The sequence below is a fragment of the Kribbella sp. DT2 genome, assembly GCF_049844575.1.
In the GTDB taxonomy this organism is placed as follows: domain Bacteria; phylum Actinomycetota; class Actinomycetes; order Propionibacteriales; family Kribbellaceae; genus Kribbella.
Genome location: NZ_JBNCLH010000004.1, coordinates 1 through 339,888 on the forward strand (window position 1 = coordinate 1; position 339,888 = coordinate 339,888).

Annotated in this window: 345 protein-coding genes, 1 tRNA gene and 4 pseudogenes; 181 read left to right on the plus strand and 169 right to left on the minus strand. The window is 68.5% G+C overall.

The features are described from left to right. Positions 1–83: 83 nt before the first annotated feature. Entirely contained in the window at positions 84–1,334 is a 1,251-nt protein-coding gene (locus tag ACLQ2O_RS17840; RefSeq protein ID WP_425832651.1) for an IS110 family transposase, read from the minus strand. A gap of 499 nt (positions 1,335–1,833) precedes the next feature. Here ACLQ2O_RS17840 and ACLQ2O_RS17845 point away from each other — a divergent pair, with 499 nt between their 5' ends. The 11 genes from ACLQ2O_RS17845 (at position 1,834) to ACLQ2O_RS17895 (ending at position 17,436) form a co-directional block, all read left to right on the plus strand. Continuing rightward, positions 1,834–2,556 carry a hypothetical protein gene (locus ACLQ2O_RS17845; RefSeq protein ID WP_425832653.1) on the plus strand — a complete coding sequence of 241 codons (723 nt, stop codon included), beginning with the start codon at positions 1,834–1,836 and terminating at the stop codon, positions 2,554–2,556. A gap of 392 nt (positions 2,557–2,948) precedes the next feature. Then, positions 2,949–3,194, plus strand: coding sequence for a hypothetical protein (locus tag ACLQ2O_RS17850; RefSeq protein WP_425832655.1), 246 nt, complete (start codon positions 2,949–2,951; stop codon positions 3,192–3,194). A 414-nt stretch (positions 3,195–3,608) separates the two neighbouring features. Then, a complete protein-coding gene (locus ACLQ2O_RS17855; RefSeq protein ID WP_425832657.1) occupies positions 3,609–6,635 on the plus strand; it encodes a DEAD/DEAH box helicase in 3,027 nt (1,008 codons plus the stop codon). Positions 6,636–6,847: 212 nt separating this feature from the next. Beyond that, a complete protein-coding gene (locus ACLQ2O_RS17860) occupies positions 6,848–7,498 on the plus strand; it encodes a hypothetical protein (RefSeq protein WP_425832659.1) in 651 nt (216 codons plus the stop codon). A 65-nt stretch (positions 7,499–7,563) separates the two neighbouring features. Next, positions 7,564–9,480 carry a hypothetical protein gene (locus ACLQ2O_RS17865; protein ID WP_425832661.1) on the plus strand — a complete coding sequence of 639 codons (1,917 nt, stop codon included), beginning with the start codon at positions 7,564–7,566 and terminating at the stop codon, positions 9,478–9,480. A 68-nt stretch (positions 9,481–9,548) separates the two neighbouring features. After that, entirely contained in the window at positions 9,549–11,549 is a 2,001-nt protein-coding gene (locus ACLQ2O_RS17870) for a hypothetical protein (protein WP_425832663.1), read from the plus strand. Between the two features lie 806 nt (positions 11,550–12,355). Further along, complete coding sequence (locus ACLQ2O_RS17875) at positions 12,356–13,810, plus strand: DNA-binding domain-containing protein (protein WP_425832665.1); 1,455 nt, start codon at positions 12,356–12,358, stop codon at positions 13,808–13,810. After that, positions 13,777–13,950, plus strand: a complete 174-nt coding sequence (locus ACLQ2O_RS17880) for a hypothetical protein (protein ID WP_425832667.1) — start codon at positions 13,777–13,779, stop codon at positions 13,948–13,950. The genes ACLQ2O_RS17875 and ACLQ2O_RS17880 overlap by 34 nt, the downstream gene beginning before the upstream one ends. Further along, positions 13,944–14,867 (plus strand): TniB family NTP-binding protein, encoded by a 924-nt coding sequence (locus tag ACLQ2O_RS17885; protein ID WP_425832669.1) that lies wholly within the window; start codon positions 13,944–13,946, stop codon positions 14,865–14,867. Before ACLQ2O_RS17880 ends, ACLQ2O_RS17885 begins: the two co-directional genes overlap by 7 nt. Positions 14,868–14,887: 20 nt before the next feature. Further along, positions 14,888–16,096, plus strand: coding sequence for a TniQ family protein (locus ACLQ2O_RS17890; RefSeq protein ID WP_425832671.1), 1,209 nt, complete (start codon positions 14,888–14,890; stop codon positions 16,094–16,096). 137 nt (positions 16,097–16,233) lie between these two features. Then, entirely contained in the window at positions 16,234–17,436 is a 1,203-nt protein-coding gene (locus ACLQ2O_RS17895) for a recombinase family protein (protein ID WP_425832673.1), read from the plus strand. A gap of 374 nt (positions 17,437–17,810) precedes the next feature. Here ACLQ2O_RS17895 and ACLQ2O_RS17900 read toward each other — a convergent pair whose 3' ends face one another. Beyond that, positions 17,811–19,856 (minus strand): hypothetical protein, encoded by a 2,046-nt coding sequence (locus ACLQ2O_RS17900; RefSeq protein WP_425832675.1) that lies wholly within the window; start codon positions 19,854–19,856, stop codon positions 17,811–17,813. A gap of 37 nt (positions 19,857–19,893) precedes the next feature. Here ACLQ2O_RS17900 and ACLQ2O_RS17905 point away from each other — a divergent pair, with 37 nt between their 5' ends. The 3 genes from ACLQ2O_RS17905 to ACLQ2O_RS17915 are packed head-to-tail and all read left to right on the plus strand — an operon-like array spanning position 19,894 to position 21,411. Beyond that, positions 19,894–20,511, plus strand: a complete 618-nt coding sequence (locus ACLQ2O_RS17905; RefSeq protein ID WP_425832677.1) for a Chromate resistance protein ChrB — start codon at positions 19,894–19,896, stop codon at positions 20,509–20,511. 19 nt (positions 20,512–20,530) lie between these two features. Next, a complete protein-coding gene (locus ACLQ2O_RS17910) occupies positions 20,531–20,962 on the plus strand; it encodes a YkvA family protein (RefSeq protein WP_425832679.1) in 432 nt (143 codons plus the stop codon). After that, entirely contained in the window at positions 20,959–21,411 is a 453-nt protein-coding gene (locus tag ACLQ2O_RS17915; protein ID WP_425832681.1) for a response regulator, read from the plus strand. Before ACLQ2O_RS17910 ends, ACLQ2O_RS17915 begins: the two co-directional genes overlap by 4 nt. A gap of 1,023 nt (positions 21,412–22,434) precedes the next feature. Here the strand turns inward: ACLQ2O_RS17915 and ACLQ2O_RS17920 are convergent. Both ACLQ2O_RS17920 and ACLQ2O_RS17925 read right to left on the minus strand, forming a co-directional pair. After that, the gene (locus tag ACLQ2O_RS17920) at positions 22,435–22,866 is read right to left on the minus strand and encodes a chromate resistance protein ChrB domain-containing protein (RefSeq protein WP_425832683.1); all 432 of its coding nucleotides are present in this window, start codon (positions 22,864–22,866) and stop codon (positions 22,435–22,437) included. Beyond that, the gene (locus tag ACLQ2O_RS17925) at positions 22,863–23,360 is read right to left on the minus strand and encodes a Chromate resistance protein ChrB (RefSeq protein ID WP_425832685.1); all 498 of its coding nucleotides are present in this window, start codon (positions 23,358–23,360) and stop codon (positions 22,863–22,865) included. Before ACLQ2O_RS17925 ends, ACLQ2O_RS17920 begins: the two co-directional genes overlap by 4 nt. Positions 23,361–23,440: 80 nt before the next feature. Between ACLQ2O_RS17925 and chrA the strand changes: the two genes are divergently transcribed. Further along, on the plus strand, positions 23,441–24,817 hold the full coding sequence (gene chrA, locus ACLQ2O_RS17930) for a chromate efflux transporter (protein WP_425832687.1): 1,377 nt from the start codon (positions 23,441–23,443) through the stop codon (positions 24,815–24,817). A gap of 3 nt (positions 24,818–24,820) precedes the next feature. On the opposite strand, the gene ACLQ2O_RS17935 is transcribed toward chrA, so the two are convergent. Both ACLQ2O_RS17935 and ACLQ2O_RS17940 read right to left on the minus strand, forming a co-directional pair. Continuing rightward, positions 24,821–25,849, minus strand: coding sequence for a cytochrome c oxidase assembly protein (locus ACLQ2O_RS17935; RefSeq protein WP_425832689.1), 1,029 nt, complete (start codon positions 25,847–25,849; stop codon positions 24,821–24,823). A gap of 13 nt (positions 25,850–25,862) precedes the next feature. After that, on the minus strand, positions 25,863–26,681 hold the full coding sequence (locus ACLQ2O_RS17940) for an ArsR/SmtB family transcription factor (protein ID WP_425832691.1): 819 nt from the start codon (positions 26,679–26,681) through the stop codon (positions 25,863–25,865). Between ACLQ2O_RS17940 and ACLQ2O_RS17945 the strand changes: the two genes are divergently transcribed. From ACLQ2O_RS17945 to ACLQ2O_RS17970, 6 genes are all read left to right on the plus strand, one after another. Next, the gene (locus ACLQ2O_RS17945) at positions 26,667–27,497 is read left to right on the plus strand and encodes a cation diffusion facilitator family transporter (protein ID WP_425832693.1); all 831 of its coding nucleotides are present in this window, start codon (positions 26,667–26,669) and stop codon (positions 27,495–27,497) included. The two genes, ACLQ2O_RS17940 and ACLQ2O_RS17945, sit on opposite strands and share 15 nt — an antisense overlap. 28 nt (positions 27,498–27,525) lie before the next feature. Continuing rightward, a complete protein-coding gene (locus ACLQ2O_RS17950) occupies positions 27,526–27,891 on the plus strand; it encodes a BlaI/MecI/CopY family transcriptional regulator (protein ID WP_425832695.1) in 366 nt (121 codons plus the stop codon). Next, positions 27,888–28,847, plus strand: coding sequence for a M56 family metallopeptidase (locus tag ACLQ2O_RS17955; RefSeq protein WP_425832697.1), 960 nt, complete (start codon positions 27,888–27,890; stop codon positions 28,845–28,847). Before ACLQ2O_RS17950 ends, ACLQ2O_RS17955 begins: the two co-directional genes overlap by 4 nt. 70 nt (positions 28,848–28,917) lie before the next feature. After that, on the plus strand, positions 28,918–30,405 hold the full coding sequence (locus tag ACLQ2O_RS17960; RefSeq protein WP_425832699.1) for a GNAT family N-acetyltransferase: 1,488 nt from the start codon (positions 28,918–28,920) through the stop codon (positions 30,403–30,405). Positions 30,406–30,430: 25 nt separating this feature from the next. Then, the gene (locus tag ACLQ2O_RS17965; RefSeq protein ID WP_425832701.1) at positions 30,431–30,922 is read left to right on the plus strand and encodes a cupredoxin domain-containing protein; all 492 of its coding nucleotides are present in this window, start codon (positions 30,431–30,433) and stop codon (positions 30,920–30,922) included. Next, on the plus strand, positions 30,919–32,271 hold the full coding sequence (locus ACLQ2O_RS17970; protein ID WP_425832703.1) for a hypothetical protein: 1,353 nt from the start codon (positions 30,919–30,921) through the stop codon (positions 32,269–32,271). The genes ACLQ2O_RS17965 and ACLQ2O_RS17970 overlap by 4 nt, the downstream gene beginning before the upstream one ends. Before the next feature lie 389 nt (positions 32,272–32,660). Here ACLQ2O_RS17970 and ACLQ2O_RS17975 read toward each other — a convergent pair whose 3' ends face one another. Both ACLQ2O_RS17975 and ACLQ2O_RS17980 read right to left on the minus strand, forming a co-directional pair. Next, positions 32,661–32,924: a metal-sensitive transcriptional regulator gene (locus tag ACLQ2O_RS17975; RefSeq protein ID WP_425832705.1), complete on the minus strand. Its 264-nt coding sequence runs from the start codon at positions 32,922–32,924 to the stop codon at positions 32,661–32,663. Next, positions 32,924–33,439: a DUF302 domain-containing protein gene (locus ACLQ2O_RS17980; RefSeq protein ID WP_425832707.1), complete on the minus strand. Its 516-nt coding sequence runs from the start codon at positions 33,437–33,439 to the stop codon at positions 32,924–32,926. Before ACLQ2O_RS17980 ends, ACLQ2O_RS17975 begins: the two co-directional genes overlap by 1 nt. Before the next feature lie 339 nt (positions 33,440–33,778). Here ACLQ2O_RS17980 and ACLQ2O_RS17985 point away from each other — a divergent pair. From ACLQ2O_RS17985 to ACLQ2O_RS18000, 4 genes and pseudogenes are all read left to right on the plus strand, one after another. Beyond that, positions 33,779–34,090 (plus strand): annotated as a pseudogene (locus ACLQ2O_RS17985) (MBL fold metallo-hydrolase); the annotation flags it as partial. A gap of 820 nt (positions 34,091–34,910) precedes the next feature. Then, a complete protein-coding gene (locus ACLQ2O_RS17990) occupies positions 34,911–35,165 on the plus strand; it encodes a rhodanese-like domain-containing protein (protein WP_425833997.1) in 255 nt (84 codons plus the stop codon). Beyond that, positions 35,162–35,404: a hypothetical protein gene (locus tag ACLQ2O_RS17995; RefSeq protein WP_425833999.1), complete on the plus strand. Its 243-nt coding sequence runs from the start codon at positions 35,162–35,164 to the stop codon at positions 35,402–35,404. Before ACLQ2O_RS17990 ends, ACLQ2O_RS17995 begins: the two co-directional genes overlap by 4 nt. 83 nt (positions 35,405–35,487) lie before the next feature. Beyond that, a complete protein-coding gene (locus tag ACLQ2O_RS18000; protein WP_425832709.1) occupies positions 35,488–35,661 on the plus strand; it encodes a hypothetical protein in 174 nt (57 codons plus the stop codon). A gap of 138 nt (positions 35,662–35,799) precedes the next feature. Here the strand turns inward: ACLQ2O_RS18000 and ACLQ2O_RS18005 are convergent, their stop codons facing one another. The 13 genes from ACLQ2O_RS18005 to ACLQ2O_RS18065 form a co-directional block, all read right to left on the minus strand. Next, complete coding sequence (locus ACLQ2O_RS18005; RefSeq protein WP_425832711.1) at positions 35,800–36,291, minus strand: DUF2231 domain-containing protein; 492 nt, start codon at positions 36,289–36,291, stop codon at positions 35,800–35,802. Between the two features lie 99 nt (positions 36,292–36,390). Then, positions 36,391–36,837: an FMN-binding protein gene (locus ACLQ2O_RS18010; RefSeq protein WP_425832713.1), complete on the minus strand. Its 447-nt coding sequence runs from the start codon at positions 36,835–36,837 to the stop codon at positions 36,391–36,393. A 527-nt stretch (positions 36,838–37,364) separates the two neighbouring features. After that, positions 37,365–38,528: a ferredoxin reductase family protein gene (locus tag ACLQ2O_RS18015; protein ID WP_425832715.1), complete on the minus strand. Its 1,164-nt coding sequence runs from the start codon at positions 38,526–38,528 to the stop codon at positions 37,365–37,367. A gap of 302 nt (positions 38,529–38,830) precedes the next feature. Continuing rightward, the gene (locus tag ACLQ2O_RS18020; RefSeq protein ID WP_425832717.1) at positions 38,831–40,063 is read right to left on the minus strand and encodes a sensor histidine kinase; all 1,233 of its coding nucleotides are present in this window, start codon (positions 40,061–40,063) and stop codon (positions 38,831–38,833) included. Then, entirely contained in the window at positions 40,060–40,725 is a 666-nt protein-coding gene (locus ACLQ2O_RS18025) for a response regulator transcription factor (RefSeq protein WP_425832719.1), read from the minus strand. The genes ACLQ2O_RS18020 and ACLQ2O_RS18025 overlap by 4 nt, the downstream gene beginning before the upstream one ends. Beyond that, complete coding sequence (locus tag ACLQ2O_RS18030; RefSeq protein WP_425832721.1) at positions 40,722–41,546, minus strand: FAD:protein FMN transferase; 825 nt, start codon at positions 41,544–41,546, stop codon at positions 40,722–40,724. The genes ACLQ2O_RS18025 and ACLQ2O_RS18030 overlap by 4 nt, the downstream gene beginning before the upstream one ends. Further along, entirely contained in the window at positions 41,507–42,415 is a 909-nt protein-coding gene (locus ACLQ2O_RS18035) for a decaprenyl-phosphate phosphoribosyltransferase (protein WP_425832723.1), read from the minus strand. The genes ACLQ2O_RS18030 and ACLQ2O_RS18035 overlap by 40 nt, the downstream gene beginning before the upstream one ends. Beyond that, on the minus strand, positions 42,412–43,545 hold the full coding sequence (locus ACLQ2O_RS18040) for a phosphodiester glycosidase family protein (protein WP_425832725.1): 1,134 nt from the start codon (positions 43,543–43,545) through the stop codon (positions 42,412–42,414). The genes ACLQ2O_RS18035 and ACLQ2O_RS18040 overlap by 4 nt, the downstream gene beginning before the upstream one ends. A 45-nt stretch (positions 43,546–43,590) precedes the next feature. Next, a complete protein-coding gene (locus ACLQ2O_RS18045; RefSeq protein ID WP_425832727.1) occupies positions 43,591–44,301 on the minus strand; it encodes an SDR family NAD(P)-dependent oxidoreductase in 711 nt (236 codons plus the stop codon). Next, positions 44,298–45,659, minus strand: a complete 1,362-nt coding sequence (locus ACLQ2O_RS18050) for an FAD-binding protein (RefSeq protein ID WP_425832729.1) — start codon at positions 45,657–45,659, stop codon at positions 44,298–44,300. The genes ACLQ2O_RS18045 and ACLQ2O_RS18050 overlap by 4 nt, the downstream gene beginning before the upstream one ends. Beyond that, on the minus strand, positions 45,656–46,255 hold the full coding sequence (locus ACLQ2O_RS18055) for a DedA family protein (RefSeq protein WP_425832731.1): 600 nt from the start codon (positions 46,253–46,255) through the stop codon (positions 45,656–45,658). The genes ACLQ2O_RS18050 and ACLQ2O_RS18055 overlap by 4 nt, the downstream gene beginning before the upstream one ends. Beyond that, complete coding sequence (locus tag ACLQ2O_RS18060; RefSeq protein ID WP_425832733.1) at positions 46,252–47,373, minus strand: glycosyltransferase family 4 protein; 1,122 nt, start codon at positions 47,371–47,373, stop codon at positions 46,252–46,254. The genes ACLQ2O_RS18055 and ACLQ2O_RS18060 overlap by 4 nt, the downstream gene beginning before the upstream one ends. Beyond that, complete coding sequence (locus ACLQ2O_RS18065; protein ID WP_425832735.1) at positions 47,370–48,374, minus strand: lysylphosphatidylglycerol synthase transmembrane domain-containing protein; 1,005 nt, start codon at positions 48,372–48,374, stop codon at positions 47,370–47,372. The genes ACLQ2O_RS18060 and ACLQ2O_RS18065 overlap by 4 nt, the downstream gene beginning before the upstream one ends. Before the next feature lie 81 nt (positions 48,375–48,455). Here ACLQ2O_RS18065 and ACLQ2O_RS18070 point away from each other — a divergent pair, with 81 nt between their 5' ends. The 3 genes from ACLQ2O_RS18070 (at position 48,456) to ACLQ2O_RS18080 (ending at position 50,707) form a co-directional block, all read left to right on the plus strand. Further along, a complete protein-coding gene (locus ACLQ2O_RS18070; protein WP_425832737.1) occupies positions 48,456–49,265 on the plus strand; it encodes a PIG-L deacetylase family protein in 810 nt (269 codons plus the stop codon). Positions 49,266–49,332: 67 nt separating this feature from the next. Further along, entirely contained in the window at positions 49,333–50,010 is a 678-nt protein-coding gene (locus tag ACLQ2O_RS18075; protein ID WP_425832740.1) for a response regulator transcription factor, read from the plus strand. 4 nt (positions 50,011–50,014) lie between these two features. Next, complete coding sequence (locus ACLQ2O_RS18080) at positions 50,015–50,707, plus strand: phosphatase PAP2 family protein (RefSeq protein ID WP_425832742.1); 693 nt, start codon at positions 50,015–50,017, stop codon at positions 50,705–50,707. Here the strand turns inward: ACLQ2O_RS18080 and ACLQ2O_RS18085 are convergent. After that, positions 50,658–52,070, minus strand: a complete 1,413-nt coding sequence (locus tag ACLQ2O_RS18085; protein ID WP_425832744.1) for an ATP-binding protein — start codon at positions 52,068–52,070, stop codon at positions 50,658–50,660. The two genes, ACLQ2O_RS18080 and ACLQ2O_RS18085, sit on opposite strands and share 50 nt — an antisense overlap. A gap of 210 nt (positions 52,071–52,280) precedes the next feature. Here ACLQ2O_RS18085 and ACLQ2O_RS18090 point away from each other — a divergent pair, with 210 nt between their 5' ends. From ACLQ2O_RS18090 to ACLQ2O_RS18100, 3 genes are read left to right on the plus strand one after another with little or no spacing between them, the layout of a single operon-like run. Further along, complete coding sequence (locus ACLQ2O_RS18090) at positions 52,281–52,934, plus strand: response regulator transcription factor (RefSeq protein WP_425832746.1); 654 nt, start codon at positions 52,281–52,283, stop codon at positions 52,932–52,934. After that, entirely contained in the window at positions 52,925–54,181 is a 1,257-nt protein-coding gene (locus tag ACLQ2O_RS18095; RefSeq protein ID WP_425832748.1) for a sensor histidine kinase, read from the plus strand. Before ACLQ2O_RS18090 ends, ACLQ2O_RS18095 begins: the two co-directional genes overlap by 10 nt. Positions 54,182–54,230: 49 nt before the next feature. After that, positions 54,231–55,484: a hypothetical protein gene (locus tag ACLQ2O_RS18100; RefSeq protein WP_425832750.1), complete on the plus strand. Its 1,254-nt coding sequence runs from the start codon at positions 54,231–54,233 to the stop codon at positions 55,482–55,484. Between the two features lie 39 nt (positions 55,485–55,523). Here ACLQ2O_RS18100 and ACLQ2O_RS18105 read toward each other — a convergent pair whose 3' ends face one another. From ACLQ2O_RS18105 to ACLQ2O_RS18130, 6 genes are all read right to left on the minus strand, one after another. Continuing rightward, positions 55,524–56,351, minus strand: coding sequence for an undecaprenyl-diphosphate phosphatase (locus ACLQ2O_RS18105; protein WP_425832752.1), 828 nt, complete (start codon positions 56,349–56,351; stop codon positions 55,524–55,526). A gap of 88 nt (positions 56,352–56,439) precedes the next feature. Further along, a complete protein-coding gene (locus tag ACLQ2O_RS18110; RefSeq protein ID WP_425832754.1) occupies positions 56,440–57,168 on the minus strand; it encodes a response regulator transcription factor in 729 nt (242 codons plus the stop codon). Positions 57,169–57,212: 44 nt separating this feature from the next. After that, positions 57,213–59,873: an ABC transporter permease gene (locus ACLQ2O_RS18115; RefSeq protein WP_425832756.1), complete on the minus strand. Its 2,661-nt coding sequence runs from the start codon at positions 59,871–59,873 to the stop codon at positions 57,213–57,215. After that, positions 59,870–60,541 (minus strand): ABC transporter ATP-binding protein, encoded by a 672-nt coding sequence (locus tag ACLQ2O_RS18120; RefSeq protein WP_425832758.1) that lies wholly within the window; start codon positions 60,539–60,541, stop codon positions 59,870–59,872. Before ACLQ2O_RS18120 ends, ACLQ2O_RS18115 begins: the two co-directional genes overlap by 4 nt. After that, a complete protein-coding gene (locus ACLQ2O_RS18125) occupies positions 60,538–61,212 on the minus strand; it encodes an ABC transporter ATP-binding protein (protein ID WP_425832760.1) in 675 nt (224 codons plus the stop codon). Before ACLQ2O_RS18125 ends, ACLQ2O_RS18120 begins: the two co-directional genes overlap by 4 nt. Further along, positions 61,203–61,862 carry a hypothetical protein gene (locus ACLQ2O_RS18130; RefSeq protein WP_425832762.1) on the minus strand — a complete coding sequence of 220 codons (660 nt, stop codon included), beginning with the start codon at positions 61,860–61,862 and terminating at the stop codon, positions 61,203–61,205. The genes ACLQ2O_RS18125 and ACLQ2O_RS18130 overlap by 10 nt, the downstream gene beginning before the upstream one ends. 132 nt (positions 61,863–61,994) lie before the next feature. On the opposite strand from ACLQ2O_RS18130, the gene ACLQ2O_RS18135 reads away from it, so the two are divergent. From ACLQ2O_RS18135 to ACLQ2O_RS18150, 4 genes and pseudogenes are all read left to right on the plus strand, one after another. Next, positions 61,995–63,293, plus strand: a complete 1,299-nt coding sequence (locus tag ACLQ2O_RS18135) for a sensor histidine kinase (protein WP_425832764.1) — start codon at positions 61,995–61,997, stop codon at positions 63,291–63,293. A gap of 249 nt (positions 63,294–63,542) precedes the next feature. After that, a complete protein-coding gene (locus ACLQ2O_RS18140; RefSeq protein WP_425832766.1) occupies positions 63,543–64,481 on the plus strand; it encodes a hypothetical protein in 939 nt (312 codons plus the stop codon). A 228-nt stretch (positions 64,482–64,709) separates the two neighbouring features. Beyond that, positions 64,710–65,039, plus strand: a pseudogene (locus ACLQ2O_RS18145) (GAF domain-containing protein); the annotation flags it as partial. 136 nt (positions 65,040–65,175) lie between these two features. Next, positions 65,176–65,301 carry an ANTAR domain-containing protein gene (locus tag ACLQ2O_RS18150; RefSeq protein WP_425832768.1) on the plus strand — a complete coding sequence of 42 codons (126 nt, stop codon included), beginning with the start codon at positions 65,176–65,178 and terminating at the stop codon, positions 65,299–65,301. 261 nt (positions 65,302–65,562) lie between these two features. On the opposite strand, the gene ACLQ2O_RS18155 is transcribed toward ACLQ2O_RS18150, so the two are convergent. Next, the gene (locus tag ACLQ2O_RS18155) at positions 65,563–65,850 is read right to left on the minus strand and encodes an ArsR/SmtB family transcription factor (protein ID WP_425832770.1); all 288 of its coding nucleotides are present in this window, start codon (positions 65,848–65,850) and stop codon (positions 65,563–65,565) included. 280 nt (positions 65,851–66,130) lie between these two features. On the opposite strand from ACLQ2O_RS18155, the gene ACLQ2O_RS18160 reads away from it, so the two are divergent. Further along, entirely contained in the window at positions 66,131–67,537 is a 1,407-nt protein-coding gene (locus ACLQ2O_RS18160; protein WP_425832772.1) for a restriction endonuclease, read from the plus strand. A gap of 15 nt (positions 67,538–67,552) precedes the next feature. On the opposite strand, the gene ACLQ2O_RS18165 is transcribed toward ACLQ2O_RS18160, so the two are convergent. Together ACLQ2O_RS18165 and ACLQ2O_RS18170 are read right to left on the minus strand one after the other, a co-directional pair. After that, entirely contained in the window at positions 67,553–68,008 is a 456-nt protein-coding gene (locus tag ACLQ2O_RS18165) for a PPC domain-containing DNA-binding protein (RefSeq protein WP_425832774.1), read from the minus strand. Positions 68,009–68,010: 2 nt separating this feature from the next. Beyond that, the gene (locus tag ACLQ2O_RS18170) at positions 68,011–69,465 is read right to left on the minus strand and encodes a hypothetical protein (RefSeq protein ID WP_425832776.1); all 1,455 of its coding nucleotides are present in this window, start codon (positions 69,463–69,465) and stop codon (positions 68,011–68,013) included. A 163-nt stretch (positions 69,466–69,628) separates the two neighbouring features. Between ACLQ2O_RS18170 and ACLQ2O_RS18175 the strand changes: the two genes are divergently transcribed. Together ACLQ2O_RS18175 and ACLQ2O_RS18180 are read left to right on the plus strand one after the other, a co-directional pair. After that, positions 69,629–70,372 carry an XRE family transcriptional regulator gene (locus ACLQ2O_RS18175; RefSeq protein WP_425832778.1) on the plus strand — a complete coding sequence of 248 codons (744 nt, stop codon included), beginning with the start codon at positions 69,629–69,631 and terminating at the stop codon, positions 70,370–70,372. A 65-nt stretch (positions 70,373–70,437) separates the two neighbouring features. Beyond that, positions 70,438–70,848 (plus strand): NUDIX hydrolase, encoded by a 411-nt coding sequence (locus ACLQ2O_RS18180; RefSeq protein WP_425832780.1) that lies wholly within the window; start codon positions 70,438–70,440, stop codon positions 70,846–70,848. Here the strand turns inward: ACLQ2O_RS18180 and ACLQ2O_RS18185 are convergent. Continuing rightward, on the minus strand, positions 70,825–71,394 hold the full coding sequence (locus ACLQ2O_RS18185) for an HD domain-containing protein (protein WP_425832782.1): 570 nt from the start codon (positions 71,392–71,394) through the stop codon (positions 70,825–70,827). The two genes, ACLQ2O_RS18180 and ACLQ2O_RS18185, sit on opposite strands and share 24 nt — an antisense overlap. A gap of 83 nt (positions 71,395–71,477) precedes the next feature. Beyond that, positions 71,478–72,218: a helix-turn-helix domain-containing protein gene (locus tag ACLQ2O_RS18190; protein ID WP_425832784.1), complete on the minus strand. Its 741-nt coding sequence runs from the start codon at positions 72,216–72,218 to the stop codon at positions 71,478–71,480. A gap of 159 nt (positions 72,219–72,377) precedes the next feature. On the opposite strand from ACLQ2O_RS18190, the gene ACLQ2O_RS18195 reads away from it, so the two are divergent. The 3 genes from ACLQ2O_RS18195 (at position 72,378) to ACLQ2O_RS18205 (ending at position 74,372) form a co-directional block, all read left to right on the plus strand. Beyond that, positions 72,378–72,581: a hypothetical protein gene (locus tag ACLQ2O_RS18195; RefSeq protein ID WP_425832786.1), complete on the plus strand. Its 204-nt coding sequence runs from the start codon at positions 72,378–72,380 to the stop codon at positions 72,579–72,581. 359 nt (positions 72,582–72,940) lie between these two features. Continuing rightward, entirely contained in the window at positions 72,941–73,759 is an 819-nt protein-coding gene (locus ACLQ2O_RS18200) for a class I SAM-dependent methyltransferase (RefSeq protein ID WP_425832788.1), read from the plus strand. 85 nt (positions 73,760–73,844) lie between these two features. Further along, complete coding sequence (locus tag ACLQ2O_RS18205) at positions 73,845–74,372, plus strand: hypothetical protein (protein WP_425832790.1); 528 nt, start codon at positions 73,845–73,847, stop codon at positions 74,370–74,372. Here the strand turns inward: ACLQ2O_RS18205 and ACLQ2O_RS18210 are convergent, their stop codons facing one another. The 4 genes from ACLQ2O_RS18210 to ACLQ2O_RS18225 all read right to left on the minus strand — a co-directional run bounded on the left by ACLQ2O_RS18210 (position 74,373) and on the right by ACLQ2O_RS18225 (position 77,657). Then, entirely contained in the window at positions 74,373–74,582 is a 210-nt protein-coding gene (locus ACLQ2O_RS18210) for a helix-turn-helix transcriptional regulator (RefSeq protein WP_425832792.1), read from the minus strand. A 366-nt stretch (positions 74,583–74,948) separates the two neighbouring features. Continuing rightward, positions 74,949–75,959, minus strand: a complete 1,011-nt coding sequence (locus ACLQ2O_RS18215; protein ID WP_425832794.1) for an ImmA/IrrE family metallo-endopeptidase — start codon at positions 75,957–75,959, stop codon at positions 74,949–74,951. Then, positions 75,956–77,191: a hypothetical protein gene (locus ACLQ2O_RS18220; protein ID WP_425832796.1), complete on the minus strand. Its 1,236-nt coding sequence runs from the start codon at positions 77,189–77,191 to the stop codon at positions 75,956–75,958. Before ACLQ2O_RS18220 ends, ACLQ2O_RS18215 begins: the two co-directional genes overlap by 4 nt. A 115-nt stretch (positions 77,192–77,306) precedes the next feature. Further along, entirely contained in the window at positions 77,307–77,657 is a 351-nt protein-coding gene (locus tag ACLQ2O_RS18225) for a hypothetical protein (protein ID WP_425832798.1), read from the minus strand. Between the two features lie 733 nt (positions 77,658–78,390). Between ACLQ2O_RS18225 and mobF the strand changes: the two genes are divergently transcribed. Next, positions 78,391–82,020: a MobF family relaxase gene (mobF, locus tag ACLQ2O_RS18230; protein ID WP_425832800.1), complete on the plus strand. Its 3,630-nt coding sequence runs from the start codon at positions 78,391–78,393 to the stop codon at positions 82,018–82,020. On the opposite strand, the gene ACLQ2O_RS18235 is transcribed toward mobF, so the two are convergent. The 19 genes and pseudogenes from ACLQ2O_RS18235 to ACLQ2O_RS18325 form a co-directional block, all read right to left on the minus strand. Next, positions 81,926–82,885 carry a CPBP family intramembrane glutamic endopeptidase gene (locus ACLQ2O_RS18235; RefSeq protein WP_425832802.1) on the minus strand — a complete coding sequence of 320 codons (960 nt, stop codon included), beginning with the start codon at positions 82,883–82,885 and terminating at the stop codon, positions 81,926–81,928. The genes mobF and ACLQ2O_RS18235 overlap by 95 nt on opposite strands. After that, positions 82,882–84,444: a cytochrome c oxidase assembly protein gene (locus ACLQ2O_RS18240; RefSeq protein WP_425832804.1), complete on the minus strand. Its 1,563-nt coding sequence runs from the start codon at positions 84,442–84,444 to the stop codon at positions 82,882–82,884. The genes ACLQ2O_RS18235 and ACLQ2O_RS18240 overlap by 4 nt, the downstream gene beginning before the upstream one ends. Positions 84,445–84,885: 441 nt before the next feature. Continuing rightward, a complete protein-coding gene (locus ACLQ2O_RS18245; RefSeq protein WP_425832806.1) occupies positions 84,886–85,167 on the minus strand; it encodes a hypothetical protein in 282 nt (93 codons plus the stop codon). Positions 85,168–85,229: 62 nt separating this feature from the next. Further along, a pseudogene (locus ACLQ2O_RS18250) lies at positions 85,230–85,523 on the minus strand (copper resistance CopC family protein); the annotation flags it as partial. A gap of 6 nt (positions 85,524–85,529) precedes the next feature. Next, on the minus strand, positions 85,530–85,937 hold the full coding sequence (locus tag ACLQ2O_RS18255) for a hypothetical protein (protein WP_425832808.1): 408 nt from the start codon (positions 85,935–85,937) through the stop codon (positions 85,530–85,532). A 42-nt stretch (positions 85,938–85,979) separates the two neighbouring features. Next, positions 85,980–86,699, minus strand: a complete 720-nt coding sequence (locus ACLQ2O_RS18260) for a DUF3105 domain-containing protein (protein ID WP_425832810.1) — start codon at positions 86,697–86,699, stop codon at positions 85,980–85,982. An 81-nt stretch (positions 86,700–86,780) separates the two neighbouring features. Beyond that, the gene (locus ACLQ2O_RS18265) at positions 86,781–86,996 is read right to left on the minus strand and encodes a hypothetical protein (protein ID WP_425832812.1); all 216 of its coding nucleotides are present in this window, start codon (positions 86,994–86,996) and stop codon (positions 86,781–86,783) included. A gap of 127 nt (positions 86,997–87,123) precedes the next feature. Continuing rightward, positions 87,124–87,585 (minus strand): hypothetical protein, encoded by a 462-nt coding sequence (locus ACLQ2O_RS18270; protein WP_425832814.1) that lies wholly within the window; start codon positions 87,583–87,585, stop codon positions 87,124–87,126. Between the two features lie 112 nt (positions 87,586–87,697). Beyond that, positions 87,698–87,937, minus strand: coding sequence for an HXXEE domain-containing protein (locus ACLQ2O_RS18275; RefSeq protein ID WP_425832816.1), 240 nt, complete (start codon positions 87,935–87,937; stop codon positions 87,698–87,700). Continuing rightward, the gene (locus tag ACLQ2O_RS18280; RefSeq protein ID WP_425834021.1) at positions 87,864–88,202 is read right to left on the minus strand and encodes a hypothetical protein; all 339 of its coding nucleotides are present in this window, start codon (positions 88,200–88,202) and stop codon (positions 87,864–87,866) included. Before ACLQ2O_RS18280 ends, ACLQ2O_RS18275 begins: the two co-directional genes overlap by 74 nt. A 25-nt stretch (positions 88,203–88,227) precedes the next feature. Further along, positions 88,228–89,148, minus strand: a complete 921-nt coding sequence (locus ACLQ2O_RS18285) for a cation diffusion facilitator family transporter (RefSeq protein ID WP_425832818.1) — start codon at positions 89,146–89,148, stop codon at positions 88,228–88,230. 133 nt (positions 89,149–89,281) lie between these two features. Then, the gene (locus ACLQ2O_RS18290; RefSeq protein WP_425834001.1) at positions 89,282–90,055 is read right to left on the minus strand and encodes a cytochrome c biogenesis CcdA family protein; all 774 of its coding nucleotides are present in this window, start codon (positions 90,053–90,055) and stop codon (positions 89,282–89,284) included. Between the two features lie 17 nt (positions 90,056–90,072). Continuing rightward, positions 90,073–90,684 (minus strand): TlpA family protein disulfide reductase, encoded by a 612-nt coding sequence (locus ACLQ2O_RS18295; RefSeq protein ID WP_425832820.1) that lies wholly within the window; start codon positions 90,682–90,684, stop codon positions 90,073–90,075. Positions 90,685–90,764: 80 nt separating this feature from the next. Then, positions 90,765–91,433 (minus strand): vitamin K epoxide reductase family protein, encoded by a 669-nt coding sequence (locus ACLQ2O_RS18300; protein ID WP_425832822.1) that lies wholly within the window; start codon positions 91,431–91,433, stop codon positions 90,765–90,767. After that, the gene (locus ACLQ2O_RS18305; protein WP_425832824.1) at positions 91,417–92,097 is read right to left on the minus strand and encodes a DsbA family protein; all 681 of its coding nucleotides are present in this window, start codon (positions 92,095–92,097) and stop codon (positions 91,417–91,419) included. The genes ACLQ2O_RS18300 and ACLQ2O_RS18305 overlap by 17 nt, the downstream gene beginning before the upstream one ends. Before the next feature lie 50 nt (positions 92,098–92,147). Continuing rightward, positions 92,148–93,488, minus strand: coding sequence for a hypothetical protein (locus ACLQ2O_RS18310; RefSeq protein WP_425832826.1), 1,341 nt, complete (start codon positions 93,486–93,488; stop codon positions 92,148–92,150). After that, entirely contained in the window at positions 93,485–93,739 is a 255-nt protein-coding gene (locus tag ACLQ2O_RS18315) for a hypothetical protein (protein ID WP_425832828.1), read from the minus strand. The genes ACLQ2O_RS18310 and ACLQ2O_RS18315 overlap by 4 nt, the downstream gene beginning before the upstream one ends. Positions 93,740–94,075: 336 nt before the next feature. Further along, the gene (locus tag ACLQ2O_RS18320) at positions 94,076–94,738 is read right to left on the minus strand and encodes a DUF305 domain-containing protein (RefSeq protein WP_425832830.1); all 663 of its coding nucleotides are present in this window, start codon (positions 94,736–94,738) and stop codon (positions 94,076–94,078) included. 84 nt (positions 94,739–94,822) lie between these two features. After that, positions 94,823–95,248 carry a hypothetical protein gene (locus ACLQ2O_RS18325; protein ID WP_425832832.1) on the minus strand — a complete coding sequence of 142 codons (426 nt, stop codon included), beginning with the start codon at positions 95,246–95,248 and terminating at the stop codon, positions 94,823–94,825. Between the two features lie 110 nt (positions 95,249–95,358). Here ACLQ2O_RS18325 and ACLQ2O_RS18330 point away from each other — a divergent pair, with 110 nt between their 5' ends. From ACLQ2O_RS18330 to ACLQ2O_RS18350, 5 genes are all read left to right on the plus strand, one after another. Beyond that, complete coding sequence (locus tag ACLQ2O_RS18330; protein WP_425832834.1) at positions 95,359–95,742, plus strand: ArsR/SmtB family transcription factor; 384 nt, start codon at positions 95,359–95,361, stop codon at positions 95,740–95,742. Further along, positions 95,739–96,476, plus strand: a complete 738-nt coding sequence (locus tag ACLQ2O_RS18335) for a cation diffusion facilitator family transporter (RefSeq protein ID WP_425832836.1) — start codon at positions 95,739–95,741, stop codon at positions 96,474–96,476. The genes ACLQ2O_RS18330 and ACLQ2O_RS18335 overlap by 4 nt, the downstream gene beginning before the upstream one ends. Positions 96,477–96,495: 19 nt before the next feature. After that, positions 96,496–97,095, plus strand: coding sequence for a methyltransferase family protein (locus ACLQ2O_RS18340; RefSeq protein ID WP_425832838.1), 600 nt, complete (start codon positions 96,496–96,498; stop codon positions 97,093–97,095). Between the two features lie 93 nt (positions 97,096–97,188). Continuing rightward, complete coding sequence (locus ACLQ2O_RS18345) at positions 97,189–97,551, plus strand: hypothetical protein (protein ID WP_425832840.1); 363 nt, start codon at positions 97,189–97,191, stop codon at positions 97,549–97,551. Between the two features lies 1 nt (position 97,552). Next, entirely contained in the window at positions 97,553–98,047 is a 495-nt protein-coding gene (locus ACLQ2O_RS18350) for a MerR family transcriptional regulator (RefSeq protein WP_425832842.1), read from the plus strand. Between the two features lie 269 nt (positions 98,048–98,316). Here the strand turns inward: ACLQ2O_RS18350 and ACLQ2O_RS18355 are convergent, their stop codons facing one another. Both ACLQ2O_RS18355 and ACLQ2O_RS18360 read right to left on the minus strand, forming a co-directional pair. Continuing rightward, positions 98,317–98,616 carry a hypothetical protein gene (locus tag ACLQ2O_RS18355; protein ID WP_425832844.1) on the minus strand — a complete coding sequence of 100 codons (300 nt, stop codon included), beginning with the start codon at positions 98,614–98,616 and terminating at the stop codon, positions 98,317–98,319. A gap of 135 nt (positions 98,617–98,751) precedes the next feature. Beyond that, positions 98,752–101,019, minus strand: coding sequence for a penicillin-binding protein (locus ACLQ2O_RS18360; RefSeq protein ID WP_425832846.1), 2,268 nt, complete (start codon positions 101,017–101,019; stop codon positions 98,752–98,754). A 580-nt stretch (positions 101,020–101,599) separates the two neighbouring features. Between ACLQ2O_RS18360 and ACLQ2O_RS18365 the strand changes: the two genes are divergently transcribed. Both ACLQ2O_RS18365 and ACLQ2O_RS18370 read left to right on the plus strand, forming a co-directional pair. Beyond that, positions 101,600–102,757, plus strand: coding sequence for a PLP-dependent cysteine synthase family protein (locus ACLQ2O_RS18365; protein ID WP_425832848.1), 1,158 nt, complete (start codon positions 101,600–101,602; stop codon positions 102,755–102,757). Continuing rightward, positions 102,754–104,019, plus strand: coding sequence for an MFS transporter (locus ACLQ2O_RS18370; protein ID WP_425832850.1), 1,266 nt, complete (start codon positions 102,754–102,756; stop codon positions 104,017–104,019). The genes ACLQ2O_RS18365 and ACLQ2O_RS18370 overlap by 4 nt, the downstream gene beginning before the upstream one ends. Before the next feature lie 45 nt (positions 104,020–104,064). Here ACLQ2O_RS18370 and ACLQ2O_RS18375 read toward each other — a convergent pair whose 3' ends face one another. From ACLQ2O_RS18375 to ACLQ2O_RS18385, 3 genes are all read right to left on the minus strand, one after another. After that, a complete protein-coding gene (locus ACLQ2O_RS18375) occupies positions 104,065–104,721 on the minus strand; it encodes a DUF305 domain-containing protein (RefSeq protein ID WP_425832852.1) in 657 nt (218 codons plus the stop codon). Positions 104,722–104,799: 78 nt separating this feature from the next. Beyond that, the gene (locus tag ACLQ2O_RS18380; protein WP_425832854.1) at positions 104,800–105,270 is read right to left on the minus strand and encodes a DUF6153 family protein; all 471 of its coding nucleotides are present in this window, start codon (positions 105,268–105,270) and stop codon (positions 104,800–104,802) included. Positions 105,271–105,322: 52 nt separating this feature from the next. Continuing rightward, positions 105,323–106,150 carry a WD40/YVTN/BNR-like repeat-containing protein gene (locus ACLQ2O_RS18385; protein WP_425832856.1) on the minus strand — a complete coding sequence of 276 codons (828 nt, stop codon included), beginning with the start codon at positions 106,148–106,150 and terminating at the stop codon, positions 105,323–105,325. Between the two features lie 279 nt (positions 106,151–106,429). Between ACLQ2O_RS18385 and ACLQ2O_RS18390 the strand changes: the two genes are divergently transcribed. Further along, positions 106,430–107,074 carry a TlpA family protein disulfide reductase gene (locus tag ACLQ2O_RS18390; RefSeq protein WP_425832858.1) on the plus strand — a complete coding sequence of 215 codons (645 nt, stop codon included), beginning with the start codon at positions 106,430–106,432 and terminating at the stop codon, positions 107,072–107,074. A gap of 207 nt (positions 107,075–107,281) precedes the next feature. Here the strand turns inward: ACLQ2O_RS18390 and ACLQ2O_RS18395 are convergent, their stop codons facing one another. Beyond that, a complete protein-coding gene (locus tag ACLQ2O_RS18395; RefSeq protein WP_425832860.1) occupies positions 107,282–108,061 on the minus strand; it encodes a M23 family metallopeptidase in 780 nt (259 codons plus the stop codon). A 555-nt stretch (positions 108,062–108,616) separates the two neighbouring features. Between ACLQ2O_RS18395 and ACLQ2O_RS18400 the strand changes: the two genes are divergently transcribed. The 7 genes from ACLQ2O_RS18400 (at position 108,617) to ACLQ2O_RS18430 (ending at position 117,380) form a co-directional block, all read left to right on the plus strand. Continuing rightward, on the plus strand, positions 108,617–109,000 hold the full coding sequence (locus tag ACLQ2O_RS18400; protein WP_425832862.1) for a BlaI/MecI/CopY family transcriptional regulator: 384 nt from the start codon (positions 108,617–108,619) through the stop codon (positions 108,998–109,000). Beyond that, complete coding sequence (locus ACLQ2O_RS18405; protein WP_425832864.1) at positions 108,997–109,947, plus strand: M56 family metallopeptidase; 951 nt, start codon at positions 108,997–108,999, stop codon at positions 109,945–109,947. The genes ACLQ2O_RS18400 and ACLQ2O_RS18405 overlap by 4 nt, the downstream gene beginning before the upstream one ends. Before the next feature lie 681 nt (positions 109,948–110,628). After that, positions 110,629–111,822 carry a lipid II:glycine glycyltransferase FemX gene (locus ACLQ2O_RS18410; RefSeq protein WP_425832866.1) on the plus strand — a complete coding sequence of 398 codons (1,194 nt, stop codon included), beginning with the start codon at positions 110,629–110,631 and terminating at the stop codon, positions 111,820–111,822. Positions 111,823–111,892: 70 nt separating this feature from the next. Next, positions 111,893–113,512, plus strand: a complete 1,620-nt coding sequence (lnt, locus tag ACLQ2O_RS18415) for an apolipoprotein N-acyltransferase (protein WP_425832868.1) — start codon at positions 111,893–111,895, stop codon at positions 113,510–113,512. Then, complete coding sequence (locus ACLQ2O_RS18420; protein ID WP_425832870.1) at positions 113,509–115,038, plus strand: multicopper oxidase family protein; 1,530 nt, start codon at positions 113,509–113,511, stop codon at positions 115,036–115,038. The genes lnt and ACLQ2O_RS18420 overlap by 4 nt, the downstream gene beginning before the upstream one ends. A gap of 51 nt (positions 115,039–115,089) precedes the next feature. Further along, on the plus strand, positions 115,090–116,151 hold the full coding sequence (locus ACLQ2O_RS18425) for an NlpC/P60 family protein (protein ID WP_425832872.1): 1,062 nt from the start codon (positions 115,090–115,092) through the stop codon (positions 116,149–116,151). A 140-nt stretch (positions 116,152–116,291) separates the two neighbouring features. Then, entirely contained in the window at positions 116,292–117,380 is a 1,089-nt protein-coding gene (locus ACLQ2O_RS18430; RefSeq protein ID WP_425832874.1) for a HoxN/HupN/NixA family nickel/cobalt transporter, read from the plus strand. A 136-nt stretch (positions 117,381–117,516) separates the two neighbouring features. Here ACLQ2O_RS18430 and ACLQ2O_RS18435 read toward each other — a convergent pair whose 3' ends face one another. The 3 genes from ACLQ2O_RS18435 to ACLQ2O_RS18445 all read right to left on the minus strand — a co-directional run bounded on the left by ACLQ2O_RS18435 (position 117,517) and on the right by ACLQ2O_RS18445 (position 120,781). After that, the gene (locus ACLQ2O_RS18435) at positions 117,517–117,789 is read right to left on the minus strand and encodes a heavy-metal-associated domain-containing protein (RefSeq protein WP_425832876.1); all 273 of its coding nucleotides are present in this window, start codon (positions 117,787–117,789) and stop codon (positions 117,517–117,519) included. Positions 117,790–117,820: 31 nt separating this feature from the next. Next, positions 117,821–119,872 carry a heavy metal translocating P-type ATPase gene (locus ACLQ2O_RS18440; protein WP_425832878.1) on the minus strand — a complete coding sequence of 684 codons (2,052 nt, stop codon included), beginning with the start codon at positions 119,870–119,872 and terminating at the stop codon, positions 117,821–117,823. 339 nt (positions 119,873–120,211) lie between these two features. Further along, on the minus strand, positions 120,212–120,781 hold the full coding sequence (locus ACLQ2O_RS18445; protein ID WP_425832880.1) for a TetR/AcrR family transcriptional regulator: 570 nt from the start codon (positions 120,779–120,781) through the stop codon (positions 120,212–120,214). A gap of 160 nt (positions 120,782–120,941) precedes the next feature. Here ACLQ2O_RS18445 and ACLQ2O_RS18450 point away from each other — a divergent pair, with 160 nt between their 5' ends. Continuing rightward, the gene (locus ACLQ2O_RS18450) at positions 120,942–121,103 is read left to right on the plus strand and encodes a hypothetical protein (protein WP_425832882.1); all 162 of its coding nucleotides are present in this window, start codon (positions 120,942–120,944) and stop codon (positions 121,101–121,103) included. A 2-nt stretch (positions 121,104–121,105) separates the two neighbouring features. Beyond that, the gene (locus ACLQ2O_RS18455; RefSeq protein WP_425834003.1) at positions 121,106–121,627 is read left to right on the plus strand and encodes a DUF2269 domain-containing protein; all 522 of its coding nucleotides are present in this window, start codon (positions 121,106–121,108) and stop codon (positions 121,625–121,627) included. Here the strand turns inward: ACLQ2O_RS18455 and ACLQ2O_RS18460 are convergent. The 4 genes from ACLQ2O_RS18460 to ACLQ2O_RS18475 all read right to left on the minus strand — a co-directional run bounded on the left by ACLQ2O_RS18460 (position 121,620) and on the right by ACLQ2O_RS18475 (position 124,939). Further along, entirely contained in the window at positions 121,620–122,225 is a 606-nt protein-coding gene (locus tag ACLQ2O_RS18460; RefSeq protein ID WP_425832884.1) for a DUF305 domain-containing protein, read from the minus strand. The two genes, ACLQ2O_RS18455 and ACLQ2O_RS18460, sit on opposite strands and share 8 nt — an antisense overlap. Positions 122,226–122,992: 767 nt before the next feature. Further along, positions 122,993–123,148 (minus strand): hypothetical protein, encoded by a 156-nt coding sequence (locus ACLQ2O_RS18465; protein ID WP_425832886.1) that lies wholly within the window; start codon positions 123,146–123,148, stop codon positions 122,993–122,995. A 410-nt stretch (positions 123,149–123,558) separates the two neighbouring features. Further along, positions 123,559–124,656, minus strand: coding sequence for an MFS transporter (locus tag ACLQ2O_RS18470; RefSeq protein ID WP_425832888.1), 1,098 nt, complete (start codon positions 124,654–124,656; stop codon positions 123,559–123,561). Continuing rightward, a complete protein-coding gene (locus ACLQ2O_RS18475) occupies positions 124,553–124,939 on the minus strand; it encodes an MFS transporter (RefSeq protein ID WP_425832890.1) in 387 nt (128 codons plus the stop codon). The genes ACLQ2O_RS18470 and ACLQ2O_RS18475 overlap by 104 nt, the downstream gene beginning before the upstream one ends. 125 nt (positions 124,940–125,064) lie before the next feature. On the opposite strand from ACLQ2O_RS18475, the gene ACLQ2O_RS18480 reads away from it, so the two are divergent. Further along, a complete protein-coding gene (locus tag ACLQ2O_RS18480; protein ID WP_425832892.1) occupies positions 125,065–125,694 on the plus strand; it encodes a TetR/AcrR family transcriptional regulator in 630 nt (209 codons plus the stop codon). A gap of 178 nt (positions 125,695–125,872) precedes the next feature. Continuing rightward, entirely contained in the window at positions 125,873–126,388 is a 516-nt protein-coding gene (locus ACLQ2O_RS18485; protein ID WP_425832894.1) for a hypothetical protein, read from the plus strand. A gap of 156 nt (positions 126,389–126,544) precedes the next feature. Here the strand turns inward: ACLQ2O_RS18485 and ACLQ2O_RS18490 are convergent, their stop codons facing one another. Then, positions 126,545–127,132 carry a TetR family transcriptional regulator gene (locus ACLQ2O_RS18490; RefSeq protein ID WP_425832896.1) on the minus strand — a complete coding sequence of 196 codons (588 nt, stop codon included), beginning with the start codon at positions 127,130–127,132 and terminating at the stop codon, positions 126,545–126,547. A gap of 54 nt (positions 127,133–127,186) precedes the next feature. On the opposite strand from ACLQ2O_RS18490, the gene ACLQ2O_RS18495 reads away from it, so the two are divergent. Both ACLQ2O_RS18495 and ACLQ2O_RS18500 read left to right on the plus strand, forming a co-directional pair. Continuing rightward, positions 127,187–128,635, plus strand: a complete 1,449-nt coding sequence (locus tag ACLQ2O_RS18495) for an MFS transporter (RefSeq protein WP_425832898.1) — start codon at positions 127,187–127,189, stop codon at positions 128,633–128,635. Positions 128,636–128,949: 314 nt separating this feature from the next. Further along, positions 128,950–129,816 carry a hypothetical protein gene (locus tag ACLQ2O_RS18500; protein WP_425832900.1) on the plus strand — a complete coding sequence of 289 codons (867 nt, stop codon included), beginning with the start codon at positions 128,950–128,952 and terminating at the stop codon, positions 129,814–129,816. Positions 129,817–130,098: 282 nt separating this feature from the next. Here ACLQ2O_RS18500 and ACLQ2O_RS18505 read toward each other — a convergent pair whose 3' ends face one another. Next, the gene (locus ACLQ2O_RS18505; RefSeq protein WP_425832902.1) at positions 130,099–130,416 is read right to left on the minus strand and encodes a cupin domain-containing protein; all 318 of its coding nucleotides are present in this window, start codon (positions 130,414–130,416) and stop codon (positions 130,099–130,101) included. A gap of 372 nt (positions 130,417–130,788) precedes the next feature. Here ACLQ2O_RS18505 and ACLQ2O_RS18510 point away from each other — a divergent pair, with 372 nt between their 5' ends. Genes ACLQ2O_RS18510 through ACLQ2O_RS18520 form a run of 3 tightly spaced genes read left to right on the plus strand, consistent with a single transcriptional unit; the run spans position 130,789 to position 132,632 of the window. Beyond that, positions 130,789–131,973 carry a tyrosine-type recombinase/integrase gene (locus ACLQ2O_RS18510; RefSeq protein ID WP_425832904.1) on the plus strand — a complete coding sequence of 395 codons (1,185 nt, stop codon included), beginning with the start codon at positions 130,789–130,791 and terminating at the stop codon, positions 131,971–131,973. Further along, entirely contained in the window at positions 131,970–132,197 is a 228-nt protein-coding gene (locus ACLQ2O_RS18515; RefSeq protein WP_425832906.1) for a hypothetical protein, read from the plus strand. Before ACLQ2O_RS18510 ends, ACLQ2O_RS18515 begins: the two co-directional genes overlap by 4 nt. A 48-nt stretch (positions 132,198–132,245) precedes the next feature. Then, complete coding sequence (locus tag ACLQ2O_RS18520) at positions 132,246–132,632, plus strand: hypothetical protein (RefSeq protein WP_425832908.1); 387 nt, start codon at positions 132,246–132,248, stop codon at positions 132,630–132,632. Positions 132,633–132,775: 143 nt separating this feature from the next. Here ACLQ2O_RS18520 and ACLQ2O_RS18525 read toward each other — a convergent pair whose 3' ends face one another. Next, positions 132,776–133,135 carry an ArsR/SmtB family transcription factor gene (locus tag ACLQ2O_RS18525; protein ID WP_425832910.1) on the minus strand — a complete coding sequence of 120 codons (360 nt, stop codon included), beginning with the start codon at positions 133,133–133,135 and terminating at the stop codon, positions 132,776–132,778. 65 nt (positions 133,136–133,200) lie between these two features. Here ACLQ2O_RS18525 and ACLQ2O_RS18530 point away from each other — a divergent pair, with 65 nt between their 5' ends. Then, complete coding sequence (locus ACLQ2O_RS18530; protein ID WP_425832912.1) at positions 133,201–135,216, plus strand: heavy metal translocating P-type ATPase; 2,016 nt, start codon at positions 133,201–133,203, stop codon at positions 135,214–135,216. 162 nt (positions 135,217–135,378) lie between these two features. Then, positions 135,379–135,792 (plus strand): GNAT family N-acetyltransferase, encoded by a 414-nt coding sequence (locus ACLQ2O_RS18535; protein WP_425834005.1) that lies wholly within the window; start codon positions 135,379–135,381, stop codon positions 135,790–135,792. A gap of 245 nt (positions 135,793–136,037) precedes the next feature. Here the strand turns inward: ACLQ2O_RS18535 and ACLQ2O_RS18540 are convergent, their stop codons facing one another. Beyond that, complete coding sequence (locus tag ACLQ2O_RS18540) at positions 136,038–136,625, minus strand: TetR/AcrR family transcriptional regulator (protein ID WP_425832914.1); 588 nt, start codon at positions 136,623–136,625, stop codon at positions 136,038–136,040. Positions 136,626–136,692: 67 nt separating this feature from the next. On the opposite strand from ACLQ2O_RS18540, the gene ACLQ2O_RS18545 reads away from it, so the two are divergent. From ACLQ2O_RS18545 to ACLQ2O_RS18590, 10 genes are all read left to right on the plus strand, one after another. Continuing rightward, positions 136,693–137,340 (plus strand): class I SAM-dependent methyltransferase, encoded by a 648-nt coding sequence (locus ACLQ2O_RS18545; RefSeq protein ID WP_425832916.1) that lies wholly within the window; start codon positions 136,693–136,695, stop codon positions 137,338–137,340. Next, positions 137,337–138,278, plus strand: coding sequence for an ABC transporter ATP-binding protein (locus tag ACLQ2O_RS18550; RefSeq protein WP_425832918.1), 942 nt, complete (start codon positions 137,337–137,339; stop codon positions 138,276–138,278). The genes ACLQ2O_RS18545 and ACLQ2O_RS18550 overlap by 4 nt, the downstream gene beginning before the upstream one ends. Next, positions 138,278–139,042, plus strand: coding sequence for a hypothetical protein (locus ACLQ2O_RS18555; RefSeq protein ID WP_425832920.1), 765 nt, complete (start codon positions 138,278–138,280; stop codon positions 139,040–139,042). Before ACLQ2O_RS18550 ends, ACLQ2O_RS18555 begins: the two co-directional genes overlap by 1 nt. Before the next feature lie 227 nt (positions 139,043–139,269). Beyond that, complete coding sequence (locus ACLQ2O_RS18560; protein WP_425832922.1) at positions 139,270–139,707, plus strand: SRPBCC family protein; 438 nt, start codon at positions 139,270–139,272, stop codon at positions 139,705–139,707. Positions 139,708–139,815: 108 nt separating this feature from the next. After that, complete coding sequence (locus ACLQ2O_RS18565) at positions 139,816–140,214, plus strand: VOC family protein (RefSeq protein WP_425832924.1); 399 nt, start codon at positions 139,816–139,818, stop codon at positions 140,212–140,214. 35 nt (positions 140,215–140,249) lie between these two features. Next, positions 140,250–140,594 (plus strand): YciI family protein, encoded by a 345-nt coding sequence (locus ACLQ2O_RS18570; protein ID WP_425832926.1) that lies wholly within the window; start codon positions 140,250–140,252, stop codon positions 140,592–140,594. Continuing rightward, a complete protein-coding gene (locus tag ACLQ2O_RS18575) occupies positions 140,591–141,802 on the plus strand; it encodes an RNA polymerase sigma factor (protein WP_425832928.1) in 1,212 nt (403 codons plus the stop codon). Before ACLQ2O_RS18570 ends, ACLQ2O_RS18575 begins: the two co-directional genes overlap by 4 nt. Before the next feature lie 481 nt (positions 141,803–142,283). Then, positions 142,284–142,691, plus strand: a complete 408-nt coding sequence (locus ACLQ2O_RS18580; RefSeq protein WP_425832930.1) for a MerR family transcriptional regulator — start codon at positions 142,284–142,286, stop codon at positions 142,689–142,691. After that, positions 142,688–143,074, plus strand: coding sequence for a hypothetical protein (locus ACLQ2O_RS18585; RefSeq protein WP_425832932.1), 387 nt, complete (start codon positions 142,688–142,690; stop codon positions 143,072–143,074). Before ACLQ2O_RS18580 ends, ACLQ2O_RS18585 begins: the two co-directional genes overlap by 4 nt. Next, positions 143,071–143,640, plus strand: a complete 570-nt coding sequence (locus ACLQ2O_RS18590; RefSeq protein WP_425832934.1) for an alkylmercury lyase family protein — start codon at positions 143,071–143,073, stop codon at positions 143,638–143,640. The genes ACLQ2O_RS18585 and ACLQ2O_RS18590 overlap by 4 nt, the downstream gene beginning before the upstream one ends. Before the next feature lie 753 nt (positions 143,641–144,393). Here ACLQ2O_RS18590 and ACLQ2O_RS18595 read toward each other — a convergent pair. Next, a complete protein-coding gene (locus ACLQ2O_RS18595) occupies positions 144,394–145,008 on the minus strand; it encodes a TetR/AcrR family transcriptional regulator (protein WP_425832936.1) in 615 nt (204 codons plus the stop codon). 85 nt (positions 145,009–145,093) lie between these two features. On the opposite strand from ACLQ2O_RS18595, the gene ACLQ2O_RS18600 reads away from it, so the two are divergent. After that, positions 145,094–146,506: an MFS transporter gene (locus ACLQ2O_RS18600; RefSeq protein WP_425832938.1), complete on the plus strand. Its 1,413-nt coding sequence runs from the start codon at positions 145,094–145,096 to the stop codon at positions 146,504–146,506. Between the two features lie 159 nt (positions 146,507–146,665). Here ACLQ2O_RS18600 and ACLQ2O_RS18605 read toward each other — a convergent pair whose 3' ends face one another. After that, positions 146,666–146,968: a metal-sensitive transcriptional regulator gene (locus ACLQ2O_RS18605; protein WP_425832940.1), complete on the minus strand. Its 303-nt coding sequence runs from the start codon at positions 146,966–146,968 to the stop codon at positions 146,666–146,668. 172 nt (positions 146,969–147,140) lie between these two features. Here ACLQ2O_RS18605 and ACLQ2O_RS18610 point away from each other — a divergent pair, with 172 nt between their 5' ends. From ACLQ2O_RS18610 to ACLQ2O_RS18620, 3 genes are read left to right on the plus strand one after another with little or no spacing between them, the layout of a single operon-like run. Beyond that, positions 147,141–148,601, plus strand: a complete 1,461-nt coding sequence (locus ACLQ2O_RS18610) for an MFS transporter (RefSeq protein WP_425832942.1) — start codon at positions 147,141–147,143, stop codon at positions 148,599–148,601. 29 nt (positions 148,602–148,630) lie between these two features. Then, entirely contained in the window at positions 148,631–149,044 is a 414-nt protein-coding gene (locus ACLQ2O_RS18615) for a DUF6632 domain-containing protein (RefSeq protein WP_425832944.1), read from the plus strand. A gap of 10 nt (positions 149,045–149,054) precedes the next feature. Further along, a complete protein-coding gene (locus ACLQ2O_RS18620) occupies positions 149,055–149,270 on the plus strand; it encodes a hypothetical protein (RefSeq protein WP_425832946.1) in 216 nt (71 codons plus the stop codon). Between the two features lie 414 nt (positions 149,271–149,684). Here ACLQ2O_RS18620 and ACLQ2O_RS18625 read toward each other — a convergent pair whose 3' ends face one another. Continuing rightward, positions 149,685–150,512, minus strand: a complete 828-nt coding sequence (locus ACLQ2O_RS18625) for a cytochrome c biogenesis CcdA family protein (protein ID WP_425832948.1) — start codon at positions 150,510–150,512, stop codon at positions 149,685–149,687. Next, positions 150,509–151,183: a TlpA family protein disulfide reductase gene (locus ACLQ2O_RS18630; RefSeq protein ID WP_425832950.1), complete on the minus strand. Its 675-nt coding sequence runs from the start codon at positions 151,181–151,183 to the stop codon at positions 150,509–150,511. Before ACLQ2O_RS18630 ends, ACLQ2O_RS18625 begins: the two co-directional genes overlap by 4 nt. A 376-nt stretch (positions 151,184–151,559) precedes the next feature. Between ACLQ2O_RS18630 and ACLQ2O_RS18635 the strand changes: the two genes are divergently transcribed. Beyond that, complete coding sequence (locus ACLQ2O_RS18635) at positions 151,560–153,473, plus strand: CopD family protein (RefSeq protein WP_425832952.1); 1,914 nt, start codon at positions 151,560–151,562, stop codon at positions 153,471–153,473. 711 nt (positions 153,474–154,184) lie between these two features. On the opposite strand, the gene ACLQ2O_RS18640 is transcribed toward ACLQ2O_RS18635, so the two are convergent. The 12 genes from ACLQ2O_RS18640 to ACLQ2O_RS18695 all read right to left on the minus strand — a co-directional run bounded on the left by ACLQ2O_RS18640 (position 154,185) and on the right by ACLQ2O_RS18695 (position 165,955). After that, positions 154,185–155,939 (minus strand): type IV secretory system conjugative DNA transfer family protein, encoded by a 1,755-nt coding sequence (locus ACLQ2O_RS18640; protein ID WP_425832954.1) that lies wholly within the window; start codon positions 155,937–155,939, stop codon positions 154,185–154,187. A 7-nt stretch (positions 155,940–155,946) separates the two neighbouring features. Further along, positions 155,947–157,200, minus strand: a complete 1,254-nt coding sequence (locus ACLQ2O_RS18645) for an ATP-binding protein (protein ID WP_425832956.1) — start codon at positions 157,198–157,200, stop codon at positions 155,947–155,949. Between the two features lie 188 nt (positions 157,201–157,388). After that, positions 157,389–158,822: an SCO6880 family protein gene (locus ACLQ2O_RS18650; protein WP_425832958.1), complete on the minus strand. Its 1,434-nt coding sequence runs from the start codon at positions 158,820–158,822 to the stop codon at positions 157,389–157,391. Then, positions 158,819–160,057 carry a type IV secretion system protein gene (locus ACLQ2O_RS18655; RefSeq protein WP_425832960.1) on the minus strand — a complete coding sequence of 413 codons (1,239 nt, stop codon included), beginning with the start codon at positions 160,055–160,057 and terminating at the stop codon, positions 158,819–158,821. Before ACLQ2O_RS18655 ends, ACLQ2O_RS18650 begins: the two co-directional genes overlap by 4 nt. A gap of 52 nt (positions 160,058–160,109) precedes the next feature. Continuing rightward, complete coding sequence (locus tag ACLQ2O_RS18660) at positions 160,110–160,433, minus strand: DUF6112 family protein (RefSeq protein WP_425832962.1); 324 nt, start codon at positions 160,431–160,433, stop codon at positions 160,110–160,112. Between the two features lie 20 nt (positions 160,434–160,453). Next, the gene (locus ACLQ2O_RS18665; protein WP_425832964.1) at positions 160,454–161,398 is read right to left on the minus strand and encodes a hypothetical protein; all 945 of its coding nucleotides are present in this window, start codon (positions 161,396–161,398) and stop codon (positions 160,454–160,456) included. Beyond that, positions 161,395–161,991, minus strand: a complete 597-nt coding sequence (locus ACLQ2O_RS18670) for a hypothetical protein (RefSeq protein ID WP_425832966.1) — start codon at positions 161,989–161,991, stop codon at positions 161,395–161,397. The genes ACLQ2O_RS18665 and ACLQ2O_RS18670 overlap by 4 nt, the downstream gene beginning before the upstream one ends. 199 nt (positions 161,992–162,190) lie before the next feature. Next, entirely contained in the window at positions 162,191–162,937 is a 747-nt protein-coding gene (locus tag ACLQ2O_RS18675; RefSeq protein ID WP_425832968.1) for a hypothetical protein, read from the minus strand. A gap of 105 nt (positions 162,938–163,042) precedes the next feature. Beyond that, complete coding sequence (locus tag ACLQ2O_RS18680) at positions 163,043–164,080, minus strand: toprim domain-containing protein (protein ID WP_425832970.1); 1,038 nt, start codon at positions 164,078–164,080, stop codon at positions 163,043–163,045. Positions 164,081–164,298: 218 nt separating this feature from the next. After that, positions 164,299–164,544 carry a DUF2180 family protein gene (locus ACLQ2O_RS18685; protein WP_425832972.1) on the minus strand — a complete coding sequence of 82 codons (246 nt, stop codon included), beginning with the start codon at positions 164,542–164,544 and terminating at the stop codon, positions 164,299–164,301. Next, positions 164,544–165,650, minus strand: a complete 1,107-nt coding sequence (gene arsB / locus ACLQ2O_RS18690) for an ACR3 family arsenite efflux transporter (RefSeq protein WP_425834007.1) — start codon at positions 165,648–165,650, stop codon at positions 164,544–164,546. The genes ACLQ2O_RS18685 and arsB overlap by 1 nt, the downstream gene beginning before the upstream one ends. Next, entirely contained in the window at positions 165,644–165,955 is a 312-nt protein-coding gene (locus ACLQ2O_RS18695) for an ArsR/SmtB family transcription factor (protein ID WP_425832974.1), read from the minus strand. Before ACLQ2O_RS18695 ends, arsB begins: the two co-directional genes overlap by 7 nt. Before the next feature lie 30 nt (positions 165,956–165,985). Here ACLQ2O_RS18695 and ACLQ2O_RS18700 point away from each other — a divergent pair, with 30 nt between their 5' ends. The 5 genes from ACLQ2O_RS18700 to ACLQ2O_RS18720 are packed head-to-tail and all read left to right on the plus strand — an operon-like array spanning position 165,986 to position 169,606. Then, positions 165,986–166,756, plus strand: a complete 771-nt coding sequence (locus ACLQ2O_RS18700) for an ArsR family transcriptional regulator (protein WP_425832976.1) — start codon at positions 165,986–165,988, stop codon at positions 166,754–166,756. After that, positions 166,753–167,424: an arsenate reductase ArsC gene (locus ACLQ2O_RS18705; RefSeq protein WP_425832978.1), complete on the plus strand. Its 672-nt coding sequence runs from the start codon at positions 166,753–166,755 to the stop codon at positions 167,422–167,424. Before ACLQ2O_RS18700 ends, ACLQ2O_RS18705 begins: the two co-directional genes overlap by 4 nt. After that, positions 167,421–168,170 (plus strand): aquaporin, encoded by a 750-nt coding sequence (locus tag ACLQ2O_RS18710; RefSeq protein WP_425832980.1) that lies wholly within the window; start codon positions 167,421–167,423, stop codon positions 168,168–168,170. The genes ACLQ2O_RS18705 and ACLQ2O_RS18710 overlap by 4 nt, the downstream gene beginning before the upstream one ends. After that, entirely contained in the window at positions 168,167–168,568 is a 402-nt protein-coding gene (locus ACLQ2O_RS18715; protein ID WP_425832981.1) for an arsenate reductase ArsC, read from the plus strand. Before ACLQ2O_RS18710 ends, ACLQ2O_RS18715 begins: the two co-directional genes overlap by 4 nt. A gap of 54 nt (positions 168,569–168,622) precedes the next feature. Beyond that, entirely contained in the window at positions 168,623–169,606 is a 984-nt protein-coding gene (locus ACLQ2O_RS18720) for a metalloregulator ArsR/SmtB family transcription factor (RefSeq protein WP_425832983.1), read from the plus strand. Here ACLQ2O_RS18720 and ACLQ2O_RS18725 read toward each other — a convergent pair whose 3' ends face one another. Beyond that, positions 169,607–170,665, minus strand: coding sequence for an ArsO family NAD(P)H-dependent flavin-containing monooxygenase (locus tag ACLQ2O_RS18725; protein WP_425832985.1), 1,059 nt, complete (start codon positions 170,663–170,665; stop codon positions 169,607–169,609). A gap of 19 nt (positions 170,666–170,684) precedes the next feature. Continuing rightward, positions 170,685–171,044 carry an ArsR/SmtB family transcription factor gene (locus ACLQ2O_RS18730; protein ID WP_425832986.1) on the minus strand — a complete coding sequence of 120 codons (360 nt, stop codon included), beginning with the start codon at positions 171,042–171,044 and terminating at the stop codon, positions 170,685–170,687. A gap of 92 nt (positions 171,045–171,136) precedes the next feature. Between ACLQ2O_RS18730 and ACLQ2O_RS18735 the strand changes: the two genes are divergently transcribed. Further along, positions 171,137–172,543, plus strand: a complete 1,407-nt coding sequence (locus ACLQ2O_RS18735; protein ID WP_425832988.1) for an FAD-dependent oxidoreductase — start codon at positions 171,137–171,139, stop codon at positions 172,541–172,543. A gap of 68 nt (positions 172,544–172,611) precedes the next feature. Continuing rightward, complete coding sequence (locus ACLQ2O_RS18740; protein WP_425832990.1) at positions 172,612–173,784, plus strand: MFS transporter; 1,173 nt, start codon at positions 172,612–172,614, stop codon at positions 173,782–173,784. On the opposite strand, the gene phoU (ACLQ2O_RS18745) is transcribed toward ACLQ2O_RS18740, so the two are convergent. The 7 genes from phoU (ACLQ2O_RS18745) to ACLQ2O_RS18775 all read right to left on the minus strand — a co-directional run bounded on the left by phoU (ACLQ2O_RS18745) (position 173,756) and on the right by ACLQ2O_RS18775 (position 180,495). After that, positions 173,756–174,406, minus strand: a complete 651-nt coding sequence (gene phoU, locus ACLQ2O_RS18745; protein WP_425832991.1) for a phosphate signaling complex protein PhoU — start codon at positions 174,404–174,406, stop codon at positions 173,756–173,758. The two genes, ACLQ2O_RS18740 and phoU (ACLQ2O_RS18745), sit on opposite strands and share 29 nt — an antisense overlap. Before the next feature lie 24 nt (positions 174,407–174,430). Then, positions 174,431–175,786, minus strand: a complete 1,356-nt coding sequence (locus ACLQ2O_RS18750; RefSeq protein ID WP_425832993.1) for an FAD-dependent oxidoreductase — start codon at positions 175,784–175,786, stop codon at positions 174,431–174,433. An 81-nt stretch (positions 175,787–175,867) separates the two neighbouring features. Continuing rightward, positions 175,868–176,686, minus strand: coding sequence for a winged helix-turn-helix transcriptional regulator (locus ACLQ2O_RS18755; protein ID WP_425832995.1), 819 nt, complete (start codon positions 176,684–176,686; stop codon positions 175,868–175,870). Positions 176,687–176,703: 17 nt separating this feature from the next. Beyond that, a complete protein-coding gene (pstB, locus tag ACLQ2O_RS18760) occupies positions 176,704–177,603 on the minus strand; it encodes a phosphate ABC transporter ATP-binding protein PstB (RefSeq protein ID WP_425832997.1) in 900 nt (299 codons plus the stop codon). 26 nt (positions 177,604–177,629) lie between these two features. Further along, positions 177,630–178,526: a phosphate ABC transporter permease PstA gene (pstA, locus tag ACLQ2O_RS18765; RefSeq protein ID WP_425832999.1), complete on the minus strand. Its 897-nt coding sequence runs from the start codon at positions 178,524–178,526 to the stop codon at positions 177,630–177,632. After that, positions 178,526–179,518, minus strand: a complete 993-nt coding sequence (gene pstC / locus ACLQ2O_RS18770; protein ID WP_425833001.1) for a phosphate ABC transporter permease subunit PstC — start codon at positions 179,516–179,518, stop codon at positions 178,526–178,528. The genes pstA and pstC overlap by 1 nt, the downstream gene beginning before the upstream one ends. Positions 179,519–179,520: 2 nt before the next feature. Beyond that, positions 179,521–180,495 (minus strand): PstS family phosphate ABC transporter substrate-binding protein, encoded by a 975-nt coding sequence (locus ACLQ2O_RS18775; protein ID WP_425833003.1) that lies wholly within the window; start codon positions 180,493–180,495, stop codon positions 179,521–179,523. Between the two features lie 356 nt (positions 180,496–180,851). On the opposite strand from ACLQ2O_RS18775, the pseudogene ACLQ2O_RS18780 reads away from it, so the two are divergent. The 3 genes and pseudogenes from ACLQ2O_RS18780 to ACLQ2O_RS18790 form a co-directional block, all read left to right on the plus strand. Beyond that, a pseudogene (locus ACLQ2O_RS18780) lies at positions 180,852–182,450 on the plus strand (PhoX family protein); the annotation flags it as partial. Positions 182,451–182,563: 113 nt separating this feature from the next. After that, entirely contained in the window at positions 182,564–182,878 is a 315-nt protein-coding gene (locus tag ACLQ2O_RS18785) for an alkaline phosphatase PhoX (protein WP_425833005.1), read from the plus strand. Between the two features lie 111 nt (positions 182,879–182,989). Continuing rightward, positions 182,990–183,352, plus strand: a complete 363-nt coding sequence (locus ACLQ2O_RS18790) for an ArsR/SmtB family transcription factor (protein WP_425833007.1) — start codon at positions 182,990–182,992, stop codon at positions 183,350–183,352. On the opposite strand, the gene ACLQ2O_RS18795 is transcribed toward ACLQ2O_RS18790, so the two are convergent. Next, positions 183,336–184,385: a flavin-containing monooxygenase gene (locus ACLQ2O_RS18795; RefSeq protein ID WP_425833009.1), complete on the minus strand. Its 1,050-nt coding sequence runs from the start codon at positions 184,383–184,385 to the stop codon at positions 183,336–183,338. The two genes, ACLQ2O_RS18790 and ACLQ2O_RS18795, sit on opposite strands and share 17 nt — an antisense overlap. A gap of 62 nt (positions 184,386–184,447) precedes the next feature. On the opposite strand from ACLQ2O_RS18795, the gene ACLQ2O_RS18800 reads away from it, so the two are divergent. The 12 genes from ACLQ2O_RS18800 to ACLQ2O_RS18855 all read left to right on the plus strand — a co-directional run bounded on the left by ACLQ2O_RS18800 (position 184,448) and on the right by ACLQ2O_RS18855 (position 190,987). Then, positions 184,448–184,777 (plus strand): ArsR/SmtB family transcription factor, encoded by a 330-nt coding sequence (locus ACLQ2O_RS18800; RefSeq protein ID WP_425833011.1) that lies wholly within the window; start codon positions 184,448–184,450, stop codon positions 184,775–184,777. Between the two features lie 232 nt (positions 184,778–185,009). Beyond that, complete coding sequence (locus ACLQ2O_RS18805; protein ID WP_425833013.1) at positions 185,010–185,381, plus strand: hypothetical protein; 372 nt, start codon at positions 185,010–185,012, stop codon at positions 185,379–185,381. Position 185,382: 1 nt separating this feature from the next. Then, a complete protein-coding gene (locus ACLQ2O_RS18810; protein ID WP_425833015.1) occupies positions 185,383–185,877 on the plus strand; it encodes a MerR family transcriptional regulator in 495 nt (164 codons plus the stop codon). Then, positions 185,864–186,202, plus strand: coding sequence for a hypothetical protein (locus ACLQ2O_RS18815; RefSeq protein ID WP_425833017.1), 339 nt, complete (start codon positions 185,864–185,866; stop codon positions 186,200–186,202). The genes ACLQ2O_RS18810 and ACLQ2O_RS18815 overlap by 14 nt, the downstream gene beginning before the upstream one ends. A 3-nt stretch (positions 186,203–186,205) precedes the next feature. After that, entirely contained in the window at positions 186,206–186,544 is a 339-nt protein-coding gene (locus tag ACLQ2O_RS18820) for a YnfA family protein (protein ID WP_425833019.1), read from the plus strand. Next, positions 186,541–186,951: an ester cyclase gene (locus ACLQ2O_RS18825; protein WP_425833021.1), complete on the plus strand. Its 411-nt coding sequence runs from the start codon at positions 186,541–186,543 to the stop codon at positions 186,949–186,951. The genes ACLQ2O_RS18820 and ACLQ2O_RS18825 overlap by 4 nt, the downstream gene beginning before the upstream one ends. Before the next feature lie 142 nt (positions 186,952–187,093). Further along, positions 187,094–187,501, plus strand: coding sequence for a MerR family transcriptional regulator (locus ACLQ2O_RS18830; RefSeq protein ID WP_425833023.1), 408 nt, complete (start codon positions 187,094–187,096; stop codon positions 187,499–187,501). After that, on the plus strand, positions 187,498–188,448 hold the full coding sequence (locus ACLQ2O_RS18835) for an alkylmercury lyase family protein (protein WP_425833025.1): 951 nt from the start codon (positions 187,498–187,500) through the stop codon (positions 188,446–188,448). The genes ACLQ2O_RS18830 and ACLQ2O_RS18835 overlap by 4 nt, the downstream gene beginning before the upstream one ends. Positions 188,449–188,865: 417 nt before the next feature. Continuing rightward, complete coding sequence (locus tag ACLQ2O_RS18840) at positions 188,866–189,213, plus strand: ArsR/SmtB family transcription factor (RefSeq protein WP_425833027.1); 348 nt, start codon at positions 188,866–188,868, stop codon at positions 189,211–189,213. 69 nt (positions 189,214–189,282) lie between these two features. Next, positions 189,283–189,639 (plus strand): rhodanese-like domain-containing protein, encoded by a 357-nt coding sequence (locus tag ACLQ2O_RS18845; protein ID WP_425833029.1) that lies wholly within the window; start codon positions 189,283–189,285, stop codon positions 189,637–189,639. Next, positions 189,630–189,977 (plus strand): ArsR/SmtB family transcription factor, encoded by a 348-nt coding sequence (locus tag ACLQ2O_RS18850; RefSeq protein ID WP_425833031.1) that lies wholly within the window; start codon positions 189,630–189,632, stop codon positions 189,975–189,977. The genes ACLQ2O_RS18845 and ACLQ2O_RS18850 overlap by 10 nt, the downstream gene beginning before the upstream one ends. Further along, positions 189,974–190,987, plus strand: coding sequence for a permease (locus ACLQ2O_RS18855; RefSeq protein WP_425833033.1), 1,014 nt, complete (start codon positions 189,974–189,976; stop codon positions 190,985–190,987). The genes ACLQ2O_RS18850 and ACLQ2O_RS18855 overlap by 4 nt, the downstream gene beginning before the upstream one ends. 24 nt (positions 190,988–191,011) lie before the next feature. On the opposite strand, the gene ACLQ2O_RS18860 is transcribed toward ACLQ2O_RS18855, so the two are convergent. Both ACLQ2O_RS18860 and ACLQ2O_RS18865 read right to left on the minus strand, forming a co-directional pair. Further along, positions 191,012–191,779, minus strand: coding sequence for an ABC transporter permease (locus ACLQ2O_RS18860; RefSeq protein WP_425833035.1), 768 nt, complete (start codon positions 191,777–191,779; stop codon positions 191,012–191,014). A 77-nt stretch (positions 191,780–191,856) separates the two neighbouring features. After that, positions 191,857–192,834, minus strand: a complete 978-nt coding sequence (locus ACLQ2O_RS18865; RefSeq protein WP_425833037.1) for an ATP-binding cassette domain-containing protein — start codon at positions 192,832–192,834, stop codon at positions 191,857–191,859. A 58-nt stretch (positions 192,835–192,892) separates the two neighbouring features. On the opposite strand from ACLQ2O_RS18865, the gene ACLQ2O_RS18870 reads away from it, so the two are divergent. Both ACLQ2O_RS18870 and ACLQ2O_RS18875 read left to right on the plus strand, forming a co-directional pair. Beyond that, positions 192,893–193,237, plus strand: a complete 345-nt coding sequence (locus ACLQ2O_RS18870) for a PadR family transcriptional regulator (RefSeq protein WP_425833039.1) — start codon at positions 192,893–192,895, stop codon at positions 193,235–193,237. Continuing rightward, on the plus strand, positions 193,219–193,788 hold the full coding sequence (locus ACLQ2O_RS18875) for a permease prefix domain 1-containing protein (RefSeq protein WP_425833041.1): 570 nt from the start codon (positions 193,219–193,221) through the stop codon (positions 193,786–193,788). The genes ACLQ2O_RS18870 and ACLQ2O_RS18875 overlap by 19 nt, the downstream gene beginning before the upstream one ends. A gap of 399 nt (positions 193,789–194,187) precedes the next feature. Here ACLQ2O_RS18875 and ACLQ2O_RS18880 read toward each other — a convergent pair whose 3' ends face one another. Then, on the minus strand, positions 194,188–195,720 hold the full coding sequence (locus ACLQ2O_RS18880; RefSeq protein WP_425833043.1) for a hypothetical protein: 1,533 nt from the start codon (positions 195,718–195,720) through the stop codon (positions 194,188–194,190). Positions 195,721–195,952: 232 nt separating this feature from the next. On the opposite strand from ACLQ2O_RS18880, the gene ACLQ2O_RS18885 reads away from it, so the two are divergent. Then, positions 195,953–197,413, plus strand: coding sequence for a helix-turn-helix domain-containing protein (locus tag ACLQ2O_RS18885; protein ID WP_425833045.1), 1,461 nt, complete (start codon positions 195,953–195,955; stop codon positions 197,411–197,413). Between the two features lie 96 nt (positions 197,414–197,509). On the opposite strand, the gene ACLQ2O_RS18890 is transcribed toward ACLQ2O_RS18885, so the two are convergent. The 3 genes from ACLQ2O_RS18890 to ACLQ2O_RS18900 form a co-directional block, all read right to left on the minus strand. Next, positions 197,510–197,582, minus strand: a tRNA-Thr gene (locus ACLQ2O_RS18890). 27 nt (positions 197,583–197,609) lie between these two features. After that, positions 197,610–198,755, minus strand: a complete 1,146-nt coding sequence (locus ACLQ2O_RS18895; protein WP_425833047.1) for an MFS transporter — start codon at positions 198,753–198,755, stop codon at positions 197,610–197,612. 71 nt (positions 198,756–198,826) lie between these two features. Then, positions 198,827–200,125: a hypothetical protein gene (locus ACLQ2O_RS18900; RefSeq protein WP_425833049.1), complete on the minus strand. Its 1,299-nt coding sequence runs from the start codon at positions 200,123–200,125 to the stop codon at positions 198,827–198,829. Between the two features lie 77 nt (positions 200,126–200,202). On the opposite strand from ACLQ2O_RS18900, the gene ACLQ2O_RS18905 reads away from it, so the two are divergent. Together ACLQ2O_RS18905 and ACLQ2O_RS18910 are read left to right on the plus strand one after the other, a co-directional pair. Then, the gene (locus ACLQ2O_RS18905) at positions 200,203–200,916 is read left to right on the plus strand and encodes a class I SAM-dependent methyltransferase (protein WP_425833051.1); all 714 of its coding nucleotides are present in this window, start codon (positions 200,203–200,205) and stop codon (positions 200,914–200,916) included. A gap of 179 nt (positions 200,917–201,095) precedes the next feature. Then, on the plus strand, positions 201,096–202,520 hold the full coding sequence (locus ACLQ2O_RS18910; RefSeq protein ID WP_425833052.1) for a glycosyl hydrolase family 18 protein: 1,425 nt from the start codon (positions 201,096–201,098) through the stop codon (positions 202,518–202,520). On the opposite strand, the gene ACLQ2O_RS18915 is transcribed toward ACLQ2O_RS18910, so the two are convergent. From ACLQ2O_RS18915 to ACLQ2O_RS18930, 4 genes are read right to left on the minus strand one after another with little or no spacing between them, the layout of a single operon-like run. Continuing rightward, entirely contained in the window at positions 202,521–203,030 is a 510-nt protein-coding gene (locus ACLQ2O_RS18915; protein WP_425833054.1) for a GNAT family N-acetyltransferase, read from the minus strand. A 49-nt stretch (positions 203,031–203,079) separates the two neighbouring features. Then, positions 203,080–205,419, minus strand: coding sequence for a BTAD domain-containing putative transcriptional regulator (locus ACLQ2O_RS18920; RefSeq protein WP_425833056.1), 2,340 nt, complete (start codon positions 205,417–205,419; stop codon positions 203,080–203,082). A 3-nt stretch (positions 205,420–205,422) separates the two neighbouring features. Next, the gene (locus ACLQ2O_RS18925; protein WP_425833058.1) at positions 205,423–206,079 is read right to left on the minus strand and encodes a TetR/AcrR family transcriptional regulator; all 657 of its coding nucleotides are present in this window, start codon (positions 206,077–206,079) and stop codon (positions 205,423–205,425) included. Between the two features lie 43 nt (positions 206,080–206,122). Continuing rightward, on the minus strand, positions 206,123–207,052 hold the full coding sequence (locus ACLQ2O_RS18930; protein ID WP_425833060.1) for a patatin-like phospholipase family protein: 930 nt from the start codon (positions 207,050–207,052) through the stop codon (positions 206,123–206,125). 58 nt (positions 207,053–207,110) lie between these two features. Between ACLQ2O_RS18930 and ACLQ2O_RS18935 the strand changes: the two genes are divergently transcribed. The 5 genes from ACLQ2O_RS18935 to ACLQ2O_RS18955 all read left to right on the plus strand — a co-directional run bounded on the left by ACLQ2O_RS18935 (position 207,111) and on the right by ACLQ2O_RS18955 (position 210,811). Further along, positions 207,111–207,434: a YciI family protein gene (locus tag ACLQ2O_RS18935; protein WP_425833062.1), complete on the plus strand. Its 324-nt coding sequence runs from the start codon at positions 207,111–207,113 to the stop codon at positions 207,432–207,434. Between the two features lie 63 nt (positions 207,435–207,497). Then, the gene (locus ACLQ2O_RS18940) at positions 207,498–208,253 is read left to right on the plus strand and encodes an AfsR/SARP family transcriptional regulator (RefSeq protein WP_425833064.1); all 756 of its coding nucleotides are present in this window, start codon (positions 207,498–207,500) and stop codon (positions 208,251–208,253) included. 114 nt (positions 208,254–208,367) lie between these two features. Further along, positions 208,368–209,501, plus strand: a complete 1,134-nt coding sequence (locus ACLQ2O_RS18945; RefSeq protein WP_425833066.1) for a sensor histidine kinase — start codon at positions 208,368–208,370, stop codon at positions 209,499–209,501. After that, positions 209,498–210,148: a response regulator gene (locus ACLQ2O_RS18950; RefSeq protein ID WP_425833068.1), complete on the plus strand. Its 651-nt coding sequence runs from the start codon at positions 209,498–209,500 to the stop codon at positions 210,146–210,148. The genes ACLQ2O_RS18945 and ACLQ2O_RS18950 overlap by 4 nt, the downstream gene beginning before the upstream one ends. Positions 210,149–210,214: 66 nt before the next feature. Continuing rightward, positions 210,215–210,811: a hypothetical protein gene (locus ACLQ2O_RS18955; RefSeq protein ID WP_425833070.1), complete on the plus strand. Its 597-nt coding sequence runs from the start codon at positions 210,215–210,217 to the stop codon at positions 210,809–210,811. 24 nt (positions 210,812–210,835) lie between these two features. Here the strand turns inward: ACLQ2O_RS18955 and ACLQ2O_RS18960 are convergent, their stop codons facing one another. Then, positions 210,836–211,762 (minus strand): alpha/beta fold hydrolase, encoded by a 927-nt coding sequence (locus ACLQ2O_RS18960; RefSeq protein ID WP_425833072.1) that lies wholly within the window; start codon positions 211,760–211,762, stop codon positions 210,836–210,838. 85 nt (positions 211,763–211,847) lie between these two features. On the opposite strand from ACLQ2O_RS18960, the gene ACLQ2O_RS18965 reads away from it, so the two are divergent. Next, the gene (locus ACLQ2O_RS18965) at positions 211,848–212,555 is read left to right on the plus strand and encodes a TetR/AcrR family transcriptional regulator (RefSeq protein ID WP_425833074.1); all 708 of its coding nucleotides are present in this window, start codon (positions 211,848–211,850) and stop codon (positions 212,553–212,555) included. A gap of 17 nt (positions 212,556–212,572) precedes the next feature. On the opposite strand, the gene ACLQ2O_RS18970 is transcribed toward ACLQ2O_RS18965, so the two are convergent. The 3 genes from ACLQ2O_RS18970 to ACLQ2O_RS18980 form a co-directional block, all read right to left on the minus strand. After that, a complete protein-coding gene (locus ACLQ2O_RS18970) occupies positions 212,573–213,601 on the minus strand; it encodes a CapA family protein (protein ID WP_425833076.1) in 1,029 nt (342 codons plus the stop codon). After that, positions 213,598–214,659 (minus strand): acyltransferase family protein, encoded by a 1,062-nt coding sequence (locus ACLQ2O_RS18975; protein ID WP_425833078.1) that lies wholly within the window; start codon positions 214,657–214,659, stop codon positions 213,598–213,600. The genes ACLQ2O_RS18970 and ACLQ2O_RS18975 overlap by 4 nt, the downstream gene beginning before the upstream one ends. A gap of 114 nt (positions 214,660–214,773) precedes the next feature. Next, positions 214,774–216,078 carry a hypothetical protein gene (locus tag ACLQ2O_RS18980; RefSeq protein WP_425833080.1) on the minus strand — a complete coding sequence of 435 codons (1,305 nt, stop codon included), beginning with the start codon at positions 216,076–216,078 and terminating at the stop codon, positions 214,774–214,776. A gap of 217 nt (positions 216,079–216,295) precedes the next feature. Here ACLQ2O_RS18980 and ACLQ2O_RS18985 point away from each other — a divergent pair, with 217 nt between their 5' ends. The 5 genes from ACLQ2O_RS18985 (at position 216,296) to ACLQ2O_RS19005 (ending at position 219,283) form a co-directional block, all read left to right on the plus strand. After that, positions 216,296–217,105, plus strand: a complete 810-nt coding sequence (locus tag ACLQ2O_RS18985; RefSeq protein WP_425833082.1) for an NPP1 family protein — start codon at positions 216,296–216,298, stop codon at positions 217,103–217,105. Between the two features lie 60 nt (positions 217,106–217,165). Then, entirely contained in the window at positions 217,166–217,654 is a 489-nt protein-coding gene (locus ACLQ2O_RS18990) for an MSMEG_6728 family protein (RefSeq protein ID WP_425833084.1), read from the plus strand. A 49-nt stretch (positions 217,655–217,703) separates the two neighbouring features. Continuing rightward, positions 217,704–218,225 carry a PadR family transcriptional regulator gene (locus ACLQ2O_RS18995; RefSeq protein ID WP_425833086.1) on the plus strand — a complete coding sequence of 174 codons (522 nt, stop codon included), beginning with the start codon at positions 217,704–217,706 and terminating at the stop codon, positions 218,223–218,225. Continuing rightward, positions 218,222–218,971, plus strand: a complete 750-nt coding sequence (locus tag ACLQ2O_RS19000) for an alpha/beta fold hydrolase (RefSeq protein WP_425833088.1) — start codon at positions 218,222–218,224, stop codon at positions 218,969–218,971. Before ACLQ2O_RS18995 ends, ACLQ2O_RS19000 begins: the two co-directional genes overlap by 4 nt. Positions 218,972–219,145: 174 nt before the next feature. Next, positions 219,146–219,283, plus strand: a complete 138-nt coding sequence (locus ACLQ2O_RS19005) for a hypothetical protein (RefSeq protein ID WP_425833090.1) — start codon at positions 219,146–219,148, stop codon at positions 219,281–219,283. A gap of 342 nt (positions 219,284–219,625) precedes the next feature. Here ACLQ2O_RS19005 and ACLQ2O_RS19010 read toward each other — a convergent pair whose 3' ends face one another. Further along, positions 219,626–220,015 carry an SRPBCC family protein gene (locus ACLQ2O_RS19010; RefSeq protein ID WP_425833092.1) on the minus strand — a complete coding sequence of 130 codons (390 nt, stop codon included), beginning with the start codon at positions 220,013–220,015 and terminating at the stop codon, positions 219,626–219,628. Between the two features lie 51 nt (positions 220,016–220,066). On the opposite strand from ACLQ2O_RS19010, the gene ACLQ2O_RS19015 reads away from it, so the two are divergent. Then, positions 220,067–220,480: a MarR family winged helix-turn-helix transcriptional regulator gene (locus ACLQ2O_RS19015; RefSeq protein WP_425833094.1), complete on the plus strand. Its 414-nt coding sequence runs from the start codon at positions 220,067–220,069 to the stop codon at positions 220,478–220,480. A gap of 106 nt (positions 220,481–220,586) precedes the next feature. On the opposite strand, the gene ACLQ2O_RS19020 is transcribed toward ACLQ2O_RS19015, so the two are convergent. Next, positions 220,587–221,126: a GNAT family N-acetyltransferase gene (locus ACLQ2O_RS19020; RefSeq protein ID WP_425833096.1), complete on the minus strand. Its 540-nt coding sequence runs from the start codon at positions 221,124–221,126 to the stop codon at positions 220,587–220,589. Positions 221,127–221,187: 61 nt separating this feature from the next. On the opposite strand from ACLQ2O_RS19020, the gene ACLQ2O_RS19025 reads away from it, so the two are divergent. Next, positions 221,188–222,123: a MerR family transcriptional regulator gene (locus tag ACLQ2O_RS19025; protein ID WP_425833098.1), complete on the plus strand. Its 936-nt coding sequence runs from the start codon at positions 221,188–221,190 to the stop codon at positions 222,121–222,123. 5 nt (positions 222,124–222,128) lie between these two features. Here ACLQ2O_RS19025 and ACLQ2O_RS19030 read toward each other — a convergent pair whose 3' ends face one another. Continuing rightward, positions 222,129–222,545 (minus strand): nitroreductase/quinone reductase family protein, encoded by a 417-nt coding sequence (locus ACLQ2O_RS19030; RefSeq protein ID WP_425833100.1) that lies wholly within the window; start codon positions 222,543–222,545, stop codon positions 222,129–222,131. 100 nt (positions 222,546–222,645) lie between these two features. Beyond that, the gene (locus ACLQ2O_RS19035) at positions 222,646–223,026 is read right to left on the minus strand and encodes a MerR family transcriptional regulator (protein WP_425833102.1); all 381 of its coding nucleotides are present in this window, start codon (positions 223,024–223,026) and stop codon (positions 222,646–222,648) included. A gap of 57 nt (positions 223,027–223,083) precedes the next feature. Here ACLQ2O_RS19035 and ACLQ2O_RS19040 point away from each other — a divergent pair, with 57 nt between their 5' ends. The 3 genes from ACLQ2O_RS19040 to ACLQ2O_RS19050 all read left to right on the plus strand — a co-directional run bounded on the left by ACLQ2O_RS19040 (position 223,084) and on the right by ACLQ2O_RS19050 (position 224,982). Continuing rightward, positions 223,084–223,980 carry an NmrA family NAD(P)-binding protein gene (locus ACLQ2O_RS19040; RefSeq protein WP_425833104.1) on the plus strand — a complete coding sequence of 299 codons (897 nt, stop codon included), beginning with the start codon at positions 223,084–223,086 and terminating at the stop codon, positions 223,978–223,980. A gap of 91 nt (positions 223,981–224,071) precedes the next feature. Continuing rightward, on the plus strand, positions 224,072–224,551 hold the full coding sequence (locus ACLQ2O_RS19045; RefSeq protein WP_425833106.1) for a CinA family protein: 480 nt from the start codon (positions 224,072–224,074) through the stop codon (positions 224,549–224,551). A gap of 44 nt (positions 224,552–224,595) precedes the next feature. Beyond that, positions 224,596–224,982, plus strand: a complete 387-nt coding sequence (locus ACLQ2O_RS19050) for a VOC family protein (protein ID WP_425833108.1) — start codon at positions 224,596–224,598, stop codon at positions 224,980–224,982. Positions 224,983–225,001: 19 nt separating this feature from the next. Here ACLQ2O_RS19050 and ACLQ2O_RS19055 read toward each other — a convergent pair whose 3' ends face one another. Next, on the minus strand, positions 225,002–225,940 hold the full coding sequence (locus ACLQ2O_RS19055; protein ID WP_425833110.1) for a GlxA family transcriptional regulator: 939 nt from the start codon (positions 225,938–225,940) through the stop codon (positions 225,002–225,004). A 71-nt stretch (positions 225,941–226,011) separates the two neighbouring features. Between ACLQ2O_RS19055 and ACLQ2O_RS19060 the strand changes: the two genes are divergently transcribed. From ACLQ2O_RS19060 to ACLQ2O_RS19070, 3 genes are all read left to right on the plus strand, one after another. Next, positions 226,012–227,043, plus strand: coding sequence for a saccharopine dehydrogenase family protein (locus ACLQ2O_RS19060; protein WP_425833112.1), 1,032 nt, complete (start codon positions 226,012–226,014; stop codon positions 227,041–227,043). Positions 227,044–227,102: 59 nt separating this feature from the next. Further along, on the plus strand, positions 227,103–232,589 hold the full coding sequence (locus tag ACLQ2O_RS19065; RefSeq protein ID WP_425833114.1) for a carboxyl transferase domain-containing protein: 5,487 nt from the start codon (positions 227,103–227,105) through the stop codon (positions 232,587–232,589). 69 nt (positions 232,590–232,658) lie between these two features. After that, a complete protein-coding gene (locus tag ACLQ2O_RS19070; protein ID WP_425833116.1) occupies positions 232,659–233,228 on the plus strand; it encodes a dihydrofolate reductase family protein in 570 nt (189 codons plus the stop codon). Here the strand turns inward: ACLQ2O_RS19070 and ACLQ2O_RS19075 are convergent. Then, entirely contained in the window at positions 233,213–234,103 is an 891-nt protein-coding gene (locus ACLQ2O_RS19075; protein WP_425833118.1) for an EamA family transporter, read from the minus strand. The two genes, ACLQ2O_RS19070 and ACLQ2O_RS19075, sit on opposite strands and share 16 nt — an antisense overlap. A 68-nt stretch (positions 234,104–234,171) precedes the next feature. Between ACLQ2O_RS19075 and ACLQ2O_RS19080 the strand changes: the two genes are divergently transcribed. Next, positions 234,172–235,029, plus strand: a complete 858-nt coding sequence (locus tag ACLQ2O_RS19080; protein ID WP_425833120.1) for a LysR family transcriptional regulator — start codon at positions 234,172–234,174, stop codon at positions 235,027–235,029. Here the strand turns inward: ACLQ2O_RS19080 and ACLQ2O_RS19085 are convergent. The 6 genes from ACLQ2O_RS19085 to ACLQ2O_RS19110 all read right to left on the minus strand — a co-directional run bounded on the left by ACLQ2O_RS19085 (position 235,022) and on the right by ACLQ2O_RS19110 (position 242,672). Beyond that, positions 235,022–235,546, minus strand: coding sequence for a type 1 glutamine amidotransferase domain-containing protein (locus ACLQ2O_RS19085; protein ID WP_425833122.1), 525 nt, complete (start codon positions 235,544–235,546; stop codon positions 235,022–235,024). The two genes, ACLQ2O_RS19080 and ACLQ2O_RS19085, sit on opposite strands and share 8 nt — an antisense overlap. A 183-nt stretch (positions 235,547–235,729) precedes the next feature. Beyond that, the gene (locus tag ACLQ2O_RS19090) at positions 235,730–236,260 is read right to left on the minus strand and encodes a gamma carbonic anhydrase family protein (RefSeq protein WP_425833124.1); all 531 of its coding nucleotides are present in this window, start codon (positions 236,258–236,260) and stop codon (positions 235,730–235,732) included. A 10-nt stretch (positions 236,261–236,270) separates the two neighbouring features. Beyond that, a complete protein-coding gene (locus tag ACLQ2O_RS19095) occupies positions 236,271–237,494 on the minus strand; it encodes an MFS transporter (protein ID WP_425833126.1) in 1,224 nt (407 codons plus the stop codon). After that, a complete protein-coding gene (locus ACLQ2O_RS19100) occupies positions 237,491–238,840 on the minus strand; it encodes a GH1 family beta-glucosidase (protein WP_425833128.1) in 1,350 nt (449 codons plus the stop codon). Before ACLQ2O_RS19100 ends, ACLQ2O_RS19095 begins: the two co-directional genes overlap by 4 nt. Next, positions 238,830–239,456, minus strand: coding sequence for a YbjQ family protein (locus ACLQ2O_RS19105; protein WP_425833130.1), 627 nt, complete (start codon positions 239,454–239,456; stop codon positions 238,830–238,832). Before ACLQ2O_RS19105 ends, ACLQ2O_RS19100 begins: the two co-directional genes overlap by 11 nt. A gap of 27 nt (positions 239,457–239,483) precedes the next feature. Next, positions 239,484–242,672, minus strand: a complete 3,189-nt coding sequence (locus ACLQ2O_RS19110; protein WP_425833132.1) for a penicillin acylase family protein — start codon at positions 242,670–242,672, stop codon at positions 239,484–239,486. 147 nt (positions 242,673–242,819) lie between these two features. Between ACLQ2O_RS19110 and ACLQ2O_RS19115 the strand changes: the two genes are divergently transcribed. Together ACLQ2O_RS19115 and ACLQ2O_RS19120 are read left to right on the plus strand one after the other, a co-directional pair. Continuing rightward, a complete protein-coding gene (locus ACLQ2O_RS19115) occupies positions 242,820–243,410 on the plus strand; it encodes a TetR/AcrR family transcriptional regulator (RefSeq protein WP_425833134.1) in 591 nt (196 codons plus the stop codon). A 209-nt stretch (positions 243,411–243,619) separates the two neighbouring features. Next, positions 243,620–244,711 (plus strand): aminotransferase class V-fold PLP-dependent enzyme, encoded by a 1,092-nt coding sequence (locus ACLQ2O_RS19120; RefSeq protein WP_425833136.1) that lies wholly within the window; start codon positions 243,620–243,622, stop codon positions 244,709–244,711. A gap of 69 nt (positions 244,712–244,780) precedes the next feature. On the opposite strand, the gene ACLQ2O_RS19125 is transcribed toward ACLQ2O_RS19120, so the two are convergent. Then, a complete protein-coding gene (locus ACLQ2O_RS19125; protein WP_425833138.1) occupies positions 244,781–246,901 on the minus strand; it encodes a DEAD/DEAH box helicase in 2,121 nt (706 codons plus the stop codon). A 465-nt stretch (positions 246,902–247,366) separates the two neighbouring features. Here ACLQ2O_RS19125 and soxR point away from each other — a divergent pair, with 465 nt between their 5' ends. After that, positions 247,367–247,840 (plus strand): redox-sensitive transcriptional activator SoxR, encoded by a 474-nt coding sequence (soxR, locus tag ACLQ2O_RS19130; protein ID WP_425833140.1) that lies wholly within the window; start codon positions 247,367–247,369, stop codon positions 247,838–247,840. A gap of 200 nt (positions 247,841–248,040) precedes the next feature. Continuing rightward, entirely contained in the window at positions 248,041–248,682 is a 642-nt protein-coding gene (snpA, locus tag ACLQ2O_RS19135; protein ID WP_425833142.1) for a snapalysin, read from the plus strand. Positions 248,683–248,835: 153 nt separating this feature from the next. Here snpA and infA read toward each other — a convergent pair whose 3' ends face one another. The 3 genes from infA to ACLQ2O_RS19150 all read right to left on the minus strand — a co-directional run bounded on the left by infA (position 248,836) and on the right by ACLQ2O_RS19150 (position 251,071). After that, on the minus strand, positions 248,836–249,060 hold the full coding sequence (infA, locus tag ACLQ2O_RS19140) for a translation initiation factor IF-1 (RefSeq protein ID WP_425833144.1): 225 nt from the start codon (positions 249,058–249,060) through the stop codon (positions 248,836–248,838). Then, the gene (locus ACLQ2O_RS19145) at positions 249,057–249,845 is read right to left on the minus strand and encodes a GNAT family N-acetyltransferase (protein WP_425833146.1); all 789 of its coding nucleotides are present in this window, start codon (positions 249,843–249,845) and stop codon (positions 249,057–249,059) included. Before ACLQ2O_RS19145 ends, infA begins: the two co-directional genes overlap by 4 nt. Positions 249,846–250,048: 203 nt before the next feature. Further along, positions 250,049–251,071 carry a LacI family DNA-binding transcriptional regulator gene (locus ACLQ2O_RS19150; protein WP_425833148.1) on the minus strand — a complete coding sequence of 341 codons (1,023 nt, stop codon included), beginning with the start codon at positions 251,069–251,071 and terminating at the stop codon, positions 250,049–250,051. A 225-nt stretch (positions 251,072–251,296) separates the two neighbouring features. On the opposite strand from ACLQ2O_RS19150, the gene ACLQ2O_RS19155 reads away from it, so the two are divergent. Further along, on the plus strand, positions 251,297–252,376 hold the full coding sequence (locus tag ACLQ2O_RS19155; RefSeq protein WP_425833150.1) for an ABC transporter ATP-binding protein: 1,080 nt from the start codon (positions 251,297–251,299) through the stop codon (positions 252,374–252,376). Between the two features lie 71 nt (positions 252,377–252,447). On the opposite strand, the gene ACLQ2O_RS19160 is transcribed toward ACLQ2O_RS19155, so the two are convergent. Both ACLQ2O_RS19160 and ACLQ2O_RS19165 read right to left on the minus strand, forming a co-directional pair. After that, positions 252,448–253,437 carry an ABC transporter permease subunit gene (locus ACLQ2O_RS19160; protein ID WP_425833152.1) on the minus strand — a complete coding sequence of 330 codons (990 nt, stop codon included), beginning with the start codon at positions 253,435–253,437 and terminating at the stop codon, positions 252,448–252,450. Next, positions 253,434–254,387 (minus strand): ABC transporter ATP-binding protein, encoded by a 954-nt coding sequence (locus tag ACLQ2O_RS19165; protein ID WP_425833154.1) that lies wholly within the window; start codon positions 254,385–254,387, stop codon positions 253,434–253,436. Before ACLQ2O_RS19165 ends, ACLQ2O_RS19160 begins: the two co-directional genes overlap by 4 nt. Positions 254,388–254,604: 217 nt before the next feature. Between ACLQ2O_RS19165 and ACLQ2O_RS19170 the strand changes: the two genes are divergently transcribed. The 7 genes from ACLQ2O_RS19170 to ACLQ2O_RS19200 all read left to right on the plus strand — a co-directional run bounded on the left by ACLQ2O_RS19170 (position 254,605) and on the right by ACLQ2O_RS19200 (position 260,650). After that, positions 254,605–254,922, plus strand: coding sequence for a metal-sensitive transcriptional regulator (locus ACLQ2O_RS19170; protein ID WP_425833156.1), 318 nt, complete (start codon positions 254,605–254,607; stop codon positions 254,920–254,922). A gap of 37 nt (positions 254,923–254,959) precedes the next feature. Then, a complete protein-coding gene (locus ACLQ2O_RS19175; protein WP_425833158.1) occupies positions 254,960–255,184 on the plus strand; it encodes a heavy-metal-associated domain-containing protein in 225 nt (74 codons plus the stop codon). Then, positions 255,181–256,176 (plus strand): hypothetical protein, encoded by a 996-nt coding sequence (locus tag ACLQ2O_RS19180; RefSeq protein WP_425833159.1) that lies wholly within the window; start codon positions 255,181–255,183, stop codon positions 256,174–256,176. The genes ACLQ2O_RS19175 and ACLQ2O_RS19180 overlap by 4 nt, the downstream gene beginning before the upstream one ends. Before the next feature lie 12 nt (positions 256,177–256,188). Further along, positions 256,189–258,426, plus strand: a complete 2,238-nt coding sequence (locus ACLQ2O_RS19185; protein WP_425833160.1) for a heavy metal translocating P-type ATPase — start codon at positions 256,189–256,191, stop codon at positions 258,424–258,426. A gap of 1 nt (position 258,427) precedes the next feature. Next, the gene (locus ACLQ2O_RS19190) at positions 258,428–258,904 is read left to right on the plus strand and encodes a DUF4396 domain-containing protein (protein WP_425833162.1); all 477 of its coding nucleotides are present in this window, start codon (positions 258,428–258,430) and stop codon (positions 258,902–258,904) included. Positions 258,905–258,993: 89 nt separating this feature from the next. After that, complete coding sequence (locus ACLQ2O_RS19195; protein ID WP_425833164.1) at positions 258,994–259,347, plus strand: helix-turn-helix transcriptional regulator; 354 nt, start codon at positions 258,994–258,996, stop codon at positions 259,345–259,347. After that, complete coding sequence (locus ACLQ2O_RS19200; protein ID WP_425833166.1) at positions 259,340–260,650, plus strand: type II toxin-antitoxin system HipA family toxin; 1,311 nt, start codon at positions 259,340–259,342, stop codon at positions 260,648–260,650. The genes ACLQ2O_RS19195 and ACLQ2O_RS19200 overlap by 8 nt, the downstream gene beginning before the upstream one ends. 65 nt (positions 260,651–260,715) lie before the next feature. Here the strand turns inward: ACLQ2O_RS19200 and ACLQ2O_RS19205 are convergent, their stop codons facing one another. The 5 genes from ACLQ2O_RS19205 to ACLQ2O_RS19225 all read right to left on the minus strand — a co-directional run bounded on the left by ACLQ2O_RS19205 (position 260,716) and on the right by ACLQ2O_RS19225 (position 266,722). Continuing rightward, positions 260,716–262,260 carry a glycoside hydrolase family 13 protein gene (locus ACLQ2O_RS19205; protein ID WP_425833168.1) on the minus strand — a complete coding sequence of 515 codons (1,545 nt, stop codon included), beginning with the start codon at positions 262,258–262,260 and terminating at the stop codon, positions 260,716–260,718. A gap of 26 nt (positions 262,261–262,286) precedes the next feature. Then, positions 262,287–263,252, minus strand: a complete 966-nt coding sequence (locus tag ACLQ2O_RS19210) for a carbohydrate ABC transporter permease (RefSeq protein WP_425833170.1) — start codon at positions 263,250–263,252, stop codon at positions 262,287–262,289. Next, positions 263,249–264,175: a carbohydrate ABC transporter permease gene (locus tag ACLQ2O_RS19215; protein WP_425833172.1), complete on the minus strand. Its 927-nt coding sequence runs from the start codon at positions 264,173–264,175 to the stop codon at positions 263,249–263,251. The genes ACLQ2O_RS19210 and ACLQ2O_RS19215 overlap by 4 nt, the downstream gene beginning before the upstream one ends. Beyond that, positions 264,175–265,554, minus strand: a complete 1,380-nt coding sequence (locus ACLQ2O_RS19220; protein ID WP_425833174.1) for an ABC transporter substrate-binding protein — start codon at positions 265,552–265,554, stop codon at positions 264,175–264,177. The genes ACLQ2O_RS19215 and ACLQ2O_RS19220 overlap by 1 nt, the downstream gene beginning before the upstream one ends. Before the next feature lie 160 nt (positions 265,555–265,714). Beyond that, positions 265,715–266,722 (minus strand): LacI family DNA-binding transcriptional regulator, encoded by a 1,008-nt coding sequence (locus ACLQ2O_RS19225; protein ID WP_425833176.1) that lies wholly within the window; start codon positions 266,720–266,722, stop codon positions 265,715–265,717. A gap of 126 nt (positions 266,723–266,848) precedes the next feature. Between ACLQ2O_RS19225 and ACLQ2O_RS19230 the strand changes: the two genes are divergently transcribed. From ACLQ2O_RS19230 to ACLQ2O_RS19250, 5 genes are all read left to right on the plus strand, one after another. Beyond that, positions 266,849–268,072, plus strand: coding sequence for a DUF4032 domain-containing protein (locus tag ACLQ2O_RS19230; RefSeq protein WP_425833178.1), 1,224 nt, complete (start codon positions 266,849–266,851; stop codon positions 268,070–268,072). A gap of 56 nt (positions 268,073–268,128) precedes the next feature. After that, positions 268,129–268,626, plus strand: a complete 498-nt coding sequence (locus tag ACLQ2O_RS19235; protein WP_425833180.1) for a SigE family RNA polymerase sigma factor — start codon at positions 268,129–268,131, stop codon at positions 268,624–268,626. Beyond that, on the plus strand, positions 268,623–269,723 hold the full coding sequence (locus ACLQ2O_RS19240) for a hypothetical protein (protein WP_425833182.1): 1,101 nt from the start codon (positions 268,623–268,625) through the stop codon (positions 269,721–269,723). The genes ACLQ2O_RS19235 and ACLQ2O_RS19240 overlap by 4 nt, the downstream gene beginning before the upstream one ends. Continuing rightward, complete coding sequence (locus ACLQ2O_RS19245; protein WP_425833183.1) at positions 269,720–270,784, plus strand: hypothetical protein; 1,065 nt, start codon at positions 269,720–269,722, stop codon at positions 270,782–270,784. The genes ACLQ2O_RS19240 and ACLQ2O_RS19245 overlap by 4 nt, the downstream gene beginning before the upstream one ends. A gap of 125 nt (positions 270,785–270,909) precedes the next feature. Then, positions 270,910–271,881 carry a helix-turn-helix domain-containing protein gene (locus ACLQ2O_RS19250; protein ID WP_425833185.1) on the plus strand — a complete coding sequence of 324 codons (972 nt, stop codon included), beginning with the start codon at positions 270,910–270,912 and terminating at the stop codon, positions 271,879–271,881. 56 nt (positions 271,882–271,937) lie between these two features. Here the strand turns inward: ACLQ2O_RS19250 and ACLQ2O_RS19255 are convergent, their stop codons facing one another. From ACLQ2O_RS19255 to ACLQ2O_RS19285, 7 genes are all read right to left on the minus strand, one after another. Then, positions 271,938–272,210: a hypothetical protein gene (locus ACLQ2O_RS19255; RefSeq protein WP_425833187.1), complete on the minus strand. Its 273-nt coding sequence runs from the start codon at positions 272,208–272,210 to the stop codon at positions 271,938–271,940. A 149-nt stretch (positions 272,211–272,359) separates the two neighbouring features. Further along, a complete protein-coding gene (locus tag ACLQ2O_RS19260; protein ID WP_425833189.1) occupies positions 272,360–275,455 on the minus strand; it encodes a BTAD domain-containing putative transcriptional regulator in 3,096 nt (1,031 codons plus the stop codon). A 156-nt stretch (positions 275,456–275,611) separates the two neighbouring features. Further along, positions 275,612–275,881, minus strand: a complete 270-nt coding sequence (locus tag ACLQ2O_RS19265; protein WP_425833191.1) for a hypothetical protein — start codon at positions 275,879–275,881, stop codon at positions 275,612–275,614. Positions 275,882–276,052: 171 nt separating this feature from the next. After that, a complete protein-coding gene (locus tag ACLQ2O_RS19270; protein ID WP_425833193.1) occupies positions 276,053–276,454 on the minus strand; it encodes a type II toxin-antitoxin system VapC family toxin in 402 nt (133 codons plus the stop codon). Continuing rightward, entirely contained in the window at positions 276,454–276,726 is a 273-nt protein-coding gene (locus tag ACLQ2O_RS19275) for a type II toxin-antitoxin system Phd/YefM family antitoxin (RefSeq protein ID WP_425833195.1), read from the minus strand. Before ACLQ2O_RS19275 ends, ACLQ2O_RS19270 begins: the two co-directional genes overlap by 1 nt. Before the next feature lie 103 nt (positions 276,727–276,829). Further along, a complete protein-coding gene (locus ACLQ2O_RS19280) occupies positions 276,830–277,597 on the minus strand; it encodes an SDR family NAD(P)-dependent oxidoreductase (RefSeq protein ID WP_425833197.1) in 768 nt (255 codons plus the stop codon). Further along, positions 277,594–278,745, minus strand: coding sequence for an acyl-CoA dehydrogenase family protein (locus ACLQ2O_RS19285; RefSeq protein ID WP_425833199.1), 1,152 nt, complete (start codon positions 278,743–278,745; stop codon positions 277,594–277,596). Before ACLQ2O_RS19285 ends, ACLQ2O_RS19280 begins: the two co-directional genes overlap by 4 nt. Positions 278,746–278,831: 86 nt before the next feature. Here ACLQ2O_RS19285 and ACLQ2O_RS19290 point away from each other — a divergent pair, with 86 nt between their 5' ends. The 5 genes from ACLQ2O_RS19290 (at position 278,832) to ACLQ2O_RS19310 (ending at position 284,433) form a co-directional block, all read left to right on the plus strand. Beyond that, positions 278,832–279,416: a TetR/AcrR family transcriptional regulator gene (locus tag ACLQ2O_RS19290; protein WP_184802780.1), complete on the plus strand. Its 585-nt coding sequence runs from the start codon at positions 278,832–278,834 to the stop codon at positions 279,414–279,416. Positions 279,417–279,446: 30 nt separating this feature from the next. After that, positions 279,447–281,081: an alkaline phosphatase D family protein gene (locus tag ACLQ2O_RS19295; RefSeq protein WP_425833202.1), complete on the plus strand. Its 1,635-nt coding sequence runs from the start codon at positions 279,447–279,449 to the stop codon at positions 281,079–281,081. A gap of 152 nt (positions 281,082–281,233) precedes the next feature. After that, positions 281,234–282,109: a S1 family peptidase gene (locus ACLQ2O_RS19300; protein WP_425833204.1), complete on the plus strand. Its 876-nt coding sequence runs from the start codon at positions 281,234–281,236 to the stop codon at positions 282,107–282,109. 222 nt (positions 282,110–282,331) lie between these two features. Further along, the gene (locus ACLQ2O_RS19305; RefSeq protein ID WP_425833206.1) at positions 282,332–283,213 is read left to right on the plus strand and encodes a S1 family peptidase; all 882 of its coding nucleotides are present in this window, start codon (positions 282,332–282,334) and stop codon (positions 283,211–283,213) included. Positions 283,214–283,485: 272 nt separating this feature from the next. Further along, on the plus strand, positions 283,486–284,433 hold the full coding sequence (locus ACLQ2O_RS19310; protein WP_425833208.1) for a type IV toxin-antitoxin system AbiEi family antitoxin domain-containing protein: 948 nt from the start codon (positions 283,486–283,488) through the stop codon (positions 284,431–284,433). Positions 284,434–284,593: 160 nt separating this feature from the next. On the opposite strand, the gene rlmB is transcribed toward ACLQ2O_RS19310, so the two are convergent. Both rlmB and cysS read right to left on the minus strand, forming a co-directional pair. After that, entirely contained in the window at positions 284,594–285,556 is a 963-nt protein-coding gene (rlmB, locus tag ACLQ2O_RS19315; protein ID WP_425833210.1) for a 23S rRNA (guanosine(2251)-2'-O)-methyltransferase RlmB, read from the minus strand. 2 nt (positions 285,557–285,558) lie between these two features. Beyond that, entirely contained in the window at positions 285,559–286,992 is a 1,434-nt protein-coding gene (gene cysS, locus ACLQ2O_RS19320; protein WP_425833212.1) for a cysteine--tRNA ligase, read from the minus strand. Between the two features lie 82 nt (positions 286,993–287,074). Between cysS and ACLQ2O_RS19325 the strand changes: the two genes are divergently transcribed. Continuing rightward, positions 287,075–287,632, plus strand: a complete 558-nt coding sequence (locus ACLQ2O_RS19325; protein ID WP_425833214.1) for a GNAT family N-acetyltransferase — start codon at positions 287,075–287,077, stop codon at positions 287,630–287,632. Between the two features lie 57 nt (positions 287,633–287,689). Further along, the gene (locus ACLQ2O_RS19330) at positions 287,690–288,982 is read left to right on the plus strand and encodes a peptidase C39 family protein (RefSeq protein ID WP_425833216.1); all 1,293 of its coding nucleotides are present in this window, start codon (positions 287,690–287,692) and stop codon (positions 288,980–288,982) included. Positions 288,983–289,012: 30 nt separating this feature from the next. Here the strand turns inward: ACLQ2O_RS19330 and ACLQ2O_RS19335 are convergent, their stop codons facing one another. Further along, entirely contained in the window at positions 289,013–290,692 is a 1,680-nt protein-coding gene (locus ACLQ2O_RS19335; protein WP_425833218.1) for a DUF2207 family protein, read from the minus strand. Between the two features lie 230 nt (positions 290,693–290,922). Here ACLQ2O_RS19335 and ACLQ2O_RS19340 point away from each other — a divergent pair, with 230 nt between their 5' ends. Continuing rightward, positions 290,923–292,251, plus strand: a complete 1,329-nt coding sequence (locus ACLQ2O_RS19340; RefSeq protein ID WP_425833219.1) for a neutral zinc metallopeptidase — start codon at positions 290,923–290,925, stop codon at positions 292,249–292,251. Positions 292,252–292,371: 120 nt separating this feature from the next. After that, the gene (locus tag ACLQ2O_RS19345; RefSeq protein WP_425833221.1) at positions 292,372–293,505 is read left to right on the plus strand and encodes a neutral zinc metallopeptidase; all 1,134 of its coding nucleotides are present in this window, start codon (positions 292,372–292,374) and stop codon (positions 293,503–293,505) included. A gap of 402 nt (positions 293,506–293,907) precedes the next feature. On the opposite strand, the gene ACLQ2O_RS19350 is transcribed toward ACLQ2O_RS19345, so the two are convergent. Next, positions 293,908–294,156, minus strand: coding sequence for a hypothetical protein (locus ACLQ2O_RS19350; protein WP_425833223.1), 249 nt, complete (start codon positions 294,154–294,156; stop codon positions 293,908–293,910). 801 nt (positions 294,157–294,957) lie between these two features. Here ACLQ2O_RS19350 and ACLQ2O_RS19355 point away from each other — a divergent pair. Further along, positions 294,958–295,887, plus strand: coding sequence for a neutral zinc metallopeptidase (locus tag ACLQ2O_RS19355; RefSeq protein WP_425833225.1), 930 nt, complete (start codon positions 294,958–294,960; stop codon positions 295,885–295,887). 57 nt (positions 295,888–295,944) lie between these two features. Here ACLQ2O_RS19355 and ACLQ2O_RS19360 read toward each other — a convergent pair whose 3' ends face one another. Next, entirely contained in the window at positions 295,945–297,630 is a 1,686-nt protein-coding gene (locus ACLQ2O_RS19360; protein ID WP_425833227.1) for a DUF2207 domain-containing protein, read from the minus strand. An 81-nt stretch (positions 297,631–297,711) separates the two neighbouring features. Here ACLQ2O_RS19360 and ACLQ2O_RS19365 point away from each other — a divergent pair, with 81 nt between their 5' ends. The 5 genes from ACLQ2O_RS19365 to ACLQ2O_RS19385 all read left to right on the plus strand — a co-directional run bounded on the left by ACLQ2O_RS19365 (position 297,712) and on the right by ACLQ2O_RS19385 (position 306,905). Beyond that, entirely contained in the window at positions 297,712–298,914 is a 1,203-nt protein-coding gene (locus ACLQ2O_RS19365) for a neutral zinc metallopeptidase (protein WP_425833229.1), read from the plus strand. 6 nt (positions 298,915–298,920) lie between these two features. After that, positions 298,921–300,771 carry a protein kinase domain-containing protein gene (locus ACLQ2O_RS19370; protein WP_425833231.1) on the plus strand — a complete coding sequence of 617 codons (1,851 nt, stop codon included), beginning with the start codon at positions 298,921–298,923 and terminating at the stop codon, positions 300,769–300,771. 1 nt (position 300,772) lies between these two features. Next, the gene (locus ACLQ2O_RS19375; RefSeq protein WP_425833233.1) at positions 300,773–301,546 is read left to right on the plus strand and encodes an FHA domain-containing protein; all 774 of its coding nucleotides are present in this window, start codon (positions 300,773–300,775) and stop codon (positions 301,544–301,546) included. An 89-nt stretch (positions 301,547–301,635) separates the two neighbouring features. Continuing rightward, on the plus strand, positions 301,636–305,547 hold the full coding sequence (locus ACLQ2O_RS19380) for a Pls/PosA family non-ribosomal peptide synthetase (RefSeq protein WP_425833235.1): 3,912 nt from the start codon (positions 301,636–301,638) through the stop codon (positions 305,545–305,547). After that, positions 305,547–306,905, plus strand: a complete 1,359-nt coding sequence (locus ACLQ2O_RS19385; RefSeq protein WP_425834009.1) for a M1 family metallopeptidase — start codon at positions 305,547–305,549, stop codon at positions 306,903–306,905. Before ACLQ2O_RS19380 ends, ACLQ2O_RS19385 begins: the two co-directional genes overlap by 1 nt. Positions 306,906–306,943: 38 nt before the next feature. Here ACLQ2O_RS19385 and ACLQ2O_RS19390 read toward each other — a convergent pair whose 3' ends face one another. After that, positions 306,944–307,804, minus strand: coding sequence for a LysR family transcriptional regulator (locus ACLQ2O_RS19390; RefSeq protein WP_425833237.1), 861 nt, complete (start codon positions 307,802–307,804; stop codon positions 306,944–306,946). A gap of 89 nt (positions 307,805–307,893) precedes the next feature. On the opposite strand from ACLQ2O_RS19390, the gene ACLQ2O_RS19395 reads away from it, so the two are divergent. Further along, a complete protein-coding gene (locus tag ACLQ2O_RS19395; protein ID WP_425833239.1) occupies positions 307,894–308,157 on the plus strand; it encodes a nitrilase-related carbon-nitrogen hydrolase in 264 nt (87 codons plus the stop codon). Between the two features lie 29 nt (positions 308,158–308,186). Further along, positions 308,187–308,696 carry a nitrilase-related carbon-nitrogen hydrolase gene (locus tag ACLQ2O_RS19400; RefSeq protein ID WP_425833241.1) on the plus strand — a complete coding sequence of 170 codons (510 nt, stop codon included), beginning with the start codon at positions 308,187–308,189 and terminating at the stop codon, positions 308,694–308,696. 104 nt (positions 308,697–308,800) lie between these two features. On the opposite strand, the gene ispF is transcribed toward ACLQ2O_RS19400, so the two are convergent. Genes ispF through ACLQ2O_RS19415 form a run of 3 tightly spaced genes read right to left on the minus strand, consistent with a single transcriptional unit; the run spans position 308,801 to position 310,509 of the window. Continuing rightward, complete coding sequence (gene ispF, locus ACLQ2O_RS19405) at positions 308,801–309,271, minus strand: 2-C-methyl-D-erythritol 2,4-cyclodiphosphate synthase (protein ID WP_425833243.1); 471 nt, start codon at positions 309,269–309,271, stop codon at positions 308,801–308,803. Next, positions 309,268–309,963, minus strand: a complete 696-nt coding sequence (ispD, locus tag ACLQ2O_RS19410; RefSeq protein WP_425833245.1) for a 2-C-methyl-D-erythritol 4-phosphate cytidylyltransferase — start codon at positions 309,961–309,963, stop codon at positions 309,268–309,270. Before ispD ends, ispF begins: the two co-directional genes overlap by 4 nt. Positions 309,964–310,023: 60 nt before the next feature. Next, positions 310,024–310,509, minus strand: coding sequence for a CarD family transcriptional regulator (locus ACLQ2O_RS19415; protein WP_112244668.1), 486 nt, complete (start codon positions 310,507–310,509; stop codon positions 310,024–310,026). A 251-nt stretch (positions 310,510–310,760) separates the two neighbouring features. Here ACLQ2O_RS19415 and ACLQ2O_RS19420 point away from each other — a divergent pair, with 251 nt between their 5' ends. Beyond that, positions 310,761–311,324, plus strand: a complete 564-nt coding sequence (locus ACLQ2O_RS19420) for a hypothetical protein (RefSeq protein ID WP_425833247.1) — start codon at positions 310,761–310,763, stop codon at positions 311,322–311,324. Positions 311,325–311,728: 404 nt separating this feature from the next. Here ACLQ2O_RS19420 and ACLQ2O_RS19425 read toward each other — a convergent pair whose 3' ends face one another. From ACLQ2O_RS19425 to ACLQ2O_RS19435, 3 genes are all read right to left on the minus strand, one after another. After that, complete coding sequence (locus tag ACLQ2O_RS19425) at positions 311,729–312,748, minus strand: iron-siderophore ABC transporter substrate-binding protein (protein WP_425833249.1); 1,020 nt, start codon at positions 312,746–312,748, stop codon at positions 311,729–311,731. Between the two features lie 72 nt (positions 312,749–312,820). Next, the gene (locus ACLQ2O_RS19430; RefSeq protein ID WP_077017430.1) at positions 312,821–313,498 is read right to left on the minus strand and encodes a response regulator transcription factor; all 678 of its coding nucleotides are present in this window, start codon (positions 313,496–313,498) and stop codon (positions 312,821–312,823) included. Then, positions 313,495–314,715 carry a sensor histidine kinase gene (locus ACLQ2O_RS19435; RefSeq protein ID WP_425833252.1) on the minus strand — a complete coding sequence of 407 codons (1,221 nt, stop codon included), beginning with the start codon at positions 314,713–314,715 and terminating at the stop codon, positions 313,495–313,497. The genes ACLQ2O_RS19430 and ACLQ2O_RS19435 overlap by 4 nt, the downstream gene beginning before the upstream one ends. A 205-nt stretch (positions 314,716–314,920) precedes the next feature. Here ACLQ2O_RS19435 and phoU (ACLQ2O_RS19440) point away from each other — a divergent pair, with 205 nt between their 5' ends. The 3 genes from phoU (ACLQ2O_RS19440) to ACLQ2O_RS19450 all read left to right on the plus strand — a co-directional run bounded on the left by phoU (ACLQ2O_RS19440) (position 314,921) and on the right by ACLQ2O_RS19450 (position 317,299). Further along, positions 314,921–315,631 carry a phosphate signaling complex protein PhoU gene (phoU, locus tag ACLQ2O_RS19440; protein WP_425833254.1) on the plus strand — a complete coding sequence of 237 codons (711 nt, stop codon included), beginning with the start codon at positions 314,921–314,923 and terminating at the stop codon, positions 315,629–315,631. A 227-nt stretch (positions 315,632–315,858) separates the two neighbouring features. After that, entirely contained in the window at positions 315,859–316,257 is a 399-nt protein-coding gene (locus ACLQ2O_RS19445; RefSeq protein ID WP_425833256.1) for an excisionase family DNA-binding protein, read from the plus strand. 157 nt (positions 316,258–316,414) lie between these two features. Continuing rightward, on the plus strand, positions 316,415–317,299 hold the full coding sequence (locus ACLQ2O_RS19450) for a DUF3039 domain-containing protein (RefSeq protein ID WP_425833258.1): 885 nt from the start codon (positions 316,415–316,417) through the stop codon (positions 317,297–317,299). Positions 317,300–317,519: 220 nt separating this feature from the next. On the opposite strand, the gene ACLQ2O_RS19455 is transcribed toward ACLQ2O_RS19450, so the two are convergent. Further along, on the minus strand, positions 317,520–318,035 hold the full coding sequence (locus tag ACLQ2O_RS19455) for a hypothetical protein (RefSeq protein ID WP_425833260.1): 516 nt from the start codon (positions 318,033–318,035) through the stop codon (positions 317,520–317,522). Positions 318,036–318,168: 133 nt separating this feature from the next. Between ACLQ2O_RS19455 and ACLQ2O_RS19460 the strand changes: the two genes are divergently transcribed. From ACLQ2O_RS19460 to ACLQ2O_RS19475, 4 genes are all read left to right on the plus strand, one after another. Next, positions 318,169–318,339 carry a hypothetical protein gene (locus tag ACLQ2O_RS19460; protein ID WP_425833262.1) on the plus strand — a complete coding sequence of 57 codons (171 nt, stop codon included), beginning with the start codon at positions 318,169–318,171 and terminating at the stop codon, positions 318,337–318,339. A gap of 63 nt (positions 318,340–318,402) precedes the next feature. Beyond that, complete coding sequence (locus ACLQ2O_RS19465) at positions 318,403–319,533, plus strand: serine hydrolase domain-containing protein (RefSeq protein ID WP_425833264.1); 1,131 nt, start codon at positions 318,403–318,405, stop codon at positions 319,531–319,533. Then, on the plus strand, positions 319,533–319,820 hold the full coding sequence (locus tag ACLQ2O_RS19470; RefSeq protein WP_425834011.1) for a hypothetical protein: 288 nt from the start codon (positions 319,533–319,535) through the stop codon (positions 319,818–319,820). Before ACLQ2O_RS19465 ends, ACLQ2O_RS19470 begins: the two co-directional genes overlap by 1 nt. Positions 319,821–319,831: 11 nt before the next feature. Then, positions 319,832–320,695 carry an SDR family oxidoreductase gene (locus ACLQ2O_RS19475; protein WP_425833266.1) on the plus strand — a complete coding sequence of 288 codons (864 nt, stop codon included), beginning with the start codon at positions 319,832–319,834 and terminating at the stop codon, positions 320,693–320,695. A gap of 288 nt (positions 320,696–320,983) precedes the next feature. Here ACLQ2O_RS19475 and ACLQ2O_RS19480 read toward each other — a convergent pair whose 3' ends face one another. The 3 genes from ACLQ2O_RS19480 to mshA are packed head-to-tail and all read right to left on the minus strand — an operon-like array spanning position 320,984 to position 323,518. Beyond that, positions 320,984–321,730 carry a phosphoglyceromutase gene (locus ACLQ2O_RS19480; protein WP_425833268.1) on the minus strand — a complete coding sequence of 249 codons (747 nt, stop codon included), beginning with the start codon at positions 321,728–321,730 and terminating at the stop codon, positions 320,984–320,986. 10 nt (positions 321,731–321,740) lie between these two features. Next, entirely contained in the window at positions 321,741–322,229 is a 489-nt protein-coding gene (locus ACLQ2O_RS19485) for a YbjN domain-containing protein (RefSeq protein ID WP_425833270.1), read from the minus strand. Then, positions 322,226–323,518: a D-inositol-3-phosphate glycosyltransferase gene (gene mshA, locus ACLQ2O_RS19490; RefSeq protein ID WP_425833272.1), complete on the minus strand. Its 1,293-nt coding sequence runs from the start codon at positions 323,516–323,518 to the stop codon at positions 322,226–322,228. The genes ACLQ2O_RS19485 and mshA overlap by 4 nt, the downstream gene beginning before the upstream one ends. A 76-nt stretch (positions 323,519–323,594) precedes the next feature. Between mshA and ACLQ2O_RS19495 the strand changes: the two genes are divergently transcribed. Beyond that, positions 323,595–324,341 carry an SDR family NAD(P)-dependent oxidoreductase gene (locus ACLQ2O_RS19495; RefSeq protein ID WP_425833274.1) on the plus strand — a complete coding sequence of 249 codons (747 nt, stop codon included), beginning with the start codon at positions 323,595–323,597 and terminating at the stop codon, positions 324,339–324,341. Positions 324,342–324,438: 97 nt separating this feature from the next. On the opposite strand, the gene ACLQ2O_RS19500 is transcribed toward ACLQ2O_RS19495, so the two are convergent. Beyond that, a complete protein-coding gene (locus ACLQ2O_RS19500) occupies positions 324,439–325,077 on the minus strand; it encodes a TetR/AcrR family transcriptional regulator (protein WP_425833276.1) in 639 nt (212 codons plus the stop codon). A gap of 368 nt (positions 325,078–325,445) precedes the next feature. Here ACLQ2O_RS19500 and typA point away from each other — a divergent pair, with 368 nt between their 5' ends. Then, entirely contained in the window at positions 325,446–327,308 is a 1,863-nt protein-coding gene (gene typA, locus ACLQ2O_RS19505; protein ID WP_425833278.1) for a translational GTPase TypA, read from the plus strand. A 137-nt stretch (positions 327,309–327,445) separates the two neighbouring features. Then, the gene (locus ACLQ2O_RS19510) at positions 327,446–328,033 is read left to right on the plus strand and encodes a L,D-transpeptidase (protein WP_425833280.1); all 588 of its coding nucleotides are present in this window, start codon (positions 327,446–327,448) and stop codon (positions 328,031–328,033) included. 31 nt (positions 328,034–328,064) lie between these two features. On the opposite strand, the gene ACLQ2O_RS19515 is transcribed toward ACLQ2O_RS19510, so the two are convergent. Continuing rightward, a complete protein-coding gene (locus ACLQ2O_RS19515; RefSeq protein ID WP_425833282.1) occupies positions 328,065–328,568 on the minus strand; it encodes an O-acetyl-ADP-ribose deacetylase in 504 nt (167 codons plus the stop codon). Positions 328,569–328,727: 159 nt separating this feature from the next. Between ACLQ2O_RS19515 and ACLQ2O_RS19520 the strand changes: the two genes are divergently transcribed. Further along, the gene (locus tag ACLQ2O_RS19520) at positions 328,728–329,564 is read left to right on the plus strand and encodes a L,D-transpeptidase family protein (RefSeq protein ID WP_425833284.1); all 837 of its coding nucleotides are present in this window, start codon (positions 328,728–328,730) and stop codon (positions 329,562–329,564) included. Between the two features lie 111 nt (positions 329,565–329,675). On the opposite strand, the gene ACLQ2O_RS19525 is transcribed toward ACLQ2O_RS19520, so the two are convergent. The 5 genes from ACLQ2O_RS19525 to ACLQ2O_RS19545 form a co-directional block, all read right to left on the minus strand. After that, positions 329,676–330,032: a DUF2516 family protein gene (locus ACLQ2O_RS19525; protein WP_425833286.1), complete on the minus strand. Its 357-nt coding sequence runs from the start codon at positions 330,030–330,032 to the stop codon at positions 329,676–329,678. A gap of 91 nt (positions 330,033–330,123) precedes the next feature. After that, a complete protein-coding gene (locus ACLQ2O_RS19530) occupies positions 330,124–330,645 on the minus strand; it encodes a hypothetical protein (protein ID WP_425833288.1) in 522 nt (173 codons plus the stop codon). A gap of 26 nt (positions 330,646–330,671) precedes the next feature. Continuing rightward, complete coding sequence (locus ACLQ2O_RS19535) at positions 330,672–331,154, minus strand: helix-turn-helix domain-containing protein (RefSeq protein WP_425833290.1); 483 nt, start codon at positions 331,152–331,154, stop codon at positions 330,672–330,674. An 81-nt stretch (positions 331,155–331,235) separates the two neighbouring features. Continuing rightward, complete coding sequence (locus tag ACLQ2O_RS19540) at positions 331,236–332,237, minus strand: asparaginase (RefSeq protein WP_425833292.1); 1,002 nt, start codon at positions 332,235–332,237, stop codon at positions 331,236–331,238. A gap of 58 nt (positions 332,238–332,295) precedes the next feature. Beyond that, positions 332,296–333,300 (minus strand): YgfZ/GcvT domain-containing protein, encoded by a 1,005-nt coding sequence (locus ACLQ2O_RS19545; RefSeq protein ID WP_425833294.1) that lies wholly within the window; start codon positions 333,298–333,300, stop codon positions 332,296–332,298. Between the two features lie 106 nt (positions 333,301–333,406). Here ACLQ2O_RS19545 and ACLQ2O_RS19550 point away from each other — a divergent pair, with 106 nt between their 5' ends. Then, positions 333,407–334,234, plus strand: coding sequence for an LLM class flavin-dependent oxidoreductase (locus tag ACLQ2O_RS19550; protein WP_425833296.1), 828 nt, complete (start codon positions 333,407–333,409; stop codon positions 334,232–334,234). Between the two features lie 60 nt (positions 334,235–334,294). Here the strand turns inward: ACLQ2O_RS19550 and ACLQ2O_RS19555 are convergent, their stop codons facing one another. Beyond that, positions 334,295–335,671: a cation:dicarboxylate symporter family transporter gene (locus tag ACLQ2O_RS19555; protein ID WP_425833298.1), complete on the minus strand. Its 1,377-nt coding sequence runs from the start codon at positions 335,669–335,671 to the stop codon at positions 334,295–334,297. Positions 335,672–335,864: 193 nt separating this feature from the next. Between ACLQ2O_RS19555 and ACLQ2O_RS19560 the strand changes: the two genes are divergently transcribed. Together ACLQ2O_RS19560 and ACLQ2O_RS19565 are read left to right on the plus strand one after the other, a co-directional pair. Further along, positions 335,865–337,121 carry a sensor histidine kinase gene (locus ACLQ2O_RS19560; RefSeq protein WP_425833300.1) on the plus strand — a complete coding sequence of 419 codons (1,257 nt, stop codon included), beginning with the start codon at positions 335,865–335,867 and terminating at the stop codon, positions 337,119–337,121. Between the two features lie 19 nt (positions 337,122–337,140). Further along, positions 337,141–337,794 carry a response regulator gene (locus ACLQ2O_RS19565; protein WP_425833303.1) on the plus strand — a complete coding sequence of 218 codons (654 nt, stop codon included), beginning with the start codon at positions 337,141–337,143 and terminating at the stop codon, positions 337,792–337,794. Here the strand turns inward: ACLQ2O_RS19565 and ACLQ2O_RS19570 are convergent. Further along, the gene (locus ACLQ2O_RS19570) at positions 337,791–338,285 is read right to left on the minus strand and encodes an FABP family protein (RefSeq protein ID WP_425833305.1); all 495 of its coding nucleotides are present in this window, start codon (positions 338,283–338,285) and stop codon (positions 337,791–337,793) included. The two genes, ACLQ2O_RS19565 and ACLQ2O_RS19570, sit on opposite strands and share 4 nt — an antisense overlap. A 173-nt stretch (positions 338,286–338,458) precedes the next feature. Here ACLQ2O_RS19570 and ACLQ2O_RS19575 point away from each other — a divergent pair, with 173 nt between their 5' ends. Continuing rightward, positions 338,459–338,821, plus strand: coding sequence for a DsrE family protein (locus ACLQ2O_RS19575; RefSeq protein WP_425833307.1), 363 nt, complete (start codon positions 338,459–338,461; stop codon positions 338,819–338,821). Positions 338,822–339,071: 250 nt separating this feature from the next. On the opposite strand, the gene ACLQ2O_RS19580 is transcribed toward ACLQ2O_RS19575, so the two are convergent. Next, complete coding sequence (locus ACLQ2O_RS19580; RefSeq protein WP_425833309.1) at positions 339,072–339,299, minus strand: hypothetical protein; 228 nt, start codon at positions 339,297–339,299, stop codon at positions 339,072–339,074. Between the two features lie 147 nt (positions 339,300–339,446). Between ACLQ2O_RS19580 and ACLQ2O_RS19585 the strand changes: the two genes are divergently transcribed. Beyond that, positions 339,447–339,888, plus strand: a 442-nt coding sequence (locus tag ACLQ2O_RS19585; protein WP_425833311.1) for a hypothetical protein, incomplete at its 3' end; no start/stop codon positions are given.

The following is a 339,888-nucleotide window of genomic DNA, read 5'->3' on the forward strand; positions in this document are numbered from 1 at the left end:
GACGCGGCAACATCTTCCCTCTCCAGACAACCCAATCTTAGTTGGGTCACTGTCCGGAAAGTTCGTGGCTCCTCAGTGGGAGGTCAAGCTGCGAGGGTTTCGGGTGTTTGTGTGGGTGGGGTGGGCCAGGCGTTGGTGGGGTTGTAGGGCTGGTTTGTTTGGAGGCAGTGGTGGAGTTGCCCGAGCATGCGGTTGAACAGGTGGCGTAGGGCGGCGTTGTGACGGTCTCCGTGGTTGCGTCGTCGTCGGTAGAGGGTGTTGGCCGGTTCGTTGTGGGCGATGCTGGCGAAGGCCCAGATGAATCCGGTGGCGGCGAGTCGGTTGTTCTTGATCCGGCGGTGGGAAACGACCAGTGATCGGCCGGAGGCCCGAGTGACGGGTGCTGATCCGGCGTAGGCCTTGACCGCACGGGCGTCGGCGAAGCGGGTGCGGTCGTCGCCGAGCTCGGCCAGGATCTTGGCGCCGGTGTGGTCGCCGAGGCCGGGGAAGCTGGTGATGATCGCGTAGTCGGGGTGCTGGCTGAAGGCGTCGGTGAGGGCAAGACCGAGTTCGTCGACGTTGCGGCATTCGGTGTCCAGAGCGGCCAGCAGGGCGAGTGCCTGGCGGCCCATGGCCTGTTCGACCAGGTCGGGCTGGCGCAAGTGGGGTGTGCGGAGTGCTGCGTGGAGCTGGTCGGTGGTGGCAGTGATACCGCGTTGCCGGCCGCCGCGGCGCAACGCGGCAGCGATGCGGGTCCGGGACAACTTGGCGCCGATGGCGGGGGTGGGTGCGATCGCCAGCAGGGCGCGGGCATCGCTGGTGGCCAGTGGGCTCACACCGCGACGCCCGGCGAAGGCATTGAGGAAGGCGGGGTAGTACTCCCGCAGCAGCGAGCGCAGCTCGTTGGTGCGTGATCCTCGCCGCCAGATCGCGTCTTGGTGCGCGCGGGCCAGAACGGTGATCGAGCGTGCCAGGTCGCTGTCGCCGGGCAACTGTCGGTGCAGGTGGGCGTCGGTGCGCAAGATGTTGGCCAGTGCCATCGCGTCGGCGTGGTCGGACTTGGAGCGGGCGACCGAGATCCGTTCGCGGTAGCGGGCCACCGCCATCGGGTTGATCGCATAGACAGGACGGCCGGTGGCCAGCAGGGCTGCGACCAGCAGCCCGCGAGGGGTCTCGATCGCGACCGGGACCGGGCACTCGGGGCTGTCACCGGCGGCGGCGAGCATCTCGGTCAGCGCGGCGAACCCTGCTACCGATTCCTCGATGCGCTGCTTGGCGATCAGCGCGCCGGTCTGGTCGACCAACGCGATGTCGTGGTGGCCTTCGGCCCAGTCGATCCCGCAAAACACTACCAACTCAGTTACCTTCCGTTCCAGCCGGTCGATGGTCCTGGTGCGGACCCTTGGCGAGAACGCGCGGCGCCCTAATGACGAGACTCTGTGGTCTACCCTCCGATGAGCCGTTCGCGATCCCAGCAACCCCCACGGGCGCCGGTCTCAGCAGCAGAGCTCCAAGGCTCACCAACGACAAGACGTCCACCGTGCAGGCGGGCTCGAACCACCACCAACCCTCCACTCCACGATGTCCGCGGACCCGACACGACACGCCGGGCCCCCGGACACCGCTCGACCTGGGCGTGCGCGGTCTTGTTGAAGAGCTCAAGGCTCCTCTGCAAACTCAGGCATCACCCAGGCCTTCCAGCGACCAAGCGGGCCACTCGGATGTCATTAGCTGCAACTCGATGATCCCAGGTCAAACAGACACTTGACGCATCAGCAACCAGCCGATATATGCTCCGCTGGCCATCGGCACTGGGGGGAATTCAGTGCCATCTGCCACTGGGAAGAAACCATCATGAAGCTTCGTCGTACCGTCATGTCCGCTGCCGTCGCGCTCAGCGTCGCCGCCCTCCTCCCGCTCAGCGCCTCGGCCGTCCGGCCCGGCCCGACGCCGCCGGCTGGGCTTTCGAAGGCCACCTCCGCGGCCGCGGCCGGTGCGTGCAACCTGTCGGTTCCGACCCGGGTCGCGATCAGCCGCCCGTACATGGAACTGCCCACCAAGATCAGCGGTGAGTGCACCGTCAACGGCAGCTTCTCGCTGTGGACGCTGACCCACCCGAGCAAGGGCGAGGTCACCCAGGTCGGCTTCGAGGAAGGTGCCACCACCTACCCGTGGGACATCTACGCCACCGACCCGATCGGCAACCAGACCTTCGTCCCCGACGGCGCGGTCGACCCGGCCGACCAGCCGCTGACCCAGAACGCCCCGGCCACCACGGTGAAGCTCGCCGCCGGCGCCTGGATCTCCTCGACCCGCACCGCCGACGTGGTCACCCTCAAGGGCACCTCACTGCTGTACTCAGTGAGCAAGAACGTGTTCTTCAAGCGCTCGGCCAGCGGCGTGTTCCAGTACCGCGACCGCGGCACCACCACCTGGAAGAACCTTAAGGCCGTCACCACCAACAGCGCCGGCGAAGCCACCATGGCCTACCGCTACAGCCCGGTCCGCGACTACCGCTTCGCGCTGTACTCCACCTCCATCAGCTGGGACCTCGCCAGCGCCACCACCACCCGCTGAGCCAATCGCTCCTGGCGCCGAACTGCCGGCGCCAGGAGCGATCCCAGCCCACCCACAGGGATCGCGGGAGACCGTGCCGACATGCGTACCTACCTACTGACCGCCAGCCCCTGGCTGGTCGGCCCGACCGGCGGCCTGATCTTCGGTGCCGCGTTCGCCGGAGTCACTCAACACACCGCACCTGGACCAGTCCAATGGCAGGCAGCGGCGATCGCCGGTGTCGTCGCCGGCGTGTTGTTCGGCGGCGTGTTGTTCGGCGGCGCGCTGGCATACCACTGCGTGCGGCAGCAGCGCGATCTGCGCAACGCAGCCGGTGACCTGCCACAGGCACAGCAGTTGGAGGCGTTCGGGGCGTCAGCAGCGGACCGATCCCTACGGACCCACGTATCCGCGTGGCAGCGGCGGAGATCGCTCGACGCAAAGTCGACGACCTACACCAGATGCGCGTCTTCTCGGCGATCCTCGTGGCGCTGCTGATCCTCGGCGTCGGCATGAACGTGGCCGACGGCAACTACATCCTCGCGGCCCTGCTGACTGCTGGCGCGCTGGTCAACGGCATACAACTGTACCAACTCCGACGGATGCGCCGACAACTCCAGCGATTGTCCGCCGAGGACCCCACCGATCGCACGAACTGACGCAATATCGATCTCGGTCGCCCGAACAGCACAAAACTCACCTTTCTCGGGCCAGAGCTTGTAGCGTTGGACGATGGACCTCATCACTGCACATGACCTGCACATATGCGGGTTGAGGCATGTGATCAGCAGTCGGGAATCGCTGCTGTTCTTCGTTGGATGATGTGAGCGCAACAGACTCGCGAGGGGGCTCCGCTGTACGGATGCAAACCGAGCCCTTTCATTAGCCGGGAGCGGTTGCGGTGTCCAAGAGGTTCACGCGCGTGAGCCACATCGGAGCTTCCAGTAGCTCCCAGCTGGTTGTCCGGCAGCGCGTAGTACAGCATTCTGTGACAGAACGTGTTCACCGACCAGTACAGCGTGCGGTCTGATCACGGTCGGCAAGGTGCCGGGATCAGCAACCAGGAGCGATGCTTGAGTTACTACCGCGACCCGCACGGATTCGTATTTTTTGGCGGTTCGCCGGGCCCGGCGTGGCGACCGGCGCAGCGAGGGGCGATCGGTCGGCTGATCGGCCACTGGTCGATCCCCCGCCAACCCCCCGCCCTGGTCTCGCTACCGACCGGGACAGGCAAGACGGCAGTGGCTGTCGCCGCTCCTTACCTCATCGCGCCGCAAAGGGTGCTCGTCGTCGTGCCGAGTCGCGAACTGCGAAAGCAGACAGTCGACGCCTACCGGCAGCAGACGGTTCTTCGCCAGATCGGTGCCCTGCAAGGCGACCACGACCCCACCGTGATCGAGGTGACCGGACTCGTGGACGACTGGGCAACGATCGCCGCAGCCGATGTCGCTGTCGCGCTGCCGAACTCAATCAGTCCGTCGTACTACGCCGAGTCCACCAAGCCGCCGCGCGACTTTTTCGACCTCGTGATCATCGACGAGGCCCACCACGCGCCGGCACGGACCTGGCGGGCGATTCTCGACCACTTCCACGAGGCCGCCGCGCTACTCCTCACCGCGACACCGCGGCGACGTGACCGCCAGCAGCTGCCCGGCGTGGACGCCTATCACTATCCCGTCCGACTCGCTTTGGACAACGGGTTTTACAAGCCAGTGCACTCAGTCGTCCTCGACCTGCCGCCGGCGCCCACTCAGGAAGTGGTGGATCGCCTGATCGCGACGGAGACGGTACGGATCGCCGGGACGCCCGAGCACGACACGAGCTCCGTCCTCGTGCGAGCCCGCACGCGAGAACGTGCGGAGGTACTGGCGGAGCTGTACGCCAACCTCGGCCTGGAAGTCGCAACCCTGCACGGTGGGATGTCCAGCGGGAAACGGGACGCGGTGCTCGCCCAGGTCCGTTCCGGGCAACGCCGAGCGGTGGCCGTGGTGAACATGCTCGGTGAAGGCTTCGACCTTCCCCGGCTTCGCATCGCCGCCTATCACGACAAGCACAGGTCGTTGACCGCCACGACACAGTTCTTGGGGCGACTCGCACGAACCGACCCCGACCATCCACAAGCGTCCATCGTCGTAGCGGCCCGAGATGTCGATGTGCATCCTCAGCTCCTGGGAGCGGTCCGGGAGCTGTACGCCGAGGACGCCGACTGGGCGCAGATCCTGCCGGGCCTGATCGACGACGAGATCGCGGAGCAGCGCGCGGACACCGAGTACACGCAGGGCTTCACCGCGCCACCACCTTCGCTGGCGCTGGATGCCGTCACGCCCAGCTGCAGCGTGGTGATCTTCGAGGTCGATACAGCGAGCGGATTCGAGCCGGACTTCGCCGCCGGCGATGTACCGGACGAGTTGCAGGAAGGTCATCGGCTGTGCGGCCAGACGATCCTGTACTCCAGCATCGACCCCACTGGTTCGACGATCCTCGTGGTCACGTCGGCCGTCCAGCGACCGCGCTGGCACGCCTCAAATCCCGGGCTCGACGCGCCGACGTACGCGCTGCACCTCCTGACGTGGCGGCCCGCTCCGAGAATCGACGAGCCTCACCTGCTGATGGCCAACTGCGGGGACCGTACCGTCATGAACCGCATGCTGGACGTTCTTGGCGCCACGCCGCACGTACGTCCCACCGATCCCCGCCGGCTCCAGGAGGCGTTCGATGCTCTCGACCGGGTCTCGGTGTCCTCGGTCGGTGTTCGCAACACCTACCGCGGCAGCGTCGGGGTCCCGACGTACACGATGTTCGCGGGCAGCAGCGTCGACCGAGGCCTCCGCGACGCGGACACGGACCGGCGCGCGCTGGGGCACGCGATCGCCCAGATCGGCAGCGGACACGGCTCGTACTCGGCAGGGGTTTCGACCGGTAAGGGCAAGTACTGGGAATCGCGGCAACTGTCGCTGCGGAACTACGACGTGTTCACCACCGAGTTCGCGTCCCGGTACTGGTTGCCGACTGTCGCCGCGGCCGGTCGCCTGCTGCCCAACGTCACCCGAGGCGAGCGCCTCACCAGCTTCCCCGACGACGACGTCGCCGTGATCGAACACAACCCGGCCGTCCGCGGCATGGGCTGGACCACCACACAGGGCGGACCGGTCGAACAACTCGAGCTGTGCCTGGACCCGGACCAGACCCGGTCCGGGACCACGCTGCCCATCGTCGCAGTCGATCCGATCGACCCGGAGACGCCGGTGTGGGAGGGTTTTCAGGACATCCACGGCGACTTCCACTGTTCGGGCGTCGCACTTGAGGTTCAGCTGGGCTACGCGGCACCTGTTGCCTTCGAGGACCTCCTGTCGGTTCGTCCGCCGAGCCTCTACTTCCTGGGCGGACGGACCGTGATGGGCACGGTGCAGTACGAGTCACCTCAACGGCGAACCACATTGCCACCGATTACCTACCGCTCCGATGCCTGGGACGGCGTGGACTTCACCAGCGAGACCAAGGTCAAAGCTGCGGAGAAGAAGAAGGGCATCTCCATCCATGCCAGACTCGAGGACTATCTGAAAGCCGAACCGCGACGGGCCCGCCACCGCTGGATCCTCTGCAACGACGGGCCACGGGAGATCGCCGACTACATCGTCATCGAGATGGACCCCGGCCGACGGGTGACCGTCTCCCTGTGGCACGCCAAGTCCACCGGCAGCCAGAACTCCGGGGTGAGGGTGAACGACCTGCAAACCGTCACCCAGCAAGCGGTCAAGAGCCGCGGCTACATCACTGACCCGGGGTTCTGGCGACTCCTCGGCGCACGCCTCACCGGCCGCGACACCCCCGCCATCACTTTTGTCGAAGGAAGCGAGCGCCTCCTTCTCCTGCTGTGCGGCGAGAACCCCGACCACCCCGACTGGGGCATCGCGCGCCGCCCGCCGGTGGTCACCGGTAGAATCGCGGTCGCTCAGCCCGGTCTGTCCATGAACGCGCTGCGCGCAGATTTGTCCAGCATGGAGCCGTCGATCGCCGCCCAGCAGGTCAGGGAGTTCCTCACGGTCCTCCACGACGCCGTCTCATCGGTCGCCGAGATCGAACTCCTCACCTGCGAATAGCAGACGCGTTTGGCCGCGGGAGCTGCAAGCTCACCCGGTTGCCGATACGGTGAGCAGCCGTAACACTGTGTGAGAGCCGAAGGCTGAGGGCAGCGCGACGCGCTTGGATCGGGGCGGGGGAACGAGCCTCGATCTGTGCGGCGCCATGCGGAGCGACAGCTCACTGCCTGTGTCGAATGGGGAGGAACTGGATGCCGAGTTCTACTACTCGGATGCAGGATGCGGTTCGCATCTTGATGCTGATCGACAGGGCAGCCGATCCAGTCGATGAGCTCGATATCGCCGATGACCCAGCTTTGCAAACCGCGGTCGGCGTGGTGCGGACCCAGGTCCGCCTGCAGAAGCTGGACTTCTGGGTTCGGAACCCCGACTACCTGGCGAACGAACTGCTGAACGACTACGAGAGCGGTGACCATGATCCTGCGCTGCTGGGACTGGCGACCGACATCCTGGACAGCGAAGAGCCTGAGCTCCGGCGTTACCCGATGCTTCGCTACCTCTTCGGTGCCTACGAGGATCTTGAGGACGCCCTGTCGGTCCTGCGTCACGCGGACCTCGTCGTTCGCCGGAAGAAGGGCCGTCCCGGCCACGTCGTGCAGACGAACTACTTTCTGCTCCAGGCCGGCCGCGACATGGTCGAGAAGATTCGCGCCGACTTCCCGGACCTGATGTGGTACTCAGCGAGGTCGGCTCTGGTGGTCGAGCTGGCGGCCGGCCAGGGCGCGACGCAGCTGAAAGACCGTCAGTACATCGTCGAGGAGTACTTGACCACGCCGAACGGAGTCCGCATCCCCAGCATCGCTGATCGTGCTCGGCAACGGCTGGCCGAGATCCGCGGCAAGATCGAGGAGCAGCAGGTATGAGTGTCCCGAGTCCTGATGAGCTGAAGGCCGCGATCGCCAAGCGCGCTGGAGTCGCTGTCGAGACGGTGGAGAACGTCCTGGTCGGGCACGGGGTGTCACTAGTACCGGTGCCGCCCGCCAAACGTTCGCTGCATCTTCGCCGTCTTTCCATCAGAGGTAGCCGGGTGAACACCCGGTGGGACGGGCCGTTCGAGAAGACTTTCGAGTTCGACGACGGCGTCACCGCTCTGATCACCAACGAGAACCTTCGCGGCAAGTCGACTGTGCTGGAACTGATCACCTGGGCACTCCGGGGAAGCCCCCGGCGCCTCCGTGACGACGTCAAACCGTGGTTCGAGCGCATTCAGCTCGAGTACTCGCTCAACGAGGTGCCCATGGCCGTGGTCCTGACGAAGGCCGATGCAGGCTTCGTCGTGGACGTTCTGCGAGCCGAGACCGAGGAGATGCTTCACGCCTATCTCGTCAATGGAGCAGCAGGCTCCGTCCACGTTGTCGCGTCAGGCCTGTCGGAGAACGACTTCAAGGCACAACAGGACCAGACGATGCTGACGCTGCTCGGACTGGAGCCATTGACGAACTTCCAGAAGGACAGCGGTAGCGACCAGGGAAGGCCGCGCGAGAACACGTGGCCGGCGTACTTCGGTGGTCTCTACCTGCCACCGGCTGGCTCGGAGATCCTTTTTGGCGACACGGTGTTCGCCGCGTTGCCGGCCAGGATCTTGCAGATGTTCTGCAACGTGCCGCTGATGAGCGCCCAGATCAGGCTGTCCACGTTGACCAAGCAGGTCAGGCAGGACGAGTCCAACCAGGCGCGGCGGATCGCCGAGGACTTGGCCGTCCGCGCCGGCGAGCGCGGCCAGCTCGAGGCCGAGCTCGCGGACGTCGAACGGAAACTTGCCGCGCTGCCATCATCGTCCGGAAGGTCCTACCGGACCGTCGTGACTGAACTGCGACAGGCCGAGCAAGACCTCGACGCCGCAATCGCTGCGCACCGGAGCGCCAAACGCACCTTCGACGACGCGAAGCTGGCCCGCCAGTCCGAAGAACGACGTTTCAACGACGACAACGAGACCGCGCTTGCTGCGCTGCTCTTCCAGGGGCTGACGCCGAAGCACTGCCCACGCTGCGAACAAGCGATCCAGGCGCAGCGCACCGTTCTCGAGCAGAGCGAGCACCACTGCGCTGTCTGCACACAGGAGATCGACGTCGTCTCCGACGACGAGGACGACGTTCGGGGAGAGGCGGAAGAGAACGTCGACGGTCTGGAAGCTCTAAGACGGGCCGAGGAAGTGGCGCAGGAAACGGTGAAGTCCTTCGCCGAGGATGAGATGCGCTTCTCCTCCCGGGTGGCAGCGCTGACCAGTGAGTTGAGTACTTCGAGCCGCTCGGACGAGTTCACCACCGGGTTGGGCCTCCAGCTTGAGCAGGCTCGGCTGACCGGGCGCTTGGAGAGTCTGCCAAGGGGTACAGGTTCCTTGCGGCCTTCGGACACGCTGGCTGTGCTGGACGCGGCAACCCACGTCCTGAACGCCGCGACCGGCGCGGCGGCGCGCGAACTGTTCGCCGACCTGAACGCCGAGATCGTAGCGCTGGGCAACAAGTTCGGCATCGACAACCTGGAGAAGGTCGAGCTCAACAGGCAAGGGGGGATGAAGGTGACGACGGCCGGTGTCGCCTCCTCGTTCAAGGACGTCACTGGAGGCGAACGTCTTCGACTGCGAGTAGCGGTCGTCGTGGCCTTACTGCGTGTCGGTCATCGTGCTGGCACCGGGAGCCACCCGGGGATGCTCCTACTCGACTCGCCCGGCTCGGACGAGTTGACCGTCGAGGACGAAGCGACCCTGCTGCGTGAGCTGGATTCGCTGAGGTCCGAACTTCCAGGCTTCCAAGTGGTGATCGCCTCGGCCGAGCCGGCCGCGGTGGTCGGCGTCCTCCCTGACGAGAACATCTACTCGAGCCTGGACGGAGGACCCCTGTGGTGATGGACTTATCCGCAGTAGGTCGGTCCTGTCGCCGTCCGGGCTGGTCCGACCTGTGAGAAAGTTGGAGGATGGCGCGTCTCGTTGAGGTGTTGACCGAGTTGGCGGTCCCGGAGCCGTCGAACCTGGAACACCTCGAGTCCTTCGGAGACGACCTGTACCAGCGGGTGGATTCGAGCGACTTGGACAACGAGAGCCTGGTCGCGGACGCAGCGAGGCAGTTCGCGCCAGAGTTCGCCGCGTTGGCCGAGGCAGCGGCCCGGGCCGACGATCCACGCTCCGAACGACTCCTCGCCGCGGCGGCGCTGGCGCTGCCCGACCTTCGTCGGCTTGTCTTCCTCGAGACCGCCGACGTCATCCTGAGTTGTCCGCGCCTGATCGGACGCTTCGCGCGGCAACTGGCCGGTTCACTGGCTGAACGAATCGAGAAGGATCGCATCGACGACGGCCTGCAGGCGTACGGATGTCTGGAGGTGCTGACCCGCTTGGGTTTGACGCAACCAACTGCTCGTCTTCGCGCTCTCGACCTTCTGCTGTCGGTCAAGTCCGATGATGCGATCGACTTCATCGAGCGACTGCCTCGGCTTGTTGGGGTGGCCTTGGACCGGTGGTGCGAAGCCGACCTGGTGGGCGTTCTGGAATGGTTGACTGAGCTGGAGGAGTCCAAGGCTGACGCGGCGTTCGAACTCGCCCTGGTGAGGCTGCGGACCGCACTCGAAGGCGATTCGATCGATGCGGTGATAGCCGGCTTGGTGGACGCCCGTGACCGCCTGATCGCCGTGGAGTCCATGGAAGAAGCACGCGACGACGCGACCACCTACCGCTGCGCGCTCGACGTCGTGGTGGCGTTCGCCGGTTCGGTCTCGGGTACGGCGCCAGACGTGTCCGACGCGGTCGAGGCATTGTCAGCTGCGGTGTCGAGGCGGATGGCGTTCTCGACTCGGCCGGCGATGGGGAGCTGGGCTGCGCCACGCGTCCAGGCCGAGGGCGAGTGGTACGCGCTGGCGGGCACGCTCAGGCAGGCAGTAAAACCTCTCGGCCATGCGTCCTGGCTGCATCCAGTCGGAACGCTGGAACTTGTCTTGGCTGCTTATCAGGCTTCTCGATCCGTCACCGTGATCTCGGCCGAGGGATTGCGGATCGTGCTGGAGCCGACGGTCGAAGCCGCCTTCGTTCGCCGCGAGGGGCTACTGGCTCATCTGACGGACGCGCTGAACAGTGACGAACTCGATGACGGCGATCGGACCGCCGGCCGCGCCTTGCTGGCGGCGGTGGCGTCCACGAAAAGCTCGGACGGCGGCGATGCCTGGGGAAAAGTCTGGACGGCGGTTCCTGCTCTCGCCGCCGAGCTCGACCTCGACGCCACCACAGCAGCTGAGCTCGCGGCGGCGATCGAAGTGTCGCCGGCCGCGATCGCCCGACTGAACCAGGAAGCCGACCTGCGAGCCCGTTCGAGAGCTCGCGGCAGCGACCCGACGGTCGACGATATCTTGGTACAGGTACTGGACGGCCTGGAGAACTGCGAGGACTTCACAGGGGACGTTCGCGAGGAATTCGTCGAAGTCCTGACTGAGATTGTGCGCTTCACCGCCGACCGGGCAGACATCGGTCGAAGTAGCGGGGGCGATGGCGTCGCGTACCTGTTTCCCCCTCAGGACGGAAAGGCTTTCACCGAGGACCAGCTTCAACGTGATGTGACCTCCTGGTTGAGGAGTTCTCGGCTCCGCCGGTTCACGCGGATGGAGGAACGGGACGTCGCAGCAGGTCGGGCTGACATCACTGTCACGCGGGAGCACCGCATCGTGATCGAGGTGAAGCGTGAGTTGAGGGACTCGTCACGTGAGGCTCTGAAGGCCGCCTACGGCGGCCAGGCGGCTGGGTACAGCGTGTCAGGGGCCCGGATCTCGATCGCCATGGTCCTGGATCTGACCGACCACCGGTACGGCATTCCGTCGGCGAAGGAATCTGTCTGGGTCGACGAGGTCGCGGTAGCGGGCGCTGCGCCGCGGCACGTGGTGACGGTGGTTGTCAGAGGCAACCGCCCCACGCCGCGCCAACTCAAGACCCGGTAGTCACAAACCGCCGGCGGCACTGGGCACGTCGGCCCTTGTTCTGTTCATCGGCCGGTAGCTCACGCGTTGAGGGGATGAGAGTTGACCGCCAACGGGACGGTCGGCGTTGCCATGGAGGGGCCGGGTGCTGAAGGCGAACTGCTCCCCGGAAGTTGGAATGGGTTTCTCAGTTCTGATTTCGGGGAGCAGTTTCGTGCGCTGTTGCCTGGTCGTGAGCCCACGAGGTCTCCCTGGTCTCCAGCCGGTACGGCAGGGTGGTGTCGGGTTGATGCCGTTGTTCGGAGCGAGGTTGTCTAACTCTCTGTGTGGGTGCGGACGGATCCACTTCACGACGTCACGGGATTCAAATTCCGCCGGAGCCCTGTCGAGTCGACCGTGACAGGCGGCAGAGCCTGTGATGGTCTGTTGGAAACTGTCTCAGGGCCTGTTATTGGGCGTACAACGATCGGGATCGACCAATCTGCCCGCGTATGGTCGGGCGAACCCGCCACCGCGCACACCTGCCACTATCTGCCAACGATTATTGCCTGCTGGGCTACGGTCAGATCTTGTCGGCAAACGATCGTTTCCCGAACGCCAGCAAGAGAGTGAATTGGCTTGTCGATTTCCGGAGTCGTCTGCACAGATTCACCGCTCCGAAGTGGCCGGTTTGCAGGCGAGTGCGAGTCATCGCGGTGTACCGAAGTCGCCTGCACTAGCGTCACCAGCTCGGTAGTTGCTTCGGGCATGGAGACGGCGCATTGGGCGAGGACGAGGTATCTGAACGCGGTGTACTGACAGCGCCGGATGAGCTGTGGGAGACCGCTGTGCGGCAGGCCGCGGTGATCAGCCGCCTGGCCGCGCTCGACATGGCCGGGGTGACCGCCGTGGACGCTGCGGCTGACGAGCTCGGGTTGTCACGGCGGCAGGTGTACGTGCTGCTGGGCCGGTGGCGTACCGGCGGCGGTGTGGTGTCGGACCTATTGCCCGGCCGGTCCAATGGCGGTCGCGGCGGGAGCCGGCTGCCCGACGACGTCGAGGCGATCGTCCGGCAGGTTCTGCAGGCTCGCTACCTGACCCGGCAGCGCCGATCGGTGGCGGCGGTCTGCCGGGAGATCACCAGGCTGTGCAGGGTTCGCGGTCTGCAGGTCCCGTCGCGCGGCACGGTGCTGCGGCGGGTCGCGCAGCTGGATCCGCTGAAGGCCACGCAGGCACGGGAGGGCCGCGACGCGGCTCGGTCGAAGCAGTCGGCCGGCGGAGTCGGGCCGGAGCTCACGCAGCTGCTGCAGCAGGTGCAGATGGATCACACGCCGGTCGACGTGATCGTGGTCGACGAGCGGCACCGGCTGCCGATCGGCCGCCCGTACGTCACCGTGGCGATCGACGTGGTGAGCCGCTGCATCGTCGGCCTGGTGGTGACGCTCGAAGCGCCTTCAGCGACGTCGGTCGGGCTGTGCCTGGCACGTATGGCGACCAGCAAGCAGGCCTGGCTGGAGCAGCTGGGCGTCGACGCGGTGTGGCCGATGAGCGGGAAGCCGCACGAGCTGTACGTGGACAATGCAGCGGAGTTCAAGAGCGAGGCGCTGCGCCGGGGCTGCGAGCAGCACGGCATCGCGCTGTCGTACCGGCCGCCGGGTCTGCCGCACTTCGGCGGGATCGTAGAGCGGGTGATCGGCACGATGATGCGCCTGGTCCACGACGAGCTGCCCGGTACGACGTTCTCGAACACCGGTGAGCGTGGCGCCTACGACTCCGACGGCCGCGCGGTCATGACGATGACCGAGCTGAACGCGTGGCTGGTGCTGGCGGTGGCCTGCTACCACGGCCAGATCCACGACGGCCTGAGCCGGACGCCGGCGGCGGTCTGGGCAGAGCTTGCCGAGCGGGACGGTACGCCGGGCACGGTGTCGAACGAGACCGCGTTCTTGATCGACTTCCTGCCGGTGATCCGCCGTACCGTCACGCGCAGCGGATTCCAGGTCGACCACGTGCAGTACTACTGCGACGCGCTCAAACCGTGGATCGCGCAGCGCGCTCAGCTGGCAAGTTCGTGCTGCGCCGGGATCCGCGCGACATCTCCCGGATCTGGGCGCTCGATCCGGACGGTACGACGTACCTGCCGGTGCCGTACCGGGTCCTGTCGAGGCCACCGATCAGCATCTGGGAGCAACAGGCCGCGATCGCCCGGCTGCGCGAGCAGGGCCGCGCCGACGTGGACGAGCAGGCCCTGTTCACGATGGTCGCGCAGATGCGCAGCATCACTGACACCGCGGCCGCCGTGACCCGCAAGGCGCGCCGGGACCGCGAACGGCGTACTGCGGTTCCCGCCGCCGACTCGATCGCTGGTCGGCCTGCCCCGCCGGCCTCGGCGACTGTCGAGGCGAGCTTTGCCCGGCCGTTCGAGGTGATCGAACAGTGGTGACGACCGAGGCCCCGGACGGCGTCGCCGGGCTGGGCCTGAGCCACCTGCACGAGTCGGTGCGGCCGATCGCCGAACTGTCGGCAGCTGAGCGCCTGGGTTACGTCCGGGCGGACCGGTGGATCGGGTACCCGGCCGCGAACGAGGCGCTGCAGCGGCTGGAGACGCTGCTGGCGTGGCCGGCCAAGCAGCGGATGCCGAACCTGCTGCTGGTCGGCCCGACGAACAACGGCAAGTCGATGATCATCGAGAAGTTCCGCCGTACCCACCCAGTGATCTCGCACGACGACCGCGAAGAGATCCCGGTGCTGGTGGTCCAGATGCCGTCCGAACCGTCGATCGGCCGGTTCTACGCCGCCGTACTGGCCACGGTCGGCGCACCACGGCGCAACTACCGGATCGCCGAAGTCGAACAGGTCGTCGTCGGGCTGCTGCGCGCCACCGGCGTGCGGATGCTGATCATCGACGAGCTGCACAACGTTCTCGGTGGCCGTAGTGATCGACGCCGCGAGTTCCTGAACCTGCTGCGGTTCCTGGGCAACGAGCTGCGGATCCCGCTGGTCGGTGTCGGCACCCGTGATGCGTACCTGGCGATCCGGACCGACGACCAGCTGGAGAACCGGTTCGCGCCGTTGACGTTGTCCAGGTGGGAGCCGACCGGTGAGGCGTGCTCGCTAATGGCCAGCTTCGCCGCGTCGTTCCCGCTGCGCCGGCCGTCGCCGATCGCCACCGCGGAGATGACGTCGTACCTGTTGACTCGCTGCGAGGGCACGATCGGTGAGCTCGCCACGCTGCTCACCGAAGCCGCCACCGTGGCGATCACCACCGGTGCCGAGTCGATCAACTCCCACACCCTGCAGCAGGCGGCGTACGCCGGACCGACCGAACGGCGCCGCCTGTTCGAGCGCGAGCTCACATGACCAGCCCAGCAGCAGAAACGGTGCCGGCACGGTGGCCACTGCATCCGCCGCCGGGCGAGCTGGAGTCGTTGTCGTCGTGGCTGGACCGGATCGCGGTGCTCTACAAGCTGACGACCGAGCAACTGATCGGACCACGGAACCTGGCCGTCGCTCAGCCGTACCCGGCCTACCAGCTCGACGTCGACCCGCCACCAGCAGTACTGGCCGCGCTGGCTGAACGCACCGGCGTACCGGTCGAGCGGCTGCAGGCAATGACGCTGGCCGGGTGGGTACCGTGCCTGAGCGACGAGCTGCCGCCCCTGAACGCCCGCCGCGTGCTGCAGGTGTTCTACAACTACGTGCGCGCCAACCCGGTGCTGTTCCCGCTCGACGAATCCCGCATCTATGACCCCGAAGGACACTCGCGCCGGTGGGCTGGACCGTGGCAGCCGCCGAAGCCGCTCAACCGTGCCTGCCCGGTCTGCCTGACCGAACCCGGCCGGGGCCGCGACCTGATGTGGCGGCTGCCGCTGCTGCTCGGTTGCGGTGTCCACGGCTGCTACCTCGAGGACCTGTACGAGGCGACCTTCCACACCCTCCTGCACGAAGGCCGGCCGATGCCGCCACGACAGATCCCCGAACCACTGGCCACGCTCGAGCAGTACACCTACAGCGCCCTGACCACAGGGGCCGTGGACCTGCCTGGCCGAGCGGTGCCAGCCGCACTGTGGTTCCGCCTCCTGCGGTCCTTGCTCGACGAGGTCAGCCTCGCGATCAGCTCGCGCCATGCCCGGCCGCGAGCCACCCTGCAAAAGATCTGGGAGACCGCCGGTCTGCTGCCTCGTGGCGGCCTGAACGTCTGGACGCCGTACGAGGTGCTGGAACCCGAGCAGCAGCACGCCATGATGTCCGCGGCCGCGACAGCTCTCGACCTAGCCGCCCGCGGCGAGATCCTCGCCGAAGGCCAGCTCGGATCCGCGATCCAGCCGCCGGCACCCCGCCACGTCTACAGCGGCGACCGGCCCGCCCCGCATCGCGGCACCTGGCACGAACTGCTCGCCGAAGCAGAGCAACTGCTCCTGCAAGCCCGCACCGATCCGGACGTGGCCCGCGACGTGCTGCTGATGATGACCAACACCTGCCGAACCCTGGACGAGTTCGAGCAGCGCCGCGGCCACCTGTTCGGTGCCGGCATCCCAGCCGCTCTTCTCCCCGGTGCGGCCGAACTCAACCGCACCGACCTCGTCTAAAAGCCGGTCCGTCTCAGGATCTCGGAAGTGAGGTTTCGAGAATGGCTCGTGAGACACCCGATCCAGACGAAACAAACTCGCGAAACGCCGTCCCTGTCTCACCGCTGCAACAGTGTCAGTATCGATACGGTTGGGACATGACAGCGACGGTCGTCACCGGGATCGAGTGGGGCTACGCCCGCGTCTCGACCAAGAAGCAGGACCTTCACCGCCAGATCCACGCCCTCACCATCTACGGCATCCCCGCCGACCCTGCCAGTGGGGATGGGCAGCGGCTGTACGTCGACAAGCTCACCGGCAAGCACTTCAACCGGCAAGGCTGGCTCGAACTCCGGCCCCGGCTCCGCGCCGGCGACATCCTCACCCTGCCCGAACTGGATCGACTGGGCCGGACCCAGACCGAGATGCTGCACCTGTTCAACGAGCTCACCACGATGGGCGTGTACGTGAACGTGATCGGCGGGCCGATCCCGTTCGACACCCGCAACCCCGGCCCGGCCACCGAAATGGCCAAGGCGTTGCTGCTGTTCCTCGGCCAGGTCGAGCTGATCTACAAGCAGGAGCGGGTCGCGTCGGCGCGCGAGTCCGGCAAGACCGCGCACCGTCCGCGCAAGCTCACCGCCCGGCTCGAGGAAGACCTGGCCGGCGAGTTCATAACCAGTACGCCGGTCGACGAGCTCGTGGCGAAGTACGGCGTCTCGCGCGCCACCGTCTACCGGATCGCCCGCGAACATCAGGTCAAGAACAACGCGCGCCGCGCGATCACCCCAGCCGGCCGGGGCAAGTCGCTGACGCCCGGCCAGATCGGTACCGCGCACCGGCTGAAAGCCGACGGCCTGTCGATCCGAGCGATCGCCGAAGCGGTCGGGTCCAGCCGCGCCACCGTGCACCGGGCACTCACCATCGGCCACACCGCAGCGGTGGCAGCGGATTTGGCCGTCGTCATCGCATCCCAGGGTCAGGCCAACCAACACCGTCTCAGTTGCCCAGGCTGCGGCAGCGTGCCCAACGGGAAGGTCGCAGCCGCGCGGCTGCGCGAAGAACTCCAGACCGAGTGGTGGTCGACCACCGACACCGACCCGGCCAAGATCGTGGTGACGCGGCACTGCGGCCGGTGCCAGCCGCACACTGTGTACGCCATGGCGTGCCTGGCCTGCGGCGACGGACCGCTCCTGACCGGCCCGCTGGCCGACGTCGCCCGCGACACCGACCCGCAGCGATTGCCCGCAGTCGTCGCGGACCAGTTGACCGCCGCCGGGTGGCAGTGGACGACGACGTCGTACGGCTCCGGCTGGCTGTGCTGCCAGATCCCGAGCCAAGGGCACTCCACCCGCGGCTAGACCGTCGATGGCATGCCCGCTTTCCCATGACCGATGTTACGGACGTAACGGGCACGGTGCGGTACGGTGCGGACACAGGGGGTCGGTCTTGGCTTCTGCGTCAGCTTGGGAGGTGCGGATCATGGCGAGCGACCTCGACGTCATCCTTGAAGTCATCTTCGGGTTTTTCGCCGTGATCACGTTGCTGCTTGTTGTGATGGCCCGCCTGGAGCCGACGTCAGGCTCGGGCTCCTCGAGGAATCGTGGCCGGCGGTCGTGGTTGCCGTGGCGACGTCGGCGCGCTGCAGCCGAGTTGCCGTCCGAGGCAAGCGAGACTCCGGACGGACCTGGATAGCTGAGGGGTCCGGTGTCGTTGGCGGCACTGACTATCGCGTTCAGGCTGGTGGTTCGGTGTGCCGGTGTTGTGCCGGGCCGGCGGGGTGCTGGTTGGCGATGAGGTGTGCGGCCAGCAGTGGCAGGGCGAAGCCGGTCATGATCGCTGCGAGGGCGACGCCTGCGTCGTTGACCAGCATGCCGATGATTCCGCAGCTGGTCATCGCCAGCAGCGTCGGCCGAGCCATCGGCACGTCGTGGACGAACTCCCGGTAGGTCGCTGCCGGCACCTTCTGGGGGAACAGGCAGGCGAGCATCGCGGCCAGTACGCCGGTCAGCATTGCCCACCCTGCCGGGGTGTCGAAGAAGCCGGCCGACATCTGTAGCTTGCGGACGAACACGTCGCTGACCTGGCCATTGAGCAGCCTGGCGATGAAGGTACCGAAGTGGCTGCGCCGTTCCGGCGGCTGCAGGTAGTCGACGAACGCGAACCCCGCCACGGCGACGAACCCCGTCCCGCAGATGACGGTGACCGGCCGCCAGGAGATGGCGCCGCGCCAGGTATGCCAGGCCAGCAGCAGGACGGCTGGGGTGAGTGCGATGATGCCGCCGAAGTCGGTGCCCCAGCCGGGCACGCCGTCGACGGCGATGGCGGCCGCGCCGATGGCCAGGACGGCGCCGGCCGCGGCAGCCCGGCTGTAGTCCAGGAGGCGTTGCGCGGCCCAGCCCGCGGTGGCTAGGGCACCGACGGCCAAGGTGGCGAAGGTGGAGTTGCCGAACCCGTAGAACCGGCCGCCGGTCACCGGGCCGTCGGCGAACATGCTGCCGAGCTGCAGCGGTGTCCCCAAGACCCCGTCCACAAGCAGCAGCAGGTACGCCGCGAGCGCGACGCCCAGGTAGGCGTGTTTCTTCAGGACTGCCGATGCCAGCGCGGCAACCGCTGCGCTGATCCCCACCACGACGAGGTAGAGCGACAGTGCCGGTGACGGCCATCGCCACCAGGTGGTTGCCGTTGACAAGTTCACCGCGATGAAGAACCCGCCCTGGCTGAGCAAGGCGAAGGCGGCGGTCCGCCGGGACCGGCGGCTGCGGGTGACCAGGAACCAGCCGAGCGCGGCCAGTTGCGCCACCAGCAGGGTCATCGCCACCCAGGCGAGCACTGGGCGCGGATGCTCGAAACGCTCGTTCGTAGCCAGCCGGTCCGCGATGACTGTGGAGGCATCGGTGTGCGGCTCACCGGTGGTGGCGACCGGGTCGCCGTCTATCGGTAGGGCGGTCTCCGGTGCTCCGCGCAGCAGGGTCGCGGTCACGTCGGTGAGCTGGATCAGTCCGGGCCTGCGGGTGGATCCACTGGTCAGCCAGCGTGCCTGGTTGTCGGGTGGTAGCTGCAAGGCGACCTGCGGTTCGCGGTGGGCGCCGGCGGTCTCTTCGCTGACGCCGACGAGCAGGACCCGCCTGTGCTGCGCTCGGGCCTGGGCGGCGAGGTCCGCGACCTGCCTGGCGGCTTGAGCCCGTCCGTCGCTTGATGACGGCATCGGCCCGGCGTCGATGATCGCGGCCGGACAGTGGCTGAGCGCTGCTGGATCGAAGACCGGCGCCCAGTTGGCGACTGTGCCGTCTTGTCCGGCGACAGCCAGCGCCGCGCCAGGCCCGAAGCCGCAGATCCCGGCGCCGCTGCTGCCGATCCGGCCGAGGGCGGCGCCGGTGTGGTGCTGGGCCTGCCGGTCGACGTAGCTCTGCCAGTTCTGGATCCGGCCGCCGGTCACGGCAGGCAGGTCGCCACAGCCTGGGCCGGGTGGACTGCCCCAGGCGCGGGTGCCGGCGTTGATGGTCAGCCAGCCGTCGACCGGGCAGGTGCGGTCGCCGGCTGTTCTCACCGTGATCGATCCGACGTCGGCCTGGTTGACCAGCGCGGTCAGCTCAGGTGACGCCTGCACGTCAGACCACCGCAACCCCGCCACACCGATGACCACCACGTTGGCCGCCTGTTGCGGCACGACCGGCCCAGACGCCGCCGAGACGGCCGCTGTCGCTGCGAGCCACACCGCGGCGGCGACGCCGAACCTGATCAGCAACCGCCCTCGCCGGGCGACCAGCGCAGGCACCATGGCCACGACCGTAGCAGGCGACTGTTACGGTCGTAACATGACAACTGGAGATGCGGAGTCTGTGCGGTGGCTGCTGGTGTCGATCACGACCGGCGCGGACGCGTCCCTGCGGGTCCATGTCTGGCGCCAGCTCCGCAAGCTCGGCGCGGTCTACCTGCAGAACTCGGTGTGCCTGCTGCCCGAGACCGGCCTCGTGCCGCAGACAGTCCAGCGGCTGGCCGCGCGGGTCCGTGACAGCGGCGGCAAGGCGAGGGTCCTGCACACCGTGTTCGTCGACCCCGCCGAACAGGACGGCGTGATCGCCGAGCAGCGCGCCGACCGCGATGTCGAGTACGGCGAGGTCGTCGAACGGACCCCGGCGTTCCTGGCCGAGATCGAACAGGAAACCGCCCGTGGCCGCGCCACCTACGCCGAGGTCGAGGAATCCGAGGCCGACCTCGAGCGGTTCGACAAATGGCTGGCCTCGATCCGCGCCCGCGACTACTTCGAAGCACCCGGCGGCCAGGCCGCCCGCGAGGCGGTCCAAGCCTGCCATCATGCCTTCGCCGCGTTCGAAGCCGCCGCGCTCGCGGCCGACACCGGCACCGACACCGGCACCGGATCCCCGCCGGACGCCGAGACGGCGCCGCAGCTGCGGGTCGTCGACAACTCCTGACAGGCGGACAAACCCAGCCATGTGGAAAGACGTGTTGATCGGGCTCGCGGCCGCGGTGGTGGTGTCGTGGCTGGCGTTGGTGGTCGCGCTGCTGCTCGTCCGGCCCAAGGGCAACCTGCTGCGTGAAGCGCTGCGGATCCTGCCCGACCTGATCCGGCTCCTGAAAAACCTCGCCACCGATTCCTCTCAACCGCGAGGCGTGCGGATCCGGCTCGGCCTGCTAATGGCCTACCTGGCGTTCCCGATCGACCTGATCCCCGACTTCATCCCCATCCTCGGCTACGCCGACGACGCCATCATCGTGACCGCCGTCTTGCGCAGCGTCGTACGCCGCGTCGGCCTCGAAGCGGTCCGGGCCCACTGGCCAGGCACCGACGACGGCTTCAACGCCCTGTGCAAGGCCACCGGCCTGACCCCACACCCCACCGACCCCGCACCACCGGCGACATGACCCGCAACGACAGCCACCCAGGCCCCCGCCCTGTTCAACCACAGCAGGCCGGCCGTCAGCCGGCGATTCGCCTGCTGATCGTCGACGACCACGACGGGCTGCGCGAAGCCGTCCGGATCGCCTTGGACGACGTCCCCGGCATCGAGGTCGTCGGCGTCGCGAACGACGGACTCCAGGCAATAGAGACCGCGGCCACGACCAAACCCGACGTGATCTTGATGGACCTCGAGATGCCCCGCCTGGACGGCGTCGAAGCGACCCACCGAATACTGGCCCAGCAACCGCAGATCCGTGTGATCGCCTGGACCACCATGGCCGGCGGCCACCCGGCACAGACAGCGCTCACCGCCGGGGCCGTCGCAGTGATCTACAAGGACATCGACCTCGACGCCCTCGTCGCCGCAATCAGGTCAGCCACTACCCGCAGCCGCTGGACTCCGCCAGATTGAACACACCACAGCGCCCGCTTCTAGACCTCGCGCGCTACTGACCGGCCAGCCCCGAAACTTTCGATCGTTCGACGCATCTGCCCTGAACGGGAGCGTTGCAGACGACTCCGAACATCTGTGCAGCCGACTTCGAACATCGACATGGCTGAGAGTTGCCAAACCGTGCACGGTGTTCGGAAACCATTAGATTCGAACGGGTTTCCTGAACGCAAGGGGTCGATTGGTGGCACTCGTGGGATTGCTTCGCGTCAGCACCAAGGCGCATGAGACCGCTCGCCAGCACGATGCACTCGACTCGATCTGTATCAAGGTCCCTGAGTAGAAGGTCTCGGCAAACTCCGGACCGAAACTGCCCGGGCCTGACCGAAACACTCGGGTCACTCCGCGCCGACGACCAGCTCGCCGTCGCCAGACTCGGCTACAACCTGCTCGAAGGGCTGTCGTGCTCAACGAGTTGTTCCAGCGAGGCATCGCTGTCAAGTTCCTTGCCTGTCAAGGTTCTTGAGGGCATCTTCCTTCCTCGTGGCCTCGAGGAAGCCAAGAAACTGGGGCTCCTAAAGGCCTTCCCCCGCCGGCCGAGTGGGCCATCATCAGGGCCTCGACCGCGAACGAGGCGAGGCCGCCTCAAGGATTGGGCGAGATCGTCGGCAAGCCTGCCCGTCAGCAGACGGCAGGCCTGACTCTGACCCGATAGCCGATCGTCGGCGCACGAAGAAGAAGCATCGAAGCAGGAAGTAGTCCGCGCAGGCGTTCTGCGTGCTGTGGTTTCTCGTCAGTCGGGCGCTCCCCGGGGGTACACGCGCGCCTGATCGATGAGACCCCTACCTACTCACCGAAGAGGCCCAGGGGCGGAGCCGTGGAGGTCGTTCGTCGCGTCAGCTCTGCGCGACGCGGACCGCGTCATACTCCGTGCTGTTGGCCCACCACACCCCATCGGCATCAGTCTTCGATCACCGCCCCGTACGGACCAACCCAGGATGCCAGCACCAAGGCGGAGCCGGTAGACGGAACAAGGTCGCGCGGTCAGGCTGGTTCGCGGCCCAATTGCGTGCGGCGGTGGTGGTACTCGTAGAGGCCGTCGAACAAGGGTTTGGTGACCGCGAGCGTCTGCTCGTCGTCGCCGATCATGGACAGGCCGCGGAGAGCTACGTCGAAGCCGGCAGCCTCTGGCGCGTCGTACCGGTCGTCGTCGAGGTCTGCCTCGTGGACGATGCCGGCGATGGTCCACAGGACCGGGTCGGTGAGGTCGTAGCGACGCAGGAACGTTTCGAAGCTGCAGTCGCCGCCGTGGTGGCCGAGGTCCGATCCGCGCATGTCGAACGTGGTCGCGTCAGCGGGAACCTCGTCCGGATCGGTGACGAAGACGAACTCGGCGTCGGGGTCGACCTCGCGTCGGATCAGCCAGGCGCAGGCGGCGCGGTCGATGTGGATCCGGGCGCGGGTGGCCCACTTCATGCGGTCTCCTCGGTCTCGGTCTCTGACGGTTGAAGCGCCTCGACAGCCGCTTGCGCTGCATCACGCTCGGCGGGAGGGAAGTAGTCGCGGCGCTGGATCCTGCGCAGTTCGTTGCGGAGGCGGCGCAACGCGCGGATACGGCCCGGTGAGCCGGGCGGGTGTTCTCGGGCTTGAGCCTCGGCATCGTCGGACAGCCGGCGGTACTCCGCAGCACGGGCTGCAGCCATGTCCTGGGCGACGTCGCGCTCCTGGCTCAGGGAGGCCGGGTGCGCGACCCACAGGCTCGCGGAGCCGCCGGCTTCGACCACTTCCTCCGCGATCCAGTCCAGGTGTTCCCGGGTTCGGGCATCGGAGGGAAGCGCGATCAGGCCGTCACCCAACTGGGCGACGCCCAGGCGCTTCAGCTTGCGCCAGATGCCGATCCGCGGTGTCGAGGGCTCACGCGGCAAGCGGTACGACAGCAACACCCACTCACCCGTTGCCCGCTGGTCCACACCTCGGACGATACTCCAAACTTCAGTGCAACCACGGTTACATTCTAGACATGCCGCCGGGTTCAGGAGGAGAGCCGCCGATGAGTGAGACAGCCGTGACGCGAGACGTCGTGCCACTGCGGACCGCGGTGAAGGCCTGGTTCCTGATCTCGCTGCAGACCTTCGGAGGCCCGGCCGGCCAGATCGCTGTCATGCAACGGACGCTGGTCGACGAGAAGCGGTGGATTAGTCAGCGCCGGTTCCTGCATGCCCTGAACTACTGCATGCTGCTGCCTGGGCCGGAGGCCCAGCAGTTGGCGATCTACGTCGGGTGGTTGCTGAACGGCACCCGTGGCGGGCTGATCGCAGGCGGTCTGTTCGTGCTGCCCGGCATGCTCGCCCTGTTGCTGCTGTCGGTGATCTACGTGGCGTTCGGCGACACGACCGTGGTGTCTGCGGTCTTCGCGGGGCTCGGTCCTGCGGTGGTCGTGATCGTCGTACAGGCTGTGCTGCGGGTCGGGAAGAAGGCGCTCGGCCATCGCGCGCTGGTCCTCCTGGCCGTCGCGGCGTTCGTCGCGCTCGCGGTGTTCGCACTCCCCTTCCCCGTCGTCGTGCTCGCCGCCGGAGTGATTGGCTGGCTCCTCGGACGATTCGCGCCGAACGTCATCCATGGCAAGCCAGGAGGCGAGGCAGCCGACGACGGACCGCCGCCGCTGATCGCCGACGGCGCACTGCACCACGAGCGGCCAAGTCTTCGACGTACCGTCGTTGTACTGACGGTCGGCCTGGTCGCGTGGGCGCTTCCCGTGGTGGCGGCGATGATCGCGACCGGTGCCGGCAGCATCTTCGTGACCCAGGGACTGTTCTTCTCCGGCACCGCGGTGGTCACCTTCGGCGGCGCGTACGCGGTCCTGGCCTTCGTGGCTCAGCGCGCGGTCGAGGTGTACGGATGGCTGTCGGCGTCGGACATGGTCCGGGGCCTGGCACTGGCCGAATCGACGCCGGGACCGTTGATCATGGTGGTCCAGTTCGTCGCGTTCCTCGGTGCCTACTCCCACCCACCGGCCGGCATCGACCCGTGGGTCGCCGGGATCATCGCGTCCCTGCTCACGACCTGGGTGACCTTCGTGCCGTGCTTCCTGTTCATCCTGCTCGGCGCACCATCGGTCGAACGGCTGCGGGACAACAAGTCGCTGTCGGTCGCACTGACCGGCGTCACCTCTGCCGTGGTCGGCGTGATCGCCAATCTCGGGCTGTACTTCGCACTGCACACCCTGTTCGGCACCGTGTCCGTGAAGGATTTCGGCCCGATCCATCTGAACCTGCCACAACTCGGCACCTTCGCCCCGGCGGCCGGCGCCCTGACCCTGCTCTGCGCCGTACTCGTCTTCAAACTGAAGTGGCCGGTACTCCGGGTCCTGGGGATCAGCGCGGCGCTCGGAGCGGCGGCTGCACTGGCCGGCCTCCCGATCAGCTGACGGTCAGGCGGTCCCTCGCGCACTGTCGGCCGACTGGTTGAGGCGTTGCAGCTTGGCGTTGTACGCCGCGAGGGCGGCGTCGCCGTCGCGAGCGGCCTGGCGGTCGAAGCGGCGGGCGGCGCGAGCGTCTGTGCGGACCCACTGGATGAACACGACGACGGTCACGAGCACGATCGGGGTCTCGCCGAATCCCCAGGCGATCCCGCCGCCGGTGGCTTGGTCGGCGAGTGGGTCGAGGCCGAGCGCGGTGGTCGACGCGGCGAACGTTGCGCTGAGCGGGTAGGCGGTCTGCATCACGATCACGCCGAAGAAGGCGTGGAAGGGAACTGCGACCAGGAGTTCGATCAGGCGCAGGCCCGGGGACGAGCGGCGCGGCCAGGGGTCGATGGCCAGGATGGGACCGAAAAACAGCAGGCCGACCGCCAGGAAGTGGATGAGCATCAGCTGATGGCCGACGTGCGTGCGCATCGCGAGATCGAGCAGGTCGGTGAAATACAAGGCGTAGAGGCTGACCACGAAGGCCGTCACAGTGAAGCCGGGATGCGAGATCACCCGGGCGAAGCGGGAGTGCAAGGCTGTCAGGAGGAAGCGACGCGGTGCGCCGTACCGGCTGCCGGCAGGTAGCGTCCGGAGGGCGAGGGTGATTGGGGCCCCGAGCAACAAAAAGATCGGTGTGAGCATCGACAGCACCATGTGCTGGGCCATGTGGACGCTGAACAAGGTCATCCCGTACGACGCGAGGCCGGTCGAGGTGACCAGCACCAAGGTGCCCAGACCCAACAACCACGCGATGGTACGGCCGACCGGCCACGCGACACCTCGCCTGTGCAGCACCAGCACGGCGTACAGGTAGATCGACGCCAGGACGACGATCGCCATCAGCCAGCCGGCGCTTGGATGCCAGGCCGACAAGCTGTCCCAGTTGACGCCGCGATCGGCCGCCGGCGGCATGGCCATGCCGCCGTGACCGCTGTGGCCTTCGTGGCCCTGCGGTGCCTGGATCGGCGGTGTGGGATCTGCCAGTGAGAACAAAGCATTGTCCTGCTCAGTCGTGGGGTGGTTCACCGGTCACGGTGTGGTCGGCATGGAACAGGCCTTCGGCGATCACCCGGCGAAGGTGCACACCGCGAATCGAGTACAGCGAACGGCGGCCGTCCTTACGGACGTCGACAGTACCGGCGAGGCGAAGCCGGGCGAGGTGCTGCGACATGGCCGGCTGAGCCACGCCGATCATCTCGGCCAGCGTGGTCACGTCCAGCTCGGCGCCGTCCGCCAGCGCCCAGAGCAGACGCAGGCGCGTCGGGTCGGCGAGCAGGCGGAACGTCTCGACCGCGACCTGAACCTGGTCGTCGGTCGGCTCCTGACCCTCGTCCGACTTCATATGTGCATCCATGCGCAGACGAGCATACGTCGTGCTAGCGTTGAGCTGTCCTCCGACCCACGGCACCGCGATCTCCCAAGGTCTCCCATGACGCAGCACCTCCCTCCTGAAAACCCGGCCGGCGACGAGCACGGCCACCCTGATCCTCACATCTCCGCCCCGAAAACCGGGCACGGGCACGGCCATGGTCACGCTGATGAGCAGCCCACCTTCGCTGGCCATGGTCACGGACACGGGCACGCCGATCAGCAGCCCAACACCGCGGGCCACGGCCACGGCCACGGCCATGAACACGGGCACGATCACGCGACCGGGTTCAAAGGCTGGCTCCTGTCGATCTTCCGCCCGCACAGCCATGACGCGGCCGACTCGATCGACAACGCGCTGGAGGCCAGCGCCGAAGGTATCCGCGCCCTCAAGATCAGCCTGATCGGCCTCGGCGCGACCGCGATCCTCCAGCTCGTCATCGTGATCATCACCCACTCCACCGCCCTGCTCGCCGATACCATCCACAACTTCTCCGACGCACTCACCGCCGTACCGCTGTGGATCGCGTTCGTCCTCGGCCGCCGCGCCGCCAGCCGCCGCTACACGTACGGCTTCGGCCGCGCCGAAGACCTGGCCGGGGTGTTCATCGTCGCGATGATCGCCCTGTCCGCCGTCGTGGCCGGCTACGAGTCGATCCGCCGCCTGATCGACCCGCAGCCGATCAACAACGTCGGCGTCGTCCTGGCCGCCGGCCTGATCGGCTTCGCCGGCAACGAACTCGTCGCGGTCTACCGGATCCGCGTCGGCCGCAAGATCGGCTCCGCGGCACTGGTCGCCGACGGCCTGCACGCCCGCACCGACGGCTTCACCTCGCTAGCCGTGGTCCTGGCCGCGATCGGCGTGATGCTCGGCTTCCCCCTGGCCGACCCGATCATCGGCCTGCTCATCACCGCGGCGATCCTCGTCGTCCTGAAAGGCGCAGCGACCGACATCTACCGCCGCCTAATGGACGCGGTCGAGCCCGAACTCGTCGACGCCGCCGAGACCAGCCTGCGCGCCGTACCGGGAGTCCTGGACATCGAGAGCCTGCGCCTGCGCTGGACCGGCCACCGCCTGCGCGCCGAAACCGGCGTCGTCGTCGACTCCACACTCGACGTGGTGGCCGCCCACAACATCGCCGTCCAGGCCCACCACGCCCTGCTGCACGGCGTACCGATGCTGATCGACGCCACCGTCCACGTCAGCCCCAACACCACCGACGCGCACCACCTGCTGGCCCACCACCAGCACGAATCGGCGAACGCTCAGTAGGGTTGGAGGACCCGTTCGAGGAGGATCGATGCGTGCGTTCGGCGACCTGGAGGCCGCGATCATGCAGGTCGTGTGGAGTCAAGACGCGCCAGTGACCGTGCGCACCATCACCGACGCCCTGAACACGGACCGGCAGCTGGCCTACACGACAGTCATCACGGTCACCGAGCGGCTCCGCACGAAGGGCTGGCTGCGGCGGACCCGGGTCGGCCGCTCGTTCGAGTACGCCGCCGAGCGCTCCGCCGACGCCTACACCGCACAGTTGATGGACGACGCCCTCGCCGCCTCCGCCGACCGCTCGACAGCGCTGATGCGTTTCGCCGGCACCCTCGACCACGACGAGGTCGCGGCATTGCGCGCCGCACTCGACAACAGGCCGACCGAGCCGTCATGACCACCTACTTCGCGGCACTGCTGCTCGGCTACGCGGTCACCACCGGCGTGGTCGCCGATCGCCTGCTTGCCCGAGCAGCCTGGACCGCGCGGCATCCGGCTGCGGCACTCTGGGTGTGGCACGCCTGCGCCGGCGGCTTCCTGCTCGCCATAGCGGCAGCATCCGTCGTGGCTGCCCACGATCTGTGGGAGCGGGCGATCGTCTGGATCTTCCACGCCGACAAACCGCAGGTCCATCTGGCGTACGCCGGAAAGAACGAGGTCGGCCCCTGGTGGAACGTCACCTTGGTCGTGGTTCTGGCTGTCTACGTCGGACTGGCCGCAATCGCCGCCAGACAGGCGTACCGAAATCACCTCACGCGATCCAAGCACCGGCGCATCGCCGACCTGCTGACGACACAAAGCCGGTACGACGATGTCCAGGTGCTCCAGACCGCGACCCCTGCGGCGTACTGCCTGCCCGGCCGTCGCCGCACGGCGCGCATCATCATCACCATCGGTGCCGTCGACATGCTCACGGCGACAGAGCTCGAGGCGACCATCGAGCACGAACGAGCGCACCTGCACTTCGGGCATCACCGGATGATCTTGTGGGCCGACGCCGTGACCGCCCTGCTGAGGCCCACCGGCGTACTGAAGAACTACGCCGACCAGGTCCGGCGCCTGAGCGAGATGGCGGCCGACGACCGAGCGGCCGTTCGCTGCGGTCCACGACTGGTCGCGTCCGCCCTGCTCGCGATGTGCACCATCGACCCGTCGCCATCCACGGGCTCAGGTCAGCTAGCGATGTCCGGCTCGCGACCGGCCGAACGAATCCGCCGTCTGCTGCACACGACACCGGCCGAACTCGAGCGGACCTCGTCGATCCTCGTCATCGGTACGACGCTCGCGATCTCCCAGATTCCGCTGGCCCTGCTGCTCGTACCCGCCTTCAGCCTCGCCGGCACCGCGCACTGACATCCCGCCGTCGCAGCTCCAGGCCCGCGCGATTTCGCGTTGTTTCTACATCGTGTAGTAGATTCGGTGCATGGCTGATGCCCTCACCTCTGGTGGCACCTCGTCCGGGGAAGGGAACGGTCCTGTACGGATCCGCGGCATGCGCGCCGCGGAGGCCGGGGTCGCTGCGGACTGGCACCGCGACGAATTCCCGAACGGGTTCTACGTCCGGCTCGGCCCCCGCTTCCTGACCGCGTACTACCGCGGCTTCGTGAGGTCGCCGCACGCCACCGCGCTCGTCGCGGTCTCCGCCGAGGACCAGGTCATCGGCTACCTGGCCGGTACGACGAACGACGGGAAACACAACCGGTGGATGCTGTCGCACTACGGACTGGTCGTCGTGGCAGTTGGGCTTGCGTGCCTGCTACGCCGACCCGGCCTGTGGACGGAGTTCCTGCGCTCTCGCGCGCTGTGGTACCTGCGCCGTGCCCTGCGCGTCGCAGTCCGTCCGGCAGGTGGGAGGTCCGGTGAGCTGACCTACCTGGTCTGCTCACCGGACTTCCGAGGACAAGGCGTCGGAAGCCGACTGGTCAGGATCTTCGACCAGTACGCCGGCGCTGCGGGCACCGAACGCCTCACCCTCGTCACCGCGGCCGACGACCAGCGGGTGCGGTCGTTCTACCGGTCACTGGGCTGGCGACTCACCGGCACTCGCTGGACGAAGGAAGGCCGCGAACTCGCCGCCTTCGAGTCGCAGCCCTCCTCGACCGGCCTCCCCACACCGCACCGCAGTCGCCGCGCGACGATCCGCAGATCCTTGGTGGCCTCGACCGCCATCGCCGCCTTCGCCTCGGCTTGCGCGGTCCAGACCGAGGTGGGCCACGCGCCTTCGGAATCACCAGAAGGCATCTCGACGACCACCCCGCCCAGCACCCCGACAGTCAAACCGACGACGCCCGCTCCCGAGCCGCCATCACGCCCGGCAGCCGATGCACGTATCGTCGCCGTTCCCGCTCGGCAGTGGGCGAAGATCGTCGCAACCGGCACCTGGCGGCCCGGCTGCCCGGTTACCAGAACCCAGCTGCGCCGGGTCGAGATCAACCACTACGACTTCGCGGGCAAAGTACGGCGCGGAGTGCTGGTCGTCCACGCCGACACGGCGGCCAGCACGGCACGGATCTTCACCCGGCTGTTCGACGCGAAGTTCCCGATCCGCCAGATGCGGCCGGTCGAGGAGTACAGCGGCGACAACACCCGCAGCATGGCGGCGAACAACACCGCGGCCTACAACTGCCGGCGTCCGACTCAGATCAACGCGCCAGTGAAGGCCTCTCCGCACGCCAACGGCCGCGCGATCGACGTCAACCCCGACCGCAACCCCTGGATCGACCTGCGCTGCAAGTGCTGGCAGCCGACCGCGACGTACAGCAAGAAGCGCACCGGGCCGGGTGTTGTTACCAAGGGCAGCCTGCCGTGGCGCCTGTTCACCGAAGAGGGCTGGATCTGGCAAAACATCGACATCCCCGACTACATGCACTTCGATACCGGCTACCCCTCACGCCCGCTCAGCAAGCGCTGATCCACCCTTCTGAAAGGCCCCCTCAGTGCCCCTCACCTATGCCCGGCTTCCGTTCCGCGTCGCCGCGACCGCGCTCGTAGTGGTCGTCCTCAACGGCTGCGGTGGATCCGCCGACACCGGTGGCGGCGACGCCACGACGCCGTTCGCACCGGCCACGACCCCGGCGGCTCCGTCGACGGCCACGCCCGGCGAGACGGAGGCGACACCGACCCCGGCGCCGTCTCGGCCCGAAACGGTGGCCACCACCCCGGCCGCCGACGTGACCCTGGACATCACCGTTGCCAAAGGCAAGGTCAGCCCCAGCGGCAAGAACGTCGCCGTAAAAGCCGGCCAAACGGTCAGGGTGACCGCGACCTCGGACGTCGCCGACACCATCCACGTGCACGGGTACGACAAGGAACTCACGATGCAACCCGGCAAGGAGACCTCGCTGACCTTCGTTGCTGACAACAAGGGAAGTTTCGAGATCGAGACCCACGAGTCGGGCAAGCTGGTCGCGAAGCTGAACGTGTCGTGAGCATCGCGCAACTGCTGCCGCTGCACGGACTCGGCAGCCGGCAGGACCTCCCGATCCCGCTCACGTACGCCCTGATCGGGGCCGCCGTGGCGATCACCGCCTCCTTCGTCGTCCTCGCGGTCGCCTGGCAATCTCCCAAGTACCGGGGCAACGCCTCCGGCCGGGCACTCCCGCCCGCCGTGACCCGGACCATCGACTCCGGATGGTTCCGATGGACCGTCCGCCTGATCGGCCTGCTCTTCGCCGCCTACGTCGCGATGGCACTGGTCTTCGGCGTCGACCGGCTGACCAACCCGGTCTTCGGAGTCGTCTACGTCCTGGTCTGGGTCGGACTGGTCCCGATCTCGCTGGTGTTCGGCCCCGTCTGGCGGACCCTCAGCCCGCTCCGGACTCTGCACCTGCTCTTCTGCCGCGCGTTTCGCCTCAAACCGTCCGACGGTCTCCTGAAGCTCCCCGCCGGGCTCGGTGTCTGGCCGGCAGCGGTCGGCCTCTTCGCGTTCGTCTGGCTCGAACTGGTAGCTCCCGAGCGCGCGACGCTGCCCGTCCTCCAGGCCTGGTTCGCCTTGTACTTCGCGATCCTGGTCATCGGAGCGCTGCTGTTCGGCGACCGGTGGTTCAGCGCCGCCGACCCGTTCGAGGCCTACGCGATGCTGATGGCCCGGCTGTCTCCCTTCGGTCGCCGTACCGACGGCTCGATCGTCGCCCGCCGCCCGCCGCCCGCCGCCCGCCGCCCGTTGGAGAATCTCGACGGTCTGGCACCGCGCCCAGGTCTCGTCGCCCTGGTCTCGGCACTTCTCGGATCCACGGCGTACGACGGGTTCTCCAACTCCAGCGCGTGGATCGGCTGGGCGCAGAACACCGACTACTCCCCCACGCTGCTCGGCACGCTCGCCCTGCTCGGCTTCGTCCTCTTCGTCTTCATCACCTACAGCGCCGCCACCCAGCTCGCAGGACGCCTCTCCGACAGCAGCCGCAGCCAACTCCCGACGCTGTTCGCCCACTCCGTCGTCCCTATCGCCCTCGGCTACGTCCTGGCCCACTACGCGACCTTGCTGATCCTCGAAGGCCAACGGACCCTGATCCTGCTCAGCGATCCGCTCAGCCGCGGCTGGAACGTCTTCGGTACCCGCGAGCTCGGCGTCAATTCGAGCCTCGCCAACCACACCACCGCCATCTCCATCGGCCTGGTCATCTCCGTCGTCGGCGGCCACATCCTCGGTGTCGTCTCCGCCCACGACCGCGCCGTCGCGCTCTTCCCGCGCGGCCGCGCACTCGCCGGCCAGATCCCGCTCCTGATCGTCATGGTCGCCTACACCGTCGGCGGCCTCGCCCTGCTCTTCTCCACCTGATCGAAGCAAGGCCCTGACCACGCGGAGTCGCCGCACAATCGAGCACCGCAAGGGAACTTTGCACCCGGCCACCGCGCGGATCACCTGGCGTAACGGCATCGTCAACGTCGCCCATGCCGGACCGTTCGGCACCGCGACCGGTGGTCACGCGCGAAGGACGCTGACGCTGTGGAAGAGTGGCCGACAACGACACCCGCTCATCTGCTCGTCGGCATGCACTCGACCAGTACCAGCACCGCATCGTGGTCAGCGCGCGACCAGCGGTTCGCCGGTTTGGGTTGAAACTCAATGAAGATTGAAGGCAACGACCGGGCGTATGCGGGGGTGGCGGCCCGGTGCCATCTGCAGTTCAGGTCGTGCGTCCGGGACTCCGGCTCGGCCTGCGGCGTTCATGCGAGGGAGAGGAACAGTTTCTCCATCTTCTTCACGTCCACGCTGTCGATGGTGTCGCCGGCCGCTAGGCACTGCTGCAGGCCTGTTGCGACGATTGCGAAGCCGGCCCGGTCCAGCGCACGGGATACTGCGGCGAGTTGAGTGATGACATCTTCGCAGTCGCGGCCCTCCTCGAGCATCCGCAGCACTCCGTCGAGCTGCCCACGGGCGCGCTTGATGCGGTTGATCGCTGAAGTCATCTCGGTTGGATCGAGCTCCATCAGTTTTCTCCTTCAGTCGAGTCCAGCGCCGCCAATGCGGCGGTGAGCCGCTGCTTGGCGTCGGCGGCGACGGTGCGCAGGGCGTCGTTGTCGGCCAGTCCCATCATCGCGTCGGGGTCGAACGCCTCCACGATCGTGGTGGCGTCGTCGAGGGCTCGGACCACGACGTTGCAGGGCAGCACCGCGGCGATGGACGGTTCCGCGGTCAGCGCCTCGTAGGCCAGAGCGGGCCGGCAGGCACCGAGGATCACTTGCGGGGCCACGTCGACGTCGAGCTTGTTCTTGAATGTCGCCTTGAGATCGACCTCGGTCAGGATCCCGAACCCTTGCTCGTGGAGTGCGGCGCGGACGGCCTCTACGACGTCGTCGTACGGCTGGGCCAGGGTCTTGGCAATTGTGTAGCTGTTCATCGAAGTGCTCCACTTCTTCTCGGCACCGGCAGCCTTTGACGTCGAGACCGCGAACATGGTGGTCTGCTCCAGAGCGCCGGCCAGGTGCCCCAAGTGGGGTCCCACCCACACCATCCGACTATACCCCCCGTGGTATTTCACCAGCGAGAAGCCCGGCGAAATAAACGACTGATGAGGCAGCGCGGTGGGGCCGTGCCCTCAGTTGAAGAATACCCCCGGGGGTGTGTACGTTGGCTCGTGGCGAATACCCCACCCCGTATCCGGGTACCGCGAGAATGGAGGAATACCAGCGATGAGCGACCTGCTGCTCGCTGCCGGGTTCGACGCGTACTCCGTGGCCGGTGGCACCGCTGCTTGGGTGCGATCGGGACGATCCGTCGAGACCGGCGCTCCCCGCCCCAGCTGACCCGCCCACGCGAACGACACACGACAGGAGTGACTCTGATGAGCGCCGATCTGACGATCGTCCCGATCGAGACGCCCTCGCTCGGCGACCGCAGCTACGTCGTCCACGACGGCGAGGTGGCCTTCGTCGTCGACCCGCAGCGCGACATCGATCGCGTACTGAAAATCCTCGAGGAGCACGGGGTCCGGCTGACCGATGTTTTCGAGACTCACATCCACAACGACTACGTCACCGGCGGCCTCGCCCTGGCCCAGCACACTGGCGCCGCGTACCACGTCAACGCCGAGGACGAGGTTTCCTTCGAGCGCACCCCGATTCGCGACGGCGACACCATCGAGGTCGGCGGACGAATGCGCATCACGGCGCTGTCGACCCCGGGCCACACCTTCAGCCACCTCTCCTACGCCCTGACGGACGCGCGCGCCGCCGGTGGCGTCGACAACTCGGTCGGAGTGTTCTCCGGCGGTTCGCTGCTGTACGGCGCCACCGGACGCCCCGACCTGCTCGGCGACGAGCACACCGACGCGCTGGTCCGTCACCAGCACGCCTCGGCCCACAAGCTGGCCGCGTTGCTGCCGGACCAGACCGAGGTCTTCCCCACCCATGGCTTCGGCTCCTTCTGCGCCGCGACCCAGTCCGATGCAACCGAGTCCACGATCGGGCAGGAGAAGCAGTCCAACCCCGCACTCACCCAGGACGAGGAGACCTACGTCCGCGAACTGCTCGACGGACTCGGCGCCTACCCGGCGTACTACGCCCAGATGAGCCCCGCGAACGCGGCCGGGCCGTCCGAACCCGACCTCACCCCGCCGTCGGAGGCCGATGCCGGCGAGCTGCGCCGACGCATCGAGGCCGGCGAGTGGGTCGTCGACCTGCGCAACCGGACCGCGTTCGCGACCGGCCACGCCAAGGGCACACTGAACTTCGAACTCGACGGCGCGTTCGCCACCTACGTGGGGGCTGATCACCTGGGGAACCCCGCTCACCCTCCTCGGCGAGACCGCCGAGGACATCGCCGCGGCCCAGCGCGAACTCGTCCGGATCGGCATCGACCGACCCGCTGCCCGAGCCACCGGAGGCCCGGAGAACTGGACCGACGAAGAGCTTGCGTCGTTCCCGACAGGATCCTTCGCCGATCTCGAGCAGGTCCGACGGCATCGCCCGGTGGTCGTGGTCGACGTCCGCCGTGCCGACGAGCACGACTCGGCCCGGATCAAGGGCGCGGTCAACATCCCCATCCACGAACTGCCCCGGCGCGTCGCCGACGTCCCCGAGGGCGAACTGTGGGTGCACTGCGCGAGCGGCTACCGCGCCGGCGTCGCCGCCTCGATCCTCGATGCCGCCGGACGTCAGGTCGTCGCGATCGACGACAGCTTCGACAACGCCGAGAAAGTCGGGCTGCACCTCGTGGGCCCCGAGGCGTGACCCTGGTCCTCGCGATCCTCGCCGGCGCGCTCATCGGGCTCAGCCTGGGCGCGCTCGGCGGCGGCGGCTCAGTCCTCGCCGTCCCGGTCCTGGTCTACCTGCTAGACCAAGACGCGGGACAGGCGACCACCGGCTCCCTGGTCGTCGTCGGTATCACCAAGCTCTCCGCCGCTTTCACCGTCTTGGTACTTGTTGTCACCGTCTACACCACCACCCAGGCGTTCGCCACGCTCACCTGAAGCTTCAACCCCGCAGTCATGGTCGCGGTCTTCTTCGCCTTCGCCCACAACTGATCCACCACCAAACCACAAGGAGAACCACCATGTGCCGACCAACCACCTGCAAAACCTGCGGCAAGACCACCTGGGCCGGCTGCGGCCAACACATCACCCAGGTCAAGGCCACCGTCCCCGCCGACCAGTGGTGTCCCGGCCACCCCAAGGCCGAACGCACCGGTAGCAACAGCTTCCTCAGCAGGCTCTTCGGCCGCCGCTGACCACCACCCCCGACGCGCTGGATCGCTTCGCCACCTCGTGTTCAGCTACCCCCTCCTGTTCAACTGACCATCGCACGAACGACCCCAGGGCTCCGGTCCTCAGAACCTGGCAGTGACCACCGCACTGTCGGCTTCGGGTCAGCGCGCGGCAACGCGGTCAGTCCAGCTGGCTTTGGCGCCCGAGTCTCCGATCCTGACGATGTCGTAGACGGCCGCGCCGGATGCGACAAGGGCGATCACCGCAATGGTGGCGGTCACGGCGGTCGAGGACGGTGCCAGGTAGGTGCGCCTGCCGGCTGCTGGGCTCGTACCCTCGCGCTGACGCCACCAGATGATGGCAGCCAGGACGGCGACAGCGATGGCGGCGTAGATCGCGGTGTCGCCGAGTTGTGCGTGACGGCGGATGAGAGCGTCGGGTGCCAGTTGGTGCTCTAGCCACTCCCCCGCGCTGGTTGTGATCGGCACCAGCACGACAACCAGTAGAGCCAGGATCACGTTCGGGCCGGCCAGGCGCCGTCGTCCGGCCGGCCAGATCGCGGTGAGTGCGAGCAGTGCTGCGGACAGCGGGAGGAGTACGACGACGGCGTGCACCAGGAGGACGTGGGCCGGGAGGCCGTTGACTGTCTGCATTGGGTTCCTTCGAGCTCTCCGCCGACGGCGGCGATCGCCGGGCGCTGATGCGGTCACGATGGCAGCTGATTCTTGGGAGTTCCTTAGTGCTCGTCGTGTCTAGCGCGGCGGCTGGTAGTGCGCTGCGTCCAGCGCTGACTGCAGCGACTGCCGGTATCCGTCGGAGGTGAAGGTCGCGCCGGAGACGGTGTCGATCTGGGCGCTTTGAGCGGTGATCGCCTCCTGCTCCAACGTTGGCAGCGCGAACGAACTGATCTCGCGGTCTCGGCTTTCCGATGACGGTGAGGCGATCGTCGTCACCGCCACGATGCGATGGGACCGGACTTTGACTTGCACGTCGCCGTAGCGGGTGTGGGCGGCGACGCCGTTGACGGTCACGGTGTTCTGGGCTGGTGCGGCGCTGACGATCCCGGCAGGTGCCGCTGGAGGTGGCGGGCCGCTGAGCCGGTTGGTGCTCGTCGGGTAGACGAAGAGCAGGCCGAGCAGAGTCCCGGTGGCTCCGACGGCCAGGGCGTTGCGGCGCCGGCGCGTGGAGTGGCTGCTCATCGTGGCCCCGCGCGGTGCGCTGCATCCAGCGCCGACTGCAGCGACTGCCGGTACCCGGCGGAGGTGAAGCTGCCCCTGACACGGTGTCGATGTTTGCGCTCTGGGCGGCGAGCGCTTCTTGGTTCAGGAGCGGGATCGCGTAGCTGTTGATGTCTTGGGTGTGTCCGCTGCCGGTCGGCTGGGTCGGCGTGCGGACGAGTGTGATCCGGTCACCTTGCAGCGCGACCTGGACCTGGATCGGCCCGTAGGCGGTATCGACCAGGTCGCCTGTGACGGTGACGGTCGCAGGTGTGGGGCGGGCTGTGCCGTGTGGTCTGCGGCCGGGCGGGGCTCCTCGCGTGCTGGGTCTGTTGGTCGTGGGCGCAGCTGGTCGAGCGGGTTCGGGGCTGGGTGGGCTGATCCGCGCCGAGGGTGCCGCGCCCGCGGGCGGGGCGGGCAGGTCGCCGGCACGCAGCCCGGCGCCGACGACGACAAGGGTGGCCGCGGACATGATCAGTGTGGTTCGGCGTCTCACGAGTGCTCTCCTGTCACCACGAGAACCGCTCCTGGTGGAGCTGCCTGGACGGAAGGCCAGCTGCGAGGGCCGCTGCGCAGGCGGCGTCCATCCAGCGGTCAGGGCCGCACACGTAGACGTCGTACTCGCTGATGGCCGGGATGAGGTGCAGCAGCGCTTCCTCGTCCGCCCATGCCTCGGCGTTGTCGGGGAGCCACGAGTCCCGGCTGCGGATCCTCGGCCCGAGCAGGTAGTGCATGGTGATGCCGCGTCTCCGTGCGAGCTGGTCCAGCTCGTCGCGGAAGACGAGGTCGTTCAGGTCACGGGCGCGGTAGACCAGAACGGCGTCGCCGGGACGGTAGTCGAGTTCCTCGAGCAGCGCGCGCAGTGGAGTGATGCCGATGCCGCAGGCAAGCATCGCTACCTTGCCGGTGACTCGAACCGCGTCCGTGAGCCGGCCGTACGGGCCTTCGATGGCCACCCTCGTGCCGGGTTTCACCCCGGCCAGGCGCGCGCTTCCGTCGCCGACGGCCTTGGCTGTCACTCGCAGCCGGTCCGGTGCTGGTGAGGCCGACAGCGAGTACGGGTTGCCGCGTGACCAGCCCGGGCCGTCCAGGAAGCGGAAGACGAAGTACTGCCCGGCGCGGGCCGGGAGCCGGTGCAGGCGACGGCCGCCCAGCACAACGGTGACCACGCCAGGGCCTTCCCGGATCACTTCCGTGACGGTGAGGGCGTGCCGCAGCGTGCGCCAGATCGGCAGGCCGACGCGATAGACCAGCACTGCAGTGAGTGCGATCGCGTAGGCCGACCACCAGTAGGCCCTCGCTGCCGGTGACGTGGTGAAGTCGGCGCCGGTCCAGATCTCGTGAGGCACCGACAGACCGACCCCGACGTAGGCGTACAGGTGGAGCAGGTGCCACGACTCGTAGCGCAGAGCCCGGCGGGCTGCGCGGATCGAGGTCACGACCACAGCGGCCAGCGCGAGGACTGCCGCGACTGCGAGCAGCATCCCGCCGTACGAAGTGACGACCGTCCAGGTCTCGCCCACGAGGCTGCTGTGGTCCCTCAATGAGTAGCCGATGAGGATCAGCGCGACGTGGGCCATCAGCAGGTTGAACGAGCAGAAGCCGACCAGCCGATGCCGTCGGGCCAGTTCGTCTTGGCCGTAGCTGCGCTCGATCATCGGTACTCGCGCCATCAAGAAACACCTGCACGAGCAACAGATCAGCTGCCAGCAAGCCGGACAGGCGCCCCAGGGAGGTCAGCACATCGGCTGGTCCGGCTGCCAGCAACTGGACGCCCCGGCCGGACAGCCAGAGGACGACCACCACCAAACCGGTGCTCCAGCACGCCACCCCGACCGCGTCGCGCCACCAGGCCGGCGTACGACGAAGCCGCCGGCGGACGTGCGATTTCGTCAGCACGCTCACCGCCGGTGCCACCGGGATCGGCCCAGCGTGTGGCTGTCGGATGTCATGCTCGGACAATGCCCGCCGATTCTTAGCGCTTCCTTGGACCGGCCCCGGCAAGTGCTGGGAGGATGAGCTCGAAGGTCGCGCCCACGTCGCTGGGAGCAAGCCGGAGCTGACCGCCGTGCCGGTTCGCGACGTCATGGGTGAGTGCGAGCCCGAGCCCGTAGTGCGCCCGGCCGGCGCGATGACCACCCGACTCGAACCGGCGCAGCACCCGCTCGGCGTCGTCGGGACTGATCCCGGGGCCGGTGTCGCTCACCGCGACAACCACATGCCGCCGGTCCCGCCGTACCGCGATCTGCACCACGCCGTCTCGCGGGGTGTGGTCGATCGCGTTGTCGACAAGGGCAACTACCGCGCGCCGGATGGCGCTGACCGAGCCGCGGACCAGAAAGTCGGCTCCGTCGGTACGCCAGGACAAACTCACCCCGGCCTGATCGGCGTGAGCAGCGGCACTGTCCACCACCGCCGCGGCCAGCGGTGCCACATCGACTGGTTCGTGGGCGTCGTCGGCGCGAGGGTCGGCCGTCACTAGCAGGTCGTCGACCACTTCACCGAGCCGTTTGGTGTCTTGGACAACGCCGCGTGCGTCCTGCAGGATCTCCTGGCTCGATCCACTACGCCGCAGCGCGCGGTCCAGCACCTGCGCGCGCGTACTCAGCAACGTCAGTGGGGTGCGCAGCTCATGGCCGGCGTCGGCGACGAACGCGCGTTGCAGCGCCAACGCCTGAGCCAACGGACGGACCGCGCGGCGTCCGAGCCACACCCCCAGCAAACCGGCCACGATCAGTCCCAGCACGGACGCGAGACCCATCGCCTGAAGCATGCGAGCACGCTCGGCATGGGCCGTTGCCAAGTCGGTGACCGCCTGGACGGTCTTGTCCTGGCGGATCCCGGTGGCGATTCGGTACTCCCCGCCGTTGTTCTCCAGGCTGGTCAGCCTGACTTGCGGCGTGGCAGCACGCCGCAGTTCGGCCAGCTCGGGAAGCACAGCAGCAGGGATGCCGGGCGAGGACGCTGTACCACTCGGTCCCGCCATCACCAGCCAAGTGCTCGGCGGCGGATCACCGACGTCGTCTGCCGTCGCGACCGTGGCGCGCAGCAGATCGTCCACCGCTCCTGCCTGCCCGCGGACCACCACGATCGTGACCAGCGCGATCAGGAGCAGCATCGCCAGGGCCACCAATGCCGCCGCGTGAGCGGCGAAGCCGCGGGCCGCCCGGCGAACGAGGACATCGTCGCCTGTCGGCTGCTTGCTCATGGCGACCCCAGCCGGTATCCGAGCCCACGCACGGTCCGGATCACTGCGCTGCCGAGCTTGCGGCGGCAGTAGTGGACGTAGGTGTCCACCACCGTCTCCGATTCCGCATGCCCGAACACCCGATCCAGCAGCTCGGCGCGACTGAACACGACACCAGGCCGGCCAGCCAGCAGCGCAAGCAGCGAAGCTTCGCGCTCGGACAACTCGACCACACCACCGCCGGTACGCCGTACGGCCCGGCTGGTGAGGTCCAGATACCCACCCGGCACGGGAAGTTCTCGGGCCTCGTCGGAATGACGCCGCAGCAACGCGCGAATCCGCGCCAGCAGCTCGGTGAGCTCGAACGGCTTGGCCAGATAGTCCTCAGCACCGGCGTCCAGGCCGTCGACCCGATCCGCGGTGCTGCCGCGAGCAGACAGCACCAGGATCGGTGTACCGACTCCACGGTCGCGCAACCGCTCGATCAGGTCCAAACCCTCGATCGCGGGCAGGCCGCGGTCAACGATCATCACCTCGAACGCGCGGGTCAACGCGAGATGGAGCCCGCTGTGGCCGTCACCGGCGCGCGTAACGGCGTACCCCTCGTCGCTCAGCACCCGGTCGAGCAGGCCGGCCAAGTCGGGATCATCCTCCACGAGCAACAGGCGCCGATCACCGGTCATCGAGACCCCTCCGAACCATCGGCGTTCCAGCCGGGGCTCGCCCGGAGGGTGCCATCGGCAAGTATCCCCAGCCCCTCGTAACCGGGAACCGCAGACAGGACCACCGGCCACGCGTCGCCTGCCACGAACGCCGCGGTCGCAAGGACATCGGCGGTCTCCAAGGAGGGTCCACTCACCGACACCGATAGCCAACCGGTCAGCACCGGGTCGCCAGTTCGGGGGTCGTACAGGTGAGCACCCCTGGCCGCAGTTCCACTCGTAGCGACCGCACCACCAGTCCGGGCAACCGTCGCAACCACCCGGCCAGGATCGCGAGGGTCCTGGATTCCGACAGTGAAGGGCCGGCCGCTCGGGCACAACACGACGACGTCGCCTCCGGCGTTCAGGCACCAGTCCAGATCGGCCACGCCGCTCAACCGCTGGCTGGCGAGCTCGACACCCCATCCCTTCACCAGCCCCAAAGGATCCCAGCCGCCACCCGGGGGAATGGCGTCGAACAACCCGCCGGTCAGCTCCCGGGCGCGATCGCAACGCGTGGCCACCTCCCGCACGACCGGGTCGACCTCGCTCCACGCCAACTCCCCTCGCACCAGCCTGGTGACCGCGCTATCGGTTTTGTACGGCGAGAAGACCCGGTCGACCTCGACGAGTTCAGCGAAGACCTCCTGCACCACCGCCTCGGCCGGCGCCGACCACGCCCGATCGCCGCGAGCCAGCACGCTGACCGGCAAACCCATGATCTGCTCAACCCAGCTGCGCCTTTCAGGCAACTGTCCTCCGTTCACGCCGCGTACAAACCGGCGCCCACCAACACCATCCATGAAGCGCCGGCCACTATGAGCACTCGGTCGCGGAACAGCTCGTGTTCGGGGAGTTCGCCTCGGCCGGTGGAGATGAGGAACGCGTAGCGGAGAAGGGCTGTCAGGAAGGGGAGGAACGAGACGGCCAGTAGTTGGCGGATGACGTCGTGACCGAGGTACTGAAAGGCCCAGAGGCCGTACGAGAGGGTCGTGCCCAGGAGGGCGACCGTGGTGAGCTGATCCAGCCACGCGGTGGAGTAGGCGGCCAGGACTGGGCGGCTGCGGGCGTTGGGGGCGGTGGAGCCGCGTTCGGCGCGGCGTTTGCCGGCGACCAGGAAGAGGGCTCCGAAGAGGGAGACGAGCAGAAACCAGTTGGAAACCGGCACGCCGGTAGCGGTGGCGCCGGCGGCGGCTCGGAGCACGAAGCCCAGCGCGACCAGGACCACGTCGACCACAGCGACGTGCTTGAGGCCTTGGACGTAGGCGAGTTGCGCGACCAGGTAAGTCAGGCCCAGGAGGAGCGTCGGCACGCCAAGGGCAGCGGCGGTCGCGAGACCGGCCGCGGCGGCAAAGGCGGACCACACCAGGGCTACGGGCGGAGTGATCGCACCGGCGGCGACCGGACGGTGTTGCTTGCGGGGGTGGCGACGGTCATCGGAGGCGTCGCGGACGTCGTTCAACGCGTAGATCGCGATCGACAGCAGGATGAACGCTACCGCCGCGACCGCCGCGCGCAGGACAATGCTCGGGTGATCGATTACCCCCGCAGCAGAAGGCGCCGCGAAGAGCATCACCGCCTTGTGCCACTGCTGCGGCCGGCTCAGCCGGATCAGCGCGCGGCCGCGCCCGACCCGAACAGCAACGGCCGGTGGAGCCTGGAGGTCCGTCATCGCGTCACCACGTAGAAGAAGTCCCGCTGGTCGTCGACCAGGTAGCGATCAGTGGGCGACGTCATCGACGGGAGCAACTGCTTGCTCACCAACGACCCACCGGCGCCGGGCTGCTGAATCGTGAAACTGACCATCGCGGCATGAATGTCGAGCTCCATCCCCTGCTGGATCCCTGTCTGCTGCATCGCCGAAGCCAGACTGGCGAGTGTCAGCCCCTGACCGGCGACGTAAATCAAGTCGCCCTTGGCATCCGTCCCAAGCCCGGACCGCCAGGTGTACTGGAACTGGCTCCGCACACTCCCCCACCGGCCTTGCGCGTTCTGCGTCAGCCCGTCGACCAGCCGGCCGCCGGTGACCACCATGTCGAGGTTCTGCCGTACGGCGACCACGTCCGGCGTCATCGAGACGTTCCGGTTCCACTCCCCGATGCGCGCGGTGCCGTTGCGGTAGACGACCACCGATGCCCGCCCGTCGACCAGCGGTACGGCGGGCGAATCCGTGGTCCACCAGCCACCGTGCGAGTCGGCCATCTTGAAGCCCGCGTTGAAGGCCGCGACCAGATTCGAGCGAGCGTCCGAGGGGATCGAGTAGCCGTTCTTCGACGCCATCCCAACCACCGGTTCACGGGTACCCGGCATCAATCGCAGCGCATCGGTCGCCTGCGGCAGCAGCGCCGCGGCGGCGGTCACCGGCAGGTGCGCGGGATCAGGACGGAACCACGTCGTCCAGACCAAGGTCCGTCCCCCGGCATCGGTCCGCGCCGACGACCAAGCACCCTCATGCGGCAACGCACCCACGCCGCGAAGCGTCCGCACCCGAGGCAGCCCGACGGACTGACCGGCGATCGGCGTCGGCTGCTGCACCGTCGGCATGTCGTGCGGCGAACCACTGGCCGGCGGCGCCTGTCTGGAGTACTTCCAGGTCTCGACAGCGTCGATCACGCCACCGCCGCCGTGGTCCCGGACCCATTCGACCGTTCGTACGGCGAAGCTGGCGCTGCCTGGATAGAGCAGCGCGCGAGCGTAGGAAATCGCCGGCGCGACCAGCAGCAGGCAGATCACCAGCGCGATCACCTGACGCCGCCGACGGCGTCGCATCTTCTTCGCGGGCAAGGGAAGTGATTGCTTCATACCCTCAGTAGAACGACTCGGCGCTGAGAGAATCCGGAGAGCGTCTCACCGCAGCGCGGGCGGTACCAACCGGGCCGGAAGCAGCCGCAGCACCCACACCACAACCGCCATCGTGGGAGGCGCCCAGACCACCACACGCCGCCCACGCAACGCGCGAGCCACCCTCCGACCGACCTGCTCCGGCGTCGTCGCCAACGGCGGTCGGGGTAGATCCGCTGTCATTCGCGTCCGCACGAATCCCGGTCGCACCACCAGCACCCGCACACCGTCCCGGGCGGCCTGTGGAGCGAGCAGCACGGCGGTCGAGTCCGCGAGTTGCTTGCCCAGCGAGTACGCCGCGATCGCGCTCCGCGGACGAGCCGCCGCAGCCGACGAGATCAAGACGAGCTGCGCCGTCCCCGACAGCCGTCGTACGAGCGCACGCAGCAAGAGCGACACCGCCAGGCCGTTCACGATCAGTCCGTCGGTGAACGACCTCTCCTGCATGGTGCCCACAGCAACGACCGCCAGATCCACCGGGAACTCCGCAGACAGGTGCGTCAGCAACCCGTCGATCTCCTCGGCATGCAGCGTCGCGTCGTACTGGGCCGTGGTGACGTAGTACCCGACGTCGCGGAGCGCTTCGGCGTTCTTCCAGAGCTCCTCGCTCGGCCGCCCGGCCAGTACGACACGACGCGGCGGCGGCCCGAGCAGCTCCTTCAGCACCGCGAAGCCGATCTCCGACGACCCACCGACCAGCAATGCCGTACCGCTCATGACAGCAACTCCAGCCGCTGCGCCAACGCCGACGTGAGCCGCCCGTCGGGATCGAGCCGGCGCTGCGTCCGGCGCCAGGTCTCCAGCCGCGGATACATCGCCGGAATCAGCGCAGGATCGGTCACCACGTCCTTCGCCAGGTAGACCCGTCCGCCCGCTCCCGCGACCAGGTCCCCGACCGAACGCAACATCGTGCCGTCCCCCAACCGACGAGCCGGCAGATCCACGGCCATCGTCCATCCAGGGATCGGGAACGACAGCGGACCTGCGGTCCCGTAGCCCAGGTTCTTCACCGTCGTCAGAGCCGGCGTCGTCCGCCGCTCGACCAGCAGCCTCAGGACCTGCCCGAGCACGTCGGACGCCTCGACCGGTACGGCGAACTGATACTGCACCAGCCCGGCCCGCCCGAACGCCGCCGGCCACGACCCGGCCCGATCCAAGGGACACAATGCCGTTGTCAGCGGCAACAACTGCCGCTCCTTGGCCGGGGACAGCTTCCAGCGGGCCGACGATGCTGCAGCGATCGCCGGCCGGACCATCACCCCCGGTCCCGGCAGCGACCGGATCGACCGCCGTACCGAACCACCTCGCTGCTCAGGAAAGGGCGGCACCGCCCGCGGCAGATCGCGGTACCGGGCCGGCCTGCACTCGTCCACCACCCCACGCCCCGCCTGATGTGCATCCAACCAGGCCACGACATGCAGCTCCGGATCGAGCTCCTGCTCGGCCGCCAGCTCTCGCAGTACGCCGAGCGTCTCCTTCAACGACCCGGTCCTCCGCCGGCGCCGGGAAGCCCAACCAGTGTCGACCTGCTGCAACTGGATCGCGGCCTGCAGGATCACCCCGGTCAGCCCCATCCCGCCGATCGTCCCCCAGAACCCATCCGAGTCCTGTCCCGCCGACAACCGGTGAATACTCCCGTCCGACCGCAGCAGCGACATCCACAGCACGTGCTGACCGAACGACCCAGCCCCGGGATGATTCTTGCCGTGCACATCGCTCGCGATCGCCCCACCCACCGTGATGTGCGCGGTCCCGGGCAGTACCGGCAGCACCCAACCGAGCGGCAGCGTCTGGGCCAGTACGGCGTTCAGCGTCGCGCCCGCCTCGACGACGAGGATCCCCTTCCCCTGATCGAACGAGAGGATGCGGTTGTGCGCGGTCATGTCGAGCACGGTCCCGTGCTCCGGCAGAGCGGCGTCTCCGTAACTCTTCCCCGCTCCACGGACCGTCAGCCGAGACGTCGCCTGCACGAGCCCGACCAGGTCGTTGTCCGACGAAGGTCGCCGTACGACGGCCTTCCGGTGCGCTGTGCGTCCCCAACCCGAGAGCGCGACCAGGCCCTCGTCAGGATTCATGCGGCACGCCGTTGCCGAAGGATCTCCAGCCCGACCGGGATCAGGGAAACGACGACGATGACCGCGATGATCGGCAGCAGGTACTGATCGATTCCCGGAATCTGCGAGCCGAGCAGGTGCCCGGCTAATACGAGCGCGATCGTCCAGACCAGCCCGCCGGCCACCTGCCACCGGGTGAACAGCCCCGCGTCGACGCGCAGTGCGCCTGCGAGCGGGTTCATCACCGTCCGAACGCCAGGGATGAAGCGCGCCAGCACGACGGCCCGGCCGACGCCGTACGACTGCAGGTGATGACGCGCACGCTCGGCGGCTAACGCCAGCCGTGGTCGGTCGGCTCTGTTCACCAGGGACGGTCCCAACCGGCGGCCGATCAGGTACCCCACCTGTGCGCCCGCCAAAGCGCCGACCGCGGCGAAGACCAGGGTCAGCGGCAACGACAACCGGATCCCCGTTGTCGTCAGCAGCCCGGCGGTGAACAGCAGCGAGTCACCCGGCAGGAAGAACCCGATCAGCAGACCGGTCTCGGCGAACATCACCAGCAGCACCGCCCACGGTCCCAGCTGGGACAACAGGCTGTGCGGGTCGAGCAGATTCATCGGTCCAACTCCACGATCGTCGGGACTTCCATCAACTGTGACGCTAGGAACTCGTCGCTGAGAGCAGGCTGAGTGAGCCGCCGGTACGTCTGGACGTGCTCGTCCAGTACGGCGGTCCAGGTCATCCGCGGGTCGGTCGAGCTGTTGTGTTCCTGAATCGCGCGCAGCCGAGCCTGATCGCTCAGCAGCTCGGCGGTGACCGTCGCCATCGCGCGATCGTCCGCGACGAGAAACCCCTCAAGCCCCGGCCGGACGAACTCGCCGACTCCGCCGGAGGCCATCGCGACGACAGCAAGTCCGGCACACCGCGCCTCCAGCGCGGCCACCCCGAACGACTCGAGCCGCGCCGGCGCCAGGTAGACGTCAGCGGTCGCGTAGAGCTGCTGGATCTCGTACCGGGTCAGCCGGCCGGGGAGTTCTACCCACTCCATCCCGCCGCGGCGCGCGGCCCGCGTCACGGCCGTTGCCTGCGGGCCGGTTCCGACAACGACAGCTCGGACCGGTACGTCGACCGGAACCTGCTGACGGATGTCGCGGAGGATCCGGAGCAACGCCATCGGCCGTTTGCGATGGGCGAAACGCAGGGTGCTGACAACCGTCAGCGGATGCTCACGACGTACAGGCCGTCGCCAGGGCTCGGGATCGATACCATTGTGCAGAATCTGGATCGTCCGGCGCGGCAGCGCACAACGTAGCTCGTCTGCCACTACCTCGCTGACCGCGGTCCACTGGACCGTTCCGAACCCGTGGTCCAGGCGGGCAAGCATCCACGGGACGACCAGTCCGCCCGAAGCAGGAAGCGAGTGCATCGTGATCACCGCCGGTACGCCGTACCGAGAGGACAGGCGGGTCGCGCGCCAGGCCAGTGGCGAGAACAGCGACGAATGGGCATGCACGACATCGAAGTCCCGCAGTCGCCGGGCGAGTTCGTCGGTTGCCGCCGGCAACCCTGCGAGCCGGACCACCGGTACGTCACCGCCGGCCGCCGGAGTGTCGGTCAGAGTGAACACCGTGACCGCGTGCCCCGCCGCCTTCAGCCCGACCGCGAGATCGTGCACGTGCATCTCGATCCCACCCAGGCGCGGTAGGTAGACGTCGCTGACGAGTCCGATCCTCATGCCGCCACCGCCCGCCGACGATCGTGCACCATCCACAGTGCGAGGGTGACTCCACCGACCGGGATCTCCAGCAGGTAGGTGAAGCCGCGGTACAGCAGCATCCCGGCAGCGATCGCGGCCGGATCCCCGCCGAGCGCAACCAGCGCCGCCGTCGTACCGACCTCGACGACCCCGGCGCCACCGGGCGTGACCGGGATCAAGGTCAACAGACGCTCGACGGCCAGACCGGTGATCAGCACCGGAAGGCTCAGCGACGTACCGAGGACGGAGTAGCACAACCAGAGCAGCCCGAGCTGCAGCACCAAATACGCCGCCATCCCCAGCGTCATCGGTCGCCAGCCACCGCGGACGATCCGCAGAATCGACTCCCGCAGGCGAGGTATCGATTCGGTCGGCTTCGCCTTCAGACGGACCAGCCGGGCCAAGCGCTCCAGCGCCCGCCCGCTGCGCTCGGCAGCGCCTGGGCTCGCCAGGAACCACACCACGGCGCCGAGCGCTGCCAGAACGGGAACCGTCAGGAGCGTGGTCTGCCCCAGCGGTAGCGCGGAAGCGGTGTGGGCCAATGGCACCAAGGCCAGCGCCAGCGCGACGACCCCGAGTTTGGCGAGGACATTGAGCAGCGTCGTCACCGCGATGAAGCCCGCGAAAGCGCCGGAGGTGAAACCCCAGCGCCGAGCCATCGCGAAGTTGAGCCCGGTCCCTGCGGCGCCCCCGAACGGGAGCACGTTCGCGACCGCACTCCCGGTCAGACTGAGCGTCAGCCCGCGGCGTTTCGTCAAGCCCGGCAGCGAAGCCGCGAGCACGAACGAGTGCGCCCAGAGCCCCGCGATCCAGACCACCGTGAGCGCGATCAGCCCAGGGAACGACACCCTGCCGAGGATCGTACCAACCGTCGACCACGACGTGCCGACCGCTCGCGGCAGCAGCGCGAGCAAAGCGACGATCGCCACACCGGTCAGCACGGAGGCGACCACGCGTCGGGACCTGCCAGCTGTCTTCATACGGCTCATCGTGGAAAAGAGCCGCTGAGAAGCCCCTGAGAGCAACTCGAACGCCGGCCACTCAGGTGCGATGCTCGCCGTATGGCGTTCACCCTGGTGTCGTTCCACGCCCACCCCGACGACGAGGCCCTGCTGATGGGCGGCACCCTCGCCCGTCTCGCGGCAGAGGGCCACCGCGTCGTACTGGCCGTGGCAACCGACGGCGAAGCCGGCGCGGCCTCAGCCTCCTACCGCGCGGCCCTGGCAGACCACCGCCGGGCCGAGCTCGACCGCTCCGCCGAAGCCCTCGGCTGCGCCCGAGTCGTCCGCTTCTCCCTCCCGGACTCAGGCTGGAGCCGCACCGAGCGGCCCTCGCCCAGCGCCTTCAGCCAACTACCAGTCGCCGACGCCGCCGCCCCACTGATCAACCTCCTCCGCGAGGAACAGGCCGACGCCCTCACGATCTACGACCCAGCCGGCGGCTACGGCCACCCCGACCATCGCCAGATCCACACCGCAGGCCTGTACGCCGCCCGCCAGGCCGGCACCCGCCTGGTGCTGGAGGCAACCATCGACCGAGCCCTGATCCGCCGCCTGATCCGCCTCGTCGAGGCAGTCCCCGGCGTCCTCCCTGACGTCCGCGCCGAGGACTACGACAACGCCTACTCCCCCACCGCAGCCATCACCCACCGACTCGACGTCCGCCAGTACGCCGACGCCAAACGCCGCTCCTTCGAAGCCCACGCCAGCCAAGCCACCTCCGACGAGGGCGCGCGCACCCTCGCTCTGCTCCTGAAACTCCCACCCTGGCTCTTCCGCCGCGCCCTCGGCCGAGAATGGTTCGTGGAACGCGGCCGCGTCCCCGGCCTACCGCTGGACGACCTCTTCGCGACCCTTCGTCACCCTCGCTGACAGTCCCGACTCCCCGTCAGGAGCGCACTCAGCGGATTCTCAGCGGTCGGCGGCCAGACTGTTGGGTATGCGGGTACTGATGGTGGAGGACGAGGTTCGGCTGGCCGAGACGGTTCGGCGGGGGCTGACCGACGCCGGGTTCGTGGTCGAGCTGGTGCACAACGGCGAGGACGCCGTGTGGGCCGCTACCGAGCACAGCTACGACGTGATCGTGCTCGACATCATGTTGCCGAAGCTGAACGGGTACAAGGTGCTCGAGCAGCTGCGCGAGCGTGGGGTCTGGACACCGGTGCTGATGCTGACCGCCAAGGACGGCGAGTACGACCAGACCGACGCGTTCGATCTCGGGGCCGACGACTATCTGACCAAGCCGTTCAGCTTTCTCGTGCTGGTGGCTCGGTTGCGGGCACTCATCCGGCGTGGTGGGCCGGAGCGGCCCGTGGTGCTGGTGGCCGGCGACCTGACGCTTGATCCGGCTCGGCGCCGGGTCGAGCGCGGCGGGCAGGAGATCGTGCTGACCCCGCGCGAGTACGGCTTGCTCGAGTTCCTGATGCGGCACCGCGGCGACACCGTCAGCAAGATGGAGATCCTCGAGAGCGTCTGGGACCCGGCCTTCGATGGCGATCCGAACGTCGTCGAGGTCTACATCCGCTACCTGCGACTCAAACTCGACGCCCCGTTCGGCCGGCACGCGATCGAGACCGTGCGCGGGATGGGGTACCGGCTCGACAGCGAAGGCGGATGAGCTCATGGCGCCAACCGACCTGCTCTCGCGCCCCACGATCAGCCGGTACGCCGTACCGGTGGCAGGCGCGCTGGTCGCTTTCGCCGGCACGCTGAGCGCGATCGCCCTCGGCGACAGCGCGACGGAGGCCGACGGCCTCGCCGCGTTCGATCCGGAGCTCACCGCCGACGCCATCGCCTCGCGAACCGCTCCCCTGACCGCGATCGCCCGCGCCCTCACTTTCACCGGGAGCACTCCGGTCCTGGTTGTTCTCACGCTGCTGGCAGCGGCTCTACTGCTTCGCACGACCCGCTCATGGCGAGCGCCTGGCCTCCTGCTCCTGGCCATGGCGGGCTCCTCCGCGCTCAGTTCCGGCCTAAAGCTCGTTGTCGGTCGTCACCGTCCCAGTGCCGCCGACGTGATTGGCACCCCCGCCTCGACCTTCGCCTTTCCGTCCGGTCACACCCTCAACTCGACAGTCTTCTTCTGCCTGCTGGCCGGCCTGGTCTGGCTCGGTCTTCGATCGACGTCAGCGAAGCTCACAGTCGCCGCGGCGGCTGTGCTCCTGAGCGTCGGGATCGGGCTGAGCCGGATCTACCTCGGTTACCACTGGGCGACCGACGTCCTCGCCGGCTGGACGATCGCAGTCACCTGGCTGGCGATCGTGGTCAGCGTTGCTCACTGGTTGCGCTGGTTGCCGAGGACAACGGCAGCCTGACCACGAAGCTTGCGCCACCCAGCGCCGAATCGGCTACCTCCACCGTTCCGCCATGACCTCTGACCACCTCGCGCACGATCGACAGCCCGAGTCCCGAACCACCGCTGCTCCGGTCGCGACTGGCGTCGAGCCGGACAAACCGCTCGAACACCCGCTCCCGCTCGGCCTCGGGGACCCCGTCCCCGTCATCCTCGACCTGCACCGTCGCCGTACCGTCGACCTCCGCCAGCGTGATCCGCACCTTGCCACGCGCGGCCTGAGCGGCGTTGTCGGCCAGGTTGCGGATCACCTGGCTCAGCTTCGCGGCGTCGCCGGAGACCCGTACGGGCGGTACGACGCCCTCGACCTCGACGCCGCCCGCAGAGCGCAACCGCCGCAACTCACTGCCGACAAGGTCATCCAGATCCACGTCGGAGCGATTCAACCTAAGACCGCTGTCATCCGCCTTGGCGAGCAGCAAAAGATCCTCGACCAGGCGCCGTATCCGCTCGGTCTCGGCCTCCATCACCGCGTGCAGCTCCGGCGCCGCACGACCAGTATTGTCAGCGGCAACCACCTCCAGCGCCGCCATCAGGCTGGCAATCGGCGACCGCAACTCGTGACTCGCGTCCGCCACGAACCGTCGCTGGGTCTCCTGGCCCGACTGCAGCCGGTCCAGCATCTGGTTCATCGTGACCGCAAGCCGCGCGATCTCGTCCCCCGTCGCCGGCACGGGCACCCGCTCGTCCAACTGACCCACCCCGATCCCGTGAACCCGCGCCCGGATCTGCTCGACCGGCCGAAGCGCCCGTCCGACCAGCACCCAGGTAGCCGCTCCCACCAGCACGATCAGCAGCGGGAACCCGACCAGCAGGTACACCGCCACCGTCTTGACCGTCTCCCGCTGCGTCTCCACCGAGGAGGCAACGATCACCGTGTACCGGGTTGCGCCGAAGTCGGTGCCCCGGGCAATGATCATGTACGGGTCGTCGTCGTCCAGCAACGGCATCCGGCCGACATCGTCCCTCTGCGACTGCCCCACCGGCGGCCGGAGATCCGTCAGCGGCGGACCGTTCGCCTGCAACGACGAACTGGCCACCACCTTGCCGGATCCGTCGACGACCTGGATCAACTGGCTCGGCCGGGTGTTCTCCACCAACTCCCGCGCCAGCCCGATCTCCCCTTCCTCCTGCACCTGGCTCGCGATGTCGAACGCCCGCGATCCCGCCTGGTCGGCCACGCTCGTGATCAGCGCCCGCTGCAGCAGGAGAAGCAGTACGGCCGCACCAACGGCCAGGGCGACGGCGACAACTCCCATCGCCGCCGCAGTCGACCGTCCACGAACGCCGGAACGCCGCAGCCCCTCGATCACCCGACCAGCCACCAAGCCTCCCTCGCTCCAACATAACTGCAGAGGCCCGCGTTCGACCGCCTACTCGGTCCCGACGGGCGATCGGTCCGGTCATGCGCTGACCATAGGTCCGTCCTCCTGAGTCAACGCTGAGGACCCGCTGCTTCGGCCCGGGTGCTGAAACAGCCTCGAGACAGATGGGTCTCAGCGGATCCTCAGGTTGGGGCGATTACGTTGCTCGGCATGGTCAGGGTTGCTGTTTGCGAGGACGACCCCGCATTGCGACAGGTGCTGCGTCGGATTCTCGAAGGCGACGGACACTCGGTCGTGGCCACGGCGACAGCGACGGCGCTGCTGTCGCGGCTCGACCTGAGACCTCAGGTCGTGATCCTCGACATCGGTCTGCCGGACGCTGACGGGCGGGACGTGTGTCTGGCGCTGCGTGCCCGGGGCGTCGATGCCCCGGTCCTGATGCTCTCCGCGCTCGGCGGGATGCACCACAAGGTCAGCGGCTTCGAGGCCGGTGCGGACGACTACCTGGCCAAACCGTTCGACGTTCCGGAGCTGCTGGTGCGGATCCGGGCACTGCTGCGCCGCACTACGATCGACGCCGCCGTCGACACAGTGGTGCTCGACCCGGCCAGCCACGAGATCCGGTGCGGTGCCGACGGCGCCGCCCTTACCCCCACTGAGTTCCGCCTGCTCGGGCGGCTCATCTCAGTCCCCGGCGAGGTCGTTCGACGCCACGCACTGGTCGCCGCCGGCTGGCCGCACGGCGCCTACGTCAGCGAAAACACGCTGGACTCCTACTTGCGGCGCATTCGGGTCAAGCTCGACCACTTAGGCATCGCCGACCGCGTCGCGACCGTCCGCGGAGTCGGCTACCGATGGGACTGAGCGGACTGCGCGGGCGGATCGTCTCGCTCGCGGTCCTCACCGCAACTCTTGCCGTTGCCGTCCTCGTCGTCCTCGGTCACGTCCTCGCAGCCCGTGCCACCGACACTGACGCCCGAACACTGGCCCGTACCAGGGCCGACGCCGTCGCGGCGACCGTCGAGGTGCGCGGCGGACAGGTCCGAATCGTCGAGGGCGCGGGCGACGCCTTCGATGCGGTCGCCTGGGTCTATTCCAACGGCCGCCTGATCGATGGAGTTCGGCACCCAGTCCTCGCCGGCACGGTCGACCGACTCGGCGCATCCGAGCGGAACGAGTTCGCGACGACCACCGGGAACCTCCTGTACGCCCAGCCTCTGTCGGTCCGGGGGAACCGGCTGACAGTGGTCGTCGAGGTAGACCTCGCGCCGTACGAGGCCGCCGAGCAGCACGGCCTGACGATGTCCCTGATCCTCGCTGCGCTGGCCGTCGTGCTCTCGGGTGCTGTCGCCTACCTCGGCGTGAGCCGGGCTCTTCGACTGGTGCGGCGAATGTCCGCGCTGGCCGACGAGTGGAGCGATCACGACCCCGGCCGCCGCTTCAGGCTGGGCCCGCCGCGCGACGAGCTGGGCGAACTGGCCCAGACCTTCGACCGGCTCCTCGACCGGGTGTCCGACACCCTCGCCGACGAGCGGCGACTGACCGATGAGATCGCCCACGAGCTGCGTACGCCGATCTCGGTGCTTCGCGGCGAGGCGCAACTGGCCCAGCTTGGCAAGGCCGCGGTCGATCCTCAGCTCGTTCTCACCGAGACTGACCGACTCGGCACGGCGGTGAGCGCGATACTCGACGCCGCCCGGTTGCGTCACCGTCGGCATTCGGCCTGCCAGCTCGGTCCGGCGTTGCGGCAGGCCACCAGAGGCCGCGGGATCGACGTCGCGGCAGCGGAAGACCTCCGGGTAGGCGTCCCGGCCGAGATCGTCGTGGCACTGCTCACGCCGCTGCTCGACAACGCCGCCCGGCACGCGCGAACGACCGTCTCGCTCCAGGTCGAAGGGCTCGCGGGCGACGTCCTGATTCACGTTCTCGACGACGGACCGGGATTCGGCCCACAGGACCTCGATCGGGTCTTCGAGCCCGGGCACACCGGCACGGATGGCCACGGATTGGGCCTGGCCGTCGTCCGCCGGATCGCGAACGCGACCGGAGCCGGCGTCCGAGCCGTTGCCGAAGGCATCGGGCACGTCGAGGTCAGCCTGCCGCGGGCCTGACCTGGGCGTAGTCAGGTTGCGTGCAGGTTCGCTGCGCGAGTGTGGCGGCATGACTACAGAATCTGCATCGCGGACCGGGACGTCCCGGGCCTTTCTCAACAAAGTGCCCGAGGTCACCGCCTGGTTCTGGCTGATCAAGATCCTCTGCACGACGGTGGGTGAGAGTTTCGCCGACTGGATCAACCTTCAGCTCGGCGTCGGGCTGGTCGCCACCGCCGTGATCTTCACCGTCGTCTTCGCGCTGGTCCTCACCTGGCAGCTGACCAGGTCCCGGTACGAGCCTGCGGCGTACTGGCTGACGGTCGTGGTCGTCAGTGTGACCGGCACCCTCTACACCGACATCCTCACCGACCAGGCCGGCGTACCGCTGTGGATCAGCACGTCCGTGTTCGGCGTCGCCCTCGCGGTCGTGTTCGGTATCTGGTGGCGCCGGGAACGCACCCTGTCGATCCACAGCATCGTCACGCTGCCACGGGAGGCCTTCTACTGGCTGGCGGTTCTGGTCACGTTCGCGCTCGGTACGGCGGCCGGTGACTGGACTCTCGAGCTGACCGGCTGGAGCCCCGGCGTTTCCGTGCTGCTCCCACTGGCGCTAATCGCGATCATCACCGCCTGCTGGCGGGCCGGCGCCAATCCCGTGCTGGCCTTCTGGCTCGCCTACATTCTCACGCGCCCGCTCGGCGCCAATCTCGGCGACTGGCTCGCGGCCCCGCAGGTGCCGGACCAGGGCCTGGGTCTGGGCACCCTGGTCACCAGCATCATCTTCCTGGCCGCCATTCTCGCAACTGTCGTCTACCTCACCCTGACCAAGACCGATGTCATCGAGGATCACCGCGGCCTCGACCGCACTGCCAGGTACCACCGCCCGGGCCGTGAATGGCCGCTGGTCGGCGTGATGGCGGCCTCCGCCGTCGCGGCCGGCGTACTGCTGAGCTGGGCGTCGGCACAACCGCACGCGAACGTGGCAGCCGAGAAGGAAGGCCCGAATCCCGGCGCCAACGTCAAGCTGAGCCCGGCCGAGGCGGTCGCGCACTTTCCCGCGACGGACGTGGCCCGCTACCGAACCCTTGTCCGCGCCATGCAGGCGGATCTCACCAAGAACGACCAGGGCGCGCTCAACGGCGCGGTCGATGACTACGAGAAGGCCTGGGACGACGACCAGTCCAAGCTCGAGCCGCTCGATGAGAAGGCCTGGTCGTTCATCGACAACCAGAACGACGCGCTGTTCACCTCGGTCCGGGACTCCAAGGACCCGGAGACCGAGAAGCAGGCGGTCGACGCACTGCTGAAAACGCTGGGCTGAGCACAGCAGGTCACCGTGTTCTCCGGGTGCTGCTCGGGATCAGGTCGCGGTGATCGCGCCGACCGCCAGCAAGACGACCAGCACGGTCCCGAGCAGCACCCGGTACACGGCGAACACCTCGATCGAGTGCTTGGCAACGAACCGCAGGAGCCACGCCACCGATGCGTACGCGACCACGAAGCTCACCACCGTCCCGACGACCAGCGGGGCGACGCCGATACTTCCGTGCAGGGCGTCCTTCAACTCGTAAAGGCCGGCACCGACCAGGGCCGGGATGCCGAGCAGAAACGCGATCCGCGTGGCCGCGACGCGGTCCAGGCCACGAAGAAGCCCGGCCGAGATGGTCGCACCCGAGCGCGAGACTCCAGGAATCAGCGCCAGACACTGCACCAGGCCCATCACGACCGCGTCCGCCATCGTGATCCGGGTCAGCGGACGAGCCTTCGTACTGATCCGCTCGGCCAGGACCATGACGGCCGACCACGCGATCAACGCACCCGCCACCCACCACAGGCTGCGCAACGGCCCGGAGATCATGCCCTTGGCAACGAACCCGACGATCCCGATCGGCAACGAACCGACGACGACGTACCAGCCCATCCGGAAGTCGAACTCGGTTCGCCGTTCGCGGTGCGCGAGCCCGCTGAACCACCCGCCCAGGATCCGCCGGATATCACCGCGGAAGAACAGCACGACGGCCGCGATCGCCCCGATCTGGATGACAGCCGTGTACCCGGTCACCGACGGGTCGTCGATCCGCAGCCCGAGCAGCTTCGCCGCGATGGCCAGATGGCCCGTGCTCGACACGGGCAGGAACTCCGTCAGGCCCTCGACTGTGCCCAGAACGATCGAGTCCCAGATGTTCATGCCTCACCGCTTCTCTTCGTGCTGACAGTACGACGTGAAGGAAGCTACTGAGAGCTCGCTGAGCAGCGGCTGAGAGAGATCGGCCGGATCACCGGTCGCGGTCGGGCGGCGGATCGAGCCGGTATCCGTGGCCGCGCAGGGTCGACAGAACGGGTATGCACGCAGTCCCGCTCCGCTCGGCCGCCAGTTGCAGCCGTCGGCGGAGCGCGGCCATCGTGACGTCCAGCGTTTTGGTCGATCCGAACCAGTTCTCGTCCCACACCTGGGCCATCAGATCCTCCCGGGACACCGCCGAGCCGGCGTTCAGGACCAGGGCCTCCAGCAGTTCGTACTCCTTGGGCCGCAACAGCACCTCGGTGCCCGCGAGGCTGCAGCGACGAGCCGCGGGGTCCACCGTCAGGTCGGCGACCGTGACCGGGAGCCCTGGTCCCGACGGCGCCCTACGGCGCAGGTGAGCCCGCAGCCTGGCGAGCAGCACGGTCAGGCTGAACGGCTTGACCAGATAGTCGTCCGCGCCGGCGTCCAGGCCGGAAACGATGTCGATCTCGTCCCCGCGGGCAGTCAGCATGATCAGCAGTACGTCGGGGAGGTCCGAGCGCAGCCGGCGGGCGAGGTCGACGCCGTCCACGTCGGGCAGGCCGAGGTCCAGGAGGACGACCTCGGCCTGCTCGCGGCGCGCTCCGGCCAGACCGGAGTACCCGGTGCGGAACCAGGCCGACCGGTAGCCGTTGCCCCGCAGGGCCCGGTCGAGCAACCGCCCGATCGTCTCGTCGTCCTCGATGACAACGGCCGCGGCCGGGTCCGTCCTGGATCTCACGAGGCGAAGCTAGCCCGCCGATCCTGAGTGGACGCTGAGCCTCGTCAGAGCTCGCGCAGCTCCTCGACGGGCGGCCTGCTCGAACCACGTGCGCTGGTCAACGCACCGCCGAGGATCGCGAGCACGGCGACTCCCACCGTCACAGCCAGATAGGTCCAAGGCACGGCGATCACCGACGGAGGCGGGTCGAAGACGCCGGTCAGGACCTTCACGAGCATCCTGGTCAACGCCCAAGCGATCAGCGCTCCCCCCGCGAGTCCGCCGATCGTTACGACGATCGCCTCACTCATCACCAGCCCGCGCAGCTGCCTGCGCCCGGCACCGAGTACGGCGGCGATCGCGAACGCGCGCCGGCGCTCCGCCAGACCGAGGGCCAGCACGAGACCACCGGCACCGGCCGCGATCAGCACCGCGAAAGCCAGCTCGAACTTCGTCAGTCCTGCCAGGTCGACCGACGTCAGGCTCGAGCCGATCTGCGACCTGCTCTGGGTCAGGTCGGTGATCTTGGCCGACGCCCCCAGCTGCTGCCGCAGCGAGGCCGCAACGCCTTGCTGCCCCTTCCCGCCGGTGTCCACGAGGAACGCACCGACCGCATTGCTTCCGGTCGCTTTGGCGACATAGTCCCCGTTCGCCACGAAGAAGCTGTCGTGCGGAGCGGTCGGGAACTCCTTGACGATTCCCGCGTAGTGGAACGGCACCTCCCGGAACGCTCTCGTCCGACTGTCCTGCAGCCGCAAGCGCAACAGGTCGCCGGGGGTGAGCTGGAAGTCCTTCACCGTCTCGTCGCTGACCAGGATCGAGTCCGGCTGCCGGGCGAGCGTGTCCATCAGTTGGCGGGCAGTTCCACCGACGAAGTACGCGTCCTGCAACGCAGTTGCGGCCGCGATGGACGCCGGCCGTACGCCGTACAGGTCCTGCAGATCCGAGCCGACGTACGCGAACCTGTGCTGGACCGGCTCGACCTTGCGGACGCCGGGTGTCGCGGCGAGTCGGTCCGCTCCGTCGGGTCCGACAATCACGCCGGGCGACTCGGTGACGGTGACGTCCGCGCCGTTGGTCAGCAGCGCGTCGACCTCGGCCTGCTGCTTGTACGTCGCGTTGAAGGTCGCCGTGGAGACCGCGAACGAGACGGCGAGCCCAAGCAGCACCACCGACCTGATCAGCGGGCGGCGTTGCCGCGACATGCTCGCCGCAGTGGTCGTCGCGAGTGTGCCGGTCAACGGGCGAACCAGCCTGACCAGTGGCCGCCGCCCGCGGCTCAGGGCGACCGAGGTGACGCGCCACAACAGCATGGCGCCTCCGATCCAGAGCAGCGCCGGACCGAAGAAGGCCCAGTAGGACACCGAGATGGTGGGAACACCCTCAGGCGCCAGCACGAGCGAGTAGTTGTTGTTGCTCGAGGCCCGGAACACCAGCAGGGAGACCGCCAGCAGGACGAAGTCCAGACCGAGCCGCATCCACAGCGGGGACCGGACCCGTCCGACGTACTGCCTCGTCTCAGTGATCGTCGCTGTGCGCAGGTCGCGGACCGCGGGGACGAGGACCGTCGCGGTAGCGATGACAAGGCCGGCGACGAAAGCGACGGCGAACCACAGCCAGGTCGCCCGGCCGCTGGATCCGAACGAAGCCGTCCCGAACGCCGCGCGACCCACGGCTGCGGCGATCAGCAGTCCGAGAACTCCACCACCGATCCCGACGAGGCCGGCTTCTGTGGACGCCAAGCGCGTGACCTGACGTCCCGTCAGTCCGCGCACCCTCAGCAGAGCCTGCTCCCGCCTGCGTCGATCGCTCGCCGAACCGGCGAGCGCAGCCGTCAGCAGCGCCGCCAGCACCGCGCCGGGAACGCCGAGGAACAGGAACAGGATCTGCGCGTACGACGCATCGCTGCGCGCCGCGTCCAGCGCCGCGCCGAGGTTGTTGCCGACCAGTCCGGCACCGGCGAGTGCGGCCTCCAGGTTGTGAGCCGCACCGACCACCGCCGTGTAGGCACCGGCAGGGTCGGCGGGCAGCGCGGCGGTCCGCCGTACGTGAATCTGAGTGGTGACGGCTGCGGGATCGCTCGCCGAGACCGGACCGTAGAGACTGTCGAAAAGCTGCCTGGGGAGCAGGAGAACGTTGTCCGGTGGCGCTGACGGCTGCGACTGCGGAGGAGCACCGACCTTCTGGAACAACGAGTCGGCTTGCGGCAGGTCCACGATACCGGCCACCTTCACCACGGCCGGCCGCGACCCCGGACGACCGACCGAGATCGAGTCACCCGGAGCAGCGTGCAGGTTCGCCGCCGTCTGTTGCGCGAGCAGGACACCGTCCGAGGCACCGGACAGCGTACGAATCTCACCTGGGAACGACGAGCGGTAGCCGGTCGGCAGACCGAGCACGACGCCCGGTCCGCTGGTTTGGGTCGATCCCCCGGCGGCGGCCTCGAACCCGGTCGCACGCCCGAAGCCGACCACCTCGGCAGCGCCGACACCCGGCGCCGAACGCGTCTGGTCGAGAACAGCCGCAGAGTCGCCGCCTGCCTGAACCTCGATCTGCCAGTCGATCGCAACCGACGCCGCTGCGCGGGTCGTCATCGTCGCCCGGGACGCAGTCAGGAACGCTCCCAGTGCGGCGATCAGCGCGACCGAGGCAGACACTCCGACTGCCGTGGCCAGCAGTCGGCCTCCGCGATGGCGAAGCAGACCGCGCACCCAGAGCGCGATCATGCCGCACCACCCGGCACCGGGACGAGCAACCGGCCATCGCGCATCTGCCATTGCTCGGCGAGCCGATCGGCGACGACAGGGTCGTGGGTACTCACGACCAGCGCCGCGCCCAGTTCGTCCGCCGCGTGAATCAAGACGTCGATGACCCGACTCCCGTTCACCTCGTCCAGCTGCCCCGTCGGTTCGTCGGCGAGCAGCAACCGTGGCCTCAGAGTCAGTGCCCTGGCCACGGCGACTCGCTGTGCCTGGCCGCCGGAGAGCGTCTCGGGCAGCTGGTTCACCAATCCTGGAACACCGACGGCTGTGAGTGCCACCAGCGCTCGCTCGGTCGCGTCGGCTTCGTCGGTTCCGGTGAGGACCGCGGCCATCGCCGTGTTCTCCAGTACGTCGAGCGCCGGTAGGAGGCTCGGCCCTTGGAAGACCACCGCGATGTCCCGCCGTCGGTCTGCCGGAGTCTGGCCGAGTTCGGGCCAGGTCACCGCGCCGCTCGTCGGCGTCTCGAGCCCAGCCAGCAGGTGCAGCAACGTCGACTTGCCGGAGCCCGACGTACCGGTGATCGCGATTCGGGCACCGGCCGCGACCTCGCAGTTGCAGCCGTGGACGGCGACGACCGCGTGACTTCCCTGCCCGAAGGTCCTCGCGACCTCGGAGCACCGCGCCACACTCATGCCACAATCCTTCCGTCGTGCATCCGGATCACTCGGTCGGCGATCCGCGTCACCGCCGGACTGTGGGTGACCAGCAAGACCCCCTGGCCGAAGACCGTCCTGGCGCGGAGAAGCTCCAGGACGATCTGCTCGGTCGCACCGTCCAGCTCCCCGGTCGGCTCGTCTGCGAGGAGTACGTCGGGATCGTTGCTCAGAGCCACTGCCAGGCCGGCCCGAGCCAGCTCGCCGCCGGACAGTTCCGAGGCCGTCGCGCGAGCCCGGTGCAACAGACCGACGTGCTCCAGCAACTCGTCGGGAGCCTGCGCGGCCCGACGGCGAGCCGCGGCCTGAGCCAGCCGGATGTTGTCGCGCAGGCTCAGGTGCGCCAGCAGATTGCCGGACTGGAGGAGGATGCCGAGCCGCCTGCTGCGGATCCGCGCCCGGCGGCGCTCGGTTCGATGGCTGATCTGCTCGCCGCCGACCGTGACCACCCCGCCGGCCGGTTCGTCGAGACCGGCCAGACAGCTGAGCAGAGTCGACTTCCCCGACCCCGAAGGGCCGGCGATTGCGACGGTCTCGCCCCGGCTGATTTCGAGGCTCACCCCGCGCAGCGCGAGGGTCTCCTCGTCGCCCGCGCGGAAGAAGCGGTAGAGATCCCTGCACCACAGCGCGTTCTCGGCGGTCACTGCCACCTCACCGAGTCCGAGACGATCTTCCAGGGGTCAACGTTGTCGGCGTTGGTCGGACCCGAGAGCGTCAGCAGGATCTGCCGGCCGTCCTGGTGGAAGAGGTACAGCTCGAACGCGTCCCGTACGACCTTGCCGGTCACGGGGTCGGGGCTGGAGTCGCCCTGGTAGGTGACGAGTACAACCGGCCCCGCCGCTCGGGAGATGTCGCTGACCTTCCCCATCGCGAACTTCGGGACCTGCCGCTGCAACTGCGGCACCAGACGGTTGCCGATGGTCTGTGAGGTCAGGGGCGCCGAGGTGGTCTCGGCCAGGACCTGGATGCGGTTCAGTTTGTCGCTGAACGACGTCGTTGCCCCCGCCGTACTGCGGGCCCAGCCCTCGGGCACTTTCACCGAGAAGCCACCAGCGGGTGGCTGGAATGTCACGAACGCCTGGTTGTCCGGGATGTCGCCGGGTGGGTTCGACTCGGTGGCCGCGGGACTGGGTTGCTGCTCGGTGCTCGGTGGTGAGGTCGGTGACGTGGCAGGCGTACCGCTGGGGGCTGTGGCGGAGCTCGACCGGGACGAGCTCGTCGACGAACCACCACCTCCGCACGCCGCGGCGGTCAGCGCCACTACGACGAGGGGCACGGCCCATAGGCGCCGAGGTTTCATGGTCACTCTCCTGGGTCGTGGGTCTGGATGTCCACGACGCTAGGAAGGCGTCGGTTAGCGACGTGCCCGGTGCTGGTTAGAGGACGGCAAAAGTTTCTACCGGTCGCCGCGATCCCGGGTGATGATGGGCGCATGAGACGGCGCGTCGGCAAGGTCGCCCTGACGGCCGTGGTCGTCTCTCTGGTCCTGCTGGCAGTGCCGTTCGCTGTCGGGATCCGGATCGCCTTCTTCAGCGAGGAATCGACCGAGCTGGAACGCGCGGCGCTGGCCGCAGCGGTCCAGGTCGGACCCGACGTCACCGCGGGCGACCCGGTCGAACTGCCCGCTGCCCTGACCGACCTGAGGATCGCGGTGTACGACGGGTCCTCCGTGCTTCGCGCGGGAGCAGGACCGGCGGGGATGGACCGGATCACCAGGTCGGCCCTGACCGGCAAGGTGGTCCAAGGCCGGGACGGCGGCGAGCTCGTGGTCGCCGTTCCGGTCGTCAGCGCCGAGCAGATCATCGGCGTGGTCCGTGCGGCCTCGCCGGTGACGGCCGTCTGGACACGCGTCCTGCTGGCCTGGCTCGCGGTCGCCGGTTTGGCGGTGGTCGCTTTGCTCGTCGGCCTCGCGGTCGCGATCCGCCAGTCTCGACGACTGAGCGAACCGCTCGAATCGCTGGCCGCCGTCGCGGGATCGGTCAGCGGCGGCGACCTGACTGCCCGCGCTCGCACTAGCGGCATCGCCGAGATCGACGCCGCCGTCTCCGCCCAGAACGCCATGGTCACCCGGCTGACCGCCGTACTGGAGCACGAGCGGCACTTCGGCGCGGACGCCTCGCACCAGCTGCGCAATCCGCTGGCCGGCCTCCGCCTCGCTCTGGAGACGGCGCTCGACGACGACACGGCCGACCCCCGCGAGTCGTTGCGAGAAGCACTGAAACGGGCGGACGAGCTGCAACTCACGGTGGAACAAGTGCTCGCGCTGGCCCGGCTGACTCCTCAGCCGGCTTCGGTCGAGCAGTACGGAACAATCGAGGAACTCACCGACGCTGCGCGTGCCCGATGGCACGGCCTCTTGGCCGCCGACGGGCGGCGGATCGACGTGCAGATCGCGGAGACCGTGGCCCGCTTCGCGGTTCCACTCAACGCCGCGCAACAGGTCGTCGACGTCCTCGTGGACAACGCCAGGGCTCACGGTCGCGGCACGATCAGAATCACCGCCCGCGACGCGCTGGGTGCGATGGCGATCGAGGTCGCCGACGAAGGACGCATCACGAGTGGTGAGACCGAGCTGTTCCGCCGGGGTGTCAGTGGACGAGCAGGCACAGGAATCGGTCTGGGCCTGGCTCGGGACCTCGCCGAGTCACACGACGGCCGGCTCAGCCTCGTCGCGACCGACCCAACCACCTTCGGCCTCCTCCTACCGGACCGGCGTCGTACCGTGGTATGACTCTCAGCTGCTCCACAGGTGGAGGTCACTACAGTCCCCAGCATGGCCACGATCGCTGTCCGCGGGGATAACCATCCATTGTCGCGAACTCTGCTCACCCCGGGCAGGGCGAGTGGCTGGACCCGCCGACTGATGGTCGTTGGATTCGCCCTGGCGACAACAATCACTCTGGCGAGCTGTGCCCTAGGACCAAAGAAGCATCCGGAGTCCGGTCAGAATGAAGCGACTCCGCAGGCCTCCGCCTGCACGGTGTCCGCGCTGCTGGTGCCGTCGTGCGGCGTCTGGTTCGGTGCCGCGGCGAACCCGCTGGCCGGCGAGACGTGGGACGAGGCCCTGCCGGCCTTCGAGAGCGTGCTCGGCCGGACAGTGGACATCGCGCACTACTACAACGCGAGCCCGAAGCTGTTCCCGACCGCCGACATGATCGGCCGGGCCCGCGAACCCGGGAAGAAGCGGTTGCTGCTGCTGAACTGGAAGCCCGAGATGGGCCGCACTTGGGCGCAGGTGGCCGCGGGCGACCCGGAGGTGGACGCCGCGGTCGACGCCCAGGCCGACTACCTGCGGACGACGTTCCCGGAGAAGTTCTTCCTGACCATCCACCACGAGCCCGAGGAAGAGGTCAGGCCGGCCGCCGGATCCGGCTTCACCGCCAAGGACTACGCCGCGATGTACCGCCGGATCGCCCTGCGGCTGAAGGCGAAAGGCGCCACCAACGCGATTCTGGTGATGACGTACCGCGGTACGCCGTACTGGGGTGTGCAGCCGTGGTTCGAGCAGTTGTACCCGGGCGACGACGTGGTCGACTGGATCGCCGAGGACCCGTACCTGTTCGGCAAGGACCCCGAGTTCTCCGGCGGGATGGCACAGGCCGTGAACCGCACCCAGAAGGCGTACCCGAAGTGGCCCGGCTTCTACACCTGGGCGACCACCAAGCACCCCGGCAAGCCGATCATGCTGGCCGAGTGGGGCGTGAGTGACAACCTCGGTGAGGTGAAGCGCAGGGCGGTGTTCTCGACGATGCCCGGCCAGCTCGCGGCGTTCCCGCAGGTGAAGGCGCTGGTCTACTGGAACGAGACGGACTTCGACGACATCGGCGCCACCCAGCTGAAGCCGGGCGACCCCGCGGTCGACGCGCTCAAGACGGCGCTCAAGTCCCCTCGGCTCAAGCCGCCCGCCGTACCGAAATGACCTCCGAGAAGAGATCGCAGGCAGTGCTGGCCGCGAGAGTCCGCGTTCTCGGTCGGTCCGAGGCATGATGTAGGGGTTGAAACTCTCAGATAGTGGTGGGGGCTCTTGATCTTGCCAGGGAGCTTCGTGACGTCTTCTGATGCTGATGCGCCGCTGGACGCTGACGCCTTCGCTCGGTTGGCCCTTGAGTTGCACGATGCTGCGGGCTTCGATGACACCGTCGAAGCGGTGGTTCAGTTCGCGTTGCAGGCCGAGAGCTGCACCTATGCCGGCGTCGCGCTCGCAGTGACCGGCGGCTGGGCCGAGATCGGTGCCGTCACCGATCCGGTCGTCGAAGCGATCTACACCGTGCAGATCGACGCCGGTGAGGGACCGATGCTGACAGCACTCGCCTCCGGGACAACCGTCTACATTGCCGACGTCACCAAGGAGTCCCGCTGGCCGCACTGGCACAGTGAAGTCACCGCGGCGAAGATCCGCAGCGTGCTGCACGTACCGATGAAGGCCGGCGACCAGATCATCGGAGTGTTGTCGCTCTACACCCTCCACCCGGACGCGTTCACTGCTGACGACGAGGCGATCGCCCATATCCTGGCCCGGCACGCCTCGGTCGTGGTCGCGACCGCGACAGGAAGAAACACTGGCCCGGGCAGTGGACGCCCGCAAGCTCGTCGGGCAGGCGATGGGGATCTTGATGGAACGCTTCGACCTCACCGGCGATCAGGCGTTCGCTGTTCTTCGGCGGTACTCCCAAGACACCAACACCAAGCTGCGTGACGTCGCCCAGCACCTCATCGACACCCGCAAACTCCCTTCTTGACGCCGGGCCGCGCAACAATCGGGCTGCCCGATCGATAGTGTCATTGAGAGTCGCCGTTGGCGTTGACGGCGAATCCGCGGGCATCAACCCGCGAGGACGACCCAGTTGCTCGAGCAGCGGGGAGGTCCAGGTTCCGGCGTTCAGAAACCAGTACCGGAGCCGCCCGGCCGACCAAACCGCGTAGGCCCCCGGCAACTGCTTCGGCTCAGCAACGATCTCAGTGCTGCTTCAGGCAAGCTTCCGGCCCATCTCGTGAGCGTGTCAGGCTGGTTGCGTCGCCGTGCTGCTGCCGGCTTCGGGCAGGTCGCGGTCGAGGTGGTCGGCGTGGAACAGCGCCTGGTCCAGCAGGCCCTTCACGTGATCGTCGGCAGCCGAGTAGTACACGAACGTGCCTTCCCGGCGGCCCTTCACGAGACCGGCAAGGCGCAGCTTGGCCAGGTGCTGACTCACCGCGGCCGGGGCGGCGCCTGCGAGCTCGGCCAGGCACGCCACCGACGACTCACCCTGCAGCAGCGCCCACAGCACCTTGATCCGGGTCGGGTCGGCCATCAGCCGGAACGACATCCTCGAGACAGCTGCCGCCGCTGATGAGGTCACCAACTGGCATTGCCGGGTGTGCAACTCCGACAACGTCGCACGTGGCGATCGGTGCGCCACCGAAGGCTGCTATAAGCCGGTGCCAAGACCGGCCGGTCAAGCCGACCAAATTCTGCATCGCCCTCGCCGACGAGAAGAAGTGATCGCATCATCTCGATCGGGCGAACCCACCAGTGGCCCACCCGCGACTCGTCGTGCTGCCCGCAGCGCCCTGCTGCGGGAGGATGGCGCAATGAACGAGGACGCCCTTCAGACCCGCTTGCGCGAGGTCGAGCAACTCGGCAACACCGTGAAGCGCGGCCATGAGCTCGAGCGGCTGATCGGCGACATCTTCCGCACTCTGCACTTCGACGTCAGGTTGAACCCGGGGACTGCACGGCCTCGTCAGACAGACGTGCTGGCCAGCAAGCCCGGCGAGGTCTACCTGATCGAGTGTAAATGGCGCGCAGACAAGGCGAACATCGACGACATCGACACGCTGCGGTCGCGACTTCGACGCACCGACGGCGCTGTCGTCGGCATCCTCGTCAGCTACAACGGCTTCAGCGGTTCAGTCCTCTTCGACGTCGAGCATCATCGGGAGCAACCGATTCTGCTGATCTCAGGCGACGAGCTACGGAGCGTGGTGTCGCAGATCAAGGCACTTCCTGACCTCCTCTGGCGCAAGCGCGAGGCACTCCTCGCCGACGGACGGGTGATCCTGGACGAGCCGCCCAGGCGAAGACAACGACCACGACACCGAGTTGTCTCGCTGCCGAGCTCTTCCCTGTCCGTGACTACCCCGACGGGCAGCGACTGCCGGCAGATCTTCGAGTGCGCCGGGTCGTTCGGCAGGACTCTGTTCGCTCACGAGTTGGAAAACCTCGATTGGTCGCATTCCTCCGGCTTCGGCGTCGCGCTCGACGTCCGGCCGGAGATCCGTGACGAGCACGGCGTTCTTGACCTCCTGGACAAGTTGGCGAACCTCGGCTGGGTCACTCGGGATGCCACCTGGTCGATCCATCAGATGACTCGCACGTGGCACGGTATGGGAGCGGCCGAGTTCGCCGCGGAGCTGCCAGCCTGGCGAGAGCGAGCGAAGACTCCGGATGCTCACCACAGCGAAGAGATCTGCTATTTCGATCGTTGCGACGGCGGCTTCTACAGCTTCACGGTCGTCCTGTCCGCACATCCCATCCGGCAGGCACTTGCGCCAAGCTTCTCCTTCCAGCTCCAGGGAATTCCCTTGGACAACGGCCCACTCCTGCAACTTTGCCGCTCAGCCGGGATCCATGACGGTGTCTACTTTCGGCCCCGCACCGAGCCCGCGTTGATCAGCTATCGCGACCGCGCATCTCTGGTCAGCGACGTCAAGCCCGTACGGTTCCTGACCACACCTGCCGAAGCGGATGAACCGTTCGACTGGTGGGTCGTCGGGGTGGTGATTGAGAATCCCTTCTACCGAGCAGAAGGCGAGTTCGGAGACGAATTCCTACCTGAGATGCACGCACATGTCCGGGAAAACGAGTACCTGCTGTGCGCCTTGCGGCACTACCACCCACTCGATGGCCGGAAACTGTCCTATGACCTGGTACGCATGGAAGGTACGTCCACGTCTGATGTCTCCATCTATCGCCCAGTCGTCGACTGGACCGAGTAAGGAGACTGAGCGATCTCAGAATGAGAGCTGCGGCACGCCGTACAGGTCGGCTAGACGGACTCGGGACATCGTCGGGCCAGCCACCTCGACCACGTACATCTCGGTCAGAAACTGAACTTCGGCGCTCAGTAGATGGCTCGTGTGCGCCGTAGCCGACTGATGCTTGAGACCAACCGAGACGTGTATGTGAGGCACAACGGCGTCGGCTTCCGCGTCGTACGCGAGGGTCCCACCGCCGATCGCCTCCACGCTTTCCAGATAGACTGACGACCACACCGGCGCCTCAGGGTCCGTCACTCGCTCACAGGTACCAACCAGTTCGATCCGGCGCAGGCCGGCGATGAACATCGGAATGAAGCCCTGACGGACGCCGTGGTCCTCGCAAAAGGCGGCGAGTGAGGTGAAGAAGTCCTCGCCGTGGTCGAAGCGGACGGCGAAAATACGGCCCATGGTCAGTTCAGCGGCATGCAAAGTCATACTCCTTGGGTGCGGTCGAGGCTGGCGACGTAGCTGAGGGCGAGGTCGAGGCCCATAGTGGAGAGCAGTCTGCTGCGGGGCTGAGCGATGCCGCTGGCGCCGACGGCCGCCAGTTCGGTGCAGCGTTTGCGAAACCAGCGCCACGGGATGTCCAGATAGCCGGCCAGCGCCTCCAGGCGGCGGGCCGGCGTCGGTTGGTCGATGATCGAGCGGCTGGTGGCTGCCTCGGCGATCTCGCGGTACACCGCTCGGCGTGACGGCGGGGCGCTCGCGTCGACGTACCAGAGACCGGGAGCGCGAAGCCAGTTCGCGACGATGGCTTCGCCGCCGAGGACGAAGCCTTCGACCTGGCCATGGTCAGGATCGGTGGTGATGTCGACGGTGATCTGGAACGCCTCCATCAGAGCGACAGCGAGGAGCATGAGGAGGCGCTCGTAGCGCGGGGACTTGGCCACCTCGTGTTCGGGAACGCAGAACGCGCGTCGATGACGCTTCAGCACCTTCGAGGTCGCGCTCAGGTACTGGATCTTGTGAGTCCAGATCAACCATGAGGACGCTTCCTCGCCTCGTTGCTCCCGGCTCCAGAACAGAGGCGTCGAGGTCAGTCGATTGAGGTTGCGCAGAATGTGGTCCGCGCAGAATCTGGAGCCCAACCATCGTGCCGAGAGCTCATGGAGGTCCGGCACAGCTCCGAAGGTGAGGCTGGACGACGGGAGTTCGTCGTACGGGCTCAACTGGGTGCGGTAGTGCTCGAGCGAGTAGTCATCTGCGAGCAGCGCCGCGTCGGTGTTCGTGATCATCCAGAGAATCGCGACCGTGAGGTCGTCGAGGAGGTAGGCCGAGGAGAGTTCGCGTGTTTGGTCGGGGCCAAGCGGCTGCCGGGCGAACTGACGACCGTCGGCAACGTGGTACCACTCCTCCCCCGCGGCGTCCGTCACCGCGATCACGGCAGACCGCCTGTCCGGCCGGACCGTCGCCTCGTCATCGAGCGATCGCACCGCGAGGCGATCGCTTCCCGTCGGTTCGGCCGACCAGTAGAACGCGTCGAGGTCAAGGCCCGAAAACAATCGCCCGCCCGGCACCTCGAGCCGACCGACCTCGCCCTGGCCGAGCGAACCCTTCCCGTTCAGGCCGGCGAGGTCCAGCAAAGCTGTGGTGTCAGGCGCAACCACCACGGCCGGTGCAGGTTCGGCCGCCGTACGACGATTTTCGAACCCCAATGCTGCGGCGTCAGGAGCATCGAGCACTCGGCACAGCGCATCGCGGGCATGCTTCCCCGGCCAGCTGTACCAGCCGCGCTCCCAGTCGGAGATCGACTTGGCGGTGATGGCGCCGACCGAACCCGTGGCCCGCAGGATCTCTTCGTTGACGAGTTCGGCGAGTCGAGCCTGGGAGAGCGTGCCGCGCGCCTGCTTCAGCAGGAGGTTCGGCTGACGCTCTTCCCTGGTCATGACGCGCGAGCAGCCCATGGTCTTTTGCCTTGGCCGGAGGCTGGTCGTCGATTCATGACGACAGACTGCTACGGAAAGTGAGGACGCCACTACTACCCGCCTGGACGCCTCGAGGACGTCTTGCCTAGGATGAAAACGTCCCAAGATGTCTTAGGTTAGGTATATGGCCAACGAACGACTTCGCACCGCGCTCTTGGAGAAGAGCATGTCGCCCGCCGAACTGGCCTCCGCCGTCGAAGTCGACACCAAGACCGTAGAACGTTGGGTCAACGGCCGCAATCCGCACCGTCGCCACCGCTACCAGGTGTCGGCCCTGCTCGGCCTGGACGAGGGCTACCTGTGGCCGGACGCCTTACCGCGCGAGCAGGTGACGAAGGCCTCCGCCAGCGAGATCCTGGCCGTGTACCCGCACCGCAGCGAGGTACCGCGAGACGTCTGGCGACGGCACTTCGAGACTGCCGAGCAGGAGATCGGCGTCCTGGTGTACGCCGGTCTGTTCCTGGCCGAGGACCGTGGCCTGCAGACGATCATCCGCAAGAAGGCGTCCGCGGGCGTCCGCGTCCGATTCCTGATCGGAGACCCGGAAGACACGCACGTCGCGGACCGCGGCGAGCAGGAGCGAGTCGGCGATGCCATGGCTGCCAAGGTTCGCAACGCGCTGATCCTGTACTCACCTCTACGCGAGACTGCAGGTGTCGAGTTCAGGATGCACCGCACGGTTCTCTACAACTCGATCTACCGTTCGGACGAGGGTGTTCTCGTCAACACCCATGCGTACGGCTTCCCCGCACCGCACGCACCGGTATGGCACTTCCGCAAGGTCGCCGGCGGCGAACTCGCGGCCATCTATCTCGAGAGCTTCGAGAACGTCTGGGAGACGGCCGTTCCACTACCACCGGAGGACTGATGGCTCGCAGGATCGACTACTACGACGACCCGGCCGCACCACCCGCCAACAGCATGGTGCCCTCGGTGAACGTGGTGATCGAGAACGACGCCAGCGAGGTGCTCGTGATCCAAAGGTCCGACAACGGCAACTGGGCAGTCCCCGGCGGCGCGATCGATCTCGGAGAGTCGATGACCGACGCCGCAATCAGGGAGACCCGCGAAGAGACCGGGATCGATTGTGAGATCACCGGGCTGATCGGCATCTATACCGATCCGAAGCACATCATCCTGTACACCAGCAACGGTGAGGCACGGCAGGAGTTCTCGATCCTGCTGAAGGGCCGTGCCACCGGCGGTACCCCGACACCCAGCAATGAGAGCACTCGGGTGGAGTGGACGAGCTTCGACAGCCTCAAACAGCTCCAGATGGACCGATCGATGCGTATCCGCATCGATCACTACCTGGAGAAGTCAGAGACCCCGCACCTCACCTGAGCGGTCGACAGCCAAGCATCGGCGAACATTGTGAGCCGCCTCCCGCAGGATCGGCGCCGACCGGGTGATCGACCGGTGTACCACGTGTTCGGGTGGGTAGCGCGTCAGGATCTCGGCCAGGCGGTGTTCGACGTCGACCGTCGCACCGTCAACCCCCGCAGTGAGATCGCAGTAGATCAAGGCGTTGAGCAGCTGCGGCGCAGGTCGAGCGAACTCCTCCAACTCCAACCGAAGGCCTCGTTCCTCAGCCTCGATCGCGGCAGCGGTGTGATGTGCGACCAGCTGACACAGGACGTCGTCCGCCCCGACCTCGTCTCGGAGGTACCTGGCGCCATCGAGAGGATGGAACCCCGAACGCACCAGGCTCGGTGCGTAGCCGATGTCGTGCAACCAAGCGGCGACCTCGATCAGGTTGGTGTCGTCTCCAAGCATCGCGGCCAGAGTCCGCGCCCGGCCGGCAACCCCCTGGACATGCGCCCAGCGCCGCGGCAACACCTCAGCAAGGAGTCCCTCTGCGAGCGTTCTCGCCCACGTCGTTCCAGTCATGACCGCGACCTTACGAGTGTTCGCCGCGACGAAGAAGGGTCTATCAGGACGTCTCAGGGACGTCTTGACCACGACAGGCGTCCCTAGACGCTGAGCCCGTCGACCGGCTCGGCCGAACTCCAGATCTCGGCGAAGCTCTCCAGGTAGAACGCGAACATCTCGCCACCGTCATGTCGCCGGAGATCGAAGACCGGCGCCCGGGCGGCAGGGACGCCGAAAACGTGCTGGTTGATCAGGAGCTGATCGTCGGCCCGGAACATCGAGTTGTAGAGGATGGTGTCGTGCAATCGCAGGCTCACGCTCGCGTGGCGGAGCAGCGGCCGGTAGAGCACCAACGCGTTCCGGATCTTCGCGGCCATCGCATCGCCGATCTTCTCGGCTCTTCCCCGCTGGGCGACCTGCTCACCATCGGGGTTGCCTAAGGCAAGGTTTATGTCGACTCCGGCCTCAGCCTTCGCCTCCAGCAGCCGGATCATTCGCCTGTCCTCAGCGAGGAACAATGCGCTGTAGGCGAGGACGCCGATCTCCTCGTCCGCCGCTTCGAACAGCTCCAACCAACTCTCCCTCCCGACGGCGTTCCGCTGCGGGTAGATCGCTGCCATCTCGGCCGACCGTCCCCGCCCTCCCGGCAGCGCCATGAGCTCAGGCCACAGGTCCGGCTCATCGAACCCAAACAGTTGCGCCAGCAGTTGGCGATGCCGTGGATGCGGAAGTCGTCCGTTCATCCATCGTCGGACCGTTTTGGGATCGACATCGAGACGCGCGGCGATGTCGACCTCACCAAGCCCGGCCGCATACATCGCCCGTCGCAGAGCGTCGTTCACCCGATCTCCCCGTTCCCACTAAAACGTCCCTATTCGTCCTTTCGACTGTAACATGAAACGTCCCAAGACGTCCCAACTCAGAGTATCGGCGTCCTTACTGCGGCGAGCAGTCTTTGGATACGCCGTCGACCAGTCGGCGAGGGAGTTTGGGAGTGCAGAGTGAACGACGTCAGGCCGTCCAGCGACACCGATCAGAAGATGCGCGTCCGTGTGTGGTTCGGCGATCACCCGATCGCGGACCACGTCGCCGTAGCGCCCGCCGCCGAGCGCTACGCGGCGGCAATGAGCCGCCGCTTCGCCGGCCTGCGGGTGACCTGCGTTCCGGTTCCGGACGGTCCGTCTCCTGTAGGCGCCTCGCGTTGACCAGCCTTCGTCACCGGATCAGCCGGATGCTGTCGACCTGGTTCGCCAGGATGAACGCCCGCTTCCGGCAGTGGATGGACGAAGACTGAGCCGTCGAAGGCCCAAGAACCGGCGGGGCCGGCCCCTCCAACAGGCGACCTCCTCAACGCCTGAACCGGCCCCGCCACCAGTCCGGATCTCGCAGTCGCTGGGTGGTCTCCCCTGTTCACCTCACGAATGCGAGATCCGCCAGACCGGCGGGCGAACGTGTTGACCAGACCGCGCGTTCGTCCGCCGTTCCAATTTCGTACGCCGCACCTCACAGAGGCGAGACCACATCCCCGCGGCCGTGAACGGGTCGCTCGGACCGAAGGATTCCTATGACGTCCATCGAGAACATGAGCCAGCTCGAGGAGTACTACACCTACCGGTACAACGAGGCGGAGCGCTTCGACGCCAACCTCAAAGGACAGCTCGAACGACAGCGCATGCGCGAGTTCTTGGCACGCTATCTGCCGTCGCCGCCCGCGGCGATCGCTGACATCGGTGGCGGTCCCGGAGCCCACGCGGCGTGGTTGCAGGCTGAGGGGTACGACGTACGCCTGCTCGATCCGCTCGAACGTCACGTCGCCGAGGCACGGGATGCTGGAGTGAACGCGGTTCGGGGCGAGTCTCGACATCTGCCCTGGGACGACAACAGCTTCGACGCCGTTCTGATGGGCGGGCCGATGTACCACTTGAGAACGCAGTTCAGTCGAGGTGAAGCTCTCCGCGAGGCGGCCCGCGTCCTTCTCCCTGGCGGATTCATCTTCGTCACCGCGATCAATCGGGCCGCGAACCTCGTCGGCTCGGCGCTGGCCAACACGTTCCAGGAACGCCGGGCGGTCGTCCGCCAGATCCTTGCCGAAGGGTACAGCCCGGACAACGACCGTCTCGTGATGACGACCTACCACAGCGTCTCGCAGCTACGGAGCGAACTGTCGCAGGTCGCGACGAACATCGACATCCACGGACTCACAGGGCCTGGAGGCTGGCTCGCCGTCCTCATCGACGCACACTTCCAGGACCAGGTCCTGCCGCCGAGTCTCGCCGCACCTGACCCCCTTCAGACTGCGCTGGAGTCCAGCCGGGTTGCCGACCAGTACCCCGAGCTCGTCCACACCAGCTCGCTCCTACTCGCAGTAGGCCGCTGTGGCTAGCCTCTTCCGGTCAGCGGAGCAACAGGCCCTCCGCGTCCGTCGTGAGGCCACTCGGTTCGCGGCACACGGGTGGCCTGTAGCGCGGTTGGCGGTGCGCCGGGACGGCCGCTGCATCTGCCCTCTTCGTGACTGCGCCGAGCCCCACATCACGCTCCGACCGCCCGTACTGATCAGCCACGGCAGGGATGCCGACCGGCATTGGGGTACCGCTGGATGGGCGATCGCTCTCGTCACGCAGCCGTTCGACGTTCTCCGCCTTCCTGCGTCGTACGGCGCCCACCTGCACCAGGTCCTCGGCAGCGACTGCCCGACGGCCATCGCCCGCTCCACCAAAATGTGGCAGTTCTTCTTGAAACCCGGCAGCGTCTCGCACGATGACGCCAGCGCTGCCGGCGGCGAAGTCATCGGCGGATCGTCCGCGTGGATCGCGGCGCCTGGTACGGAAGGCGAGGACGCCGACCGGTATCGCTGGCTCGTACCGCCGAACCTGACCAACTGGCAGGTGAACGGTGAGGCCGACGCGATCCGATCAGTCCTCGCGACCACCGACTGGAGCGCCGCGAACGCGCCGTACCGCCATCTACCAGCAATCATCGCCAGGGCGCTGCGTTGATCACTGCGGATCCCTCTGTTCCACCGGGGCCTTCTGCTGTTCCTTCCAGGCGATGACATCGGCAGGGTCGTACCGAAGATGCCGGCCCATCCGGCTCGCCGGCGGCCCGTAGTTGTTCTGCCGCCATCCATAGAGCGTCCATTTGGGGATCCCCAAGTACGCCGAGACCCGGTCAATGCTCCACAGCGGTTCATGCTTCGGATCGCTCATCCTCTCCTCCCTTCGCAGTCCCCTCCGTGCCACGCCGAACAGGTCGGCGTGACACGTTTCTCTTCTCAGCAAGCGGCTCCCGTACGTCGTTCTTCAGCAGTCGACGCAGATCGCGCAGAGACAAACCGAGGATCTCTGCAGCCGCATCGACGGAACCGCATACCTTGGAGAGCTCGCTGGCCTCCCGTACGGAAGCTGCCTCGGCCTCCAACACCTTCTCGTCGTGACGCAGGATGGCGAGCTCTCGTGAGTGGTTCGCCCGCTCAAGTGCAGCCCGCGCCCGAACCGCACGCCCAGTCGCCGCCTCGATACGTGCCTGACGCTGCCGCGCTCTCTGCAGCGCCGCGACTCTCTCGCTCCCGCCCACTACCAGACCGGCCCATCCGGAGCCGGCGGGAGGGGTTCAGGAACAAGGCTGAGGTGTCTTGTCGGGGTCATTCGATCTTCAGGGGCCGTACGCGGAGAGGTCAGATCGATCAACTCGCGAGCCAGCCGAAGGACTCGCTCTCCCGTCCTCTGCACGACCCGCTCTGATTCCTCGCTGTCGACCGACGCAGCCCAACCGGCGACGTACGGGAAGGTCCACCCATCGGCCTCCAGACCGTGATGCGTCAACAGGACGAAGACAACCGACTCTGCCTCGACCTCCCGCATCCCCCGGCACATCACACTGCCGGATGCGGCGACGGCATCGGGTTCGTGAAGGAGCATGTGAGCGACCTGGTGCGCGAGGCTCGTCACCGCCCTCTCCTCGTACAGTGAATCGGATACGACGATTCGGCGCCGCTCGGAGTCGGTATAGGCATCCACACCTTGGCGTTCAATCGGCTCCACCAAGAGTTCGTATCCTTCGCCCTCGACGCAGGTTGCCAGGCCTTCCCAGAGCCTCGCAGACGGGCGACCGACCACTGGCCCTGCACTCGGCTTCGGCAGCGGTTCGCCGTCCGTCTGCGACACGTCAAATACATGGGCGACCCGGAAGCCAACGAGTCGACGTCCGGGCCGGACCTTGGGCGTCTCCGAGTCGGCGGCAAGGTCGTGGTCGACGCGGCGGGTAACCGTCCCCGCAGCGTTGACCGATTTGGTCGCGCGGGAGAAGACCTGCGCGAAGATCCGCATGGCGTTCTCGTCCCCCACCACGCGACGGCCGAGATACCTCCACGCCGCCCTCTCACCCAGCAGCGTGGCGCCTGGCCTCTGCGCCGCAATCAGTACGGCATTCCTGAAGCTGTACTCGTGAAAGGCCGCCGCCGTCCTCAGCCAGCGTTTCCAGTCATCCGCCGTACGGAGCTTACGAATCTCCTCTCCCAGCATGTCGTGCAACACTCCCAGCGCCGATGTTGAGCGCTCCTTGTCTCCTGAGTCTCCAACGTTCATGGCAGCTCAACGGCCGGACCGGTGTCGGGTTGATCGGGGCGCGAAGCAACAGCTCGGCGCTTCCTACTCCGATCCGGGCTGCCAGGCCTGGTCGGAGGCTCGAGTCGTGTCGGCCTGCGTTCGTCGTCCGTGTCCGCGAGCTGCCGGCACGCGAGCGCCGCTTCGCCGAGCAACTCCGTCACAGATGCAAGGGACGTCGTCAGCTCAGGCACGAAGTCGATTCTCTCGGCCCGCACCCAAGTCCGCTGTCGCTTTCCTATCGGTGCGGCCGTGAGCTGCAGGTACGCCGGATCCAGCCGGACTGCGTGAAGGCGGGGGATGAACAGCCGTCCTGCCATGACGAGGTCGAACACAGCCCGCCGCTGCATCAGCGCAACCTGATGTGATGAGTGGACGAGCTCGTCGACGGCCTCAAGCAGTGCACCTGCCGTCCACCGATCGGGGATCAACTCCTCAGCCGGCCGGAGTGCGCCTCCAGGGCCTCCGATCGCACGCCGTACGGCATCGTGCAGCTCGCCGAACGCCACGTCTCCCGGAAGCGTCGTGACTCCCCCCAGGTCCGAGACGTTGCGACTCCAAGCGGCGGCAGTACGAATCGAGCTCGCATCACTCCGACGCAACGCCGTGTTCGCTGTCCTCAGCCGCAAGATCGTCGCGTCACCGAACCCGAGTCTCTCTGCGGAGGAACCCACGGCCCTGACGAGATAACGACCATGACCAGCCGCAGTGCGAATCTGCGCAGTGACCGACCGAAGATCCCTGGTCAGAAGACTCCGCGCCGGCACTTCGTCGTTGAGACGCTCCCAGTGCGCGGCTGTGTAGGCGATCTGTTCCCAGATCTTGGTACCGGTGGCCGGCATGCCCGCCGTCAATCCGCCCAGCGCGCCGAGTACGTTCCCGTTCCGCTGCGCGACGATAGGTTCCAGCTCCCGCCGCGCGAATCGCAACTGTCTGGCCAGAGAGCGCTGCTCGACGGTACGACGACGTTTGCTGACCGAAGTCATCGCATCCAGCGCCGAGTCTGCCGCGATCGATGCGATGTTCGCCACCACCGCACGGGCTGCAACGAGCGCATCCCGATCGTCGAGCACTGCCGCCGTGACAGCGTCCTGACCCGCCAGCAGATCTGATGCAGCGCCCAGTGCCTGCGCAACAGCCATCAGCGCCGGGTCACCGTGCGATGGTGGCTTCCCGGCATCGGGAATGCTGAGCTCGAACCTGAGCCAGGTCATCTGCCGGCGAGTCGCAGCCAGTACGGCTGCCCACCCCGCCGTAGCTTGCACTGGATCTGTGCTCACTCTGCCCTCGGAGTCCTCCGCCCTGCGCCGCGCTACTGTCAGCAGATCTTCATACCTCGCGCGCATCCGCGACCATCCGGACGTCCTTCGCTGCGGACCTCAACGCGTCGGCCAGAGCCAACCGCCAGCTCAAGCCCTCGAACGACACGTCGAACTGCTCGACCAAGCCGGCCGCCTGGTCGAGCAGGCCGGCCGGATCTTCAGCCAACTCACCGGCGTACGGCTCGTACGGCGTCACACCCAGCAGCTCGCAGACGCGATAGCGACTGAAGGCTGTCATCGCCCACGATCCGTTGGGCGCCGCAGTCTCCAGTGCCTCGACGCTCGCCTCAGCTCGAGTCACGAGTTCGACGACCTGCGAACGCTCCTGGTCGTCGTTGCCCGACATCGTTCTGTTCAAGGTGCTCTCCTCTTCGTCACCAACAGGATTGGCCGGTTCATGGGGACCGCGGGCGCCGGTTCAGAAATCTGTGGATAACTCGCCGATGAACCCATCGCCGCGTGAGGTGCGGACCGCTCGGTGGTCCGCACCCCACGCGGCTCCAGAACCGAATTCCCTTGCTCAACGGTTGTCGATGACGCCGGCTGCACAGTCGGCATCGACCGAGCCGAGCAGCCGAGTGTCGAGGCCGTCAGGTCGAGGAGATGATGACAACCCGCCCGGCGGGAGGAGGTTCACCGACACACTTCTTGCATTCAAGGCGTTTCAGCTGCCGAAACGGCAGGCCGGCGGTCCGCTCCCGGGCCGTTGAACCCGACATGCGCGACCGCACCCCCACCCCAGCCGGCCCCAGTACCCAGTTGCCGGCCTCCTGCGCTGACTGCGGCGGCCCCTTGACCCGGCGCAGATCCGATCACCGCTTCTGCTCAGATCCGTGTCGACTCCGCGCGTGGCGTCGGCGGAAATCCATCGAGTCCCTCGGCGAGCAGCGGGCTGATTCTCTTCAGCGCGACCTCAGCGATCTCCGTCAGGCACTCGGTTCCATTGAGCCCGACAATCCCTCCTCGGCCATCGCGGATCAAGCTTCTTTGCTCAGGGCAATCGACTCGATCGCAACCCAAGTCGACCGCCTGCAACGGCAGAGATTGCTCCTCCAGCAAGAGCTGCGCAACCGACCTTCTCGGCCGTCAGTGTGCTGAGCATTCACCGCTTGAGTGCCGGCGATGGCTACAAGTACCTCATCAAGCACATCGCCTCTGCGGACGTCGACCGTCGGATGGCGACACCTCTGACGGCGTACTACATGGCCGATGGCTATCCCGCCGGCCGGTGGGCTGGACGCGGACTTCCTGGTCTCGGCCAAGGAGAGATCAAGGTCGGCGACGAAGTCACGGAGGAGCAGATGGCTGCACTGTTCGGACGTGCGGAGGACCCGGTCGACGGCAAGCAACTGGGCCGGCCGTTCCGGGTCTATCGCTCTTTGGAGGAGCGGATCGAGGCGCGCATCGCCGATCTCCCAGCAGACCTCTCCGAGGAAGACCGGGCGGCCGCAATCGCCGAAGTACGACGTACTGAAGGTCGCGTGCGAGCGCGACAGGCCGTGGCCGGTTTCGACCTGACCTTCTCCCCCGTCAAGTCCGTCTCGGCGCTGTGGGCAACAGCCGACGTCGGAGTGAAGGAGCAGGTCGCCGCAGCCCACTACGACGCCGTCAACGACGTCCTCGACCTGATCCAAGACCAAGCCATCTTCACCCGCACCGGCGACGGCGGCATCGCCCAAATCGACACGAGAGGCGCCATCGCAACCGCCTTCGACCACTGGGACACCCGAAGCGGCGACCCCCAACTCCACACCCACCTCGTCATCGCCAACCGAGTCCAGAGCAAAGACGGGCAGTGGAAAACGCTCGACGGCCGCGTCCTGTTCAGATCCGCGGTCGCGATGTCGGAGATCCACAACGTCCTGCTCGCCGACGGCCTGACCCGCCGCCTCGGCGTTGACTGGGATCTTCGAGACCGCGGCGAGCAGCGCAATCCGGCGTTCGAGATCACCGGCGTACCGGACGAACTTCTGCGCGAGTTCTCGTCGAGGACCGAACAGATCGAATCGAACCTCGAGCTCCTGCTCTCCCGACGCCCGAGCACTCCTTCACGAGAGGAGATGTACGCACTCAGGCAACAGGCGACCCTGATGAATCGCCCACCCAAGCACCTGGCCAAACCTCTCGCCGACCTCATGGTCGACTGGAGACAGCGCGCGGATCTCACCCTCGGCACCAACGCCAGAACAGCCCTCGCCGACTGCCTCAACGACGTCCCAGACCGACTCCTCACGCACGCAGACCTCAGCCCACAAACGCTGGACGCCTACGGCGCCACCGTCGTTCTCGCCCTCCAAGCCAAGCGCGCCACCTGGACCCGCTGGAACATCCTGGCCGAGGCCGCACGACAAACCTGCCTCCTGCGCCTCGCCACGACCAAAGACCGCGTTGCCGCGCTGGAATCCATCGCCACCAGAGCCGAGCACCACTCCATCAGCCTCACCCCCGGCGATCTGGTCGACCTGCCCGGCGAACGCCTCGAAGGCGAGAGCGTCTACCGGATCCACAACGGCGCGATTTTTACCTCGCCCGTCGTCCTTGGCGCCGAACGCCTACTGCTCGACCTGACCCAAGACCGCACAGGCCCGACAGCCACAACCAAGCTCGAGGACGCGAGCGGAATGACCACCGATCGACGCGACGCGCTCACCCGGCTCCTCGACAGCGGCCAACGCCTTGAAGCCCTCGTCGGCCCTGCGGGCACCGGCAAGACCAGCCTTCTAGCGAAACTCCACAACGCCTGGGAAACGACGCACGGCCCGTCCTCGGTCATAGGCATCGCACCGTCGAGCGCCGCCGCGGACGTCCTGTCCGGCAGCCTCGGCATTCCTACCGACAACCTCGCCAAGTGGATCCACGAAGCCGTCGGCCTCGGCGCCGAGCAACGAAATCAGCGCATCATGAACCTCGAACGCGCGGCCAGGATCGCCGAGCAACTTCGACGCAGACGCCGACAGCAAAAGATCTTGACGAGCCTCGCCGCGCTCCGCGCCGAAGCCGACCGCTGGCGATTCCACCCCAACCAACTTGTCATCGTCGACGAGGCCTCCATGGCCGGCACGATGGAATTGGCCACGCTCGCCCGCGAAACCTCCAAGGCCGGCGCCAAGCTTCTCCTGGTCGGCGACGACGCCCAACTCGGCGCCGTCGACACCGCAGGCGCCTTCCGCCTCGTCGCCAAGGAGAGCGAGGCCGCAAGTCTCCAGGAAGTCTGGCGCTTCACCGATGGGTGGGAACGCGACGCCAGCCTCTCCCTCCGCGCAGGCGACCTCAGCGTCATCGACACCTACGAAGACCACGAACGCCTCACCGCCGGCACCCCGGACGAATGCGAAATCAACGCCTACTCCGCCTGGCTCATCGATACCCGCAGGAACCTCACTAGCCTTCTGATCGCCGCCGACAACGCCACAGTGCACCGTCTCAACGCCCGCGCGCGCCTGGACCGCATCACGACCGGCGAAGTCGAGCCCGATGGCGTACCGCTCCACGACGGCAACGAGGCCGGCGTCGGCGACCGCATCGTCACCCGGCTCAACAACCGCCATTTGTCGTACGGCAACAACACCTTCGTCCGCAACGGCAGCACCTGGACCGTCGTACGCCGCTGGGAAGACGGCTCCCTAACGGTCGAAGACGACGTGAGCCAAACCATCACCCTGCCCGCCGGCTACGTCGCGAGCGCAGTCGAACTCGCCTACGCCACCACCGTCCACCGAGCCCAAGGCATCACCGTTGACACAGCCCACCTCGTCGTCACCGAACGCGTGACCCGCCCACTCCTGTACGTCGGCATGACCCGCGGCCGCGCAGCGAACCGCGCCTATGTCGCCACTCACGAACCGGCAGGCGACATGCACGAACCGCAGACCGCCGAGAGCATGTACGAGGTACTGGCCACCGTCCTCGAACAAGACGGCATCGAAAAATCCGCCCACGAAACCATGCAAGCGGAACTCGACAACGCCACCAACCTCAGCCAACTCGTCCCCATCCACGAACACCTCTGCCAGATCGCCGCGGGCCAGCGCTACCGGGCCACCATCGACACCTCTGCTCTCGACGCCAGCGCCCGCGCGGAACTCCGAGGTTCCTCCGCCTACGGCCCCCTCCTCGCCGCCCTCCGCCGAGCCGAAGCCGCCGGCCTCGACCCGAAGACGACCTTCCACCAGGCCGTGACTCAGGCCGGTCTCGACAACGCCCGCGACCTCGCCGCTGTCCTCCATGCCCGAGTCGAGCGGCTGGTGAGCCGAACCGATCGGCGCCGACGGCAGCCGCAGCATCTCGTCGCCGGACTGGTTCGTCCAACCGCGGCCATCACCGACCCGGCGTTCACCGCGCCACTCCGCGAACTCGAGACCCTCATCTCCCAACGCGCAGACTGGCTGGCCGAGCAGGCAGAGCAGAGGGCCGCGCCCTGGTACCGAGCCCTGAGAGCTGAGCAGCCTGAGCGAACCCCTGAGGAGTTCCGTACGCTCATCCGCGAGGTCGCCGCCTACCGCGAGCGTTACGGCGTACGTGCCACTGATCCTCTCGGTGCCGTACCGGCCGCTCGAGAACTCGAGCAATCACTCATCAGGTCCCGACTAGCCGGCAAGCTCCGGGACGCCATTGGCGGTGCGGCGGTCAGCGCCGCCTCAACCGGAGTTGGTCAGCCACTCCCCGCCACTCGAGCCCACGACGAGTGCCCTGCACCGGCAGATCACCTGGGCCAGGCGTGAGGTTGGCGAGATCTTCGCGGCGGCAGATCCACACCACTGCGATGGCGAAGACGCCGAACTTGACGATGTCGGCTGCGACGAGCGACCACGCCGCGCTGGTCACGCCGAGGCTTCCGCCGACGGTGTCGGTCAGCGCCGCGAGGACGAACGTGCCCACATTGTTCACCGCGTGGACGGCGATCGGTGCTTCCAGCCCGCCGGTACGCACCGCGAGGTAGCCCGCGGCGAGACCGAAGGCGAAACGATCCAGGAAAAGCTGCGGACTGTCCCACGGCCACACTCCGTGCGCCATGGCGAACAACGTGCTCGTGAGCAGGATCGCGAACCAAGGGTTGCGCACGAGAGCTCCGGCGGCCTGGAGCAGGTACCCACGGAAGAAGTATTCCTCGCCCGCAGCCTGGAGGGTCGACGTGAGGAGAACCACCGCGATGACCGCGATCGCGTCGGCTGCCGGGCCGGCCGCATCCGCACCAGCCACGCCGATCCCGGCAAGATAGGCGACCGACAACAGCACCAGCTCGACGCCCAGGGCGACCATGAAGAACCACGCCAGCGGTCGCCACCTCAGCCCGCCGGCGACGGAGGACAGGAGCCCTCGAGCCTGGTGGTTCAATCGTCTGGCGACCAAGATGCTCAGCGGTATCAGGCTGATCAAGGTCAGGTTCGTCGCCAGCAGACCGAACCAGCTGACGGTGCCTGCGGGATCTTCGCGAACTGCGTTCTGGCCGGACCAAATGACGATTCCAGCCAGCATCCACCCTGTCAGGATCGTGGCCGCGCCGAGCACGGGCAGCCACCCAGGTCCGCGTGATCCTCGCAGCAGTTGGTGGTAAGGGAGCCGGTTGGCGCCTTGCAGGTCGATCAACTCAGCTTCTCCCGTGTCTCCGCATCGGCGGACTCGCGTCGGCCGAGGCGACCGAGATAGTCGTTGTAGTCGGACAGACTCTTGTCGCCGTCGCGATCCGCCCGGCGGTCGAAACGTCTCGCTTCGCGCTGGTCGGATCTCACCCACCCGATCACCATGCCTATGGCCATCAGCGCCAAGGGATAGTCCCCGAGCGCCCAGCCCAGCGACGCGCCGACGTACTGGTCGCGCTCCAGCGAGTCGCCCCACGGTCTGCCCAGGGAGCCGTACCAGTCGCCGGCCAGCACGACACCGCTGCTCATCAAGGAGATCGAGAAGAAGGCGTGGAACCCGAAGGTGACCATCAGGAGCAACACCCTCAGCGGGTACGCCGGCCGCGCGGCTCCTGGATCGGAACCGCAGATGACCGAGGCGAACAGATAGCCCGACAGCAGGAAGTGCAGCAGCATGAGTTGGTGACCGGTGTGGGTCCGCAGCGAGAGCTCGAAGAGCGGCGTGTAGTAGAAGGCGACCAAGCCGACAACGAACAGGCCTGCCGCGACCAACGGATGCCCGAGCACGGCCAGTGGTCTGGACTTCACCGTCACCAGCAACCACTCTCGCCAGCCACGCGAACCGTCACGCCGCGGTCGAGCAGTTCGCAACGCCAGCGTCACCGGAGCGCCGAGAACCAGCAGTGTCGGAACTGCCGTCGCGATCGTCATGTGCTGGACCATGTGCATGCTGAACAACACGTCGCCGTACACCCCGGGCGCGCCGCTGGTTGCCCAGATCAGAAGTACTGTTCCGGCCAGCCAGGCAATCAATCGCCCGGTCGGCCAGCGATCGCCACGTCGCCGGAGGCGTACGACGCCCCACAGGTAGCAGGCCGCGCCGATGATCGCGAGTGGCGTCCACAGTGTGTCGACACGCCATTGGGTGAACCACTCGGCTCCTCCCAGCTTGGGCGGCATCGCGTAGCCGAGGAGCGATTCGGCTGTCGTCAGCCGCCGCTCCTCGCCGGGAGGCGGCGTTCGGCCCAAGGCGACTCCGATACCGATCGCGGCGGTCATCACCACCAGTTCGCAGAGCACCAGCCAACGGATCTCCCGCGCTCGATCCACGACGGCTGACTGGATCCGCCGGATCCTCCGTCGCTGGTACCACCCGGCAAAGCCGAGCAGACTCAGCGCAGCCACTTTGATCACCAACAACATTCCGTACGTGCTGAGCAGCGCAGACGGCGTCCCGAGCCGGAGCACGGCAGCCAAGGTTCCCGAGAGCGCGACGAGAACGAAACCGACTGTTGCGAGCGTCGAGAATCGGGCGACGACGGCAGCCGCGGATCCGCCCAATCGATGGCGGACCAGGAACAACCCCGCCAGGCCACCGGTCCACGCGCTGATGCCGATCAGGTGCACGGCTTGCGCGTTCACGGCCATGTCGTGGTTCACCGCACCGGCAGCGTGACCGGTGAGGGCGAGCGGCCACGGGGACATCACCGACACCACGGCGAGCAGACCCACGGTCGTCAGGCGGCGCGCGACCATCGCGCCGGCGCAGACAATTGCGCCCAGCAACAGATTGGCCAGCAGCGCGCCCGAGATCGAAGTCCATCACGAACGAGCCGAGCGCAGCTCCCCACGAGGAGACCGGAACAGAGGTGCCGGCCAGGTCGGCGTACGTGAGCAGCATCGCGGCAAACCCGCTCAACACCCAGACGACGCCGCACGCCGCAGCGACTTTCAGAAGCCACAGCTGGGCCGGGCCAACGCGTGCCGTGGCTGCCTTCGACTCGGCCGGCATCGCACACGCCACCAACACCAGGATCCCGATCGTCAAGGCGGATCCCAGATCGCGCACAGCCCGAGCCATCGGGAGCCCCCAGCGGGCCGGCTCCCACTGCTGACCCCCGAGGGCGGTGACCTGGATCTGCGGGTCGGTTGTCCACGCCAGGACCGCGACAGCCACCAAGGGCGCGATCACCAGGAGGGCAGGAACGGCGGCCCGGCGGGCCCAGGTCACCGGTCTTCCCGTCGCCGCCTGACCAGTGCAACCACACCGATCAGTAGCCCCAGCACCAAGGGCGAGACCAGCAGTGCGGTGCCCATGGCCGAGACCTCGGCAGTGTCTTCGTCATCGGCCGCAGGCCCGGCTGCTTCGCTCTCCGGGACCGATGCCGCACTCGGCGGGATCGTCGCCGACGGCGTCCGGGACGCCGACGGAACAGGCCGGGACGGCGGAGGTGTGACGATCGTGAAGTCGATCTTTCCGCTGATTGGATGGCCGTCCGCGGAGACCACCCGATAGGCGACAGATGCGGCTGTTCGGCTGCTGCCACGGACGGCGATGTCGGCGTTGCAGCCGAAACCACGCTGCCGGAGACAGTGGCCGCCAGCTCCTGCGGATTGCCTTGGTCCACCGTCAGCACCACCGTCGCCAAGCGAGCCGAGATCGCCTGGTTGAACTCCAACCTCACCTGGGGTGGAAGCCCTTGGACCGCCGCACCTTGCGCTGGATTCGACGAGATCAGTTCGGTATGAGCCGCCGCGGGGACCGGGACGGCGACTATGGCCAGGACAGCACCGACCGCACAGGCGAGGGACCGCAGCCATCCGTTGTACCGATGGGCAGATTTCATGACGACCTTCCGGGACATCGCGTGTCAGTGCCTGCCGGACACGACGAGCCGCGCGACGAGTTGCTTGTTCTGATGGGTTTCGATGTCGAACGCCCCCACCACGTCGGCGGTGAAGACCAACTGGGCCGGACTGCCCGGCGTGACGTCGACGCTCTGGTCGTAGCCGTGCACGTGAACGGAATCCCGGGCGTCACTGACCACATCGATTCGGACGACCTGTCCGGTGGACGCGTAGACCGGCAGGGCGACTGGCTCGACGACGCCGCCGGCGATCCGCACGGTGACCGCAACATCGGCATCCCTGCCTGCGATCACCGCTCTGCTCGGGGAGGCCTGGGTCGGTGTGGTGTCAGCGATTTCCGCGCCGCGACAGGCGGTGAGTGCCAGCAGCATTCCGCCTGCCACGGCAACCACCAGTTTTGTCTGGTCCATGGGAACGTCGAGGTCCTTCTGAGCGAGGTCGGTGAGCGGCGATCAGCCGGCGTTGGGTTCTGGTGAGTTGGTAGCCGGGTAGCGATCGGTGAACTCCTTCACCGCTGCACCGCTGACGTCGCCACAGAACTGCCGGTATCCCTTCTGCGCGGCCGGTTCGCCGCCACCCCAGTGCGACAGCGCGAAGTTCTTCCCGGCCGGCCACGCCGGCCCGCCATCAGCCGCGCGGTACGGCGCGGCGATGAACTTCGCGCTCAGATCCTCCGAGTTGTAGGTCTTGGCGATCCGCTCGACAGTGTCGAGCTTGGCCTGGTCGCCCGCGACGGATTCGGAGTACCACAAGATGGTGTAGCCGTGTTCGAGGTTGTGCACGAGATTGCCCATCGTGGGCCGGTCGTCGGCCGTGTAGAACTTCCGCGCGAACGGCGCCGGGACCTGGTAGTGCGAACCGGACGACGGCGGGGACACAGCGAAGGTCAGCGGTGCGCCGTCCGGCTGGTGATCGAGGTTTCCGGTCGTCTTGTCCTCGATGACCGGATCACACGACGCCGCCTGCGCCGAACTGCCGATCTCCGCGACCGGGGTGCTCTTGGCGCGGCTGTCCTGAACGAGCCGGACCGCCGGATAGGCGATGATCGCCAGTCCGACGACCACCGAGGCAACGACGACCGCAATCGTCCGTCGACGGTCGGCCTGGACCTGACTGCGCTGCAACTGCTCGACGAGTTGCCGACGGTCACGGCTGCTCTTGGACTTGCTCATCACGGTGGACCTTTCGAAATCTGGGTGCACCCCAGCGAGCCGCCTCCTGTCACCAGGCCCGCGACTCGCTGGGGTGAGGCGTCAGCTGAGGTTTGCGGCGGCGTACCCGGCAGCGGTCAGTGCCGCCACCACCTCCGCCACGGTGGTGTAGGCCATGTCGAGCTCGACGACAGCGCGGCCCTCGGTGCCGGTTCGGCTGCTGAGCACGCCAGGGATCTCGCGGAGTGCGGCATCGACACGGGAGGCGAGCTCTTCGTGGTGGTGACTGATCTTCAGGATGTGAACGCTGATGGCCACAGCCATCACCGCACAGCAGTAGTGGGTTGCACGGCACTCTCCAGCACTCAGGCAGGAAGTCGGGATCGTCAGGTCTCGACCGTCGCCGGCACGAACAACGTGCCGGTGCAACGGGAGACGGAAGCCCTTATATGCGTGCGATGCCGAACAGGCCCGGCGCTGGTCGAACGCGCGAACCGGGTGATGAGGCAACCAGATCGGGAGCCGGCGGCGTCTCCGAACTCGGCAGGATCCACAGCCGCCGTACGAGCGCGATCGTGGCGGTGAGTGTGATGGCGATCAGGACGGAGACGCACACGACGAGCAGTCCGTCGCCGTGGTTCTCTTCATCGGCGGCGCTCAGGAACACCAGTTTGTGGTGCTGAACGTCAGGGGCTGCCGCCTTGTCTGCCACGGATCCGGCCGCCGTGGCCGGCGAATCGCCGGCCACGGTTGTCCCGGAGTGGGACTGGCTGGGAGCGGCCGGCGCCAACGAGGCCAGCGAGGCCTCCGCGCAATGTGGCCCCAGCACAACTACCGCGGCCGTGACGAGCGCACCGATCAGCCGCGCGAGAGATGCTCGCGTGGAGACCGGATGGACGCTGATCACAGTGCACAGCGTACGGCGTCGCGATGATCCCGCAAGTCATCCCGGCCACGATATTCCGGTCGAGGTGACCTGTCGGATGTCCGAGGATCGTGCCCGCAGCGCCTCGAAGTGGTCACAGGAGCAGGAAACCGATCGCCAGCCCGGCGATCATCGTCCCGATCGTCATCGCGGCCAGAACCTCTCGGCCCGTCGCCCGGTGCTCGCGCCGAAGCCAGGTGAAGTACAGGCCGGTGGCCGGAATCGCGATCACGGCGGCGGTCACCGCTCCGGGAGAGTAATCACGGAGCACGAACCAGCTCCCCAGGTGGAAGAGCGCGTTGACGAAGAACTGCCACTGGAAGGCGCTGGCCATGACGACCCAGCCGCCATTTCGGCCCCCGCCGGACTGCTTGCACCGAGCAGCCAAGGACCAGCAGCATCAGCGGAATGTGGTAGGCCGCGAAGGTGTCGGTCGTCTCCGGCCCGAAGTGCCGGGTCGCCCACGCGGCGAAGCCCTGCATCTCTTCCAGCGTGTGCAGCACGTACACGGCGAACGGAAGGACGAAGATCAACGCCGCCAGATCCGGCGGCCAGACCGCGAGCGGGCCGTCGTCAAGAGACGCTCGTGGCAGCGACATCGGTTCTCCTCCGGCTCCGGCGGTGTCAGGTGTGGGTCGGGTGCTCGTGGTCGGTGTGCCCGACGGGTTCGAGCTGGAAGGTGGAGTGCTCGACATCGAAGTGACCTGCCAGGCAGGTCTGCAGTTTGTCGAGCAGCTGGGGCGCGTGCCCGTCCTCGAAACAGTCGGGATCGACGACCACGTGCGCGGTGAGGACCGGCAGTCCGGAGGTCACGGTGTAGACGTGCAGGTCGTGCACGTCGTGCACGTGATCCAGTTCGACGATGTGTGCGCGGACGTCGTCGAGGTCGATATCCGTCGGCGCAGCTTCCAGCAGCACGTTCACCGCCTCGCGCAGGAGCTTCAAGGCTCGCGGCAGGATGACCAGACCGATCAGCAGCGACACGATGGCGTCGGCCCGGGTGAAACCGGTGGTTGCGATCACCAGGGCGGCGACCAGGACACCTACCGAGGTGGCCGAGTCGGTGGCCACCTCGAGGAAGGCACCACGCATGTTCAGGCTGGCGGTCCGCGCGCGGTAGAGCAGCGCCACCCCGATCAAATTGCCGACGAGACCGATCGCGCCGAAGACAGCCATGCCGCCGGGCTCAAGGTCGGGTGCGTCGATGAGCCGCCGCACGCCTTGGATCAGGATGTAGACGCCCATTCCGGTGAGGATCAGGCCGTTGACCGCGGCGGCGAGGATTTCGGCCCGCGCCCAGCCGAACGTACGCTGTCCGACCGCGGGCCGGGCAGCGAGCAACGTCGCACCGAGCGCCATCGCGACCCCGCCCGAGTCGGCCAGGACATGCCCGGCGTCCGCCAGCAGCGCGAGGCTCCCGGTGATCACCGCTCCGGTGATCTGAACCGCGGCGATCACCAACGAGATGACCAGCGTCCACGCCAGGATGCCGCGGTGCTGCCCCGTCGCCGTGACGGACGCGTGGTCGTGGCCGTGCCCGCTCATCGGTTGCCGCCGCACTGGGGAGTCACAGCCGCGCACCCAACATATGAATATCTCTTCACATGTGCAGCTTAGAGTGTGCGCGTATCGAATGTCGAGAGTGTCCGGCGCTCGGCCGTGTCCGCGCCGTCGACGGTCACAGCGGGGGCTGCCAGTTCGCGACAAGGACCTGCAGCTTCGAGATCAGGTGCCCCCAGGCCCCGCTCACCTGCAGAACGCCGACCGCGACCAGCATCAGTCCGCCAATTCTCATGACGGCCCCGGCATGGCGGCGTGCGATTCCGTAGAGGGCGAAGACGCGTTGGATTCCGAACGCTGCCAGCACGAACGGGATCCCGAGGCCAAGGCTGTAGGCGAACGACAGTACGGCGCCACGCCCGGCCCCGCCGGTCGTGGTCGACAGGGTCAGAACAGCGGCCAGGGTCGGACCGATGCAGGGGGTCCAGCCGACCCCGAACAGCACGCCGAGCAACGGGGCGCCTGCGAGGCCGACCTTCGGGCGGTACCCGATGCGCAGGCTGCGACCGGCGAACGGGATCCGCTGCAGCAGACCGGCAAACATGAGTCCCAAAACGATGGTCACGGCGCCCAGAACGCGGGTGACCGTGTCCTGGTGAACCAGCAAGGCAGTTCCGGCAGCGCCGAAGGCAGCGCCGTAACTGGTGAACACCGCGGCGAAGCCGAGAACGAACAGCACCGTTCCCACCACGGTACGACGACGAGCCGGATCCGGCTTCGTCTTCGTGTCAGCTTCGGGCCCGCGCCCAATGGTGTGGTGCGTCTCGGCTCCCGCACTCCCGGTGACGTAGGCGAGATAGCCCGGCAGCAGCGGCAGGCAGCATGGGCTGAGGAACGACACCAGACCCGCCGCCGCGGCGATCGGCAGCGCAATGAGCAGCGGACCGAACATCACCAGTTCACCGGGGTTCACCGGCCCTCGCTTCCGGGGCCGCCGGACGACGTACCACCTTCGGACTGGAGATCCTCGATCACGCCGGTCAGGGTGGCGTAGCTGATGCGACCGATCACCCGAGCCGCGATCCGGCCGGAGCGATCGATCACCACAGTGCTCGGTACGGCGCTGAACGGCACGATCCCGTTGAATCCGAGCAGCACCCTGCCGCCCTCATCGATGATGCTGGGGTTCGGCATCTTGAAGGCCTGAACGAAGGCACGGGCTGCGGCCGGGTTGTCCCTGGTGTCGATCCCGACGAAACGCACGCCTTGTGCGCGCGTCTCGTTGGCCACCCGAACCAGCTCCGGTGTCTCCGCACGGCACGGGTTGCACCATGAGCCCCAGACGTTCAGGACCACGATCCGGCCGAGCAGATCAGAGACGGCCAACTGGTCCCCGGTCAGAGTCTCGCCCCGAACGACCGGCACTGGCACGCGCTCGCCCACCGGGTAGAGCGTCAGGCCGGTCGAGCTCGCATCTGCGGTCTGCCCTTGGCGAGTTGGCGTCGTGCTGCCGAAGATGCCTTCGTGCCGAACTTCGATCACCACGACGGCAGCCGTCAGGACTGCTGTCGCGATGATCATCAACCGGCGCCTGCTGAAGCGCCTGGTGGGCTTTGCCCGATCGGTTCCTTCGTCGTCGGATCCAGGCGATGCGGTCTGGGTCATGGCAGGGTTCTCCAGTAGTACCAGAATTGCTCCCCGATGAGGGCGAGGATCATGACCGCCCAACTCGTGAGCACGACGGAGTGGTAACGGGTCGCGCGATCGACGACTCGCCGCAGCATCGGCGCGAGTCGCCACTCGGCACTGCTGACGTTGTGCAGTGTGACGTACCAGAAGGTCGGGATCGTCACGGCCCAGACCACCATGCAGTACGGGCACAGGGCACCGATCCGGTACAGACTTTGGAACATCAGCCAGTGCACGAAGACGACGCCGAAAATGACGCCGGCCTGCAGGCCGGCCCAGAACCACCGACGGAAAGTGGCCCCGGCCAGCAACGCCGCGCCGATCACCGCGACCATCGCGAAACCGGCTATGCCGATCTGAGGATTGGGAAAGCCGAACGCCTCGGCCTGCGGCTTGGTCATCACTGAACCGCACGACAGCACCGGGTTGATGCTGCAGGACGGGACGTAGCCCGGGTCCCGCAGGATGGCGATCTTCTCGACGGTGAGGACGACGGCGGCGATCAGGCCGATGACGCCGCCGACCAGCAGCAGCCAGGGCAGTAGCCTCGGGAACGGTCCAGCCGCCGCCGAGACGGCGACCGGAGTGCTGGCGACCTGCTTGTCGCGGAGCGCCGCGCCAGAGCTACTTGAGTGCGGCATCGATGCTCGCCTTGAGGTCGTCGGCCGACTCGGGCTGCAGTTGCTTGCCGTTCAGGAAGAACGTGGGCGTACCGGCGACGCCCAGCGCCTCCCCGTCCGCGACGTCCTTCTTGACGCGCGCCAGAGTGGCGGGGTCGGCGTAAGCCTTGTCGTAGGCGGCGAGATCCAGACCGAGGTCCTTGGCGAACCCCCGGAACCGGTCGTCGGCCGGAACCCGCTGCTCGCCCCACTCCGTCTGCGTCTCGTACATCTTCTGGTACATCTGCTCGAACTTGCCCTGCTTCGACGCGGCCTCGACCGCCCGCGCGGCCCGCTCCGCGTTGAAGTGCGACGGGATCGGGAAGTACCGAACGACGAACGTCACCTTCCCGGCGTAGTCCTTGCGCAACTGCTCCACCGCGGGGAACGCGGCCCGGCACGACTCACACTCGAAGTCCAAGAACTCCACGAACGTGACTTTGTTGTCAGGGGCAACATCGAGCTTGTGGCTGTCCGGCCGCACCAGACGTTCGTGCCTGTCCACATCGGTCGTCGCAGCCGTGTCCTGAACCGGAGGCGCCGCCTCGTCGGACCGGGTCGCGCTGACCGCCAGCAGGACCCCGGCGACCACCGCGAAGGCCGCGGCGATCCCGATGGAGATCCGGGCGTTGGCACTGAGATTCATCGACCTACCTCGCATTGACTTGGTTGGATGCTCGGCCGGAGGCCGGGCGTTCAGGCGGAGAACAACAGCAGCAGGCCGCCGACGGTGTAGGCGACCATCACCACCAGCAGCGGAAGCTGGCCGGCCAGCGCGTGCCGACGCGGGAAGAGTGCGACCGCGCGGTCATGGGCCGACACGACTCCCAGGAGATGCCCGATCACCACGGCGCCGACCTGAACGGTGGCGATCGCCGTCGAATGATTGGCGATCCCGGTGTTGACGCCGAGCAGGCCGGTACCGAACACGTTCCAGCCGTTGCTGAGCGGATCGCTCAACAAGATCAAAGTGCGCTGCCCTTCCAGCACCAGCAGGGTGAAGTAGTGCGCGATCACGTAGCCGAGCACGATCGGCACCACCGAGTGGGCGAACAACCCCGGCAGCGCCGCCCGGGTGCTGTCCGACATCCGCCCGGCCAGCAGCGTCGCCCCGGCATAGGTGATCAGCACGAACAGAACGAACCCCGCCAGCGCGATCGTGCCGAGCAGAGTCGGCGAGTACGTCGACTCCTGGACCCAGGCGACCCAGAAGGTGGAGTTAGAGAATCCGTCGTACGCCGTCGATCCGAGCAAAGCGGCGACCAGCCCCACCAGGCCAGGCCGCGGCACAAGGCTGTCGAGGTTCTCCAGCGGCCGCCGTACAACGATCGCGCCGTCCGGACGACGACCCCACGGGGACAGCTTGGCCATCAAGGTGGCGTAGGCCTCGAACGGATCCGCAGCGGCGAACCACCGGTTCCCGAACAGCACCGCACCGAACATGACGAACACGAAGTACAGCGTCAGCCACGACTGCACCACCAGAAGGGTCGCGCGGTCCGGCGCGACCAGTTCCAGCCAGGCGAACGCGAAGACCCCGGCCGCGGCCGGCCACACTCCGACCCGCGGTGACAGCTGCAGCAATCCCTCCCGCGGGTCGTGCCGCAGCACCTTGCAGGCCAGCAGATGAATCGTGCGCAACGGGTTCAGGGTTCGCCACACCGGCCCCAGCAGCAGCGACACCGGCACCAGACCGACCCATACCAAGATGTACACGAACCCGAAGACCGGATTGGTCAGTCGGTCGACACCAGCCAGGAGGGCCATCCCGGCGTACGCGAACACTGCCAGCCCCAACACCCGGACGGCCCACCGCAGCCAAGTCGAGTCCAGCGTCGCCGTGACAGCAGCCGGCAGCGCCTTACCGGCCGCGGCACCTCGGTATTTCGGCGAGCGCCACGCCACGGCCAGAATGACGAAGGACAATGCGATCGCGATCGCCGCGCCGGTGACCGCGAGTTCGAACGGCACCGGCAGGTCCTGCCGACCGCCGATGCCGTGCATCGGCACGGCCAGCCCGGTTCTGACGGCGCTCACGACACCTGCAGTTTGAACACGAGCTTGCCGCTCTCATGGGTCTCGACCTCGAAGATCCCCTTGGTGTCGGTCACGAACTCGACCGAGGCCGCCTTGCCGGGCTTCAGCTCGAGCGTCTTGTCGTAACCGTGCACGTGCAGCGATTCCGCGACGTCGCTGACACCGTTGATCCGCACCCGCTGACCGCGACCGGCCTTCACCACCGCGTGGCCACCGGTTGAGATCTTGCCGGCGGCAATCGAAACGTCCACAGTGACGTCCGCGCTGTTCGAAGGCGCCGCGGTGGGCTTGGCGGTCGGAGTAGGCGAAGCAATTGGACTGGAGACCGAAGGGGACGTCGGAGTGGGGCTAGGCGTCGCGGAGGCCGTGCTCTGCGGTGACGTCCCGCTTCCGGCCGGAGTGTCCTCGCCGCCGCAGGCGCTCAGGGCAACTAGACCCACGATGGCAAGGACGGCAACGGCACTTCTGGATGAACGCATGATGAGTTCCTTTGTGGAGAATCGGACACGGCAGGGATCGCGAGCGCCACCCTCTGGTAGCGGCTCGTCATGGCCCTGCGGCAATACAGGTTGTTCGGACCGGTCGGGTCAGGGACCGGTGATCTTGGCCAGAGCCTGTTGCAGTGCAGCGAGATCGCGCCGGTACGTGTCGCTGACCGAAGCAGCCATGGCCTTGACCGACGGGTTCAAGCCGGCGGCCCGCTCGTCACCGATGACCGCAAGAACACCGCGGTGATGAGCGATCGCCAGCGAAAGCCACTGACGGTCGAAGAGACTCGGGCTCACCTCGCCGAGATTGGCCAGTTGCGACTCACGGATCATCCCGGGCCTGTCGTGGGGGTCGCCCTCGTCCCACTGCTCACGCTCAGGCACAGGCTGTCCCCACCCGCGCAACCAGCTCGCGAGCACCGTCGACGTCTCCCCCCGCTCGCCCACAGCCGCGGCGTGCTGACTCAGTGCGGCACTGGTCGAGCGATGGGCCGTGAGGTCAGCCATCACCGCCTCCTGCTGCTGGTACTTCAGCAAAACAGAGACGAACGCGATGTCGACTGCGCTGTGCTGCCCAGGTGGCGCACTCGGCGAGACGCCATCCGCCGAACTCGGCGAACCGGCAGAACTCGTCGGCGCGGCACTGACGACCGTGTCCGGAGCAGCCGTCTTGTCGCTGCAGCTGGTCAGCAGCAGAACGACGACAACCGCTACGGCGTGGGTGGCTGTGAACAGCTTCCCACGGCCGGCAACGTGGGCCATGACAAAGCGCCTCTCGAGGCGTCGATCGGCGGGATCCGCCGGACGGCAGAACCCAGTGCTCAGAGCTGTGGCCTCAGGCGTCTATCACGTACGAAGGACACACAGCTTCGTCAGCTGAGGCGCGGCAGGGCAGATCCGCAGCCGCGTCGGTGACAGTCCCGTCGTACCGAGACGGCGCACGTCGTCCCCGATGCGCTGCCTGCGCAAGGTCAACCCGGCCAGCAGCAGCAACGATCCTGCGAGGAACGCCACACAGGGCAGCACGTGATGACCGCCCGCCGCGCCAGGCAGCACCGACGGTGCCGTCACCGCAATCTTCTCAAGCCCCTCGGCTACCGCATGAGCAGCCGCTGACGATGCGACGTTCTGCGGCACCGAGACCGACGTGATCTCCGCAACGGAAACGTTGACGGGGCTCAGACTGTGCATCGCGAACACGCCGAGGAACGCTCCCAGGATCATCAGGAAGCGGCCAGCTCTCGAAGGGCTGAAGCGCCGAGGCGTGTTCATCACCGATCAGGGTAGCGGGCCCGCGCCACCAAGTAGACCTCCGGCACGGTGAGCAGGCCCGCACGGCATCCAATGTTCCATCTCGAGCAAATTCGCGCTAACATCGCCGAATGGCGATGACAACACCACCACCAGAACTCACACTGGATGCCGCAGTCGACGAGGCAGCCGCACTCTCGGCCGCCGCCTGCCTGTTCCACGGCTTCAGCGACGGGTCACGGCTCGCGATCGTGCGCCACCTGGCTCTGGGCGAGCACCGAGTCGTGGACTTGACCGAGCATCTCGAACTGGCGCAGTCGACGGTGTCGAAACACCTCGCCTGCCTCAGAGACTGCGGTCTGGTGACATCCCGGCCGCAAGGCCGGGCGTCGATCTTCAGCCTGACCCACCCAGCCGCGACGCTGGATCTGCTCGCGGCGGCAGAGCGGCTCCTCGGGCTGACCGGTGACGCCGTCGCTCTCTGCCCCGTCTACGGGCTGGAGGCCAAGTCATGACCGACCACCAGATCCAGCCGCTGCAGATCGGCTCCGCGCCGCCGAGCACCTGGACCACCGACCCCGAGCAGCGACGCAAGCTGAGCCGCAGGGCGCAACTCCTGGCCGCAGCGTCGGTGACGTACAACGTGGTCGAGGCGATCATCGCGATCACGGCCGGGTTGGTCGCCGGATCGGTGGCCCTGGTCGGATTCGGCCTCGACTCGGTGGTCGAGGTCTCGAGTGGCCTCATCATCTTGTGGCAGTTCCGCCACCGGATGCCCGAGACCCGGGAGCGCCAAGCGTTGCGGCTGCTCGCCTTCTCGTTCTTCGGGTTGGCCGCCTACGTCACCTTTGAGTCGGTGCGCTCCCTGATCGGCGGCAGCGACCCTGACACCTCACCGGTGGGCATCGCCCTTGCCTCAGCGTCTCTGGTGATCATGCCGTTCCTGTCGTGGGCTCAGCGCCGAACCGGGAAGGCGCTCGGCTCCAACGCGGTCGTTGCCGACAGCACCCAGACCTTGCTGTGCACCTATTTGTCCGCAGTACTGCTGATCGGCCTGATCCTCAACGCAACGCTCGGCTGGGGATGGGCCGACCCGATCGCCGGCCTGATCATCGCTGCGGTCGCACTCCGCGAAGGAGTTGAGGCCTGGCAGGGCAAGGGATGCTGCGCGCCTAGCAACAGCGCCCTCGCGACAGGGCAAAAGCAGTGCAGTTGCTCCGGGACGTGCTCGGACGGTTGCTGCGACTGACAGTTCGAAGGATTCACTGATGGCACTCATCGCGCTACTCCTGTACGTCGTGTGGTTCACCCTGGCGTTCGGGATCCGCACGCACCTCCACCGACGCCGCAACGGAGACAGCGGCTTCCGTGGCTTGAGCGGACGCCCCGGAACCGCACCTTGGTTCGCCGGGCTTCTGTTCGGAATTGCCCTGCTCACTGGGCTCTTGTCTCCGGTCTCGGCGCTGGCTGGCCTCAATCCCTTGCCCGGCTTGAACCAACCAGCGCTGCAGACAACAGGGCTCATCGTCACCGTCCTCGGAGTCATCGCGACCGTCGCAGCGCAAGCCGCGATGGGCACGACCTGGCGGGTCGGTGTCGATCCGGCAGAGCGCACTGGGCTCGTCACTTCCGGAGCCTTCCAGCTCGCCCGCAACCCCGTTTTCACCGCCATGACACTTACCGCAGCGGGGCTGGCGATGATGGTCCCGAATGTCGTCGCCATTGCCGGCCTGATCGCGCTCATCGTCGCCATCCAGCTGCAGGTGCGAATCGTCGAGGAGCCTTACCTGCGGCAAATCCACGGCGCTGACTACCTCGAGTACGTCGCCGCTGTCGGCCGATTCCTCCCCGGCATTGGGCGATCGTGACCAATCCGCACGGGCCTTCTGCTCATGTCACTGACCGGCAAATGTGAAATTGGGGTTGCATCCGGTACTGGGGTACAGGTTTACCGTCGAGGTATGAGCACCTCAGACACCGACACTTCCTCGGCCGGCCTGGGCTGGGCTCCGGCGTCCTGCACACTGCCGACCGTCGAGCAGCCGATCCGGGCCGCCGAGTTCGACGACCTCTTCACCACCGCCGTGCGCGCCGCGGAGCGTATCGACGCCACCACACTGCGCCTGGACCTCACCACGGACGCCGAAGCGCGTGCGCGCGACCTAGCATCCCGGGAGAGCAACTGCTGTTCGTTCTTCGGGTTCGACTTCGCTCCCGCCGGCGACGTCGTGGAAATGACGGTGACCGTACGGGCCGCGCACATCGCCGTACTGGACGCGTTCGCCGCCCGTGCCACCGGGCACCTCACACCGGTGACGGGCTGACATGACGTCCCTCGGCAACGGTCTGCGATCGGGACAAGTTGCTGATGCAGCCGGGGTGAACCTGCAGACCTTGCGCTACTACGAGCGCCGGGGGCTACTTGCCGAGCCAGCTCGCAGCCCAGGTGGTCATCGCCTCTACCCAGCAGAAGCCGTGACCGTGCTGCGAGTCATCAAGGCCGCGCAGCGGCTCGGATTCACCCTCGATGAAATCTCCGACCTGCTGGACGCCGGCCAACATCACCACGGTCAGAAACCCGACGAAGGTCTACAGACTCGTGCACGGGACAAACTCGTCGACGTCGAGGCCAAGATCGCTGATCTCACCGTGATCGCGGCGTCGCTTCGGACCGCTCTCGACGCCGGATGCGACGACCTGATCGTCTGCGCGCACAGTCCCAGTTGCCCACTGCCCTTCGCCGACCTGGCCCCCGAGGCGCCCACCGGCACCCACTTGAAACTTGCCGACGAACCGGAGCCGCGCCGTGACTGCTGCTGACACCAATCAAGCACCGAAGACCCGCCGGCCATGGCAGATGGTCGGTGCCGCAGCAGCTGCGGTCGGTGCCTGCGCGGTGTGCTGCGCCGGGCCGATCCTGGCCGCACTCGGAGGCTTGTCGATCGCGTCACTGGCCGGCGCGGGGTGGATGCCAGTCCTGGCCGGCGTCGCTGTCACAGCGATGGCGGCAATGGCCCTGGTGCTACGCAGACGACGCAACGCCACCTGCGCGGCCCCGGCCGGGCCGATCGACCTCGACACAGTCCCGGTCAGGGCAGGTGCCGGCCGATCCGTCGCAGCAGCCACCCAAGAACCGGCAGATCGTGCCAGCCCCGACCGATCACAAACTCACGTACACCCCTCAGAGCGGCCTGCACGCGTGCCCCGCGCGATGGCCGCAGCTCGTCCTCGCGCTCGGCCGCGCGGCGCTGCAGATACTTCGCACACCCCACGCAGACCCCGACCTCCGGGTGAGCCCCCAGCCGCACCAGTTCACGTTCCTCGAACTCGCCACCGCAGCACCAACACATCGGCGCCACTGGCTGAACCGTCTCCTCCGCAGCGGTCATACCGCCATCACACCCCAACCCGCCTCCAGCAACACCGCCGCCCGTAGCACTGGTGGGCCGAAGATACGTAACGACGCAGGGCTCAGGCCCGCGCAGGATGACCGCGAACGCTCCTAACGCCAGCCTTGGTAGTACTCAGTTGCCCGCCGAGAGGTATACCGTCACTCGGCCTTGTTGTGGCGTGCCCTCGCCGGCGCGCGGCTCGGTGTAGGCAACCGTCCCCTCGGCCTCCTCCGAGTCCTTCCGATCAGGCGAAACCGTGACCTCGAAACCGGCACGTTGAAGAGTGTTGGTTGCCTCCTGCTCGCTCATCCCGTTGACCGTCGGTACGCCGGCCGTCGCGTCTGCGACCACACGTCCGGTCGGCGCGACAAACCTGGCGAGCGGCCGACCCTTGAGAGCGTTTCTCATCGCCGTCTGCCACACCGGTCCGGCGGTGCCAGAGCCGGAAGGATCAGCGATGTCCCGGCCGTCGAGCGTGTGGCCGTACATCAGGTTCGTGTAAGGCACGTTCGCATCGGCGATCACCGCAGCCGCGGCCAAATTCGGCGCGTATCCCGCGTACCAGACGGCCCGGTTGTCCTGGATGGTTCCGGTCTTCCCGGCCAGGTCCCAGTTGCCGAAATTGAGCCTCGCGCCCGTGCCGCCCGGTTCCATCACGGCGCTCAGGACCCGGTTGACGCCGTCCGCGACTTCGGGCGCCAGAACCTGTTTGCACTCGGGTCCAGGCGTCTTCATCGGCTTGCGGCCGGCGTCCAGCACAGCGGTGATGAACACCGGCTTGCAGTACTTCCCGCGCGCGGCGAAGGTGGCGTAGGCGTTCGAGAGCATGAGCGGGGTCACCAGCCCGGCGCTCCCGAGCGTGAACGACACCACTTGCTCCAGGGGCTGCAGGGTCTGGGCGTCGTACATCCCGAGGTCCGCGGCGATCGTGGCCGGCGCGCAGAGGCCGGTCCGTTGGGACAGCTGGAGGAAGTACGTGTTGGTCGACGCCTTCGCTGCCTCCATCATCGTCAGATTGCCGCTTCTGGTGGAGTTCTGAGGCCGGTAGTTCGGATCGCGGGTGGTTCCTTTGCACGTGCTGAACCTGGTGCCGCTGAGGTCGATCTGTTGTGGAGAGTTGATCCGGTAGTCCAGCGGATATCCCTTCTGGATGGCCGCGGCGATCGTGAAGGCCTTCATCGTCGAACCGTTCTGGAACCCGCCGTAGCCACCGGCGTAGGACTTCTCGACGTTGTAGTTGTACGCCGTGCGGTTTCTGCCGTTGCCGTACGGCTTGCTCTGGGCCATCGCTTTCACCACGCCGGTTCCCGGCTCCACGATCGTGATCGCCGCGACCGCGGTGTCCGTTGGCTTGCTGTGCTGGTTCATCGACGCCTGGGCAGCTGCCTGCGTCTTCGGGTCCAAGGACGTCCGTACGGTGATGCCGGCGGTCTTGATGAACTGCTCGCGAGCCTTCGCGTCCTGGCCGAACGAGGGGTTGTCCAGCAGCTTGGACACCACGTACTCACAGTAGAATGGGTAGCGCGAGTTGGCGCACCCGTTCGGCACCGGCTGGATCTTCTTTCGATCCACGACTGGTGTCCTGATGGCGGCGGACGCCTGCCGGGCTGTGATGATGTTCAGCTCCTGCATTCTGCGGATGACAACATCTCGGCGGTCCTTGGCGCGGCTCATGCTGTTGGTGGGGTCATAGCCAGTTGGGTTCTTGACCAGACCGGCCAACAGAGCGGCCTGCGGGAGCGTCAGGTTCTTGGCTGTGGTGGAGAAGTAGTGCTGAGCTGCTGCCTGTACGCCGTACGCGCCGTCTCCGAAGTTGGCGAGGTTCAGGTACTTCTCGAGGATTTCGTCCTTCGTGAACTGCTGCTCGACCGCGATCGCGTATCGCAGTTCGGCAAGCTTTCGCTGGTAAGTCTCAGCCGTGGCTGCCCGGCGCTCATCTGCAGTCTTTGCCTTCTCGACCAGCGTCATCTTCACGAATTGCTGAGTGATGCTGGATCCGCCCTGCTGGACGGAGCCTTCACTTTGGTTGCGCAGCAACGCTCGCAGCGTGCCCTTGGCATCCAGAGCTCCGTGCTCGTAGAAACGAGAGTCCTCGATTGCGATGATGGCTCGGCGCATGATCGGGCTGATCTGGGCGAGCCGCACGGGCTGGCGGTTCTGTTCGAAGAGATTCGCGATCAGGCTGCCGTCGGCTGCCAGGATTTTGCTTCGGACCGCAAGCGGCTCACCTTCCAGTTCCTGCGGAAGAGTCCTGACCGTCTCTGCAGCCTGACGTGTTCCGATCTCGCCGAGACCCACCAGCGGGATCACCAGCCCGGCAGCGAGCGCGCCGGAGAGCACGCTGATTCCGCCGAACATCACCGCCGCCCGAATCCGGTCGCCCGCTTCTCGTCCGCGCATGTGTTCGAGCATACCGAATCAACTATCTTGCTTAGTAGTTCGTTCCAGCTGGGCGCGGGCTGAGACGCAGCTGTAACAGCCGCTCCCTTTGGTCACAGAGCGCACCTTGTACGCTTCAATGCGTGATCAGGGACGCCTTGGATTCGCGCCGGTGGGCACTGCTCGTGCTGGCCACGCTGATCGGCCTGATCTCCTTCAGCGCGCCCGTGTGTGTCGCGGACACTCGAGGCGACAGCTCCGGCTCGAGACACCAAAGCCTCGACCACGAGCATCACCACAGCGCTCCGGGATCTCACTGCGATCCCGATTACTTAGGCAACGATCCGGCACGGGCCCAGGTCGGCGACAGTCAACCGGTGGCTCCTCCCGCCCTCCTTTCCGGATCCTGGACTGCCTCAACTCCGACATACTCCACACTCACCACCACGTACATCAGGGCCGCGCTGACTGCGCCTCCATGGATGCTCGGCGTCCTACGCATATAGCTCGTCTCTTCCGGCGCTCTCGCCGGCCATGACCCATGTCAGTGGTTGCCCCGACGCGCGAGACGCGGGGGCGTTCGAACAAGGGACAGCACCACATGAACAGCGACACGATGACAGTTTCGCGCGCCCGAAATCAGCACCTTCCCGAGCCGGTGATCTCCAACGGCGTTGCCTGGAACACACCTGCCGGCATCGTCGGCAACACACCGACACTCTGGATCGGCGACGTACTCCACGACCAAGGGGACGGTCGCGGCTACTGGGCCAAGCTCGAGGGCCACAATCCTGGCGGCATCAAGGACCGCGCCGCACTGCACATGATCCGGTGCGCCCGCGGGCGTGGCGACCTCGCGCCCGGCGCACGCATCGTCGAGTCCAGCAGCGGCACCCTCGGGCTCGGACTGGCGCTCGGCGGCATCATCTTCGGCCATCCGGTCACCGTCGTCACGGATCCCGGGATGGAACCGTTGATGGTCCACATGCTGCGAGCCCACGGCGCGCAGGTGGACATGGTCGACGCGCCCATGGCTGTCGGCGGTTGGCAGCAGGCGCGCCGAAACCGCGTCGCGCAGATCTTGGCCGCCGATCCAACGGCGTGGTGCCCGGACCAGTACAACAACCCCGACAACATCGACGCGTACGCCGGTCTGGCAGCCGAGATGCTCGCTCAGGTCGGCCGGATCGATGTGCTGGTGGCAAGCGTCGGCACCGGAGGCCACTCGGCCGGTGTGTCACGCGTGCTTCGGCGACACTGCCCTGAGCTCGAGGTGATCGGGGTCGACTCGATCCGGTCGACGATCTTCGGCCAGCCCGCCGGCCCACGACTCATGCGAGGGCTCGGAAGCAGCATCCACCCTCGCAACGTCGACTACCGCACCTTCAAGGAGGTGCATTGGGTGGCTCCAGGTGAAGCTGCTTGGGCGAGTCGGCGGCTGGCCGCGACCGTCGGCGCCAGCGGCGGTTGGAGCGTGGGAGCGGTCGCGCTGGTCGCGGACTGGGCGGCGAGAACCCGGCCGGTCGGTACCCGCATCGCCGCAGTGTTTCCCGACGGTCCCCATCGATACTGGGACACAGTTTTCAGCGACGAGTACCGCGACCGGCACGCCCTCAGTGGCGTCGTTCCAGACAAGCAGCCGGAATGCATAGCGCACCCGGCGGACGCCGTTCCAGACCGTTGGACCCGCTGCGAGACGGTCATCGACCCACACGCGACGACTGGGAGCCTCCCCTCCACAGCACGGGGTCTGCTGTGAAGCGCCTTGCCGTGCAGTACCGGTCAATGCCACCCGTCACACAGTTACTGCTTCTCAACCAACTCACGATCAACCTCGGCTTCTACATGCTGATGCCCTACCTGGCGCAGCACCTCGCCGGCACGCTGGGGCTTGCGGCCTGGCTGGTCGGCCTGGTGCTTGGCGTGCGAAACCTCTCGCAGCAGGGCATGTTCGCAGTCGGGGGCGCGTTGGCGGATCGTTTCGGGTACAAGCCGCTGATCGTGGCCGGCTGCGTGCTGCGAACGGCAGGCTTCGGCCTGCTGGCACTGGCGGACTCCCTGCCGGGGCTCATCATCGCTTTAGCCGCCACCGGCCTCGCCGGGGCGCTGTTCAACCCCGCTGTGCGCGCCTACCTGGCCGTCGACGCCGGACCGAAGCGAGTCGAAGCGTTTGCCTTGTTCAACGTCTTCTACCAGACCGGAATCCTCGCCGGACCCTTGGTGGGACTGGCACTGACGGGCATCAACTTCCGCCTCACCTGCGCGGTGGCAGCCGCCGTCTTCGCCATCCTGGCGGTGATCCAGATCCGCGCCCTGCCACCGCAGCGATCGATCGACAAGGACCCTCGCGAGTCGCTCATGGCGCAGTGGCGAAGCGTGGTGGCGAACCGCCCGTTCCTGCTCTTCGCGTCGGCGATGGTTTGCTCGTACGTTCTCTCGTTCCAGGTCTACCTGGCCTTGCCGCTGGAAGTTCGCCGTCTCCCCGGCGACGGCGCAGATGAGACGTTCGTGGTCGCCGCGTTGTTCGCGGTGTCAGGCCTGGTCACAGTGCTCGGTCAAACGCGGGTCACCGCATGGTGCCGCGCTCACCTGCAGTCCGGCCAGGTTCTGGTTCTCGGTACCGCCACGATGGGATGTGCATTCGTGCCGCTGGCTCTGGCTGCAGTTGTGCCTCAACCGACGAGAAACCCTGGCCAGTGGCTGATCATCGTCCTGCCGCCCCTGACGGCTGCCGCCATGCTGGCCGTCGGGACCATGATCGCGTTTCCGTTCGAGATGGACACCATCGTCGAACTGTCCGAGGGACGGCTGGTTGCCACGCACTACGGGATCTACAACACGATCTGCGGCTTCGGAATCACGGCCGGCAATCTGCTCACCGGAGCAGCGCTGGACGCCGCCCGATCAGCACCAGTGCTGCCGTGGCTAGTGCTGATCGCACTGGGACTGCTCAGCGCGGGGATGCTCAGCGTGCTGCAAAGGAAGGGGCGCCTCAGCCGCACAAACGCAACCGTCAGTTGAACGGTGAGGCTGGGCAGGCAGCAACTTCCTGCCCAGCCTCGACCGTTAGCGGCCGGTCAGCGTGCCCAGCAACTTCTGCATGGTCGCGATCTCACGATTCTGATCCGTCTCGATCTTCTTCGCGAGCGCCACCGCAGCCTCGGCCTTGCCGGTGGTCTGCTCGGTCTTCGCCATCGCCACCGCGCCTTGGTGGTGCTTGACCATCATCTGCAGCCACATCTGGTCGAACGCCGAGCCAGTGGCCTTCTCGAGCTCGGCCATTTCCTCCATCGTCATCATTCCGGGCATGCCCGCGGACATGTCGTGTCCGGCCATCGGGGTCGGAACCGGCTGGCCCCAGCTCGTCAGCCAGCCCGACATGGTCTGGATCTCGGGGTCCTGGGCCTGCTTGATGGCGGTGGCCAACTGCTTGACCTCGGCGTTGCTCGCGTTCTTCAGCGCCAGGTCCGCCATCTCGACCGCCTGACGGTGGTGCGGAATCATGTCTTTCGCGAACTTCACGTCCGCGTCGTTGTGGTCGTCCACGGGCGCTGTGTTCTGCGTCGTACTCGGTGAGGCGGCCGTCGAGGACGGTGCACCGTGATCCATCCCGGGCATCGACCCGGAGTCGGAGTCGTCACCGCAGCCGGCGAGAACCAGCGCGCCGGCGGCGATCATCGATGCAGCCATGACGGTGGTGCGGGACGTACGAAACTGCTTCATGAAGAGACCTCTCGTCACATCGAAGGATTTGTCTGCGGAAAGGCGTACGGCACAGCCGCACGGCCGAGGTCGATCGGCTTAGGTCCGCAGTACACAGAGCTTCGACGGTGAGGGATGTGTCCAAGGCGGAGGCCGCCCCACCGCACGCGGTCGCCGTGTAGTGGATCGAGGCGTGACCGGGCACCAGATTCGGCGTCGCCGCAGAGCGGTCGCCAGTGCGAGCAGCAAGAGGGTGACGGTCAGTACCGCGACACAGACATCAGCCATCAGGTGTCCCGCGGTCGACGTGGTGAGCAGGCCGTCCAGGGCTGAGCCAGATCGTGGCGTCGCCTTCACTGCGCCGGCATCCACGGTCATGGCGACTTCCGGGTCATGGAGTTCCGGGCCGGCGATGTCGGCAGCGGCCATCTGTCCCACCGTTCCCATGTCCGGCATCACCGGATGATGGCCGCTGGTCAAGCCGTGCATGGCGAGGACACCGGCGATCACGCCCACCACCGCGAGGGCGCGACCCAGTCCGGTACGGAAAACCGCCGACCAGCCGTTCATCAACTCCACGATAACTGTTGGTCACCAGCCGCCCGTGACACCAGCCGGATCCTCAGATGCGCGTCCAGGGCGCCGTCAACCCGTCGGCAACGTAGACCTCTGCGCGGGCGCCGTCGAGAACTGCCAGCAGGAGGTTTCCCTTGCCGTCGAACGCAACCGCTGAGGCCGGACCTTCCGTGTCGAGCTTCGCCCAGGTGACGCCGCCGTCGCGGCTGACCATCAAGCCGTCCATGCCGACGGCCGCGATCTGCCGAAGGTCTTTCGGGTTCCAAGCCACCGACATCGTCCCTTCGGGCCCGCCGAGCGCGGTCCAGGTGCGGCCCCCGTCCTTGCTCTGCGCGACACCGGCACGCATGTCCGGAGCGAGCAGGTGCTCGGGGTCACCCGGATCGACAGCGATGGTCCCCATGAACGACGCTGCCGTGTCGCTCACCCGAACAAAGGTGTTTCCGCTGTCGTCGGAGCGGAACAGACCCGACTGAGGCGAGGCGGCGTACACCGTGTTCTTCGCTGCGCCGAGGGCGTGCACATCGGTCACCGGCAAGTTGGTGTCCGCCGCTTCGAAGGACCGACCTTCGTCGGTCGAGAGGTACAGACCTTCGTGACCACCAACGAGGATCCGTCCTGGCACGGCGGCCCAGCCCATCGCATCCTTACCACCCAGCGTGGGAATCGCCTGCCAGCTCCTGTAGACGTCACTGAACCCAGCACCGTCGTGTCCACTGACGAATCGGCGGCTCCCTAATGTGACCACGGCGTGCAGATCCCCGCCGACAGCAATGCTCGCAGACGCGTTGACCGCAACGGGCTCTTCTTTCTGGTCAGTGCCACGCAGAGCAACGGCCGCGATCACGCCCAGGCATACGACGGCGACCCCCACGAAGGCCACACTCCACGACCGGGTCAGTCCCCGCCGCCCGACCTCCCGCGGGGAACGACTCCCCGATGGTGGTGTTCCGGTCATCGTTCTGAGGATCCCTTCGCTACGCCGCCCCGTTACCCCGGGCCTGGTTGCTTCCACGCCCACCGTACCAACTACCGTGGATAGTAGATCGAGTCAGGTGACACTTCGCACGGAGGCACCAGTGCATCAGTGGATCTGTGATCCAGCAATCATCAAGCCGACCCCCTCATCGAACCGAGCCGTCGGAGACGACCGATGATGACTCAGCCGACCAGGTTTCGGCTGGTCGTCGCGGTTTCTGCCTTCGTCGTCATCGCGGGCATTCTCCTCATGGGATGGCGCACGGGTCTGTCGAACAGCATCGACGCGGTCGTACGAGGTGATGATCCGAGCGCCGAGAAGGTCGTCACGGGCCTCAAGACGTACCCGATCGCAGACCGGCCGTCGGCACCTCGTTTGAGCGGCACGACACTGGACGGCGACCAACTGACCCTGAGCGCCCTGACCGGCCACGTCGTAGTCATCAATGTCTGGGGCTCGTGGTGCACCCCGTGCAGGGCGGAAGCGCCCGACCTCGCGCGCGTCGCGCGGGAAACGGCCGATCGTGGCGTTCATTTCGTGGGTATCGACACTCGTGACAACCCGGCGTCGGCACGGGCCTTCGCCCGGACATTCAAGGTCGGATACCCCAGTTTGGTCGACAGCGACGGGCAGCTGATGCTCGGATTCAGCGGACTGATCCCCATGCGCGCCGTGCCCAGCACCGTCGTGGTCGACCCCACCGGACACATCGCCTCGCTGGTGGTCGGCAAGGTCACCTACGCCACCTTGAACGGCATGGTGGACGACTTGCTCGCTGCCGCCACTCCCCCGTCCTCCAGCGGGCCGAGGAGCGGTTGACGATGATCGCCACCACTGCGGGAGACCTCGTCACCCACGGCCCACTGGTTGTCGCTGGGCCGTGGGCACGGCTCTCCTGACCCAACCAACAGGCACTGACCCGGATCTTGGATGTCTTCACCATCGGCCTGGGACTGATGTTCGCCGGCGCGTGCAAGCTGCAGGTTCTGATCGCCGGTTGGCGAACGCCGCTGTAGAGCGCGGCCGTCAGGGATCGAGGTCGTGGTTCCGTAGCCAGGGAATGGGGTTGACCGGCTCGCCGCCGCCCGGCCGGATCTCCAGGTGCAGGTGGGGACCGGTCGAGTTTCCGGTCGACCCAACCGCACCGATCCGGTCACCGGCGTTCACGGCGTCGCCGACCGATACCTCGATCTCCGACATGTGGTTGTACCAACTCTCGGTCCCGTCATTGTGACGGATCTTCACCTGCTTGCCGTAGGCCCCTGCCCAGCCGGCGGCGATGACAGTACCTTTCATCACGGCTCCGATACGCGTTCCCGGCGCAGCGGCGAAATCCGTGCCGGTGTGGTTGCGTGCCCACCGGCTGCCGCCTTGCCCGAACGTCGCGGTGATGCGATAGCCAGCTACCGGGAGGACCGCCTTGCGGGCCGCCGCACGCGCTTCTGCCTCTGCCCGATCGGCAGCCCGCTTGGCGGCCGACAAGGCCGCCGCCCGGCGTTGAGTCTGGAGCCGGTACCCGTCAAGCTTGGCGGCACGTGCTGCCGCGAGTCGAGACGCCGCCTGCTGCTTCGGTTCCCCCGCCTTGGGGTCCACCGCTGCGCCCAGCCGTACCCTCGCCAGATCCCGGGACTCTCGCTCCCGGCGGGCGATCCGGGCGGTAGCAAGCGTGGAGAAATCACCTCCCCTTGCGGATACGGTTGACGTCGCGGCATCAACGGCCGCTGTCGCCTTTCCCTGCTCGCCGAGCGCACTGTGGCCAAGGCTGATGACCCCGGCCGCAGCAGCCAAAGCCGCCGTGATTCCCACAACCTGACCTTGACCGACCGCCGACCGCCGGACGACCACACGATGCCGCGCTCCCGCCCGGACACGTCGACCCCGGGACTGCCGAGTCGCCCGGCGCCTGGCTACCTGCTTCGCCACTTGGCCGCCCTTCCGGCGAAGGAGGTCTCAGTCATCGAGGTGCACAAAGATTTGGCAGCCGGTCTGATCAGCGTGCGGGGCCCCAACACTGTGGGCTTCGACACATCCTCCCGCCGTCGTTCCCCGGTGAAGAATGTTCGACGAGTCCCACCAGCCCGCTTTGATGCCGATTCCAAGGCCCAGCAAGCCCACCACGAGCACGATACGTACAGCTCGCACAACTGCCCTGCGTCGAGGGGTGTCCATCAGGTTTCCGCCCCGCAACGGATCGCCACAGCGTTGCAGGCGTCTGCTGGGCGGCTCGGGCCCTGCCTCATCCCGGGACCTCCAGGGTGTCGGGTGCAAAACAGCGACTACTATGCACCATAGTTGTTGTTCGCGACAGTCGAAGTCCGCTCCGCGGGTGATGTCACCCTCAGACCTGGAGGACAATGCGGTATGCGTGGATTCGGTGATCTCGAGGCCGTCATCATGGAACACCTGTGGGCGCGACCCGACCACGCCAGCGTCCGCGACGTGCTGGAGGCGCTGCAACCCACCCGCCCCCTCGCTTACACGACGGTACTGACCGTCATGGACAACCTCCACAGCAAGGGTTTCCTGGCCAGGGAACGTATCGGCCGGGCCCACCAGTACTGGCCGACGAGAAGTCGCACCGACTACGCCGCGGAGCTGATGGGCGAAGCGCTCGCCGACAGCGGTAACCCCACCGCGGCGCTTCTGCGGTTCGTGGAGAGCATGCCTCCCGAGGAGGCATCCCGCCTGAGGGGAGCGCTTCAGGACTTGGGAGCCGAGGCAACCGATGCCGGGCCGGCACGATGATTGTCGCGTTCACACTGTTCGGCTACGCCGTGCTGGCAGCGACTGGCGGTGCTGCGCTCCTGCGCCGCGCGACCTGGCCGCTCTATGCCCCGCGGCTCGCCATTGCCGCTTGGCTGGCCACCGGGCTCTCGGTCCTGCTGGCAGTCTTCGCCGGGGCTCTGTCCTTGGCGGTTCGCCTTCATTTCGTCGGGTCGACACTCGCCGAGTTGCTGCAGATTTGCATCACAAACCTCCGTTCGGCCTATGCCACGCCCGGTGGAGCCGTCCTGACCTCGCTCGGCCTCGCGATTGCACTGTTCGTCTCCGCCCGGGCCGCGTGGGGCATCGGGTGGGCCCTGCACTCGTCGTACCGCCACCGGCGACGCCATGGAGCCTTGATCGACCTCCTCGGCAGACGGCATCCTGATCGCGACCTCGTGGTCATCGACCACCCGGGCGCCGCGGCCTTCTGCTTGCCCGGGCGTCCCCGCAGAGTGGTGGTCACCAGTTCCGCGCTCGCCCTGCTCACTGCGGACGAACTGTCGGCGGTCCTGGCGCACGAGCGCGCCCACCTGCACGGTCGTCACCACTTGATCGTCGCCATCGCCAAAGGCCTACGCCGCTCCTTCCCCGGGTTGCCCATCTTCGTCTGGGGAGACGATGAGATCAGCCGTCTGGTCGAGATGGCCGCGGACGACAGCGCTTGCAGGAATTCGTCCCCCCGGTCGGTCGCCAACGCCCTCATGCTGCTGGCCGGCGGGCGGCCCCCGGCGGCGACCTTGGCACTCGGCGGCCACAGCACCGAACTTCGGCTGCGCCGGCTGATGGATCGACGCAGCGCACCGCTGCGAAGCTTGACCAGCGTCGGCCTGGTCGGCGGCATCGCGATCATCCTGGCGGCGCCGGCGATTCTTGCGCTGATTCCGGCGATGGTGGCCGCAGGCATGGAGTACTGCGGGCTGACCTGACTTCGGCCGTTCGCCGGGACCCTCTCTATCTACTATGCTGCTTAGTAGTTGGGTATGGCCGCGAATCGGGGGAGGTCAACGGCGTGAAAGCGAAGTCGACTGTCCTGCTGCCTGTCCTGCTGGCCGTGATGGTCGCGATCGGCCTTCACACGTCCACTTCGCACCCGTCTGCGCCGACCTCAACCGCGGCCGGGCCATTCACAGCCGATCCTCACCGCTGCCTGACCACCTCACCGGCGATCTACCATCCGAACAGCAGCGGGTCCTTGCTGCTCCGGGTGGTTTCTGTTGCGCCGGTTTCCGTGGCGAGCACGGACATCGAAGCCGCCGGCCATGAGGGTCTGGCATCGTGCATGGCGGCGTTGCTGATCGTCATGGCAGGCGTGGCGACCAGCTTGATGCTCCGAGGGCTACCGTCTCGGCTCTTCGTCTTCCCACCCGCGCCTTGTCGAGGCGCATTCAGCGCACGAAGGATTCCAGCGCTTCTCACAGCGGATCCAGTCAGGCTGTCGAAGCTACGGGTTTAAGTCGTACTCCTCGTTACTGAGCAGGAGCTCCACCGAGCACTGGCCTGGCGCCGGTCCCCGACGCCCGCCTCGCTTCGTCAATCCCACTGCGCACACCTGCTGCTCACCGACGCCTGACTCCAGTCGCGTCGGCGACGCTTCACGAGGAGTATCGATGACTTTCCCCGTCCCTCATCTGTTTCGAAATCGAGCTCAATCCCCCATCGAGTCACACCATCGCCTGGAGCTGCTTCGGCTGGCTCCGGCCGAGCATCTGAACTATGTCGCAACGTTGCCGTCGGCCAGCTTTCTGCAGTGCCCGTCGTGGGCCGAAGTGAAGACTGATTGGCACTCGGAGCACGTTGGATGGTTCGACAAGGCGGGCACCCTGGTCGGTGCCGCCCTGGTCCTCTACCGGGCCGTACCGCACACCGACCACTGCTTCGCCTACATCCCCGAGGGTCCGCTGATCGACTGGACCGACAACCGCCTGGATCGTTGGCTCACCCCTCTCCTCGATCACCTCAAGCGGCGGCGACGCGCCTTCACGGTGACCATGGGGCCACCTGTCCCAGTTCACAGCTGGCACAGCCGGACGCTCAAGGAAGCCGTTGCTGCGGGGACGGCGAAGCGCCTTCACGACGTACCGGCAGACGACACGGACAAACGTGGAGTTGCCGTGCGGGAGCGACTGCGAGCATTGGGATGGTTCCAGGCCCACAACGGTCGGCGTGGCGGCGGCGACGCACAGCCGCGACTGGTCTTCGAACTGCCGCTCGCCGGGCGAAGTCTTGACGAGGTGTGGGCAGGCTTCAGCCAACGCTGGCGGCGGGACGTGAACAAGGCACGCAAAGCGGGCGTAGAGACGCTCGTCGGAGGTCCCGACGACTTGCCGACCTTCTACCGGCTCCTCGAGACCACGCAGCAACGCGACGGCTTCGACCTCGGACGCTCCCTCACCTACTACGAGCAGCAGTACCGCGCACTGACCAGCGAGCACCCCGATCGGATGCGCCTGTACCTGGCCCGGCACGACGGCGAGGTCCTGGCAGCACACACCTTGAACCGGGTCGGCCGGCGCGCTTGGTACCAACTGGGCGCCTCGGCGAGCCATCGGCGAGACGTGCGCCCCAGCCATGCGATTCAGTGGCAGATGATCCAAGACGCGCACACAGCGGGCTGCACGGTCTACGACATGCGGGGTTTCAACGACACTCTCGACCGCGATGACCCGGCCTTCGGTCTCCTGCACTGGAAGTTGGGCACTGGCGGTCAGGCCGTCGAGTACGTCGGCGAGTGGAGTTTTGTCCTGAACAAGCCGCTCAACCAGGCATTCAAGGCCTATCTGCGCCTGCGGCGCAGCTCATGACGGGCCCGGGCCGAAGGGCACCATCAGATCAACTACTATGCGCCTTAGTAGCTGACGGGAAGGATTCGTGATGCTCTGGCGTGCGCGCTGCTCCACTGCGGACGGGCGGGGTCCGGCGGTCGGGAACATCCCGGCGGCCGGGCTTGCCGTGATCGCCGGGTTACTGCTGGACGTTGCGTTCCCTGGCGTCGGCTGGTGGCCGCTCGCTCCACTCGCGATGGCAGGCCTCCTCCTCACGTTCCGGGGACGCGGCGTGCGGGCCAACACGATCCTTGGCTTCCTCTTCGGCCTGGCCTTCTTCGTACCTCACGTGTCCTGGTCCGGCATCTTCGTCGGGCCGGTGCCGTGGCTGGCACTCGCAACGCTGCAGGCGCTCTACCTCGCTGGATTCGGCGCACTGGCAACGATCGCGAGGCGCTGCAGCAGCCAGGCCACCGTTCGCGCAGTTGTCGTCGCGTCTGTATGGGTGGCCGTAGAGGCCCTGCGCTCGCGTACGCCGTTCGGAGGGTTCCCGTGGGGTCGTCTGGCGTTCTCCCAAGCCGACGCACCGACCGCTGGATTGGCAGCGATGGGCGGGATCCCGTTGATCTCCTTCGCGGTCGCGCTAGCCGGCGCGCTCCTCGCAGAAGCTGCCCAGGTCTCCCGGGCGGCACAGTACGACGCTCGCCGGGGCGTCGTCAGGCCCGCCTTTCTGGCCACCTTGTCAATCGCCGTCCTCACCGTCGGGCTACTAGTTCCAACACCCACAGACGGCGACCGCTCGGTGACAGTGGCCGCCGTCCAGGGCAACGTCCCCACCGCCGGACTGGACTTCAACGCCGAACGCAGAGCCGTTCTGAACAACCACGTGCGAGAGACTCAACAACTCGCCGCCGAGGTCGCCGATGAAAGGCAGGCGCGCCCGGATGTCGTGCTGTGGCCGGAGAACGCCAGCGACATCGACCCGCTTCGGGACCCGGACGCCGCGGACTCGATCTCGTCGGCAGCGCGAGCGGTCGGCGTACCGATTCTGGTCGGAACCGTGCTCCGTGAACCGGCGGAAAACCTCAGCAACGTCTCGCTGGTCTGGGATCCCGTCAGTGGACCGGGGCAGCGCTACGTCAAGCACCGTCCCGTGCCGTTCGGTGAGTACGTCCCCTACCGGGCCTTCTTTCGTCAGCTCAGCAAGCAGGTAGATCTCATCCGCGCCGACTTCGTCGCGGGCGAGGGGCCGAACGTTCTTTCGCTCGGCCCCGTCAAGGCCGGTACGGCGATCTGTTTCGAGGTCGCCTTCGACGATCTGCTGCGCGACGCGGTCATCGGCGGCGCCGATCTCCTGGTCGTGCAAACCAACAACGCGACCTTCGGCCGAAGCGACGAAAGTACTCAGCAACTCGCGATGTCGCGTCTGCGCGCTATCGAACACGGCCGTGCCGTTGCCCACATCTCCACCGTCGGCATCAGCGCCCTGATCCGGCCCGACGGTTCAGTGGCGCAAGGCTCGGGCCACTTCACGCAGGAGACGTTGGCGGCCCCCTTGCCGCTCCGAAGTCAGCAAACCCTTGCAACCCGAGTCGGTCAGTGGCCGGAGTTCATCGTGGTGATCGCCGCGCTGTGCGGCATCGCACTGGGGCTCCGACGCAAGCACCGACGGCCGGCCGGCGCGAAGAGCACGGCCAGCCGCGAACCCGCGAGCGGAGTCACCCTTTGAGTGCGTCGACCGAGGTTTCCGAGCATCGCTTCAGTCGTCGGCAACTCCTCGCCGCCGGCGCCGTCGGTCTCATCGCCGCGGGTGGAGGTTTTGCCGGCGTACAACTGGTCGGCGGCTCTGAGCCCGTCGGACCCCACAACGCCTCTGTAGCGTCGATGGAGGCGTCCCGGCGCAGATCCGGCAGAACCGTACGACGAACTCTGCGGGCGGGGGTCAGCACGGTCGAGCTCGGTGGAGAAACGGTACAGACCTGGGCCTTCGACGACGCAGTGCCCGGACCGGTCATGCGTGCATCTGTCGGCGACGAGCTGCGGATCCGCCTGGCCAACGGTCTTCCTGATCCTACGACTGTCCACTGGCACGGTGTTGCCCTCCGCAACGACATGGACGGCGTACCCGGCCTGACCATGGACCCTGTACCTCCGGGCGGCTCCTTCGACTATTCCTTCCTGGTGCCGGACCCCGGAACGTATTGGTTCCACCCCCATGTCGGAGTCCAACTGGACACCGGTCTGTACGGCGCCCTGATCGTCGACGATCCGAACGACGTCGCCGACTACGACCGTGATGTCGTCCTCTTCCTCGACGATTGGACGGATGGACTCGGCCGCACCCCGACGACACAACTGGAGTTGCTGCGCCGTGACGGTATGCCCATGGACGGCATGGACATGAGCAGCGACGCGTTCATGCCGTCAGCGACCCAGCCACTGGGCGGTGACACAGGTGACGTGCGGTATCCCGCCCACCTGATCAACGGACGCCTCCCCAAGGCCCCAGCCACGATCGCGTGCAACCCGCGCGATCGGGTGCGGTTGCGCATCATCAACGCCGCCGCCGACACGGCGTACCGGTTCGCCATCGGCGAACATCGCCTGACAGTGACGCACGCCGACGGATTCGCAGTCGCTCCGGTAGAGGTCGACACCCTCATCATCGGCATGGGCGAGCGGTACGACGTGGTGATCACCGCGGCCGACGGCGCCTTCCCCGTTGTCGCCGTCGCCGAGGGCAAAGCCCACCCAGAGACAGATCCGCCCGCTCTGGCCGTCTTGCGTAGCGGGTCGGGATCTCCGCCGCGACCGGGCGTCCGGCCGTCACAGCTCAACGCGAGGATGCTGAGCTACGCAGATCTTCGCCCTGCGGTCGGAACGGGACTTGAGTCGGCGACGCCCGACACCGAGCACGACGTACGGCTGCAGATGGCCCACGGCGGCCGTGGATGGTTCATCAACGGAAAGCCCTACGGACGGCATGCGCCACTCGAAGTTCGGGCCGGTGATCGCGTTCGGCTCCACCTGCGGAACGAATCGATGATGTTCCATCCCGTGCACGTTCACGGCCACACCTTTGCTCTTGTCGGCCCGCAAGGTCCTGGAGTGCGCAAGGACACGATCAACGTCCTCCCCATGCAGCAGCTCTCCGTCGACCTGCAGGCTGACAATCCCGGTCAGTGGCTGGTCCATTGTCACAACGCCTACCACAGTGAGCTCGGCATGATGACCGATCTGTCCTACGTGTCCTGACCTCATGTCGTTGCCCAAGTTCCCGCCCACCGCAGTAGAAAGGATCATCTGGTGTCTTCCCGATCGAGGGGCCTCGCCGCAGCCGCGCTGGTGACCACGACTCTCTTCGGTCTCGTCCCCGGCTCAGCGATCGCCGAACCGCGGCCGACCCTCGCTCAGGCCCGGGCCAAGGTCGCCGAACTGCAGCATCAGGCGGAGGAGGCCGGCGAGGCCGCCAACGACCTGACCGGTCGGATGCGCGCAGCACAGCAGCGGGCAGCATCGATCAACGTTGCCGTAGTCACTCAGCAGAAGCACGTCGACCAGATCGGTCGGCAGATTGGCGCCCAGGCTGTCGCGGACTTCCAGCGATCGACCATGACGACGGCCGGAAAGCTCCTGCTGTCGGAGGACCCTGAGGCTTTCATCCAGCAGGCATCGACCGCTCAGGCCTTCGCCGCGCAGCAAAGCGCCGTGCTGCGGCGGTACCAAGGCGCTCAAGGCAAGCTCACAGATCTCCGAGCGGGACATGCTGTCGAACTTCAGCAACTGTCGGCAGCGACCGCTGAACAGAACAAGCTGAAGGCACAGATCACGGCGAAGCTGGCCGAGGCGGAGACCGTGCTGTCCAAGCTGACCACCGCAGAGCGCGCTCGGCTCGCGGCCGAGGACGCCGCCGAGGTGCGGGAGGAGCAGGAAGAGGCGCGCCGGGAGCAACAGCGAACCAGCCGCGAGACGGACCGCCCCGGCGCGGATGAGCCGGACGTCGACGTGCCGGCGTCAGGCAAAGCCGGAATCGCCGTCGCGTTCGCGCTCGCCCAGATCGGCGATCCGTATCTGTGGGCGGCAGCCGGTCCGGATTCCTTCGATTGCTCGGGCCTGACGATGGCTGCTTGGGGCAAGGCCGGAGTTGCCCTGTCCCACTCCTCGAAGGCACAGTTCACCGAGGGTCGCCGAGTGGAGCGCAGCGCACTACGCCCCGGCGACCTGTTGTTCTACTACACGCCGATCTCGCACGTCAGCATGTACATCGGCAACGGGAAGGCGATTCACGCCAGCCGGCCCGGGAAGCCGGTCAAGATCGATCCCGCCTTCGGCCAGATGCCGTTCGTCGGCGCCGTACGACCGGGCTGAGCCGCAACCGAGTTCTTGCGACCGTGTTGCATCTAGCGCGCCGAGAGATCTACGCTGAACCGCTCTGATTCCAGAGCGCCGCGCTCATCATCGGCGAAAGGACCAGATGGCAAGCGCCTCACGGACGGCGCCGACATCAAGTGGCCGGCTATCGCTGGGGCCGCAGGAACGGCGATCCCTCGTCAGCATGGCCACAGTCATCATTTGCCCTGCACGCCGTGGGCTGGGGCGTCCTGGGATGGATCGTCGCTCCGCACGAATACCAGGTCGGGACCGGGCAGGTTTTCGGACTCGGGCTGGGCCTGACGGCATACACGCTTGGTATGCGGCACGCGTTCGACGCGGATCACATCGCCGCCATCGACAACACGACACGGAAGCTGATCACCGGTCCGACCCGTCCGGTGGCGGTCGGCTTCTGGTTCTCCCTCGGTCACTCGTCCGTCGTTTTCGCCCTCGTGGTGCTGCTCAGCGCGGGAGTCAAGGCACTCGCGGGGCAGATCAGCGACGATTCGTCTGCCTTGCATCAGGCAACGGGTTTGGTCGGCGTCTCGGTGTCCGGCACATTCCTGATGCTGATCGGGGTCATCAACCTGGTCGTTCTGGTCGGCATCGCACGGGTCTTCCGCCGGATGCGGCACGGGGACTTCGACGAGGCCGAACTGGAACACCAGTTGAACCACCGGGGCTTTCTGAACCGAATCCTTCGCGGCGCGACCAGAGCCGTCACCAAACCGTGGCACATGTACCCGGTCGGCCTGTTGTTCGGGCTCGGCTTCGACACGGCCCCCGAGGTCGGCCTTCTGGTCCTCGCCGGCGGAGCGGCAGCGTTCAGCCTTCCCTGGTACGCCGTACTGACGCTGCCGATCCTCTTCGCGGCCGGCATGAGTCTCCTCGACACCATCGACGGCTGCTTCATGAACTTCGCCTACGGCTGGGCCTTTTCCCGCCCCGTGCGCAAGGTGTTCTACAACCTGACAGTCACCGCGCTGTCGGTCGCGGTCGCGTTGCTCATCGGTGGGATCGAGCTCATCTCGGTGCTGACCGAGCAACTCGGCATCACCGCAGGGCCGCTCGCTGCGATCGCGAAGATCGACCTGAACAACGCCGGCTACGCCATCGTCGCCTTGTTCGTGGGCACGTGGCTCCTGGCACTGGCGATTTGGAAGTACGGCCGGATCGAGGAACGTTGGACGAGGCAGAGCCGCTCCGAGGCCGGGGTGGACTGAGCTGCGGTCAGCCGATCGAAGCCGGCAGGCTGTTCATCTGGGCGATCGCCGGGTCTGGCCGTCCGCGTGAACTGCGGTGGCGAACTGGCGGGCCGCGGTGCCGAAACCTCAAAGGTTCAGCACCGCGGCCAGAGGATCAGGCCGGGGCCAGCTCGTAGCCGGCCTCGTCGACGGCAGCCTGGACAGCCTCACGATCCAGCGGCGCGCTGCTGCGGACCGTCACCATGCCGGTGGTCACGTCGACCTCGACACCGGCTACGCCCTCGATCCGCCCGACCTGCTCGCTCACCGAGCTCGCGCAGTGGCCGCAGGTCATGCCCGTGACGCTGTACGTCGCAACGACCGGCTGGCTCTCGATCTGAACGTCGGCGGTCTTGTCCTCGGTACCGCAACTGCAGTTGGTGCACATGGTTCGTCCCTTCTGGGTTGTGTGTACGGACTCAGCTGCCTGGCGTCAGGTCGAGCCTGCGCAGGAGCTGGGCATTGAGGGCGACGACGATCGTGGAGACCGACATCAGCACTGCACCGAGAGCAGGGCTCAGGGTGATCCCGGCCCATGCCAGCGCCCCCGCGGCCAGGGGGATGGCGACCACGTTGTAGCCGGCCGCCCAGGCCAGATTCTGGATCATCTTGCGGTACGACGCTTTCGACAGCCGGATCACACCGGTGACCCCGCGAGGGTCGGACGAGGCCAGCACGACCCCGGCAGACTCGATCGCGACGTCGGTGCCGGCGCCGATCGCGATTCCAACGTCGGCCCGCGCCAGGGCGGGGGCGTCGTTGACGCCGTCACCCACCATCGCGACCTTGAGACCGCGCGCCTGCAGCTCACTGACCGCCTTGTCCTTGTCCGACGGCAGCACCTCGGCGAAGACCTCGTCGACACCGTCGCGGAATCCGAGGTCGGCGGCGACCGCGCGGGCCACCGGCTCGGCGTCCCCGGTGATCATCACGATCTTGGCCACTCCAACGGCACGCAACTGCTCGATGGCCTCTCGGGCCTCAGGCCGTACCTCGTCCTCGAGCGCGATGGCCCCGACCACCTCTGCCGTGCCACCGAGCCTCAGCAGGTAGAGCACGGCCGCTCCTCGCCCTGACCACTCACCCGCCTGGCGTTCCACAACGTCCGGAACATCTGCCTGGAGCTCCCGCAACAGGGCCGGGCCGCCGACTGCGTAATCGGTGCCTTCGACAACTGCCTGAACCCCGCGGCCGGTGAGCGACTTGAACCCGGTCGCCCTCCCCCGGCCACCCCGCTGGTCGGCCGCGGTAACGATGGCCCGGGCCAGCGGGTGCTCACTGTCCGCTTCGACAGCGCCCGCGATTCGCAGTACATGCTCCTCGTCAACGTCAACACCACGGACGCCGGTCACAACGTGCTCGCCCTTGGTCAGAGTGCCAGTCTTGTCGAACAGCACCGCCTGGACGGTGCGCATCCGCTCCAGCGCCAGCCGGTCCTTGACCAGGATGCCCGCCTTCGCCGCGACCGCGGTGGACAATGCGATCACCAGCGGGATAGCCAGCCCGAGGGCGTGGGGGCAGGCGATCACCAGGACGGTCACGGTCCGCACGACCGATTCGTTGAGCGTGCCGAAAGCCCACCACAAGACGAACGTGATCAGTGCCGCCCCGGTCGCGATGTAGAACAACATCGCCGCAAACCGGTCCGCGAGCACCTGAGCACGCCCACTCGACTGCTGAGCTTCGGAGACCAACCTCTGAATCCCAGCCAGAGCTGTATCTTCACCGACCGCATCCACGCGTACTCGGATCGCAGAGTCGGTGGCGACTGTGCCGGCGACCACGCGGTCCCCGCTGGTTCTGGCGACTGGACGCGACTCGCCGGTGATCATCGACTCGTCGAGCTCCGCGCTGCCGTCGACGATCTCACCGTCGGCCGGGACCCGCGCGCCGGAGCGGACCAGGACCACGTCGCCCACCCGCAACTCACTGATCGACACCGATTCAATGTCGTCGCCGACCACGCGATCCGCCTCGTCAGGCAGCAAGGCCGCCAACGCAGCCAACGCACCCTGCGCCTGGCCAATCGCCTTCATCTCCTGCCAGTGACCCAGCAGCATGATCGTGACCAGCGCGGCCAGTTCCCACCAGAAGTCGAGGTCGAACGCGCCCAGACTGGTCGCCAGCGACGCAACGTACGCGACCGTGATCGCCATCGAGATCAGCAGCATCATCCCCGGCGCCCGATCGCGGGCTTCACGTACGCCGCCGACCAGGAACGGCCAACCGCCGTACAAGAACACGAAGGTGCCCAGCACCGGGCCGACCCAGCTCATGCCGGGGAAGTCCAGGGAGTAACCGAACCAGTCCATCACCATGTGGCTGGTGATAACGATCGGCAGTGTCAGCAGCAGGCTCAGCCAGAACTTGCGCCGGAACATCTCCGGGTCGTGCCCGGCGTGCTTGTCGTGCCCGCCATGTCCACCGTGTCCCTCATGGGCGTCATGTCCACCGTGCGGGTTCTCGCCCACCGCCACATGCGATTCCTGCACTTCCGCCGCCTGGTCGGCGTGGGCCCCGTGCCCGTGATGGGAACCGTGCTGCTGGTCCGTCGACGGTCTTCCGCTCGCCCTGTCCATGACAGTGAGTCCTTTCGTGATTCTCCCTGGCCGACAACCTTCGACCGAGGCTGTCCTTCATGCTCAGCACCATACCCTAGGGGGGTATTCCTGAGAAGCCGAATCTCCGAGGAATCGCGTCAGAAGGTCAGCGTGGACGAGAGAGCACAAAGGGCGCCATCGAGGGTTGTGCACGCCCAACAACTCAGGCGCTAGTCGAAGATGCCGCGGATGGCGCCGTCTCGGCGAGATCTACTTGAGACCAGCCAGCGTGACCGCGACCAGGCGGTCGACCGCATCTTCCGAGGGAAGCTCACCGGCCGCCTCAAGTGCCCGGAGGCAGTAGGTGGCCAACTCCTCGGCCGGCACGTCTCGGCGCACTTGACCTACCTCACCGGCCTCGGCAAGAACCTCCCGGAACAAGTCAGCCAGCTGCCGCCGGCTGTCCGCGACGTGCTGCTCGCGGTGCAGCAACGCGTCAAGGTCAACGCTTCCGTGTCGGCCGCGGCGATGGCAGATCCCCGCATACAGCCGTAGCAACGCCACCAGGCGTTCGCCGGCCTGGGCGTGATGCCGACGAACCTCAGCCAACTGCTGTAAGTGCTCAGCAACATGGCGGTGGTGGTGTGCGACCAAGATCGCTTCGACGTCATGGAAGTACTTGTAGAGCGTTGCGCGACCGACCCCCGCCCGTTCGGCTACCTGCGACATCGTCACGGAGAGCACTCCATGCTCGGCGGCAAGAGCCCAGGCCGCATCAAGGATCGCCGCGTGCACCGCCCGGCGATGCGCGTCGATCGTGTCGCTCCACAGCTTGGGCACTCTCGAAGAGTACGCGATGACCCCTGTACGACACTATGTCGGTTTGCGTACAGTCTGTCTCGCAAAACGAATCTTCGTGGAGGTCCCGTTGTCCGACAAGACCCGCACGCCAGGACCTGGCCCCGATGGGCTCAATCCGCCGCCCGGGGTTCCCCGCTGGGTGAAGTGGACAGCGATCGCGATCGGAGTGCTGGTCGCGGTGTTCCTGATCCTCCAACTCGCCGGCATCGGGGGTCAGCACGGCCCTGGGCGTCATGGATCGATGTCGAGCTCGCCGGAAACCGTCGCCGGCTCGTCGACGACCGGAGGGGGCCGGCTGTGACCATGCGTCCCGGCGTACGAAAGGCCGTGCTTGTCGTGCACGTGGTCACGTCCGTCGGATGGCTCGGCGCGGTCGCCGCCTACCTCGCGGTGGATCTCACCGCGGTGATCAGCCGCGACGTCGAGACAGCCCGGGCGGCTTTCATCGTCATGCAGGTCATAGTCCGGCGGGTGATCGTGCCCCTGGCGCTGGCCTCGGTGATCATCGGCGTTGTGAACGCACTCGGTACGTCATGGGGCCTGTTTCGTCACTATTGGGTCCTGCTGAAGCTGCTTCTGACGATCTTCGCCACCACTGTTCTGCTCATCGAGAGTCAAACGGTCAACGCGTTGGCCACAGCCGCAGGCTCGAGCGGCGACCCGAGAGGGCTGCCCGGGACGCTGCTCCATTCAATCGGCGGCCTGGTGATACTCGCGTTCATCACGGTCGTCTCCGTGCACAAGCCGCGTGGCCTGACCCGGTACGGCTGGCGACAGCTGCAACGCCGTCGGGAGACACTTGGCCACCAGCATCGGATCAGTTGACAGGCAGCTGACCAAGCCATCTCTGCATAGTCGCGATTTCGGCGTTCTGGCGGGTGAGGATCTTCTTGGCCAAGCCCACCATTGCCGGATTCTTGCCCGCCGCCTGCTGGATCTTGGCCATGGCGACCGCTCCCCTGTGATGCCGGATCATCATCTGCGTCCACATCCGGTCGAACAACTCGCCGTCAGCGTCGCCGAGGTCGGACAGTTCTTCCTCAGTCATCATGCCTGGCACTGCGTCGGACACCGAGTGATCACTGTGCGAGGGACTCGGAATCGGCTCGCCCCAAGCGACCAGCAGCGCCGACATCTGCCGAACTTCCACAGCGTTCACGCCTTTGAGACTCGTTCCTAATCTCTTCACGGCCGCCGTCTTCGCGAAATACTCCGACATGCCGGCCATCTGTACCGCTTGCTGGTGATGCAGAATCAGTTGCGAGGCGAAGATGACGTCTGCTTTGTTGTGTTCGCCCACGGGCGCAGTTTTCGAGACCGATGCGGACGGCTTGTTGCCTTGAGACGCGCTGGGCGTCGAGTTCGAATCGGCATTGCCGCCGCATCCGGTCAGGGCCGAGAGGCCGGTAATGACAAGGGCCACCGCAGTCGCGGCAGCGGGTTTGACGTGCTTGATGATTCAGTCCTTGTCGAGTCGTGGTGCGAAGCGCGAAGAGACCATCAGGCGACGGCGGACGCGGCAATCCGCGCCGCCGTCGTTCCTTCCGGATCAGGTCCGCAGCACACGCAGTTTCGACAAGGACGGGGCAAGCCAGGGCGGCGACCGCCCGCTCACCACGCGCGGCTCAGCAGGCTCCGACGACCGCCACGGTCGATAGGTCAACAATCCGCACACGGCCGGCGTCAGACCGAGAAGCACGATCGCGCTGCTCAGCACTGCGATACATCCACCAGCAAGTCCGTGCGTGTGGCCAGGCGATTCCGAAGCCGACGCGACTGGATACCGCTCCGGGCCATCGGTTCGCAGGTCGACCGCGGTCGCTGCGGAGTGACTTCCACAACACGCGCGATCAGCGACAGCGACCGTTGCCACCGCTCGCGGCGCGGGACTCAGGTGCAACGCGGCGACAGCCGAGTCGTGGTTCCCCGTCAGTCCGTGCATGGCAAACACGACCCCGGCCACACCAACGGCGACCAGGCACCGAGGGATCCTGACCCGCCACCGTCTGCCGAACTGAAGGTTCATGGTGCGCACACCATAACCATTCGCCGACCTCGCCGCTCCTCGACGGAGGACACCTCAATCGCCCAACTTCGTCGGCTGCGGTCAATCGGCCGTCGTCGACTCGGCGGCAGGGTCCGCCGAATCGCGATCGAAGTGGTCGCCTGGCATGGCCCAATCCGTGAGTGCTACCGATCCATCCAGCCGAAAGGCCACAGACTGCCGAAAATCACCGCAGCACCCAGGGCCAGGTACAAGAAGTTGTGCCCGCCCGGAAGCATTCGAGGCGCGCCGAACTCCATCGCAAGGTTCAATGCGATGGTCATCAGGCCGGCGAACACCATGAGCGTCCCCAGCGCCTTGTGCCAACCAGGACGTGGCCCGCTTCTCCTTGGTCGAGGCGCCCTGCCACGGGTCGTGGTCTCATTCATCGCCATCCCCATCCATGTCGAACGCGACGCAACAGGCGGAACCACCCGTCCAAACACGCGCGGCATCCCCATCTACTATGCACCATAGTTGATGCGATGGCACCTGTCGGGCGCTCGATCGATCAGCCGTTTCGCGCCGACGGCGGAATCTGCCCCTCTTGGCCGGCGGTCAGCTCAAGGGGACACCATGGGCATATCCCACCGGCGCACCCAAGCCCTGGAACTGGTAGGCGATCCGCGCCCCCGCGCGCTCGTAGTACCTGTCCGAGTTCATGATTTCCTTCGCCCGTTGACCATCGGTTGGTGCACCTTTCGGTAGCGGTCTAGTGGATCGGAACACCTGCGTGATTCGCCGGCTTGCCCGCCGGTACGACGAATGCCGCCAATGCAGCTGAGGCGGCTGCCGTGATCGCCGTGAAAGTGAAGGCTCTGCTGAATCCACTTCCGTCACTGCCCGCGATGCTGGCGGCTGCGATGCTGGACACGACGGCGACGCCGATGGCGGCGCCGAACTCGTGGAACGTGCTGAGCAAGCCCGATGCGAGACCTGCTTCCTCGTGAGTGACCTGGGCCAGCGCGGTGGTCGACGAGGCGACGAAGGCGGCGCCGATGCCCGCAGCCGCAACACTCATGCCGACGACGACCGCCACCGGACCGTTCGCCAGCGCCGGCAGTCCGGTTCCTGCTGCAGCGACGGCAAGTCCAACCAGTGCGATCCTTCGAGCACCTTGGTGCCCGATGGCACGCCCAGCGGACTGCGCACCGACGATCGTCGCCACGGCGACCGGCAGGAACAGCAGACCGGTTCGCAGTGCGCCATACCCGCGGTAGTGCTGAAGGTAGAAGGAGCCGAGGAAGAAGACGGCGATCATCAACGCGGTCGCGACCAGGATCATGAAGGTGCCTGAGGCAACCGGCCGACGGGCGAGGATCCGCAGGTCCATCAGCGGCGAACGCACGACGCGCTGAACAACAGCGAAGGCGGCATACAGGACGACGGCGCCGGCGAGGGTACTGAGCGTGGCAACGGAGACCCATCCCCAGTCGCCGGCGTTGATCAGCGCGTAGATCGCCGCACCCGTTCCGGCTGTGACGAGCACGGCGCCGGGTACGTCGAGGCGGCCACGGTCGGCGACCGGCAACTCGGCGGGCAGCATCCGGCTCAGCGCGATCAGGACGACGACACCGATCGGCAAGTTGATGTAGAACACCCATTGCCAACCCGCCCAGGCGGTCAGTACGCCGCCGAGCAGCACGCCGATCGCCGAGCCGCCACCGCCCAGCGCGGACCAGATGCCCAGCGCCTTGTTGCGCTCCTCACCGACGAAGGTCTTCGTCACCACGGACAGGGCGGCCGGGGATAACATGGCCGCACCAATCCCCTGAGCAATCCGGCCTCCGATCAGCAGTTTCGGAACCATTGGCCAGGCCGGTCACCAACGAGGCAGCAGTGAACACCACCAAGCCTGCGAGAACCATCCGTCGGGCACCGAACAGATCCGCCGCCCGGCCACCCAGCAGCATCAACCCGCCAAACATCAGCGTGTAGGCGCTGACCACCCAGGTGAGGACGTCTCGCGCCAATCCCAGATCCTCACCGATGTGCGGCAGGGCGATCGCCACCACGGTCACATCGAGGATCAGCATGAACTGCGCGGCGCCAAGCAGCCCCAGCATCCTCCAGCGCCGCGGGTCAACGGCCATGGCCCGATACCCAACTTCCGCCTGTCCTGACACTCGGCCACTTCCCCCAGCTAAGTCGTACAACGTTGTTTGGGTTACATCGGGTACAGTAACCCGTACAGTCGTGTTCGACAAGTGGAGGTCGCGTGCCAGTCTCCGACCCAAAGGCACCGGGCAAGCGGGCGGACGCCCAACGGAGCATCGCGTCGATCCTGGATGCGGCCATCCAGTCCTTGAGCGAGAACCCGGAGACCAGCGCCAGCGAGATCGCAAAGGTGGCCGGGGTCGGCCGGGTCACTTTGTACAGTCACTTCCCCTCGCGAGCAGACCTTGTCGACGCGGCCTTCACCCGTGCTGTCGATGAGGGTCACGCTGCCCTGGAAGACATCGACCTGGAAGGCGACCCCCGAGAGGCCCTGGCACGGCTGGTGGAATCGAGCTGGCATCTGGTGAACCGATCACGTTCACTGCTCGTCGCTGCCCAGAACGCGTTGCCCGCCGGCCGGATCCGAGAGCTGCATGCCGGCCCCTCAGAGCGAGTACAGAAGCTCTTGGAGCGCGGCCGACGCGAGCACGTGTTCCGTATCGATCTACCCGTCACCTGGCTGGTGAGCATCACCCACAGCGTGATGCACAGCGCCGCGGACGAGATCAACGCAGGGCGCCTTGATGCGGACAGAGCCAGCGGCTACATCACCGCCACTCTGCTGGCAGCCTTCACTCCCCCGGGAACAATCACCCCGACTCCGGGCCGACGTCCGTCCACGACCGCCTGAACGAGTAGCGTGCAGAACGACGCTGCGAACTCGCTTCGCTCGGCCAAGCGGCCGCCCGCACCCTGTGGTACCTGCGAGTCGAGGACTCGGCGGCGAAGCCACAGGTGGAGCAGGCGTTTCCGAATCAGGCCATCGCTCTGGACCGCGTCTTCCCTGTCGGGAAATACCGTGTCATGGCGTGGACACCTACGGCAACAACGGGTGGGCAGGCCTGGCGTCCATCAACCTGTCCGGCAGCGGACACATCAGCACCGGAAGCGTCAAGCTCAACGACACCTACGAGTCGGGCGCCCCGACCGCTGAGCGGCAGGGCGTGATGTGCCAGGAGGTCGGCCACACCTACGGCCTCGACCACCAGGACACCAACTTCAACAACCCGAACCTCGGCACCATGCCCGCGGTAGCACTCGTTGCGGTGGCCGCGGCTGCCGTGCCCGCACAAGCGAACCACTCCTGGGGTGGCCGCGCCGTCACGGTACCGCTGATCTCGAGCGTGACGTCAGGCCGGTCGTCGAACCTGACCGTCGCGAAAAACGACTGGAACTCCAGCCCGTACATCGAGAGCAGCATCATCGCCGGCAGCACGACGACCAGCACCCGCAGCTCCTGCTCGATGCCGGCCGGACAGATCCGCGTCTGCAACTACCGGGATCGCGACGGTCAATGTCCGACCACGGGGGAAACGGGCCACTGAGGCAGGTTTGCGGCGCCCAGATCACCATTACCGCGCGAGGGCAACTGAAGGCTGCGGCGTCGATCGGTGCCGACGGCAACTGCACCATCAAAGTCGGTGGCTGACAGCCACGGCGCGAGGAGCTGCGGACGAAGAGTGGCAGCTCAGCCGACGTAGCTAGCCCTCCGCCTTAAGCCTGACAATCGCCTCAAGAGCAGGCCGCAGGACCCGTGCCACGTCGTCGCGATCGGCCTTCGCCAAGATGGGGTCGTGCAGCAGGTACCGAGCGATGGTCACGCCGAGGGTGCACGCGTTGAGTACGGCGGCGCGGAGTTCGCCGTCGTCGCCGCCGATCGTTGCAGCCACCGCTGCCTGGGTCGGAGTCGTGACCTGATCGCGTAACGCCGCACCAGCGGCGGGGTGCGTGAGGCAACTACGCAGGAGGGCCTCGACTCCCGGGCGACGTCCTGGATCTTCGAAGTCGGCGAACAAGTGCGTCGCGGCAGCCTCCGCAAGGTCGTCGGCCGTTGCGCCAACCAGCCTTAGCAGATCCACACCCGACGAGGCAGCCTCGGCGAACAGGCGCTCCTTGCTGCCGAACATCTGCATCACCAATGCAGCATCGATGCCTGCCTCGGTCGCGACTCCCCGGATGCTGGTCCGCTCGTACCCCGACTCGCCGAACTGACGGCGCGCGGCCGCCAGGATCGACTCTTCCGTACGACGACGCCGCTCTGCGCGCGACACTTGTTCTTGCTCGACCACAGCGTCACTCTACACGCGTTGACCGAACCATCTATTTCACTCTACGCTCGTTGAGTGAACAACTCAGAGATCGGGACCCAGTCTTCGAGCGCGTCCACGCCGAGCCGGATCGGCGCACGCGCCGCACTGGCGCTGGGCGTCTTGGCGGGTGGCCAGTTGCTGATCGTGGTCGACGCCACGATCGTGAACGTCGCCCTGGGCCCCATCCGTGACGGTCTGGCGTTCAGCGCCACCCAACTGCAGTGGGTCATTACTGCCTACACCTTGGCGTTCGGCGGACTGCTGCTCATAGGAGGCCGGGCGGCGGATCGCTTCGGCCACCGTCGAACGTTTCTCTTGGGAGCCGCTGCCTTCGGGTTGGCGTCGCTGGCCGGCGGGGGTGCCACGAACCAGTTGGTCCTCGTGGCCGCGAGGGCTGTTCAGGGAGCGGGCGCGGCAATGATGGCGCCGGCGGCATTGGCCCTGGTGATGCAGTTGTTCCCGCCCGGCCGTACTCGGACGATGGCCTTCGGGATATGGGCCGGCGTGACCGCCGGGGGTACTGCGCTCGGCTCGGTGCTCGGCGGAGTACTCACAGAGGCAATCTCGTGGCGATGGGTGCTGTGGATCAACGTTCCTGCGATTGCCGTTGTGGTAGCGCTGGGTCTGCTCCTGCTACCACGAAGCAGCGCCACTCCTAAGGCGCCGATCGACCTCAGCGGCGCCATCACAGCCACCGGCGGATTGACCCTGCTGGTCTACGGACTGACGAGAACTGCTGAGCATGGATTGTCGGGCGAAACCCTGCTGACGCTGGGCGCCGCGGTCGCGCTGCTGCTCAGCTTCACGGTCCTGCAGGCAACCCGCGTCACTCCGTTGCTACCAGCAAGCATCCTGCGCAACCAGACAGTGGTCGCCGCCAACATCGTCGGACTGGTTCTAGGGGTGGCGATCTACGCCCTCTTCTACTTCGTCAGCCTGTTCCTGTCCACCGTGCAAGGCAAGGACCCCGTCTACGTCGGACTGGCCTTCGTGCCGATGACGGCTGCCATCGCCGTCGCGGCACGAGTTACCGGAGCGTTGACTGGTCGCGTCAGCGCCAGTCACCTGTCAGCGATCGGCGCTGTCCTGGTGGCACTCGGCCTGGGCCTGCTCTCCCGCATCGATCCCGGCTCCGGCTACGCCGGCACACTGCTTCCCGGCCTCATCATCGCGGGCATCGGACTGGGCATAACGTTCGCCCCTCTCACCGCCGCCGCGATGTCCAGCGCCGCTCCCGCTGACTCAGGCATCGCCTCCGCGGTCTTCAACGCGGCCCAGCAGATCGGAGGAGCTCTCGGTCTCGCGACACTCACCACCATCAGCACAGCGATCACCGCCAGGAGCGACACTCCCCGATCCGCCCAGGCCACCACAGAGGGCTGGAGCAGGGCGCTCCTCGTCGCTACCGCGTTGACCTGCCTCGCTGCAGTACTGGCAGCAACGCTGATCAAGCCGTCCGATCGATCGACAGGCGAGCGCTGACGTGCTGAGCGCCTACCGCAACGCTCTGGCCAGCCCCGGCGTTACCCGCGTCGTAGCCGCCGTCTTGTTGTGCTACTTACTCGCCGGAATGGTGAACCTCGCCCTACTCATCAGCGCCACCCGTCACACCGGCAGCTACACCGTCGCCGGTGCCGTCGTTGGCGCCTACTCCGTCGCCGTCGCGGTCACTGCCCCACTGTGGGGCCGAGTCGTCGACCGCCGCGGACCACAGCGGACCCCTGGCCGCGACCTCCGCAGCACAAACAACTGCATTCGCCGGCTACGTCGCCGCCCTGCTGACCGACGGTTCTGCAGTGGCGCTCATAGCGTTGGCGGCAACCGCCGGGACTTGCTCCCCACCATCATCAGCGATCGCCAAAAAGGTCTTCGCAGCCCACGACGACCCGACCAGCCGCCGTGTTCTCTTCGCAATCTCCGGACTTTTCACCGAGATGGTCTTCGTCGCCGGACCGTTGCTCGTTGGCGGCATCGTCGCCGTCACCGAGCCAACGGCCGCTGTCGGCGTCACGGCCGCTGTCTCCTTGGCCGGAGCCTGGTGGCTACGCGCAGCCCCAGCTGTCCGCTCGATCGACACCAACCCCGGCGCCACTCCGCCACCCGGGCAGCAAGCTCGTCTGGACAGCCAACAATTCCACATCTTGATAGTTGTCGTACTTGGCGCACTCGCCATCGGCGCACTACAAGTCAGCGTCGTAGCCCACGCCGCTCAGCTGAACCACAATCCAGGCCCACTCGTAGCAGCCATGGCCTGTGGCGGAGTAGCAGCCAGCTTCGTGTACGGCGGCCTACCTCTGCCCGGATCAGTACCCGCACAACTCGCTGCAGCGCTGGCCCTGTACGGGATCTTCATCCTCACCATAGGCACCGGCCCAGCCGTCCTGGTCACTGTCCTGCTACTACTCCTCGCCGGCGCAGCCACCGGACCGGCAGACGCCATTGAGGCACTTCTCATCGCCAATCACACCCCGCGCCACGCGCATTCCCAGGCGTTTGCCGCACTGACCACAGCCAACTGGATCGGGTTCGCCGCCGGAAGCGCACTCGCCGGCGCAACTCTGGACCGCGGACCTCTCTGGACCGGAACCAGCATTGCCGTCGCAGCAGCTCTCACAGCTGCGTTGTCACTAGTGGTTCCACGCTGGAAGCACCGATTGTTGTAAGTCCTCCACCGCTCACCCCGCTGTCGACCGCTCGTGTCCGTAGATCAACGTCGGTCAACGGTGACCTCCCATCCCGCGCTTCGGCTACGCGCGGTCTCGACCGCCGATCAGAACCAGCCACCACATCGATGCGCTCTTCGAGCTCAACCTCTACAGCCAGCCCGGGTGGGCGGGATGTTGTGGGATCCTGCGCGGGGCCAAGACCGAACGCATGAACGCTCATCGCAGCCCGAGGTCGCCCGGAAAGCGTCGCTGAACCGCGACGATTGTAACGAACGTCGGTCAAGACTGCGGCGCGCGACGGTCTCGCCGAGCTTCCAACTCCTCCGGGCTGACCACGGTCAACATCGGCTGCCCCGGCGCGCAGAACATCGTCACCACGAACGCCGACTCCTCGTCAGCGAGGTGGTTGCCGTCCTGGTAATGGATCTGGTCCCCACCTCCCTCCCAAAACGCCTCACCAGCCCGAACTACCCGCGCCGGCTCGCCTTCGAGCTCGAAATTGATGGCGCCCTTGATCACGTACCCGTACGCCGGCCCAGAGTGCCGATGAGGCGGCGCCCCAGGGCTGTTCGGCGGCGACGTGACCAAAACAGTCATCACCTCCGCCCCCTCCGGCGCAGGTGGCGCCCCGGGGACGGTGGCGACCACGTCAATCTTCGGCGGCGGTCCACTCTTGTCGGGGTTCTCGAGGCGGTGTGCGTGAGCTCGGTCTGTGCTCATCAGGCTTCCCTCCGGTGAAAGTGGCCAGCTGGATCCGGCCCTGCACCAGGTAGACAGGACAGCGCCGCGCGGTGTGACAACGCTTTGACGGGCTTAACCAGCACCGCCTCCTCGCCCTCGCTGATCCCAGTTCGCACCCCCGATGTTGATCGAACTGGTCTGCGGATTCACAGGTTCGGCCCGGCTAGTTGACTGAACTCTTCAGCGCGCCGGTTGGCGCTTCGGTGGTGGTGCGGAGAGGGTGTGCCGGTGGCAGTCGTGGAACCGGGACGTGTGGTCGAGTTCGAGTGCGGTCTGCGGTGGCGGGTGACTTTCCCGGATGCCGAGCACCTGGCGGCCTCCGGCTTCCTGCGGGATCTCGCGGCGTCGGACTGCTCACCAGGGACGCTGCGCAGCTACGCCTACGACTTGCTGCGGTGGTTCCGGTTCCTGCATCAGCGTTGGACGCCTTGGGAGGGCGCCGAGCGCAGTGATGTGCGGGAGTTCGTCGAGTGGTTGCGCGAGGCACCTGTTCCGCAGCGGTTGAACCGGCGGCCGGACGGGCCGGTGCCGGGATCGGGACCAGTGAACCCGATCACGGGGCGGGCTGTGCCGGGGGTGAGGTACGCGGCGCGCACGATCAACCATCAGCTGAGCGTGCTGTTCGGGTTCTACGAGTGGGCGTGCGTGGCTGACCTTGGGCCGCTGATCAACCCGGTGCCGGCGCAGCGGTCGCGCTCAGGTGGTCGGGTCGAGGCGCACCACAACTCGATGGAAAACTTCGTCGTCCATCGCCGGGCGACGTATCGGCAGAAGGTGCCGCGGCCGTCGTGGCGGGCGATCCCCGACGAGGCGGCCGACGCGCTGTTCGGTGCGCTGCGCAGTCACCGTGACCGGGCGCTGGTGTCGTTCTGGCTGTCTAGCGGCGCGAGAGCGGCTGAGCTGCTCGGGCTGTGCCACGGCACCGACCTGAACGCGGGCGCGAACACGATTACGGTGGTCAGCAAAGGGTCGCGGTGGCGGGAGACGATCCGGGCGAGCGTGGACTCGTTCGTGTGGGTGGCGCTGTACATGCAGGAGGATCGCCCGCCGGCGGTGTCGGGCGGGCCGGTGTGGTGGACCCGGCAGGGCACACCACGGCCGGTGACCTACCACGCCGCCAGGGCAGTGCTGCAGCGCGCGAACGTCGCGCTCGGTACGAACTGGACGCTGCACGACCTGCGCCACACCGCCGCTTCGCGGTTCCTGGCCGATCCGGTCTTCACGCTGTTCGACGTGCAGGCGATCCTTAGGCACGCGAGCGTGTCGACCACCCAGATCTACACCCAGCCCCGGCTGGAGGACCTGGTCGGCAAGGTGCTGGAGCACTACTCCCGGCCGCGCCCAGCGGGGCCGAGTATCGAGCCTTCGTACGACACGGCCGCAGTCCGCGAGCTGCTGGGGCTGCCGGCGTGAGCGACAGTCCACGGGCCAACGCAGTGGTTGACATTTCGCCGGCGCGGCGCCAGGCCGCCCGGACGCGCGCGTCGTCGGCGCCGCCGATCCAGCTGTTGTCGCCTCCACCTGTGGTTGGCGATGCTCAGTTCACGATCGACGGGCGGGTGCTGAAGCAACGCGGCTACGACCGCGGTTTGGAGGCGCCGATTCTGCTGCCGGACGCGCCGGGGCGGCGAGTGTAGGAGCTGGGGCTGGCTCAGGCGGTCGAGCACACCTTGGATTCGTCCGGAGTGTTCCCCAACCGCAAGAACCTGTCGCTGGGGGTTCGGCGGCTGCTGGGCTGGCTGGATCGGTTCGACGGCATGTCGTGGGAGGAGCGGTGGCTGGCCAGTGGTGCCGACCGCGCTCCGCGGTCGTGGCGGGAGGCGGTCGAGGCGTCCACGCCGGTGAGTTCGCTGAAGCCTGCGGTGAACGCGTTGATGGTGGCCAGGGTGCTGCGGCCGTCGTACGGCTGGCAGCTCGCCGCTGGAGCTTCGGGCAAAAGACATGATCCGCTGGAACGCCCAAACTACGAGAGAAGGCAGCAACACCGAACTCCACCCGAAACGACATCGGCTAACGATCTGCTCTTGACAGGTTCAGTAAAGGAAGCCGTCCCACTTCAGCTCGAATGTTGAGCCGCGCGGCATGGCGTTGGGCCCGGGAGTTGTTCTTCGGCCCGGGCCAGTTCCAGCGCTACCGGCCCGAGGAGATCGGCGCCCAGCTCGGCCACGGTCTCAGTGTTGCTCTAGGCAAGCTTTCGGTCCATCACGCGAGCGTGTCAGGCCGATTGCGCCGAGCTACTACCTTCCTCCGGAAGGTTGCGGTCGAGGTGGTCGGCGTGGAACAGCGCCTGGTCCAGCAGACCTTTCACGTGATCGTCGGCGGCCGAGTAGTACACGAACGTGCCCTCCCGGCGGCCCTTCACCAGACCGGCCAAGCGCAGCTTGGCCAGGTGCTGACTCACAGCGGCCGGGGCGGCGCCGGCCAGCTCGGCCAGGCACGCCACCGACGACTCGCCCTGCAGGAGTGCCCACAGGACCTTGATCCGGGTCGGGTCGGCCAGCAGCCGGAGCGACTCCGCAGCCAGGTGGACCTGCTCTTCGTTCGGCATCTCGAAGTTCTCGATCGACGAGTGCATCCACTCACCCTATCAACCATCCGCCTACTTGCGTATATGCATGTCTGCGCAGATAGCATGTATGGGTGACCACAGACACCGAAGCCGCAGCGGTCTGCGGCGAGACGCCGCTTCCAGCTCCAACGATGCCGCCGGGGCACGGGTGGTGGCGCAGCGCCTGGACGCTGCCGGAGGTCCGCTGGGCGACCGCTGCGACGGTGCTGTTCCTGGCCGGGCTGGTCGTCGACCTGGCCGGCGGACCGACTTGGGTCTACTGGTCGCTGTTATTGGCCTGCTACGCCGCGGGCGGCTGGGAGCCGGGCTGGGCCGGGCTGCAGGAGCTGCGGAACAAGCGCCTGGACGTCGACCTGCTGATGGTCGCGGCCGCGATCGGCGCCGCGTCGATCGGGCAGGTGCTGGACGGTGGTCTGCTGATCGTCATCTTCGCGACCTCCGGCGCGCTGGAGGCGGTCGCGACCAAACGCACCGAGGACTCCGTGCGCGGATTGCTCGACCTCGCACCCGACACCGCCACCCGCATCGCGACCGCCGATGGTGCCGGGGCGCTCGAGGAGACCGTCCGGGTCGCGGACCTGGCCATCGGTGACGTCGTCCTGGTGCGGCCGGGCGAGCGGATCGGCGCCGACGGGAGCGTGCTCGACGGCGCCAGCGAGGTCGACCAGGCCACCATCACCGGCGAACCGCTCCCGGTCGACAAGGCCAGCGGCGACGAGGTGTTCGCCGGCACCCTCAACGGCACCGGCGCGCTGCGGATTCGCATCGACCGCCCGGCCGCAGAGTCCGTGGTCGCCCGGATCGCCGGACTGGTCGACGAAGCCGCCCGGACCAAGGCCAGGACGCAGCTGTTCATCGAAAAGATCGAGCAGCGGTACTCGATCGGCATGGTCGCAGCGACCGTCGCCCTGTTCGTGATCCCGCTGCTGTTCGGGCAACCGGTCACGCCTACGCTGCTGCGGGCGATGACGTTCATGATCGTCGCCTCACCCTGCGCCGTCGTGCTCGCGACCATGCCGCCGCTGCTCGCGGCGATCGCCAACGCCGGCCGCCACGGCGTCTTGGTGAAGTCGGCGGTCGCGATGGAACAACTCGGCGCCACCACCCAGGTCGCGATCGACAAGACCGGCACCCTCACCCGCGGCACACCGCACCTGGCCGAGATCCGGCTCCTCGACGACGTCGCGTTCACCCGCGACGAACTCCTGGTGCTCGCAGCCTCGGCCGAGCACCCCAGCGAGCACCCGCTCGCCGCCGCAGTCGTGTCGGCCGCCCGGACCGCCGGGCTCCCCTTGGCGCCGGTCGAGGAATTCACCGCGACCGCAGGCCTCGGAGTCACGGCCACGATCGACGGCCGGCAGGTGCAGATCGGTGCTCCCGCGACGCTCCTGGCCGGATCCGCCGGCCGCGATCAGGCTGCCCGCTCGGCGATCGCGGAACTCCAGCAAGCCGGAGCGACCGCAGTGGTCGTCCTGGTCGATGGTGACCTGGCCGCTGTTCTTGGAATCGTCGACCAACTGCGCCCCGAAGCCACAGCAGCGGTCCAGCAGCTGGCGCAGCTCACCGGGAAGGCGCCAGTGCTGCTCACCGGAGACAACGCCTCCACCGCCGGCCAGGTCGCCGCAGCCGTCGGCATCACCAGCGTCCGCGCCGATCTGCTGCCGGACGGCAAGGTCGCCGAGGTCCGCGAACTCCAGACCGCCGGCGAACGCGTCACCGTCGTCGGTGACGGCATCAACGATGCCCCCGCGCTCGCCGCCGCGCATGCCGGGATCGCCATGGGCGGCGCCGGATCCGACCTGACCCTGCAGACCGCCGACGCCGTCGTCGTCCGCGACGACCTCACCACCATCCCCGCCGTGATCGCGCTGTCGCGAAGGGCCCGCCGGGTCGTGACCGCGAACCTGATCATCGCCGCCGGCTTCATCACCGCCCTGGTGACCTGGGACCTCGTCGGGCACCTGCCCCTACCGCTCGGCGTCGCCGGTCACGAAGGCTCCACCGTCATCGTCGGACTCAACGGGCTACGGCTCCTCCGCAACACCGCCTGGCACCGCGCCACCAACCAGGACGGACCACGCCCATGACGTCGCCGTCATCGGCCGGGCGCCGGTTGAACGACCACATCGAGCTGGCCGGGCACGGTCTGCACCTCCGGGAATGGACCGACGACGACCTGCCGGTGATGGTCGACCTGTTCGCTCGAGCCGCAGCTGGACCGCTGGACACCGCTGCGCCACCCGTTCGACCTGGACGCTGCCCGGACCTACCTCGCAGCAGCGCGCAGCCGCCGCAGCGAGAACCGCAGCATCCAACTCGCCATCACCACCGACGGCCAAACCCCCTGCGGCGAGATCTTGCTCTTCCCCACCGGGCCTAACGGCCGCGACCCCAACGGGCCGCACGCGGAACTGGCCTACGCGATCGGCGCCGCCTACCGCCGCCAAGGCGTAGCTACCCGCGCCGTCCGGCTCATCACCGAGTACGCCTACCAGCACCTCGGCATGGAACAGGTCATCCTGCGAATCCACCCCGACAACGTCGCAAGTGCCGCCGTCGCTCGCGCAACCGGCTTCCACCTCACCAACCCCATCCCCGTGATGGACCCCGACGCCGAACCACTACGGACCTGGCGCCACCACCAAGCCACTCCGCTTGACTAGTTCAGTGAAGGTAGCCGTCCCACTTCAACTCATAGCGGGATCCGCCTGGCATTCCGTGCTCGCCAGGCAGCTGCTCGACGGCCTTGGCGAGTTCGAGCTGGGACCGGTCCTGCGAGTTCGGGCGACAAGTTGCCCACAGCCACAGTGTGCCCCTGGCGGCTTGGCTTGGTCCCGCTCGGATGGATGACAGCACGGCAACAGCCTTGGTCGCAGTCACAGGGCGCCAAGGATTCCACCACGGCCGGTCAGCCCGCTTCGCCGGTGGAGGCGATGGCAGAGACGGCGCTGGCGATGATGCTGCTGATGGTGTCCGGCGCGGTTTTGGGTGATGGGCAGCCGGCGTCGAGCCAGGCGATGACGGCCTCGACGGCGATCGTCGGGATCAGGTCGGCGGCCCACCGCAGCCGCGCCTGGTCGTGGATGACTTGTTCGAGGTAGGGGTGCGCGGTGGCCTTCATCGCGGCGCGGAGCTCGTTGGCGTGCCGGCGAAACTCCGGTTCCTGGCCGGACTGGCGGAAGAACAGCCGGAACCCGTCGGGGTTGTCCTGCGCTGCGGCGACCAGCCCTTGCAGGCTGTTGGCGGTGGCGTGGTCGGGGTGGCCGGTGGCGGTGCGGAGCTGGTCGCTGACGTCGGCGAGGACGGCCTCGTACAGCTGGGTCTTGGACTCGAAGTGCCGGTAGATGAGGACCCGGCTGACGCCTGCTTCGGCGGCGACGTCGTCGAGGTTGGTGGCCGCGTAGCCGCCGCGGGCGAAGGCGCGTGCCGCGGCCTTGATCAGTGCGCGGCGGCGTTCGGGCCGCTTCAGCAGCTTGCCCTCGGGTGCTTTGGTCACCAGCTCGTCTCCCCAACTGTTTACAGGCGTGTTGACACTTGCTTGTTAACACCTCATCGTAGTCGCCATGAGCAGACAGAGGTCGCATCCGGTGTTCGCGCGGGTCTATGCCCGGCTGCGGCCGGCGATGGATCGTCAAGGCGCCGCCGAACACCGCGCCAGACTTCTGGACGGGGCCGCGGGACTGATCGTCGAGGTCGGAGCGGGTGAGGGAGCCAACTTCGCGCACTACCCGCCGGCGGTGACCGAGGTCGTGGCGGTCGAGCCGGACCCGTATCTGCACGCCCGGGCCGCGCGCCGTGCCGCCGACGGCACGCTTCAGATCGAGGTGGTCGAGGGCGCCGCGGAGCGTCTGCCGATTGAGGACGGTACGGCGGACGTGGTGGTGATGTGTCTGGTGCTGTGCTCGGTCACCAACCAGGCCGCCGCTTTGGCGGAGGCGTTCCGGGTGCTGCGGCCCGGGGGTGAGTTGCGGTTCTACGAGCACGTCGCTGCAGCGCCGGACCGGCGGTTGGCCCGTGTGCAGCGCGTCGCCGACGCGACCGTTTGGCCGTGGCTGATGGGTGGCTGCCATGTCGGCCGCGACACCGCTGCGGCGATCACGGCCGCCGGGTTCGCGGTCGAGGAGCTCGACAGGTTCGACTTCCCGCCGGGACAGCCGTCCCCGGCCGCACCGCACATGCTCGGCCGGGCGGTCCGGGAGCCGACGGCATGACTGCGGCGGGGATCGAGGTGCGCGGGTTGTCAAAAACGTTCGGTACCGTGCGGGCCGTCGACGACCTGACGTTCTGCGTCGCGGCGGGCGCGGTAACCGGATTCCTTGGGCCGAACGGCGCAGGCAAGACGACCACGCTGCGGATGCTGCTCGGCCTGATCCGCCCCGATCGGGGCAGCGCCACCGTCGCCGGAGCCAGCTATCGCGACATCCCTGCACCCCCGACGGTGGTCGGCGCGGCGCTGGACGCGTCCGGGTTCCATCCTGCGCGCACGGGTCGCGCGCACCTTCGGGTGTACTGCGCGGTCAGCGGCCTCGCGCCGCAACGAGCCGACGAGGTTCTTGAACTCGTCGGGCTGGCCTCGGCCGGTGGACGGCGCATCGGCGGCTACTCGCTGGGGATGCGGCAGCGGCTCGCACTGGCCGTGGCAATGCTCGGTGACCCGCGGGTTCTGGTGCTCGACGAACCGGCCAACGGGCTGGACCCCGAAGGCATTGTCTGGATGCGGCGGTTGCTGCGCGACCTCGCCGCCCAAGGCAGGACCGTGCTGGTGTCCAGCCATTTCCTGACCGAGATGCAGCAACTGGTCGACCGCGTCGTGATCATCGACAAGGGCCGCCTTCGCTTCCAGGGACCGGTCACCGAACTGACCGGGTCGCAGGCCACGGTGGTCGAAGTGCGCACCAGCCAGAGCGAACAACTGCACGCCGCGCTGGCCGCACACGACGGCGTCGACGTTGAGTCCGACGGCACAGACCGGCTGCTGATCAGCGGCTCGGACGCGGCCACCGTGGGGCACACCGCGTTCGCTGCCGGCATCGAACTGCACTGGCTTTCCGAACAGACCGGCGACCTGGAACACCTGTTCTTCGCGTTGACCTCAGGCGCCGGCGCTCACGGACACCGCACGAGCAACGCTTCGGAGGTAGGGGTCTGATGGCGCACCTCATTCGTGGCGAATTCGCCAAGCTGCTGTCCACCCGCCTGTGGCTGTGGTTGCTGCTGGCCACCATGGCGCTGACGGCGCTGTTCGCGAGCCTGAACATCGCGTTCAACGACGACCCCGATACCCTCGCCCCGCCGCTGACCACCGCGGCCGGGCAGCGGCTGCTGTTCGGTACCGCGGCCGGTGGCGCGCAGACCCTCGTCGCCGTCCTCGCCGCGATCGGCATTACGAGTGAATACCGCCACCGCACCGCGACCACGACCTTTCTCACCAAGCCCCACCGGGCGCAGGTCGTGGCGGCCAAACTCATCACCTATGCGTCGACCGGCGCAGGCTACGGGCTCGCGTGCGTCGCCGTGGTGACCGCGATCGCCTGGCCCTGGCTCAGCGCCCGCGGGATCGATCCGACACTGACCGGCAACGGGATCCCGACCACCGTGGCCGGTGTCGTCGCCGCGGTCACGGCGTTCGCCGTTCTCGGAGTGGGTCTCGGCGCGTTGCTGCGCGACCAGGTCGCCGCGGTGGTGGGCCTGCTGGTCTATCTGTTCGTCGCCGAACCGATCGTCACCCGCATCACCGCGCTCCAGGACTGGACGGTGTACCTGCCCGGCCCGTCAGCAAGTGCGCTCACCCAGATCACGCTCACCGATCAGGAATTCCTGCAACCCTGGAAAGGCGGCCTGGCCCTGGCGGCGTACGGCCTGGTCGTCGTCGCGGCCGGCCTGTGGCGCACCACCCGCCTCGATCTCACCTGACCCGACGACCGGCACACTCGGCTGCCGAAGTCCGCCTGATCCCGTCCTCGGCGGCGTCGAGTCGCTGATCACCACCACCCACGTCCGTACTTCGCGCAAGTGCGCCCGCGGTCGGCCATGATCCCGACTCCGGGGCCAGCCCGGGTCTAGCCTTGTCGAAATCGCGCGCGTCCCGTTCGTCATGTCATTGAGGGCCTTCGCGGTGGGGGCCCACGGAAGGAGTGGTGATGTCAGCGATCGTGACCCAGGTAGAGGTCGAGGCACCGCAAGAGCGGGTCTTTGACTACGTGACCGACCCCGAGCACTTCCCGGAGTGGCAAGACAACGTCGTCGGCGGCCACCTGTCAGGCCAGACCGCCATCGGGTCGGTCTGCAGCACCACCCGCCGCATCGGCGGCAGGGAGCGCGAGGTGACCTCGGAGGTCACCAAGTACAGCCCGCCGTCCAGCTGGGCCGTCCACGGCACCGACGGCCCCATCCGGGCCCTGGTCGATGTCAGCGTCGAACCCGTCACCGGCACCCGGACCCGGGTCACCATCAGCCTCGAATTCGAAGGCCACGGCATCGGGAAGATCCTCGTACCAGTCATGGTCAAGCCGCAGTCCCGCAAAGAGATGCAGCGCAACATGACCCGGCTAAAAGCACGCCTGGAGGACCCCGCCTAGGGCTCCGGCTCTGGCCCCGGCCCCGGAACCGCGCGCACAGCTGTCGTATCCGGGGTCGCGCCGATCGTCTCCCGTATGACCCCACCACCACGAACCGGGAGACGACCCATGCAACCGACCTTCAACGTGCTCGACATCGCCGTCACCGACCTCGGCGCCGCGATCGACTTCTACCGGCGGCTCGGCCTGGAGTTCGTCCGGGATCAGTACATGCCCGACGACCACGCGGGCTGCGACCTGCCCAACGGCCTGCACCTGATGCTCGACACCGACGACCTGCGCACCAAGACCACCGCGGGCTGGACCGCGCCGGCCAGCGGGCGGACGTTCCTGGCCTTCCAACTCGCCGCCCCGGCCGACGTCGACACCTTGTACGCCGAACTCACCGCCGACGGCGTCACCGGACTGCAGGAACCGTTCGACGCACCCTGGGCAATGCGCTACGCCACGGTCGCCGACCCGGCCGGGAACGGTATCGACCTCTACGCCAACCTCCCGGCCGGCTGACCCCGGACCCGCCACACTGAGCCCAGGAGGCGCGCATGAAGTACGTGCTGATGTTCGTCGACACCGAGGACTACGCCAAAGAGGTCGAGGCGATGACCCCGGCCGAGCTGGAGCAGGTCTACGACCGGGTGAACCAGTGGTTCGTCGACCACGCCCCGAAGATCCGCAGCAGCACCAGCAAACTGCAGGGTGCTGCCACCGCGACGACCGTGCGGCTCGACGGAGCGGAGCCGGTGACCACCGACGGTCCCTTCATGGAGGGCAAAGAGGTCATCTCCGGCTTCACCGAGATCGAGGTCGCCGACCTCGACGAGGCGCTGCGGATGGTCAAGACCTGGCCGGCCTGCCCGATCGTCGAGATCCGCCCCGTGGAGTCATGACCACCAGTCCCGCCGCTGACGAGCTGGCCCGCGTGGTCCGCGACCACGCCGGCCAGCTCGCCGCATCCTTGGTCTCGCTACTCGGTGACTTCTCCGCCGCCGAGGACCTGGTCCAAGACGCCGTCGAGACCGCGCTGCGCCGGTGGCCGGTCGAGGGGATCCCCGACCGCCCCGACGGCTGGCTGTTCACCGTCGCCCGGCGCCGCGGCCTCGACGTACTGCGCCGCCAGGAGAACTACCGCTCCAAACTCGCCCAGCTGCAGTGGCCCGTCCAGCCCGCTCCGGACGACCGGCTCCGGCTCATCTTCACCTGCTGCCACCCCGCCCTGGCCCGCGAAGCCCAGATCGCGCTCACCTTGCGAGTGGTGTGCGGACTGACCACCGCCCAGATCGCCGCCGCGTTCCTCGTGCCAGAGGCCACCTTGGCGCAGCGCATCACCCGCGCGAAACGCAAGATCGCCCAAGCCGGCATCCCCTACCGCATCCCACGCGACGACGAACTCCCTGACCGCCTCAGCGAAGTCCTCACCGTCATCTACCTGCTCTTCAACGAGGGCTACCTGTCCAGCAGTAGCGACCGCGCCCACTCCCGCGACCTCGTCGACGACGCCGAGTGGCTCACCGCTCTGCTGGCCGGCCTGCTACCGGCAGAACCTGAGATCACCGGCCTCCTCGTGCTGATCCGGCTGCATCGCAGCCGCGCCGCCGCCAGGTTCACCGGCGGCGGTGAACTCGTCCTTCTCCAGCACCAGGAGCGCAGCCTCTGGAACGACGCCGCGATCGGCTCCGCGACCGCGCTTCTCACCCGAACCGCCCGGCGCCACCGCTCACCAGGCCCGTACCAGCTGCAGGCCGCTATCGCCGCCTGCCACTGCGAAGCCGCGAGCTGGGACGACACCGACTGGGAACAGATCCTCGTTCTCTACGACATGCTGCTCCACCTGCAGCCGACCCCCGTCGCTCGCCTGCACCGCACCGTAGCCGTCCAGTACGTCGAGGGCGCCGAAGCGGCTCTCATTGAGCTCCACGGCCTGCACAGCGAGCTCGACAACTACCCGCTCTACCACGCGACCCACGCCGAACTGCTCCGAGCAGTCGGTAACTCCGAAGCGGCCACCGAGGCCGATCGGCGCGCACTCGAGATCACGACCAACCCCGCACAGGCCGAGGTCCTGAAGGCACGCCTCGCCACCGCTGACCAGACTTGATGAGTTCAGTCAAGGAAGCCGTCCCACTTCACTCGAACCGTGCACCGCCTGGCATACCGGGGGAGCCCGGGCAGCTCGCTTTCGGCCTGGGCCAGCTCAGTCCGACCGGCCCGGGCAGATCGGGCGCCAACTTGCCCACACCGCCAGTGTTGCCTTAGGCAAGAGTTGTGCGCCACGCCGAGCCCTGCACGGAACCGACGAACTGGCAGCCCTGTTGCACCGAGGCCACCCGTCGACCAGGCCCAACACAGCCTCACCACACGTTCGAAAACCTCATCTCAGACGCGTGGGGCCACGTCGTTGGTCAGATGGCCGTGGGCTGCACTGCCGCACCCGGCTGGCGTTTGCGGCGGCTCGCGATCGCTCAAGCGGTTGAGCGTCCTGCAGTTCGCAGACGTAACGACGGCTCGGTTCTGCCTCGACTACCTCTCGAAACGTCGGCCTTGACTCTGTAGTTGGGTCCAGGGTTGACGATAGGGACATGCGAACCAGTGAGCTGGCAGACCAGGCCGGAGTGAACACCGAGACGCTGCGCTACTACGAACGCCGTGGACTGCTGTCCCAGCCGCCGCGCACGCCGGGCGGCTACCGCGACTACCCACCCAACACGGTCGAGCTGCTGCGGTTCATCAAACGCGCCCAGGAACTCGGCTTCACCCTTGACGAGGTCGAGGAACTTTTGCACCTCGACAACGGCGGCCCGGATGCCTGCGACGCGGCGAGGGTGCTGGCCGAGCACCGCCGCGCTGACCTGGAGGCGCGGATCCGCGACCTGCAACGCATGCATGACTCGCTGGCTGACCTGGTCGCGACCTGCGACCTGCCCCGCGCCAACCGCAGTTGCGCACTACTCGAAGCGATCGACCACCGCCCGGAGGCGACCCGATGAACCTCGAAGTCCTGCACGTCTTCGACTGCCCCAACCTGGCGCCGATGCTGCAACGCCTGGCCGAGGTCACCGACCTGCCGGTCACTACCCGGCTGATCGAGACCGACGCCGACGCCGCCCAGTACGGCATGGCCGGCTCACCGACCCTGCTGATCGACGGCACCGACCCATTCGCCGCCGACGGCGACTGCGGGTGCGGGGTGTCGTGCCGGCTCTACCGCGACGAAACCGGCCAGGTCGCGCCCGCCCCATCGGTCGACCAGTTGCGCGCCGCGATCACAGCAGCCGACTCCCCCGGCACCACCGCGCCCCGAGATGTTCTGAGCGCGTGGCGGACTCGGGCTGTCTCGCTGGTTGCGGTCGAAAGGCCGTACACCAGATGATCCTGCGCGGCTTCGCGGCCCATGGTGCTCCGCCCAGCGGCGCCGATCTGGACCAGGCGGTGGCTGGCAGCAGCCGGAACACGGCCGAAGTACTGAGCGCGCTGCACGAAGCCGATGCGATCCGGCTCACAGCCGAAGGCCAGATCGCGGTCGCCTATCCGTTCTCGTTCACGTCGACCCGGCACCGTGTCCACATCGCCGAGCCCAACGGCGGCGAGGTCAGCGTCTACGCGATGTGCGCGATCGACGCTCACGGCATCGCACCCATGCTCGGCCGAGACACCCAGATCGAGTCCGTCGACATCACCACCAGCCAACCCGTCACGGTCACCAACACGAACCGGCGCACGACCTGGCAGCCCGCGGACACGGTCGTGTTGATCGGCGCGGACGCAGGCGGCGGCCCGTCGGCCGACTGCTGCTGCGACTACCTCAACTTCTTCACCGACCACGCCGCGGCGCAGGCCTGGGCCGACAGCCACCCTCGCGTCCCCGGACAGATCCTCAACCAGGCCGACGCCGAAGACCTCGCCGCCCGCCTGTTCCAGCCGCTCCTCGTGTACTGACGCGGCCAGTCAGGGCAGGTACCGGTCGAGCCGACGTAGGAGCCGCCGCACGACCGGCAGCTCATGCCAACCCCGGGCGACCACCCAATCACGCACACTTCGCACCACGGCCCGCAGCCGCGCTGCCCGTGACGGCCGCAGCTCGTCCTCGCGCTCGACCGCGCGGCGCTGCAGAAACTTGGCACACCCCACACAGACCCCGACCTCAGGGTGAGCCCCGAGCCGCACCAGGTCACGGTCATCGAACTCGCCACCGCAGCACCAACACACCGGCGCCGACGGCTGGAACGTCTCCTCCGCAACGGTCATACCGCCATCATCAGCCCGACCGCACCGAGAACGCACGAACCCGGCACCCGCCCCAGTCGCTGAGGTAAAGACACGGTCCCGGGCCAGCCCTACTGTGGAGCCACCCCCCACAGTGCAGATGTCCGTCCCCTGCGGACTCTGCATCAACGGGTGCCCTGGACGCATCGCGACTGGGGCACCCACCTCGGAGCGCTTCGAATTGACGAGTTCAGGGAAGGGTGGCCGTCCCTCTTCAACTCGTAGCGGCATCCACCCGGCAATGCGCGCTCACCAGGCAACTGTTCGACCGCGTGGGCCAGTGTCAGCCCGACGGGGCCGAGCACGTCGCTCGACAACGACACCATGCCGCCAGTCTCGCCATGCCCGGCACTCAGGCGCAGCCGGGCGCGCGGTTCGGTTCATGCTCGACTAGATTTCAACCCGGCCAGCGACGACTTGGCGCAGTTACGAGGTCTGCTGCGCGGGAGGAGGCTGGTCCGGCGGTGTGAAGGCGGCCAGCACGGTGGCGGTGATGTATTCGGCGGCCTTGTCGGGGGTCAGGCGGTTGGCGGTGATCTCGTCGGCGGCGCTGTGCATGATGCTGTGCAGCACCCCGACGAGCCAGGTGGTTGGCAGGTCGGTGCGGAACACGCCTTCGTCGCGGCCGCGCTCGACCAGGCGCTCCATGCGTTGGGCCGGTCCGGCGTGCAGGTCGCGGATCTTGCCGGGTGGCAGGACGTCCTGGGCGGCGATAAGCAGCGAGCGTGACTGGTTCACCAGCTGCCAGCTGGACTCGACGAGGCGGGTCAGAGCGTCGCGCGGGTCGCCGGACAGATCCACGGCATCCAACCCGGCGTGACCGTCGTCGATCGCACGCGTCAGCGCCGCTTCGACAAGATCGGCGCGGTTGGGGAAATGGCCGTAGACGGTGACGCGCCCGACGCCAGCGGCTTTGGCGATCTCGCTGACGCTGACTTCGGGATTGCGGCTCAAGGATCGAATCGCGGCATCGAGGATCGCCTCGATGCTGCGCTGCGCATCGGCGCGTTTCGCCGGAGCCTTCTCGCGGGTCTCAGTCACGCGACCTCCACTTGTCGAACACTGGTGTACGAGTTACTGTAGCGCAATTAACTCATACACTGCTGTTCGAATTGGAGGTGCCGTCGTGGCTGATCAGACCGTCGGCGAAACCGGAACCGTGGCTGCGGACCCGAAGCGGTGGCGCCTGCTGACGCTGCTGGGCGTCGCGCAGTTCATGCTGATTCTCGACGTGACCGTGGTCGCGATCGCGCTGCCGCACATCGGCACCGATCTCGGCCTGGCCCGCGACACCCTGACCTGGGTCGTCAGCGCCTACACCCTGATGTTCGGCGGACTGATGCTGCTCGGCGGCCGGGCGGCCGACCTGCTGGGTGCCCGCCGGGTCGTACTCGCCGGCCTGATCGTCTTCACCGTCGCTTCCTTGGTCACCGGCCTGGCCGACAACGCCACGACGGTGATCGGCGGCCGCGTTGCCCAAGGCATCGGCGCGGCGATGCTGTCACCTGCCGCGCTGTCGGTGGTGACCAAGACGTTCCACGGCGACGAACGCAACAAAGCGCTCGGCATCTGGTCAGCTCTCGGCGGCGGCGGTTCGGCGATCGGCGTCCTGCTCGGCGGCCTGCTGACCGCGGGGCCGGGATGGCAGTGGGTGTTCTACATCAACGTGCCGATCGGCGTTGTGGTGTTCGTCTTGCTGAGCCGGACTCTGTCGCGTGATCTGCCGACCGGGCCGCGGGCTCGCCTGGACGTGCCTGGCGCGCTGCTGGTCACCGCAGGCACCGGCACGGCGATCTACGCGCTGATCAACGCCGGCGACTGGGGCTGGCTCAGCGGGAAGACGCTTGGGCTGCTGGCCGCTGCGGTGGTGCTGTATGCGGTGTTCACTGCGGTGCAGCGGGTCGTGAAGTCGCCACTGATGGATCTGACGATCCTCGCCCGCCGGCCGGTGGCCGCGGGAACGTTCCTGATCCTGGTGGCGACCGCGTTGATGATCGCGGTGTTCTTCCTCGGCTCCTTCTACCTGCAGCACCACCAGGGCTACGGCCCGCTGCGCACCGGCCTGCTGTTCTTGCCAGTGGCCGTGGCCACGATCCTCGGGGCGCAGCTGGCCGGCCGCTCGATCGGCAGCGCGGGCGCGCGCAAGGTCGCAGTGATCGGCTTGCTGATCGCCGCCGCCGGGACAGCGATCGCGGCGATCTGGTCAGGTCCGGTCATGGTGGTCATCGGTATCAGCGTCGGCGCAGCCGGGATCGGGGCGGCCTTCGTCGCCTCCTCGGCCACCGCACTGGCGACGATTGCGCACCACGAGGCCGGTACGGCGTCCGGCTTGCTGAGCACCTTCCACGAGTTCGGGGCGGCGCTCGGCGTCGCGGTGGTCTCCAGCATCGCGGCGGCGAGCATCGCCGGAACCACAGGCGCAGGATTCACCGGCGGTTTCACCTTCGCCGCCATCACCGCGGCCGTCGCCGCACTGCTCGCACTGCTGGTCGTTCCCACGCTCAAGCCGTCGGCCGAGGCTGCGACTCACACCCACTGACCCGGCCCGACGGGCCAGTCGTCATCAAGACGAGGGCCGGACCACGAGCAACGCTCGCGGTCCGGCCCTTCTAGTGCTGAGACCGATCATGTGCATCAAGACGCCGGCGCCCGGCTCATCGCCCGGGGAGAGAACTCTCTTCCCGCTGCGGTATCGGTCTCAGGAACGCACCAGCCGCGCGATCGCCTCGGAGGCTTCCTTCAGCTTGCGGTCGGCCTCGGGGCCGCCGGCGGCCGCGGCGTCGAGCACGCAGTGCGCCAGGTGGTCGTCGAGCAGTCCGAGCGCGACCGACTCCAGCGCCTTCGTCATCGCCGAGATCTGGGTGAGGATGTCGATGCAGTACTTCTCGTCCTCGACCATCCCCTGCAGACCGCGAGCCTGGCCCTCGATCCGCTTCAGCCGACGCAGATAGGCCTCTTTGTCCTCGATGTACCCGTGCTGTGCCTGCAGAGCCACGCCCACCACTTCCTTGTCTGATCTCGCCGCGAACACTACCGGCCAATCACCCACCAGATCCTGCCAACCCTTGCAAATTCATAGGATACCCCCCTAGGGTATCGCACTGTCTCCCCCAATCAACCCAGGGGAACTTCGCGGGGTGGTTCGATACCCCATACCGGTAGGGAGTAATGAGATGAGTGATGTTGGAGCACCGGCGTCATCGCGGCGCTGGTGGGCGCTCGGCCTGATCGCCGCCGCGCAGTTCATGGTCATCATGGACACCTCGATCATCGGCGTCGCGCTGCCGAAGATGCAGACCGACCTGGGCTTCAGCCCGGGCGATCTGTCGTGGGTGTTCAACGCCTACGTCGTCGCGTTCGGCGGTCTGCTGCTGCTCGGCGGCCGACTGTCTGACCTGCTCGGCGCCCGCCGGGTCTTCGCGGCCGGCTGGGCGGTCCTGCTGGCCGGGTCGCTGGTGGCAGGATTCGCAGGCGGTGTCGCGGTCGAGCTCACCGGCCGGGCGGTCCAGGGCGTCGGCGCGGCACTGATCGCCCCGGCCGCGCTGACGCTGCTGATGATGCTGTTCGGCGGCAACCCGAAAGAGCTGACCAAGGCGATCGCGCTGTACGGCGCGGCCGCGCCCGCCGGTGGCACGGCCGGGGTGTTCCTCGGTGGAGTGATCACCGAATACGCGTCGTGGCCGTGGGTGTTCTTCCTCAACGTCCCGATCGCCCTGGTCGCGCTGATCGCGACCCCGGCGCTGATGCCGCAGGCACCGGCACGGCGCGGCTCGATCGACTTCGTCGGTGCGCTGACGGTCACCCTCGGACTCGGTGCCGGGGTGTACGCGATCGTGCGCGCACCCGAGGCTGGCTGGACCGACGCCTCGACGCTGCTGGTAGGCGCGGCGGCCGTGGCGCTGCTGGTGCTGTTCGTCGCCGTACAGGCGAAGCGGCGTGAACCGTTGATGCGGCTGAGGATCTTCACCGCGCCGAACCTGGCAGCGGCCAACGTGGCACAACTGCTGCTGGGCGCGGCGTGGGTGCCGATGTGGTTCTTCCTGAACCTGTACCTGCAACAGGTCCTGGGCTTGAGCGCGTTCCCCAGCGGCTCGGCGCTCCTGCCGATGACGACGTTCATCATGCTCGGCATGATCGTGGTCGCACCGAAGGCGATCGCCGCGATCGGCCCGAAGAAGACCCTCGTCACCGGCATGACCATCCTCACCGCCGGCCTGGCCGGGCTGTCGCTGATCCGCTCCGACGGGTCGTTCTGGGCCGACGTCCTGCCCGCCTCGCTGATCGCGGCCGCCGGGATGTCGCTGGCCTTCATCCCCAGCCTCGGCATCGCGCTGTCCTCGGCACGTCCCGAGGAAGGCGGACTGGCCTCAGGCATCGTCAACACCAGCTACCAGATCGGCTCCGCGCTCGGCCTGGCCGCAATGACCGCGGTCGCAGCGGCCAACGGCGCCGACAAGCTCGGCGACCTGACCGCACTCACCGACGGGTACTCCGCAGCCTTCATCGGCGCGGCCGTCATCGCCGCCGTCGGCGCCATCCTCGCCGCAATCTCCCTGCGCACCGCGCCCGCAGCGGGTCCGGCTGCCGGTGAGGCGACGAACTCAAGTTCCACCGACGCCCCGGCCAGCCGGTGAACTCCGGCATCATTTCCCCAGGGCCGCGCGTGCGCGGTCCTGGGGAACGGCGGTTGCGGATCACGCTCAAGGTCGTCGGGATCAGCTTCATCGCCGGGGTGTATCCGCTCATTCATCTGTGGCCGGCCGGATTCCGGTGGCAGCCAGAACAGTCGGAGTACGAGCAGATGATCGCCGTGATCTACGCCGTCCTCGGCATCTTCCTGCTCCGCGCCTCCCGTGACCCGCTCAACCACCTGTCGCTGGTCTGGTTCACCGTCTGGTCAAGCCTGGGACACGCCGCGGTCATGGCCGCAGCAGCGATCAGCGACGGGCACGAGTGGATCCACCTCACCGGCGACGTCCCCGCGCTGCTGGTCGCGGCCGCGGCACTCGCGGCGTTCGCACCGCGTCAACTGATCGCACCGTCCGGCCCCGGACAGTCCGGTACGGCGACTGGCTAGGCTGGAGTCGATGAACAGCCAGCACACCCGCACACGACGAGGGTCCGCCAGGGCCCTGGTCGCCGTGGTGCTGATGGCAGACGTATTCACCATGCACGGCCCGACCGGCAACCACGACACCGCCCCGGCCGTGACTCGTCAAATGCCGTCTACGTCAGCTGCTCAGCCCGTCACGACGCAGCCCACGCGCCAGGCAACCGAGCACCTCCGGCTGCTCATTCGTTGAGCACGGCGCAGACGAAGCGTCCTCAGTATCGTCGTGGAAAACGATCATCTTCGAGCAACTGGCCAGGCCAGACCGTCACTTTCGGCGGTGTAGGGGCGGCGATGAACTTGCCCTTCGGGCCGTTGGAGTGCGGGTACCTCACACTGCGACCCCGATGACAGAGGCGATACCGGGTAGCCGATCGGCGTGCCGTCAGGTTTGGGATCGGAACCTCCGCCCGCTTGTCCTCGATCACCTCACCACGCGATGCCTGTCCGGCGGCAAGTCCGAGATCGGTGACCGCGGTGTTGCAGTGACGTGAGTCATACCAGCCGGATCGCCGGACAGGCGATGACGCCTAGCGCATGCCGTCGTCACAACCCCCGCACCGCGGCAACACCCTCACCAAGATTCATTGGCGGTCGGTGCGTTGGCTCAGAGCGGCGTTTGCCAGTTCGCGACGATGCCTTGCAGGTGGTAGATCAACAACGCCCAGGCGCCGGTCACCTGCAGGACGCCGACCACAACAAGCAGCAGTCCGCCAACCCGCATCACGGCGCGGGCGTGCCGCCGGGCAAGTTCGAACACCCTGAAGACGCGCTGCGCCCCGAGTGCTGCCAGCAAGAATGGGATCCCCAGGCCGAGGCTGTAGGCGAATGACAAAGCCGCACCGCGGGTGGCGCCGCCCGTACTGGTGGACAAGGCGAGTACGGCGGCCAGGGTCGGTCCGATGCACGGTGTCCAGCCGACACCGAACATCACCCCCAGCAGCGGCGCACCTGCCACGCCGATCTTCGGGCGGTACCCGGCTCGCCAGGCCCGGCCGGCCAGCGGGATTCGGCTCAGGAGTCCTGCGAACATCAGGCCAAGGCCGATGGTGAGGACGCCGAGGACACGGGTGACCAGGACCTGGTGCTCGAGCAGTGCTGTTCCGGCCGCGCCGAACGCGACGCCATAGCTGGTGAAGACCGCCGCGAAGCCGAGCACGAACAGGCAGGTTCCGATCATCGTGCGGCTCGGGGCCGGGCGAGGGCGGGCGACCGTCGGAGTTGGTGTGGTCGAAGTCGATGTGTTCGCCCGCCAGCCGGCATCCTGGGCGTCGGCGCCGGCGGCACCGGTGACGTAGGCGAGGTAACCGGGTACCAACGGCAGGCAGCACGGGCTGAGGAATGACACCAGCCCGGCGGCGGCCGCTACCGGGAGCGCGATCAGCAGCGGACCGTACGTCACAAGTTCGCCGGGACTGGCAGCTGCGGCGATCATGAGGTGCCTTTCTTTGCGACAGATGCAGTGGAAGCGGGATCGGGCGTCTCGGCGAGCACGTCGTCGACCAGACCGCGCAGTGTGGCGTAGTTGACGATGCCGACAACCCTGGCGGCGATCTTCCCGGCCGGGTCGACGATGACCGTGCTCGGCACCGCACTCACCGGGATCACCCCGTGGAAGTCGAGAATCAGTTGCCCTCCGTCGTCGATGAGGCTGGGATAGGGCACCTTGAAGGCACGAACGAACGCCCGGGCCGCGGCCGGATTGTCCCGTGTGTCGATGCCGACGAACCGCACGCCTCGGCGGGCCGTTTCGCGAGCGACCTGGGCCAGGTCCGGAGCTTCCTTGCGGCAGGGCTGACACCACGAGCCCCACACGTTGACCACTGCCACCTGGTCGCGCAGATCGCGCAACGCCAACTGCTCGCCGTCCAGCGTCTGTCCGCGCACGTCCGGTGCCTCCGAACGCGCCCCGGCTGCATAGCGCGTCAGTCCGGTGGCGGCGGCCTCAGTCGCTGGTTTCTGTGCCGCGCGACTCACCGGCGGCGCGCTCCAAAAGTCGTTGTGCCAGGCAAGAGCGGACCCGGCTGTTGCGGCCGCGATCAGCGCCATCACCGCGACAGGCTTGGTACGGCGCCTGCGCGACGCGTCGTGCTTTTGCGCAATCATGTGAGGGTGGTGGGAGCGGTTCGGGGCACGACCTTCTACCTCCGGCGTCGGGCGACCAGTTGTCCCTGGAGGGACTCGTCTACTATCTACGTTAGTTGATACCCGATGGTTCCCGGGCCGAGGGACAGGTGAGGAGTGGGGTGCGCGGATTCGGCGACTTTGCAGCCGCGATCATGAACCGCCTGTGGACGCGGGCGGTGGTCAGCGGGCGGGTGCTGACTCGGGTACAGCGGCTGCTCGACCCACCAGCGCCACTGTCAATGGCCGGCCTAGCCAGAGGGTCCGCCGCCGTGTCAGTGATCGCTCTGCCGCCCGTGCTGGTCGCGATTCCAGCCGCATTGGCGGCCGCGCTGGCGGCTCGTCCACTGATCTTCGGATGACCCCACGCGCACTCCTTGCGCGGCTCACGCTCATCGCCGCCGCAGTGCTCGCCTCGCTGCTGGCCAGCGCAGCACCCGCCGCCGCACATCCGACCCTGCTCAGCACGACCCCACAAGCCGGGTACTCGGCCGCATCTGCGCCCACACTCATCACGATGGTCTTCGACGAGCCGGTCACCGTCGATTCGCGCGGGGTCCGGCTGATAGACGATGCCCAGCACGCGATCCGCACCTCCGAAGTGACCCGCGAACAGGGCGGCCGGCGGCTCGCCATCCGAGTACTCGATCACCTCGATCCTGGCCGCTACATCGCGCGCTGGCAGGTGACCGCCCAAGACGGCGATGTCGTCGAGTCCGGCTTCGACTTCGCCGTGGCCACCAGCTCCGCCGGTCTCCAAGGACAAGAACAGGCCGGAACCGGCAGCCTTCCCCCGACCGTCGCCCTGCGCTGGTTGCTGTTCCTCGCCCTGGCAGGCGTCATCGGTGGCCTCGTCGGCGGGCTACTCGCACGCCTGGCTGGACCCAAAGCCCTCAGACCACGATCGTTCGTGCGACCAGCCGCCCTACTCGGCCTACTGTCCGCGGCCGGGCTACTCGCCCATCTTCTGGTAACCGCCGGACCCGGCCGCGCCGCAACTCTGCTCGGCGTGGAAGTCATCGGCTTCGCTGCGGCAGCTGCCGTCGCGGGTCGAGGCCGCTGGTGGCTGGCAATGACACCGGCATTGGCTGTCGTCGGCGCTGAGAGCTTCCGCAACCATCTCGGTAGCCGACAAGGGGTCGTGGGAGTTTTGATCATCGCCGTCCACCTGACGGCGGTCACTACCTGGATCGGAGCGCTGGTCCACCTCGTGCGAGTCGCCTACACCAACCGGGCCCGGGTCGTACGGATCCGTCCCGTGTTCGCCGCCTACGCCCGGCTGGCCCTCGCCCTGTTCGTCACCGCCGCAACAACCGGAACCATCGGCGCACTCCTTCTGGTCCCGAACCTCAATACCCTTACCACCACTGGATACGGGCAGATACTCCTCGTGAAACTCGCTCTCGTCGGGATCGTCGCCGGGCTCGCCTGGGCAGCACGCCGCCGCCTGACGCGATCTGCCACAGAGCCGACGCCGGCACCCGTCGCACGAGTGGCGCGGATCGAAGCCATCGCGCTGGTCACCGTGCTCGCCGTCACCGCAGCCCTCGTCTCCGTGCCGACTCCTGCCCCCGCCACCCAAGACCTTGGCTTCCCGCCACCGGTCACCGGACCCGTGATCCGGCTCGGCGCACTCGCCGGCCAAATCGCAGTCGGCATCGCCGCCAGCCAAAACCAGCTCGAGATCCGGCTGCGGACACCGGACGATCGGGTCCAGACCGGCGAGGCGGCACCCGCCGATTTCCAGCTCAGCGCCCGCCTCAGCGCTCCCGCGACGACACCCATCACCGTGGCACTACAACCGTGCGGGCCCGGCTGCTTCGTCGGCCCGGCGCAATGGCACAACACCACCCAGCACCTCTACCTCAACGTCAACGCGGCTGGCTGGCACGGCGGCGCTACCTCCATTCCGATCACCTGGCCCCCACGGCTCAGCCAGGGTTTGCTGTCACGTGTCGTGACCGCGATGCGAACCCAGCAGTCGATCCGCATCGCCGAGACCGTGACCAGCGACACCTCACTGAACGCGCCGCCGACCCGCTCGGTCACCACCGACGGAGCCGGGTTTCTCGAAAGCGAGCCCTACGGCAGCGGCCCCAAGCTCGGCGTCACTGTGCTACCCGCCACCGCCGACCGCACAGCGCTGGCCTTCGGGCTCCCAGCGGAGGGGATCCACGTACAACTCGAGGTCGATGCGTCGTACCGGATCACCCACGAAACACTCACTGCTCCTAAACACCTGATCAACCGCACCTTTACATACCCGCGGTAGAAGCACGCCGACATTCGATCCTGCCCGGCACCGTCGATTGTCCGACTCTGCCCGGACCAGTTGCAGTCCAACCGGTCCAAGGGGGCCAGTCGCCAGCTTGGCCACCTCCTGAATGTTGCCTTAGGCAATAGTATCGCGCCACACCCGGCGAGACCCGGAGACACGGGCCGTTCCTTCCAACGGACGTGGACGATTAAACTGGTCGATGTCATCGGTGGACGCGATCACGCTGCTCAGCTTCATCCGACGCGACCGTCCGCCTGGCCAGTGCGCTGCTCGCCCGGCGCGCCGGTGTGCCGATCTTCGCGGTAGCTCGCTCGCCTTCGCTACGTGCCACCGACTACTCGGCCGGACGGTCCGACCTGTGGGCTGTTCGAGAGCAACCTGAGCGCGAGTTCCACTCGCGGAGGCGGCGTGCCGCAGCGTCTAGTTCGCGATGGAAGGCCACCGGCTCGGAGGGCGCGGAGTCGTCCTGGTAGCAGCCCTCCCAGAATGATCGGAGGGCGGACAGTTCCTCGACTAGAGGTCCGTGGAGCGCCCAGCACGCCGGGACCACCTTGTAGTCCAGACAGTAGCGGGCGTTGAGCCATGTGACCCACTTTCCCAGGCGCTCAAGTTCGAGGCGTTCCGTTGAGTCGTCCAGCTCTCGCCAGTTCACTACCTGTGGCTCGTCGTTCAGTCCGAAGTACGCGGAAGGGTCCTCACCGAGGCTCATCGGTTCGGTTGCCCAGCGTCGGCGATACTTCTGTGGATGGATGGAGCATCGGCGCGACTGGTCCAAGAACGCAGCGCGAGAAGGATCGGTGGGGCAGTTCGGGCGAGGAGCACGCCGGTGCCGAAGGGAAGTGTCCGGAGGGCGTCGGGCGGCAGGATCGGCATTCGGCGGGTGCTGGTGGACCAGGTGCGGCCGCCGTCGGGGGCGCGGCTCCAGTTGCGGAGTTCTTCGTCTCGGTCGCCGCAGACGGCGGAGAGGTCTTGCAGGTCTCGGGGTTGGGCCGAGCCGCCGAGGATGAGACGCAAGGTGGCGGCGTCCCACATGGCTGCGGCGGCTTGTTCGCCCCAGCGTTCGCGGGCTTGGGCCAGGGATTGGATGACGACGAGGGTGGAGATGCCGTTGCCGCCGCCGTCGGCCATGAGGGATGGCAGGGAGGGGACGGCGCAGAGGTTGGCGATTTCGTCGAGGACCAGCGCGAGCGGGGGTTCCATGCGGCCTCCTTCTTGGTGGGCGGCGATTTGGCGTGCGGTTTCGGTGATGTCTTCGAGGAGGGCGGCGATGAAGGCGGAGGTGGCGCTGGCGCCGGCTCCTGTGCCGAGGAGGTAGATGGTGCCTTTGTCGGCGAGGAAGGTTTTGGGGTCGAGGCCTTCGCCGGGTGGTGGGTCGAACGCTCGGCGTACGGCGGGGTCGGCGAGGGCTGACAGCGCGGAGCGGACGCCGGCCCAGATGGCGTCGCGGGTGCGGCCGTCCATGCGGACGATGCCATCGAGGGTGTCGCCCCAGCCTTCGGCCGCGTCGCCTGAGTGGTTGAGGATGGTGACGGCTTCGATGGCGGAGGCGGGTTCGAGGCCCCACCGGTAGAGGCGGTCGATGCCGGTGTCGTCGATGGCGGCGGCGTGGAGGAGGCCTCGGAGGGCCATCTCGGTTTGGCCGTGCCAGAACGCGCCGTCGGACACGCCGCCCTTGGCGAAGCCGGCGCCGGCCGCGAGGCCGGATGCGCGGACGATGGCGGTCGTTGGGTTCTCGCAGCCGCGGACGGGAGACCAGCGGATGCCCTCGGCCTTGCTGAGGCCTTGCGGATCGAAGACCGCGACCGGGCCGGCAACTCTGCGCGGGCCGAGAGTTGCAACGAGGTTGTCGGGCCGGGTGGAGGTGGTGACGACCGCGCCGGGGGCGTCGAGGATGGCGTTGATGACGATGTGCAGGCCCTTTCCGGACCGGGGCGGGCCGACGAGGATCTCGGAGTCTTCGACCGACGACCAGCATCCCCGGCCGCGCGAGTAACCGCGAAGAACCCCGACGTCTTCAGGCCTTGGGCTCTTCAGGGACGGTCTGGCCGAGCGGCCACGGCGTAGTACCTGGCGACGGCCGACGGCGTGCTCGATGTCGGCGCGGGTGGCCAAGCCGGGGCGGGACGTGAGGTGACCAGTTCTCCCGCGTGTGCTTGCTCGACGGTGTTGCCAGAGCCGCGACGCAGCGGCGCCGACGGCGACGGGGATGGCGATGAACAGCGCCACGAGCGTCCAGTACAGCATCGGCCCGAAGTGCTCACCCTGGCGGTCGAAGGCTTGGGCTGGGTGCGCTGGGTCGACCAGGACCCGAAGGCTCGAGGGCAGCGGCGTGCTGATCCACTCTCCGGTCGTGATCAGGCTGCTCAGCCCGCCTGCCGTCCTGAGCATCAGTGCGCTGGCGGCGACGGCTATGAGAGCGATGATCGCGAGGTCGGTGTTGTTTCCGTTCTTGTTGAGCATCCGCGACCTACATCCGGGCGTCGGTGTCGAAGAGTTCGACTTCGCGTGCGTGCCGTACGAGCTGTACGACGAACGAGCGATCGGGCAGGCGCCACAGGGCGCGGCCTTTGGGGAGCTTGGCGATGGTCGCGATCTCGACGTCGGTGAGGCCGAGCAGCGTCGCTGTCCGGGCGAGCTGGTCGGGTTCTTGGCGAAGCATGATCCGGGTCGAGCAATCAGCGAGGAGACCTTCGGCCAGGGCGCGCGCCTCTGATCCGAGGTCGCCGACGGCGGCGAGGTCGGACAGCCGGTGGATGATGAGGACGTTGGATACTCCCCAGGCGCGGGACAGTTTCCATTGCTCCTGCATCCGGCGCAGCAGCGCCGGGTCGCGCATGACGCGCCAGCCTTCGTCGTACACGATGAAGCGTTGTCCTCCTGAGGGGTCGGCGACGGCCGCTTCCATCCACGACGATGCGCAGGCCAGGGCCAGGCGCAGGGCGTGGTCGTTGCCGCCGGAGCCGATGCGGGACGAGTCGAGGCTGACCATCGGCAGCGTGGCGTCGAACTCGGTGGTCGATGGGCCGTCGAACATGCCGGACAGGTCACCGTGGACGAGCCGCCGGATGGCGTGGGCGACTTCGCGGCCGTCTTCGAGCACCGCGCTGGTCTGGAGGCCGACTCTGCGTGCGTGGTCGTCGTCGGGCGCGAACAGCGCCGTGACGACATCGGGGATGGTCGGTGCGGGACGGTCGGCGGAGCCGGTTTCGAGGGCGAGGTCGAGTGCGGTGTGCTCGACAGCGGTCATCGGGCGGCCGAGTGTGGATTCGGCGAGGGTGCCGAGGAGGGCGCGGCGACGGGACCAGACGATCTTGTGCCATTCGTCGGGCAGTACGGCGGTCGGCCGGGTGCCTGCGTCGAGGGGGTTGAGGCGGGTCGGTAGGCCGGGGCCGAGCTGGATGGCGACTCCGCCGACTGCTTCGGCGACGGCGGTCCACTCGCCCTTCGGGTCGCACGGGACGTAGGCGCGGTGGCCGAGGGCGATCGAGCGTGTGATGAAGGCCTTGGCGGTCGAGGACTTGCCGCTGCCGATGACGCCGGCCAGGAGCAGGTTCGGGTTGGTGATGACCTTTGCCTGGTAGAGGACCCAGGGGTCGTAGACGAAGGATCCACCGCTGAAGATGTCGGATCCGATGTAGGTGCCGTCGGCACCGAGTCCTCCTTCGGCGAGGAGGGGGTAGGCGACGCGCAGGATCCGTGTGGTGGCTCGGTGAGAATCCACGAGCAGCGGAAGGGCGTGCCGGGCGTCGTACGGAGCTCTCGCCGGTTCGACGAATGCCTCGAAGGTTCCGCGCTCGCGGACCGTGCTGGTAGGTGAGTCCGCTCGGAGGAGCTCGGTGGACTTCCGGCTTGCGCGTCGAGCGGCTCTGTCCAGGCCGCTCGGCTCGTATGAAGCGACGTCTCTTCTGTTCATCGCAGCCCCGTTCCGAACGGCAGGGTGGTCGCGAGAAACCCGTCGAGCTGCTGGCCGACCAGGCGTCGCAGGTCGATCAGCGCTCGGGCAGCGGCGATCTCCATTTCGGTGCAGGCTTCGTCGAGCTTCTCTTCGTCATCCGCAGAGATGGCAAGAAGGCCGATCCAGCGGACATCTCCGTGCCCCGCGGCGAGGTCCTTCTCGCGCTGAGCTACATCGGCGTCGAGCTGGCGATCCTCCTCGGTCTCCAGTTGGCCGATCTTGCGTCGGGTGGCCCGCTCGGTGACGCGGTCGACCTGGTGCCGGCGGGCGTCGCGCAGCGCCTTCCCGACCGGGATCGGCTGAAGGACAAGGGAGAACGTCCGACGTACGCCGGGCTTCAGAAGGAGTGGCCCGAGGAAGGCCGGTGTCGCTTTCACCCGCGGCCACTCGGTCACGATGTAGACCCGGTGAACGGACGAGTCCGTCCGCAGCTGATCCCACCCGGCATCGATCGCCAATGGACCGGCGCCCGAAGGGTCCAGCGCCTCGAGGCTGGGGATCGTACGAGTCGCCGAAGGGTCGAACGCGACGCGCAAGCTCATCGCCAGCTCCGGGGCGTTCAGCCAGCATCCGGCGACTCCTGCCGCGGCGAGGCCCATCTCGAAGCCACGGGCCTCGGCTTCCAGCACCGTCATCGCCCCGGCGACTCCCCCGCCGTGCTTGCGGACCTCCTTCGACACTGCGTCCAGATTCAGCGTGAACGCGAACAGCGTCTCGTGCCGGGCGGGCGCGGGAGCCGCGTGCTTGAGGAGATCGCGGTAGATCGCTCCAGCGGGCTTGCTCGGGTCGAGCCCTCGTTGCTGCGCCCACTTGTTTAGCCCATCGCCGGGGTCCGGAAGGGTGCGTTCGAGGATCTGGGCGCGGACGATCCGGCTGCTCTGACACAGGCCGGCGATCAGCTGCCCGTACGCCGTGACGCGACGGTCCTGCTCGTCGCTGTTCTGTAGCAGGTGCGCCGGCCCGTCGATGCGAGCGACCGCGGTGAGTCGCCGGCGGCGAGGGTCGTGGATGGCGGCGATGGTGGCGGTTGTGTCGAGGATCTTCAGGGCGCTCTCGGTGCCGGGCAGGTGCAGCGATCCGTGCGCCCGTGGACGAGTGAACGATGCCCGGTACGACTGCTGCTTCCTCGCGATTCGGAGGACGTGCAGCGCGCGGAGCAGGATCCAGCGGTAGGCCGGAAGGTCCTCGATGCGGGCCAAGGCCGCGACGGCGCAACTGGTCGATAGCGCGATGCCGGCCATCCGCGCCGCTGGGCTGGAGTCGGCGAGGAGGGACAGCACGAGCAGGAGGATCGCGAGCGCCAGCAGTGCGACCTGGATCGGTCGCAGTCCGAGCAGCACGGTGTTGCGTTCAGGTCTGGGGAAGCGGGTGGCCATCGTGGTCGTCATCCGCGGTCCTCTCCGATGTCGGTGGTCGATTCGTTGCCTGGGGCACTCGCAGCGGGGTTGTCCGCGGCTGGCGCGTCGACGGAGACTTCGCTTGTGGCGACGGCGATGGCCGTCGAGCCCTCCCCGCTGTCAGCGGCTGGTGCTGTCGGTGCCGGTGCGAGTGGTGCGTCGCCGCCGGAGACTGGCTCGTCAGGGCTGCTTGAGCCGTCTGAGGACGAGCCGCCAGAATCGCCAGATTTCGTGGCGTCGGCTTCTGCCCGGTCGATGATCGCGTCGTCGGTGTCGATGCCGTCGGTGCCGTTGCCGACGACGGGCGAGTCCTCTTTGTCGAGCGACGTACCGAAGTGCTCTGCGCCCCAGCGCTGAGCCTTATCGACACTGTCGCGCGCCGCCGCGGCACCGACAGAACCCTGCTGGATCGCGCGTGCGGCGCTGTGTCCTTGGTCGCCGGCCCAGTGGATGAACGAGAACGTCGCGGCGGGTGCGAAGGCAGCCATCGCGACCAGGAGAACGCCCGCGAGGAATGTGCTCAGGTTGGCCGGGTTGTTGCCCTGATCCGCAGCGCCGGTGGCCGATAGACCGAGCGCGAACACGACCGCCATCGCGATCTTCGAGAACAGCAGCGCTCCGACAACTTCGATCCAGCGGCGCAGCCAGTGCCGGGTCGCCGACCAGGTCCAGCTCGCCAACGCGATCGGCGCGAACACAACGAAGGCGACGAGCGCCACTTCTCGAAAGAGGAGCACGAAATAGAGGGCGAACAGGGCGACGAGTGCGAGGAGGACGGCTAGCAGGAGGAAGCCGCCGAGAGATGCCGTGGTCAGCAGCGTGCTGATGTCGGTGAGCCGCTTCATCCCGTCCGCGGTTGCACGGTTGCCCAAGATGGCCAGCGATATCTCGTCGGCGATCGCTCCGCAGGAGCTGATCACCGCGACGGCGAGCGGCACGCCCGCAGTACCGATCACCGCTCCGACCAGGGCGCGTCCGAGCCTGCGTGGTTCGCGGTGAACGACAGCCGATATGCATTGCAAGACGAACAGGGCAACCAGGAGCGGCAGCGAGATCGTGACGATGAGGGCGAGGTTGGTCTGCCACCACTCCTGGTCGAATCGTGGCGTGGTGCCCGTGCTGAAGGTCTGGAAGACCGTGGCCGCAAGGTCACCCAGGCCACTCGCGGTCCACTTGAGGAACGACTCCCAGACCGAGTTCGCAGCCGAGTTGCCGACGTCGGACACGACACAGCTGACCGGGTTGATGAGGCAGTCGGACCAGCTCATCGCTGCCACCTCAGCTGATGCTGATGCCGCTGGCCCAGCGGACGATCGTGTTGGCAGAGCCGATGAGGATCGCGCAGCCGGCGGCGACCAGGCAGCCCGTCTTTCCGTTGCCTGCGTAGTGCGAATTGCCCTTGAAACTGCCCAGCGCCCAAGCGGCAGCCGAGATGACGAAACCGACCACACAGATCACCAGACCGAAGGTGACCAGGGCGCCGGCCATCTGCTTCAGCGCGGACAACCCCGGCAGGCCGTTGGAGTTCGGAGTGACGCCAGGGTCCTGGGTGGCGACCGTGATGAGCAGTTTGTCGCGAACGGGCGCGAGGAATGTGGACATCGTCTAGCCCTTCTCGTTGGTCATGCTGAGGTGCTCTGGTAGATCGGCGGCGCCCAGCCGAGGTAGGTCGCGTTCCAGTCCGTCTCGATCGCGGTCAGGTCGACGAGGTAGACGCCGCCCTCGCCCGGGAACTGGTCACGAATGTCGTTGGAGACGACGCGGCCGTCGCCGACGTACACCGCGACGTGGCCGTAGAGTCCGCCGGTGTCCCAGAAGACAAGGGCGCCGATCGGCAGCTGCCTGTCGAAGTGGGCGTTGCCGGACGCAACCATCTGCGACCACTGCTCAGCAGCAGAGGCGTACCCGGCGCGCGGTCGCCCCCAGATGTTCGCCGCCAGCCGGGCGCAGAGCTGGTAGTAGCCGCGCTGACCCACCAACTCCAACGCCCGGGTGATGGCGGCCCGGGCGCCTGGCAGTTCGCCGCCGCCTTTAACTGGGGTTGTTGGCCCGCACGGCGAATCGGTCGATGATCCGGCGAGTTGCTGGGCTCGGGCGTAGTTGGCCTTGTAGTTGGAGCCGTCGCTGAACGCCGACCGCTGGACCTCTTGGGCCGCCAGCCACGGGAGCGTCTCCAGCCACCCGGGAACGTTGAGCAAGGCGGTGTAGAACAGGACCGAAGCTCCTTCGGGATCCATCCGTACGGCGAGTGGTCCCCAGCCGTTGCGCTGCTGGAACAGCCCGCGCGAGTCCGGGCCGGCCGTGTCGCCATGGCCCAGGTTTCGCAGCGACGACTCGGTCAGAGCGGTCATCACCGCGATGACCTTGCCTTCCGGGCTGACGCGCAGCTGATCACCGGTCGCCAACACGACGGCGAGATTCGACTGCTGCTCAGCGTCAAGGCTGACGTCGCCCGCGGCCTGAACAGCCACGCAGGCACTCGTCCCGCCCCTGGCCGCCGCGATCGGCGGGACCAGCGCGACCCCGAGCACGAGGCACATGCCGGCCACAGCTGCCTTGCCGATCACAGCGGACCGTCGGCGGTCGCGGACCAGAATCGGCACTGCGGCGTGCAGACGACGGCCACAGTCACTGACCGCGGCGTGATCCGCGGCTCGCCGTCGATCACGTTGGTCTGCTGGCCCCGTACGACGAAGCCGTGCCAGCCCTCGGGAGTGCCAGGTCTCTTCCCGAGGCGGACCAGCTCCGGCGGCGTCTCCGCCGACACATCGCTCACGGACGCTTTCGCGTCGTGCAGGTCCAGCTGCTCCCACTGCCCGAAGTCCGGCAGCATGCTGCCGGCCACCCTCGGGCCGCCCTCGTCCATCGGGTCGGCGAACATTTTCGCCGCGTTCTGCCAGTCGAAGTAGCCGTGCACCGTGGTGTCGTAGGTCCAGATCGCTGTCGCGTACGCCGAGGCGTACACCTTCGGATCGGTGGTCTCCGGGCGCTGCCACGCGTCCAGCCACGGCTTACCCGCGTCGCCGCTCTGAGTCGCCGTGACTTGCGGCTGCTCTTTCGATGGCCGCTGCCACCGGGCGACGGTCACGGCGATCAGCGTGAGGAGCACCAGGCCGGCGGCTGCCAGGGCAACCAGCTTGGATCGCAGAATTCCTGCCATGTCAGCTTCCACCTCCAGGTCGGCGCGTCAGGCGCCTCTGGATCGAGGCCTCGAGCGGCGCCGGGATGATCCAGACAGCGCGCAGGATGCGCAGGTACAGGCGGGCTTGCCAGCGGTAGTAGCGGACAAGCCAGTGGGTACGTCGGGGACTGTTCGTCGTCATGCCGGACTCAACGGCTGGGCTTCCGGCGGTTTGCACCTACGCCGTCCTGGCCAGGCCAGGGCTCGACGATTCGGTAGGCGGCAGGGCCGCAGAGGGGCGACAGGTCCCCCTCCTGCCTCCGCTGAAGGTGGCGTCCATGCCGGCAGCCGCGGCCAGCCACCGTCGCACCAGCGAGTCGCTGAACACCTCAGCGCGGCGCTGGCCAGTCGCCAGCCGGGCTACCGCCGACCGGTTGGCCGCACCTCCGCGTACCAGCCAGGCGATGCCCTCGGCCTGACTTGTTGCGATGCCGGCGCTCACCAGACGGCCTCGGATGGCCGAGCGTTCGAGCCGGGGGCCTTCGGTGGCGATGATCAGCATCCGCCGGGCGGTCCGCTCGGGCAGACCCATCCGGGTCAGTTCGGCAGCGACCGCTTCGAGCAACGGGCCGAGCTCCGTCATGACTTGGGCATCCGCCCGATCGGGCAGCACCTGCATCAGGGGATGACGCTGGCGCCGAAGAGCCTCAGCACGTACGGAGTCAGCCAGCCGCCACCGCACAGTGTTGGCCAAGTAGCCCCACGACGCTGTCACCTCTGGCCGCGCGGCCAGGATCTTGCACCGCTCCCACGCGATGACCCGAGCACGCTGCGCCGCTTCCTCTGACCCCAGGGCCGCCCTGGCCCGACTCGGGAGGAAGGCGATAATTCGTTCCTCGATGCCTCGGGCCAGTCCTTCCGAGATCTCGGGCGCCCACTTCGATGCCGCCGCACCGGCGAGCAGCTCCTGCAATTCGATCGTCATTGCTTGCTCCCCACATTCACCGTTTGTGACCTGTGGGAAAAATCTGGTGCTTGAAGCAACGACTCAGAACCCGGATTCAGAGGTCCAGGAGTCCTGAACCGGCACTCACATCTGGATCACAGTGGCCGGCGGATCAGGCTCCGAACGCAGCGGTTCGAGACGCCGCACCTGACGCCTCGACCCAGTCTTGCCATGAGCCGCGAGAACCTCCCTCGAAACCGTCTGCGGATCGAGGTTCAGCACCCGGGACAACCGCCGCACCTCGTCCGCGATCAGGCTGACCGGAAGCCGCGGCACCAGGCCGGCCACCGCACGAAGCGCGCCGACCCGGCCGCTCACGTGGTCAAGGACCCGGTCCCAGCGACCGAGCTCCAGCTCGATCACCAGACTCACGAGTGGCCGCGTGTTCTCGAGCTGAGCCCGAAGCCGCCTCTGCCCGTCTTCGGAGCTGTAGATCTCCGACGGGTCTTCACCATCCGGCAGGTCCGCGACCAGGACGTTCCGGAAGCTCCGGCTCAGCAGATCCAAATGCCGTACCGCGGCCAGCCGGCCACCACTGTCTCCGTCCAGGGCGACAATGACGGAGTCGGTTCCCGCGTAGCACTGAATGATCCGGATTTGCGCCTCGCTGAGCGCGAGGCCGCACAGTCCGATACCCGCCCATCGAGAACTAGCGCCGCTTGCAGAACTCACAGCCAGGGCATTGAACGGGGCCTCGACCAGGACCGGAACAGCACCGTTCTCCAGCAGCCGCCGCTGCTGCGCGACACCGAACAACGCCTCCGCCTTGCGGTAGATCGCGGTGGTGGGCGAGTTCAGATGCTTCGCAATCCCACCACGTCCACGGCTCGCGAACCCCACCAGCCGCAGATCGATGTCGTGCACCGGAAACACGATCCGGTCCCGAAACCGATCGATCAGGTACCCCTTGCGCGTGGCAACGACCAACCCAGCCGCCACCATCGTCTGCTCGTCGAACCCCCTGCTCCGCAGGTAGTCGACCAGATGAGCCCACGCGTCCGGCGCGTACCCCACCGCCCATCGCGACCCCGGCTCCCGCACATGATCAAGCCGGCGCGACTGCAGATGACTCCGCGCCCACCCGTTGGGTCGCAACTTCAGCTCCGTTCGGAAGAACTCCATGGCCGCAACCTGCGCCTGGACCAATCGCTCGTGTGCAACCTCCACAGATCGCGCCTTCCCGTAGTCCGGCACGCCCTCGAACCGGAGCCCGACGTACTTCGTCGGGTCCAGCCTTGGGAAGCAACGGACCTCACGGAACCGCGATCACCACATCCAGGAGTACCGGGATTCGGCGTCATGCGGGGACAGCGGAACGCTCAGCGACGGAAGGTGGGAAGTCAGCGCCCTGCGGGGACGGCCTGAGGGCAGCAGGTGGAGAACGCCTGTCGTGCCAGCGCACACACCGGGCACAGGAGGCGACGGGCCGGCGGAGTGACGGTGATTTGCTGGGCGATCGGCCGGGTGCACGTCAGGCTCTCGGAGATCGCCACCGTGTGGTCCGCACACACGGCAGCGCCGCAATGGCTGCAGATGGCGCTGGCGGGGCTCACTTGCTGCGTGGCCTGACACTCGTGGCACTCCATCAACCCTCCCGGGATGTCAGGGTGACCTGCCGATCACCGCGGAACGAGCGACGGAGGGCCAGCGAGACGTAGACCAAGCCCACGAGCACCGGTACCTCGATGAGCGGACCCACGACCCCCGACAGCGCTTGGCCGGACGTCACACCGAACGTCGCGATGGCGACAGCGATAGCCAGTTCGAAGTTGTTGCCCGCGGCAGTGAACGCGAGGGTGGCGGTGCGGTCGTAGGCGAGGCCGGCCGCCTTGCCGATGGCGAAGCTGCCGAACCACATCACCGCGAAGTACACGAGCAACGGCAGGGCGATCCGGGCGACGTCCAGTGGCTGCGAGGTGATCGTCCTGCCCTGCAGCGCAAAGAGGATCACAATCGTGAACAGCAGGCCGTAGAGGGCCCAGGGGCCGATCCGCGGCAGGAACTTCTGCTCGTAACCGGTGCGGCCGAGCCGCGCCTCGCCGACCCGGCGGGTCAGGTAGCCGCCGGCCAGCGGGATGCCGAGAAACACGACGACATTGAGGGCGATGTGCCAGACCGGAACGTCCAGGCCCTGGCCGTCGCCGAGGCCGAGCCACTGCGGCAGCAGATCGAGATAGAACCACCCGAGCAGGCCGAAGGCCACCACCTGGAACACCGAGTTGAGGGCCACCAGGACAGCAGCGGCTTCGCGGTCACCGCACGCGAGGTCGTTCCAGATGATGACCATGGCGATGCACCGCGCCAGACCGACGATGATCAGACCGGTGCGGTACTCGGGCAGATCGGCAAGGAAGATCCAGGCCAGAGCGAACATGACGGCCGGACCGAGGACCCAGTTGATCACCAGCGACAGGATCATCAGTCGCCTGTCGGCCGTGACGGCGTCGAGCTTGTCGTAGCGGACCTTGGCCAGCACCGGGTACATCATCAGCAACAACCCGAGGGCGATCGGTAAAGAGATCCCACCGACCTCTAGCTTCGCGAGAGCGTCGTTCAGCCCGCCGACGACGCGGCCCAACGTCAAGCCGACGGCCATCGCCGCCAAGATCCACACAGCCAGAAAGCGATCGAGCGTCGACAGTTTCACAACGACCTTCGCGTCCGCTGTGTTGAGGGTCTGCGTCACTAGCACGCTCTCTTTCGATCGTCGGCGATGGTCTTCCGGGCGGTCTCGGCCAGGCCGCCGAACAGCGATGCGAGGCTGTCGAGCACCTCGGGGCGCAGCTTGTAATAGGTGAAGCGGCCGCACGGTTCGGTCTCCACCACTCCGGCCTCGCGGAGCAGCCGCAGGTGATTGGACAGGTTGGTCTGCCGCGCACCCGTCTCGGCCATCAGGTGCGTCGTGCAGAGCGTCTCCTGCGCGAGCAGGCCGACGATCCGAAGTCGCAGCGGATCGGCCAGTACCCGAATCAGATCAGCTTCGGCTGATATCAGCATGCACTGATGCTTACATGTCAGTACTCACTGATGCAACTTCCGGCCCACCGAGTCCTCAGATTGACAGCGATTGATAGCTCAGTGACTATTGAGGCAATGAACATTGAGGAGAAGTCCAGGATCAGGCGGGCGCGGGTCCATGCCGCCCTCGGGGATCCCGCACGGCTGGCCGTCGTCGACACGTTGATGGTGGGAGACGCCGCCCCCAGCGAACTGGGCGCGCTTCTCGAGATGCCGACCAATCTCGTCGCCCACCACCTGAAAGTCCTGGAAGAAGCCGACCTGGTGGTACGCACGCGATCCGAGGGAGATCACCGACGCACCTACGTTCGGCTGGTCCCCGAGACCCTGGCGATCGTCACGAGCCCTTCGCTGACCGAGGTGCCACGCGTGGTGTTCGTGTGCACGCACAACTCGGCGCGGTCACAGTTGGCGGCGGCGATCTGGGCCCGGCGCAGCCACGTACCGGTGGCATCCGCCGGCACCCGGCCCGCGGAGCGTGTGCATCCGCGGGCGCTGAAGGTTGCTCGACGCCACGGTCTGGAGACCGACACCTGGAGGACCGCTCAGGTGGATGACGTCGTGAGCAGCGACGACCTGGTCATTGCCGTGTGCGACATCGCGTACGAGGACCTGCCGACCGAGGCGCGGCCACGAGTGCACTGGTCGGTGCCCGATCCCGCACCGACCGACACCGACGCGGCCTTCGAGGCCGCCTACAGCGAGCTCGCCGGCCGGATCGATCGGCTGGCGCCACTGGTTTCGTCCACCGAGGCGAAACGTCCGAGGAGCAGATCATGACCGAAGTCGCCGGGTACAAACGCGAAGACCTCTCCATCGACCAGCACCTTGCCTTGCGTACGGCGGCCTCCCGGCTGGGGGAACAGTTCGCCGGGATCTACGGACCGGAGACGATCGAGCGATTCCTGCACTCCAGCTACGACCAGTTCGCGACCGGCAGTACCGTCCCGAACTTCCTTCCCCTGCTGGCCGAACGGTTCGCCCGCCAGCGGCTGACCGCACTGGCCCGAGTGGAAGGCCACCACGACGACGGCCGTCCGGTGGTGCTGTTCCTCTGCGTCCACAACGCCGGCCGGTCACAGATGGCACTCGGGTTCTTCGAGCACCTGGTCGGAGACCGCGCGATCGCCTGGTCGGGCGGCTCGGAGCCAGGCATCGAGGTGAACGACGCCGCCGTCGCATCGATGGCCGAGCGCGGGATCGACATCTCCACCGAGTACCCGAAGCCGTGGACCGACGAAGTGGTGCGCGCCGCGGACGTCGTCATCAGCATGGGATGCGGTGATGCCTGCCCGATCTTCCCCGGCAAACGCTACGAGGACTGGGTACTCGACGACCCGGCCGGGCTCGACGTGGCCGCGATCCGGCCGATCCGCGACGAGATCGAACGCCGGGTCCGCCAACTGCTCGACGAGATCAACGTCCCAGCGGTGGCGGGTCGCGAGTGAACGCCATCCCCTTGTGGCGACGGGCCGTCGCCGAAGGCGTCGGGACCGGACTGCTGGTGGCCGTCGTGGTCGGGTCGGGCATCGCCGCCGCCAAGTTGTCGCCGAACGACGTGGGACTGCAGTTGCTGGAGAACGCCTTCGCCACCGCGCTCGGCCTCGCCGTCCTCATCCTGATGATCGGACCGGTCTCAGGCGCCCACTTCAACCCGGTCGTCTCGGCGGTCGACTGGTGGATCGGACGACGCAGCGGCGCCGGCCTCACACCACGCGACCTGGCCGCCTACATCCCCGCGCAGATCATCGGCGCGGCTTTCGGCGCCGTACTGGCGAATCTCATGTACGACGCAGCAGCCGTGTCCTGGTCGACGACAGATCGCAGCGCGCCCCACCTCTGGCTCGGCGAGGTCGTCGCCACAGCTGGCCTGATCGTGTTGATCTTCGCCCTCGCGGCATCTGGGCGAGCCGCGATCGCACCGGCAGCTGTCGGCGCGTACATCGGTTCGGCGTACTGGTTCACCTCCTCGACCTCGTTCGCCAACCCGGCCGTCTCGATCGGCCGCGCCTTCAGCGACACCTTCGCCGGAATCGCACCGGGATCGCTTCCAGGCTTCGTGATCGCCCAGGTGATCGGAGCTGCCGCCGGCGTCGCACTTCTCAGACTGCTCTACCCCACGGCCGGACGCGCGGCCGACGATGTTGTCACACCCCACACCGAAAACCCTGCGAGTACTGGAGTATCCCCGTGAGCAAGCCAAGCGTTCTGTTCGTCTGCGTCCACAACGCCGGCCGGTCCCAGATGGCCGCCGGATGGTTGCGGCACCTCGCCGGCGACACCGTCGAGGTGCGGTCGGCCGGGTCCGAACCGCGCGACCAGATCAACCCGATCGCGGTCGAGGCGATGCAGGAGGTCGGCATCGACATCACCGGCGCGGTCCCCCAGCGCCTCGAGACCGAGACCGTGCGCGAGAGCGACGTCATCGTCACCATGGGCTGCGGCGACGCCTGCCCGATCTTCCCGGGCAAGCGGTACGAGGACTGGGAACTCACCGATCCCGCCGGACAGCCGATCGAGGTCGTCCGCCAGGTGCGCGACGAGATCCGCACCCGGATCGAGAAGCTCGTCGGCGAACTGCAGGCCGCATGACGCCGTCCACCCCGGCACATTGACCACTACATAGACGGCTGTGAATATAAAGCCATGTCGAATCCGTCTCTGCGGCCATCGGTGATGATGCCGTTGTCGCGGGAGGACGCAGAGCGGCGTGCGGCCCAGCTCGGCGTCGTCGCGGATCCGACCCGGCTGCGGCTGATGAGTCTCGTCCTGACCCACCCGGCCGGCGAGGCGAGCGTTGGCCAGCTCGCCGCGGAGTTCACCCAGTCACCGACCGCCATCAGTCAGCAGCTGCGGTTGCTGTGTGAAGCGGACCTGCTGACACGGGAGCGACGGCAGTCGTCGAGCTACTACCGGCCGACCCATCACGCAGTGGAGCAGTTGGCGACCTTGCTCGGGGTGGAGCCACCCGAGCAAGGTCCGGCCCGCGAGTCGACGGTCGACCTGAGCGCGGCTGTCGTCGATCGACAGCTCGAACGCATCTCGGACCAGCTGGCGACCCGCTTCACCGGCGTCTTCTCACCAGCGACGGTACGGCGGTACGTCGGCGAGAGTTACACCATGCTGGCGGACCGATCCCGCGTTCGGAGGTTCCTGCCGTCCCTGACCGCGAGCTTCGCCGCCGAGCGGCTGGCCGCATTGGCGAAGGCTCAGGGCAAAGCCCGTGGCTCGGTCCCCGAGGTGCTGTTCGTCTGCGTTCGCAACGCCGGACGGTCGCAGATGGCGGCCGGCTTCCTGAACCAGCTGGCCGGCGACCGCGTTCTGGTCAGATCGGCCGGATCGTTGCCTGTGGCACTCGTCGACGCCAACGTCGTCACGGCGATGGACGAGGTCGGCGTGCATCTGGGCGGCGCGTACCCGAAACCGCTGTCCGACGAGATCGTCCGCGCGGCCGACGTCGTCGTGACGATGGGCTGCGGCGACGCTTGTCCGGTCTACCCGGGCAAGCGTTACCTCGACTGGCCGGTCGAGGATCCTGAGAATCGGCCGCTTCCCGTCGTACGGCGGATCCGCGACGAGATCGACCAGCAGGTGAGAGACCTCGCGGCCGAGCTGCTTACGCCTGCGTGATCAGAGATCGGCGACCAGGTCGCGGGCCGTGCGGCCCGCTCCGATGAGCGTGGCCGAGGCCGGTCCCGTCCAGTCGCCGTAGCCGATCAGGTGCAGGCGAGGCTCCTTGATCGCATGAGTTCCGTCCGTGGGGATCGTGCCGTCCGCCCCTCGCAGGCCGAGTGGTGCGAGGTGACCGAGCGCCGGCCGGAAGCCGGTGCACCAGATGATCACGTCGTACGGCGACTCGGTGCCGTCGCGCCATCGAACACCGTGCTCGACCAGCCGAGCGAACGATTCACGAGCCTGCAGTACGCCGCGATCACGGGCCTTGCGAACGCTCTCGACCATCACGATGTCGCCGAGCCCGGAGACTCCACCGGTGTCCGGTTCGCCGAGCTGCCGCGCGCGATGCCTGCTGGTCGCGATCTCGAACAACGCCCGGCCGTCGACGTCGTCGGGGAGGAACTGCGGCGGGCGCAGCGTCACCCAGGTCGTGTCCGCGACCGCCGAGACCTCGGCGAGAATCTGCGCGGCCGAATTACCGCCGCCGACGATCAGAACGCGCTGACCGGCGAAGGCGGAGGCGTCGCGGTACGACGCGGTGTGCAACTGCAGCCCGGCGAACGATCCGGGGTATGTCGGGACGAACGGCCTCGACCACGTGCCGGTCGCCGAGACCACCCGCTCGACCAGCCAGTCACCGGCGGCGCTGCGGACCGCGAGGCGCTCCCCCTCGCGACTCACGGAGTCGACCGCGGCGGAGCGACGTACATCCAGCTCGTAACGCTTCTCGTACTGCGTCAGGTAGTCGACGACGTGTGCCGCCAGCGGGTAGCCGGAGTCGCCGGTCCACGGCGGCATCATCCAGCCGGGCAGGGACGAGTACTGCGTGGGAGAGAACGTCCGCAAGGTCGGCCACATCGACGCCCAAGCGCCGCCGGGCTGCTCGGCTGCGTCGAGGATGACGAAGTCCTCGCCGGGAACCAGCCCGGAGCGACGCAGGTAGAAGCCGGTGGCCAGTCCCGCCTGACCGCCACCGATCACGACAACACGGATCTCGCGTGGAGGCGGCGTCACGTCAGTTCAGCGCCGAGCATCAGCCCGCGGCGGGTTCCGGAACCGACAGCAACGTCGACATCCAGGTCAGGCGCTCGGGCAGCACCCAGTAGTACACCCAGGTGCCGCGGCGCTCGCAGTCGACCAGTCCGGCTTCGCGCAACACCTTCAGGTGATGGGAGATCGTCGGGCCCGAAACATCGAACAGCGGGGTGACGTCACAGACACAGACCTCCCCGGGAGCCGACGCGATGATCGACATCAGCCGCAGCCGGATCGGGTCGGAGAGCGCCTTGAACACCGACGCGCCCTCGACCGCGGCGGCACTGTCGAGGGCCGCGTCCATGATCGGGACGCAGCACCCGCCGACGGGATCGAGCGAGAGCTGCTGTTTTGACATGTGTCTATCTTGACTTATGTCTAATCAAGAGGCAAGGTGGGGCTCGTTGATTAGATGATCATCAACTCAGGACAGTCTTTGGAGACAGACCCATGAGCGTTTCATCGAAGGACCTGCCCGTTGTCGTCATCGGCGCCGGGCCGGTAGGGCTGGCAGCCGCCGCCCAGCTGGCGGAGCGTGGCCTGCAGTTCGTCGTACTGGAGTCCGGCCCGAGCGTGGCCGCGGCGATCGACGAGTGGCGGCACGTGAAGCTCTTCAGCCCCTGGCGCTACGACATCGACGGCGCCGCCCGCCGCCTGCTCGAGCAGACCTCCTGGATCGAGCCGAACCTGGACGACCTGCCGACCGGCGGCGACCTCATCGACGCCTACCTGGCGCCCCTGGCGAAGACCCCGGAGCTGGCCGACCGGATCCAGTACGGCGCGCAGGTGACCGCCGTGACCCGAGTCGGCTTCGACCGCATCCGTACGGCGGGCCGCGAGGAAGCTCCCTTCCTGGTCCGCCTGGCCGACGGCGAGGAGCTGCTCGCTGCCGCGGTGATCGACGCCGCCGGCACCTGGCGCAGGCCGAACGTCCTCGGCGGCTCGGGAATCCCCGCCCGCGGCGAGGCCGAACTGGCCGACGCCATCTCGACAGCATTGCCGGATGTCTTCGGCCGTGACCGCGAGCGCTTCGCAGGCCGCCGTACGGCGGTCGTCGGAGCGGGCCACTCGGCCTCCACCACACTGCTCGAACTCGGCGAACTGGCCGACAACGAGCCGGGCACCGAGGTGCTCTGGGTGGTCCGAGGCGAGGACCAGGCCCGGACGTACGGCGGCGGCGACGCCGACGAGCTTCCCGCCCGCGGCGCCCTAGGCGCGCGGCTGAAGAAGCTCGTCCAGTCAGGCCGGGTCGAACTGGTGAGCAGCTTCCGGATCGAGTCGATCTCCCGCACGGCAGACGGCCGCGCCGAGCTGGCAGCGGGCGACCAACGGGTCGTCGTCGACACGATCGTGAACTCCACCGGTTTCCGCCCCGACCACGAAATGGTCGGCGAGCTGCGGCTCGACCTGGACCCGATTCTGGGCTCGACCCGGGACCTGGCTCCGCTGATCGACCCCAACCAGCACTCGTGTGGCACGGTCCCGCCCCACGGTGTCGACGAGCTCAAGCACCCGGAGCCGGGCTACTACGCCGTCGGCGCGAAGTCGTACGGCCGGGCACCGACCTTCCTGCTGGCGACCGGCTACGAGCAGGCTCGCTCGGTGGTCGCCGCACTGGCAGGCGACTGGGAGGCAGCTCGCGACGTACAGCTGAATCTCCCCGAGACCGGCGTCTGCTCGTCGAACCTCGCCTTCGGCGGCTCGGACGACGAGGCCGCCGGCGGTTGCTGCGGACCGGCCCCGGAAGCGATCACGATCAGCGCCCCAGCCGGACGCGGACTGGCCACCGGCATCAGCGGTGGCCTGCTGACCGTCGTCGAGGCCAAGCCCACCACGCAGTCGGGCTGCTGCGGCTGATGCCCTCCGGTCCAGGTCTGGCGGTCGGACAGACGTCGGAAACCGACGCCAGACCTGGACCAAAGCGCTTGATCAGCGCACTCGCCGCGACGCAGACCGTCGGGTACGGCGTTCTCTACTACGCCTTCAGCGTCATCCTCGGCCCGATGAGCCGCGACCTGGGCATCTCGAACACCACGGCGGCCGGCGCCTTGACCGTCGCCGTGCTCGTCTCCGGTCTGCTTTCGATCCCGGTAGGCCGCTGGCTCGACGCCCGCGGCGGTCATGCACTGATGACCGTCGGTTCGGTGCTCGGCGCAACGGCAGTGCTGTGCTGGTCGCAGGTCCAGACCGCAGGCCAGCTGTACGCCGCGTTCGTCGCCATCGGCATCGCATCGGCCATGGTCCTGTACGAGCCCGCCTTCGCCGTGATCGTCGCTGTGACCAGTCCCGCACGACGGGCCAAGGCCTTGCTCGCCGTGACCTTGGTCGCCGGATTCGCCAGCTCGATCTTCATCCCGCTCACCGGGCAACTGGTCGCCCGACTCGAGTGGCGTTCAGCCCTGGTCGTCCTGGCGGTTCTTCTCGCAGCAGTCACAGTGCCGTTGCACGGCCTGTCCCTGCGCCGAACCCAGCCGGCCACCGATCGAGCACCGCATCACACACGACCATCGCCCGGCCGGGCTTTCCGCGATCCCACCTTCTGGCTGCTCGCGGCAACGTTCGTCCTCCACGGGGCCGCCCTGGCCGTCATTGCGGTCCATCTCGTGCTGTACTTGATCAGCCTCGGCCATCCGGCCACGGTGGCCGCAACCCTGGCGGGTCTACTCGGACTCCTGTCGGTCACCGGCCGGGTCGTCACCACGCTGTCGACCCGATGGTTGCCGATGGCCACCATCGCCGGAGTGATCTTCGTCCTCCAGGGAGCCGCACTGTCGATGCTTCCGGTGGTCGGGCGGCAGCTGGCGGGAGCCATCGGCTGTCTGGTCCTGTTCGGCCTCGGCTTCGGTGTGGCATCGATCGCGACACCAGCCATCCTGCTCGACCGGTACGGCGCCGGCGGGTACGGCACGATCGCCGGCACGCTGGCCGCGCCCGTCCTCGTGGCCAGAGCTTCGGCTCCGCTCGGTGGCGCACTCGTGGCAGCAGCGGCCGGCTACCGGCTACTCGTCGTCGTGGTGGCGGGGGCCTGCGTCGTGGCAGGTCTTCTGCTTCTCCTGGTGGCGCGGTTGCCTACTGCGAGGCAGGCATCTCACCCGTGACGAGGAAGATGATGCGCTGCGCCATCGAGACCGCGTGGTCGGCGATGCGCTCGTAGTACCGGCCGAGAAGAGCCAGGTCAACGGCGACCTCCACGCCGTACGGCCAGGTGGCGTCCATCATCTGCCGGAACTGGTTGCTGCGCAGCGTGTCCATCTCGTCGTCGGTCGACTCGATCCGCTGCGCGACCGAGACATCGCGGGTCTTAATGACCTCGCCCGCCTGGTCGACCATCCGCCCGGCGACCCGGCCCATGTTCTCGATCAGACCGTGCAACTCGACTGGAATCGCCCCAGCGGGATAGCGCAATCGGGCGATCTTGGCGATGTGGGCGGCGAGGTCGCCCATGCGCTCCAGGTCGGCAACCATCCGAAGGGCAGCAACCAGCATCCGCAGCTCCACAGCGACCGGCGCTTGCAGGGCCATCAGGTCGAAGATCTTCTCCTCGACGACCTCGCCGGCGGTGTCGAGCTGGCCGTCGGCGGCGATCACCTCCTCGGCTGTGCCGAGATCAGCGGTGAGCAGCGCACTGGTCGAGCGCCGTACGGCGGTCGAGACGGCGCCGGTCATGCGTTCGAGCTCGGCCAGGACCTCGTCGAGCTGCTGGTGGTACTGGTCGCGCATGTCTGCCTCCGTGGATGGTGCCGGCTACCGCGCCGCTAGCCAGTTCTGCGCGGCAACCTGGATGGCGTCCCAGGGGCTTCCCAGGGGCGGGGTGTAGGCGAGGTCGAGATCGAGAAGCTGTTCGACGCTGAGCCCGTGCTGCAGCGCGACGGCGTAGGTGTCGACCCGCTTGGCGATCTCGGCTCCGTGCGTGCCGACGAGCTGCGCGCCGAGCAAGCGGCCGGTCTCCCGGTCGCCTGTCAGCCGGATCTGGATCGGCGTCGCTCCGGGGTAGTAACGCTTGTGGTCGTCGGCGGTGGTCTGAACGGTGAAAGGCACGAATCCGGCCGCCGCTGCTTCCTGATCACGCAGACCGGTGGCCGCAACGACCCGCTCGAAGACCCTAACGACCTGGGTGCCGACGATCCCGGCGAACTCCTTGGAACCACCGGCAGCGTTCTCACCGGCGATCCGCCCTTGTTTGTGCGCAGTGGTGCCGAGCGGGACGTAGGTGGGTTCGGTGAGCAGAGCATGATGCGTGTGGACGCAGTCCCCCGCGGCCCACACATCGGGAAGGTTCGTCCGCATCTGCCGGTCGACGACAATCGCTCCTCGATCGTCCAGCTGTACGCCGGACGCCACGGCCAGCTCGGTGGCGGGCTTGACCCCGCTGACGACGAGGACGGCGTCGGCGCTGCGTTCGCCGTCCGCGGCAACGACGGTCAACCCGTTGTCCTCGCGTCGCAACTCCGTCACGGTCGTGCCGCACCGGACCTCGACCCCGTGGGCTTCGAGCTCGGCAGTGATCTCGGCAGCAAGCTGCTGGTCGAGCGTGCGGGGCAGGACGTTGTCGAGGCGCTCCAGGACAGCGACGGCGACGCCGCGGTTGGTGAGCGCTTCGGCCATCTCGATCCCGATGTAGCCCGCGCCGATGATCACGACCCGTCGTACGCCGCGGCTCTCGAGATCGGCGTCGAGGCGTCGCGCCTCACCCATGGTGTGGAGCAGGTGGACACCGTCGGCCGGACCGAGAGAGTCCAGGCCGGCGATCGGCGGGCGCAGCGGATCGGCGCCCGTACCGATGACCAGCCGATCGAAGGTCAGCTCGACCGGGCCGTCGGGCGTGGTCGCGGTGACGCTCTTGGCGGTCGGGTCGACAGCGGTGACCGTGTGGTTGATCCGCACCTCGATACCGCTCGCTGCGATGTCCGCCGCCGTACGGTGGGCCAGATCGCGCCAGTCGGGCACCTCGCCGGACAGGTGGTAAGGGATCCCGCAGATCGAGAAGTTCGGGTACTCGTCGGCGAGCAGCATCGTCACAGTGCTGTCCGGTGCGTACTCGCGAGCCCGCAACGCCGCGCTGATCCCCGCGTCGGAACCTCCCACGATCAGAATCCGCATCTGTTCCCAGCTCCCATCGCCGTCCAGTGAGTTTGCCTCAGGCAATCAAAGCAGGGAGGCGCAGAGCTTCCGTGCCGGTCATCATTGGGCGAACTCCTGACCGACATCAGGTGCCACGCCACCGTGGCGTGGAACGGGCGGAACCTTGAACTGGTAGCCGATCCCGCGGACCACCTTGATCCACTCCGGCCCATGATCGTCACCGCTCAACCTCTTCCGCAAGCGCATCACGTGGACGTTGAGCGTGTTGCTGCGGACCGTGGCCTGTTGTCCCCAGACCGCGTCGAGCACCTCCTGCCGGGTCACCAGGGCACCCGGGCGTTCAGCGAAGAACCTCAGCAGGAGGAACTCCATCGGCGGCAACTCGACCTGCCGGCCGTCGAGCCACATCTGCGGAACCGCGCCGTCGACCCGAAGCCTGCCCAGATCGACGGCCAAGGGCCGCAGGTCGACCTGATTCGGCACCGGCGCGAGGGAGCTGATCAGCGCGAACAACTCCCGGATCCGGTACGGCCGGGGAATGACGGCACTGGCGCCGGCGTCGCTGGCGCGGCTGGTGAACTCGTTGCCGCCCAGATCCGAGCCAACGATGATCGGCTGCAGCGGATCGTCGGTGCGGACGATGGTGAGGAACTCGATCGGGTCCAGATGCCCCGCGCACGGGCCGAGCAGGATCACGTCGGGGCACAACCTGCCGACGTGGAGAAGCGCCTCCGCGGCGTCGCTGCAGACATGGACGTCCAGTGGCTGGGTGGCCGCTGCGGTCAGCAGTTCGTTCACCGCGTCGCCGTGGTCGACGACCAGCACCGAGACCCTGAAATGCAGGTTCCGGTGCGCCGGATGACCAGACCGGCGGCGGGCCCGGATCGGCCGGGTTTGTGGCTCGTGGGCATCCGTCATCGGGGCCGTCACCGCGATCACCCGAACCGGCCGGTGATGTAGGCCTCGGTGCGTTGGTCGGCCGGATTGCCGAAGATCTTGCTGGTATTGTCGAACTCGACCAGGCGACCGGTGCGCTGCCCGTGCTCGTCGGCAGCCGCAGTGAAGAACGCCGTGCGATGAGAGACGCGGGCGGCCTGCTGCATGTTGTGGGTGACGATGATGATCGTGTAGGTCTTGGCCAGCTCGACCATCAGGTCCTCGATCTTCGCGGTCGCGATCGGGTCCAACGCCGAACACGGCTCGTCCATCAAGATCACCTCGGGACTGGTCGCGATCGTCCGCGCGATGCACAGCCGCTGCTGCTGGCCGCCGGACAGCCCGTACGCACTCTGCTTCAGCTTGTCCTTCACCTCGTCCCACAAGGCCGCACCGTGCAAAGCCTTCTCGACCACCTCGTCCATGTTCTTGGTCTTCATCCCGGTGACCCGCGGACCGTAGGCGACGTTGTCGTAGATCGACTTCGGGAACGGGTTGGGCTTCTGGAACACCATGCCGATCCGGCGGCGGACCTCGATGACGTCGACGCCCGGGCCGTACATGTCGACACCGTGGAACCGCACATCGCCCATCACGTGGGCACCGGGAACCAGGTCGTTCATCCGGTTCAGGCAGCGCAGCACGGTCGACTTGCCGCAACCCGAAGGCCCGATCAGGGCCGTGATTTCCTTGCTGCCGAAGACCATGTCGACACCCGACACCGCGAGGAACTTCTCGTAGTACACCTCGAGGTCGTGCAGCTCGATCACACCGTCGGGTTCGGCCGACGGTGATCGGTGGTTGGCGCGGTCGCCGAGTTCGACGCGGATCTCGTGCGGTGCGCCGACCGCGCCGACCGTCTCGGGAACGGTCGCGAGGTCTGGTTCGACGTTCGTCATGGAGTGGTCTCCTGGGGTGGTCATGGTCACCAGCGGCGCTGGTAGCGGTTGCGGAGCCAGATCGCGACGGCGTTCATGGCCAGCAGGACGACGATCAGCAGCAGGATGGCGGCGTACGCGAGATCACGGAACGCGTCGCGGTCCTGCGGGACGAGGTTGTAGATCTGTACCGGCAACGTCGTGTACCTCGACAGAACGCCGTCCGGGTTGAAGGTGACGAACGTGGTCGCGCCGACCAGGATCAGCGGCGCCGCCTCACCGATCGCCCGCGACATGGCCAGAATCGACCCGGTCGCGATCCCTGGGACGGCCGACGGCAGCACCTGACGCCAGGTGGTCTGCCACTGGGTCGCGCCGAGCGCGAGCGACCCGTCCCGGATCTCCCGCGGTACGGACCGCAACGCCTCTCTGGTCGTGATGATGATGACCGGAAGGATCAGCAGCGCGAGCGCCACACCGCCGGCCATCACAACGGCGCCGATCGACAGCGGACCGCGAACGACGAATCCGAGGGTGAGGATGCCGTAGATGACCGCGGGGACGGCGGCGAGGTTCTGGATGTTGAGCTCGATCGCACGGTTCCACCACTTGGCGGGGTTGGCGTACTCCTCCAGGTAGACCGCGGCGGCGATCCCGAGCGGCAGGGCGATCACCGCCGTGATCCCACCGACCCACAAGGTGCCCAGCAAGGCGGACTGCACACCCGCTGTCTCCGGACGGATCTTCGACGGCTGATGAGTCACCAGGTTCGTGTCGAAGCGGGCCAGGCCCTTCTGGACGATCACCGCGAGAACGAAGAACAAGAAGACACAGATCAGCGCCAGGCACAGCCACAGCAACGCGGCGAAGACGGCCGAGGTGATGCCGTCCCGGTTCCGCGCGCGCGTCAACATGTTTGCCCTGGGCAAGGTTGTGGTGGTCATCAGTAAACCTGCCTGTACTTGCGCACCAAACGGATGCTGGCCAGGTTGATCAGCAGTGTGATCGCGAACAGCAGCGCGCCGACGGCGAACAGCGAGTAGTAGACCGGCGAGCCCTGGGGTGCGTCACCGCTGGCGATCTGGGCGATGAATCCGGTCATGGTCTGGGCACCTTCGCGGGGATCGAACGTGAGCTGGGCCCGGCTGCCGGCCGCGATCGTGACGATCATCGTCTCGCCGACCGCGCGCGAGATGCCGAGCACGATCGCGGCGACGATGCCGGACAGTGCGGCCGGGAAGACGACCCGCAGGGTGGTCTTCATCCGGTTGGCGCCGAGTGCGTACGAGCCCTGCCGCAGCGCCAGCGGCACCGCGGACATCGCGTCCTCCCCCAGCGAGGCGATGGTCGGGACGATCATGAACCCCATCACGATGCCTGGCGACAGCATGTTGTGGATCGTGTCGAATCGCACCACGTGAGCGAAGATCGGCGTGAAGATCGTCAGTGCCAGAAAGCCGTACACGACGGTCGGTACACCGGCCAGCACTTCGAGGATCGGCTTGAGCACCTTGCGGACCCGCTCGGACGCGTACTCGCTGAGATAGATCGCGGCCCCGAGCCCCAGCGGCACCGCGACAGCCAGCGCGATCACGGTGACGATCGCGGTGGCCACGACCAGCGGCAGCACGCCCCAGGCCTTGTCGGTCCAGCTGAACTTGTTGCCGAACCCCGCGGTCCACTCGGTGCCGAAGAGGAAGTCCACGATCCCGACGTGGGTGAAGAACGTGACCGTCGGCGCGAGCAGTGACACCACGATGCCGACCGTCACACCGACCGATAACCAGGCCGCCGCGACCAGCAGAACCTTGATCACTCGCTCGCCGTGCCGGGGATGCTGCTGTCCCAGGTCGATGCTGGGGCCGCGCCACGCGCCGGGGTGCCCCCTCCTCGCGGAGGAGGCACCCGTCGACGGAACCGCCGTCGTGTCCGGCATCGTCACTGAGCCTTCAGCTTGTCCAGCTCGGTCTTCGCCGTCGTCTTCTGGGCGTCGGTCAGGGGCACGAACTTGGCCGCCTCGACGATCTCCTGGTTCTTCTCCAGGTAGAACTCGACGAAGGACAGCACCTGCTTCTTGGCCAGGCCCTTGTCGGAGGGGTAGATGAACAGCGGACGCGCCAGCGGCGTGTAGCTGCCGTCCTGCGCGGTTGCGACCGAGGGCTCGACGCATCCCTTGCCGCCGTCGATCTTGACCGCCTTCAGTTTGTCCGCGTTCTCCTCGAAGTAGGAGAAGCCGAAGTACCCGAGCGCGCCCTTGGCACCGGAGACACCCTGGACGGTGACGTTGTCGTCCTCGGTCGGGTTGTAGTCGGTGCGGCTCTTGCCTTCCTCACCGTTGATCTCACCGGTGAAGTAGTCGAAGGTGCCGGAGTCCGACCCCGCGCCGTACAACGGGAGCGCGTCGTTCGGGAACTTCGGGTCGACCTGGTTCCAGGTCTTCACCTTCGACCCCGGCTCCCAGATCTTCTTCAGCTGGGCCACGGTGAGGCAGTCGACCCAGTCGTTGTCCTTGTTGACGACGACGGTCAGCGCGTCGTTGGCGACCTGGATCTCGGAGAACTTCACGCCGTTCTTGTCGCACAGCGCCTTCTCCTCGTCCTTGATCGGGCGGGACGCGTTCGAGATGTCGGTCTCGCCGGCGCAGAACTTCTTGAAGCCGCCGCCGGTACCGGAGGTGCCGACCGCGACGTCGACGCCCTTTTGCTCTTCCTTGAAGAGTTCGCCCGCGGCCGCGGTCAGCGGCTCGACCGTGCTGGAGCCATCGACGACCACCTGGCCCGACAGCGCTTCCCCGCCGTCTCCGCCGCTGCCGGCCGGAGTCTCGTTGTTGTTCCCACCGCACGCCGACAGGGCGAGCAGGGCCGCCGCCGTGACGGCGACGTATCGCAAGTGCTTGACCGGGCGGATGACCACCGGGCACCCCTCCTGAGTTAGGTCCCGTGTCCGGGACACCGCGAGCTGCCACGCAGTACGCGCAACAACTAGATCGAAGAAGTTCGATGTAAACGGCAGGTGAACGGGCGGTGATCTCCGGACTCTATATAGACGAATCTCGATGTATGGTCACTCTGACGGTGACCGATCGACCTCGATGAGTGGCCGTTCACCTGATGGCCACGGACTGGCCACCGACGACTACATAGATGAACGGCTATCCAGTTGTTAGCGTCACCGCGACTACTTCGAATCTCAGGAGGGGACGCATGACGCTCGCAGACGAGCCACGCCGGCTGCTGCCGCTGGCCGACGGCCACGCAGGCCGCAGCTCGATGACCTGTCTCTACCGGTGCGGGAACGCGTGCGCGCACCCGGCGCCGAACTCGTCCGGCAACGAGTACTTCGCCGACGGCGTCAAGGCGGAGGTCTCGCGGCGAGGCATCTTCAAGGCGGGCGCCGTCGGCGCGCTCGTGATCGGCGCCGGCGCCGCCGGCGCCGTACCTGCGGCCGCAGCGCCGACCGGCAGCTCGGCCGCGTCGGCGGGAGGTGGTCAATCGGGTGCCGGACTCACGTTCAAGGCGATTCCGCCGAACACCCTCGACACCGTGATCGTGCCCAACGGGTACGACGAGAAGGTCCTGATCCGCTGGGGCGACCCGATCCTGCCGGGCGCTCCGGCCTTCGACATCGACAAGCAGAGCCCGACGGCCCAGGCAGGTCAGTTCGGGTACAACAACGACTTCCTGGTCATCGTGCCCCTCGACCGTCGCTTCACTCAGGGGCTACTGGTGGTGAACCACGAGTACACCAACGAGGAACTGATGTTCCGCGGCTACGCCGGCGGCGCGACGGCCACCGTGCAGCAGATGCGGATCGCCCTCGCCGCGCACGGCATGAGCGTGGTCGAGGTCGAACGGGTCGAGCGCACCGGCGAGTGGCGCGTGGTCAGCCAAGGACGGCGCCGCTACAACCGGCGACTGACCGCCTCGACGCCGATGAAGTTCACCGGCCCGGCAGCCGGATCGCCGCTGCTGCGGACCACCGCCGATCCTCGCGGCGTACGAGTGCTCGGATCGCTGAACAACTGCTCCGGTGGGCTGACGCCGTGGGGCACGGTCCTGTCCGGCGAGGAGAACTTCAACCAGTACTTCGTCGGCGCCGACGGTGCACCGGCGGACGCCAAGCCCGCACTCGCGCGGTACGGCATCGACGTCAGCAAGCGCTACCCGTCCGGCAGCCGCTACTGGGACAAGGCCGACAGCCGCTTCGACGTGACGAAGAACCCGCACGAGCCCAACCGGTTCGGCTGGATCATGGAGGTCGACCCGTACGACCCGAATTCGACTCCTCGCAAGCACACCGCTCTCGGCCGTTTCAAGCACGAGGGTGCTGCTGTCGTGGTGGCGAAGACCGGCTACGTCGTCGCGTACATGGGTGACGACGAGCGCTTCGACTACATCTACAAGTTCGTCTCCGACCGCAAGCTCCGCACCGGAGACTCCAAGGCCGATCGCGAGAGCAACAGCCGTCTGCTGGAGTCGGGCAGCCTGTACGTCGCGAAGCTCGGCTTCACCAGCGCCGCCGAGATCGACGGCTCGGGCAAGCTGCCCAGCGACGGCGCGTTCAACGGCACCGGGTCATGGATCGCGCTCACCCGCGGCGGCAAGTCACTCGTGCCCGGCATGGCGATCGACGAGGTGCTGGTGCACACCCGGCTCGCGGCGGACAAGGTCGGCGCGACCAAGATGGACCGGCCCGAGGACATCGAGGTCAGCAAGCTGACCGGCAAGGTGTACGTCGCCCTGACGAACAACAGCAACCGCGGCGCCGCTGGTCAGGCGGTCGCGGACGAAGCCAACCCGCGCAATAGCAACAAGCACGGGCAGGTCTTCGAGCTCGTCGAAGCCGGCGGCAACCACGCGAGCGAGACGTTCACCTGGTCGCTACCGATCGTCTGCGGCGACCCCGCCGACCCGGCGACATACTTCGCGGGCTACGACAAGACGAAGGTCTCGCCGATCTCGACTTCGATGCCCACGGCAACTTGTGGATCTCCACCGACGGCAACGCGCTGGTCGACCACGCCGGCACCAACTTCCACGACGGCCTGTTCGCCGTGGCGGTCGAAGGGCCGGACCGGGGGAAGGCGAAGCAGTTCCTGTCGGTTCCCCGCGGCGCGGAGCAGGCATCTGCGTACGTCGTACCGGACAACAAGTCGGTCGTGGTGTCGATCCAGCACCCCGGTGAGATCACCGGCGCCTCGGTCGACAACCCGGCCAGCACCTGGCCCGACGGCCACTTCGCGCGGCCCGCGGTGATCGTCACCTGGCGGCCTGACGGCAGCGAGATCGGCGCCTGAACGCAGCCGGCCGCCCCGGTTCGCTGGGGCGGCTGGCTTCTTCATGTCTTCCAGGTGAACATACTCGCGACCGATAGGTTCTCTGCGGTGGCAGCGATCTACACTGATCGGGTGAGTACACGTCGAGGCGCCGCGCGGGTCACCGCGCCGAGCGGTACTCACCAGGTCACCGGCGTCGCGATCGGACGCGACGAGGCCGAGCGGCTGGCCGTCGTACTGAAGGCCCTGTCAGACCCGACCCGCCTGCAACTCCTGGCAATGATCGAAGCGAGCCCGGACGGCGAAGCGTGCGTGAACGACCTGACCGAGCCGCTCGAACTCAGTCAGCCGACAATCAGCCACCACCTCAAGATCCTTGTGACCGCCGGAATCCTGGCGCGCGACAAGCGGGGTCTGTGGTCCTGGTACTCGATCGTGCCGGATCAGCTGCAGACGCTTCGCGCACTGCTCCCTGGGCCTACCTTTCTGCGCTAGCGAGCGCCCGGGCGACGTAACGGGCGTCGCGTGACACTCCACGCAGCGTGTTCGACGAGAACGAGCGCTGGAACTCGAGCCCGAGGTACGCCAGGCCCGGGTGCGTGAGCGACAGACCGCGTTTATGCCTTGGCATGCCGGTGTCGTCGAGTGCGCCGAGACCCTCCAGGTACGGGAGGTTCGGCCGATAGCCGGTGGCCAGGACCACAGCGTCGACGTGTTCATGGCTGCCGTCTGCCCACACCACCTGGTCGCCGTCGAACCGCGCGAACATCGGGCGCTGGTCGAGCCGACCCGACTTGAGCGCGGCACCGTAGATGCCCGTATCGAAGACCGGCGTCCCGCTGATGAGCTTGCTCAGGACTGATGGGGGCAGGAGGTCCAGGCGCAGAGCGTGCAGCCAGTAGTGCATGTCGCGGCCACCGCGGATCTGCGGCACGAACTGCACCGGTCGCCGTACGGCCAGGGTCACCTTGGCCAACGCGGCCAGCTCGTAGCCGACCTGGATCGCGGAGTTGCCCGCGCCGACCACCACGACCCGCTGACCGGCGTACTGCTGAGGATCGCGGTACTGCGCCACATGGAGAATCTGGCCGGTGAAGTCGCCGGGGATCTGCGGCACGTACGGCCGGCTGAATGACCCGCTGGCGCAGATGACACCGGCCGCCTGGAGTTCCTCGCCGCCGGCTGTCCGTACGACGAAGCCGCGGCCGGAGGTCTCTACCGCCTCCGCGCGAGTGTTGAGGTGGACCTCGGCGTCGAGTCCCGCGGCGAGCTTGTCGAGGTAGGAGACAACCTCGTCCCGCGTGGGGTAGCGGTCCTGCTCGCCAGGGAACGGCGCACCGGGGAAGCCGCTGTACCGAGCTGGGGAGAAGAGCGTCAGGCTGTCGTAGTAGTCCGGCCAGGATCCAACGGTCCGATCGCCGGCCTCCAGCAGCACCGGACGCATTCCAGCATCGCGGACAGCGAACGCCCCGGCGAGCCCGGACTGCCCTCCGCCAATGATCACCACAGGGTCAGATGGAGAAGTCATGAACCAAACGTATCCTAATATCCCGATATGACGAAACGTCGATATTGGCTACGCTGGACATCATGGCGAAGAAGGCTGACAGCGTGACCTGCGCTCCCGCAGAACCGGCGGAGCTCCAGTCCGCCACTCACGACTTCCTGAAGGCCCTGTCCAACCCGACCCGCCAGCGCATCATGCTCCTCTTCGCCCGCGGCGCCGAACTGTCCGTCAACGAGGTCGCCGAGCAAGCCGCCATCGGCCAGTCCACCGCCTCTCAACAGCTCGACCTCCTGCGCCGCGGAGGCATTGTCACCTCCCGCCGCGAGGGCAAGGCAGTCCTCTACCGAGCCGACAAGGCCGGCGCCGCCGCAGCCCTGTCCGACCTCCAGGCATACCTCCAGAACTGCTGCTGACCTCCACCGCAACTTCAGTCGATGATCGGCCCCGGCGTCCGGATCGAAGAGATGATCAGCAACGTCGAGACGCGCCTAGTCGAAGCCAGAGGCCGCGCGTAGCTCAGGGCAGACGAGCATGGCGGCGCCGCAGCCCTCGCCGACTACAGACCTGCGTGCAGAACTGCCGCTGAACCAACAGGGTGAGATCGGGGTTGCATCCGGTACTGGGGTACAGGTTTACCGTCGAGGTATGTGCACCTCAGACACCAGCACTTCCTCGACCGGGCTCGACTGGGTTCCGGCTTCCTGTACCCTGCCGACCGTCGAGCAGCCGATCCGGGTCGCCGAGTTCGACAACCTGTTCCGCACCTCCGTTCGCGGCGCCGAGCGTCTCGGCCCCACCACGCTGCGGCTCGACGTCGCCGCGGACGCCGAGGCCCATGCGCGCGATCTGGCCGGTCGGGAGAGCAGCTGCTGCTCGTTCTTCGGCTTCGACTTCGGTCCCGCCGGCGACGTGGTGGAAATGACGGTGACCGTCCCGGCCACGCACGTCGCGGTGCTGGACGCGTTCGCCACCCGCGCCACAGCGGCGTCCGGGCACGGCGCACCGGCAGCGGGCTGACATGACCACTGTCGACGGAGGCCTGCGGTCGGGCCAGGTCGCTGACGCGGCCGGGGTGAACCTGCAAACCTTGCGCTACTACGAACGCCGAGGGCTCCTGGCCGAACCTGATCGCAGCCCCGGCGGTCATCGCCTCTACCCGCCGGAAGCGGTGACCGTGCTGCGGGTGATCAAGGCCGCGCAGCGGCTCGGGTTCACCCTGGAAGAGATCTCCGACCTGCTCGAGGCCGGCCGTCACCACCACGGCCACAAACCCGACGAAGGGCTGCAAGCGCGGGCCCGGGACAAGCTCGTCGACGTCGAGGCCAAGATCGCTGACCTGACCGTGATCGCCGCGTCACTTCGGACCGCGCTCGACGCCGGCTGCGATGACCTGATCGCCTGCGCGCACAGCCCCAGCTGCCCGCTGCCCTTCGCCGACCTGGCCGCCGAGGCTCCCACCGGCACCCACCTGAAACTTGCCGACGAACCGGAGCCGCGCCGTGACTGCTGCTGACCCCACTCAAGCACCGAAGACCCGCCGGCCATGGCAGGCGGCCGGTGCCGCGGCAGCAGTGGTCGGCGCCTGCGCGGTGTGCTGTGCCGGACCGGTCCTGGCCGTGCTCGGCGGCTTGTCGATCGCTTCACTGGCCGGTGCGTTGTGGATGCCGGCGCTGGCAGTCATCGCTGTCGCAGCGCTGGTGGTGATGGCGCTGGTGCTGCGCAGACGACGCAACACCACCTGCTCGGCCCCGGCCGGGCCGATCGACCTCGGCATGCCTCCGACGCCGTCGCGGGCCGGGGCAAGCGGCGCGGAGGACAAGCCGGTGGATACGTTCTGACCCATGACGATCGCCAAATCCATCGCGCTGTTCGTTGTGGCCGCCATCGCCGAGATCGGCGGCGCCTGGCTGATCTGGCAAGGCTGGCGCGAACACCGTGGCCTGTGGTGGATCGCCGGAGGAATCCTTGCCCTCGGCGCCTACGGCTTCGTCGCGACCTTCCAGCCCGACCCCAACTTCGGCCGCATCCTCGCCGCCTACGGCGGCATCTTCGTCGCCGGCTCCCTCGCCTGGGGAATGCTCGTCGACGGATTCCGCCCCGACCGATGGGACGTCCTCGGCGCAGCGGTCTGCCTGATCGGCGTCGCCGTCATCATGTACGCCCCACGGAACCCAGCATGACCAGCCGAGCCGAGCTCGCGGCAAACAAGGCCGTCGTGCAGCGCCTGGTCGACGACGTTCTCAACGGCGGCGACCTCGACCTCATCGACGACCTGTACACCCCCGACCAGGCGCCGGCCGCTCGTGAGTGGATCGCGCCGTTCCGGTCGTCGTTCCCTGACGTCCACATGGACACGATCGAACTCATCGCCGAAGGCGACATCGTCATCGGCCGCTTCACGTGCACCGCCACCCACACCGGCACCTGGCTCGGCCACCCACCCACCGGCCGCCGCTTCGTGGCCGTCGACGAAGTCAACCGCTACAGACTCCGCGCCGGCCAGATCGCCGAAACCTGGAGTCTCGAGGACAACCTCGACCGCCTCACCCAGCTCGGACTGGGCCCCACCTCAACTCCTGCGGACTGAAATCCCAGCTGCCGCAGACTTCACTCGTTCAGTGCAGCTGGCTGTCCCAGCCCGACCCTCGCGCGAGCGCAACCGGGGCCGAGTAGGTCGAGAACAGCGACCCTTGACTCTGTAGTCGGGTCCAGGGTTGACGATGGTGGGTATGCGAACCAGTGAGCTGGCCGGCCAGGCCGGGGTGAACACCGAGACGCTGCGCTACTACGAACGCCGTGGACTGCTCTCGCAGCCACCGCGCACGCCGGGCGGCTACCGCGACTACCCACCCAGCACGGTCGAGCTGCTGCGGTTCATCAAACGCGCCCAGGAGCTCGGCTTCACCCTTGACGAGGTCGCGGAACTGCTGCACCTCGACAACGGTGGCCCGGACGCCTGCGACGCCGCAAGGGCCCTGGCCGAGGACCGCCGAGCCGATCTGGAGGCCCGGATCCGCGACCTGCAACGGATCCACGACTCGCTGGCCGAACTGGTCGCGACCTGCGACCTTCCCCGCGCCGACCGCAGCTGCGCGCTGCTGGAAGCCATCGACCACCACTCGGAGGCGACCCGATGAACCTCGAAATCCTGCACGTCCCCGACTGCCCGAACCTGGCGCCGATGCTGCAACGCCTCGCCGAAGTCACCGACCTGCCGGTCACCACCCGGCTGATCGAGACCGACGCCGACGCCGCCCGGTACGGCATGGCCGGCTCACCGACCCTGCTGATCGACGGCACCGACCCCTTCGCTGCCGACAACGGCGGCTGCGGGTGCGGGGTGTCATGCCGGCTCTACCGCGACGAGACCGGCCGGATCGTGCCCGCCCCATCGATCGACCAACTGCGCGCAGCGATCACAACCGCCGACTCCCGCACCGCGCCGGGGGAGGTTCTGAGCGCCTGGCGGACTCGCGCCGTCCCGCTGGACCCTGTCGAGAAGGCCGTGCACCAGGCGATCCTGCGGGCCTTCGTAGCCGCTGGCGTTGCGCCCAGCGGCCCGGACCTGGACGAGGTGGTGGCCGGCAGCGGCCGGATCACGGCCGACGTGCTGAGCGCGCTGCACGACGCCGACGCGATCCGGCTCAACGCCGACGGGCAGGTCGCGGTCGCCTACCCGTTCTCGGCCGACCCGACCCGGCACCGTGTCCACATCGCCGACCCTGACGGCGGCGGGGTCGACGTGTACGCGATGTGCGCGATCGACGCTCTCGGCATCGCACCCATGCTCGGCCGAGACACCCGGATCGAGTCCGTCGACGTCACCACCGGGCAACCCATCACCGTGACCACCAGGAACGGGCGAACCACCTGGCGGCCGGAGCAGGCGGTCGTGTTCATCGGCGCCGACGCCGGCGGTGGCCCGTCAGCCGACTGCTGCTGCGACTACCTCAACCTCTTCCCCGACTACGCCGCGGCGAAGGCCTGGACCGCCAACCACCCCAGCGTCGCCGGACAGATCCTCAACCAGGCCGACGCCGAAGACCTCGCCACCCGCCTGTTCCAGCCACTGCTCGCATCCTGACCCGGTCAGGGCAGATGCCGGTCGAGCCGGCGCAACAACCGCCCCACGACCGGCAACTCGTGCCAACGCCGTGCGATCACCCAGCCACGCACACCTCGCACCACAGCCCGCGCACACGCGCCCCGCGACGGCCGCAGCTCGTCCTCGCGCTCGGCCGCGCGGCGCTGCAAATACTTCGCGCACCCCACACAGACCCCGACCTCCGGGTGAGCCCCCAGCCGCACCAAGTCACGATCCTCGAACTCGCCCCGCAGCACCAACACACCGGCGCCGACGGCTGGAACGTCTCTTCCGCAACGGTCATACCGCCATCATCCGCGCATCCACCTCAATGCGACACCGAACGCCGACCCCTGGCCGGACTACCACCGGTCGCTAGCACTTCACTATTACACCGACTCGTGTAATAGTGGATTTATGAGTGATCAAGTGGTGTCGACGGATCGGCGGCCGGCTTTGGCCGATCGCCCGTTGATCGGGTCGATGGACGCGTCGCGGCTGGAGGGCCTGTTCAAGGTGCTGGCCAACGACACCCGGCTGCGGCTGCTGCACGCGTTGGTGCGCGATGGAGAGGTGTCGGTGAACCAGCTGGCCGAGGCGGTGGAGCTGAAGCCGCAGGCGGTGTCCAACCAGCTGCAGCGCCTGGTCGACAAGGGCATCTTGGCGTCCCGCCGCGACGGCAACCGGATCTGGTACCGCATCGACGACCAGTGCGTGGTGGGCCTGATCGATCTGGCGTGGTGCCTGACCGACTCCAACGCCTAACCAGCCCCAGCCCAAGCACCAGGGATCACCCGCTCTTCAACCACACCAGCGACATCGGAGGGTTCCGTCATGCCTGTTCCAGAAATTCAGCGCGCCCAGGTGGCCGATTTGATCGCCGGCGGCGACGCCGTCGTGGTTGAGGCGCTGCCCGAAGAGGTCTACGCGCAGGGGCATCTGCCCGGGGCGGTGAACATCCGGCCCCGGCGCGTTGTCGAGCTGGCCAAGACGCTGCTGCCCGACCTGGACCGCCGCGTCATCGTGTACTGCGGCAGTGCGGACTGCGACGCGTCTCTGCGGGTCGCCCAGCGGTTGACCGAGCTCGGTTACCGCGACGTTCACCGCTACACCGGCGGAAAACAAGACTGGCTCGATGCCGGCCTGCCGATCGAGACGGCCGATCACCGATCGCTCGACCAATGCAGCTGATCACCAGCGCACCCGCCCTGGACGCAGGATCGATCGGCGAGGTCGACGCGGCTGTGGCGGCGGCCTCGTTCAGGGCGCTGGGTGATCCGGTGCGGCTACGGCTCTTGTCGACGATCGCGTCCTGCGGAACCGACCCGTTGTGCGTGTGCGAACTGGCCGGCGGATTCAGCGTCACCGGACCCACGATCAGCCACCACCTGAAGGTCCTTCGCCAGCGCGGACTGATTCACAGCGACCGGCACGGCAACCGGATCAACTACCGCGCCGACCTGCCGGCACTGAACCGCCTCGGCTCACTCCTCACGACAGACGAACGGCACGAGAGCGGACCATCGTGATCGAGTCCGTGCTGCACCTACTCGGACGGGTCGTCGGCGACGTGTGGACGACCTTCGGCAACGTGTGGCCGTTCCTGGCCGCGAGCATCGTGATCGCCTCGGTCCTGGTGGTCTACGTCGGCACCGGCCGGCTGGCGACCTGGCTACGCAAAAGCACCTCGATCGCCGTTGTCGGCGCCGTCGCGCTGGCGACACTCACACCGTTTTGCTCGTGTGGCACCACCGCGGTCGTGCTCGGCGCGATGGCCTCGCACGTTCCGTGGGCACCGGTGGTCGCGTTCATGGTGTCCTCGCCGCTGACCAGCCCCGAAGAGCTCGTGCTGTCGACGGCTCTTTTCGGAGCGTCGTTCGCGCTGACCTTCTTCGGTGCCGCGATCGTTCTCGGCATCGTCGCCGGCGTCATCACCTTCCTCGTCGAGCGCACCGGCTGGCTGGCCGGCCAAGCGCGGATGAGCAGCACGCGCAGAGACACTGCCTGCGCCAGCAACTGCGAGACCCCGGCACCGAAGGCTGACCCCGAGGCGTCCGAGGCCCCGTCGGGTCTGGATGCACCGGTGGCGACGCTCGCGAATCCAGTACGCCGTACGCCCGCGGTCGCCCGCTACAAGCTCGACCTGCTGGCACGGGAAGTTCTCGTCACGGGCCGGCGCCTCGCCTTGTTCTTCTTCGGTTTCGCGACCTTGGGCTATCTCCTGCTCGAAGCCGTCCCCACCCGATGGCTCACCGACTACCTCGGCGGAGACTCCATCCTTGCGGTGCCCTTGGCGGCGCTGATCGGCATCCCGGTCTATCTCAACACCGACGGATCGCTCCCGCTGGTGGCGACCCTGATGGACGGCGGCATGGGCGCCGGCCCGGCGCTGGCGTTCCTGATCACCGGTGCCGGCACCAGCGTCGGCGCGATCAGCGGCATGCTGCTCATTGCTCGCCGCCGCGTCGTCGCCCTGGTCGTCGGACTCCTGTACCTCGGTGCCGTCACGCTCGGCTGGCTTGCTCCCCTGTGGCTGTGAAGCGGCCACGATTTCCCCTGCAGGTCAGCCGGCGGTGGCGCGGCGGTAACGCAGTACTGCAACGGGAATCGCGACAAGGAGCAGCCCGATGATCCATGCGAGCGCCTGCCACACGCGCTCGGCCGTCGGGCCGCCAAGCACCAGGGCGCGCAATGCGTCGACCGTCACGGTGACCGGGTTGACCTCCGCGAACGCCTGCAGCCAGCCCGGCATCGTGGCAACCGGGACGAACGTGGAACTGGTGAACACCAACACGATCACCGGCATCAGCCCAGCCAACCCGGCCGTCTCCGCGTCGTGAACGAGCAAGCCCACCAGTGCGTTGATCCACGACAAGACAACCCCGATCAACATCGCCAAACCGATCGCGCCCGCTGCCGCCAAGGCACCGGCGTGGAACCGGAAACCGATCGCGTAACCGACACCGGTCATCAGCAGCAATACGAACAGGTTCCGCACCGCGTCGGCCACGGTCCGCCCGGCCAGCACCGCGGACCGGGTCATCGGCAGCGCACGGAACCGGTCAATCATGCCGGTGGCCAGATCATCCGCGATCGCCACCCCGGTCTGGGAAGCACCGAACGCGATCGCCAGCACGAAGATCCCCGGCAACAGGAAATCGACGTAGTGCTCGATCCCTGGCGGACGGATCGCCCCACCGAACACGTAGGTGAACAGCAACACGAACAGCACCGGCTGCACCGTGGCGAACACGATCAACGTCGGCACCCGCACCAGCCGCCGCAAGTTCCGGCCCGTGATCACCAAGACATCGCCCGCCAGCCACCGCACACCCCGCGGCCTGGCATCGTCTGGCGCAGCTGCATGATCGACCGATCGCGAGACAGACACCGCTCGCCCGGGAGTCATCACCGACTCCCGGTCTCGGCGAGGTCCGGTCCAGCAGTGGCCGACTGACCGGTCAAGGCCAGGAAGACATCGTCCAGCGACGGCCGGCGCAGCGCCACATCGGTCACCCGCAACCCGGCCGCCGACAACCGAGCCATCGCATCACCGAGCAGGCCCGGACCGTCGACCACCGCCATCACGACCGTGCCATCACCCGAGTCGACGACCGGCGGGCCGGAGCCGAGGTCCCTGACGGCCGTTGCCATCATGGCCGGGTCGACGCCCGGCGCCGCCCGCAGCTCGAGCCGGTCGCCACCGACCTGCGACTTCAACTCGTCCGAGGTTCCCTTGGCGATCACCCGGCCCGCGTCCATGACCACGATGCCGTCGGCCAGATGGTCAGCCTCCTCCAGGTACTGCGTGGTGAGCAGCACCGTCGTGCCCTGCGCGGTCAACGCCGCGATCGTGTGCCACAACCCACTACGGCCCCGCGGATCGAGGCCAGTGGTCGGCTCGTCCAGGAACAACACCGACGGCCTGGCCACCAAACTTGCCGCGACATCCAGCCGTCGGCGCATCCCGCCCGAATAGCCACGAAGGACCCGGTCCGCCGCCGCGCCCAGATCGAACTCGTCCAGCAATTCACCGGCCCGCTGGCGCGCGGCGCCGCGGTTGAGTCCCGACAGCCGCCCGATCATCTGCAGGTTCTCCCGGCCCGTCAGATACGGATCCACCGCCGCGTACTGGCCCGCCAACCCGATCCGGCGCCGCACCGCGGCGGCCCGCCTGACGACATCCAGACCCGCGACCCTCGCAGTACCGGCATCCGGGCGCAGCAACGTCGCGAGAACGCGCACCACAGTCGTCTTACCTGCCCCGTTCGGTCCCAGCAGCCCCAGGACCGATCCCGCCGGCACCTGCAGATCGACACCGGACAGCGCGTCGACAGCTCCGAACCGCTTCACCAATCCCTCGGCCACGATCGCCGGCTCACTCATGCCGCCACCGCCTATAGCTAGGTTTACTACCTATCCGCCTGTTGTAGGATTACTACCTATGAGGGCGGATGCGCAAGCCCTGAAGGGCCACCTTGATGTCCTACTGCTCGCCACTTTGACCAACGGGCCTCAGCACGGCTACGCGATCAAGGAAGCGCTACGCGACGGCAGCGGCGGCCGATTCGACCTGCCCACCGGCACCGTCTACCCGGCACTGCACCGCCTCGAACGAGCCGGACTGATCGCCGGGTCCTGGTCCGTCGTCGACGGGCGCCGACGCCGCAGCTACCAACTCACCGACGACGGCCACAAGAAACTGGCCGGAGACCGCGCCAACTGGCGCGAGTTCGCAACCGCAGTTACGTCACTGCTGGAGCCAGGCCCATGGCCGACCACGACCTGATCCACAACTACCTCGACGAACTCGGTCGACTCCTCCCAGCCACAGCCGTAGAGGAACTCGCCGACGGCCTGGACGAGACCTTCCAGCACCATCTGCGCCGCGGCCTGTCACCGGCTGACGCCGCCCAGTCAGCCATCAACGACTTCGGCGGGCCAACCGAAGTCACCACCGCATTCGCCCGCCAGTCTCCCGGCCGGCGTACCGCGGTCGCACTGCTGATCACCGCGCCGATATTCGCCGTTTTGTGGGCAACCACCCTCACCACCGCACAAGCGTGGACCTGGCAGATCCCACCCGGCGCGGCAGCCTTCTACGGCGCCGTACTCCTCGCCGTGGCCGCCACCCTGCTGACTGTTGCTAAGAGCAACACTCCCGGAACAGGCCGGCTCGCAGCACCCGCATCCATCGTTTTGATACTGCTCGACCTCGGTATGCTCGCCGTCATCGCAACCACGGCCACGGCCGTTACTTGGCCGATGGCCTTTGCTGTGCCGGCAAGCCTCGCCCGGACCGCACTGACCGCACGCAACCTGCCACGCCTCCTGGCGTAAGTGCCGTCGGCGCCGGACTGCCTCAGGAGCGAACGAGGCCAGCGATCACCTCGACCTTCTTCGGCGCATCGAACGCGTGCCAACTGATCTCTTCGTCACCTGCGAGTCCCAGGTGCTCGGGGCTCCGCCACAGCACCCGGGCGCCCCGAGCGGCACCGAGCGGCACCGAGGGCAGATCATCCTCAGATTCCCGCTCGGGTACGCGACCGACGAGTTGCTCCAGCTCAGCATCCAGAGCGCGCAGTGGACAGCTCCACCGGCGCCTCGATACCGAAACCGACCCAGATCTGGTTCGGGGCATGCGTTACCCGACCCAGCACTACGCCTTCCACCGGCTCACAGCTCACCCTGTCCTGGTCGCCGGCCCGTGCGCCTACCGTGCCGGATCGCGCCGATTCCTCAGCCCACCTTGATGAAGATCGGGTTGGAGTAGAACCAGAGGTCTTCCCACGGGCTTTCCTTGCCGTCAGCGGCCGGCTCGGCCTCGTCGGTGCTGGTGCCCCGGACCCGGAGGTAGCTGCTGGCGGTGACGTCGCGCAGCGTGTGGCGAACGACGAACTCGCCGCCGACGCGACGGAAGTCCTTCTTGCCGTAGCGGGCAACCACCTTGGCGGTGGGGTTGGTCGCGGCGTCGCGGTCGGACACCGGGCCGGTGATTTCGCCGACGATCAGGTCGACACGGTTGACCTCTGGCCGGTCGCCGTTTGCGTTCTCACCATTGAGGGGCCGGAACCGGATCTCGACGGTGACGTCGTTGCTGCGGCGGTCGGTCACCGTGAGCTGCTTCCCAACGATAGCGACCTGGCGGCCGTTCGCCGCGGAGATGTCAAGCCCGGTGACGAGGTCGCCGGTCGTGACGAAGATCCGCCCGGTGCGCAGCCCATCCATGACGTCGGCGTAGTCCTGCCGGGCGTTGACGTAGGTCTTGGAGTACTCGCCGGGCCAGAAGTCCGAGCCGCCGCGGGTCCAGTGCACGTGAGAGTCCGAGGTCGCGGTGATCCACCACTTGCGCCCCTCGCCGAGCAGCGAGTCCCACAGGCCGCCGACGATCGCGGTCATCTGGTCGTAGCCGCCGTGCGTCGGGTAGCTGCCGTAGCCGCCGCGGGCCCCACCGTTCAGTGGGCCGGCCTGGTGGCCCGGCGCGCCTTCGAACCCGACGTACACGTCCGGCGCGGCGTCCTGGTTGTTCCGGAACTCGTGCGGAGTGTCCTGGCCCCAGACTCCCAGCCCGGTCGCCGAGCGGGCGGCGTGGTGGGCGATCACCAGGGGCTTGGCGGTCAGGTTCTTGGCGTAGTTCAGGAACTCGACCATCTTCGACTCGGTGTCGCGGGACGGGTCGGCCGGGAACGGATCGTTCTTGGCGAACCGCGACTCCAGGTCGTACAGCAACTGCGCCTCGTTGTCGCGGCGCGGAATCATCAGCGTGTGATGGTCCATCGCCGGCGCGTCGAACTCCATCCCCCAGAACTGCAGGACGTCGGGAACCAGCCGGCGCGACTTGAGCAGATCGGGGTAGGCCAGCTCGAGGTTGACCTTGGAGTGGGTCGGTCCGCCGTGGTCGGTGCACATCACCCAGGACAGCCCGAAGCTCTTCGCCATGATCGCGTTCGTCACGATCGGGTACACCGCGTCCGCACCTTTGGTGAACACCGGTGGGTTCTTCGTGGTGTCGAACCGGCCGGAGTACTCCGAGTGGATGTGGTGGTCGCCAGCCCGCCATGTCCGGCCTCGACCCGCGCCACCGGGCTGAGGTCCGTGCGAGGCGAATGCCGTACCAGGAAGCGCGGTCGCGGCGGCCAGCGTGGCGCCGACGCCGCCGACCTTCATCAGCTGTCGGCGCGAAAGGCCGGCCGCGGTGTTGTCCTGGGGGTCGGCCGGATCGAACTGGACGTGCTCGTGACTGTGGTCATGGTCGTGATCGTGGTCGCGCATGACAGCTCCTACACAGGGTGGACGGATGCCGCCATCCGAACCGCCTACCGTGAACGCAGGCTGAACTGCGGTTGATGGGGCATCGAATAGCGGGGCGTCGTGATCAGCTCGGACGCTCAACGAGATGAGAACAACCGTGCGGCTTATCACTTGAACCGCCGGTGGCCCAGACGTTGAAGGTGGTGAGAGTCGGCTGTCGGTCGGGCGGTCGGCATAGCCGTGGAGGGGCCGGGTGCCGAAGGAACCGCTTCCGCTGGGAACTTGGGGGGAGATCTTCACGCAGGTGATCCGGCGCGACGAGCGTCGGCGGCCCACCAAATGGGAGGCCAAGGCCAGATTTCGTGATTTCGACGGAGCCACGCGACAGGTGGCTGCGTGGGGAGCCACCGAGACCGCGGCCAAGAACACTCTGCGCATGAAGCTCAAGGAGCGGGTGCGGCTCGAGGGCTCGACCGAGTTGAAGTCGTCGGATCGGGTGCACGTTCTCGTCGAGCTCTATCTGGATGGCGTGCGGCAGGCGGTTGAGGACGGCCGGCTGGCGCCCGGCACGTACGAGACCTACACCTACCATGCCCAGAAGAATCTGATCCCTCGCGGTGGGCAACTCCGGCTGGGCGAGATGACCACACCACGAGTGAACAAGCTGATCGGTGACATCAAGACGGAGGTCGGCGTCGCGTCGGCCAAGACCTGCAAGAGCATCTTGACCGGAGCTTTCGCTCTCGCGGTACGACACGGTGCCGTGACGGCCAATCCCGTTCGCGAGATCGAGCCTCTGGGCAAGCGGCGCAGGACTCCGGCCCGGGCACTAGATGCGGAGGACAGGCAACAGTGGTTCGACATGCTTCGCCAAGACGAACGGGCCGTAAAGGCTGACCTGATCGACATCAGCAAGTTCATGCTCGGAACTGGCGAGCGGATCGGCGAGACCTTGGCCGTCATCTGGAGCGGCATCAACCGCGAGACCGGCGAGGTCGACTGCAGCCACCAGATTCAGCGTCTTCGCGGCAAGGGCCTGGTACGCCGAGAGGTCAAAACCATCGCCGGAGAACGCCGCCTGATCTTGCCGGGCTGGGCATTAGAGATGGTCAACGCTCGTTGGACGCCGCACACGTCACCTGACTCACCACTGTTTCCCTCGGCGACCGGAGGGTTCCGGGATCCCCACAACGTCCAGCGAGCGTTCCGTGAAGCCCGCCGCCCGGTCGGGAGTCGGCGACGCGTTGAGCTGGGGAAGGCCTTGAAGATCGCTCGCCGCTCAGCTGGGTTGACTCAGGAGGAAGTCGTCGCGACCCTCGGCTGGCGCAAGAACCGGATCACCCTGATCGAGACCGGCCGGGTGAAGGTCCAGGCGACGGAGCTAATGACCCTTGCCGACTTGTATCGGCTCTCGAGGTCGGACCGCTCAGCCGTGCTCGAGGCCGCAGAGCTCGCGAGCCTCCCATCTCTCGCCGACGAATTGGCGTGGGTGACCTCGCACAAGTTCCGGAAGACGACGGCGACCATCCTCGACGACGCCGGTCAGTCGGCGCGGAAGATCGCTGACCAGTTGGGCCAGGCCGACACGACGACCACGTTGAACGACTACGTCGGCAGGAAAGCGCGCAATCCAGAGGCCGCGAGCATCCTCGACGAGGCGCTCAGGGCGATCGATGACCAGGGTCAGCAACCGTCGGCAAGCCCCGACATCTGAGGACCAAACTCGACGGCCGAAAGTCGAAAGCGTTCAGTAAGTGTTCAGTTCCGCCCCTCTGGACCATGTCCAGCGAGGCATAAGCCCAGTTCAGAGAGCCGACGAGGGGACTCGAACCCCTAACCACCGCTTTACAAGAGCGGTGCGCTACCAATTGCGCCACGTCGGCGGGTGCTGGTCGATTGTAGTGGATGGGTCAGAGGGTGTGGCGCAGGGCTCGGGCTCCGGGGACTGCGATGAGAGCTATGGCGGCCAGGACGAAGAAGGCGGGGGTGGGGTGGTTGACCAGGAGGCCGACTGCGGTGGCTACCAGGAGGCCGCCTAGGTTGCCGGACATCCAGATGAGGCCGGCGCCGGTGCCTTCTGCTTCGCCGGTTCGGCGTTCTACGACTTCCAGGACTACGGGGAGGGCTGGGAGGAGTAGGAGGCCGATGGTGGTGATGGCCAGGTAGGCGACCAACGTGCTGGGGGCGACGGCCAGCAAGACGCACGCTACGGCGGTGGCGGTGAGGCTTAGGGCCAGTTGGGCTGAGGCCGCGTTGTGGCGGGAGACCCAGATGGGGATGGTGGCGCTGCCGAGGACGCCGGCTACTACGTTGACCAGGAGGATGGTGCTGGCCGTGCTGGCGGAGACGCCGGCTGGTTCCAGGAGGGGCTGGGCGAAGGTGGTCATCGCGACGAAGACGCCGAAGGGGAACATCGCCAGGACGCAGAGGCGGCGGATGAGGGGGTCGCTCCAGGCGGTGCGGAGGGCGTTGCGGTCGGGGCGGGTCGTGGCGGGTTTGTGGTCCGCGGGGAGGCGGAGGGCCAGCAGAAGGGCGACCGCGGCGACGACGGAGAAGACGGCTGACACGACCAGTACGACGGGAAGCTGGTTGCCCGAGGCAAAGATCGCGGAGAGCACGAAGGCGATGACCATGCCGGCGAAGATGCTGGCGGTACCGACCGCGATCCCGGTGGGACGGTCGCGGACCCGGAGGTAGCGCCCGGTGATGCCGGTGACGGCGTTCAGCACCAACGGCTGCGCGACCGAGGCAACGATCTGCCCGGCCAGGAGCCAGGTGTAGGTGTCCCCCAGCCGGATCAGCGCACCGACGGCGGTCAGCAGAGCGCCGACCAGCAGGGACGCCCGGAACCAGCGGTCGAGGAGCAGGCCCGCAGGGATCGCCAGTACGACGTACAGCAGAGGAAAGACCTGGGCCAGCCAGCCGATGGCGTTCTCGCTCACGTCGTACCGGTCGGCGGCGACGGTCGTGACGCCCGCGAAGTTGAGCCAGACGAGCTGGGTCGCGGCGCCGACCAGGGAGTACGCGACGATCGGCGTCCAGCGGCTGCGCAGCATTACCGAACAGTAAGGCCTTCCCCCGCCAGTCGGCGAGCTTCTGGAGAAATCCGGCCTCAGGCCAGCGCGAGCTATTCCTTGACCGCCGCGACCAGCGCGGCGTCGGTGGTTTTGAAGTGTTTCGCCAGCGCCTGGTCGCGGGCGGTCGGGTCGTCCGGGGACTTGGCGAGCTCGGCGTAGAAGGCGTTCACGCGGGGCAGCCCGTACGTCGTGACGAGGTGCTCGACGATCAGCCAGCTGACGCCGTAGCTCTGTTCGTCGTACGCGCCGTGGAAGACGCCGTCGATGGGGAGGACCTTCAGCTTCGGCAGGCCCTCGCGGCGGATGGCGCGGCGGTGGTCGGCGAGCCACTGGGTGTGGCCCTCGTCGGCGGTGAGCTCCATCTCGACGTACTCGGCGAAGCCCTCGACGAGCCAGGTCGGAGCACCGTGGCCGAGCGGGGACAGGGCGGCGTGGGTGAACTCGTGCGCCAGCAGGAAACGGTCGGCATCGGAGCGTTCGCTCGGGTGGATGACGACGCGGCTCCCGTTCACCTTGAACTGGGTCGCCTCGGCGTTGATCGGCGTGTAGTTCTGGACCGCGACGGCCGCCGCCGGGTGGCCGCCGGTCTCCCACTCCGCGGCGAAGGACCGGCCGTCGCCCAGGGCAACGATCAGGATCCCGGCCTGGGCCCGCCGCGTCGCAGCCCGTACGGCGGGCGTCGCGATCCGGGCCTCGCGCAACAACCGCCGCCCGTTCGCGCGTTCGGACGGCGGAACGATCACCAGGACACCGGGTCCGCGAACCACCTCGAGCGGGCCGAGGTCCCACGGCTCGCGGGTCTTGCCGCGATCGGCCTCGGCGGCCAGGTCGTCGTCGTCCACGAGCAGCCACCGGCCGTTGCGTTCGGCAAACGTGTAGCCGACCGGGACGTAGCGCGCCGCGGTGTCGATACCGTTGACCTGGACCAGCATCATGATCCGGAAGGCGTACGCGTTCGCGCCGTGCTGCGCCTGTTTCTCGGGCACCCAGCCCGCCTCGCGCCGGTAGGTCAGCGTGCGCAGGCCGATCTTGCGCAGGTTCCCGAACACCTGCTGGTGCCGCGCCCGCAGCTTGGCGTTGCCCGGATCGAGCTGCCCCAGAAAGGCCGGCAGCTTCCCGCCGAGCACCGCCGCCGCCCGCGCCTTCAGCAACGCGTCGACCTGCGCGACCATCCGCGCCTCCGAAGGCGTCGCAGCAACGGTCGGCGTCACCAAGGCCGGCACCGACGACGTCACGGCTCGCTCGTCCGGCCGTCGTACGGCCCAGGTCACCGCGGAAGCGGCAACAGCCAGTACGACGACGCCCGCGGTCCACAGCACCCGCCGCCGGGTCCTGAAATCCCCACCCATGTGTTGTCTCCCCAACCCACCCCACCCAGTGCGCAAAGGCTACAGCCCCGTTTGGCCTGCTCGGGTTGAATCGATCCATGACGAACCTGAGGAGCCCGTACGACGACCTGGCCGACGCCTACCACGCCACCGTCGATCCCGACGGCGGTGGCCTGACCGATCCGACGCTCGACGAACTCCTGGGCGACCTGCACGGCCGGCGGGTCGCGTCGATCGCCTGTGGACAAGGCCGCGACACCCGCCGGCTCGCCGATCTCGGCGCGACCGTCGTCGGCGTCGACGCGTCCGAGACGCTCCTGGCCCACGCCCGAAGGCTCGAGCAGGACAGCCCGCGCGGCATCGAGTACGTGCACGGCGACGCGCAGCGGCTCGACGGACTGGACGACGCGTCGTACGACGGCGCGCTCTGCTACATGGCGCTGATGGACATCCCCGAGCTCGAGCCGGCGCTGCGGTCGGTCGCGCGGATCCTGAAGCCCGGCGGCTGGTTCATCGCGTCGATCGTGCACCCCTGCACCAAACCACCGGCGCACGGCGAGTTCATGGACCACACGACCGGCGAGGCCCGCCGCGTCACCGGCCGGTACTTCGAGGAGGGCCCGTACGACAGCGTGACCCGGTGGGAGATCCTGCCGCGGGTGTCGTACCACCGCACGCTCTCGACGTACGTGAACACGCTGGTCGCGGCGGGCCTGGCCGTCGAGCGCCTGGCCGAGCCGGTCGGCGATCGGCCGGTCTGGCGGGAGGCGCCCGGGCTGCTCTACCTGCGCTGCCGCCGGGTGGATTCTTAACGCTGTGAACTCTTGACGCCACGCAGCGTTCCGCGATTCACTGATCGCGACTTCGGTCAGCTCTCTTCTTTAAGAACACCTTCGTACGACCGCCCCCGGAAGGTGTCACCCGCAGGACGCTTGGCGTGCTGACTTTTCGGGGGTACCGCCCAGGACCCGTCCGAAAGGAATCCGCCCCCATGAAGGCTTTTTCTTCACCTTGGATCAAGCTTCGAACCCGATGGGCCGTCGCCGGTCTGGCCGTCGCCACGGCCGCTGCCGGCGCCGTCGTCGCCCCGTCGGCCGGAGCCGTCACGCAGTCCGAGGCCGCCGCCGCTGCCCCCAGCGCCGCGGCCGCCCTGCCGAGCGGATTCCGTAGCGTCGGCTACATGCCGTCGTGGGCCGGCGACGTGAACGCCATCCAGTACTCGAAGCTGACCCACATCAACTACGCGTTCGCGCTGCCGAACTCCAACGGCACCCTGCAGGGCATCGAGAACACCTCGAAGCTGTCGCAGCTGGTCAGCCGCGGCCACGCCGCCGGCGTCAAGGTCTCGCTGGCGATCGGCGGCTGGAACGACGGCAACGACTCCGCGTTCGAGGCGCTGGCCGGCAACTCCGGCGCCCGGACGACGTTCGTGAACAGCGTCATGGGCGTGATCAACCAGTACGGCCTGGACGGCGTCGACATCGACTGGGAGTACCCGGACCCGGGTCAGTCCGGCAACAACTACACCGCGCTGATGCAGCAGCTCAGCAACACCCTGCACGCCAACGGCAAGCTGCTGACCGCGGCCGTCGTCTCCGAGGGTGGCACCGCGAACGGCGTCCAGCCGGCCGTCTTCGGGTACGTCGACTGGCTCAACATCATGGCGTACGACGGCGGCACCCCGCACGCCGGTTACGACTGGTCGATCGCCGCGGCGAACTTCTGGAAGAACCGTGGTCTGCCGAAGAACAAGACCGTGCTCGGCGTGCCGTTCTACAGCCGCCCGAACTACACGCAGTACAAGGACATCGTGGCGATGAACCCCAACAACGCCAACGTCGACTGCGTGACCATCAACGGCGCCCAGAACTGCTACAACGGTGTCCCGACGATCAAGCGCAAGACCCAGTGGGCGGTCGCGAACGCCGGCGGCATCATGAACTGGGAGCTGTCCCAGGACGCCACCGGCAGCGCCTCGCTGGTGACCGCGATCTTCGACGCCGCGGGCGGCACCACCCCGCCGCCGACCGGCGGCAAGACCGGCCCGATCCGGGGCCTCGGCGGCAAGTGCATTGATGTTGCCAGCGGCAACAGTGCGAACGGCACCGCGGTCCAGCTGTGGACCTGCAACTCCTCCACCGCCCAGACCTGGACCGTCGGCGACGGCACCGTCCGCGCCCTCGGCAAGTGCCTGGACGTCGCCGCCGCCGGTACGACGAACGGCAGTCAGGTGCAGCTCTACGACTGCAACGGCACCGGCGCCCAGGGCTGGCAGCCCCAGTCCAACGGCACCCTGCTCAACCCGGCCTCCGGCCGCTGCCTCGACGCCACCGGCCAGAGCTCGGCCGACGGCACCCGCCTGCAGATCTGGGACTGCGCCCGTACGGCGAACCAGCTGTGGACGCTTCCCGCCTGATCAGCAACCCCTGACGCCCCGTCCCCTTGCTGGGGCGGGGAGGGTGAAGTTGATCAGCGATCCCTCCCGCTCCGTCGTCGCGGTCGGCCAGTGGCGGCGGACGGTGCGTAGTACGGCGCCGTTCGCCGCGCTGACGATCACGAGGAACTGGGCCGCTCCGACCTTCGCGGCGTGTTCCGTTGCCTCACGCAACAAACGCTCGCCCAGCCCGCGGCCTTGGTCGCTCTCGGCAACGATCACCGCGAACTCGGCCGTCGGGCGGGCGGCGCCCCTGACCCATGCCCACATCGCATGGCCGACGATCCGGTCGTCGCGCTCGGCGACCCAGGCGGCGCCGTCCGGGCTGGCCAGGTGGCGTACGAGCGCCGGGCGCGGCGGGCTTCCGATCGGCGTCTGGAAACGGTGGTACAGGTTCTGGTCGGACATCCCTGCCAGCATCCGCGCGATCGCGTCCTGATCCGTTACGTCCGTACGCCGGACCACGAGTGTTCCTGCCAAGTCGACTGTCACTCGACCACCATCGGCCGGGTCCGCACACAAACGGTCGACGAACGATGAACTACAGATCCAGCCCGGGCTCGATCCCCCGCGGCTCGTCCAGGTACTGCTCCAGCCACTTCTCCGGAGGCTCGGCCAACCAGTCGTGGCCGAAGATCACCGCCGGAAGCTCGGCTCCGGCCAGCTCGTACTGCCCGAGGTACCGCATCGCACCCCGCCACGAGGTCGCGTCGGTCGTCACGACGTACGACGCCGCGAGCCCTGCCTCGTGCAGCCAGGCGCGCAGCATGCGCGCGTGGATCGCGTCCAGAACGGGCGACGGCCCCGACTCCCCCGCCGGGCAGACCACGTGACGAAGCACGCCGATGTGCGCCCCCGGCGGCAGCTCCATCCGCTCGTGGAGGTCCCGCCAGATCAGCGCCAACTCGGGATCGCCGTCGGACTCGGGGCCCTTCAAGGTCAGCCAGCTCATGAAGCCCCGCAAGCGCCCGGTCCGCCGGCACCTCAGGACGTGGAACGCCTCCGGCTGACGGTCGAGCCAGAACCGCACCGACCTCGCCACAGCGTCCCCGTGCAACTTGCGCGCCAGAGCAACGAGCTCAGCCGGAACAGCCTTCCCCGTCTCCAGGTCGTTGCCCCCGGCCCATGACACGTACCGCGACGAGATCCCACCCGCCCGGCACAGGTGCCCGATCGTCCGTACCGCCTCCACCCCGGCGTACGGCGTGACGCTCTCCCGCAGCACCTTGCCCAGCACGTACCGGCGGATCTGCTGATGCATCCGCGCGTACCCGGCAAGATCCCGCCAGTGCAGGTGGTCGTCGAGCGCTTCCCGCAGTACGCCGTTGATCTCCAGCCCGTAGCTGACCGACTCGACGCTCGGGTGCGACCGCAGCCAGTCGAACAGCTCGGCCGAGTCGCCGTCCGGCAGGACCTCGCGGAGCAGATCCTCGGTCGTGTTCCGCGCGTGGGCGCACACGTGCAGCGCCCGCCGGTGCAGCGCGGACGGCACCTCTCCAGCCAGTACGGCGACCACGGTGTCGACGACGTACCGGGCAGCGTCGCGCCGGGAGCCCTGGCCGGTCGACGAAAGGCTGACCTCCGCGGCCAGGGTCAGGGCGAACGGGTTGCCGTCGGCAAAGTTCACGATCGCGTCGCGGGTGCCGGGGTCGACGCCGCGGGCTTCGACCAGTTCCGTGGCCTCGGCGGTTGAGAGGCCCTCCAACCGGTGAACTGCCCAAGAGCCGCTCAGCCAGCCGATGCCCGGCTCGCCCGTGCTCGCGATGACGACGACGGAGTCGCTGGGCAGCTTGGGAAGCCAGGTCTCCGGCGGCGCCGGGGAGTCGATCATCACCACCGGGGCGGTGACGGTTGACAGGTCCTCCACGAGGTCGTCGGTCAGCCACCAGGCCTGGCGACCGAGCGCTTGAGCATCCTCGAAGAGCTGGCGCAGCAGAGCGGACTTGCCGATGCCGGTCGGGCCGCACAGCACCATCACCGCAGGCTCGTCGCTGTCGAGCAGCGCGCGAAAGGCAGCTCGCTCAACCGCCCGGCCGACATACCTCCGACCGGTCCGGACAGAGGCGGAGCCAACCACGGGCACGCCGCCCCCGGGCCCGAGAGCCCCAGCCACCTCGCCCCGCCCGAGAGCCCCCGTCACCTCATCCAGCTCACCCTCCGCCCGCAGGATCCTCTCGTGAATCCCCTGCACCCCACCCCCAGGCCGAACCCCCAGCTCCTTCCACAGCAGGTCGTACAGCATCCGGTACACCTCGAGCGCCTCCGCCCGCCGCCCACACCGGTACAGCGCCAGCAGGTAGATCTCGTACAGCGACTCCTCGAGCGGGTGCAGCTGGATCCACAAGGGGACCTCGGCAACGACCTCCGCGGGCTGCCCGAGCTCCAGCCGGCACTCCAGCAACTCCTTTGCCGCCGACAACTTCAGCTGCTCGAGCCGGAACCGCTCACGCTCCGCGGCCTCACCCGGTACGCCGGCCAGCGCCGTCCCGGTCCACAGATCGAGCGCAGTCTCCAAGGTCTCGGCCGCGGCCGCGAGCTCTCCCGCACCGCGCTCCCGCCGCGCCGTCTTGATCAGCTCGGCGAACTCGGTCGCGTCGACCACGAACCGCGACGCGTCCAGCGCGTAGCTGCCCGACTGGAACGTGATCACCGGGCCCGGCAGCACCCGGCGCAGGCGCGAGATGTAGGTCCGGACCACGGTCTCGCCGGTCGGCGGCGCGTGCTCGCCCCACAGCCCGTCCACGAGCGCGGCGCTGCTCACGAAGCTCCCGTTGGTTGCCCAGAGCATCGTCAGGACGGCCTGCTGCTGCGGCGACCCCAGGTCCAGTTCGTCGTTACCCGCCCGGAGCCCCGGCGGCCCGAGCAGGGTGAGCCGATCCACGGGTCAGCCTTGAGGCCGGCGGGGTCTGGGCGTCAGGTAGATCGCGTTCACCCACACCTGCGTGAGGATGTCGACCAGCCGGCCCTCGGGCAGCGACGGCTCCTCGCCCATCGAGCCGGCCTGCATCGCCCGCTCGTTCATCAGGCTGAGCGCGATCGCCAGCTCCCTCGCCGGTACGCCGGCCGGCGCGACACCGCGTTCCCGCTCGAACTCGATCGCCTTGGTGATCCGGCGGACCCAGCGCTCCATGATCGCGGTCCACAGCTCGCGGATCTCCGGGTTCGCCGCCCGCGACTGGGCGACCGCGGCAACGACCGCCCGGTGCTCGCCCCAGGTCTGGACCGACGCCTGGATCGCCGACCGCCACTGCTCGTACGGGTCGCCGCCGGCGTCCTCGAACCGCTCGTTGGTCGCCGCGAACGACGCCTCCGCCATCCGGTCGAGCAGCGCGAGCACCACCGCGGCCTTGGAGGAGAAGTAGAAGTAGAACGCCGGCCGCGAGATCCCGACGCTCTTCATCAGGTCGTCGATCGAGACGTCCTGCAACGGCCGCTCGCCGAGCAGTTGCTGCGCGGCGTCCAGGATCGCCCGCTCGCGGTCGTCCCCCGACACCCGAGGCGTCCGCCTGCTGCGACTCCGCACCGGCTCATAGTCAGACACAGCTTCGACGGTACAGCTCGTCAGCCTTTTCAACAACTCGTCACTAGACCTGACACATTGTCAGTTCCAGCACGTCCAGCGCCGCGTCCCGGCCCGTCTCGGCGGCGATCCGCAGCGGGCCCGGCCGGCGTTCGGTCCGTCCGATCCGAAGGCTGCCGAGCGGCGGGCGGATCTGCAGCGTCGCGGGGTGCGAGGCCAGCAGTTGCTCCTCCTCGGTCCGCATTTCCTTGCTGCGCAGCCACAGTCCGTACGCACCCGGCGCGTGCTGCGCGAACCAGCGCGCGACCAGCAGGCGCTGGGCGCGTGACGGCGTCGACGACGTTTCGTCCGTACGCCGGGTGCGCAGCGCGACGATGTGCGTCGCCTGCTGGGCGAGCGCCGTACGGACCGGGATGCCCTCGCTCAAGCCGGCGTCGACGTACCCGCGACCGCCGATCTCGACCGGTTCCCCGGCGAGGAACGGCATCGCCGTCGAGGCGCGGAGCGCGGTCTGCAGGGTCGCCTGGTCGGTGATCCGATCGTGCAGGTCGACCGCGTCGCCGGTCAGGGCGTCGGTCGCGATCGGATGGAACTCGACCGGGTTGTCGAGCACCTCCTGGAAACCCATCGGCATGATCTCGGTGTAGACCGTGTGGATCAGGTGGCGGGTGTCGATCACCGGAAGGCGGCGCAGCACGCGCCGCGGGTTGATCGTGGTCGCCATGATGGCCGGCGTCCACCACGCGTGCAGCGTGCTCTCCGCGCGGCCGCACAGCAGCCACGCGCCGTTCAGCGCACCCGCGGAGCTGCCGTACACAGCGTCGAACATCGGCAGCAGCCCCAGCCGCTCGATCGCCACGGTCATGCCGGAGGAGTAGGCGCCCCGCGAGCTGCCGCCCTCGATCAGCAGCACCAGCCGTGCGTCGTCGCGCCGGTCCCCCGGCGTGCTCCCTTGGGCCTTACGGTCACGCAGCAACTCCAGTACGTCGGTCACAGAACCTTTATAGGCTGCGACCTGTCAACAAACGATCAACCGAGGAGATGAGCTCCGGATGCAGTTCCTGGTTTCCGTGATCGACGACAAGGTCACCCCCGGCAGCACCGACCGCGAGCCGTTCATCAGCGCGTTCAACGACCGCCTGATCGCGGAGGGGTACTGGGTCTTCGCGGGTGGCCTCGCGGAGACCGACGCGGCCACGGTGATCGACAACCGCGGCGAGCAGCCGGTGTTCAGCGACGGGCCGTTCGTGGAGTCGAAGGAGTACCTCGCCGGAGTCTGGGTCTGGGAGGCTCCCACCCTCGAGAAGGCCCTCGAGCTCGCTACCGAGGCGTCCGAGGTCTGCGACCGCAAGATCGAGGTCCGCCCGTTCCAGTGAGCTGCGTCTACGAACTGTAGATCCGATTGACGTTCCATCAATTTTGCTGACACCATGTCAAACATGAGCGATGGCGTGCGGTTCGACCTGCTCGGACCCTTGCGGGCCTGGAGAGGTGACGAGGAGCTGGAGCTCCGGTCGCACCTGCAACGGTCCGTGCTCGCCGTACTACTGCTCGGGAAGCGGCGACAGGTGTCGACCGACGAGATCATCGCCGCGGTCTGGGGAGCCGGCGCGCCGCGCAGCGCGCTGATGGCGACCCGTTCGTACGTCAGCCGCCTGCGTCTGCTGCTCGACGGGATCGAGATCCGTGCCACCGGCGGCGGTTACCAGCTGATCGTCGACCCGGCGATGGTCGACGTGTCGGTGTTCCGCAAAACGAGAGCCGCCGCCCGAGCGGCTCGCGAACGAAGAGATCTCACCGAGGCCGCCCGCCTCCTGGACGCCGCCCTCGCACTGTGGAAGGGCCCAGCCCTCCAGGGCCTGACCGGCCCGTTCTTCGACTCACGCCGTACGTGGTTGGAGGAGCAGCGCTCGATCGCCCAGCAGGACAGTTGGTCCCTGGCCATCGAGCTCGGCCGCCACGACGAGGCGATTGCCGACCTGACCGAGGCCACCGCCGCCAACCCGTACCACGAACGCCTGTGGGAGCTGCTGATGCTCGCCCTCACCCACGCCGGCCGCCGCGACGACGCCCTGGCGGCGTACGACCGAATCACTCGGATCCTCGACCAGGACCTCGGCCTGGAACCCGGCCCGGGGCTCCGCAAGACCCGCGCCTCGATCGCCTCTCCCCTGACCCACCGATCGGTCGCCTGAGGCCGTGACGTGACGACGGTGGACCTACGGGACTCCCTCGCGCGACTGAGACGACGATGCCTCCTCCCTCGGACGAGCGAGGACCCGGCGCGCGCCGTGCGGCAGACTGAGCGGATGGCCGGACCGTTGGAACGCCTTGGCGACCCGGGAGTGCGGGACCGGCTGATCGACGTCGGCCTGGTGCTCGCGGTGGCGATCGCCTCGGCGGTGCCGTTCGTCGACCCGGCGCCGGGATCGGTGACCGCGCTCGGCGTCGTACTGAACCTCGCGACCATCGTCCCGCTGCTCTGGCGTCGCCGCGCGCCGTTTGCCGTGATGGTGATCGTCGGCACCGCCGCCACCCTCGTCTCGCTCCACCACAGCCCGGGCCAGAACCTCCAGTACGCCGGCCTGCTGGCGATCTACACCGTCGCCAGCCTCGGCCGGAAGACGTGGCAACGGGTCGGCGTCCTGGCCGTCATCGTCGTGACGTTCCCGCCGGCGTCCCTGCTGCTGAAGCACAACGAGCTCGACGAGTTCATGTTCACCTTCCTGCTGCCGCTGGCGGCGTACCTGCTCGGCTCGCTGGAGCGGACCCGGCGGCAGAACGCCGAGATGCTGCGCGACCGCGCCGATCAGCTGGAGCGCGAACGCCGCGCCGAGGCTGCCCGGGCCGCCGCCGAGGAGCGGGCCCGGGTCGCCCGCGACATGCACGACATCCTGGCTCACGCGGTCACCCTGATGGTGGTCCAGGCCGAGGCCGGGCCGGTCGTCGTACGGAGTGATCCGGCGCGGGCGGAGCGGTCGTTCGAGGCGATCGCGGACGCGGGGCGGGACGCGATGGCGCAGCTGCGGCGGCTGCTCGGCGTACTCAAGGCCGACGAGGCGCAGCGCCTGCCGCAACCGACGCTGGCCGAGCTGCCCGAGCTCGTCCAGGGGCGGGCGGTGCTGACCGAGACCGGGGAGCGGCGGGCGGTGCCGCCCGACGTCGAGCTCGCGGTCTACCGGATCGTGCAGGAGTCGTTGACCAACACGGTCAAGCACGCGCACGCCCGGCAGGTCGACGTACGGCTGGCCTGGGGGCCGACGTTGGAGGTGACCGTGACAGACGACGGAAACGGGCCTGTGGCAACTAACACTGGCGGGCACGGACTGGTCGGGATCCGTGAGCGGGCCGCGGCGTGCGGCGGTACGGCGCAGGCCGGGCCGCGACCTGGCGGTGGGTTCGAGGTGCGGGCGGTTCTGCCTTGTCCGGAAGGGGTTCGATGATCAGGGTGGTGCTGGCCGACGACCAGGAGCTCGTCCGCAGCGGCTTCGCGATGATCCTGGAGGCGCAGCCCGGGATCGAGGTGGTCGGTGAAGCGGCCGACGGCGCCGAGGCTGTCGAGCTGGTCCGCGCACTCCGGCCCGACGTGGCGCTGCTCGACGTACGGATGCCGCGCGCGGACGGCCTCGCCGCCGCCCGGACGATCTGCGCCGGTACGCCGACCAAGGTGATCATGCTGACCACCTTCGACTCCGACGACTACGTGTACGACGCGCTGTACGCCGGCGCGAGCGGGTTCCTGCTGAAGGACGTCCGCCGCGACGACCTCGTGCACGCCGTCCGGGTGGTCGCGGCCGGCGACTCGCTGCTCGCGCCAAGCGTGACCCGGCGGCTGATCGCGGACCTCACCCGCAACCGTCCGCGCGCCGGTCGCGCCACCGAACTGGGCGTGCTGACCTCGCGCGAGCGGGAGATCCTCGTGCTGCTCGGCCGCGGCCTGTCGAACGCGGAGATCGCCACCGCGCTGACCGTCAGCGAGCACACCGTGAAGACGCACGTCAGCAACACGCTGACCAAGCTCGGCCTGCGCGACCGCGTCCAGGCTGTCATCGCCGCCTACGAGACCGGCCTGATCACTCCCACGAGCTAGAGCCCTGGCCGATCTCCCTCGCTTCGGCGATGTGTCCGGGGTGGCCCGCGCCGAAGCATGGTCACCATGACCAAACTCCTAGTCGCCGCACCCGCCCTCTTCGTTGCCTACGGCACCGCCCGCCTGATCGACGGTATCGACGGATCCCATGGCCCTGGTCCCGCGTGGACCGTCGGGCACGTGCTCTTCCTGATCGCCTTCGTCCTGTACGCCGGGGTGCTGCTGCACCTGCGACGCCTTGTCGGCGATCGCCCGGTCGCACGCCCCTTGGCCACCGTCGCGACCGTCGTCGGCCTGATCGGCGTCCTGGCCTTCCTGCGCGTCACCGTCATCGACCTGATCGTCGGCTTCCGCGCCGCCGACCGCCCGGAGATGTCCCGCCTCGGCGGCGAGTACGACCGCTGGCCCGGCAACCTCGGCCTCTACGAGCCGCTCCACACCGTCGGCCCGCTGCTGTTCCTGATCGGCCTTCTGACCCTCGCGATCCTGCTCGCAACCGCCCGCAAGCTCCCGGCCTGGTCCCCGGTCGTCCTCGTCCTCGGCTTCGTCGCCATCACCGCGAACCTCGACCTGATGCCCCTCGGCGGCCTCCTGCTCCTGATCGCGATCCTGCCGCTGACCAGAGCTGCTCGCCCGGCCGGCAAGACCGCGGTCACTATCTGAAAGGCAGCCAGATCGACGTACCGCTCACGACTCCGGCTGCGTGGACACTGTCGCGGCCAGTTCGCGGACCTCGTGAGCAACGGCGGGCCACAGAGCGGCTGGGATGTCGTGGCCGACCCCGGGGAAGGTCACGAGCCGGGCTCCGTCAACCGCATGGGCGGTTGCGTGGGCCGCCGTGACTCGCAGGATCGGGTCCTGCTCGCCGTGCAGCACCAGCAGCGGACGGCTCAGCTCGCGCAATCTGGGGCCGTGCCACTGGGCGCCGATCTGGCGGCTCTGCGCCTTCTTGTCGCGAGGCCCACTGTCCACCTCCGCCTCGACCCACGCGCGGGCTGCTGCCTCGTCGAAGAGGTAGTCGGGCGAAGCGATGCCGCGCCAGACCGCCAGGCTCGCCGCGATGTCTCCCTCTCGTCCCTCGGGGAACTTGGTCCGCGCGAGCTTGGCCAGCAGACCGAGCCGCAGGTAGCGCAGAACCCCGAGCCCGGAGACATCACTGGGCAGCGCCGCCGAGGACGTCAGGCTGAGCACCCGGTCCGGGTGGCGCAGCGTGAGCCGCTGAGCGATCGCCCCACCCAGCGAGTGACCGAAGATGTGGGCCCGCTCCCATCCGAGCGCGTCCAGTACGGCGATGGCGTCGTCGGCCATGTCCTCCGAGGTGTAGGCATCGCCGCGCTTGCCGAACAGCGCCTTGAAGGGGTTGGAGGTGGAGGTGTCCGGCATCCGGCTGGACTCGCCGGCGTCGCGCTGGTCGTAGCGGGCCACCGCGAACCCGGCGTCGGCGAACGCCTCGCACAACCCGGCCGGCCACCAGAACCGGGCGGTGGCCAGACCCATGATCAGCAGCAGCGGCTCACCCTGCGAACCCTCCAACTGGTCGAAAGCCACGGCCACCTCGCCGTTGTGGGCGTGCTCGGTCGCAGTCCACCGGCGGTGCGGTCGCATCTCGGTCATGGCAACTCCTCTCGTACTGCGATCAGTGTTCGCAGTTGTTTGCCACTAATGTACTGCATACGGCGTTCGCAGAAGAGGAGAGGTCATGCCCGAGCAACCCACCGCGAGCATCTGGCTACGTCCCGAACGGGCCGGCCGAGGGCCGGCCCCGACGTTCGACCGCGAGCGCCTCGCCGCCGCCGGGATCGCGCTGGCCGACGCGCACGGCCTTGCCGCCGTCACGATGCGGGCAGTCGCGCGGGAGCTCGGATCAGGGCCCGCGTCCCTGTACCGCTACGTCTCCACCCGCGAGGAGCTGCTGGAGCTGATGATCGACCAGGTCAACAGTGCGATCTCGTACGCCGGGCTCGGATCCGGGCGGTGGCTCGACGACATGCTGGCGCTGGGCCACCAGAGCAGGCTTCGCTATCTCGAGCACCCCTGGCTTCTCGACGCGCTCGCGTCGAGAAGCCCGCTGGGACCACAGGCGATCGCCTACCTGGAGGCCGCGCTCGCCGCGCTCGCCGACCTGCCGGGCCCGCCGCGGGCCAAGATGGAGGCCATCGGGGTGTTCAACGCCGTGGTCGCCGCTCTGGCTCGCACCGAGATCACCCAGCGCCTCGCCGGACGGACCATTCCGCTGTGGCAGCAGGCGCAGACGGAGTACCTCGGCCAGGCCATCTCCTCGGGTCGGCATCCGCACCTGGCGGCCGCCCTGGCCGACCAAACCCCTGCCACCGATCAGACGGCGGAAGACCTCTTCGACCGGATCCTGAGCCGTATCCTGACCGGCCTTCTCCAACGCGCGGATTGAGGGTGAGCCCCTCGCGATCAAGGAGTCCGCTGCAGCGCGGCGCAGTCCCGTAGCCCGTTGACCCGAGCCCGCTCCATGTCGGCTTCCGCTGGAGTGAACTCCGTCGGCTGACGGGTTTCGGGCGACAAGGTGGTCGGGGTGAAGTCGCGGTCGACAACGGTTCGGCCGTGCAGGGTGAGGTTCAGTACGCCGCCTCGCCAGTCCTCCGGGGTCAGCAGGCCGGAGCCCCAGAGCAGGTTTCCCATGCCGTAGGCAACGAATGACTTGCCGAGGTAGCCCTGGCCCTGGAGAACGTGGGCGTGGGCGCCGACCACCACGTCGGCGCCGGCGGCGGTCAGGTCGGCGGCGAAGGAACGCTGGTCCGCCGTGGGGCAACGGTCGTGCTCCGATCCCCAGTGCGCGGTGACGACCACCACGTCGCTCGTCGTGCGAGCGGCGCGTACGGCGGCGAGGGCCTGGCGGCGGTCGACGGCCAGCGCGAGGCCGGGGCGGTTCTTCGTCGCGGTCCACTCGTCGGCGAGGTCCGAGACCTGGCTGAACGCGAAGACGGAGACGCGGATGCCGCGAATCGTCGTACGCCAAGGGGCGTAGGCCTGGGCGGCGTTGCGGCCGCCACCCACCGTCGGCAGGCCGCCTCGCCAGGCCGCGGACATCGTGTCGAACAGGCCGACCTGGCCGTAGTCGAGGGTGTGGTTGTTGGCGAGGCTGATGAGATCGACGCCGGCCGACTTGATCGCGGTCACCGCGCGAGGGTCGGTGCGAAACAGGTAGCGCTTGTCCTGCGCGGCTCCGCGGGTGGTGATCGGGGTCTCCAGGTTGACGATGGCCAGATCCGCGCTCGACAGCTCGTCGACGACCGGACCGAAGGCGGTCCTCGGGTTCTGCTCGAGCAGCTTCTGGGTCTTGTCCTCGAAGTTGACGTCACCACCGAACGCCAGCGTCAACGACGGCCCCTCGGCCCGTACGTGCGGGTCCGCCTCGAGCTCCCCAGCGGTGCAGCCGGCCAGCAGGAGCAGCAGAAGCAGACAGGTGCCCAGGGCCCTCATTCGAGTCCTCGCTTGAGTCGTGGCGCGAGCGGTTTCTCGACGTACCGGTTGATCAGGTACGCCGCGACGATCATCGCGAGGGTGGTGCCGCCAACCAGGAGGTACTTGTTCACCTGGTCACCGAGCCGCTCGAAGACGATGAAGCCGATGTGCGCGTGGATCAGGTAGAGCGGGTAGGTCAAGGCGCCGAGGGCAACGAACCACGGCCGCGCCAGCCGGCTGGTGAGGCGCAAGGCGACCGCGAGCATCACCGCGAAGACGAGCACGATCGGCCCGACGACGACCGGCGTCTTCAGCGCGGTGTGGAAGCGGTCCTCGACATCACCCGCGAACTGCACGCCGCGGTACACCGCGTTGACCAGGCAGAGCCCGACGAGGATCAGCCAGGACGGCCGCGGCCCGAACCGGTAGATCATGCACAACGCCATCCCGGCGATGAAGTAGTGCGAGTACTGCGTGTTGAGGATCAGGTCCGCGCCCGCCGGCAGCACGCCGAGCTGGAAGACAGCGGTGAGCGCGAGCCAGCTCCAGATCACGATGCCGACCCGCTTCGTCGTGATCGTGAAGAACGTCATCACGAGGATGATCAGGTAGAAGCGCAGCTCGGCCCAGAGCGTCCAGTACACGACGTCGACGTTCTCGAGGTCGGCCAGCGAGTTGAACATGGTCAGGTTGCCGAGGTACTGCACCAGGCCGATCGGGAACCGCCCGGCGCCGAACAGCACCGAGACCACGGCGGTCAGCGTCACCGCCACCCAGTACGCCGGGTAGAGGCGCACGACCCGCGAGACGAGGAAGCTGCGCGGCGTACGGTCCCAGGCCGACAGCAGGACGACGAAGCCGCTGATCATGAAGAACAGGTCGACGCCGAGGTACCCGTACCTGGCCAGCAGTCCCGGCACTTCGAAGCCGAGCGGCGAGACCACCTTGTAGTAGCCGGCGAACAGGTAGTGGTACAGGACCACCGCGCACGCCGCGAAGATCCGCAGCAGGTCGATCTCGTACAGCCGGCCGGTACCCACCTGGGCAGCACGCTGCTGCCCCGCCACCAGACTCATGCGGCCAACCTATCCAGCTGGACCTGCCGTGATCGTCAGCCTAAAGGTGTAAAGAGGAGTCAGACCAAAGGAGTAGGCGCCCCCGCCGCGGACCGGCGGGGACGCCCTGGTCGATCAACGAACGACGAGCTCGAACGGGTAGGTGTAGCCGGCGTCGACCGGCAGCCCCTGCGCGCTGGTCGAGGCCGCGACCCACCAGCGGAACTGGTGCGTACCCCTGCGGTTGAAGGCGAACGGGCCGCTCTGCGCGGAGCCCCTGGACAGCGTGCGGTACATCAGTCCTTGCCACTGGCCGCTGGTGTTCTTGAACTGCAGCGCGACCCGGTGCGACCCGTACGGCGCGACCGTCACGCTCGCGTTCGGCTGCTCGCCGAGCGAGATCTCGGAGTCCCGGAAGCCGGCACCGACCACCTGCGGCGTGGCCCGGATGGTCTTGGTGGCACTGATGGTCTGGTAGATCACCGCGCTGTGGCCGACGCCCGACTCGACCAGGATCGCCCGGTAGTCACGCGCACCGGTGTTGGTGATCACGAACTTGTAGTTGCCCTTGGCATCGGTCCAGCTGGAGCCGATGGAGTACCAGGGGCCGGTCGCGGAGTTCCGGCCGTGCAGCGCCATCGTGTGCTGGTAGAGATCGGCGGTGTCGGCGACCGTGGTGCAGTTCCCGGCCGCCGGGTCCTTCAGCTTGCTCAGCGCGATCGAACCGGTCATCGTCACCTTGGCACCGTAGATACCGGTCGCGGGGGTGTTGAAGGCCACCGCCGCGGTCCGCGCCCGGACGGTCGTCAGCTTGCTCTCGCCCCACTCGTTGGCGAGCACCAGGTCGACCGAGTACGCGCCGTTCTGGGCCGGCACTTTGCCGTACCGCTCGGTGGTGGCCGGCAACGACACGTTCTCGCACTGGGCTTGAGTACCCGCCTTCACCCGCGTCAGCCGCGGCGTGATCTTCGCCGGGGCCGTGCTGTCCAGCGGATCGTTCGGCGTCGTGTCCATCGCCGGGTCCGCCTCGAACTGCCACTGCAGCACGCCTTGCACCATGCCCGGGAGCATCGCCGTCTCGCCGCGCAGGTACCGGTCGAAGCTCGCCGACCGGGCACCCGCCGTACTCGGGTCGGCCACCAGGATCCGCGCCGTGCTCGCCGCGTCGTGCGTCGGCTTCAACGCCGCCACCGGTACGACGAGCTCGTTGGCGCCGGCGGCGGTCGTCGTACCGATCCGCTGCGCCTGCTGGCCGCTCACCTCGAGGTAGACGTCGTTGGCGATCCCCGCCGCCTCGGTCCAGCTGATCTTCACCTTGCCCGGCTCGGCCCACGCCACCTTGACCTCGGACACCGCCGACACCCCCGCCGGCGCCGCGTGCGCCACCGTCGGCACCGCGAGCCCACCCACCACGGCCAACGCCGCCAAAGACTTCCTCATCATGCTCTCCCCCAACTCTTGTCCGGCCCCGCAGGTCGAGGCACCGGTAAGACGCCCCGGCACCAGCCAAAGGTTGAGCGGAGAACGCGATGGCCCGAAGGGGCTTGTTGTTCACGCAGCGTCAATCAGTAGACACGTGACGTATGTACTGACTTGCCCGGCGGCTGTCATCCTCGGAGGCGTTCACCTCCGCCCCCGCTCTCGAAAAGAGTGATGAATGAACGATCTTCCGCCCTCCGAACCCGCTCGATCCCCGAAGCGCCGGCACCGGCTGCTCGGGGTCACGCTGGCCACCGCCGCGCTGATGGTGACGTCCGCGGCCGCGGCGTACGCGGCTCCGCCTCCGTCGTTGCCGCAGAACGCCGGCGGCTACGACCAGTCGTTCTCCCCGGCGTACGACTACGACGGCGACGGCTGCTACGCGTCGCCGGCGATCGGCGCCGACGGGACGCTCAACCCCGGGCTCAACCCCACCGGCGCGGTCAACGGCAACTGCCGCGACCAGTCCGACCTGGACAACAGCCAGACCTACTCCCGCTCGAAGTGCAACAACGGCTGGTGCGCGGTGGTCTACGCCAGCTACTTCGAGAAGGACCAGGCCGTCGCCGGCAGCGGTCTCGGCGGGCACCGGCACGACTTCGAGCACGTGATCTCGTGGGTCAACCAGGCCGGCAACCAGGTCGAGTTCGTCACCACGACGCAGCACAGCAGTCAGGTCACGTACCCGCGCTCGCAGGTCCTCTTCGAGGGCTCGCACCCGAAGGTCGTCTACCACAAGGACGGCGCCAGCACGCACTTCTTCCGGCTCGCCAACGGCAGCGACAACCCGCCGGAGAACCATTACCACAGCTGGCGCTACCCGCCGCTCGTCGGCTGGGACGGCTACCCCAGCACCGGCCTGCGCGACACCCTGATGAACGCCGACTTCGGCTCGGCGACCATCAAGATCACCGACAAGGACGACCGGTTCCGCAACCTGCTGAACGCCTCCAAGCCCGGCGGCATCCCCTTCGATCCCTGGGCCTGATCCCGACGCGAGCCGGGCGTTCCGTACGCCCGGCTTGCTCCGGGGGGCGATGGTAGAGGTATGCAGTCGTACCTCCCGTACGCCGACTTCCGCGCGACAGCGCGGGTGCTCGACGCGCGGCGGCTCGGTCGGCAACGCGTCGACACGATCCAGCTCCTGCACGGCCTCACGGTCACCGACCACAACCTGCGCCACCATCCTGCCGTGACGATGTGGGCCGGGTACGAGGAAGCGCTCGTCCGGTACGGCGTGGAGATCTGCGCCGCGTGGACCGCGCCCGGCCGGGCCGACACCTCCGAGCTCACCCTGCGCACCGAGCTCCGCACCGGCTGCGGGATCCACCGCGTCCGCACCCAGCGCCAGCTCGCCGACGCCGGCGAACTACCCCCGTGGCTCGGCGACGAGGACTTCCACCGCAGCCAGCGCTCGGCGCTGCTGCAGAAGAACCCGGCGTACTACGGCCGCTTCTTCGACGACCCTGCCGACCTGCCCGTCATCTGGCCGACCTCGGACCGCAACCCCCGCGGTCAGCGCGACGCACCGAGCTGAGCCTCACCTCTAGTAGACAAATCATCTAGATGTATTGTCTACTACTGGAGTGATCCTCCAACGCATCATCCTCGGGCTCCTGTCGATCGCGCCGATGTCCGGCTACGACCTCAAGCGGCACTTCGACTCGACCGTGAACTACTTCTGGTCGGCCGACAAGGCGCAGATCTACCGCACGCTGGCCGCGCTCGTCGCCGACGGGCTGGTCGAGGTGCGGAAGGTCGCGGGCACCGCCGGACCCGACCGGCAGGAGCACCACCTCACCGCGGCCGGGCGGGCGACCCTGCAGGACTGGCTGGTCTCCGACCTCGACCGCCAGCCGGAGCGGAACGCCTTCCTGGCCAGGGTCTTCTTCGCCGGCGACCTCGATGACACCGAGCTGGCCGAGCTCCTCGAACGCCAGCGCGCAGCAGCCCGTACGACGCTCGCCACCTTGACCGCGGTCCGCCGAGACACCGCGGAACCCACCACCCGCGCCGAGCGACTCCGGCTGGCCACGCTCGACAACGGCCTGCGCCACACCCGCGCCGAGCTCGCCTGGCTGGACGCGCTCGCGAAGGAGCTGTCGTGAGCTTCCCCGAACTGCACCAACCGCAGGAGCCGAGCGGCCACGCGCCCGTCGTACTGCTGCACGGTGGCAACGTCGCGAACTGGATGTGGGACCCGCAACTCCCAGCCCTGAAGGACCGCCTCGTCGTCACTCCACACCTGCCCGGCTTCGGCGAGCGCACCTCGGAGCTCTGGCCGGGGCTGGGCGAGGTGGCCGACGACATCGTTCAGCGCGTCCGCGACCTGACCGGCCACGACCGGTTCCACGTCGTCGGACTCTCGCTCGGCGGCGCCGTCGCCCTCCACTTGGCCGCCCGTCACCCCAAAGCCGCGCTCTCGGTCCTCGCCAGCGGCGTACCGCTGCTGCCGGTCACAGGCATCCCGCGGATCGCCACCCGGCTGCACCTCGCGCTCTGGAGGCAAGCCTGGTTCTGGAAGGCGCAGGCCGCGGCCTTCCGGCTCCCGGCCGACTCCCGCGGCCCGTACGTCGACCACGGACTCTCGGTCCGCAAGGAAACGGCCCGCGCGATGCTCGCCGACGTCCACAGCGGCCGGATCCCCGAAGGACTCAGCACGTACGACGGCCCGCTGCTGCTCGTCGCCGGCGAACGCGAACCGAGAACGGTGCTGCGCTCCCTCGCCGCGGCCGCAACCCTCGTACCGCGGGCGACAACCCGCCTGGTGCCGAACATGCACCACGTCTGGAACATCGAGGACCCGGACCTCTTCGACACGATGATCCGCGACTGGCTCGCCGAGCAGGACTGATCGCAGCTCGGCGGCGACCGACGCGACAGCAGCTCGGCTCGCCAGACCCGTCGGGTCCGGGCAGCCCGGCCCGTTTTCCCGCGGGCCCGCGCCCGTCGTACGGAGGACTGTCCGTCGGAGGCGAGCAAGGACGTGGGCCACGGAAAGACCAGCGGATCAGTGCTCAGCTGCCAGTTGTCTCCGACCTCGCGAAGCACTCGCGCGACCCGCGCGACCTGCTCGTCGTCGTACGGGCAGGGCGTCTGGTTGCTGACTCCCCAGGAGGCCCGCACGTCGGCGTACGGCGTGCGGTTCTGCTGGTACGCCGCGTAGAACACGCTCCCGAACAGCTCGCTGATCCCGATGCCCCGTGCGTTCTTGAGGATCCGCTCGCTGCGAACCCTCGCGTCATGGCGTTTCTTGCCGCCGGTCTGCGCCATGCTGCTGAAGACCGCGCCGGCCGCGATGGAGCCGAAGATGCCGTCCGGGATGCCGAGCTCGCGCTCGAGCACGGCGTGGACGAGGTCGTGCGGCACGACCTGTTTGCGCGAGTACGACGTCAGCTCGAACTCGGCACCGTCGGCGCGCCGGATCAGCGTCCGGCACTCGCCGCGCGGATCGTGCTCGAAGGTGAGGTGCATGGCCCCCAGGGTGAACCTTCGGGGAACCCCGGGGCTACTGGTTTTCGCAGTGGGTGCGGACGGTGGCGAGCTCTTCGTCGACGACCGCGGACTGGGCGTCGAGGGCGTCCTGGGGTGAGCCCTCGGGGAAGAAGAGCGTGAACTGGTACTCGGCGCCGGTGCCGTTGGGGAGGACCCGGGTGTAGACGCCCGGCCCTTCGCCGAAGAGGAGGTCGACGGTGCCGTGGGTCTCCGACGTGGCGACGACCACGCGGCTTTTGTCGTCGCCGTTGTGGAAGATCCACGCGTCGCCGCTCGGTTCGACCGACTTGACGGCGCCGGGCGCCCAGAGCGGGAGGTTGCGGGGGTCCGCGACGAAGGCGAAGACCTTGGCGGGGGTGGCGTCGATCGCGATGCTGCGGGAGATCGGAATGTTTGTAGGCATGTGCTTATCATATGCATCTGCTTACGATTGATCAATCCCTACGATGGACGGGTGGAGCGTGAAGACCTCGGAGCCCTGTTCGCTCGGGTGGTACGCCGGCTGATGGCGGCCGAGCGGCCGCTGCTGGACGCGCACGGGCTGTCGATGTGGGGGTACAGCGTGCTGACGCATCTCGCGCAGCAGCCGACCGAGACCCAGCAGGCACTGGCGCAGGCGATCGGGTACGACAAGTCCCGGCTGATTCCACTGCTCGACCAGCTCGCTGAGGACGGTCTGCTCGTCCGCGAACCGGATCCGGCGAACCGGCGGGCGCACACCGTCCGGTTGACGCCCGAGGGTGAGCGCCGCCTGAACGCTGCCAAGGCTGACATCCGGGAAATGGAGGAGGAGCTGATGAGCGCTCTGAGTCCGACGGAGAAGCGGCATCTGCTCGCCGCGCTCCCGCGGTTGGCCGAGGCCGACTAGCGCGAGGGCGTGGGTGGGGACGACTAGCGCGAGGACCCGGCTGGGGGCCGACTAGCGCGAGGGCCGGGGTCGGGCCAACTTGCCCGACGGTCCGGTCAGGCGACTCCTAGATCTTCGGGTGGTTCGGCGAGAGGAAGACGACGATGTCGGTCGCCGGGCCGAGCGCGGGCGGTTCGTGCCAGCCGGCGCGGCGGTAGAAGGCGATGGTGTCGTGGGCCTGGTTCCAGGTCAGCAGCCAGGCGCCTGACGGCTGGTCCTCGACCGCGGTCGCGAGCAGCCGCCGACCGAGCCCCGTCCCCCGCGCCCAGCCGAGCACGCCGAGTTCGTCGATCTCGAACGCCCCCACGAGCAGCTCGTCGACCTGCTCCGCACCGAGCCGCTGCACCACCTGCCCGTACGAGCGATCCGTACGAAACGGCGCCGGCGTGACCCACCCGGTCACGAACCCCGCGATCCGCCCGTCGTCGGCCCGCTCGATCCAGGCCCCGAACCCGTCCCGCTCGGCGTCGACCGCCAGCCGCTGCCGGAACGCGGCCCGCGTCTCGTCCTGGTCCCGGTGTCCCCACGGCGGCGCGGTGAACACCTCGACGTACGCCTCGGTCAGCTCGTCAGCGATCCCCACCACGTCACCCACGTATCGCTTCACCCCCCGAAGCTACCCGAACGCACTTGCCCCTCCACCCGGTGGAGGTTGCAGGCTGAGCCGCATGAACGACAACCTCCTCACGATCGGCGAACTCGCCCAGCGCACCGGCCTCGCGGTCCGGACGATCCGCTTCTACGCCGACCAGGGCGTGGTGCCACCGACCCGGCGCACTCCCGCCGGGCACCGCCTGTACGACGTCCACGCGCTGATGCGGCTCGACCTGGTCCGGACGCTGCGCGAGCTAGGCGTCGACCTGCCGACCATTCGGCAGCTGCTGGACCGCGAGGTCGCGGTAGCGGAAGTCGCCGCGGCCCACGCCGACGCGCTGGAGACCCAGATTCGCGCGCTCCGCGTCCGTCAGGCCGTCGTCCGCGTCGTCGCCCGCCGGGGATCACGCGCCGAGGAGCTGCACCGCATGCACCAGCTCGCCGAGCTGAGCGACCAGGAGCGCCGCCGGTTGATCGGCACCTTCATCGACGACGCGTTCGGCGACCTCGACGCCAACCCCGAACTGGTCGAGCTGCTCCGCTCCGCGATGCCCGAGCTACCGGACGACCCGACCCCGGAACAGCTCGAGGCCTGGATCGAACTGGCCGACCTGGTCCGTGATCCCGCCTTCAAGACCGCCGTACGCCGAGCAGCCGAGCACCAGGCCGCGGAACGCGCCGCCGGCGACACAACCGGCCTGCACCACGACCTCACCGTCTTCGTGCGCGACCGAGTCACCGCGGCGATCCAGGCCGGCGTCGATCCAGCCGGCCTCGACGCCGTCGCTGTGGTGACAGCGCTCGTCGCCCAATACTGCGAGACCTTCGACGAAACCGATACCCCGTCGTACCGGCGTCGTCTGGTGACTCGGCTGGAAGTCGCGGCAGACCCCCTCATGGAGCGTTACTGGCAACTCCTTGCCGTCACCAACTGTTCGACACCATCGCCGTCGCTGGCGCCGGTCTTCCGCTGGTTCCTGGCTGCTCTCCGCGCCCACACCAGTCGCTGAGCTCGTCAGCGGGGGGTGAGGGCGATGACCGGGATCTGGCGGTCGGCGGTGGCCAGGTAGTCCTTGACGGCCGGGTTCAGCTCGGCGATGCGGGTCCAGGCGGCGGCGTACTCGTCGGGGTCGGTGATCTCCTCGGCGACCAGCTCCTGCACGCCGGTCGGGAGCTCGGCCGTCACCTGCGGGTTCGCCTTCAGGTTGTGGTACCAGCCGGGGTGCCGGGTCAGGCCGTAGTTCGTTGCCCAGAGCAAGATCCGGCCGTTCTCGCGGACGCAGCCGAGCGGGGTCATCCGCGGCTGACCCGACCGGGCTCCCGTGGTGGTGAGCAGCAGCAGCCCGAACGGCGAGTCGCCGCCGCCGATCCGCCCCGCCCGGAACTCCCGGATCACCATCTCGTCGTCGATCCGCTCCGGTACTTCGCTCACGCTGTCGATCCTCCACTGGTTGGTTGTCACCGGCAACTCTGACGGCCCCCGCCGGTCACGGCAACCTGACGCGGCGCGGGTGGCAGAGAGAAACGCCAGATCAGGTCAGCGGGTCGAGCTCGGTCGCCGAGCAGGTCGCTCGGGGGTGATGGGCGATGTCGATCAGCACGGCCAGCCGCCGGCCGGCCTCCAGGAGCTCGGCGACCTGCTGGGCGATGCGGTCCTGCTCGTGCACCAGCCGCTGGACGAGGGCGGGCTCGAGGTGCTGGTCGTCGATGGCCTTCAGCAGCGGCTCGATCAGGCGACTGCTCAGGCCGGCGGCGTAGAACTGCTTGATCAGCAGGATCCGTTCGACCGCCGAGGCGGGGTAGATCCGTTGGCCGCTGCCGGTCCGGTCGGGGTGGAGCAGACCGTGCTCCTCGTAGTACCGCAGCGCCCGCGAGCTGACCCCGGCCTTCGCGCTGACCTCCCCGATGCGCACGATCCGTCCTCCTCAGTGCTTGCCCTTGACGCCGACGTCAAGTTCTACGGTCACGGTATGACAGATCCAGTACTGGTGACCGGCGCGACCGGTCAGCAAGGCGGTATCGTCGCGCGGCGTCTCCTGGCCGACGGCGTACAGGTCCGAGCTCTCGTACGGCGTCCGGACGCCGACGCGGCCCGGGCGATCGAGGCGGCGGGCGCGGAGCTGGTGGTCGGCGACCTGACCGACCGGCCGTCGCTCGACCCGGCGCTCAGCGGGGTCCGCGCGGTGTTCTCGCTGCAATCACCTGACATCAACGACCCCGGCTCCGACGTCGAGCGGGTCAACGGCCTGAACCTCGTCGGCGCGGCCCGCGCGGCCGGTGTCGAGCAGTTCGTGCACTCGTCGGTCGCGGGCATCGGCACGTTCCTCGAACAGGCCGCCGCCGGCCGCGCCGAAGCGTGGGGCGATCCGCACTACTGGAACAGCAAGGCGGCCGTCGGGCTGGCGTTGCCCGGCGCGGGCTTCCGGTCCTGGACGGAGTTCCGGCCGGCGTTCTTCACGTCGAACCTGGTCCGGCCGTCGATCTGGTACGAGAACCTGACCGGCGAGTCGCTCGTCACCGCGATCGACGCGGACAAACCGCTGGCGGTGTTCGCACCACAGGACATCGGTACGGCGGTCGCCGCCGCGCTCGCCGATCCGACGCGCTTCCACGAGCAGGTCCTCGAGCTGGCGGGCGAGCTGCTGTCCCTGAAGCAGATGGCCGCGGCACTGACCGCGGCCGGCGAGCCGACGCACGTGGAGACGGTCACCGCCGTACAGGGCAAGGCGCGCGGGATGCTCCCGCAGCTGATGGGCAACCAGGTCGGCATGAACGACCGCGAAAGCTCCGCCGACCCCGCTCTCGCGAAGACCTTCGGCATCGACCTCACCACCTTCGCCACCTGGGCCGAGCAGCACTACAGCTGAGCAGAGACCCAGGCGGGGAACTGACCTCGGGGACACGCCACCTCGGAGGCCACCCCGGTGCCGGACTCCGGCCGTGACGCACAATCGGTCCATGGCTGGCGAACAGAGCAAGGACGCCGACGAACTGGCCGAAGCCGTCGCGCGGCGGGCGCGGGAAACCGGTCGCTCGATCGCCGCGGCCGAATCCCTGACCAGCGGAAACGTCGCGGCGCACCTCGGCGCGGCGCCGCAGGCGAGCGAGTGGTTCGCCGGCGGCGTCGTCGCGTACTCGTCGCAGGTCAAGCACGCCGTCCTGGGCGTCGAGCCCGGCCCGGTCGTCACTGCCCGCTGCGCACGGCAGATGGCCGAGGGCGTCGCCCGACTGACGGGTGCCGACCTGGCGGTCGCGACCACCGGTGCCGGTGGGCCGGATCCGCAGGACGGTCAGCCGCCGGGGACGGTCTTCATCGCCGTACGCACACCAGTCGGAGTGCAGGCGACCGAGCATCACTTCGACGGCGGCCCCCGCGACGTCGTACAGGCCGCGACGCGGGCCGCGCTCGGGCTGCTGCTGGCGGGGTTTGACCAGTAACGCCTCGGGAAACCGGCCTGCTGAGCGACGGCAAGGAGGCGGCGATGGGTGAGCGACCGGAAGCGGTCGGCGATCTGCGGTTGGCGACGATCGTGGTGAACGCGCTGGACCTGGAGCGGGCGACGGCGTTCTGGCGTCAGGCGCTCGGCTACGACCTCGGTGACGAGATCTGGACGGGCGACCAGTACGTGAAGCTCAACGATCCGGCCGGCCGAGGCCCGTCGGTACTGATTCAGCGGGCCGCTGAGATCCCACCGGAGGCGGCGCCGGTACACATCGACCTGTACACGACCGAGCGCGACCGGCATATCGAGCGACTGGTGAGCCTCGGCGCAACCCGCGTCGAGGACTGGGACTACCCCGAGCACCACGACTTCATCGTCCTCCGCGACCCGGAGGGCAACGAGTTCTGCGTCATCCACGTCGACTAGGAGCAGCTCGACGGGTTGGTCAGGTGCGGAAGGAGCGGCGGTAGGTGTCCGGGGGGACTCCTACTGTTCTCTTGAACTGGCGGCGCAGGGTGGTGGCTGTGCCGAGGCCGGTGGCGGTGGCTACCGACTCGATGCTTTCGTCGGTGGATTCGAGGAGTTGCTGGGCGCGGCGGACTCGTTGGGTGTTGAGCCACTGGATGGGGGTCTGACCCGTCACCGCGTTGAACTGGCGGGCCAGGTGGCGGGGGCTGAGGTTGGCGTGGCGGGCGAGGTCGGTGACGGCGAGGGGCTGATCCAGGCGTTGCTGGGCCCACGCCAGTACGCCGGCCAACGCGTGATCGCCGGCCGGCTGCATCGGCGTGGAGACGAACTGCGCCTGACCGCCGGGGCGGTGAGGTGGCATGACCAGGCGCCGGGCCACCGTGTTGGCAATCGTGGCGCCGTGGTCCAGAGCGATCAGGTGGATGCAGAGGTCGACCGCGGCGGCCTTGCCCGCGGCGGTGAGGACGTTGCCGTTGTCGGTGTAAAGCACGTCCGGGTCGACGACCGCGAGCGGATGGCGGGCGGCGAGCTCAGCGGTGTGCGCCCAGTGGGTGGTCGCGAGCCGTCCGTCGAGCAGGCCGGCCGCTCCCAGCGCGAAGGCTCCCGTGCACAGCGACGCGATCCGGGCGCCTGCCTCATGAGCAGCCCGTACGGCGTCAACCAACTCCACCGGCGGCGGCTCGTCGACGTCCGCGCAGGCGGGCACGATCACGGTGTCGGCGGTCGCCAGCCGCTCCAGCCCGTCCGAGGGCTCGACCAGGAACGGCCCGACCCGTACGGCGGCAGGCCCGCACAGCACCACGTCGTACCAGTCCTCGACGGCCGTATCGAGCGGCGGTGTGCGGAAGATCTCGTACGCCACGGCCAGCTCGAAGTGCAGCAGGTGGCCCGCGGCGGCCAGAGCGACGGTGTGCATGTCCGAAAGTGTACGCATGATGGCGTTCCGGACTATCACGGTCGGTGACCCCGGCCCGCGAAAGTTGGGTCATGAGAATCGTGGTCTACGGAGCAACCGGGCACACCGGACAGTTCGTCGTCGCCGAGCTGCGCCGGCGCGGGCACGACCCCGTCGTCGCGGGGCGCGACGCCGCAAAACTGAGCACGATGTACGACGAGCTGACGTCCCGCCCCGCCGCCACCGACGATCCGCAGGCCCTCGACCGCGCGCTGGAGGGCGCCGACGCGGTGATCAACACCGCCGGCCCGTTCGCGCTCACTGCGGGCCCGCTCGTCGAGGCCGCGCTGCGCGCCAGGATCCCGTACGTCGACGTCGCCGCCGAGATCGAGGCGAACGTCAGCACGCTCACCGAGTACGCCGGCCGCGCCCGCGAGGCCGGCACGATCGTCCTGCCAGCGATGGCCTTCTTCGGCGGTCTCGGCGACCTGCTCGTCACGCTCGCGATGGGCGACCGGACCGCGGCCGACGAGGCCCACATCGCTTACGGGCTGAGCAATTGGCACCCCACGCCCGGCACGCGCACGGCCGGTCAGGTCTCCCACGACCGGCGCGACGGCCGCCGGGTCCGGTTCACGAACGGCGTACTGGAGTATCACGACGACCCGGCCACGCAGGAGGACTGGGAGTTCCCGCCGCCGCTCGGTCGCCGGACGGTGATCAAGGGCTTCACCATGGCGGACGTCGTCACCGTGCCGAGCCACCTCCAGATCCCCGAGGTCGGCACTTCCATGGCCGTCGAGGCCGCCCAGGACCTGGCCGACGCGAACACCCCGGCGCCGACGGCGAGTGACCTCGACGGCCGCTCCGACCAGACGTTCGTCGTCGACGTCGTCGTACGGGCGAACGGCGCCGAGCACAGAGCGTCGGCAACCGGCCGCGACATCTACGCCGTCAGTGCTCCACTCGCCGTGGAAGCGGTCGAACGCATCCTCGACGGCCGGACACGGACAGTAGGCGCGGTCACCGCCGGAGCCCTCTTCGATCCGGCGGACTTCCTGCAGGCGCTGGAACCTTTCCTTTCGGTCACAACCAGTGCACAGCTGACCCCGACTCGACGGTAGGGGCAACTGCCTGGGAATGTTTGCGGTGACAGCTTTGCCGACGACAGGAGTGCCGCCCGGTGTTCAACCGCATCGCCATCGTCAACCGGGGAGAGGCCGCGATGCGGCTGATCAATGCGGTCCGTGAGCTCAACGCCGAGACGGGGAGCCAGGTCGAGACGGTCGCGTTGTTCACGGATGCCGAGCGTGGAGCCACGTTCGCCCGCGAGGCCGACCTGGCCTACCCGCTCGGCCCGGCCGCCGACCGCCCGTACCTGGACCTGGCCAAACTCGAGAGGGCCCTGCTCGAGACCAAGGCCGACGCGGCCTGGGTCGGCTGGGGTTTCGTCGCCGAGGACCCGGCGTTCGCCGAGCTGTGCGACCGGATCGGCGTGACGTTCGTCGGCCCGAGCGCGGACGCGATGCGCAAGCTGGGCGACAAGATCGGCTCGAAGCTGATCGCCGAGGAGGTCGGTGTCCCGGTCGCACCGTGGAGCCGCGGCGCGGTGGCGACGCTGGACGAAGCGATTGCCTCGGCCAACGACATCGGTTACCCGGTGATGCTCAAGGCAACGGCCGGTGGCGGTGGCCGCGGGATCCGGCTGGTCCGCGACGACGAGGACCTGCGCGAGGCGTACCAGCGGACCAGTGACGAGGCGGCCCGCGCGTTCGGCAGTGGCGTGGTCTTCCTGGAGCGGCTCGTCACCGGCGCCCGGCACGTCGAGGTCCAGGTGATCGCGGACGGCCAGGGCACGGCGTGGGCGCTCGGTGTCCGGGACTGCTCGGTCCAGCGCCGCAACCAGAAGGTCATCGAGGAGTCGGCCTCGCCGGTCCTCGCGCCCGATCAGGCCGCCGAGCTGAAGGCGTCCGCCGAGCGGCTCGCGCTCGCCGTCGGGTACGCCGGCGCCGGCACGGTCGAGTTCCTGTACCACCCGGGCGACAAGCTGTTCGCGTTCCTCGAGGTGAACACCCGCCTCCAGGTCGAGCACCCGATCACCGAGCTGACCACCGACTTCGACCTGGTCCGCGCGCAGCTGCACGTTGCGGCAGGCAACAAGTTGGAAGGCCCGCAGCCGGTCGAGGTCGGCCACGCCGTCGAGGCGCGGCTGAACGCCGAGGACCCGGACCGCGACTTCGCGCCGTCCCCCGGCCGGATCGCGCGGCTGCGGCTGCCGTCCGGCCCCGGCGTACGGGTCGACACCGGGGTCAGCGAAGGCGACTCGATCCCCGCGGACTTCGACTCGATGATCGCCAAGATCATCGGTTACGGCCGGACCCGCGAGGAGGCGCTCGGACGCCTGCGCCGTGCGGTCGCCGACACGACCGTCGTCCTCGAAGGCGGTACGACGAACAAGAGCTTCGTGCTCGACCTGCTCGACCAGCCCGAGGTGATCGACGGCTCCGCCGACACCGGCTGGATCGACCGGGTCCGCGGCGAGGGCCGGCTGGTCCTGCGCCGGCACTCCGGGATCGCGCTGATCGCGGCCGCGATCGAGGCGTACGAGGAGGCCGAGCGGGTCGAGCGCCAGCGGCTGCTGGACTCGGCGCGCGGTGGTCGTCCGCAGGTGCAGCACGAGGTCGGTCGCGCGATCGCGCTCAAGCTGCGCGGTGCGACGTACCGGGTCTCGGTCGCGAAGATCGGCTCGGCGCGCTACCGCGTCGGCGTCGGCACCGGGGACGACCTCTGCTACCTCGACGTCGAGCTCGACCGGCTCGACGCGTACGACGCCCGTCTGGTCGTCTCCGGCCGCCGGTACCGGCTCGTCACCGCGACGCACGGCCCGGTGCACCTGGTCGAGGTCGACGGCGTCACGCACCGCGTCAGCCGGGACGAGGGCGGCGTCATGCGCGCGCCCGCTCCCGCGCTGGTGGTGGCGACGCCGGTCGCCGCCGGTGCCGAGGTCGAGGCGGGGGCGCCGGTCCTCGTCCTGGAGAGCATGAAGATGGAGACGGTGCTGTACGCGCCGTTCAAGGCGATCGTGAAGGAGCTGCCGGTCTCGACCGGAAGCCAGGTCGAGACCGGCGCGCCGCTGCTGCGGCTGGAGCCGGTCGGCGACGCGGACGTCAAGGTCGAGGTGTCGGACAGCGTCGACCTGGAGCTGCCGATCCCGGAGACGCCGCCGACGGCCGCCGAGCGGGCCGCGCGCGGCCTCGACAACCTGCGCAGCATGCTGCTCGGGTTCGACATCGACCCGCGCGACGAAGGCCGGACGCTGTCGGAGTACCTGTCCGCCCGCGCCGAGCTGGCCGAACCGCCGATCGCGGATGAGATCGGAGTCCTGCGGCTGTTCGCGGACTTCGCCGAGCTGAGCCGCAACCGGCCGGCCGGTGAGGACCTCAACACCGAGCTGCGCGTGCACAGCCCGAAGGAGCACTTCCACACGTACCTGCAGACGCTGGACGCCGAGCGTGCCGGACTGCCGGAGCAGTTCCGCGACCGCCTGGCCCGTGTGCTCGGGCACTACGGCGTCACGGATCTCGATCGCAGCGACGAGCTGACCGACGCGGTGTTCCGGATCTTCCTGGCCCAGCAGCGCACGTCGCCCGACGTGCTGCTGATGACGTCGCTGCTGCAGCAGTGGCTGGCCGAACCGATGCCCGAGGCCCCTTTGGACGCCGAGGCGTACGCCGTACTGGATCACCTCGTCGTCGCGACGCAGCTGCGCTTCCCGGTGATCGGTGACCTGGCCCGGAGCGTGCGGTTCCGCTGGTTCGACCAGCCGCAGGTGGACGCCGACCGCGCCGAGGTGCTGGCCGAGGTCGCCGCCGAGCTGGACTCCCTGACCAACGATCCGGACGTGCCGGACCGCACCGAGCGGGTCAAGGCGCTGGCCGCGATTCCCGAGCAGATCGTCAGCTTCCTCGCCGAGCGGATCGAGGCCGGGGTGCACCCGGTCGAGCCGATGCTGGAGGTGCTGATCCGCCGGCACTACCTCGAGTACGAGCTGCACGACCTGCGCAACGCCACGGTCAACGGGCGCGCGTTCGCCAGCGCCGACTACACGCTGGACGACCGTCCGACCCACCTGGTCACGACGATCGGCACGGTCGACGAACTGGCCGACACCGGCAGCGACTTCGTCCGCGACCTCGCCGCCGAGGTTGCCGCGAGCCCCGCCGGTCACCAGGCCGTCGCGGATCTGTACCTGTCCTGGCCCGGTACGCCGGAGTCGCCGCAGGACGCCTCCGACCAGCTGCGCGACATCGTCGCCGCGCTGCCGTTCGTCGCCGACGTACGGCGCGTTGCCATCGCTGTTGTCCCGGGCAACGGTCGTGAGATCTGGTACTTCACCTTCCGCCCGTCGGACGGCGGTGTGGTCGAGGACGACAACGTCCGCGGCGTGCACCCGATGGTCGGCCGCCGGCTCAACCTGTGGCGTCTGCACGACTTCAAGATCACCCGGCTGGACGCGCCCGAGGACGTGCTGCTTTACCACTGCGTCGCCCGGGACAACCCGGCCGACGAGCGGCTGGTCGCGCTCGCGCAGGTCCGCCAGTTCGCGGTGGTCCGCGACGAGGAGGGCAAGGTCACCTCGCTGCCGCACGTCGAGCGGGCGATCGCGAACTGCCTGGAAGGCATCCGCCGGGCCCGGACCGCGCGCGGCGCCGCCGGTGCGCGCCTGGAGATGAACCACGTCTGGGTGACGATCTGGCCGGTCGTCGACGGGCAGGTCCCCGAGCTGACCGCGCTGCAGCGCAACATCGCGCCGATGACCGCCGGTGCGGGCATCGAGGAGGTCACCGTCAGCGGCCGCGTGACCGGCTCGAACGGTACGGCGCTGCCGGTGGTCGGACGCTTCTCGTACCAGCCCGGCGCCGGGGTCGTCACCAAGGTGGTCCGGCCCCCGACGGAACGGCTCAAGCCGCTCGACGACTACGCGCAGAAGGTACTCAAGGCGCGCCGTCGCAACACCGTCTATCCGTACGAGGTCGCCGGTCTCGTGGTCGGTGCCGGAGGCACCTATGTCGAGCACGACCTGGACGACAGCGGCACGCTGGTGCCGGTCGACCGGGCGCGCGGGCTGAACAAGGCCGGCCTGATCGCCGGCGTGATCACCACCCCGACCCGCCGGCACCCCGAGGGCATCACCCGCGTCGTGCTCAGCGGTGACCCGACGATGGCGCTCGGCGCGGTCGCCGAGGCCGAGTGCGCGCGGATCATCGGCGCACTCGACCTGGCCGAGAAGCTGGGCGCACCGGTCGAGTGGTTCGCGGTCTCCGCGGGCGCCCGGATCTCGATGGACTCCGGGACCGAGAACATGGACTGGGTCGCCAAGGCGCTCAAGCGGATCGTCGAGTTCACCCAGGCCGGTGGCGAGATCAACATCGTGGTCGCCGGTATCAACGTGGGCGCGCAGCCGTACTGGAACGCCGAAGCGACGATGCTGATGCACACCAAGGGCATCCTGGTGATGACCCCGGACTCGGCGATGGTGCTGACCGGCAAGCAGACGCTGGACTTCGCCGGTGGTGTCTCGGCCGAGGACAACTTCGGCATCGGCGGCTACGACCGGGTGATGGGCCCGAACGGCGAGGCGCAGTACTGGGCGCCGGACCTGGCCGGGGCGCGCGACATCCTGATGGCGCACTACGAGCACACGTACGTCGTACCGGGTGAGCCCGGGCCGCGGCGGGCCCCGACCTCGGACCCGCACGACCGCGACGTCACGTCGTACCCGCACGACCCGATCGACGGCGGGTTCAGCACGGTCGGGCAGATCTTCTCGGCCGCGACCAACCCGGACCGCAAGAAGGCGTTCGACATCCGCACGCTGATGCGCGCGGTCACCGACCAGGACCACCCGATGCTGGAACGCTGGGCGGGCATGGCCGACGCCGAGACCGCGGTGGTCGCGGACACGCGGCTCGGCGGGCTGCCGGTCTGCCTGGTGGGGATCGAGTCGAAGCCCGTTGCCCGGCGGGGATTCCCGCCCACCGACGGGCCGGACACGTACACCGCGGGTACGCTGTTCCCACGGTCGTCGAAGAAGGTGGCGCGGGCGATCAACGGTGCCAGCGGCAACCGTCCGCTCGTGGTCCTGGCGAACCTGTCCGGGTTCGACGGGTCGCCGGACTCGATGCGCAACCTGCAGCTGGAGTACGGCGCGGAGATCGGCCGCGCGATCGTGAACTTCCGCGGGCCGATCGTGTTCTGCGTGGTCTCGCGGTACCACGGCGGCGCGTTCGTGGTGTTCTCCAAGGCGCTGAACCCGTCGATGACCGTGCTCGCGGTCGAGGGCTCGTTCGCGTCGGTGCTCGGTGGAGCGCCGGCCGCCGCCGTCGTGTTCTCCGCGGAGGTCAATGCGCGGACGTCGGCGGACCCGCGGGTGAAGGGCCTGTCGGCCCAGCTCGCCGAGTCCGAGGGCGCCGAGCGCGCGGCGCTGACCAACGAACTGGCTGAGGTGCGGACCTCTGTTCGCGCGGAGAAGCTGGGCGAGGTCGCCTCCGAGTTCGACCGCATCCACGACATCCGCCGCGCGGTGCGGGTCGGCTCGGTCGACCAGGTCGTCACGCCGGAGGAGCTGCGGCCGCAGCTGATCGCGGCGCTGGAGAAGCACTCGGGCTGAGGTTGCTGGACAGCGGATCAGGCAGTACGACGTACTGGCTGGTCCGCTGTTCGCGTGTGAGCATGGGGGATGCCGATGATCAGTGTGGTGAACTTCCAGTCGCTCGACGGGGTCGTGCAGTCGGTGCTGTCACCGGACGAGGACACCGAAGGTGGATTCGCGCACGGCGGGTGGGTGTCGGCGGGGATGGACGACGTGGTCGCCGAGTTCATGCAGGGCGCGACGTTGGCGGCGGGTGGGTTGCTGCTGGGGCGCAAGACGTACGAGACCTTCGCGGCGACGTGGGCGCCTGCGGATCAGAGCGAGCCTGCGGTTGCGGCGATGAACCGGATCCCGAAGTACGTCGCCTCACGGACGCTGACGACCGGTTCGTGGAACAACACCGTCGTGCTCGGGCCTGACTTGGTGTCGGCGGTCCGGGAGATCCCGGAGGAGCTGGTGGTCTTCGGTAGTGCGGATCTACTGCGGACGCTGCTGGCGCACGGGCTGGTGAACGAGCTGCACTTGCTGACGTTCCCGCTGGTGCTGGGGTCGGGCAAGAAGATGTTCGGCGACCTGCCGACGCCGTTGCCGCTGCAACTGGAGGCGTCGCGGACAACGCCCTCCGGTGTGACCATCTCGAGCTACTCGGTGGGGTGAGCTCGGTTCGGGGTGAGGGCGCTGGTGGCGTTCGCGGTGATGACTGCGGTGATGGCTGCCCATTCCAGGATGCCCAGGCGTTGGTCGAGGAGTAGCCAGCCGGCCAGGGCGGCCAGGAGTGGGTTGACGCTCATGAACAGGCCGAAGAACGAGGTGGGGACGAGGCGGAGGGTCAGCAGGTCCAGGAGGTAGGGGACGGCTGAGGCGAGCAGGCCGGCGGCTGCGGCGTACGCGAGGTACTTGGGGGCGGGGGTGTGGTGGATGAGGATCCAGGCCCCGACCGGGAGGTAGGCGACGGCGGAGACCGCTGCCGCGGCGGCGGCGCCCTGGGCTGAGGGGAGGCGGGCGGCGAGGGTGCGGTTGAGGAGGATGTACGCCGCCCAGCAGCAGGCCGCGATCAGGCCGAAGAGGATGCCTAGGTAGTCGGTCGTTGGTTGGGGGCGCATGAGGACGAAGACAGCGGCGCCGGCGACGAGGGCGCAGGCCAGGTCGACTCTTCGGCGTGAGGTGGCCAGGGCGACTGCCAGGGGGCCCAGGAATTCGAGGGTGACGGCCAGGCCTAGGCCGATGCGGTCGACGGCGGTGTAGAGGGTGAGGTTCATGGTCGCGTAGATGGCGGCGAGGGCGAGGATCGGGAGCCACTGGCGGCGGGTGAAGCTGCGGAGGGGTGGGCGGACGACGGCGAGCATGACGGCGGCGGCTACTGCTTGGCGGATGGCGACCACGCCGGCGGGGCCTAGGGCGGGGAAGCCGAGGGCTGCTGTCGCGGCGCCGACCTGGTTGGAGACACCGCTGGTGAGCATGAGAAGGATGCCCCGGGTCTGCCCTGCTGGTACTCGGGGAACAACAGGTGGGATGTCCGTGGCGGCGGTCATCTTCGCAGGATGCGCTCGTCCGGCGAATGCGCAAAATGCAACTACCAATAGATCTATACGCTGGGCGTATGGAAGTGGAGTTGCGGCAGTTGCGGGTGTTGGTGGCGATCGTGGACAGCGGGAGTTTTACCGATGCCGCGATTGCGTTGGGGGTTTCGCAGGCTGCGATTTCCCGGGGGCTGGCGGGGTTGGAGCGGGCGCTCGGCGTCCGGGTGTTGTACCGGAGCAGCCGGAGCATCGCGTTGACGGCGACCGGGGCTCAGCTGGTGACGCGGGCCCGGCACCTGCTGGACGAGCTGGACGATCTCGTGCGGGAGGCCAGGTCGGGGCATGCTCGGTTGCGGCTCGGGCATGCCTGGTCGGCGCTCGGGCGGCACACGACCGGGTTCCAGCGGCGGTGGGCTCAGACGCACCCGGAGGTCGAGCTGGTGCTGGTGCGGACGAACACCCCGACGGGTGGGCTGGCCGAGGGGGCTTGCGACCTGGCCGTCGTACGGACTGCTGTGGATGAGAAGGCGTACGCGAGCACGGTCGTCGGCGTGGAGCGGCGGCAGCTGGTGCTGGCGGCCGACGATCCGTGGGCCCGGCGGCGGTCGGTGCGGCTGGACGAGGTGCGGAGCCGGACGGTGCTCGTCGACCGGCGGACCGGTACGACGAGCCTCGAGCTCTGGCCGGCCGGTACGCCGCCGCGGATCGAGCGCACCGCGGACGTCGACGACTGGCTCGCGCTGATCTCGGCCGGCGACTACGTCGGGGTGACGCCGGAGAGCACGGCGACGCAGTACGGGCGGGCCGGGGTGGTCTTCCTTCCGCTGAAGGACGCGCCGCCCGTGCCCGTCCGCGTGATCTGGCCCCGGCAGGACCCGCATCCGTCGACGCAGGCCGCCGTCGCGCTGATCAGCGAGGCCTACCAGCAGGCTATTTGAGGGCCTCGAGCAACGTCTTGTTGAAGGCCGGCAGGTCGTCGGGGTTGCGGCTGGTGATCAGGTTGCCGTCGACGACGACCTCCTCGTCGACCCAGTCGGCGCCCGCGTTGCGCAGGTCGGTCTGCACGCTCGGCCAGGAGGTGAGGCGCCGGCCGCGCACGGCGTCGGCCTCGACCAGGGTCCACGGCGCGTGACAGATCGCGGCGACCGGTTTGCCGGAGGTGATGAAGTCCTTGACGAACGCGACCGCGGTCGCGTCGGTGCGCAGGGCGTCCGGGTTCGCGACGCCGCCGGGCAGCACGAGCGCGTCGAAATCATCGACCGCGACGTCCCCGACCGCCCGGTCGACCGGCCGCTTCTCGGCGGCCGTCAGGTGGTCGAAGGTCTGCACCTCGCCGGTCTCCGGGCTGAGCAGGACCGGTTCATGGCCGGCCGCCTTCACCGCGTCCCACGGCTCGGTCAGCTCAACCCGCTCGATCCCTTCGGCAGCCACCAAGAACGCGACCTTCTTGCTCATCAGCCCACTCCTTCGCTGGTACGACGATCAGCCGCCCGGTACCCCACCTGGGCCGGGCAAACCCGTGGAGGGCGGAAAGACAGGAGCGGAGCCGGGCCGAGAGGCGGGGCGGGGCCGGGGCGGGCGGGGCCGGGCCGCCGGGGCGAGGGCCGGGCCGGGCCGCCGGGGCGAGGGCTCGGCCGGCTACTCCTCCTCCACCAGCTTGACCGTTTCCGCGTGGCGGCGGGCGAGGTCGTGGTAGACGGCGGCGTTGTGGTCGACGAAGAGCTTGGCGGTGCCCTCGAGCGGGATGATCTTCTTCGCGGGACTGCCGAGGGCGACCGACTCGCCGGGGATCTGGCTGCCGGGGGTGACGGTGGCGCCGGCGGCGATCAGCGTGCGAGCGCCGACGACGGCGCCGTCGAGCACGATCGCGCCGTTGCCGATCAGGGCGGACTCGCCGATCGTGCAGTCGTGCACCAGGCACTGGTGACCGATCGTCACGTTGCGGCCGACCTCGCAGGTGTTGCCGCCGCCGACGTGCAGCACCGAGTTGTCCTGGATGTTCGTGCCCTCGCGGATGATGATCCGGCCGAGGTCCGCGCGGATCACCACGCCGTACCAGACCGAGACGCCCGCCTCGACGACCACGTCGCCGACCAGCGTCGCGGTCGGGGCGATCCAGGCGTCGGGGTGCACCTGCGGGGACTTGCCTTCGAAGGAGAAGAGCGGCATGGGCGTCAGACTAAGCGACAGCCTTGATCTGGCGAACCAGTACGGCGCCCAGCAGCGTCACCGCGGCGGCCAGGCCGTACAGCACCGGATACCCACCGGCGTACTTGACGATCGGAGCCGCCAGAGCGGGAGCGAGGACCTGCGGCAACGAGTTGGCGATGTTGATCACCCCGAGGTCCTTGGCGCGGTCGCGGGCGCTCGGCAGGACCTCGGTGAGCAGCGCGAAGTCGACCGACAGGTACACCCCGAACCCGGTCCCGAGGATGACCGCCCCGACGATCGCGCCCGTCCAGGTCGGCCAGACAGCCAGTACGCCGGCAGCCGCCGCCATCACGACGCCGGAGCCGGTGACGAAGACCTTGCGGCGGCCGACGCGGTCCGACCAGGCGCCGGAGCTGACCGCGGTGAGGATCACGCAGAGGCTGTAGATCGCGGTCAGGACGAGCACGCCGACGTCCGGGTCGTCGTACCCGACGGCGTCCTGCAGGTAGAAGAACAGGTACAGCGTGCCGAGCCCGTTGCCCAGGTTGAGCAGGAAGCGGGTCAGCCAGGCCCAGCCGAAGTCGGGGTAGCGCCGTGGGCTGATCCAGAAGCCCTTCCAGAACGCGCGCCAGACCAGCGGCGTCCGCTCGACCATCGGGCGGTCGCCGCTGCGCAGCACGTACGGCACGACCGAGATGATCAGGAACGCCGCGCACGCGAGGTAGCCACCGCCGACCCCTCCGACGACGGTGGCGAGTCCGACCCCGACGAGCGCGCCGAGCGTCTGGGCGAGCGCGACCCAGCCGCCGACGACGCCGCGCTGCTTCTTCGGGACGAGGTCCGGTACGGCGGCGGTGATCGCCGCGAGCAGCGCGTTGCCGAACAGTTGCACCAGGCACCATCCGACGAGCATCCACAGCACGGCGCTCGATCCACTGAGCACCAGCAGCCCGACCGCTCCCCCGATGCCGCCCGCCAGTACCCACGGCGTACGACGCCCGAACCGCGAGGTGGTCCGGTCGGACACCGCCCCGAACACGGGGTTGGCGACCACCGACACGGCCGCACCAACGCCGGTGACCAGCCCGAGCACGAACTCTTTGTTGCCAGGCGCAACAGCTTCGGACTGCTTCGCCAGGAGCACTTGGATGGGACCGAGCCACGCCGCGAAGACACCGACGTTGGCGAGGACGACGGCGGTGGTCCACCCACGCCGAACCGGTACCACAGGTTCGGCCAGGGCAGTGCTCATCCTCGGCTCTTGGCGATCAGGTCGCGGTACCAGGCGTACGACGCCTTCGGGGTGCGTTCCAGTGTCTCGAAGTCGACGTGGACGAGCCCGAAGCGCTGGGAGTACCCGGCGGCCCACTCGAAGTTGTCGAGCAGGGACCACTGGAAGTAGCCGCGGACGTCGAGGCCGTCGTCGATCGCGGCCTTCAGGGCACGGACGTAGCCGTCGAGGTAGGTGATCCGGTCCTGGTCGTCGAGGCCGTCGTACGAGCAGCCGTTCTCGGTGATGTAGATCGGCGGCAGCCGGTCGCCGTAACGCGTGCGGAAGATCTGCAGGATCTCGCCGAACGCCTCGGGGACGACGGGCCAGCCGAAGTCGGTCTCGGGGTAGCCGGTGAGTTTGCGCGGCTCGAAGGGCAGGCCCGGCGGCAGCGGCATGCCGTCGGTCGCGCCGACGTCCGCGGCACCGGACGGCGCACCGACGAGTGTCGGCGCGTAGTGGTTGAGCCCGAAGAAGTCGAGCGGTGTCGAGATCACCTCGAGATCGGAAGCCACCGGCCCGGGCATCGCCTCGGCGAAGCCCTCGGGATAGCGCCCCAGCAAGATCGGATCCGCGAAGAGCCAGTTGATCAACGTGTCGTAGAGCCCGGCCGCCTCGACATCCTCCGGCGCCTCACTCGCCGGCCACACCGGCGCATGGTTGCTCGCGAGACCGATCGACCGAGCCCCGCCCGCCCGCAGAGCCTGTACGGCGCGCCCGTGCGCCAGCAGCTGATGATGCGCGACCGGCAATGCCTCGAACCCGAGCTGAAGCCCCGGCGCGTGCGCGCCCACGGCGTACCCCATCATCGTCAGTACGACGGGCTCGTTGATCGTCATCCACAGCGGGATCCGATCCGCGAACCGTGAGGCCAGCAAGGCGGCGTAATCGGCAAACCGATCAGTGATGTCCCGCTGCGTCCATCCGCCAAGATCCTCGAGCGGCTGCGGGGTGTCCCAGTGGAACAGCGTCGGCGCCGGCTGGATGCCCGCGGCCAGCAGCTCGTCGACCAGCCGGTCGTAGAACCCGATGCCCTCGGCATTCACCGCGCCGCGGCCGTCGGGCTGGACGCGCGACCAGGAGAACGAGAACCGGTAGGTGTCGACCCCCAGCTCCCGCATCAGCGCGACGTCCTCGGCGTACCGGTGGTAGTGGTCGCAGGCAACGACCCCGGTCTCCCCACCGAGCACCCGTCCCGGCTCGGCGCAGAACGTGTCCCAGGCCGACGGGCCGCGACCACCCTCGGTCGCGGCCCCCTCGATCTGGTACGCCGAGGTCGAGACTCCCCACCGGAAGTCCGGCCCGAAGTCCGGCAGGTCAGCTGTCATTCGCATCGTCCTCGTCGTCGGGCTGGGGCGAGGTGTCCTGCGGTCGCGGCGGCTCGACCTTGCGCACGATCACCGCGGTGCCGTACGCGGCGACCTCGCTCATCGTCTGGGCGATCTCGTTGCAGTCGAACCGCATCGCGAGGATCGCGTTGGCGCCCATCTGCTGGGCCATCTGACACATCCGCATCACCGCGACGTGCCGCGACTCGGCCAGCATCTGGGTGTACTCCGGCACCTCGCCGCCACCCAGCGACCGGAAGCTCGCGGTGAAGTTCGAGCCGAAGTCGCGACTGCGCACGGTCAGCCCGAAGACCTCGCCGAACACCTTCTCCGCGGTGTACCCCGGCAGGTCGTTCATCGTCGACACCAGCACCGGGTACGGCGAACCGGCCGGCGCGACGTGCGGCACGTTCGACTGCTTGGTCGGCTGGTACTGCCCCGGCGCCTGCCCGTAGCCGGGCGGCGGACCCTGCTGGTACCCCGGCGGCGGGCCTTGGTACCCGGGCGGCGGGGGCTGGTACCCCGGCGGGGGTCCCTGCTGGTACCCCTGCTGCGGCTGGTTCTGGGGCGGGTACGGCGGCTGGTTCGGGTTCTGGGGAGGGAAGTTCTGGTTCATGCCCACATCCTCCCAGGCACGGTCGACTCATTGCCGGTAGACCTGCGCCTCGTACAACGAGTACCCGTACGACGTCGCCCGCTGCGTCCCGGTCACCCGCACGTACCGCGCCTGGGCCGCCGGGAACCGGACCACGTCGACCCCGCCGTCACCGTTGCTGGTGGCAAAGACCTGGGTCCAGTTCACGGTGTCCCGCGACACCTCGACCTTGTACGCCTTCGCGTACGCCGACTCCCAGTGCAGCACCACCCGGCGTACCGGCTGCTCGCTGCCGAGGTCGATCTTGAGCCACTGCGGGTCCGACCAGTTGCTCGCCCACCGCGTTCCGGCGTTGCCGTCCACGGCCTTCGACGGCGGCGAGTTGAACAGCCCGGTCTCGTGGCTGCTCGCGGTCGCCGTCCTGCCGAGCGCCTGGTTGCTCACGTCGTCCCCGCGCCGGGCCGGGAACTCGACCACCTGCTGGTACGTCGGCCGGTTGACCCACGCCATCCGGTCCTGCGTGATGCCGCCCATCGGCTGGTGCACGATCTGGTCGGCGCAGAACTGGTCCCCCGCCGCGCAGTCCGCGGTCGCCGGGTACGTCGTTGCCGCCGGCACCTGCGTCGCGGCCTTGAGCGAGTCGGCCAGGACCGTCCGGCACTCGCTCAGCGAGCCGCCACCGCAGTACGTGACCGGCTGCGGTGTCGCGACCGGGTCGCCGAGCACCTTGCGCAGGTCGCGCTGGACGAAACCCCACCAGCCGTTCTGGAACGCCGATCCCTGCGCGTTCGGCCGCTCGTCGATCTTCTGGGTGTGCACCAACGCGTCGTACAGGTCAGGCCCGAGCTTGGTCCGGAACTGGGCCGGGACGAGCAGCGGCCACCAGGCGTCGAGGATGCGGATCGCTTCCGTGTGGTCGTAGGTCTTGGACGCCTCGCTCGGTGTCTTGCGATGACTGCCGGCGGCCTGCCAGGCGGTCAGCTTCGCGATCGCGTCGGCGACGGCCGGGTCGGTGACCGGCGCGCTCTTCAGGACGCGCAGCAGGTACGGCAGCACCTGGTCGCCGCGCAGGTCGACGGTCGCCGCGTCCTCCATCGCCTCGACGAGCTTGCCGCGGGTGAACTTCTGGCCGCCGTCGATGACCGCCTTGATCCGGTCGTCGAGCGGCTGGCTGCGGTAGACGGAGTTGTAGCCGAAGTTCCCGTCGGCCGCGGAGAAGCCGGGTGCCTGCTTGTTGTTCCAGCTGGTCAGGTAGTCCTGGTTGACCACCTGTGGGTGCTGGTCCGGCGGTGTGTACGACGCGCGGTTGGTGTCCGGGTTCCAGCCCTGCCACTCGTAGCTGCTCCAGGTCGGCAGGTTCGGGTCGGCCCCGGCCGGGCGGACGGGGTTGTCGCCGGAGTTGAAGTACGCGATGTCGGTCTTGTCGGTGTAGAACCAGTTGAACGTGTAGCCGATGTTCGTCGCGGCGGTCTGGAAGTCCTGCGCGTTGTGGATCCGGTCAGGATCGTTGAACAGCATGAAGCCGAGCGCGGAGCCGGCCTCGTTGCCGTACGTCGAACGGTTCTTGGTGAACAGCACCGGCTTGCCCGCGACCGTGCCGCGGTGACTGACGATGCCGTACTTCGTCCGTTGCGCGACCAGCGTGTACGAGCCGGCCGGCTCCGACGACCCGAGGCTCGAGTACCAGGCGTTGTGGCGCTCGAGCTTCTCGATCGGCGTGCAGGTGTCGCGGAAGAGGTAGTGGGTGGAGGCCTTGGTCGGCGTACTGCCGTCGGGCTCGCACAGCGGTACGGCGTACGTGTCGGTGATGTCCTGGCCGGCGCTCGTGGCGCTCCAGGAGTAGTCGGCGCCGCGGCCGATCAGCGTGTAGAAGTTGAGCCCGGCGAAGGCGACGCCGCGGGAGCTGACGCCCGGGCCCTGGAGCTCCTGGCGGAGCAGGAGTTGCGGGGCGAAGTACGACGTCTGCGGGCCGTAGACCGCGATCGGGTTGCCGCTCTCGGTGTGGGCGCCGGAGACCATCAGGGCGTTGGACATGCCCTTCGGACCGAAGCCTTCGGGGAAGACTCCGCTGTCGAAGATGCCCTTGAGGGATTCCTTGCCTTGGGCCTTGTTCGGCGGCTTGAGGCTGTCGCTGCTCTTCGGCTGCTGCTTCTTTGCTGTCGCGGATCCGGTCTGGTCGACGACGAGGGGCTCCTCGGTGACCGAGCCGCGGTCGGGCATCGCGCGGCCGGCCGGGTCGGCGCCGGTCGTGCCGTACGGGAAGGTGGCGCCGTTGTGCACCGTGGTGCTCGCCTCGGGGTCGTTCTGGGAGCGGAACGACTCCCAGACCTTGGTGCCCTCGGCGACGCCGTACTTGGCCTGGGCCTCGAGCAGGGCGAGCGCGGAGGCCATCTCGCCGCCGCCTCCGGTGCCGAAGATGCCGGCGACGACGGCGGCGGTCGCGACGACGTCGGTGACCTTCCAGCGCGGCGTCGGCCAGGCGAGACCGAGGGCGACGTACTCGCCGGGGTAGGCGATGCCGACGGTGTCGATGTACTTGTTCACGCCGTCGACCCAGGCCTGGATGTCCTGCTGCATCTTCACGCCGTCCGCGCCGTAGCGTTCGTCGGCGTCGTCGTACTGCCGCTGCAGGTCGGCCTCGTTGTACGGCGCGGTGCTCCAGAACTCCTGCTCGAACTGCCGGTTGCCCTCGGCGCCGCCCGCGAACGGGGTGAGCTGACCGCGGCCGAGGTGCCGGAAGACGTCCATCACGAACAGCCGGTCCTGCGCACCGGCGAACCCGGCGCCGAACATCGTGCCCGACCGCGTCGTCCCGGTGATGTGCGGGATGCCGCGGGACTTGTCGCGCACGATCGTTACGTCGGCCCGCGGCTTGACCGTGCTCGCGACGTCACCCGGCTTGACGTCGAACGAGGCGTCGTCGAAGTACGGCGAGAGCCCGTCGTCGGTCATCCCCTGGGAGTTCCACACCAGCTTCTCGTACGGTTTCACGGTGTCGCTGAAGTGCGGCGGCCGGACGCCGAACCCCTTGAACAGCAGCAGATCCGTGAACGTCGCGTTCCCGTTCTGCCCGGGCGGCACGATGTCAGAACACTGCCCCACGCAGTAGTCGGTGGGGGCGGCGGCTTGGGCTTCAGCCTGAGCCCGAGGTGGTAGTCCGGCGACGGTGAGAGCGGAGACACTGAGTACGGCGATGACGGCGCGCAGGGTGAAGCGGTGTGCTGGGCGGGACGGCACGGGTCCTCCCTCAAAGACTCGGGGCGAGCGATGACGGCAGGGGAACTGTCTGAAAACTGACGATGACTCACTAGTAGCATCAGGTCAAGAGTCTTGGACGCTTGACCTGGTCCGTCTAATGTGAAAGTTCCGGTCGAGAGGAGTCCGATGCCGCGCGTGCCCGCCGACGTTCGCCGGACCGAGCTGGTCCAGGCGGCGATCCAGGTCGCCACCCGCGAGGGGCTCGCCGCGACCACCACCCGGCGGATCGCCCAGGAGCTCGGGATCTCGGTCGGTGTCGTGCACTACTGCTTCCGCTCCAAGGAGGAGCTGCTGCACGAGGTGATCCGCGTGATCGCCGACGCCCAGGTCCAGGCCGCGCGGACCGCGATCGTCCCCGGCGCCGACCTCGCGGTCAGCGTGCGGAACGCCTTCGTCGGGTTCTGGACGCTGGTCGAGCAGACCCCCGACGCCCAGCTGCTGACCTACGAGTTGACGAGCTGGGCGTTGCGCAACGCCGACACCGAGCCGCTGGCCCGCGAGCAGCGCGAGTCACAACTCGCCGGCATCGAGCAGCTTCTCGGAGAAATTTCCGGCGCCTGCGGCGTCAGCTGGTCCGTCCCACCCGGCCAGCTGGCCCGGATGACGCTGGCGATCACCGACGGCGTCACGCTCGGCTGGCTCGTCGACCGCGACACCGACGCCGCCGTACAGGTGCTGGAGACGTTCGTGAACCACCTGCTGGAGCTGGCCTCCTGACGTTCGTTGCCACCAGCAACGACAACCGGAGGCGCGCCGGACAGCACCCACGGATCCGGACCCGCGCGCGCCGTACGGCCCGCACCCCGGCACCGTCAAGCGAAGGGCCGGCTTTTCACTTTTGTCTCAGGTAGTTCACGCCATCGGCAACGACGAGTACCGATTGGGTCTCGCCTTACACGGTGCGTGACCACTAATGTGATCAAATCATGAGCATCCATGAGCGGCACCGGCTGAGTGTGGTGGTCAACGCGCGCGGGACGTTCACGCCGCTCGGGGTGTCGAGGAGCTCGGCAGCGGTCGCCGGCGCGGTCGCGGAGGCGCTGCCCGAGTTCTTCGTGATGGACGAGCTCGGCGACCGGGCCAGCGACGCGATCGCGCACGCGACCGGCGCCCAGGCCGGGACGGTGGTGCACTGCACCTCGGCGGCGATCACGCTCGCCGTCGCCGCCTGCATGGCCGGCGCCGACCCGCGCCGGATCGCCGCGCTGCCGGACGCCGGCGACATGCACAACCGTGTCGTCCTGCCGGGCGTCCACGTCGTCGACTACGGCCAGTCCAACCTGCAGGCGATCCGGCTGGCCGGCGCGCAGGTGGAGCTGGCGGGCGACGAAAAGCGTTGTGGGCTTGACGATCTGGGCGAGGCGCTGGACGGACCGGACGTCACCTGCCTGATGCTCGTCTCGTCCCGGCTGACCTCCGGCGAGCCGCTCGACCTGACCGCGGCGGTCCGCGCGGCGCACCGTCGCGGCGTACCGGCGATCATCGACGGCGCCGGGCAGTTCCCTCGGACGGCGGACCTGCTGGCGACCGGGGCGGACCTGGTGCTGATCAGCGGGCAGAAGTACCTGGGCTCGCCGACCGCCGGGTTGGTTGCCGGGTCGCAGCGTCTGGTGCAGGCGGTGCGGGCCCAGGGCAAGGGGATCGGCCGTGGGATGAAGCCGTCGAAGGAGGCCGTGGTCGGCGTACTGGCTGCTCTGGAGGAGTGGCAGGCGATGGACCGGGCCAAGTGGGCGGCGGACGAGGCCACGAAGGTGACGACGTTCGTCGCGGCAGCCGGTGAGATCCCGGGCGTGGTCGCGGAGGTCGTGCCCGACCCGACGTCGCTGCCGCTGTCGCGCGCGCTGCTCAAGGTGGAGGACGCGCCCGCGCTGGTGCGTGAACTGGAGGCCGGGTCGCCGCCGATCTACGTGATGGCCGAGCGCGCCGACTTCGGTGAGTTGATGCTCGAACTGGTGCCGCTCGACGAGGCCGAGATCGCGACCATCGTCGCGCGGCTGTGGGCTCTGCTGGACAAGTGACAGGGCTGGACAAGTGAAAGGCCCGGTTCCCCCTGTGTGAACAGGGGAAACCGGGCCTTCGCGCTCAGGTCAGCGCTGGTAGGTCTTGCCGCTGCGCTCCGGACGACGACGGCTGTCGCCGCCCCGTCCCTCGAAGCTGCGACCGCTCGGACGGTTGCTGCCGTACCGCTTGCCGCCGCCGCCCTTGTTGCCGAAGCGCTTCGGCTTCGGCTCGGGCAGCTTGACCGGGAAGCCCGACGGCCTGGTGCCACCGGTCAGGCCGGTCACCAGCTCGTCACCCGGACGCGCGCGCACCGGCTCGGTGTCGACACCGGCCGACTCGGCCATCCGGATCATGCCGCGGCGCTGGTGCGGCAGGAGCAGCGTGACGACGGCGCCCTTGCCACCGGCGCGCGCCGTACGGCCGGCGCGGTGCAGGTAGTCCTTGTGCTCGGCCGGCGGGTCCGCCTGGACGACCAGGCCGACGTCGTCGACGTGGATACCGCGCGCGGCGACATCCGTTGCCACCAGCACCGGGACCGAACCGTCCTTGAACTGCTCCAGGGTGCGGTTGCGCGCGCCCTGGGTCAGGCCACCGTGCAGCGCCGCGGCCATCACGCCACGGTCGCGCAGCTGGGTGGCGACACGGTCGGCGCCCAGCTTGGTGCGGACGAAGACGATGGTGCGGCCGTCGCGGCTGGCCAGCTCGGCCGTCAGCGACTGCTTGTGACCCGGCTCGATGATGAGCAGGTGGTGCTCCATCGTGGTGACGCTGGCCTGGCCGGACTCGGTCGAGTGCGTGACCGGGTCCTTCAGGTAGGTCTTCACGATGGTGTCGACGTCGTTGTCCAGCGTCGCCGAGAACAGCAGCCGCTGGCCTTCCTTCGGCGTCATGTCGAGCAGCGTGGTGACCGCCGGCATGAAGCCCATGTCGCACATGTGGTCGGCCTCGTCGAGGACTGCGACCTCGACCGCGCCCAGGTCCGCCGCGCCCTGCTCGCACAGGTCGATCAGCCGGCCGGGGGTGGCGATCAGCAGGTCGACACCACGCCGGAGCGCGTCGATCTGCTTGGGGTAGGGCAGGCCGCCCGCGATCAGCTTGACCGAGACACCCATCACGTGGGCCAGCGGCTCGAGCGCGTCGTGCACCTGCATCGCGAGCTCACGGGTCGGCACCAGGATCATGCCGCGCGGACGGCGCGACTCGGTGTGGCCACCGGCCAGGCGCATCAGCGTCGGAAGCCCGAAGCCGAGGGTCTTGCCGGACCCGGTCTGACCGCGACCGAGCACGTCCTTGCCGGCCAGCGCGTCCGGGATGGTCGCGGCCTGGATCGGGAACGGCGTGGTGATGCCGTCGCGCGCCATCCGCTGGATCAGCCGCGGCGCCAGGCCGAGGGCGGCGAACTCGTTGCCGTCCTCAACCGTGCCGAGGTCGACCACCGGCTGCTCGACGACCTTGCGCTCGACGCGCTCGGTCTTCTCGTACGCCGGACGCTCGGTCCGCTGCGGGCGGTCCGAACGGTCATAGGCCGGCCGCTCGCTCCGCTGGTACGACGGGCGCTCGCCACCGCGGTCGTTGCGGTCGTCCCGGTTGAACTGCGGCCGGTCGGTCCGCTGCTGGTACGACGGACGGTCACCACCGCGGTCGTTGCGGTCATCCCGGTTGAACTGCGGCCGGTCGGTCCGCTGCTGGTACGACGGACGGTCACCACCGCGGTCGTTGCGGTCGTCCCGGTTGAACTGCGGCCGGTCGGTGCGCTCGGGGCGGTCGGTGCGCGACTCCGCCGCGCGGTAACCCTTCACCGGGCGGTCGTCGGTGCCGCGGTAGTTGCTGCTGCCGCTGGTCCGGTTGTCCGAACCGCGGTAGTTGCTGCTGCTCCCGGTGCGGTTGTCGGTGCCGCCGGTCCGGTCGCCGCGGTAGTTGCTGGAGCCGCCGCCCCGCGTGCCGCGGTCGCCGTACCGGCGGTCGCCGCCGGCGTCACGCGCTCCACGGTCGGAGTACTGGCTGGGTCCGCCCCGGCGCTCGAGCCGGGTGTCGTCACGAACCTCGCCACGGTTCGCCTGGGACGCGGTGTTCTGGGCGATCTCGCCCGCGGCCATCCGCTCGCCGTACGACTGGGTCTGGAACTTCTTGTGGCGCGGCTTCTTCACCCGATCACCGGCGTCGGCGCCGTCGTTCGGGACAAACTGGTCCTGGTGGTGCTGGGACACGCAATCTCTCTCTCAACGTCACGGCCCGATGCCGGATCGCCCACACACAAGCGCCGGCCACGAACCGTGGCCGGAATTTGGTGCTGGCAGGAGATTAGGCATCGACCTGCGGGTGCTATCGCGTTGCACCCATGTCGCCGGGGAATCATCAGCGGGTTGCCGAAACCGACGGGTCGGAGCGCCTGGGAAATGCTCTGGTGACGCGACGCGCGCACCGACGAGAAGAAGTATACCCCGACTCCGGCGCGGGCCTGACCACGGATAGCGACCACCCCCAACGCCACCCCTCCCTGCCCCCACGCCGGCACCATTCCGGGACCGTGAACACGCACGCGGGACCGTGAACAGGTCATAGCTTGTTCACGGTCCCGCGTGCGTGTTCACGGTCCCCTCTCGCGCCCGGCGGTTCGCCGTACAAGCCTCAAGGGGGCTTCAGGTCTTGCGTGGGTCTCCTAGGGTGAAGGCATGTCCCAGGAGAACGTTCCCAGCAAGGACCACTGGCTCTCGATCGGGGAGATCGCGGGCCGCTCGGGGGTTGCCGCGTCGGCCCTGCGGTTCTACGAGGACCAGGGCCTGATCAGCTCGCGACGCACCTCGGGCAAGCAGCGCCAGTACCAGCGCAGCACGCTGCGGCGGATCGCGTTCGTGCAGGCGGCGCAACGGGTCGGCCTGGCGTTGTCGGAGATCAAGCAGGCCCTGGACTCGCTCCCCGACGACCGCACCCCGACCCGTGCGGACTGGAGCCGGCTGTCCAAGACGTGGCGCAGCCGTCTCGACGAGCGGATCGACGAGCTGGAGCGCCTTCGCGACGACCTCGACGGGTGCATCGGCTGCGGCTGCCTGAGCCTGCAGCGCTGCAACCTGTACAACAAGTCCGACCGCCTCGCCGAACGCGGGCCGGGGGCCCGCATCCTCAACGTCGGCATTCCGGGCGATTAGCAACTACTTCGTACGGAATCCGTACCCGGCATAGGCGCGCGGTTATGACTGTCATACGACCTGTGTCGACGAACGAGGGTTAACCCCCAACTTTTTCCCGATCTGGTGTGGATTGCGTTCCGGCTTGGCAACATCCCGGTCTGTAGCGATCAGTGATCCGCTGGTCGCTTTCCGCCACAGATCCGGAGTGAGGCCCTCCCATGTCGCATCGCCGTATCCTGAGTTCGCTGGCCGGTCTGGCCGCCGCGGCCCTGGCAGTCCCCGCCTTCGCCGCCGCCCCCGCGCAATCGGCCCCCGCGCCGGCCACCAGCTCGCCGACCTCGATCGCCGCGTACACCGGTACGCCGCAGGACGCCGCCGCCACCAAGGCGTTCTACGAGGCCGTGATGAAGTCGGCCAAGGCCAAGCAGGCCAAGGCCGGCAACAAGCTCGCCGCCGTCACCGTCACGTACGCCGTCGACGCGCCGACCTTCGCGTCCCAGATCGCCGGCAGCACGTCGATCTGGAACTCCTCGGTCAGCAACGTCACCCTCGTCGAGGGCAGCAACTACGACTTCTACTACACCGAGGGCAACGACCCGCGTGGCTCGTACGCCTCGACCGACGGCCACGGCAGCGGCTACATCTTCCTGGACTACGCCCAGGCCCAGCAGTACGACCCGCTGCGCATCACCGCCCACGAGACCGGCCACGTGCTCGGCCTGCCCGACCACTACTCCGGCCCGTGCAGCGAGCTGATGTCCGGCGGCGGCCCCGGCCCGTCCTGCACCAACCCCAACCCCGACGCGACCGAGCGCGCGAGCGTCAACTCGCTGTGGGCCAACGGCTTCGCCAAGCGCTGACCCCCTGACCTCCGGCTCGGAACCGCCCGGCAGGGGACGGTTCCGAGCCGGAGTACTTCCCAGGACAGGGAAGCGCTCGTCGACCAGCCGATCCGAGGTCCGGATCCCCGCACCGAGTGCGGACGTGCCGCCCGCCCCACGGCGCGTCCGCACTCAGTTGCGGTAGCGGAAGGTGATCCGTCCCCTGGTCAGGTCGTACGGACTGAGCTCCACCAGCACGCGATCCTCGGGCAGGATCTTGATGTAGTTCTTCCGGATCTTCCCGCTGATGTGCGCGAGCACCTCGTGCCCGTTGGTCAGCTCGACCCGGAAGTTGGCGTTCCGCAGGCACTCGACGACCACGCCCTCGAGCTCGATCGCCCCGGCTTTCCTGGTCATCGCGATCCCCCGGCGTGCCGGGCGAGCTCCAGGTTGCTGCCCGTACGGCGTGCGCCCAGCCCTTCGAACAGGGCCACCGCGGCCGCGTTGCTCTCGTTGACCTCGGCCGAGGTCGCTTCGACCCCCGCGTGGTGCAGCCCGGCGAGCACGTGGGTCAGCAGGGCGCGGGCGATCCCGCGCCGCTGCTCACCGGCCAGGACCGCGACCAGCCCTATCCGTGGACGGCGGGTCATGGTCGCCAGCCGCACGAGGCCGACGTACTGGTCACGCCGTACGGCCACTGCGTACTTGGAAGGGTCCATCGGCCGCGTCCCGCCCTGCCAGGGCAGCACTTCCGCCGGCATCGTCTGCCAACCGGCACCGGCCTCGACCTCGGCCCGGATCGCCCGGTCCAGCTCGCGCAGCGGATCCTCGGCAGCCTCACCGATCGTCACGCCAGGCGGCGCCGGGGTTGCTCGCAGAGCAGTCGGTACGACGTACTCGAGCTCACGCCGCCAACTCGCGAACCCGGCGCGTTCCCAACCGGCCGTCAGCTCTTGATCGGTCTCGTCGACGACGGTGTAGAGCGGCTCCGGCCGATCAGCGGCGATCGCGCTCGCGAGCAGGTCGAAGACCGCGCCGCGCCAGGTGTCGATGCTGACGAACGTCCGCCCGTCGAGCCGCCGCGCAGCATGCCCACGGCCGACGACCAGGTCGTTCTCCACCGCGTGCCACTGGTTGTCCGCGACCCGGGAAATCGTCACCGCGTGGGCACCGAGGCCCGGAACAAAAGGCAAAGAGTTCATAGGTGTTTCCTTTCGGGAGTGCCGAACATCTCGAGGCGCTCCCGGCCGACACCTACGTCAATCGCCCGCCCGTGACCACGGAACAGGGAGCACCCATCGCACTGCGTTCATGGGTTCTCACCTCCAAGCGTGACGTCACGGCCGACCGCACCGTACCAACCCGCCCCCCACCCCAACCAACCATTTACCAGCCGGCCTCTTGTCTACCCGCGGACTGGGCCGGTGCTGTTGCGGACTACCAGTTCTGGGCGGAAGAGGAACTCGGTGCGTGGGGTGGTGTGGCCTCGGACTTCGTCGAGGAGGGACTGGACCGCCGCCAGGGCCATGGCCTGGACCGGTTGGCGGACCGTGGTCATGGGGGGATCGGTGAACTCCATCATGGGGGCGTCGTCGTAGCCGACCACCGAGAGGTCGGCGGGGACCGACAGGCCTCGTTGGCGGGCGGCTCGGATGACGCCTAGCGCCATCATGTCGGAGCCGCAGATGACGGCGGTGCAGCCGGTGTCGAGGAGGCGTTGGGCTGCTGCTTGGCCGCCTTCCACGCCGAAGACGCTGAGCTCGACGAGACCGTTGATGTCGTCGTCGGACAGGCCCAGCTGGGCTTTCAGTGCCGTGCGGAAGCCGGCGAGCTTGCGCTGTACGACGATGAAGCGTTCGGGGCCCGAGGTGAAGCCGATGCGGCGGTGGCCCAGGGCAACCAGGTGCGAGACCGCCAGTTCCGTTGCGGCGTACTCGTCGGAGGAGATGAAAGGCGCTCCGACCCCGGGCAGCCAGCCGTTGACGAAGACGACGGGGAGGTTGCGGTCGACCAGGGCCTGGTACCGGGCGTGGTCCGCGCCGGTGTCGGCGTGCAGGCCGGAGAGGAACATGATTCCCGAGACACCGCGTTCGAGGAGCATCTCGACGTACTCGTCCTCGGTGGCACCGGACGGTGACTGGGTGCACAGGACCGGCGTGAAGCCGCGCTGCGACAGCGCCGACTCGATCACCTGCGCGAACGCCGGGAAGATCGGGTTGATCAGCTCCGGCATCACCAGCCCGATCAGACCCGCCGACCGGCGGCGCAGCCGGGTCGGGCGTTCGAAGCCCAGGACGTCGAGCGCGGTCAGCACCGACTGCCTGGTCTCCTCGGCCACGCCGGGTTTCCCGTTGAGGACCCGGGACACCGTCGCCTCACTGACCCCCGCCTTGGCCGCGATGTCCGCCAGCCTCGCTCTGCTGCTCACGACCGGCCACCCTACCCAGCCGGGCTGCACCTTGCAGCAAGAACCTGCAAGTTCTTGCAGACTCCCACTGCGCAGATCTGTCCAGAAAGTGAACAGTGTGCACACCTCTTCCGGCGTAAACCTTGTCAGGAGCAGCGCGGCAGGCCAGGATGGGCGCACCCCCGCCCGGGGGCCTTTACTACGGATCGTCCGGCACGTTCCTGCCGGTGAAGGGATCGAACAGTCATGGCTACTGTGTCTTTCAAGGCGGCGACCCGGGTCTACCCCGGTTCTGACAAGCCCGCTGTCGACAAGCTCAACCTCGAGATCGAGGACGGCGAGTTCATGGTCCTCGTCGGCCCGTCCGGTTGTGGTAAGTCCACCTCGCTGCGGATGCTCGCCGGCCTCGAAGAGGTCAACGAGGGCTCCATCTACATCGGCGACCGCGACGTCACGCACCGTCCGCCGAAAGAGCGCGACATCGCGATGGTGTTCCAGAACTACGCGCTCTACCCGCACATGTCGGTCGCCGACAACATGGGCTTCGCGCTGAAGATGCAGGGTGTCTCCAAGGAGGACCGTGCCAAGCGCGTGATGGAGGCCGCCAAGCTGCTCGGCCTCGAGGAGTACCTGGACCGCAAGCCGAAGGCCCTGTCCGGTGGTCAGCGTCAGCGTGTCGCCATGGGTCGCGCCATCGTGCGTAACCCGCAGGTCTTCCTGATGGACGAGCCGCTGTCGAACCTCGACGCCAAGCTGCGGGTGCAGACCCGTACGCAGATCGCCGAGCTGCAGCAGCGTCTCGGTGTCACGACCGTCTACGTGACCCACGACCAGGTCGAGGCCATGACGATGGGCGACCGGGTGGCGGTGCTGAAGGACGGTCTGCTCCAGCAGGTCGACACCCCGCTGAACCTGTACGACAACCCGAAGAACCTGTTCGTGGCCGGCTTCATCGGCTCCCCCGCGATGAACCTGCTGACCGGCGACCTGGTCGACGGCGGCGTCAAGCTGGGCGACTACACCGTCCCGGTCGAGCGCGACATCCTGGCCAAGGCCGGCAACGACAAGACGGTCTCGATCGGCGTCCGCCCGGAGGCCTTCAAGGTCTCCGACAACGGCCTGCCGGTAAAGGTCGCCGTGATCGAGGAGCTCGGCGCTGACGCGTTCCTCTACGGCACCGCCGAGCACGACGGCAACCACCAGCAGATCGTGGCCAAGATCGGCGCCCGGATGAACGTCGAGAAGGGCTCGCTGATCCACCTGGAGGCGCAGACCGACAAGCTGCACCTGTTCTCGACCTCGACCGAGGAGCGCCTGACGGCCTGACCGTCAGCCAGTACGACGAACGCCGGCCCCGGGTGCGAACCCGGGGCCGGCGTTTTCGTCGTCCCCGCCGATCAGGTGACGTCGCGCCGGTTGAAGACCAGCGCGCCGAGCGCGATCAGCACGACCGCGCCAATGCCCAGGTACCAGGCGCCGTGCTCGAAGCTGAGCGCCTTCTCGACCGATTCGCAGCTGTACGAACCGTCGCCGAGCGTCTGGCACTTCTGCACGTAGTACGTCGTACCGTGCAGCACCCAGGCGTCGAAGTTCAGCCGGGCCAGCCACGGCTGCGCCGACACGAGCACGCTGCCGAAGATGCCTTCCACCAGGACGGCGTACCCCATGATCACGCCGATCGCCGCCGCCGTGTGCCGTAGCAGCAGCGCCAGTACGCCGCCGAGCGCGCCGGCCACGCCCGCGAGCACCACGGTCCGGCCCGACGTCTCCAGCAGGTTGCCCCAGACCGTGCCGGTCGTGCCGGTGGTGACTCCCAGCTGGGCGACGATCAGGTACGTCCCGGCGATCAGCAGCGCCAGCGAGACCACCGCGACCGGCACCATGCCGACCGCGACCGCGATCAGCTTGCTCCCGTAGACCCGCATCCGTCGCGGCTCGAAGGTCAGCCAGTTGCCGATCGAGCCGCTGCTGAACTCCGCGCCGACGAAGCTCGCGCCGATCAGGAACGCGGCGAACGCCAGCAGGTACGACGACCCCTGCAGCAGCCCTGGCATCACGTCCACGAAGGACGGTGTCGGTTTGCCCCACTCCGAGAGCTTCGGCTCCTGGTAGGTGCACATCTCCTCGACCGAAGGCTTCGGGTCCGGCATGGCCGCGTAGTTGTCGCGGCACTCCTGGTCGTACTTCTCGTGGTTCTTCACCCAGTCCGCGTGCGCCGACTCGAACTGGACCTTGTTCTGCTGCTGCTCGGCCTCCGACAGCGGGCGCGAGTTCCACCAGGTGGCGGCCAGCATCAGCACCGTGACACCGAGCACCGCGACCACGCCGAGCATCACCAGCCGGCGCGCGACCAGTCGCCGCAGCTCGACTCCCGTCAGGCGGATCACTGTTTGCCTCCCACGGTCGTGTCGTCCGCGGCCAGGCCCTCGTCGGCCGTCAGCTCCAGGAACACCGACTCCAGGTCGGCCCGGACCGGGACCAGCTCGGCGACGTACAGCTCGCTGTGGGCCAGCCGCCTGGTGATGTCGGCCGGTTCCTCGGCGCCGTCCACGAACAGGTACTTGCCCTCGGCCCGCACCGTCAGCCCGGCTGCCGTCAGTACGGCGGTCGCCGCGTCCTGGTTGCCGATCGCAACCTTCACCGTCGACTTGCCGGTGCCGCCGATCACCTCGGCCACCGAGCCCGAGGCGAGCAACCGGCCGTGGCCGATGATCGAGACCGTGTCGGCGACCTGCTCGACCTCGGCCAGGATGTGGCTGCTGACCAGGACCGTGCGGCCCTGCTCGCCGAGCGAGCGCATCGTCTCCCGGATCTCGCGGATGCCGGCCGGGTCGAGCCCGTTGGTCGGCTCGTCGAAGATCAGCAGGTCGGGCTGCTTGAGCAGCGTCGCGGCGATCGCCAGCCGCTGCTTCATGCCGAGCGAGTAGGTCTTGAACCGGTCCTTGCCGCGGTCGCCGAGCGAGGTCTCGTCGAGCACCTCACCGACCCGGGCGCGCGGTGCGCCAATCGCGTCGGCGAGCAGCTCCAGGTTCTTGCGGCCGCTGAAGGCCGGGAAGAACTTCGGTGACTCGACGATCGCACCGACCCGCGAGACCACCTCGGGCAGGTGCTCGGGCACCGGCCGGCCGAACAGCGCCATCGCGCCGGCGTCGGCGCGGATCAGCCCGAGCAGCATCCGGATCGACGTGGTCTTGCCCGATCCGTTCGGGCCGAGGAAGCCGTGCACGCCGCCGACCGGTACGTCCAGGTCGAGCCCCTGGACCGCGACCACCCGCTTGCCCCGCCGGGTCCGGTACGTCTTGCGCAGGCCGCGCGTACTGATCGCGAGCTCGGTCATGCCACCTCTTCTTCTGCTGCTCACAGTCCGCAGTGGACCGCGTTCTCAACGCCATGAGACGCACAGCGTGCCAGTTTGGTTGGTTCACCCGCCTGGAGCCTGTGAGCCGGATTACCCCCTTGGGGTATCTTCCAGGGGTTGCGTCTGATACCCCAAGGGGGTAACTTCAAGGCATCGACATACCCCCTAGGGGTAGCAGTGAGGGAAGAGGACCACGATGACCGACCAGCCGACCGAGACCACCCCCGAGCACGTGCACGGCTACACCAGCGAGAAGTCCAGCCACCTCAAGCGGCTGCGCCGGATCGAGGGCCAGGTCCGTGGCCTGCAGCGGATGGTCGAGGAGGACAAGTACTGCATCGACATCCTGACCCAGGTCTCGGCGGCGACGAAGGCGCTCCAGTCGTTCTCGCTGGAGCTGCTCGACGAGCACCTCTCGCACTGCGTGGTCGAGGCCGCCCAGCGCGGCGGCGCCGAGGCCGAGGAGAAGGTCCGCGAGGCCTCCGACGCGATCGCGCGTCTCGTGCGTAGCTGATCCACACCCAGCAGACACCTCTGAAGGAGAACCACCTATGACCACCACCACGTACGCCGTCGCCGGAATGACCTGCGGACACTGCACCGCCGCGGTGACCGAGGAGCTCAGCAAGCTGCCGGGCGTGCAGAACGTGAGCATCGACCTGAACGCGGGCGGCACCTCGGCGGTCCAGGTGACCAGCGAGTCGGCCCTGGACGAGACCGCCGTGCGCGAGGCCGTGGACGAGGCGGGCTACGAGCTGACGGGCGCGACAGCATGAGCCGGGCTGTCGCGCTCCGGCTCGGCGCGTTCGCCGGCGTACTGGTCCTGGCCTTCGCCGGAGCCTTCGCGATCGGCTCGGCGGTCGACCCGATCGCGGCAGCCGACCCGGCGAAGGAGCCCGCCGCCGGCCAGGACGGCATGGGGATGGACGGTATGACCGATCCGGCCGGCGGCCACGGCGAAGGACACGGCGACGCGAGCGCTCAGCCGCCCGGGCTCGCCGTGTCCCAGGCCGGCTACACGCTGGTTCCTTCGACCACGTTCTTCGGGTCCGCGCAGCAGACCGCGCTCCGGTTCACGATCACGGGTCCGGACGGCAAGCCGGTCACGCAGTACACGAAGACGCACGAGAAGGACCTGCACCTGATCGTCGTACGGCGTGATCTGTCCGGCTTCCACCACGTGCACCCGACGATGGATGCCGCAGGCAACTGGTCGATCCCGTTCAGCTTCACCGCGGGCGGCACCTGGCGCCTGTACGCCGACTTCCAGCCGGCCGGGCACGACCAGCCGCTGACGCTCGGCACGGACGTGAACGTGTCCGGCCTCTACATCCCGGTCCCGCTCAGCGAGCCCGCCAGTGTTTTCACCGTCCACGGGTACGACGTGACGCTGGCCGGGAAGCCCCAGGCAGGCAAGGAGTCCGAGCTGACCTTCGCGATCAGCAAGGACGGCAAGCCGGTCACCGACCTGCAGCCGTACCTCGGTGCCTTCGGTCACCTGGTATCGCTGCGCAGCGGCGACCTCGCCTACCTGCACAACCACCCGTCGGAGCACGCCGAGCCGGGCATGAAGGGCGGGCCGCAGATCGCCTTCGGCACCACCTTCCCGACCGCCGGCACGTACTCGCTGTTCCTGGACTTCCAGCACGCCGGGGCGGTCCACACCGCGGAGTTCACCGTGAAGGTGGACGCCGACGGCACCACGATCGTGCCACCGACCGCGCTGCCGAGCACCCCGGGGCACGACACCACTCCGCACGGCCACTGAGAGGAGGCATTCATGACAACCCCAGAAACCGGGCAGTCCGTCGAACTCATCATCGGTGGCATGACCTGCGCCTCCTGCGCCGCCCGGGTCGAGAAGAAGCTGAACCGGATGGACGGGGTCACCGCGACGGTGAACTACTCCACCGAGAAGGCCAAGGTGACGTACGCCGACGGCGTCAGCACCGACGACCTGGTCGCCACCGTCGAGGCCACCGGTTACAGCGCCGCCCTCCCCGCGCCACCGACCACCGCGCAGGCCGACGAGGAACCCGCCGACGAGCTGAAGCCGCTCAGGGACAGGCTCTACACCAGCATCGCGCTCGCCGTACCGGTGATTGCCCTGGGCATGGTTCCGGCGCTGCAGTTCGACTTCTGGCAGTGGGCGTCGCTGACGCTGGCCGCGCCGGTGGTGACCTGGGCGGCCTGGCCGTTCCACAAGGCCGCCTGGACGAACCTGAAGCACGGCGCCGCGACGATGGACACGCTGATCTCGCTCGGCGTGATCAGTTCGTTCCTCTGGTCGCTGTACGCGCTGTTCCTCGGTGGGGCCGGCGAGCCCGGGATGAAGATGCCGTTCACGCTGATCCCGTCCCGGGGCGGCGGCGCCGAGGAGATCTACCTCGAGGTCGCGGCCGGCGTCACGACATTCATCCTGGCCGGGCGGTACTTCGAGGCCCGCGCCAAGCGCCGGTCGGGTGCCGCGCTGAAGGCGCTGATGGAGCTGGGCGCGAAGGACGTCGCCGTCCTGCGGGACGGTGTCGAGCAGCGGATCCCGGCCGAGCAACTGGCCGTGGGCGACGAGTTCGTCGTCCGGCCGGGCGAGAAGATCGCCACGGACGGCGTGATCGTCACCGGGAGCAGCGCGGTCGACGCGTCGATGCTGACCGGCGAGTCGGTACCGGTCGAGGTCGGCGAGGGCGACGCGGTCGTCGGCGCGACCGTGAACGCCGGCGGGCGGCTCGTCGTACGGGCCACTCGGGTCGGCTCGGACACCCAGCTCGCGCAGATGGCCCGGCTGGTCGAGGACGCGCAGAACGGGAAGGCGGCCGTGCAGCGGCTGGCCGACCGGATCTCGGGGATCTTCGTGCCGATCGTGATCGGGCTGGCCCCGCTCACGCTCGGGTTCTGGCTCGGCAACGGGTCGGCGGTCGAGGTGGCGTTCACCGCCGCGGTCGCCGTGCTGATCATCGCCTGCCCGTGTGCACTCGGGCTGGCCACGCCGACCGCGTTGATGGTCGGGACCGGCCGGGGTGCGCAGCTCGGGATCCTGATCAAGGGCCCGGAGGTGCTGGAGTCGACGCAGCGCATCGACACCGTCGTACTGGACAAGACGGGGACGGTGACGACCGGGCGGATGGATCTGGTCGACGTCCTGCTGGCCGAGGGCGAGCAGCGGGCCGACGTACTGCGACTGGCGGGGGCCCTCGAGCACTCGAGTGAGCACCCGATCGCGCAGGCCGTTGCCCGGGGCGCCTTCGACGAGCTGGGCAAGCTGCCGTCGGTCGAGGACTTCGGGAACGTCGAAGGCCTTGGTGTGCAAGGGATTGTGGACGGTCACGCCGTACTGGTTGGCCGGACGCGGTTGCTGGAGGAGTGGAGCCAGTACCTGCCGGCCGACCTCGCGCACGCCAAGGAGCACGCCGAGGCCGAGGGCAGTACGGCGGTCGCGGTCGGCTGGGACGGCAAGGCCCGCGCCGTCCTGGTGGTCGCGGACACGGTGAAGCCGACCTCGGCGGAGGCGATCAAGCAGCTGCGGGCGCTCGGTCTGAAGCCGGTGCTGCTGACCGGCGACAACGAGGCCGTCGCCCGCAAGGTCGCGGCGGAGGTCGGGATCGACGAGGTGATCGCCGAGGTACTGCCGGCCGACAAGGTCGACGCGGTCAAGCGGCTGCAGGGCGAGGGCCGGGTGGTCGCGATGGTCGGCGACGGCGTGAACGACGCGGCAGCGCTGGCCCAGGCCGACCTCGGACTGAGCATGGGCACCGGGACCGACGTCGCGATCGAGGCGAGCGACCTGACGCTGGTCCGCGGCGACCTGCGCTCGGCGGCGGACGCGATCCGGCTGGCGCGACGGACCCTGGGCACGATCAAGGGCAACCTGTTCTGGGCCTTCGCCTACAACGTCGCGGCGATCCCGCTGGCCGCGGCGGGCCTGCTGAACCCGATGCTCGCCGGCGCGGCGATGGCGTTCAGCTCGGTCTTCGTCGTCACCAACAGCCTGCGGCTGCGCCGCTTCACCACGGAGAACTGACATGTCCCACCAGCACTCGCACGAGCACGAGCAACCGAGCGGCAAGGCGCTGACCAAGCAGGCGATCTCCGCCACCGTGCACTGCCTCACCGGCTGTGCGATCGGCGAGATCCTCGGCATGGTGATCGGTACGGCGCTCGGCTGGCACAACCTGGCCACGGTCGTCCTGTCGATCGCCCTGGCGTTCGTCTTCGGCTACTCGCTGACGATCCGCCCGGTCCTGAGCGCCGGCGTCACCTTCAAGCAGGCCCTCAAGATCGCGCTGGCCGCCGACACCCTGAGCATCCTGACGATGGAGATCGTCGACAACGGCATCATCCTGGCCGTCCCCGGCGCCATGGACGCCGGCCTGGCGTCCATCCTCTTCTGGGCCAGCCTGGCCGTAGCCCTCGCCATCGCCTTCGTCCTCACCGTCCCGGTCAACCGCTGGCTCATCGGCCGAGGCCGAGGCCACGCGGTGATGCACGCGTACCACTAGCAGCTCCACCGATGTCGGCGTACGGCAACATCAACAATTGTCGCCGTACGCCGACATTACTTATTGTGGAAGTACGGCAACATTGGATAATGTGGGCGTACGACAACATCAAGGGTGGTGAGGAGATGCGGGTTCACACGGTCAGGGATCTCGGCTCGGCGGTTCGCGAGGCGCGGGCCAAGCGTGGACTAACGCAGGTGGACCTCGCCCGTCGAGCCGGCGTGTCCCGCGAGTGGCTGGTACGCCTCGAGCAAGGCCATCCCCGTCTCGAAGCCCAACTGGTCCTCGACACGCTGGAAGCAGTCGGCCTCAGCGTGACGACCGCCGACAGCGAACTGTCCCAGCCGGACGAGACCGAGGCGGCCTGGGACGAGGTCTTCGCCACCCTCGCCAACGAGCCGACCGGCCCGACGAACCGGGACGAGAGTTCCGACGATGGCTGAAGACCGGCTGCTTCTCTACTTGGACGGAGTGCTCGCCGGGACCCTGCACCAGAGTTCCCAGGGCCGTCTGTCCTTCAGCTACGACGAGGACTACCGGAGCACGCCGACGACCGTTCCGCTCTCGCTGTCGATGTCCAAGGGCACGACAAGCCACTCGCACAAGCCGACACATGCCTTCATCTCCGGCCTGCTCCCCGACAGCGAGGCTGCTCTCCAGCGACTGGGCCGCAAGTACGGCGCTTCGCCCAACAACCCGTTCACGCTGCTTCGGCACATCGGTCGAGATGCCGCCGGCGCCGTCCAGATCCTTCCACCGGAGATCGCGTCGAGCGACGCGGCCAACGGGCAAGGCGACATCGACTGGCTAGGCGACGAGGCGATGGACCAAACCCTGGCCGAACTGGCCCAGAGCCCCGATACCTGGGATCCAGGCCGCAACGCGGGCCGCTGGAGCCTGGCCGGAGCGCAGAGCAAGATCGCCCTGTTCCGCTCGCCCGAGGGACGGTGGGGTGTGCCCTGCGACTCGACGCCGACCACCCACATCCTCAAGCCCTCGATGCCGACCTACGAGCGCCATCACCTCAACGAGCACCTCTGTCTTCGGGCCGCACAGCTGTGCGGACTTCCGGCGGCAACCACCGAGCTCCTGGCGAGCGATCGCTACGAGGTCCTGATTTCTCACCGCTACGACCGGCTCCACGATGCTGCCGGTCAGTGGAGACGGCTGCATCAAGAGGACATCTGCCAGGCCCTGTCGGTGCCGCCCACCAAGAAGTACCAGGACGACGGCGGCCCCGGAGTACGCGAGATCGGCAACCTGCTGTCCAGCAGCAGCACGCGCTCGTCGCGAGCCGACAACCTGGGCCGGATGTTCGACTACCTGGTCTACAACGTGGCGATCGCCGCCACCGACGCACACGCGAAGAACTTCTCCGTGCTGCTGAGCTCCCGTGATGTCCGCCTTGCTCCGCTGTACGACGTCGCATCGATGCTGCCGTACCAGCGGGATCCCGGCCTCAGGTCAGCCCTGAAGATCGGCCGCACCTGGGCGATGGCGAAGGCCACCGAACAGGACTGGGTCGCCGTCGGCCGCCAACTGGGGTTGGACGGCGAGGAGGCGATCAGCCGGATGCGCGCGATCCGGCGGCGTGTCCCCGAAGCCTTCCAGCGAGCAGCAACCGAAGACGCCGTTCCCGAGGGGCTGCGCAACCACGCCACTTGGATCGCCGACCTGGTCGCCGCACACGTAGAGAACCGCCGCGACCAGTGGGGGCAGGTCGACGTTCCGCCTCCAGCCGGCTGACCGACGTACGACGTCCAGGCACCGCACGTGGACGCAGGTGGTCGTCCGCGTGCGGTGCCTTCCTACTAGCGGATCCAGGCCGTGGTGTCGGAGGGGAGGCGGCCTTCGTCCAGGGGGGAGCTGGTCAGGAGGACCTCGCCGGTGGGGAGGTCGATGGGGTCGGGGGTGAGGTTGACGATGCAGGTGAGGGCCGAGTCGCGGGTGAAGGTGAGGACGCCGGGGGCGGACTCGACCCAGGTGAGGACGCCGTCGCCTAGTTCTGTACGGCGGATGCGCAGGCCGTCGCGGTAGAGGGCGAGCATGGAGTTCTGGTCGGCCTGCTGGGACTCGACGGTGAGGTTCTTCCAGTCGGCCGGCTGCGGCAGCCACGGCGTACCGGTGCCGAACCCGAACGGCGGTTCCTTGCCGGACCACGGGATCGGGACGCGGCAACCGTCGCGGCCACGGTCGGTGCCGTGGGAGCGGGCGAAGATCGGGTCCTGCAGCAGTTCGTCGGGCAGGTCCTCGACCTCGGGCAGGCCGAGTTCCTCGCCCTGGTAGACGTACAGGCCGCCCGGCAGCGCCATCGCGAGCAGCGCGGCGGCGCGGGCGCGGCGTTCACCGAGGACGAGGTCGGTCGGCATGCCGTGCTTGCGGTCCTGGTGCGAGAACGACGTGTCCGGGCGGCCGTACTTCGTGACCGGGCGGGTGACATCGTGGTTCGACAGCACCCAGGTCGGCGGAGCACCGATCGGGACGTGGGTGGTCAGCGTCAGGTCGATCGACGCCCGCAGCTCGGCGGCGTCCCACGGCCGGGACAGGAAGTCGAAGTTGAACGCGGTCTGCATCTCGTCCGGACGCAGGTACAGCGCGAACCGCTCCTGGTCCGGCATCCACATCTCACCGACCAGGAAACGCCCCTCGTACGCGTCCGTGATCGCCCGCCAGCCCCGGTACACCTCGTGCACCTGGTCGTGGTCGGTGTAGGACTCGTCGACGCTGTCCAGATCCTTGAACAGGACGGCGGCGCTGTCGATCCGGATGCCGTCGACGCCGCGATCCAGCCAGAACCGCAGGATGTCGTGGAACTCCTCGACCACCTCGGGGTTGCGCCAGTTGAAGTCCGGCTGCTCGGGCGCGAACAGGTGCAGGTACCACTCACCGTCCGGCACCTGCGTCCACGCCGGGCCGGCGAAGATCGACTGCCAGTCGTTCGGCGGCAGACCGCCGTCGCGACCGGCGCGGAACAGGAACCGCTCACGCTCTGGGGACCCGGGACCGGCCGCCAGCGCCTGGACGAACCAGTCCTGCTGGTCCGAGCCGTGGTTCGGCACGATGTCGATGATGGTTCTGATGCCGAGCGCGTGCGCCTCCTCGATGTACGCCTCGGCCTCGGCGAGGGTGCCGAAGCTGGGCTCGATCGCGCGGTAGTCGGCGACGTCGTACCCGCCGTCGGCCATCGGCGACGGGTACCACGGGTTCAGCCAGATCGCGTCGACCCCGAGATCGGCCAGGTAGGGCAGCTTCGCCCGCAGACCGGCCAGGTCGCCGATCCCGTCACCGTTGCCGTCGGCAAAGCTCCGTAGGTACACCTGGTAGATCGCGGCTCCGCGCCACCATGTTTCCGACATGCTTCTCCTTAGGTTTGGTTGGGGGATCAGCCCTTGAGGCTGCCGGCGGTCAGACCCGCCATGATGCTGCGCTGGAACACGAAGAACACGAGAATGGTCGGCAGCGACGCGATCACCAGTGAGGCGATCAGCACGTTCTGCGGCATCTGCGCGGACAGCGACGCGATGCCGACGCTGATCGACATCTTGTCGGTCTCCGGCAGCACCAGCAGCGGCCAGACGAAGTCCTTCCAGACCGTGACGACCGACAGGATCGACACCACGCCGAGGATCGGCCGGGACACCGGCAGCACGATCGACCACAGGATCCGGACCGGGGACGCGCCGTCGATCTCGGCCGCCTCCAGCAGCTCGCGCGGGATCGAGTCGAAGAACCGCTTGAGCAGGAAGATGAAGAACCCGTTCGCTGCCGCGGGCAACCAGATCGCCCACGGCGTGTTCAGCAGGTTGAACCCGAAGATCGGCACATCCTTGGCGACCAGGTACGTCGGCAGCAGCAGGACCATCGGCGGGATCATCAGCGTCGCCAGCATCAGGCCGAGGATCAGCTTGCCGAAGAACGGCCGCAGCTTGGACAGCGCGTACGCCGCGGTGACGTCGACCAGCAGCGTGAACAGCCACGCGCCCCCGGCGTACAGGACGGTGTTGCGCAGGAAGACTCCGAGCTGGAGCTGGTTCCAGGCTTCCCGGTAGACGCCGAAGTCGTAGTCCTTGGGGAAGAAGCTCGGCGGGATCTGGGCCAGCTCGTCCGGCGACTTCAGCGCGCCGGTCACCATCCAGTACAGCGGGAAGACGAAGGCGATCGTGAAGCCGACCACCACGACGACCAGGACGGTCCAGTAGATCAGCCTGCCGTGCCAGGTCCGCAGCGACAACGGCGAGACCAGGGTGCGGGTCTCGTACTCCTTGCCCTTGCGCCGCTTCTTCGGCAGAAGAGCCGGCGGGGGTGTTGTTGCCGGGAGCACCGGTTGGGGTTGCAGTGTGGTTGTCATCGGCCACCTTCGTTGTCACGCGAGACGCGCAGGTAGAACGCGGAGAAGACGAGCAGCACGACCATCAGCATCAGGCCGAGCGCACCACCGCCACCGAAGTCGCCGAAGTTGAAGGCGTACTGGTACATCAGGTAGGCCACCGTGACGGTCGCGTTCTCCGGGCCACCGCCGGTCAGCAGGTACGGCTCGATGAAGACCTGCATGGTCGCGACGATCTGGAGCAGCAGCATCACCAGCAGGATCAGCTTGGTCTGCGGCACGGTGACGTGCCAGACCCGGCGGAACAGGCCGGCGCCGTCCAGCTCGGCGGACTCGTACAGGTCGCCCGGGATCGACTGCAGCGCGGCCAGGTAGATCAGCGTGCCGGTGCCGAGGTTCATCCAGGTCGAGACGATCACCAGCGAGATCAGCGCCGTGCTGGTCGAGTCGAGCCAGGCCAGCGGCGGGAGGTGGAAGACGTCGAGGATCTGGTTGAACAGGCCTGCGCCCGGGTCGTAGAACCACTTGAACAGCAGCACGCCGACGGCCGGGGGCAGCATCACCGGCAGGTAGACGACGAACCGCAGGTACGCCTTGGCGTGCCGCAGCTCGTTCAGTACGACGGCCAGCACGAACGGGATCACGTAGCCGACGACGAGCGCGAGCCCGCTGAAGGCCGCGGTGTTCAGCCAGGCGGACCGAAACGCCGGGTCGGCGAACACGGTCCGGAAGTTCTCCAGCCCGACCCACTGCGGCGGGTCGACGAAGTTGGTCTGCTGAAAGCTCAGCACGATCTCCCGGATCATCGGGTACCAGGAGAAGAAGGCGAAACAGATCAGCGCCCCGCACAGGAACCCGTACGCCGTGAGGTTCCTGCCGACCGCGCGGCGCGCCGCCCCCGGGTTCGGGGAGCGGCGCACCGGCTTGGCGGTCAGTACAGCCATCAGGTGTTCTTGGCCAGGATCTTGTTCGCCTTGCCCTCGGCGTCCGAGAGCAGCTTGTCGATGTCGGCGTCCTTGCGGGTCAGCACCGCGGACATCGCCACGTCGAGCACGGCGTACAGCTCCTGCGCCTTCGGCGGCTCGAGCTTGTTGGTGATGCTCGCCTGCACCGACACGTACGGCGTGAAGTGGTCCACCGGCACGGTCGCGAACTGCTTGCGCAGGGCGACGATCTCCTTGCCCGGGGCGGTGTCGCCGTACAGGTCCGGGATCGGCAGGCCGACTGGGCGGCCCTGGGCCTTGGCGCGCTCGTAGTTGAACTGGCCCTTACCAGGGGTCAGTTCGTGGAACTCGAGCCAGGCCAGTCCGGCCTTGATCTTCTCCGGCGAGGCCTTCGGGTTGAACATGTAGCCGTCGCCACCGGACAGCGACGCCTTGCCCTCGGACTCCGGGACGGCGGTCACGCCGTAGTCCTCGAACTTGCCCTGGAAGTCGTTGTTCACCGACTGCACGACGTCCGGCGCGCCGATCATCATGCCAAGCTTGCCCGAGCCCATCATGCGCATCAGGTCCTCCCACTGCAGCAGCTGCTTGCTGCCCATGGAGTTGTCGTTCCAGCGCATCTGCTTGAGGTTCTCCAGCACGGCCTTGCCCTCGGCGCTGTTGAACGCCGCGGCCTTGCCGTCCTCGCTGACCATCGAGCCGCCGCGGGCGTACAGCGACGCCGCGAAGTGCCAGCCGCCGGTGTTGCCGGCCGAGTACTCACCGAAGCCGGTGTAGCCGGCGCCGAGCCCGGCGATCTTCTTGGCCGCCTCCTGGACCTCGGCCCAGGTCTTCGGCGGGGCGTCGGGGTTCAGCCCGGCCTGGGTGAAGAGCTTGCGGTTGTAGACCAGGCCCATGTTGTAGTTGTTGCGCGGGACGCCGTACGTCTTGTCGCCGTCGTCGAAGACGCCCTTGACGTCGGGGCGGACGTCGCCCAGCGCCTTCACGCTGCCGACGTACTCGCTGATGTCGGCCGCCTGCTTGGCCTTGATGATCTTCTGGACGTCGGTGTAGTAGACGTAGAAGACGTCCTCCTGGGTGCCGCCGGCCAGCTTCGCCTGGAAGGTGTCGGGGTTGATGCAGGGGAAGGCGTCCTTGCTCTGGATCGTGATGTTCGGGTGCGCGGCCTGGAACGCCGCGACGTCCTCGTCCCAGCCGGCCCGCTCCTTCGGGTTGCTCTTCGGCGGCTGGCAGCCGACGGTGATGGTCACCTTCTGGTCGGCGCCGCCGGAGCCCTGCGCGGCCGGTTCGTCGTCCCCCGAGCCGCAGGACGCGGCCGTCAGCCCCAGTCCCGCGACGAGCAACAGGCCGAGTGCCCTGCGATGGCTCGTTGTCCTCATCGATCTGCCCTTCCCTCGATACTGCCGATGTGGTCCGTACCGTAGGCAAGCTGACCGGATGTGCGCAATACTTCGATCAAATGTTGCAAGAAAGAAACTACTGGAGACAAAAAAGAGGTGGAACGGGCCGAAGCCCACTCCACCTCTCGATCTGCTGCCGTCAGACGGGGATCGGCGCCGTTCTGAGCCGGGCGGTCGACGCGCGGACCACGAGCTCGGGCTCGAAGAGCAGCTCGTCGGCCGGTACGGCGGCGCGCTCGATCAGCGCGACCAGCATGTCGACCGCGGCCCGGCCCATCGCGTCGATCGGCTGCCGGACCGTGGTCAGCGGCGGGTCGGTGCAGTTCATCATCGCCGAGTCGTCGTACCCGATCACCGAGACGTCGTCGGGCACCTGGAGGCCGGCCCGGCGGACCGCGCGGATCGCGCCGAGCGCGAGGATGTCGCTGGCGCAGACGATGCCGGTGACGCCCTGCTTGACCAGCCGGGTCGTGGCCGCGTGCCCGCCCTCGAGCGAGAACATCGTGTGCTCGACCAGCGCCGGGTCCGCCTCGGGCGAGGCCATGAACGCCTCCAGCTTGCGCCGCGACGGGATGTGGTCGCGCGGGCCGAGGACCAGCCCGATCTTCTGGTGGCCGAGCGCGCGCAGGTGCCCGATCGCCATCTCGGCGGCGACGAAATCGTCGGACGAGACCTGCGGGAAGCCCAGGTGATCGACCGCCGCGTTGACCAGGACCGTCGGCAGCTTGCGCTCCTGGATCAGCTCGTAGTGGGCGTGCGGCGCATCGGCCTGGGCGTAGAAGCCACCGGCGAAGACGACGCCCGACACCTGCTGCTGGAGCAGCAGGTCGACGTAGTCCGCCTCGGACACGCCACCGACCGTCCGGGTGCAGAGCAAGGAGGTGAAACCTTGCTGCGCCAGGGCACCGCCGACCACCTCCGCGAAAGCCGGGAAGATCGGGTTCTGCAACTCCGGCAGCACCAGTCCGACCAGTCGCGCCCGGTCGCCGCGCAGCTGGGTCGGCCGCTCGTACCCGAGCACGTCCAGCGCGGTGAGCACCGCTTCCCGGGTCGCCTCGGAGACGCCGGGCTTGCCGTTCAGCACCCGGCTCACGGTCGCCTCACTGACGCCGACCTTCTTCGCCACCTCAGCAAGTCGTCGAGTCATGACGCAAACTCTACGCCACATTCCGCAAGTATTTGCGTTCACTTGCGTTCGGGTTCTGTCAGTTCTCTGTCCCAGGACCCCTGCGGCCTCAGGCTTCCGCCGCAGGGAACTGACACACTGGACCTCGTGCCCCGCTTCGTCGCCACCCGCCCGGACACCGGTCTGCTGTCACTGCCCTGGGACGTCCCGCTGGAGGACTGGCCCGAGGACCAGCTGGTCGCGCTGCCGCGCGGTATCTCGCGGCACGTGGTCCGCTTCGTCCGCGTGAACGGCAGCGTCTACGCGATCAAGGAGGTGATGGAGCACCTCGCCATGCACGAGTACCGCCTGCTGCGGGACCTCGAGCGGCTGGACTCCCCCTCGGTCGAACCGGTCGGCGTGATCACCGACCGGCTGGACAAGAACGGCGAACCGCTCGACTCCATCCTGGTCACCCGGCACCTGCAGTTCTCCCTGCCGTACCGGGCCCTGTTCTCCAGCACGCTGCGGCCCGACACCGTGAACCGGCTGATCGACGCCCTGGTCGCGCTGATCGTCCGGCTGCACCTGCTCGGCTTCTTCTGGGGCGACTGCTCGCTGTCGAACACGCTGTTCCGCCGCGACGCCGGCGCCTTCGCGGCGTACCTGGTCGACGCCGAGACCGGCGAGCTGCACCAGGACATCTCCGACGGGCAGCGCGCGCACGACCTCTACACCGCCGAGATCAACCTGTTCGGCGAGTTCCTCGACCTGCAGGCGGGCGGTCTGCTCGACGAGGCCATCGACCCGCAGGAGACGGTCCAGTCGATCAACGACCGGTACGACGCCCTGTGGGCCGAGCTGACCGCGCCGGAGGAGTTCGCGACCGACGAGATGCACCGGCTCGACTCCCGGATCCGGCGGCTGAACGAGCTCGGCTTCGACGTCGCCGAGATCGACATCATCACCGACTGGGACGGCAGCCAGGTCCGGATCCAGCCGAAGGTCGTCGACGCCGGCCACCACTCCCGCCGGCTGCTGCGGCTGACCGGCCTGGACGTCGAGGAGAACCAGGCCCGCCGGCTGCTCAACGACCTCGACTCCTACGCCGCCTCGACCGACCAGCAGAACGAGGACGAGGAGATCGTCGCGCACGAGTGGCTGACCAACGTGTTCGAGCCGGTGGTCCGCTCGGTCCCGCGCGACCTGAAGCGCAAGCTGGAGCCCGCCGAGGTCTTCCACGAGGTGCTCGAGCACCGCTGGTTCCTGTCCGAGCAGGCCGGCCACGAGGTCGACACGATGGAGGCCGCCCGCTCGTACGTCGGCGACGTCCTGGCCGCCAAGCCCGACGAGAAACTCGCCCTGCCGACCGCGCCGCCTGACGCCGAGTAGGCCGGATGCAACGTCTGGCTCTCTTCCGGCGTGGTTAGGACGTGGGAGGGGACCAGATGACAGACGATCCACCGGACTTCGACACCTGGGTGTCGCACCGGGCCGCCGGGCTGCTGCGCTTCGCCTACCTGATCACCCGCGACCGCGGGCGGGCCGAGGAAGCCGTGCAGGACGCGCTGATCGCGGCGTACCCGCGGTGGTCGCGGATCGGTGCCGACCCGGACGCGTACGTCCGGCGGTGCATCGTGAACGCCGACATCTCGCGCTGGCGGCGCTTCTTCCGGCGCGAGACGCCGGTCGACGACCCCGGCGCTCTGGCGGGTGCCGTCGGTGCCGACCACGCGGCGTCGCACGCGGATGCCGACGCGGTCTGGCGGCTGTGCGCGTCCTTGCCGACCCGGCAGCGGGCGGCCGTCGTACTGCGGTACTACGAAGGCCTTCCGGACGCCGACATCGCCGAGATCCTCGGCTGCACGGCGGCCACGGTCCGCTCCCAGATCCATCGCGCCCTGTCGTCCCTGCGCGCAACCCTGAAGGAGGTCGAGCAGCTGTGAACTCCTCGACTGAAGCCGGCGACCTGATCACGCGGACGCTCACGGCGTCCGCGGACGACGCTCCACACGGCGACACCTTGCTCGCCGATGTCCACCACCGGCTGCGGCGGCGCCGGCGCGTGCGTGCCGCTGGGACCGGCGTACTGGCTTGTACGGCGGTCGCCGCGACGATAACCGGGGTCGGAGTTGTGCGCGATGGGCCGGTTCCTGCCGCCGCGCCGTCTGCTTCTCTTCCCGCCGCCGACCCGGTGCTCGAGTCGGCCGCCAAGGGCTGGCACTGGGAGTCCTACGACACCGTGCAGGTGCAGGTCCCGGACAGCTGGGTCGACTCGGGGTACACCCATCTGTGGAGCTGCGGGCCCGCGTTCGCCTCCCGGGAGGCCCGAGCCAGGACCCCGCTGGTGGGACGGCCCTTCCCCGCCATCGTCCCGGCGATCGGCTGCCCTGCTGTTCCTTCGCCGGACCGCCGGGCCCCGCACCTGTGGTTCGGCGATCGGGACCGCAAGCCGGGCGTGACGCGCTACGACCACGGCTGGATCGAGGAGGTCCGGATCGTCGGCGGCGTCACGCTGTCAGTGTTCGGCACCGATCACGCCCTGCTCGAGCGCATCCTCGACTCCGCGCGACCGACCGGCGGCACGGACGTCTTCGGCTGCCCGACGTCACCACCCGCGGTGCTGGCCAAGGGGCGGCGGCCCGCTGGGCCTGGCTTGACCGAGGTCGGCGAGGTCTCGTCCGTCCAGCTGTGCGGCTACACGCCCAGCACGTCGTACGGGCCTGGCGAACTCCTCGCCGGTGGAGTGCTCGCCGGCAACGAGGCCCGGCAGTTGGCGGAAGCGCTCCGCGGAGCGCCGGCGGGGTCGGGCCCTGATAACGAGTACCTCTGCAAGATGGCCGCCCTGCGCGACGAGCTGGTGATCACCGTTCGCGGCAGCACCGGCGAGCAGCCGGTCGTCGTGCGCTACCAGGGCTGCGCCAACGGGATCGACGACGGCCGGACGATGCGCCAGGTCACCGGGGCCGCGCTGCTTCCGGTGCTCAGGAAGCTGTACACGCAGCAGGCGAGCCCGATGATCCTGGAAGGTCAGCCCCGATGAACGATCCGGCCGAGACCATGGTGACCCAGAGCCTCGAGACGCACGCCGGCGAGGCGCCGACCGATGAGGCGCTGCTCGGCACGGTGCATCGGCGGCTGCGGCGGCGACGTCGGGCGCGGACCGCGGGCGTCGCCGTACTGGCTGGTGCCGCCGTCGCGGTGGTTGCCACAGGCATCCATTCGCTGACCCGCCCGGACGCACCTGGTCCGACAGCCACGTCGGCGCAGGGCTGGCACTGGGAGTCGTTCGCGAACGTCGAGGTGCAGGTCCCGGACGCGTGGAAGGAGATCGGCTCGAGCCACCACACGACCTGTGTCGACAGCAAGGCGCCGTCGAGCGGCTGGGTCGGACGGCCGACCATGCTGCCGGTCTTCCTGAACGCCTGCGGCGAAGTACCGGCTCTGGCGAACCGGGTGCCGTACCTGCGGTTCGACTTCAACGCCAAGCCCGGGGTCACGCAGTACGAGGCCGGCTGGACCAGGGAGATCCGGGCGGTCGGCGCGTTGCAGGTCGAGGTGTTCGGGACCGACGCCGCCGTCCGGGCGCGCGTGCTCGACTCGGCCCGGACCATCGACGGGGTTGACAGCCGCGGGTGCGCTCCGTCGCATCCCGCCGCGACCGACGCCGGTGCGCGGCCGACCGGTGAAGGGCTCGCGGCCGTCGGGGCAGCCGAGTCGATCCGCATCTGTGCGTACCGGATTCAGCAGATGTCCCGGACACCACCGCTGCTCGCCAGCGCCGAACTGACCGGCGACCAGGCCCGCGAGGTCGGTGCCGCGCTACGCGCCGCACCGCCACCTTCCTTCGGGCCGTCCAACGGAGAGCCGGAAGCCACCGACGGCACCCTGTGCCGACCGTCGGACGAGGAGGTCTTCGTGCTCCAGGTCCACGGCGACCGAGGCGACCAGGAGGTCGTCGTACGGCTGACCGGCTGCGGCCCGTACGACACCGACGACGGCCGACAGCTCCGGACCCCGACCAAGCAGTCCATCGGCCCACTGGTCACCGCCGTCGGCCGCCCGGAGTCCCGCGGCCCCTTCCTCACCAACCTCCTGAAATGAAGTCCGCCAGTGAGGTAAGCGGCGTGTAACCGGGCGTTGACAGCCTGTCGGCACACCCGGAAGGTACGGCGATCGGATCGTCGAGGCCAGCTCGTAGCCGGGGTGACGACAACCTGGGAGCAGTCGTGACACTGCGCGTTCACTTCGGTACCGACGACCTGGCCCGGCTGACCTTCGCGCCGGGGCCCGACCCGCTGTGGGAGCTGCTGCTCAGCCTGCACCAGGCGCAGACAGAGGACGGTTCGCCCGTCTTCGGCTCCTGGCGCCGGCGGGTCCGGGCCGGGCTCGGGGACCAGACCCGGCGCCTGCTCGAGCTGGCTCCTCCGCAGGGCTACTCACCGGACTTCCTGACTCCGTGGGCGGCCGGCGAGGGTCTCCGGGCCGGGCTGGCAGCGGTCGCGCGGACCGACAGCGGCCGGATCCGGCCCAACCTCGACGAACTGGCCCGCGTGCCCCGCTGGGCCGGCGGGTTGCTCCGGCCCGACGGACCGGCGCGGCTCGCGCGACTGATGGGTTCGTACTTCCGGACCGCCATCGCGCCGCACTGGGCCGAGATCCGCCGTCAGGTCGACCGGGACCTCGCCGTCCGGGCCAGGACCGTGCTGACCGAGGGCCTGCACGGAGCCGGTGAGCAGGCTCCCGGCCTGACCTGGGAGTCGTCCGTGCTCCACGTCGACAACGGGCAGGCCGCCGTACGGGATCTTCACCTGGACGGTCGTGGCCTGCGGCTCGTGCCGTCGTACTTCTGCTGGCGGCACCCGATCACCCTGCGCGATCCGAGTCAGCCGCCGGTCCTGGTGTACCCCGTGCAACACCAACCCCTGACGGAGGCCCCGACGCGGACCGGCCCGACCGGACCGCAAGCGCTCGGCAGCCTGCTGGGCCGAACCCGGGCCGGTGTGCTGCGCGCCATCGCCCACGGCTGCTGCTCGACGACCGAGCTCGCCGCGCGCGCCGGGGTGTCTCCAGCCACCGCCAGCGAGCACGCCCGCATCCTCAAGGAGGCCGGATTGATCAGCACCCATCGGTCGGGCATCGCCGTCACCCACACCCTCCAGCCCTCGGGCCGCACCCTCCTCAGCGCCCCGAGCGCCTGAGCTCTGCCCCGTCGGGCCCACCCGGATCGCTCCGGGCGGGCCCGATGACGTTCGGGCTACTTGTAGACGACCCAGAGCTCGTAGTCGTCGCCGGGGAACGCGGAGCCGTCGACGCACTTGTACTTCGTCCACTTGATCCCGGCCGTTCCGGCCTCGTGGCACTCGGACTGCCAGAAGAAGTCACCGACGTACTGCCAGTTGTCGTCGGCAACGACCGACGGCGCGGAGGACACCGGGGCCTCGACGGCCTGAGCCGTCGGTACGGCGAGGCCGCCGACCGCGAGAGCTCCACCGGCCAGGACCCCGTACACAACCTTGCGAAGATTCATGGTGCTGCCTTCCGTGAGGATCGAACTCCGAACACCTCGACAGTGCCGGTTCCGCACCCCACCGCGGCAGCCTTCTTCGGGCCGGCCCGAAAGGCCGGAAAAGCTTTCGATCCAGGCCGGAGAGCTCTTGCCCGCCGTACGGCGATCGGCTAGTCCGTCACGAGCCAGGCGGCTTCCCACACCGGCGGCCGGTAGCCCGTACGGCGGTGCAGCGCGGCGGCCGCCTTCGCACTGGTCGTCGCCAGGGCATGGTTCCCGCCGTCGCGGTACAACCGGGTGAGCAGCGCCAGCGCCCTCGCCTCGGAGATCAGCAGCCCGTGCCGGCGCGCGGCCTCGAGCGCGCCGGTCGCGTGCCGCAACGCCGCGGTCTCCTGGCCGCTGTCGAGCAGCGCCCGCGCGAGCCCGGTCCGAGCGATCACACCGGTACGCCGTTCCGCCGCGTCGCCGGACAGCTCGAGTGCGCGGGTGTGCAGCGCGACCGACGAGAGGTGTTCGCCCTGCAGCCACTGCACCGTGCCGGAGACGTTGAGCGCGTCGATCTCCGCGGCCGGGCTGTGGATCTCCCGCGCCAGAGCCAGTGCGGCCGCGGCGTGCTCCGCGGCCGCGCCGAGCTCGTCGCGGTCGCAGAGAAGCTCGGCGAGGCCGTACCGGGCGTAGATGACCGCCAGCTCCTCGCCGATCTCCTGACCGATCTCCAGCGCACGGCCGAGGGCGGTGGCGGCGGCGTCGAGGTGTCCGAGCCGGTGCAGGCATTGGCCGAGCGTGAACGGCGTGTGCGGGGCCGGGTGGATCCCGGCGGCGCTCCGCACGTCCTCGGCCTCGTGGAGCTGCTCGACGGCGCCGTTCAGGTCGCCGATGTAGAACAGCACGGTGGCGAGGTTGGACAGCTTGTTGGCCAGACTGCTCGGCGCGGACAGCCTGCGGTCGAGCGCGATACCGCGCCGGAACGTCTCGACGGCCTCGGCGTAGCGGGCCTGGGAGGTGTAGAGCACGCCCAGGTTGTTGTAGATCGGCCCGGCCTTGTCCCCCGTCCCGGCCTCCTGGCGCAGGGCGATCGCCAGCTGGTACTGCGTCTCCGCCGCCCGGTGCTCGGCCCGGTAGCTGTGCAGCACCCCGAGACTCAGGTGCAGGGCGGCCTGGGCTTCGACGGTCCCGGCCTCCTCGGCCACCCCGAGCGCCGAGATCGCCAGGTTCTCCCAGTCGTCGTTGTGGCGGCGGGCGGCGAAATAGCCGCGCAGAGCGTCGCTCAGGTACCAGGTCAGTTCGGCCGGACCTTGCAGCACCGCCTGACGAGCAGCCGCCACCAGGTTGACGCGTTCCGCGTCGAGCCAGGCCAGCGCGTCACCGTGCCCAGCGAACTCGGGGACCTCGGGAGCCGGACGCTCGAGCCGCCGTACGGCGGGGTAGAGCAGGCCGACCGCCTGGTCGACCCGGGCGACCTGGTAGCGCACCAGCCGTTCGAACACCGCGGCGCACTGCTCCGGGCCTTCGACCAGCTGCGACTGCTCGGCGGCGTACAGGCGGAGGAGGTCGTGGAACTGGTACCGGCCAGGGCTCTGGTGATGGATCAGGCTGGTGGTCGCCAAGGCGTCCAGCGCCCGCTGGGCCTCGGTCCGGCCGGTGTCGAGCAGCACCGCCACGGTCTCTGCGGTGAAGTCCACCCCGGGAACCACGCCGAGCAGCCGGAAGGTCCGCGCGGCCACCGGGTCGAGGCCGCGGTAAGACAGATCGAAGGCAGCCCGTACGGCGGTGTCGCCGGCCACCTGCAGCCGGCTCAGCCGATCGCTGCCCCGCAACTCGTCGACGTACCCGCTGATCGACCGGTTCGGGTGGAGGCCGAGGCTTGCAGCCGCGATGCGCAGGGCCAACGGCAGCTGGGCGCACAGGTCGACCAGCTCAGCCACAGCTTCGGGCTCGGCGGCTACTCGCTCCTCACCCAGTACGACGCCGAGCAGGGCTGTGCTCGCCTCCACGTCCAGCACCGGCAGTTCCAGCCCGTGCGAGCCGTGGCGCACGGACAGGCCGCTCAGGTCCCGGCGGCTGGTCACCAGTACGGCGCTTCCCTCCGTACCGGGGATCATGTCCTCGACGTGCTCGGCCCCGGCGGCGTCGTCCAGCAACAGGAGGACCCGGCGTCCGGCCAGCCGTGCCCGCAACATCGCACCTCGGGACGAGACACCGCGGGGAATGCCCGTACCGGAGATGCCGGAGGCCAGCAGAAGCTCACCGAGCACGTCCGCCGCGGCCCGCCCACCTCCGTCGGCGCCGTCCAGCCGGACGAACCACTGGCCGTCGGGGAACGCCGACCGGACGCGGTGCGCCACCCGCACCGCCAGGGTCGACTTGCCGCCACCCGCGACGCCGTGGATCGCCGCCACCGGCACCGGCTCGTCACCAGTCAGGCGACCGACCAGCTCCGCGACGACGTCGTCGCGCCCGACCACACCGGTGACCTCCCGCGGGAGCTGGTACTGCGGCTCCCAGTCGTCCAGGCGCGGCGCCGGGCGGTCCGGGCCCAGCTCGGGGACGCCGACGAGGATGTCCCGTTCGAGCCGGCGCAGTTCGGGGCCGGGCTCGACACCGAGGGCGTCGACCAGCACCTGCCGGGCTGTCCGGTAGGTCTCGAGCGCCTCGACCCGCTGCTCCGCCCGGTAGTACGCGATCATGAGCTGCGCCCAGAACCGTTCCCGCAACGGGTGCTCGCCGGTCAGCCCGCGCAGCTCCGGGATCAGGGCGGCCTGCCGCCCCAGCTCCAGGTCGGCGTCGATCCGCAGCTCCAGCGCCTGGGAACGCCGCTCGTTCAGAGGCGGTACGACGTCGCGGTGCAGCAGATCGCCGGGCACGTCGATCAGCGCCGGTCCTCTCCACAGGGCCAGCGCGTCGGTCAGCACCCGCGAGCGGTCCGCCGCGTCGGGCACCCCGGGCGCGGCACCGACCAGGGACTCAAAGCGTTCGACGTCCACCTCACCCGGCAGCGTCTCCAGGCAGTAGCCGGACGGCACTGTGCGGATCGGATCCGTCGTGCCCAGTTCCCGCCGCAACCGGGCCATCTGGACCTGCAGGGCCGCCTTCGCCTTGGCCGGCGGCGCGGCGTCCCACAGGCGCTCGACCAGCTCGTCGGTGGCGACGACCGAGTTCGCCTTCAGCAGCAAGAGGGCGAGCAGCGTCCGCCGGCGCCCAGGCCGGATCGGGACGTCCTGACCGGACGACGACACCCGCAGCGGGCCGAGCAGACTGAACTCCACGGCAGAACGGTATTCGACCCCGCCGTACGGGGACGACCTGTCGGCGCCCGCCGCGCCCGGCCGCCACCGACGACGCGTGAATTCCGGCCGCTGAATTACCGGCCGATCAACGCATGGTGATTGCGCAATGAATTACATCGACCGGCCGGCGAAAGGTCAGCGGTAAAGCACGTACAGGTACCAGGTGGTGTAGGCGCTCTGCTGGCAGTAGTAGTTCGAGATGACACCACGGACCTGCAGTTTGGCGCCTTCGCTCTCACAGGTGTCGCGGCCCCAGTACCAGGTGTAGTACTCGTAGGCCTGCACCGTCGCAGGCGCGGCCGTGACGGCCTGGTGGCTCGGGGCGGCCGACGCGGGAGCGGCGGTTGCCAGGAGTGCGCCCCCCAGGGCCAGTGTCGAGACGCCGGCGGCGACAATTCTGTTCATCGGCTTTCTCCTTAGAAAATGATTCATCTCGGGAACGACTACTTCTGTCTCCGACATTAAGCAGGAATGCGCCACTCAACCACCTCTTCGAGCGCCATCGAAATGAATCATTTTCAGAAGTCACCAGCACGAAGGCGTTCTCGAAGCGCCGTCAGGCCTCGCGAGTACGACTCATCCCTCGCCGGGAGAAACGGTCGGCAACCCCAGGGCACCAGCGGCCGCGACGAGGCGACGGTCGTAGGTGACGAAGGCGGTCAGGTCCTCGCCGAGGACGGCATCGGCAGTCGCCAGGTGGATCGCGTCCAGTGTGCGGATCAAGCCGTCCGGGTACGCCGCAGCCGTCGTCCGGACCAGCTCGTCGATCTCGTACACAGCTATCCGCGCCAGCACCGCCGGCACGGCGGCGAGCAGGTCCGGCTCGGTACGGCGGAGAGCGCGCGGCAGCTCGACTTCAGCCAGCGCCGACGACACCAGCAGGCGGTCGGGATGACTGTTCAGCCAGTCGACCAGAGCGTCCGAGGCGACCTCGCGGCGTACCAGCTTCACCAGGGCCGCGGTGTCGACGTAGATCATCAGTGGCGTTCCTCGTCGCGCAGGTGCTCGAGCAACTCACCCGACTGCTGCGTGGTCCGCACGTCGCCCTTCGGTCGCGACAGCAAGCCGGTGGCCCGCGGTGGTCGCAGATTGCCGGTGGCCAGCAGGCGGCCGATGGGCGAGGGCTCGGCCGGTACCAGCCGGGCCACCACCACGCCGCGCTCGGTGATGTCGACCTCTTCGCCACGCTTCACCCGGGCCAGCACTTTGGCCGTTTCCTGGTTCAGCTCTCTGATCGGCACCTCAGCCATGGACAGATTGTAGTACATCTTTGTCTGACACCTCTTCCCTGTTGTTGTCGCCAGGGAAGGTACGAGGTTTCGACGCGGTGGAACGGGTTGTCCACAGACCAATTCAGCGCGAGGGCATCCTCAGGGCGCCGTCGAGGCGAATGACCTCGCCGTTGAGGAGCTGGTTGTCGAGGATGTGGGTGACCAGGGAGGCGTACTCGTCGGGGCGGCCGAGGCGGGAGGGGTGCGGGACCTGCTGCTCCAGGACCGCGCGGGTCTCCTCGGGGAGGCCGGCGAGCATGGGGGTCTCCATGGTGCCGGGGGCGATGGTGACGACGCGGATCGCCTGGTCGGCGAGGTCGCGGGCGGCGGTGAGGGTGAGGCTGACGATGCCGCCCTTGCTCGCGGCGTACGCCGCCTGGCCGATCTGGCCGTCGTACGCGGCGATGGAGGCGGTCATCACGAACACGCCCCGGTCGCCGTCCGCACCGGGCTCCAGCGCGAGCATGCGCTCGGCGGCGAGGCGGAGGACGTTGAAGGTGCCGATCAGGTTGACCTCGACCACCTGACGGAAGGTTGCCAGGGGCAACGGACCCTTGCGGCCGACGACGCGGCCGGGAGTGGCGATGCCCGCGCAGGTGACGACGACGCGGAGATCGCCCAGCGCAGCGGCCGCATCCAGAGCGGACACAACAGCAGCCTCGTCGGTGACGTCGGTGGGGGCGAAGACGACGCGCTCCCCCAGCTCCTCGGCGATCGCCTTGCCCGCCGACGACGGGAGGTCGCAGATCACGACGCCGGTGCCGGCCGCGGCCAGCCGGCGTACGGTCGCTTCGCCGAGGCCGGAGCCACCGCCGGTGACCAGGGCAACGTCGTTGGGGCCAAGCTTCATCGAACACTCCTGAGCAGGTCGCGGCTGATCACCAGGCGCTGGATCTGGTTGGTTCCTTCGAAGATCTGCGTCACCTTGGCCTCGCGCATGTAGCGCTCGGCCGGGAAGTCGCGGGTGTAACCGTAGCCACCGAGCACCTGGACGGCGTCGGTGGTCACCTTCATCGCGGCGTCGGTGCAGATCAGCTTGGCGATCGCCGCCTGCTGGGTGAACGGCCGGCCGAGGTCGCGCCGCCGGGCCGCCGTCAGGTACGTCGAGCGCGCGGACTCGACCGCCGCCGCCATGTCCGCGAGCAGGAACTGGACGCCCTGGAAGTCCGCGATCGCCGACCCGAACTGCTTGCGCCCCAGCGCGTACGACGCCGCGCAGTCCAGCGCCGCCTGGGCCAGCCCGACCGCGCACGCCGCGATCCCGAGCCGCCCGGAGTCGAGCGCGGACAACGCGATCCGCATCCCGTCACCCTCGGCGCCGATCAGGTGATCGGCCGGGACCCGGACCTGGTCGTAGTTGACCAGCGTCGTGGTCGACCCGGTCAGGCCCATCTTCCGCTCCGGCGCCCCGAAGCTCAGCCCGCCGGCCGAGGCCGGGACGTGGAAGGCCGAGATCCCATGCTTGGGATCGGCCGACGTCCGGGCGAAGGTCGTGTAGAAGTCCGCGTGCGAGCCGTGCGTGATCCAGGACTTGGTCCCGCTCAGCACCCACCAGTCGCCGTCGCGGACGGCCTTGGTGGTCATCCCGCTGATGTCGGACCCGGCCTGCGGCTCCGACAGCGCGTACGCGCCGAGCAGCTCGCCGCCGATCATGTCCGGCAGGAACCGTGCGCGCTGCTCCTCGGCGCCGAGCGTCGCGACGGCGTAGCTGGTCATCGTGTGCACCGAGAGCCCGACGCCGACCGACATCCAGGCGGCGGCGATCTCCTCGAGCATCTGCAGGTAGACCTCGTACGGCTGCTCGGCGCCGCCGTACTGCTCCGGGTAGGGCAGGCCCAGCAGCCCGGCCTTGCCCAGCGTGCGGAACGCGTCGCGTGGGAAGGTCTCGGCCTCCTCGGCCTTCGCCGCGTACGGCGCCAGCTCGTGCTCGCACAGATCACGCACCAGAGCCAGCAGCTCGGTGGATTCCTCGGTCGGCAGCAACCGGTCGACAGCCATCAGGCACCCCTCTCAACAGCCTCGCTGAATGATACTCAGATTGATACTGTCGACCCAAGCTGAGTATCGTTCTATGCTGTCTCGATATGACAACAGTCGTGCCGGGACGCCGCACCCGCAGGCAGTCCGAGCTGCTCGACCGGCTTCTGTCCCTGTTCCTCACGCAGGGCTTCAGCAGGTTCACCCTGGACGACCTCGCGGCCGAGCTGCGCTGCAGCAAAACCACCCTGTACGCGCTCGCGCCGAGCAAGGAGCAGCTCGCCGTCGAGGTGGTCAAGCACTACTTCAAGAACGCCACCGCCCAGGTCGAGGCGACGGTCGCCCGGCAGACCCGGCACGACCGCCGGATCGCGGCGTACCTGAACGCCGTCGCCGACGCGCTGCGCCCGGCCAGCCGGACCTTCCTGGACGACGTCGCCACGTTCGCGCCGGCCCGCTCGGTCTACGAGCGCAACACCCGGATCGCCGCCGACCGGGTCCGCACGCTGATCGAGGACGGCATCGCCAGCAAGACGTTCCGGCAGGTCGACATCGGGTTCGCCGCCGAGATGGTCGCGCACACCATGCAGGCGATCCAGCGCGGCGACATCGCCCGCCGGACCGGCCTGAACGACGCCGAGGCCTACCGCGAGCTCGCCTCGTTCGTGCTGCACTCACTGCGCGTCGACTGAAGCGTTTGCCTCTGGGAGTAGCTTTTCCGGATGCAACTGAAGCTGGGACCGCTCCTGCGGTACGTCGACCAGACGCGGGCAACTGTCTGGGTGGAGACCACCGGGCCGGGTGAGGTCGAGATCCTCGGCCACCGGGCGAGCACGTGGTCCGTGCACGGGCACCACTACGCGCTGGTCCTGATCGAGGGGCTTCCGGAAGGCAGCAGTACGCCGTACGAGGTGCACTGCGACGGTGAGCGGGTCTGGCCACTCGCTGACCCGCCGTACGGGCCGAGCGTGATCCGGACACCGGATGCCGACGGTGGCCATCGGCTGACGTTCGGGTCGTGCCGGCGGTCGGCGCCGTTCGACGAGCAGGGGTTCAAGGACTTCGGGCCGGACGCGCTGGTCGCGCTGGCCGAGCGGATGGCCACCACCGACCACGAGCGGCCGGACGCGATCCTGCTGCTCGGCGACCAGGTCTACGCCGACGACCCGTCGGACGCCGTACTGGAGCAGTTGCGGGACGCGCACGGCGGGCGGCCCGGTTCGGAGGTGCAGGACGAGATCGGCAACTTCGAGGAGTACACCTGGCTGTACGACGACGCCTGGACCCACCCCGCGGTGCGCTGGCTGTTCTCGACCGTTCCGCTGTGCATGCTGCTCGACGACCACGACCTGCGCGACGACTGGAACACCTCGCTGACCTGGCGCCAGTGGGTGACCCAGCAGCCGTGGTGGCACGACCGGGTGGTCGGCGCTTACGCGTCGTACTGGGTCTATCAGCACCTGGGCAACCTGTCGCCGGAGCAACTGGCCGAGGACGCGACCTACCAGGCGATGCGGACCCTGGGCGACGACGACGAGCGGACGGCGTACCTGGACGCGTTCGCCTGGGAGGCCGATGAGGACCCGGCGTCGACGCGCTGGAGCTTCTACCGCGACTTCGGCCGGGGCGTGCGGCTCGTCGCGGTCGACTCGCGCTGCTCACGGCACCTGCAGCCGGGTGAGCGCGCGATGGTCGACGCGCACGAGTGGGAGTGGGTCCGGCGGCACACGATCGAGGCGACGACGCCGATCAACCACCTGCTGCTCGCCTCGACGCTGCCGTTCCTGCTCGCGCCCGGGCTGCACCACCTGGAGGGCTGGGACGAGGCGATCTCCTCCGGCGCCTGGGGAAAGCGCGGGTCGAGGCTCGGCGAGCGAATCCGGCAGGGGATGGATCTGGAGCACTGGGCGTCGTTCCGGAAGTCGTTCGACGACGTGACCGACCTGCTCTCGGAGCTCGTGACGTCGCAGAACCCGCCGGCCTCGATCCTGATGCTGTCCGGCGACGTGCACTGCAGCTACGTCACCGAGGCCCGGCTGAACGCGGTCGAGCACCCCGGTACGGCGATCCGGCAGCTGACGATGTCGCCGTTCCGGAACCCGATCCCGGGCCACGTCCGGGTCGCGAACAAGCTGCTCGACACCCGGTGGATGACGACGCTGCTGCACAAGCTGGCCCGGTCGGCGGGGGTGCGGGACGTCGCGGCGAGCTGGCGGACGGCGTACGGGCCGTGGTTCGACAACGGGGTGATGAGCGTGACGCTGGACGGCGAGCAGTGGGCCGTCGACGTCGACCACGCCGCGCTCGGGCGGGACCGGCAGCTGCTGCGGCGGACACTGAGCTACATCGGCCGATAATCCTTTACACCACATCGACCGGTTTTTGGCGAAGGGAAACCCTTACTCTCCGAGTTCACCCGGGCACTTTGTGACAGTTTCCGGTAGAACAGATCACGGTTGAGTCAAGGACGTTCCCGCCCCGGGCGTCCTCATCGTGAGGAGGCACAACCATGCGCATTCGCCGTACCGTGTCCCTGCTGGCAGCCGCCGGCCTGGTCGCCACCACCGTCCAGCTGGCCACCGCCAGCGCGGCTCCCGAGGCCTCGATCGCCTCGGCCAGCACCATCACCGCCACCCTGAGCAAGGAGGCGACGATCCCCGGCACCGCCTGGATGACCGACGAGAAGTCGGGCCGGATCATCGTCTCGTACGACGACACCGTGAGCGGCAGCAAGCTCGCCGCGCTCACGAACGTCACCCAGCGCTTCGGCAGCCAGGTCACCCTGGAGAAGCTGCCCGGCGTCCTCAGCAAGCGGATCAGCGGAGGTGACGCCATCTACACCGGTGGCTACCGCTGTTCGCTCGGCTTCAACGTGCGCAGCGGCAGCACGTACTACTTCCTGACCGCCGGCCACTGCACCAACCTGGGCACCACCTGGTACGCGAACTCGTCGCAGAGCACCGTGCTCGGCACCCGGTACGGCACCAGCTTCCCGGGCAACGACTACGGCATCGTCCGCTACGCGACGTCGTACACGAACCACCCCGGCAACGTGAACCTCTACAACGGCTCGTACCAGGACATCACCAGCGCGGCCAACCCGACGGTCGGGCAGTCCGTCCGTCGCAGCGGCAGCACCACCGGTCTCCGGAGCGGCTCGGTGACGGGCCTGAACGCCACGGTGAACTACGCCGAGGGCACGGTCACCGGCCTGATCCGGACGAACGTCTGCGCCGAGGGCGGTGACTCCGGAGGCTCGCTGTTCTCCGGCACCACGGCCCTGGGTCTGACCTCCGGTGGCAGCGGCAACTGCTCCAGCGGCGGTACGACGTACTTCCAGCCGGTCGTCGAGGTCCTCAACCGGTACGGCGTGAGCGTCTACTGACGTTCACCACTCCTCGGCGCCCTCTGCTCCTCCGGGAGCAGGGGGCGCCGTTGTGTCATCACTCACCAGTTATGCACGTTCATAACTCGGGCTCGGCCGGACGAAGGTTAGCCCTCACACTTCGCGCAGGTTCGAGTACCTACAGAGACGATGGGTAGGCCTTACCTCGGTCGACCTGGACGCGTCCGCCCCGAATGCGTCCTTCTCGTGAGGAGGCTGACCATGACACTTCGTCCTGTCCGCAGAGTCGCCGCAGTGGTTGCCACTGCCGGACTCGCCGCCACCACCGCCCTGCTGGCCACCCAGGCCTCTGCCGCGCCGACACCGATCGCTTCGGCCGACAGCATCGTCTCCACCCTTGCCGACAAGGCCTCGATCCCGGGCACCGCCTGGGCGACCGGCTCCGACGGCAAGGTCACCGTCTCGTACGACGACACCGTCACCGGCGCCAAGTACGACACCCTGACGGCCGTCGCCAAGAGCCTCGGCAGCCAGGTCACGCTGACCAAGGTGCCCGGCAAGTTCACCAAGAAGCTCAGCGGCGGCGACGCCATCTACGGCGGGCAGTACCGCTGCTCGCTCGGCTTCAACGTCACCGACGGGTCGTCGTACTACTTCCTGACCGCCGGCCACTGCGGCAACATCGCCGCCGAGTGGTTCGCCGACTCCGGCCAGGGCACGTCGGTCGGCACCACCGAGGGCTCCAGCTTCCCGGGCAACGACTACGCCCTCGTGAAGTACCCGGCCGGTACGACGGAGCCGCCCGGCAACGTCAACCTCTACAACGGCTCGTTCCAGGAGATCACCAGCGCGGGTGACGCCAGCGTCGGCCAACAGGTCCAGCGCAGCGGCAGCACCACCGGCCTGCACGGCGGCACCGTCACCGGTGTCAACGCCACCGTCAACTACGCCGAGGGCACCGTCACCGGCCTGATCCAGACCAACGTCTGCGCCGAAGGCGGCGACTCCGGCGGCGCCCTCTTCGCCGGCGAGGTGGCCCTCGGCCTCACCTCCGGCGGCAGCGGCAACTGCTCGTCGGGCGGCACCACCTTCTTCCAGCCCGTCCCGGAAGCCCTCGGTGTCTACGGCGTCAACGTCTACTGACACCTGCACCACAACGGACCCCTCGGATTCCCGGTTTCGAGACCGGGGACCTTGAACACCAAAGCGGGACCTCGGACAGGCTATTCCTTGTCCGAGGTCCCGCTTTGGTGTTCAAGGTCCCGCTCGGTTTACTCCGGGGACGCCTGTACGGCGTACGGCGCACGGCGTGCGGGCGAGTTGGGCGTCGGTGGGTGGCTGCCGCGCGGCGGAAAGTTGTGCACAGGTGGTGGATCGGCCCGGGTGGGATGGCGGTTCGGCGGCATGTTGTTGGTGTGAATCCGAGATTGATGGTGGTGACGAGCGGGCGCGGCGGATGGTTCTGCCGGGCGGATGCGATGGCGGCGGGGTACAGCGACAGTGAGATCCGGTGGCGGGTGCGGCAGGGCAGGTGGACGCGGTTGTGCCGGGACGCGTACGCCGAGGTCGGCGTGCCAGGGGATGGCGAGCCGTCCTGGGAGCGGGTCGAGCGGGTGCACAGGCTGTTGACCCGGGTGATCGTGCATCGGCTCGGCGAGGGGGTTGCGGTCAGTCACCAGTCGGCGGCGATCCGGTTCGGTCTGCCGTCGTGGGGACTGGATCTCGGCCGGGTTCAGGTCACGCGATCGACCGGGCGAGCTCGGACGGACCGCTCGGTGCGGACCCACCGTTCGCCGCTGGCGCCGGGCGACACCCGAATGCTGGAAGGCTGCCGGGTGACGTCTCCGGCTCGGGCTGTCGTGGAGGTGGCCTGCAGTACGTCGTACCAGGTGGGTGTGGTCGTGGCGGATGCGGCGCTGCGGACCAGGCTGGTCGGACCGGAGGATCTGATCGCGACAGCTGACCGTTTCCAGCATTGGGCCGGGTCCCCGGCAGCGCGCGCGGCGGTCCGGTTCGCCGATGGGATGAGCGAATCCGTCGGTGAATCGCGGCTGAGAGTGTTGATGGCCAACCAGGGGCTCCCCACTCCACGCCCGCAGGTCGAGATCCATGCCGCGAACGGAGAGCTGGTCGGCCGGGTCGACTTCTTGCTCGAGCCGCGGCTGATCGTCGAGTTCGACGGCGTGCAGAAGTACGGCGTACAGCCGTCGAGCGCCCTGGTCGCCGAGAAATGGCGGGAGGACCGGCTCCGCGAACTCGGCTACTCCTTCGTCCGGATCGGCTGGGCTGATCTGAACCGCCCCGACCAGGTGGCCTACCGCCTCCGCCGAGCCCTGTCTGGCGCACGATTCCCGGCAGCTTGAACAGGACCGCGGGACCTTGAACAGGCTATTTGGTGTTCAAGGTCCCGCGGTCGTGTTCAAGGTCCCCATGGCTGGCTGGGCGCCCGGCGACGAGGCTGGACAACAGCAGCGGGCCCCGGACCAAGGACTGGTCCGGGGCCTGCTTCACGTTCGTGGTCAGCTACTGCGCCCGGCGGCGGGAGATCTCGTAGAGGGCGACGCCGGTGGCGATGCCGGCGTTGAGGGACTCGGTGGCCGACGTCATCGGGATGGAGACGATGATGTCGCAGTTCTCGCGGACCAGGCGGGCCAGGCCTTTGCCTTCGGAGCCGACGACCAGGACGATCGGGTCGGTGGCGGACTGCAGGTCCGGGAGCTCGACGTCGCCGGCCATGTCGAGGCCGACGATCAGCAGGCCCGCGTCCTTGTAGGACTTGAGGGCGCGGTTGAGGTTGGTGACCTTGGCGACCGGGATGCGGGCGGCGGCGCCGGCGGAGGTCTTCCAGGCCGAGGCGGAAACCTGCGCGGCACGGCGCTCGGGGACGACGACGCCGTGGGCGCCGAACGCGGCCGCCGAGCGGGTGATCGCGCCGAGGTTGCGCGGGTCGGTGACGCCGTCGAGCGCGACGATCAGCGGCGCCTGCTCCACGTCGTACGCGGCTCGCAGGAGGTCGTCGGCGTGGGCGTACTCGTACGGCGGGATCTGGATCGCGAGACCCTGGTGCGCGCCGTTGCTGGTGTGCCGGTCGAGCTCGATCCGCGGGACCTCGAGCAGGGCGATGCCGCGCTCGACGGCGAGCAGCAGCGCCTCACGCAGCCGCGGGTCACGTTCGGTGCCCTCGGCAACGTAAACGGCACTGGCCGGTACGCCGGCGCGCAGCGCCTCGACGACCGGGTTGCGGCCGTAGACCCACTCGACGGTCGCGCCCTCGTCCTTGCGGGACGGGCGGCGCCCGGTGGTGCGCTTCTCGGCGCGCTCCTTGGCCTTGGCCCGCTTGTGGGCAGGGTGCTTGGTCCGGTCGACCGCCTTCGGCGTCGGGCCCCTGCCCTCCAGCCCTTGGCGGACCCGGCCACCGGAGCCGGCCGTCGGGTTCCCGCGCGGCTTCTTCCGGATGGCGCCCTTGCGCTGACTACTGCCTGGCACGTCTAGCTTCCTTCACTCGTTGGGCGCGGGGCGATCGTCCAGCGCGACCCCTGCGGGGTGTCCTCGACGACGACGCCGAGCTCCTTCAACCGGTCGCGGATCTGGTCCGACGCGGCGTAGTCCTTGCGCTCGCGGGCCGCGGCGCGCTGGTCCAGCAGCGCGCCCACCAGCCCGTCGACGACCTCGGTGAGCTCGTCGTTCGCGCCGGACCGCGACACCCACGGCTCGGCCAGCGGGTCGAGCCCGAACACGTCGAGCATCGCCCGGACCGACCCCAGCGCCTCCCGCAGCGCGGGCGAGTCGCCGTCGGCCACCAGCTTGTTGCCGTCGCGCACCGTGTTCCAGAGTACGGCGACCGCGGCCGGCGTACTGAAGTCGTCGTCGAGCGCGGCCGCGAACTCGGCCGGCAGGTCGGCCGACGGCTCGACCCCACCGGTCACCTCGGTCGCCCGGGTGACGAAGCCCTCGAGCCGCTGGAAGCCGGTCGCGGCCTCCTCCAGCGCCGCGAACGAGAACTCCACGACGGACCGGTAGTGCGACTGGACCAGGTAGTACCGCAGCTCGATCGGGCGGACCCGCTCGACGACGTTACGCACGACCGCGCCGTTGCCCATCGACTTCGACATCTTCTCCCCGGCCGTGGTGACCAGGGCGCTGTGCATCCAGAACCGGGCGAACTTCTGCCCGACCGCCGTCGACTGGGCCAGCTCGTTCTCGTGGTGCGGGAAGCGCAGGTCGAGGCCGCCGCCGTGGATGTCGAACTCGGCGCCGAGGTACTTGCCGGCCATCGCCGAGCACTCCAGGTGCCAGCCCGGGCGGCCGCGGCCCCACGGGGTCGGCCAGGAGGCGGTCAGCGGGGTGCCCTCGGTCCAGCCCTTCCACAGCGCGAAGTCGCGCGGGTCGCGCTTGCCGCGCGGGTCCGCGTCCTCGGCCTCTTCCATCTCGTCGATCTTCTGGTGCGACAGCGCGCCGTACGCCGGCCAGGACTTCACGTCGAAGTAGACGTCGCCGGAGCCGTCGGGGGCGACGTACGCGTGCCCGCGCTCGATCAGCTCGCCGATCATCTCCAGCATCTCCGGGACGTGACCGGTCGCGCGCGGCTCGTACGTCGGCGGGCGGCAGCCGAGCACGTCGTAGGCCCAGTGCAGCTCACGCTCGAACTCGTAGGCGTGCGCCCACCACTCGACGCCGCGCTCGGCCGACTTGGTCAGGATCTTGTCGTCGATGTCGGTCACGTTGGCGATCACGGTGACCTCGTACCCCGAGCGCTCCAGCCAGCGCCGCAGGACGTCGAACACGACCTCCTTGTAGATGTGCCCGACGTGCGGGGCACCCTGCACCGTCAGCCCACAGTGGTAGATCCCGACCTTGCCCGGATGGACCGGTACGAAATCCCTCACTGTTGCCGTCGCGGTGTCGTACAAGCGAAGAGTCACCGATCAAGGGTAACGGTGTTCGGGCACCACTCTTGACAAACTGTGCCGAAAACGGGTTGCACCCTTACTTACGGTGGAATCGATGACTGCCACCCTGCCGATCACCACGGCCCGGCTGACGCTGCGCCGGTACCGTGACACCGACTACGACGACCTGCTGAAGCTCCAGTCCAGCGACGAGGTCGCCCGTTTCCTGCTGTACGACGCGCGGACGCCCGAGCAGGTCAAGGAGGCGCTGGCCGGGCGGATCGCCGACGTCGCCATGGACACCGACGGCCAGGCGCTGTCGCTGGCGGTCGAGCTGACCGAGACCGGGCAGCACCTCGGCGAGGTGACCCTGTTCGTCCACTCGGCCGAGCACAAGGCCGGCGAGATCGGGTACGTCTTCCACCCGGAGTCGGCCGGCCACGGGTACGCGAGCGAGGCCGCGAAGGAGCTGCTCCGGCTCGGCTTCGAGCACTTCGGCTGGCACCGGATGATCGCCCGGCTGGACGCGCGCAACACCGGCTCGGTGAAGCTGCTCGAGCGGCTCGGGATGCGGCGCGAGGCGCACTTCGTCCGCAACGAGTTCCTCAAGGGCGAGTGGACCGACGAGCTGGTCTACGCGCTGCTCACCGAGGAATGGCCCGACAAGAAATAACCTGGGCGACACGTAGCGCGTTACAGATTCACGACGGGTGCCCTATCGTCGGAGAGTATGACCCCCGCCACTCGCTGTGCCTCCGCCCTGCTGGCCGCGGCACTGGTCGCCCCGCTCACGCTCACGCCGTCCCACGCCGCGCCGGCCCCGCCGTCCCGCGACATCGGGTACCACGAGTGGACGTCGCCACTCGACTTCCTGTCCGGTCAGCACCAGGGCACGTCGATGGCCGGCGGCAACCTGGTCTTCCGCCGGCCGACCGGCACCACGTCGTACGTCGATCCGTTCGGTGACGGGACGGCGAAGACCTACGAGCAGGCCAGCTGGGTGTCGCCGGAGGTGCGGCCCGGGTTCGGCCTGACCGAGCTGGTGGCGTCCTGGAACGCGACCACACCGGCGGGGACCTGGATCGAGGTGTCGATGTCCGGGCGGTCCGACCTCGGCACGAGCACCAAGTGGTACGTGCTCGGCCGGTGGACCAGCGGCGACGACACCGCGGCCGGGACGATCCACCGGACCTCCGTGCCGGACCAGGAGGACAGCGTCGGCGACGTCGCGGTCGACACCTTCGTGGCCAACGACGGGCACTCGCTGGACCGCTGGCGGCTCAAGGTGACGCTGTTCCGCCAGGCCGGGAGCCGGCAGGTCCCGGTGGTCCGGTCGGTCGGGGCGATGGCGTCCCGGCTGCCCGACGAGGAGACCGTGCCGGTCAGCCCGGGCGGTGGCGCGTGGGGCAAGGTGCTCGACGTACCGGCGTACTCGCAGGAGACGCACATCGGGCACTACCCGCAGTGGGACAACGGCGGCGAGGCCTGGTGCTCGGCGACGTCCACGGCGATGGTGCTGGACTACTGGCGGGCCGGACCGGGCAAGCGGGAGACCGACTGGGTCGACCCGGCCGACGCGGACCCGCAGGTCGACCACTCGGCCCGGATGGTCTTCGACTACGACTACGACGGCGCGGGGAACTGGCCCTTCAACACCGCGTACGCCGGGACACGCAAGGTCGACGCCTTCGTCACCCGGCTGCGGTCGCTGACCGAGGCCGAGCAGTTCATCAAGGCCGGCATCCCACTGGTCGCGTCGCTGTCGTTCGAGAAGGACGAGCTGCCCGGCGCCGGCTACGGGACCAACGGCCACCTGATGGTCATCGTCGGCTTCGACAAGGCCGGCAACGTGGTGGTCAACGACCCGGCCTCGCACCTGATCAAGAGCAACGACGAGGTCCGGACGACGTACGACCGCAAGGCCTTCGAGAACGCCTGGGTCCCGCACTCGGGCGGACTCGTCTACGTCATCCACCCGGCCTCGAAGCAGCTGCCCCGGACCGGAGCCCAGGACAACTGGTAACCAGCGCGTACTGCGTCAGCGAGTACTGCGTCAGCGGGTGAAGAGGGCCCCGGTCAGGTTGGTGGTCAGGTTCCGCAGCGAGTCGGGCAGGTGCTGCAGGTGCCAGCCGCGGGGTCCCCGGTACCAGGGGAAGCCCTCGTCCTCGTCGTTGTCCACGTCGGTGGCGACGAGGGCGTCGATCCAGCGCTCCGAACCGCCCAGGACCACGGCGTACGGGAGTGCGCGGGAGCAGAGCTCGACGTGCTGGTCGCTGGGCAGCTCGCTGACGTCCATCTCCAGCAGCTCGCCGCGGATCGCCGCGACCTGGCCGAGCACCCGTCCGGCGGCCGGAGCCTTGGCGGGCATGTGCCGGCCGATCACGAGCAGGCCGACGCCGACAGCGGTGACGGCGATGCCGAGCAGGCCCCAGGTGCTGAACAGGGCGAGCAGCACGATCAGTACGACGCCGAGCACGGTGACGCCCAGGCCGACGGTCGTCCACAGCGAGCGGGTCCGGTCCGGGCGCTCGGTGAACCAGCCGCGCTTTACGACGCCGTCGTACAGGGCGTCCTGGACCTGGCCGAGGTTCGCCCGGACCTGCGGGCCGAGCTCGGAGACCAGCACGGTGTCGGTGTCGCCGAAGATCGCGCGGACCAGGACGTTCTCGTAGCGCTGCAGCTCCTCCGAGGGCGCGTTCGCGACCCGCTTGAGCTCCCAGTCCGGTCGCGCGTACTCGTTGGCGTGCTCGAGCTCGGTGATGGTCAGGTGACCGCGGACCGCGAGGTCGATGATCGTCGCGGTCACGTCGACCGGGTCGATCCGCTCGTCGATCAGCGTGCCGACCTCACCGGGGCGCAGGTCGGCCGGTGGGGTGAAGTCGATCCGGGTGTCCTGCCCGAGGCTGAACAGCGAAGCCGGTACGACGCGGTTCGGGTCGACCTGGTCGCGGCCGCGCAGCCGGTACAGGGCGAGCAGCGCGCCGGCGCCGAGCAGCAGCACGAGCAGGGCGGTGATCAGCTGGGCGGTGTCGGTGGAGAAGGCCCGCTTGAAGGTCTTGCGGTACTCGACGATCGAGTTCGCGGCGATCTCGCCCTCGGGGAAGCCGACCGTCATCCGGACCGTGTTGCCCGGCGGCAGCCCCTGCTGCCGGAACGTCGGCCCGGCGGTCTCGCCGAGCTGCGCCAGCGTGCACGGGTGGTTGCTGTCGATCGCGCCGGCCACGCAGAACACGTGCGAGACCTCGGGGGTGCTGTAGACGATGTTGGCGTCCTGCACCGTGTACGACAGGCCGGTCAACGGGGTGAACCGGACCTCCGTGCCGTTCAGCGTGCCGGCCACCGCGCCGCGCACGGTGTAGGTGAAGTCGAGCTGCGCGTCGCCGCTGACGTCCTCGACCGCCACCGAGGTGATGTCACCCTCGATGCTCTGCTCGAACTTCTTCGTCTCACCGCCGGCCTTGACCTGCAGGTCCTCGATCTTCTGCACGTGGTCGACGTCGTCGGCCAGGTGGTCGGTGGTGACCAGGAACCGGGTGAAGGTCCCGGTCACGTTGCTCAGCTTCCACGTCTCGGAGACCTTGAGCGCACCGTCGCGGTCGACCCTGATCTCGCTGTCGTAATTGGTCACCACCGGGTCGGCGGCAGGACTCGCACCGGACGCGCCGGCCTGAGCACCGGTCACGACCAGGATTCCGAGAGCGCACAGGGATACCCCGAGCAGACGTAGACGCATCGCCCAATCACACCGTATCGAGAGGGTCAGAAAGGTCGGCCCCCCGCAGTACGACGTGCAGTGGCCGCTGGCACGGGCACCTTACCGTGACTCGTGCCTGGCGCAACGATTCCGCCAGGTGGACCAGGAGGGGCTGGGAGCGGGCTGAGCCCGGACTCGGATAGCGTCTGGCGGTGCGGCTGCGCCCCGAGCCGCGCAGGTGACCGCCGCCGGGGCACGGGAGAGTGCGCGTGTCCGACAACCAGTGGGGACCTCCTGGTCAGTACCCGCAGCAGCCGCCGCCCCAGCAGCCACCTCCGCCGGGCCCGTACCAGCCGCAGCCGCCCCAGTACGGCCAACCGCAGTACGGGCAACCGCAGTACGGCGGGCAGCCTGGCTACGGCGGACCGGGACAGATGCCGCCGCCGGGGCCGTTGGCGCCGCAGCCGTGGCAGACCCAGGCGCACTACAACGCCCGGCCGCCGATGCAGCAGCTGCCGCACGGGATCGGCTGGGGTGCGCCGCAGGGACCGGGTGGACCGGGCGGACCTGGCGGGCCGCGGAAGAAGAGCAAGGCGATCTGGTTCGTCGTCCCGCTGATCGTCGTCGGCGTCGCCTTCCTCGGGCTGCGCATCGTCAGCTACGCGCTCGATCACGACGGGCCGGACAACTACTCCAGCCCGGGGATCCCCACCTCGACGGACAGCCCGACGACCGACCCGACCGACGACCCGAGCGTCGGGGCGTCGCCCGACAAGCCGACCGGCGCGCCGACCACCAAGCCGCCGGCGCCGAAGCCCACGGTGACCAAGCCGACCGCGCCGCGGACCACGACGCCGCCGGTCCGGCGCGGCCCGACCGACTACGAGGTCGTCAGCCGGAACCGGCTCTACGCCGCCGGCACGATGCCGGGGACCGGCTGCCGGGAGAGCAACGCCCGGCCCGCGAACACCGCCGGGGCGCAGGCCAACTACAACAACCTCCGGACCTGCCTGACCCGTGCCTGGACCGCGATGGTCCGCAAGTCCGGCGGCACGATGCGCGCACCGAGCCTGGTCACCTTCACCGGGGTCGTGCAGTCGCCGTGCGGCTCGATGAGCGACACCGGCCCGCCGTTCTACTGCGGCAGCAACGAGACCATCTACATGAACCTCAAAGAGGACATCGGCAACTACAACCGGTACCCGCAGAGCTACCAGAAGGTCTGGGCGCGGATGTGGATGCTGCACCAGTTCGCGCACGAGTTCGGTCACCACGTCCAGCAGTTGACCGGCATCCTCGAGGCCAACCACGACCTGCGCTACGAGGCCGCGACCCGGTCCGAGGCACTGGAGATGACCCGGCGGCTGGAGCTGCAGGCCTCCTGCTTCAGTGACGTGTTCATCGGCGCCAACCGGCGCACCTACCCGATCACCGGCCAGTCGCTGACCCAGTGGAAGTGGCTGATCGGCAACGTCACCGACAACAACGACGACCACGGTGACGCGCCGAACCACAAGTACTGGGCCACCCGCGGTTACAACAGCCGCAACCCGGTCGTCTGCAACACCTTCACCGCTCCGTCGCCACGCGTGCGGTAGCGGATACCCGGCGTGGTCCCGGATGATCGGCGCAGCAATGTGCTGACGTGGACGGGTGCTGATGGATAGCCTGGCCGTCCGGATCACGCCCTGTGTGTCCCGGGGGGATGAGGATCAACCGTGTCTGACCAGGACTGGAGCGCACCACCAGGAGCACCACCGTCGGGACCGATGCCCGACGGGTCGCTACCGCTCTATGCCAGTTACCCACCACCCGGTACGCCGGGTGGCGGGCCGGCGTTGCCGCAGGTGGGCTGGGGGCCCGACTTCGGTGCCGGCGGCCACATCCGGCACGGCGGGCCACCGCGCAAGCGCCGGACCGGGCTGCTGGCCGGGCTGCTCCTGCTCGGTGGGGTCGGTGCGCTCGTGGTGATCACCGCGCTCACGCTGCGTAGCAGCAACGCGCCGACGGTCGCGCCGTCGTACGGGCCGGGGGCTGTGCCGACCAGTGCGAGCGCCACGCCGACCGAGCCGGACGACAGCCCGCCCGGAACCCCGGGAGCGCCCGGGGCGTCGCAGGACAGTGCAGCGATCGTCCGGACCGACGGGTTCTACCGGAGCGGGGTGCAGAAGACGGTGAACTGTCGGGAGCCGCGGATCGCGTTGGACTCGGCCGGGGCGGTGCAGACCTACTACGCGAACCTGGTCGGCTGCCTGAACCGGGCCTGGACGCCGCTGGTCCGCGCCGGGCAGGACGAGTACGCCGCGCCGCGGGTGATCTTCTGGGCAGGCACGGTGCAGTCACCGTGCACGAGCTCGTCGCCGACGTCGTTCTACTGCTCGGCGAACCGGACGCTGTACCTGAAGTACGAGGACGACATCAAGCTGTGGAACCGGGCCTCGGACGACGCGAACCGGTCCTTCTCGCGGATGTGGGCCACCTACACCGCGGGGCACGAGTTCGGGCATCATCTGCAGCAGCTGGCCGGGATCCTGCCGGCCGCGGCGGAGCTGGAGTACGAGGCACCGGACCAGGACGCGCGGCTCGAGGTGAGCCGGCGGATCGAGCTCCAGGCGTCGTGCCTCGGGGCGGCGTTCATGGGGGCCAACAAGACGTCGTACGGGATCACCGGGCTCGATCTGACCATCTACCGGCGTTACGTCGAGGCTCAGACCGGGGATGAGAACAACCGTGGCGGCCCGCGGGACCACGGGGCGCGGATCAGTCACCAGTACTGGGCCGCGCAGGGCTTCAACACTGTCAACAGCGCCAACTGCAACACGTTCACGGCTTCGGCCAGCAAGGTCTCGTGAGGAGTATCGATGTCGGACAACTGGAATCCACCCCCTGGGCGGGAGCCGTCGGAGCCGGAGGGCGAACAGCCCACCGGTGACCCAGGCACGCCCCCACGGGATGGCCAGTCGCCCCGCTGGTGGACCGAATCCACCGACAAGCCCGAGGAGTACCTGAAGCCGGACTCCCCACCGCGCGACCACCCCACCCCACCGACGACGCAGCCCCCCGCCGCGCCGCAGTGGTACACCCCGGGACTGAGCGACGAGCAGCCCGGCGGTCAACCGGGCGCTGGTGGCCAGCCGGGCGCCGGCGGTCAGCCGGGCGGTGCAAACCAGCCCGGTGGTCAGCCGGGTGCGGCGAACCAGCCTGGCGCACAGCCGGGTGGTCAGCCCGGTGCCGGCGGTCAGCCGGGTGGTCAGTCAGGTCCGGCGAGCCAGTCCGGCGCACGGCCGGGCGGCGCGAACCAGGCCGGCGTACAGCCGACTGGTGGTAGCCAGCCCGCCGAGGGTTCCCAGCCCGGCGGGCAGTCCGGCACGGGCTCCCAGCACGGTGCCACCGGGCAGCCGGGTGGTCAGCCGGTTCCGCCGCCCACCGGCGGCCAGCCCGGCAACCCCGGCTGGAACCTGCCGCAGTCCGGGCAGCCGACCCAGCCCGCACGCGGTCAGCACGCGGCCCCGCCGCCCAGCGCACCCCGCCCCGGCAACACCAGCGGCTACCGCTCCCACACCGGCACACCCCAGAACAACCCCCAGGACGCCCCCGCGACCGGCACCGGCAACAGCTGGAGCCAGGGCTTCGCCCCAGGCACCACCGGAGCCGTGCCCTCAACCGGTGGGCCGCCCGACAGCCCGTCTGCGGCAAGCGGTGGGTGGGGACGGCGGGACGACTCAGGCGCCGGTGCAACCGGCGGCGCCCACGGAGCCGGAGGCAGCGTGCCCCCGACCGGCGGCGCGAGCGACGGCTCAGCTTCGCCCAGCACCGGCTGGAACCAGGGGACCGCTCCGGGCACCAGCGGCGCCGACGGTCCGTCCGCGGCCAACGGTGGCTGGGGACGACGGGACGACTCAGGCGCCGGAGCGACCGGCGGTGCGCACGCGGCCGGCACCACCGGCGGTGCGCACGAGGCTGGCACGACCGGCGGTGCGCATGCGGCCGGAACCGGCGGCGGGGCGTCTTCTGCTGGTGGTTCGGCTGAAGGTGCCGGTGGGTTCACCGGGTCTTGGCCCAGCAGTTCGACCGGGCCCGTGCAGCCTCCGCCTGTTGGTGGGTGGCCTGGGCCCAATACCGGCCCCCAGCAGCCTCAGAACCCCTGGTCCGCAGCGGCGACCGGTGGGGGCTGGCAGCAGGGTGGGCCGAACGGGCCTCAAGGGGGGCAGCCGACCTGGCAGTACCCGCCGATTCCGATTCCGAAGCCTCCGGGCCCGGGCCGGCGTCGCAAGCCGCGGCAGCTGTCCAAGGGGCTGTTGATCATGCTCGTGGCGCTGGCCGTGCTCGTGGTCGGCTCCGGCGTGACCGTGGCGCTGAAGCTGACCGGTGACGACACCCCGACGACCCCGGTCGCCGCGGACACGCCTTCGGAGACCCCGTCGGAGACGCCGTCCGAGACCCCGAGCCCGACGCCGACGCCGACTCCCACCCCGAAGCCGACGCCGAAGCCGAAGCCCAAGCCGCGCGTGCCGACGGCGTACGAGGTGGTGGCGAAGAACAAGATCTACGCGGCCGGCGCCCTGCAGCCGACCAAGTGTGTCGAGCCGGCGTACCGGCCAACCACGTTCGCGGCGACCAAGGCCTACTACCAGCGCATCCTGCCGTGCCTGAACCGCACCTGGTACCTCGCGCTGAAGAAGGCCGGCCAGCCGTTCCGCGCGCCGCACCTGATCGTCTACGCCAACACGGTGAAGACGCCGTGCGGCACCGAGCGCGGCACCCGCGGCTACTACTGCGGCGCGAACGAGGCGATCTACATGCCGTTCAACGTCGACTACAACAACTACAAGATCAACCCGACCTACACCCGGGCGTGGATGCTGAACACGATCGCGCACGAGTACGGCCACCACATCCAGCAGCTGACCGGCATCTTCCGGGCCAGCTTCGACCGGCAGGCGACGATGGCCGACCCGAACCTGAAGCTGCTGGAGTCGCGGCGGCGCGAGCTCCAGGCGGCCTGCTTCGGCTCGGCGTACCTGGGGGCGAACGCGGCCTTCATCCCGATGCGCGGCGACCTGCTGAACAACTGGAAGTTCGCGGTCGCGAACGCCGGTGACGAGTTCAGCAAGCCGAAGGTGCGCGACCACGGCTCGAAGGTCAACCACAACCGCTGGTCGACCCGAGGGTTCACGTTCAAGAACCCGATCTACTGCAACACCTTCAGCACCAACCCGCAGTACACCAGCTGACAGTACGACGAAGCCCCGGGATCCCTTGCCAGCAAGGGATCCCGGGGCTTCGCTACATCAGAACAGGCGACGGGCCGCGGTCAGTGTCCCACCGAACGTCGTGACGAAGCTCGTGAGCGACTCCCCGATGTCGGACAGGTGCCAGTTCTCCGGACCGGAGTACCAGCCGATGCCTGCGTCGGGGTCGTCGTCGTCATCGGTCGCGGCGATCTCCAGCGCCCACTTCTCGGTCAGCCCGAGCACTGCGGCGTACGGCAGGCAGCGGGACGCGAACTCGAGCCGGTGGCTCTGCGGCAGACTCGCCGAGGTCTCGTCGGTCAGGTACCGCTGCAGGCCACCCACGCGACCCAGTACGGCGGCACCGCGCGCCGTACGAGCAGGGGCGACCTGTCCGGCCAGCGACAGCGCCACACCGGCCAGGATCACGGCCAGCCCGACCAGTCCGAACTTGGTGACGACGGCCAGCACGATCGTCAGCACCACACCGGCACCGACCAGCACCAGTCCGGCCGTGGTCCACCGGTTCCGTACGGCGTCCGGCCGGCTGGCGAACCAGCCCTGCGTGACGACGTCGGCGTACAGCTGCTCGCGCACCAGGTTGAGCCGGGGCCGCAGTGCCGAGCCGAGCGTCGACACCTGCACGGTCTCGCCGTCGGCGAAGACCGCGTCGAGCAGGGCCTTCTCGTACGGCAGCAGCTCGGGCCCGCCCTCGTTGAGCCGGACCAGCTGCCAGTCGTGCCGGCCGAACTGCGTCTCGCGCGGCAGCTCGACGATGGTCAGGTAGTTGCGGACGGCAAGGTCCAGCAGCGTCGCGGTGATGTCGACGACGTCGGCCGACTCGTCGACCACGGTGCCGACCTGGCCGGGCCGGATTCCGTCCGGCGCGGCGAACTGCGGCCCGTCGGTCCCGTCCAGCACCGGGCGCTCGGGCGCGCCCTCACCGGTCTTGCCGGCGTCACGTCCCTTGAAGAACCACAACGCGGCCGCGGCCAGTACGCCGAGCCCGAGCAGCAGAGCACTGAGACCGATCGTCGAGGAGTCGGCGGTGAAGGCGTGGTGCAGCGACCAGCGGGTCTTGAACTCCGCGTTCGGCTGGACCGTCGCCTGGCCGCTCAGCCCGGTCAGGAAGGTGACCCGGCCACCGGCGGGCACCTGGAGCTGCTCGATCACGATCTCGGCCGACTCGCCCAGCTGGAACGACGTACAAGGCATGCTCGAGCCGGTGCGGCCGGCGAAGCAGGTCAGCCAGGTGGAGAACGGGACGTTGACCGTCACGTTCGCCTTCGGGATCGCCGACCCGAAGCCCTGGAGCACCGGCCAGCTCACCTCGCGGCCCTCGGTCGAGTCGGCCACGACGTTGTCGACCTCGTAGCTGTAGACGATCTTCGACTGCCCGGACGTCTGCACCGACAGCTGCCGGCCGTTGTCGATCTCGGTGTCGCTGAACCCACCGGCGGGCCGGCCGTTCACGGTGGCCGACACGTTGCTGATCTCGTAGACCCGGTCGTCGTCGGCGTTGGACCGGACCCGCGTCGCCAGCGTGCGAACAAAGGTGTCGCCACCGGCCGCGACGTCGACGGTCTCCTTGACCTTGAGCACGCCGTCACCGGTCAGCGTCGCCTCGGCGGCGTACGCCGTGATCTTGTCGTCGGCGGCCTGGGCCGGCACGGCGCCCAGGGCAACGATCGGGACCGACAGGGTGACGAGCAGGGCAGCCGGTAGGAGGCGGCGCTTCAGTGACATGGGGTGAGAGTAGTCTCGTGCCGGTTCGCCCTGCGAACCCGTCACGACCTGCCACCGGCTTCAGAAGGGGTCCTGCGACCAGTGAGCAACCCGTACGACTACAACCGACCCCAGGACCGCCCGCAGGCCTATCGCCCGCCGGCGCCGCCGCCCGGCGTGCTGCCTCCGCCGCAGCCGGGCCAGTGGCCGCCGCCCCAGCAGTACGCCCAGCAGAACGCCCCGCAGCAGTACGGGCAGCAGCCGTACCCCCAGCAGGGCCAGTACCAGCAGCCGGGCCAGTTCCAGCAGTACGGACAGCGGCCCGGGCCGCAGTACCAGCAGCAGCCCGGCCAGTGGCAGCAGTACGGCGCCCCGAACCACTTCAACGGCTTCCAGCCGCCCCCGCGGCGCCGGAGCTCCGGTGCGGCCAAGTTCATCCTGCTCGGCGTCTTCGCGCTGGCCTTCGTCGGCATCACCCTGGCGGTGGTCGGCGGAGTCCTGACCGACAGCTCCGACAGCACGGCGATCCCCGAGAACAGCGGCCCGTCGATCGTCCCGACCGCGACCACCAAGCCGGACAAGGGCACCGCCGAGGACTACCTGGTCAACAGCGCGCTCTACGGCGCCGGTGGCCTCGGTGAGCTGAACTGCCCGGCCCAGAAGCTCGGCGACGGCAGCCTGGCGGCGCAGAAGGTCTACTACGAGAAGCTGTTCAAGTGCCTGAACGACGCCTGGCGCCCGGCGCTGAGCAAGATCGGCGTGAACAAGCCGGACCCGGGCCTGGTCGTGTTCGACAAGCCGGTCACCACCGCGTGCGGGACGTTCAAGCCGCTGTCCGGCCGGGTGCTCGCGTTCTACTGCTACGGCAACCAGGTGATGTACACCGACGTGCAGCAGATGAACAAGGCGTTCGGCCCGAAGGAGGACCTGGCCTACCTGATGACGATCGCGCACGAGTACGGCCACCACGTCCAGGGCGTCACCGAGCTGTTCTACGCCCGGGCCTACTACCTGCAGGACCACCCGGAGCAGAAGCTCGAGAGCTCCCGCCGCAACGAGGTGCAGGCCTCCTGCCTGGGCGGTGTGTTCAGCCGCGCGGTGGAGAAGAGCTACCCCTTCACCAACCGGATGAAGGAGTTCGAGTTCCAGGCCGGCCACAGCTTCGGCGAGTCCGAGGACACGCCGCCGGAGGAGCGGACGCACGGTCTGGCCAGCACGCAGGGCTTCTGGATCATGAACGGCTACAACATCGGCGAGACCAAGGCCTGCAACACCTTCGCCGCCCCGGCGAACCTCGTGAAATGAGTCTCCATGGACGACGGCTCCGCTGAGCCCGGGGGGCTGGTAGCGGACAGGTACCGGCTGATCGAACGGATCGGCCAAGGGGGGATGGGGTCGGTCTGGAAGGCCGAGGACCTCGCGCTGGACAAGGTCGTCGCGCTGAAGCAGGCGCGGCCCGAGGCCGGCGACACCGACGGCAGCCTGCTCGAGGAGGAGGCCCGGATCGGTGCCCGGGTCGAGCACCCGAACGTGGTGGCCGTGCAGAACGTCGTCCGGGACCACGGCTTCTGGATCGTCATGTCGTACGTCGAGTCCGTCAGCCTGGCCGCCCTGATCGACACCGGCGGGCCGTTGCCGGTCGAGCGGGTGGCAGCGATCGGCGGACAGATCGCCCGGGGTCTGCAGGCCGTCCACGCGGCCGGGATCGTGCACGGAGACGTCAAGCCCGCCAACATCCTGGTCACCGGAGACGGTACGGCGAAGCTGACCGACTTCGGCGTCTCCCGCCGGCAGGTCTGGGATGCGCCGACGCTGCCGAACGGCTCCCCCGGCGGTACGCCGGACGCGCTGGCCCCCGAGGTCGCCAACGGAGTCCAGCCGACCACTGCGTCGGACATGTTCTCCTTCGGCGCGACCCTCTACATGGCGCTCGATGGCAGGTCGCCGTACGGCGAGGACGCGAACCTGTGGGCGACCGTGGCCAAGGCGGCCCAGGCGGAGATCACGCCGCTGGAGCACGGCGGCGAGCTCACCTCGCTGATCAACCGGCTGCTGCGGGAGGACCCGACGGTTCGGCCCACCGCCGCGCAAGCCGTCGACGAGCTGACCGGGAGTGCCTCCATCGCCGGCCCGGCAGCAGCCCATCCGTGGTACCGCCAGAAGTGGACGCTGGCCGCAGCAGGAGTGCTCGCCATCGCCCTGGCCGCCACTGCCATCGTCAAGCTCACCGGCTCGACCGACGACGCCTCGCAACCTCAGAGCACCAGCTCCGAGCCCAGCGCCACCAGGACGAGCCCGGCCGCAGGACCGATCGGCGACCCGGTCACCGCTGACCCGTGCGCGCTGATCGACGCCGAACCACTGACCCGGTACGGCGAGACCGAGCTGATCCGCGACTACGGCAGCTTCCCCCGCTGCGACGTGGAGATCACCGGGACCGGCGCCCAGCTGAGTGATGTCCGGGTGGAGTTCGACAACCCGCCGCACCCCGACCTGGATCCGCCCGGCAAGCTGGAACGGCGGACCGGCAACGTGCTGCTCATCGCCCGGCCACCGACGCCCGCCAAGGGCGAGGACTGCGAGCGGACCCTCGTACTCAGCGACCGGCACCGCGTCGACGTCGTCGCCCAGGACACCGGCGACAGCACTCCGATGGACCTGTGCGGTATCGCCGAGACGGTCACCACCACCGCGGTGGCGCGGCTGACCGCCGGACCGGTCCCCCGCCGCGCTGAGCCCTTCCCAGCCAACTCGCTGGGACTGGTGGACAGCTGCACGTTGCTGGACGCCGCCACCCTGGCCAAGCTGCCCGGGATCGACGCCAACCACCCGGTCCGCTCCTTCGGCGGCTGGGGGTGCGAGTGGGAGAGCACCACCAACCAGCTCTCGGCCGTCATCCGCTTCGACCGCGACCAGCGGCTCACCGCGGAGGACGGCCAGCTGCTGACGCTGTCCGGCCGCGTGACGGCGGTCGAGCCGGAGGCCGACGGTCCCGGCATGTGCCAGGCGCTGATCACCCACCGCCCGTACGCGCGGGACAGCGGCGACCCCGCCGTCGAGCTGGTCCAGGTGATCGTCGCCGGGTCCGCCTCGACCACCGAGCTGTGCCGGCTGACCACTCTGCTCGCCCGTACGACGGCCGCCAAGCTCCCGGAGATCTGACATGAAGGCCCTCGGCCACCCGCTCCCGCCCGAGCAGCGCACGCTCGAGTACGGCGTACCGAACGCGCGACCGGGCACGATCTTCGTCCTCACCGTGCACGGCGGGATCCAGCTCGCGGCCGGGCCCGGCCGGGCGATCGTCTTCGGACGGAACGCGCGGGAGGTGAACGTGTGCATCGGCGGCGACGACCAGCAGGTCAGCCGCCGGCACGGCGAGATCGCCTACCAGGGCACGCAGTGGTGGGTGACCACCGCGGGCGCCCCGCTCCGGGTCCGCCGGGAGAAGCTGTTCGCGGGCGACGAGCCCTACCCGCTGGCCGCGGGCTACACCCAGTTGTTCGTGCCTGGCTCGGGCGATCGCGAGCACCTGCTCGAGGTGTACGTCGTCAGCGAGGCCGGCACCGGGCCGAAGCCGCGGCACGAGGCGCCGACCATCCCGCGGAAGAAGTGGACGCTGTCCGCCGAGGAGAGGCTCGTGCTGACGGTCGTTGGCGAGCGCTACCTGTTGCAGGAGCCGGCCGCGCAGCCGGTGGCCTGGCGGGTCGCCGCCGGGCGGCTCAACGAGCTGCAGGAGAACGCGGAGTGGAACGAGCGGACGGTCGCCCGCCTGGTCGAACGCGTCCGTCTGCGGCTGCACCGCGGCGCGGTGAAGGGCCTGACCAGGGAGGAGGTCGGGGAGCCGGTCGGCAACACGCTCAACCACAACCTGTTCACCGAACTGCTGGAGTCGGCCACGCTGACCCCGGCCGACCTGACCGCAGTGGACGACGACTGACGCGGCACCGGTCCCGCAGCGCTCGCTGTGACCATCTTGAGTGATGTCGTGTTCGCCTGCAGTTCAAGGGATCGCAGTATCATCCGGCCGTGACGTTGCGACGGGGGGACAGTGCGCCACCCGAGCGCACCCTGGTGGACATCCTGCACGAGACCGCGGGCCGGTACCCCGACGATCCCGCGCTCGACGACTCGCACGTCAGTCTCAGCTACCGCGAACTGCTCACCCAGGTGGGCCGGTTCGCCGGCCGGCTGACCGCGCTCGGGATCGGGCCGGGCGACCGGGTCGGCGTCCGGATCTCGTCCGGTCACAACGACCTGTACGTCGCCGTCCTCGGCACGCTGCAGGCCGGTGCGGCGTACGTGCCGGTCGATGCGGACGATCCTGAGGAGCGCGCCGAACTGGTCTTCGGCGAAGCGTCGGTCGCCGCCGTCGTCATTGACGGTTTGGAGATCACCAGCACTCGTCAGGGCGGACCGGACGAGGACGGCTACTACGACTTCCCCTACTCGGCCCGGATGGACCAGCCGGGTGAGGTCGTTGGTGGGTCAGCACCGACGACTGATGGTCCGACCCCCGACGACGACGCGTGGATCATCTTCACCTCCGGGTCGACCGGCGTACCGAAGGGTGTCGCCGTCACGCACCGGTCGGCGGCCGCGTTCGTCGACGCCGAGGCCCGGATGTTCCTGCAGCAGGAGCCGATCGGCTCCGACGACCGCGTGCTGGCCGGGCTGTCGGTCGCGTTCGACGCGTCCTGCGAGGAGATGTGGCTCGCCTGGCGGTACGGCGCGTGCCTGGTGCCCGCGCCGCGGTCGCTCGTCCGCAGCGGCATGGATCTCGGCCCGTGGCTCGTTGCCCAGGGCATCACCGTCGTCTCGACCGTCCCGACGCTCGCCGCGCTCTGGCCCGCCGACGCGCTCGACGCCGTACGGCTGCTGATCTTCGGCGGTGAGGCCTGCCCGCCCGAGCTGGCCGAACGGCTCGCGATCGACGGTCGCGAGGTGTGGAACACCTACGGCCCGACCGAGGCGACCGTCGTCGCGTGCGGTGCGCAGCTGACCGGCGAGGGTCCGGTCCGGATCGGCCTGCCGCTGGACGGCTGGGACCTCGCGGTAGTCGATGCCCAGGGCAATGAAGTCGCCGAGGGTGAGATCGGTGAGTTGATCATCGGCGGTGTCGGGCTGGCCCGCTACCTCGACCCGGCCAAGGACGCGGAGAAGTTCGCGCCGATGCCGTCGCTGGGCTGGGAGCGCGCGTACCGCAGCGGCGACCTGGTCCGCAGGGACGAGGCCGGGCTGCTGTTCCAGGGGCGCGCCGACGAGCAGGTCAAGCTCGGCGGCCGGCGGATCGAGCTCGGCGAGGTGGACGCCGCGCTGCAGGCACTGCCCGGCGTCTCGGGTGCGGCGGCCGCCGTACGGACGAGTGCCGGAGGCAACCAACTCCTGGTCGGCTACGTGGTCGCCGAGGAGTCCTTCGACCAGAAGGCCGCTACGGAACGTCTCCGCGAAGCCCTCCCGGCCGCACTCGTTCCGCTCATCGCGGTCACCGACACCCTCCCGACCCGTACGTCGGGCAAGGTCGACCGCAACGCGCTGCCCTGGCCCCTGCCTGGCATGGACAGCGACGGCCCGGCCGCCGACCTCGACGGTACGGCGGGCTGGCTGGCCGAGCGCTGGACCGCGGTGCTCGGCGCCAAGGTCACCGGCCCCGACAACGACTTCTTCCTGCACGGCGGCGGCAGCCTCGCCGCGGCCCAGCTCGTCTCCGCGCTGCGTGAGCGGTACGCCGAGATCACCGTCGGCGACATCTACGAGTACCCACGGCTCGGTGCACTCGCCGACCGGCTGGACTCCTCGACCGCGACGTACGAGCCGGTCGAGATCCGCGAGATCCGGCCCACGCCACCCGGCACGCAACTCCTGCAGACCGCGTTGACGCTGATCCTGCAGACGGTGGTCGGCGCGCGCTGGCTGGTCTACCTGTTCACGCTGAACAACGTGCTCGCGCTGACCGCCGGCGTCCACCCCTGGATGCGCACGGTGTCGTGGTGGTGGATCCTCGTCGGCTGGCTGCTGCTGATCACCCCGGCCGGGCGGATGGGGATCGCCGTCGTCGGCGCGCGGATCCTGCTGCGCGGCCTGAAACCCGGTGTCTACCCGCGCGGCGGCACCGTGCACGTCCGGCTCTGGGCCGCGGAGAACCTGGCCGACGCGGCCGGCGCCGCGAACCTGGCCGGCGCGCCCTGGATCGCGTACTACGCCCGCGCGCTCGGCGCGAAGGTCGGCCGCGGCGTCGACCTGCACACGCTGCCGCCGGTGACCGGCCTGCTGACGATGGGTCGCGGCGCGTCGATCGAGCCCGAGGTCGACCTGTCCGGCTACTGGATCGACGGCGACCGGCTGCACGTCGGCGCGGTGCACGTCGGTGCGGAGGCCGTGATCGGGTCGCGCAGCACGTTGCTGCCCGGCGCGGAGATCGGCCGCGGCGCCGAGATCGCGGCCGGGTCGGCGGTGTCCGGCAAGGTCCCGCCGAACGAGCGCTGGTCGGGCTCGCCCGCCAGTCGTGTCGGTCGCGCTCGTCGCCCCTGGCCCGAGGAACGCCCGGCGCGTGCGCCGTGGTGGGTGCTCGCGTACGGCGCAGCGTCGGCGCTGATGTCGCTGCTTCCGGTCGCGGCGGCGGTCGCGGCGATCGTCGTACTGGGTACGTACATCCAGGGGACCGAGTCGTTGGGCGAGGCCGCGCTGCGGGCCCTCGCCGCGATCCCGCTGATGACGCTGGTCGGCTTCGTGATGCTGGCCCTGCTGACACTGATCGGCGTCCGGGTTCTCGGCCTCGGGATCAAGGCCGGGCACTACCCGGTACGGAGCCGGATCGGCTGGCAGGTCTGGGCGACCGAGCGGCTGCTCGACTCGGCGCGCACGCTGCTGTTCCCGCTGTACGCGAGCCTGCTGACGCCGTGGTGGCTGCGGGCGCTCGGCGCGAAGATCGGCCGGGACGTCGAGGCGTCGACCGTGCTGCTGCTGCCGAAGATGACGACCGTCGGCGACGGCGCGTTCCTCGCCGACGACACCATGATCGCGTCGTACGAGCTGGGTGGTGGGTGGTTGCACGTGGCCGGCGCCAAGGTCGGCAAGCGCGCGTTCCTGGGCAACTCCGGCATGACCGCGCCTGGTCGTTCGGTGCCGAAGAACGGGCTGGTCGCCGTCCTGTCGGCCGCGCCGAAGAAGTCCAAGGCCGGAACGTCGTGGCTCGGCAGCCCGCCGGTGAAGCTGCGGCGGCAGGCCGTCAGCGGCGACCAGAGCCGGACCTTCAACCCGCCGTACCGGCTGAAGGTGGCGCGGGCGCTGGTCGAGCTGTGCCGGTTCGTCCCGATGATGTGCACGGTGCTGATCGCGCTCGGGGTGCTGTTCGCCCTGCAGGCGTTGGACGTCTGGCTCGGGCCGTGGTGGACCCTGCTGCTGTCCGGCGCGGTGATCCTCGCCGCCGGTGCGGTCGCGGGCGGGATGGCGACCGTGGCCAAGTGGGTCATCGTCGGCAGGACGCGTGCGGTCGAGTACCCGTTGTGGAGCTCGTTCGTCTGGCGCAACGAGGTGGTCGACAGCTTCGTCGAGCTCGTCGCGGCGCCCTGGTTCGCCAACGCCGCCGCCGGTACGCCGGTGCTCGCGCTGTGGCTGCGCACGCTCGGCGCGAAGATCGGCAAGGGCGTCTGGTGCGAGACGTACTGGTTGCCCGAGGCCGACCTGATCACGCTCGGCGACGGTGCCACGGTGAATCGCGGGTGCGTTCTCCAGACGCACCTGTTCCATGACAGGGTGATGTCCATGAGCACCGTCACCTTCGGCCCAGGGTCGACGCTGGGGCCGCACGGCATCGTGCTGCCGGCCGCGTCGATCGGTGCGGGCGCCACCGTCGGCCCGGTCTCGCTGGTGATGCGGGGGGAGAGCGTGCCGGCCGGTACTCGCTGGGCCGGCAACCCGATCGCACCCTGGCACGGTTGATGGTCCCCGGTTCCCAGGGCCGGGCCGAGCAGGGCGCTGACACAGCGGGTGATCCCTACGTCCCCTCGCACGGCAACGGCGGCTACTCCGTCGAGTCCTACGAGCTCGACCTCGACTACCGGGTCAGCAGCAACCGCCTGACCGGCAAGGCGATGATCACCGCCGTCGCGACGCGCGCGCTGTCCCGGCTCAGCCTCGACCTCGGCAACCTGCGGGTCGGCAAGGTGTCCGTCAACGGCCGCCGCGCGGCCCGGTACTCGCACCGCTCCGGCAAGCTGCACATCACCCCCGCCGCGGGCATCCCCGACGGCGCGGAGTTCGTCGTCGACGTCCAGTACGCCGGCAACCCGAAGCCCGCCGACAGCCCGTGGGGCGAGCTCGGCTGGGAGGAGCTGACCGAGGGCGTGATCGTGGCCAGCCAGCCCAGCGGCGCGGCCACCTGGTTCCCGTGCAACGACCACCCCGGTGACAAGGCGCACTACCGGATCACCGTCACCACCGACTCGCCGTACCACGTGGTCGCGAACGGCCGGCTCGTGTCGCGCCGTACCAAAGCCAGCCGGACCAGCTGGGTCTACGACCAGGCCGCACCGATGGCGACGTACCTGGCAACCCTCCAGATCGGCCGGTACGACGTACTGGAGCTGGCGTCGTCGCCGGTCACCCAGCGCGCGGCCCTGCCGCAGGGGCTGCTCAAGGACTTCCGGACCGACTTCGGCCGGCAGCCGGACATGATGAAGCTGTTCTGCGCGCTCTTCGGGCCGTACCCGTTCACGGCGTACACGGTGGTCGTCACCGACGACGCGCTGGAGATTCCCCTGGAGGCGCAGGGCATTTCGGTGTTCGGCAGCAACCACGTGGACGGCCGGCGCGGGTCGGAGCGGCTGGTCGCGCACGAACTGGCCCACCAGTGGTTCGGCAACAGCCTGACTCCGGCGACCTGGCAGCACATCTGGCTGAACGAGGGTTTCGCCTGCTACGCCGAGTGGTTGTGGTCGGAGGAGTCCGGCGGGCCCTCGGCGTCGCAGCAGGTTTCCAAGGCGCACAGCCGCCTGGCGTCGCTGGACGAGGACCTGGTGCTGTCGGACCCCGGCCCGGAGCTGATGTTCGACGACCGGCTCTACAAGCGCGGGGCGATCACGCTGCACGTCCTGCGCCAGCTACTCGGCGACACCACGTTCTTCGACCTGCTGCGCACCTGGACCAAGACCTATCGCCACGGCTCGGTGACCACCGACGACTTCATCGCGCTGGCAGCATCGGTTGCCGACGGCCCCGATGCCGTCCACCAGCTCTTCGCCGACTGGCTCGACTCCCCCGAGCTCCCACCGCTTCCCCGCACTCGCCGCCGCCGGTGAGCTGGCTCGCCCGCGGCTTCGCAGCTGGCCTGTGTCAGTCAGCGCAGTGCGGCGGTCGCTGCGTCGACGAAGCGTTCCAGGAGGACTGAGCGCTCGACCCACGCGACCCCGACCCACCAGGCGGCGCTCTTGGCGCGCAGGGGGATCAGGTGCACCGGACCCGGCGCCACCTTGGCCGCACTGGCCGGTACGACGGCCGGGCCGACGCCGGCCGCGACCAGGGCGAGCACGGTCAGCAGGTCGTCGGCCTCCTGGAGGACCAGCGGGCGGCAGCCCAGGTCGTCGTACAGGCGGGTGATCTGGGCGTCCAGACCGGGGCTGCGGTGCGGTCTGAGGCGGATCAGCGGACGGCCGTCGAGCCAGGACGCGACGTCGGCCGGCTCCGGCGCCCCGGCCGGCAGGGCGATGGCCAGCCGGTCCTGCTGAAGCCGGCGCCGCATGATCCCGTCCGGCACGGGCAGGCGGACGAATCCCGCCTGCAGGGTGCCCGCGAGGAGTTGCTCGCACTGAACCGTCGACGGCAGGTCGTCGAGGGAGACCGAGATCCTGGGATACCGCCCGCGGAAGACCGCCACCGCCCGCGGGGCCACCTCGATCGCCGACATCCCGAAGCCGACCGCGAGCGTGCCGTCCTCACCGGCGGCGACCGACTCCGCCCGCCGTTCGAACGCCGCGGACCGGGCCAGCAGGTCCAGCGCGTCGGGCAGCAGTGCCTCCCCTGCTCCGGTCAGCCGGGCGCCCTGGCGACCGCGGACGAACAGGGTCGCGCCCACCCGGCGTTCGAGCAGCTGCAGCTGCTTGGTGACGGCCGGCTGACTGGTCGAGAGCTCCGCGGCGGCGGCGCTCACGTTGCCGGTGCGCGCCACGGTGGCGAACGTCCGGAGCAGCCGCAGTTCCATAACCACAGGATATGGATAACCCTGTGGATATCATTGGACGGCATGCCCGACGCGGCGGCATCCTGGCGGAAACCCGTTGCGGAGAGCCCATGCTGCGTGCCGCCGTCGTCCAGTTCGAAGCCGTTCCCGACCGCCCGGACAGCAACTTGTCCACAGTCCGCCGGCTGGCGGGCGAGGCTGTGGACAACGGCGCGCAACTCGTCGTCTTCCCCGAGATGTGCCTGCTCGGGTACTGGCACCTGCGCCGCCAGCTGGTCGAGCGGCTCCGTGAACTGGCCGAGCCCCGGACCGGACCATCGGTCTCGGCAGTCACTGCGCTGGCCCGCGAGCTGGACGCCGGGTCGGGATCCTGATCTGCTGGGACAACAACCTGGTCGAGAACGTGCGGGCCACCACGTTGCTCGGCGCAACGGTCCTGGTGGCGCCGCACCAAACGCGCGGGACACGATCGGTCAGTCCGGACGGGATGAAGCCGATCCCGCTCGAGGTGTGGGACAACCGCGACGTCGCGCCTGAGGCTGTCCGGACAGCCTTCGACGGTCCGAACGGCCGGGGTTGGTTGCTGCGCTGGCTACCGGCGCGGGCTCACGACAACGGGCTGTTCGTGCTGTTCAGCAACGGCGTCGGGCGCGACGACGACGAGGTCCGGACCGGCAACGCGATGATCATCGACCCGTACGGGCGGATCGTCGCCGAGACTCCGGTCGCGGACGAGGCGGTGGTGGCCGCGGATCTCGACCTCGACCTGGTCCCGCTCTCCACCGGCCGACGGTGGCTGCGGGGCCGTCGATCTGAGCTCTACGACCTGCTCACCGAGCACCAGGGCAACGAACTCTCACCCTGCGAAGTGCGGTTCGACACCCCGAGCGACCCGCTCACCGCCCCGAACTGATCCCTCTTTGTGCACCGGCCAGCCACTTTCCGGGCGAAAACCTGACTGGCCCGTGCACAAAGTGCGGTGGTGCGGACTCGGGGAGCCGCGGGTTGGGCGGTGAGTCAGTAGATGATCGCGGTGGCGATGGCTGCGATTCCTTCGCCGCGGCCGGTCAGGCCCAAGCCGTCGGTCGTGGTCGCACTGACCGAGACCTCCGCGTCGCAGGCCGTGCTCATCGCCTTCTCGGCCTCTTCGCGGCGGGCGGCGAAGCGCGGGCGGTTGCAGATCACCTGGACGGCGACGTTGCCGATCTCGTAGCCGGCGGCACGCACCCGGCGGGCGGCTTCCGCCATCAGCGTGGTGCCGGAGGCTCCGGCCCACTCCGGTTCCGCCGTACCGAAGTTCGAGCCGAGGTCGCCGATGCGGGCCGCGGACAACAAAGCGTCACAGACCGCGTGCGCGGCGACGTCGCCGTCGGAGTGTCCGTCCGGCCCCGAGGTCTCCTCCGGCCAGTGCAGCCCGGCCAGCCACATCTCCCGGCCTTCGACGACCGGGTGCACGTCGATCCCGGTGCCGACCCGTGGTGGTCTCACTGTTGCTGCCTCTCCGCCAGGATCCACTCGGCCAGCAACAGATCGCGCGGCCTGGTCACCTTGAACGCGTCCTCGGACCCTTCGACGGTCTGCACGGTGACCCCGAGCCGCTCGCACAGCATCGCGTCGTCGGTGGCCCCGGCAACGGTCCCGGCATGGGCCTTGCGCAACAACTCCGGCTCGAAGCCCTGCGGAGTCTGGACAGCGACCAGCGCCGACCGGTCGGGAGTCTCCAGCACCTCACCGTTGGCGCCGATCCGTTTGATCGTGTCGGTCACCGGGATCACCGGCACCACCGCGGGAGCACCGGCCAGTACGGCGGCAACGACCCGCTCGATCACCGCGACCGGGACGAACGACCGGGCCGCGTCGTGCACGAGGACGCAATCGATTCCAGCCACGGGGACCAGCTCGAGCGCCGCCCGGACCGAGTCGGTGCGCTCGGCACCGCCGGCGACGATCCGCAGGTCGGCGCTGCCGACGTACGGGTCGAGAAGCTTGCCGACGGCATCTTCCGTGCCCGGGGGCACGGCGATCACGAAGCACGAAAGGCCGGCGGCGGTCGCTGCGGACAGTCCACGCACCGCGTGGACCAGCAGCGATTCGCCACCGACCTCTCGTAACGCCTTCGGTGCCTCACCACCGAGCCGCAACCCGAGACCGGCCGCCGGGATGATTGCCGCGGTACTCATCGAGAGACCACGCAGGGCGGTACGGTCACGGGATCCGGATCGGTTCTGACCTGGAGCAGGTCAGGAAGCGAGGACCTCGTCGAGGATGGCTTCCGCCTTGTCCTCGTTGGTGTGCTCGGCCAGCGCCAGCTCGGAGACGAGGATCTGACGTGCCTTCGCCAGCATCCGCTTCTCACCCGCCGACAGACCGCGGTCACGCTCACGGCGCCACAGGTCGCGGACGACCTCTGCCACCTTCATCACGTCACCGGAGTGCAGCTTCTCCAGGTTCGCCTTGTAACGTCGCGACCAGTTGGTCGGCTCCTCCGTGTGCGGCGCCCGCAGCACGTCGAAGACGCGCTCCAGACCAGCCTGATCCACGACGTCACGCACGCCGACGAGATCGAGGTTGCACGCGGGGACCCGGACGACCAGGTCGTTCTGAGCGACGATCCTCAAGACCAGATAGGTCTTGTCCTCACCTTTGATCTGACGGGTCTCGATGTCCTCGATAACAGCTGCCCCATGATTCGGGTAGACAACCGTCTCGCCGACTGAAAAAGTCATATGTCACGTGCCCCTTTCCAAGACCAATACTACCACGCAGTCGCTGGTCCGGCCGGGGTGTTTGCGCTGGTCAGAGGCCATTTCCCGCCTTGACAAACGCTGTCCGGCATGCCTCGCGCGCGGAATTTGGTTGCCCGGGACATCCCCCGAAGGTGGTGCCGCCGTCGGGCCGCGGGCGCCCGGTCGCTACGCTTTGCTGCGCCGGAGGCCGCAGCCTGACGGCGTCCACAGCTTGTACGAAAGGGATCCCAGTGCCCATCACGTTGCCCCCGTCGGCCGTGCGCCGCGCCGGTGCCGCCGGTGCCGCCGTCACGCTGAGCCTCGCACTGGCGGCCTGCGGCGCGAACTTCAACGCGCAGACCATGAAGCCGTACCAGCCCGCCGAGGGCACCAACGCGACATCGGGCTCGATCGCGGTCCGCAACCTGCTGGTGCTCGCCTCCGAGGACGGCACCGGTGAGCTGCACGCCGCCGTCATCAACACGGGCAGGACCGACGACACCCTGGTCGGCGTCGCCTCCGAGCCGGCCGCCGGCGCGCCCCAGACCGAGGAAGGCGCCGAGCCGGCCGCCCCGCCGGCCACCGTCGCGGTCGGCAACGTCCGCCCGATGACGCTGGCCTCGGGGGCGTCGCTGACGCTGCCGCCGACCGGCGGCAAGCCGTTCACCGTCACCGGCGGCAAGCCCGGCGCGATGGTCACGCTGACCCTCAGCTTCGCCAAGGCGGCCCCGATCACCGCGCACGTCCCGGTGCTCACCACCGACCACTTCAGCCCCACCCCGCGCGACGACGCCCCCGAGGAAAGCCACGGCTGACCTCCTTCCTGCAGCACGCCGTACGGGCCGCCTCAGCACCACCGAAGGCGGCCCGTCGGCGTTCCTGACCGGCCGCACGCCACAGCAACCACCCCGCAGCATGCATTTGGTGGGTCAACCCATCAAATGGCCCCTTGGCCCACGGAAATCCGGTGGGCCAAGGGGCTCTTCGGTGGGTTGACCCACCAAATGCGCGCAGGGAGGAAACGGCAGCGGGCGGTGCCGCCCGGCGCGGAGCAGCGCGAACGGGCCGTCCCACGCCGTGGGGGCGGCCCGTTCGGCGTACGGCGTCCTGTGGCCCAGGGGCGCCGTACGGGTGTGGTCCCTCCGGGCGACGGATCGGTAGCCGGTCCGGGTGGGACCTGGTCCGGCGGGCGGTCTTGTGCGAGCGGCCCGCGCGGAACTCAGTTCGCGGCGGCAGCCGCCTTGGCCAGGCCGGGGACGATCTTGTCGAGCACCCACGGGACCGACAGGACGCTGACAGAGCTCATCCCGGAGATCACCTGCTGGTCCTCCAGCACGTAAGCGCTGCCCTTCTTCACCGATGGCAACGCGGCGTACACGGGATCGGCCGCGAACTTCGCCGCGGTCAGCCCGTCGACGTACGCGACCAGCACGTCGGCGTCGATGTCGCCGACCTTCTCCTTGCTGATCGGCAGCGCGAACTCCTTCTTGGTGTTCGTCTCCTCGAGCTTCAGCACGCCCGGCGCGTTCACGAAACCCATCTCGTTCAGGATCTGCACCCGCGGATCACCCGGCGTGTAGATGTAGTTGTCCGCCCCGAAAGATCCGACGCTGATCGTCTTCCCCTTGAACTCCGGGTGCTCCGACGCGACCTTCGCGATCCGGTCCTTGATCCCGGCAACCAGTTTGTCGGCCTCCGCGGACTTGCCCAGCGCCTGGCCGATCAGCGTGGTCTGGTCCTGCCAGGTCGTCTGCCACGGCGCCCCGGGATAGGCGACGGTCGGCGCGATCCCCGACAGCGTCTTGTAGACCGTGGCGTCGAAGCCCTCGTACGGCGCCAGGATCACGTCCGGCTTCAGCGCGACGATCTTCTCGTACGGGTAGCTGTCCGTTGCGTCGAGCAACGTCGTCTTCGCTGCGTCGAACCGGTCGGCGTCCCACGCGGTGACACCGTCCTTCGTCGGCCCGTAGGTCACCTTCGGCATCCCGACCGGCGTCTCGCCGAGCGCGTAGACGACGTCCTGCGCGTTCCAGCCGAGCGTGACGATCCGCGTCGGCTTCGCCTTGATGGTGGTCTCGCCGAAAGTGTTCTTCAGCGTCACCGGGAACCCCGAACCGGCCTCACCGGACGGAGCAGCGGCCTGGTCGTCGGCACCACTCCCGCACGCGCTCAACGCGGTTGCCGACAGCAACAACGCGGCAACGGCAGCAGTGCTGCGGGTACGACGGGACCAGGACATGGCGGTTCTCCTCAGTTGGCAACAACTAAGGACAGCCTAAGCTAACCCACCGGCGGGGCGGCCGGTGGGGTCTCAGGCCTCGAACTTGTAGCCCAGTCCCCGCACCGTCACCAGGTGCGCCGGGTTGGACGGGTCCTTCTCGAGCTTGGACCGCAGCCGCTTCACGTGCACGTCCAGGGTCTTGGTGTCCCCGACGTAGTCGGCGCCCCAGATCCGGTCGATCAGCTGCCCCCGGGTGAGCACCCGGCCGGTGTTGCGCAGCAGCATCTCGAGCAGCTCGAACTCCTTCAGCGGCAGCCGGATCTCGGTCCCGGACACCGTCACCACGTGGCGCTCGACGTCCATCCGGACCGGACCGGCCTCGAGCGTGTCGGGCAGCAGCTCGACGTCCGCACCGCGCCGCAGCACGGCCTTGATCCGGGCCAGCAGCTCACGCGGGCTGTACGGCTTGGTGACGTAGTCGTCGGCGCCCAGTTCGAGGCCGACCACCTTGTCCACCTCGGTGTCCTTGGCACTGACGATGATCACCGGCACGTTGCCCCGGGTCCGCAACGCGCGGCAGACCTCGGTACCGGACAGGCCCGGCAGCATCAGGTCGAGCAGGACGATGTCCGCACCGGCCCGGTCGTACTCGTCCAGCGCGTCCGGGCCCGTCTCGGCGACGGCGACCTCGAACCCCTCCTTGCGCAGTACGTACGACAACGCGTCGCTGTAGCTCTCCTCGTCTTCGACGACCAGCACTCGGGTCACGAAGCTGTCTCCTTTGCGATCTGACCTGACGGGGTAGGCGTCAGGGCGTTGGCCGGTTCCTCCTGGCTGGTGGAACCGGTCGGTTGCCCGGTGGCGGGATCGAGCCGCAGCGGGAGCCGGACGGTGAAGGTGGAACCCTGTCCCTCGACGCTCCAGACCCGTACGTCGCCACCGTGGATCGAGGCGATGTGCTTGACGATCGACAGACCCAGCCCGGTGCCGCCGGTCTCCCGGCTGCGGGCCCTGTCGACCCGGTAGAAGCGTTCGAAGATGCGTTCCAGGTCGCTGCTCGGAATGCCGACGCCCTGGTCGGAGACGGTGACCTCGACCAGGTCGCCGATCGGGTGCGCGGCGACCGCGACCCGGGTCCCGTCGGGGCTGTAGTTGACCGCGTTCTCGACGAGGTTGCCGATCGCGATCGCCAGCTGGTCCTCGCTGCCCATCACCTCGAGGTCGGGGTCGGTCTTCACGATGATGTTGATGTCGCGGTCCTCGGCGTCGACCCGGCAGCGGTCCACCGCGGCGTCGATCACGCCGTTGATGTCGACCGGGCCCGGGTTCTCCAGCGGGTCGTCGCCCTGCAACCGGGACAGCTCGATGATCTCCTTGACCAGCCGGCTCAGCCGGGAGGCCTCGATCCGCATCCGGCCGGAGAACCGCTGGACGGCCTCCGGGTCGTCGGAGGCCTCCGAGACGGCGTCGGCGAGCAGGATCAGCGCGCCGATCGGGGTCTTCAGCTCGTGGCTGACGTTGACGGTGAAGTCGCGCCGGATCGCCTCCAGCCGGCGCTCCCGGGTCCGGTCCTCGACCAGGACCAGCACCAGCTGGCTGCCCAACGGGGCCACCCGGGCGCTCACGTACTGGGTGGCGCCGAGCCGGCCGCGGACGATCTCCAGGTCCTGCTGACGGATCTCGCCGTCGCGCCGTACGGCCCGGACCATCGTCAGCAGGTCTTCGACGACCAGCCGCTCGCCCCGGACGATGCCGAGCACGTGCGCCGGAGCGCTGGCCTGCAGCACCTGGTCCTCGGGGCCCATCACGACGGCGGACGACCGTAGTACGGACAGGACGGTGGCAACGCCGCTGGGGACCGCCGGGTCCGGGGAGACCGGAACCTTGGTCTGGGAACGCTCGCTCAGCACCATCGCACCGAGCGAAAGCAGAGCCAGGGCCGCGCCGATGACGCCGCCCAGCACCGCAGCCAGCGTGGGGTCCACAGCACCGATGCTACGCGGGGAAAGCACAGGGAAAGACCGAATGAGCACCGGATGACCGGTGCGCGTCCCAACTGTTCATCACGCGTTCACCACTCGTCGCCGTCCGGCAACCTCGACGGCATACGGTCCCTCGTGGGCGGGTACTGAACCGTGCCCGCGCCCCTTTTCGGCCCGGACAGGCCGGACAGCACAGATCGGATGCAGAATGCGCGACACCTACCACGAGCAGCTCGACGACATCCTCGCCGAGCTCGAGCGGATGACGAGGACGGTGTCCACCGCCGTCCGGCGCTCGACCGCCGCCTTGCTGAGCGCCGACATCCGGCAGGCCGAAGAAGTGATCGCCGCCGACATCCAGCTCGACGCGGCCGGCGAAGGGGTCGAGGAGAAGGTCTTCGAGCTGATGGCCCGGCAGGCCCCGGTCGCCAACGAGCTGCGGATGCTGGTCGCGGCGCTGCGGATGGTCGCCGACCTGGAGCGGATGGGCGACCTGGCCGCGCACGTGTCCAAGATCGCCCGGCTGCGCTACCCCGCCGCCGCGATCCCGGCCGAGCTGCACGCCGCGATCGAGGAGATGTCCGGCGTCGCGGGCAAGATGGTCGACGCCGCCGGTGACGTGATCAAGTCCCACGACGTCACCGCCGCCGGCAAACTCGAGGCCACCGACGACGAGATGGACCAGCTCCGCACCAACCAGTTCCGCCTGATGATGGACGACTCCTGGCCGCACGGCGTCGAGGTCGCCGTCGACATCGCCCTGCTCGGCCGCTACTACGAGCGCATCGCCGACCACGCCGTCTCGATGGCCCGCCGGGTCGTCTACCTGGTGACCGGCGAGCTCCCGATCGCCGTCGGCGGCACCGCCGCCGGCTCCGGCGCGGGCGCCTCGGCCCCGTCCCCGAACGGCAACAACTGAGCTCCAGCAACAAATCCAAGAAGTACAAGCACATCAAGTCGAAGAACAAAGACAGTACAAAAGAACAGACATAGTTGGGCCGCCTTGGGTGGCCGCAGGCGTCCATCTGCAGGCCGCCTGTGGTCACCTTTTGCGCTGCTCGCGCTCATCCTTGAGGATCTGCACAACGCCATGTAGAGTCATCTGTGACATCTGTGTCATCTATGACTACCGCCCTGGTGACAACTATGAAGACTTTTGAGACCGCGAAGATCCCCACTGCACAGCTCGACGCGCTCGAGCAGTTCGCCCAGTCCGAAGCCGGACCAGAGCTTCGGGCTGTCCTGTTGAGCCTCAGTCGCTGCGCCCGCGAAGCCGATGAACTCATTGTCACCGGCGGGAACGAGACGGTCACGCCCCATCAGGCGGCTGAGCGCCTCGGCATGAGCCGCACACATCTGTACAAGCTGCTTGACCGTCGCGAGATCGCGTCTCACCACGTTGGTCGTGACCGCCGTATCCGCCTGCGCGATCTGTACGCGTTCGAGTCGCAGCGCGATAGCGATCGTCGTGAACTCGCGGAGCGTTTCGCGCATCAGAACGAGACCGCTGCAACCGCCACCGACGAGATCGCCGATCTGCTCTGATTGAGCGTGTCGGCGACCGATTCGGCAGGATTGGCCCGTGCACAGCCGCCGCGCCAGACCTACGCTTCGCGTTCTCCAGGAAGACCTGACGAGCGACTGGGCCTCTCCGTATCCTCTACGCCACTTGGCCAAAGGTTCGTACGACGAGCTCCACCCGTTGAGCGAACTCCCCCACCCGATCGTGGCCAAGGCCGCGGAGTCGTTCGGCGCCGATCCGGCCGATGACAACTCTCTGGGGCCGATCTCCAGCTCGACCCGCACCCGTCTTCTGGAGATCAAGAACTCCCAGTGGCGCGGCGGCGTCTGGGAAGAACCCGGATCAGGTGTGTGCTGGCTCTTGGTAGCCGGCCTCGCGAAGGGCAACCACGAGGACCGGGACGACTTCTACAAAAGGGTCGAGCGAGAGAACGACTCAGGCGATCCCAGCCGCTGGCTGCCGACCGGGGAAGACCAGCGCCTTCTCAAGCGAGAAACCGCGGCGCGGCTCAGGACGGACTGGGAGCTTAGCGTTCAACGCCAGGTCCTCGATGCTCTGCAGGCCGTACAGGCAGGTGGGACTCGCAGATTCGAGATCTCCCACCCCGTTGTGAAGGAAGAGAAGCTCGCTGAAATCGACCTGGCTGTCACCGCGGTCAGGGACGACGGATACGAGGCCGACGAGATCGACCTCGAGATCATCCCCTGCAAAGGGCACGCGGGGAGCGGACTGCTGTGGCAGCTCACCGTGAGGACCCTGATCACCATCAGCCCACCGGAACAGAGCTGGGACCGATTCAAGGACACCTACTCGAATATCGGCGAGGTCGGAGCGTGGATCGTGCGGGTCGCTGAGCTCCGCCCGTTCGTCGAGGCCAACGAGCTGGTGCTGTCCGAACCGGGAACCACCAGTCACTACGCACATCGTGAGCATCTCGCAGGGAGCACGATCGAAGGCCACGCTGTACGCGGCCTGTGTGGTGTCTATTTCGTGCCCAGGCAGGATCACGCTGCGATTCCGCAGTGCCAGATCTGCGCTCGGCGCCTCTCAGAGCTTCCCGAATAGTCGACGCGCAGGCGTCCTGGCTGCCTCGTACGCCGTATTCCTCCTCGGATCCGTCCGGATTCTTTCGGCTGCCACCCGAAGGGGAGCTCGATGTTCTTCTACCAGGACTTCCCGTCCGAACAAGCCCGCCCGATTCCAGGGCACTCCGCCGGACCGCATGCGGATGAAGCCTTGAACTCATCGGCTGGGACGGCCCCGCACGCGGAGGTGCCAGCTGCGGTCACGGGCCTGGTGGCTGGGTGATCGGCTGATCGGTGACCAGGGCGGCCAGGATCAAGGGGGCGTCGCCGTCGCTGTGGCCGATGATGGTGGCTACGTAGCGGTTGGTGGGGAGTGGGCCCCAGACGTGCAGGTCGCCGTACAGGTCCTCCTTGAAGAGGGCCTCGAAGAGCGGGGCGACGGGCTGGCTCATCTGCCAGCGGAGCAGGGGGCCGTGGAGCTGGATCGTGCGGTGCGGGCCCCAGCGGGTTTCCAAGGCCTTGCTCAGGGCGTCGAGTTGCTCGGCGCCGGCTTCCGTCGCGTCGGTCCACTCGGCGCCGTACACGCCGGTGAGTGCCTCGCCCTCCCAGAGCGGGACGATGCGGAAGCCGGTGCCGGTGGTGGCGCTCCACTCGCCGGTGGCGGGGGCGCCTTCGGCGGTCGTCGGGCCGGCGTCCGGGACCGGGGCGGCCGACAGGTCGACCACCTCCGCGGCCGCTCGGTCGGCGTCGAAGGTCTCTCCAGCACGTGCGCTCACCGCACACCTCTCTGTCGCAGGGTGTCCGCCCCTCGGGACCGTCCGGATTCGTCCGGGATCGGTCCGGACGCCGAACGCGGCCCGCAGAGTAGACGCGGGCCGTCGCCCTGCGGCCGTGCACGAGGGAGGGTTGATGTTCTTCTACCAGGATTTCCCGTCCGGAGTCCCGGACACGCCCCGCGAGGTGGAACGGCGGCTGCTCGACCAGGCGCTGGACCTGCAGGCCGAGCGGCTTCGGCTCGAGGCCCGGCTGCAGCAGTTGCAGCAGGAGAACCCGTGGCTGTCGGAGGCCCTCTCCAGCTGATGTCAGAGCCCGTGTCAGAACGGCGGCGGCCCGGTGTCAGCGCGGCTGGCGAGAGTACTCGGCATGAACACTTCAGCGATCACGCAGCCCGTCACCGACTTCCAGCAGGCCATCCAGACCTTCGTCGACACCGGGTTCGCCGGACTGCAGATGCGGGTCAACGACCAGTACGGCGAGTGGGTCGGCAGCGCCGGCGTACGGAAGCTCGGTGAGACCACGCCGCCGGCCACGGACGGTTCGTTCTGGGTCGGCAGCGTCACCAAGACCTTCACCGCGACCCTGGTCCTGCAACTGGTGGCCAAGGGCAAGCTCACGCTCGACGACGCGGTGGCCACCCACCTGCCCGACCTCGGGCTGGACGAGCGGATCACCGTACGGATGCTGCTGAACCACACCAGCGGGATCTTCAACTACACGGGCGAGTACTACCCCGACGGCACCGTCGTACCGGGCATTCCCGCGACCGGCAAGGACTGGGTCGACCACCGCTTCCTCAGCTACCAGCCGATCGAGCTGGTCCGCCTCGCCCTGGCCAAGCCGTCCCGCTTCGAGCCGGGCGCGGACTGGAGCTACTCCAACACCAACTACACGATCGCCGTTCTCCTGATCGAAAAGATCAACGGCACCTCGTACGCCGAAGCGCTCGACCAGCTCATCGCACAGCCGCTGGGCCTGACCGGCACCGTCGTACCGGGTGACCTCACCGAGCTCCCCGACCCGCACGGCCACGGCTACTTCCGCTACCAGGACGGCGAGGAGTGGAAGGTCGAGGACGTCACGCGCCAGAACCTGTCCTTGCTGGCCGGCGCCGGCGACCTGCTCTCCACGACCCGGGACCTGCACGTCTTCTTCTCCGCCCTCAACAGCGGCCGGCTCATCCCGGAACCTCTGCTGGTCGAGATGCGCACCGGCGTCGGCCCGATCGACTACGGCCTCGGCATCTTCGTCCAGGACCTGGGCGCCGGCGGCACCGTCCTGCACCACAACGGCAGCACCCCCGGCGGCTTCGGCGCCCTGATGTACAGCTCCCCCGACGGCACTCGCACGATGACCGCCTCGATCACGATGGGCGACGCCGACGTCGACCCCGCCCAGGTCTTCCCGGCCGCCCTGGCCACCCTCCTCACCGAGATCTTCAAGGCCTGGTCGTCACGGCCGAGGTCTGGCGGCGACGGGCGCTGCGGTCGCAGCTGATCGTCGCCGACGAGGACCTCCGCGGCCGGGCGCGAGCGGCGTACTACCGGTACGAGCAGGTCGTCGCGGCCGGCGTAGCCGCCGATCTCGGTCTGCCGCCCGACGCGCTCGCGCCCGGGCTGGCCGGGGTCACCGTGATCACCGGTCTGCGCGAGCTGTACGAGACCGCCGAAGCGCAACCGACGGGCGGCCGGGGCAACGCGGCGTCCGACCCCGAGCAGTTGCTCGCCCTGGTCGACCAGGTGCTCGACTACGCCCGCGCCGGCCTCGCCCGCCTCACCGTCTGAAGGAGATCCTCATGAGCAAGTCCTGGTTCATCACCGGTACGTCGTCCGGCTTCGGCCGCCTGATGACCGAGAAGCTGCTCGCCCGCGGCGACAGCGTCGTCGCCACGCTCCGGCGTACCGGCGCATTCGACGACCTGCGTTCCCAGTACGGCGACCGCCTGGACGTCGTCGAGCTGGACGTCACCGACTCCACCGTACGACGGGTCGTCGACGCCGCGTTCGCCGCGCACGACCGCATCGACGTCGTGGTCAGCAACGCCGGCTACGGCCTGTTCGGCGCGGCCGAGGAGCTGACCGACGAGCAGATCCGTCGGCAGGTCGACACCAACCTGATCGGCTCGATGCAGCTGATCCGCGCGGCACTGCCGCACCTGCGGACCCAGGGCGGCGGCCGGATCATCCAGGTCGCGTCCGAAGGCGGCCAGTACGCGTACCCCGGCTTCGGCGCCTACCACGCGACCAAGTGGGGTATCGAGGGCTTCGTCGAGGCCGTCGCCCAGGAGGTCGCCAGCTTCGGCATCGAGCTCACCCTCGCCGAACCAGGCCCGGCCGCCACCGGCTTCGGCGCCGCCCTGGCCTTCGCCACCCCGCTCGACGCCTACGCCGCCACCCCTGTCGCCCAGGTCCGCCGAGGCATGACCGACGGCTCGTTCGAGCTCCGCGGCGACCCCGACAAGTTCACCCAGTCCATGATCGACACCGCTGACCAGACCCCGGCCCCACGCCGCATCACCCTCGGCAGCGACGCCTACCGCCACATCCACGAGGCCCTCCAGTCCCGCCTGGACGACCTGGAAAACCAGAAGGACCTCGCCTACGCGAGCGATCTCACCCGACCGTCAACTGTCAGGCAAGCGATCTCTAGTACAGCTTGAAGTAGCCGAGAAGGAGTGCACTGAGAACGGCCACGGCAGCTCTGAGGTCGGAGCTACTCTTCAAGCTCACTTCGACAGGACGAAGACGGCCGAACCGCAGGCGGCGGCCTGAGCCAGCCCGCCTGCGGTCACCCAAGACTTGCCCGCCGGCACCACAGGCGACCCGCACCCACAGACCAGGGTCACCTGAGACCACCAAACTATATTTTGTTCTTGTCTTTGCTCTTCGTAGTTCTTGTTGTTCTTTGCTCTGTTGTTTCGTCTTGCCTTTATTGGTGCTGTTTCTAGCTACCGGCCCTGGTTCTTGACGGCCTCGATGGCTGCAGCGGCCGCGGCCGGGTCGAGGTACTCGCCGCCCTTGGTGACGGGGTTGAAGTCCTCGTCGAGCTCGTAGTACAGCGGGACGCCCGTCGGGATGTTGAGGCCGACGATCGTCTGCTCGTCGAGCTGGTCGAGGTGCTTGACCAGGGCGCGGAGCGAGTTGCCGTGGGCGGTGACGAGGACCGTCTTGCCGGCGCGCAGGTCGGGGACGATCGCGTCGTACCAGTACGGGAGCATCCGCTCGACGACGTCCGCGAGGCACTCGGTTGCCGGGAGCAACTCACTCGGGAGGGCGGCGTAGCGGGGGTCGCCGGCCTGGTCGAACTCGGAGCCGCGCTCGATCGGCGGCGGCGGGGTGTCGTAGGAGCGGCGGAACAGCATGAACTGCTCCTCGCCGAGCTCCTCGAGGGTCTGCTTCTTGTCCTTGCCCTGCAGGCCGCCGTAGTGGCGCTCGTTCAGGCGCCAGGAGCGGCGGACGTCGATCCACTGACGGCCGGCCTCCTCGAGGGCGATGTTCGCGGTGCGGATGGCGCGGCGCAGCACCGAGGTGTGCAGCACGTCCGGGAGCAGGTCGCGCTCGAGCAGCAGCTGGCCGCCGCGGTGAGCCTCCTCGACCCCCTGGGCGTTCAGGTCGACGTCGACCCACCCGGTGAACAGGTTCTTGGCGTTCCAGTCGCTGTGGCCGTGGCGGAGCAGGATCAGGCGATAGGTCATACCCCGCATGCTATCGAGGCTCGAGCCAGCCCTTGAACGCGTCCAGGTTCCGGGTCGACTCGCCGCGCGCGATCCGCCAGTCGTACTCGCGCCGGATCGAGGTCGCGAAGCCCAGTTCGAGGATCGTGTTGAACGAGGAGTCGGCGTATTCCAGTACGGCGCCCAGCAGGCGATCCACCTCACCAGGCGTGATCGCGTGCAACGGAACGCGCCCGTCCAGATGGATGTCACCGTGGTGGTCGATCGCGAACGCGACGCCGTACATCTTCAGGTTCCGCTCCAGCAGCCACCGGTACACGGCCTCGTGGTTCTCGTCCGGCCGGCGGGCGACGAACGCGTGCACGTGCACCGCCTGCGCCCCGACCGTCAGCGAGACGCCGGTCTTCAGCTTGCGCTCACCCGGCAGGTCGGCCGCGAAAGCGCCCGGCGTGGCCTCGGTGAAGTCGAGCTCGTTCTCGGTCAGCACCTGACGGATCACGTCCGCGGCGGAAACCCTCATCCGGCCACCTCCGCCGCCAGTTCGGCGGCCATCGTCCGCGCGGCCGTCCGGTACGCGGCCAGCGTCTTCTCCGCGGTCTGTTCCCAGCCGAACGCCCGGGCATGCTCGACCGCGGCCTTGCCCATGCTCTCGCGCGCCGCCGGATCCGTCGCGATCCGCGCCAGCGCGTCGGCGAACTCGCCGACCCCGTGCCCGGGCACGAGCAGCCCGGTCTCGCCGTCACGCACCGCGGTCGTCAGCCCACCGACCGAAGCCGCGACCACCGGCGTACCGCAGGCCTGGGCCTCCAGCGCGACCAGCCCGAACGACTCCGAGTACGACGGGACGCAGACCACCGACGCGGCCCGGTACCAGTCGGCCAGCCCCGGCCGCGCCATCGGCTTCACGAACCGGGTCACGTCGTCGACCCCGAGCCGCCGCGCCAGGTCGGCGTGCGCCTCCGGGTGCTCCATCCCGTTGCCCGACGGCCCGCCGATGATCGCGACCACCAGCCGCTCGCGCAGCCCGGGATCGCGCTCGAGCATCCGGGCGGCCGCCCGGATCAGCAGGTCGGGCGCCTTCAGCGGCTGGATCCGCCCGACGAACGCGAGCACGATCGCGTCCTCCCGCACCCCGACCGTACGCCGGGCCGCGGCCTGGTCGCCCGGGCAGAACATCTCCAGGTCGACGCCGGGGTTGACCACCTCGACCTTGGCCGGCTGCGCGCCGTACAGGCTGATCAGTTCCTTGGCCTCGTCGTCGGTGTTCGCGAGCAGCCGGTCGGCCGCCTCGACGACCTGCTCCTCGCCGAGCAGCCGGGCCGGCGGTTCCGGTACGTCGTCCTCGGCGAGGCTGGCGTTCTTGACCTTGGCCATCGTGTGCATGGTGTGGACGAGCGGGACGGCCCAGCGGTCGCGGGCGAGCAGGCCGACCTGGCCGGACAGCCAGTAGTGCGAGTGGATGACGTCGTAGTAGCCCGGCTCGCGGACCGCCTCGGCGCGCAGGACCGCGCGGGCGAACGTGCACAGCTGGGCGGGCAGCTCGTTCTTCGCGAGTCCCTCGTACGGGCCGGCGGCGACGTTGCGGACGGTGACGCCGGGGCCGAGCTCGACCTTCGGGGGCAGGGCCGAGGAGGTCGCGCGGGTGAAGATGTCGACGGCGATGCCGAGCCCGGCCAGCCGTTTGGACAGTTCCACCACGTAGACGTTCATCCCACCCGCGTCCCCCGTCCCCGGCTGGTCCAGCGGCGAGGTGTGCAGGCTGATCATCGCGACCCGCCGAAGTGGACGGTCGGCGGAGGGTTGGGTCACGTCGCCAGCGTAACTCCGGGCTCTGCCGGGTGAGACGGGGTGCCGGGTGGCGGGTGGAGTTTGAAAGACTGCGGCTATGACGAATCGCCCTGTTGCCGTGGTCACCGGAGCCAGTAGTGGAATCGGGGCCGCGACCGCGCGGCACCTCGCGGAGGCCGGGTACGCGGTGATCTGCGCTGCCCGCCGGCTCGACCGGGTCGAGGCGCTGGCCAAGGAGATCGGTGGACGCGCGGTGCAGTGCGACGTCACGTCGGCCGAGGACGTCGCGGCGCTGACCGCGGCGGCCGGCGCGGAGATCGACCTGCTGGTGAACAACGCCGGTGGCGCGTTCGGCTTCGAGCCGGTCGCGGAGGCCGACCTGGACGCCTGGCGGCGGATGTTCGAGGTCAACGTGATCGGCGTCGCGGCGGTCACCAAGTCGTTGCTCCCGGCCCTGATCGCGGGCCGGGGCACGATCGTCGTGATGGGGTCGACGGCCGGGCAGGTCGCGTACGAGGGTGGCGGCGGGTACACGGCCGCCAAGCACGCGGTGAAGGCCGTCGTCGACACGCTCCGGCTCGAGCTGTTCGACCAGCCGGTCCGGGTCTGCGAGATCGCGCCCGGGATGGTGAAGAGCGAGGGTTTCGCGCTGACCAGGTTCGAGGGCGACGAGGCGAAGGCCGAGGCCGTGTACGCCGGGGTCGCCGAGCCGCTCACCGCCGACGACATCGCCGAGATCGTCACCTGGGTCGCGTCCCGCCCGCCGCACGTGAACATCGACCGCCTCACGGTCCGCCCCCGCGCCCAGGCGGCGCAGCACAAGGTGCACCGGGTCCAGGAGTAGTTCCGAATACGCCGGACGACGGACGCACTGCTCCAACTGACCCCACCCAACACAGTCCAACGCTCCGGCAGCAAGACCTTCGACTGGAGACCGCCGGTCAAGGCTTCGCACGAAGACGGTTGATCTCCGGGGAGAACACCGGGAGCGGTTCCTTCGGTTCGGGCAGGTCGTAGCCGGCGTACAAACGGCGGCGAACAGGCTCCAGCGGAAAAGTCTCCGGGTAGATCGCCAGCTTGACCGTGATCCCCTCGAGTGTTGCTCTGAGCAACATTTCCTCGACCGCCGGGTCCTCCGCACCACGCGCCGCGAACACCTCACGGATGGCGTCCTCGACCAGCGCCATCCGGTCGGACTTCTCGGTCTCGACCTCGGCGAAGACCCCGTGCGTGCTGGGCTGCATCATCAGCGAGATGGCCAGCCGCTGCACCGGCAGCGTCATCGCCGCGGCCAGCAGCGCGCCGTCGATCATCCCGGCGAGCCGTTCGTCCGGCGTACCGGGAATCTCCAGGATGCCCGCGATCCCGTCCAGCCAGCGGTCGAGCAGCTGCGCGGCCAGGTCGCGCTTGGAGGCGAAGTAGTAGCCGACCAGTCCGCGGGAGACGCCGGCCCGGGCCGTCACGTCGCTGATCGACGCCGCCTCGTAGCCCTTCGCGGCGAACACCTCCAGGGCAGCACTCAGGATGCGCTCACGCGAGCGCTCCCGTAGCTCCTGGTTGGTGGCGACCGACCGCGGCACGTCCCTCTTCCTGGCCAAGGCCCCGGAGGCCGAGCAACCCCCCACCTCGTGCTCGGCACTCCCGGGCGGTGACCCCCCGTTGCACCCCTCCACAAAGGCCCCTCCCCAGGCGCCCAGCTATAGACTGGACGTCCAGTCAACGAATGTCAAAGGCTCAACCGCATTTCGGGCACTCAGCGTCACCGGTCCCCGTGGCCGGTTTCTCCGCCACGTGGTCTCCCCGGTAGGATGAGATGGCTGCGCAGTGCGTCGATCAGTAAGTCGAGTGGCATCCCGAGCGACACCACACCCGCCGTAGCCACCGCCTGACTCTCAGTAACCACTGCCTGTCTTCTGTTTGCTAGTCCAACTGCTTGGAGCGCTTCCGCATGCCCCTCCGTAATGACCTGCGCAACGTGGCCATCGTGGCCCACGTCGACCACGGGAAGACCACCCTCGTCGACGCGATGCTGTGGCAGTCCGGCGCGTTCGGAGCCCACCAGCACGTCGACGAGCGAGCGATGGACTCGGGTGACCTGGAGCGTGAGAAGGGCATCACGATCCTGGCCAAGAACACCGCCGTCCGGCACAAGATGGCCAACGGCGAGCAGATGACGCTGAACATCATCGACACCCCCGGCCACGCCGACTTCGGTGGTGAGGTCGAGCGCGGCCTGTCGATGGTCGACGCGATCGTGCTGCTCGTGGACGCTTCCGAGGGCCCGCTGCCGCAGACCCGGTTCGTGCTGCGCAAGGCGCTGGCGCGCAGCATGCCGGTGATCCTCGTGGTGAACAAGGTCGACCGCCCCGACGCCCGGATCTCCGAGGTCGTCGACGAGACCTACGAGCTGTTCCTCGACCTGCTGGACCACGACGCCGACCAGTCCGCGCTGGACTTCCCGGTCGTCTACGCCTCCGCCCGCGCCGGTCGCGCCTCGCTGACCCAGCCGGCCGACGGCGGGATGCCGGATTCGGAGGACCTCGAGCCGCTGTTCGAGACGATCCTCGCGAACGTCCCGGCCCCGGAGTACACCGAGGGCGCGCCGCTGCAGGCGCACGTCACCAACCTGGACGCCTCGCCGTTCCTCGGCCGGCTCGCGCTGGTCCGGGTGCACGAGGGCACGCTGAAGAAGGGCTCCCAGGTCGCCTGGTGCCGCCACGACGGCTCGATCCAGAAGGTGAAGATCACCGAGCTGCTGGTCACCGAGGCGCTCGAGCGCGTCCCCGGCGACTCGGCCGGCCCGGGCGACATCGTCGCGATCGCGGGCATCCCGGAGATCATGATCGGCGACACCCTGACCGACCCGGAGAACCCGAAGCCGCTGCCGCTGATCACGGTCGACGAGCCGGCCATCTCGATGACCATCGGGACCAACACCTCGCCGCTGGCCGGCCGGGTCAAGGGCACCAAGGTGACCGCCCGCCTGGTCAAGGACCGGCTGGACCGTGAACTGATCGGCAACGTGTCGCTGAAGGTGCTGCCGACCGAGCGTCCCGACACCTGGGAGGTGCAGGGCCGTGGTGAGCTGGCGCTGGCCATCCTGGTCGAGCAGATGCGCCGCGAGGGGTACGAGCTGACCGTCGGCAAGCCGCAGGTCGTCACCCGCGAGATCGACGGCAAGCGGCACGAGCCGGTCGAGCGGCTGACCATCGACTGCCCCGAGGAGTACCTCGGTACGGTCACCCAGCTGCTCGCGGTCCGCAAGGGCCGGATGGAGCAGATGACCAACCACGGCACCGGCTGGGTCCGGATGGAGTTCCTGGTCCCGGCGCGGGGCCTGATCGGCTTCCGCACCGAGTTCCTCACCGACACCCGCGGTACGGGGATCGCACACCACGTCTTCGAAGGCTACGAGCCGTGGTTCGGCGAGCTGCGCACCCGCCCGTCGGGCTCGCTGGTCTCCGACCGGACCGGCGTCACCACGTCGTACGCAATGGTGAACCTGCAGGAGCGCGGCACGATGTTCTGCGAGCCGGGCACGGATGTGTACGAGGGCATGGTGATCGGCGAGAACTCGCGCGCCGACGACATGGACGTGAACATCACCCGTGAGAAGAAGATGACCAACGTCCGGTCGAACGCGGACGAGTTCGAGAAGCTGGTCCCGGCCCGCAAGCTGTCGCTCGAGCAGTCGCTGGAGTTCTGCCGCGAGGACGAGTGCGTCGAGGTCACGCCGGACGCGATCCGGATCCGCAAGGTCGCGCTGACCCAGGTCGAGCGCGCGAAGCTGGGCCGCAAGAACAAGGCCTGATCGGCAGCGGTTCACCGGGTGGTCGCGATCCACGGGGGAAGTTTTTCCGGATCGTGACCAACCGGAGCTGCCGGCACGTCGTCTACACAGTGGCACCATCATTTTGGGGAACTCAGTTGGGGGAAGGACAAAGGTTCATGGGGATTCTGCGTAAGCTCGGCGCCACCACGACGGCGGTCGCGATGCTGGGAGTCGGCGTGTTCGCCGCCACCGGTACGGCGGGGGCCTCACCGTCCGCCAAGCCCGCCGCGGTTCCGGCCGCGAAGGCCGTTGCTGTGCAGGCGGCGGCGCCGGCTGCGAAGAAGCCGGCCAAGCCGGCCGCGAAGAACGTGCTCGTCCCCGGCAAGCTGCGCCTCGACAAGCGCTGCATGACCGGTCGCATCATCTGCGTCAACAAGAAGACCCGCAAGGTCGCGTTCCTGTACAACGGGAAGCTCCTGGCCACCGGCGACGCCCGCTTCGGCGCGCCGAAGACCCCGACCCGCAACGGCTTCTTCAAGCTGCAGCGCAAGTCCAAGAACCACGTCTCGTCGATCTACAAGTCGCCGATGCCGTACGCGATGTTCTTCAGCGGCGGCCAGGCGATCCACTACTCGTCGGACTTCAAGGCCCGCGGCTACAACGGCGCCTCGCACGGCTGCGTCAACATGCGCGACAAGAACAAGATCGCCTGGATCTTCAACCGGGTCAAGGTCGGCGACCGCATCCTGGTCTACAGCGCCTGATCAGCAACAGCTTTCACACGGCGGTCGAGGACTACTCCTCGACCGCCGTTGCTGTTTGAAAAGCCTTGGAGAGCCGAGGTTCGACCAGGCAGAACGTCGCGGTCCGCACCTCCGACGCCGTACGCCGCACCGTCCGTACGGCGATCTCCGCCGCCGACCGCGCCGGCCACCCGTAGATCCCCGCCGACACCGCCGGCAGGCTCAGCCGCCGTACGCCGAGCTCGTCCGCGATCCGCAGCGCGTTGCGGTAGCACGACTCCAGCAACGCCGGATCCGTCTGTCCTGCGGTGTGATTCGGCCCCACCACGTGAATCACGTACGACGCCGGCAGCTCCCCCGCGGTCGTCCAGCCGGCCTCGCCGGTCGGCAGGCCGCGTGGGTAGCGCTCGATCAACTCCTCCAGGAGCGTCGGACCGCCGGCCCGGTGGATCGCCCCGTCGACTCCTCCTCCGCCGCGCAGCGCGTGGTGAGCGGCGTTCACGATCGCGTCGGCCGGGACCGTGGTGATGTCGGCGGTGCTGAGAACGATGTCCATCCGGCCATTGTGGGGCAGATCACGAGTCGCTTACGGCGGGTGTACGCGGGGTGGTTGGCGATTTACGCTGACTCGGCAGTTGTGGGTGGGGGCCAACCATTGGGGCGGTGAGGACGTCCCAGTAGGTACAGGGGAAAGTTCAACCACAAGGGGATCGCGATGCGCGCGCGGAACATGATGGGCAAGGTGTCGGCAGTCCGGCACGTGCTGGCCGGGATGGTGGTGGCCGCGGCGGCGACGGGGCTGGTGGTTTACGGACTGAACGGTTCCGGAAGCGAGGCCTCGGCGGCCCCGGTCGCGAGCACCGACCTGAAGACCGTGCCGTTCGAGGTCAGCGGTGAGCTGCCGATCTACCCGAAGGCCCTGTGGAGCAACGGCGCCAGCAGCGCCGACGTCCGCAAGGTCGAGGCGCGGCTGATCCAGCTCAAGCTGCTCGACAAGCAGTGGCTGGACAACTCCTTCGGCACGATGACCCGGACCGCGGTGAAAAAGTTCCAGGCGTCCAAGGGGATCCCCGAGCTCGGCTACGTCGACCAGAACACCTGGGACCAGCTGAAGACGGCGACCCACGAGCCGACCCAGAAGGAGCTCTTCCCGCCCGCGCCCGTGGTCGACGGCAAGAAGCTCGACCAGCGCTGCGCGACCGGTACGGCGCTGTGCATCGACAAGTCCAGCCGCAAGCTGCGCTACGTCGTCGACGGTGTGGTGAAGCTGCAGTTCGACGTCCGGTTCGGTGCGCAGAAGACCGCGACCCGCGAGGGCTCGTTCTCGGTCGGCTGGAAGAGCCGCAACCACGTCTCCAAGCTGTACGACTCCGCGATGCCGTACGCGATGTTCTTCAGCGGCGGCCAGGCCGTGCACTACTCGTCCGACTTCGCCGCCCGCGGCTACGCCGGCGCCTCGCACGGCTGTGTCAACGTGCGCGACCTGAGCAAGATCAAGTGGCTGTTCGACCAGGTCAAGGTCGGCGACAAGGTGATCGTCTACCGGTCGTAGCTTCACCGCGCATTTGGTGGGTTAACCCATCAGCTCGCCCCTTGGCCCACCGGAATTTCGTGGGCCAAGGGGCGAGCTGGCGGGTTAACCCACCAAATGGCGCCGAGTGGATCAGAGCGGCCGCGGACCCCGGCGGCGCCGGATGCCCCAGCCACCACCGCGTCCCCGCCCGCTGGCGGCGCGCAGGGCGGGCCGGGCGTCGACCAGGTAGACGCCGGCCGCGACGATGCCGATCAGGCCGAAGAAGCTCAGCCAGCCGCCCTGGAAGATCTGCGTCAGGCAGAACGTCGCCAGGATCAGGACCCAGCCGGGCTTGGTCAGCTTGTCCGCCGCGACGAACACCTGGCGCGGTCGGAAGGCGGCATCCAGCAGCGCGACCAGCTTCAGGCCGAAGACCACCCACCAGATGACGTCGAACGGATTGCCGAACCCCGGGAACAGGGTCGGGAACGTGGCGAGTGGGAGCATGCGTACGAGCCTAACAAGCAGACGGGTGGCCCACCTCTGCTCAGCGGCAGATTCGGACCACCCGTCGGCGTGTTGCGTGCGGTGCTGACGCTCAGTTGCCGACCTTGCCGGCAGCGTCGCCGGCGGCCTTGGTGGCCGTCTTCGCGGTCTTGCGGGCGCTGGTCGCGGTCGCCTTGACGTTGCGGGTGGCGCTGTCGGCGGTCTTGCGCGCGGTGGTGCGGGTCGCCTTGGCCTTGCTGATGGTCGTCTTGGCCTGCGCCTCGAGGTCCTCGGTGGCCTTCTGGCGGCGGATCCGTCCGACGATGTCCTCGCCGCGGGCGGCCAGGTCCTCGTAGGTCTCCTCGGCCTGGCCGAGCACGGTGGTCAGACCGGCCTGCGCGACGGCCGGCAGCTCACGCAGCTTGGCCGGGACGGTGCGGGCGTCGGCGGCCAGCGCCTCGAGGCGCTGGGACAGCTCGGTCTGGCGCTTGGCCAGCTCACCCTGCAGGGTCTGCTGGTCCAGCTTCGCGAACCGGGCGGTGACGTCCTCGCTGACCGCGCGGAACTTCTCCACGGCCAGGTCGCCGGCACCGGCGATGACGTACAGGGGCGTGACGGGGGTACGGGTAGCCATCAGGCTTCTCCTCGGAGCAGAACGGGTTATTTGGCAGTGCTTTTTCGTGCAGGGGCTTTGGGGGCCGCAGGCTTCTTCGCCGCGGTCTTCGGGGCCGGGGGCTTCGTCGCCGCCGCGGCCGGTGCGTCGTCCTCGGACGCGTTCTCCCGGACGAAGGATCCGTAAACGTCGAGCAGGACACGCTTCTGCCGCTCGTTCAGCAGCGGGTCGAGCAGGATCGCGTCGACCACGCCGGTCGCGCGGCCGGACTCGCTGCCGTCGTCCGGGTCGAGGATGCCGGCCCGGATGTACAGGGTCTCCGCGGAGATCCGCAGGGCTTTCGCCAGCTGCTGCAGGACGTCGGCCGACGGCTTGCGCAGGCCGCGCTCGATCTGGCTCAGGTACGGGTTGGAGACGCCGGCCAGGTCGGACAGCTGCCGCAACGACAACTGCGCGTGCCGCCGCTGCTCGGCGAGGTACTCCCCCACCGAACCCATCGCGTCCGCCGCACGATCACTCAACCTGGCCATGCGTCCAGTGTGCTAGCAGAGTGCTTGCAATTGCAAGCAGGCCGGCCGTGAGGCCGCTCACGCAGCCGCGGCCCCCGAGTTTTAGCTGAAAATCAAAGGATGTGGGCGCACCGAGCCGACCGGTACGCCGCCACCCAGCAGCGGGGCGTGCAGCTGCTTGTCCAGTACGTCGTGCTCCAGGCCGAGCATCTTCAGCGTCGCGGCCATCACGACCGCTCGTGCGCGGGCGCTGCCGTCCTCGATCTTCAGCGCGATGCCGCGGCCGTCAGCAAGCCCCACGGCGTACACGCTCTCGGCGCCGACCTTGCAGAACAGCCCGGGAATCGCCTGGATCAGCTCGGCCTCGTCGCGCCGGGTCCCGCTCGCGTACTCCGGGAAGGCCCGGAACGCACCGGCGACCCGACCCTCCAACGTGTCCGGCGAAGCGGCCGCGAACAGCCCGAACGATCGCGCCAGCCCGGCCAGACTGATCGCCAGGATCGGCGCTCCACAACCGTCGACGGCGACGTACGAGACCTTCTCGCCGGCCGAGTCCTCGACGGCGGTCCGGATCACCTGCTGCAACGGGTGCTTCGGCGACCGGTAGTCGTCCACACCCCAGACACCGTCCGCGCTGGTCGCGAGCGCGTCGTCGTGGATCGGCCAGCCGTTCGCGACGCAGGTCGCGATCATCGCCGCGTGCTTGCCGGAGCAGTTCATCGTGATCCGCTCCTGCTGGTGCCCAGCCTTGACCCAGGCATCTCGGGCGGCATCGTCCAGCGGGTAGGCCTCCGGCGTCCGCAGCGCGCTCTCGTCCAGCCCGGCGCCCGCGAGGATCTCCCGTACGCCGTCCAGGTGGAGCTGCTCGCCCGAGTGCGACGCCCCGGCGAGCGCGAGCAGCTTGCCGTCCAGGTCGAGCCCGTGCCGCAGCATGCCGAGCGCCTGCATCGGCTTGTTCGACGAGCGCGGGAACATCGGCTGGTCCACCACGCCGACGGACCACTCGACGCCGCCGTCGGGGTTGGTCACCACGACGGAGCCGCGGTGGTGCCCTTCGACGAAGTCGCTGCGGACGACGTCGGCCACGATCACAGGTTCGGTCACGCCTGAACTGTACGGCCGGGAAGTCAGGAGCAAAAAGCTCAGTTGGGGATGATCCCGCTCACAGCCGGCTGCGCACGTGCAGCCCGACCTCCGGGTCGACGATCAGCTCCTGGGTCGCGGTCACCGTCGGCTGGTCCTCGGCCACGACCTGCAGCTCGGTCTCGCTGTCCACCGAACGCTTCACCAGCGCCAGCGCGATCGGCCCCAGCTCGTGGTGCCGCGCGGCAGAACCAACGAACCCGACCTGCTTCTCACCCATCCGTACGGCGTACCCGTGCTGCGGCAGGTGGTCGACCGAGCCGTCGAGGTGCAGCCGGACGAGCCGACGCGGCGGGCGACCCAGGTTGTGCACCCGGGCGACCGTCTCCTGGCCGCGGTAGCAGCCCTTGTCCAGGTGGACGCCGAGGCCGAGCCAGCCCAGCTCGTTCGGGATCGCGCGCTCGTCGGTGTCGAGGCCGAACCGCGGGTGACCGGCCTCGATCCGCAGCGCCTCGTACGCCCAGACGCCGGCCGGCGGACCCGCCGGCTCGGCGTACGCCGAAAGCTCCTCGCGCGGCAGGAACACCTCGTACCCACCGAGGGAGTCGCCGCCCGACCGCGTCAGCGGGCCTTCGGCCGGTGCCGCACCCGGACGCCACACGATCGCGAACCGGTCGGTGACGTCGGTGATCTCGACGCGCGACATGAACACCATCTTCTGCAGCCACTCGACCAGCGCCGCGGCGGCGCCCGGCTCGGTGTGCAGCCAGAAGGTCTCGCCGTCGTCGACGCCGTACATCGCGTGCTCGACGTGACCGGTCGGGGACAGCAGCAGCGCCGTCGTCGACGTACCGGCCTGGAGTCCCTCGAAGTACTGCGTCGTGAGCGCGTGCAGCCAGGTGAGCCGGTCCGGCCCGCTGATCGTGACCACGTCCCGGTGGGAGAGGTCGACGTACCCCTCGCCCGCCGCCAGAGCCCGTTGCTCGCGCAGGTCCGAGCCGTAGTGCGCCGCGACTCCGGCGTCCAGGCCGTCGGCCTCGACCGCCGCGGGCAGGTCCAGCAAGGGGCTGCGCTTCAGTGACATGTCACCAGCGTACGTCGCGCGGCGTACGCCGAACGCCTCCCGTCGTGGGATGTGGACAACCACCCTGACGACGACGCTGGAGGTACGACTCGGAGAGGACAGGACGATGACAGACAAGCGCTTCCGGTTCGGCATCGTGGCCACGCCGGCCGACGGCGACCCGGACCAGTGGACGAAGACCGTACGACGGGCCGCGGAGCTCGGGTACTCGACGGTCCTGATGCCCGACGGGCTGCAGCTGCTGTCGCCGTTCCCGTCGCTGGCGATGGCGGCCGCGGTGGCCGACATCCGCGTCGGCACGTTCGTCGCGGCCGTGCCGATGCGCACGCCGTACGCCGCCGCCTGGGACGCGCACACGCTGACCGTGCTGACCAACGGGCGGTTCGAGTTCGGGATCGGCACCGGGCGGCCCGGGACGGACAAGTTCGCCGAGAAGCTCGGGCTGCCGTACGGGACGGGTGCGGAACGGCTGCAGCAGGTACGCGAGACGCTCGACCACCTGGCCGAGCTGGACGGCGACCGTCACACGCCGGTGATCATGGCCGCGGGCGGACCGAAGTCGCTGGCGCTGGCAGCCGAGCGGGCCGACGTGGTCTCGATCGCGAAGGGCGCGATGACGCCGCGGGCCGGGGTGATCCAGCTCGCGGACGACCTGCGCGCGCTGGCCGGAGATCGGGCCGACTCCATCGAGCTGGCGCTGAACCTGTTCGCGGCCGGGGACGGCCAGCTGCCGCCGTGGACGAAGATGGCGACCGGGGTGGAGCCGGAGGCGTTGCGGGCGACCGATTCGCTGATGCTGCTGCCTGGTGGTCCGCGGCAGATGGCGGACGAGCTGCTGCGGCGGCGCGAGGTGCTCGGGGCGTCGTACATCAGTGTGAACTCGGCGTACCTGGAGGAGCTGGCGCCCGTGGTCGAGGTCCTCAACGGCCAGTAACGGCACCAGCGCCCGTCATCTGTGGCTGACGGGCGCTGGCTGAGGGGTGGGACAGGTGGACTAGTGAGTACGGTCCTGAGTCTCAGGACCTGTCGTGACAGCTTCCGGTACGTCGCCCGCATGGGTGTCCCCGGCAGCGAAGGCAGCCTCGTCGAACGGATCCTCACCGGCGAAGACCTGCTTGACCTGCTCCCGGTCGAGCTCGCCGACCCAGTGACCGACCAGGATCGTGGCGACCGCGTTGCCGGCGAAGTTCGTCAGCGCGCGGGCCTCGGACATGAACCGGTCGATGCCGACGATCAGGCCGACGCCGTCGACCAGCTCCGGGCGGTGCGACTGCAGACCACCGGCCAGCGTGGCCAGGCCGGCGCCGGTGACCCCGGCGGCACCCTTCGAGGCGATGATCATGAACGCCAGCAGCGAGATCTGCTGCCCGATCGAGAACGGCTGGTCCATCGCCTCGGCGATGAACAGCGACGCCATCGTCAGGTAGATCGCGGTGCCGTCCAGGTTGAACGAGTAGCCGGTCGGGACGGTGATGCCGACAACGCTCTTGGAGACGCCGAGGTGCTCCATCTTGCCGATCAGCCGGGGCAGGGCGGTCTCCGACGACGACGTGGACACGATCAGCAGGAACTCGCGGCCGAGGTAGCGCAGCAGCGGGAAGATCGACAGCCCGGTGACCACCCGAAGAATGGTGCCCAGGACAACGATCACGAACAGCAGGCAGGTGATGTAGAAGGCCAGCATGATCTTGAGCAGGCTGATCAGCGCCTCCCCGCCGGCCGCGCCGACCACCGCGGCGATCGCGCCGAAGGCACCGATCGGGGCGGCCCACATGATCATCGCCAGCACCTTGAAGACCAGCCGCTGCAGGTGCCCGATCCCGGTCAGGATCGGCTGGCCCTTGGTGCCCAGCGCCTGCAGCGCGAAGCCGACCAGCAGCGCGACGAAGACGGTCTGCAGCACCTCGCCCTCGGTCAGCGCCGAGACGATCGTCTTCGGGATGATGCCGAGGATGAAGTCGGTGGTGGTCTCGTGCGCCGTACCCACCTGGCTCTGGCCGGTCTCGCGGAGCTTGTCGGTCAGGTTGAGACCGGAGCCCGGCTGGACCAGGTTGCCGACGACCAGGCCGATCGCCAGCGCGACGGTCGACATCACGATGAAGTAGATCAGCGCGAGCCCGCCGACCTTGCCGACGCTCGCGGCCTGGCGGACCGAGCCGATGCCGAGCACCAGCGTGCAGAAGATGATCGGGCTGATCATCATCTTGATCAGGTTCACGAACCCGGTGCCGAGCGGTTTCAGCTCGATCGCGAAGTCCGGGAACAGCAGGCCGACGCCGATCCCGAGGGCGACGGCGGCGATCACGGCGATGTAGAGGAAGTGGGTCCGGTCGTTGCGCACCGGGGTGGGACGGGGGTCGGTCGTCGACATACGTGGCTCCTTGGCCGGCAGAGCTGGTTCCGGGCGGTTCTGAGTAACTGTGACGTGACGCACAGGACAACTGCGCATTTCGTTCATATCGTTCGCGGACCGCACCCACACTTCGGCGCGCGGCGAACCGTCGGACGAAGGCGAACAGATGCCGCGCACTACCAGTGGCGGCGCTGGTGTGCAGAATGTCGGCATGAAACGTCGGCCGTGGGAGCTGCGGCGCCAGGTGCTCTGGCTGCAGACCGGCACGGTCGCGGTGCTGATCGTGATGGTCTGGATCACGCTGGCCAGCCGGGCCCGCTCGCAGGCCGACCGGGACGCCGCGGCGGCCGGTCTCGAACCACCCGGCTGGGACGAGCTGCTGCGCACCGAGACCCGGGCCATGCTCGGCATCGCCAGCCTGATGCTCGGCGTGGCGATCGCGGGCAACGCGCTGGTCGCCTGGCGGGTCCGGCGCGCGACCCGCGGGATGGGGACGCAGACGCTCGCCTGGATGCTCGACTTCTACCAGGGCGTACTGCGGGCCGCCCGCGAAGGCCTGCTGCTGATCGACGCCGAAGGGCGGATCCAGCTGGTCAACGAGGAGGCGCGGCGGCTGCTCGGCCTCCAGGCGATCCCCGCCGGGACTCCCGTGGAGGAGCTGCACCTGCCGGTCGCGTTGTCCGACCTGTTGAAGGCCGGGCGTACGGCGTACGACGAACTGCACCTCGGCGCTTGTGGAGTGGTCGTGGTGAACCAGCAGCCGGCGCGCTCGGGGCGGATCGTGACGCTGCGGGACCACACCCAGCTGCAGGCGCTGCTCGGTGAGCTGGACGCGGTCCGGAGTCTGGCCGAGTCGCTGGAGGCGCAGAACCACGAGGCCTCGAACCGGCTGCACACGGTGGTCAGCCTGATCGAGATCGGCCGGCCGGAACGGGCGCGGGAGTTCGCGGTGTCGGAGCTGCAGTTCGCGCAGGCGATGACGGACCGGGTGGTCGGCACTGTTGGCGACCCGGTGCTCGCGTCGCTGCTGCTGGCGAAGTTGTCGCAGGCGCAGGAACGCGGCGTACTGCTGACGCTGGAGCTCGGCTCGGAGGCGCTCAACACCCGGCTGCCCGCGCAGGACGTCGTCACCGTGGTCGGGAACCTGCTCGACAACGCGATCGAGGCGGCACGCAGCGGGCCCGCGCCTCGGAGGGTCGAGCTGAAGGCCGGTACGACGCCGGACGCGATCGACCTGGCGGTGACGAACACCGGCGCCGAGCTCGGGTCGGTGGAGCTGGCGCGGATGTTCGAGCGCGGCTGGACGACGAAGAACGAGCCAGGACACGGCCTCGGACTGGTGCTGGTCCGCAGCACGGTCGAGCGTTGGCAAGGGACGTTGATGGTCGACCCGGACTCCGAGCTGGACGAGATCCCCGCACTGACCGTACGCGTGCGGCTGCCGCGGGCGGTGAGTGCGAGTGCCTGATCTCTTGAGGGTTCTGGTGGTGGAAGACGATCCGGTGGCCGCGGAAGCACACCGTACTTACGTGGATCGTCTTCCGGGCTTCACGTGCGTCGGGATCGCCGGGACCGCGGCCCGGGCTTTGTCCGTGCTTTCGCACGGCCAGGTCGACCTGGTGCTGCTCGACATGAACCTTCCGGACGGGCACGGGCTGGACGTCGTACGGCGGATGCGTGCCTTGGGCAACGTCACGGACGTGGTGGCGGTGACGTCTGCTCGGGAGGTCTCGGCCGTACAGGCCGCTGCTCGGATCGGCGTGGTGCAGTACGTGCTGAAGCCCTTTGCCTTCGAGACTTTGCGGGACCGGCTGTCGGCGTACGCGCGTCAACGTCGGGCGGCCGAGGCCGGTCAGGTCGTCGCCGATCAGGACGAGGTCGACCGTTTGTTGCATCCGGCAACTGTTTCGTCGGTGCCGAAGGGGCTGGCCGGGTCGGTGCTCGACCGGGTGGTCCAGCTGCTCGGCAACCGCGAGGGATGGACGGCCGAGGAGGTCGCGGCCGAGCTCGGCACGTCACGCATCACCGCGCGGCGGTACCTGGAGCACCTGGCCGACCAGCAGCAGGCGCTACGCACCCAGCGCTACGACGGGCGCAGCGGCCGGCCGAAGGTCGAGTACAGCTGGGTGTCGGAGAGCTAGCTCCGGACGAGCGTCGCCCACAGGTGCGGCTGGAGCGGCTGGCCTTCGGCGGCCATGTCGTACGCCCAGAGCAGCTCGCCCTTGACCAGGCCGTAGAGGCGGTGGCCGGCGGCGACCTCCTTGGCGGTCGCCGTCCGGGCGATCACGTCGGTCTGCATCTCGACCTTGGCGCCGTCGATCTCGCCGTACCAGATCTCCGCGAACCCGGTCGGGTGCGCGAGCACGACCTCGAGCTTGTTGTCCGGCTTGGGCCGCCAGAAGCCGGTCTCCACCGCCAGCGGACGCTGCTTGGTGCCGTCCTCGCCGACCACGTAGGTCTGGCTGACGTAGTGCAGGTACGGCTTGCCGTTGTGGCTGAAGTCGATCTGCTGCCCGAACTCGAACTTCTCGATCGTCGGGTAGTCGCCGTGCCCGCGGCCCTCCCACCGGCCGAGCAGCCAGGCGAGCGGGATCAGGTCGGGGTGCAGGTCCTGCGGAATCTCGAAGGCCATCGGAGGGTGCCCGGATCAGTTCGCGCTGCGGCCGCGGTACAGCCGGTAGACGACGAACGCCGAGAACCAGGCCATGAACACACTGACCAGGACCAGCAGGGTCGTGAAGATGACATGCAGCACGTTCACCAGTCTAGGGGATGCCCGCCGGGGCCCTCGGCTACGGTGGCGTGATGTCCCGCACGCTGGTGATCAAGCTGACCGCAGGCGCCGAAGAACCCGAACGCGCCAACCAGGCCTTCACGGTAGCCGCCACCGCGGTCGCCTCCGGCGCCACCGTCTCCCTCTGGCTCACCGGCGAAGCAGTCTGGTTCGCCGTCCCCGGCAGAGCCGAGGCATTCGACCTCCCCCACGCCGCACCCTTGGCAGACCTCCTAGCGGCAGTCCTGGCCGGAGGCACCCTCACCGCCTGCACCCAGTGCGCCAAACGCCGGGACCTCACCGAGGCAGACTTCCATCCGGGGACCCGTATTGCCGGCGCCCCGGCTTTCACAGAAGAAATCCTCCAGGACTCAGCACAGGCGATCGTCTACTAGCCACAGACGCCAGCCTCGCGGGCGCCGCCGCAGGTGGCTGCCCTGCGGGCGCCATCGCAGGGTGGCTGCCCCGCAGGCGCCGCCGCGGGTAGCCGCCTCGTGGGCACCGCCGCAGGGTGCTGCTGCCCGCGGGTGCCATCGCAGGTGGCTGTTTCGCAGGTCGTGACGGCCGTCGCCGGGCTCGGGCGCTGTGTGAACCCCGCCCCCGCATCGGGGCCGGGTTCACGCAGCGGGAGCCGGGAGGGCTGGGTCAGGAGCGGCTTCGCTCCGGGTCCTGCTGGGGGGTGGTCTGGGTGGCCTGTTGGTGCTGCGCGCCGGGGGTGCGGCCTCCCTGTCCTGCCGGCTGGAGCTGGCGGTCGTCGCGTGGGCGTTCGGTGTGGCCGGCTACGCCCTCGTGGGTGAGCGCGTCGAGCTTGGCCATGTCCGCGTCGGTGATCGAGGATGCCGTCTGCTGACCGTTCCCCTCGGCCTTCTTCATCTCCCCCTCGCGAGCCCGTGCATCAGCCAGATGGGCGTCCAACGGCGCCTCGCGTACCTTTGCCGCCTCACGCAGGTCACCGCCGGTCGGCAGGCTGGCAGTCTCCGCCTCCCCACCACCTTGCTGGTCCTGCCCTGCCTCGGGTCCTTGACCGTTCTGCTCTTGCTGATCCCGCTGCGACCCGTTGACCTCAGGCTCGTTCCGGATGAGCTCAGCCTGCTCCCGCTGGAGCTGCTGATCCGGCCCAGCCTGATTCCGGCCGTCAGCCTCAGCCTGCGCGCCGACCGTCGGCTCATCCACACCCTGGCCATCGCGGTTCGTCTCAGCTTGAACGTCGGTTACAGGCTCATCCGCAACCCGGTCGGCCTCAGTCCCCGCATCGGCCGTCGCCTCGTCCACACCCTGGCCATCACGGGCAGCCTCTGCTTCCGCGGCGGCCGTCGCCTCGTCCACACCCTGGCCAGCGCGGTCAGCCTCAGCCTGCGCCTCAGCAACCGGCTCGTTCACACCCCGGCCATCACGGGCAGCCTCTGCTTCCGCGGCGGCCGTCGCCTCGTCCACACCCTGGCCAGCGCGGTCAGCCTCAGCC

Bases quoted from the DNA above. Each gene is read 5' to 3' on its own strand.
- ACLQ2O_RS17845 (WP_425832653.1), top strand. From the start codon at position 1,834: ATGAAGCTTCGTCGTACCGTCATGTCCGCTGCCGTCGCGCTCAGCGTC.
- ACLQ2O_RS17860 (WP_425832659.1), top strand. From the start codon at position 6,848: ATGCAGGATGCGGTTCGCATCTTGATGCTGATCGACAGGGCAGCCGAT.
- ACLQ2O_RS17870 (WP_425832663.1), top strand. From the start codon at position 9,549: ATGGCGCGTCTCGTTGAGGTGTTGACCGAGTTGGCGGTCCCGGAGCCG.
- ACLQ2O_RS17880 (WP_425832667.1), top strand. From the start codon at position 13,777: ATGCGCAGCATCACTGACACCGCGGCCGCCGTGACCCGCAAGGCGCGC.
- ACLQ2O_RS17895 (WP_425832673.1), top strand. From the start codon at position 16,234: ATGACAGCGACGGTCGTCACCGGGATCGAGTGGGGCTACGCCCGCGTC.
- ACLQ2O_RS17900 (WP_425832675.1), bottom strand. From the start codon at position 19,856: ATGGTGCCTGCGCTGGTCGCCCGGCGAGGGCGGTTGCTGATCAGGTTC.
- ACLQ2O_RS17905 (WP_425832677.1), top strand. From the start codon at position 19,894: ATGACAACTGGAGATGCGGAGTCTGTGCGGTGGCTGCTGGTGTCGATC.
- ACLQ2O_RS17910 (WP_425832679.1), top strand. From the start codon at position 20,531: ATGTGGAAAGACGTGTTGATCGGGCTCGCGGCCGCGGTGGTGGTGTCG.
- ACLQ2O_RS17915 (WP_425832681.1), top strand. From the start codon at position 20,959: ATGACCCGCAACGACAGCCACCCAGGCCCCCGCCCTGTTCAACCACAG.
- ACLQ2O_RS17920 (WP_425832683.1), bottom strand. From the start codon at position 22,866: ATGAAGTGGGCCACCCGCGCCCGGATCCACATCGACCGCGCCGCCTGC.
- chrA (WP_425832687.1), top strand. From the start codon at position 23,441: ATGAGTGAGACAGCCGTGACGCGAGACGTCGTGCCACTGCGGACCGCG.
- ACLQ2O_RS17950 (WP_425832695.1), top strand. From the start codon at position 27,526: ATGCGTGCGTTCGGCGACCTGGAGGCCGCGATCATGCAGGTCGTGTGG.
- ACLQ2O_RS17955 (WP_425832697.1), top strand. From the start codon at position 27,888: ATGACCACCTACTTCGCGGCACTGCTGCTCGGCTACGCGGTCACCACC.
- ACLQ2O_RS17960 (WP_425832699.1), top strand. From the start codon at position 28,918: ATGGCTGATGCCCTCACCTCTGGTGGCACCTCGTCCGGGGAAGGGAAC.
- ACLQ2O_RS17975 (WP_425832705.1), bottom strand. From the start codon at position 32,924: ATGGAGCTCGATCCAACCGAGATGACTTCAGCGATCAACCGCATCAAG.
- ACLQ2O_RS18000 (WP_425832709.1), top strand. From the start codon at position 35,488: ATGTGCCGACCAACCACCTGCAAAACCTGCGGCAAGACCACCTGGGCC.
- ACLQ2O_RS18005 (WP_425832711.1), bottom strand. From the start codon at position 36,291: ATGCAGACAGTCAACGGCCTCCCGGCCCACGTCCTCCTGGTGCACGCC.
- ACLQ2O_RS18010 (WP_425832713.1), bottom strand. From the start codon at position 36,837: ATGAGCAGCCACTCCACGCGCCGGCGCCGCAACGCCCTGGCCGTCGGA.
- ACLQ2O_RS18015 (WP_425832715.1), bottom strand. From the start codon at position 38,528: ATGGCGCGAGTACCGATGATCGAGCGCAGCTACGGCCAAGACGAACTG.
- ACLQ2O_RS18020 (WP_425832717.1), bottom strand. From the start codon at position 40,063: ATGAGCAAGCAGCCGACAGGCGACGATGTCCTCGTTCGCCGGGCGGCC.
- ACLQ2O_RS18025 (WP_425832719.1), bottom strand. From the start codon at position 40,725: ATGACCGGTGATCGGCGCCTGTTGCTCGTGGAGGATGATCCCGACTTG.
- ACLQ2O_RS18030 (WP_425832721.1), bottom strand. From the start codon at position 41,546: ATGGATGGTGTTGGTGGGCGCCGGTTTGTACGCGGCGTGAACGGAGGA.
- ACLQ2O_RS18035 (WP_425832723.1), bottom strand. From the start codon at position 42,415: ATGACGGACCTCCAGGCTCCACCGGCCGTTGCTGTTCGGGTCGGGCGC.
- ACLQ2O_RS18040 (WP_425832725.1), bottom strand. From the start codon at position 43,545: ATGAAGCAATCACTTCCCTTGCCCGCGAAGAAGATGCGACGCCGTCGG.
- ACLQ2O_RS18045 (WP_425832727.1), bottom strand. From the start codon at position 44,301: ATGAGCGGTACGGCATTGCTGGTCGGTGGGTCGTCGGAGATCGGCTTC.
- ACLQ2O_RS18050 (WP_425832729.1), bottom strand. From the start codon at position 45,659: ATGAATCCTGACGAGGGCCTGGTCGCGCTCTCGGGTTGGGGACGCACA.
- ACLQ2O_RS18055 (WP_425832731.1), bottom strand. From the start codon at position 46,255: ATGAATCTGCTCGACCCGCACAGCCTGTTGTCCCAGCTGGGACCGTGG.
- ACLQ2O_RS18060 (WP_425832733.1), bottom strand. From the start codon at position 47,373: ATGAGGATCGGACTCGTCAGCGACGTCTACCTACCGCGCCTGGGTGGG.
- ACLQ2O_RS18065 (WP_425832735.1), bottom strand. From the start codon at position 48,374: ATGAAGACAGCTGGCAGGTCCCGACGCGTGGTCGCCTCCGTGCTGACC.
- ACLQ2O_RS18070 (WP_425832737.1), top strand. From the start codon at position 48,456: ATGGCGTTCACCCTGGTGTCGTTCCACGCCCACCCCGACGACGAGGCC.
- ACLQ2O_RS18075 (WP_425832740.1), top strand. From the start codon at position 49,333: ATGCGGGTACTGATGGTGGAGGACGAGGTTCGGCTGGCCGAGACGGTT.
- ACLQ2O_RS18080 (WP_425832742.1), top strand. From the start codon at position 50,015: ATGGCGCCAACCGACCTGCTCTCGCGCCCCACGATCAGCCGGTACGCC.
- ACLQ2O_RS18090 (WP_425832746.1), top strand. From the start codon at position 52,281: ATGGTCAGGGTTGCTGTTTGCGAGGACGACCCCGCATTGCGACAGGTG.
- ACLQ2O_RS18095 (WP_425832748.1), top strand. From the start codon at position 52,925: ATGGGACTGAGCGGACTGCGCGGGCGGATCGTCTCGCTCGCGGTCCTC.
- ACLQ2O_RS18100 (WP_425832750.1), top strand. From the start codon at position 54,231: ATGACTACAGAATCTGCATCGCGGACCGGGACGTCCCGGGCCTTTCTC.
- ACLQ2O_RS18105 (WP_425832752.1), bottom strand. From the start codon at position 56,351: ATGAACATCTGGGACTCGATCGTTCTGGGCACAGTCGAGGGCCTGACG.
- ACLQ2O_RS18115 (WP_425832756.1), bottom strand. From the start codon at position 59,873: ATGATCGCGCTCTGGGTGCGCGGTCTGCTTCGCCATCGCGGAGGCCGA.
- ACLQ2O_RS18120 (WP_425832758.1), bottom strand. From the start codon at position 60,541: ATGAGTGTGGCGCGGTGCTCCGAGGTCGCGAGGACCTTCGGGCAGGGA.
- ACLQ2O_RS18130 (WP_425832762.1), bottom strand. From the start codon at position 61,862: ATGAAACCTCGGCGCCTATGGGCCGTGCCCCTCGTCGTAGTGGCGCTG.
- ACLQ2O_RS18135 (WP_425832764.1), top strand. From the start codon at position 61,995: ATGAGACGGCGCGTCGGCAAGGTCGCCCTGACGGCCGTGGTCGTCTCT.
- ACLQ2O_RS18150 (WP_425832768.1), top strand. From the start codon at position 65,176: ATGGAACGCTTCGACCTCACCGGCGATCAGGCGTTCGCTGTTCTTCGG.
- ACLQ2O_RS18155 (WP_425832770.1), bottom strand. From the start codon at position 65,850: ATGGCCGACCCGACCCGGATCAAGGTGCTGTGGGCGCTGCTGCAGGGT.
- ACLQ2O_RS18160 (WP_425832772.1), top strand. From the start codon at position 66,131: ATGAACGAGGACGCCCTTCAGACCCGCTTGCGCGAGGTCGAGCAACTC.
- ACLQ2O_RS18170 (WP_425832776.1), bottom strand. From the start codon at position 69,465: ATGACCAGGGAAGAGCGTCAGCCGAACCTCCTGCTGAAGCAGGCGCGC.
- ACLQ2O_RS18175 (WP_425832778.1), top strand. From the start codon at position 69,629: ATGGCCAACGAACGACTTCGCACCGCGCTCTTGGAGAAGAGCATGTCG.
- ACLQ2O_RS18185 (WP_425832782.1), bottom strand. From the start codon at position 71,394: ATGACTGGAACGACGTGGGCGAGAACGCTCGCAGAGGGACTCCTTGCT.
- ACLQ2O_RS18200 (WP_425832788.1), top strand. From the start codon at position 72,941: ATGACGTCCATCGAGAACATGAGCCAGCTCGAGGAGTACTACACCTAC.
- ACLQ2O_RS18210 (WP_425832792.1), bottom strand. From the start codon at position 74,582: ATGAGCGATCCGAAGCATGAACCGCTGTGGAGCATTGACCGGGTCTCG.
- ACLQ2O_RS18215 (WP_425832794.1), bottom strand. From the start codon at position 75,959: ATGAACGTTGGAGACTCAGGAGACAAGGAGCGCTCAACATCGGCGCTG.
- ACLQ2O_RS18220 (WP_425832796.1), bottom strand. From the start codon at position 77,191: ATGACCTGGCTCAGGTTCGAGCTCAGCATTCCCGATGCCGGGAAGCCA.
- ACLQ2O_RS18255 (WP_425832808.1), bottom strand. From the start codon at position 85,937: ATGGACCAGACAAAACTGGTGGTTGCCGTGGCAGGCGGAATGCTGCTG.
- ACLQ2O_RS18260 (WP_425832810.1), bottom strand. From the start codon at position 86,699: ATGAGCAAGTCCAAGAGCAGCCGTGACCGTCGGCAACTCGTCGAGCAG.
- ACLQ2O_RS18275 (WP_425832816.1), bottom strand. From the start codon at position 87,937: ATGGCCAGCGCCTTCCAGTGGCAGTTCTTCGTCAACGCGCTCTTCCAC.
- ACLQ2O_RS18280 (WP_425834021.1), bottom strand. From the start codon at position 88,202: ATGTCGCTGCCACGAGCGTCTCTTGACGACGGCCCGCTCGCGGTCTGG.
- ACLQ2O_RS18285 (WP_425832818.1), bottom strand. From the start codon at position 89,148: ATGAGCGGGCACGGCCACGACCACGCGTCCGTCACGGCGACGGGGCAG.
- ACLQ2O_RS18290 (WP_425834001.1), bottom strand. From the start codon at position 90,055: ATGTTCGGTCCGCTGCTCATTGCGCTGCCGATCGCCGCGGCGGCGGGT.
- ACLQ2O_RS18295 (WP_425832820.1), bottom strand. From the start codon at position 90,684: ATGATCATCGCGACAGCAGTCCTGACGGCTGCCGTCGTGGTGATCGAA.
- ACLQ2O_RS18300 (WP_425832822.1), bottom strand. From the start codon at position 91,433: ATGCCGCACTCAAGTAGCTCTGGCGCGGCGCTCCGCGACAAGCAGGTC.
- ACLQ2O_RS18305 (WP_425832824.1), bottom strand. From the start codon at position 92,097: ATGAATCTCAGTGCCAACGCCCGGATCTCCATCGGGATCGCCGCGGCC.
- ACLQ2O_RS18320 (WP_425832830.1), bottom strand. From the start codon at position 94,738: ATGGCCCACGTTGCCGGCCGTGGGAAGCTGTTCACAGCCACCCACGCC.
- ACLQ2O_RS18325 (WP_425832832.1), bottom strand. From the start codon at position 95,248: ATGAACACGCCTCGGCGCTTCAGCCCTTCGAGAGCTGGCCGCTTCCTG.
- ACLQ2O_RS18330 (WP_425832834.1), top strand. From the start codon at position 95,359: ATGGCGATGACAACACCACCACCAGAACTCACACTGGATGCCGCAGTC.
- ACLQ2O_RS18335 (WP_425832836.1), top strand. From the start codon at position 95,739: ATGACCGACCACCAGATCCAGCCGCTGCAGATCGGCTCCGCGCCGCCG.
- ACLQ2O_RS18340 (WP_425832838.1), top strand. From the start codon at position 96,496: ATGGCACTCATCGCGCTACTCCTGTACGTCGTGTGGTTCACCCTGGCG.
- ACLQ2O_RS18345 (WP_425832840.1), top strand. From the start codon at position 97,189: ATGAGCACCTCAGACACCGACACTTCCTCGGCCGGCCTGGGCTGGGCT.
- ACLQ2O_RS18350 (WP_425832842.1), top strand. From the start codon at position 97,553: ATGACGTCCCTCGGCAACGGTCTGCGATCGGGACAAGTTGCTGATGCA.
- ACLQ2O_RS18355 (WP_425832844.1), bottom strand. From the start codon at position 98,616: ATGACCGCTGCGGAGGAGACGGTTCAGCCAGTGGCGCCGATGTGTTGG.
- ACLQ2O_RS18360 (WP_425832846.1), bottom strand. From the start codon at position 101,019: ATGCGCGGACGAGAAGCGGGCGACCGGATTCGGGCGGCGGTGATGTTC.
- ACLQ2O_RS18365 (WP_425832848.1), top strand. From the start codon at position 101,600: ATGAACAGCGACACGATGACAGTTTCGCGCGCCCGAAATCAGCACCTT.
- ACLQ2O_RS18375 (WP_425832852.1), bottom strand. From the start codon at position 104,721: ATGAAGCAGTTTCGTACGTCCCGCACCACCGTCATGGCTGCATCGATG.
- ACLQ2O_RS18380 (WP_425832854.1), bottom strand. From the start codon at position 105,270: ATGAACGGCTGGTCGGCGGTTTTCCGTACCGGACTGGGTCGCGCCCTC.
- ACLQ2O_RS18390 (WP_425832858.1), top strand. From the start codon at position 106,430: ATGATGACTCAGCCGACCAGGTTTCGGCTGGTCGTCGCGGTTTCTGCC.
- ACLQ2O_RS18400 (WP_425832862.1), top strand. From the start codon at position 108,617: ATGCGTGGATTCGGTGATCTCGAGGCCGTCATCATGGAACACCTGTGG.
- ACLQ2O_RS18405 (WP_425832864.1), top strand. From the start codon at position 108,997: ATGATTGTCGCGTTCACACTGTTCGGCTACGCCGTGCTGGCAGCGACT.
- ACLQ2O_RS18410 (WP_425832866.1), top strand. From the start codon at position 110,629: ATGACTTTCCCCGTCCCTCATCTGTTTCGAAATCGAGCTCAATCCCCC.
- lnt (WP_425832868.1), top strand. From the start codon at position 111,893: ATGCTCTGGCGTGCGCGCTGCTCCACTGCGGACGGGCGGGGTCCGGCG.
- ACLQ2O_RS18435 (WP_425832876.1), bottom strand. From the start codon at position 117,789: ATGTGCACCAACTGCAGTTGCGGTACCGAGGACAAGACCGCCGACGTT.
- ACLQ2O_RS18455 (WP_425834003.1), top strand. From the start codon at position 121,106: ATGCGTCCCGGCGTACGAAAGGCCGTGCTTGTCGTGCACGTGGTCACG.
- ACLQ2O_RS18465 (WP_425832886.1), bottom strand. From the start codon at position 123,148: ATGGTGTTCGCCGGCCTGATGACCATCGCATTGAACCTTGCGATGGAG.
- ACLQ2O_RS18470 (WP_425832888.1), bottom strand. From the start codon at position 124,656: ATGGTTCCGAAACTGCTGATCGGAGGCCGGATTGCTCAGGGGATTGGT.
- ACLQ2O_RS18475 (WP_425832890.1), bottom strand. From the start codon at position 124,939: ATGGCCGTTGACCCGCGGCGCTGGAGGATGCTGGGGCTGCTTGGCGCC.
- ACLQ2O_RS18505 (WP_425832902.1), bottom strand. From the start codon at position 130,416: ATGACTGTTTTGGTCACGTCGCCGCCGAACAGCCCTGGGGCGCCGCCT.
- ACLQ2O_RS18525 (WP_425832910.1), bottom strand. From the start codon at position 133,135: ATGCACTCGTCGATCGAGAACTTCGAGATGCCGAACGAAGAGCAGGTC.
- ACLQ2O_RS18545 (WP_425832916.1), top strand. From the start codon at position 136,693: ATGAGCAGACAGAGGTCGCATCCGGTGTTCGCGCGGGTCTATGCCCGG.
- ACLQ2O_RS18550 (WP_425832918.1), top strand. From the start codon at position 137,337: ATGACTGCGGCGGGGATCGAGGTGCGCGGGTTGTCAAAAACGTTCGGT.
- ACLQ2O_RS18555 (WP_425832920.1), top strand. From the start codon at position 138,278: ATGGCGCACCTCATTCGTGGCGAATTCGCCAAGCTGCTGTCCACCCGC.
- ACLQ2O_RS18560 (WP_425832922.1), top strand. From the start codon at position 139,270: ATGTCAGCGATCGTGACCCAGGTAGAGGTCGAGGCACCGCAAGAGCGG.
- ACLQ2O_RS18565 (WP_425832924.1), top strand. From the start codon at position 139,816: ATGCAACCGACCTTCAACGTGCTCGACATCGCCGTCACCGACCTCGGC.
- ACLQ2O_RS18570 (WP_425832926.1), top strand. From the start codon at position 140,250: ATGAAGTACGTGCTGATGTTCGTCGACACCGAGGACTACGCCAAAGAG.
- ACLQ2O_RS18575 (WP_425832928.1), top strand. From the start codon at position 140,591: ATGACCACCAGTCCCGCCGCTGACGAGCTGGCCCGCGTGGTCCGCGAC.
- ACLQ2O_RS18580 (WP_425832930.1), top strand. From the start codon at position 142,284: ATGCGAACCAGTGAGCTGGCAGACCAGGCCGGAGTGAACACCGAGACG.
- ACLQ2O_RS18585 (WP_425832932.1), top strand. From the start codon at position 142,688: ATGAACCTCGAAGTCCTGCACGTCTTCGACTGCCCCAACCTGGCGCCG.
- ACLQ2O_RS18590 (WP_425832934.1), top strand. From the start codon at position 143,071: ATGATCCTGCGCGGCTTCGCGGCCCATGGTGCTCCGCCCAGCGGCGCC.
- ACLQ2O_RS18610 (WP_425832942.1), top strand. From the start codon at position 147,141: ATGAGTGATGTTGGAGCACCGGCGTCATCGCGGCGCTGGTGGGCGCTC.
- ACLQ2O_RS18620 (WP_425832946.1), top strand. From the start codon at position 149,055: ATGAACAGCCAGCACACCCGCACACGACGAGGGTCCGCCAGGGCCCTG.
- ACLQ2O_RS18625 (WP_425832948.1), bottom strand. From the start codon at position 150,512: ATGATCGCCGCAGCTGCCAGTCCCGGCGAACTTGTGACGTACGGTCCG.
- ACLQ2O_RS18630 (WP_425832950.1), bottom strand. From the start codon at position 151,183: ATGATTGCGCAAAAGCACGACGCGTCGCGCAGGCGCCGTACCAAGCCT.
- ACLQ2O_RS18635 (WP_425832952.1), top strand. From the start codon at position 151,560: ATGACCCCACGCGCACTCCTTGCGCGGCTCACGCTCATCGCCGCCGCA.
- ACLQ2O_RS18640 (WP_425832954.1), bottom strand. From the start codon at position 155,939: ATGCTCAACAAGAACGGAAACAACACCGACCTCGCGATCATCGCTCTC.
- ACLQ2O_RS18650 (WP_425832958.1), bottom strand. From the start codon at position 158,822: ATGACGACCACGATGGCCACCCGCTTCCCCAGACCTGAACGCAACACC.
- ACLQ2O_RS18660 (WP_425832962.1), bottom strand. From the start codon at position 160,433: ATGTCCACATTCCTCGCGCCCGTTCGCGACAAACTGCTCATCACGGTC.
- ACLQ2O_RS18670 (WP_425832966.1), bottom strand. From the start codon at position 161,991: ATGGCAGGAATTCTGCGATCCAAGCTGGTTGCCCTGGCAGCCGCCGGC.
- ACLQ2O_RS18675 (WP_425832968.1), bottom strand. From the start codon at position 162,937: ATGACGATCGAATTGCAGGAGCTGCTCGCCGGTGCGGCGGCATCGAAG.
- ACLQ2O_RS18680 (WP_425832970.1), bottom strand. From the start codon at position 164,080: ATGGAGTTCTTCCGAACGGAGCTGAAGTTGCGACCCAACGGGTGGGCG.
- ACLQ2O_RS18685 (WP_425832972.1), bottom strand. From the start codon at position 164,544: ATGGAGTGCCACGAGTGTCAGGCCACGCAGCAAGTGAGCCCCGCCAGC.
- ACLQ2O_RS18695 (WP_425832974.1), bottom strand. From the start codon at position 165,955: ATGCTGATATCAGCCGAAGCTGATCTGATTCGGGTACTGGCCGATCCG.
- ACLQ2O_RS18700 (WP_425832976.1), top strand. From the start codon at position 165,986: ATGCAACTTCCGGCCCACCGAGTCCTCAGATTGACAGCGATTGATAGC.
- ACLQ2O_RS18705 (WP_425832978.1), top strand. From the start codon at position 166,753: ATGACCGAAGTCGCCGGGTACAAACGCGAAGACCTCTCCATCGACCAG.
- ACLQ2O_RS18720 (WP_425832983.1), top strand. From the start codon at position 168,623: ATGTCGAATCCGTCTCTGCGGCCATCGGTGATGATGCCGTTGTCGCGG.
- ACLQ2O_RS18730 (WP_425832986.1), bottom strand. From the start codon at position 171,044: ATGTCAAAACAGCAGCTCTCGCTCGATCCCGTCGGCGGGTGCTGCGTC.
- ACLQ2O_RS18735 (WP_425832988.1), top strand. From the start codon at position 171,137: ATGAGCGTTTCATCGAAGGACCTGCCCGTTGTCGTCATCGGCGCCGGG.
- phoU (WP_425832991.1), bottom strand. From the start codon at position 174,406: ATGCGCGACCAGTACCACCAGCAGCTCGACGAGGTCCTGGCCGAGCTC.
- ACLQ2O_RS18750 (WP_425832993.1), bottom strand. From the start codon at position 175,786: ATGCGGATTCTGATCGTGGGAGGTTCCGACGCGGGGATCAGCGCGGCG.
- ACLQ2O_RS18755 (WP_425832995.1), bottom strand. From the start codon at position 176,686: ATGACGGATGCCCACGAGCCACAAACCCGGCCGATCCGGGCCCGCCGC.
- pstB (WP_425832997.1), bottom strand. From the start codon at position 177,603: ATGACGAACGTCGAACCAGACCTCGCGACCGTTCCCGAGACGGTCGGC.
- pstA (WP_425832999.1), bottom strand. From the start codon at position 178,526: ATGACCACCACAACCTTGCCCAGGGCAAACATGTTGACGCGCGCGCGG.
- pstC (WP_425833001.1), bottom strand. From the start codon at position 179,518: ATGCCGGACACGACGGCGGTTCCGTCGACGGGTGCCTCCTCCGCGAGG.
- ACLQ2O_RS18795 (WP_425833009.1), bottom strand. From the start codon at position 184,385: ATGACTTCTCCATCTGACCCTGTGGTGATCATTGGCGGAGGGCAGTCC.
- ACLQ2O_RS18800 (WP_425833011.1), top strand. From the start codon at position 184,448: ATGGCGAAGAAGGCTGACAGCGTGACCTGCGCTCCCGCAGAACCGGCG.
- ACLQ2O_RS18805 (WP_425833013.1), top strand. From the start codon at position 185,010: ATGTGCACCTCAGACACCAGCACTTCCTCGACCGGGCTCGACTGGGTT.
- ACLQ2O_RS18810 (WP_425833015.1), top strand. From the start codon at position 185,383: ATGACCACTGTCGACGGAGGCCTGCGGTCGGGCCAGGTCGCTGACGCG.
- ACLQ2O_RS18820 (WP_425833019.1), top strand. From the start codon at position 186,206: ATGACGATCGCCAAATCCATCGCGCTGTTCGTTGTGGCCGCCATCGCC.
- ACLQ2O_RS18825 (WP_425833021.1), top strand. From the start codon at position 186,541: ATGACCAGCCGAGCCGAGCTCGCGGCAAACAAGGCCGTCGTGCAGCGC.
- ACLQ2O_RS18830 (WP_425833023.1), top strand. From the start codon at position 187,094: ATGCGAACCAGTGAGCTGGCCGGCCAGGCCGGGGTGAACACCGAGACG.
- ACLQ2O_RS18835 (WP_425833025.1), top strand. From the start codon at position 187,498: ATGAACCTCGAAATCCTGCACGTCCCCGACTGCCCGAACCTGGCGCCG.
- ACLQ2O_RS18840 (WP_425833027.1), top strand. From the start codon at position 188,866: ATGAGTGATCAAGTGGTGTCGACGGATCGGCGGCCGGCTTTGGCCGAT.
- ACLQ2O_RS18845 (WP_425833029.1), top strand. From the start codon at position 189,283: ATGCCTGTTCCAGAAATTCAGCGCGCCCAGGTGGCCGATTTGATCGCC.
- ACLQ2O_RS18850 (WP_425833031.1), top strand. From the start codon at position 189,630: ATGCAGCTGATCACCAGCGCACCCGCCCTGGACGCAGGATCGATCGGC.
- ACLQ2O_RS18865 (WP_425833037.1), bottom strand. From the start codon at position 192,834: ATGAGTGAGCCGGCGATCGTGGCCGAGGGATTGGTGAAGCGGTTCGGA.
- ACLQ2O_RS18870 (WP_425833039.1), top strand. From the start codon at position 192,893: ATGAGGGCGGATGCGCAAGCCCTGAAGGGCCACCTTGATGTCCTACTG.
- ACLQ2O_RS18875 (WP_425833041.1), top strand. From the start codon at position 193,219: ATGGCCGACCACGACCTGATCCACAACTACCTCGACGAACTCGGTCGA.
- ACLQ2O_RS18880 (WP_425833043.1), bottom strand. From the start codon at position 195,720: ATGCGCGACCACGATCACGACCATGACCACAGTCACGAGCACGTCCAG.
- ACLQ2O_RS18895 (WP_425833047.1), bottom strand. From the start codon at position 198,755: ATGCTGCGCAGCCGCTGGACGCCGATCGTCGCGTACTCCCTGGTCGGC.
- ACLQ2O_RS18900 (WP_425833049.1), bottom strand. From the start codon at position 200,125: ATGGGTGGGGATTTCAGGACCCGGCGGCGGGTGCTGTGGACCGCGGGC.
- ACLQ2O_RS18905 (WP_425833051.1), top strand. From the start codon at position 200,203: ATGACGAACCTGAGGAGCCCGTACGACGACCTGGCCGACGCCTACCAC.
- ACLQ2O_RS18910 (WP_425833052.1), top strand. From the start codon at position 201,096: ATGAAGGCTTTTTCTTCACCTTGGATCAAGCTTCGAACCCGATGGGCC.
- ACLQ2O_RS18935 (WP_425833062.1), top strand. From the start codon at position 207,111: ATGCAGTTCCTGGTTTCCGTGATCGACGACAAGGTCACCCCCGGCAGC.
- ACLQ2O_RS18940 (WP_425833064.1), top strand. From the start codon at position 207,498: ATGAGCGATGGCGTGCGGTTCGACCTGCTCGGACCCTTGCGGGCCTGG.
- ACLQ2O_RS18945 (WP_425833066.1), top strand. From the start codon at position 208,368: ATGGCCGGACCGTTGGAACGCCTTGGCGACCCGGGAGTGCGGGACCGG.
- ACLQ2O_RS18950 (WP_425833068.1), top strand. From the start codon at position 209,498: ATGATCAGGGTGGTGCTGGCCGACGACCAGGAGCTCGTCCGCAGCGGC.
- ACLQ2O_RS18955 (WP_425833070.1), top strand. From the start codon at position 210,215: ATGACCAAACTCCTAGTCGCCGCACCCGCCCTCTTCGTTGCCTACGGC.
- ACLQ2O_RS18960 (WP_425833072.1), bottom strand. From the start codon at position 211,762: ATGACCGAGATGCGACCGCACCGCCGGTGGACTGCGACCGAGCACGCC.
- ACLQ2O_RS18965 (WP_425833074.1), top strand. From the start codon at position 211,848: ATGCCCGAGCAACCCACCGCGAGCATCTGGCTACGTCCCGAACGGGCC.
- ACLQ2O_RS18970 (WP_425833076.1), bottom strand. From the start codon at position 213,601: ATGAGGGCCCTGGGCACCTGTCTGCTTCTGCTGCTCCTGCTGGCCGGC.
- ACLQ2O_RS18975 (WP_425833078.1), bottom strand. From the start codon at position 214,659: ATGAGTCTGGTGGCGGGGCAGCAGCGTGCTGCCCAGGTGGGTACCGGC.
- ACLQ2O_RS18980 (WP_425833080.1), bottom strand. From the start codon at position 216,078: ATGAGGAAGTCTTTGGCGGCGTTGGCCGTGGTGGGTGGGCTCGCGGTG.
- ACLQ2O_RS18985 (WP_425833082.1), top strand. From the start codon at position 216,296: ATGAACGATCTTCCGCCCTCCGAACCCGCTCGATCCCCGAAGCGCCGG.
- ACLQ2O_RS18990 (WP_425833084.1), top strand. From the start codon at position 217,166: ATGCAGTCGTACCTCCCGTACGCCGACTTCCGCGCGACAGCGCGGGTG.
- ACLQ2O_RS19010 (WP_425833092.1), bottom strand. From the start codon at position 220,015: ATGCCTACAAACATTCCGATCTCCCGCAGCATCGCGATCGACGCCACC.
- ACLQ2O_RS19025 (WP_425833098.1), top strand. From the start codon at position 221,188: ATGAACGACAACCTCCTCACGATCGGCGAACTCGCCCAGCGCACCGGC.
- ACLQ2O_RS19040 (WP_425833104.1), top strand. From the start codon at position 223,084: ATGACAGATCCAGTACTGGTGACCGGCGCGACCGGTCAGCAAGGCGGT.
- ACLQ2O_RS19045 (WP_425833106.1), top strand. From the start codon at position 224,072: ATGGCTGGCGAACAGAGCAAGGACGCCGACGAACTGGCCGAAGCCGTC.
- ACLQ2O_RS19050 (WP_425833108.1), top strand. From the start codon at position 224,596: ATGGGTGAGCGACCGGAAGCGGTCGGCGATCTGCGGTTGGCGACGATC.
- ACLQ2O_RS19055 (WP_425833110.1), bottom strand. From the start codon at position 225,940: ATGCACACCGTCGCTCTGGCCGCCGCGGGCCACCTGCTGCACTTCGAG.
- ACLQ2O_RS19060 (WP_425833112.1), top strand. From the start codon at position 226,012: ATGAGAATCGTGGTCTACGGAGCAACCGGGCACACCGGACAGTTCGTC.
- ACLQ2O_RS19070 (WP_425833116.1), top strand. From the start codon at position 232,659: ATGCCGATGATCAGTGTGGTGAACTTCCAGTCGCTCGACGGGGTCGTG.
- ACLQ2O_RS19075 (WP_425833118.1), bottom strand. From the start codon at position 234,103: ATGACCGCCGCCACGGACATCCCACCTGTTGTTCCCCGAGTACCAGCA.
- ACLQ2O_RS19080 (WP_425833120.1), top strand. From the start codon at position 234,172: ATGGAAGTGGAGTTGCGGCAGTTGCGGGTGTTGGTGGCGATCGTGGAC.
- ACLQ2O_RS19085 (WP_425833122.1), bottom strand. From the start codon at position 235,546: ATGAGCAAGAAGGTCGCGTTCTTGGTGGCTGCCGAAGGGATCGAGCGG.
- ACLQ2O_RS19090 (WP_425833124.1), bottom strand. From the start codon at position 236,260: ATGCCGCTCTTCTCCTTCGAAGGCAAGTCCCCGCAGGTGCACCCCGAC.
- ACLQ2O_RS19095 (WP_425833126.1), bottom strand. From the start codon at position 237,494: ATGAGCACTGCCCTGGCCGAACCTGTGGTACCGGTTCGGCGTGGGTGG.
- ACLQ2O_RS19100 (WP_425833128.1), bottom strand. From the start codon at position 238,840: ATGACAGCTGACCTGCCGGACTTCGGGCCGGACTTCCGGTGGGGAGTC.
- ACLQ2O_RS19105 (WP_425833130.1), bottom strand. From the start codon at position 239,456: ATGAACCAGAACTTCCCTCCCCAGAACCCGAACCAGCCGCCGTACCCG.
- ACLQ2O_RS19115 (WP_425833134.1), top strand. From the start codon at position 242,820: ATGCCGCGCGTGCCCGCCGACGTTCGCCGGACCGAGCTGGTCCAGGCG.
- ACLQ2O_RS19120 (WP_425833136.1), top strand. From the start codon at position 243,620: ATGAGCATCCATGAGCGGCACCGGCTGAGTGTGGTGGTCAACGCGCGC.
- soxR (WP_425833140.1), top strand. From the start codon at position 247,367: ATGTCCCAGGAGAACGTTCCCAGCAAGGACCACTGGCTCTCGATCGGG.
- snpA (WP_425833142.1), top strand. From the start codon at position 248,041: ATGTCGCATCGCCGTATCCTGAGTTCGCTGGCCGGTCTGGCCGCCGCG.
- infA (WP_425833144.1), bottom strand. From the start codon at position 249,060: ATGACCAGGAAAGCCGGGGCGATCGAGCTCGAGGGCGTGGTCGTCGAG.
- ACLQ2O_RS19145 (WP_425833146.1), bottom strand. From the start codon at position 249,845: ATGAACTCTTTGCCTTTTGTTCCGGGCCTCGGTGCCCACGCGGTGACG.
- ACLQ2O_RS19155 (WP_425833150.1), top strand. From the start codon at position 251,297: ATGGCTACTGTGTCTTTCAAGGCGGCGACCCGGGTCTACCCCGGTTCT.
- ACLQ2O_RS19165 (WP_425833154.1), bottom strand. From the start codon at position 254,387: ATGACCGAGCTCGCGATCAGTACGCGCGGCCTGCGCAAGACGTACCGG.
- ACLQ2O_RS19170 (WP_425833156.1), top strand. From the start codon at position 254,605: ATGACCGACCAGCCGACCGAGACCACCCCCGAGCACGTGCACGGCTAC.
- ACLQ2O_RS19175 (WP_425833158.1), top strand. From the start codon at position 254,960: ATGACCACCACCACGTACGCCGTCGCCGGAATGACCTGCGGACACTGC.
- ACLQ2O_RS19180 (WP_425833159.1), top strand. From the start codon at position 255,181: ATGAGCCGGGCTGTCGCGCTCCGGCTCGGCGCGTTCGCCGGCGTACTG.
- ACLQ2O_RS19185 (WP_425833160.1), top strand. From the start codon at position 256,189: ATGACAACCCCAGAAACCGGGCAGTCCGTCGAACTCATCATCGGTGGC.
- ACLQ2O_RS19190 (WP_425833162.1), top strand. From the start codon at position 258,428: ATGTCCCACCAGCACTCGCACGAGCACGAGCAACCGAGCGGCAAGGCG.
- ACLQ2O_RS19195 (WP_425833164.1), top strand. From the start codon at position 258,994: ATGTGGGCGTACGACAACATCAAGGGTGGTGAGGAGATGCGGGTTCAC.
- ACLQ2O_RS19200 (WP_425833166.1), top strand. From the start codon at position 259,340: ATGGCTGAAGACCGGCTGCTTCTCTACTTGGACGGAGTGCTCGCCGGG.
- ACLQ2O_RS19205 (WP_425833168.1), bottom strand. From the start codon at position 262,260: ATGTCGGAAACATGGTGGCGCGGAGCCGCGATCTACCAGGTGTACCTA.
- ACLQ2O_RS19210 (WP_425833170.1), bottom strand. From the start codon at position 263,252: ATGACAACCACACTGCAACCCCAACCGGTGCTCCCGGCAACAACACCC.
- ACLQ2O_RS19215 (WP_425833172.1), bottom strand. From the start codon at position 264,175: ATGGCTGTACTGACCGCCAAGCCGGTGCGCCGCTCCCCGAACCCGGGG.
- ACLQ2O_RS19220 (WP_425833174.1), bottom strand. From the start codon at position 265,554: ATGAGGACAACGAGCCATCGCAGGGCACTCGGCCTGTTGCTCGTCGCG.
- ACLQ2O_RS19225 (WP_425833176.1), bottom strand. From the start codon at position 266,722: ATGACTCGACGACTTGCTGAGGTGGCGAAGAAGGTCGGCGTCAGTGAG.
- ACLQ2O_RS19235 (WP_425833180.1), top strand. From the start codon at position 268,129: ATGACAGACGATCCACCGGACTTCGACACCTGGGTGTCGCACCGGGCC.
- ACLQ2O_RS19245 (WP_425833183.1), top strand. From the start codon at position 269,720: ATGAACGATCCGGCCGAGACCATGGTGACCCAGAGCCTCGAGACGCAC.
- ACLQ2O_RS19255 (WP_425833187.1), bottom strand. From the start codon at position 272,210: ATGAATCTTCGCAAGGTTGTGTACGGGGTCCTGGCCGGTGGAGCTCTC.
- ACLQ2O_RS19265 (WP_425833191.1), bottom strand. From the start codon at position 275,881: ATGAACAGAATTGTCGCCGCCGGCGTCTCGACACTGGCCCTGGGGGGC.
- ACLQ2O_RS19270 (WP_425833193.1), bottom strand. From the start codon at position 276,454: ATGATCTACGTCGACACCGCGGCCCTGGTGAAGCTGGTACGCCGCGAG.
- ACLQ2O_RS19275 (WP_425833195.1), bottom strand. From the start codon at position 276,726: ATGGCTGAGGTGCCGATCAGAGAGCTGAACCAGGAAACGGCCAAAGTG.
- ACLQ2O_RS19280 (WP_425833197.1), bottom strand. From the start codon at position 277,597: ATGAAGCTTGGCCCCAACGACGTTGCCCTGGTCACCGGCGGTGGCTCC.
- ACLQ2O_RS19285 (WP_425833199.1), bottom strand. From the start codon at position 278,745: ATGGCTGTCGACCGGTTGCTGCCGACCGAGGAATCCACCGAGCTGCTG.
- ACLQ2O_RS19290 (WP_184802780.1), top strand. From the start codon at position 278,832: ATGACAACAGTCGTGCCGGGACGCCGCACCCGCAGGCAGTCCGAGCTG.
- ACLQ2O_RS19295 (WP_425833202.1), top strand. From the start codon at position 279,447: ATGCAACTGAAGCTGGGACCGCTCCTGCGGTACGTCGACCAGACGCGG.
- ACLQ2O_RS19300 (WP_425833204.1), top strand. From the start codon at position 281,234: ATGCGCATTCGCCGTACCGTGTCCCTGCTGGCAGCCGCCGGCCTGGTC.
- ACLQ2O_RS19305 (WP_425833206.1), top strand. From the start codon at position 282,332: ATGACACTTCGTCCTGTCCGCAGAGTCGCCGCAGTGGTTGCCACTGCC.
- ACLQ2O_RS19325 (WP_425833214.1), top strand. From the start codon at position 287,075: ATGACTGCCACCCTGCCGATCACCACGGCCCGGCTGACGCTGCGCCGG.
- ACLQ2O_RS19330 (WP_425833216.1), top strand. From the start codon at position 287,690: ATGACCCCCGCCACTCGCTGTGCCTCCGCCCTGCTGGCCGCGGCACTG.
- ACLQ2O_RS19335 (WP_425833218.1), bottom strand. From the start codon at position 290,692: ATGCGTCTACGTCTGCTCGGGGTATCCCTGTGCGCTCTCGGAATCCTG.
- ACLQ2O_RS19355 (WP_425833225.1), top strand. From the start codon at position 294,958: ATGCTCGTGGCGCTGGCCGTGCTCGTGGTCGGCTCCGGCGTGACCGTG.
- ACLQ2O_RS19360 (WP_425833227.1), bottom strand. From the start codon at position 297,630: ATGTCACTGAAGCGCCGCCTCCTACCGGCTGCCCTGCTCGTCACCCTG.
- ACLQ2O_RS19370 (WP_425833231.1), top strand. From the start codon at position 298,921: ATGGACGACGGCTCCGCTGAGCCCGGGGGGCTGGTAGCGGACAGGTAC.
- ACLQ2O_RS19375 (WP_425833233.1), top strand. From the start codon at position 300,773: ATGAAGGCCCTCGGCCACCCGCTCCCGCCCGAGCAGCGCACGCTCGAG.
- ACLQ2O_RS19385 (WP_425834009.1), top strand. From the start codon at position 305,547: ATGGTCCCCGGTTCCCAGGGCCGGGCCGAGCAGGGCGCTGACACAGCG.
- ACLQ2O_RS19390 (WP_425833237.1), bottom strand. From the start codon at position 307,804: ATGGAACTGCGGCTGCTCCGGACGTTCGCCACCGTGGCGCGCACCGGC.
- ACLQ2O_RS19395 (WP_425833239.1), top strand. From the start codon at position 307,894: ATGCTGCGTGCCGCCGTCGTCCAGTTCGAAGCCGTTCCCGACCGCCCG.
- ispD (WP_425833245.1), bottom strand. From the start codon at position 309,963: ATGAGTACCGCGGCAATCATCCCGGCGGCCGGTCTCGGGTTGCGGCTC.
- ACLQ2O_RS19415 (WP_112244668.1), bottom strand. From the start codon at position 310,509: ATGACTTTTTCAGTCGGCGAGACGGTTGTCTACCCGAATCATGGGGCA.
- ACLQ2O_RS19425 (WP_425833249.1), bottom strand. From the start codon at position 312,748: ATGTCCTGGTCCCGTCGTACCCGCAGCACTGCTGCCGTTGCCGCGTTG.
- phoU (WP_425833254.1), top strand. From the start codon at position 314,921: ATGCGCGACACCTACCACGAGCAGCTCGACGACATCCTCGCCGAGCTC.
- ACLQ2O_RS19445 (WP_425833256.1), top strand. From the start codon at position 315,859: ATGAAGACTTTTGAGACCGCGAAGATCCCCACTGCACAGCTCGACGCG.
- ACLQ2O_RS19460 (WP_425833262.1), top strand. From the start codon at position 318,169: ATGTTCTTCTACCAGGATTTCCCGTCCGGAGTCCCGGACACGCCCCGC.
- ACLQ2O_RS19465 (WP_425833264.1), top strand. From the start codon at position 318,403: ATGAACACTTCAGCGATCACGCAGCCCGTCACCGACTTCCAGCAGGCC.
- ACLQ2O_RS19475 (WP_425833266.1), top strand. From the start codon at position 319,832: ATGAGCAAGTCCTGGTTCATCACCGGTACGTCGTCCGGCTTCGGCCGC.
- ACLQ2O_RS19480 (WP_425833268.1), bottom strand. From the start codon at position 321,730: ATGACCTATCGCCTGATCCTGCTCCGCCACGGCCACAGCGACTGGAAC.
- ACLQ2O_RS19485 (WP_425833270.1), bottom strand. From the start codon at position 322,229: ATGAGGGTTTCCGCCGCGGACGTGATCCGTCAGGTGCTGACCGAGAAC.
- ACLQ2O_RS19495 (WP_425833274.1), top strand. From the start codon at position 323,595: ATGACGAATCGCCCTGTTGCCGTGGTCACCGGAGCCAGTAGTGGAATC.
- typA (WP_425833278.1), top strand. From the start codon at position 325,446: ATGCCCCTCCGTAATGACCTGCGCAACGTGGCCATCGTGGCCCACGTC.
- ACLQ2O_RS19510 (WP_425833280.1), top strand. From the start codon at position 327,446: ATGGGGATTCTGCGTAAGCTCGGCGCCACCACGACGGCGGTCGCGATG.
- ACLQ2O_RS19515 (WP_425833282.1), bottom strand. From the start codon at position 328,568: ATGGACATCGTTCTCAGCACCGCCGACATCACCACGGTCCCGGCCGAC.
- ACLQ2O_RS19520 (WP_425833284.1), top strand. From the start codon at position 328,728: ATGCGCGCGCGGAACATGATGGGCAAGGTGTCGGCAGTCCGGCACGTG.
- ACLQ2O_RS19525 (WP_425833286.1), bottom strand. From the start codon at position 330,032: ATGCTCCCACTCGCCACGTTCCCGACCCTGTTCCCGGGGTTCGGCAAT.
- ACLQ2O_RS19530 (WP_425833288.1), bottom strand. From the start codon at position 330,645: ATGGCTACCCGTACCCCCGTCACGCCCCTGTACGTCATCGCCGGTGCC.
- ACLQ2O_RS19535 (WP_425833290.1), bottom strand. From the start codon at position 331,154: ATGGCCAGGTTGAGTGATCGTGCGGCGGACGCGATGGGTTCGGTGGGG.
- ACLQ2O_RS19545 (WP_425833294.1), bottom strand. From the start codon at position 333,300: ATGTCACTGAAGCGCAGCCCCTTGCTGGACCTGCCCGCGGCGGTCGAG.
- ACLQ2O_RS19550 (WP_425833296.1), top strand. From the start codon at position 333,407: ATGACAGACAAGCGCTTCCGGTTCGGCATCGTGGCCACGCCGGCCGAC.
- ACLQ2O_RS19555 (WP_425833298.1), bottom strand. From the start codon at position 335,671: ATGTCGACGACCGACCCCCGTCCCACCCCGGTGCGCAACGACCGGACC.
- ACLQ2O_RS19560 (WP_425833300.1), top strand. From the start codon at position 335,865: ATGAAACGTCGGCCGTGGGAGCTGCGGCGCCAGGTGCTCTGGCTGCAG.
- ACLQ2O_RS19570 (WP_425833305.1), bottom strand. From the start codon at position 338,285: ATGGCCTTCGAGATTCCGCAGGACCTGCACCCCGACCTGATCCCGCTC.
- ACLQ2O_RS19575 (WP_425833307.1), top strand. From the start codon at position 338,459: ATGTCCCGCACGCTGGTGATCAAGCTGACCGCAGGCGCCGAAGAACCC.
- ACLQ2O_RS19580 (WP_425833309.1), bottom strand. From the start codon at position 339,299: ATGAAGAAGGCCGAGGGGAACGGTCAGCAGACGGCATCCTCGATCACC.